This window comes from Yersinia mollaretii ATCC 43969 (assembly GCF_013282725.1).
Taxonomy (GTDB): Bacteria; Pseudomonadota; Gammaproteobacteria; order Enterobacterales; family Enterobacteriaceae; genus Yersinia; species Yersinia mollaretii.
Map to the genome: position 1 here is coordinate 173,015 of NZ_CP054043.1, position 461,373 is coordinate 634,387.

The following is a 461,373-nucleotide window of genomic DNA, read 5'->3' on the forward strand; positions in this document are numbered from 1 at the left end:
GCGCACAAAATTCAGTCCCAGCCCGGTACTTTTGGGGCTATTGGCTCTGGGCAGCGAATAAAAACGGTCGAAAATCTTCTCTTGAGCATAATCTGGAATGCCGCTGCCACTGTCCTCAACGGTAATCAGATATTGGGCCGTTTGCCGCTCACCTAGTAATGTCACCTCGCCCCCCACAGGCGTGAAATCCAGTGCATTATCAATCAGATTGGTCAGCGCCTGACTGAGCAGAAAAGCATCGCCCGTTAATATCGCGCTATCGGCCCCAATGAGCCGGAGGCGAATGCCGCGACTGACCGCCTGAGCCTCTTTGCCACTGAAGGTCTGTTTCAATATGGCGCTAATCTCCAACGGGGAGAGTTGCACATCGACTCGGCTCTCCAGCCGCGCCTGAATCAGCATTTTATCCACCAACTGCTGGATACGCGCACTTTGCTGTTCGATATTAAGGAGGAAGCGCTGAGCCGTGGCCGGTGGCGGAGATTCCCGCAGTAACTCAGCAGCCCCCGTGATGGCTGCCAGCGGGCTTTTCAGTTCATGGGTCAGCGTGTGAACATATTGTTCGATATAGGCTTTACCATCCAACTTCAGCCGCATACTTTCCAAAGCCCGCGCCAGATCATTCAGCTCGCTGCTGCCCATGGCTGGCAGCGCCACTGATTGGCCCTCGGCAACTCGCTCGGCGTAATTGACTAACTTGCCGATGGCCCGATTGATCCACCAGACAAATCCCAAGCCAATCAGCAGTGCAATGCCCAACAAAATCCCACCGGCTAACAAGATCTTACGTTCACTGCGCTTGATCACCGGAGCCATGGAGATATTGGGTTTACCCACACTGAGCACCCCGATAATTTGGTTCTCAACCATGACCGGAGCCGCCACATACATCACCGAACTTTGCTCATCATTGGGGTCAGTGCGACTACTGCGCGCGCCATACTCGCCGCGCAATGTCAGCCAGACATCATTCCAGCGTGAATAGTCTTGCCCCACGGCTTTGCCCGATGAATCAAAGATCACCCGCCCGTCAGCATCGGTCAGGTAGACCCGATATTCGTTGCGATCCTTGCGGATACCCTCGATATTGGCCCCAATGGGCCGCAAATTCAGTGACGCAAAGGCTTGCGCCAGTTGGCCCCCCGCGACCCTATTTTGCAGCATATCCTGCCGGGCAAACTGTGCCAGCAAGGTCGCCGTATCCACCAATGTGCCTTCGGTAGCGCGCCGTACTCCGGGCTTCACTTCCTGCACAAAAATACGAATCACAAAGTAACCGGCAATGGCGACGATCAAAAAGTAGCCCAACAGCAGGCGCACACCGATTTTCATAGGGAACTGATTTTCATAGACAATAACTCATGGGCGAGGACTCATCATCGGCAATTTAGGCTTGATATGTCAGGCTATAGCCCAAGCCACGATGGGTGCGGATAGGCGACTCTTCATCGTAAGTCATGCGCAGTTTTGAGCGCAGGGTTTTGATGTGAGTATCAACCGTGCGATCTTGGCTCTCTTCCGCCTGCGCCCAGACGATATCCATCAGTTGTTGGCGTGAAAATATGCGCTCTGGGGCCAGCAATAACGTTTTCAGCAGCAGGTATTCATAGCGCGTTAGCCATAAAACTTGCTGATGATAGGTCACGCGCGCGCCCGCTTCATCCAAGGTGAAATGGCCAAATTGGTGTAATGCGGCGGGCACCGAGAGCGTTTGTGACTTTTGTAAGCGCCGCAAAACGGTGCGCACTCTGGCACTCACCTCTCGGGGCGAGAAGGGTTTGGCAATATAGTCGTCGGCACCCATTTCCAGCCCGACAATCCGGTCCAGCTCTTCGCTACGCGCCGTCAAAAAGACCACTGGCAGTTCTGGCATCTGCGCCAATAAGCGGCGGCAGAGCTCAAAACCGTTGATATCAGGCAAGCCGACATCCACGATCGCTAGTGCTGGCGGGCCGTTAGCCAGTGCTGCCAGCGCAGGCTCCCCCCGGTCAAACCACCGGAGGGTAAAACCTTCACTTTCTAAGGTATAAATCAGCGTGTCGGCGATGCTCGGCTCATCTTCCACCAGCCAAATCAAAGGCTTCATCGATTCAAACCCTCATCAGCATCAAAGGAGTGGCGCAGCAGCAGGCAGAGTTGCCGCCACTCATCTTCTGACATGCTATCAGCCGCCAGCCATAAACGCTTACGGGTCGAACGGTGACCTGCCTGTTTTAAGCTCAATAACACGCCATAACGGGTAATCCAGGGCTGTTTAACGACACTCCATTCGAGCCTTTTCCATAGCACCACATTGCCGGGTTTCAGCCTGATTTCACCCTGACATGAGGTAATGTTTTTCTGGCTGCGGATACACTCAAACACCACCAGTGTTAGCAATACTAGCCATAGCGCGGTATAGCCCTGGGGCCAGGGCGCGACTAATGTGAGTATCACTAAAACACCATGTGTCAATAAAGAGAAAAGTTGAGTGTGCCAGGATATCCGCAGGTCACATCGCCACTGGGCCACGGGCTTTATTTCGTGCTTGGATCAGTTTCACCATCTGACGCAGCTCACTATCCTGCGGCTCCCCATGATTCATCAGCCAGTTAAATAAGTCTGGGTCATCGCACTCGAGTAAACGAATAAAAACCTGCTTCTCATGATCACTCAAACCATCATATTCATATTCGAAAAACGGCATGATGGAGATATCTAGTTCGCGCATACCACGGCGGCACGCCCAGTGAATACGGGATTTATTATCGATTTCCATGTCCTGATTGACTCCTCAATGAAGGATACTGATAGGCTAAAGGGGCTATAGTGCTGTTTTTTTCAATCATATTCCGCACTCTGCCACAGAATCTGCGGTCATTGTACCTCAGAAAAGGGGAATTCGGAGATTGGATAATAATGACCCATCCGTGGAATATCTGCTTGCAAAGCTACCCGACTATTTTACCATTAAGGTATAAGCTCACAGCATCCCATTGGCTGAACATCGTTCATGCGCAGGATGCTCTTTATTCACAGACACTCTACCCAATGTAATTGGAGTTGCAGGTAAACAATGGCACATAACACTCCGTTCGCTGCACAACCCCCCGTCGCCTCCTCCGCGTTGCCGTTAACGCTGATTTCACTTGAGGATTGGGCACTGGTGACATTAACTGGCGCTGATCGGGTCAAATATCTGCAAGGACAAGTGACCGCAGATATTGATGCCCTGCCCGCTGATCAGCATATTCTTTGCGCCCATTGTGATGCCAAAGGGAAGATGTGGAGCAACCTGCGGCTATTTTACCGTGGTGAAGGGTTGGCATTTATCGAGCGCCGCAGTCTGCTGGATAATCAGTTAAGCGAGCTGAAGAAGTACGCCGTGTTCTCCAAAGTGGTGATTGCTGCGCAGCCCGAGACAGTTTTATTGGGTGTGGCAGGCGCACAGGCGAGAGTCGCACTGGCAGGACTGTTTGCCGAATTGCCCAGTGCCGAGCATCCGGTGGTACAGCAAGGCAATAGCACGCTGCTGCACTTCTCGCTGCCTGCGGAACGTTTTCTGTTGGTAACGGATGCAGAACAAGCACAGCAACTGGTTGATAAACTGGCTGATCACGCACAATTGAATAACAGCAAACAGTGGTTGGCGCTGGATATCGAAGCAGGTTTCCCGATCATTGATGCGGATACCAGTGCGCAATTTATTCCACAAGCCACGAACATTCAGGCGTTGAATGGCATCAGCTTCAGTAAAGGGTGTTACACCGGACAGGAGATGGTCGCCAGAGCAAAATATCGGGGTGCCAACAAGCGCGCGCTCTACTGGCTCGCGGGTCATGCCAGCCGAGTCCCGTCTGTCGGCGAGGATTTAGAGTGGCAGTTGGGTGAGAATTGGCGTCGCACCGGCAGTGTGTTGGCAGCGATTCAACTCAGTGATGGCAAAGTGTGGGTTCAAGCGGTCTTGAATAACGATCTGGCGGCAGACAGTGTGTTGCGGGTGCGTGATGATGCAGAAAGTGTACTTTCTATTCAGCCGTTGCCTTATTCGCTGGCCGAAGATAAGTAATATTTATAGGCATGCATTGAGGTCGGTGATCCGGCCTCAATGCATTATCTCAAAATCAAAGTATTATCTTAAAATCAAAACATTATCTAAAAACATCAGACGTACAGATAGATCGCCATAAAGTGGCAAACACTGCCGCCTAATACAAAACCGTGCCAGATAGCGTGACCGAAGCGGATGCGTTTCGAGGCATAAAAAATCACCCCAAGAGTGTAGAGCAAACCGCCGATAGCCAGTAGCGCTAGCCCGCCAATCTCCAGTTTCACCGCCAACTGATAAATTACAATCAGTGATAACCAGCCCATCGTCAGGTAAGTGACCAGTGACAACACTTCAAAGCGGTGCGCAAAGGCGAGTTTGAATATCACGCCAACCAGTGCCAGCCCCCAGATTACCGCCATTAAGCCTCGCGCCAGCGGGGAGTCTAGCCCCACCAGCAGAAACGGCGTATAGGTTCCGGCGATTAAGATGTAAATGGCACAGTGGTCAAACTTCTGTAGCCAGAGTTTCGCCTTGCGGTGTGGAATCGCATGATACAAGGTGGAGGCCAGAAACAGCAGAATGATGCTGCCGCCATACAGGCTATAGCTGGTGAGCGCTTTGGTATCAGCCCCGCTGTCCACGGCTTGCACCAAAAGTAATACCAATCCAATAATGCCGAGCACCACACCAATGCCATGGCTGATGCTGTTGGCTATCTCTTCCGCCCAAGGGTAAACCGGAGTCGAGGGTGATGCTGGCAAGTTAGAGATTGCTGGTGTAGATGATTCATTCTTCAATACTAATTATCCTGAATATTATTTGTTTTATCGTACTTAATCGTTTTCTCATCCGGTGAGTACGGTAGCAGAGTATCCAGTTGCACAAAAATACCGCACTCAGATTAACTGAGAATGATTCCAGTGTACACGTGTACGCTTAAATATTCTGTCAGCACATGTAAGCCGTCATGTCGGCGGCGCGTAATTTAGGAAAAAACCGGAATACTCCCGTCGGTTTACTTCCCGCCCGCCAGATCCAATACACTGCCAGTGACATAAGAAGCGCCATCTGACAGCAACCAGACAATGGCTTCCGCCACTTCTTGCGGATAGCCCCCACGTTTCATGGGCAGTAAATGTTTTACCCGATCAACTCGCCCCGGTTCGCCGCCACTGGCGTGGATATCGGTGTAAATTAAGCCCGGCCGCACCCCATTGACTCTGATGCCCTCGCCAGCCACTTCCAGCGACAAACCGGTGGTCAATGTATCAATCGCCCCTTTGGAGGCGGCATAATCCAGATACTCTCCCGGTGCGCCAAGGCGAGCCGCCGCAGAAGAGACATTAACAATCGCGCCGCCATTACCGCCATGACGGAAGGCCATGCGTTTAACGGCTTCACGGCTACATAAGAAATAGCCCGTCACATTGGTGGCCAGCACCCGGTTGATGCGCTCGGCGGTTAGCCCTTCGATAGTGGATTGCGTAAACAGAATACCGGCATTATTGACCAGCGCGGTGAGCGGCCCTAGCTGGGCCTCAAGTTGCTCAAACAGCGCGACAACCTGTAGCTCATCGGCGATATCGGCCTGTAGTGCTACGGCTAATCCCCCGGCAGCAGCAATCTCGGCCACCACCTGTCGGGCCGCTTCTGCGTCATTGATATAATTGACCGCCACCCGATAACCCTGCTTTGCCAGCAGCAATGCTGTGGCGCGGCCAATGCCTCGGCTGCCGCCCGTCACTAATGCAACTTTCTTATGCATATCCCTGCTCCCTATTTCACCGTGAATATTTGCCGCAATTTGAGGAGTAAGCGTAGCCATTCATCAAGAAAATACCAACAAAAACAAAAGGGCCGCTTGCGCGACCCTTGGTTTCATTCACAACATGTATTATTCGTAATCAGCAATCGGCACACATGAGCAGAATAGATTGCGGTCGCCATAAACATCATCCAGACGTTTCACCGTCGGCCAATATTTATTCTCCATCACGCCCGCAATGGGGAATACCGCCAGCTCACGGCTGTACGGGTGTTGCCAATCACCGACCAACTCAGCTTGGGTATGAGGCGCATTGACCAGTGGGTTATCGTCCAATGGCCATTCACCCTGGGCTACTTTTTCGATCTCCGCACGAATCGCCAGCATGGCATCAATAAAGCGGTCCAGCTCAACTTTGCTTTCAGATTCAGTAGGTTCCACCATCAAGGTACCCGCTACTGGGAAGGACATGGTGGGCGCATGGAAACCGAAATCAATTAATCGCTTGGCGATATCCATTTCGCTGATACCCGTCGCCTCTTTCAACGGGCGAATATCCAGAATACACTCATGCGCGACGCGACCGTCGTGGCCGGTATACAGCACTGGATAGGCCCCTTTCAGGCGGGTCGCAATGTAGTTGGCATTCAGAATCGCCACCTGACTCGCTTGCTTCAGGCCATCGGCCCCCATCATGCGGATGTACATCCAGCTAATCGGCAAGATAGAGGCGCTGCCGAAGGGAGCCGCAGAGACCGCCCCTTGCTGGGTGGTCATGCCATCAATTTGTACCACGCTATGGCCGGGAACAAAGGGCGCTAAATGGGCTTTGACGCCAATTGGCCCCATACCTGGGCCGCCACCGCCGTGTGGAATGCAGAAGGTTTTGTGCAGGTTAAGGTGTGAAACATCTGCCCCGATATAACCCGGTGTGGTGATCCCCACCTGCGCATTCATGTTCGCACCATCAAGGTAAACCTGACCGCCAAACTGATGAACGATCTGGCAAACCTCACGAATGGTCTCTTCGTAGACGCCGTGGGTGGAGGGGTAAGTCACCATAATGCATGACAGCTCATCACCCGCTTCGCCTGCTTTCTGGCGCAAGTCATGCAAATCAATATTACCTTGCTTATCACAGGCCACCACCACCACCGACATCCCCGCCATTTGTGCGGAGGCGGGGTTGGTGCCGTGGGCAGAGCTTGGAATCAGGCAGATATGGCGGTTCGCCTGATTGCGGCTTTCATGGTAGCGACGGATCGCCAGCAGACCCGCATACTCCCCTTGCGCGCCTGAGTTCGGCTGCATACAGACGGCGTCATAGCCAGTCAGTTGCACCAACCATTGTGACAGTTGACCAATCATCTGCTGATAGCCAGCCGCTTGCTCTGGTGGGCAGAAGGGGTGAAGTTCAGCAAACTCGGGCCAAGTGATGGGGATCATCTCCGCCGCCGCATTCAGCTTCATGGTGCAGGAACCCAGTGGGATCATCGCCTGATTCAGCGCCAAATCTTTGCGCTCTAAACGATGCATGTAGCGCATCATTTCGGTTTCGCTGTGGTAACGGTTAAAGACGGGATGAGTCAGAATCGGGTCTTGGCGCTGCATCGACGCGGGGATCGACTGGCTGTTCTGGCTGACTTTGGCATCCAACTGGTCAATGTCCAAGCCGTGATGATCACCAGCTAACAGGGCGAACAGCACCTGAATGTCTTCGCGGGAGGTGGTTTCATCCAGCGTGATACCCACAGCACCATGAATGTCAGTGCGCAGGTTAATACCAAAACTCAATGCACGGGCCATCACCGCCGCTTTGTCTTTGACCTCTACCGTCAAAGTATCGAACCAGTGTTGGAAGCGCAGAGTCAGGCCCGCTTGTTGCAAGCCCGCCGCCAGAATATCGGTCAGGCGATGAATGCGACCCGCGATACGCTGCAAGCCCTGCGGGCCATGATAAACCGCATACAGGCTGGCGATATTGGCCAGTAAAACCTGAGAAGTACAAATATTGGAGTTAGCTTTTTCGCGGCGGATATGTTGCTCACGCGTTTGCATCGCCATGCGCAGCGCCGTGTTGCCCGCAGCATCGCGCGATACGCCGATAATCCGGCCCGGCATCGAGCGCTTAAATTCGTCACGGCAGGCAAAGAAGGCGGCATGTGGGCCACCATAGCCCATCGGCACACCAAAGCGCTGAGCGGAGCCAAACACCACGTCTGCCCCCTGTTTGCCCGGCGCAGTTAGCTGCACCAGCGCCATGATATCGGCGGCCACACTGGTAATAATTTTGCGTTTTTTCAGTTCAGTCAGCAGCGCACTGTAGTCATGCAGTTCGCCCGTAGTGCCCACTTGTTGCAGCAGTACGCCGAAAATACCTTCCAACTCCAGCACTTTCTCTGCACGATCAATGATCACTTCAAAGCCAAAGGTTTCAGCGCGAGTGAGCACCACATCCAGCGTTTGTGGATGAACGTCATCGGCGACGAAGAAGCGGTTAGCCTCTTTCAGCTTACTGGCGCGTTTCGCCAGCGCCATGGATTCGGCCGCTGCTGTGGCTTCATCCAGCAAAGAGGCGGAGGCCAGATCCAGCCCGGTTAGGTCTTGGGTTAATTGCTGGAAATTCAGCAGCGCTTCAAGGCGGCCCTGAGAAACTTCTGGCTGATAAGGGGTATACGCGGTGTACCAACCCGGATTTTCCAGCATGTTGCGCAGGATAACCGGTGGCGTCAGAACCGGGCTGTAGCCCATGCCGATATAGGATTTATAGCATTGATTCTGGCTGGCAATCCCTTTCAGTTCCGCCAGCGCCTGATGTTCAGTGGCGGCATCGCCGACTGGGGGCGGGCTTGGCAGTTGGATATCTGCCGGAACAATCTGCTGGATCAATGTACTTAACGAGCGGGCACCCACGGCAGCCAACATCTGTTGCTGCTGCTCAGTTGAGGAGCCGATATGGCGCTGAATAAAAGCATCATTATGTTCAAGCTGGCTGAGATTCTGAGTCATTGCTACAAATTCCTGAGTAGGGCATGGGACGGGAAGTGGCATCAGTCTGGTATGAGGACAGGCGTCAAAAAACCGAGATTATTGACAAAGTGCCCGCAGTGGAGAGAACAGGCAGATCGTAAAGACGCCGTCAATCCGTCCCTGGAGGCTCGAGCCGCGCCCTCCCTGGCGCGGACGCTTTACTCTTCTGCCGGTCCTCTCACTGTTCCAGATCGAGTTATCGGGGTTGATCAGAAGCCTGAACCCGATAACTGGAGCTAAATTGAGTTTACTCGTCGATAGTTGCTAAATAGGCATCAGCATCAAGCAGACTATCCAGTTCGCTCTCATCGGATGCTTTAATGCTAAACAACCAGCCATCCGTGTAAGGCGCGCTGTTTACCAGCTCTGGTGAGCTTTCCAGTTCGCTATTAACCGCAACAATCTCACCGCTGATGGGGGCGTAGATATCGGAAGCGGCTTTAACTGACTCCGCAACAGCGCAGTCGCTGCCCGCTGAAACGTCACTGCCGACTTCTGGCAAATCAACAAACACCATGTCGCCCAGTAACTCTTGCGCATGTTCAGTGATGCCGACGCTATAGACACCATCACCATCGGCGCGAACCCACTCATGGGAAGAGGCATATTTTAAATCTGCTGGTACATTGCTCATCGCTGCAACTCCAATTAATTTGGGTATAGAGCCAAAATGTTGGCTCGTATATCGGGATATGATGACAAATAAACTTACTGCGCGACCGGCTTACCGGCCCGCACGAAACCCGGTTTGGTGACGCGCACCGGCATTTCACGATTGCGAATCTGCACAACGGCACTCTCACCGATACCGGCAGGCACACGGGCCAGCGCAATGCTGAAGCCCAGTGTTGGCGAGAAAGAACCGCTGGTGATGACACCCACCTGCGCCTGACCTGAGGCATCAGTAAAATGCACAGGCAGCTCATTACGCAATACGCCTTTTTCGGTCATGATCAAGCCGACCAACTGCTCACTCCCGTTAGCCCTTTGCTGCTCCAGTGCCTCACGGCCGATAAACTGGCGATCTTCCGGCAACCACGCCACTGTCCAGCCCATATTGGCGGCTAACGGCGAAATAGTCTCATCCATCTCTTGGCCGTAGAGGTTCATACCCGCCTCCAGCCGCAGAGTGTCACGCGCCCCAAGGCCAGCAGGTTTCACGCCAGCAGCAAGAAGTTGCTGCCAAAACTCAACCACCTGCTCTTTTGGCAGCGCGATTTCATAGCCCGCTTCACCAGTATAGCCAGTGGTGGCGATAAACAAATCACCCGCCTGAATGCCGAAGAATGGTTTCATTCCGGCGATAGCTTGTTGCTGCTCAGTGGTCAGTAAAGTGGCCACTTTCTGTTGTGCTGTCGGGCCTTGTACCGCCACCAACGCCAGATCGTCGCGCACAGTGACATCAACCTGATAAGGCTCAGCATGTTGGGTGATCCAAGCCAGATCTTTGTCACGGGTGGCGGAGTTAACCACTAAGCGGAAATAGTCTTCGCGGAGGAAGTAGACAATCAAATCATCAATAACACCTCCGGACGCATTCAGCATCCCGGAGTAAAGGGCTTTGCCCGGTTGGGTCAGTTTAGCAACATCATTGGCTAACAGATAGCGGAGGAATTCACGGGTACGCGCGCCGTGCAGATCGACAATGGTCATGTGAGAGACATCAAACATACCGGCGTCTTGGCGCACAATATGGTGCTCGTCGATTTGGGAGCCATAATGCAATGGCATCATCCAGCCATGAAAATCTACCATGCGCGCACCGCACGCCACGTGTTGGTCATACAACGGGGTCTGCTTAGACATCTACTCTCCCTCAAACAGTTTCATGCCATGAGTGTCTGGTACTCTGACTTACCATAAACAGGCATATACCCTAAATAATTCGGGTTGCAGGAAGGCGGCAACTAAGTGAATCCCCAGGAGCTTACATCAGTAAGTGACTGGGGTGAACGAAGGCAGCCAACACACATGCAACTTGAAGTATGACGGATCTACGCAAACGATACCTTTTACCCAACGTTATCACCGAATCTATCCGGTAACCATAAGCTAAAATAAGCGATGAGAGGCGGTGAAGGTATAAAGTGCAGGGGGATTATGCAGAGTTTTCCACTGCAAAACTGCGCACAGAGGCACACAATTAACAATTAAACAGTGAAAGTAGCGATGTTATATAACCAAACAACCAAAACCCTGTCGGATTCAACTTTTTGGGTTTTGGCTGTCAGTGAGAAAAACTAATGCGAAAAACAGGCTGGAATTAGATTATTTCAACTGAGGGGGCGAATTGACGAGTTTGGCGATGACTCATCTAACCATGCAGGCAGATCATTTAATCCCATCGCCTGCCGCACTAACTGCGGTTTAACTCCTGGTAGGTTATCAGCCAGTGTTAACCCAATATCACGCAGCAGCTTTTTCGCCGGATGGCGACCCGCAAACAGGTCACGGAAACCCTGCATACTGGCGAGCATCACTGCGGCGCTGTGCTTACGGCGGCGTTCATAACGGCGCAGGTAGAGATGTTGCCCGATATCTTTGCCCTGACGCTGCAAGCGCCGGAGTTCTGACACCAGCTCGGCGGCATCCATAAAACCCAGATTCACCCCCTGCCCAGCCAATGGATGCACGGTATGGGCGGCATCCCCAACCAACGCCAGCCGATGGGCTGCAAAGCTGCGGGCATAGCGCCCCATCAGCGGGAAGGTCTGGCGCTCGCTCTCCAACTGGCATTGGCCCAAGCGCATATCAAACGCCATGCCCAGCTTTCGATTGAACTCTTCGGCGGGCAGCGCGGCTAATTCGGCGGCACGTTCAGGGGGAAGTGACCAGACTATTGAGCTGAGATGGGGGTCACTGAATGGCAGGAAGGCCAGAATACCATCGCCATGAAACACCTGACGTGCGGTAGCTTGATGAGGCGCTTCAGTGCGGATGGTCGCCACCAACGCATGGTGGGCGTAATCCCAGAAAGTCAGCGGAATATCCGCATGTTGGCGCAACCAAGAGTTCGCGCCGTCGGCCCCGACAACCAATTTGGCACTGAGCATACGATCATCAGTCAGCGTAATAAAAGCTTCGCTTTCTCCCCAAGCCACCTGTTTGAGGCTAGCTGGTGCTAACAGGGTGACCTCTGCGAGTTGACTCGCCCGCTGCCACAGCGCCTGCTGAATGACCCGGTTTTCAATGATGTGCCCAAGATGGCTGAAACCGTACTCATCCCCATGGAAGGTAATTTTGCCGAAACTGTCTTGCTCCCAGACTTCCATGCCGAGGTAAGGACTGGCGCGCAGGGCTAGAATGCCGTCCCACACCCCAATTTTTTGGAGTAAGCGCTCACTGGCTGCATTGATCGCCGAGACGCGCAGCGCCAACTCTCCGATCAAGGGCGTGGGTAGTGGTTCAGGCGCGGGCTGGTGCTCGATAATGGCGATGCGCAGACCACTGCCCTGTAAACCGCAGGCCAGTGCCAGACCGACCATTCCGCCACCGGCGATAACTACGTCATATGATTGCATGCCGAAACATTTCCCCGTGAAAATATGAACTTAACTTACCCTATAGATTTCTCGATGCAGCTAACACACCTACAGCGTGAAAGATGACGGGTAAAAACTTTAGCGATCAACCCACCCCAATGTCCGCCGGGCAAAAGCATCGCGTACCGCAGGCAGGTACTCCATCGACATCAGCGCAAAATTACGCCCCACCACCAGCGGCCCATAGCGGTTGGCAAACAGGCGAATCAGGCCATCGGTGACACCAATGGTGGCCTGTTGATCCTGCCGCCGCCGCTGTTGGTATTGGGCGAGCACCCCATAGTCACCGGGGTCACTGCCCGCCGATGCGATGGTTTCCGCCAGCGACATTACATCGCGCAGCCCCAGATTGAAGCCCTGTCCGGCAATCGGATGCAGCGTTTGGGCCGCGTTACCGACTAAGGCCAGACGATGGCTGACATGGCGCGAGGCGGTGAGCAACTGTAATGGGTAGCTGTGGCGCTGTCCGACATGGCACATTTTCCCCAACCGCCAGCCGAAAGCGCGCTGTAGCTCGGCCAGAAAACGGGCGTCATCCCAGCTATCAACCTGCTGTCTATCTTGTTTAGCGTGGCACCAAACCAGTGAACTGCGCCCTTGTGACATCGGCAGCAACGCCAATGGCCCATGGCGGGTAAAGCGCTCAAAGGCACGGCCCTCGGGCAGCTCGGAGGTAGTGACGTTAGCAATCACCGCAATCTGCTGGTAATCCTGCTGTTGCCACTGAATGTTGCAGGCACGGGCGAGTGTCGAGTGAGAACCATCTGCCGCGACCAGTAATTTGGCGCTCAGTTGTTGACCGTTATCCAATGTCACACAGGCGGATTCCGCAGTGCGAACCACATCTACCACGGTTGCCGGGCAATGTAGCGTCACACCCGGCGCTTTCTGCAACAAGGCGAACAGCCGTTGACCGGCATCGTGCAACTCAATGACATGGCCCAGCGCTGGAACGCGATAGTCGTGCGCCCGTAAATTTACAAAGCCGGAATGCCCGCTATCACTGACGTGGACATGATCAATGGCGGTGGCACAATCAGCCAGTGCCGACCAAATACCAATGCGGTCCAGTTGCTGACAGGTGCCCTGCGCCAGCGCAATCGCTCGGGCATCAAAGCCCGGATGCGCACGATTGTCGGGTTGCTGCGCCTCCACCAGCGCGACTGGCACTCTCCCTTGCGTCAGCGATGAAATCGCCAGCGCCAGTGTCGCCCCAGCCATACCTCCCCCCACAATGATCACGCTCATGTGTTATCTCGCCGCTGCCATTAATGCTTCGATGGCATCGGGATCTTTTACCACACTGGCGGTCAGGTTTTCATTGCCGTCAGCCGTGATCACAATGTCATCCTCAATACGGATACCAATGCCGCGATATTGTACGGGAACATCCGCATCGGGCGCGATGTACAGGCCCGGTTCGATGGTCAGCACCATACCCGGCTCAAGTGTGCGGCCACGATCACTGTTGATATAGTCGCCGACATCATGGACATCCAGCCCCAGCCAGTGGCTCAACCCGTGCATAAAGAAGGGCTTATGAGCCTGCTCCACGATGAGTTGCTCGATATCACCTTTCAGAATGCCCAAATCGACCAAACCGGTCACCATGATGCGCACGACCTGCTCCGTCACTTCACGAATGCTGGTGCCAGGGCGGAACAGTTCGAGTGATTTGTTAATCGACGCCAGCACGATGTCATAAATCGCGCGCTGTGCCGGGGTAAATTTGCCATTCACCGGGAAGGTGCGGGTAATATCGCCCGCGTAGCCCTGATATTCGCAGCCCGCATCGATGAGTACCAGTTCGCCATCCCGCAGTTCACACTCATTTTCGGTGTAGTGCAGGATGCAGCCGTTTTCACCGCCGCCGACGATGGTGTTATAAGCTGGATAGCGCGCCCCGTGGCGGGTAAATTCATGCAGAATCTCCCCTTCCAACTGGTATTCAAACATACCGGGGCGACATTTTTCCATGGCACGAGTGTGGGCCAGCGCACTGATTTCCCCAGCGCGGCGCATCACGGCAATCTCCTCTTCTGACTTGAATAGCCGCATTTCATGCAACCATGGCCGCCAGTCAGTTAAGGTCGCGGGCGCCCGCAGATTTTTACGGAAACCGTTACGTAATCTCTCCAGCGCGGCAAAAACAATTTTATCGGCGTAGGCGTATTGGCCCTGCGCGTGATAGACCACATCAAGGCGATTGAGCAGCAGATAGAGTTGTTCGTCGATCTCATCGAAAGGCAATGCCCGCACGATCCCTAGCTTCTCGGGGGCGGCTTCCTGCCCTAAGCGGCGACCAAACCAGATTTCAGCGGTTAAATCCCGCACCCGGTTAAACAGCACGCTGTGGTTATGCGTCTCATCACTTTTCACCAGAATCAGCACCGCTTGCGGCTCATTGAAGCCAGTCAGGTAGCTGAAATCGCTGTTCTGCCGATACGGATATTCAGAATCCGCGCTGCGTGTGGCTTCAGGTGCCGCAAAAAACATTGCCGCACTCCCCGGAACCATCTTCGCCAATAGCGCCTGACGGCGGTTCTGGTACTCTTGCTGAGTCATTACACCCTCCTGAAATATCCGTTTTAATCGCCTGAACTCAACATATTACACTGTTCTAATCAATGTAATGTCGGCTTGCGCATCTCTGGTGCTGTCGGTTTTTCTTGCGTAAATTCGATATGGCACAAAATAGAGGCCACACGCACATACTCAATAACCTCTTCCAAGGATTGGGCCAGCTCTTCCTGATCTTCATCTTCGTCATAGCCTAACTGAGCGATATTACGCAGATCGTCGATAGCTTCACCCACTTCCCCTTTCACTTGCGCCAATTTCGGTTGCAGCATCCCAAGCCCTAGTAGGAAATGGTTCACCCAACCGGATAATGCATCAGCGCGCTCAAATACCGTAATCTCTTCCCCTTCAGGGATCAGCAACTGAAACATAAAACCTTCATTTTCCAGTGCATCTTGTGTTGCTTGATGTAACTGCTGTAACTGCAAACCTAGGGTTTGCGGGAAGGCAACACCGTCGTTGGTCAGGTCATGCACCATCACGCGCCAACCCTCGTCTTTGCTGCCACCGCAGAGCATGCCGCTGATCAGGCCATGCATTTCAGCGGGGGTTAATGCCACTGCTTGCTGGTTCAATGCCAGAGCAACGGATTGATAAGTGGGTAATGTATTCTCTATAGACATGCGTATTGGTCATCGTTGGCTGGATAAGTTCATGTTATGCTACCATCAAGCTCAGTCCCTATACCAGAAACGCAATGCCATATGCCCTATAGATTTCGAGATGTGGGAAGGTGGCAAACGAGAGCAGCCAACACAACGGCAACTTGAAAGATGGCGGGTATAAAGGGGTTGTATCTTGGTAAACAGGAATATATAGTGACGCCCGCTTTGCAACCACGAGCAATTTGCCTTTGGTTTTCAAGGCTGGCGCGAAAATTAGTCAGGAAGGTGGCATGTCTGCACAACCGGTAGATATTCAAATTTTTGGTCGCTCGTTAAGAGTTAACTGTCCGCCAGAACAACAAGACGCGTTGAATATGGCTGCAGAAGATCTTAACCAACGGTTGCAAGATCTTAAAGTTCGCACTAGAGTCACGAATACTGAGCAGTTAGTTTTTATCGCGGCATTGAACGTCTGTCACGAATTAGCTCAGGAGAGGTTGAAAACCCGTGACTATGCATCCAATATGGAGCAACGTATTCGGATGTTACAACAGACCATTGAACAGGCGCTGCTTGAACAAGGTCGCATCTCTGAACGTCAAGATGCACAGTTTGAATAAATCTCTGTTGAATGATAGATTCAATAGCGAGTAAAGAATTTCTCTGAGGTGTTTGCCAGCGGGCCAGTCCCCTGAGCCGATATTTAATACCAACAGAATGTAGTGCCTCCGTAACTGGTGCGCATGCTCGGTCCGCCGAGAAGCCTTAAGGTTGCGACGCTGCGTTCACCTTGAACCATGGGTTCAAGGGTTACAGCCTGCGGCGGCATCTCGGAGATCCCTTTCTTATCGGGTAACTGATATTTTGAGTTATCACGTTCGTTTTGACAGAAGCTATTTTCCACGCCTTTAAGTCAATCACATGCCTTTGAATCCACAACACGCCCTTGAGCGGCAAAATATTCGCAAAGAGATTCGTGAGCGTCGACGTCTTTTAACGCCTGAGCAACAGCAGCGCGCAGCCAATTTGGCCGCCACTCATCTCGCTACACATAATAAAATTCAGCAGGCCAACACCGTCGCGATATTTCTCTCCTTTGATGGCGAACTGGATACTGCTCCTATCATTGCGTTGTTGTGGCAACAGCAAAAACAGGTTTACCTGCCTGTTCTCCACCCTTTCAGCCCCGGCAATCTATTATTTCTCCGCTATCGTCCCGATAGCCAGCTCATCCGTAATCGCTTGAAAATTCTGGAACCCCAGCTTGATCTCCGTGAAGTTCTCCCCCTCAATCAACTGGATGTGGTGATTACCCCCTTGGTGGCCTTTGATTGCCATGGTCAGCGCTTAGGTATGGGGGGCGGCTTTTATGACCGCACACTGCAACACTGGCAGCAAGGTGGCCCCTATCCCATCGGACTGGCCCATGATTGCCAACGCGTCGAGCATTTACCGAGTGAATATTGGGATGTGCCTCTGCCCGAGATTGTGACCCCCGAGAAAGTGTGGCGCTGGTGAGGTAGGGCTTTCAACATAAAAAAACACCCGAAATCTTATACAAAGCGGGTGTTTAGTCATATCAGTACAACATTTATCTATATTCAAAGTCATTGACGATGCAGCTAGGCAGCAAACGAACGAGTCCCGATGAGCTTACTCAAGTAAGTGATTCGGGTAAGCGAGAGCCGCTAACAACGCTGCATCGTCAAGGACGAAGAATATATTAGTAGAGCAAGCGAGCGCGGATGGTCCCTGGAATCGACTTCATTGCCTGCAATGCTTTATCTGCATTATCTGGATCATCGGTTTCAACGTCGATCACGACGTAACCGATTTCAGCGCTGGTTTGCAAATACTGCGCGGCGATGTTGACGTTCTGCTCAGCAAAAATTTTGTTAATACTGGTCAGAATACCGGGGCGATTCTCATGGATATGCAGCAGACGGCGAGTATTATCACCATGGGCTGGCAGAGAAACTTCCGGGAAGTTAACCGCTGACAGCGTAGAGCCGTTATCGGAGTACTTCGCCAGTTTACCGGCCACTTCATCACCGATATTTTCCTGCGCTTCCTGAGTCGAACCACCGATATGTGGAGTCAATAACACATTATCAAATTCGCACAATGGTGAATTGAACGGGTCTTTATTGGTGGCTGGCTCTTCCGGGAAGACGTCGATTGCCGCCCCTGCCAGATGATTGCTCGCCAAAGCCTCACACAGGGCCGGGATATCAACCACAGTACCGCGTGAGGCGTTAATCAGCATCGCGCCGGGCTTCATCAGGGCCAACTGCTCAGGACCAATCATGTTTTTGGTGGAGTGATTTTCCGGTACGTGCAGACTAATCACATCACTCATATTCAGTAAATCAGACAGGTGGCGAACCTGTTGTGCATTCCCCAACGACAGCTTATTTTCGATATCGTAGAAGAACACTTTCATGCCGACACTTTCAGCCAGAATACCCAGCTGTGTACCGATATGACCATAACCGATGATACCCAGTTTCTTGCCACGGGCTTCATAGGAGCCGACGGCCAGCTTGTTCCACTCGCCACGATGTGCTTTGGCGTTAGCCGATGGAATGCCCCGGAACATCAGCAGTAACTCGCCCAGCACCATTTCGGCCACCGAACGGGTATTGGAGAAAGGCGCATTGAATACCGGCACACCGCGCTTAGTGGCCGCCTTTAAATCAACCTGATTGGTACCGATACAGAAACAACCTACCGCAACCAATTTTTCTGCTGCGGCAAAAACTTCTTCGGACAGATGCGTGCGCGATCGAATTCCGACGAAGTGGGCATCACGAATAGACTCTTTCAGTGATTCGGTGTCTAAGGCACCTTTATGGTATTCAATATTGCTATATCCGGCTGCACGCAGATTATCAACTGTGCTCTGGTGCACCCCTTCCACTAACAGAAACTTAATTCTGTCTTTCTCCAGTGATACTTTTGCCATGTCCCCGACCCTATTTTCAGACTTCAGATGTGGCTGCCGCTATCGAATGAATCCGGTCAGCACCCTGTCAACATAACAAATATTACGCGGGCAGCAATACAAACGATTGCCTGTCTATCAGCATAACCATCAGCACAAATGTTAATTTATGGAATAAAAAACTGGCGGCGAGAGGGTTAATGGCAGGTTAATAAATTGAAATGACGAAATGTGATATATATCACCAAATTTAACGTTTTTAAGAAAAGATATTTAAAGGCGAAAATTATCAGGGTGAAGTCAATAAACCACACCCTGAATAAGGTTTAGCCGATTATTTGACGATCGTCTTCACACCCTCAGCGGTACCAATCAGTGCCACATCAGCACCACGGTTAGCAAATAATCCAACCGTAACCACACCCGCAATCCCATTGATTTTATTCTCTAATGCAATGGCATCCAAAATCGTCAGATTATGCACATCCAAAATCACGTTGCCGTTATCAGTCAGCACATTTTGGCGGTACTCAGGTAATCCACCCAGCTTAACCAACTCGCGGGCCACGTAAGAGCGGGCCATCGGGATCACTTCGACGGGCAGCGGGAACTTACCCAGTACATCAACCTGCTTGGTCGCATCGGCGATGCAGATAAACTGGCGGGCGATGGCCGCAATGATTTTTTCGCGGGTCAAGGCCGCACCGCCGCCTTTGATCATCTGCATATGGCCGTTAATTTCATCCGCGCCATCAACATAGATATCCAGTACATCCACTTCGTTGCAATCAAAGACATGAATACCGTAACTTTTCAGTTTAGCGGTAGAGGCGTCAGAGCTGGAAACCGCCCCTTCGATTTGATCTTTGATGGAGCCGAGGGCATCAATAAAGTGTGCTGCGGTTGAGCCAGTGCCGACGCCGACGATAGTGCCGGGTTTGACATAATCTAATGCTGCCCAGCCCACTGCTTTTTTAAGTTCATCCTGAGTCATGGTGAGTTCACTGCCTATGCTATGAAAAAACTGTACCCATTATAGAACATGCGCAGAATAAAACGTCTCGATAAAGCGGGCTTATGACGCGGTTAATTCTAGCTGGATCACAGTTATACCGGTTTATTTATGGCTGGCACTTTAGTATTCAGCCAAAGCAAAATGACCAAAATGTAGCGACGAAATGTGGCATAGTGCGGTATCGACTTAATATTTGGAGAGATGACTCCGATGAAACGCCCAGACTACCGTACGCTACAAGCGCTGGACGCGGTGATCCGTGAACGCGGTTTTGAACGCGCGGCACAAAAACTCTGCATCACCCAATCGGCGGTATCTCAACGCATTAAGCAGTTGGAGAACTTGTTCGGTCAGCCGCTGTTAGTGCGCACTGTGCCCCCTCGTCCTACAGAGCAAGGGCAGAAGTTGCTCGCGTTGCTGCATCAAGTTGAGTTGCTGGAAGAGGAGTGGCTCGGCAATGATAATGGGGTGGATACGCCGCTACTGCTCTCTTTGGCGGTCAACGCCGACAGTCTGGCGACTTGGCTGTTACCGGCATTGAAACCGGTGCTGGCAGACTCTCCTATCCGGCTTAATTTGCAGGTTGAAGATGAAACCCGGACGCAGGAGCGGTTACGCCGTGGTGAAGTAGTGGGGGCGGTCAGTATCCAGCCACAGCCGCTGCCGAGCTGCTTGGTCGATCAACTTGGCGCACTGGATTATCTGTTTGTGGCCTCCAAACCCTTCGCTGAACGCTACTTCCCTAATGGCGTGACCCGCTCGGCCTTGCTGAAAGCCCCCGCAGTCGCCTTTGACCATTTGGATGATATGCATCAGGCGTTTTTACAGCAGAATTTTGATTTATCCCCCGGCAGTGTGCCTTGCCACATCGTTAACTCGTCGGAAGCTTTTGTGCAGTTGGCAAGGCAAGGCACGACCTGCTGCATGATCCCACATCTGCAAATCGAAAAAGAGCTGGCGTCAGGCGAATTGATTGATTTGACGCCGGGATTGCGGCAGCGGCGGATGCTGTTCTGGCACCGCTTTGCACCCGAAAGTCGGACAATGAGAAAGGTGACTGACGCCCTATTATCTTACGGGCGTCAGGTATTACGGCAGGACTGAGTTATTTGGCGGCGGCAGTGCTCGCCGTTTGCAGCTCAAATACGACATCAACCTGATCATCGAAATGGATGGTCTGCTGTTCGTAAGTCTGGGCAGCATCTGTGGCCGGTGCGGCTTCAGCGCTCTTAAACATGCGGGCTACCGGCATCGGCTGGTAGTTTGCCACATGGTAACGAATGCTGTAGACCGGCCCCAGTTTGACCTTAAACCCTTCCGCTAAAGAACCGGCTTGGCTTATCGCGTTCTCAATGGCTTTTTTGCGCGCCTGTTCACGATAAGTGTCCGGATTTGCTACCCCAAGCTCTACCGCGCGGATCTCATTCAGGCCCGATTTTAGCGCCCCATCCAGCAGCTCGTTCAACTTATCAAGCTGGCGTAGGGTGACCTGAACCTGACGCACAGCACGATAGCCCTTCAAGACGGCTTCACCCGTTTTCTGGTAATCATATTCAGGCTGGGTGCGAATATTGGCGGCATTGATATCTTTCTTATCTATGCCACTTTTACGTAGAAAATCAAAATATTGCGCGACGCGGGTATCAGCCTGTTTTTTAGCATCGGCAGCATCTTTGGCCGATACACTGACCTCGATGGCAATGGTGGCGATATCCGGCGTCGCATCAACACTGGCCGTACCGGAGGTGACAACATGCGGCCCTTCCGGCACTTCGGCGGCCTGAACTTGTAGTGCCATAGGTAATGTCCCTAATCCCATCATTGCGGCCAAAGCCAATGCCTTCAACTTCACGGTGCCTCCTAATATATGCATGACAAATCAATCTACGCCAACCAGATAACCAGTGAATTCAATCAGCCACAAATACATTTGCAGTTAATTACACTTGCTGGAATCTTATTGGCAGCGTGATGAGTTTGCCGTCGATAGTCCCATTAACACATCAACCGTAGCATATCTTACGAAGCATGGGATTCGGATTAATGATAAAAACTCACAGATTTAATCCCTGTTGCGCTAACTGAAAAGCGATAAACCACATCACGCCCCCCACCAGTAAATTTATCACTCGCTGCGAAGTTGGGCGGTTGAGCCAAGGCGATAACCATGCCGCCAGCAGCGCCAGTGCAAAGAACCAGACCACAGACGCGCTGACCGCCCCGAAAGCAAACCAAGGTCGCACATCAGGTAGCAGTTGACCGCCGAGACTCCCCAGCACCACAAAAGTGTCGAGATAAACATGCGGGTTGAGCCACGTCACCGCCAGCAGCGTAACAACAATCGGCCAGCGACCCTGCGCACCAGCACTGGCAGACGCGGAGGCATTATCTCCCCGCCACGCGGAGACTAAAGCTCCCCAGCCATACCACAGCAGGAAAGCCACGCCCCCCCAAGTCACCAGCGCTAGCAGCAATGGCGAGCGACTCAGCAGCGCACTGCCGCCAAAAATGCCCGCACAAATCAGAATAATGTCACTCAAGGCGCACAGTGAGGCACTCATCAAGTGATGTTGCCGCTTGATACCCTGATTCATCACGAAGGCATTTTGTGGCCCAAGGGGCAGAATCATCGCGGCACTGAGGGCAAAACCTTGCAAAAACACAGCTAACATACTGTTACCTCTAAAAATACTCATAACGCACTGAGGGGATAGGAGAACAATTAGCAGCATAATACGGGGAGATAATCATCAGAGGAAATTGATATTTCTTATCAACTATAAGTAAAACTAATAATCGATAAATTGAAGCGAGTTGGCGGGAAGAAGAGAAGATAAACGGGCCAATAACAGCCCGTTTTGACAGGATTTACCTCGGCCCAGCTTTACGCAGACGGGGTAGATTCCGCTTTGGTGACCTGATGCAGATGCACATCCATTTGCGGGTAGGGAATACCAATGTTATGTGCATCCAGTGCACGTTTGAAGTTCTCCATCAGATCCCAATACACTTCCATTGCATCGCCATTAGTGGTCCAGACGCGGACAGTGAAGTTCAGTGAGGAGGCGGCCATCTCATTGAGGCGGACTGTGACTCCCTTGTCATGCATCACGCGCTTATCAGCAGCAATGATGTCACCCAGCACTTTCTTCACCACATCAATATCAGCATCATAGGCCACGCCAATCACCATGTCGGTGCGGCGGTTGGGTTCACGGCTGGTATTGATGATGTTGTTGGCGATGATTTTGCCATTGGGGACGACAATGATTTTGTCATCAACAGTGCGCAGAGTGGTTGAGAAAATCTGCACCTGCACCACCGTACCGGCTACACCACCCAAATCGACATACTCACCCGCTTTAAACGGGCGGAAGGCCACCAGCAACACGCCAGCGGCAAAGTTGGACAGGGAGCCTTGCAACGCCAAACCCACCGCTAAACCGGCGGCACCGATAACAGCGATCACCGAGGCCGTCTGCACCCCAAGGCGGCCTAATACCGCCACAATGGTGAAGGCCAGAATGCTGTAACGCGCCATTGCTGCCAAGAAATCCGCTACCGTGACATCAATGCCCCGTAACTTCATGACCCGACCGAGCATGCCCGAGACGACTTTGGCGATGATCGAGCCGACAGTCAGGATCAATAGCGCCGCGACCAGATTGACCGCATATTGAATCAGTAAATCTTGGTTATCCACCAACCAAGTGCTCGCGTTATTTATTCCATCAACTACGTTTAATTCTTCCATTTGAACCATCCTACAAAAAGCTCCCAGCGGGAGAGATTACGCAAAAAAATACCGCAAAATACTGACTGACAAAGCAGAAAGCTCACCTAGGGTAACTAACAATGAGGAGTGATGCCAATTTTGCCCGCCAATCTCAACCGGATAGACCAGACAATGGATTCATCATATTAATCAAAGCAGCTGTTTTTAAAAACGAAAAAAGGCCCCGAGGGGCCTTTCATTACGAGTGGAGCAGTACTGAATTACAGAACGTCTTTCGCGTTCAGCTCTTCAAATGCTTTTTCCAAACGCGCGATCATTGTTACCTGTGCAGCACGCAGCCATGCACGTGGATCGTAGAATTTCTTGTTCGGCTTGTCAGCACCTTCTGGGTTACCCAGTTGGCCTTGCAGATAGCCTTCGTTCTTTTTGTAGTAGTTCAGAATACCTTCCCACGTCGCCCATTGGGTGTCGGTGTCGATATTCATTTTCACTACGCCGTAGCTTACTGCTTCTTTGATTTCAGCAGCAGTAGAACCTGAGCCGCCATGGAACACGAAGTTCAGGCTGTTGTGCGGCAGATTGTGTTTCTTAGAAACATAATCCTGAGAATCACGCAGAATAGTCGGGGTCAGTTTCACGTTACCTGGTTTGTAAACACCGTGTACGTTACCGAAAGAGGCAGCGATGGTGAAACGTGGGCTGATTGCGTTCAGTTTTTCGTAAGCGTAATCAACGTCTTGTGGCTGAGTGTACAGAGAAGAGGCGTCCATGTGGCTATTGTCCACGCCATCTTCTTCACCACCAGTACAACCCAGTTCGATCTCCAGTGTCATACCCAGTTTCGCCATGCGAGTCAGGTACTTGCTGCAAATTTCGATGTTTTCTTCCAGGGACTCTTCTGACAGGTCAATCATGTGAGAAGAGAACAGCGGTTTGCCAGTCGCTGCGAAATGTTTCTCGCCTGCGTCCAACAAGCCGTCTAACCATGGCAGCAATTTCTTGGCGCAATGGTCAGTGTGCAGGATAACAGGAACACCATAGTGCTCAGCCATTTGATGCACGTGGTGAGCGCCAGAGATAGCCCCCAGAATAGCAGCGCCTTGGCCTTCTGCTTTCACGCCTTTACCTGCGATGAATGCTGCACCACCGTTAGAGAACTGAACGATAACCGGCGCACGCACTTTGGCTGCTGTTTCCAGCACTGCGTTGATAGAGTCGGTGCCGACACAGTTAACTGCTGGCAGAGCAAAGTTGTTCTCTTTGGCTACTGCGAACACTTTCTGAACGTCATCACCTGTGATGACACCTGGTTTTACGAAATCAAAAATTTTAGACATGTACGTTGTCCTGTTTCGTCGACTGAAGATAGCAGCTATCCGATGGGATAGGCCCTAAATGTAAATCGGTTTTCGCTTATCTCGCTGCATTAGCTAAAAGCGAAACGGGCGGCTTTCGCCCCCCGTTATCTAAATTACTGCTTAGCGCGTTCTTCCAGCATCACTACCGCTGGCAGTTTTTTCCCTTCAACGAACTCAAGGAATGCACCGCCGCCAGTAGAGATGTAGGAGATTTGGTCAGCAATGCCGAACAGATCGATTGCTGCCAGTGTGTCACCGCCGCCTGCGATAGAGAATGCTTCGCTTTCTGCGATAGCACGAGCGACGATCTCGGTCCCTTTACGGAAGTTAGGGAATTCAAACACACCAACGGGGCCATTCCACAGAATGGTTTTGGCGTTTTTCAGGATCTCGGCCAGACGTTCCGCAGAGACGTCGCCCAAGTCCAGAATCTGCTCATCATCTTTAATCTGATCAGCAGGTTTCAGTGTTGCAGCGGCTGTTTCAGAGAACTCGGTAGCCACACGAACATCTGTTGGAACTGGGATGTCGCAAGTTTCCAGCAGGCGTTTGGCTTCTGGAATCAGGTCTGCTTCGTACAGTGATTTACCGACATTGTGGCCTTGAGCGGCAACGAAGGTGTTCGCAATACCCCCACCCACAATCAGCTGGTCAGCAATTTTAGACAGCGCACCCAACACAGTCAGTTTGGTTGACACTTTAGAACCACCGACGATAGCCACCATTGGGCGTGCTGGGTTACCCAGTGCTTTACCCAGTGCTTCCAGCTCGGCTGACAACAGCGGGCCGGCACAGGCGATAGGGGCAAATTTACCCACGCCGTGAGTCGATGCCTGAGCACGGTGAGCAGTACCAAATGCATCCATTACATACACATCACACAGTGCGGCATATTTTTTGGATAATGTTTCGTCGTCTTTCTTCTCGCCTTTGTTAAAGCGAACGTTTTCCAGAACAACCAACTCGCCAGCTGCAATTTCAACGCCGTCCAGATAGTCTTTCGCCAGACGTACCGGAGCAGACAATTTGTCTTTCAGGTAGTTAACGACTGGCAGCAAGGAGAACTCTTCGTTGTACTCGCCTTCGGTCGGGCGACCCAGATGAGAGGTAACCATTACTTTAGCGCCTTGCTTCAGTGCTGCTTCAATGGTCGGCAGAGATGCACGGATACGCGCATCAGAAGTCACTTTGCCATCTTTTACCGGAACATTGAGGTCCGCACGGATCAGCACGCGTTTGCCAGCCAGATCCAGATCGGTCATCTTAATTACAGACATGGTGAATCCTCTTGTTGATTCTCTTTAAAGTTGCATAAGCTGCACATCAACGCCGATATAACCGCAGTTAACCACGGAAAAACAAGGCGTTGGCATACCATACTAGAAACCACTTCGGGCCATCGCCAATGTCGTATCCAACATTCTATTGGCGAAACCCCATTCGTTATCGCACCATACCAACGTTTTAATTAGGTGCTGCCCACTGACCCGCGTCTGAGTGCAATCGACAATCGCGCTGTGCGGATCATGGTTAAAATCGGTCGACACCAAGGGTAATTCCGTATAGTCAACTATACCACGAAATGAACCTCTTGCTGCCTTTTGCAAAAGCTGGTTAACCTCAGCCACGCCAACCGGGCTTGTCACGCTAACGCTTAAATCGATAGCCGTCACATTGATGGTTGGCACCCGCACCGAGATAGCTTCAAACCTGTCGCAAAACTTCGGAAAAATGCGGGTAATCCCTGCGGCCAGTTTGGTATCAACCGGGATAATGGACTGGCTTGCCGCTCGGGTACGACGTAAATCCTGATGATAAGCATCAATCACGGGCTGGTCATTCATTGATGAATGAATGGTGGTCACAGTGCCGGATTCAATCCCAAAAGCATCATCCAACAGCTGAATAATAGGAATAATGCAGTTCGTGGTACAAGAGGCGTTGGAAACAATCCGGTGCTCTGCCCGTAAATCTTGATGGTTAACACCATAGACCACGGTCGCATCCAGATCATGACCTCCGGGATGGGCAAACAGCACCTTTTTGGCACCAGAGGCTAAATGAGCCTCGCCATCAGCACGACTGCCATACACGCCGCTACAATCCAGAACCACATCAATTCCTAACTCACCCCAGGGTAACTGCCCGATCTCTGGCTGATGCAGCAGCCGGATAATATCGTCCCCGACGTATAAATTGTCACGTTCCTGACGAACATCCCAAGCAAATCGGCCATGGCTGGAGTCATACTTCAACAGATGGGCCATCCCTTCCGCATTCGCCAACTCATTAATCGCCACCACTGAAATCTCTGCCCGACGACCTGATTCATACAATGCGCGTAAAACGCTACGGCCAATACGGCCAAAGCCATTTATCGCTATGCGGATTGTCATGTTACTCCCTGTTGCTGGTTATTATCATGCAACCCTATAGCCTACTGCACTGCACCCTAAGATGTTAATCGTCTAATCACAATTCAGCCAGAATAGGTCCAGCTTTTTCTTCAGCAAATTGAGCTGAAATAGAAAACGAATCATGACTGAAACGCTTCAGCCAGAATAAACCAAACTAAGCATAAAAGGAATATCTGCCTGATAAAGGGCACAATTCATCCATCAATTGGCGAAAAAAAAGACCGCCGAAGCGGTCTTTTAACAGGTGCATTACCGGGACTCTCATCACCGTTTACACCCGATTATAGCCTTGATAACGTCGCTGCTTATTTCAACAACGCCTGAGCTTGCGCCACCACGTTTTCTACGGTGAAACCAAACTCTTTGAACAGCAAGTCAGCGGGAGCAGATTCACCGAAGGAGTGCATCCCCACCACTGCGCCATTCAGGCCAACATATTTGTACCAGTAATCAGCAATGCCCGCTTCGACTGCAACGCGTGCGCTGACAGCTGATGGCAATACAGATTCACGGTAAGCCGCGTCTTGTTTGTCGAATGCATCAGTTGATGGCATAGAGACAACACGCACTTTACGGCCAGCGGCGGTCAATTGATCCGCAGCAGCAACCGCCAGTTCAACTTCAGAACCCGTCGCGATAAAGATCAATTCAGGTTGGCCAGCGCAATCTTTCAGCACATACGCGCCTTTAGAGATGTTGGCTAACTGCTCAGCAGTACGTGGCTGTTGTGCCAGATTCTGGCGAGAGAAGATCAGTGCGCTTGGGCCATCTTTACGCTCAAGTGCATATTGCCATGCCACCGCAGATTCAACCTGATCACAAGGACGCCAAGTGCTCATGTTCGGTGTGACGCGCAGGCTTGCCATCTGCTCAACGGGCTGATGGGTTGGGCCATCTTCGCCCAGACCAATTGAGTCATGGGTGTAGACGAACACACTACGGATTTTCATCAGTGCCGCCATGCGCACTGCGTTACGGGCATACTCCACAAACATCAGGAAGGTCGCGCCGTAAGGGATGAAGCCACCGTGCAGCGCGATACCGTTCATGATGGCAGACATACCAAATTCACGGACACCGTAGTGAATGTAGTTACCGGCCAGATCGTCGCTCAGCGATTTAGAGCCAGACCAGATAGTCAGGTTACTCGGTGCCAAGTCGGCAGAACCGCCGAGGAATTCAGGTAACACTTTACCGAAAGCTTCCAGTGCATTTTGCGAGGCTTTGCGGCTCGCAATGTTAGCCGGATTGGCTTGCAGTTGTTCGATGAATTTCTTCGATTCAGTCGCCCAGTTAGCTGGCAGCTCACCGCTGACGCGGCGTTTGAATTCCGCAGCCAGTTCTGGATAAGCTTTAGCATAAGCAGCGAACTTCTCGTTCCAAGCGGCTTCTTTCGCTTTACCCGCTTCTTTAGCATCCCACGCAGCATAGATATCTTGCGGGATTTCGAATGGAGGGTATTTCCAGCCCAGTGCAACACGGGTCGCAGCGACTTCGTCGGCACCTAATGGTGCGCCGTGTGAGTCATGAGTACCCGCTTTCTTCGGTGAGCCAAAACCGATAATGGTTTTGCACATCAACAATGCAGGTTTGTCGGTAACTTTGTGAGCTTCTTCAATGGCGGCTTTGATGGCATCCGCGTTATGACCATCAACACCACGAACGACGTGCCAGCCGTAAGCTTCGAAACGGGCCGCTGTGTCATCGGTGAACCAGCCTTCAACATGACCATCGATAGAGATACCGTTGTCATCGTAGAACGCAGTCAGTTTGCCCAGCTTCATGGTGCCAGCCAGAGAACAGACTTCGTGAGAGATGCCTTCCATCATGCAACCGTCGCCCATAAAAGCATAGGTGTGGTGATCGACAACATCATGGCCAGGGCGGTTAAACTGCGCGCCCAGTGTGCGTTCGGCAATCGCAAAACCAACGGCATTAGCAATGCCCTGACCCAGCGGGCCAGTGGTGGTTTCTACGCCTGCGGTATAGCCATATTCTGGGTGACCTGGCGTTTTAGAGTGCAATTGGCGGAAGTTTTTCAACTCTTCCATCGGCAGATCATAGCCAGTGAGATGCAGCAGACTATAGATCAACATAGAGCCGTGACCATTCGACAAGACGAAACGGTCGCGATCTGCCCAGTGTGGATTCGTTGGATTATGATTCAGGTAATCACGCCACAGAACTTCGGCAATATCTGCCATACCCATGGGGGCACCGGGGTGGCCGGAATTCGCTTTTTGCACTGCGTCCATGCTTAGTGCGCGGATCGCGTTGGCAAGCTCTTTACGAGAGGACATGTTTTACTCCAGGTCGGATTAAAAAAAGCGTTCAAGTTTACCATTTTCTCAGACTCAGCATCGAAACGGCAATCACTAAAACCTAATCAGCTATAACTTCCATATTAATGGCTAATGGAATCTGCTGGTTTTCAGAATAAAGCTATAGCTGTAACGCCAAAGGCACGGTAACCTCGCTGCGTTTTTAGCCACACAATGAGCGGGTAAACACTCGAGGGGCTGGAAGTGCTCGTTTTTGCAAACAGACCAGCACAAACCTTACTTTGCAATCACAATTTCGGGCAAGACCTATTGCCGACAGAGTAGAACAACCGCCGTCGATTCAACAGCTATTAATGCAATAGTTGACAAGAATGTGACAACCGCTATAGGCAAAGCGCGATGAATAGATAACCGCAGATAATGCGTTATCGACACCAATAGAACTGCCCTATCCAATGATGAAAATGGCGTAACCACAGGAAAAAGTGTTATGAAAATCCGTACTTCAATGATTGCACTGGGCATGACAGCGCTGCTGAGCGGCTGCCAAAATATGAATGCTGATGGCTTAATGCAGTCTGGCGCGCAAGCTTTTCAAGCTGCAACCCTAAGCGACGCTGATGTCAAAAACCTCAGTGAAAAATCTTGCGTAGAAATGGATCAGAAGGCCCAAATTGCCCCCGCAGATAGCACCTACGGTAAGCGTCTGGCGAAAATATCGGCCGCATTAGGTGATAATATCAATGGTACGCCAGCCAACTATAAGGTTTACGTGACCAAAGATGTGAATGCCTGGGCGATGGCTAACGGCTGTATTCGTGTCTACAGCGGCCTGATGGACATGATGACCGACAATGAAGTGGAAGGTGTTTTGGGCCATGAAATGGGCCATGTGGCATTGGGTCATACTCGCAAAGCAATGCAAGTGGCCTACGGCACCACAGCCCTGCGCACGGCGGCAGCCTCCGCTGGCGGTGTTGCCGGGCAACTGTCGCAATCTCAGTTGGCCGATATTGGCGAAAAGTTAGTGAGCGCCCAGTTCTCGCAAAAGCAGGAAAGTGAAGCCGATGATTACTCATTCGATCTGCTGAAAAAACGGGGTATCGATCCTAACGGTTTAGTGACCAGCTTTGAAAAACTGGCAACCATGGAAGCAGGGCGCACCAGCAGCATGTTTGATGACCATCCCTCCTCGCAAGCTCGCGCCGAACATATCCGCCAGCGCATTGCGACCGAAAAGTAAATCAGGCCAACTTATCAATCCAGAACGCCCGTGATGATACGGGCGTTATTGTGACTAACCGCCCTCGCCCAAATCGACCTCAATTTGATCGCCATTGATTCGCACCGGATAGACCTCTAAATCCCGATCACCGGGTTCCCGCAAACACTGCCCGGAGCGGATATCAAACAGCGCACCATGCAAAGGGCACTCTATGGTCGCACCATCAACAAATCCCTGACTTAATAAGGCATTAGCATGAGGGCAGATATCTTCCATCGCGAAATATTCGCCATCAACCAGATAAATACCAATCCTTTTATCATCTGCCTTGGCGGAGAAAGGAGAGTCTGGCTTGACGTAATTGACCTTACAAACGCTGAACCACCCCATTGAAGCCTCCACGATACTCGCACCGTCACAATTAAAACCATTAATATGAGTGTGGTTGAGATTGGGTGAATTACCAGTGGGGATAAAAACAAAAAGGGCAAACCGAGGCTTGCCCTTAAGTCACGATAAAACAATCAGTTACTTACTCGTCTTCGAGGTAAGTATAGCCGTATAGACCCGCTTCAAACTCTTCCATAAACTGAGCTTGTAGCTCGGTGTCCAGATCCGTCTCTTTCACTTGATCACGGAAATGCGCCAGCAGCTTCTCTGGATTCAGCTGAACGTACTCCAGCATATCGGCAACGGTATCGCCTTCATCAGTTTGCTCAACTTCCACCGTGCCATCAGGGAATACATACACATCCACGGCGGCGGTATCACCGAACAGGTTGTGCATATTGCCCAAAATTTCCTGATAAGCACCGACCATAAAGAAGCCCAACAGCGGTGGGTTTTCTGCATCATATGGCGGCATTGGCATGGTGGTGGCTACCCCATCACCATCAATATAGTGGTCAATGGTGCCATCAGAGTCACAAGTGATGTCCAGCAACACTGCGCGGCGCTCTGGCGGCTTATCTAAACCTTCCAGTGGCAAGACCGGGAACAGCTGATCGATGCCCCATGCATCCGGCATTGATTGGAACAGCGAGAAGTTAACATACAGCTTGTCGGCCATACGCTCTTGCAGCTCATCAATAATGGGCCGGTGTGCGCGGTTGCTTGGATCCAGCTGCTTTTGGATCTCATTGCAAATGCTCAGATACAGCTCTTCAGCCCAAGCGCGTTGTGCCAACTCCAGCATCCCGTGGGCATATTGGGTATGAACATCGTGCAAGTCCATCTGGCTATCATGGAGCCATTCACGCAGCGAGCGGCGGTTTTCTGGCTCCTGCATCTCCAGCCAAGTGTCCCACAAACTCTCTAATGCGCGAGGTGCATCGGCTGCCGGTGGTACTGGCTCGTTGAACTCATTACGCTCTACGCCGATCACATTGGAGACCAGCACCGTGTGATGCGCGGTGACAGCACGGCCAGATTCAGTAATGACAGTAGGATGCGGCAGACCGTGCTCATTACAAGCATCACCGATACCCCAGATAACATTATTGGCATATTCATTTAAGCCATAGTTAACCGAGCAATCGGATTGAGAGCGCGTTCCTTCGTAATCCACCCCCAGACCACCACCCACATCGAAGCACTGGATATTGACGCCCAACTTGTGTAGCTCCACATAAAAACGTGCAGATTCACGCACGCCAGTGGAGATATCACGGATGTTGGAGAGCTGAGAGCCTAAGTGGAAATGCAACAATTGCAGGCTGTCCAGACTGTTGGCTTCGCGCAACATATCAACCAGTTGCAACACCTGAGTCGCTGACAAACCAAATTTGGATTTTTCACCCCCACTGGCCTGCCACTTACCGGAACCTTGTGATGCCAGACGCGCACGGACACCCAAACGTGGTACCACATTTAGGCGCTCGGCTTCTTCCAGTACCATTTTGATTTCTGACATCTTTTCGATGACCAGATAGACCTTATGGCCCAGTTTTTCACCAATTAATGCCAGACGGATATATTCACGGTCTTTATAGCCATTACAAACGATGACCGAGCGGGTCATACCGGCATGAGCCAGAACCGCCATCATTTCAGCTTTAGAACCCGCTTCTAGCCCTAACGGCTCACCAGAACTTACTAAGGATTCGATGACCCGGCGATGCTGGTTGACCTTAATCGGGTAAACCAGGAAGTAATCGCCTTCATAGCCAAAAGATTCACGCGCACGTTTAAACGCGCCGTTAATTGAGCGCAAACGATGCTGCAAAATTTGTGGGAAACAGAATAACGCAGGCAGGCGCTGCCCCTGTTCAAGCTGCATTCCTTTGACCAGTTGTGCCAAATCAACACGCGCTTCACGAACATCGGGATCAGGGCAAACACTAATATGACCCAACTCATTGACGTCAAAATAGTTGCCACCCCAGTAGGCGACGTTATACGTGCTCAGCATCTTGCTGGCATTACGGTCATTCATGGCAACCTCCTGCATGGAGCGTAAAGAAACATGTGCGCCCGCAGCTGACGGACGGCCAATCAAGTTATCATCAGACATAATTCGCCTCTATTGCGATACTGACGATAAAGTCAGCTACTATCGCAGCTACAACCTGCAAGGACAACCCGCGTGAATGCCTCAGCGGCAGAATAATACGCTGGAAAGCGCCATCCACGAGCGGTTTATCACTCAGCTATTCATTACCCAAAGGGTAAAACACGTTTAAATGTAAAATACGTTTGACTGTAAATACGTATTGAGATTTTGTGAATCGGATTAGCCGCAAAGTCGTCAGGCTAGCCGGATTCAGTGCTTCAGGCGGTGGTTAACCTGCCCGCGAATCCTGAGTCGCACCCATATGGGTGTAACATCGGGTTGATGGTGTACAAGAAAGGAAGGTTGCAAGGGGGGATTGAACGTCAGAACGACGCAGCTGTTGATGTGCAGCAACCAGTAGACAACGGATCATTAATCCAACCACCTCCACGCATGCCGCTCACAATGAACGGACAAGACTTTGTTAATAGACAATTTAGGTCACAGTTTGATGACGCCGCTCTTTAAGTGCCTCTTTACAGTTAAGCGCCCATCAATATTGAGGACCACTCACTGAGTGCAAAACACTAAAAATCGAGCAATGAGCTAATGTCATCTTCTGCCATCTTCATCATTGCGTATCAAATAAGCTGCGCGCGCAGTTTATACCTATAACGCGGCTAAAATGCAAAATGAAAATGGTCTGCAACTGTATCAAGCGGTAAATAAACGGAGGGGCAACTGAAATAAGAAATATCTTGATGCAAAAAGCGCTGGCATTAAGGGCAAAATCTGGCCTAAAATAGACGTCTAGATGTGAATACATCCATAAATTTTGATGATTAAAGTACCCGTTACGTCTTCAACGCTAACGGTTTCTAAATTGATAGACTGCTAAAGGCTTTGCCTAAAGAGGCGTGGTTCGGAACAAAATCGCAAAAAGTCAGCACAAACACGGCTTTCTGCTGTTGAGTTCACACGCTATGCAGTGACTTTTCACTTGTATTCAAGGTAAAGAAAATAATGGCTAAACACTTATTTACGTCGGAATCTGTCTCTGAAGGGCACCCGGACAAAATTGCTGATCAGATTTCAGACGCCGTTCTTGACGCAATTCTTGAGCAAGATCCCAAAGCACGTGTTGCCTGCGAGACCTATGTCAAAACGGGTATGGTACTGGTTGGCGGTGAAGTCACCACTAACGCATGGGTCGATATCGAAGAGATCACCCGCCGTACTGTGCGCGAAATCGGCTATGTCAATTCTGAGATGGGTTTTGACGCTAACTCTTGTGCCGTTTTAAGTGCGATCGGCAAGCAATCGCCTGATATTAATCAAGGTGTTGACCGTGCAGATCCGCTGGAGCAAGGCGCGGGTGATCAGGGCCTGATGTTTGGCTATGCGACTAACGAAACTAGCGTATTGATGCCAGCCCCTATTACCTATGCTCACCGTTTGGTTGAGCGTCAGGCGGCGGTACGTAAAAATGGCACCTTGCCATGGCTGCGCCCGGATGCAAAGAGTCAGGTTACTTTCCAATATGACGACGGCAAAATCGTCGGTATTGACGCAGTAGTTCTGTCAACTCAGCATTCAGAAGATATTAGCCTAAAAGATCTGCAAGAAGCGGTGATGGAAGAGATCATCAAGCCGGTTCTGCCTGCCGAGTGGCTCACTGCAAGCACCAAATATCATATCAACCCAACAGGCCGTTTCGTTATCGGTGGCCCAATGGGCGACTGTGGTTTGACCGGGCGTAAAATCATCGTTGATACCTACGGCGGCATGGCGCGTCACGGTGGCGGTGCATTCTCCGGTAAAGATCCCTCTAAAGTTGACCGCTCAGCAGCTTATGCCGCCCGTTATGTCGCGAAAAATATCGTCGCCGCCGGTCTGGCTGACCGTTGTGAGATTCAGGTCTCTTATGCCATTGGTGTGGCAGAGCCGACCTCCATCATGGTGGAGACATTCGGTACGGGGAAAGTCTCGGAGGATCAGTTAATTACTCTGGTACGTGAGTTCTTCGAGCTGCGCCCTTATGGCCTGATCCAAATGCTGGATCTCTTGCACCCGATCTATCAGGCAACCGCTGCCTATGGTCACTTTGGTCGCGAAGAGTTCCCTTGGGAAAAAACCGACAAAGCCGCAATACTGCGTGATGCTGCGGGTCTGAAATAAGTTTTAGCCCACCAGATTTGAACTGCAAAAACCCCGCTTGGCGGGGTTTTTTTATATATGCTATTTTTATCGTTGCCGATACCTTTCGATCAAACTGAAGAGTGCCATGCCAGCCAGCATCGCGGCCACAAATATCACTCCCTTGATCATCCCTGCCCCCAACAACACCAGAGCAGGCCCCGGACAGATCCCCGCTAATCCCCAACCGATGCCGAATAACAGACTACCGCCGATTAAACGCCGATCGATACGGGTGGAGGTTGGCAATTGTAATGGTTGCCCAAACAAACTAACGCTGCGCTTTTTCGCCCAACCAAAACCGAGAGTGGCAACCAGCACTGCCGCCGCCATCACCAACGCTAGCGAAGGGTCCCACTGACCGCCAATATCAAGAAACCCCAATACTTTTGCCGGATTAGCCATGCCCGCAACAATCAGACCTAGCCCAAAAAGCAGCCCTGCCAGCAGTGAGAAAAGTAGATTCATATTCCCTTCCTAAATCAGCTTATTTGCTAAGCGAATAAATGCCTAACAAACCATACGGTAATAAAGCCGGTAAACATAAAGCTCAGTGTCGCCACTAACGAGCGTGGGGAAAAACGCGCAAGCCCACAAACACCGTGTCCACTGGTACACCCCGCACCATAGCGCGTCCCGATGCCCACCAGCAGGCCAGCCAAAATCAGCAGCGGTAAACCTGCATCAATCTCAATCGTGGGTAATTCGGTAAATAGCGAATAAGCCACAGGAGAAACAATCAGGCCGATAATGAAAGCCGCACGCCAGGCCACATCCCCAGTTTTAGGTTGCAGCAAGCCGCCAAGAATGCCGCTGATACCAGCGATTCTCCCATTCCATAACCATAAAATAGTCACGGCGATACCCAATAACGCCCCACCTGCCAATGCGCTGTAAGGGGTGAAGTCAGCCCAATCGATGGTCATGTGCCCTCCTGCGGTTGTGGGCAATAGAGCTGATAAAGCACCTCAAGCAGTGCTAATGTTTTGCTATCGGCGATCGAATAATATATCCGCTTGCCATCACGGCGAGTCGTGACTAACCCATCGCTGCGCAACACGCCCAACTGTTGCGATAACGTCGGTTGTCGAATGCCTAACGCGGCCTCCAACTCACCGACCGCCTTCTCTCCCTGACTCAGTTGACATAAGAGCAGTAATCGATCTTCATTCGCCAATACGCGTAACAGGTCACAAGCCTGAGCTGCCGCCAGCCTCATCAGATCCATGCTGATCGTTTTATCGTCATCCATACGTATTCCTGATGCCATAATTTATTATATATTTTTATATTATATATTTTTATATAATGATCCACTAAAAAATAGCCCAGCCGACCGACTTGCATCTGGTTATCTGCCGTTTTATTCTTCCGCCCTATGAGCGCACTAAGAATCCCCATCGCGTTACAGCAAGCAGTTATGCGCTGTCTACGCGACAAATTGCAGCTGGCAAATCAGCACCTTGGCACCACTTATCCGGAGCCAAAAATCAATTATTATCAACGTGGTACTAGCGCAGGCAGTGCCTATCTGCAAACCTTCGAAATTCGCCTAAATCCGGTATTATTGCTGGAAAATCAACAACCATTTATTGATGAAGTGGTCCCTCATGAACTGGCCCACCTGCTAGTTTATCGTCAGTTTGGACGAGTGCCCCCCCATGGCAAAGAGTGGCGCTGGATGATGGAACAGGTGCTGCAAGTCCCAGCCAGCCGCACCCATCAGTTTGAAGTGGCCACGGTGCGCAGCAAGACCTTCAATTATCAGTGTAAATGCCAGCAACACGCCTTAACCATTCGCCGCCACAATAAAGTGCAGCGCGGTGAGAGCGAATACCGCTGCCGTCAATGTGGTGAAAAACTACAATTTATCGCGATAAAGAGCGGTTAGCATTTTACGTTACTTGTTATAAAACAGCGTGTTAACTTGCTATCCATAACTATTGTCTATAACCTGCCTGCTTTTCATCATCGGGCTGTTTTGAGATATGTTACGCAACTTTCTGTTCCTGCTGGTTTTATCCTCCCCTTTGCTTCCACTGACGGTCTACAGTCAAAGCATCAATAACTTCTCTCAGGCCAAAGCGGCTGCCGCGAAAATCAACCAAGATGCGCCCGGCAGTTTTTACTGTGGCTGCAAGATTGACTGGCAAGGTAAAAAAGGGGTTCCTGACCTGAATAGCTGCGGCTATCAAGCCAGAAAAAATGCCCAACGCGCAGCACGAATTGAGTGGGAACATGTGGTGCCAGCTTGGCAATTTGGCCATCAGCGCCAGTGCTGGCAGCAAGGTGGCCGTAAAAACTGTGCCAAAGATCCGGTCTATCGCCAGATAGAGACAGATTTACATAATCTACAACCGGCGATTGGCGAAGTGAATGGCGACCGTAATAACTTCATGTATTCTCAATGGAATGGCGGCAACGGCCAATATGGTCAGTGTGAGATGAAAGTTGATTTTAAGAATAAGGTCGCGGAGCCGCCCGCTCGTGCTCGTGGAGCGATCGCACGAACCTATTTTTATATGAGTGAGCAGTATCAACTGCGCCTCTCTAGCCAGCAAAGCAAACTGTTTGATGTCTGGAATCGCCAGTATCCGGTGACAGATTGGGAGTGCCTGCGCGACGAGCGAGTCGCGAAAGTCCAAGGGAATCATAACCCTTATGTACAACGGGCTTGCCAGCAGCGAAAGGGCTAATCTAGTATATTGGTCAATCAATCCGAATCCCCTATGCGCCTCATAAATAGGATTGCCGCATGGGCGATATTTTCGATTGGCTGATGCTTCCCTGCCTCTGGTATCCTTAGGCACTTATTTATTTCGCGCAGCTCAATCAGCCGCGCGGTATGTTTTCGTTTCAGGACTTAGGGCAACCCATGCGTATACCCCGCATTTATCATCCGCAACCCTTGCAGGCGAATACTGAACTTGCGCTGAGTGATGAAGCCGCTAATCACGTCGGCCGCGTGCTCAGAATGAGCGAAGGGCAAAACCTGCAATTATTTGATGGCAGCAATCAGGTTTTCACTGCTGAAATCATCCGGGTAGATAAAAAAAGTCTGGTTGTCCGCCTCGCCGAAGGGCAGTTGGAAGACCGCGAATCGCCACTGAATCTGCATCTGGGTCAGGTGATCTCCCGTGGCGAAAAAATGGAGTTTACTGTACAAAAATCCATTGAACTGGGTGTCAATGTGATTACTCCGCTGTTTTCTGAACGCTGCGGCGTAAAGTTGGATGGTGAGCGTCTGGCGAAAAAAATCCAACAGTGGCAGAAAATTGCTATTGCCGCCTGCGAACAGTGCGGCCGCAATACTATTCCTGAAATCCGTGCAGCAATGCAGTTATCCGATTGGTGCGCAGAGCAGGATGACAGCCTGAAGCTGAATCTGCATCCCCGCGCTAGCAACAGCATTAACACCCTACCCCCATCGCTCAACAAAGTACGTTTGCTGATTGGCCCAGAAGGCGGCCTCTCTGTCGATGAAATTGCCATGACCTCGCACCTTGGATTTACTGATATCCTGCTAGGGCCGCGAGTGCTGCGTACCGAAACTACCGCCCTTACCGCAATCACCGCTTTGCAGGTGCGATTTGGCGATCTGGGATAAAATTCGTTTCCATTAGGAGAGAATAATGATCAAGCTCGGCATCGTAATGGACCCCATTACATCCATTAACATCAAGAAAGACTCCAGCTTCGCCATGCTATTAGAAGCACAGCGCCGTGGTTGGGAACTGCATTACATGGAGATGGGTGACCTCTATATGCGTGGCGGCGATGGCCGCGCCCGCACCCGCCTGCTGAGTGTGAAGCAAGATAAGGACGATTGGTTCAGTTTTGGTGCAGAGCAAGACCTGCCCTTGCATGACCTTGATGTCATCCTGATGCGCAAAGATCCCCCGTTTGATACTGAATTCATCTATGCCACCTATATTCTGGAACGGGCGGAAGATAAAGGGACGTTGGTGGTGAATAAGCCGCAGAGCCTGCGCGACTGTAACGAAAAACTGTTTACCGCTTGGTTTGCTGACTTGACACCGGACACGCTGGTTAGCCGCAGTAAAGACCATATCCGTAAATTCCATCAAGAACACGGCGATATCATCCTGAAACCACTGGATGGCATGGGCGGTACCTCAATATTCCGCGTAAAACAAGACGACCCTAATCTGTCAGTGATCATTGAGACACTAACCGAGTTGGGTAGCCGATTCTGTATGGCGCAGAACTTCCTGCCCGCCATTAAAGAGGGCGACAAACGTGTCTTGGTGGTTGATGGTGAACCGGTGCCTTACTGCCTGGCGCGAATCCCGGCACAAGGTGAAACCCGGGGTAATCTGGCCGCCGGTGGCCGTGGTGAAGCTCGCCCACTCAGTGAGAGTGACTGGAAAATTGCCCGCGCAGTTGCCCCAGTATTGAAGCAAAAAGGCTTAATTTTTGTCGGCTTAGATATTATCGGCGATCGCCTGACTGAGATTAATGTCACCAGCCCAACTTGCATCCGTGAAATTGAAGCCGCTTTCCCCGATGTCTCTATTACCGGCATGCTGATGGATGCCATTGAAGTTCGGTTGTCAAAGAAATAAGCCCGATAGCCTCCCCATCAACTTGGAGTCGCAGCCAACAACCCTGCGGCTTCAAGGGCGAAGGGGGTCGTGACTTTATCCTCATTTATCCGCATACTTACACCAGTTCACCCCTTAACTCAGCGAATTCTCTATATAACATAATGAATTTACAGCATCATTTTCTTATCGCTATGCCGTCACTTCAGGACCCGCAATTTATGCGCTCGGTTATCTATATCTGTGAGCATAACGAAGAGGGGGCCATGGGTTTGGTGATTAATCGGCCGATGGAGCAGTTCACGGTAGAAACTGTGCTGCAAAAACTGAAAATTACCCCTTCACCGCGTGATCCTGCAATACGTCTGGATAAACCGGTATTGGCAGGTGGGCCGCTGGCAGAAGATCGCGGGTTTATCCTGCATTCGCCACGGCAAGGTTTTGGCTCCAGTATCCCCATTTCAGCCGACACCATGATAACCACCTCCAAAGATGTGTTGGAGACGTTTGGCACACCTGAGCAGCCTAAAAATCTGCTGGTGGCACTCGGTTATGCGGGCTGGCAGCAGGGACAGCTAGAGCAGGAGTTGCTGGATAACGCGTGGCTGACGATTGAAGCTGATACCGATATTCTGTTCCACACCCCGATTGCTGAGCGCTGGCAAGCAGCAGCCAGCAAGTTGGGTATCAATATTTTTAATATTGCCCCGCAAGCAGGACACGCTTAATGGCTAATCGCACTATTGTCGCCTTTGATTTTGGCACCAAAAGCATCGGCGTGGCTATTGGTCAGGAGGTCACTGGCACAGCCAGAGCGCTGACCTCATTTAAAGCTCAGGATGGCACCCCAGACTGGCAGAAAGTCGAAAAACTGCTGAAAGAGTGGCAGCCTGATTTGGTGGTGGTCGGATTGCCACTGAATATGGATGGCACTGAGCAACCACTGACCGCTCGCGCGCGTCGGTTCGCCAACCGCCTGCATGGCCGCTTTGGTGTATCGATCGCCTTACAGGATGAGCGCCTCAGCACCGTTGAGGCTCGCGCCAATTTGTTTGACAGTGGCGGTTACCGCGCACTGGACAAAGGCAGTGTCGATGCCGCCTCTGCGGTCATTATTCTCGAAAGTTGGTTTGATGAACACGCGAGCTAAATAGACTTTTTTATTTGCCAAAAGCGGTTCCCAAGCTTGTATTTCCACGTTCTGATGGGTCATCCACGCATATCATGGCACCCGCGCTCACGGAATTGTATACTCTCTTTATGCCAATAAGCGGCTCAAAATATTGCACACCCCACGTGGGTGTTTTTTACATTTATTGAGGTTTTCTCATGACAAAAGTGACTGTTGCTGCGACTCAAATGGCCTGCTCTTGGGACCTGCCTAAGAACATTGAAAATGCCGAGAAACTGGTACGTCAGGCGCACGCCAAGGGCGCACAGATCATTCTGATTCAGGAGCTGTTTGCCGCGCCTTATTTCTGCATTGATCAAAGCCCGGAACACTATGCACTGGCCCAAGAGCTGGATAATAGCCCGTTGATCCAGCACTTCTCCAAGCTAGCAGCCGAGCTGCAAGTGGTGTTGCCACTGAGTTTCTTTGAGAAAGCCAATAATGCCTATTACAACTCGCTGGTCATGATTGATGCTGATGGCGCGGTTCTGGATGTGTACCGCAAAACTCATATTCCAAATGGCCCCGCCTATCAGGAGAAACAGTTCTTTATCCCAGGCGATACTGGCTTTAAAGTCTGGCAGACCCGCTATGCCAAAGTCGGCGTCGGTATCTGCTGGGATCAGTGGTTCCCAGAGACCGCCCGTAGCCTAGCACTGCTTGGCGCAGAAGTTATCTTCTACCCAACGGCTATCGGTTCTGAACCGGCTTACCCTGAAATCGACAGTCAGCCACACTGGACCCGTGTCCAGCAAGGCCATGCTGCTGCGAATCTGGTCCCTGTTATTGCCTCTAACCGCATCGGCACCGAGAAGAGCAAGTTTATCGATGGTCTGGAAATGACCTTCTACGGCTCTTCTTTTATTGCCGACCAAACCGGCGCCCTGCTGGCTCAGGCGAACAAAACTGATGAAGCCATTTTGGTGCATGAGTTTGATTTGCAGGAGATCGCTGCACAGCGCGCGTCATGGGGCTTGTTCCGCGATCGTCGCCCAGAAATGTATCAGGCATTGGCCACTTCTGACGGCAAGACCCGGAGATAATTTATGTCTGCACAAGACTCTGTTTTACAAAGTTCAGTATCACAAGCACTATCCGGCAAGCCACAACAGGACGGCTTTTTTATGCCAGCCGAATGGGCGAAGCAAGATGCCGTCTGGATGCTGTGGCCTTATCGTCAGGACAACTGGCGCGGTAAAGGCATCCCTGCCCAGCAGACCTTTGCCAAAGTGGCCGAAGCCATCAGCCGTACCACTCCGGTATTTATGGGTGTACCTGCTGAGTTTATGGCGCAAGCTAAAGCCACCATGCCAGCCAGTGTCACCTTGGTAGAGATGGCCAGCGATGATGCTTGGATGCGTGATACCGGCCCGACTATGGTGATCAACGGTGCCGGTGAGCGCCGCGCAGTTGACTGGCAGTTCAACGCTTGGGGCGGCCTTAACGGCGGCTTGTATAGCGACTGGCAACAAGATGAAAAAGTTGCCACACAGGTGAGTGACTTCCTGAATAATGCGCATTACAGCGCTCCGTTGGTGTTAGAAGGTGGCTCTATTCATACTGATGGCGAAGGCACTTTGCTGACCACCGCTGAATGTTTGTTAAATCCAAACCGTAATCCGCACCTGAATCAGTCACAGATTGAGCAGTTGTTGCGTGAATATCTCGGTGTCACACATTTCATTTGGTTGCAGGACGGCGTTTATAACGATGAGACTGATGGTCACATCGACAATATGTGCTGCTTTGTCCGCCCCGGTGAAGTCGCCCTGCATTGGACCGACGATCAGCAGGATCCACAGTACGCGCGTTCCGTCGCCGCTTTTGATGTGTTATCCAATGCCGTCGATGCCAAAGGCCGCAAGCTGAAGATCTGGAAGTTACCGGCTCCCGGCCCACTGTATAACACCGAAGAAGAGACCTTCGATGTGCTATCCAGTGATGCCGTGCCACGTACCGCTGGCGAACGGCTTGCTGGCTCTTACGTTAATTTCCTGATCAGTAACCAGCAGATTATTTATCCTCTACTGGATAGCCGCACTGACGGGTTGGCACAAGAGCTGTTGCAGCAGATGTTCCCTGACTACACGATTGTCGGTGTTCCTGCCCGCGAGATCCTGCTAGGCGGGGGGAATATTCATTGTATTACCCAGCAGATCCCCGCAGTCTAGTTTCCCTTCGTACTTGGAGCCGCTGCTGTGTTAGCGGCTCTCACTTACCCGAATCACTGACTTATGCAGCTCTGCCCCATCCCGTGACCTGATAGTCAGTTAGCCATCGCCAAACTGCCCTCTTTCTGTCGCTGCGCGATACTCTGTTCAAAGGTTTGCATTCCCCATTGCCCGCCGGACTGTATCACTGTCGGTAGCTGATAGGTTTTACCTTCACGAATCAGATGGCTACCAGCAGGGGTCTGCGTCAGTACTTCAAACACCGCAATACGCCCACCCCCACTCTTATGACACAACTTCTGCGCGATCACTGCTCGCAAGCTGGCCGCCAACTGCGCCTGAATAACTGTTTTCTCTGCTGCGGGGAAAACATCCACCAGCCGATCTATTGCCTGAGTGGCCGTGCGGGTATGCAGTGTCGCCAACACCAGATGCCCAGTTTCAGCTGCGGTTAGCGCCAGCCTAATTGTCTCCTGATCCCGTAACTCCCCCAGCAGAATGATATCGGGATCTTGTCGCAGTGCTGCGCTTAAGGCACCACTGAAAGAGTGGGTATGGCTGCCCAGTTCCCGCTGCTGGATCAAACATAATTGGCTGCAATGAATAAACTCGATCGGATCTTCAAGCGTGATGATATGGCGAGCCTGCTGCTGATTAATGTCACTGACCATCGCACTCAATGTGGTGGATTTACCGCTACCCGTAGCACCAGTCACCAGAATCAATCCATTCTCTTGCCTGATAAGTTGACTAATAATGCTTGGGGCATCCAATTCAGCCAGTGATGGGCAGGTAGCGGATATAAGACGAAAAGCGATGGATTGCCCCTGCCGTTGCTGAAAAACATTAGCCCGTAACCTTTGCCCCATAGCAGTGGTATAGGCGCAATCCACCTGCCCAGTGTGTTGCAATCGCTTTTGCTGAACCTCACTCAATAAGTGCTGACTAAGCCCATTGAGCCAACCAGCATTAACCCGTGGCCAGTGGGTAAAGGTTTTCAGTTCACCCTCGATGCGCAATACCGGGTGATATCCGGTACAAAGGTGCAGATCTGACGCATTATGATTTACACTAGCCGCCACTTTATTTGCGAAATCCTGTTCGTTAAAACCATCACTGGTAGGTTCGGGATTTTCTAAATCGATGCATCTGGTCGCTATACCGACATATGCGGGGTTATCCGGCTCTGAATTTTTATCATCAAGACGGGTGAAATCCATATCAAACTCCTGGGTCCATATGAGCACAATTGAGCAGAATCTACAGGATGTCAGAGCGCGGATCGCCACAGTTTCACGTAGTTGCGCACGTTCTCCAGAAGAAGTTACCTTACTTGCAGTGAGTAAAACTAAACCTGTGACCGCTATCGAAGAAGCTATCGCGGCAGGCCAATATGCCTTTGGTGAAAATTATGTGCAGGAAGGGGTGGATAAAATCCACTATTTGGCCAATAAGCCCCATATTCCCCCTCTTGAATGGCACTTTATTGGTCCACTGCAATCCAATAAAAGTCGGTTAGTGGCAGAGAATTTCGCCTGGTGTCATACCGTTGATCGGCTAAAAATAGCACAGCGTTTGAGTGCACAACGCCCGGCAGATATGCCTGCGCTGAATGTCCTGATTCAGGTCAATATCAGTGATGAGCAAAGCAAATCAGGCATTGCCTTAGCGGAATTGCCTGCATTGGCGGCCAATATTAGCGAACTGCCGAATCTACATTTGCGTGGGCTGATGGCTATTCCAGCCCCCGAAACTGATTATCAGCGACAACTGGCAGTATTTGAGCAAATGAATCAGGCGTTCTTGACTTTAAAAGCCCAGTACCCTCAGATGGATACGCTTTCTATGGGTATGACGGATGATATGCCCGCAGCCATTGCTGCTGGCAGCACATTAGTGCGTATTGGCACGGCTATTTTTGGTGCCCGCGCGTAAACACCGTTGCGGCTTCAAGAACGGCAGACACAGGTTACCCAAAGTCATTGGAGTTGCAGGTAGGCGGCAAGAGAGCGAATCCCGATGACCTGACTCAAGTCAGTGATTCGGGTAAGTGAACATAGCCAACAACCCTGCGGCTTCAAGAACGAAGGGTAAAGGAGAGAATATTCAATGCAGCATCGCCACATTACATTCATTGGCGCGGGCAATATGGCTCGCGCGATTATTGCAGGTTTAGTGGTTGGTGGTTACCCCGCTAAAATGATCAGTGTTTGTGCGCCTTCCGGTAAAAACCGTGACGCGCTGGCCGCTGAGTTTGGTGTTATCAGTAGTGATGATAATATCGCCGAGGCACAAAAGGCCAACGTGATCATTTTAGCGGTTAAGCCTCAATTGATGGCCGATGTATGTCAGCCGTTACAGGAAAATGTCGACTTCACCGGCAAACTGGTACTTTCCATCGCTGCGGGTGTTCAGGTTTCGCGCTTCTATGCATTATTGGGCGATAGACTCAATCTGGTACGTATTATGCCCAATACCCCATCCCTGATAGGGAAAGGAATGAGCGGCTTATATGCACCGGAACAGGTTTCGCAGGATGACCGCGACTTCACTACTGCGCTAATGAGTTCGGTGGGCAAAGTTTGTTGGGTGAATGACGAGAATGGTATCAACAGCGTGATTGCGGCGGCAGGTAGTGCACCCGCCTATTTCTTCCTGTTTATGGAAGCGATGCAGCAAGAAGCCGAGCGGTTAGGTTTTGACAGTGAAACCGCCCGCCTGCTGGTGCAACAAGCCGCCTCTGGTGCCACTGCACTGGTGGAAGCCAACCCGCAATTGCCTATTTCAACACTGCGCCAGCAAGTAACGTCTAAAGGTGGAACCACGGCTGAGGCCATTCGGGTGTTTAATGAGCAACACTTAGCGGAAACTGTTGCCGCCGCCATGCAAGCGGCGATTGTGCGAGCAAAAGAGATGGAAAAGCTGTTCTAACGGCGACAAAATTTACAAAAACCGACACTAGCCCCGACCGTTTCTCGTTAAGATAGGGGTCTGTAACATATGCGAATATCTAATATTAAGGACGAAAGCAACTCATGCTAACGCTGACTTTTCTGGCCAAAACGGTCATTGACCTGTATGTGATGGTACTGCTGTTGCGCATCTGGATGCAGTGGGTTCACAGCGATTTCTACAATCCGTTTTCGCAATTTGTAGTGAAAATTACGCAACCGATAGTGGGTCCACTGCGCCGAATTATCCCATCACTGGGGCCAATCGACAGTGCATCACTACTGGTGGCATTTTTGTTGATGACCATTAAGTTCCCACTGTTATTACTGATTGGCAGCGGTTCGATATCCCTCAGCCCTTACAACCTGCTGTTTGGGGTTATTGCTCTGGTTAAAGCCGCCGGTTATCTGATTTTCTGGATCATGATTATCCGCGCACTGATGAGCTGGGTCAGTCAAGGTCGCAGCCCGATGGACTACCTGCTGCATCAGTTAACCGAACCATTGATGGCACCAATTCGTCGCATCTTACCTGCCATGGGCGGTATCGATTTTTCAGCGATGGTCGTTATTCTTATCCTGTATCTGATCAACTTCTTAGGTATGGATTTGTTAGGCGAGCTTTGGGTTATGCTGTGAGTGCAGCAACATCCTTGCTGGACGGGCTGGTACTCAGGCTATATATTCAGCCGAAAGCCAGCCGTGATCAGATAGTTGGTTTACATGGCGATGAATTGAAAGTCGCCATTACCGCCCCACCCGTTGATGGGCAAGCTAATGCCCACTTAATCAAGTTTATCGCTAAGCAGTTTCGGGTAGCGAAAAGTCAGGTCATTATCGAAAAGGGCGAGTTGGGGCGGCACAAACAGATTAAAATCGTCAATCCGCAACAGATACCGCCAGAAGTCGCGGTGTTGCTTGAGTGATATTTTCCCGCCAGACCATTCAGTCTCAGCCAAGAAGTATCAGCGAAAAATTCAGGATTCATTCATGCAAAAAATAGTATTAGCCACCGGTAACCCCGGAAAAGTGCGCGAGCTGGCAAGCTTGCTCGCTGATTTCGGCTTAGATGTCGTCGCGCAAACCGAACTGGGCGTCGAGTCTGCCGAAGAGACCGGCTTAACCTTTATCGAAAATGCCCTATTAAAAGCGCGCCATGCAGCCCAGATGACAGGGTTGCCCGCTATCGCCGATGACTCAGGTTTGGCGGTTGATGCTTTGGCTGGTGCACCTGGAATTTACTCCGCCCGTTTCGCGGGTACTGACGCCAGTGATCAGGAGAACCTCGATAAACTTCTGGTGACACTGAAAGATGTTCCCGATGGACAGCGCAGCGCTCAATTCCATTGCGTACTGGTTTATATGCGCCATGCTGATGATCCAACACCGTTGGTGTTCCACGGCCAATGGCCTGGCGTGATTGCTCATCAACCTGCGGGTACTGCCGGATTTGGCTATGACCCTATATTCTATGTGCCTGAATTGGGCAAAACCGCAGCAGAATTGACCCGAGAAGAGAAACACGCGGTATCTCATCGTGGCCAAGCCCTGAAATTGATGTTGGATGCGCTGCGCAATGCTTAAATTACCTCCGCTCAGTCTCTACATTCATATTCCCTGGTGTGTGCAGAAGTGCCCTTACTGCGACTTTAACTCCCATGCGCTGAAAGGTGATGTGCCTCATCAGGAATATGTAGAGCACTTATTGGCGGACCTTGATGTCGATGCGCCACTGGTCAGTGGACGTGAGATCAGCACTATTTTCATTGGCGGTGGTACCCCTAGTTTGCTCAGTGCCGAGGCAATGCAACAGTTGCTCGATGGTGTACGCGCTAGATTGCCCGTGGCCGTGGATGCTGAAATTACCATGGAAGCCAATCCCGGCGCTGTTGAAGCCGATCGCTTCAGTGGCTATCAACGCGCCGGTATCAACCGTATCTCTATTGGTGTGCAAAGCTTTAGTGCGCAGAAATTAACACGCCTTGGGCGGATACATGGGCCAGATGAAGCTAAGCGCGCCGCAGAGCTGGCAACCTCATTGCAGTTGCGCAGTTTTAATCTGGATTTGATGCATGGCCTACCTGACCAGACATTAGAGGAAGCGCTGGATGATTTGCGTCAGGCTATTGCGCTGAACCCACCTCATCTCTCTTGGTATCAGTTGACTATCGAGCCGAATACCAGTTTCAGTTCACGGCCACCTGTCCTGCCAGATGACGATGCGCTGTGGGATATCTTCCAGCAAGGGCATCAATTACTCAGTGCCGCTGGGTATCAGCAATATGAAACCTCGGCCTATGCTAAACCGGGTTATCAATGCCAGCACAACCTTAATTACTGGCGCTTTGGCGATTATCTGGGTATTGGTTGTGGGGCGCACGGTAAAATTACCTTTAGCGACGGCCGAATATTACGCACGATAAAGACCAAGCATCCCCGTGGTTTTATGCAGGGTAAATACCTTGATAAGCAATATGAAGTGGAAGCTGCCGATCGACCTTTTGAGTTCTTTATGAACCGCTTTCGCCTGCTGGAAGCTGCGCCACGCGCGGATTTCTATCACTTTACCGGTTTGGCTGAAAGTACCATCCGCCCGCAGTTGGATGAGGCGTTAGCCAAAGAGTATTTAATTGAAACAGAGGAGTACTGGCAAATTACCGAAAAAGGGAAGCTATTCCTTAACTCGCTGCTGGAGCTGTTTTTATAACTACAGTCTGATAAGAAACAAATTGGCCAATAATAAATAAACTGGCGGATAGATAACATGAGGGCATAATCTGCCCTCTGCGTATTTGAGATATCCCCGCAGATATTATACCCCCTCAAGAACATCATAGCCGGTGCTTAATTTACACCCACAGAATCCATAGACGGTGAATGCACCACCGCAGGCTGCGACACCCACTGTGGCGAAATAAATTCTGGATAGATCTCGACTGAATCCATTGCCCCCATAGCCTCAGTTAATGAGCCAATATCCAGACCCGACGCCTCAATCAATTCTGCCGTTAATAGTGGTTCAGGATTGGTGACTGGTTGTGGTTCGGCAATAAAGGCCTGCTCAATAGCCATTCCTCTGTCCAGCCGTAATATCAATTGATCAAAGGTCATATCCTGTTCTGATAACTGAGCAATGTGCTCTGCTGTTAATTTTTTCTGGTGAAAATAGTGTCTCAAATTTAGTGATTTATTTAGCGCCAAAGGGGGCTGCCCTTCACTAAATGGCACACCATACTCTTTTAATACTGTAATGTTATCCAGCATTAAATTAAAATTTTCGCGGCTATTGATATTATATCTTATTGCCCACTGAATGAGGACTTCGCGACTGAAACCATACTCCTGCCAACAAAACTCAATATCGAGTTCGGTAAGATCAATTCTATTTCTTAACACAAAATCTACTGATCTATCATCTAACGGAGAGTGGTTAATTGAGTTAAGTTGATCCAATAAATAGTCAATATCAGCCGATCGACGTAAATGATATTGACTGACTCTGTCGGCAAGATTTCTCGTGCTCAGATTGTCACGATCAAGTCTGGCTAACTGTTCCGCTGTCAGACTAATATGCTCGGCAATTAATGGTTGGCAAACTTGATTAATTCTCTCTCTTATCAGCGGCAAAGGATCAGCCACACGGGAATAGTAACGCCAGGCCACCGTTGCCAATGATACCAAATAATCTATATCAGCCGGATTATTTATCCGGTGGTTAACCGCCCACGTTTTAATCGTATTAAGTTGGCTAAGAGTATTATAGCCGTCAGATGAATCGATATCGGCTAACTGGCGGATACTCAATGTCAGCCCCAGGGATTTAAGCTCTTGGCATAACTGGTAATACTCGTTGGAATAAGGACGTAGGTTGAATAACTCATCAAAAGCAATCTGAGAATCTTCCACCCAAATAAATTCTACTTGTTTCCCTTGTCCAAGATACCAATCTACAAATGTGATACGGTTAAGTGCGTCACCCTGAATATCAAGAATGAGATTATTTCCACGACGCTCGGCTGATAAGGTATGTAAACCAATGGTATGATCCAGATACAGCTGATCTTCCCCACTGCTCTCCTCGATATTTATCACGCCACTGCCAGCACTATAATAATAGGTATCATCACCAGAACCGCCTTTTAGCTTGGTATTTTCGCGACCACGGATATAGATTATGGCATCATTCCCATCCCCGGAATCAATACTGTTTTCAGGGAGAAATGTTGCGGCATGAATTACAATCTCATCATTATCGGCACTGACAGCGGGTACCTGTTGTGCTGCAATAAAAGGGCGGTTTTCACTGTCTATATTTACCCGATAATAAACAAACTCACCGCTAACAGGGTCACGATACTGCGACTGCCCACATTTATCAGTTATTATCAAATGACGATAGGACTCATCTGCCAGATAATTCAATAAACGGATGCGCTGGTGCTTTTCCGATTGTTCGCGATGATGCAACAAAACATCGTCCCCATCAGCTTCAACAATTATGTCACTGAGCAACCAAGAGGCCAGAACTAAAGTATCTGTAGCCAATGAATCGTCATGATTATCTATTCTAATCTCTGTAGGATTGTCCATCTCATCCTGAATAAAGTAGGTGTCATTACCACCGTATCCAGATAACAACCCATGCCCTTTCAATGCTTGAAAAATATTATCATGTTGGTCCCCCAACAGTTCATAATGGGGTAAGAACCCTATCAATAGGGAGTGCTCACGGGGAGATAAAGTGACAAAATCCGGTAAAATGCATTGGCGTAATATTTTATCTTTCTCACCCTCAATTCGGTTTATATGGGTAACGACATGCTGCTGTTGATGAAGACCTAATGACAATTGTACTACCATGCTTTCTGGGCTGTTCTTTCCTAGCAGATGTTTATAGCCTCGATCAGTCAGCGGCAAATAATAAGCCACCATCTCCGGGGAGAATTCACACTCTTCATTAAAAAATGTTGGCCATAATGGCGTCAGGATAAAACCATCTGCAGTCTGAATATTGAAACTCAGCACTTGCTGTTTATAGTTATTCAGCATTTCATAAATATCAATTAGCCTGACCTCTGTTATATAACCGTCACTACTCCTGAGTTTAATTAATATATCTAACTGTTCTAGTTCGATAGAAATTATTTCATTTAAATTATGGTCTAGCAAAATATTACTGGTGGATAATTTTTCACTGTTGTTTTCCTGTTCCTCTTCAATACGTATCTTAACGGGATGATCACGACTATTTTTAAGAATGTGATAATTATCTAGCCCTCGTCCTCCGTTCGCGACTCCGGCCTCCAGCGCCAATACATCATTACCTGCATAAGCATGAATTTCATCTTCAGCCCCCATGCCATTAAGATAATTATCCAAGTCAGTACCCATGATTTTGTCATTAACACTTTCATGGCCGATAACATTTTCAAAATTATAGAGTAATGCAACTCTTTTCTTACTGTCATGAGAGATCTGACTGTAATATCCAGTATTTATATCTATAACACTATGAACATTCTTATCTAACATCTCTCCCAGAGTTACCGTATCATTACCCCTATCACCATTTAGTATATGTATATTAGTGCCAATAGATTTAGTTAAAATAAAAGTATCTGCATTCTCTCCGCCCTTATACTCCTTAACTCCTTCACCTACTGTAAAAATATTTTTCTTTTTACTATAACCTTCAGCTATATCATGCCCCCCACCTAAATCATACAGCGCAGCTACATCATTTTCGTTTACTTCAAGTAATGGATGAGCTTGTATTTCACCTTGTTTAGAGAGGGAAATTAAATTATGGCCCCCATATTCATTCTGAGAAAGAGAGATAATTTTATTTTGTTCTATTTTTGCCAATCGGTTCTGACGATAACGAACTCGGCTCCCCTCTTCTTCTCTAAGCGTAATTTTGTTTATCATTAGAGGTGTATCAAATGTATAATTTTCGGCGATCTTTTTTCCCCATGAACGATAATAAGTTCCATCATCTAAAATCACGATCAAGTCGAGAAAACCATCTTTGTTTAAGTCCGCCAACTGTAATTGTGATCGATGGGGAGTGAGTGAAGAGAGTAGATCATGAAGCCCCCTAGGTAATTTTATCTTACTCTGATTAAACTCATGAGTACTATTACCTGATAGTTGTAGCATTTCACCCTGTTTATTGAACAGCAGAACATCATCAAAACCATCCCGATTAATATCACCCACTAATGAATATGGATAATCCAGACTATTTCCATCATATAAACTTCGTTTTATTGGATTAATAAATTCACGTGAATGGGATGTAAAATCATTAATTTCCTCGGACTGAGGGAATAGTACTGTATCATAGTTATAAATCGTCATCCCATTATGAGAAAAAATAATAACCTCAGAAACTCCATCACCATTAAAATCACCTAATAATGGGAAGGCCATATTAGAAAATTCTTTTTCCAATATAGCCATAGGTAACTTTTCTGATGGCAACACTTGATTTATTTTACTATAACCTCCTTCAGTATTAGCTAGAAAAATATCCATTTCATAATACCAGCTATCAATGTAATCCTCCAAGGAAGAGAATCCTAATGAGTTTCTGGTTGAGGAAAAATAGGTATAGCATTTCCCATGAATAACAATAAAATCATTAATACCATTACGGTCAACATCACCATGAAGAATGAAGTTACCTTTCACAGAATCACCGCTTAACTCACTTAAATTATGATAAAGATTTAACTTCTCAATTTTAACAACACTCGCATTACTCTCATATTTAGTATTATCGGCAATAATAGTGTCATTAACTGAGTTTATATTATCCAACTGATAATACTCATGTTGACCCCGTTCAGCATATTCAGTATAAATTCGGGCATTTTCCAGAGGATCCCCCAAAAAAGCTCTCACTTTTTCAGTGATCTGCACGAACTGAGATCGATCATCTCGCTTAATAAAAGGAATGCTCTGGAGGATAGTTTCTCCTCGACTGTAAAACAGAGTATCAACACCCACACTTTTTTCTAGCAGTTCCTGATAATAATCATGCTGTTGTTGTTGAATATGACTTATGGTTTGGTTATATCTGATTTGGTTATCTACACCGGGTGCTAAGGGAAATTTTAAAAATAGCCTCAAGCCATTTTCAAATCTTTGGCCTCCCGTCATATCCGGTACAATGTCGCGAATTCTCTCAATCTGACTCACCGCAGAGTAAATTTCACCTGCAACCATCATTGTAGCGGCTAATATAATGCCTACCGGCCCAGCCATTATGCCTACTGTACCTCCTACGGCCATAGAAATAGCAACTCCCAGACCAATAGCGGCATTAATCGTTGAGAAAATACCACTAGCCATAAGATCTCTTCTGATATGTGGGTCTGTCTCAGTCGCCAATCGTGAAAAAGCGTAGTACGCCTGATAAATATCAATGCCAGAGGTGATTACTGACAGTATAGGTAGGGTAAAACGAGCAATGCCTGAGGCGGTCTGGCGAATAGCTATTTGACGAAGATCTTTAAGAAAATGGCTATTAAGCAATAAGGTAGGATGATGCTTTAATAACGTTATTCTACTCAGAAAGGCTGGTGTCATTACAGCCCCATTACCAATAATCTTTTGCAGGTAACGGATTCCCCAAGTCCTAAATGCAAATTGCAGCGCATTTATAGCAATATTTGCCCCCACCCCCCCCCCAAACCAGAGCTAACTGCTGCCGCATCTCCCTATTTTGTTCTGTGTTAAGTTCTCCCGAATTTAGTCGTCGTTTATAATCAGCAACCAAGCGGAATGCTGAAATTAATCCATACCCTTGCATGGCGTAACCCATTCGGCCAAAAGAACCATAGAAAGATGAAGGTTTTTTTAATAATGATAATATATGTACTTTAGAATTACTTTTGAAATTATGATTTTTAATTTCAGTTAATTTATGTTCTGTGGTTAATCGTAGATTTCTACTTTCTGTAACATTAAGCCCCTCCGTGATTCCCAATAAAATATCAGAGGGACTCGCATAGAGTCTCATATACCGCTGTAGCCACTGAGCCACAATCATGGCATCAACATCTGATGCAGTAGCCATAAAGAGGTCAAAAGCCACTGGGTTAACCTTTAGCTGAGAAATTATCGGGTTACTCCTTGAAAATTTCTCTGCATCGACTATTGCCTTTCCCTCAAATCTAAGCCCCGCTTTATACAATAATGTAGCTTTAATAGTTAGACCAAACGAATTGATATCTATAGTCTTTATTCGTTGGTACTCCGTATTAAAACCCAACTGCAAAAAATTTTGTAATGATAAGAATTGATGGGTGTTACTGGGGGTATCCATAATGGACAATCTAAGAGCACGCTCTTTAGGCAGCGAGTAATTATCGATCAGATAATCTTTTACCCTATCATGGGATATATTCGTTACAGTACCAATATTTGGGTCATAAAAGATGATTTTATTTATGCCAAAATCATCATTTTTTACTATTATTGCAAAATGATAATTCTCATGTGATAGTTGATAACATCCAACAGGTAATTCACTCAGATTCTCTTGGAAAAAAGGTGGACTATCAGTCTCTTTTAGATCATTTAACAACTGACGAAATCTATGCATATCATCTAATTCAGTCACTGATGCAATCAACTCCTGTTGACGATTATAGATATCACTATCTATAGATAAAGAATCCAAAAATAACTTTTCTTGCTTTTGCGAGTAAAAATGAATATAAGCCTGTGTTAATTTTTTCATCATATTATTACTGTTACTGAAATAAAGAGATTGCACATGGTAATCTATATCAACAGATAAATTGGAAAGATGATCAATGCTTTTAAGTACTTTATCATTTCTATCTTTAATCTTACCCAACGCACTTATTATTGATATATCATTAAAAAAGTCATTTCTCGCAATCTTATGTATCAATTTCAAGTTTTCATTTAAACTTTGAATGCGCATTGGATCATGTAAAGTCAGTAATAACTCATTAGTATTAATACTTTTATTAGTTGATTGTGGGAACCACTCAGCCAATTGTCGCCGTTGTTTATTGCTTAGTTCTGTAATAGCAAGATGCCCAGAAACCAGACTATCTATTATCCCTATAGTATTTTTTAAACGCTTCTGCATATTCTCTTTACGTACAGTCGTTATTTCCCCCCAGTGATTCCAATAAAGCTGCTCTGTTTGATTACCCGATAAGTTATTATCTTCAATATGTGCTTTAAGCTTATGGCCTCCAGAGTCTACCCCAAGAGCAGTGATTGCAGCTGACACATTGGTTTTAATACTAAATTTATGCAACTTGAACATAAAATCATGAGCAAAACTATTATTTCTATCATTACTACTCATTGAGCAGCCCACCAAACTGACCTGACTGGGTTTAATACTGATTTGGTGCTCTATCTTAAGGTTATGTGTGAAGGCGCTGAGATTCTCTGCTAGTTTTTTGGCTAACTGCCCAGCCAAAGTTTGGTGATGACCATCATGTTCATCATTCATCCGGCCATGCCCGACCACTTGCCAACGTAAATTACTCTTGCCACCTATGGCCTTCAGCCTTTTAATCAATTCTTGTTCATTAAGTTGATGCCAGCCACCATAGGGATTCTCATTCATGATAAATGCTCGGTAGTGGTTGTTTGCATCTAGCTGAATAACAATTGAGTTCCTAGGGTGCTTCCCCGCCAATCTTACTACCGCACGGTTAACTATTGGATCATTTTCGCACTGGAAGATAATCTGCATATCATAAAACATTGAACCATCTGTTTTATTAACTTTACTTATTGAAAGTAAATCCCAGTCATTGACCTGATGCATATTAGGTTGCTTTACTAAAAATTCACGTAGCGATGCTATTTTGAAAACGTCAGGATTATTGACCACTACAGATTGCCAATTATTTTCCTTACGTAAATTAGGTTGTTTTTTGGTTATATCAAGGTAATTAACAAACTTTAAATATGCATCTTCATTGTTAATGGTTAAGGCCAATAATCCAACATCAATCATACCATTACCATCAGAAAAATAAGGTATTAAATACTCTGAGTGTAATGTAACAAGTTGTTCAATTGTTTTTGTTTTATTTTTAACATCAGTTATTAATAATTCAATTGCCGCAGTGCCATTAATCAATAACACCCCATTTTTATAATGATAAGTAACCTGATGATCAGATGAATTGAGTAACGGTGTGTTCGGATCTTCAGCAGCCCAAGTCGCGATTCTTCCCGGGTATTGTGGTGAGTTACCCACTTCAGAGGTATAGGCTATTATCGGAATGTCTAATCCATCACGATGTAGCATATTGACAAAGCGCAATGCTGGATGCGTGGAACGAAATCCCAAAGGGCCACGACCCTGATCACCAATATTAGAAATTGACAGTATAACTTTCACTGGTTGTGATAGATGCATTTGCCTGATAGTATTTTTATAGACTTCATAAATAGATAATATATTTGATTCGCCATATTTATTACTATGTATACTGATAATCAACTCGAATCCGATAGGTTGCTGTATACTCTCCATCACACCAAATGCGATACGTGCTTCACTACTTTCCAGATCAAGTTGTAACACCACCGATTGATATGGATTATAAGATGCAAAAACCTCACTACTCTCTAATAGGGAAAGTTCGTCATATAATTGCAATATTAGTTGGGGGTAGTAATTTCTTTTTCCAAATTCAGAGTAGTATGACAATATGTGGCCCTGACTAATAACCTGCCAACTATTTATATAAGCCCCAGGAATAATATCCTTTTGTAAAATAGGGTTAAAATCGACTATTTCCTTTAAAAACTCAAGTCTAACACCCACTTTATAAGCCAAGTGATTCATTAACTCTACATATTTAGGATGACGTAGTTTAGGTATATTCTTACTAAGAATGACTTTTAACTCGACTAACTGTAGCCAAACCCTAGGATGAGTGATTGGTAATGCCTTAACTAGCCTATTATATTTGCTTAATGCATCCTCAATAGAGTATCCCGCTTGCTGTTCAGAAGCATCTTCAATACTTATCGTTCTGATGGTTTGTAAAAGATCTTGGCGAATCGTCACATCATCAGGTGAGAGTTTACGCCAAGAAATGTTATCTCTAAGTCCCGCAACATAAGCGACACCCTGTTCATAAGCGAAAACATACTCTTCACTATCATTAATTACCTTAACCATTAAATTACTTGGTATTTCCGCCAATCCTTCATAACTGTTAACAATAAAATCCATCACTATCTTCATATGGTAGCTATCATTAATTTTAGCACTTATTATTCTGTAGTCACCTTCATTCCCGATTGAATATAATTTGAAACCTCCATCATTAATTTCAATATTTAGTCCATTAGATTCCAGAAAGTAATTAAAAGCATTCAGTTTCGAGCTTTCTATCATTGCCTGATGATTAATCCAAGAATTATTGTTTTTTTCAGCTAGAATAATAGAGTCACAAACAATCGTATTATTAATTATTTGTAAATTATCAGGGATGTTTTTCGAAGTATAATTAGCGAGTATGAAACGTTCTAAGGTGGCTATTTGCCCTAACTGATTATGAATACTCTCTACCGTGATCTGTATCCTTCGGTCTGATAGAGTATTTATCACCAAAGTGGCCGCGATTAAATCTCGCTCACTGATGGTTACCTTCCATTTATCCCTTAATAAGTAAAATGGCAAAAACTTTCGCTTTATCCCTTCTGTATTGATATTGATAACATCACTATTAAACTCAAGTGGAATAGTAGATTCAAATAACTCGCGTATATATATTGGTAGATTCCTTTTCTCCTCAACGAGGCTATCAATAAAAATTCTACTTTCATTAACTTGTTCAACAGTGAAATTATCAAACCAGTGTTCAAACTGGTTATTATCATCAATCTTATTCTTAATATAACCAGCACGCTCAGATCTAGTCAGTGTATCGAAATACCTTATCTCATCTAACTCACCATGAATTTTTTCCAGGAAAAAACGTAATATGGCAGCTCTCGGCGATGCAGTATCTTGATCAATATAATTAATGATCTCCCTTCGGGTCGATACCAAGGCTGAGTAAAAATCAACATATAACCAGTATTTATAGACGCCGTCTAATGCATCTTGCTGCAACCAGGCCGGAAGGCGCTCATAATCAACAATCATGCCAACTTCACTGCCTGTCAATAATGAGCCTATCTCTTCCAGAGGCTTATCTTGGTAAAACTCTATAGGCTCATGGAGAATGCGAATGTCACCAATTAACCTTTTTTTTTGTAAGCTACGTAATATTGGCAGTTTACTATGCCAAAAATAGTTATTAGCTCTTAATCCAACAGGAGAACTTAAATAGACCGTACCACCACGTTCAGCACTAAATGTGGCATAAACAGAGCAAAAATATGAAGCGACTTTATAGTACATAATATTTGTTGCTCTCTTAACCTCCTGATCTAGTCCGCTCACTATATCGGTTTTTAACAACTCCCCTATCGCCATCATAAAATATAGCCCTGGGATATCTTTTAACCCGGACATAACTTGCTTATTATCAATTCCCAACTTTTCTTCTAACAATCCCATATAATGCCAAACATCACCTGAGTAGAACATATATAACCGTTCTTTTCCTGTCTGATGGGGAGGCGACTCCATAGAAAATCCAAGATGATCGATATATATAATTAACTCATTTAGTTTTGTATAATCATCAAGAACAATTCCATCAATGAGTAGGTCTGCTATTTTATTTTTTTCTGGCTCGCTTAAACTATCAGGCCCTGATATACCTTCTTGAACGATGAAGCTAACCATCGGTTCAATATAGTTAACTAGCTTCTCTTTTATTAAACTAATATTGACATATGAATAATAATATTTATTAACTCTCTCTTTATTAGTATCACTTATTCGCCTGTACGTTTCAGTGACCAGAGATAATCGCTGCTCTAATGATAACTTGCTTGAATGAAGCATAGATTCTGTATTTTCATTGACCATACTCACTCCTCAATAGATAAGTAGCATTGTATATAAATTCAATTTAAACGATGAATAATAACTAAAAAAAACGGTTTAAATATATCTCATAATAAAAGAGTGAAATATAAACACCAAATCAACAATAAGAATTAATCAAGATGACATTTACAGAAAGAGTAGCGGGGGTAATTTTTAGCGGGTATTTAAATAGATGTCTATTCAAAATAATTAAAGGAGAATGAGGGGAGTTATCCCCTCAATAATTTTATCCCAAAGATTTCAGCAAATCTTTACGTTGTTGCTCCAGTGAGGTAACTCGGCCACACACCTCATGACCAAATTGCTGGAAGTCCTGTTCTTGGTTATTCCATTCGTTCTGGATAGCCTGCTGTAATCCACCTAAATTGCCCATAATGGCCTGCAACGGATTATTTCCCGCACCACTGGTTGCTTGCTTGACGCCCATCTCGTTCAGGCTATCTTGCAAGACACCCCCCATACTTTGTTGTACTAGTTGACGGCCATCTTTCTCAACTTGATCAATAGCCTGATGGTGGAAGGTTAAGCCATCACTTCGTTTTTCAATAATACGGCTCATCTGCTGCTTTAGTTGATCATTGAGGGTTGTCAGGCGATTACGCACATTGCTGTTACTGCCTAACTCTTTAACAATCACTTTATCTAAAGAGACTCGTGCTTTCTCCAGACGTTGCTGCGCGCCCTGATCTATCCAAGGTAAATCTTTACGCAAGGCCGTTTGATAGCGGAATGCCTGTTGGCGCTGCGCATCGGTCAGCACTAATGTTTTGCCATTACGAATAACATCCCCATCTGGGGAAATCTGCAAATTACCGCTGACCCCAACGATCTGTACCGATTGCGGGCTGATAATCACATCATCCTGTGGCTTTACGCTGCATTGGTATTCAGCTTGTACCTGCCCGGCTGTCAGCATCAATATTGCCAGACCTACCGTTCGTAATGCTTTCATTTTATGTAACATAAGACTCCTGAAAACTATCTAAAAAATGGAGCGGCCAATCCGCTGTGCCAGTAGTTCTAAGGCAGCGGTTCCGGCAAGAGAGTTCCCTGCGCGATCTAATTCAGGTGACCAAACAGCAATACACAATTCATCCGGCACAATGGCAACAATGCCACCACCCACCCCAGATTTTCCCGGCATACCGACACGGAAAGCAAATTCACCGGCCCCATCATACATGCCACTGGTAATCATCAGGGCGTTGATTTGTCGCGTCTGCATAGGTGTAATCAATGGATCATGCCCACCGATATTGTGCCCCTGATTCGCCAGATAGACAAAACAGCGGGCCAGTTCGGTACAACTCAAGCGCATGGCGCAGTAGTGGAAATAGGTCTGCAGTACTGTCAGAACATCATTTTCGAAATTACCAAAAGACTTCATCAGATAAGCAATGGCCGCGTTACGATCTGAATGCTCAAATTCCGAACGTGCGACTCGCGAATCATAGCTGATGCTATCGTCGCTCACCAGTTGGCGCACCACTTCCAACATTCGTTGCTTCGGTGCACTCAGACGGCTTTGCAACATATCGCAAACCACCAGCGCCCCCGGATTAATAAAAGGATTGCGCGGTTTGCCCTTTTCTAACTCTAACTGAACCAGAGAGTTAAATGGCTGGCCGGATGGCTCTTTACCCACCCGTTGCCATATTTCTTGTTCACCATAACGGGATAATGCCAGCGTAAGACTTAATACTTTCGAAATTGATTGGATTGAGAATCGCTCATTGGCATCCCCAGCCTGAAATATCTTTCCATCCACTGTACAGACGGCAATGCCGAGTTTATCAGCCGAGACCTCAGCCAACGCGGGAATATAATCAGCCACCTTCCCCTGACCAATTAGCGGACGAACCTGCTGCAATATATCCGCTAGCAGAGCATTATCTAAAACTGTCGCCTTCTCAAAAACCTTTGCCAACACGATGCTCCCAATAAAACCCCGATAACAGCTTCAGTTAATTACCGCTGATAAAAACAAAGGCGCCTGCTTAGGCGCCCTTATTCATTATCTGCCGTTAAACCGGAAGATCAATCCCACCAGATATCAAACAGCTCACTGGTTTCTACATTTTTCAACTTACGGGCTTCCAGCCATTTAGTGACCAATGCGCGATGCTCATCAGTACAGTGGCCGATCTCTTGCAGGCAAATAAGACCTTCCCACTGCAAATAGCCACTGCCATCAAATGCCAAGCCGTTTGCTTCAATAACTTCATCGATAAAGGCATCGACGGTTTCATCAATGACATCAACACCGGTACCTTCAGGGAAGGTCCACTTTACCGAAAAACCTAATTCCTGAAACTCGGCGATATGCATTTTCTTACGTAAGCGACGACTACGATTGTTAGCCATTATTCTTTCCTCTCAAACATCAGATCCCAAACGCCATGTCCCAGGCGTTGGCCACGTAATTCAAATTTTGTCAGCGGACGCGAGTCCGGACGAGGTACATAATCATTTTGTTCTGAAAGGTTGCGGAATCCGTTCACACCTGACATCACTTCCAGCATATGTTCCGCATAATGTTGCCAGTCGGTGGCCATATGGAACACGCCCCCCACTTTTAATTTGCTTCTCACCAGTTCGACAAAAGGTGTCTGGACAATACGGCGCTTATTATGACGCGCTTTGTGCCATGGGTCAGGGAAAAACAGCTGAACCATATCCAGTGAAGCATCTGGAATCATATTTTCCAGCACTTCAACAGCATCATGACACATGATCCGCAGATTACTCAGGCCCGCTTCGTGAGCGGAGCCAAGGCATGCCCCCACCCCCGGTGAGTGAACTTCTATCCCCAGAAAATTCTGCTGCGGATTGCTGGCCGCCATAGCCACCAGCGAAGTGCCCATACCGAAACCAATTTCCAATACCACTGGTGCTTCGCGACCAAAGAGGGCGTTTAAGTCAATCGGCGTTGCTTGATATTCCACGCCCATCACCGGCCAGTAGCTATCCAGCGCCAGTTGTTGGCCCTTGGTTAGGCGGCCCTGACGGCGGACAAAACTACGAATTCGGCGCATGGCACGGCCGTTTTCATCAAATTCCGGGGATATGACGTCATTTATCATGGTGCTTTCTGTCTATTGGTTACGTATATGAATGCGCATTATGCAAAGATACGCCAGTTTATCAACTATGGACGTCATAAGTACAAAATTAAGCAGTAAATAACGTCTATATGCACAATTACATCAGTGATTCGGGCGAGTGAGTGCAGCTAACACCACTGTAGCTTCAAGTACGAAGGGATTCCCCCAAAGTTATTGGAGCTACAGCAAGGCAGCCAACGAATAAGTCCCGATGAGCTGACTCAAGTCAGTGATTCGGGCGAGTGAGTGCAGCTAACACCACTGTAGCTTCAAGTACGAAGATATTCCCCCAAAGTAATTGGAGTGACAGCAAGGCAGCCAACGAATAAGTCCCGATGAGCTGACTCAAGTCAGTGATTCGGGCGAGTGAGTGCAGCTAACACCACTGTAGCTTCAAGTACGAAGGGGGTTTACAGCGCCGGAACTCTATGCTGCAATCCAGCCCTATTTATCTGCCGAATATCGATACCTGCTTATGATGCAAGCGCAACAATTCGCGCACGCGGTACTTGATTGGTACCAACGCTTTGGCCGTAAGACACTGCCGTGGCAATTGGATAAAACACCTTATCAAGTGTGGTTGTCAGAAGTGATGTTGCAACAAACTCAGGTTGCGACGGTCATTCCCTATTTCCAACGCTTTATGCTGCGCTTCCCTGATATCCGTGCTCTGGCAGCGGCACCACTGGATGAAGTTCTGCATTTATGGACAGGGCTGGGCTACTACGCCCGCGCCAGAAATCTACATAAAGCAGCCCAAACCGTGGTTGAACGCCATCAGGGCGAGTTTCCTACTACTTTTGACGAGATCCTTGCACTGCCGGGTATTGGTCGCTCAACAGCCGGGGCAATATTGTCGCTCGCTTTAGGACAACATTTTCCTATTTTGGATGGCAACGTGAAACGCGTGCTAGCTCGCTGTTATGCTGTTGAGGGATGGCCCGGTAAAAAGGAGGTCGAAAGTCGGCTGTGGCAAATCAGTGAAGAAGTGACACCCGCTAAAGGTGTTGGCCAGTTTAATCAGGCCATGATGGATTTAGGTGCCATAGTTTGTACCCGCTCTAAGCCAAAGTGCGAGCTTTGCCCACTGAATACCGGCTGCATGGCTTATGCTAACCACAGTTGGGCACGATACCCTGGTAAAAAACCGAAACAAACTATACCGGAAAAAACTGCCTATTTTCTTTTGATGCAAAACGACACTCAAGCATGGCTTGAACAGCGCCCCCCCGTGGGTCTATGGGGCGGGTTATTTTGCTTCCCGCAATTTGCTGAACAAGAAGAACTTGAACGCTGGTTGCAGCAACAGGGGATTTCAGCCAACGGCTTGCAGCAACTGACCGCCTTTCGTCATACCTTCAGCCACTTCCATCTGGACATTGTTCCGATGTGGCTGAATGTGGGATCAGTCCGTGGATGCATGGATGATGGTGCAGGTCTCTGGTATAACTTAGCACAGCCACCTTCGGTAGGACTGGCCGCCCCAGTTGAGCGCTTATTGCATATGTTGGCAAAAACAGCGTTAGCAAAACAATAACGGGCAACACTACCGTCTACCCAAACGGCTTTATTTGACGATTGTCATAGAAGAGGATTTAGCATGAGCAGAACGATTTTTTGCACGTTTTTAAAGAAGGATGCTGAGGGGCAGGATTTTCAGCTGTATCCGGGTGAAATAGGCAAACGCATTTATAACGAAATCTCAAAAGAAGCCTGGTCACAATGGATTGCCAAACAAACTATGTTAATCAATGAGAAAAAACTCAGCATGATGAATGTGGCAGACCGTAAATTGCTGGAGCAGGAGATGGTCAACTTCTTGTTCGAGGGGCAGGACGTTCATATTGAAGGTTATACTCCACCGAGTAAATAACCACAGGGGGCCAGCGCTGGCCCCTTGTTATTCCTCATCAAGATATGGCTTGTAAGATGAAGAAAATTTTAGCTTTGCTGGTAATTGCACCATTGTTAGTGTCTTGCTCAGGCAATAAAAATCAGGCAGATAGCGAAGCCTTTGTCAAAGACACGAACGGTTTTGAGATTTTAATGGGCCAATTTGCCCACGATATTGAAAATATTTGGGGATTAAAAGAAGTCTTAATCGCGGGTCCGAAAGATTACGTTAAGTATACGGATCAATATAAAACCCGCAGCCATATCAATTTCGATGCCGGTACGATTACGGTTGAAACAATTGCCACGACCGATCCGGCGGCTCACTTACGTCAGGCGATCATCACGACATTATTAATGGGCGATGATCCAGGTTCGATCGATCTCTATTCTGATGCTAACGATATCCAGATAAGCAAAGAACCTTTCCTTTATGGGCAGGTGCTCGATAATAATGGCGAACCGATTCGCTGGGAGTGGCGGGCGGCCCATTTTGCTGATTATTTACTGCAAACTCGAATGCAAAAACGCACCTCTGGCTTGCATGTTATCTGGTCGGTAACCTTGCAATTAGTGCCTAACCATCTGGATAAGCGTGCTCATAAATATCTGCCACTAGTGCGACAATCAGCTGAGCGATATGGTGTCGAAGAGTCATTGATTCTGGCGATCATGCAGACAGAGTCGAGCTTCAACCCGTATGCCGTCAGCGGCTCTGATGCGCTGGGCCTGATGCAAGTCGTTCAGCATACTGCCGGGCGAGATGTATTTAAGTTAAAAGGCAAAGGTGGTCAGCCAAGCCGTAGCTATCTATTTGATCCAGCCAATAACATTGATGCAGGCACGGCATACTTGTCAATTCTGCAAAATACTTATTTAGGTGGCATTCAAAATACAACCTCACGGCGTTATGCCGTTATTACCTCTTATAATGGCGGTGCAGGTAGCGTATTACGCGTGTTCCACAGTGATAAGAACCAAGCGGTGAATATCATCAACAATATGGCACCGGGTGATGTATTCCAGACGCTAACCACTAAGCACCCATCCGGTGAATCCCGCCGTTATCTGGTGAAAGTTAATAGCGCACAGAAGAGCTACCGCCGCTATTAATTGAGTGGCGCTTAGTCAGTAAAACTTTGATGGCACAGTTCCCTGTGCCATCAGATTACTTATCGGTTGTCGGTTTGCTGCCATTACTGAGTCACGACGTAACCAAAGATACGACGCCACTCTACATCACCTTTTTCGATATAAACGCCCTGCAATTCTGGAGAAAAGCCCGGCAATAAATTAATGCCCTCTTCCAACGCCAAGAAATAACGCTGAACCGCCCCTCCCCATACTTCACCCGGCACCACGCACAATACACCCGGCGGATAAGGCAATGCACCTTCCGCAGCAATACGCCCTTCCGCTTCAGCAATAGGAATCAACTCAATATTATCGCGGATAAACTGGATATTGGCATCTTGCGGGTTCATGATTACCTGCGGAAAACCCGTCTTGCGGAACATCTCTTTTTGCAACTGTTTAACATCAAAACTGACATACAAGTCATGCATTTCTTGGCATAACTGGCGCAAAGAGTAGCCGCGATAGCGCTCTTCATTCTTGCGATATATCGTCGGGAGCACATCACAAAGCAGTGCATCTTGCTCAACGTAGCGTTCAAACTGTGTCAACATATCGACCAGATGTGCCATTTTTGCTGGATTTTCTGCTGGCGTTAGCAAAAACAGGATCGAATTCAGATCGCACTTTTCCGGCACAATGCCGTTTTCACGTAAGAAGGTCGCCAATATCGCGGCTGGAACACCAAATTCTGTATATTGACCCGTGCTGGCATCAATTCCTGGTGTCGTCAGTAATAACTTACAAGGATCAACCAAATACTGATCTTGGTTATACCCTTCAAAACCATGCCAACGTTCATTAGGCACAAAATTAAAGAAACGCGCGTCATTGGCAATGATCTGAGTATCATAATCTTGCCAATTTTTACCGCCGACAGTTGGGGGAATAAAAGGCCGTAACATTGAGCAGCGCTCTAATAGTGATTTGCGGGTTTCGATACCCAGCTTGACGCAATCCATCCACATACGGCGGCCGCTGTCACCAGAATGTATTTTAGCATTAACATCCAGTGCTGCGAATAATGGATAGAACGGGCTGGTCGAAGCATGCAACATAAATGCATTATTAAAACGTTTATGATTGCAGTGTCGTTTTTGCCCTTTGATATGGTTATCTTTTTTATGCACCTGCGAGGTCTGGGAAAAACCAGCCTGCTGTTTGTGCACTGATTGAGTCACAATAATCCCAGGATCGTTTTCGTTTAATTCCAGTAACAATGGAGAGAAATCCTTCATCATCGGAATAAATTGCTCGTAACCGACCCATGCGGAATCAAACAAAATGTAATCACATAAATGACCAATATTATCAATTACCTGACGTGCATTATAGACAGTGCCATCATAAGTACCCAACTGAATGATAGCCAATCTAAATGGCCGTGCCTCTTCCGCTCGGTCAGGCGCGACTTCACGCAACTGCTGGCGTAAATAGCGCTCATCAAAACAGTGGGCATCAATGCCACCAATAAAACCGAATGGATTGCGGGCCGTCTCTAAATAGATGGGGGTCGCCCCAGCTTGGATCAGTGCGCCATGGTGGTTAGATTTATGATTATTGCGATCGAACAAGACTAAATCACCACGGGTTAATAAGGCGTTAGTGACCACCTTATTCGCAGCCGACGTGCCATTCAGTACAAAATAGGTTTTATCTGCATTAAAGACCTTAGCCGCATATTTTTGAGCATCTTTGGCCGCACCTTCATGGATAAGTAAGTCGCCCAATTTAACATCGGCATTGCACATATCCGAACGGAAAATTGTCTCACCATAGAACTCAAAAAACTGGCGACCCGCTGGATGCTTACGGAAAAACTCTCCCCCCTGATGTCCTGGGCAAGCAAACGTTGAGTTATTCATCTCAACATATTTTTTTAGCGTTGAGAAAAAAGGCGGCAACAGATTCTTTTGATATTCACTGGCAGCAGCTTCCACCTGAGCATTGTAAAAACCCTTATTGGCCTCACCCAGCGTGATGACACCTTTAATAAGAGGCAAATAATCTGCAGAAACCGTCTGTTCTGACATCACAGCAATAAAAGTCGGAATAGCAAAACCAAGATCATGCAGCCTTGACAATATACCGGCATTCGCGTCTTCAACCGACATCACCACGGCGGCAACATCCGTAAAATCAGTCTGATTGAGGTACACCACACCGCGCTGAGTTTCTATATAAGAAGCTAGACGGGCGCTTGTTGCTATTTTTAATAGTGTCATATCACTTACTCTCAAACGGTCAGGTATGAGGCTGCCACTTAGGCATATAGGTGACATTGCATAGCGTTGAGTACTAATGCAATGCCGGCAAATTGATGTCTTTACGGACGCACTTTTCCCCGACGGAAATGTAAGCCTGAGTGATAGGTGAGCTGGTTTCAGCACCGACCAGTAAACATCAGTAAAATCAGAGCCTTTGCTCTATTTTTAATAATGCCTAACAGTGGGCAACAGATAGCCTTACCGCATGAGAGGAATAAGGGACTTAGCAGAGGTAAAACAGAAAAGAGTGCGCATAAGGCGCTCAATATGCATTGGGGAGTGTAATACCGTCATGACCGCCTCCTGTTTGAATTCTCAAAATAATATGGACTATAAGCATGAATACTAATGCTAAAATTTGCGCAATAGTTGCATGTTTTATCCATCGGGGCAACCCTTGATAGCCAATAAAAATGCATATTTAGTGAATATCTAAGCTATTGTTATTTAACGAGCCAAATAATAAAAAATCGATAAATCAATCAGATAAAACACTTTGCTATGATACTAAAATCGAGGAGTTTTATACGTTTCTCACTATTTTGAGTGAAAATAGAGCAACTGATCGCCTTTATATCAGAAACTCATTGACGATTTGGCACCAATACGGTTTAATGCGCCCCGTTGCCCGGATAGCTCAGTCGGTAGAGCAGGGGATTGAAAATCCCCGTGTCCTTGGTTCGATTCCGAGTCCGGGCACCACCTTATTATCAATGGACGTCAACTGACGTCCATTTTTGCATTTAAAATCCTGCTGTTACTGCTATCATCCCCCTACTCCATATCAACTGAATTCAACCTGATTCTACCTACATCAAGTTACACCTGTGGGCACAAATGAGGGTACAGTCCAGTTCGATAATTATTATACCCACAAAATCTCTTCCGGAGGCCATCCATGGCACTCACCGATGTGAAAGTCCGGTCAGCAAAAACCGAAGATAAACCTTACAAACTGACTGACAGCGATGGCATGCATTTGCTGGTTCATCCCAATGGGTCAAAATATTGGCGGCTACGTTATCGCTATCTCGGCAAAGAAAATACCCTGGCATTGGGCGTCTACCCAACCCTCTCCCTTTCAGAGGCGCGGGTTAAACGCGACGCAGCGCGCAAATTGATTGCCGAGGGCTCCGACCCCAGTGAGGTCAAGCGGGCGAAAAAAGCTTTACCCGATACCACTCAAACATTCGAAGTTATTGCCCGGCGCTGGCATGCTGCTAATAAGCAATGGTCTGAGCAACATAGCGCAAAGGTGCTCAAAAATCTGGAAATGTATCTGTTTCCTGTGAACGGTACTCGCGATATCGCTTCACTCAGGACACCCGACCTGCTCATCCCTATTCGGGTAGCCGAAAATGCAGGATTTCTTGAAGTGTCTGCCCGTCTACTGCAACGCACCACCGCCATCATGCGTTATGCCGTCCAGTGTGGGATCATTGATTATAATCCGGCTCAGGATATGGTTGGGGCTCTTACCACGGTTAAACGCGTTCACCGGCCTGCCCTCGAACTTAATCGCATCCCAGAGCTGCTTTCGCGTATTGAGGGTTATAAGGGTCAACCTCTTACTCGCCTGGCCGTGATGCTTAATCTGTTCGTTTTTATTCGTTCCAGTGAACTTCGTTATGCACGCTGGAGTGAAATCGATACAGAAAGAGCACTTTGGACCATCCCGGCTGAAAGAGAACCTATCCCCGGCGTTAAATTCTCACACCGAGGTTCAAAGATGCGCACCACGCATCTGGTCCCACTCAGCCAGCAATCGTTAGCTATGCTGGAAGAACTTCGCCTTTCTGGTGGTGAGAGTGGTCTGATATTTCCCGGTGATCATGATCCTCGTAAGCCCATCAGTGAAAACACCATCAACAAGGCATTACGTTTGATGGGGTATTAGACCAAGACGGAAGTATGTGGACATGGTTTCCGAGCGATGGCCTGCAGTGCATTGATTGAGTCTGGTTTGTGGTCACGGGATGCGGTGGAGCGGCAAATGAGCCACCAGGAGCGTAACGGTGTTCGGGCAGCGTACATTCACAAAGCCGAGTTTCTGGATGAGCGCAGACTGATGCTTCAATGGTGGGCTGATTTTCTGGATACAAATCGGGAGAAGGTAGTTAGTCCGTTTGATTTTGCAAAACAGTATGTTCCTAAGTAATAAAACTCCGGCTTGCGTATGCAGATAAAAACAGTATCCGGTGAACCACCTTGCGTGTATGGAGAACGGTGGAAACAAGCTATCTCAGTGTCCTGATTTTGTAATCCACTACAGAATACACAGGATGATGTGATTATTAATCTGGTGATGGGGTCGATATTTCTGGTGCTACCTACGCTCTGGCTGGTGGCGATGACGTAGGCTGGAGTGAGGGTTGGCGTGGCGGTGAATGGTGCTCTGGCGAGGGGGAAGGCTGGGGGGATGATTGGAAAATCATAAAGCTATCATGCCCTTCTCTTAATAAGTTATATTTTCCTGAAAATAGCAGAAAAGGAAAATTTTTATTGCAGCGCTAATTATTTTTATTTTATTCATCATCCCAATATCTAGTTTAATAAAATATAAAAAATGATAAGTAAATCGACCCTTATCATCTTTTCGAAAAATAGTTAATCAATAACGCCAAGCCGCGTTAGAATATTCACGTCCACCTTCGACATCTGAAGCTGCATCGGCTAGTAATTCACGACCTTTACTATCAGAAGCTAAGCCAACATAACTCTCTACAGACCATCTATTGCGAACATACGCTTTTGCAATAGCTAAACGGAAACGATAACCTAAATCCCAACTACGTAGCCAACCAACATCTGGTAATTGAGGAAGAAGCATATTACGAGCTTTTTGTGATAACTCAGACTTCAATATTTTATGATGTATATTTTCATATAACTTTTCAATTATATGAAGTCCTTTATCACCACCTGACTTTATAGCAAGGAGAATAAAAAAACAATCAAGCATATCTGCTTCTGGTTCATCAAGATCGTTAGTAATAGCTATTAAAGAGTTATACCAAGGTTCTAAACCTTCGACAATCACAGCATTCGACAGCCAACCAAGCGCATCTGCAATATTAAAAAGCAAGCTTGAATGAGTTATATGTCTAATTACCTCATCTTTAAGGATATAATCATATTGTGATAAGAACTCTTCCTTCCAAATATTTGGTACTATTTTCTTTGTATTTAGTCTTTGAACAACTTGTGCAACAGCGATACTCGGAAAATTATCAAACACCATACTGGCGATATTTTTATCATCACGCGCAACTAAGTCGTTTATGAAATGTATAAGTCCTTTAGTACTGGAAGGAACCAAAGGAAGCAATTTTATCATATCGATATCATCTAATATATATCTATTCGCGAGTAAAAACTCAGGATTTCGTTCAGTTACAATTTCACGAGCAATTGGATGAGCATAACTAAGCGTCCAAAAATCAGATGATTGAATAGTCTCTATCAAACTTTCAAAAATGAGTTTCCCACTATTAGAATTCGATCGTGATGATAAAATAAAAAGATCTAAAACAGACTCTGATTCTTGTGGCCAAAAATCAATTAAATTATCGACCCCAACCATTGTGATTGCTGGGAATATCATTTCCATTTTATTATTGTTCAACAGAATATTACTGACCAACATCATTTGCTCATGGCCAGCAAATATACCATCAACTAAATCTTGTTTTAAATGTTTCGCATCATTTAAAGTCGGAAATGATTCAGAAATAATATCAGTGATGCGCTGAATGGCTCCCACTTGAGATTTATGACCAAGCGAATGAACTTCAGTCAATGGTCTAAATGATCCTCGTTGCTTACGAACATCTCGCCCATATACCCACAGGAAAGTACGTAATGAAGTTTTACCGTCACTTTGCACATCGGTTAGCGCATCATTTAACCAACCAGAAGAGGTGTTCTCAATTACAGAGTTATTAGATTCCTCTTGTGCAAAGATAGCAATAATATCAAAACGAGCAGAGCCTGTTGATCTTGGCATTCGGGAAACGGCTGTCTGGAATCGAAAATTACGCCTAAGCCTAGGCCATTGCTGTGACCAAACAGCAAATAATGGCTTATCAAGCCGATCTGAAGAAAGGACCTCAATGTTTGTACTTATTCTTCCATACAATGAGTCAATCAATTTCTTCGCAATTGTAATATCTAATAATCTCTGAGAGGGATTTTTTTTAATTAAACCAACCTCCAGAGGTTGTCTGTAATAATCTATATCTAAAGAAGCATCAGGGCGACAAATAACCTCCTGTAATATAGACAAATCCTCTATAGATTCCAACATAGTTGGCTCTAGCAATAAAGCATGAGTCCAAACACACCCTGGTCTTGGCATCTCTGGAGCAGGCCATGTATACATTAAGACATAACGCCCAATCGAAGGCGCGGGTAAACCAGTCCAGTAGCCCTGTGAACTTCCGAAAACAACACCCGGAGCAAGATCACTTAGCTCTGTAAGGTATGCATTTTCTTCACCGAGAGGTAATGACGAGGCTATTAATCTATGACCATCATCATAACCAAATAAACAATGATCTAGTTTCATTTACCCGCCGACATAAGCCATATAAGTGGTTCGGTCAAATCATTTCCTTCACTTTCCAGACCAACTATTTTAATTCTTCGACTTGCTAGCAAATTGGCTACCTCATCAACCGCTGAATCATCATTAAGGTTAACCCCTTGAGCAGAAACTCCATAAATCTGATGCTCAAAGTAATCCTTATTAGCCTTCAGGAATTGAGCTACAAGTGGCATATTCACTTCTAACCAGTCGTAAGGTGTTACTCCAGAGTGATGAACTAAATCCCATGCAGAGATTAATAACGCTATTCGCCGCAATCGTGGCTCAAAAGGTGGCCGGATAATATCACTAAGCAGTTGCACAATTTTAACTTGTGCTGGCAATAACTTAGGTTCCCATTCAGTTATTCTCGTTTCAGCCGGAGAATCATTTAAGCTTTCATCTATCTCGCTATCACTAGGCAATCTTGCATTGAGTTCAGTAACTGAAATAAAATCTTCCCTGACATCTGAACTAATAAAGAATAAAATCCCATCATCCTCGGAAAAACCTTTCATGAAATCTTTTCGGAAAGTTCTATCTTCAACCTGACGATCAAAAGTCTCTCCAGCTAGATCAGGGAAAAATGCAGTTCCTTTCTCATCTGTTTCGCGATTTCGCAAATGGATTGCTACGTTCATATCCCCGATTTGAGACGTTCTCGGTACAGGCTCAAAATTTCGCCATGCTTCAGCTATGCGATTAAGGTAAGTAAGATTTCCATCATAAGCATCTAATTCTAAACGACAAGTGGTCTCATTTGACTCAACTAAATGCCAAAGTGCGGCTAAAAAGGTTGTCTTGCCTGATGCTGGCAATCCCATGATTATGAAATTTGAATTCACTGAACGATTCTCCTTAGCAACAGTTTATCAAATTCATCTGTCAACTCCGGAATACTCAGATTACGAATATCTTCAGGAGGTTTCGCTTTCAACCAAGTTCTCAAAAGAGGAGCTAACCCTTGTGCTGGTTCTGAATGAGGATGTAGCGCACGAGCAGCCGTATGAAATACTTCGATATTAAACTTTCCAGACAACATGGATTCAATAGATTGTTCAAATGTAGCTAAAGCATCTCGAGCTTCAGTTTTATCAACACCATCAAGCAAATCAAATTTCGTAACAACTAACTGAATTTGCGCATGAGCTGCGATATTCCCCGAGTTGGCTACTACACGAACGATATTCCTTACAGAAGCAAAAACCTCTGCTCGTTTTCGAGGTGCAGCTACACGTTCACCATCGACGATAAAAGCAATAGTTGTTGCCTTACAAATCTCTACCATATCTACAGCACGATCAGGGCGATCTCGGATTTTCCGATAAACTTCCCCAGCCCGTTCTGAAATAAGAAGGTCATGACGTAAAAGATCTGTCTCATCTGACAATGCCAAATGAAAGAAACGTAGGCCATCTTGAGCTGATGTCCTATCTGTGTCTGGATAGGACTTTCCTGACTCAGCCCGAGAATGGAAACTTTTTCTTTCAAATCCCATTAAAGTCAGACTGTGACAAAAATATGTATGAATAGACCCTAGTTTCTTAGACGGTTCCGTGCCTCATAAACCAGGCACTTTCATAAACTGCAGGGGCTTGATCTTCACAGGCACTGTGACGACGTTTAGCATTATAAAACATTTCTACATAATCGAAGATATCCACCTTAGCTTCTTCTCTATTTTTATACATCCGTTTCTTGATTCGTTCTCGTTTCAGCAACTGGAAAAACTTTCTGCCACCGCGTTATCATGGCAATTATCGGCCTGCGCCCCCAGATCGCCTCCCCACAACAGCACGGTGCCACTGTCTTCCTGCCAGTATTGCGACGTCAGGCCGGGGGGGAACTGTTCAACATCCGCCGCACTGCCGGTGAGCAGAAGAATACGCAATTTGCGGGGCCAGAAGAAACCATAGCGAGTCCGGAGAGTCTGTTGCAGTTCACGGATCCAGGCACTGCTAACAGCCTGATGTTTTAGCTGTACTTTCTGAACAGCAACATTCTTTTGCTCATTATCTACTTTCCGAAAGAATCTCAGCCTAGAACCTACAGCAATTAATGAACGCCGACTGGCAAGCGCCAGGGAGAGAAAAAGGGAACTGACAGGATGGCTCCGCCAACCAGTAACTTATCTTTCGCGGAGCCCCACCCCAACTCATCCCCCCAAAAATAAAAAAGAAAAAACAAAAAACAAAAAACACACCAGAAAATTTAATAATAAAAGTTTTCATTTTATAGCCCACCCTTATCATCGGCGGCTAAAGTGAGAAAATAGGACACGATTAAAAAATTATGGTATTTATTTATAAGCAAGTAACGCCCTAGTTCAAGAAACTCCTTCACGTACTTAATCTGTAAAACCTCAGTTACCGGCTCACATAAACATAGGTAATCAGCAGTATTAATATAATTAAATGACATCAATGCACTCTCAGACATGAAATCAGACGTTTTTATCACAATGTCATTTTTTCTTTGTCACTTAGACCAGAACATAAAACACCTGACAACTGATTATCGCAGGACACTTCGCCCCAAATAATTGATTTGTCTACACCACCCACCCAATTTCAGGTCGATAGAGAGAGTCAAAGGATAATCCTTTATTTTCAATGCTCTCGCTATTTTTTCCAAATAATAAAATAATTGACTCAGATTAATTATCAATAACTGTCTTGATCAGTTCATTTCCATGCAAATGAGTGGCAATGAGAATAATATATTCACTTTGTCCCTCATCTAACCATGAATCTAACGATTCATATACACTATTACCAAACAGAATATTTGAAAAAGGGAAAATGAGATTAAAGCGCTTACCCCACAATTTTTCCAACTACAATTTCAGATCATCAGAAAAGACAGATATGATAGTCAACATAGCACCTGGCGGTAACAGAGTTATATGTGTATAGATATCTTCTAGCAACTCAGGCATCATTTTATTAAAAAGGGACTTCATCCTTTATTCATACTGTTCTTTCTCATTAATGTTATGTACAAATGAAGAAAAGGCGAGATACCGTGACATATGCGTAAATTTAGGTGTATATCTAACTGGTAAGAAAGAGTTACTCATTGCATCAGTTACGCCCCCACTAATATCAGGAAACTTAACCTTTATATCAATAATTTTAAGATGAACTCTTCCTTTTTGCAGTAACGCTTGATAATAATCGGTGCGTATTGCATTCCAATATTCCCCCTCTAAGTTACTGCCATTCCATAATAATAACCTGAAAGTAAAAATCCCGCCCCAAAGTAACAAAGGTATTAACAGCAGTTCCGACCAGAAAATATAAGAATTTTTAGACAGATATTGTGAAAAGAAACCCAGAAAAATGCATAGATAAACTATGACTATCAATAATAAGATACTGCCCCATAGCCACAGAGATAGTGTTTTAGTAGTTGTTTTTATCTCAGCAGGTATATCGAGAATGTTTACTGGCATGCCCTTATTCCTTGAGTACAAGCGAACCAGAGGAGATAAGCGTAGCGCCACAAGCACAGTGATGCCCCTCTAACGCAACGGGGAGCCCATTATCGCAATGGTTTTCGTCACCTTCAATGATGCTATTTATGCCATGTTTTGGGCAAGAAACTCTATCTGATTTGCGAGTAACAAGCCTGCCATCAATAGAGACTTGAGCTGAGCCAGTTAACACCACACCACCATGAGATGTTTTATTCCAACACAAATGATTTTTCTCATAAAATAACACCTCTTCCAAAAACTAATATACTAATTATTAATAACAACTTCCGGTAATCTTTTCAGCAGGTCAGGTTTAAACTGTTCAGGATCATCAACCATTACCCACTGACCACTAGAGTTTCTTTCTTGTATTTTTTCAGGTTTTTTGTAGGTTCCAGTTTTAGGGTTTACCTCAACAACCTGATCTTTTCCTATAAATTTAAATGCAACTTCAATATTAGAGTCCATATAGTAATCTTTTATCTTTCTAAAGCCCTTAGAATAGTAATCAACATCTCCACCACTAGCTGAATAAGGAAAGCCATTCAATCTAATTAATGTATCGTAAGTTTTACTATAGAATAAAATATCATAATAGCCTTCATGCTGTTGCGAATTTAGCTGTAAACCTTCAAATGTACAAGCTGAATAAAAAAGCAAATAATCCGGCGAGTCTTTTAAAATAGAGTCCAATCTCCCTATGCAAAGCAGAGGATATTCGACTCCGTCTTGTGTTAAATTAGTTAGCAAAAATTGAGATATTCTATTATGTTGTTTAACCCGAATTACCTGCTGATACTGAGAGGTTTTCTCAAGGAGGCCATCATAGATACCACCCGGCACTACCACCTGTTTACCATCAAAGATGCCAAGCCATAGATCCTGTTTTTTATTTACAAGCCAATACTGGTTTTTAGATAACCTCTTTTCTCTTTTATCATCGGGTAATTTATTTTGTTCATCTTTATATTGAGTATTTTCTTGCTCCTGCTCCTGCTCATTATCGAATATACTTTGCATAAGTTCACTTGAATTATTTTCCCAAGTTTCCTTGCTGATTACAGGAAATTTATCATTTGACCAACAAACATGTGTTACTAATATAAAAAAAACCATTAAGTATTTCATTATTAACCCTCAGGGATAATTGAAACCATCAATAAAAGGAACGGGATCTATACGATCAAGCATACCAGCCCTTGAAGGATTACGTATTCTCACCTCAAAATGCAAATGAGGTCCCCTAACAATGGTGGTCATGCTGCTAGCATTCCCAGTACTGCCAGTTTTACCAATGCAGTCACCGCTATTTATCGGACTGTGAAGCGATAGATTAAGGCTAACTTCAGAAAGATGTGCATAGAAGAAATAAACTTCCCTCAAGTTATGACAAAGAGATTTCTTTGATAGCGGCAAGTCATCAACCTGAACAACAATAAATAACTGTTGCCCATCCCCCCTATTAGTAATAAAAGCTACACGCCCATCCGCCACGGCATAAATAGGTGTTCCAGGTTCCGCAGCAATATCGACTCTTTGATGGGGTCTCGGTGCCCCATTAGCACCAATCCTGACAGAACTTCCAAAAATTGCGCTTCTTGCACTACGTAACCCATGGATTCTTATGCGACATATAGCCAGTAGGTTACGCCATTGTATTGTAGCACTAGAATTAGCTCTAACAGGGGTATTAGATGTTGTTACGGTACTACTACTTGTGCTTGTGTTTGCTGGAGTGCCAGTGTTTGCGGACTGGTTACGTGCTTTTTAGATGTTTTAGCCCGCTGATAAATAACCCCGAGTTTTTACTGCTGCTGCCGACGTAACTGACTTTTCCTGTGCCGCTGTGCAACGCCCCAGCCAGATAATATTTTTCGTTTTTCCCTGGAGTGACAATACGTTTTTGTTGACCACGCAGTTGCCAGTCAGCACCTATTTTGGGGTTGAAATGGATATCGACCTCATCCTCGTAAAACACGGGACGTTCGACGCTACACTTACTTAGCGCTTCGGCGATAGCGGCCATTTTCTCTTCTTTATTTGGGTCGCAAATGCGCAGCGTGGGGGCCGCTCTTCGCCAGACAATTCCAGCTGAGGGAAGCCAGCGGCGAACGGTTGAAGCATGTAAACGGTACCCAGTGATCTCGTTGATTTTTATTGCTAACAGTTCAGTACTCCAGCGAGAACGCTGATAACCAAAATCTTCTGGAGAATGCTTAATCAGCTGACGCAACAGCGCGCAAATATGCTCGAACGGCCAGTGTCGTCTGCGCCCTGAAGGCAATGATTTCAGACCTTCCAGACCCTAAAGTGTGTACCAATTAATCCAGCGTCCCAGAGATGAACGCGCGCAGCAAAGCGTCTTGGCAACGTCACTTATCTTGTCTCCGCGATGAAGCATCAGCATCGCGGTGAGTCTGCGGACATGGTTTTTATCACATGTTTTATGGATGGTTTTTTGCATCAGACGCCTTTCGGCGTCGGGTACCGGTGATATGATCGGCATGGCACAGTCCGGTTAGTGATTTGGGATATTCAGCGATTGATCAGATCGCTTAAATCGGACTGAGTTCCCTTCTGGTGATCTACTATTTGGAACAGCTATTTAGCTAATGTGGCTGACATAAAAATATCTGAAACATTGAGGCCGGATATATATTCATCAGCAGAAACACTTGGCTGTTGGGATCCTGAAACTCAGTCTGTGGTAATAGCTAGAAAATGTCTTTCTTCTCTCGATATCTTTGCCGGTGTACTGATACATGAGCTTATTCATGCTAAAACAGGTTTCAGCGATGTAAGCAGGGATTTTGAAAATTCACTAACAGATTCAATCGGGGCGTTATGTGCAATAATACTTGAGAATGAAAAAAATCATTCTCAGCCCCTTATTCATCAGATGCCGAATGAAGCCGTGAAGAAAACTAAGCTAAGGTATAGGCCGTGGTATAAGTTCTGGTGAGGATATAATATCTGAGAGTAAAATCTTACATCTGTACTAACAAATCGTGGTAATCATCCCATGCCCCGAGCAAACTAGCTCGGCACATGGGAATAGCCGGATCTCAAAAAGAAAGACTAATTCAATAAAACTACACCATAGAAAGCAGCCACGGCAGCGCCACCCAGCAGATAGACCGGCAGCATCACCACATCTGCAGCTACCGCTACCGGATAAAGCGCCCTCTTAGCAGAAGAGGCATTTTTGCTATAAAAATTCACCTGCAAAGGATGCTCAAAACGGAATCTATGGTCACTCCCGTTTTTGCAACACCGATTTCGACGATAAGTTGGCTTGCTTGAATCTATCCGGCGTCTGAATGGGATTTTATTCCCGCGCCTCGATGAGTTCCGCGCCTGATGAACCTCAAGAAAATATACGGCTTCAATGAGCCTTTCCGTTTTACAGGTTCCTCAACAGGCCGGTGGGCCGTTAGTATCATCAATATCAGTATTCGCAAAACCAGATGAGTGATTGTTTAAACTAGTGTATTTATGCCGTTATGCTGCGTAAGTTTGCTGTCGCGCCGTCAGTGCCCAGGCTATTCTGGCCAGCTTGTTTGCCAGAGCACAGGTGACGACAAAGTTGCTTTTCCGGCACAACAACTCCCTGACCCAATCGGCCAACTTGCCAGACTGATGTTCCAGTTTTTGTATGAATACCCTTGCACACTGAACCAACAGAGTTCGGATTTTTTTGTTACCTCTTTTGCTAATCCCCAACAATGTCGTTCGACCTCCCGTGCTGTACTGTCGAGGTACCAACCCTGTTGCCGCCGCAAAGTCACGGCTGCTGGCGTATTGCTTCCCGTCGCCAATCTCAGTTGAAATAGTACTCGCTGTCAGCGTTCCGACACAGGGAATGCTCAGCAAACGCTGTCCAACCTCATCCTCGTCCAGCTTTCGCTTCAACTGGGATTCCAGATCTTTAATCTGCTCAACAAGATAGTGATAATGTTGTTGTAGTTTCAGCAATAACTGGCTGAGATAAAGAGGCAAACTATTGTCCTCAAGAATGGTACTCAGCCGACTAATAACGGCAGCACCTCGTGGTACGCTGATACCAAACTCCAGTAGAAAAGCATGCATCTGATTAGTTGTTTTTACCTTATCCTGAACCAGAGATTCACGAACACGATGCAGAGCCCGCATTGCCTGCTGAGATTCCGTTCTGGGCTGTACGAAACGCATGGACGGACGCGATGCAGCTTCACAGATAGCTTCGGCATCAACGAAGTCGTTTTTGTTGCTTTTAACGAATGGGCGGACAAATTGTGGTGATATCAGCTTTGGAAAATGCCCCAACTCTGCCAGCTTACGGGCCATAAAGTGGGAACCGCCACAGGCTTCCATCGCAATGGTTGTTGCCGGGCATGATGCCAGAAACTCGATTAGCTTTGGTCGGGTAAACTTTTTACGGTAAACAGCCTTCCCACGATGATCCTGACAATGGATATGGAAAGAGTTCTTACCCAGATCGATACCAATAAGCGCAATATTTTCCATGATGGTTCTCCGAATGAAAGCCTGTCCTCAGCATAGTACCGGGAAGGAGGGAGTGACCATCTCATTAAATATCGGACGGTGTAGCACCTTTTCTGTGAATAGTGCCAACCAGATTATCCAAGCTAATGTTGCAAACACCTGTTGTTTCAGTATTGCTTGAGCAATTCCAGTCAGTACTTTTTATCAGCGACTTTATTTTCTCTCTCTCTACCACAGTCTGATAAATATACTTCAGCTCAATATTACCTATGAACCTATCTTTTTTATCATTAAGTCTAAAGCTACCATCCCTGACGACCTGAATTCTTTTTTTATCAATCTGTCCGGTAACTAACAGTGTTGAAAACTCATCGACTCCCGATGACAAGACATAATCGAAACGCGTACCAACAAACGCCCAGTTTTTATTATCACCTTGCTGAGCCAAAGACATTCCGATAATGACATCATTATTATAATGAGTATAGCCTGTTTCATGCCCCCTGATATCAGCCGAAAGCTGCTTAGTTACGCAGGCCGAAAGAAAAAATGGTAACATAAATATCACCACCAATTTACACGTTAATTTCAAAATATTAATCACACTGATTCCTTATTATATTCTTATTTTTCCAGACCAAAATTTTTGTCCTATAAGACATATTTTATAGGTTTACTATTCTAGTATTAGAGACGTTCCTGATAAACATTAGAGAAAAGTCTCCAATAATGATTCGGGAAGTATTCATTGAATGTGTAGGATAGATAGGACGTCAGAAATATATTTCACAGTATTTCATAAACCCTCCCTTTCCAGGCCCGATAATAAATACTTACCCATTACAATAAGCTATCTGGCTCTTCATTAGATTGAATCGGTACGAATCTATAACGGATTCGTCAGTTAGATAACGTAGTTATATCCAGGCCAAATCAACAGTACATAAAGGAAATTTTAACTAGGAGTATTCTTGCTTTTACCTCGCATATTGTGCCCTTTTCTTAATCTTTCTTTCGCTTTTTCAATCGCTAACTTTGTACGATTTGGAAATAACATCGTCATCTCCGAGGGGAACAAATGAAGATTCTTCTCCAACAAGTGCCACTCGTCATCACTCCAGCTCTGCACAGGTGTCTCACGCACTTTGAGTTTCGTGTATTTCAGACCCAGTTGGCTTGCCTTGATTTTGATCGACTCAACACTTCTGCGGGGCAGTTTTAGGACCACTTTGGTGCCCATTTTGGGGTAAAACCGCATCAAAATATGGACTTCATTTTCCTGCCAGCTTCGGAGACTTTTGACCCCCATTTTTTTTGCCATGGCAAAAATGGTTTTCCGTGTTCTCCCCGGCAATAACTGACCGACAAAGGTTATCCCCTCGCCATCGGCATAATGTGTCCGGATGACCTCTTTTTCCTCTTCAGTCCAAGAATCCGCCTGCACCTTACAAAGCCCTAACTCCTGGGCTGCCAATCTTATTGCGGTCACCGTACGACCCAAATAGACGGCTATCTCAGCGACAGGTAGCATGCCATAGTGGGTTTCTACAAACATCAATTCGCCCACGGTCCACGCGGTACGGTGGTTTCTGTATTCTTGACTCATCACCGGTTTCCTTTCGTATTGCCCTGTTCAGCCTTTCCAGGCACAAGCGATAAGTTTTCTGGCCCAGTAAACCCTATGGCAATTGTGTAAAATGTCAGTTACGCGTCGCATGCAGTGAGATCGTATCAGGTAGCGTGACAGGCCGGTTATGTCGTCGACCTGCATTATGCCAAGAAACTGCTCAACGTGATTCAACAGATGAAAAAACACCGGTGAGCAGGTAGCGAAAACCTACAGCCTCTATCTATTCACCCCTCTTTTTCATGGCTATTGTTGCCCGCTCTGCACCTCATCCGTTAGGGGTTGCCCCTTGTTTTGCTCAATGACTTCCTTCATAACCACAAACTTCTGGTAGAACCAACCAATCGCCACCAGACATAGCCCCAGACCGAGGAATGAGACCGAACGATATAGCCCTTCGAGACCAGACATATCCCACAGGAATAGTTTGACGATAGTCAGCGCCAGCAACCCCAACGAGGCGCGGCGTACCTTATAGTTAGGCCAGCGTATCGCGCTGTACATCATACCGATGGCGGTTAGCATCCACGCTAAGGAGTAGCAGTATTGCTCACCACTATACACGATACCGCTATCTAACCGGTCGCCATGCCAGAGCTGACGGACTGTCAAGGTAATGAATACCATTCCCAATAGCGCAATCGCACCGATAACGTAAGGCTTTAGCCGGATATCAATCCAGTGATCTGGCCAGTATCTTAGCGCTACCATCATGAACACTATCGGGATCGCATAGGCAACGCTCACCATATTAAGCAGCGGCAGGCCACCAACGTTTTGTGCTGACCAAAGTGGGTTAAAGGCAACCAGACAGACTAACGTCATGATTAGCATCAGAATGGCACTGACTTTAGCCGCCAGACGGTATATATGCTGTAACGAATCGGCAAACTGCTCACGATAGCCATAGGCCAATGCCATCAGTCCGAAGGTCACCCCATGCAACGCAAAATCGGTAAGCGAAGCGAAATCCAGAGATAAATGATAGCTACCATGCAGCAGGTGGCGTAACTCGACGTTAATCCACAAGGCCAACAGATAAATAGCATTGGCCGCTAACCAATTGGCGGTGCGATCGCCGCGACCCGCAGGTAACCAGCGTGAACTCAGCCATAGGCAGAGCACCGGAATACCAAAACCATATAACGTCCAGGGAATGGTGACTGAGCCAATGTGTAACGGCGAGGAATACTCAAGGATATACGGGTTCATTGACAGACGAACCAGCAGCATGACCGCATGCAGTTTCAAAATCCAAGACAGCAATGAAACCTGCCGCCAACGTTGCCAGAGTACCAGAGCTAAAAGCTGCCCCGCGAGCAGCAGGGTTAGCGCAACCTGGCTGAAGGCAATAAATAATGCAAAGGTCAACGTCAGTTGGGCGGAGATCTGATAGAGGGTACGCAAAAACGCTGAACTGCGGCGGGACACATCGCTAAATACGTTCCACGCAATATACAGAGCCAGACAAACTGCCAGCAGTGTGTATTCAACTGTAGCCAGATCAAATTTATCGCGACAGACATAATAGATATTTACCACGATATACATCGGCACAAGCACCGATAGCAACGCCCACCACAGTGTGCGATAAACTGGTCGGGTTACCTGGTAGATACCATATATCCCGCAGAATAGAGCTAAGCTGCTAAACGCGAGCAGACTCGTCCAGACATTTTCTGGATCAAAAAGAGTTCCTGCATTAATAAAGGGAGAAATGGCTAATATCGCAGCCAGTGGGACAAACAAATCTAAAGAGGGTGAGCGTTTAGCAATCAGTAACAGGCTGATACAGGAGAACACCAACGTGCTCCATGACAGTATCGAATGGTTTCCGCTCAACATTAAAGCCAATAGCGAAAGCCCGGCAATCAGACCGGTTAATAAAGGATCCTGCAAAGCTGGCGGCCAGCTTTTCCAGTTCTTATTGCGAAAGCGTATTTTGCTTTTTAGCGACCACCCCAGATGCGGCCAGGCTAGGAAACCGTAAGTGGTTGATAGCAGGAATAATGAACGCGCTAATTGGTGATCGGATGTTGCTATAAATAATGAAACAAAAAGCCATAGATAGTTACCCACCATCGCCCCGATCCACAGCCAATGCCGATAGACACGGCTCATTAGGCCGATAGAAGCCAAACTGACCAAGAATAGGTAGGCCAACAACCCGGTAACATTACCACTGCCTGTCGAGACAAATAACGGGACGGTATAGCCGCCAAGTATCCCCAAAGCGGCCATAAATGGCCCCTGCCACAATGCAAGCACCATCGCAAGCAGAGAAATCAGGCTGAGCAACAGCATGAGAATTGGCATCGGGAACATATCGTAGAAATATTTAGCTGCCAGCATCGAGGCAAACAGGCCGATAATCCCCGCTCCACTCAGCGCTGCGGGGATATAATCGGCATTGGCCAAGGGCAACTGAAAACGTGAGCGCCTAAGCCACTCCCCCCCACCAACCATCAACATACTCAGAATAATGGCGGTACTAATCCGCAAGGTTGGGCCGAACAGACCCTGCTCACTGCCTGCTTTCAACAGGAAAATCACACCCAGTGCCATGATCACACCGCCGATCCAAACCATCCAGCGGGCGGCAAACTCTTGCTCGATACGCTTCCAGAAACTCTCCGGTGATTTTAAGGAAAGCAGCACGTTCTCCAGTTTTGTCCACACATCAGGTACCGGTAGATGAGCACGCGCAGGGCTTACATCCATTTCTTGCAACGCTTGAAGTGCTTCATCCTGTGGCTCAAACACCTCACTGTCAGCAACCCTGGATTCTATTTGTGGGGCTGATTCTGTTTCTTCCGCATAGGCTGGAGTAATCTCTTTAATCTGGCTTTGTTTTTTGGTGAGTAGATAATTCTGATAGGTTGCGTAATCAGGCTTCCAGGCCTTGGATACGGTCACATCATCTGCCAGATTCGTTGATGTGATCTCTTCCTGAACAGGGGCCACAGTAGATTCGGGCAAGTGTGGAGCAAGCTCATTGCGAAGCCTGCCAATATCTTCTCGTATCTGATTTACCGAGTTAGATAGCGTACTTATTTGTATGTAGATGACAAACAATAAAATAAGTAAAAAAATCAAAAGCCAATATTCCATGATGTATCCCACATCTTACGTAATTGTACAGAGGACTCACCTTGACGAGTGACGTCGGTTCTGAATGGCACAGAACTGGTTAGTGAGTAAAGGTATTTACCGGAAAGGGGGAGCTGTCCGTGCTGGCGGTCTATTGGTTATTCAGGTAACGCCAGCAACGCATAGCGGTTCAGCAGTTGACTAAACCGGCTGTCAATCTGTTGGCGCAGTGCCGATGACGGAGTCTGCCCTGACTCGGACTGTACCTGATACTGACGCAACAACTCTTCCAGCGGTAAGGTTTTTGCCAGCGGCTGTTGTATCGCAAACACCACCGTTTTCAGCTCCGAAACCGTCATATAGCGTCCCTTCTTTTCATCCAATCCATTCAGTCGCTCTGCCAGTTGCCGCAAACGCTCTTGTGCCAATGCATAGTGTTTCAACTCCACCAATGGCGCAGCACCGGCTTCTCGTTGTTGTTGCCATAATGCACTCAGTCGGTTGACTTCTTGACTGGCGGGCCACAGTTGCTGCGCTTGTGATAACACCCCATCCCCCCGCATTTGTGCCCATAACGGCGGTAACTGTGTCAGTTGTTCCAACTGCGTGCCACTGCCTTGCAATACCGGGCCAGCCAATCGTACCAACTCAGCATCTGAGGTTTGTTTTCTCAGTTCATCGATTGATTTGGCTGCCAGTGGCGCAGGTAATGGCGCGACGCTGGTCAGCAATGCCTCGCGCAATGGATTAGATGACAGCGACTGCCAGATAAAGAAACTGCCCACCATCAAAACGGCCATCAGCGATAGCCCGGCGACAAACCCCTGCCCCGCTTTCCAACGTGGTGGGGGCGGCAAAGGCGGCGACAACTCCACCTCAACACGCGCCGGGGCCGGTTCGTTGACAAGATAAACCAGTGGTTCGCTGACCGCAGCCGACGAGAATGTCGGTTGTGGCTGTCGTTGTGGTTCAGAGACACCGGCATGCCGTACCGGAATACTTAATCGGTCTGGCGTATCAGCGGCGGCCTCAGCGCTCTCCAGACGTAGTGCTGCGTTATGCAACATCAGGCGCACCCCATCCAATTTACTCAGATGTTTGAGCTCTAGCGTTTGCAACTGCGTGCACAACTGTTCCAACGCACGCTCTGCCCGGTACACCTGAGCCAGGTCACCGTAGCATAACGTCATGGTGCGCCAAACTTGCTGCAACCGGTCACTCAACCAGGCCAATAACGCCACCCGGGCATGTGTTTGCGGCGGCCATAATGCACTCCACTGATGAGACAGCAAGCCCGCCAACAGCTCCAACCCTTCACACAACCCGGCAAGACCGGCAATGTGCGTACGTGCCAAGGTAAAATCTACCGTGGTCTGCAACTCAACCCCGTTCTGGCGAAACAGCGCCAAACAAAGCTGCTCGACCCGCCCCCAGTCAACATCCGGGCGAGCTGGATGATGTAATTTGCCGATTTCGTCACGTAAGGCACTAAATTCAGCAAAATGGCGGGGGTCACCACCGGTTTTAACCGTGCGCTCGGTATTCGATATCATGTGTTTGTCTTCCCTGAATAGGCGTTAAGATGACTCACCCGGATTGAGATAATGTTGTTGTTTAAGATGACGTATCAGCACCCGGCCTTCCGGCATAAATGCCGTGCCGTAGCGCACCAGTCCTAGCCCTTTCAGTTCCGCCTCAATGGCATACTCCAGATGGCCGGGAGCGGATTGTGGCAGTAGCAGCACGTTGATACTTTTCAACCGTGGCTCATATTTTAGCAACGTGGCTGAGAGCGTAGTCAGCAGCGCGTGCGCACTGCCCGGCAATCCCTGTAGGATCTCGCTCATATCCGGCAGACCATAATCGGGCAGATGACTGAGTGTTCCCGCCCGGCAATTGAGAATGCGCTGCATATTGTCGAGCACCGACAGGACGACCTGATTAGCTTCACTGACCTGATGTAGTTCAAGCTCACCCGCTACGTTGCCGAACAGCATTTCATAGAGAGAAGGCTGGGGCATATTACTTATCCTTCAAGGGTAAAAGAATCATCCCATGATTATTCAGTTCAATCTGACGAGCCTTATCGGGGTCGAGGTCATCACGGCTCAACACCACCCGCCAGGTGTTGTTAGCGATATCAGGTGCCAGAAACATACCCGCGACTGCCACATACTGCGCTTTTTCGTCCATCGGCATATCGATGGACACGGCAGCACCCGGACGAATACGGATATCTTTTTCAGCAAGTAGATCGGCTTTTATGGCCTGGCTGTCCTCGGCAAATAATGAGGGATAATCGGTACCGTCAAACGTTTTGCGGTCTTGTAGCTGATAGATGCGCACCACCGTGGCCAGTGGGGCACCGGTCGCGTTGTTGTTTACCGCATCCCGCGCCTGTATATCCAGATGCAGGGTTTTCACCTGCTTATAAAAAATGGATTTTGTCACCGCGACGGTGCCATCACTCACTTTCTGAGTCAGTCCACATCCGCTCAGAGTGGATATCATGACCAGCATCAGTAATGCAAAACGTGTTTTACCAGCGGTAATCGCCATATTCATCGGTGTCCCTTCGGTGAAGATTTTCCTGAACACGCTGATAGCGGCCCAGATTAATTGTGATCATTTCAGTGTCGGTGGGTGTGGTTGACGCGCTGCGCTGTGTCCGCATTACGGCGGTTCTGCCTAACAGAATACCGGTGCTTTTCGGCTGGCAGGAGAGCTGTGCGTCAGGCAGTAGCGCGCGTAACACCGTCAGTTGTAAACGCACATGCAGCCGCGACCCCAGATACACATGCAACAACGCTATCAAATCCGTGTGTAACTGCCCGCCGGGCAACCACTCTCGGGCTTCATCGGGGTTATCCGTTTTCAATTGCAGTAATACCTGACTGTTAACATCCACCGCGTGACTGCCCATTACCGGGCTGTTACTCATGCTGACGGGGTGACGTGCGCTCAGGGCCAGTGGATTGCGCAAGGGGATACGGCAGCGGTCATGGGCTATCACGTGGACATCGGTTTCCGGTGCCAGCAACTGAACCAGCGCAATAATGCCTTCACTGGTGCGCGTGGGCAGGCGCATCATGCCAGTCAGTGCCAGAAAACGAGACACCGGCGTGGCGATATTCTGTGCACATCCCTCAATACCCAGACCACAGAGGCTCAGCAGATACCGAGAGGTTTTATCGGTGCCGCCGGGCGAAAAGCTGGCAGGATAAGAGTACTTCCGCCAGACGCGGTAGTACTGCGTGATCAGTCGGTGATTGAAAATGTCCAGAAAGTCGCTGACCGCCTCATGCCCTTCCCGGCGCTGGGTAATATCGTCGATATACGCAGTAGGCAGTGGCGACTCCACGCCATACAGTCCCATAAAGGTGGTGCGGATGGTCGGTGGGAGGTGTGCATGCGCGGGTATTTCCACCCGTTTAAATTCACTGGCCGGAAACCCCATGCCCGGATGGGGGCGAAAACGCACCGGATCATGCCTGACCTGCCAGTGACTACCCAATGGGGGTGCATCCGGCTGGCTTTGCTCCAGTAACTGACAGAAGCGATAAAACTGGGTATACGGCAGTTTATCCCACAGTTGTTCGATTAGCCGGGCAGACGCTGATTGTGATTCTCTTTCCATCGGATACATTTCCCAGCAGGTTGAACGATAAGAGTGAGCTGATTGAACAAATGGATGTCAGCGTAAAGGGCAAAGAAACGGTTGAGCATCTCGCCAAACAGATGAATGTCGCCTTCGCCGGTAAAGCCGTTGCCATCCAGTGTCACTTCAATGTCGATACCCCGTAACAGAAAGCCCTTTTCAAAACGCTGCGTCTGGTGGTGCTGCACCTGTTGAATGGCATCAAGACGGCGATTATTCAGTTCATCCCCTTGCCAGTTGTACAGCTCCAGCGTCCCGCGTAGCACCTGTGCACTGCTCATCAGGTTGAGGTAACTTGAGCCCAGATGGCTCAGTACCCGCCACTGGAAGTGGTCTTCCGCCGGGGGATAAGAGGGTAACGTAGGCTTGCAGAGATTGCGTACTTTCAGCGGCGTCTGTAACACTGCTTCGCAGCGGTCCAACAACGTGCTCTGTAACGCTTTGCGCGGGAGCTGACCATTGGTACCGGTAATTTTCAGTGACACCGCCTCGCGGGTAAACAATCGGTCCGCTTCCCATTGCTGGCCGCCGAGGATCAACCAGGTATCATGCAGCCCGGTCACCCCTCGTTTTACGCGGGTATGGTAATAGCGTTCCGGCGCATGACGTCGCTGCATTCCGCCACGATGGCGAAAACTGGTAAAAGGAACATAGGTGGCATCGGATGTCCGTTGCGAACCGGTCACAGCGTCCACGGAGTAAATTTCGGTATGCCCATCCTGCAAGCGGCGCGGGCGCAGCATATACTCACTTTCCAGTCCATTGATGGTTAACGGGTCAGCTTCCAGCGAGAACAGGTTAATCACCGGTACACAATGCAGGTTAAGCGCGTCATCCCTGACCGGCAGATCACTTTGCCACTGACAATCAAACACCACTTCGATATCAAACCAGGCAATACCCGCCGGCAGCGTCACGGTTTCCAGCCCGTTCAGATGCACGAACATAAACTTCTCGCGGAAAGTGAAATATTCCAGTAATAGCTGATAACCGCTGAATGCGCTGTCACCTTTGGGCCACAGCAAATCTTGGTCTGCAAAGCCACCGGGCGAAAACCAACCATCCAGTTTTATCCGATCAGCCTGATTGGGTAGACGCAAATAAAGCGCTGCCTGACGCCGGGTCAGGGCCAGATGTAACGCACTGCTGACCGCCGCCTCTCCCGCCAGATAAAAACACAAGCGACGTAAGTCCACCTGCAACCAGTCGGCTTGTGGGCTGCATGCCAGTCGCAGGCGCAGCACCGAACGGCCGTCTGGTTCGGTCGCCATCACCACGGTTGAGACGGCGAGCGGGTTGAGTACCATATCGCGGGTAGTTCGGTACTGGCAGTACGGTATTCTTCGGCCCAATGGGGCGGGAATAGATTTCCATGCCTTCGGGCACGATTTCAGCCATTTTCATCGCCGGAACATCCGGGGTCAGCGCCACCACCGACAGCGAGGGAATGGTGCGTAGATAGTGCGGCCACAACATGCTCACCAGCCCTTCGGTGAACTCCGGCAGGTCGTCATCAATTTTTTCGCGCAATCGCCCCATGGAGAAGGCAAAGCCTTCAAACAGGCGTTCGACGTAAGGGTCAGGCGTACCGGGTTTATCCAGATCTAACATCGCTGCCCGGTCAGGGTGAGTTTGGGCAAACTCTTTCGCCGCATCACGCAAATAGCGCATTTCAGCGTCGTAATAACGCAGGGTAAGGTCTTTCATCGTTTTCTTTTTATCAGGATAGGGTTATCGATTAACCACACAGCACCGCAGCCCGTGCCGGGTCGAGGGCAACTAATCCGGCAAGCAGGTTTTCCATCTCGCTATGCAGCCGTGATTTGTCCGACTCTGTCCGGCTGGCTTTCATGCGCAGCAATTTCAGGCGACGGGCTTTCACTTCAAACAGCAGTTCCGGCTCCCATTGGGTCAGCGTCATTAGGGTCGCGTTCCCCTCCAGCTCACCCAGCAAATGCAATGCCATGTCGTTTTTTCCGTACTGCTCGGCGACCCGGGCCATCAGCAGGCGGATCAGCCACTGATGGCGAGAGGTGCGGGTACCCGGACGGTTCTGCAACCAAGTCAGCGCCGCTTCCACACCTTCGCTGTCGGCTTGCGCCAGCGCTTCCGGCTCCAGTTGCAAAATATCGTCATCACCCGCCGTACTGGCGGAGGCTGCGGATTCACTGCCCCAACTTTCTGCTGCCATGACGTGCTGGTTTATCCAGTGTAAGGTCACCTCATCAGCAAAAGGTGTACCATCACTGAATGCCAGACCGTCGAGCCCGGGCAAGCGGGTCAGCAGACCATTCAAATCCTGCTTAATGATGTCAGCCCAACGCTCATGCTGCCCACCTGTTTTCATCAGTGCCTGATGGGTATACCACTGGAGATCCAGCCACAGGTGATTAACGCCCTGTGCAAATAGGATGTCGGTTTGCTCCAGCAGTTCCAGCCAGCTTTGTTGCAGATAAAGACGTTTCAGCAGTGCGCGGTTCTCCAGCTTCGGCGGAGCCAGACGGGTACATCCGTCAGCTGCCAGCGGCGGCAGTTCATGCAGGGTGTCCAGACGAATGCTTTTCATCAGATGATGCCCCGACAGCCAGCCGTTCGGCTGGTCGCGCAAAAAAACCGCCAGCAGTTTTGCCTGATCGAGCAAATCACGCCCGGAGGTGACTGCTTTCAACGCAGGAGCATCAGGCGCAGAGTGACGAGGGAGACTGCTGTTTTGTGGGATAACGGCATCAGGGCCGCCGGACTGCATTAGCCGGTTTTCTAATGCCGTATACAGGCTAGCGAACTGAGGGCGGATGGACGCATCCCAGCCGCCAACACTTTCCTCGGTTAACACCAACGCGCCCACAATGCGTTCAAAGTCAGTTTTTGTGACTTCCGGGTACAGTGACAGGCTATCCAGCACCCGGCTACCTGCCAACCATTCCAGTGCCAGTTTGCGGCTGTTGCCTCGTTGTGGATGCAGTGCATCACCAAAACGTTGGACCAACCCGGCCAGCAGAGCCAGGCCATCCGCCAGCCCACTTTCGCCATCGATGTGCAGTCGCGCCCAGATATAATAGGTCGCGACGCGCACATCTTTGCACGCACCGGTCAGCAGCTTCTCCGCCAGTGCACAGACCAAACCAGTATCTGCGCCGGACAGTTTGTTGACCTCTTCACGCATCTGCTGGAAATCATCGTCATAACCGGGGTCATCACCCACCGGTGAATCCGGGGCAATGGGGACCAGCCATTTTTCCCAGAGCGAAATCTGCTGCTGGGCCTGCTGCGAAAGCGCCTGCTGTTCGGCATGGCAGGCGCTGAGTAAGGTGTGCAACGTAGCCATCAGTATCCCTCTTCTGTTGCGGTATCCGTTTTCTGAGCGCCACCGGTGGCATCCACACTGAATATTTGCGTCGGTAAGACGAAGTTACGCAGTTTCAGTAACGCCAGCGGGCCTTCTCCAGCTTCAGTCCGTAAGGTGTAGTTCAGCGGCCTGCCATCAGGCGCTTTCCAGGTAAGATTAAAACTGCTGTTGACACCCTGATACGGTGTGACCTGAGCCTTATCCAGTAAACGGATCCACCCCCAAGCCCCGGGGAGATCGGCAAACTGTCGGGTACCGGCCTGCGTACTTATCCAGCTCAGGCTAGCGCCCGGTGCTTCGGTATCATGGGGCCAGGTGAAACGTTTCCACACTGGCAACTGGTTGTAATAGCTGAGTTTCTGGCTGTCGATCACCAGATCAGTCTGCATCACGTCTTTCGCGGTACCGGGGCGCAGTTCAAAGCGTATGCCTGCTTCTCCGTCGGCAAACACCACGTCAGACAAATAACTCAATTGGTCCACGGCTTTCAGGAATGCTGGGTTAAATGTCAGCCCCTGAGCATTAATGCTGTCCGGCACCCAATGGCTGCCCTCTTTGTGCAGCACGCCATTCAACCGAGTTTGCAGAAAACGGGCGATACGGCCACTGTCGCTGTTGAGATAACGAGCCAGCAGCGGGAGTGACACTTCACTGCTGGTATCTTTTAAGGGATAACGCCCGCCGAAGGTACTGTTCCAGTCATCGACGATAGATGCCTGCCACTGGGCATTCAGGCTCTGAGCGGCAGGGGTTAATACCTGCTGCCACGCCTGTTCCATTGGCTGGACAAATACCGTCTGGCCAAATCCACTCCACTCCTGACCGAGGCTGGCGGCAACCAGACTGCCATAATCACGGGTTTCGGTCAGATCGACCGCTTTGCCCTGAAATACCGTCTGCGCCAGAGTCTGGGTCATGGCCTGAGGATCGGCAGCATTCACCACCTGCTGAAGTTTAAGGCGTACTTGGGTAACGCGGGTCAGGAAGGTTTGCAGACTGAGGTTGGTATTGCCCTGTCCGCCGGCCTTGCCGTCCATCAGCGCCAGTACCGGACCAAAAGTGGCATCCAGCGGCCCCTGTACACCCGCTTGCTGATCAATAGCGGGCTGCTCATCGCGGTTTAACAGATTTTTGGCCGATTTGACCAGCGAATCAGACAACGCCTCACCGGTTTGACCGGTTTTCCCCTGTACGCTCAGGGTGTTCATTAGCGCCACTAGGGGGGACTGACGCACGTCTGCCATCAGGGTGAGTTGGTCGATGGAGTCCGATAACGTCTGTGCTTGCTGCCAGTGCAGGCTATTGAGAAAGTCCAACCAACTGGTAGAGAAATCAGCGAAATAGCGCTCTTTCAACCGCGCCTGCAGGGCTTCGGGAGAATCCTGCTGCAATGCGGTATTTTTACTGTCACTCAGTACCCAGTCCATCTCTTCCCGACGCTCACTGGCCACTTTTTCAATCGCCGGTTTTACTGCGTCATCCCAGGCTTTACGGGTGAACATGCCCGGCACAACGGCATCGGTGGTAAAAATCCGTTCAGCATCGGTATCACCGGTCATATCAGACAGGCGCAGATCAGCATACTGATTCGCCACCTGAGCCAGCATCTTCTGATAGAGCGAAGATTCACTGTTACGAGCACCCATCTGACTGATCAACCGGGTACGTACCTGACTGACCAGGTTTTCATCCAGTTTCAGACGCCAGGCCGGGTGCAGGGAAAGATTACGGGCATAAAAATCCAGTAGAGCGGGACCGCTGCCCTGCCAGAGGCTGTCCGGCACACCACTGCGCTGTGGCCAGTCATGAAGCAGCGTGGTGCTAAACCATGGCGCATCCATTTTCTCCGGACGCGCCAGCATCAGATAGAGTTTTAACTGCTCATAAGCGGGTTTTACCAGCGTGTCGCGCAACGGAGAGTCAGGGGGGAGCTGCGCCATGGTGCTGAGTTGTTCTTCAAGGTGACGGGCGGCGGCATCACGCAGCAGAGGGGTGGCGCTGGCCCAATAATGTGGCCAGAGTGCGGCCAGCAAAGAATCGTTCTGGCTCAGACCAAACCGGCTGTACCAGGGTGCGCCCTGTTGCTGGCGATACTGCAATCTGCCTAACGTGTGTTGCAGATCCAGTTGCGCTTGCAGACGGGCCGGCAGCGGTTGCTGCACGTTAGCCGCCCGTTTGGCCTGAGATTCACTGGCATTAATCGTGTCTCGGTTGACCAGGAATGACATCACCATGCCCGCCCCCCACAACACCATGATGCCCGCCAGCGCCATCGCCAGCGTTTTACGCCAGGCAAACCCCAGCTTTTTCGCGGCTAAGCCTGCGGGCAATAATGGCAGTGAATCAATCAGCACATCCCAGCGGTTATCCTTGCCCCAGTGGTGTTTCACGCTGCGCTTTGCATTGATCGACGCCGGGCTGAATATCACCCCCGCCAACGGTGAAGGGCGATAGGGATTCAGCAGCGTAGCAAGGGGGCCCGCGACAGAGTCCGGCTGACGCGCTAACTGATCCGCCAGTTGCAATAAAAATGGGTGCTGGGTGTTGCTGCTAATCTGTTGCGTACCCTGCTCAATCAGCGACGGCACCAACCCGGCAAGCAGTGTACTCAGTTCGCCAGCGTTACACCCTACTGGCAACAAACAGCCGACGGATTGCGTGATGCGGTCAGCCCCGTCATCGGCATGCAGTGACCAGACATACAGCGGCAGCCGCCAGCCGAGCAGCTCAAAACGTGCCGCGAACGCCTGCGCCACGCTGTCCATCATATCAGCGGTGAGGGTTGTTTTAGATTCTTTCTGACCTAGCGCAGTGCGTTGAGCTAAAGCTGAGGTCACCCAGACCACGCCATCCAGCGGACGTCCGCGTAATTTACGCAAGGCACTCAGCCAGGCGCTATCGGCCTGCGCCCCCAGATCGCCGCCCCACAACAGCACGGTGCCACGGTCTTCCTGCCAGTATTGCGACGTCAGGCCGGGGGTGAGCTGTTCAACATCCGCGGCACTGCCGGTGAGTAGCAGGATACGCACTTTGCGGGGCCAGAAGCGGCCGTAGGTATGGTGCAGGGCTTGTTGTAATTCAGCGACCGTGACATGACGGGGCGGTGTTTGGAGCAGGCGTTCTTCACTGCCCGGCAGAATATTTTGCTGCTTCTCTTCTTTTCTGTGCATTAATTGGCGTACTAAACGGAGAAAGGCGGGGCCAAAACGTAGCGCCATACCCAGCAAACAGACCAACAGGAATACCACGACTTTTTTGTTGGTCGTATCGAGCCCTATCATTTCACCATGGTGCCAGATAGCCCAGCCAATGAGACTCAGTGCCGCCAGCAGTAGCACTGTCAGTCCTCCAACACGCCAGATCCTACTTAACACGCTCATCCCCACTCCCTGATGTGATGGTATAGACAAAATTTTCTGCTCCTGTTGTGGATAACCCTAACCATGATTGCTTCCCGATACCGACCAAGTCAGCCCCCAGAGCAAGGGTAAACCACGGGGAAAAAGGCCCCTGGATACCGCAATATGTTTCGATAGTCTGAATATCTTCGGCCTGCCAGACCGTACCCAGCGCGTTGCCGATTTGGATAAGCGTGGCGGATGATGCCGTCCATTTTTGGTGGTCACCAACAATACTGGCGGTCAGGCGCGCCTGCGTCTGAGTGGTCAGAAACAATGTCAGCTCTTCTGCAAGATTGCACACATCCAGCGTCATAGGGCGCAGCAACCGAACGCAATGAGGTATTGCATATTTTTGTGCCACATCGTCACTGGTGAATAGCAATGCTGCCAGACCGTCGGAATAGCGTTCTCCTCCCTGTAATTGCATAACCAGAACCAGCTGGAGGGTGGATTCAGGCTGTTTAAGTCGCTCATCAAGGGTATGGAAGGATAAATGGTCCGTGATATTCAACGATGAAGGAGCAGAAAGTTCAGGGGATCTTTCCTGCCAGTAGTCAGCAAACAGAGCGTATAAATCCTGCCGGACTGCTTCCGATTCATCGGTTAATAGCGTGACCTGGAGAGATAATTCCCGAGGAAGAGCCAGAAGTGTATTTTCGATTCCATTCAGTAACCCGTTGATTGCCGTCAGAGATAGCTGTGTATCTTCTGCCAAATAATCAATACGGCGCACCAGACCCTGTTGTTGCGTCAGCCCCTGGGCATTTTGTTGTAACAAAGCCGCTGAGATATGGTCAGGCAGCAGCAAACAGCTTGCCGACACAGCCAGATAACGCTCCGCCCAGTCTGTCCACTGCTGCTGCGCGTGCCTGGCCTCATGTTGTAAAAACTGAAAGCGTTCCAGCTCACGTCCATAGAGGTAGCCACGTAGGCTGAAAACCAGTATCCAGAACACCAGTGGTGTCAAAGCAAGCAGCCAGATATTGATTGAATTCAATACCCTCAGTGAGCCGGATGCATGTAAAATAAACAGCAACACACTCGCGATAACTGCCAGCACCGCACCGAGCAACCAGCTCGCAGACGAAGGAGGTGTAGGTTGCTCAGTCGTAAAGGGTTTTTGACGTTCCCAGCCCATGATTTATCCTATTGCACAATCCGATGCGCTGGAGATGACCTGACAACCGCACTGACAATGGCAGCCATCCACCACGACTGCTTTACCGTCTGAAGACCATTCAGACGAACCTTCAACGATGGGGTTAGGGCCATGCCCGGTGACCGGGCAACTGACTTTATCGCCAATCAGTGCGACCTTTTTGCCATTAACAACCATGGTCGAGGAGGCAGAAATAACAGAACCACCGTGGGTGGTTTTATCGCCAAGTAATACGAATCCTTTGGACATACATTTCCTCGTAAAACTTATCCCAGTAACCATCATAAAACACCGATTACAATAGGAATAATTTCAGCCTAAAAAACAGTTGGCATTAACCATATATAAAGATGAGTGAATTCATACTTTTCACTTTAAACACCCATCAAATAAATCCATCATTAGATACTTAGTGTATGATTACCTATTAACATCATTAATTTAAAACTAATAAAAAGTTAGATTTAGTCATTAATAAACAATCACAATCACTTTATATAAGTGATAGACATATAAAGTGATAGACATATAAAGCATCATTTAAGTCAATCTCAAAAAAGCAATAAACCCAAAAAAAATTAAAATACAAAAAGAGGATCTAATTAAATTCAAAAAAAAATAAATTAAACATGGAAATCAATCTAACTTTTTAAATAAAACCCATCCTTTTTTAACTTGTACCGGAGCGTTCTTTTGAAATAAGGCATTACATATACCATCACCATTTATAAAAACAATACCTTCGTGACGCTTCCAAATATTACCCCCTGAGTATATTCCCTCATTTTTTTTTGCATTAGCGGCCAAATATGATGAACAATCCATTTTGTACTCTGAGTTTTTCAATTCAATCAAAGGAACAAACTCTCGTTCTTTTAACGGCCTAGAAAATCCTTCGAACTTATCTCCCACAAAATATTTAGTTTTTTGCCCCGCCCCCCCCTCAACATAGAAACTTCGTATTGTACTTACATCGAGCAATAAACCTCCATTAACTTGTTGAGCATCACTCCAGCCAATGGTAGGCCCACCCTCAACCTCTTCATGTTTATAGAAAAATGAAATATCCCCAGACTTTACTTGCATATAAACTTCATCATTAGATTGAGCATTTAGTTCATTTTTCATATAAAAATGGCCATTCAGGCTACTAGGGTTATTAGTTAGGATTGGGTACTTATCATATAAATATTCATCGCCATAAACCCAATAAGCATAATAAATCCCATCGCTTATTTTATTCTGTAAAGAGTAGACATTTAATGATATGAGTGACAGTAATAAAAACAATATTTTATTCATTGTTCTATCTCTAGGTGAAAGGCTGGCTCTCCAGAATTAGCATATGGACTAATATATTTTACCGCTTGACTTTTTTTCATGTAATTAATTATAGCTTTATCAAAATTTCTACCATGTGAATTTAATTTTGTTTTACTAATATCCATTACATTTGTTACCGCGTACATAGACTCACTAACACAGTGCCGTGATACTATTTTATTATCACCTTGAAGTTCCTTTATTTTATTTATCATTGCAGTTAATGCGGCATGCCTATTACCAACCCCTGCATTAACGCCGGCATTAATGACTGCACGTCCATTACGTCCATAGTACTCCAACTGGGAAGCTACACCTTTATTACACATATTAGTATACATTGCTTGAGCTTGTTCTTCTGCAGTTCTTAAAGTACTTGTGACATGAACAATATGAACCCCAGCTTCTTTAGCGATAGATTTTATGATTTTCTTAGATTTTTCACTTACTCTATTCTCATCTAACTGACCTTTGATAAATATTATTTTAGGTTCAAAATCAATTGATGCTATTGTTGACTTAGCTGTGCCTTTATCATCTGTCTGATGTTTTTCAGGCGGCTTTTGTCTTGTTTTAACAGTTTCAGATTTTGTGGTAGTTTTTAGATGCACAACATTTTTATTTTTATCTGTGTTCGTGGAAATGCTTCCTACAGGAAGCACTATATGACTTCTACTATAAGACATTGCGGCCTTAGCATTACCCTGTTCAAAGCCAAGGTATTTCAAGATGGCCTGCTTAATATCAGTAGGAACGTAGCGACTAATATAGTTTCTATTTGTGCTATTTTCTGTATCACTAGGAGAATCTTCAGTAAGTTTAAGTATTTGCCCAATATGAAGCACATTGACATTAGTTAAATTATTTAATTTTGCAATTTTATCAACTGTGGTCCCATTAACTTTCGCAATATTTGATAGGGTATCACCTGATTTAACGGCATATGTACTCTTGCTATTTAAAGGCATTACTTTTTTTTTGCTTTTCTCTTTTTTTTTCTCGGATGAAATAGCGCTATCTGATATTGCCAACTTTTGGTAGTTATCTTTCAAAATAGTGAAAATAATTTCCGCCCCAGCAAGAGCATTAATTTCTGCTGTTTTCCCTTCGGAATCTATTACACCTTTAATGAAGATTAATGGATCATTTTTTCCTGAAACCAGGTTAGGACATGTAGAGTCAACTCTTCTAGATATTGCAGCTATATAGTTTTTCCCTACAACTGGAGTTCCATCATCCGTTGATAATTTGAATGTTGTCTTAACAGTGGTTGACTTGAGTAATGTTTCAACAGTTGGCAAACGTTCCAGGATATAATCAGCCCATTTATCACCGTCTTTCGATATTTTACGTGTCCCAGCTGAATAACCAGCCAAACTATTAATACCGTCATGATGAAGTAAATACAACCATTTCCAATAATCCCGTTGATTGACCGAATAATATTGCAATACTTTAGCTTTATTTATTAAAAATGAATAAATAACTGCATAACACCCTTTTTCTGCATTAAATATTTTTTCATTCTCTATATCTAATGTAAAACCAAGGGCATTTAGAGATTTACTTTTTGCATCACTGACAAATGCTGCGGTGGCCTGTGCTAATCCAGCAGCACTGGTTGTGCCTGCTGCAGCATCAGGATTGAAACCAGACTCAACTTTAGTCGTCAATAGTATATATGCTATCTCTTTGTAATTTAGTAAGTATCGTGCTGAAATAGTGATCAACATATCTATAATTTTATCTTGAACACTTTTATCAGCATCTCCGATGATACGACTATTCCCTCGTAATTCACGAGTTGTATCAACCTCAGGGTAAACTTTTATAAGTGAATAGTTTTTTATCTGTTCAGATTTGTATGCTAGCCCCTTAGCCGCATTTAAATAAGAATATACGTCACTCACTTGACCACCTCTTTATTTATTTGAAAAATTTAGATATGTATAATTCCCACCACGTCTAATTTCCCGCTCCCTTAATTCAGATTCTTTTTCACCTAAAATAAACTCACCATTTAAATTAAAAAATGGCGAACTTGAATTAGATGTTAAAGAGTCATCAACACTCTCTTCATCATTCATACCTGTAGTGTAGCTAATAACTATATACTGACTATCATAGCAACTCATTGTTTGAGGCGTCCAATCTCCAACCTTAACAATTTCATTAAACAAATAACCTTGTTTTTCCAAGGTCTTCCTCTGAGAATTAGGCATGTATGGAATAGGGAATGTACTGATCTTGTTATTTTTTTTTATATTAAGTTGATACTTTTGGCAGATATTAACTGTTGTATCTCTAGGATCTGCTTTACATTCAGCATTCACCTGAACAACTGCTGAACCACATGCCATGTGTGCTTCTCTTTTTATCCAATCATCATCCGCAGAACAACTTGATGATACAAATACCAATAATAACCAAGAACACATACTACTGCGTTTAAAATTACATATCATCTTCATACTCCTCACAATGACCACATAAGCACTCATTACCATGAGCAGTTGCATCAGCTAAGTTTATATAATGAGCCCTTTCTACCACTATTTCACTATCGTACCAAAAATCATCGTCCAACATTTCAATTGTAAATCCGTCCCCAGCCTGAGAAGAATGTATCGGAATAGTTTCTCCGCTAGCATCCGTACTACCAAAGAATTGCTGACCATTAGCACGTGTAAGCAAATAATTTCGGGATACCATAGGAGAACCTGAATCAGATAAAGCAACAAACTTCCCACTGTATGCTGCTGGTAATTCAGGCATAGGAACATTCAGACTTGCCGCGCCCATCTTCTGTACATTGGCCGACTTCAACAAGATATTACCCGGACAACCCAGTTCAATATTCCCACCGCTGAGTTTGATATATGCTCCACCACAAGTCAGCACTAACTCACTGTTCGCCGATATTTCTACTTTCCCTTCACCACTACGGATTTCGATATCTTTCTGCGCCGTCGCTAAGATGGCATCACTCTGCGCCTGTACTTCTATCTTGCCCTTGCCCGTAAACAGTTTCATGCCCTGTCCTTGCGCAAATAGACTCACCGCGTCACTCGCCGCCACAGTGAACGACTTGCCCGCGCTGATATCTGTGTTGTGCCCTGACATCACACCGACACTTTCACCACCCGAGGCTATCCGTACTGCTTTTGGACTCACTATCCCCATACCTTCCGGGGCATGTAGTAACATCCCTGCCGCGCTCAGTTCGTTCAGCGATTTATTCAACTGCTGTTGGCTGGCAATATCTCCTTCATGTGCTTGCGCGGTTTGCACTGCTTGCGACAGGCTTCTCGCCAGCGACAACGCCGCCTCCAGTTGGCTTATCGCCTCACTCATATCCAGCATCTCCCCCCCAGCAGACGGCTGTTTATCCGCACTGATAAACACCCCTTTGCCCCCACGTACCGCTACCCAATCATCGGTACGCAGCTCGGCACCTTCGCCCCGTAGATTGCGCTGAGCATCTACATTGTGCCCGAGGTTCAATTGGGTCTTGCCGCCGTACTCGGTGCTGAGCTTGATGTGCTCTTCGCCGCGTTTGTCTTCCATGCGTAGCTTGTTGAAAGCAGGGGTACGGATCACGTTGCGGGTGTTATTTTTTTCGGTCACATGGTCGGTATGACGAGAGTCATGAAGGGCATGGGCGATGTACGGGCGGTCTGGGTCACCGTCGTGAAACGCGATGGCCACTTCGGTGCCCTGTATCAGCGGGAAGTGAATGCCATACACATCACCACCGTAAGGTTTGGCGAGTCGCACCGGCATACTCTCCTGCCCTTGTGCTTTATCGTCCTGGTCTGCATCAAATTTCACCCGATACAAGCCGGAGGTATCCTGCCAGGCATAGATATCGTTGGCCTTCGCGCTGGTCACCCGCGCCATCATGGTGCCGCTGACTTTTGGACGGGGCAGCAATGCCGGGCGCCAGCACAGAGTTTCACTGTAGGGTACCGCCATCCAGTTCACCACTAATGCATCCTTGCGGCTGGCACTAAAAAAGGTGCCGGTGATGACTACGCCGTTGTCCATAACGGTGGGAAGCGTCGGAACAATGACAGTTTCGGTTATCGTCAGTACCTGCCCTGGGCTGAGGGTAGCATCATTACCCAAGCCAACAATCGTTGTCTGTGCTGATAAAAAACGCTCATGGTCGAGGCGTGCCAGGAAATTGGCGGTTTCAGCAGTGGGGTCGATTTTATCGCCGGTATCCAGATGGCGAGGTTTGTAGTGATACACGTCACCGTAGGTCACCCCTTCACTCTCGCCGCGTGTCATATCGGTTCTGCCAGACTGAAGTATTTTCTGTGCTTCACGGTGGTTATAATCTTTGGTGGTCACGTTAGCCTGCACCACATTGTGCTGTACACTCACGCCCCAAACCGACTCTGCACCACTGTCACTCATGCCTGACGGGCTGTTCAACGGCAGGTCTTTACCAAACTTATAGGCACTCTGCTTATCAGCGAAGTGCACCACTTCAGTCTGGGTGTCCGACTGCAAGCTGAAGAAGTAAAATATCCCCATCTCTGAGAGCAATCGTTCAATGAATTCCAGGTCGCTTTCCTGGTACTGGTTTATTTGTTCACGTTTCGGATAGGTCTGTTTCAGGACAAACTCATATTCCCAGTCCTTAAAGCCATGCTCCTGAAGTATCTGCTCCACCACTTCCGGTACCGATTTGTTGACAAAGAAACGGTGGGTGCGGAATTGATTGCGCAGCAGTGCCAGAAATGGTGATAGCGTTATCTGGTACACGGCCTGGTCTTTTGAGCCACTGACCCGCTCAAAACTCGTCACTACCCCATGCACCACCTTTTGCTCCGAGAGGCTCTGCAACAAACCCGCCCCCATTGTCAAACTGGCTGGTTTACGCAGCAACTGACTGGCATCAATGTCTTTGTCAGTACTGGTGAAATGAACTGTGTAGCAATACAATTCACTCATCGCTTCCGTCCCCACAAAATCCTCCACATCCAGAGGAGAGGAGCAGGAAGGAATATCAAGGCGGTAACGATTCAGGGTGGTTTTGGTGATAGCTGACAGCGTATTTTGAAGCGTATCAATAATACTCATGGGTTTTACTCCGTGGTAACAACCTGTATTCCATGGGTTTGCACACCGCATAGCCAGTTAACAGCCGACAGGTTTATTTGAAGGGGGAGGTTATTTCCGGTTCAGTTATAGAGCCAATGTCCAGCTTTGGCTGATTCAATAAACATCCCAACCGTTAATGGTATTTTGTTTTGATTAAGGGCTTTTCGTGAAAATACGGATTTAACCTTCCAGGGGTAATAGTTACTGAGAGAAAATCCGGCGGGCTGAACATTAAAATGTGAGAAAAATTTTTCTGTCATCTCAGCGACATCATCTGCTTCATGCAAATTCTGTAAGGGGGTGTCATCGTCAATATCAATTTTTTTCATGAACAGGCTGGTCACCAGCGGTAGCTCGCTTTTGACAAATTTTCTGACGCTGTCTTCGATTGTCATGTTCACCAGATTTTATCCTCCGCTCGCGCGATGGTGTTATACCTGCTTACGGTTTTGAAACTGATCGTGGCCACATCAGTCGCCAGTATAATCCATCCTAAAACGGGAACGGTTCTTCCTGCAAATGCCCCCAGATTATTAACCCAAAACACCTTGACGCCGCTTAACGAAAAGGATTTTTTTGTCAATGTTGGTAAGATGCGTTTTTTGAATTTGTAGCTGAGATGCTTGCGGAAAAAAAGTGATGCATGCGACGTACCTTTCGTTGCTGTATTGGGTTTTCCAGGTACGTCGACACTATTATTACCGAGGATCACAAAAGCCACGCCAATGATATCTTTGATGCCCAGTTGATTTTCAGTTTCATCCACCAATATCCAAAACAGCAACTCATAAGCCGTCAGATTATTTAATCCATTAAAAAAATAAGTACCGTTAAGTTCTTCAACCGTATCCATAGGTATAATCCTCCTGGGCAATAAATGAGCAGCATTGGCTACGTCCCCTATCTTTTAGGGGTTACTATTCTCTTGGTTAGACAACGTTGAACCCTTAGTCACCAAACCCCAAAGTGATCCCTTCGGCTTCATCCCAGCCCAACGTCAGCGAAGTGGTGCGCTGTTGCTCGCTCATACGGCTTAACAGTTGCTGGCTCAACACCGGCAAGATTTGCTGGTTCAGTAGGCTATCGATATTGCGCGCGCCAGTGTCCGGCAGCAGGCAGGCGGCAACCAGCGTGTCGTACAGGCTTTCCTCAATGGTGCAGTGCAGGCCGTAATGTTTGTTCAGGCGTTTAGCGACCTGTGCCAGTTTCATCTCGACGATGGTACGCAACGCGGTGGCATCCAGTGGGCGGTAGATCAGGGTCTGGAAGCGGGCCAGCAAGGCGGGCTGGAAGTGGTCGCGCAGGATCGGGCGCAGCAGTTCATGCAGATCGCTATGGGTCGCTTCCGGTTGTTCATCCAGTAACTGCATCAGATGATCACTGCCCAGATTGGCGGTCATCAGGATCACGGTGTTACGAAAATCAATTTCGCGCCCTTCACCGTCGCGCATAAAGCCACGGTCAAATACCTGATAGAACAGGTTAATGACATCAGCGTGCGCTTTCTCAACTTCGTCAAGCAGCACCACGCTGTACGGGCGCTTGCGCACCGCCTCGGTCAGAATGCCGCCCTGACCGTAACCGACATAGCCCGGTGGCGAACCTTTCAACTGAGAAACGGTGTGCGCCTCCTGATATTCAGACATGTTGATGGTGATCAGCGATTTCTCGCCACCGAACAGTGTGTCGGCCAGTGCCAGCGCAGTCTCGGTTTTGCCCACCCCACTGGGGCCAACCAGCAGGAACACCCCCAGCGGGCCATTTTCGGACGTCAGGCCGGTTTTGGCGGCGCGCAGGCGTTGCGCCATCTCAACCAGCGCCGCATCCTGACCGACCACCCGGGTCGCGAGGTGGTTTTCCAGTTGCAATAAATCGGTCTGTTCGTCTTTCAGCAGGCTGCTCAACGGCACGCCTGTCCAGTCGGCGATAACCGTCGCCACCGTGCGCACATCAACATCCAGCGACAGCAGCGGCGCATTACCCTGAATCTGACTTAACTCTTCCTGCAACCTGGCCAGATGTGCCGCGTTGGCGATATCCTGACGCGCGTCGATAATCAGGGCGGTGAGGCGTTGCTCTGCTGCATATTGCTGTTCAAGCGTTTGCTGCCCAACCAGCAGTTCTGCGCGGCGTTGGTCAATCTCAGATAAGCGGGTTGAACCGATACTCGGCAGCAGGAGCAAATCCTGTTCGATGGCCTGTTGCTCCATCGCCAATGCAGCCAGTTCGGCGTTAATTTCCATCAGCGCGACCGGTAGCGTGTCGATGCTCATGCGCACGCGGGCACCGGCAGTATCGAGCAGGTCCACCGCTTTATCCGGCAGTTGGCGACCGGTCAGGAAGCGCCGCGACAGGGTAACCGCAGCGGTAATAGCAGAATCCAGAATATGCACGCCGTGGTGCTGGGCGTAGCGGCCCTTTAAGCCGCGCAGCATCAGGCTGGCTTTGGCGTCGTCCGGCTCGTCAACTTTCACCATCTGGAAGCGGCGTTCTAATGCGGCATCACGCTCAAAATACTGTTTGTACTCCGACCAGGTGGTGGCAGCGATGGTGCGCAACTCGCCACGCGCCAGTGCCGGTTTCAGCAGGTTGGCGGCATCTGCGCCACCGGCCTGATTACCGGCACCGATGATGGTGTGGGCTTCGTCGATAAACAGCAGCACTGGCGTCGGTGATTGTTGCACTGCTTCAATAACATTTTTCAGCCGCTGTTCGAACTCGCCTTTGACCCCAGCCCCGGCTTGCAACAGGCCCAAGTCCAGGGTGCGCAGGCTGACGGTTTTCAGGCTATCCGGCACGTTACCTTCGGCAATGCGCAGCGCCAGCCCTTCAACCAAGGCGGTTTTACCCACACCCGGTTCACCGACCAGAATCGGGTTGTTTTTACGGCGGCGCGACAGGATGTCGACCATCTGGCGGATCTCGGTATCGCGACCAAAAATCGGGTCAATCTGCCCGGTTTTCGCTTTAGCAGTCACATCGAGGGTAAATTTATCCAGCGCCGCTTGCAGGGCGTCATTGAGTTGCGGCTGGCCACTGGTAGAGGTAGTAGTCGCTGCCTCATTGGTCAGATTGACCGGGCTGTCTGCCAGTGCCGCAGCCTGCTGAACTTCAGGGCGCTCGTCGGATTGGCTGTCCAACAACGGTAGCAAGCGGTGTAACTGGGTGGTGCTCAGGCTGAGCAACGGCCAGGCGGCATCGGCGGCCAATAATGATGGCGAATTTATCAGAGCAGATAACAGATGAACCGAGCGCACCGCATCGGCATCTTCCTGCAACGAGGCATCCAGCCAGGCACTTTTGATCAGTTGCTGTAACGCAGCTGACAACTGGGGTTTGCCCTGCACCGTGCGCGGCAAAGTATCCAGATGGGCCAGCAACCCCTGCCACAGGCTGTCCATGTCCCACTCATAACGACGGGCAATCACCGTGATATCGCCTTCACCCTGTTCCAGCAGTTTCAACAACCAATGTTCAACGGTTATCTCGGCATGGGCACGGGTCTGACACAGGGTTGCAGCACCGGCCAGTGCCTGCGCGCAATAGGGATTTAACCGACGTAATAAGTGTGCTGAATGCGTTGTCATAAATTTTCTTCCTTGTATGCGAAACCTGATACGTTAGCCGGTTTCACTGGCGTTATTGTCGCCGTCAGTTTGAACACGGACAGCGCGCAAGGCCCGGAGCGTACACGCAGTACGTGATGGCCCGAGCACTGCCCAGGTGCAAAATGGCAAGTAAAATAGCCAGATGAAGCTGGCGGCGGGCACGCTACCGCCCATAGCCATAAACCAAGGCCCATAAGGTCATCTGATAAAATGTGTGTGCGTTTGGCTGAATACCGATACCCCGATACTGAGCTAAAAACACAAAAAGCAGACGGCGAACCGCCTGCTGCTGCGGGTTACCCTAAATAATTCGTGTTGCAGGCAGGCGGCAAATGAACGAATCCCTGGGAGCATAGATAACTATGTGACCCGAGTGAGCGAACGTAGCCAACGCACCTGCGGCGCGAAGAATGACGGGTAATTACGCGGTAGTACGCTCGTTCCAGGAATCGGAATGAATGATGTTGCCGTCTTTGTAAGTCCAGGTGATTTTTTCGTAACGCAGCTCAATGGCTTCGAGGTGATTGTGTTTCTCTTTGGCCGGATCCTTGATGTCGTGCATCTTCGGTGCCACTTTCACCAGCTTCACGTTCTCAAGCTTGGTATTGAAATACTCCACTTCCTGGCCCGCATCGTTAATGCGATACCATTTGAACTCAGCGGATTTCAGGGTCTGGCCGGTGGTTACCGCTTTGTACAGGTACGGGCTGGAAGAATCGATTTCCTTGGTGAACAGGAAAGGGGTATGGATACGGGTGCCGGTCAGCTTGCCCGTATTGTTGTCTGTCGGGATATACAGGTTATGTTCCTGCGCCACGATCTCAATGCTGCCTTCGCGATCTTTAACATCTACGGAACCTTTAATGTCCGCACCGCCATCATCTTTCAGCCACAGATATACTGGAATTGCCATGGGTTACTTCTCCATTTCTTGGGTTGATACGTCACTTTCATCCTGTGACGCTGTTTTTACGCCTGGCAGGCGACAGGCATCGGCCTGCGGTACCAGACTGATTTCGACACGGCGGTTGAGCGCACGGCCCGCTTCCGTATCGTTAGATTTCAGAGGACGACTCTGGCCATAACCCTGTACGGCAAAGCAGCTTTCCGGAATATCCCCGGTATCGCGCATCCAGTTGCGTACCGATTCCGCCCGCTTAAGCGATAGAGTCTGGTTGGACTTATCATCACCCGTGATATCGGTGTGACCCGCCACCACGATCAGCCAACCCGGTTTGGCTTTAATCCCGACCAGCGCATTGATAAGCACTTTGGTGGAGCCAGGCTTGAGCATTGATTGCCCCACGTCAAACAGTGACAGGCTATCCAGACGGAGGGTTTTGGGCCCCTGAATAATTTGATTAATCACCGGTGGTGGCGGTGGAGGAGACGCCCAGCTATTGATAGCAATGTAAAGCGGAGCCCGCAGTCGCAGCCCCTGATACAATCCCAGAGACAAACGCATGGGTGCACCGCGACGTAACCAGTCATCCAGCAGATATGCATCTGCCCGTAGTTGCTGTTGGGCCAGAGTTTTAGGGGTTGGAGGCGTGCCAGTGAGCCGGTTATACTGCGACAGATGATCACCAACGCTCTGGACCAGGCGCTGGTTATTGATGAAAGAGGCCAGCAGGGCAAACAGTAAAAATACCCCACACAGCACGCCAGCCATCTGCCAAACCTGCATCAGGCGGGAGACGCCGCGGCGGCGAGGCAGATAAGGTAGCAGCACTTCTGGCAACGGCAGGCACTCTTGCTCAGGGGTCGCCACCGGCATCAGCGTAGTGACTCCATTGATGTGTGTCTGCCACAAATTGTTCTGACGCCCCGCGACCGGTGTAAAACAGCAGCCCCATGCGCACAGGGTAAGTGCAGGGACATCTCCTTGCCGCTGTGTCAGGATGCTCAGGACATGTTCATCAAGCCAGGACAGAAGACTTTCCATCCAGAATACAGCGCTCAACCTTCCCTCACCGTTGCAGGACTCTTTAGGCTGGCTCCATTCAACCAGCGGTATGACGCCTGCCCCCGCCTCCTGAACCTGAATGCCTTTTAGCCCCGGAGTGACCGTGTACCAGCGTTCTGCCTGCGCTGATGAGGATACCGGCGGTGAAAGCCAGGTACTCAGCCAGACCGGCGGGATCCCCGCAAGCCATCCTTTGCACTGCACGATGGCCCGTTGCCAAGCACGCAGGGATTGTGAAAAATCATCCCGACTCTGATGTTGCTCCGGCACGATAGCCAGTAACACCGAGATCTGGGCAATCAGCGCCGGACGTTCCGCCGCCAGATGTTGTGCGAGTATCGGCAGTTGTTCTGGCAGTTGCACGACCAGATACCAACCTTGACGCGTTTCACAAAAAGATGCCGATGGGGAAAACAGGGCATCGCTGTCACCACAAACCAGTACCACCGCACCCTGAAAATCTTCAGGCGGCAGCGTTGAATCGGCAATGGATTGGTTAGCCACTTTATTACGGTTGTGCTTGCGCCACTGAAAATAGCCTACCGCACCACAGAGGATGACAACCAGCATGCTCAGTACCACACGGCTGCCTGTGCCCAGCGGCCAGAAACCCAGGATAAGCCACAGTGCCAGGCAGGCCCCCAGCAGCAGCAGGAGTAACTGTGTTAATCCGCGCATCCGCTAGTGCATCCCTGTCAATTGAGACACCATGTGCGTCAGTCGGGTGGACAATGTGAACCACAGAGCAACCAGTATGACGACGCCCGCTCCCCACGAAAACCAATAGGTTTTGCGTCCAGAGCGCAGACGCAATGAGCGCGAGACCACCGGCGTTTCCTGTGAAGAGGCAAACGGTGGCACCAGCAAACTCAGCTTACGCACCACATCTTCTCTGCGCTCGTCACCCTGTTCGCGGTAACGACCGGCAAATCCCAAGGTTAGCGCACGGTAAAAGCAGGTCAGCACCGCCGTATCCGGTGCCGGCTCCTGCAACACCGCGCGGATCCGCTCCCACAGCTCTTCACCCGCATTCAAAGTATTAAAGTAGCGGGCCTGCAGCGGATCTTTCAGCCATTTGGTATAGCCACTGTCCTGTTTCTGACGGTTCAGGACGCTTTCATCCAGTAACGCACACTGGGTGTACAGCATATGGTCGCAGCTGATTTCGCTGAAACCGGCACGCGACAATGTCGCGCGCGCGTTGTCAATCCACTCACAGGCACGGCGATACAAAGCTTCTCCGTCCTCAACTTCCTGACCGTTACGCAACTGGCTGACCATCAGCCAGCAGGGATAAAAGACCGCATCAACCACCGACGTATTAATTTTGCTCATGAGCGTAGCACCGCAAACAGTTCGAGTTTGACATCACCCAGCGAACCCGGGGTGTAGAAAGCACAGTTCCCCGCATCCAGCATCGCCTGCGCTGCTGCCCCCTTGAGGTCAAGGGCAAAGTACTGATTTTCCAGACGCAGCGGGATAGCAGCCGGAACATGAGACAGCGGTTTCATCGCCACACCGTTCAACGCCACGTTGACCACATCTGACACATCCTCAACACTGCCAGCCTTACACAACAGCGGGAACTGGGTTTGCAACAGATGGTTGGGGATCGAAGAACGAACAGAGAGATAGAAATCAGCCCCTTCGCGCAGGCGGGCATCATGCAATGAACCGGTCCAGAATTGGCCCTCGTGAGCCAGTTCAATCGCCACCATACGGGACGGCAGGCTGGCTTCGAGCAGGGCATCAAGCAAGGTGAACAGCGGCGGGAAAACCTGCTCTGGCGCGTCATGCTGATACAGCGGAATGTCTTCGGCTTTATGCTCAAGGGAAAATGTCAGCAGGCTACCGGCGAGGCGGACCAGTTCGCGATAGAACAGTTCGGGATGGCGGGAAGGCGTCTGATACAACTCCATCAGTACCGGCTCGGCACTGTTTAACGCATTCAGCAACCAGAACAACGACACATCGGCCACCGCAAAATCGGCCATCCGTTCGTTACTTTCACGGCGCATGGCCATCAGGCGACGCCGACGCGCCTGTAGACGGTGGACTAAATCCCCCAGTTCAGTCAGCACCACCTGACTGGCCGCCAGCGACAACATCGGGGGGATAAAACTCTCATCCTGCATCCACTGCCCCTGGGCATTGCGCATCAAACGCACCACCGGACAGGTCAGATAAGCACTGTTTTCCTGATGAGCAAAACGCAGCGTGACCCCGTGGCGCATTATCGCCAGTTCAGTGCGCTCATGACCGGCAAGCTCCTGTACCGTGACCCATTCCTGCTGCCAGCGGCGAGGGCGCGCGCTGTCCTGACCATCATCCAGATTGCCACCATTGGCCGACAGCAACGGTAATGCCAGTACCACATCGACCACATCACGGTCTGATACCGCAGACAAATCACAGGCGGGAGGCAGGTTATCCGCCCGTTCAGAATCAATCAGCGTGCCATCAGGGAAGCGAACCACCAGTCGCAGCGCATTCAGGCGGGAAAGCGCCAACGACCCACGGTCAAATGCCGCATCAATGACACCCCATGGGGATGCCAATGTCATATGTGCCACGCTGTCTGCTACATAGGCGTCCCAGCGGGCCTGTTGCTGGAATTGTTGTGGGGCCAAAAAGGCCCCGTCGTTCCATAACGGACGATAAATCTTCATGGGTACTTCCTTGCGTACAATCATGCCCAAAGTCATTGGTGTTGCAGCTAGACGGCAACTGAACCAATCCCCCAGGAGTTGACTAACGTCAATGACTGGGGGAGAGAAAGCAGCCAACACGCTGCAACTTCAAGGACAAAGGACAATCAGGCTTTCGCCTTCGGCATCTGGGAAACCAATGACAGATTCACGTCCATACCTTCAACCTGGAAGTGCGGCACGGCATACAGCTTCACGCGGAAGAAACCGGGGTTGTCTTCGATATCTTCCACCGTGACTTTTGCATCACGCAGCGGATGGGAAGCCTGCAAGTCATCACCCGGATCAGTCATTTCCGTCACCAACCCACGGATCCAGTTATTCAGCTCCAGCTCCAACAGACGGCGGTCTTTGGTGGTGCCGATGTTCTCGCGCTGAATAAGCTTCAGGTAATGGGCAATGCGTGACAGCAAGAAGATGTATGGCAAGCGGGCATTAATACGGCTGTTGGCAGTGGCATCAGCGGTGTCATACAGCGCAGGCTTCTGGGCAGAGTTGGCCGAGAAGAAGCACGAGTAATCACGGTTTTTGTAGTACGACAGCGGAATAAAGCCCAGATTGGCAAACTCAAATTCGCGCGTTTCCGGGATCATCACTTCTGACGGGATTTTGACCTGATTACCGGTACCCAAATCGTACAGGTGAATAGGCAGGTTGGTCACCGCGCCACCGGCCTGCGGGCCACGGATCTGCACACACCAGCCGTTTTTGATGAAGCTTTTCACCATATTGGCGGCAAAGGCAAACGAGGCGTTGGTCCACAGATAACGGTCATGGTCCGGCCCTTTCACCTGCTCTACGTAGTTAAAGCTGCGTACCGGCACCGTGTCCGGGCCGTAAGGTAAGCGCCCCAGCACGCGCGGCATGGTCAGGCCGATATAGCGGGAATCATCTGAGTCGCGGAAGGCTTTCCACTTGATGTATTCGGCACGGTCAAAGTAGTTACCGATATCTTTGATGGCGGCCACTTCTTCCATGTTCTCTTTACCAAAGAACTCTGGACCCACTGAGCCAATAAACGGCATATGGGCTGCCGCGGCGACCTTGGAGATATTGCGCAATAGCGCGATATCTTGCGGGCTACGGTCGAACTCGTAGTTGGAGATAGCGGCGGCAATCGGTTCGCCACCGGGGGTGTCGTATTCCTGAATGTAAGTCTGGGTGTAGAGACCGCTTTGCACGATTTCAGGGGCGTCTTCAAAATCCTGCACCAGATGATCTTTACTGATATCCAGCAGTTCGATACGCACGTTTTGACGGAAATCGGTTTGATCGATAAGGGATTTCACGCCACGCCAGGTCGACTCCACCCGTTGGAAATCAGGGTGATGCATCACCGCATCCAACTGGCGACTGATTTGATCATCCAGCGCCGCAATGTGGCCATCCAGCAGGGTTTTATCCAGCTTTTCCACTTTTTTCGACGACTGCTTCAGCAGGTCTAAAAAGACACTGACGGCGGCAGTGACACGCTCATCAGTAGTGGCATCCGCCATGGTATCGTTGTTCTGGAAAGCATCCAGACCCGTCAATGAGGAGACTGGGCTCAGGTTGATTTTTTCAAATAAAGAGGCATAAACCCCCTGGGCTACGGGACGGTTTTTCTCTAATACGGTCGTCGCAGTACCCTGCGCACTGTTTTCCTGTACAGACATCAGCATGTTCCTTTTCTTCTTTCTACAAGCAGCCAATCCGGCGATTAACAGTCTTTGGGGGCCAATGCCGCCAGTTCAGCACGCAGCTCATCGCTCAATGCTTCGTCTTTGAGGATGTTTTCCAGCTCACGGCGGAAGGTGGCGTTGTCCAGCAAATTGGACTTGAGATCACGCAGCAGATTGCGCATTGCCAGCAAGGCACGCAGTTGTGGGATTTGACGGGCGACACTTTCCGGCTCGAAATCTTTCATGTCGTTGAAGGTCAGAGATACGGCGGTATCGGTATTATCCCCTGCCAAAGTATCAGGCACCGTTAATTTCAGGCTCGGTTGGAACTCGGCCAACACGCTGTTGAAATTATTTTTATTGATATTAAGCTTTTCACGTTCGGACAGCGGACGCTGTTCCTGACCGTTGCTGTAATCGCCCATCACCAGAAGTTTTAAAGGTAGTTCGACTTTCTTCTGGGCACCGCCGGTGTGGAGGTCTAATTTAATATTAATGCGTGCTTTAGGTATCTCATTTTGGAAGCTTGAAGAGGACATCGACTTTCCTTATTAAGGGAAGGAAACTTAAAAAGCCACCACTGAGAAAATGAATAGAAATAATCTACATTATCCGGCACAGCATTCACTGCCCACCGATTAACTCGGTGTGCATTAAAGTAAAAAAACACTTTAGTAGATATCCCTATCCATTCATCGGATGGCATGAAACAGTATCAGGCAGGTATTTTTCACACGCATTAGCATATCAATTAAATACCAGTGCGCGCAGTGTAGAAACGTTAGCCATCTAACACCAATGAGTTAAATGTAACAAAAAGTAACTATTTGCGTTTTAAAAAAAATGCAACATCACACTGATGTATAAGACATTTCTTGCACCAGAAAGATAACCCCCTACAAACAAAGGTATTAATAAACATCATAAAAACTAAACTGAGAGTTTATGGAGCTTATTGTAGGAATATGCCTACAAATATTTTTTCCAGAAATGTGATGTGTATTCGGGGTATTTTAGAACCAGGTAGGATAACAAGAGACTTATCTATTATTGCCGTAAATCAATTAACCTCTAATAACGTAAAAATGACTTATCGATGGGCAACGTCATTGTGTATTACAGTGAATCCACAAAGAGAGATGAGTAGCAAATTGATACGGATGAGCCCCCATTAACGTTGAGAAATACATTCGCCAACATGTAATGAGTACAAACAGAATATCCTGTTTGAGTATAGCCCTGTCTGCGCAGGGCTCACCTTTCCCCGTGTTAGCCCCCGTAAGAATACGGTCATAAAATGAGTCTGTGAAATCGATTATGCAGATCAATCAGTCGATATTGATCAGTTAATCTGATCAACTCAGTATAGTTATCATTCGCCACAGACAAGGTAAGTGATGTGTTTTTATGTGCAAGAGCTTCGTTCTCTTGCAGAAAAAGCCAATATCGGGTTTTTTACTGTCAAGTTTTAGGACTTAGGGGAAGTGATACACAATCCAGCGTGGAGTGATGCCAGTTGGCTGAATTAAAGAGTGCAGTGAGTATTGAAACGTTAATACAAAATGCGACCGATTTAGAACTGGCCGGATTCTAGCGCAGGGCTGCGACACAGTGGCTTGCTGTCATGGACCACTGCCCTGATGATACTGAATGGGAACAGATTGTTCGGCGACGTGAACAGTGTTTACTGAAATCACAGGGAACACCAGAAGAGCGGCGGCGAGCAGTCCGTAATCGTTACCGCAGTCAGGAGCGATATAAAAACCGGTATTAACCCTGATTATCCTGAACACACAATGACCTGATGTGCCGACCCGCACGCCATGCTGGAAGCAGGGCCGTAGGAGGGGTACCCTCCTGACGGAGGTTCTGATGCGATTGCCCGGCAATCAACAAGTACTGATCATCGGCATAAACTGCATTGCGCAGGAAAACATGACCTCGGCTTTACAGTAGTTTGCAGCACTGGCTGACAAGCCGCTGCTGGTGTATCGATCCCTGTTTTTTACCTCCCCATACACATCTTGACATTCGTTGCTTTATGCTCGAAGTAATTATTCCACTCTATCTGATGGCGATTATGAATAACTTGATACAACAATTACAATCCATGCTTGGACAGGTAACGAAAAAGAGTAACGAAGGCGGTTCTAGCCTGAGTAATATGTTAGTGCCCGGCGCCTTAGGCGGCCTTGCTGGCTTACTGGTTGGAAGTAAATCATCACGCAAATTGTTGAGCAAATACGGTACCAGTGCGTTACTTGCCGGTGGCGGCGCAGTACTCAGTACCGTGTTATGGAATAAATATAAAGATAGGATCCGTCAGAATCATCCAGATGGTTCACAGTATGGTCAGCAAACAGCACCTGTAGACCAGCGTGTGCAGCGATTGGTTATGGCACTGGTATTTGCTGCCAAAAGTGATGGGCACATTGATGCCAAAGAGCGACGCATTATTGAACAAAATATGCAGGAAGCGGGTATCGGTGAACAGGGCGAACGTCTGGTGCAACAAGCGATTGATAGACCGTTAGATCCTCAATTACTGGCCCGTGAAATACAAAATGAAGAAGAAGCGCTGGAGCTCTATTTTCTCAGTTGTGCCGTTATTGATGTGGACCATTTTATGGAGCGCAGCTACCTTGCCGCATTAGGTGACGCACTGAAAATCCCACAAGATGTACGAGATGGTATTGAACAAGATATTCAACAACAAAAGCAGGGCATTGCTGATTAATGTGTCATCAGATGGCCTTTTAGTTCTTTACCTGTAGGCCATTAGTTTTCACTCCTCCTTTCAGGCCGTACTGCTGCAAAAAACTTCCAGTGCTCAGTATGTCCATGAGATAGCCAGGCGACAGCACCGGCACATAACAAGTGTGCTCCGTCCCTGTAGCAACAGTATCAGTGTCTCTGTTCGCAGAACATGCAACCCGTCCCATTCAGTCAGGTCAATGCCATTGCCAGGTTATACCAACACAACAGCGTCAATGACCCCCTGAACCTTGGCGTTTGTTGCAGGTATGGCTGATGTGTACTGTTCCGTCGATGATAGTCGGTGACCAACTTAAAACGCAGCCAGGCACAGAACAACTTGCACAAAGCGCTTGCTCTACTGTCACCCAGAACATGTAGCGGGAAGGTATTGATGAATACCGACAATAAGGAACCTCTGACCATTGAAGTCAGAGGCAGGGATATTTATGTCATGTTATCGGAAGTGGGTGTGTAAAAATGATAAAAGTATTAAAAAGTATCGTCGGTTTTGGCTGCTAAGCGCGGGGCTTTTACTCTCATCAGTAACGCTTGCCCATGCAGAAGCACCGAAGCCACTCCGCAAGACCCGTACAAAACCTGTTTTTTATGCGCAGACACTTAACCATAAAAAGGAAGTGGAAATCTGCATTATCACCCCTGTCCGTATCTTACTCTTTTGGTAAGACCAGCACAAAAAGTAAAGAGATGAATATCACCGTTCCGATGGGTAATACCTCTTATGCGTATCAGAGTAATCAGATATTCACAGTCAGAAATGGTGATACCAGTTATCAGGTTTCAGTCGGAACAAACGATGACGGTAAGCCAGTCGCGTCACTTTACGTTTATAAAGGCCCCCCAAAAACCGGAAAAGTGCTGGCAGAGATAAAACTCGCCCCCCATACGGTGGTGAATAGCATCAGCCACGCATTGGCGGATGACGGTATTGCTGAATCAGACAGTCTTTAACTATACAGGCTGAGGTTAATCTGGGAACACACTTCCGGCAGGTTATCTACCATATCTATGGGCAATGATTCTGGTTCCTAGACGAGAGAAAGTACTTGGTGATGTCGATGCAACAAATTACGACCGTCACGCAGGCTACACGCTAACATATCTGGCTGATCGCCTGTAAATCAGATACCTCAACGTCCTTCTATATATCAAGATATTAAGTTGATTGTCCCTCTCACCGTTGCCTCTCTAGAGGCAACGGTTTTTTTATATTTCAAGGAGAGAGAACCGACATTATTAGACTTACCTGTTCTGTGGATCCGAACAAAGACAGGTCATCGTTCACAATGGCGTTAATCCACCATTGTAATATTATTTAAATTATCCACTCCGGACACTTTCTTTAAAATAGTAAGATATTCATTTTTGTTATCATACAACCAGTGCAGTATTTCATTATTACTGAGTAGTTTGATAATATGTGACCTTATAATGACCATTTTTAGATTATTCTCAGCATACTCATCTTGGATGTTTTCGGTTTCAATTTGTATTGCTGCCATTTCCTTTTCTAATCTGGCAAGGGTTTTTCCAATATCTTTATTATCTGACTCCTTGTTACTTTTATTGATTAAATGCTCAGGAGCAATAGCATGAAGCATTGACAAGGCGAATTTTTGGGTGAAGTTATTGATATTTATCATCGTTGTCACCATTTCTATTTGTTTGTAAGGTTTAAGTTTTCGCAATATTCTAAAGATCGATTGTGAAACACTTTTCTCCGCCAAAAGTGCCATAACCTCCTTGGCTATACCATCAGATATCCTCAACTTTGAATTGAGCGTCACTGATGATGTCCCCAGAACAGCACTCAACTTTTCTATTGATACGCCTGAATCGATGGCTTTTTGAAGCATTTTTTGTTCTTGGATGATGGTTAATCGGTTAACTCTTTTGTTATAAGAATAGGTATCTTCAACGGGTGATATTAGGCAGTGAACAAACTCAATATCGAGATCTTTCAATGCTTCAATACGAAGATGTCCATCTAAAATCTTCTTAGAGTCATCATCTGTGATAAAAATAATCACTGGTTCTATTAAACCAACTTCTGATATTGACGTAAGTATTTGCTTATACTTTATACTGGATTTCACATTGATTGGCAGTGACTTAGAATGCACAAGGCTTGCTATCGTGAATGTTTGAAACTGCTGATTAAAACATTGCTTAATCATAATTTTTATCCCTATTAAAATTTTTATCAAGCAGAGCCTCAGGCATATTGGTGATATTGTTATTCCGCAATACTGAACAGAAGTCATCATCTTCTATTAATTGCTTGAATATCTCCTTGACGGCCAGTATGGTCTCATTGACGTAGTTAGATTTAACAAGGATATCTTTATGTTCATTGACATTTTTCTGATATATTTTTGATAATTCTTCTGGACTCAACTTTTTCTGAGGACGACCATTTGTATATGTATTATTAATAGCACCTTTGCTTCCTTCTTTTCGTCTGTCAAGAATACGTTTGATGCGGTTTATTTGATTTCCTTTTATCTGTCCGTTGAGAAGAGCTTCAGTAAGTGACTTTTGGGTTTCATTATCGTCAGCTCTTGATATTTCTACGGCCAGATATAATGGGATATAACCTGATTCAAATGCAATGAGCAGTTTTTTTTCCCCTCTTTCAATGAGATTCATGACACCATGAACCCAACTGGTTGTATAACCTAGCCGATACCCGATTTCTTTGTCTGTCAGACCCTGCATTTTTAATTGTCTTACACAGCCAAGAAGCTCTCCTGCTCTCGGTTTTCTACGAGCTATATTTTCAGCCAGACTCATTAAATGTCCTGTTTCTTCATCGACATTTTTAACTATTGCTGGGATCATGGTTTCTTTATACTCTTGATACGCTTCCAGTCGACCTTGCCCGCAAATCAGTGCATATTCAAAGTGATCATGAACCATCCTTCTCACCGTGATGGGCCGTTTAAGGCCAATCTGGTTAATGTTTTCTTTTATTTCATTATGAGTAAACACATCCCGGTCTCTTGGATTACTAACCATGATTTTGCATATGTCTATCATTTCTACTTTTTCAGTGGTCATCGTTTTATTTTCTCTATAAATGTTGTTCTTCTCACTAAATGGTAAAATGGATTAAGTGTATTAAAATTATACAATTCGAGACCGAATGTATTTTTCTCTTTTAAACTTAAATGGTTATAAACCGCATCAATTGAAGGGAAAATATAATAGTCAATAGGGGACTTATTTAAGCTATCCATACGAATAGCAATACTGATATCTGGAACTGACAAATGATTAAACCTGATTTTCCATCTTAAGCTATTCCCTGATAACCGCTGGCACCGAGCAAGATTGACAGATAAAGTGAATTCATCATTGATATTTAAAATCCCTTCTGTGGGCGAATCACTAACCCACCCATTAGATTTATAAATATTTTCAATAATAGTCTCGATTACAGAAGAATGAACTCCCTTCAGAACTTTATTGGTTTCCAGGTAGGTATAGTCCTGCCTTGGGTTGTATCCGATAAGGCTATATACTCGTAGCAAGCTACCAAATCGGGAACGATAAGTACTACTTGATGGCAACAACTCCTCCTCGTCTATTATAATCCCTGACAAACGCCCTCTTTTAATCAAAAGAATACTCAGTTTCTCCAATAATTCATCATCAGTAAAAATTACCATTCTTGATGCTATAATTTCTTGCGCAAGATTAAATTTATCAATACTGATGATAGGTTCATATGCTCCATTGAACCTTACCCATTCATCTTCGGGGTTATTGACATGCCGTTGTTTCAGTTTAAACGAGGTTTTGTTATAGATACTGTTACCGATATATTTTTCATTCGTGAGTATTTGGTGTATTTTCCCTCGGGTCCATTTATTTCCATTTTCAGCAAAAACGTTAGTTCGGTTTAATTCTGTAGCAATAACAATTTCAGGTTTCCCTTCAAGGTTAAACATATCGAATATTTTATTGACAATGTTAATCTCCTCCAAAGGTCCTGGAGAGAGAATAATACGATCAGTCTGGATACTTTTTCTCTGGCCGAATTCAAGTATTCCTTTTGGTACATGGTGCTCATCAATCAATAAGCGCCGTAACCCATAACCTGCCACTCCTCCTTGATGGTAGCCTCTTTTAATTAAATTAACCTGCCCCAGGAATACTTTTTCAGAAAGGTTTCGACTATAACTTGCTGCCCCATGTCGCGAAAATGACAACCCGAGCATAAACATTTCAGGATGCTCCTCTGAAAATGGCTCTGCACAATAGATAATTTTCACGCCATTTTTACGAAGTAAGTGTGAGTAATGCCCAGCTTCATCCGCATCCTGGAAACGTCCAAATCGACTCACATCGTAAACAAGAATAGCTGAAATGGTTATTTTCTTATTAATAACATCATCGAGTAATGCCTTTAATCCTGGTCTTCCTGAGATGTTCAGCCCACTTTTACCAGCATCATTATAAGTATGAATGATCGTGATATTATTTCTCAGTGAATATTCTCTTATATATTCAGATTGATTATCAAGAGAGTACTTCTGATGCTCCGTAGACATTCTTACATATTCTGCGGCCAAAACTCTTTTAATACTTTCCTGTGGGGATGATGGAACCATTTTTAACCTCAACTTGTTCATGAATTAAAATGGTTGATCGATTTGAATTTTCTTTAAAGCTTTATTTGTTAGAAACAAAATCAACATTGAGAGTTATCAATAAACAGTAAATTAAGACACTACAAATACGATAATTTTCAAACTATACATTCAATTAGATGTCTATATTACTGCTGTTTCAACATTTAAATCCTCATGGAAAATTGAATTATCATTGTAATATCTAATCATTATTAATTAAACTTCAAAAACCAGTGAAATACATTAAGTAATGAGAGTCACAGACTCAACCGAAACAATAAACTCTCTAAGTATTAGTTAAGACAAAAGAATGTATATATTTACTCTATAAATGATTAAATGATTAAATGATTAAATGATTAAATGATTAAATGATTAAATGATTAAATGATTAAATGATTAAATGATTAAATGATTAAATAAAGTTAATTTAACTTTATTTAAAGAGCTATATTACTTTAGTGAAATAACAATGGTGCTATTTAATATACCTCATCAATCTTTGTGTCATAAACCACCGAGATTATTTATCAAAAGATCTCTATGACTCGTTTAGCCTCCCGCTTTGGCCAGGTGAACTCGGTTCGCCGTGACCGCCCCCTGACCCAAGATGAGTTAGCCTACTATGTCCCTAGCGTAGCATCGGCAGAAGTGGGAGTACCCCATTGCCAGCTCCCCGGCCTGAGCCTTGTACTCCATCCACAGCAGTTGCCGCGTCACGCCAGACTTTCTCATCTCGGTGTCGAAGTGAAGCAGATCCGGCATCACCCGCCCTGACAGCAGCGTGCTTTTTGCCGGGAATATCAACTTTTCAAGGGCGTCATGTGATATCGCTTCAGGTAAGGGCCATGGCAGTGACGTTGCATTAAAGCGTGATAGAAGTTAATGAACTGATTTTCAGCGTCAGCCCGATGCAACGGTTGGTCAGCTTCTTGTCGAACTTGAACTGAAGGATCTTAAAACAGGTTTCCATGGGACTCCTGGCTTTTCTCTTTTTGGGCATCGATTCCTCCATTGGCGTAAAAATCAGCAATGGAGACCGTGCAAGAAAGAGTTAATTCCCGGAGTGATCGGAAAGATGCCAAACCGTGATCGATTTAGACGCCATTTTGCAATCGATATCAACCGCTTCCTTCCTATTTATCTGGGCACCAATAAATTAGCCGTGTGTTAGCAGGAATATGGCGAGTTCCCAGATGATGACGATGTGTTTCATCCACTGCGTAGTGCACTGGAGGCCTCATTTCAATCAGAGACCATATCCAGTAACATTTTCGATCAAGTACTCACTACAGATATTCCCCCTCAAATCTTAATATCAAGGTAATATTTATCGATTCGGCCAACAGATAATTGGCCTATAAGTCATTACATTGATTATTTTCCCTGTCCCATTTTGATTATCTCTTGTCCTGATAAAAAACAATCATACGGTGTTACTGCATAGAGCAGCCGAATGCGATAGTTATCACTACTCTGTGCTGACAACTGGCTAGCAGTAAACTCAGCCACGCTTAATTTTTTTCCCTTCTCGGCCGGGTTTGCAATATCTGCTGCTTTTTTCATCGGACTCATATGGTCAGGGGCTGAACCGTTAAAATCGGTAAATATTTGCACAGCCTGCTGTTGTGCTACTGTGCCCTCTGGACAGAGGGCCGCATAAGTATTACCTACACCCATAAAAACCATCGCTATACACCCTGCTATTTTTTTCTTCATTTTTATTTCCTTATCACGATGTGGTGACATTCCCTGTATTCATGTTGTAAAACACAATATGGGGACAGGTTACTGTGTTTCTGAGCAATACCGAAAACTGGTATTTATTACGTGTTTCATAGAAACACACTTTTGATATCGGTTCTGGCCCGTTTTGCATTCCGATATTTTTTGCATACACCTTATTAGAGTAATTATTGGCATAGGCTGATGTAAGGGGCAGGCACAACAAGGCACTAATAAGCAGAGTATTTATTCTCATACGGGTAATCCTGCAAGATTGGAGGCGGCAATAAATCCGACCATCCAGCCAATAAACTGTGGACCTATCGCCCAAAAAATACGGGCACCGATAACCTGTTGCGTGGTACCCAAAACCACATCAGGCCTTAACCATAGCCGCAATAAATTGCCAATGAAAATACCTAACGCGGGTACCAGGACAAAGGCCAGGACCGCTCCTGATGTATGTAAAAATCCCTGAATACGTGGGTCAAAATATGCTGCCAATATCCCTACCAGGCTTGACAGCGTTATACACATTGCAAGTGGCACAGCCTCTTCTCCTTTCATCCTCGAGTTCTAAGCGCCAGGTACAGATATCACCCCAGGCACGAAACATTACCGATGCATTGCAATGCATCTATCGTATTGATTTAAAATAACTATTAATAAATTAAAACAGCTTATTTTTTTTCAAAATAAGGTTTCGAACGAGTGTATCGACAGTGAGGAATGAAAGATAATTGGTAATACAGATCAATTTTCGTTTATTGATCTGTTTAACCGATCGATACACCGCAACAAAGGCATATGCGGCTCTACGGGTCACATAAGAAGGCACTGTCATTCAGTGTTAAGCAAGGTCTGGCCTGTCACGGACAGTCTGTCCAAGTGTTATAGAAAGCAAAGAAGAGATATTCATCAGTCAACCTTGAGACGGCTGGATGGGTTAAAAACCAGTCATTGATCGTGCCCTGGAGTTCTGAGTATCTGTTTGAGGAAAGGTGTAACCAGGTGGGTATCGTTCCGTATTGCGCCAACGAGTAGAAAATCATCAATGCGAGTTGTTCACGTAATTGATGACAGGTTACCGCTCTGGCAATACGCTCAAGGTACCGATGACACGGAGTAAAACGTAAACGATCACATTCATTCATCAACAAGCTGAAATACGGACATGCTCTGTTAAGTAAGGGATAGTCATCAATATTCGTTGATGTACGGCCACGACGGTTATGCCTGTCTGAAGACCGGGATTTGAGAGTCGTCAGGGTTGGCAAGAGAATACGGGGGAAAAGCATCAGGTCAGCCATTGCAACACCATCAGACAACACGGAAACCATGCTTATCTGAAGGTAGCGTCGATGCGCACTCAGCCGTTGACCGGTATGCATGTCCCAGCCTGTACAGGCATTAAATTCAGCCTGACAGGCCTTTTTAAGCGCTTTTGTCGATGTGGTGGTATACACAGTAATATCCTTTTGGACAGGGCTTCCTCTCAACAACGCCATCACCTTGAGCCATACACACAACTGAGGATATTAACGCAGTAGATAAGTCAGGCGAGTATGAGTAAAGGGGAGAAAATGATGAGGGCTGAACAGATAACGAATAGGTAATAACAAAAGAAAAGAGTAGGTCCGTTTATTTAGCTATTCCGGGAGTCCTTTATTTTATTCAAAAGCCAGACTTCCACCTCACTTTTCAACCATCGTGAGCTCCGGCCAAGTTTAATCGGCTTTGGAAATAACCCGTCCTTTATCAGTTTATAAAACCATTTATCGGTAAGGCCTGTGAATTCAGTGATAAAGACCATATCGATCATTTGGTCATTCAGTAATGTAGATGAGTATGTATCCATTATAAAATACCTTATGTAAAGGAACCCATCGGAAGTGACGTGGTTCCGGTCATAAGGTTTGGGGATGTCGTAAAATAAAATACTGCAATGAACATCATTGTAATCTAAAAACGAAAATCAAGGTGTAGAGTACACTGATATTAATAATGGCGCCGCCTTCCTCTCACACTTCTCTCTGGTAGAGAGCTTACCCCATAGACTCTCCCATTTTCCTTTTGGTTCTGTTTCGCCAGATAACTCAAAATATATTTCATACCAGCAATACCTTTGTGATTTCTGTAATCAATTATCTGCTCCCCTCTAATAAAATAATGTTCTTTAGGTTCACATCGATGAGCATACCCCTCCCCCCTAGTTATTACTTCCCAGCGATTGCTGATATCCGCGAACGTTGGCCACACTTTACTTCTGATTTGTCCGTTAAGGTAAAATGCAGCGTGAATATGAAGTCCATGTGTCTGGGTTTGTTCCAGAACCCAGATGTAACCGGATAAACCCTTTATGTTTTTAATCTCAATGAGTAACTGAACCATATCCGCGGTGATGCCATGTATATCTTGACAACTAAATTCATGTGAATCTTTTCGGTAGGCAAAATCCACTCTAAGCATGAGAATCTTAGAATAATTTTTAAAAATCTGATCAAGATGATTGTTAATATTACGCTGCAAGGTCACATCCATGTCGTAATAAGGATTAACTACAGAGCTACGTTTCATTTTTATCCCAGTGTAAGATTGAAATTCATAATAAGAGGATTGAGTGTATTTATTAAAAGGGAGGCATTTAATTGTTGTAATATGGATATGACATGGGAGTTGAGTGAATAAGTCTGCGAGAGTAAATCCCCCTCTGACTATGAGGCAGGTGAGTGGGTACTGTATGTTCTGACGAGGAATGGTTTAATCTGATGACTTCTATATAAAATATCAGTAATAACCTTATTTCTGTTACACATTGTTATCCAGTTCTACTTCATATCATTCATTTTTTGCATAAGTTACATGTATTGTTCCGTAGGTGTGTCGCTTATGCGGGCTGTTACATACACGCTATGTCGGTCATCATTACGTCTAAATGACGAGAATTTTATGCTTAAAACATGACAATATGCACAGAAAAAACCTACAATTTTACGGTAAAATTACGGCGTAATTACTGCCAATATGAATGAAGGATATAATAAATGGGCAATGAAAGTGATCAATTTAAGGGAGTCAACTCATCTGAATTACGAGAGTGTTTTTTCTATATTGCATACCTAATTGAAAATGGAATCATTTCACGTTGTCATATGAAAGAAAATGATAATCCAGAAAATATATGTACTTATATAAATGAAAAAATCAGGAGGCATTATAATCATGATGTTTTTGAAATGAATAACTTCGTTATCGAAATGGTTTGTGAATCTAAAAAGTCCATTCTCCCATTAAGTGAGTTCGATTGGATAAAAAATGACAGCCGTATTTGTTTATGGATGTGGTATAAATGTCTCAGTCCGTATAGAGAAAATAAAGTCCTATATACATACCCGGATGAAAACTCAAGATTTAATAAAATAATTGATTACTTCGATAGATTAAATCTTTCTGAACATGGAAAAAAGAATTACATGGATAGCTATAAAAATGATTGGGGCCATATATTTAAACAGAAAAAACCGCTATCTTTACTAGATGAAAAGAGTGAGGAGGAATGCACTCACATTTGGAATTATCTCAGTAAAGAAAAATATGGCATCAATGAAATATTCATTCCGATTAATCAGGGGGAACGTTATTTAGCCATTATTGGATATTTTGACTGTATTTGTAACACTCCAGATAAAAAAGAGAATCTGGAAAGAAAGATCAATGCATTACTTTCGCAACGTCGTCACCGCCAAAAGAAAGGACAGAATAATGTAAATAAACATTTTTACCTTAAAAAAGAAACCGATTTGCGACTAAAAACCATGTTAAAAGACAGTGGTAAAACACTAGATGTATTCATTAATGACTTACTGGAGCAAGAATATAATATAAAATATAACACTAGAAAAATTGAGAAACATAAAACCTGACAATACACATCTAAATCCCTGTTCAAATAAATCTCACGTCTATATTACCTACATGAACAAACAAAGGCGTATTGTAGAACTACGCCTTTACACATAAAAATGTTTATGAAGGTAAATAATGACAAAGAAAAACGTATTAAATAAACTCTACTTGCCCCTGAGTATTCTGCCATCAGATATCGCACAGACAATTATTCAGCATCTTGAGGGTATTATCAATTATGAGCCCGTCATCGGTATCATGGGTAAAACCGGTGCAGGGAAGTCGAGTCTCTGTAATGCAATATTCTCTCAACCACTCTCGCCCACCAGCAATGTTCATGCCTGCACGCGGAAGGCGAAATCCTTCCGGCTCAGTATCGGCTCCCGGCAGATGACCATTATTGACTTACCTGGGGTCGGTGAGAGCAGTGACAGAGATAAAGAATATCAAGACCTCTATGAGCAGTGGTTACCCAAACTAGATCTGATTATATGGGTAATAAAAGCGGATGACCGTGCGCTTTCTGTCGATCAACATTTTTACCAGAATGTCATATGCGCAGTCCCGGAATATCAAGACAAAGTTGTTTTTGTCTTGAATCAGGTTGATAAAATTGAACCCTGCAGAGAATGGGACAGTATTCAAAATTGCCCGTCCTCAGAACAGAAAAACACTATTGCGCTAAAAATACGCGCGGTTGAAGGCGCTATGGGATATCCACGCCATGCTATTAAGGCAGTATCAGCCGTTTATGGTTATAACCTTCCAGCAATGATAGAAAATATTATCTATGCTTTACCCCGCACCGCCACCAGCTGTTTTACCACACAAATCAGACCTGCATTTAAATCTGAATCGATTGAAAAAAAGGCCCGACAGGATTTTAGTGAAACGATGGAGCACGCCTTTGACCGGGCAGTGGAACAGATAACCTTGCCAAAATTGGTGATAAAAGCGGTTAAGGCAGCAAGGGATGCGATTGTTTCAATGGCATCGTCACTCTGGTCTTTCTTCTTTTGATTTTATATCTCCAAGCATGCTCTTTGGCCCAGCACGACCTACACACACCCCCATTTTAAAGCCTGCATACCTGAATCCACTTCATCACATTTTAGCCACTTCGCTATAGAAGTGGCTTTTTATACCCATATTTATTAAGGAAATTATCATGACACGATTAGCGTCCCGCTTTGGTCGGGTGAACTCGGTTCGCCGCGACCGCCCCCTGACCCACGATGAACTGGCCTACTATGTCCCAAGTGTATTTGGCGAAGACAAGCATGCCTCCCGCAGTTCGCGATATTCCTACATTCCCACGATTACCTTGTTGGATAAATTGCGTGAAGAAGGCTTTGTGCCGTTCTTTGCCTGCCAGACCCGAGTGCGGGACCTGGATAAACGTGAGCACACCAAGCATATGGTGCGGCTACGCCGAACGGGGCAAATCACGCAGAGAGAAGTGCAAGAGATTGTTCTGCTCAACAGTCACGATGGTTCGAGTAGCTACCAGATGTTGCCGGGTATGTTCCGCGAAATTTGCAGCAACGGCCTGGTCTGTGGTCTGAGTTTTGGTGAAATTCGTGTACCGCACAAAGGGGCCACGGTGGTGGAAAAGGTGATTGAAGGGGCCTACGAAGTACTGGGGATATTTGACCAGATAGAAGAAAGTCGTGAAAGCATGCAGGCATTAACGCTGTCAGCAGAGCACCAGTATGCACTGGCCCATGCTGCACTGACCTACCGTTACGGCGAGGAGCACCATCCGGTCACGGAGTCCCAAATCCTGATGCCCCGTCGCTGGGAAGATAAAAAAGATGACCTCTGGACCACATTCCAGCGTGTGCAGGAGAATCTGACCAAAGGCGGCTTACAGGGCAAGAGCACCAGAGGACAACGTGCCCGAACCCGCGCCATCAGTGGTATCGATGGTGATATCAAACTTAACCGCGCACTGTGGGTCATGGCGGAGCAGATGAAACAGTCTCTGTAACAGGGATGACACCTTGGCGATTATGATCGTTTTAACCGATCAATATTGCTGATATTGATCTGTAGAATCGATTATCTTTTATGCAACCCTGCCGATACACTTTGTTTATATCCATCGTCAGGCTGAATACTTCAGCAAAAAATAATGTATTACAGACTTTCTGGTTGAAGGCTAGAATAAATGGAAAATGGTTTTTTGGCTATTTTATTATTTCCTGTCGCTCATCAGAGCCTGATTTTTGGCGATGAACAACCGGAGAGCAATGACGGGGGAATACGGCATATTGGGGAGCGATCAGTCACAATTCTCGCCAGGTGATGTTATTCATAAGATGCACTCCGGGATGCGGGGTCTCAAATCCTATGGGTACCAAACTGTTTTGGCTGGTTGAGCCGTAGTGAATGAGATTAATGACCGGCGCGTTATTGGTATTGAAATAACACGCCTGTTCTTAGGCGCGTTTATATTAAATATGCCGTCTGTATTATGTAGGGATCGATTAATTGAACTCAAGATAAATAATGTATTACGTAACCAAAATAGTGCCGTTGAAGGGCGACGTTTTCAGTAATACGGCCGATAGAGTCCCCTCGAACATGGCTGATATCTAGATATCAACATTAGGCAATAAATGACGCAATAAAAAATCTTACTTTGATACGGTAACGCTATTCAGCCTTGCCGGGCAGAGTGTTGTTGTTACCTCACTGATTAAGGATAAAAAATGAAAGAATGGTTCTATGAAAAGAATGGGCAGCGCCATGGTCCGATAATGGAAACGGATATGGCCGTACTGATCACCCATGGCACGCTGGTTGCGACAACATTAGTCTGGCAGCAAGGGTGGGATGAATGGATCCCCCTAAGTACCACCGTATTATCCGCCTCACTGAGCCAGCGCAGAACGCCCCCCGCGCTGCCGAGCCACAACGTCAGTAATACCGTCATCTGGATATTGGCCTTTGCTCCCCTGATAGGCTTTATGTTGGAGGCTTTCATCGCAGGAGCGACGACGGGGGATGAAGATGCGGCTATGGAGACCTTGTTCAGTGGTCAATTCTGGTATATCACTCTTCTTTTAAATATTGCGCTCAGTTACTGGGATGAACGTAATCTGAAAAAAGGAGGGATCGATACCTCAGGCTACGGGAAGCTCGCCTGGTTTGTTCCCGTCTATCTCTGGAAACGCGCCCAAGCCCTGACACAAAAGCCTGTCTATTTCTGGGTCTGGGTGGTCACCTATATTCTGACACTCCTTACTTTGATAGAAAGTTGAGCCTCTTCGGCCTCAACCATATAACTAACAGCAAGTCTTAGCGGACTAACGCTTATCGTCAGTCTGTACTGTTAATATATCCATCAATACAGGGTGATTAATACATTAATATTAATCACCATCATAAATCCGCCCTTCCTAAATATTTCCCTCCTTACGGATTGTCTTCCCTATAATACATCGCACTCCAATTTATAAATACACCGTAATAAGAAAGCAGATACCTAATACAAGGGGTTCTGCTTTTATACCGTTATTGGAAATTAACCAACATCACCCATTCTCACTACAGAGTCACTCTCCCACTGGAGAGCGTTTTTTGTTTTATGGGTGTTACCGCCCCGGTGAAGTCAGTCGGTGCCGGTTAATGTGCGCAGGCGGTGACTGGCCTGTCTGTTTTTACGCTGATGGTTACGCACAGTCCTGCACCCAACTGCAACTGATTTTCACCGCTCCCCAGCCAGCACACGGCTGATAATTAATCGTACCTAAACGCCCCTAGTAAGTACTTACTCACTTTTATCACCCCACATCAGCAGGTTCCACGGTTTTCCGATGGAGCCTGTTTTGTTATTAACCGATGATGACACAAGGATTTTCTCATGAATACGCAAATCAATACAGGTACAAACACACTCACAGCCACCCGGGTTTCTGATGCGCAACGCATCTATTTTTGGCCAAAGTGTTTTGGCCAGGTTCCCAAATGGGCGTTGATTGAACCACAGGTTTTTCGTTGGCTGGACCGGTTGTGTGACGACTACCGCCGCGACTTTTGGGACTTCTACACCTTGCCCAACGGCGGGGCATTTATGGTGCCGGGCACCAAGCAAGACTACGTATTGTTTAACGCGCTCAATGGTAATGGTGCCACCGTCAGTCGTGAAGCAGCCGGTATCATCGCCTGCCTGATGACCTACAGCCACCATGCCTGCCACACCGAGAGTGAGGCCATTACCGACCACTTTTACCGATTGCGCGAATATGCCTTACAACACCCTGAAAGCCAGGCCATTTTTGACTTGATTGACTGACGAGCAGGAGTTCCCCCATGCCACATCAGCCTATGCGGGCTTCACTCCCCACCTTGCCTTTTGCCCAGCAACAGATTATCAGCCAGGCACTGGCGATACTGGAAACCCAACTCCGACACCGTCCCTACACCTTGACCTCACCCGAGGCAGTGAAAGCCTGGCTGCAACTTCATCTTCGTCCTCAGGGGCAGGAGTGTTTTATGGTGCTCTTTTTGGACAACCGCCACCGCTTGATGGCCAGTGAAACCGTTTCTGTCGGCACCTTTAATGCCACCACAGTGTACCCCCGCGAAGTTGTTATTCGGGCACTGCACCACCGCTGTGCTGCCGTAGTCATCGCCCACAATCATCCGGCCGGAGACCCCACTCCGAGCCAGGCTGACCGCACACTGACTGCCCGGCTGGTTAATGCGCTGAACATGGTCGACATCCGCGTACTGGACCACCTGATTATCGGTGAAAGCGAGCCGGTTTCGTTAGCCGAGTTGGGGTGGCTGCCATGTTAACGACTATCCAACAAACCCACATCCTGACCCTTCGCGGTCTGCAATGCAGTACCGCACATATCACCGAGGACGACAATGCGCTGCTGTACCGAATTTCCCATTGTCAGGTGGCATTCGGCGATGGCGAATGGATCCATTTTACCGGCACAGGCTACCTGATTCGACTTAATGCCTGGAACCACCCGGTATTGCGACTCAGGCAGTTGGACCTCTCCAAAGCCTGCCGCCGTCTGGTCAGCACATTAATGAAACGCCATGGGCTAACCTACCTGCATATTGATGCTCTGGGCGATGTGTTGCCCGGTTTCGCCACATTCGACTGGTGATGCCACCGCTCGTCGCCTGACGTAATCCCGCATTATCCACATTGAGAACATCTCCATGAAACCACGCCCCACAGCGCAGGGTGCATTACCCGTGCCCGTGATTTATCAACAACTGCTCGCTTTCCTGCTGGAGCACTACTACGGCCTGAGCCTCAACGATACGCCCTATCACGATGAACAGGTGATTACGCAACAGATTGAACAAGAGATTTCAGTGGGCGACACTATTAATGCACTGGTTGAGAAATATGCCTTAGTGCGTATTGGTCGTGCCGGGTTCAGTGCATTGGCGCAAGACCCGATGCTGAGTAAGGGCGATATCGCCCGCGCACGCCAGGCGGCCGGTCTGTGGCGTGCGCATTTTCCGCCAACGTTGCTGTACCCAACCGAGTCCCTCAATCCTATTCCATAGAGACCGTTAACATGAATAACCACATGACTACTTCCCCAACATGGGGCCTGAAACGTGATATTACGCCACGTTTGGGAGCCAGGCTGGTACAGGAGGGAACACACCTGCACTTTCTGAGTGACAGAGCCAACATTGTCGGCACCTTTTCCCTTGAAGCCACTCAGTCGCTTGATACGGTATTCCCCGCGCTGATAACCAAACTGGAGTCGCAGTTGCTGTCCGGTCAGCTTGACCCTCGCCGTCAGCAGTGCCTTACGGTCCGGCTCGGGGGATTTGTCTGTGACGCCGATACGCTGGGCAGTCACGGTTATGTCTATATCGCGGTGTATCAAGAACTGTCTTGAACGGCAGGTACTGGCACCTGAAACATTCCTCTTCCTCGACGCCAACAACAATAGTTGGCGTTTTGCTTTTATGGAGTTCCTACGATGTCTACTTCACTCAGCACAGTTATCGATGAGCCACAGGTTCTAACCGGCCACACCGATGTGATTTGCTCCACCAGTATTGAACGTATCATCACCGTGCGTAACACCGCGCTGGTGCAGATTGACGCGCTTATCCACCAGCTTGAGGATATTTCAGCCATCACCAACAGCATTGGCGGTGGAATAGCAAAAGACTGGGCCATGCGACAAGACTTCCGTACTGGCTGTTGGTTCATGGAGAAAGCAGAAACTGCCATGAAAGTGATTACCTGCAATCTCGATCGCGGTATATGGCGAGATCTGATGTTGAAATCGGGGATGCTCAGTTTGATGGACGCTCAGGCGCGTGACCAGTGGTACAGGAACCTTGAGGGGGATAATATTCCTGCCATCAGCGAAGCCAACATACTCAGTACCTTTGAGCAACTCCACCAGCAGAAGGACGAGGTATTTGAACGCGGGGTCATCAATTTATTCAAAGGATTATCCTGGCACTATAAAACCAACAGTCCATGCCAATTTGGCAAAAAAATAATCATTAGCAATTTGGTCAGTTGCAACCAATGGGGCTTTACCCTGAACCACGGTTACCGGCGAGACCAGTTGGCAGACCTGGAGCGCATGTTACACTTGCTGGACGGTAAAGCGATCCCGGATAACCGGGGCGATGTGACAAGCCGGTTGTATGAGCATATTCGTGCCAATCCGCATATAGCGAAAGTTTATGAAGACGATTACTTTTCGATAAAATACTTCATGAAGGGATCAGCGCACTTGGTCTTTAAACGATCAGACTTAGTGAATAATATGAATGATATTGTGGCGAAGCACTATCCAGAGATGCTGGCAACTCGCGTGTAAGTATTGCACCTAACATGCTACTGTCATCAAGTCATATCGCTGTTTGGTTACTACAACTTTTCTCCCATACTAGCCTGTGCAAAAGCCACAAAAGTTAGAGAGGGTACAAATGTGGGCACAAAAATAATCGAATTATATAAAATAGTTATATTACATGAAGATAATATCAAAGGGCGATTCCGAGTCCGGCACCATCTTATTATCAATGGACGTCAATCGACGTCCGTTTTTGCATTTAAAATCCTGCTGTTACTGCTATCAGGTGGCACATTTACCGTTCAGACTGTGCTAGTAGTTACTCGCCATTTGTGTAGTCGATGCAATGCCTCATCAAGTATCTCGTCGGATTGCACCAATGCAATACGTACCCGACCCGCACCACCAGACCCGAAACCGCTACCGGGAGTCAGCAGTACACCTGTCGCCTCAAATAATGTTTCAACAAAGTGTAAATCATCGCCTGCAAAGCCAGGTGGCAGCGGTGCCCAGAGAAAGAAAGTGCCTTGCGAGGGGGGAATGTTCCAGCCCAAAGATGCCGCACCATCAACAAATCGACGCATACGCGCAGCATAAATTATACTATTGCGTGCTGCTATGGTTTCCAGCTCATCGAGCATCTCTGCCGCCACGCACTGTAGCGGCAGAAAAGTACCGAAGTCAGTGTTGAATTTTGCGGCGCGGATCTTTTCTACCAGTTGCGGTGCCCCTGCAGCGAAGCCGATGCGCCAGCCCGCAATACCACATGATTTGCTCAGGCTATGCAGCTCCAGCACACGTGACAATGCCCCCGGTTCCGGTAAAGCGGCACCGCCCAACGTGCCGTTACTCTGTAATTCAAAACTAATCTCGGCGTAGGCCCGGTCAATCACCACCCAAAGATCGTGGCGCTGGGCAAAATCCAGCACTTCTCGCAGCTTACCTGGCGACAGTTCCACACCAGTAGGATTATTTGGCGAGCAGATCACCAGCACTCGCGCGCCTGCTAATTGTTCAGCACGCAGAGATCCCAGTTGGGGTTGTCCCCGTTCATCACAAGTGAATAATTCTACGCGCGCACCTATCAACCGGGCACAGCTTTGGTAGACGGCGTAGGATGGATCAGCCATAAGCACCGTCTCGCCGGGGGTCAGGCAAGCTAACAGGCTGTAAAATATGCCTTCTTTGGAGCCGAGCAGATCAACAACATGGCGCTCTGGATCGAGTAAAACAGGTGCATCAGACGGTAAAAATCGACGCTGATAATAGGCAGCGAAGCGTTGCCGCAAATGACGGTTGATATCGGGACGGAACTCGCCATAACCGTGTAGATCGTCGCGGCTAACAAAGTGTTGCAGGCGCTGACGCCATCGCAGGTCCGGGGCTAAATCGGGATTACCGATGGATAAATCCAGCAGGGCTGAGCCAGCGAAATCAGGCATATCTGGCCGGGGGTGGTGGCGCTCAACCATTGTTTTAAGTCGGATAAAAACATCATTCGGCGTGGGATCGGTCATCGATTTCATAGCTGCAGCTCTCAGTTCAACGAATGGGTTTTTCAAACGTTACGACGGCGAGTTCAGCCGGTTCTTCGCGTAAGCGGGCCTGAAAATGGTGAAATTGTGCGGCGATGAGCGCCACAGTTTCGTCCCACTGGTGATCGGCTCGTTGCTGCATTGGATAAAGCAGGAAGCCGGTGGTGACCGCATCCGGGTTATTGTTAATGCGATAGTCTGGCACGACGCTGAAAAGCGGCAGGTCATAACCGGCGTTGACACGCGTCCAACACTCTTGCATAAAGCTCATGGCGAGGTCTTGGTAGGAAAGCGCCAAAGCGATCAAGTCTGACCCAAAGGGTGCCTCAAAGACCAGCTCCCAACCCAGACTGGATGTGTTCAGTACCCGGAACAGACCGTGGCGTTCGAACGCGTCAGCAAGCGAATTGCGGGCATCGTGTAAACTAGTGAGGTAGTCAGCATAGCCGTTGCGCCCTAATCGGCGAAGATTGACCCAGGCGGACAGAATCCCCTGACTCTGTCTGGAGTTTTCGAAGGTGTAGCGATAGGTGCGGAACTGGCCAAACTGAAAATCCTGGTCACTGTAACGGTAGTTGCCGTCACCCAGCTCATCCATAAAACGGTGGTCGCGGGCGACAAAAAAGCTGCTCGCATAGGGGCACAAACCGTTTTTATGGAAATCTACGCCGAGTGAATCGAAACCGTCGATACCGCGCAGTCGCCGCAGCACTTCGGCGATCCGCTCTCTACTGCGCGGATCAGGAACACGTTGGTGCAATTGCGCGCTATCGGCATTGAGCAGGGTTAGGTATAACCAGCCGATGACACTGTCCAAATGCAGGTAAGGGCGTTCCTGCAATGCGTGTTCGTGAGCGAACGCTTCAACGATGGCGCGTACTTCATGCGTATCTTCACAATTGAAGTTAATGGTGGTTCCGCCGCAACACACAATTGCCGCGACGCGCCGTCCGCGAGCATGTTGCTCATTAAGTATGCGCCGTAGCGCGTCAGCCTGCATACGCCCATCGCTGTTACCGGGTACCCGCAGGCAGTTGTCGGAACCGAGTCCGAGTAGGCTGGCGGCATGTTCGACGCAGTAATGCGATCCCTCACTGCACAGAATGACCAAATCAGATGGCAAACCTGTCCGCAACGATCCGGGAGCGATTCGGCTCAGTGCTGACTTAAGGGCATACATGATAGTGAATTTGCCGCCGCTGCAGGCTATGCCCATCGCTTGCGGCCAGCCAGCCCAGGCTCCGATGCACCGCGCCACTTTTTGTTCAATCAGCAATGCCTCCCCACCGAATGCATCCATCAAGCTGTTGGTGTTGTAGGCGGTGGCCAACCATGCGGCTGCGGTAGCCTCCATACTCGGCTCGGGTACCATATTAAACAGAGAATGTCGTGACTGTGGACGGATTGCCCCCTGGAAATAGGCCGCGACGTCGTCAAACAGCTCAGTATCATCGGCAGGCGCGTCACTCTGGTCACGCTCAAGTTCATTAAGGTAGGAGAAAGTGCGCGCGGGGTACTTTGGACCAAGGCTGGCGAGGGCTGCTGGGGCAAAAGCCAGCTCCGGCAGTTTGAGTTGGTTGGCACGTGCTCGCTTTTGTACGTGGGCATCCAACTCCTGCGTATAATCGATAAGTGCCTGCAGACGCTCTGGTTCGGTGGATAAAATGGGCTGCGGTACAAGATATTGTCGCATTCTAATGGATTTCCGGTTGGTTGAAGGTGCCAGGGAGGGGCCAAATTGGCATTGTGTTACCATCGGACTGACGCGATGTTAATTCGGCCAAATAAAATCCAATGAGATTGTTCGTTACGCCATATTGAAAATAAGGGACATCCGCAGGAAATATTCGCAATTATTCTTGTGATTTTTAATCTTAATTATCTAATTCTTGTTTTCCTTACGCTCGTCGAGTTCATCACGGGTGATCCTTAAATGAAAATTTTTTCAGAAAAAATATCATCCAGAGTTTGGGGGCCTTTTTTCTAATTTATACTGCTCTTGGCGTGAATGAACTTTATAATGTTGCTGAAGTCGGTTAAAGGTCTTAACATCTCAATAAATTCCTGTCATTGAAATAGTACGGTTGTCAGCAGTGATCTGACCTTCAGATCAGTTTTCCATTTACTTATCAACACAATTATACGTATGTGAAGCAGGGACGATAGTTGCACTAAGGTGCAATAATGGATTGTACTTTAAGGAAGTGAATGTAGAAGATTAGGTAGCGGGGTTTGTTGCAAGGAAGAGCTGCGCGACATAAAACTCAATACTATTCAATTACATATATGAACTTCAATTTTTTATCGGATCTTTAGTTCACCTACCACGATGAAGTTGTGTAATGCAACATACAGCATCGTGGTTAATAAACCTCTCCGAATTAAAATGCAATAGTGTTGAACTCGACAAATGCAATAAATAATATATTTAGTAACTTGACATTAAAATATTATTCAAATTCATAGGCCACATACACTAATAAAGCTATTCAATTCGTTGATCATCCTGCATGATTAAATAATGGTTAAAAAATTCGGATGTGGCTTTATCTACAGAATAAAATAAACTCTCATCTTTCCATTTGCGGCTAAGATATTCAATGGCTGCGACACGAAAATCACCTTGTTTTAAATCTTCAAGGTATTTTATGACTGTATTATGGCTTAGACCTTGTAACTCAGCATTGTAGATCCTCAACATAATAGCAATCGACTGAAAGAACGGGTCAATCAATTTTTTTTCTATAACCATAGCATCTTGAAACTTGCCCTCACGGCAGAGAGACTCCGCGTGAAATAGAATATCAAGCGTAGCATCCAAATTATTTAAAGTTGTCTGAATTGAAGTTGGTTCTATACCGCATTCGTAGGGACTTTTAGGATTTTTAATCCGTAAAAGGTCACGAGAAGTATTATAATGTCTGCTATATATATGGAATGTCCCTACATACCAGGATAAGGTTCCCACCTGATAACCTAATGTTGTCGCGACAATTTCGTGAAGTACGCTCCACTCAAAGAAGTTAATACCACTAAACCCCCAAATAGCATCATTTGCTCGAACCGTAACATGCAAATATAATATATTATCTCTCTGTATAAATTGCAGCCAATTATTGCATGGTACATCTTTTGTATCTGAATAATCACTCATGGGATCAAATAAAGACATCACTGCGCGTTTAGTATTAGGATCTTCTTGCAATCGGCTGATGACACAAGAAACCTGATCAGTTTTCCCCATCCAATTTCTTAGACGCGGCCCATAAGCGGCACGCCATGTCTTGTTATCATCAGAAAACTCTATTGATCTCGGTAGGTAATGCTGTAGAAACTCAAGGTCTCCCCTACCGGCAAGTACCCAGATAGTTTCTGCAAGTTGGGCAAATACATTATTTTTACGCTCAGGAATGACAAGAAAACGCTCCCTGGGATTTGCAATTTTCGTCAGTGTTGATAATACTTCTTTTTGTGTCTGGCCTCTTGCAACCATTTCTGTACCAACGCTGTCAATATTCCTAAGAACATCGAGCAATGCATGAGTAATATTCCGATTCATTTTAATTTTTCCAGTCCATTTTTATTTAACGCTTTTTCAATAATATCTGTAAATTCAGTAATATTTTTATAGTGATATATTTCAACCCCAGGGCTTCCTGCAATCATTGCGGATACTAATTTATCGCTATCACGATGCAATACAATCACCGGAATCCGCCACAGAATAGCTGTAGCTATTTCATATCCGACACCTAAGCTTGGTATTGTCACCTCAGCTACAACCACATCGGAATGACGTAACCATTTAAGATCTCGATCATGTATCAGCCGATCAGAAAGAGATGACTGTCCTTTAATTGAAAGTTAATAATCACCAACATGTTCTGTAATCACTTTCCCATACTTTTTAATCTCATTAATTAAGCTGGCATAAATAACAACATCCTCACGACCCGCTCTAATTGAACCAGCAAAATAAATGATGGGCTGTGATGCTACATCATTTAATGTATGGGTAACTGACGATTCTTCTTTGTTCATTTCCTATCCTTATATTTAGTTGTAACAGTTATCTTTAACTCTAATAGTTTGTAAGCTCCCCTACTTTGAAAAAATAAGGACCACAAAAATGACCATATTGAAATTCCATTCAGAAATAAAGTGACACCTACCCCGTAAACCGTAAGTTAGCGCTTAATAATATAATTTAAAGATTCTGTTAATGGCAACTGGCCAGCATAAGTAGATTGAACACACCAATAACTAATATAACTGTACAGATTTACGTGTTCACCTTAGACATACTGATGCATTAAAATAATACGATAAAAATTCTCATTAAAAAAAAGAAATATACTACATTACATTTTTAAATTACTTTTAAAACAAATAAAATCATCAGGGTTTAAAATAAAAAAACCTATGAAATAGAAAAAAATCCATGCAATAAAGAAATGTAACTCATCTATCTTCCCGCCAGAAGCTCCCACAAGGGGAGCTATAAAGAGTTATGTGGCTGAGATGACCTTGACTCGCTGCTTATTTTCTATCCCCATCAAACACCATCTTCCATTGCGGCACTGCACTAGCAAAGGTACCGCGGTGGCTGGTTTGGCCGGTAGAAATCGCCTGCACCTGCGGATTGCCATTACCCATCGCCTGTTGATAGGTCATCGGCAATTTCCCCAGTCCGACGCTGATGGCTTCATCCGCTTCGCCATAATAGTTTTTCACTGAGGTTTTAATCACCCAGCGGTAAGCCTGAGTATCGGCTATCAATCGGCCATAGGCTGACGCCGCAAAAAATTGCGGATCAAAATATTCCGCCCGCACCAGCTTATGTAAATCGGTGGGAATATCGGCTGCATTGAACGGTTTTTTCTCATAGGCATTGCGCGCTACTTCATAATAATCGTCATTGATGACCGAACGCGCCAAACCGGGCACACCGTAATAATGTTCGAAAGAGAATGCGGACAGGATAAATAACGTCGGCACCCAGTCGGCATCATTCTTGCGTGGGAAATTGAGGAACCCGCTTAATGTCATGAAAATATCGGTCGGCGCACTGGCGGTTACTGCGGCCAACACAGGCTCTTTAATCTGTTCCAGCTTTTCCAGAAAAGCCATGGTGACAAAACCACCCTGTGACCAGCCGGCAAGGAATAGTTTTGGCGTGCTAATCTGCATCTGCTTTAGCACTGCCCTACTGGCCTGCAACATATCATAACTGGCCTGCTGATGACTGCCCTTCACCATATAGCCTTCCGGTTCGCTGGACTCCCCCATGCCAAAATAATCTGCGCCAATGACCACATATCCCTGCCCGGCAAACTGGGCAATCATCAATGCAGTTTCAGGGGACTGCTCCGGGAACGAAGGAACTTGCTGCTTTCCGTACACCGTGCCGTGTTGGTATGAAACCATTGGCAGCGTGGTGGCTTTGATATCAGGGATCGCCAGCAGCCCACTCGCAACCGTAGGCTTATTACCACGCTCCGGTATCACCGATGGATAAGTGACACGATAGAGCTGCACCCCATTAGTTGCTGGCGAGTATTTTACTGTTACACCAGAAAATTCGGGGGTTTCCTGCTGGAGAATTTTATTGAGCCGCGCCTGATCCCAATGACCAATCAACTCAAACCTCACCTCTGATGGCACTTCAACCACCTGAGTACTCTCTGCGAGAGCAGGGCTTATAGGGAGAAATAGAAAAGATGAGAATAAGAGAATGGCCACTATTTTACGAAGATATGACATGATTTTTCCTTTTTATTTTGGCTAAGAATGAGCCTCTCCAAAAATAGCAGATCCAGACTGATTTTCCTTATGTCACTGGCCCTAAAAACCAAACCAGAGTATTACCTATAGTCAGGTTAGTCACCGACTAACTCTCCATCAATACTGCAATCAAAGGGGATTGTCTGTAGGATAAAACCATTTGTTATGTAGTTCTGTTATTTAATTTCCGAAAAAGAAATACAAACGCGGATACAAACCAAGATATAACTATGTTTATCAATACATAAAGAAGATATGCCAATATTAAAAAAACGAGCATTAAAAACTAAAGCATAGGTATAAACCATACCTAAGTATAGCTTTAAATTATTTAAAAAAGATTTATCGTTGCCGAAGAGTAAAGATTGAAAATAAGCATTATAATTTAATATACAAAATAGAGATCATTATTAATGCGTTATCAAGATAATAGTGTTAATGAGAAATTCAATTCAAGTTAAAAAATCTTATTTATACTTAAAAGAGCACTAAAAATTTAACTTTTATGTCTTCTGAATAATCAATAACAACTGAAATCTTACAATTAAGGATGAAATTTATGTCTGAATTTATAAGCTCTCTAAACTTACATTCAACCGCAATTAAATCAATGCCAGAAATTTTGTTTGAAGAATCAATATCAACCCAAAAAACTATTGTCTGGGAAAAAAATGCCTCAGGCATGGATAAAGATTTTTATGTTAGTCTTTCGGAATTTTACGGTGTAATGTTTTGCAAGCCGAGAGTGAAGAGAAGTGAACTATTCAATCATAATGCATTAACAAATATTATCCCAGACTTTCTTCTGCCCAAGTTACAAAACATAACACCGATAAATAATGGTAATTTTACTGAAAAAAAACCTGAAAAAAATCTCACAAAAAACAATAATAAAGCTTTGGACTATTATTACCGTAAGGTAAATGAAAATAACAAAAGTAAAATGAGAGAGTATGAACCTGCATATAAAACAGAGGTAATTAAGTTCATTGCCAAAATTAAACCTATTATGCAAAGCAGTACTTTAGATCCAAAAATCTTACCCATAATAAAAGAAGTCACAGATAAACAAGCACTCTATGACAAAATTAAAGATATACAAAAGTATCTGGATCATATCTGCATGTATGTTGGCGAATTAACTTTTGTCATTGAGGAAAAAACACATAACATTAAGTTAATTGATCTTGCTGCTGGTTCGGGTGGAGAATCAGCAAAAAAAAATCAGCCCGCGATTTCATCTGGTCTAATGAACATTCAGGAACATATTCAGTCAAAATACTTAAACAACAAAAACAATGTTGATTCAGAGTACTCACGCCTCCCCAAAAACAATACCATTATTTATGGCTCTAATGACAAATAAATATAATCTAAAAATTCAGGAGAAATAAAACCATTAACAAATAGAACATTATAAAACATCACAACTTATGGTGTGGCAACTATTTTTGAATAGTATTTTCAACCTGCTAATATTAAATAGGCAACCCAAAAACGCATATTTTGATGTAGAAACGGAAATTACCAATATTCACTTGCAATGACCATCGTATAAATAACTACGTAAAATTATTCATTTTTACTTTCAAATTCAATGGAGTTGATTCATGTCTTCAAGAATATTGTATACTGCCCGAATGGCTGCACTCGCTGCCACTTTATCGTTCTGTATCACCCCTTCGTCATTCGCGTATGGCCAACTTTATGTATTTGGCGATAGTCTGAGCGATACCGGTAATAATGGAAAATTCACCTACGATAGCAGTACCCACCTTCTGTATGACGAAGTGTTAGCACAACATATAGGCGCCAACCTGATCCCATCCAATATCGGCGGCTTCAATTATGCTACTAGTGGTGCCGTAGCTACTCCGGCACTGAATGCCACTAACAACACTCAAGATCAAGTGCAAAATTATCTGAACCAAGTCAATGGTAAAGCAGATAGCAACGGCCTGTATATCCACTGGATCGGCGGTAATGATCTCGCTGCAGCTGCAACATTAAACCCAGCCGCGTCACAAACAGTGGCTTATACCAGTGCTGCGGCTGCCGCTATGCAGGTACATTCATTGCTAAACGCGGGTGCTGGCACGGTGATAGTGCCGACGGTCCCCAATATCGGTTCTACGCCAATGTTAATGGAGTTAGTTATCCAGCAAGGATTGACCTCTGTGCAAAATGCCGCAGTGCAAGCGGCCTATGCCACGCTAAATTCCCTTGCCACTCCAGACAATACCAGCCATCAGCAGGCTATTCATCAGGCACTTACCGCTGCTGCTGGGCAAGCAAGCATTATCCCACCAGTCCAGCAAGCGATCGCAGCTCAGCTTATCGACGCCTACGACAAATTAAGCACACAGGCCGAGCAACTTACCAACTTTTTCAATAGCAGCGAAGATCACCTGTTAGCACAAAGTGGTGGCAATATTGTAAGAGTTGATGTGAACAAATTATTTGCCGAAGTTATCGCCAACCCACGCCAATTTGGTTTTACCAATACGGTAGGGATGCCCTGCCCACCGGGTGTATCGTCAGCAGTTTGTAGCGCTACGCAAACCGGTTTTGATCACAGCCAATCGTATCTGTTTGCCGATAATTTTCACCCAAGTCCACAAGCCCATTTGCTGGTTGCCGATTATATGCAGGCAGTACTTGATGGGCCAACACAAGCTGTCGCCCTGACCCAAGCTACGGCAGCAATAGCCCGAGACAGCCGCGCCACGCTTGATAGCCGCTTCCAACAATTACGCATCGGCAAAAATCCGCAGAATACCCTAGGAATCTTTGGCGGTTATGCTGGGCAGCATTACGACTATTCAGCCAATTTGACAGCTGGAAATGGCAATGCCACCACACATAATCTGAGTGTGGGTGTTGACTATCAACTGACTAGTCGCTGGCTTATTGGAGCGCTGATATCGGGTTCGAATGACAATCAACAACCTTCCACCCGCTATGATTACAAAGCACGAGGTCTCTTGTTCTCAGCATTTACCGCCTTGAATATAGTTGACCACGGCTGGATAAATGCTGATTTACACTACGCAACTATGAATTACGATGACATCCAACGCAGTATGCAACTAGGGCCAATGACCCGTACTGAGAACGGTAATACCGATGGTAAACAATGGGGAGCAAGACTGACCGTAGGTTATGACATTCCGATCACTCCCTATCTGACAACCGGGCCGATAACACAATTCTCTCTCGACTACAGTAATGTGTCGGGTTACAGCGAGCAAGGTAGCAGCAGCACTGCAATGCATTTCAACGATCAAACCTACCATTCACAGATTGGTGCACTCGGCTGGCGATTGGATGGACAATTTAGCCAATTCGCCCCTTACGCCGAAGTGCTCTATCAGCACCAATTTGGTGATGATGTCTACCGAGCAGGTGGCGGGTTGAAATCTACTCAAACCCAATTTGTGCGTAACACCGCCAAACAGGATAACAACTGGCTGGATATTACTCTCGGAGCCAGCCTACCATTGACCGACCGATTAACTGCATTTGCCTCCATCTCTCAAACCGGTAATCTGAGCAGTGGCGAACAGCTTCGATATAACATCGGTGTCAGTGCCCTTTTCTAGTACAAAAGCGGTAAATCTGACCAGGCAACTGGTTAGATTTTCTTAAACTAATAATGAGAAATAAAACGATACCAGTAGGCTAAGGTATATTTAGCTGGAAAGGTCGCAACCGCCCCTAATTTTTAGGCATCGCAATACTGTAGGTAATTTCCACTTAACTTATAATCCAAATCCATTAATTGAAAATAAAAACCCCTAAAACCTTAAAGTTCACTTTAATATAAGACATGATAAATATTTCATAATATTTATATTTGTAATTATTTTTATTATTTATTGGATTAATAAGTGGAAAAAATAAGTTAATCGTATCGAATTGATGCCCTAACCTATGCATCAGCACTGTCTTTCCTCTGTAGAACTGCCTTTTTTTTGGGGTAACACCATAAAAAGGTCAACGATTGTGCTTATGAAAAATATACGTTAAATATTAGTTAACCTTTTGTAGCCTCCTCAGTGAAGCTATAAATCGGTGATACCTGTGTACCAGAAAATCCGAATTTAAATAACAAGGAATATACAATGAAAAAATTTGACCGTGATGCCACCCTCGCTAGCTGGTTTTTCTATCAAACCTACGGCGTTGATAAAAAAATAAACACGCAACAAAAATTACATTACCTGCGTCTTCTGCTTGCTTGTGCTAAAGCTGATGGCGAGATCTCTCCTGGGGAAATGGATTATTTTATCGGTGCAGCATTTGCTCGTGGTTGCACTGAAGAAATGGTTATGACATTAATTGAAAATGAAGCCACTATCGATCTCTCTACGGAAGTGGTTGACTTTATTAAACTAAATCCGAATGCAAAAAAATCGGACGTTCTTGCATTGCTGTACAGTGCAATGCAAGTCTGCGCGGCAGATGGTACATATAGCACTGAGGAAGTTAACGCCGTCAGAAAAGTTAGTTCTCTACTCGGTATTTCTAAAGAAGAATTACAGAAAGTTGAAGATTTCTTTGCAAAAGATCTGTCTTTAAAACAAGAAGCACGAACACTGTTCGTCGGTTGATAAGCTGTAAACCACCTAGATGTAGAAAATAAAACTGTGCCAGCCATATATTATAAAGCTGGCACAGACTAATGCGCGAAAATAAAACCTTCCGTTTTGTTTAATGGATTACTAATACAAAAATACACAATGAAAAAAAACCTAAGAATTGCCGTAATTGGCTCAAGCTTTAGTGGTTCACTTTTCACCAGACAACTTGAACGCTATTTAAAAAATCCAGAAGTCATTATTTTTGAGAAAAATGCTCATTCCAGTGCATTTCCACATTGGACTCAACCAGAAAAAGGGGCAGCCATATTCATTAATCCAAATGGTATGTCAACCATCAAACACTACGATAACGCGCTTTATCACCAACTACGGGAAATAGCAACTCCGCGCATTTCGATAGAGATTGATTCTATAAACATTAATCATGAAAATCTTTGTGAAATTAAAGATATTATAGATAACGGATTGGCTGATGACTATGGCGCAACAGTCAGGTGGGATAGCGCCAATAAATTATTACGCAGCCTCTTAGATGAGTCTAGAATTGTCTATGGCATGCAGTTGGCGTCTTACAAATATAACCCTACCACACATAAAATATCACTTTTCTTTCATGAAAATAGCACCTACGCCGATGAAGATTTTGGTGAGTTTGACCTATTAGTTGCTGCAGATGGCTGTTATTCGACGGTAAGAGACACCGAGGGGCAGTTTAATTTAAAAGATTCAGACACTACAACCTATCATAATATTTCTAATTTCCGTTTATTAGTACCGAATACATCTGTACCTATCGTTGAAGATTTAAAACTAATCTACAATATCCCGGACAAAACAGAGTATCCCCATTACCAAGATTTGCCCCCATTTAATTCATTATGCCGTGTTGGTTTATCTCATTGTCAAGCTAATGAAAAAAATCCAGCAGGATCAACTTACCTGTTCGGAAATTTTGCTCTCGGTAATAACACTGAAATATCACCAGTAATGAAAAATTCTGATTTTTTAAAAGCACTCTTCATGCCAGCAGGGGGGTCATCAAATTTGACCAAACAAGGTAAATGGCTCATGAGTGTATTGGAAAATGAATATGCGAAAATACACTGGTCAAGATTTCAATCAACTCCCATTAAATTTACCCCAACAGCACGTGCGAATACGGAAGCTTTGCCTATTCTTTATCTTGGTGACGCCGCCCATGCCTTTCCACCATCCCTAGGACAAGGTGCGACAACCGCGATTGAAGATGCTTACTATTCATCCGAAATATTCATTGATAGCATCATTGAACATCAATATTTCGTAAATACAAGTAGTTATCCATTTATCATTACATTGCTGGAAAAAATAAATGCTCAGAGAAAGTCAAGAATCGAGATGATAAAAAATGCCAGTATTTCTGCGGGTAACCATTTAATTTCAGAGAACATGTATGAAGAACTTCAACATGAGGCTGAATTATGGGCCAAGAGCAGTCAGTGGCGAAATATAATTCGCAGTATATGGAAAGGGTATCCACGCCCAAAGGATGAGTCTTTTTGGCGATAGGGAAAACTTATTACATGCACTATCACTGCAGCAGTTAAAAGTGAAGATGACTACCAAGCCGCACTTGTTGCCTCTAATGACCGAGCAACTTTGGTCATCAGCGATCCATTAATGGCAAGAATCAGTGCCCAAAGTTGCTATTGTAAGCACACCTGTTTTAGTTCCACGTACTTTTAGAGATCTTCCGACATACTGAATATGTTCCCGGAGGATATCGCCATGCATAAAATCCGATTCACTGAGCACCAGATCATCGCCGTTCTGAAGTCTATCGAAGCCGGACGTACTGTCAAAGATGTCTGCTGCGAGGCCGCTGTCCACTCCTCTTTATTCCATATACGCCAACTCCACAATAGCCGTATCAATGCAAACACTAAGCCATGGTATAAATGAAATAATGTGTGTATTTGGAATTTCCCGTATTAATAATACTCCCCACAATCCCGATAAATAGCGTCAATATTGCTCGATCCTCTCTTATTGCAACAGGGTCCGATATCCTGCATATTTTGTGTTCATTTATGCGGTCTATGTTGTCACTCTGCAATTCATCCGCTCTCCCTCTCTGCCCAATGCAGTTTCATTAGGCTTAATAGGATAATATACTGTTTTATATGATAATTTTATCAAAAAATAACAATATGAATTCCTATAAATTCAAGAGGTAAATACTATTTATCTGTTTTTTTTATATTTGCTACCGCAAATATAGTTAACTTAAAAACTATCAAAGGAAAATTATGAATTTGGCGGATATAAAACTCTCGCATCGATTTATGGCGTTGCTTGCCATTATGGTGCTTGGATTTGCAGCTTATGGAGCTTGGTCGTTTAAAGTACTGAATAACCTCAAAGTAAATGGCCCGGTCTATCAAAACATCATTCAAGATAAAAATCTGATTGCAGACATACTTCCTCCCCCTCAATATATTATTGAGTCCTATCTTATCTCGCTTCAACTAGCCTCCGCGTCTGCTGATGAACGTAATGAATTGATTTCTAACCTTAAATACAAGAAAAAAGAGTTCGAAAATCACCGCGAATTTTGGACCCATTCAAACCTTTCTAACGAGTTGAAAGAGCAGCTACTGGCAGCGACGGGCAAGCCAGCCCAAGAATTCTATCAAATCGCTTTTGATCAATTCATTCCTGCTTTAGAGAGTGGTGATAATCTAGCCGCCGCAGTTGCTCTTGAAGCGATGAAAAAACACTATGGTGTGCATCGTCATGCCATCGACAAACTTGTCGAACAGGCCGCTAAGCTCACTGAAACTGACGAAGCAGATGCAAAAACCAAAATTCAAACTGCGATGTGGAGCATGTCGGCTATTCTCATTGCTGCGACAGTACTGGTCGGGTTATTCCTATTGGCAATCTCGCGTAGTTTGATCAAACAATTGGGGGGCGAACCCGGCTATGCCGTTGACATCGCAGGGAAAATTTCTGCTGGTGACTTATCGGTGTCAGTGGACACCAAGCCAAACGATCAGACAAGCCTACTGGTTGCGATGAAAATCATGCGAGATAGCCTCGCCAAGATCGTTAATGAAGTTCGTACCGGTACAGAGACGATGGTCACATCCTCTTGCCAGATAGCCAGTGGCAATCAGGATTTATCCTCTCGCACTGAACAGCAAGCCAGTTCGCTAGAAGAAACTGCATCGTCGATGGAAGAGTTTACCAGTACCGTCAAGCAAAATGCTGATAATGCGCGTCAAGCTAATATTTTGGCGACGGCGGCTTCTGAAGTGGCAATCAAAGGCGGTTCAATGGTTTCGCAGGTCGTCGATACGATGGGTTCTATCCACTCTTCCTCTAAGAAGATCGTCGATATTATTGGTGTTATTGACAGCATTGCATTTCAGACCAATATCTTGGCATTGAACGCAGCGGTAGAAGCGGCTCGTGCAGGAGAGCAAGGTCGCGGGTTTGCGGTGGTCGCATCTGAAGTGCGCAACCTTGCGCAACGCTCGGCCAGTGCCGCTAAAGAGATCAAAACGTTGATTGGCGATTCGGTCGACCAAGTCAATATCGGCACCGGGTTGGTTGATCAAACTGGCATCACCATGAATGAGATAGTTGAAAGTATCAAGCAAGTCTCTGACATCATGGAGGAAATCAACGAGGCAAACCAAGAGCAGACTTCGGGTATTCAGCAAATCAATCAGGCGATCATCCAAATGGATAATGTCACCCAGCAGAATGCAGCGCTGGTTGAAGAGTCGGCTGCGGCGGCACAATCCTTACAAGATCAGGCTGAAAATCTGTCGCAAGTTATTAATATATTTAACCTTAATGCTGCATATACTGCAACTGCCACCCCTACGCCATAAAAGCTCGAGTAATAACACATCTGTAGCATAAGCGAGGTGGTAACAGCCACTTCGCTTTTCCCAATAAAAAGAAGTCGCTTCTAATATTTCGATATAAACTATTTATGTTTATATTTTTAAATTGGGGCCGTGATGTCGAAGGTAACTAAAATATTGTTAGTGGAGGATGACCACCGTTTAGCTACGTTAATCGCTGAATTTTTAGCCAAGCAGCTATTTCAAGTCAAAGTGATTAGTCGTGGCGATACCACCACTGAAGATGTTGCACAAGCCCACGAACAATGGATGAATGATACGCAATGAGGGAATAGGAGTGGTCTCACTTTATGAAAGATCATCAGCCCCATAGTGATCAGGGGGTTTACAAATTCATCTGTCGGCACTGTAATCTGGTTATCTTTAACTGGGATTTTTCCTGAGTTATGAAATACGCCAGAGACTCTCTGGCGTATAAAGTTGGCGAAAAAGTTGTTATTAATTCTAACTGGGCACCTCTACATGTTAACTCAACTTCGCTAACATACTATTATTTTACACGTTAGCTATTTGTGAATTACAACCGAGACTCGTTTTGATAAAAGGTATTATCATTAAGCATGGGTGACACTATCCGGCTATCCCTACCCTGCTGGCTCAACCTTTGGTACACATCATGAAGGTCTCAATCGGTGAAGAGATAATGTAATCATTGTTGTTTACTTTGCTCACCTTCATTTTCATATCGTCACTTTTTAGCCCATTAAAGAGCAGAAGCATGTCTGGGCTGCGTTTACTCATATGGATAGCGTAATAATTGCCATCTTTGCGGTAGGTAAAATCAATAATGCCATCTATGGATTTTACCTGTGTTTTTGGACATGAATGTGTGCCTGAAGCTAGCAAATACCCCTTCCCATTGTTGTGGATGGATAAAAATATATCCACTACACTATTTTTGTTACAGTCGTTGGCAATCAGCTTAGCGTGCATCCGCGCCCGACATTCAAACTCGCTTTGCAGCGGTAGATTCTTCCAGCCAAGGTACGCTAAAAAAACCACCATCATGACCAGTAATAAGGCCAGAGATAACTTAGTGCTCATTTTCATCTTTGTTTTCATGTTTAGATAAATAGTAATTTTCGCAAGGCACGTGAATGTCATATGGGCAGTAACTGAGCATATCCGTCATAATGACATGTCCCGATGAATCCTTTTTTTTATCTGCAAAATAGTAAACATTGGCCGGGCTATCACACTTCAAGTTTCCAGTATTGATAATCATCTTAATGGTGCTAATCGTGTTGCTGCTGTCCAACCGGCGAGTCGTATCATCCATCAGATAAATTCGGCATTGATCGATGTTAAAAAGCAGGGTTCTGAGTGATTGTAATCTGAAGTAATTATAAATACTCGGTGAGAAAAGCAGGGTCAAAACAGCAAAGAATAGAATCAACACTGCTACTCGCCCTTTAAAAAAACCAGAGAGTGACGTTTTATGGTGATCCGATATTGCCGAAGCGAGAGGTGGATCCACCTCATGGCGTTGAGTCAGTTCCACGCTTTTTGGGTCTGTTCTTGTCAGATGATTATCTTCGCCCATCTCTGTAATATCGGCTTCAAATAAAAAGCCGTGTTTGGGGATGGTTACAATCAAATTAGTATAGCCACACTGTGCTAGCGCTTTTCTTAGCATGGAAACATAGTTGTTCAAGTTATTACTTGAGGCCGTCAACCCTCTTTTTTCCCATAGCTCACTTAAAATGGTATCCCGACTCAGTGGAGCACCATTATTTTTTATCAGCAGCAACAGCAACTCACTGGTCACGCGAGTGAGGGTAATCATATCTATGTTGTTATCAGGGCAGAATAAAGTACCGTCTGAAGAGTTATATTTAACATTACCATTAATGATGTACTCCATCGTCTTTCCCCTGAATTAACCCTGTCGCTTTATATTTTTTCTTATCAAAAGAATCCTAAGCACTCATCCTCACTCTGGCTCCACTGCAGAGCTACCCTCTAACAAAATCTCTCCCTTAACTTTACCCACACTATAATTGTGTATTTTAATTGTCCCTTAAGTGTATACCACGAGAGAGCGCCATTCAATTTAACAGAGTTTAAATCTAACAAAAAGCATATGATAAGAATAAAAATCTATCGTCATGGGCAATCTAATTATATACATCCTATTTTTATTCCTTGATGCTAAGATAGACTCCATCAAAAAACACGGGATGAACCACATCAAATAAAATCAGATGGAGAGAACCTCATACTGATAAAAATAATACTCCCTCCCGATAGAGAAACTATTTCGCCTATGGCTCCTTTTTCATACCTGAGGATAATATAAAATGAAATATCATTTAAATACCAAATCACAGTTTGAACAAGCATCCCCTATACTGAAAAAAAACACACTCACACTCTCTATTAAGCACAAAATTAAATAACCCATCACAAGTTAAGTCTGGAATGAGAATATTAATTCCAAACGACCCGAAATTTTACTGATTTTATTTATCCAAAAAAACGGCTGGATTATGACTCGTAAATTAAGAATATCGATTGTTGACCAAAATAATTTTTTTGTCGAAGGGCTAAAAGACGCGATAAAAAAACACTGCCTTGCTAAAGGTATGTCTGTAGCATTTATGTCTCAGCAATTATCACACCAAGCCGCAAACCTGATATTTTGGGCACCCAGTGACCCAACGAATTTGGTGCCTGTGGGGTTGCAGAGCGAAGGCAATAATAAATCACAATTGATCATGGTACTGTCACAGCAGGAAATAAATTCAGTCAAACATCAAACACCATGGGTATTCTATCGCAATCAGAGTCTGGAGACTTTATTAGCCCTCGTTGATCAGGCGCTAATGGCTTCAGTCATTAAGGGCAACAAAAAAGAGCCTGAGAAACAACGTGATATTAGCCACTTAGATATTCTCACTCGTCGACAGAAGCAGATTATTAATTATGTTTCAGAAGGCATCTGCCCAAGTAAGATTGCCGATAACTTACAAATTCATGAAAAAACTGTCAGTAGCCATAAAAGATCGGCAATGAAAAGATTACAGCTTAATAAGACAACCGATTTATACTATTGGATACTCTCCCACTCTATGCCATCGATGTTAGAAAATCGCACACCAACATAAGCAGCTGCATGACCCATTGACAATATCACCGTGACGGAAGCCTCTCTAATGAGTATTTATAAAACGCTAATGCAAGGATTGCTCTTAACCTTTGTGTTACCCGCATCAATACAGGCCAACGTGGTAACCTCCACAGAAACCGAATTACAGGCAAAACGTCAATCTATTCCACAAGAGGGAAAAGAGTATATTACGTTAATACATCCTGTTGCCTCACAGCCCAAAGTGGTTGAATTTTTTTCCTTTTATTGCAGCTCTTGCTACCAATTTGTTGAGAATTATCCGGTCGCCGACGCCATTAATCGTATTTTACCCAAGGGTGAAACCGTCACCAAATATCATGTCAGCATGATGGGGCCACTGGGAAATGAACTGACAGAGGCTTGGGCTATTGCCATGGTCATGGATAAAACCCATGACGTGGAAAAACCGCTGTTCGAGGCCGTGCACAATCAAAAATTAAAAAACGTTGCCGACATCCAGGAAGTCTTTGCTAAAGCCGGTATGGATGCCGCGACCTATCAACAAGCACAACAAAGCTTGCTGGTTAAAGGGGCGATTGCACGACAAAAGGCCGCTATTGCCTCCTTTGGCGTCAAAGGAACCCCCACTTTTTACGTCAACGGAAAGTATCAAATACACAATGCCGGTATCGCGATCACAACTCCTCAAGCCTATGCGAATAACTTTGCCGAGGTAGTGCACGCCTTATTAGAGCAACAATAGGAGACCACAGGCGGCGGGGGTAATAAGCTGGCGTATAACATTTTATTCTTATGGTTCGCTGTTTTTTATCCCGCTCTTATGGCAATATACGTTCCATATATGTTTCATATAGGCATTTTATGGGTATCGTAAAAATCTCCGATCTGATGCATGAAAATCTGCGCATCGCCAGCAATGCCATGAGCCGCTCAATAAACTCGCAAGCAGAACACTGGCTTAAAATGGGTATGCTGGCTGAACTTTATCCCCAATTAACTCATCATGAGCTTGCCCGAGCATTAGTTCAGGCAGAACTCCAAGGGGGAGCTGACATCACCAGAATGATTCAAAATGAAGCTCTTCTGAATAAAAAAGAAGAGGAAGCACAATGACCGCAGTCAAAATCCACTCACCCGCTGAGATTGAAATGGCCCGCGCCGCAGGTCACGCCGCCGCTAAGGTATTAGAAATCATCACCCCCTATGTACTCGCGGGGGTGACGACAGATGAAATTGATCGGTTGTGCCACGACTACATTATTAACGAACTGAAGGTCATTCCGGCAAATATTGGCTATCACGGTTATGCCCATACCGTTTGCACCTCAGTCAATCATGTGGTCTGCCACGGCATTCCATCAGATAAAAAACTCAAAAATGGCGACATTGTTAATATTGACGTGGCCATTATTAAGGATGGTTGGTATGGCGATACCAGCAGAATGTATTTTGTCGGTGAGCCATCCGTCAGAGCTAAGCGTCTGGTCGATATCACCTATCTCTCCATGGTTGAGGGCATTAAGGTGGTGCGTCCGGGGGCGACACTGGGCGATATTGGTGCAGCCATTCAGCATGTCGCTGAAGGCGCAGGCTTTTCTGTGGTGAGGGAGTATTGTGGTCACGGCGTGGGTCAGGAGTATCACACCGCACCACAAGTGCTGCACTATGGGATCGCGGGAACAGGCATGATCCTCAAACCGGGTATGATTTTTACTATTGAGCCGATGATTAATGCCGGAAAAGCCGCGACCAGTGTCTTGGGTGATGGCTGGACCGTGGTCACCAAAGACCGCTCCCTTTCGGCACAATGGGAGCACACCATTGCCGTGACCGAATCAGGATATGACCTGTTGACGCCGTGGCCTGAAGGGACTGGCGAGTACATCGCAATATAGTTCGTGAAAATATAGTACGTCGCAATATAGCGCCACAAATCGAGCAAAAAGGCTTGAGTACGAAATACCACTTGCCAGAGAGTTGGCAAGTGGTATCTAGGTGCGGTAAATCCTTCACTCACTGAGCTATTAGGTACTCAGCGGTAATAGACCGCAATATGCTGGTCTTGCACTTTTTCTATGCTGACTTTGATATCGAAAATCTCCTCCAGAATATCAGGTTTCATTATCTCTTCCGGTGCACCCCGATATATCACCTCACCGTTTTTCATGGCGATCATATGGTCGGAATAAGCTGAAGCGAAATTGATATCATGGATAACCAGTATGATGGTTTTTTGCAGCTCATCAGCAGCACGCCGCAACTGTTTCATCATCGCCACGCAATGTTTCATATCTAAATTATTTAATGGCTCATCCAGCAGGATATATTTCGTATCCTGACAAAGCACCATAGCCACATAGGCCCGTTGCCGTTGCCCACCCGAAAGCTCGTCAAGATAACGATCTTTAAGCGGCATCAGATTGAGGAATGTCATGGCTGCAGCAATATGCTGGCGATCACTCTCGTTGAGCCGCCCTTTCGAATAGGGGTAGCGCCCAAACCCGACTAAATCCGACACGGTCAGGCGGCTGGTGAAATGATTCTCTTGGCGCAAAACGGAAAGGATGGTCGCGAGCTTATCCCCAGAGGTTTTCGCCACATCCAACCCATTAAACCGCACGCTCCCCAGATCTGGCGTCAGCAAACGGCTCATGATCGACAATAAAGTAGACTTACCAGCCCCATTGGGTCCAATGATGGAGGTAATCCCACCCGAAGGAATACTCTCATTGATATTATTGAGAACCGATGTGTCCTGATATTTTTTATTTATGTCATTAATTTCAATCACACGGGAGCCTTTTTTATTAAAAGATAAATAAATAGCGCGCCACCAATAAACTCAATCACCACCGATAGCGTTCCCGACATATTCAGCAGGCGTTCGAGGATCAATTGGCCGCCGACCAGTGTAATGGTTCCCAACAGGAAAACGCCCGGTAGCAAATATTGATGCCGGAATGACCCCACAATCGGATAAGCCAGATTCGCGATCAGCAAGCCCAAAAAGGTCAGCGGCCCGACCAGTGCCGTTGAGATAGCCACTAATAGCGAGACCAGCAGGAGAATCGCGGTTATTTTTTTCTGGTAAGCAACGCCCAGATTAATCGCGGTATTTCTGCCGAGCGCGATAATATCGAGGCAATAGCGCATACGCCAAACGAGAATACCCACGATCACAATTATTCCAGTGGAGAGGGCGATAATTTCCGGGGCAGCGCGGGTAAAAGTAGCAAACACCCTCCCCTGCAAGATGGCAAACTCCCCCGGTGAGAGCAGGCGCTGCATCAGGCTGGATAAACTGCGGAATAAGGTGCCGCACACCAATCCCACCAGCAGCACTTTATGCAGATTGATCCCCACTCCGCTCAGCAACCAGCGGTAAAGAAATACCGAGAACAGCAGCAGCAATGCTGATTCGCAGAGAAACTTACCGGTGACGCCCAACACTCTGAAACCATTGGCATCAATAAAGAATATCAACATTGTCTGAATGAGGATAAATAGCGCCTCAAGCCCCATGACAGACGGCGTTAATATTCGGTTATTGGTCACTGTTTGGAATAAGACGGTGGCGATACCTGCGGCAAAGGCGACCAGCAGCATGGTGGCTAAAATAAGGCCACGATGTACCAGAATATACTGAATATTGCCCTTCAGATTAATCGTCATAAAAATGATGATAGCGACCAGGGCAAGGATGCTCAGTAACACTAACCTTTTTGCCGGAGTGCTTAGCGTGCTGTTATTTGCCTGAAGCCGGCTCTCTTTTGAAGCATACTCACTAGCCTGCATGGCGTTTCGTCCTAACAATTAATAACAGGAAAACCAGTGCGCCAATGGCCCCTAAAATAACGCTGGCAGGTATTTCAAATGGGTAGCTAATTAAGCGACCGATAATATCGCACAGCACCACCAGCCCGCCCCCACACAGCGCCACCCAAGGGATGGTTCGGCGTAGATTGTCCCCCATCGCCATGCTGACAATATTGGGAACAATCAAGCCGAGGAAAGGAAGCACGCCAATCACCACCACTACCACGCCACTGGTGATAGCAATAATGGACATCCCAATCATCATAACGCGTTGATAATTCAAACCAACATTGACCGAGAAGTCCCGCCCCATTCCTGCAACAGTAAAACGGTCGGCGATCAGGCAGGAGATCAGCGTCAGCGCGCCCACAATCCACAGCAGCTCATAGCGGCCCTGCAACACACCCGAGAAATCACCGGACTCCCAGCTGCCTAGCGATTGCAGGAGATCGAACTCCATCGCCAGAAAAGTGGTGACCGCGCTAAATACCGCGCCCAGCATAATGCCAGTCAGCGGCACCATCAGAGCCGATTTCATTCTCATTCTCGCCAGTAGCATCATAAACAGCGCAGTGCCGCCCATCGCAAATAGCGTGGCGACCAACATCTTGACGATCACGGGGGCTGATGGGCTGAAGACCATGACCAACAATAAGCCAAGGCTGGCCGACTGGGTGGTGCCCGCAATGGATGGCTCAACAAAACGGTTTTGCGTCAGCATCTGCATAATCAGGCCAGCCACACTCATCGCACTCCCGGCCAGAACCAAAGCCAATGTACGCGGCACTCGGCTGAGCAGAAAGATGTCGCGCATATCGGGATCTGACCAGACATCCGTGAAGGTGACATGCCCGGCACCAATGAACAGACTGCACATCATCAGGCCCAGTAAGATAACTAGGCCGACGATAAAGCTAAGATTTTTCATCAGTGGTGATTACTGCGCTGCGGCTTGTTTATCCAGTACGGCACTGATTTTATCCATCAGTTGCTTATAGCTCTGCACACCGCCTGCAATATAGAGCGAGGCAGAATCAAGATAAACAATCTGGTTTTTTTGCCATGCTTTGGTTTTATGAATCAGCGGGTTATCGAGCACTTGCTGTGCCGATTGCCCTTCAGTCCGGCCAATCGCGTTGTCGCGATCCAGCACAAACAGCCACTCCGGGTTGGCATTCAAAATGAATTCTGAGGTCACCACATTGCCATGACGGCCTGACTCGGTGAAGGTCGCCGCAGGTTTGAAGCCTAGCTCATCAAAGACAAAGCCAAAACGGGAGCCGGGGGTGTAGGCAGACATTTTTCCGCCACTGACCATCATCACCATAGCAGAACCCGCGTTAGCCGATTTTTGCTTGATCTCATTGATCTGTTGGGTAAATTTACCTAGCAGCGCTTTCGCATCGTCCTCTTTACCAAAGATGGAGGCCAGTTGCTCCGTACGCTGAGTCAGGCTCTGAGTAAAGTGCTGGGTATCGATATCCAGTGAGATGGTTGGCGCGATGGCACTCAGTTTGTCATAAGCATCTTGAGCACGGCCACCGGCAATGATCAGGTCAGGTTTTGCCTGACTCAGTGCTTCATAGTCAGGTTCAAACAGTGTGCCTGCGTTCAGATACTCGGAACCACTGTACTTGGATAAAAATGCGGGAAGATGCACGCTGGTCTGCGGGACACCCGCCACTTTAATGCCCAGAGCATCGGCTGTATCCAACACGGAAGGGTTCAATATGATCACTTTTTGCGGGTTGATCGGAACCTGAGTAGTCCCCTGAGCATGTTCAATACTGATTTTTGCTGATGCTTCTGGAGTGGTTGCAGAGTCATCACAACCGGTCATCGCCACAGTGGCTGCCAGTAATGACGAACATAAAGCCAGACGTAATCGCATTTTCTCTCCTGAAAAGTGGGAATGTAGATATCCTTGAGTGCTAACACAAATGATTTGCATTACTAATCTCGGGAATAATACCTATCTCTTCCAGTGATGAACAGGTTAAAAAAACACTTTAATCTGACGCTTACACCTATCTCGTGCAAATCTCACACAGTTACATGACAGTTTTGTGAACAATCTCTAAAGATTTAATAATTAGATTGATCTATCTACGCGGGTAGATACACTAAAAAGGAAGGTAAAGATTAATGTCTGCTTATGTTTCATTATTCAGCCTCTTTTATAGCCTAAATAATTCGAGTTGCAGGAAGGCGGCAACTGAATGACAAATCGGTCGTAGACCGTTTTGAACAGCATTTATGCTAGCCCGCAGGGTGAGTCTCAAAGAGACTCATTAATCCCAAAGAGCTTACCTGAGTCAGTGACTGGGGTGAACGAAGGCAGCCAACGCACATGCAACTTGAAGTATGACGGGTATAGTCAGCTTATCTCAGTGGCCGAGTGCAGGATGAATAACCCAACAGACATTAATACGTGAACATGATGCTTCAACACCAGGGGAACCTTTTTAATGACTTCACTCAATAGCTCGACGGCAGACAATGCTCCATCAGAGAGCATGGCTGCGGAAGAGCGTCTGGCTACGCCCGAAGGTCGCAAAGATTTTTGGCGCGCAACCTTTTCATGCTGGCTCGGCACCGCCATGGAGTATGCAGACTTCGCACTCTATGGTTTAGCTGCTGGCATAATATTTGGTGACGTCTTCTTCCCTGAAGCAACACCGGCGATTGCCTTGTTATCCAGCTTTGCGACCTACTCTGTCGGCTTCATTGCTCGCCCCATTGGCGCACTGTTGTTCGGCAGATTAGGTGACCGCAAGGGCCGGAAGGTGGTGATGATTACCACCATTACCTTGATGGGGGCCTCCACCACCCTGATTGGTTTAATCCCAAGTTATGCCTCAATTGGTTTATGGGCACCTGCCACGCTAGCCTTTTTGCGCTTTATGCAAGGGCTGGGGGCGGGTGCTGAACTCTCTGGCGGTGCGGTGATGTTGGGGGAGTATGCCCCGGCCAAAAGGCGCGGTTTGGTCTCCTCCATTATTGCCTTAGGCTCGAACAGCGGCACACTGCTGGCAGCACTGGTTTGGTTGTTGGTGTTGCAGATGGACAAACAGAGCCTGCTTGATTGGGGCTGGCGTATTCCGTTCCTCTCCAGCATCTTAATCGCCGGTGCCGCGCTGTTTATTCGCCGTCATATGCGTGAAACCCCTGTCTTTGAGCGCCAAAAATTGGTGCTGGAACAGCAGCGCCAACAAGCGCTGGAGCTGGGTCGTGAGCATGTCGCTGAAGTGGATAACCGCAGCTTCTGGCAGCGCAGCAAATCATTCTGGATCATGGTGGGCTTGCGTATCGGCGAGAACGGCCCCTCCTATCTGGCTCAGGGCTTTATGATTGGCTATGTCGCCAAAATTTTGATGGTGGATAAGTCAGTGCCGACCACGGCCGTGTTTATCGCCTCCTGTCTCGGCTTCCTGATCATTCCACTGGCGGGTTATCTGTCGGATCGTTTTGGTCGCCGCATCACCTATCGTTGGTTCTGCCTGCTGTTGATTATCTACGCCTTCCCGGCATTTATGCTGCTAGACACCCGCGAGCCGATTATCGTGATGGGGACTATCATTGTAGGTATGGGTTTGGCATCACTGGGGATCTTCGGCGTACAAGCAGCATGGGGTGTTGAGTTGTTTGGCGTGACGAATCGCTACACCAAAATGGCCGTGGCCAAAGAGGTCGGCTCAATTCTGTCCGGCGGCACAGCGCCACTGATGGCGGCAGCCATGTTGACCTTCACCGGGCACTGGTGGCCAATCGCCCTCTACTTCGCCTTCATGGCAGGGATTGGCTTCGTCACCACCTTCTTTGCCCCTGAGACACGCGGACGTGACCTTAATTTGCCAGAAGATGCGATTTAATCCCGAAAACGGTATTCGCAATATTCTGTGAAGAAAATGAAGAAAGTGCCTGTTATTCCCAGTAAAGTGCCTATATTGCCACTTTTACTGGGGATTTCCCCGTGGATAACCCCTTCAGGGATGTTTGGCCGCTATTTTCAGATTAAGTAGGTAACTTTGGTCAACCGTATTACACGTTCTGATGTGGCCCGCGAAGCTGGCACCTCGGTGGCAGTCGTGAGCTATGTCATCAACAATGGGCCACGTCCGGTTGCAGAAGCCACCAAACAGCGGGTGCTGGCTGCCATCGAAAAAACCGGCTATCGGCCTAATGGGATCGCCAGAGCATTAGCCTCCGGCACCACGAAAACCTATGGTCTGGTGGTGCCCAACATCTCAAACCCATTTATCTCCTCAATGGCCCATGCCCTACAACGCGAAGCCTTTACCAACGGGCAAGTGTTGTTACTGGGTGACGCTGGTGACTCTCGTCAGCGCGAGCTAGAACTGATTAACAATCTGCTGCATCGTCAGGTGGATGGCCTGCTCTACACCAGTGTTGATCGCCACCCTTATATCGAGCTAATTCAGTCTACGGGTACGCCCTTTGTGATGCTCGACAGAGTTGATCCGGCGCAGCAAGTCTGTGCTATTCGCGTGGATGAGCGGGCGGCAGCATTTCAGGCGACCCAGCATCTGATTGAGCATGGTCATCGTGACATCGCCATTATTTGCGGTCCGCTGGATATGCTCAATACTCAAGATAGGGTGAGTGGTTGGCGCGATGCCCTGCTACAAGCAGGATTAGTCGTGCGCGATGAGTGGATTTTCTCGACTTCTTATACCCGCCCAGGGGGTTATCAGGCGGCACAGCAGATGCTAAAAGGGCCGTTGCCGCAAGCGCTGTTTGCCACCAATGAATTACAAGCCTTTGGCTGCCTACGGGCGATGGCCGAACAGCATCTGACGGCCCCCAAGGATCTGGCGCTGATCTGCTTTAATGGCACCATCGAATCGGAATTTAATGTGCCGTCATTGACCACCGTACGCCAGCCCGTGGATGAGATGGCAAAAACCGCCATCGAGATGCTGAAAAACTGGACCGGCGCGCCCGCGATTCGCGAATTCAATTTTTCGCTGCAACTCGGAGAGTCCTGCGGCTGCACCAGACGTCAAAAAGATTCGTTTCCAACATAAAAAAGATAAAAATAATATGCGTTTAATTATTGATTGTGACCCAGGAAATGGCGTGCCCGGCGCCAATGTCGATGATGGTTTAGCTCTGGCACTTGCCATCGCGGCTCCGGAAATTACCTTAGAATTGATCACCATCGTGGCGGGTAATACCCCAAGCGAGGTGGGGTTCTCTGTTGCCCATGATTTAGTCAACCGTCTGGGCTTGAATATCCCCATTATTCGAGGAGCCTCACAGGCGCTGGTTGAACCGGCAGCTCCTTGGCGCGACAAACTGGATAATGGCGCAGCTAAAAATGGCTTAACGGCACTTTGGCAACAAACAGCGCGCCCGCCGCTGGTGGCATTGAATGCCCCATTGGCGGCCCATGCGATGGGTGAATTGATCTGCAATAATCCCGGCGAGATAACCTTGGTGGCGATCGGCCCGCTGACCAACATCGCCCACGCCATGCAGCTCTATCCGCAATTGGCCTCATCGGTGGCGGAAATTGCTATCATGGGCGGCGTTTTTAATGTCGATGGCTACCTGAAAGACACCAATTTTGGCCTCGATCCTGAAGCGGCCCATGTGGTGCTAACCAGTGGGGCCAATATCACGCTCGCGCCGTTGGATGTCACCACCCAGACCCAACTGCTGCATCAGGATTTGGATAAAATCGCGCAAATTGATTCGCCGCTCAGCCGCTATCTGGTGGAGACGATCCGCCCTTGGATCAGCTACTCCATGCAAACGCGCCAACTGCCGGGGTGTTGGGTGCATGATGCTTTGGTGGTCGCTTGGTTGCTGGATAAAAGCATCGTAACCACCAGCCGTGACTACCTTGATGTGGCGCTCGAAGGGGCGCTGACCCGTGGTATGACTTTGCGCTTCAGCCCCGAGACTTTGCGTTTGGATGTCGGTATCCCTGCGCCACAGGGCAAACCGGTCACCCTGCTGCAAACGGTTGATAATAAAAAGCTCTTGGATACCTTATATCACCGCCTAAGTCACTATCGTTAGTCTGGTTGAACACCGGTTAGCCCGATATCAGCTATCATATCTATCCATCGTGGGGCTTTTCGACTGTCGGGCGGCCCCAACTTAAATAGGATCTGACTTAAATCAGTGTAAGACTACGGCCTTACCCTCACTGAGATTAACTATGCTGACACTGCTTCACCTGCTCTCTTCTGTCGCCCTACTGGTTTGGGGAACACACATCGTCCGCACGGGTATCATGCGGGTTTATGGCGCGGATTTGCGCCGAATTCTCAGTGCCAGTATCCAGAAAAAACCGACCGCGTTTATTGCCGGGATTGGCGTGACCGCACTGGTGCAGAGCAGCAATGCTACCGCGCTGCTGGTGATCTCGTTTGTCTCGCAGGGGCTAATTTCACTGTCGCCCGCACTAGTGATTATGCTGGGTGCCGATGTCGGGACTGCACTGATGGCGCGGGTGCTGACCTTTGATCTCTCTTGGCTATCGCCCTTACTGATTTTGAGCGGGGTGATTATCTTCCTCGGGCAGCGCAAAACCCGCATTGGTCAGATGGGGCGCGTGGGAATTGGCCTTGGGCTGATTATTCTGGCGCTGCAACTGATTGTTACCTCTGCTGGGCCGATCACCCAAGCCACCGCCGTGCAGGCCATCTTCTCCTCCCTGACTGGCGACACCATTTTGGCGCTATTGATTGGCGCACTGTTCGCCATGGTCAGTTACTCCAGTCTGGCCGCCGTGCTGTTAACCGCCACCTTGGCCGCCACGGGCTTGGTGCCACTGAATATCGCCCTGTGCATTGTGATTGGCTCGAATCTGGGGAGCGGTTTACTGGCCCTGATCAGCAGTCGCGGGCAGAACGCCATCTCCCGACAAGTGGTGCTGGGGAGCTTATTATTTAAACTGATCGGCTGTATTTTGGTCCTGCCATGGGTCAATACCTTAGCGCAATGGTTGCTCAGCCGTGACCTCCCTGCCGCCGAAGTGGTCATCTACTTCCACGTATTCTATAACTTGATTCGCTGTTTACTGATGCTGCCATTGGTGGAAGTGATGGCGCGCATCTGTAGCCGGTTAGTCAGCGATGATCCCAATAGCGCCCAGCCCTCGGCCCCGCGCTATCTGGATATTACCGCTATCGACACGCCATCATTGGCCTTGGCTAACGCCGTGCGGGAAACCCTGCGCATGGGCGATGTGCTGGAGCAGATGCTCTTCCGCTTTAAAGAGGTGCTCGAAGGCAACAAGCAGCAAAAACATGAAGTGGGTTTACTGGAAGATGAAGTGGACATGCTGTACAGCGCGATAAAATTGTATTTGGCGCAAATTCAGCAAGATGAGTTGGGTGAGATTGATTCACGCCGCTGGGCGGAGATCATCGACACCACCGTCAATCTCCAACAAGCGGGCGATATTATTGGCCGCATGACCGCCGATGTCGCCGCCAAATCGCTCAATGCCCAGAAGCCCTTCTCGGCCGAAGGTTTTGAGGAGCTAATGACCCTGCATACTCGGCTGGTGGCGAATCTGGATTTGGGCATGTCGGTGTTTTTATCGCGCGATATCAATAACGCCAAGCGCCTGCGTCGTGCCAAACACCGTTTCCGTTTGATCAACCGCCGCTACTCTCACTCCCACGTCGAGCGCCTGCATCAACATAATGTCCAGAGCATTGAAACCAGCAGTCTGCATATGGGGCTGTTAGGGGATATGAAGCGCTTAAACTCGCTGTTCTGCTCGACCGCCTACCATGTGCTGGAAGTGCAGGAAGAGTCTCTGGATTAAGCGAATTCAGCCCATAAAAAACGGCACATACCTAATAATATGTGCCGGAGATTATTGATTACGTGCCAGCGGCGGAGAGAACAGTCAGATCGTAAAGACGCCGTCAATCCGTCCCTGGAGGCTCGAGCCGCGCCATCCCTGGCGCGGACGCTTTACTCTTCTGACTGTCCTCACCGTTTCAGATCGAGTCATTGGGGTTTGCTATCAATCAGCGGCACAGACCTAGAGATAGGTGCCGCTGATGATTCATCACCACTCATTTCAGTTAGAAATTATATTTCACCCCTAACGTGATGCTGCTGTCGCTGTAGCCATTATTGCCCACTTGCTGGCCCACATTACCCCACAGACTCAACTTCGTATTGACCTGACCTTCGACCCCCACCTTCAGTTCAGCCACATTGGCGGCCCCGGCTTGTTTCACCGTCATGCCATCCAGTGTGGTGCCGAAATCTTTGGTGTTATGAATCCAATTGGCTTCAACATACGGCTTAAATGCCGGCACCTTGGCTTTTTCGGCGGTCGGGATTGGGCTGATAAAGGCCTTCACCCCCAGACGCATTTGGATATTGTTATTACCCTCGCCAGTCACTACCGTCCCATTGGTTTCAGTATGAGAATCGGCTTTCACCCCCATCCACACCACTTGGGCTTTAGGCTGAATAAAGTAATTTTGGTTAGCGCTCTGGCCCACTTTGAAGGCATAGCCGCCCTCAACTGACGCGGTGAATCCTTTCGAGTCATACTTCTCGGTTTCTAAGCCTTCGCCACTGACCTGATTATTAAACCAGCTATATTGCAACCAAGAGTCAACATAAGCCCCCGTCTGTTCCTGCCCTTGCTCAAACCATGTGCCATACATGCCAACACTGTAGCCATCTACTGAGCCAGTGGAGCGATATCCCGTCCCTTGTGCCACCGTAGAGCTGCTGCTGTTGCCATAACCGGCCATCACCCCGACGCGCCACAGATCCTGATTATTGCGGCTCCATTGCGCCACATCACCGCCCAACTGCATCACATAACGGTTATCCTGCGTTTTCAGCTCACCGCTGTCATCACGGGAGCGATTATGGCTGCCCTGATTACGTAACCACAAACTGGTGCTTTTCACTTCACCGGTAAAGACATCGGTATAGAGTGTTTCACCGGAGCGATCCGCCAGACTGCTGACAAACAGGGTGTTCGCTGCTGCCAAATTCGCGGTGTAGCTGGCCGGTTCAGGGCGACGCTCATCCGCTTGCGTCCGCAGATACCAGTCGCCATCCGCAGGTGAGCTGACACCGCCTTGATACAGGAAGTACTCATACGCGCCCGCCACCGCACGGCCATTCAGGGTAAACTGCCCCGCAGAGTCACCACCGACATCAATGATTTTGATGCCCTCAGCAGTCCGCGCCCCATTACCGCCAATATTGTTCACCGTGACGAAACTCTGCCCAGCGGTATTGCCGGTAATCAGCAGCCGATCCGTGATGGAGGAGTCGCCCGCCAAAACAGTGTTGAAGACCACAGTGCCATTGTCGCCAGTATAATTACCGTCAATAGTGAAGGTTCCGAACGCGCCGCCCGTTAATGCATTTGGCATAATCAGGTTGCCACGGTTCTCCACATTCCCGGTCACTTGGCCGTACCCGCCGAGTGACCCCGTGCTGGTAATCAGCACATCACTCACCAGATTGACGGCATTCGACGCCAGTGTCGCCACCAGTGAACGGGCCAAAGGTGACTCATTCACCGTCAGGGTGGATATTGCGGGTGAACTGCCCAGTTGCAGTAACCCATTTTCAATCGTCGTCAAGCTGGCACTGACAGTACCACTGTCAATCTTCACCGTGCCGCTGCCGCGTTTAACCAAAGTACCGCTACCGCTGATACTGTTGGTGAAATCCCAGAGTGACGCCGTATCCAAGATCAACTCGCCGCTGTTGGCGACACTGCTGCTCCCCAGATTGGCGGCACTATTGGCGGTCAACACCGTCCCAGCATCCGTGGTGAAGAGGCCCGAATAACCGCTATTGTCCGCCGCCAGTTGGACATTGGCACTGTTGGTGAGCTGAACATTGCCGCTACCCGCCAGCGCGTTCAGCAACGCCCCACTGCTACTGTCCAGATTCAGCAAGCCGTTATTGTTAATCGCCCCCGAACCTAGCCCTTGGACCTGATACAGATGGGCCGTCGCGCCACTGGCAATATCCGTGCTGCCCGTAAACCCACTATTACTTTCAGTGATACTCAGTAGGCCGCTCGTCAGATCCAGCTCACCACTGCCCGTCAATGCGCCATCAACCTGCCCGCCATTGGTGACGGTGAGCTTGCCACTATTGAAGTCCAGTGTGCTGCCGATTTCGGTCAATAACTGGCCCACCGTCTGCTGAGTCCCGTTGAGATCAACACGGGTCGCAGTGCTCATCGCCAACTGGGAGGTTTGCCCCAGTGCCGAATCCGCCTCCAGACGGACATTGCCTGAACGTACCCAGGTCGCGCCAGTATAGCTGTTGGTTGAGTTCGATAATGAGGCGATGCTGCCGTCATTGGCGGAGACAAACGCCAAGTCGCCGCTGCCCGTCACCTGAGCAGAGAGGTCATTCGACTGCAAGCCATTGTTCGCCAAGGTAGCGGTCAATATCAGCGCGTCATTACCGGTAGCCTGTAGCTCCACCGCATTCAGCCCATAATTGACGTATAACCCATCAAAAGCGGTCCCCGTCGTCAGGCCATAATTAAACGAGCCAAGTGCGGCAGGTGAGAGTGCGCCGGGGTTAGAGATAGACTGATAAACAGTCGCGCTCAATGGGTCGCCTAACTCATCGGATAAGGTCAGCTCATGCCCGGTGCCAGTGGCGGCACCCGTCGCCAAGGTCACGATAATCTCCCCTTCATCCAGTTGCATTACCGACAAACCGCCCAGATCTGGCGTGACATTCGCCGGTAAATTCACCCGAACATTGCCGCCCCCGGTGGTATCGATGCTATTCGCCGCGAGAGTCCCCAACGAGCTGATGACGCCGGAGTTATCCACCAGATTATTCAACAGCAGCGTACCGCCATTAAGCGCCAGCCCCCCGATATTCTGTACGCCGTCAGCCACCGACGCGAGACTGCCGCTGGATAATTTCAGCGTCGAATTCGTCAAGGCCGATGTATTCAAGCCACCAATATTGAAGGTGCTATTTTGCAGATTCACGGTGCCGCTAAAGGCACCGCCGACGGAAGAGCCGAAATCAAATGCGGTACTGGCATCATTTTTCGCCACATTCAGGGTGCCGCTGCCCGTCAGCGCATGGTCAAACAGCGCGATATCATCCAGATTCAAAGTGGCATTGGTGATATCTACCGTGACATCACTGCCCACGCCATTGGTGCTGGTCAAAGTCGCGTTGCTGCTGTCGGTGACCTGCAACACGCCACTGCCCGTGACGGTATTGGCAAAGGTGCCGTTAAAGCCGCTCAGCGCCAGAATATCCTGCGCCCCCGCCAGTGCAATCGTGGCCGCCGCCCCCAGATTATTGGTTGAGGCCACGGTCAGCTTGCTGCTATCCGCCAGCGCATACTGGCCGGAGAAGCCGCTGTTATCGCCCGTGAGTGACACATTCGCGCCATTGTTGATATCCACGGTGGAATTCGCCACGCCACTCAGCACATTGGCGATGGTGCCACTGAGTCCATTGAGCACCAGATGTGAAGTGGCAGTATCCAGATTCACGGTTGCTGTCGAAGCCCCGAGATTGCTGGCCTGCGTCACCGTCAGTGCACCCGCCGCACCAATATGGTGAGCGCCGCTAAAGCTGTTGGTGCCCGTCAGGGTCACGGCGGCAGAAGTGTTGATATCCCCGCTGCCGCTCAGCACATTACTGAATGCTGAGTTCGCCCCCGCCAGATTCAAATCACCCAGCACATTAATCGCGCTGCTGCCCAGTGTCCCCGCCCCGCTCAAGGTGGCAGAGGCCCCCGAAGCAATCAGCGTTTGGCCGCTTAAGCCGCTGTTTGCGCCCGTGATTGCCAGATCGCCGCCATTGATATTCAGGTTACCCGCGCCAGTTAACCCGCCAGTTGCGGTGGAGGTGCCGCCTGCATTCAAGGTCAGTGTACCGCCAGCCAGATTCAGGATATTACTGTTGGTCATCGCCCCGGTGCTGGTTAATGCCCCACCACTGCCCAAAGTGACTGTCCCGGCATTGGTCAGTGCGCCCACGGTTTGGCTATGGCCATTGATATTGGCCGTAGCACCGCTGGCGACATCCAATAATGAGGTCGCACCGAAAGCCCCATCAGCCCCGAGAATCAGCTCTCCGGCATTGACGGTGGTCGCGCCTTGGTAACTGTTATTGCCGTTTGCCAAAGTCAGCGCCCCATTAGTGGCATCCACCTGCAAGCCACCCACGCCAGAGACCAGCGCATTCAGCACTTTATTCGAGGTGGTGCTGCTGTCGGTTGCCAGCAACAGAGCATCGGTACTATCAGTTAACAGTTCCAGTGCGCTCAGGCTGTAGTTGACATACAAACCATTGCCGCCGCTGCCGTTGCTGCTGGTCAGGCCGTAGTTATGAGTTGCGTTGGCGACCGCCGTCCCGCCCTGCAAGATGGAGGAGATCACCCCTTGCGAGCCGGAGGTGACGGAGGTGCCGTTGATCATCAGATCCAGATCGTTGGCATTGCCGCTCACACTGCTGGCGTTGATGAGCTCCAGCATAATGTCGCCGCGATCCTGATCGAGAATCGACAGATTCGGTGCTGTCACCGGGTTCTGGTTGGTCCAACTGTCCGTGCCAGTCACACTGATGGTGCCGCTGTTGAGCGCCAGATCATCGACTGTCAGCACACCGCTGGCCTCTGATTGTGGGGCTGCGCCATCAAAGATCAGGGTGCCGCCACTCAGATCCACATTATGCAGGGTGCGGTCATCAGTGCCGACGGTGGTGACGTTATTCGCCGACAACTTCAGGGTGGCACTTGCCAGCGCGGCGCTATTATCCGCACTTAACGCAAAGGTCGAGTTGCTCAGATTTACAATGCCGCTAAAGGCACCGCCGACCGAAGAGCCGAAATCAAATGCGGTGCTGGCATCATTTTTCGCCACATTCAGGGTGCCGCTACCCGTCAGCGCATGGTCAAACAGCGCGATATCAGCCAGATTCAAAGTGGCATTGGTAATATCCACCGTGACATCACTGCCCACGCCATTGGTGCTGGTCAGGGTGACATCACTGCTGTCGGTGACCTGCAACACGCCACTGCCCGTGACGGTATTGGCAAAGGTGCCACTAAAGCCGCTCAGCGCCAGAATATCCTGCGCCCCCGCCAGTGCAATCGTGGCCGCCGCCCCCAGATTATTGGTTGAGGCCACGGTCAGCTTGCTGCTATCCGCCAGCGCATACTGGCCGGAGAAGCCGCTGTTATCGCCCGTGAGTGACACATTCGCGCCATTGTTGATATCCACGGTGGAATTCGCCACGCCACTCAGGGCATTGGCGATAGCACCACTGAGTCCACTCAGCACCAGAGCTGAGCTGGCATCATTCAGATTGACGGTTGCGGTCGAGGCCCCGAGATTGCTGGCTTGCGTGATGGTCAGTGCACCATCAGTACCAATGTTGTGCGCGCCGCTAAAGCTGTTGGTGCCGGTCAGTGTCACGGCGGCAGTAGTGTTGATATCCCCGCTGCCGCTCAGCACATTGCTGAATGCCGAGTTCGCCCCCGCCAGATTCAAATCACCCAGCACATTAATCGCGCTGCTGCCCAGTGTCCCCGCCCCGCTCAAGGTGGCAGAAGCCCCCGAAGCAATCAGCGTTTGGCCGCTTAAGCCGCTGTTTGCGCCCGTGATTTCCAGAGCGCCGCCATTGATATTCAGGCTACCCGACCCAGTTAACCCGCCAGTCGCGGTGGAGGTGCCGCCCGCATTCAGGGTTAGTGTACCGCCAGCCAGATTCAGAATATTGCTGTTAGTCATCGCCCCGGTGCTGGTTAATGACCCGCCACTGCCCAAAGTGACTGTTCCGGCATTGGTCAGTGCGCCCACGGTTTGGCTGTGGCCGTTGAGATTGGTTTGAGTCGTCGCTGCGGTGGTTAATGCCGAGGTCGCCCCTAGCGCATTATTGCTGCCCAGATTCAGAGTGCCGCCATTCACTGAGGTGCTGCCAGTGTAATCGTTGGTGGCATTGCTCAAGGTGAGTTCGCTGTTATCCGCGCCGATAATCAGATTGCCTACCCCTGTCAGTTGCGCCAGCAGGGTGCTATCCGGATTCAGTGCACCATCTGACGTTAGGGTTAAGCTTTGACCTAACAGCAGCTCTAACTGAGTCAGCATGGTGGTCAGATTTAAGCCGCCGCCAACCCCCGAAAGCGCATAGTTATACAGTGCCAGCGCAACGGTATTGCCTCCCTGAACAATGTCCTTACTGGCTCCACTCCCCAGACTATCGCCATTGATATCCAGCAATGTCAGTTGTGCCAACTGCTCGGCTGTTAGGGTATTACTGCTGTCAATAAGCTGGACGGTAACACCACTGTTCTGATCCAGTAAGTTACCGCCCGTGGTGAGGGTGGGATCAACGCGAATCGAGCTGTTGCTAGTCACCCCAAATGTGCCCGTGGTGATTAAGCTACCCGTACCAAATGCCGCCGTGCCGCCATTAAGGATGAAATTACCGACCGTCTGATTACTGCTATCGACGAGCACTGCCGTCCCCGCAGAGGCGATAAGTGAGGCGTTGCTCAGTGCACCGCTGTTCATACTATTCAGCGTGAAGATACTGTTTTTCATATCCACAGTACCGGCGAATGCCGTGCCAGTAGTGCTGGCAAAGTTAAAGGTGTTGGTCGCAGCATCAATGTTCAGTAGGCCGCTGCCCGTCAGGGCATTGGCAAACAGTGCAATCGCATCCAGATTCAAGGTGGCATTAGTGATATCCACCGTGACATCACTGCCCACGCCATTGGTGTTGGTCAGGGTGACATCACTGCTGTCGGTGACCTGCAACACGCCATCACCTGTGACGGTATTGGCAAAGGTGCCGCTAAAGCCGCTCAGCGCCAAAATATCCTGCGCCCCCGCCAGTGCAATCGTGGCCGCCGCCCCCAGATTCGTGGTGGAGGCCACGGTCAGCTTGCTGCTATCTGCCAGCGCATACTGGCCGGAGAAGCTGCTGTTATCGCCCGTGAGTGACACATTCGCGCCATTGTTGATATCGACGGTGGAATTCGCCACGCCACTCAGGGCATTGGCGATAGCACCACTGAGTCCATTGAGCACCAGATGTGAGGTGGCACTATCCAGATTCACGGTTGCTGTCGAAGCCCCGAGGTTACTGGCCTGCGTGATGGTCAGTGCACCATCAGTACCAATGTTGTGCGCGCCGCTAAAGCTGTTGGTGCCAGTCAGTGTCACGGCGGCAGTAGTGTTGATATCCCCACTGCCGCTCAGCACATTGCTGAATGCCGAGTTCGCCCCCGCCAGATTCAAATCACCCAGCACATTAATCGCGCTGCTGCCCAGTGTCCCCGCCCCGCTCAAGGTGGCAGAAGCCCCCGAAGCAATCAGCGTTTGACCACTTAAGCCGCTGTTTGCAGCCGTGACTTCCAGATCGCCGCCATTAATATTCAGGTTACCCGCGCCAGTTAACCCGCCAGTTGCCGTGGAGGTACCGCCATTAGTCAGGGTCAGCGTGCCGCCGCCCAGATTGACAATACCAGCATTGGTCAGTGCGCCCACAGTCTGGCTGTGGCCGTTGAGATGAGTTTCGGTCGCTGCCAAGGTGTTTAACGCCGAAGTCGCCCCCAGCGCATTATCACTGCCCAGATTCAGAGTGCCGCCATTCACTGAGGTGCTGCCAGTATAATCGCTGGTGGCATTGCTCAGGGTCATGGCGCTGTTATCCGCGCCGATAATCAGATTGCCTGCACCCATCAGTTGCGCCAGCAAGGTGTTATCGCTATTCGCCGCGCCAGCGGAGGTGAGGGTTAAACTTTGACCCGAGATCAAGGCTAACTGGGTCAATATTGAGGTCAGGCTCAAACCACTGCCCGCGCCAGAGAGGGCGAAATCATAGATTGCCTGCGCAACCGTATTGCCCCCTTGCACCACATCAACCTCAGTATCAGCACCGAGGCTTTCCCCCATGATTTTCAGTAATGTCAGTTGCGCCAACTGGGCATCTGACAAAGTATTCGTGCTGTCAATGAGCTTGGCTGAACTGCCGTCGTCCTGATCGAGTAAATTGCCCCCGGTGGTGATGGCGGTATCCACCCTGATGTCGCTGGCGCTGGTGACCGCTAATGTGCCAACAGTCAGTAAACTGCCATCTTCAAAGCCGACACCGCCTCCGTTGAGGATCAAATGACCGACGGCTGAGCTGCTATCAACAACCCCCACCCCGCTTCCCGCAGAAGCCACCAGAGAAGCATTGCGTAATACATCGGCATTATTGCCATACAGGGTAAAGAAACTGTTTTTCAAATCCACAGTACCGGCGAATGCCGTTCCGGTATCAACACCAAAATTGAAAACATTATTGGCGGTATCAATATTTAATAATCCCGTTCCCATCAGAGAATTATTAAATGTAGTCATGCCATTCAGATTCAGAGTGCCATCAAGTGCAAGGTTGCTCGTTCCCAACTGATCACTATTACTTGCCGTTAAGGTGCCATTTTGATTGATCTGCCAATCACCGGCAAAAGCACTTGCCTGACTCAAGATGACATTGGCCCCATCCTCAACAGTGGCCAAACCATCCCCCGCCGCGACATGGCCTAATGACGCATTCAGAGTGCCATTGAATGTGCTGCCAAACAGTAAATCACTGGAACTATCAATATTAATCGTCCCACTACCCACATTATCTTTGGAGGAGAGTCCTATCTGGCTACTAGTCAGATTAATATTGGCAAAACCCTGTAGTGAATCCGTCGCCCTCAAAGCGTCATAAGAATTATTGAAATTAAGGGTATTGTTCCCTGAGCCAGCATTGAGAGAACCTAAATAAGTACTGCCCGCCGTCATGCCATTGATAGTAAAATTATCATCGCCCGCACCGGTATTAATGGTTGAAACTTGAGCACCATTCTCAATCGTGACGTTATTACTCCCGTCCCCTAGATTAATCGTGCCATTACTCTCCGAGCCACTCCCCAGCACCAAGGAGTCATTACCAGAACCCGTGGTTAATGTTCCATTTAATATCGAATTATTATTGATGATATTCGCAGCGGCTCCAGCAAAGGTGACCGCACCATTAATGGTGCCGTTGTTGGTCAATGTCTTCGCTGTTGTACCAGTAAAACTGATCGCCGTCGCACCTGTCGCGTTGATCAGGCTGTTGGTACCTATGGTGGTTGTGGTCGGAGTGCCATCAGCCACTTGCAACCCGATGCCCGCACTATTGGTCACATTGATGTCCAAATAGGCATTACTGAGATCGACCCCACCAACAGAAGTGACGCCGATGCCCGCACCTGTCACATTAATAATGTTATTGCCATTGACACTGTTGGCAAACGTCAGACCCGCCAAGCTATTGAGGGCCGTGCCCGCTACCGTGTTGAAAGTGACATGGTTTAACAGCAGATTGACGCCCACATTTTTGGTGAAAGCCGCCCCAGTGCCATTGAGATTCAGAATCACATCAGCCAATGTATGATTGCCACTGGTCCCCGCAAAGGTTAATCCGCTTGCAGCACCCGTGGTGGCGATCGTCCCGCCCACCAAGTCCAACACCGCATTAGACAAAACGTTAATACCGGTTCCGCCAGAGGCATTAATCGTGCCGCCAGTATTATTAACACTGATGGTTTTCGCTGGCGTCGAGGAGACCGAGATACCCGCCGATGTGCTGTTAATAGTGCCCGCATTGGTGATATTTACCGTCCCAGCACCAGAACTGGCGACACTGATCCCGGTCGCTTTTCTGATTGTCCCCTGCGCCTCATTGCGCACGACCACATCGCCTGTTGAGCCACTGACATTAATCCCTGTACCTGCGGTGGTATCTAGCGAGCCATCAGAGATAGTTGCCGCTGAACGGATGTAAATTCCCCCCGTCCCTGTGGTTTTGCTGGCATTAATCCCATCATTGGCCGCTCCAGCGGCAACAACCAGATTTGAACCTGCGGCCAAGTTATATACCACATCGTTATTCGAGGCCGGGCCATTGTAAATATAGGAAGTTGAAGTGGTACTGGAGGCATTGCTGATAACATCGCCCGCCAAATTATTCATGTTAATCACAGCGCCAGCGCCAAATAAGCCGGTAGCCGTATCATATGAACCTATCTGTACGCCATAGTTAGCAAGCCCCAACGGATTCTGTCCATCGATGGTCAGGCTTAATTTGGCACCATCATCAATCATAAAGTTATACGAGGCCACATCCACGCCAACAATACCAAGACCATTCGTCAACCGCGTACCGATAATATTAACATCGGCACCACTGGCAAAATGGAGCACGCTATTCGCTGCTGTATCATTACTCCAGAATACCGCCGGATAATTAGGGTTGTAGATCCCCGTTAAGTTGAAAGTGCCAGTAAAGGAAATATTGCTCGCTAATACCGCTTGTCGATAAGTCCCGAAATTCAAGGTGATAGGTTGGGTAATATTGCCAAATATCACTTTACCAATACTATTGGGTGTGGCCGCAGCGCTATCAAATCCCATCGCAACCAATTTGCCATTGGGCACTGAGTTGATGTTATCCAACGTCACGTCTAATCGAGTCGTGGGGTCTTGTACATACACTAGTCGGGAAACGATGCCGCTGGTGATCGCCAGTGTTGAGCTAATATCATTAAAGTTGGTGAGCAAGAATGTGGCATTCTGCTGACTCCAAGCCGCATTGTTGGTGGTTCCCGCCAACATGTTAAAAGCAAAATTCGCAAACTTTAAGTCATATCCGCCCCCATCAATCACCAGATTCTGCCGAGCATTGGTGGCTTGGTTGACGGTGATCCCCCCGGCATAAACGGTTGAAAGATCGATGTTTGCGGTTAATAGAATCGTGGTTGCGGTACTTCCCGCTCCTGCACCACTTAATGCAGTGGCTAAACCTGCTGCGGTTGATACCGTCACACAGCTCCCCGCCATCGCAGCACAATCAGCAACACTGATCGCAAAAGCGGGTTGAACACCGAATACTCCCATCAAAGCGGCCGCTAAAAGGCTGATTCTGACAGGGAGCAATGAACTGGAGAGATCAGAGGAAGATTGAGAGTGGGAAATCCGGCGGGTTGTTTTTGATTTTAGTTTTCCTTTGGCAAATTCACCGACTGCAACCCATATATTTAACGACACATTCCAAATAACTTTAAAAATTTCATTCATATAGATCCTTAACAAATAATTTTTGTCAAAAAATAGTGGGAAAACCGCATGCTTTTATCCCTACAACAAAAATAAATTTGTCATATAAGGATTTAATAAATAAGCGATTCTCTTAACTCAACAAGGGCGTAATAAGCAAGCGACAAGCCGCTCAGATAATAAAATCATGTTTTATTATCTGATTTTTATGAAATAGGAAGACAAAAGTCACCCGCCGCAAATTTTAATAACACGGAACTATTTATACGGTTAATTAGATATTAGGACAATATCCAGCCAGTGAGGAAATATTTTGTCATAAGTCAATTAATAGACGTTTAACTCTAGATAAAAGAACAAAAACAGAATTAAACTCCAACTTAAGTTAGATCGTAAACTTTAAAACCAAATACGTGTAATTTTATAGTTATAAGTTTTTATTATCGTTTTTATAAAAAAAGAATATTCGCAAAATAAGTAGGAATTTTCGTACCAAACGTTCAATTTCATTCCTACAAAACATTCAGAAAATAACTCAATCAGACAAATTAATTGAAAAATTAAGAGTAGAGATTAGCACAAATAAAAAAGAATGGTTTATATATCCATACGTTGTAAATAATAGAATTAAGCGGGGGGTGATAACTCGAAGAAATAACATCAGTTATATTTATTAAATAATCATCACTGGGTAGAGTGCCCCGGTGGCATACCAAACTTGATGGCACTCGGAGCAGTATTAAATTTTGTGATCATCAATTGTGATGAGATCTACTTTTTCAACTGTAATGTGGTCATACAGGTTTGACTCTCAGTATGGGTGGCAAAAGGTGATACCGCCTTAAGCCCCTGATAGCTCACTTCAATGGTCCCTTCGGTATTACGCGGTAGCCACACACCAATAAAGCCATTTTGATAGCTGGTGAGCTTATCTTGTAGGATCACTTTTCCCGCATTATCGGTAATCTTCACATCAAATGCTGTCTCCGCCATTTCACCACGGCAACCCGATAAACTGTGATTAAAGCAAGGGTGAGTTTGATTCACGAAAGGCGCAAATGAGAGATAAAATTTATCACCCAGCGGGAAAGTGAATTGCTGTTGCCCATCCGATAATTTGAGTTCTGTGCCGGTTATTGATGCCGAATAGGGCAAAGGCCGTGCTTGTTTCGACTGATCAATCGCCTCAACCATCTGCTCAGGGGTTTTCCCCGCTAACCCCTGTTGAGCCAGAAATTCATTTTGTGTGGTAGAGGTAGATTGCGCTAAAGCAAAATGACTGAAGGTGACAGCGGCTAAAGCCACAATGGCGAGTCGGGCTGCGGAAGCGAAGGTCTTATTCATTGTGAGGGTCCTTTCGATAAAAGTCATAACATCAATATAAGTCACAACAATCTAAGCCCTCCCCTTGGGGGAGGGTCAAAGATAGATTTGAATAGAAAGGTAAGTGATTGTATAGAAATGGTTTTTATTGATTTAAATCAAATTTACACTGTGATGTTCCGCACAGTGCTGATTAATTAATATCGGGATGTTGAGCAATCAGATTTTTGCGCTTCTTCTCCAGTTCCGCTATTTGCTGATCAATATCGTCAATATTCTGTTCGATATTGTCATGGTGCTCCTGCAATATCTCTTTCGCTTCTGCCCGATCTGATGCGGCTGGCGTCGCCCCTTTCAGCGGCATATTCGCCGTCTCCTTCATAAATATTCCCGTCACCAGACCAATAACCGCCACCACCATCAGATAATATGCAGGCATATAGAGATTTTGGGTGGTTTCAACCAACCATGCTGCTGCCGTGGGGGTCAGGCCAGCCACCAGCACTGAGACATTAAAAGCGATCGCCAAAGCGCTGTAACGAATATGCGTTGGGAACATGGCCGGTAATGTTGAGGCCATCACGCCGGTAAAGCAGTTAAGTAGAATCGCGATAATCAGCAAACCACAAAATATCAAACCGATAATGCCGCTATTAATCAAAATAAAGCTGGGGATCGCGAGAATAAACAGCCCAATGCTGCCGATAATAATAAAAGGTTTACGACCATATTTATCACTCATTAACCCCATCACCGGCTGGATAAATAGCATCCCAAGCATAATGGCGATAATGATCAAGACGCCATGATCTTCAGAGTAGTGCAGGCTATGGGAGAGATAGCTCGGCATGTAGGTCAATAACATGTAATACGTAACATTGGTTGCCATCACAATGCCGACACAGATGGTCAGATTCTTCCATTGCTTGGTGAGAATCTCGCGGAAAGAGACTTTCGGTGGTTCGGCAATGCTGTTGCGCGAGTCGCTATCAATCTTCTCCACATGCTGTTGGAAGGTCGGCGTCTCTTCAAGTGCGTGGCGCAGATAGATGCCAATCAGCCCTAAGGGTGCGGCGATGAAGAAGGGTATCCGCCATCCCCACTCGAGAAACTGGGCCTCCCCCACAATGCTGGAGATCAGCAACACCACCCCAGCCCCTAAGACGAAACCAGCAATCGAGCCAAAATCGAGCCAACTGCCGAGGAAACCGCGTTTTCTGTCTGGCGAATACTCCGCAACAAAAATCGCCGCTCCAGTATATTCGCCCCCGACAGAGAACCCCTGCGCCAGTTTTGCCAATAACAGCAGTATCGGTGCCCAGATGCCGATCGAAGCATAGGAGGGAATCAAACCAATACAGAAGGTGCTGACCGACATAATAATGATGGTGACGGACAGCACTTTTTGCCGCCCATATTTATCGCCCAAGGCACCAAAAAATAGGCCACCAAGGGGGCGGACCAAGAAAGGCACCGAAAAAGTGGCCAGCGCGGCGATCATCTGGATACCGGGGTCAGCGCCGGGGAAAAAGACCTGACCGAGTGCGAAGGCGACGAAACCATACACCCCAAAGTCAAACCACTCCATGGCGTTACCCAACGCCGCAGCCGTGATCGCTTTCTTCAATTTGGTGTCATCAATGATGGTAATATCATTGATCTGCATAGGTTTAATGCTCTTTTTTCTGAGTCCCATTTTTCTTCCTTATTTACCCTGTAGTGCCACGATGTAAAGCCAACCCCACTCATGAGGGGAAATACCCGTTAGGGTTAAAAACTTTATAGGAGGTTTATAAGAATAGTTGTAAAAGAGGGAGATGTGTAGGATAAATCGCCCCTAAATCATAAGAATGGCTAATTGAACAAAATCCAATTAGCCACGGATAAGGCGGAAATTAGGGGGTTGAGGTAGAGGTTTACCCGTGATTTCAGTAAAATTTATTGTCGATCATCCTGATTGCTGCCACCCCTCAGAGCAGAGGGCTAACACGCCCCTGCAAGGCGGGATTATCACTCTCATCTTTGAGCTGCACACCGGATAGACGCCGCTGAAAAGCCTGCTCTAACAGCCATGCTAACTTAAAGGCCGCCTGCGGATAATCCAATCCCTCGGGGCGGATATTAGAGATACAGTTGCGCTCGGATTCCAGCCGCCGCGTGTTCGGCCCCCACGTCATGTAGATTCCCAGACTGTCCGGTGATGAGAGTCCCGGCCTTTCACCAATCAACATCACCACAGCTTTGGCTTGCAGACATTCACCCGCATCATCCCCCAATGCCACCCGCGATTGATGCGCCAAGACAATCGGCGCCAGCGACAAACCGAGGGTGTGCACATAGGGCAACAGCGCCACAATCAGCGGGACCGCTTGCCGATGCACCGCCTTCGATGACAATCCGTCGCCAATGACCAACAACAGATCTGCCTGCTTTTCAGGCCAGCTCGACAACTGATCATGACTTTGCGACGAGAGTTTTCGCCCCAGATCCGGGCGGCGCAGATAGGTTGAACGATCCGGCGCGGCACTGTTGACGGTAATGGTCCGCAATCCCAATGCCGCCAACGGGCGGGCAAGATCTTCGCTGATAAAAGGCTGATGCACTGCATCACGGGCCTGCGCATGGGCCAGCCCAAATTTGAGCAATTCAGTGGTCGGCAGACTGGCACCCGTGCGCCCCAGCGCAATTCGCGCCGCCGTAAACTGCCGCAGCGCTTCCCACGGGTTGTGATGGATCAGGTCTAGCTCGCGGCGACTCATCAGAATACCTCCATATAGGGGAGCTGTTTCAGTAATGGATGGCTCATCGCCGCATCCCGTAGCTGCCCCTGCCCATCCATAATGTGCATTTTCTCCAGCCACCGACCAAACTCAGGCGCATGTTTCAAGCCGAGCAGTTGGCGGATATAGAGCGCATCATGAAAAGAGGTGCTTTGATAATTAAGCATGATGTCATCAGCACCCGGAATTCCCATCATGAATGTCAGCCCCGCCGTCCCCAGCAGAGTCAGCAAGGTGTCCATATCATCCTGATCCGCCTCCGCGTGATTGGTGTAGCAGACATCACAACCCAGCGGCACGCCCAGCAATTTGCCGCAAAAATGGTCCTCCAATCCGGCGCGAATAATCTGCTTGCCGTCGTAGAGATACTCCGGCCCAATAAACCCCACCACGGTATTGGTGAGCAGCGGCGAAAAGTGGCGAGCAATAGCATAAGCGCGGGCTTCGCAGGTTTGTTGGTCAACACCAAAATGAGCATTGCCGGAGAGGCAACTGCCCTGTCCGGTCTCGAAATACATCACATTGTCGCCTACAGTGCCGCGCTTGAGACTCAATGCGGCCTGCTGTGCTTCTGCCAACAAAGCGAGGTTGATGCCAAATCCGGCATTCGCCGCCTCACTGCCCGCAATGGACTGAAACACCAAATCCACTGGCGCACCGCGCTCAATCAGCTTAATGGTGTTGGTGACATGGGTGAGCACACAGGATTGCGTGGGGATCTCAAAGCGGCTGATCACATCGTCCAGCATATAGTTCAGTTTCTCCAGCAGTGGCAGGCTGTCACTGGCCGGATTGATGCCAATCACCGCATCGCCACTGCCATACAGCAAGCCATCAAGCATACTGGCGGCGATGCCCGGTAAACTGTCCGTCGGGTGGTTGGGCTGTAGCCGCACACTCAAGTGGCCGGGAAGACCAATGGTGTTACGAAATTGGGTGATGACACGGCACTTCTTTGCCACCAGAATCAAATCCTGATTGCGCATGATTTTACTCACCGCCGCCGCCATTTCTGGGGTGATGCCCGCACTGACCTGCGCCAGTGTTGCACTGTCGGTGTGTTCACTGAGCAGCCAGTCACGAAAATCCCCCACGGTGAGATGCGCGATCGGAGCAAAAGCGGGTCTGTCATGGTGATCAATAATCAGCCGCGTCACCTCATCCTGCTCATAGGGAATCAGCATCTGCTGTAAGAAAGTTTTTAGCGGTAGATCGGCCAGTGCCATGCGGGCCGCCATGCGCTCTTCTGCTGTTTCTGCTGCGACACCCGCCAGATAATCCCCCGAACGCGCAGGCGAGGCTTTCGCCATCAACTCCCGCAGGTCGCCAAAGTGATAGTTGCGATGACTCAACGTGGTCTGATACATAACGCGTCCCTTAACTCAGCAGGCAGCCGCAGCCGCCTGAATAATGATGACCTCTACACCACGAGTAAACTCACTCGGCACCACTCAACTGCGGATCGAATGCCGCCGCCGCGCGCGAACGGTGGGTTAAGCGGAAATAAATATAACCAATGAACATCATTCCGGCGAAAATCAGCGCCAACAGGGGGTTGTAATAGATCATTGCGACCAGACACACCACCGCCAAGGCCAGCGCCAGTGCCGGAGCAAATGGGTAGAGCGGCGCAGAGAAAGGGCGCACCAGACGCGGCTCGGTTTGTCTCAGCTTAAAGAGTGACAGCATGGAGATGATGTACATCACGATGGCACCAAATACCGACATGGTGACAATATTTGCCGTCAGTGGCATACCGCCAATCACGATAAATGAGTCAGAGAAAATCGCCGTAATCCCCACTACGCCGCCAGCCAGAATCGCCAGATGCGGGGTGCGGAAACGCCGATTCACTTTTGCCAACGGCTTAGGCAGATACCCGGCGCGAGCCAGAGCAAAGATCTGGCGCGAATAGCCCATAATGATGCCGTGGAAGGAGGCAATCAGACCAAACAGCCCAAGCCACACCAGCATGTGCAACCAGCCACTGTCACTGCCGACAATGATTTTCATGGCTTGCGGCAAGGGGTCATTGATATTGGAGAGTTTCGTCCAGTCGCCGACCCCGCCAGCAAAGACCATCACGCCGAGCGCCAGCACCACTAATGTCAGAATGCCGCCGATAAAAGCGCGCGGGATGGTGCGTTGCGGATCTTTGGCCTCTTCCGCCGCCATTGACGCGCCCTCAATCGCCAGAAAGAACCAGATAGCAAAGGGTATCGCGGCGAAAATCCCCGATAATGCGCCGATATTGAAGGTATCCGACCCCGACCAGCCGCCTCGGACAAAGTTGCTGATCTCAAAGCCCGGTGCCACCACGCCCATAAAGACCAGCAGCTCAAAGATAGCCAGTATCGTGACTAATAACTCAAAGGTGGCGGCAATGCTGACACCCAGAATATTCAGCGACATAAATATCAGGTAAGCACCCACCGCCACCCATTTAGGATCAATGGCGGGGAATTGAACATTGATATAAGCCCCAATCGCCATCGCAATGGCCGGAGGGGCAAAGACGAATTCAATTAAGGTCGCGAGGCCGGCAATAAAACCGCCAGTGGGGCCAAAAGCGCGGTGCGCATAAGCAAAAGGGCCGCCCGCATGAGGAATCGAGGTGGTTAATTCGGTGAAGCTAAAAATAAATGCCGTGTACATCGCCGCCACGCCAAGTGCAGTAAACAGGAAGCCCAATGTCCCCGCCTGTGCCCAGCCGTAGCTCCAACCAAAATACTCGCCGGAGATCACCAACCCAACGGCAATCCCCCATAATTGAAAACTGCCCAAGGTGCGTTTTAATTCCGGTGCTTGTTTCGCCTGTGACATACCTTATCCCCATCAAAGCCATTAAACGGTAATCGTGCGGTCTAGGGATAAAGCAAAGTTTGTACCAAATAGGGGACGCCCGCGAATGGGCAGATATACCCTCACTTTTTATAATGGGAATGGGGCAATAATGGAGGGGCGAGGCACTGATTGTGCGCATTTCTCGCACTTTTTAGCAGCAGATGCACAAAGATGCAGCAGGGTCAGACGGCCCTGATACATAGCGCTTTTCCGGCACTATGTATCAGGTCGTTGGTAGAGTTTTAGTGTTGTGGGCCTTCATCCGACGGCGACTTGCGAGATTTAGTCCACTCCCGTAGCCGCTGAACATGCAGGTAGAGCGCCGGAATAAACAGAATCCCCACCGCCGTCGCCATCAACATGCCGCCAAACACGGTGATACCGATAATCTGGCGGCTCATCGCCCCGGCACCGCTGGCGAAAACCAGTGGCATCACGCCAAGAATAAATGAAATTGCCGTCATCATCACCGCACGGAAGCGCTGTTTGGCCCCATCCCGCGCGGCCTCGGCAATCGTGGCCCCCTCTTCGCGCCGCGCTTTGGAGAACTCGACAATTAAGATGGCATTCTTGGCCGCCAGCCCAATCAGCAGCACCAAGCCGATTTGCGCATAGACATCGTTGGCAAAGCCCATCGCTGATAGCCCTGCCACCGCCCCGCCCACCGCAAATACCACCGATAGAATCACCACTAGCGGAATGCTCCAGCTCTCATACTGGGCAACCAAAAACAGATACGCGAACACCAGCGCCGCCAGATAGATAAACACCACCTGCCCGCCCGTTTGCTGCTCCTGCCATGACATCCCACTCCAGCTATAGCTGTAGCCTTGCGGTAAATTCTGCGCCAATAGCGCCTCCATCGCCGTCATGGCCTGACCCGAACTGGCCCCGTCAGCCGCCGAACCACTCACCGCAACCGAAGGGAACTGGTTGAAATGGCTGATAAAGGGGGCACCGACGGAGGGCGTTAGGGTGACTAGATTCGCCAGACTGACCAACGCCCCGTTGTCACTGCGCACATTCAGGCTATTGATCTGCGCCGTGCGCTGGCGAAAATCCATATCATTTTGTAATTGCACGCGGAACATGCGGTTATTCAGGGTGAAATCACCGGCATTCATCCCGCCGAGTGAGGTTTGCAGCGTCTGGAAGATGCGGCTGACCGGCACCTGTAGCAGTGCGGCGCGGTCACGATCAATGCTCAAATTGGTTTCGGGTACTGAGGCGCTGAAGGTGGTAAATACCCGGCTCAGTTTCGGATCTTGATTGGCGGCAAAAATAATCCCTTGGCTCACCTGAGCCAACTCCTGCGGTGATTGACCCAAGAGCGCCTGAATGCGCAGATCAAAACCAGACGCACTGCCCAGCCCCGCAATCGCCGGGGGGTTGACCGCCATAATCATCGCCGACGGAATCGCCGCTAGATTGGCTTGAATGCTGGCGAGCACCCGATCAATATGTGGCCGCTGCCCCCAAGGTTTGAGCATCACAATGGCAAATCCGGCATTGGGAGCATTGTTGCCGCTGAGCAAACTGAAACCGGTGATTTTGATCACATCCTCGACGGCGTCATTGGCGGTCACTTGCTGGTACATCTGATCCATGACCGTCTGCGTCCGATTCAGGGAAGCCCCATCCGGCAGTTGTAAGCTGACAAAGAAGTAGCCCTGATCCTCCTCCGGCAGGAACGAGGTCGGCAAGCGGGTGTAGCCCCACCAGGTAGCGAATCCCACCAGCAACAGCGCGGCAATACTGAATACTGCGCGACTACTGATACGGCCCGTCAATGAGACATAGCCATCACGGGCGCGATCCAAGCCACGGTTGATGCCGCCAAAGACCCCCGTGGTCGCCAGTGTTCGCCGCTTCAACAGTACCGCACACAGTGCCGGGCTGAGGGTTAACGCATTGATACTGGACAAAATCACCGCCGCCGAGAGGGTCACGGCAAACTGGCGATACAGCTCACCAATGATGCCCGGCAAAATGGCTATCGGCACGAATACCGCCATCAGCACCAGTGTGGTGGCAATAATCGGCCCAGCTATCTGGCCCATCGCCTGTTTGGTAGCTTCCGCAGGGGTCAGATTCGGATCATTCGACAATAAACGCTCGACGTTCTCCACCACCACAATGGCATCATCCACCACGATGGTCAGGGCCAGAATGATGGCGAACAAGCTCAGGGTATTGGCTGAGTAACCAAAGACATAGAGCACGGCAAAGGTGCCGAGCAGAGAAACAGGAATGGTGAGCGCGACAATAAAGGTCGCCCGCAGACTTTGCAAAAACAGATAGACCACCGCCAGCACCACAATCAGGGTCAGGGTCAGTGACAGCGCGATCTCATGCAGGGTCGCGGTAACGGGCAGAGTGGAGTCATAGTTGATTTCATAGGTCAGGTCAGGCGGGAATGAGGCCGACAGCCGCGCCATCTCATCCCGCACTCCATTCGCCACATTGAGGGCATTGGCACCGGGTACCGGATAGACCACTAAAAAGGCGGATTCCGTCTGATTTTGTGCCGCGCTAACCTGATAGTTCTGCGCCCCCAACGCCACCCTCGCAACATCACCCAAACGAATCATACCGCCCTGAGGATTGCTGCGAATAATCACATTGGCGAACTGCTGCGGGTCAGTCAGCCGCCCCTGCCCGCTGATAGTCAGAGTCTGCTGTTGATCGGGCATCGACGGGGATGAACCAATCTGCCCCGCCGCCGCCTGCACATTCTGTTGTTGTAGTGCTGCGACAATATCTTGCACGCTGACATTCAGCGATTCCATGCGTTGCGGGTTCAACCAGACGCGCATACTGTAATCGCGCGCGCCAAACACCTGTACATCACCGACACCATTAATACGCGCAATCGCATCACGCAACTGAATGCTGGTGTAGTTGCTGACAAACAGGGCGTCATGGGTCTGTTTCGGCGAAAAGACACTGACTCCCAGCAGCAGGTTAGAGGCCCGCTTGCGCACCGAAATGCCGTTTTCATTCACTTCCGCCGGCAGTTGGGCGCTCACCTGAGAGATGCGGTTTTGCACCTCAACCGCCGCCATATCGGGGTCGGTGCCACTGGCAAAGGTGATACTGAGCTGATAGCTGCCATTATTGGCGCTGGTCGACTCCATATAGAGCATATTGCTGACGCCATTGACCTGAGCCTCAAGTGGCGAGGCGACGGCTTGCGCCACATCACGGGCGCTAGCCCCCGGATAGACGGCACTGACTGAGACCACTGGCGGCGTGATGTCGGGGTATTGCTCCACCGGAATCACATGCAGTGACACCCAACCGACAATGGTGATCACCAGTGCGATAACAATGGCAAACTTAGGGCGACGGATAAAGAAATGCAGCATCTGGCCTTCCCCTTAATTCGCGGTCAGCGGCGTAGCCACTGTGGCATTAACCGTCATACCGGGGCGCACATGTTGCAGCCCCGCCACAATCACCCGCTCGCCCACTTTCAGACCCGTCTTCACGGCATATTGTTGTTCAAACTGCTCGCCGAGGGTCACGGGCCGCACCTCAACCTGATCCTTCTCCGTCACCACCAACACAAAATGGCCCTGCTTATTCTGCTGTAATGCAGCAATGGGGATCGCCATCACCGATTTGGCGGTTTCTGCCGCCAGCGACACATTCACCACCCCACCGGGCAGCAGCAGATGCCGTGGATTGGCAAAGCGGGTGCGGATGGTCACGGTGCCGGTCTGCTTATCGATTTGGTTATCGACGGATTCAAACACGCCACTCTCTGGGTACTGCTTACCATTCGCCAGTTGAATGCGGGGAGTGAAATGACCAAACGCCAGTGCGGTGTTGTCAGCGGGCGTTCCTGCCGCAGAGAGCTGATAGGTCGCGGTGATGTAGTCTCGTTCATTGACGGCGATCGCCACGCGAATCGGGTCAAGCTGGACAATACTGACCAAGGTGCCGCTGGCGGGGTTAATCAGGCTGCCGACATTAAAGCGACTGTGACCAATTTGGCCGCTGATCGGGGCGGTGATTTGGGTGAAACTGAGCTGTAACTGCTGAATCTGTAAGTTGGCCTGCGCCTGTGCCACGGCGGCGCGGCTGATATCCCGCTGCGCCTGCGCTTCATCGACCTCCGCCTGACTGACCGAGCGATTATTCCCTAACCGCTGCAAACGGGTAAGATTCACTTGTGCATGATTGGCGCTGGCGGTCGCGCTATCAAGCTGCGCCTGCGCCTGCGTGACGGACGCCTGATGCAGCGCGGGATCAATCTCATACAGCAGATCCCCCTGCTTAACCATCTGCCCCTCGGTAAAGAGTCGGCGGGCAATAAAACCTTCGGTGCGCGTCGTCACATCCACCGCTTGAATGGCTTCCACGCGTCCCAGATATTGCAGCGCTGTGTCTGGCGTGGCCGAAGTCACCAGTGCCACAGTCACCGCAGGCAGCGGCGCGTCGGCGGCCGTCGCGCCAAAGCTCAAAAATAGCGCCATGATCGCGGGGGTCACCGCGCGTTGCCGAGTAAGCCGGATTTGCTGCACGTCAGCCATTATCCTGTGACAAATCAATTTCAGTGTGGGCATGGTGGTCTATTCCTTACTCTCGGCAGGATAACGGGGTTCGGTGCGGCTGCAATAATGCGTCGTGGGATTAATCATATTCTGATGTGACTTTAGCGTCTTACGACAAAAATTCCTATCACGGCCTGATGAATATTCCGCCATTTCGCGCCGCCCGCGAAATAAATACATCACACATCCAAATTATCGGAGGCGTAGGGCTATAGGCTTTTTCTGAATTGTGCTCTTTTTGCTGAAAAAAACAGCATACGGACATCAAATTATTCTAAGCTCAAATTATAAGTGCACGGAATTATGCTAGCTTGTATTGCCTCAGAGTCATCGCTTCCTGCTGATTAAACAAATATTTATATCAACTAAAGATCAGCCCGAACTTCGTCAGTGCTAAGGGAATTCACCATGACCGACTCCAAGAAGCCGGAAACACGGGCAAAAGGGGATAATGTTTTCTTCGCGAAACAGACTTTACAGGCCATGGCCTTGTTAGTCGGGGCGACCATTATTATTGCTGCCATCGGCATTATTTACATCGCCTCGCAATTAAATGAGCAAGCGCAATCCCAAAGCCGATTTCTGGTCGAGAAAGCCTGGCAAATGCGTCAGGACGCGATAAAAGTTCGCATAAAAGATAATGCATTTTGGGGTGATGCTTATGAGCATCTGCATGTCAAAGTGGACCCTGATTGGGCTTATGTCAGCCAAAATCTGGGGCCATCTCTCTATAACGATTTTCGTTATGAGGGCGTCTTTGTGGTGGATGGGCAGGGAAAGACCCGCTACTCCGTCATCAAAGGGCGTCTGGCAAATACCGCCCTACCGGATTGGCTTGATGCCGATATTACACCGCTCATTGATGCCGCCCGTCAGCGGGCTGAAGAGCAATTTATTGCCACAGAAACCATTGAAGTGGCAGGGCAACCCGCTCTGGTGGCCGTCGCCGCATTAACCACAGGCAATGATCCGCGTATTAAATCCATCCCCGGCGCGCCTTCCGTTTTGGTTTTTATCGACCTGCTGACACAAGCCGAGCTGAATGCGTTAGGTGAAGATTACGGCATCCATCAACTGCGCATTCCACGCAGCAAAGAGGATGCCGCCGCCAGCCCGTCAGTGCGGTTATCCTCCAATGATAACAGCATGTTAGCGTTGCATTGGAATCAAAATATGCCGGGGGCGCAGTTGCTCAATATCTTGCTCCCGCTGCTGGCGCTGGTGGCGCTGATCCTTGGGCTGTCCGGCTGGTTGGTTCTCCGACGCGCCATGTCCGAGGCGCAGATTGCCGATGAAAACAGAACCGCCTTGATCGCCAGTGAAGAGCGTTTTCGTCATGTCGCCGAAGCCGCCACCGACTGGTTATGGGAGACCGATGCCAATCTGCGCATCACCTATTTGTCGCAGCGATTCTTAACCATTACCGGATTAAGTGTGGAGCATTGGCTGGGGCGTAATCTGGATTCGCTGCTTAATTGCGACATTATGCCGCTGCGCGCTTGGCTGCAACACACCCATCTCACCGAGTCGCGTAATGAGCTGCAATGCACCTATTTTTCTGCGCAAGGTGAGAAGCGCATCTGCCGGATCTATGCCAAACCCATCATCAAGAATGATGAAACGATAGGATTCCGTGGCACCGCCTCAGATATCACCCGAGAAATAGAAGCGCAGGAACGTATTCAGCATCTCTCGCTGCATGACGCGCTGACGGGGTTGCCTAACCGCCTGCGAATGAAGGAGTTTCTGGAGAGTAAGCTGCGAAATCTGGCTGCGGCACCGCATCCGCTGGTGATTCTCAATGTTGACTTAGATAAATTTAAGCCAGTTAATGACACCTTCGGCCATGTGGCGGGCGATATGGTGTTGCATCAAGTCTCTGAGCGGCTCAGAAGCTGCTTGCGCGATCAAGATTTGGTCGCTCGCCAAGGGGGCGATGAGTTCATTCTGATTATTACCGGCCTTTCATCAATCAAAGAGATCGAGCAGCTCTGCGCCCGCGTGATAGCCCGCATCGAAAGCCCCTACGTCATCAATGGTCAGGATATTTATATTGGGGCCAGCATCGGCATTGCGCTAGCACCACAGGACTCCATGCAAGCCGAGGAGCTATTGCGGTTTGCCGATATTGCCATGTACGAAGCCAAAAACAGTGGCCGCAACCGCTGGAGTTTCTACTCCAGTGAGATGAATGATCGCCTGATGCAGCGCAGCGAACTGGAGCGTTTTTTACGTCAGGCCGTCAAACACAACGAATTCAGCCTCTATTACCAACCGCGTTACCGCATCGAAGGCACCCAACTGACTGGAGCCGAAGCTTTGGTGCGCTGGAATCACCCGGTGCTAGGGCTGCTGATGCCGGATCAATTTATCGCGCTGGCGGAAGAGACCGGGCTTATCACCTCCATCAGCGACTGGACCATGTTGCAGGCGTGTCAGGATGCCTCCACATGGCACTCATCACTGATTGTTTCGGTCAATATTTCTGCCATTGAATTCAGAAGCCAGCGCCTGATCGAGCGGGTGCGACAAGTGCTGCTGCTGACCGGACTCCCCAGCCATCGGCTGGAGCTGGAGATCACCGAGCGCATTATGATTGAAGATGCCGACGGGGCATTTAAGACCATGACCGCCCTTAAAGCCCTTGGCGTGCGCCTATCAATGGATGATTTTGGCACCGGTTACTCATCACTTAATTATCTGCGCCGCTTCCCGTTTGATGGGCTGAAAATTGATAAAAGCTTTATTGATGAGCTGGCGGAATCCCACGAGGGGCAGTCGATTGTCGAGGGCATCATTAATCTGGGCCATGCGCTCTCGATGACGGTGACGGCAGAAGGGGTCGAAACCGAGACACAATTGGGCTACTTGCAGACGCTGATGTGCGATGAAGTACAGGGTTATTTATTGGGCAAGCCAATGAAACTTTATGATTTATCCGTGCTTATTCGTAATGCGCACTACGACTAGCCGCCGTTCAGCCTCGGAGCCAATGGCCTGTCGAGGCTGAAAGGTCGCGCTATTGTTAAGGAGTGGGTTGGCTTTTGGCTTTGAAATTAATAATGTCGTAAACCAAGGTATCCACCGTGCTCTTCACCTCTTCCGCTGTTATCGGCGCGCCACTGTTGCTGACTTCTTTGCCGTAGGCTTTACGCACCACCACAATCACCGGCTTCCCGGTATTGGAGTCGATCACCTGCACTTCGAGATAGAGGGCCGTATTTTGCGCGCGATTCCCACTGGCAGCCATAGTGCCAGCAATCACCGCACCTATCGGGATCATCTCATACACTTCCAGATCTTTATCTTCGGCAGAGACGGCAGTAATGGCCGCGCGCACAATCAAGGTATTGCGTCTCTTCGGTGAATTCACTAAAGGTAATTGATGGCTGACCGCCTCTTTCAATCTCTTATTCGCGTAAGCCAATATTTGATCCAAGGTTTTTTGGCTCACCCTCGACGTTGGCGTCGGGGCAGGGAAATAGATCATCGGCGTATAATAAGCGCCAGTATATTTAGCCGCATTAAAATCAGGTGAAATCCAGCGCAAGACTTTCTGACCACTGGCGGATTCCGTTTCTTGTAACTTGCTGTAATCGCCAAGAAAACCGGAGAATTGTGCGCTGGTTGTCACTTTTGAGGCGCAGCCTGCCATGAATATCCCAACGACGAGCAGCGCCGCTATCTTATAACTCTTCTGAATGGCCATTGTATTTTCCTATCCATTTATTAGGTGACTAATTTCTGTGTCATTAAGAAACCGGGAGGTAGAAAAAGACCGGAAAAGCAAATAATGAGAATGCTCACCATTTAAAGAGTAAACCATGACAAAACATTTGCTGAATATAAAATGAGCAAGGAAGGATTTACGGCGTCTTTATGATCCGCCTGTTATCTCCGCCACGGGCAGCGGCAATCAGGGCTTGCCCCAAGGCCAATCCGCCATCACCGGCGGGTAGGCGCTGCGGCAACAAGAGCTGGAAGTCGCTCAACTGCGCGCAAAGCAACTCTCGCAACAGTCGGTTGTGCAGCACGCCACCAGAAAAAGCAATAGTATCAATGCCAAAGTGCTGAGCCGCTTGACGTGCCAACGCGGCAAAGCCCTGCGCCAGTGCAAAGTGGAAAGCATAGGCCCGATCAGCGGGCGAGGCATCGTAGGCCAGCCATTGCTGCCAAAAAGTGGCTAAATCCAGTTGGTTATCCTCACCCAATGGCAGGGTCACGGGCGGGATGGATTGAGCACTTTGCCCTGCCAGCGCCTCCAGCAAGCAAGCCGCCTCCCCCTCCCAGCTTATCGACGACGGAACAATATTGAGCGCGGCGGCCACCGCATCAAATAACCGCCCCGTCGAAGAGGCCAGCGGCGCATTGATCCCGCGTTCGATGGCCCGAGCCAACACCGCCCCTTGTGGCTGTGCAATCGCCGCCGCTTCGGGTAACCGCTGCCAGTGCGGTACAAAACGCTGCCACTGTGCCAACAGGTTACGCCATGGCTGACGGGAGGCCAGATCCCCCCCCGGCATCGCCACGGCGGGTAAGCCGCCCACGTATTCACAGTCGGAATAATCCACCCGCAAACACTCGCCCCCCCACAACTGCCCCTCTGCGCCATAACCCAAACCGTCCAGTGCCAGCCCAATCACCGCCCCGCCCTCTCGCGGCCAGCCATGCTCTGCCAGACAAGCCACCAGATGCGCATGGTGATGCAGCACGGCCACACAGGGAATCTCCTGCTGTGCGGCCCACTCTTTACCCCACTGATGGCTGACATAAGCGGGATGGGCATCCACCACCACCGCCTGCGGCGTAAAATGGTAGATCTGGCAAAACAGCGCCAAGAGCTGCTGTTGCTGTTGCGCGATATCACTGTCCGCCAAATCCCCCAAGTGCTGACTCAAGACGGCGGCGTGATTGCGCAGCAGACAAAAAGTGTTTTTCATGTCGGCACCCAGCGCCAAAATGGCGGGCTGCTGACTAAATCCCGGCGGCAATTCGAAGGTGTCCGGCACGTAACCGCGCGCGCGGCGCAGCATTTCCGCCCCCTGCTCCGTGAAACGCACCAGTGAATCATCGGCCCGCTGCACAATTTGTCGGTTGTGTAGCAGCCAGTGATCGGCGATATCACTCAGGGCGCTCAGCGCCTGCTCATTGCTAAGCGCCGGGGGCTTACCGCTGCCATTGCCGGAGGTCATCACCAGCGGGCGCGCCACCTGTTGCAGCAATAGATGTTGCAGTGGATTGGCGGGGAGCATCACGCCGATTTCCGATAATTGCGGCGCGACCGCCGCACAGAGTGGGCTGTCGGGCTGTTTCGCCACCAAGACAATCGGAGCCGCCGAGCTACGCAGTAAGCGGAGCAGTGCGCCCTCATCGCCACTTTTCACACAGCGCATCAACCAATCCACATTCGGCAGCATCACCGCCAGCGGCTTAGAGGGCCGCTGCTTGCGATCTCTTAATCGGGCGACCGCGGCGGCATGGGTGGCATCCACCGCCAGATGAAAACCGCCCAATCCTTTGATCGCCACGATTTCACCCGCCAGCAGGGCTTGCGCGGCCTGTTCTACTGCGCTGAAGCCGTGCGCCACGGCCTGTCCATCTGCCCCACTCAGCCACAATTGCGGGCCACACACCGCACAGGCATTGGGTTGAGCATGAAAACGGCGGTCGGCGGGATGGTCATATTCAGCCTGACAGGCCGCACACAGCGGGAATTCGCCCATCGCCGTATCGGGGCGGTCGTAGGGCATCCGGTGGATAATGGTGAAGCGCGGGCCGCAGTGGGTGCAGTTGATAAAGGGATAGCGGTAGCGGCGGTCGGAGGGATTGTTCATTTCGTGCAGACAGGCATCACAGGTCGCCGCATCCGGCACGATTTGGGTGTCCATCTGCCCCGCGCCGCTGTGGTGAATCACAAAATCCAGTGGCGGTGGCGCCCAGTGGTAGGGGGCGGTGGTGATGCTGTCGATCTGCGCCAGTGGCGGGCACTCTTGCGGCAATGCGCGCAGAAAGTCCGCCACCGCCGCAGATTGCCACAGGTGAACCGTGACGCCCGCACTGTCGTTACTGACATCACCTCGTAGCCCAAAACGGTGGGCAAGCTGCCAGATATAGGGCCGAAATCCCACTCCCTGCACCTTACCTTTTACCCGCAGGCAGAGGCCGTTTTCATCCACAAAAGCTCCTTAACATTGTTGCTAGCACTCTGCTTTGTCGCTCGGAGATTGCGGGGCGACTGCACCGATGGGCACTCCGACGGCTCACGCCGTTACGACCCATCCGGCACATTTCCCCGATTATCAACTTGTTAATCGTCTGCAGCTTCAAGGACGCAGGGGATCAGCAGATGCGGGGTAAGGGTTCATCAAGCGGCAGATCCAAACGCCGCGAGACCCCAAAAGCACCACATAATCGCACTTGCTGGCGTTCGGTCACTTGCCCGATCACCGCGGCATCTTGCCCCAGCGGATGGCGATGCAGTGCGGCCAATACCGCCTCTTGCGCCTCGGGGGCGACCACCAGCACCAACTTGCCTTCATTGGCAAAGTTGAGCGCGTCTAGCCCCAGCAGTTCGCAAATCCCGCGCACCGCCGGTTTGAGCGGCAGACTCGCTTCGTTGATCTCCATGCCGCAACCACTGGCCGCCGCAAATTCATGCAGAATCGCGGTGACCCCGCCACGTGTCGCATCACGTAGCGCCTTCACTCCCGCAATAGCCCGTAGCGGTGCAATCAGCGGGGCCAGTAACGCACAGTCACTGATCAGTTCCGCCTCCAGCCCCAAGCCCTCGCGCAGATTGAGGATGGTCGCGCCATGATCGCCCAAGGTGCCGCTGACCACAATCCGATCACCGGCACGGATCATCGCGGTTCCCCACTGAATGTCGGCGGGGATCACGCCAATACCGGTGGTGTTGATAAAGATCTTATCTGCCGCCCCGCGCTGGACCACTTTGGTATCGCCGGTGACGATCTGAATGCCCGCCTGCTGTGCGGTGGTGGCCATTGACTGCACAATGCGCTCTAAGTCCGCCATTGGCAGCCCCTCCTCCAGAATAAAGCCACAGGAGAGGTAGCGCGGGGTCGCGCCACTGACTGCCACATCATTGGCAGTACCGCACACCGCCAGTTTGCCGATGTCGCCACCGGGGAAGAAGATGGGATCAATCACATAGCTGTCAGTCGAAACGGCCAGCCGATCTCCCTGTGTGACCAGATCTGCCAGTGCGATGCGCGCCTGATCTTCCCGCTCATTCAGCGCCGGATTAGAGAATGCCGCCAGAAACAACGACTCGATCAAGCTCTGCATCGCCCGCCCACCACTGCCGTGGGCCAAGGTGATCTCTTTTTTATTCATTTAGTTGTGGCCTGATTTATTGATTTTGATAACCAATATTTATAGTTCGGAGTCTGGCGGGGCGACTGCACCGATGGGCGCTCCGGCGACTTACGTCGCTACGACCCATTCGGCACATTTCCCCGCCAATCAGCCTTGTCATTACTCTGATATAAAAACTATCGGTACAAATAATAGGCTGAACAGGCTCCCTCGGAAGAAACCATCAGCGCCCCAAATGCATTTTCTGGCGTGCATTCGCCACCAAACAGCGGGCATTGATCGGGCTTGCAGCGCCCGGTCAGCACATCGCCGCAACGGGATCGTGGATCATCGGCCACTCGCTGCTGTTGCGGGTTGAAGCGCAACTCGGCATCAAACGCCTGATAAGCCGGGCTGAGCTGGACACCGGAGTCGGCTATTTCACCCAAGCCGCGCCATTCGCTGCTGGCTTTGGCGGTAAACACCTCGGCCAGCGCCTGTTGCGCCAGTAAGTTGCCACTGTCTGGGACAATGCGCCGATACTGGTTTTCGACCACGCAGCGCCCGCTGACCATTTGCTCCAGCAGCATTACCAGCCCTTGCAGGATATCCAGCGGTTCGAAGCCAGTGACCACCAGCGGTTTATTGAATTGATCGCAAATAAAATCGTAGGGCGAAGTGCCGATCACCATGCTGACATGGCCGGGGGCCAGAAAACCGTCGATGCGCACATCCGGCTGTTGTAGCAGACTACGCAGTGTCGGAATAATGGTGATGTGCTGGCAGAACAGGCTGAAGTTGGTTAGCCCCAGCCGCTTAGCCTGTTGCAGGGTTAAAGCACTGGCGGGCATAGTGGTTTCGAAGCCGAGGCCGAAAAACACCACCTCGCGCGTGGGGTTGCGCTGTGCCAGTGTCAGGGCATCCAGTGGCGAGTAGACCACGCGAATATCCGCGCCGCGCCGTTTGGCATCCAGCATCGAGCCATTGCGCCCCGGTACCCGCATGGCGTCGCCGTAGGTGCAGAAAATCACCTCGGGATGGGCGGCAATTTCGAGACAACTGTCGATACGCCCCATCGGCAACACACAGACCGGGCAACCCGGCCCGTGGACAAACTCCAGCCCGTCCGGCAGCAGTTGATCGAGGCCAAACTTAAAGATGGCGTGGGTATGACCGCCGCACACCTCCATGATCTGCAACGGCAAACGCGATTGATCCGGCAATTGCGGCAGTAAGTGTTCGATCCGGCTCAGTAAGGCGCTCACTAAGGCGGGATCGCGGAACTCATCAACGTAGCGCATCACCCGCCCCGCTTGTCATCTCGTCCAGATCCAGCCCGACCGCCTGCATATGGGCCAGCGCGGCCAGTGTTTGCTGGGCCTCCTCTTCATCGAGCAAGCTCATGGCGAAGCCGACATGCACCAACACCCACTGGCCCAGCAGGGCCGCAGGGGAGTCGTCGCACACCAGCGCGATATTGATTTCACGTTTTACGCCGCTCACTTCCACCCAAGCTAGCTGGTGGATATCTTCACCCACGGCGACAATTTTACCGGGGACGCCTAAGCACATCGCTGTGTCTCCAACCACTCCAGCCACAAATCCATCCCCTCGCCGCTACTGGCGGACAGGGCAATTACCTGAATCTCTGGGTTCACCTGACGGGCATAGGCGATGCACTGATCAATATCGAAATCCAGATAGGGCAGCAGATCGATTTTATTGATAATCATCAGGGTCGATGCGGCAAACATATGGGGGTATTTCAGCGGCTTATCTTCGCCCTCGGTCACCGAGAGTACCGCTACTTTATGACGCTCGCCCAGATCAAAGCTGGCGGGGCAGACCAAATTGCCGACGTTTTCAATAAAGAGCAGGCTGTCGTTGTTCAGGCCCAAGCGGTGCGCAGCATCATGCACCATCTGTGCATCCAGATGGCAGCCTTTGCCCGTGTTGACCTGAATCGCTGGCACCCCAGTGGCCCGAATGCGCTCGGCATCATGGGTGGTTTGCTGATCGCCCTCAATCACCGCGCACGGCACCTGCCCAGCCAGCCGTTGCAAGGTGGTGGTCAACAGGGTGGTTTTACCGGAGCCGGGGCTGGAAACCAGATTCAGCGCCAGAATATGTTGCTCGACAAAATGCGCGCGGTTATGGCTGGCTAGCTGATTGTTTTTGCTCAACACATCTTGCTCGATTTGCAGCAAACGGCGCTGGCCCATTCCCGGCGCATGGCTACCAGCCTCGCCCTGCCCGTAGTGCAGCCCTTGCTGGTCAGCATGTAGCTGCGGGGTAAAAGCTTCAGTGGCGGGCGCATCCGTGTCATCGGGTTCGGTGATCGTCAGCGGCTCAGACGCGAGGTTTTGATCAAGAGATTTACCATGATAGTGATGATGAACATCCCCCTGATGGTAGTAATAGTGGTGATGAACAATCACTGGCTGCGTACCTTTGGCGACATAGTTGTGTTTATGTTTATGCTGAATCTTTGCCGCGTGGGTTTCGCTGTCGTGAGGATGATGATGGTGACCCTCATCGTGGTGGTCGTGATGATCGCCATGATGGTCGTGGTGATGCTCGTCATCATGATGATGATCGTGGTGGTGACTGTCGTCGCCCTCAATTTTTCGCTCACCGCTGGCGCAACCACAAGTCGTACACATAGGAACTCACTCCTTCAGAATTATTCCACTTCTATCTGTTTTACCTGCAAATGGCTGCCACTCTCCACTTGCAGAGCATGGCTGCCGCAATGCGGGCACCCGGCATCGTGCCGTTCAATCTCTACGCTGGCGCTGCACGTCCAGCACCACGCCTGCGCGGGCAAGTAGCTGAGATGCAATTGGCAATCGGCGGCCAGTGTCTGGCGGCTGGCGGCATCAAAACTGAATCGCAAGGCGCTCTCTTCGATGCAAGAGAGTGCGCCTATCTCCAGCCATACCGCCGTGATCCGTTTGGCACCGTGGCGCTGCGCCTGCTGTTCAATCAGCTCTAACGTGCTGAGGCATAAGCTGATTTCATGCATGTTGATTCTTTATTTGGCTAACTTTGTTAAACAACGCCCGTCGCCGTGGATTGGCGGGGCCGTCAACATCCACCACCGGCAGTGAGAGCGCCATACGTGCACTCTGTTCCGCCAGTTGTAGCGCCCGTTCGGCACTGAGGGCGGTATTCAGCGGCGACATCAGCGAGCGGCTCAAGTATTGGCCGCAGCCCGCCACTTCACTGACGGTAAAACCGACGGTGCCACAAGGCAGTTCTAGCATCAGGCGCTCACCTACCGCACGGCGCGGCCAGCTTTGCTGTGGCCCCGGTAACACCACTAAACTCAGCATCCACGGGGTCAATAACACGCCAATCCACTGCTGCTCAAATAGCTGGAATCCACAGGCCCGCATTGGGATGGGGTCACGGTAAAACGGCAAGCCGCGCATCTCATCATCGGCTATTTGGCCGAAGACTTGCTCCAACAGTGCCGCGGGATTTTGTTCATGGCCGATAACGAGATCAGACATGGCGCACCTCCCGTGGGTTGAGGGTGATGCCGCTGGCCCGCAGCGCCGCCAAAATTTGCTCCAGCGCTGGCTCCATCGCTTGCGTCACGGTGGGAGTCAGGCCGATCCCCGGCGCTAATGACTCTGGCACCACACCCACCAGTGTCAGTTGGCGCGGGAACTCATCCGTCAGTTGCAGCGCCATCAACACATCACAGAGGCCCAATTGATGGGGCGACACTTTGCGGCTAAACATGGCGGGGATCTCTTTATCGCGCAGCACCGCGACACTGCCCGGTGACTGGCCGGTTAACACCGCATCCGCCACAATCAGATGGTCGCGATTTGCCATCGCCTCCATCAGTTCCAGCCCCGCCGTGCCGCCATCCAGAACTTCGACGCCCGCAGGGATGTCAAAGCGCTGCTCCAGTGCTTCCACCAGACGCACCCCCACCGCTTCATCACTCAGTAATAAATTGCCTATACCTAATACCAAAATCCCCATCACAGCACCTTGACTTTGGTCACTTCGTTGCCCGTTGTATCAACAATATGTACGGCACAAGACATGCACGGGTCGAATGAGTGAATAGTTCGCACCACCTCCAGTGGTTTGGCAGGATCCGCAATCGGCGTACCTACCAGCGCTTGCTCGTATGGCCCCGGTTCATCGTTATAGTTACGTGGCCCGGCATTCCAAGTCGATGGCACCACCGCCTGATAATTGGCGATTTTGCCCTCTTTGATCACCACCCAGTGCGACAACATGCCGCGCGGGGCCTCTTCAAATCCCACGCCGCGTATTTCGCCCGTCAAGGGGATATCCGGCTTGATAAAGGTCTCCACATCGCCAGTGCCGATATTGGTGACCAGCGCCGTCCATTGCTGTGCCAGCGTTTCATGCAGCACGCAACAGTGCACCGCGCGGCCAATAATGCGGCCCAGTGTCGAAGGCAACTGCTCGGCCGTGATCCCCTGCCCGCTGAGTTTTTGATAAGCCGCGCCGATATCGCTGAAGTGCTGTTGAGTCGGCTCATGGCCTGCCGCGATGCCACACATCAGCCACGCCAGCGGCCCCACTTCCACGGTTTTGCCGTAAAATGTCGGCGCTTTTACCCACGAATATTTGCCATCCTCCTGCCAGCCAGTGTAGTTAGGGTTGGTTTTCCCCTCCCACGGCGCGAGCGGTTCGTCGTCCTGATACCAAGCGTGTTTGCCACTTTCGGCAATGCCTTGAATCAAATAGGGATCATTGTGATTGGCGATCGGACGGAACTTGCCATTATCCAGATAGCCGCCCGGCAGCAGGAAGGTTTCGCCTTTGCGGTCAGTGGGCAGCTCCGGCACGCTCAGGTAGTAATCAGCCCCCTTGCCCAGATGGAGCCAGCCCGGATAGTGAGCGGCGATCACCGCCGTATCGACTTTGTAGACTTGCTCAATAAAGCTGCCCAGCCGATCGATAAAGGATTTCACCAGCATCAGGCGCTCCAGATTGAGCACACTCGGCATATCCAGATTGATGGGGTTAGCCACCCCGCCTACCGCAAGATTCTGAATGTGCGGGGTTTTACCGCCCAACACCGCCACGATACGGTTAGCATCGCGCTGACACTCCAGTGCTTGCAGGTAGTGCGCCACGGCAATCAAATTCACCTCTGGCGGCAAGGCCATCGCCGGATGGCCCCAGTAGCCGTTGGCAAAAATACCCAACTGCCCGCTGGCAACCAGATCCTTGATTTTCTGCTGCACGCGGGTGAACTCTTCGGCGCTGTTCAACGGCCAACTAGACAACCCGCTCAACAGGGCGGCGGCCTTTTGTGGCGAGGCTTGCAGCGCGGAGGTGATATCCACCCAATCCAGCGCCGACAACTGATAGAAATGCACAATGTGGTCGTGGATGCTGTGTGCCGCCAGAATCAAGTTGCGGATATGCTGCGCGTTGACGGGCACTTCCATCCCCAGCGCGTTCTCCACAGCGCGCACTGAGGCGATGGCATGAATGGTGGTACAGACGCCACAAATGCGCTGCACAATCATCCACGCATCGCGCGGATCGTTACCTTGTAAAATCTCTTCCATGCCACGCCACATGGTGCCGGAGGACCACGCTTTGATAACTTTGCCATCCTCAATTTCGCAGTCGATCCGCAGGTGCCCCTCAATTCGGGTGACGGGATCAATGGTGATGCGTTGGCTCATGCTTTACCTCTGTCTGATTATTCTTATGTAACTGTCCGTGAGCGGGAAGCACCGGCAACAGCCGAATCAATAAAATGTAGGCGCAGACCTCAATAGCGACGAAGCCGATTGAGATCAGGATTTCACTGGTGGTGGGGAAGTAGTTGTAGCCCCCGCCAGGGTTGAAGGCCAGTAGCGAGTAGTTGAGCCGCCAGAGTGCCGCGCCGCCAATCATGCAGAGCGCGCCGATAAAGAGTAAGCGACTGTCCTCTCTGGCCCGCCGAATGCGGAACATCAGCAGCGGCAGTGTCATCAGTACGATTTCGGCCCAGAAGGCGATGGCGTAGCGATCAAAATGCCACAGATAGTCGGTCTTATGGCGCACGATAACTTCACCGAGGCGCAGCAGCACAAACAGCAGCAGGAACAGATCAATAATGGTGGTTAAGCGGGTGAAGAGCGGCGCTTCATTGGCCCCTCGCCCTCGCAATCCCGCCTGCACTAAAGAGCCTTCGAAAATGACAATCGAGAAGCCCAGAATGGCAGCGGTCAGCAGGGAGAAGAGCGGCAGCATTTCATAGCTTTGCCACAGCGGATGGATCTTGGCCCCCGCCGCAATCATCAGTGACCCCATGGAGGATTGATGCATCGTGGGCAGCAACGCACCGAGAGCGATGACAAAGAACATCACTTTGTTCAGCCGCTTGAGTGACACTTTCCAGCCGAGGCGTTCGAACAGGGCGGGTGCAAACTCCAGCGCCATTACACCGATGTAAATCGTCATACAGACGGCGGTTTCGAACAGCACCGAGTTGACATTGAAATAGCCGGGGATGAAGAAGTACGGCAGATTCCAGTAGCGGCCCACATCAATGGTGATCGACAAGCCGCCGAGCGCGTAGCCAAACAGGCTGGCGAGCAGTGCTGGGCGCACCAGCGGGTGATATTCACCACGGTTAAACACGTAAACCGCCCACGCCAGCGCCCAGCCGCCACAGGCTAAGCCAGTGCCGACCAGCAGGTCGAAGGCGATCCAGATGCCCCACGGGAAACCGCCATTTAAATCACTGACAGACCCCAGCCCGAGCACCAAACGCTTGACTATCAGCAGCGCGCAGAGCACCACAAAGGGCGCTAACAGCATGACTGGCCAACTGACCAACCGCCCACCCAGTGGGCTGGATTTATGCATCGTCATCGCGATCTTCCTTTTTGTTTTGCGTCTCTGGCGGATCTTGATGATCGTCATCCTTGCGCTCATCGCGGGTATTGCGATGCACCAGTGCCGTCACACCCGCCAGTACTGCCAGTGGCAGGATCATGCCTTTGTAGAGCGTGTGCTGGACATGCTCAGAGCGCGCGCCGGTCGCCAAGTCAGCCAGTGGCGGCAAATCGAGTTTCTCGGCCGGAATCCCCGCCAGCACCAAGACCTGCGTGCCGCCGCCCTCTTTCTCACCATAAACATGCTGCTCATAGTGGGCGACGGGGTGCTCGTAAGTGTCGTTGGCGCTGAGTGTCTGACGTGGGAAGCGGTAGTTTTCGCCCGGTTTCAGAGTCAGCCGCCGTTGTGCCTCAGAGAGCAACTCCTCACGGGTGCCGAAAATCACCGCGCCCGTTGGGCAGACTTCAACACAGCCGGGTAGCCCGCCTTTATCCAGCCGCTCCACCCCTTTCTGATTGCACAACTCGCATTTGTGGATCTTGCCAAAGGGGTTGTCGTAATCATATTTCGGCACATTGAACGGGCAACCGACCATGCAATAGCGGCAGCCGGTGCAGACATTGGGGTCATAGTGGACGATGCCGGTTTTGGCATCTTTGCGCAGCGCGCTCACCGGACAAACAGAAACGCAGTTGGGGTCCACGCAGTGCATACACTGCTTTTTGATATAGGCGTAGCCGTCTTCTAGCTGATCTTTATGAATCCCCGCACCGCTGGTCCACACCTGAATAATATTGTTGGTGTAGGGGCTGAGTTTGTCGTTGTTTGACCAGAGCGCTTCGCCGCCCGCATAGGTTTCGCCATGTTCGGCAAATTCGCTATGGTTGATCTGCTGGCATTTGCTCACACAGGCCTGACAACCGACACATAATGTGGAGTCATATAACATGCTCAACGCGCCGGGGATCGGCGGACGGTTTTGCACCTCGGCTTGCGTGCTGGGCGAGAGTCCCGCCAACAGCACACCACCGGAGGCTAATTTGAAAAAGTGACGTCGGTTCACGGCTACTCCTCCGGCGATGAGTGATCGTCATCTTTGCGGCGCTGTTTCTGTTGCCGCCCCAACTCACGCACCGTCATCAGGCTGACCCCGGCCACCAATCCCACCACACCGCCGAGCAGCGCCGTCGCGGTGGTGGAAACTTCGCCCCCTTCAGGGTTATTGATCAGCGGTTTTTCAGCACGCGGCGTGGGGTTTTCCACATTCGCCAATTGGGCGATGCCTTTGGTAAAGCCAATTCCCTCTTCGTTGCAGCCGTAGCAAGGATGACCAATACCGACCGGCCAGATACCGCCACCGACATCACAGAACTCCAGTGTCGGGCAGTTGCCGTAAGTCTCTGGCCCCTTGCAGCCTAAGTGGTAAAGGCAATACCCCTGCCGATGGCCCTCATCACCAAATTGGCGAGCAAAGCGGCCGGCATCAAAGTGCGGACGGCGCTCGCAATTTTCATGAATCAAGCGGCCATAAGCAAAAGTGGGGCGGTTCTTGGCGTCCAGTGCGGGCGGCCGCTGGAAAGTGATGATATGGGCGACGGTCGCCAAGAAGTTATGCGGGTTGGGCGGGCAACCGGGAATATTAATCACCGTCTTGCCGGGCAGAGCCGCTTGCAAGCTCACCGCGCCCGTAGGATTGCCGCCCGTCGCAGGCACGCCACCCCAAGCAGAGCAGGAGCCAATGGCAATAATGGCGGCGGCATGTTCCGCGGCTTCGCGGATATGCTCAACAATCGGTTTTCCCGCCACCATGCAGTAAATCCCGCCATCTTTCAGCGGGATAGAGCCATCGACTACCAGCACATATTTCCCTTTGTACTGCTCGATGGCCCGGTGCTTATTCTCCTCCGCTTGCTCACCAAATGCCGCAGACAGCACTTCGTGATACTCCATTGAGATAACGCTGAGCAGCAGATTCTCAATGGTGGGATGAGTAGAACGTAGCAGCGATTCAGTACAACCAGTGCACTCTTGCGCACCAATCCAGATGACCGGTGGCCGCTGCGGTGAACTGACCGTGTTAGCGATTTCAGCGGCAGCCTTGCTGCTAAGGCCCATGGTGGCAGCCAGTGCTGCACAAAGCTTCATAAAATCACGACGGTTGACGCCATGCTGGGAAAGCATGTTTTTTCCCCTGTTATTCTTATTCTATGGTTTATATACCCGATACGGGTGACGGGCATACCCCTATTAAAAACATGGTTTTATATCCAATAGATTTCGAAGTACAGGAGGGCGGAAAACACACCTGCACTTTGATAGATGAAGGATATTGTGTTAATAGTTTGTAACCTTACAAATTAAATTAAGTTGATCTTTATCAATGGAAATTGATTGAACGAGTGTTCAGGAAATATATGTGAACTAAAACCGTTTCAGCAAAATATTTCATTTGCCAGAAAATAGAAAATCTGTCACGCGATATAGCGAATGTTGCAGATGAAATTCAATATCATTAGCCAAAAATAAATTAATTAATGTAATGACTTTAATTCCACGTTACTTACTTTAGTTATTTAACTGGAAATTAAAATTTCACAAAATGAGAAAAGTGAAACACTCTATCTCGCTACATCCTGCCGGAATGGGTGCGTTGAGACCTTCACTCTGGCGAGCATCGGGCCATATAACAATAAAGCGGAGAAAATCTGAAAATATAAGTCAGTATGATTCGCCATTAGTCTAACCTTCTCTTCTAATGCGAATTGTTAAATCGAACGTCCAATCGGATTCTTATCATTTTCATTCGGATTGATCATTCAAAGTCACATCTTTATCATTCTAATGATAAATCTTAATGTCAAAAAATGGATTATGCCAAGGCAATACCATGCCCCCCATTTTCAATAAACCCCAATAAACGGAAAAACGCAGCTTTTTTCCTGATTTGGGCGATCCTCCGCAATCCTGCTCTTATTCCCGCCCTTTGAGGCTATTTTCAGAGTTTCTGGAATATGACCTGCACCACCACATTGTTACCCTCGTTATGTACTTTAATACACAGCGCCGTTGACATCCGTCAACACTCAATTTAGACTTCCCTAGGTAATCAGGAGGGCGATGAAGGATCATCCCAATAAGCATATTCAAGCAGCCATTGACTATGCACTCTCTAAGGGCTGGAAATTTCGTTCAAGTAATGGGCATGCTTTTGGTCGTCTCTACTGTGGAATATCTGAACATAACCAACATCAGATGAGTATTTGGTCTACACCTAAAAACGCCGAAAATCATGGAAAACAGATATACCGCAAGGTCAATACGTGTAGCCCTACTGACGAAGAATCACTATCACAAGGCGGGTAACCGCCTTTTTGGGAGGCGCACCGGATGCAGTTCTATCACTTTTCACTGATGCTGGCAGGAGTCACCGCTGATACCGCAGATTTAGAAGACTCTCTGTTTAGCCACGGTTGTGATGATGCGTTAATTTGTTTTTATGGCAAATCTGTTTATTTAGAATTTGATCGCCAAAGTGAATCCATTACCCAAGCTGTTTTTAGCGCGATTAATGATATTGAATCCGCCAATTTGGGTGCCACAGTTATCGCGGTAGATGCCCATTATGTTGGGCTGAGTGATATTGCGAGTCTCAGCCATATGTCACGTCAGGCGGTGACCATGCTAAAAGATGGCACACGCGGCCCGGGTGATTTCCCCTCGCCCATCCAGCGCCTGAGTGGTTCATCACCGCTTTGGAACTGGGCCAGTGTGGCCGAGTGGCTAAGCAGCCATGGGAAGCTAGAGGCTCAAATAGCGCAAAATGCCCAAATTCTGGCGGATATTAATCTCGCACTTCAATTACGGGCCACCAAAGGTAGCCGTCATGTTAACCACTACCTTTCACTGCTAGAGCATCCCACTCAACTCGCGGGTTTCTGCCAACCAACCCCTGCCGCGAAGGCACACAGCCATTAATCAAACTCACTCATATCGTAGTTAATTGTATATTTTGTATATTAATCAATTTATCGGCAAATAAGTCGTGCTATGATTCCCTAACCGGTCACTATTCAACCGGTTAGGCAACATACGCGCGAGTTCCGATGAGCTGACTCTAGTCAGTGATTCGGGTGACAAATCTGCCGGGAGCTGATTTGTACGCTGCTTGCAGCGGCCTCGCAGAGGCGAGCCCCAGGGACGGGTCGAGTAACGAGCGCAGCTAACACCGCTGCAACTTCAAGTAGGAAGGGTCCGCTATGATAAAACCATTCATTGTTGCTGCTATAACCGTCGCCACACTCAGTGGCTGCGCCAATAATAATACACTTTCGGGCGATACTTTCAGCAGCTCTCAGGCGGGCCAAGCCCAATCGGTGACTTACGGTACCTTAGTTTCTGTCCGCCCAGTCACTATTCAGGGTGGTGATGGGAACAACATTGCAGGTGCGGTAGGCGGGGCTGTTGTGGGTGGTTTTCTCGGTAATACCATTGGTGGCGGCACCGGGCGTCGTCTCGGCACAGCCGCAGGTGCGGTGGCGGGCGGCGTGGTCGGCCAACAAGTCCAGAGCATGATGAATCGCAGTAGTGGGGTTGAACTGGAAGTTCGCCGTGATAATGGCACCACCTTCTTGGTTGTTCAGGCGCAAGGGGTGACACAGTTCCATGCAGGCCAGCGGGTGACCATTGCCACCAATGGCAATACTGTCACGATAACGCCGCGATAATTATTGCCGTTACAGATGACGGGACTCGATAAAAGTTAATGGGATTAACGCCATTTCCTGAGTTCGAATATCGCCAATAAAACACCGTCCAGCCCTGAAGGTTCGAGGATAGGCTGGACGGTGAAATATACCCATATCGCTATTCAGCTTTTTTCCGCTGACTTCACTATTCTCACCGTGGTTTCCACTATAGAGGAGATTGCAGTCGTGTTACTGTTTATTGAAATTGCCATCCGAAATTAACGGCACAGTAAACCAATAAGATTAACTTAATTTATTACGTGATAATCACGATTAATTATTCATTTCTAGCCATGCATATCACCCTCGCTGGCGAGGGCAGTAATAATACCCATAAAGATTTCAAGCCTAAACTAATATGTTAAAATATAATCTAACTATCAGAATACAAATGAGTTTATTAATTTATTGATTATACGGCTCATTTTAGTTAATAATAGTAAAAATCAAATCATCCGAGCATTATGCTTCAGTATGTTAATTTACTAGGAAATATTCTCGGTTATTAGCGTTTTCACTGAAAAGTTCACTAAAACCAATCAAACGGTCTAATGTAGTTTCAGGTAATTATGAGTTATTCGCGATCAATTTTAATAGATTTCTCAAAAATACAATATGAAAAACCGCACTTATATAGTGAACAATTGGTCTATCGACCTCGACTCCGGTTTTATTACTCACCGAGAGACGCAAGAACTAAAGCGCCTAGGTGAGTACCAATTAAAACTGATCACCGTTTTGCTAGAGCATGTCGGTGAGATTTTATCTCGTGATGAATTAACCACGTTGGTGTGGAAACGCCGAATTATTGGTAACAACAGCCTACCGAATGCTATTCACACCTTGCGCGTGGCGCTAGGGGATGAAAATAAGCAGCAGCGTATGATCCAAACTATCCCCAAAATGGGCTATTTATTAGATCCGACGTTTTGCGAAATCATTGAAGAAATCACCTCAGAAGAGGTTGCCGAACCCACTCAACGGCTTGCCGACTCGACACCAGTGACCAGCGCCATCCTCCCGTCCTAGATGGAGTTAATAGCCCCCGAGCCAGAGATAGAATTGATTGCCCCCATGGGTGAGCAAGTATCAGCAAGCAGTGAAAGTGCGCCTACAACAGAAGTACTCCCCGTATTACCCCAAACCTTACCGGTAGTTATACCCAATACCACGGTTCCTACTAAAAAGCGGCAAATATTCGGATGGAAAAATGGGCTTATTGTCTTGCTGTTCATCGCGGTGATTATTGTCAGTTTTAGGCAATTCTCACACAAAGAGCAAGAGGGGCCGCAGTATAGCGCTATCCAACAGGATCAATCGGTATACAGCAATATCAAATTGTTCCAGCTCGTCGATGATAATTTATCACAGCAATATGATGATGATTTGAATAAACGAATACAAGATACGCTGTATGAGATTAATAAAGTGCTGAAACCCAGTAATACCCGTATTGCTGTTTATTACAACGTCTCAATACGACGGCTAGATTTTACGTTTATGGTAGAGAGCCAATGTGCGAAAAGTCAGCTAAATATGACGATTTACCACTGGCGACAGAATAGTCAGTTACTGAATAATTTGATTTACACTGAGATGGAGAGAAAGATAAATGAAGTGGCTATCTGTAAAAAATAGCTTGCTGCTGGCCGTGTCGGCGCTTTGTCTCTCGCTGACGACCTCAGCGGTGTCACAGGCAGAGGAACCCCAAAAACTGCCTCAGATTCGGCTACAAATTGGCTTTTATGATTTACTGTCGCAGCAGAAAGAGGTCTACGACGCCCGTATTACCGCCATCCCAAGTGGATATATCAGCACAATTACTAACCCCAACGATAATCGATTTATTTTCAAAGGTAAATTCACCGAGGCAGTGGCAAAGAATAAGCAACTTACCTTTGACTATAGCCCTATATTTTTCTATAACCCGACGTCTGGCAAAATGATTGATGGTGCTCTGGATTATCTTACCCATAATAAGATCTTTATGACGCCAATGGTGGTAGATGGTCAGCCCCTGATCGTAGGGCAAACGGGGATTATGCTGGGCGACAAATAGGGGGGAACGATGAGTTCCCGCTGGCTTTATAGTCAAGGGACGAAATCAGTTATCCATAAACGTTTGCTGCCATTCCATGATGGTTTTTGGCCGATTATCTTTATCGTCAACGACATTAGTAAAATAGTGAATCTGTAGGTCGCCATTTTTTTCTGGTGCAACAAAAGCGGCCCATATCTCCCCAGTCGGGTTATACATGATGATTGATGCACGTTTATTGGCCGCACCACGTACCCAAGTCGTTAATACTTTTGCCCCTCGCTTATCCAGATCAGGGGTATAGATATAGACATTCGCTGAAGCGACAAATTGAGCGTAATTATCGCCGACTAAATCGCGGAAGTTTTTATCATCCTGGGTGTTAGTAAAAATACCAATAGTGAGCAGCGTTGGCTCTTCGCGGGGATCTTTATCCGCCCGAACATATTGCCCATCAATAAAGACATCTTTGGGCATCGAAATACGACATCCCCAACTGCCATTACTGTGTACCTGAATAGAACCATCTTTAATTGGAATCAGTAATAATCGGCAATTTGCTGTTTTATCAATGAGATCGACAACGGCCAGCCCTTCAATTTTGCGCGCTTCAGCTTTGAAAGTACCGCTGTTCTCACCCGACCAAGCACGGCTATCAATAATGAAGCCCCACTGGGTAACACCGCTAATTTTGATCACACCACCACGCTCATTCCCTTTGGTGATGTTCCACCACTGCCCCTGCCAATTAAATTTATTATCGATATCAGTCATAGATGCGATGCCCTGAAAATAGGCACGCTGAATGCACGTATCACTGGTACAACTGTTCAGTGCGCTCTCCCATACTCGCCGTTGCTGATAAACGGTTTCAGTATCATTTTTGACCAACATCGCCTGATAGATGTCACTGAATGTCTGATCAAGCCAGTGTAAATCTTCATTACTGCATACCGTGTATTCAACCGGGGTCACTGCCCGCTGACAGTTAATGGCGAAAGAAGAGGATGATAGAAGCATCATCAAAAGAAAAAATACACCGCGAAAATAAGTCATATTCATTATTTAACCTGATGTAAAATATATGGTTTTCATTTCTATAGGCCAATTGTAATCAAACATATTATATCGTTTCTATCAAAAAATATCTTTAGCTGAAAATAAAAAACCACCCGCCCAAGATAATCACTTAGCCCAAACGAGTGGTTTATCGACTTATTATTCTATTATGGGAAAAGTTTCACTCACTTAGCCATAATCCTTATTTTAATTATGGTTATGCTGTTTGCATATTATCCGAAAGTTTAAATGCCGAAACAGCATCAGTCAGTTGGCGAGCCTGCTCTTCCAACGAAGCTGCCGCTGCGGCGGACTCTTGCACCAAAGAGGCATTTTGCTGCGTGACACCATCCATCTCGGCAACAGCCTGCCCAATTTGGCTAATACCCCGGCTTTGCTCATCAGAGGCGGAGGCTATTTCACCCATAATATCAGTCACATTGGTCACGGCCTGAACAATACTGTTCATCGTTTCCCCTGCCTCAGAGACTTGCTTCGAGCCAATATTCACTCGGGAGACCGATTCACTAATTAGCCCCTCAATCTCCTTGGCCGCCTGCGCACTGCGTTGCGCCAAATTACGGACTTCGCTGGCGACGACGGCAAACCCGCGCCCCTGCTCACCCGCACGAGCGGCTTCAACGGCGGCGTTCAATGCCAGAATATTCGTCTGGAAGGCGATGCTGTTAATCACGCCGATGATGTCAGCAATACGACGCGAACTGTCAGTGATACTGCTCATGGTCGCGACCACATCATTGACAATACGCCCACCATTTTGTGCCGTAACAGAGGCATTATCTGCTAGCTTACTGGCCTGATGTGCATTCTCCGCATTCTGTTTTACCGTCGCATTTAGCTGCTCCATACTGGCAGCGGTCTCTTCCAACGCCGCCGCTTGCTGCTCGGTGCGCGAAGAGAGATCCGCATTGCCTGCGGCTATCTCACCCGCACCGGTATAAATGGCATCGGTGCTGCTGCGGATAGTTGACACCGTGCTCACCAAGCTCGTTTGCATTTCACGCAAATAAGGGATCAATTGCCCAACGCAGTTGCGGCCAAATTCAGCCATTGGCCGACCTAACTGCCCTTCAGCCATCCGCTTAAAGTGCTGCTTGATCGCGTCCAGCGGGCGCACCAGATAGTGAACAATGTAGCGATCGGTCAGCAACAAAATAATAAGACCAGCCATTAATGCCGCCATCAGCGCCCGCTCGCACCACGTGACCAACAGCTCGACCCGAAGGCTGGCGGCCTCTGTTGCCTCATCGACCGTCGAGTTGTATTTCTCTACTGCCGCGCCAAACTCACGGCTTAATGGCGGATAACTTTTATTAAACAAAGTGTTATATTCATCAAAACGGCTATCAGTAACCGCCTTGAACATCGGTTCAATCCCATCACTCAATAGAGTTGACCAACTTTGGATGGTTTTATCCGTCAGTAACGGGTCCATCGGCTCATGCGTTTGCAGCTTAAATTTCGCCAACGCCTCTTGGGTATTTTTGAGCGCCACCCCGGCGGAAGCCAATTCACGATCAGCATCAGCAGTGGCTCCACTTTGACGATAGGCCGCCGCGCGACTTAAACGTGTCACGACACGGAAATATTGGTCATTCCCCCGATTAATAATATTAATGTTTTTCTGTTGGTTAGAACTTAGCTGTAATGAATGCGTCAATTGGTTAAGTGAAAATAGTGTAAAGGTGGAAACGCCTCCCCAGAGCAACAAAAATATAACAAGAATAGATAATAACGCCATCCTGATGGTGATATGTTTTAGAAAATTCACGGGAATACCCCTGTGCTTTATTTTTTTAGTTTATTTCCTTGAGATTTCAAGGTGTTTATCGCTGATAATTCCCGCAGAGGAAAAGGCGTATTATCAGAATTAACCGCCAAAATAGCATAAAATCAGTGCAAAAGATCAAGGCAGCCGATCAATAATAAGCAACTGATTGATTTTACCTATTAAAATGTAAATAACGATCGCTAAATTTGATCAGGAATTGGTTAGTAACTCTCCCTGTTTTCCATAAAATATGTATTTATTTTGAATATAAATACAGCATCAACTCGCTTATTAACTCTTCAGATTATAAGCTAAACAATTAATTTACTTACTGAGTCGTCATGACCTCCTCCGGCTCTGGCAGCATTAAATACTTCACTAAATGAGATTGGACGGAATAAATAAAAAACTAACAAAAATTCATTTAACACTATCAGGTCCGATATGCAGCAGAATTTATCTATTTATTGGCGCTCTATTTTTTATCGATTTTTGAGAAAAGAGATAAGGCAGGGGAAATGGTAGTTTTATTCATTGTTCTGCGGCTAAATGCATAGCGCAGCATTAGGCTATATCGGCGGAAAAACCACCAGCGAACTTATTTGATCACTGGTGGTTAATATCCCTTAATTTGCTGCGGGGATAACCTCAATAGATTGCCTGAATTGGCTTAAGTCGTGCTGATACTCAAAAAGGTCAGCCAATCCATTCTGGTGCGTGATAACCACCAGAGTGCAGTGTGGTAGATACTGTTTGAGCAGCAGCAGTAACTCTCTGGCGGTTGCAGTATCTAAATTACTGGTGGCTTCATCGAGATAGAGTGTATCTGGTTGATTAATCAGTGCACGAGCAAAAGCTAAACGCTGGCGCTCGCCACCGGAGAATATACGCTCCCAATTAAGCCGCATATCAAGCCGATCCTGCCAGCCCGACAATCCCACTTTATGCAATATTTCGCGCAGATATTCAGGTTCTACGGTCCCTGCCTGCGGGTAGCATAGCAGCTCAGCCAATGTCCCCTGCCCCAGATAACTCTGCTGCGGCAAGAGCAGATTTCGCCCTTGCGGTATCTTCCAACTGCCTGAATAGTAAGGCCATAAGCCACTTAATGTGCGCAGTAAAGTCGATTTACCTAGGCCACTCTCCCCCGAGATCCGATTCCAACTGCCGTGAGGACAGTGCAGTTTAATCTCGTTAAGCAACGCCATGCCTTGTGGGGTTGAGAGCGACAGATCCTGAGTGACGAGTTCGTGTCCCGCCGTGGCGGATGGTTGTTCGCGCTGTTCATCCAAAATCGCCTGCTTAAACTGACTCAAGCGCTCCAGTGTTGCCGACCAAGTGACCAGCAGGTGGTATGCCCGCACAAACCAGCTTAACGCGCTGTAAACCTGACTAAACGCGCTGCGGATTTGCATCAACCCCCCCAGCGTCACGGTTTTGTTTAAGAAAGCGGGCAAGGCCGCGAAAATTGGGACAATCATACTGATGCGCCCATAACCCACGGTGAAGAAACCCAAATTTCGCTCGCTGTTCATCATGGCGCGCCAGTTAGTCACGATAGCCGAAAAATTGCGCTTTAAGTGGCGTTTTTCCTGATTTTCGCCGCCATAGAGCGCAATTTGCTCGGCGTTATCGTGTTTACGCAGCAATGAGGCGCGGAAATCGGCCTCTGCTTTCTGTTTCTGATAGTTTAAGCCATGCAGTTTTTTACCAATCCAGTGGGTAATCAAGCTACCCAACAAAGTGTAAATCACCGCCACCCACACCAAGTAGCCGTAAAGGGTGATGTTTTTCCCCCATAGGGTAAATTGCTGCACCCCGGAGAGATTCCACAGGATGATGACGAATGAGGACAATTGAGCAAAATTGATAATAAATGAGGTCAACAGCTCAAGGGTTTTGGTGACAAAGAGGTCAATGTCTTCGGCAATACGTTGGTCTGGGTTGTCCATCTTGCCATTGAGCGATAGACGGTAAAAGGCTCTTTTGGCAAACCAGCTATCGATCAGTTGTTCAGTTAGCTCCCCTCGCCACTGGATCGTCAGCAGCTTGATCAGCCAATCTTGATAGACATAAATACCAATATAAATAGCAATATAGAGACTGTACTCTTTGACCAAACCATAGAGTTTCGCGCTATCGAATGCCCCCAGCGCATCATAGAAAGATTTGCTCCACTCATTAATCCGAATATTCAGATAAACTACACCAAAGCCGATAGCCAATATGGTCGCCAAGAGTAGCCACGCCCGCCAGTTCCGGCGTTTCCCCCAGAATGGGCGACTTAAATCGAGCAGCATCGCAAACAGCTTTTTCACGGCTGTTTCTCCACCGAAACCGTCGAATTAGCGGGTGACCGCCCCTTTCTTTCCTGCGGCTGAATAATGGATATCACACTGTTTTGCGGGTTATATAACTGACCCGCCGCCGTGCGCACGCCCGCTAAAGTGATCGTTTCCGCTAACGACTTCACCTCACTCAGATAGTGAGGATCGCCATAATTCTCATCGCTGAGGATCAACAGCCGCAATTGGGTCGCTGGATCACTGAGGCGAGCAGCTTGGCTGCGTTTGAAGTTGGCAACCCCCGCATTGACATCTTGCTCGGTAATCAAGCTCGGTAATTGGGCAAACACCTGCTCGGCCTGCTGTAATAGCGCATCAGTTCGTGTCGGTTCACTGCCAAAACTCATCGTGGTTTCGATTCGATTCGTTTTATCGGCTAATGTGCTGTCAATTCTCATGCGGTAAATACCCAGTGAGTCATCCCGCAAGGCCGTTTTGAGGTATTTACGCGCCAAATCTTGGGCGATAGCCACCTGAACGGCCTGTTGTGGTGTCCATTTCAGTGGGGTGAAACTCCAGACATTGAGATCCGAGCGCGGCTCCAGATTCCATTGATTGCGGGCTTCACGACGGCCCGGTAGCGGGGAGTGCACAGGGGCGGCGACCAGTGCTTTTCGGGGGATCCCGGCCAGATAGCGCTCGGTTTTTGCCTGTAATTGCGTGGCATCCAGATCCGCCAGCAGGTAATAGGTGACGGGGGCGGCGGCGCTGTGCTGCCACTGTGACAACAGATCTTCTCGGCTAACCGCAGATAACTGTGCGCGGGTTGGGCGGGTAAAGACGGCTTTGCCAAACCGCAATTGGGTGATCAATGACTCTTTATTATCGCCAACAGAATCAGCGCTTCTGGCGGTCATGCGTAATAGCGAATTGAGGCTCTCTTTCATCACTTCTGGGGCAATTTGGGGCTGCTGATGCAGGCTGTTATATAAGCCCAGCAAATCATCCAGCTTTGCTGCATCAACCTGACCGCTTATCTGCAACTCATTTGCTTCTTGGTTGAAGCTCAGTGAGACGCCTTGCTGTTTGCGCCATGCGGCAAATTGCTCTCCGCTCCAGCCCTGAGGCCCACTCTGCTGCACCAGTTGCGAGGCTAACTGCGCCTGCCACGGATTAAGATCCGGTGACATAAACCCAGCGCCACTGACGGCAGTAAACCAGACTTTTTTATCCGCTTGCGGTGAGCGCAACCAGACCACGCGGTCACCATTGCTGAGAGACCAAACACGCACCTGTTGCTGCGGGTAATCCTGTTGACGCACCACCCTACCAGAGGTGTTGACCAGCGGTAAAACCGGGGCCGCAACTGTTTTTGGCTTGGGCTGTGGTGGAGTGATAGCGATGCTTTGGTTATGTTGCTTAGCACGCAAAATCGCCCCCGCCGTGGGCAGCGCAAAGGGGGCATTACCCGGCACAGTGAATTGCACCAAACGGTCGGGGGTGGATAACCAGAGCTGAATGCGGGCATTCACCTTATCGGCATCAATATGGCTCAGCGCCATTGTCGCCCATTGGTTAATCTGCTTCTGGCGGATCATCGGCTTGTCTTGCACCAGCGTATCGCTGACTTTTTGTACCCATGCCGCAAAATCGCGGCTCTCTTCGCGCTCATTGCTGCTCGCCACCGTCTCCAGCAACTCTTTCTTTATCTCATTGATATCATCAGCGGAAATCGGATAGCGCTGTAAGCGCTGGATTTCAGTCTGAATCTGCGTCAACCCACGACGATGGCCGTCGGGTGTGACTTGCGCAAAAATACCCAGCGCTGAGGTGGTTCGGCCAATATTGGATTTTCGGATCACCATAGAACTGACCGCAGGCGGGAGCTGCTCTTGCTGACGACGAAGTTGGCGGGTGAGCGCCGTGAGCGCAATCTGATCCACTAAACGCGCATAAATGCCGTTATAACCCGGCACTCGGCTGGCGGATTCATCAAAGCGATAGACCCAAGAGACCTGACTGCCGCCACTTTCGCTGTCTTGCAGGCGAACCACCCGCAGTTGGGGCGAGAGTGTGGGTTCGTAATAGTGACGCTCAGGAAGCGGGGCGCTCACCAAGGGCGCAAAATAGTGGGTAATCTGTTGCGTCACTTGATTCGAGTCTATATCGCCAGTAATAATCAAATGCATATTACCCGGCACATACCAGCGCTGATAAAAGGCTTTTAATTCTGTCGCAGGCAGCGTTCGGATATTTTTCTCATCACCAATCACGGGGCGTTCAGGATAACGGGAAGCAAAACGAATCGCTTGAATCCGTTGCTGATTCATTCGCTCAGCCACCCCAAGTTTACTGCGCCACTCTTCGTAAACAATTTGCCGTTCACGATCTAATTCCGGCTGCGTTATATTGCTGTCACCCGCCATCTGGCTTAATACCGCCAGCGCCTCCGGTAATTGCTTGCTGCCTTTGGGTGGGCTAAATAAATAGGAGGTGCGCTCGTAATTGGTCATCGCATTATAGTGCTGTGCCCGCACCCAGCCCTGTTGATGCAAATACTCAGCCACCCCTTGCGGATAATTTTTGCTGCTGTGGAACACCATATGTTCCACCATATGAGCGACACCGCTCTGTTGGCTCTCTTCATCCAGCGACCCCGCGCCAACCACCAACCGGATATCCACCCGCCCCTTTTGCCCCGCCAGCGGAACCAGCGAATAGCGCAGACCATTCGCCAGTTTGCCTTCGGTTATCTCAGGGGCCGGGCTGTTAATTTCCTGCGCATTGGCAACAGAAATCCCAGTCAGCAGCAATAAAATAGCCGCTGACCCATAGCGCAATATGCGTGTCATCATTATCCTTACTCTTTATTTAAAAATGGCTTACCAGCTATAGGCTACATCCAGCCAATATTGACGGCCCATCTGATAATTCGATTCCGTTTTATTGACGTGATTCAGTACGTTGAATATATCCAAACCCACCTTGATATTTTGTTTACCTAATGGCTGGGTATAAGAGACGCGCCAATCGAGATTAATATTCGGGCTAAATTGCTCTTCTTCGTAAACATCCATGGTGCCGCTATAGCCCTGACAGCGCACATCCACATTGCACGAAACAGTCTCTTTGCTGGTGATAGAGCGATAGCCAGCGATATAACTCAGCCGTTGAGTCCAGTCCAAACGCCATGCCGGAATTTCTGTATTTAATTCAGCAAAGGCCGACCATGGGCGATTAAAGTTATCCGCCGGTTTCTCTATTTGGCGGATAACACTACCCCGATAAATAATCAGTTGGTCAGGATCAGCTTCATCGTCATAAGTGCCATTTGAGCTATAGCTACGTTGAATATTGGCACCTAAATTCCAAGATAAAACCAGTGAGTGCCAGTCGATGGGGGCAACAGGGGCCACAGTGAGACTGTAAGTGTCTGCTTTGCTCTCCCCGCCATTGGTCATGACATAGGTCTTGGTGCCCTCCATTTTTTCGGCGGCAAATTGATCTTTGCCCTGACGATGAACCCATTTGGCGGTCCAAATTGTCTCGCCAATACGCTGCTGCAAACCGAGGTTCAGCTCATCACTGTACGGCGTGTTCAACTGGCTGTAGCGATAGTCGGTGGTAGATTGAGCTTTGCTGTAAACCCACGGCCCCGGAGTGGTGAGCGGGGTTTTCCCCTTAGCGCACGTTCCTGTGGAGGAGAGATGTCCAGCGCGGCACTCGGTATACACCGCCTGACGGGATTCACGTAATTTATAGGCCAGAATATTGCCCGCATAGTAGCGGTTAGCCCCCGCAAACAGCTCGGTGTGGTGATCATTCCAAACATCATAAGTCAGGTTAAATCGTGGCGAGACATTGAGATTTTTCATGTAATCGTCATAGTCCACACGCACGCCGGGCATCATGGTCAGGCGGGAGAACTTCGCCGTATCCTGCACATATGCCCCGTAAGTGCTGGCGTTGACGTCCGTTCTCCCGGCGGCATAGACAGAACGGGTGTAAAAATATTGGTCGCCATCCACACAGCCGATATCGCCGTTACAGACCACATTAGGCGCGGCAATCTGCCCGGTAAAGCCGTAGCTAGTGGTTGGTCGGTTGTAGGTTGCCGTGGAGAATTCAGCAGTATAACCCACATCAATTTTGTGGCTCACCGCGCCAGTGTAGAAGCTATTGAACGCCATTTCTTGCTGTAAAATATGGCTTTTCTGCTCTGTTTCTACCCTGCCATAGCCACCAAAACCAGACAAGCTGGCTGAGCTGCGCCAATCAAAGTGCGGGCTAGCCATCCAAGCAAAATAGTTCTGCTCCTGATTAGTGATGCTATTTTCATTTTGCCGATAGGCCAGCTTGGTATTCAGTGAACCCCATTTATTCTGATTCGCCCAATCAAAATTAAGGCTATAGCCGCCCCCCTCATTGGTATATTGACCATTCATGGTATTGGCGCGTACGAAGGTTGAACTGTGCGGCGAATACATGAGGGTCAGGTTAAATTTGTTATTGTCGTCGCTGTCCCAAGACCCCCGCAGCAGATAGGTTTCGCTCAACCGTGACTGGTCTTCCCACTTCTGCATATAGCTGTGCCAATAGGGGATGGCCGACTCTTTGCGATTATAGGAAAAGGTAAAACCAGCACGGTCATTCAGCGGTTGATTGACCGTAATGCTGTAAAAATCTTTGGTGAATTTGGGCTGTGCATCCAGTGTGGCGGCTTTATTAAAGCTGACCTGTTTCTTATCTTCGATATGGTATTTCGCCCAACTGGAGCGGGTGGTGCGATAGGAGATATTGCCGCTGGCTTCGGTAAATGACGGGCGCTTTAGTGTGGCATCCACCACCCCGCCAGTGAATTGCCCATATTTGGCGGAGATATTGCTGTCATAGACCGAGACCGACTCCAACAAGCTGGTATCAACCCAAAAGGCTTCTGGATGACCCGCCGGAAAGTCTGCCCCGGCATTACCGTTCGGCGCTTTCTCGATATCAGCCACATTGTCGCCGGGATTTAAGCGGTCATTATTGGATAAGCCATCAACAATAAAGTTGTTGTTATAGAACTTTTCCCCGTGGAAAGAGACCACCTCGGGGGCCAATTCTCCCGGTGTCGTGCTGTTGCGCGACGTTTCAGAAAACTGCACATTGGGATTGGTGCGTAATAGCTCGGTGATGTTGCCGTTGCCTGTCGGCTGTTTGGCAATATCGGTTTCCGTCATCTGCTGGCTGCCGATTTGCAACTGCCCCGCCGCCCGCCCGCGCACGGTCATAACATCCCCCGTGCTTTGTGTTTTTCCGGTCACCGTGGAGGGTGCTTTGCGGTCAGAATCAGTGGTTTCACCCGCAGAAGTGGCCAGCGGTCGCAGAATATAGCTGCGGCCATCGACGGATAACTCGGCATACAGCCCGCTGCCTTTTAGCAGTAATTCCAGCGCCTGAGGGGTGCTGTAATCGCCACTGATGGCCGTCACCTGTTTGCCCGCTAATAAGCGGCTCTCGACGCCAAAAGTGATGCCGGTTTGTTTGGAAAACTGCGTCAGCGCACTCTCTAATGGCTGAGCAGAGATAGTGATCATTTTGGTGCTGCTGTCGCTCCCTGAAGCGGCGATAGCCAGCGCTGAAGTACCGCCGGACAGAATGACTGTCAGCAATGTATTCAGCAAAATTTTCCTGCGCATACTTTTACCCTGAAATAATATTTTTATGTTTTCAGGATCAAAGACGCACCAGAGATAAAAACGGGCAGTTGATAATGAAATTAATTATCATTTTCGTTAAAATAATTGTTAGTCGATTGAATAATAATGATTTATTTTTTGGATAGCCACACCAAGCCGGGTAGCGGTGTAGCCACTTTCAGCGGCAAGGATTGCCTAAGCAGGCTGAGCGCCTGATCACTGTCGGTGGCGGGGAGGACGCCGGTAAAGCGCAATTCGCTTAATGCACTCCGGCTACGCGGATCGAAATACATCAGGCCGGGGCGATAACGGCTCAGTTGCTCAATCACCTGTTCGAGCGGCGCATCCTCAAAAATCAACTGGTCTTGTACCCAACTGTCTGCATTGCGGTTATGGGATACCGGGCCGATAAACTGGTGCTGATTGAGGCTCACTTGCTGCCCCGCCGCCAAAGTCACCTTGGCCTGTAGATTGCCATTCGCCCTGACCTCGACAGTGGATTCAACCACACTGACCTTCGTCTCTTCCGGCTGCTGTTCTACCGTATAACGGGTGCCCAGCGCCCGCGCCTGTGCATCACGGCTACTGACCACAAAGGGCCGCTTCGCAGGATCTTTTGCCACAATGGCGTACACCTCACCCCGTTGCAGCACGATCAGGCGCTGCCCCGATGAGTAATGAATGTTCACGGCGGAGTTGCTGTTCAGGATGATTTCACTGCCATCATCCAAGGCAATATGTTTGATTTCGCCTATAACGGTGCGTTGATCTGCCAACCAATAGTGGTAAGGGAGCTGGCTCAGCAGCAACCCGCTGACCATCAACGCCAACCAAACCGAAACCCGTAAAGCAGGCCGACGGCGCAGCGGTTCATGGCGAGTGCTGTGCCATAATCCGCTCATTTGCTGATATATTTTTTCGTGCTGCTCATTCTGCTGGCACCACTCATACCAAGCATCCAGCAGCTTGCTGTGCTCTGGCGTCCCTGGCGTCGCCTCAGAGAAGTCCAACAGCCATTGCGCCGCATCTTGCTGAATTTGAGCCACTCCGCCATCAGGGCTATGCGTGGTTTTATTCATGATTTTCCTGACAAAAAATGCGGCTATGGCAGTGAATCAGTGCCTTGGCGAGATACTGTTTGACGCTGCTTTCGCTGACCCCCAGCACCTCGGCAATTTCGCTGTAACTATAGCCTTCAACTCTCGCCATCAAGAAGGCTCGGCAGACGTGATCTTCCAGTTCACTGGCCAGAATCTGTACCGCCTGCGCCACCAGTTGACTGACAGCCGCCCGCTCTTCTGCCGATTGTTCATGTGTCTCTTCCGCCATCTGGGCCAACGCCACTAAGGCATCCTGTTCCAGCTTGCGCTTACGGAATTGATCGATCATCACATGATTCGCCGTCACCATCAGATAGGCTCTCGGCTGGCGGATCACACTGGGATCGGCCATGGTCAGCAACTTGATAAAGGTGTCATGGGTCAGATCGGCGGCACTATGGTGACAACCCACTTTTTTACGCAGCCATCCACGTAACCAGCCCTGATGAGCCAGATAGAAGGTACTCCAGAATGTGGTCATTTGAGTCATGGAGGTCAGCGTATAAAAATCGGTGAGAGGGAACTTTAGCAAACAAAGCTTAACGATAATCATTATCGTCTAAATGATTTGGCAGGTGCAATAGTTTTCATAATAAGTGAATAAAACCAATAATCATCGCAAATACACGCAAAATAGTTCGCATGATAACTAAAAACCAGTTTATTCGGCTGTCTTGAGGGGGATTAGCCGAGTCATATCGCTCAATCACAGAGTGGTTATAGGGACATAAAAAGCCATTTTAGTGCTTAAAACCGCAATATCCTGCTTAAAGTACAATTATTCGCCAGATCAACCAGACAGCCAATATCGGCGCTTTATTATCGTCTCACGACAAATAATAATCGAAATAATAATCAGTACCATTCATTTTATGGCGTGATAAATTACCGCTCAGCATCGTTAAATAGAGAGAGAAAATGCCGTTATGTCCCGATACGCGCCCCCCATTTCACCCAAAACAGCTCGTTTTGTTCTTCTCCTGCTGAGTTTCTTGGCTCTCACTCTTGGGTTATCCGGCTGCAAACCTGCGCAAGAAGCCGAGACATCTGCGGCGGCTGAAGACACGCCAGCGTGGTCCCGCACTGTGGAGACGGCAAAAGGCCCAGTCACATTGACCCAGCAGCCAAAGCGTATTGTCTCCACCAGCATCACCATTACCGGCACCTTACTGGCGATCAATGCCCCGGTCATTGCCACCGGAGCCACCGCCCCTAACACCACCGTCGCGGATAAGCAGGGATTCTTTACCCAGTGGTCAGAGGTCGCACAGGCCAAAAAATTGGTGCCGCTGTATCAAACCGAGCCGAATGCCGAAGCGGTTGCCGGAATGAATCCAGACTTAATTATCATTTCCGCTACCGGTGGTGATTCCGCGCTGAAGCTGTATGAGCAGTTATCCACTATCGCGCCGACATTGGTGATTAATTACGATGATAAGAGCTGGCAGGCGTTAGCCGTCATTCTAGGGCAAGCCACCGGTCATGAGTCCGATGCAACACAAGTCATTGATAAATTTGCCAATCGGCTTAATGAGGTGAAGCAAACTATCACCCTACCGCCCCAACCCACCTCCGCTTTTGTCTATCAAGCGGCGGGCAACACCGCCAATTTATGGACTGAAAACTCCGCGCAGGGGAAATTATTGCAGCAATTGGGCTTCACGCTGGCGACTATTCCTGATGCCGTGAAAGGCAATACCAGCATGGGGCATCGTAAGGATATCATTCAGTTAGGCGGTGAGAAGCTGGCCGAGGGGCTAAACGGTGAAACGATTTTACTGTTCTCCGGTGATCAACCGGCCGTTGAGGCATTGAAAAGTAATCAGTTTTTAGCGCACACCCCGGCAGTTGAGCACAATCGTGTTTATGCGGTGGGTTATGATACTTTCCGGTTGGATTATTATAGTGCGAGTAATTTGCTGGCGCGGATTGAGGGGATGTTTACGGCCAAACCGTAGTAATTTTTTTCTGATTTTGGAATAGGGATCGGATCTGGTTTTGGTTTGTCTTCGGGCTGGTGTTCGGTTCGGTTGACATAAGATCGGCGCTCACTTGGCTTCCGAGATAGATCGGATCTGGTTTCGGTTGATAGCCGTTCAGTGCTCACTTGACCTCCCCAGCCTCAACCGAGTCGGGCCGCAGGGCGGCGGCCCAACACCCGCGCCTTGCGCGAAATATTGCCCTGCGGGTAAACCTCCCACGTCTTTCGGGCTGACGAGCCAGCGCGATTCGCATCCATGCTCAAGCGCGCTTTTCGCGGGCGTCCTGCCCGCTCACTCTACCCTCCATCCTCGTCGGCAATATTCCTGATTGCGCTCAACATCAAAAGCCAAAAACCGTGGTTTTGACTTTGGTGTTAAAAGCACATTTGAGCTGCCGAGAGAAGAATGAAGGCAAGGAAAACGGGCAGGACGCCCGTTTTAGGCGTCATGAGCAGGGATGCGAATAAAGCCGTCCGTCAGCCGGAGCGATGATTGAGGGAACCCACGAAGTGGGCAAGCGATACGTGCGCTAGCGCAGGGGTTCCAAGGGGGTTACGCGCTTGTAACCCCATTGGCGGTTGGGGCATCGAAGGCCAAGTGAGCGCCGATCTCATGTCAACCGAACCCATCACCGAACCGATCGTCTGAACCGACCGCCTAAACTGAATATCAACCGAATCACTAATCTGCACCTACCGAATGGTAATAAATCCCCTCTCCTCTCCCATAAAAACTCGTGCTAACATAACCCCAGCAAATAATAATGATAATCAAATCGATAACAATAATCATTTGTTAAAAAAATAATCATTTGTTAAATAAGAGTAACAATGCCAGCGGCTTATTCCTCAGATCCATCATCATCAACGCTGAAATCAGCGTCCACTCTAGGTGCGCAAACAGAGCGCCGACGCGCTCTATTGCTGTTCTTCAGCATCCTTATATTGATGCTGGTGATGGCGGCTAGCCTGATGTTCGGGGCCAAAGCGATTCCCTTCTCCGTGGTGTGGCATAGCCTACTCGGTGAGGTCCACAACGCCGATAGCATTTTGATATTGGAATCACGCCTGCCGCGAACCTTGATTGGAGTCCTCGCGGGGGCCGCATTGGGGTTGTCTGGCGCGGTGATCCAAGCCCTGACCCGCAACCCGCTGGCTGATCCCGGTATTCTCGGGGTGAATGCGGGGGCCAGTTTTGCCGTGGTCATCGGTATCGTTGTGTTTGGCGCACACGCCATTTACGGCTACATGATCTCTGCGTTTATCGGCACCTTGATCACCACACTGGTGGTCTATTGGGTCGGCGCGATGGGCGGCGGGCGAGTGAATCCTCTGCGCCTGACTCTCTCTGGCGTCGCGATTGGCGCGGTATTAACCGGCATCACCTCCGGTATCTCGCTGACTCATCCGCAGGTTTACGACAGTGTCCGCTTCTGGCAAGCCGGTTCGCTGGATATCCGCAACATGTCGGTGGTGACCGCCGTCGCCCCGGTCATTTTACTGGGTTGCCTTATTGCCCTGTTACTGGCGCGGTCGCTGAATGCCATGCATATGGGGGAAGATCTGGCAGCAGCCATTGGCGCGCGCATTGCCCGAACCCAATTTTGGGCGGTGATCACCATCACGTTATTGTGTGGTGCCGCGACTGCCGCCGTCGGCCCTATCGCCTTTATTGGCCTGATGGTTCCCCATATTGCTCGCTGGATCGTCGGGCCAAATCAAGCTTGGATTCTGCCATTCACGCTGGTAATCACACCGATTCTGTTATTGGTATCCGACATTATTGGGCGCTTTTTGGTGCCGGGCGAATTACGGGTTTCCATCGTGACCGCATTTATTGGCGCACCGATCCTGATCTGGCTGGTGCGAAGTAACAAAAGGATGACCACACTATGAAGTCTGCCACATCCGCGTGGCTATTGGGTCGTTCCGATGGCCCGATAAACTTACGTGTCCGGTCACGCAGTTTGCTGGTGGGCGGCCTGTTATTGCTGGCCTGTTTACTGGGCGCGCTGCTGGCGTTAATGGCGGGCACACTGTCGCTCTCCCCCGCACAAGTGGTCAGTGCTCTGTTCGGCAAAGCCCACGGCACCGTGGATATTATCGTCAATCAATGGCGCTTACCCCGTGCCGTCATGGCGCTGATTTTCGGGGCGGCGCTAGGAATCAGTGGCGCGATATTTCAATCATTGGTACGCAACCCATTGGGTAGCCCTGACGTTATCGGCTTCAATGTGGGTGCTTACACTGGCGCACTGGTCGCCATCACTTTGTTTAATGGCAACTATTTTGAGATTGCCAGTAGCGCACTCGTGGGGGGCTTACTCTCCGCCATGGCGGTCTACTTGCTGGCCTATCGGCAGGGGATTCAGGGCTTTCGGCTGATTATTGTCGGCATTGCCATGAGTGCCATGTTGACCGCCTTCAATACTTGGCTGACGATCACCGCGTCGCTGGAGTCCGCCATGACGGCGGCGGCTTGGGGGGCGGGTTCGCTCAATGGTCTGACGTGGGCAAAAGGTCTACCTTCAGTGCTGTTTATCGCCATTGCTATATTGGCCGCGATGCTACTGAGCCGCCGTATGCCGCTGCTGGAGATGGGCGATGATGCCGCTGGCGCGTTAGGGGTTCCGGTGGAGAGAACGCGCTTGAGCCTGATGGCGATTGGCGTGATTCTGATGGCTGCCGTCACCGCCGCTGCGGGGCCGATCTCCTTTATTGCCTTAGCCGCACCACAAATTGCACGGCGTCTGGCGGGAACATCGTCAGTGACGTTAACCGCCTCAGCATTGATGGGGGCGCTACTCCTCATTGCGGCAGATCTCTGCGCCCAACACCTGTTTTTACCTAATCAACTGCCGGTCGGGGTTATCACAATCAGTATCGGCGGGCTGTATCTTATTTGGCTTTTAATCCGGGAGTCCGGACGATCATGAGTATTGTTAACCCAGCGAGCACCACACCCCGTTTGCAGGCTGATGCCCTGACTCTGGGTTATGACGGCAAGATAATTAGCCAAAATTTGAGTGTCGCCATTCCCGACGGCGAGTTCACGGTGATCGTCGGCCCCAATGCCTGTGGCAAATCGACACTGCTCCGCGCCTTGAGCCGTTTGCTGAAACCGCTGGCGGGTCAGGTGATTTTGGATGGCAAGAATATCGCCAGCATTGATACCCGGCAGGTTGCCCGCCATTTGGGTTTATTGCCGCAAAGCTCGCAAGCGCCGGACGGCATTACCGTGTTGGATCTGGTGGCGCGGGGTCGCTATCCCCACCAGAAGCTATTACAGCAGTGGACACAGGCCGATAAGCTGGCCGTCAGTCACGCGATGCAAGCAACGGGCGTCACTGAACTGGCTGATAGATCAGTTGATGCCCTATCTGGCGGGCAGCGCCAGCGGGTATGGATCGCCATGGTACTGGCACAGCAAACCCCGCTACTGCTGCTGGATGAGCCAACTACCTATTTGGATATCGCCCATCAGATTGATTTGCTTGAGTTATTCAGCCACCTTAATCAGCAACACCACCACACGTTGGTAGCAGTTTTGCATGATCTCAACCACGCCTGCCGCTACGCGACTCATATTATCGCCATGCGCGACGGGCAGATTGTGGCCCAAGGTAAACCGCGTGAGGTGATCACCGCTGAGTTGGTGGAGCAGGTGTTTGGTATGCCGTGTTTGATTATTGATGATCCGGTTTCGGGGACGCCGTTGGTGATTCCGAGGGGGAGGTATAAGGGTTAAGGCTCAATTTGGTTTTGATTTAGGTTTCAGTTTCAGTTTCAGTTTCAGTTTCAGTTTCAGTAAATCAGATCGGATCAGGTTTCGGTTGATATTCGCTCGGTGCTTACTTGACCTCCCCAGCCTCAACCGAGTCGGGCCGCAGGGCGGCGGCCCAACACCCGCGCCTTGCGCGGAATATTGCCCTGCGGGTAAACCTCCCACGTCTTTCGGGCTGACGAGCCAGCGCGATTATTGCCTCTTCGAGGCTACCCTTCGGGCCAACGCAAGCGTTGTTCAAAACTGCTTCGCAGTGTTGTCGCATCCATGCTCAAGCGCGCTTTTCGCGGGCGTCCATGCCCGCTCACTCTACCCTCCATCCTCGTCGGCAATATCTCTGATTGCGCTTAAGGTCAAAAGAGAAAGGCAAAATCAAAACTGGGGTTTTGACCTTGGTGTTAAAAGCACATTTGAGCTACCGAGTGAAGAATGAAGGTAGGACGTGAGGCATGGATGCCGAGCGAGCCGTGCTTGAGCAGGAGCGAATCACGGCGTTCCGTCAGCGTAATGATGAGCGAGGGTACCCACGAAGTGGGCAAGCGATACGTGCGCTAGCGCGGGGATTCCAAAGGGGTCACGCGCTTGTGACCTCTTTGGCGGTTGGAGCATCGGAGGCCAAGTGAGCACCGATCTCATGTCAACCGAACCAATCACCGAGTCGATTATCAACCGAAACCAGATCCGATCTATTGCGGAGGCCAAGTGAACGGCGATCTCATGTCAACCGAACCGAGCGCCTGAACAGAATATCAACCAAACCCTGATCCTAGTAATCCCCCTAATCCCTCAATTAACCCCCCTCGCCAGCAAAGCGAATCATGCCCCCCGCTATAAACCCGATACTGCAATCGATGCCCCGCGCGGCGTAGGGCTTCACTCATCACTTCATTGACCTGATAAATCACAGCCTCGTAGCGGCCTGCTTCCATAAATATATTCAATGGGTGATTAGCCCCCAGCCCCTGCAACACTTGATCGGTCAACCAGCCCTGATGCTCTGCCGTTTCCGCTGCCAACATCCTAAGATTGTCGACATCTGGCCACCAGAACGAACCCGATTGACTCAGCACACAACCAAAACGCTGCGGCCAGTGTAATCCGGCATATAACGACGCCAATCCGCCGAAGCTTTGCCCCGCCACGACAGTGCGGGAGGCCAGTTCAGTAAAGGGTTGCAGCTCGGCCACTTGCGGTAGGAGTTCCGTTTGCAGCGCCTGCCAGAAATTCGGATTGCAGGGCAGTTCCTGCGAACGATGCGCTTGGTCAATGATATCTATCAACACATACACCGTGGCAGGTAGGCGGCCAGCGGCAGTTTCATTATCCAGCACGCCAAATAGTGGCTGCCGCTGCGCCCAATACTGGCCATCCAGCAAGATAGCCAATGGCCGATCAGCCAGATTTTTAGCGCCATTATTGCTTTTGGCCCCGCGCGTAGAGTAAATCCACACATGGCGACTGTTGCCCAATAATGGGCTGTGCCATGTGATCAGTTGCAGCCGTTGCGGGTCCGGCGGAAGTGATTGGCCCGCATCAATCGGTTGCCAAGCCGTCTGTGGCAAAGCATCGGCTAAATGCACCGCCGAAAGCGGCTTACCCCGATAGCTGGCATGGGCGGCAGTCAAATTTAGCGGGTCGTTTTCCGCCAGCTCCATCAGTGAGAGCCACCCATTGCGCTGCGCCAGACGCCGCTCCTGCGGGCTGCCTTGCGGTAAATTCAAACTTTTCTCGGCGGGGGCGGGAATAAAACTGTAGCTGCCGCGAAAGTCAGATGCCACCTCCGCTTGCCAATACCAGACATCCGTCTGCCCCAACCGCTGGAGGGTTTCAGGGTTCACACTGTGGTGATCAGTCACCCCGTTGACGTCGATATAGACCCGGCTAAAAACCGCGTCACTCGCCTTGCCCTGCCGATCGCGCCAGAGAAATGTCAGTTTAACTTTGCCCTCGCCCGCCGGTTCTGTCAGCGGCGTGCCCCACTGTGCAATCTGCTGCCACCAGACATCACTGCCTGCCATGGGGGAGTTCAACAACTGCTGACTGTCTGGATGGTGTTTCGCCACGCTCACAAGCGGTCCTTTTTTAGTCGGCTCAAACTAGGTAGGGATATGATACAAATCATATTGAGAATCATTATTGATTACAACACCCATAGATCAGTGTAATTTCTCTCGCTCGCCGACCCTTGATTAAAGAAAAGTAAATTTTTACCACGATTTACGCCATTTCGGCCCTGGATTTGAAAAAAAATAGAATATATTCAGCACACTAACTTTTTCGCAACCTTTCTGCCCAATCTGCATAACCGGACAAAACCATTCTAAAAACAGGGGGATAGTCCTATACTCGCTGACAGCATGATTTCATACCGCCACTCATTCAGGTAAAAAATGCCAGCATTCAGGGGAACAGCACAGCTTATGCATCGGATGCGCGCTAGCAAGAAGCGCATGTGCGGTCTGCTGCTGCTTGCCTGCTGGTTGATCCTCAATGCGCAATTGGCCGTTGCCAGCCATCAATGTGATATCACCCCTGCCGCCTCGCCCGTTTTTACTCAGCACCAAGGGCATTTGCAGAACCAGATGCAAGATATGCCATCGATGGCGGAAATGCCTCATGGTCAGGCGCAAAACGCCCTGTGCGAAAAGCACTGCATCCCTGACTCGGTGCAGTCTGACAGCGGCATGTTAGTATTGGCAGCCCTGCCGACTAATACAGAACTGGTGCTGGCAGATGTGCAGCAAAACCCGCGCATCCATCGCCTTGACTGGCAGACGCCCCCCATTGTTGGCCCCCCCACCGAGATCGTTTTCTGCCGATTTAGAGAGTAGATCCAGACAGAGTTAACCGCATTTTTCAGGCCGCCTTCGTGCGGTGTATTGCGCTTATTTTATGTTCTGGAGTGATTCCTATGAGTTCCTTATCTACTGCTACCTCCGCGATGGCGGGCCTTCTGTTCTGCGCTGGGATTATTTTCTCTGCACCTCTGTTCGCCGCGACTGAATCCATGACCGACAGTATGCCGATGTCCCACCATCATGGGGCAATGATGGCAGATGCTCCCGCCACTGATGCCGATAATTACCACTCTCGCGGGCAGGTGAAAGTCTGGAGCGCCAGCAGTGTCGCCATCGCCCACCCTGCCATTCCGGCGCTGAACTGGCCACCCATGACCATGACTTTCGATCTGCCAGAAAATCTGGTCGCAACGCCATTGCCCGTCGGCGCGCTTGTCACATTCAGCTTTCGCCAAACCCCTCAGGGCTATCAGTTGACCGCCATTTCAGCGCAACAGCCGTAAGGCGGGAGTTACCATGAACTCATCACTTCATCACCCATCGCAGGGGCGGCCCACGGCTGCATGGCGTTTAAGATTTGCCCACGTGTTGATGGCGGCGGCGCTCAGCTTGCCCGCTGTCGGTTACGCGGCAGATATCACGCTGGAACAGGCGCTCACCTCCGCAGAGCGCTATTCGGCTGAACTCTCGGCCAATCAGCATCAGGTCAATGCGTTGGAGAATATGGCCAGTTCCGCCACCCAACTCCCTGATCCCAAACTAAAGTTCGGCATTGAAAACCTGCCGGTTGGCGGCAGCAATGCGCGGCGCTTTACCCGCGAGGGCATGACCATGCAGCGCGTCGGCATCATGCAGGACTATATCAGCAGTGATAAGCGGCAAAGAAAGGCCGATACCCTAAGTGCCGAAGCGCGTAAAACCGCAGCGGGCAGCGAAACCATCCGCACTCGGCTGCAAAAAGAGGCCGCGCAGGCGTGGCTGGATCTGGCCTTAACTGAGCAGGCCGTCAGCGCTGCCAAAGTGCTGGTACAGGAGAGCGAAAAACAGGTCGCGCTACAACGAGCGGGGGTGGCCAGCGGTGGCGCACTCCCCAGCTCAGTGCTGGATGCCCGCCTGACACTCTCGGCCATGCAGGACAGATTGACGACTGCACAGCGGGATGTCGCCTTGGCGCAAACCCAACTGACCCAGTTGACTGGCATTGAGGTCAATCACATCAGCGGCTCCTTGCCCCACTTCACCCGCCTACCTGCCGAGATCACCCTCTTGCGCGAGGCCATCAATCAGCACCCGGAAATCTTGCTCGCCAGCCGTGAGGCGGATGTCGCCAAAGCCCGCTCTGCCCAGTCCGCCATTGCTGCCACCCCCGATATTGGCATTGAAGTTTATTACGCCAAACGGGCGGACGAGTATGAGGATATGGCGGGCGTGATGGTGACGGTCGATCTGCCGCTGTTCCGCTCACAGCGTCAAGACAAAGACTACGCCGCTGACGTCTCGCGATCGATGGAGGCCAACGACCAACTGACCTTACTGACCCGCGATCATCGGGCGCAGCTTGACACGCTATTGGCGCAATATCAGGCTACCCAGCAGCTATGGCAACGGCAGACAGAGGAAGTATTACCGTTGCAAAAACAACGGGTTAATTTGATGATGGCACAATATCAGGCCAATAAAAGTGACTTGAGCAGTGTACTGGAAGCGCGGCGCGCCCTCCTCGATAGCCAGCTCAACGCCAGCAATGCCGCCAGAGAGTTAGCCCGCACTTGGGCCGCCATCCGTTATCTGACCCCGCAGGAGAGCGCGCAATGAAAAAACAACTGAGTTTCACCTTAGTCGCCGTCGCGGTGGTCAGTGGGCTGACTGGCTATCTATTAGGGAAACCCACGTCCCAACCCCCTGCTGCTGTCGCAACCCACGCCGATGCCGCAGCAGACAATAGCCGCACCGTGCTCTATTGGTACGATCCGATGTCGCCCGGTCAGCGCTTTGATAAACCGGGTAAATCGCCCTTTATGGATATGGAGTTGGTACCGCGCTATGCCGGAGAGAGTGCTGATGATGGCGGCGTGACCATTAGCGCCCGCCAACAGCAAAATCTGGGGGTTCGCACCGCACCCGCTGAGATGCGCTCACTCAACTATCACCTCAATGGCTATGGCACAGTGGCGACTGATGAACGCAGCGTGCAGGTGATCGCCGCGCGAGCTAACGGCATTATTGAGCAGTTGTATGTGCGCGCCAATCAGCAGCCCGTCACGAAAAACCAGCCATTGGCTCAATTATGGGTGCCGGATTGGAGTGCCGCGCAGCAAGAGTATTTGGCGATCCGCACCTTGGGCGATAGCGCGTTAACCGCCGCCGCCCGCCAGCGGCTACAACTGCAATTTATGCCCGAAGAGGTGATTCGCAGTGTCGAAAAAAGGGGTCAGCCGCAAACACGGGTGACCTTGCGCGCTCCGTCTGATGGCTATGTCAATAAGCTGGATATTCGTGCCGGTTCGCAAGTCACCGCGACACAATCCCTGTTTGAACTCGCCAGCCTCGATCCAGTGTGGATTGTGGTCGATTATCCGCAATCGCAAGCCAGTTTGGTCACGCTCGGCAGCACCATTGCCGCCACCACCGCCAGTTGGCCGGGTGAGACGTTCCACGGCACAGTCAGCGAATTACTGCCCAATATGGATCTCGCTACCCGCACCCTCAAAGCGCGGGTGGTGCTAGAGAATCCGCAACAGAAACTCAAACCGGGTATGTACCTGAGTGTGCAATCAGCATCAGCCGATACACTCCCCCCAGTGCTGGCGATCCCGCAGGAAGCCCTGCTGATGAGCGGCAACCGCAACACCGTTTTACTGGCGCAAGGAGAGGGTCACTTTAAGCCGATAGCGGTCAGCGCAGGGCAAACTCAAGACGGTTGGGTCGAGATAAAATCCGGGCTGGAGGTGGGTCAGTTAGTGGTCACCTCGGGGCAATTCCTGATTGATTCGGAAGCCAGTCTGCAAAGCGCCCTGCCGCAAATGGAGGACGCGCCAGCCCCCCTCACGCCGCCAATGGCGAGTGGCGCAGAGGGTGCAGAGGGTGCAGCAGAAAGTGCGGCGGGCAATCCGGTGGATGTCTACTCGGTGCAAGGGGAGGTCAAAGCGATCAACGGGCAGACCATTACCCTGTCTCACGGCCCGATAGCGGCCCTAAAATGGGGGACGATGACCATGGATTTCCTGCTGCCCGCAGGTAAGTTATCCCCGACAATCGCGGTCGGGAGTCAGGTTAATTTCACCTTTATCCTCAATGATCAAGGGGCGCAGATCCGCCAGATCCAGCCGGTAAAACCCAATAGCAGTGCTGATATTCATGGGGGCCACTTATGATTGCCGCCGTTATCCGCTGGTCACTGCGTAACCGGCTGCTAGTGCTACTCGGCGCAGTGATGATGGCCGCGTGGGGGATCTGGTCACTGCAACAGACCCCGCTCGATGCGCTGCCGGATCTCTCTGATACGCAAGTGATTATTCGCGTCAGTTACCCCGGTAAAGCGCCGCAGGTGGTGGAGGATCAGGTCACCTACCCACTCACCACCACCATGCTTTCGGTGCCCGGAGCCAAAACCGTGCGCGGCTTCTCGATGTTTGGCGATGCCTACGTCTATGTGCTGTTTGACGATGGCACTGATCCTTACTGGGCGCGCTCACGGGTACTGGAGTATCTCAGCCAAGTACAATCCACCCTGCCCGCTGAAGCCAAAGCCTCGTTGGGTCCGGATGCCACGGGCGTCGGCTGGATCTATGAATACGCCCTAATCGACAGAAGCGGTAAACACAGTTTGGCGGATCTGCGCGCCTTGCAGGATTGGACACTGAAATTTGAGCTGAAAACCGTGCCGAACGTCTCGGAAGTCGCCAGTGTCGGCGGCATGGTGCGCCAGTACCAAGTGGTGCTCGACCCCGAACGGATGCGCGCGCTGAATCTCTCCCATCAACAGATTGCCAGCGCCATTGCCGACAGCAATCAGGAGGGGGGCGGCTCGGTGCTGGAGATGGGGGCCGCCGAGTATATGGTGCGCGCCAGCGGCTACCTGAAAACACCGGATGATTTTAGGAATATCGTGATTACCGCCCGTGATGGCATCCCTATTTTGCTCTCCGATGTCGCTACTGTGCGCATGGGGCCAGAGATGCGCCGTGGAGTAGCGGAGCTGAACGGCGAGGGGGAAGTGGCCGGAGGCATCATCGTGATGCGTTACGGCAAAAATGCGCTGGAAACCATCAATGGCGTGAAAGAGAAGCTGCAACAGATTCAGCACAGCCTACCCGCGGGCGTGGAGATCGTGCCAGTGTATGACCGCTCGCAACTGATCACCCAAGCTATCGACAGCCTCTCATTTAAGCTGCTGGAGGAGTTTCTCGTCGTCGCGGTCATCTGCTCACTATTCCTGTTCCACTTCCGCTCGGCACTGGTGGCGATCATCACCCTGCCGCTGGGGATTCTGGGCGCATTTATCGTGATGCACTATCAGGGGGTTAATGCCAATATCATGTCACTTGGCGGTATCGCCATTGCTATCGGGGCCATGGTGGATGCGGCGATCGTGATGATCGAGAACATGCACAAAGTGCTGGAGCAGTGGCGGCGGGATCACCCCGGACAAACTCCCGTCAGTCAGGACTATTGGCGCATTTCAGAGCAGGCGGCCATTGAAGTCGGCCCGGCTCTCTTTTGCAGCCTATTAATCATCACCTTATCCTTTATTCCTGTCTTCACCTTACAGGCGCAGGAGGGGCGGATGTTCTCGCCGCTGGCCTTCACCAAAACCTACGCCATGGCGGTTTCGGCGGGGTTAGCCATCACACTGGTGCCGGTATTAATGGGCTATTTTATTCGCGGAAAGATTCCCGATGAGAATGCTAACCCGATTAACCGCACCCTGATCGCCCTCTATCATCCGGTACTCACCGCTGTATTAGCGCGCCCCAAAACCACCTTGGCAATTGCGGGTATGTTGCTGCTGGCAACCCTCTATCCGCTCAGTCGCTTAGGCAGCGAATTTATGCCTGCGCTGGATGAAGGCGACTTGCTCTATATGCCCTCCACCCTGCCGGGGATCTCGGTGCGGGAAGCCAGCCACTTGCTGCAACAAACCGACCGCCTGATCAAAACCGTGCCGGAAGTCGCCACGGTTTTTGGTAAAGCCGGGCGGGCCGAGACCGCAACGGATCCCGCACCACTGACCATGATCGAAACCACCATCCGCTTTAAGCCCAAAGATCAGTGGCGGCCCGGGATGACCATGGAGAAATTAATTGAGGAGCTGGACGCCACCGTCAATGTCCCCGGCATTGCCAATCTGTGGGTTCCGCCGATTCGTAATCGGCTGGATATGTTGTCGACGGGCATCAAAAGCCCGGTTGGCATCAAAGTTAACGGCAAAAATGTGCAACAAATCGAGCAGGTCGCCCAGCAAATTGAGCAAGTGGTGCGCAAGGTGCCAGGGGTAACCTCGGCGCTATCTGAACGGCTGGCTGGGGGGCGCTATGTGGATATTGATATTGACCGGAAGCGGGCAGCCCGCTATGGGGTGTCAGTCAAAGAGCTGCAATCTCTGGTGGCAACAGTAATCGGTGGGCAAAACATCGGTGAAACCATCGAGGGTCGAGAGCGCTACCCGATCAATCTGCGCTATCCACGGGAAATTCGCGATTCACTGCAAAAGCTGCGGGATTTACCGGTGCTGACCGCCAATGGTGGGCAAGTGGCGCTCTCCGAACTGGCCGATATTAAGGTAACGGAAGGCCCGCCGATGCTGAAAAGTGAAAATGCGCGCCTATCCGACTGGGTGTATATCGATCTGCGCGGGCGAGATTTAAAATCAGCCGTCACCGAGATGCAACAGGCGGTGGCACAGCAGGTGAAGCTGCCGGAGGGCGTGTCACTCGGCTGGTCTGGGCAATTTGAGTATCTGGAACGGGCCACCGCAAAACTAAAAATTGTGTTGCCTGTCACCCTGATGATCATTTTTGTGTTGCTCTACGTGACTTTCAGCAGTGTCCGCGATGCCGCACTGATCATGGCAACACTCCCCTTTGCACTGATTGGCGGTGTCTGGCTGCTGTATGGGCTGGAATATAACTTTTCTGTCGCTGCTGCCGTGGGCTTTATTGCATTGGCGGGAGTGGCGGCGGAGTTTGGTGTCATCATGGTGCTCTATCTTAATCAGGCGGTGAAAAAGCATCAGCAACCCGGTATTGCCATGACCGCCAGCCAGATGAGCGCCGCAATTCACGAAGGTGCCGTGCTACGGGTTCGGCCCAAAGCCATGACCGTCGCCACTATCATGGCGGGCCTTCTGCCTATTATGTGGGGCGGCGGTACAGGTTCAGAAGTGATGCAGCGCATTGCGGCACCGATGATTGGCGGGATGGTCAGTGCACCGCTGCTTTCGATGCTGGTGATTCCGGCGGTATATATGTTGCTGCATAAAAAAGAGAGCAAGTTTCCATTAAAACGGCAGTAAAAATCACTCTGGCCCTAAGTCTTGCCTCAAAGGACTTAGGGCTTTCTCTTTGCTACCTGATTATCTCTCAGATAATCTGAATCCACAGAAATGTAAGTTAATTCACTTAATATCGATAACGCCCCCCATTTCACGCCTCAATAGGGTCTGATTCAGACCTTTACCACTCATTCACTCCTCATCTCTATTTGTATCTTATAAAAGACAAATATTATATTTTAAGTTAAAAAAACAATATAAAGTCAAAAATATAGAAAACAGCTCGCCAACCGCTATTTAGTTAAAATTAAAAAAACATAAAATATAATATATGATAAAAAAATAAGAAAATTAAGTAATGAATAATAAACAATAACCCAATCATATTCACCACAGACTTGTTAATAATAATTTATTCATGCAAGAATATACCAAGAAATATTGATATAAAAAAACAAAATGACATTTTAATACTCTCACCCCTACTATTGCATATCCCAAAAACAGAGAAGAACATAAAAAGTTTCAAAGAGAAGTCGCCACATAGCAAAGTAGAGCTTACCCATGAAAGGTAAATGCTTAAAACAATCCAATAATAAATAGAGACTTTATATAGGATAGGTAGCCATCAATATGGAGAATAAAGAGACTGTGTTTAAATTAGAAAGAACAGTGCTGTTCTCACCCGCACAACGTTGCTTAAATGGCCCAGAGGGTACAGTTGTCATATTAACTGAGAATAACATCAGGTTTTTACAGCTGTTACTCAGCGGTGTGACGGCAAAAGAGCAGATTATTAATCAGGTGTGGAGAGAGCAACGAGGGGCGGTCAGCGAAAGTAGCTACTACGGGCAGCTCTATATGCTACGCAAAGCCTTCGTTCAGGTCGGGCTGAAAGAGTCGCTGATTCATACCATTCCACGCAAAGGTGTGCGCTACACCGGTTCAGTAGAACAGATAGTGATTTGTAATAAGAAAGAGCAGCAGCAAAATAGTCACAATATTCAGTCAATAACCGCAGATAACACATTGACTGATGACACACTGGTTGAGAATAGACAAATAAGCACACCCTCGCTGCCGATAAAAAATGCGATCACTCTAGTATCTCAGCCGCCAGTAAAACAGAGTTTTTTACAAAGTCACCGCTGGAAGAAATTAATTTCTCTGTTAGCTTTTTTCTCTTTCTGTTGGCTCTCATTTCTCTCAGTCTTAATCATTATCATCTTATTCAATGGCAACAACTCACCTCATTAATATTATGAGTAAGATGAGTGTAATTTAAAAAGGGTAAATGATGGTAATAAAAAGGAATTCGTCAAAAAAAAACCGTTTAATAGCTACCACTACGAACGAGGCGAAATTAATAGTATCGATTCGGGCAGTAGCAACTTATCTACCTAGCACAGTTAAAACAACGGGCATTCCCCATAAAAAACTTAAAGGAAATAGACATGATGAACTTAATTACTAAAGGTTATGTAGCAGCTCAACTTAACACCCAGGCATTTTTGAAAGACAATCGTGGTTCCATTATCGAGTACGTGATGATTATTGCCTTAGCGGGTGTCCTTATTGCAGCGGCTAAACCAACACTTGTAACGCTTGTAAACGATTTGACCACACAGGCAAAAGGTTCAGTTACTGGCATCCTGTAATAAATTTATCAATGTACTATGGCAACTTAAGGTTGCCATAGTATTACAAAATGTGAGTATAGCTTATTGGATATATTTGAAATTTCAGTGGTTATATTATTAGTAATACAACTATTGCTAATTTGCTATAGCGATATTCGTCACCGCATTGTCAGTAATAAACTTATTATCACTGTCGCTATCACTACATTGGCCTTAGGTTTTGCTAAAAACAATACGGTTAGTATAGTCATCCCGTTGTTCGCGCTACTAGCGGGCTACATTATATTCCATTTCAATCTTATTGGAGGCGGTGATGTCAAATTAATAACCGTTTTACTGCTTACTTTGACCCCAGGGCAATCACTGGATTTCATTCTCTATACTGCCATTATGGGCGGCGTAGTCATGATAATAGGTATGCTGATTAATCGATCAGATATTCAACAGCGAGGAGTTCCTTATGCCGTTGCCATTTCAATCGGCTTCTTATTAGCTCTGTTTACCTAAACAGTCAGTAGGTTAACCACATAATGGTGTAAAGGTTATCAATCATGAACCGTAAATTTCTTCTATTATTATCACTCTTCATTGTGGCAATAGGTATAACAGGGATACTCAGCAATAACGGAGATGATGAAAACAACCCCATCGGTAATTTAGTCGAATTCAACAAAGAGAAAGAAGTGAGTATTGTGCTCGCACAATCAACCCGTACTCTCTCATCAGGCTCGATATTAGCTAAGGGTGATTACGCGCTAAAGACAATTATAGTACCAGAATCAAGTGAATGGGTAAAAAGTGATGTATCGAAAATAGAAAATATTAACCACCATTTACTGAGATCAAATGTTCTTGCAGAATCTTATATTACTCATGAAATGTTAGTCTCTCCCGAGAGTAATGAATTTAGTCGGCTAATTCTAAAAAAAGGTGAGGTAATTTACAAATTAGAGATAAAACAGTTGGAAGAGTACCTACTGGATACATTAAGCGCAGGTGACTTACTTTCATTTCAGTTAAGAACGCTTGAAACAGATCAGAGAAAAGGCACGGAAAATGGCATCTCTATTAATACTAACGAGATGAATGACAGGAAAAAACAGAGCTACTCATTAACCGAAATCATCCCCGATATGCGGATAATAAGAGTAAATAAGTATTCTACTAGCGAATTATCAGAAATAAATAACAATAATCAAAAGACTAAAGATAGGTTAGCTGGTTATATAGATGTCGTCATTAGCACTGATGAACTTGATCTCATTCATATAGCAGAAAAAGCTGGTGATATCTTTCTGATACCGAGTATTAAACCTCGTGATCAAAAATATAAATCAAAAAATTTACATGACATTTTACCCAAACTTCACACTATAAGAGAGTTAAGAGGATGAAAGAAACCAGACCAAGGTCTCTACGCTGGAATATATTACTCTTTCTATTTATCATCGCGATTGGCCAAATAGCCGTTAACAAGGCAAAGGCTAAATCAACTTACTTATCTTCTGGTGAGTCATATACCATTGAAACACAAGAGGAGATAGATACCGTTTTTGTTTCCTCAGCCGCTATCGCTGACTATGAACTCGTCGGGAAAAATAGCATCATTGTTTATGCAAAAAAAGAAGGAACAGCAGAATTTATACTATTCGGCCGCAATCATCAGCCGATCATTAAGAGAACCGTCTTGGTCAATGACATTATCAATGCCACCAATAAAAGAATAATCGCGGAGTATCCTGATAGTCACATTGAGATTGATAAAATAGGTGATAGCTATATTTTAACTGGAGAGGTGGAGTCAGAAGAGGAAAAAGACACCATAGCCACTCTTGTCGGTGAAGCAATTGGCAGTAAAAAAGAGGAATCTGGCAAGGGGCAATATTTTAATACGCCTTATTACTCAAATATCATTAATAAGATAAAACTGCCGCAATCTAATCAAGTGAATGTCAAATTGACCATCGCTGAAGTCACTAAGGATTTCAGTGAAAATGTCGGAGTTGATTGGAGCACCGCAGGGGATGCCGTCGGCTCTTTTCAGTTCATTAGATTCAATGCTAAAGGGATCAGTACGTTGGTTCATGCCATTAATGATGATTCGATTGCCCGTATTTTAGCCGAACCTAATCTCTCCGTATTATCAGGCGAAAGTGCCTCATTTTTAGTCGGAGGTGAAATACCCATTATCAGTACGACAGAAAATAGCAGAACAGTTTCTTATAAAGAATTTGGCATCAAATTGAATATCGGTGCCAAAGTCAATGAGAAAAAACGTATCCGCATTCATATCAATGAAGAGGTGAGTAGCATAGGTAAAACATTTAACATTGAGGGAGGGGACTCTATTCCTTCATTAAGAACGCGTAAGGCGGAAACCACCTTAGAACTGGGAGACGGGGAAAGTTTTATCTTGGGTGGACTCATCAGTCACACCGAAAGAGAATCACTCAAGAAAATCCCACTGATTGGCGATATTCCAATATTAGGGGCATTGTTCCGTAATGCACAAACTGAACAAAATCAAACTGAATTGGTGGTGATCGCCACCGTAAATCTGGTTAAATCCGTTTCAAAAAAAGAAGTAGAACTGCCCGATTTTATGCATACCTCCACACTGGAGCGTTTCTTTAACTTAACGCCTATTATGGAAGTAAAACGTAAAAAAATAGCTAAGGAATTTCTGCGTAACGGCGGGTTTATCAAATGAAATTACTCATCATAACGAGTTTGATCTTATCTTCTCATCTTGCTCTGGCGGCATCAACAATCAAGCCAACTCAGAATGACCGAGCATCTACATTAATAAAAAACAATGATCTTATACTCAGTGCCATCAGCAAAGACAGCACTAACAGAGACAAAACTCAGTATAACCATTGCAAATACAATCTTAACGACTATCGTCACTTAAAAAACAGTGAAATGGGATGTGCTGTTAGCAACAATAGAAAAAATTCAAGTTACCATGGTGACATATGCAATTAATCCTCAATAAAGAATTGATCAGTAGGAAAGAGAGTAAAGTTAAGAATACTATTACCATTATTTCTACACGTAAGTGGTTAATCGAGGAGATTTCTGAAAAAATACGACTTACTGACTTTGACAATATAAAAAAAATTGAGCAAGACATATTTAATGCTGTCACTATTAATTTATCGGGTCAAACTGTCGGTGTTATTATTGACATAGGAAATAATTGCGATGTAGAAGATACAGTTAATTTAATTAAAAATAACACTCCTCGTGACTGTTGGTGTGTATTAGTCGGCGATATCGATTCAATCAGCATTGCACAGCAGTTTACAGATCACGGGTTATTATACTTAAATATGCAGTCTCAATCTGCTGAACTCACACAGCATTTACTGAAAGGCATTCAGGTAGAATCAGGAAGGAGAGCATTTTTTATCAGTGTGCTGGGGTGTAAAGGGGGAATAGGTACCACGCTAATGAGCTATCATTTAGCCCATGAAATGACTCAAATTAAAAAATCTCCCACTTTGCTATTACAAGGTAATCAAGGATCGCAAGATCTGGACCTTATTACAGAAAAGAAGATGAGTACTGAGCTGACTGAGTATAAGAAGAACTTTGATCTTATGCTGTGTAAAGATAAAAAATTAAGCGATGCTGACATTCAGAAAAACAAAAAACATAATTTTATTATATTTGATCAATCAATTCATAATGCCACAAAAGAAAATTTAGCAGATTACATTGAACACTCTAACTGTATTGTTCTTATGCTTGACAATAGTATGGTATCAGTTCGTGTTGCTAAAGAATTTATTGATTTTTATACTCGTTTTAAGCGAGATAACAAACAGTCGGTTAAGTTAATAATTTGCGTAAATGAAAGTAGACCAATAACAAAAGATATGTTAGACATCTCGGACATACAATCATTATTAGGAAAAACTATAGATATAAAAACACCTTATATATATAAGAAAAACAACTCACTCAATGATCAAAAATATTTTGGCCGAAGGAAAAAAACAATAACTGAGTTAGCCAGTCAGACATTAGGTATCCGCATGGATTCATCAACATATAGTGGGACTTTAATAAAGAAAATCATCACATCCCTGAAAAAATAAAAGGTAACCCATGAATGTATCATTAACTACGCAAGAGTTAATCCGCGAAAAAATGCTGGCAAATATTGATATAGATAAGGTGGAATATCTTGTTGATGATTACAGTAAGCTTATTGAGCTACTTTCAAAAACTTTCTATGCTTTATTTAGTGATAACAAGTATAAATTAACGACCCAAGAGCAGGAAAAATCAATTGAGATGATATCTGATGAAATTACTGGATTTGGGCCGCTCAGAGAGCTAATGGAGGATGAATCCATCAGTGATATTATGGTCAACGGCCCTGAAAAGATATTTATTGAGCGCTATGGGTTAATAACCTTAACCAATCGCCGTTTTATTAATAATACGCAGTTGACAGATATTACCAAACGCTTAATGCAACGAGTGAACCGCCGTATTGATGAAGGTAGACCTCTGGCCGATGCTCGCTTAATTGATGGTAGCCGGATCAATGCAGCAATCAGCCCTATAACCTTAGATGGAACATCACTTTCCATTCGGAAGTTTAGTAAAAATAAACGAAAATTAGAAGATTTAGTCGACATGGGTGCAATGAGCAGTGACATGGCTAATTTTTTAATTATTTCAGCCAGTTGTCGGGTCAATATTATTATCTCTGGTGGCACTGGCTCAGGTAAAACAACATTACTCAATGCGCTATCAAAGTATATCTCTGAAAATGAGAGAGTGATTACCTTAGAAGATGCGGCTGAGCTGAATCTTGAACAACCGCATGTTGTCCGAATGGAAACACGGCTCGCGGGTGTGGAAAATACCGGGCAGATCACCATGCGAGACTTAGTGATTAACTCACTACGTATGCGCCCCGATAGGATTATTATTGGTGAGTGTCGTGGTGAAGAAACATTTGAAATGCTCCAAGCAATGAATACCGGTCATAATGGTTCGATGTCCACACTACATGCGAATACTCCTCGAGATGCCATTGCCCGACTGGAGAGTATGATCATGATGGGGCCAGTTAATATGCCCATTTTTACTATTCGTCGTAATATTGCATCTGCTATCAATCTTATTGTTCAAGTCTCACGGATGAATGATGGCTCACGAAAAATACGTAATATTAGTGAAATCATGGGGATGGAGGGAGAAAATATTGTCTTACAGGATATTTTTTCATTTAAGCCCATTAAAGAGCGGGATCAACAGGGAAAAATTCAAGGGGAATTTATCAATCATGGGCTATTGAGTCGCTCCTCTGTAAGGGTAAATTCCGAAATATACAATTTATCAAATGAATTAAGTAGCATTTTCTCCATGGTGGAAAAATGATCTATTACATAATATTATCATCCGGATTTTTGTTACTGATGTTAGGCAGTCTAGAATGGATTAAAATAAAGAAGTCTATTGGTTATACTAAGAAAAGGCAGTTAAGAAGCGACAGTATTTTTATTGTTTTACCTAAAAAAATATTTTCAGAATGGATTCGATATTTATCCTCCATCATTAAGGATAAAAACAAGATCCACATGGTTATTCCGGTGTTATATTCTATTGGTGCTTATTCAGCAAATATCTATTGGCTTCATTTTAATAGCATTATTATTTTAATTTTTATATTAACAAGCATTATCTTCTTTCAGTTAAAAATATCACGAAAAACACATCACACTCTCTTTAAGCGGGATCTGCCAGAAGTTATTTTAATGATAAATATGGCAGCAAGCAGTGGTGCAAGTATAAATCAAGTATTAGAACGTTGCGGGAATGAGATCAGTGGCCCATTAGGCGATGAGCTTGACCTTATTTGCCGAAGATTGAATTTGGGCGAATCACCGGAAGCTGTTTTTAATGATGCTTATCAGCGTTTTCTTTACCCTGAGTTCTATTTTCTTATCACCATCATTTTGCTTAATCTCCAACAAGGAGGACAATTAAGAGAGCTGATTAGTCGATTATCTCAGGTGATAAATAAAAACAAAACATCTGAGCAAAAAAAAGCCGTTATGACAGCTCAGACTCGAATGTCAGTCAATATTATATCCTTAATGCCACTGGTATTTTCTACTTTGCTTTACTTTCTTGATCCAGCCACTATGGAATCTATGTGGAATCATCCTATGGGTAAAATGGTGTTTTATTATATTATCCTCAGTGAAGTAATTGGAATAACCATAATAAGAACTATGCTTGGGAAGGCGCTATGAAAATATCTCTATTCATCGCATTAGTGATTTTTGTTTTTGCGCTTTTACTAAAGGTAAAATCAAGATCGAATAAAGTAGAAGTATTTCACAAAATCAATAATAAAGAAAAAAAACAAGGTCGTAAAAAAGAAGAGATAACTCAAGAGAAAGATCTTGTTAATTTTATGGAGTTGCCTTTTCTACTTTCTAATATTTTTTATTTTAAGTTATTGACCATCTCTATAGCCCTTGTAACAACTGCTGCATTGGTATTAACAGATATGATGACTGTCAATCTAAAAAACATAGCGACTGTGGGATTGATTGTTCTGATAGCAATATCATACCTCCCAAAAATGATTATAAAAAAAATTATCACAAAAAGAACTGAATCCATCCTGAAATCACTGCCATTTTTTATCGATATTACTGCAGCCTGTGTTCAATCAGGAATGACAATAGACAATTCGTTGAGTTATTCAGCAAAAAAATTCAAATTAATCAATGCCGATATCAGTTTTATCATGCTTAAAATGACCAAGCGAGGTGAAATAAATGGATTAGAGAGTGCAATTAAGGAATTACATCAGTGCACCACGGCAAAAGAAATAAGAATGTTTTGTAGTGCATTACAATACAGCATCAGTTTTGGCTCTACCGTTTACGACCAACTGACTAAACTGTCTCAAGATATAAGAGAAATGCAGTTATTAGTCACAGAAGAAAGAATCAGTAAATTATCGGCAAAGCTGACAATACCACTATTTCTCTTTATTCTAATACCTTTTATCGTATTAGTTATATCACCTAGCATTTTGGAGATAATTACCTATGTACAAAATAATTAAAACTGCTATCACTATTACGATCTTTACTGCTCTATTAAGTGGTTGTACGTCTAACAAAAGTATGAGCAGAGATGAATTATCTCATCGTGAGAATATTTTACTTAAAGCAAATAATTACGGTGGGCTAATTACGTTATACCGCAATGAATTAAAATTAAGAGAGGATGACTCAACCAGATTAAAGTTAGCCAATGCCTACTATCTTGCTGGCGATAGTAAATCATCATTATATTATTTGCATCCCATAGTGAATAAAGAAAACGAATCTTTCTATCTATTGCAAGCTAAGAATCTTATCAATAACGATGATACTATTGCTGCCCAACTTGCCGTGAGTAAACTACTCATTATTTCGCCCAATAATGCTGAAGCACATAACTTGAACGGTATCATATTGGCCAATAGTGGGGAGACAGATAAAGCTGGAGCCGCTTTTGACAAATCACGCGCCTTGTTTATTGCTGACGAAACGGCCATGAACAATCTCGCGGTTGTCGCTATGCTTGATGACTGCTATACCGATGCGGTGAGAATACTGTTACCCGCCTATCTGGCAGGGAAAAGGAATCATTTAATGGTGCATAACTTGATATTTTCACTGATCCAGCTAGGCGACATCCAGTATGCCAAAAAGATAATCGTTGCTGAAAAGTTAGCGGAAAATCCTGATGAATTGGTATTAGCGTTGAGTCAGGTAAGCCAACTCAGCCAAGAAAAACTGAGTCATAAAGGAGCCTAATGCACGTGATGAGATTCCGATTTTTCCGCTCAAATACAGGTTCTGTGACAGTTGAATTTTCTATCGTCATCGTCTTGTTTATTTTTACGTTACTGTTCTGTTCAGAAATAGCTCGTTTGTTTTATATCTCTGCCAGTCTGGATCTAGCGGTTTCAGAGGCAGCAAAGTCAGCCAAAAATAAAGAGCAGAGTGACAGTAAAGACTATCAGACACTATTCCGTGAAAAATTAATTATACATCAAGGTGTTTTGGGAGCTTTTATCACAGCAAACAATGCTGTTACCGCGAATGTAAAATTCAGTAATACCATATCAGATATTATTAATAACAATATGAAGTCGACAAATAGAAATGAAACATTGGCTAGTTATACAGTACGTTACACTTATAAGCCTATTTTTTTTCCCATCCCCTCTCTCTGGGCTAATAATTTATTATCTCGCGAGGTGATTTTTGTACAAGAAAATTAATCATAATAATTTTATTCTCAACCGCTGTGGGGCCGTCATTGTTGAGTTTGTTTTTGTGGTTTTCATTATCACTCTGCTGATAAAGGTGTTGATTACCGTCGCAACACACCAATCAACTGTCGGTAAATTAGATCGTATCTCATACTCTATCACCGGAATCGTCAGGGAACGAGGAAGATTATACGGGGGTAATGAAAAACTATCTCAAGCACAATATAATGAATTAACAGCACTGACTAAAAAGATGCTATCAGATTCCGGATTGTCCAACAGAAACGTTACGATGAAAATAGAGAGTTTAAGTTTTGCAAACGCTACGGGGTTAAAAGAACCCGATACCCATAATAGTCCAGAATATTATTCAGGCAGCTGTAAACCAACCCGATCACTCAAAGATATGGCACAATTATCACCCTACAGTAACTCAGGCCAATGGGTTCCTCTGTATCAGGTGACATTATGCTTATTGCCTACAGCATCTTGGTACAACACACTCTTTAACCAAGGGGGAAACTCGATTCCTATAAAATCATCAGCAGTGACTATTGAGCGCTAACAGCTAATCTAGATGGATATTATGTATAGGATATTTATGCTAAAAAATAGATCTATTCTCCGTAAATACGGCTTACTCTCTCTCTTTATTAAAAATGACAAAGGGGCGATTTTGTTGCCTTTTGTTATATTCTTACCTATTTTTATTGGTCTGCTATTTCTGTCATTTGAGATTTCACAATTTTTACAAAAAAAGGCCAAACTCTCTGATGCTATTGAGCAAGCGACACTCGCTTTGACTGTTGAGAATAATGATATTCCTGATGCGAATCAGAGCCAGAAGAACCGTGATTTGGTCACTCATTATGCGACTGCCTATTTGCCGTCAGAGAAGTTTTCAACGCCCATAATCGATATTAGCAATAATAAGGGTCATCTGCTCTACAAAGCAGAGACAACCATGAGTTACCCGGCCCAGTTCTTAGCCAACAGCCCGCTCGCGAATACTAAAATAAGCATAGCCGATAGTGGGGCCGCCAGAAAAGATGTGGCAGTAGGCCCGTCGGAACTCACTGATGTAGTGTTTGTGGTGGATTACTCATCCTCAATGATAAATCCTTTTCATGGAACTTATGGCAGTAGATCAAAGATAGATGAATTAAGAGATATATTTTACAAGTTGAACGGAAATATATTAAAAAATGACAATATCAACACTATCGGATTTATCCCGTTCTCGTGGGGAATTAAAAAGATTGTAGGCACTGGACAGCAATCTAAAACATACTGCCACTTTCCCTACGCACCTATAAAACATAAATCCACTGGTGATTATCTTAGGCAATACACTGCATCCAATTTAAAACAATTTCTAGCACCTGAAAATTTTAATTATGTTGATAACATTGAATATGGAGAACTCAGCAATAGAAACAATAGGGTAAACTATCTTAAAATAAAAGATGAAATAAGTCACAGCAAGTCAAATTTAGCTAATGAATTTATGATTAAGACTCACTACATTAATAAATATTATATAATAAGCAACATCCTGACAAGTAATATTGATTATGATAAAACAATTAATTTAATGTCTAAGAAATATAAATCCATCGATATTCCTATTGATGACGTTCTTGATGGTAATATTTGTTTGAGTTCTTCAACCACTTATTCTCTGGAGTTTAATAAAGTTAGTGATGAAAGTATCACTGAATCTCTTGCAACAGAACCAGTCGGCCTGACACTAGTCAGTTCTGGAATATTAGCCGCCAATAATTTGTTCAAAGAAGCCAATGATAAAAACAAAAAACTAATGATCGTTCTTTCTGACGGCGAAGATTCAGATAATACCACTACTTTTGATAAGGACGGAAATTTAATAGCAGTTGATGATTATATTAAGAATGATGAAGATAGAAAACCCTTTCGGATTACTAAGAATCTTATTGACAAAGGAATGTGCGAAGCCATTGCGGCTAATAAAATTAGAATGGTCTTTATTGCTATTGGATATACACCTGTGAACGATGCTTACTCACCGACTTATATTGATTGGGAGAAGTGCGTCGGCAAAGATAACTTCTATCTGGCAAAAGATGCCCATGAACTGGAGGCCGATCTTCAACAAGCATTAGGAGGGGAGAATATCCGTGATGTGGGCCGTAATACGCCTAAACATTGATCTCAGGCGCGGTCGCATTCACCACCGCGCCTGTTGCAGGCTATTTAGCGCCACCAGCTTCCATACCGACTAATCCCACCTTGAGATAACCTGATTTACGCAGCGCATCCATCACGCTCATCAAGGTTTCATAATCCACCACTTTATCCGCTTGGAAGAAGATGGTGGTCTCTTTGTTGGATTGGGTCACTTTATCCAGTGCCATCGCCAGAGAATCGCGATCAACCTGTTTGTCACCGACATATAACTGGTTATCCGCTTTCACCGTCAGGAAAACCGGCTTCTCTGGCCGTGGTTGCGGCACCGCTGAAGATGCCGGGAGATCCACTTTGATATCAACCGTGGCTAATGGTGCTGCCACCATAAAGATAATCAGCAATACCAACATGACATCAATGAAAGGCGTCACGTTAATTTCGTGCAATTCGCCACTTTCATCGAGGTTATCATTCATCCGCATCGCCATAAATCACCCCGCACGCAATTGGTGAGGTTGCTTAGCGGACTTTGCTTCCGTGCGGCTGCTCAGGTCAAGGTCACGGCTTAACAGCAGTAACACCTGCGCCGCAACATCACCCACTTGCGCACGATAAGAGCCAATCAAGCGAGCAAAAATATTGTAGATAACCACCGCAGGGATTGCCGCAACCAGACCTAATGCAGTTGCCAGCAGGGCTTCAGCGATACCCGGTGCAACAACCGCCAGATTGGTAGTCTGCGAATGGGCAATGCCGATAAAGCTGTTCATGATGCCCCAAACCGTACCAAACAACCCGACAAAGGGGGAGATAGCGCCGATAGTGGCCAGGAAACCATTGCCTTTGCCCATTTGGCGGCCAATCGCGGCGACCCGACGCTCTAAACGGAACGCCGTACGCTCTTTAATGCCATTGTTGTCATTCGATTCTGCCGACAGCAAACGCTCGTTCTGCGCTTCACGCAGCAATAGGCTGCTGATGCTATCTGGGGCAAAGACCTCTGCACGCTCGGATGCGGTATCCAGATCGGTGACGGCACCAATGACTTCATGCTCTTGTAGTAAGCGGCGACGGGCGCGGAATAGTTCGGTGCCCTTGGAGAACAGAATGGTCCAAGTGACGATTGACGCCAACACCAAACCGATCATGACACCTTTAACCACCACGTCAGCATGTTGATACATTCCCCAGACAGATAAGTCCATCGCCAGCCCTTGTGGGGCGGGGGCCGTTATCGGCTGAACCATGGGAGCTGGGCTTGCTTCAGCGTTTGCTGCGGTAGCAGCCACGGAGGTAATTTCTGGTGCAGGTAGTGGTGTCGAGGTTGCCGTTGTTGGTGTCGTCACGGATGAAGCCACTGCACTGCTGTTGCCGGGTGCTGCTTGTACATGGCCCGTTAAACCCACCACCAGCAATAGTGCCATCACGCCTGTCATCACTCGGCCTTGCACGAATGATCTATCTTTAATCTCTTTGCCAGCTGTTTTCACGCTGTGCCTCCACCCAATATGCATATCAATTTAAGGACGAAATCAGGGGCCGATCATACCAAACAAATGGGGGATTGATAGTAATTATCATTAGTGTTTACGCCGATTTTTTGAGAAAAAATGAGAAATCTCCGGATATCAGTCACTACGCGGCTTAATGGGCAGGATTGAGCGGCTAGCTGTACAGCGGGAGTGACATTAATTGTAAAGTTGAGAAACCGATTGATTGAGTGCCATCATCTCTGCTCAGGATGAAATCTCCTCTCGCCGATGATTCCTTAATAAATCTCCCATTTCGCAACTTTCGCAGCATTTTCCTATGATTAACCCATAGAAAACAGCGGGTCACCCTCTTGAGTTTTTTTCATGCTAAAAGCTGCGCTCAGGCCACAACCATCATGTTAACGTAAGAAATAATTTCCCCTATATATGCTGGCCAATGAATCGAGGGCATAGCTGATAAGAAGGTAACAACGAAATCATGTCTGCAAATAAACCCACCACCGAAAAACTGGAAACACTGCTGGTCAGCGCGGGCAGAAGCAAGAAATTCACCCAAGGCTCGGTCAATACCGTGATTCAGCGAGCATCGTCTCTGGTTTTCGACTCCGTTAAAGCGAAAAAACAGGCCACCATTAATCGGGGAAATGGCGCACTATTCTATGGCCGCCGAGGCACCCTCACCCATTTCTCCTTACAAGAAGCGATGACTGAACTGGAAGGAGGCGCGGGCTGCGTGCTCTATCCTTGCGGAGCTGCCGCGATCAGCAATGCGATTTTATCATTTGTTTCAGCGGGCGATCATGTGCTCATGACCGGTTCAGCCTATGAACCGGCTCAAAGTTTCTGCGATAAAATTTTATCGCGCATGAACGTCACCACCACCTATTTTGATCCGACGATTGGCGCTGGGATAACCGCCCTGATTACACCAGAAACCAAAGTCGTTTTCCTTGAGTCCCCCGGCTCCATCACCATGGAAATACAGGATATTCCGGCGATGGTAAAAGCGATCCGCGCCGTCGCACCTGAGATGATCATCATGATGGACAATACTTGGTCGGCCGGTGTGCTGTTTAAAGCATTGGATTTCGATATTGATATCTCGATCCAATCAGGGACGAAATATATTATTGGTCACTCTGATGCCATGTTGGGGATCGCAGTGGCGAATGCCCGATGTTGGGAGCAACTACGAGAAGACTCTTATTTGATGGGGCAGATGGTCGATGCGGATACCGCCTACCTTGCCAGCCGAGGGTTGCGCACCCTGAGCGTTCGCTTAAAACAGCATGAGAAAAACAGTATTGAGATTGCTCACTGGCTGGCTCAGCGCCCAGAAGTGGCGGCGGTCTATCACCCTGCACTGCCGAGCTGCAAAGGTCACGAGTTCTATCTGCGTGACTTCACGGGCTGTAACGGTTTGTTCTCCTTTGAACTCAAAGAGGAGTTAACACAGTCGCAGTTAGAAGCTTATCTCGACCACTTCACCCACTTCAGTATGGCCTTCTCATGGGGCGGTTTTGAGTCCTTGATTCTGGGCTATCAACCCAAGGATATCCGCGCCATTCGCCGATATGAGGCCGAAGGAATTAAAGGTACGTTATTCCGTCTGCATATTGGTCTGGAGAGTGTTCAAGATTTGCAAGATGACTTGACGGCAGGGTTTGAGCGCATTAAAACAGTGCAATAACGGGTTCTGATCTTCATGCGCGGTCGCAATCTCCGCGCATTAATCCTCTCTTACAAAAATAGTATCAATGGCGCGTATATATCCCCTCAAAAATTCAGTTATTGAGGATAAGATCAATGTGGTTCAGCGCCAATGCAGATACACTAGGTCGGTCCCCACCAATATGAGTTCTGACAAAGATGAGTCCTTGCAGACCATATCCTCACACGATAGGCAAACAGGAATAGAAATGGATGTATTACGCGAAATCCTTCATGCCTTATGGCAGCAGGATTTTAGTAAACTTGCCGACCCGAATGTGATTTGGGTTATTTACGGCATTCTCTTTACCACCCTATTTTTAGAAAACGGTCTGCTGCCGGCTTCTTTCCTCCCCGGTGATAGCTTGTTGCTATTGGCGGGGGCATTAATTGCCAAAGGCGTCATGGGATTCTTACCCACCATGATCATTCTGACCATTGCGGCCAGTCTCGGCTGTTGGCTGAGTTATCTGCAAGGGCTGTGGTTAGGCGATACCAAAGTGGTCAAAAGGTGGCTATTACAGTTACCGGTGCATTATCGTCAGCGCGCCCACACCCTATTTGTGCGCCATGGTCTGGCGGCCCTGATTATTGGCCGTTTCCTCGCTTTTGTCCGCACCCTGTTACCCACACTTGCCGGGATTTCGGGCCTGAATAGTGCGCGTTTTCAGTTCTTTAACTGGCTCAGTGGGTTGCTTTGGGTTGGCAGTGTTGTCGGGTTGGGCTTTGCCCTCAGCCAAATCCCCTTGGTTAAGCATTATGAAAATCAAGTCATGACCGCCCTGATGATTTTACCTATCGTTTTGCTGCTGGTCGGTTTGGTCGGCACACTGGTTCTGGTGTGGTGCAAACGTAAAAGCGTCACTGAATAGCCAGACAGTTAACCTCAGTTAGTGCGCAGTTTGGCGACCTCTTCGCTAGGGGTATGGCCGAAATAGCGTTTAAATTCCCGGCTAAACTGTGAAGCACTTTCATATCCCACTTTGTTTGCGGCGGTGCTGGCCTTTAGGCCGTCGTGTAACATCATCATCCGCGCGCGATGCAACCGATAAGTTTTTAGGTATTGCAGCGGAGACGTATTGGTCACCGCTTTAAAGTTGTGATGAAACGCCGAAACACTCATGTTCACATCGGCCGCCAACTGCTCGACATTCAGGTTATCGGCAAACTGATGCTCAATCCGCCGGAGTGTTTTGGTGATCTGATTGAAGTGCCCGTGGCGGTTGACCAACGCCTGCAAAGCACCGCCACACTGACCGCACAGCACATAGTAGAGAATTTCACGCACAATTTGTGGGCCAAGCACTCTGGCATCACGGGGTGTGGACATCACATCCAGCAACCGCTCGGTGGCGCACAACATCTCATCTGTTAGCACTGACGAGTTAACGCCCGAAGCATTGCCGAACGGTTTATCCAGTTCATCATCACCGATATCTATCAGTAAATCCTGTAGCATCTGGCTATCTATATGAATGGAGATCCCTGCCAGCGGTATCTCTGGGCTGGCGAAGGTTTCACATTCAAACGGCAGTGGCACCGTCAAAATCAGGTAGTTTTTGGGATCGTACCGAAACACCTTACTGCCCAAATAGCCGACTTTATGCCCCTGAAATATAATCACCACACTGGGGGTGTACATTACCGGAGTGCGCGGCTGATGAACGGTGGAGTACAGAATTTTCACCCGTGGTACGGCAGAAGGGGTTAAACCATTGCCCTGAGCCAGATGGGCAATCTTCTCAGCCATCAGCGCTTGAATATCGTTAACCTCTACCATTGTGCTCTCACCTGCTTCTGTTATCTGGGGCAATCTATCATCGAAAACGATCTGACATAAATTGTGCTCTATTTGTCACATTTTCTACAGTGCTTTGGAGAAATAGGCAAGAGCAAGGCAGGAATGTGCATTGAGCTATGGCGCTAAGTTGCCGACAATGGCTGACAATAAAATCGACAACACTGGAAGACAAATCATGCAAAACTTCACCCTTCATACCCCGACTAAAGTGCTGTTCGGTACTGGCCAAATAGCGCAATTGAACAAAGAAATTCCTGCTGATGCCCGTATTCTTATTACCTACGGTGGTGGCAGCATTAAGCAAAATGGCGTGCTGGATCAAGTCCATGACGCACTGAAAGGCTTTGATTTCCTAGAGTTTGGCGGCATTGAACCTAACCCAACCTATGAAACCCTGATGAAAGCTGTGGAGCTGATCCGGGCAGAAAAAATCAACTTCCTGCTAGCTGTGGGCGGTGGTTCAGTATTGGATGGCACCAAGTTCATAGCTGCTGCCGTCAACTATCCACAAGATCCATGGCACATTCTGGAAACCACAGGCAGCGATATCAAGGAAGCACTGCCGATGGGTTCAGTACTGACCTTACCGGCCACCGGCTCTGAAACCAACAGTGGTGCAGTGATCAGCCGTCGCAGCACCGGTGATAAACAGCACTTCTTCTCACCCCATGTTCAACCCCTGTTTGCCGTGTTGGACCCGGTGGTTACTTACAGCCTGCCGCCACGTCAGGTCGCTAATGGGGTTGTCGATGCATTTGTGCATACCATCGAACAATATCTGACCTACCCGGTTGATGCGAAAGTACAAGATCGCTTCGCGGAAGGGCTGCTATTAACCCTGATTGAAGATGGCCCGAAAGCCCTGACCGATCCAGAAAATTATGACGTGCGCGCCAATATCATGTGGAGCGCCACCATGGCACTCAATGGCCTGATTGGCGCAGGTGTGCCGCAAGACTGGGCGACACATATGCTGGGCCACGAACTGACAGCGCGTCATGGTCTTGACCATGCACAAACACTGGCGGTGGTGTTGCCTGCTCTGCTGGTTGCCAAGAAAGAACAGAAACGTGCCAAGCTGCTGCAATATGCTGAGCGTGTCTGGGGGCTGCGAGAGGGGAGTGAAGAACAGCGCATTGATGCCGCCATTGAAGCGACTCGCCATTTCTTTGAAAGCATGGGTGTGGCGACGCGTCTGTCCGCCTACAAACTGGATGGCAGCTCTATTCCCGATTTAATCAAAAAATTGGAAGAGCACGGTATGACCCAACTTGGCGAGCATGGTGATATCACACTGGCGGACAGTAAACGTATCTACGAAGCTGCGGTCTAATAAAAAGGTGTAATAGAATCGGCGATAGCAGATTCTCTCTCATGACTGAAGGCATTACCCTGATGCAATGTCTTCAGTCATCCGCTTAATCATTATTTTCACCTATCTTATTGGCGATATATTTATTTATTACTAGGCTTTGGACTGTTACCACATTACCCCCCTATCTCAGTGGCAGGTCAGCGCCGACGATAGACCGACTCAAATTTGATGGCTTCCCGCACGTGATAAATACCAATCAAGCTAATTAATATGATAATCACGACTAAACTTACACTATCGGTCACCGGGCTGAAACAGCTCAGTTTGTAAGCTAAGGAGATACACATGGCGACGCAACCCATTATCAAACTGCACGATGGAAACCTCATGCCGCAGCTTGGCCTCGGAGTTTGGCAGGCAACGATTGAAGAGACACAGCTTGCGGTCAGTAAGGCATTAGAGGTGGGCTATCGGTCAATCGATACCGCCGCTATTTACAAAAATGAAGTGGGTGTCGGCAAGGCACTAAAAGCGGCAGGCGTCCCCCGCGATGAGCTATTTATTACCACCAAATTGTGGAATGACGACCAGCGCTACCCAAAACAGGGGCTGAAAGAGAGCTTGGAGAAACTTCAGCTCGATTACGTGGATCTCTATCTGATCCATTGGCCCGATCCAGCGCAAGATCGATACGTCAGTGCTTGGCGTGAGCTGATCACATTAAAAGAGCAGGGTTTGGTCCGCAGTATTGGTGTCTGTAACTTCAACATCCCTCATCTGCAACGATTGATTGATGAAACCGGTGTTGCCCCAACCCTCAATCAGATTGAGCTGCACCCGCTGCTACAGCAGCGCCAGCTACATGCCTGGAATGCCACTCACCATATTGCGACCGAATCTTGGAGCCCCTTGGCACAAGGTGGCGAAGGTGTTTTCGATCAAGCGGTGATCCGCCAGCTCGCGCAAAAATACAACAAAACACCGGCACAGATCGTGATCCGTTGGCACCTTGATTGCGGGCTGATTGTTATCCCAAAATCGGTCACCCCTACGCGCATCAGAGAGAATTTTGAGGTGTTTGATTTTAAGCTGCATAAAGATGAACTGACGGCGATTTCGAAGCTGGATTGCGGTAAACGATTGGGGCCAGACCCAGATATTTTCGGATCTGACCACTGATTTCAGCCCTATATTTTCAGCTAATGGGGCTTGCCTTTACCTTTGCTCATGCCCGAAGACTTATTCACCGGCGCTCTGTTTGCGCCGGTTTTGCTGCCTGATGACTTAGAGGCTGTCGGATTAGTGGTTGATTGCGGTTTCTTACCCGCAGGTGCAGCAGCGGCTCGACTCCCCGGCTGGCGCTGGCGGGTAATTGAGGTGTGCTTAGTCAGCGCAGGCGTATGATGGCGCAGTGCGCGACGGGCTTCGCGCTGCTCTTCGATCGTCGGTGCTGGCACCAAACATTCACGACGGCTACCAATCAGATGCTGTAGCCCCATATCGCCTAATGCATCGCGAATCATCGGCCAGTTAGCCGGATCATGATAGCGCAGTAATGCTTTATGCAACCGACGCTGGCGATCGCCTTTCGGCACCACCACATCCTCACTTTTGTAATCGACTTTCGACAGCGGATTCTTACCGGTGTAGTACATGGTGGTGGAGTTCGCCAGCGGAGAGGGGTAGAAGTTCTGCACCTGATCCAAACGGAAGCGATTTTTCTTCAGCCACAGCGCCAAATTGACCATGTCTTTATCTTCCGTCCCCGGATGGGCGGAGATGAAATAGGGGATCAGATACTGCTCTTTACCCGCCTGCTTAGAGTAGGTATCAAATAGCTCTTTAAAGCGCTGATAGCTGCCCATGCCCGGTTTCATCATTTTGGAAAGTGGCCCTTCCTCAGTGTGTTCCGGTGCTATTTTCAAATAGCCGCCGACATGGTGGCTGGCTAATTCTTTGATATAACGCGGATCTTCAACTGCCAGATCGTAACGCACCCCAGAGGCTATCAGGATCTTTTTAATCCCCTTCAAATCACGCGCCCGGCGGTACAAAGAGATAGTTGGCTCATGGTTAGTGTCCATGTGCGGGCAGATCTCAGGATAAACGCAAGAGGCACGGCGGCAAGTTTGCTCAGCACGTGGTGATTGGCAGCGCAGCATATACATATTTGCTGTCGGGCCACCCAGATCGGAAATAATGCCGGTAAAGCCAGGCACTTTGTCACGAATCTCTTCGATTTCACGAATAATGGAGTCTTCCGAGCGGCTCTGAATGATGCGCCCTTCATGCTCAGTGATAGAGCAGAATGAACAGCCGCCGTAGCAACCGCGCATGATATTGATCGAGAAACGGATCATGTCATAGGCTGGGATCGGTGATTTGCCATAAGCGGGGTGCGGCACGCGCTGATAAGGTAGCGCAAAGACACTGTCCATCTCTTCCGTGCTGAGCGGAATCGCTGGCGGGTTAATCCAGATGTAGCGGTCACCATGTTTTTGCATCAAAGCCCGCGCACAACCGGGGTTAGTTTCATGATGCAAAATCCGTGACGTGTGTGCATATAGCACTTTGTCTGCCTTCACTTTTTCGTAAGAAGGCAGCAGGACATAGGTTTTTTCCCATGGCTTGGGTTTCGCGGCACGCACCGTGATCGGTTTAGCTTCGGGTTCAGGGATATCATTGGTCGCACACGGCAGATCGTCGCCATAGGGATTGGGGATGGCCTCAATGCGCCCAGGGCTATCCAGACGAGTAGAATCCACCCCACTCCAGCCCGGCAACGCCGTTTTGCGCATCACCACCGTGTTACGCACATCCTGAATATCAGCAATTTTCTCCCCCGCCGCCAGCCGATGAGCCACTTCAACCAGTGGCCGCTCGCCATTGCCGTACACCAACATATCCGCTTTCGCATCCACGATAACTGAACGGCGCACGGTGTCTGACCAATAATCATAGTGGGCAATACGCCGCAGACTGGCCTCGATGCCACCGAGTAGTACCGGCACGTGGCTATAGGCTTCTTTGCAGCGCTGGCTATACACCAATGTGGCGCGATCTGGCCGCTTACCGCTTTGGTTATCAGGGGTATAAGCATCATCGTGACGCAATTTTCGGTCAGCGGTATAGCGGTTGATCATCGAGTCCATATTCCCGGCAGTCACACCAAAAAACAGATTCGGCTCACCGAGGCGCATAAAATCGTTTTTGTTGGTCCAATCCGGCTGCGCAATAATCCCCACCCGGAAACCTTGGGCCTCTAACATGCGGCCAATGATCGCCATCCCAAAACTGGGATGGTCAACATAGGCATCACCGGTGATGACAATGATATCGCAGCTGTCCCAGCCCAATATGTCCATCTCCTCCCGTGACATCGGCAAGAATGGCGCAGTGCCGTAGCATTCAGCCCAATATGGCTGATAAGAAAACAGGTCACGCTCTGGTTGGATCAGGCTGGTACTCATGGCAACACTCTTTGAATTGGGGAAAGTTGAGGTGGTTCGGGTTAAGAAATCATCACCGGGCGGCGATTATACGCATTTATCCATGGGAAGAGGAAGGATATTGGTGAATCAGAGCCAGTTTCGGTTGATATTGGGTTCAGGTGTTCGGTTCGGTTGACATGAGATTGGGTGGTTGGTTTGGTGATTGGTTTGGTCAATCTGATCAGCCAATCACCTAACCCGAACCCTACTTAACCCACTATTGGCGCTGCCACCGTCACCAACTGCCCCGCCGACCCGCGATCCGCCATTTCTAGCGTCTGGCTATGGAACAAGAACGGGAAGTGCTCCGAGGAAACCTGATTGAAATAAACCAGCAGCTCGACATCACCATCAACCCACACGGTATCCTTCCAACCGCGATCTTCAGCCATCGCCGCAGCGCCGTTGACCTTCTTCACCAAGAAGGAAACGCCTTGGATATGAAATGCTTGCGGCATATCTGCATGTAGCGTCCAGCGCTCCCAAGTACCTTGTTGCGCCTGAGCATCAACTCGGCCCATATCCCAGATAACCCCATTAATACCGGGCAAGTCATCCCCTAAACGGAACTCGCGGGAACGAATCACATTACCATCCAGAATCTGATCCGCGAGCAGACGCATTGGCAGATTATCGGTCACTAATGGCAGTAACCCAGTAGGCTTTAAGGTCAAAACCAAGGTGGAGATCAAAATACTGGATGGCTCAAATAAGCCACGAAGACGATCCATAATCCCGGCAGAATCCCCTGCTGTAATGGAGACTTCACTGCCTTGCGACATATCAATCACCACCTCACGCCGTTCACCGGGCGCGAGCGAAAGTTGCTGTACCGCCACCGGAGCAGGCAGGAACCCTTGGTCACTGGCGACAACATGTAGCGGGCGGCCATCACTGAGTTGCAAGGTGTAACGGCGGGAGTTAGAGGCATTGAGCAAGCGTAACCGCACCCAACCACGGGAGACCTCAACAAACGGACTTTGCACCCCGTTCACCAGCAGCGTATCACCGACAAATCCCCCTTTGGCAGGCGGGTCATATTCCGGTACACCAAAGTTATCCAGCCGCTTGTCTTGAATAATAATCGGGAAATCATCAACGCCGTAATGGCTCGGCAACGGCATCGCTTTACTGATTTCATCTTCCACCAGCCACATGCCAGCCAGCCCGTTATACACATGCGGTGCCATGCGGTTAGGGGTATTGGCATGATACCAGCAGGTCGCTGCCGGTTGTCGCACCGGCAATACCGGAGACCAATCAGCACCAGGCGTAATCATGCGTGCGGCACCGCCCATCAATGTACCGGGAACTTGCAACCCGCTGATCGTCATGGATACCGGCTCAGTCAAACGGTTGCTGTAGATGAGTTTGACGTCATCACCGCTGAATACTCTGACGGTCGGCCCCAGATACATGCCATTAATCCCCCAAACTGCGGCTTTCTGACCGCCGCTGAATGCCCAATGCGCCCGCTGTAAGGTCAAAAACAGGGGTTGACCGCGACGGGACTCCAGTAAGGGTGGAACAGGTAGCGAGGGTTGTTGGGTACTATTAGCCTGTGCCCTCAATGGCAACGAGCCAGCACCTAGCGCTAAGCCCGTGGCCTGAATGAACTGGCGACGACTGAGTGACATATCTTCTCCGTGAAAACCACAATCAAATCTACTGCAAAATTTTGCCTAACTGCGAATAACGCTGAAGGACGGCAAAACGCTCACGACCCGAGTCGCTTAAATAAAAATCCAAAACTTAACTTCACCACCATTTGCCACCGCCACAATTCGCTTTAATCTAAACTGAGGTCAATCACCCAAGCCAACGCCCCATCACTTGCCCGCAGCAGAAAATCGGTTATTTTTCAGTTGCGGTCTGTTGTGCCTCTTGGGCAATTTCGGCGTCGAGTTGCTCAATCTTAGCCAACATCAAATTGCGGCAGTGCTCAGATAACTCACGCACCCGCTCTTTGCCATAACCCGTGGTATCAACGGGTGGCATGATTTCTACGATGACTTTGCCATTTGACCAACGATTTAAGTTGATATTATTGGTACTGGAGACACAGATCGGCACAATTGGTACGCCCGCAGCGATAGCGGCATGAAAAGCACCGGTTTTAAAGGGCAGTAAACCACGGCCACGGCTGCGGGTGCCTTCAGGGAACATCCAGATGGAGACATTCCTTTTTTTTACCTGTTCGACAACCTGAGCGATAGTGCCATGCGCCTTGGCGCGGTTATCGCGATCGATCAATAGATTACCGGTCAGCCAGTATAGCGGGCCAAATAATGGCACCCACAGTAGACTCTTTTTACCCACCGTAACCGTACCGGACTGAACCACATTCGACATGGTGACCATATCGTAATTATTTTGATGGTTGGCGATATAAATGCAGGTGCCGTAGTCGGCTGCTTCTTTAGGAATGCGTTGCTCAACCGTAATACCAAACAGCACTGACATTCGGCCAAACAGATGGGCGAACGTCGCGAGATTACGTGGGTTTCGCGGCCTGAATAGGCAATAAATCGAACCAAACACACACACTAGAACACAATATAAAACGGCCAGTACCGTGCGCAAAATTAATAGCATAACACCCTCTTAAACACTAACTCTTAGACACCTAATCGACGCTAGTATAACGGCTTCGTTACAAAAAACCGCGCTGATTCCTTGCCATAATGATGTTACGCGACAGCGCGCGCAAAATGCGCGCGCCATTCGTTACATTTACCGGCTGATGCCTACCTGAAATGCCAACGATGCTGAATATTATACTTCGCTATCGGTTGGCATTGCTCGTGCTGGAGCATCAATTTCAACGCGATCAATGCGTTGCAACCCACGAGGCAGTGGTGAGCCTTTCCGGCCACGTTCGGCACGGAATTTCTGCAAATCTTCTGGTCGCAAAGTTAGCTTACGTTTACCAAAGTGAAGCGTCACTGAGGTTTGAGGCGGTAAGACAAACAGCCATGCCAGACGATCTTCGCCCGCTGCGGCTTGCGCGCCAGGAATTGAGACTATCTTGTTACCCTTACCTTTTGATAACTCAGGTAAATCGGCAACTGGGAACATCAACATACGCCCAGCAGCAGTGATGGATAATAGCATGTCATCCGGCCCATGAATCTCTAATGGCGGCAGGGCCTTGGCATTCTCCGGCAAGGTAATCATCGTTTTACCGGCGCGGTTCTTGGCAACCAAGTCATTGAACGTACAGACGAAACCATAGCCTGCATCCGATGCCATCAATAATTTCTGGTCATCCGGGGCCATCAATACCTGTTCGATGGTCGCGCCCGGTGGTGGTGTCAGTTTGCCCGTCAGAGGCTCCCCTTGCCCACGCGCGGATGGCAGCGTCAGTGGATCTAACGCATAACTGCGGCCAGTCGAGTCAATAAACACCACTGGCTGGTTACTCATGCCGCGTGCTGCGGCACGGAAGCTATCCCCCGCTTTATAGCTCAATCCGCCCGGATCAATATCATGGCCTTTAGCACTGCGCACCCAGCCCATTTCAGACAGCACAATGGTGACCGGCTCAGAAGGCACGATATCATGATCGCTCATAGCCTTAGCTTCAGCGCGCTCAGTCAACGGTGAACGGCGGTCATCGCCATAAGCCGCTGCATCAGCCTGAATCTCTTTCTTGATCATGGTGTTAAGTTTGCGTTCTGAGGCTAACAATGCCTGTAACTGATCGCGCTCTTTGGCTAACTCATCTTGCTCACCACGAATCTTCACCTCTTCCAGCTTGGCTAAATGGCGAAGTTTCAGTTCGAGAATCGCTTCAGCCTGTGTTTCAGAGATGGCAAAGTGCTGCATCAGCAGCGGTTTTGGCTCATCTTCGGTGCGGATGATATGAATAACTTCATCGATATTCAGGAAGGCAATCAATAAGCCTTCCAAAATATGCAGCCGCTTCAGTACCTTTTCTAAACGGTAATTCAAGCGGTTACGTACCGTTTGGCGGCGGAATACTAGCCACTCCGTCAGGATCTCCAGCAACCCTTTCACGGTCGGGCGATGATCCAGACCGATCATATTCATGTTGATGCGATAGCTTCTTTCCAGATCGGTGGTGGCAAACAGGTGGTTCATCACTTGATCCAGATCGACGCGGTTGGTACGCGGAACAATCACCAATCGAGTAGGGTTTTCATGGTCAGATTCATCGCGTAAATCTTCAACCATGGGCAACTTCTTGGCGCGCATCTGGCTGGCAATCTGCTCCAGCACTTTGGCACCGGAAACTTGATGCGGTAACGCCGTAATGACCGCGCTGCCATCCTCTTTCTTCCATAATGCCCGCATACGCACAGAACCACGGCCATTTTCGTAAATTTTACGAATCTCATTACGCGGCGTAATGATCTCAGCTTCCGTCGGGAAATCAGGCCCTTGCACGAACTCCAGCAACTCTTCGAGCGAGGTCGTCGGTTTATCGATCAGGGCAATCACGGCTTGGGCAATTTCGCGCACGTTATGTGGCGGAATATCCGTTGCCATCCCCACAGCGATACCGGTGGTGCCGTTGAGCAGAATATTCGGCAAGCGTGCAGGCAGCATTTTCGGCTCCTGCATGGTGCCATCGAAGTTTGGCACCCAGTCAACCGTCCCTTGGCCCAGCTCACCCAGCAGCACTTCGGCGTATTTGGACAGACGGGATTCGGTATAACGCATTGCCGCAAAGGACTTAGGATCATCCGGTGCCCCCCAGTTCCCTTGCCCATCCACCAGCGGATAGCGGTAAGAGAATGGCTGCGCCATCAGCACCATCGCTTCATAGCAAGCACTGTCGCCATGAGGATGATATTTACCCAATACATCACCCACAGTACGGGCAGATTTCTTGAATTTAGCGCTATTACTCAGCCCCAGTTCGGACATCGCGTAGACGATGCGCCGTTGTACTGGTTTCAAACCATCGCCGATAAATGGCAACGCCCGATCCATGATGACGTACATGGAATAGTTCAGATAGGCGTTTTCAGTAAAGGTGTGCAGCGGTAAGCGCTCTGCACCGTCATGAGTCAAATCACTCATTACTCAATTATCCTCAGACTCTGGAATGGCGATCACTGGGCGTCAGCGGATCGGCACCGCAAGTTTATTGTCGATTTCTGCCCGCGATAGTACCTCATCTGCGGGGTGACTGTCACAACCCACAGAGAATCTCGACCTTTCCCCTTGAGTCAGGCAAATTTCGGCTTTCGCACCAACAAAAGAGAGACTCATCACCCTTAATCCCCCCTTTGTTGCTTATTGAGCAAGAGTGTTGTGCATTATTGCGCATTTTTCTCTGGTGTCGTAACCGTTAGCATACTCACTATTCCGGGTTGGCTACTCTCTGCGTGATTAGAGAAATGATATTGGCCCCCGCCTCACAAGGATTACATCAATGAGTAACGTATTAATTATTAACGCAATGAAAGAATTTGCGCACTCCAAAGGCGCGCTTAATCTCACTCTCACTAATGTTGCTGTCGAATTTCTACAAGAAAGTGGTCATCAGGTTAAAGTCACCACTGTTGATCAAGGCTATGATATTGAAAGTGAAATTGAGAATTATCTGTGGGCCGACACCGTGATTTACCAAATGCCCGCTTGGTGGATGGGTGAGCCGTGGATTTTGAAAAAATACATCGATGAGGTCTTTACCTTTGGTCATGGCCGCTTGTACCAAAGTGATGGACGTACCCGCTCCGACACCACCAAAGGCTATGGCTCTGGCGGCTTAATTCAGGGTAAAAATTACATGCTTTCAGTGACCTGGAATGCACCGATTGAAGCCTTTACGGACCCTGCGCAGTTCTTCGAAGGCGTCGGCGTTGATGGCGTGTATTTGCATTTCCATAAAGCAAATCAATTCCTTGGCATGGAGCCATTGCCAACATTTATGTGTAATGACGTGATGAAACAGCCTGATATCGAAGGGGATATTAGCCGCTACCGTCAACATTTAGCCGTGCATTTTAATGGTCAGACCGCTTAATTTGACACCGTAACGCAATTTGGGGCAGCAATGATTACTGTTTTTGCAGAAATAAAAGTTAAACCGGGACGCCGTGAGGCGGTATTGCAGGCGATCGAGAAGCTTTTGCCTGCGGTGTTAGCTGAAGAGGGGTGTGGTGGCTATCGGCCGATGATTGATGTGCCAACTCAGCTCGACTGGCAGAAAAAATCGCCAGACTCCATTTTCATGCTGGAAAAGTGGCAGAGCGTCCACCATTTGGAATTGCATTTGCAGATGGAGCATATGCAGCAGCATCGTGAAATAATCAAAGATGATGTGTTAGATGTGAATATTCATATTTTGGATAACGCATAACGTATCAATCCCCAAAGTCATTGGCGCTGCCGCTAACACCACGGCGGCGTCAAGGACGAAGCCAATTGCCGCCTCGCAGCTTAATCTGTTCACTCGCATAATCAAGAAAACAGGTTATCCGCGCAGCAAGCTGCGTATTGCGGTAATACACGGCATTGATGGGTTGCCAGGTTTCCAGAGTCTGGTTGGCCATCACCTCAACTAAGCGCCCCGCCAGTTGATCCTCGCGGGTCATAAAATCAGATAATTCAACGATCCCTTCGCCCTGTAGGGCCAGTAAACGCAGAGTTTCGCCACTGGATGCCGCGAGATTGGGGATGATTGACGCCCGCCCAGCAGGCAAATGGGGGAGCGACCACTGATTCAGCGATTCCGGCTGAGTGAAGCCCAACAAACTATGGTTTGCCAGTTCATCAATGCTCTGTGGGGTGCCGTGGCGCTGGAGATAATCGGGGCTGGCGAGAATACGCACCCGACTGGCACCCAATAAACGGGCATGGATCGTCGAGTCGCGCAGTGCGCCGATACGGATCGCAATATCGGTGCGCTGTTCAAGTAAATCGATATTAAGATCGTCGGTATTTAGCTCGAGAATGATTTGTGGGTAGAGCGCCCGAAAACCGGTGATCATCGGTACAATGACGTGCTGCATAAAAGGTGCTGCCGCATTCACCCGCAACCGCCCTGCCGGTTTTAGCCGCCGCAGGGCAATCTGCTCTTCGGCATCATCCACCGCGCCGAGAATCTGCCGCGCATGACTGAGGAACAACTCGCCCTCTTCCGTCAGCTCCAGCCGCCGAGTGGTGCGACGCAGCAGGGTAGTCGCCAGTTTTTTCTCCAGCCGACTCAAGGCCCGACTGATACCGGATGTGGTTTGGTTACGCTGCTCTGCGGCTGCCGTAATCGAGCCGCAGTCAATCACCGAGGTAAACGCCTGCAACTCTTCTAACGTCACTTTCATCGATTATACCTCGATTTCAGCGGTATCCCCTTTCTCTTGCAGCCAATTGCGGCGATCTTCTGAGCGCTTCTTCGCCAGCAACATATCCATCATCGCCATCGTCTTATCAATATCATCATCACCGATGGTCAATTGCACCAAGCGACGGGTATTCGGATCGAGGGTGGTTTCGCGTAACTGCAACGGGTTCATCTCACCCAGCCCTTTGAAGCGCTGGACGTTAGGTTTGCCGCGTTTACGTTTTAGTTGTTCCAGTACACCGGCTTTCTCTTCTTCATCCAGTGCGTAGAACACTTCTTTGCCCAAATCGATACGATACAACGGCGGCATCGCCACATAGACGTGACCATTGCGCACCAATGCCCGGAAGTGGCGCACGAACAAGGCGCAGAGTAAGGTCGCAATGTGCAAGCCATCGGAGTCGGCATCCGCGAGGATACAAATTTTACCGTAACGGAGTTGGCTCAAATCTTCGCTGTCGGGATCAATACCAATCGCCACAGAGATATCGTGTACTTCCTGCGAGGCCAACACTTCATCTGACGACACTTCCCACGTATTCAGGATCTTACCTTTTAGCGGCATGATCGCCTGATACTCACGATCACGAGCTTGTTTGGCTGAGCCGCCTGCGGAATCCCCTTCCACCAAAAACAGCTCGGTCATGCTCAAGTCTTGCGAGGTACAGTCTGCCAGCTTGCCGGGTAAGGCCGGGCCGCTGGTCAGCTTCTTGCGCACCACTTTCTTCGCCGCACGCATACGGCGCTGAGCACTGGAGATCGCCAGTTCAGCCAGCTGTTCTGCCGCCTGCACGTTTTGGTTCAGCCACAAGCTGAAAGCATCTTTGACGACACCGGAGACAAAAGCGGCACACTGACGTGAGGAGAGTCGCTCTTTCGTCTGGCCCGCAAATTGTGGGTCCTGCATTTTAACTGACAAGACGTAAGCACAGCGTTCCCAGATGTCGTCTGCCGAGAGTTTGACGCCACGGGGCAGAATGTTGCGGTATTCGCAAAAATCACGCATGGCATCCAGCAAGCCCTGACGCAACCCATTGACGTGAGTACCGCCTTGCATTGTGGGTATCAGGTTGACGTAGCTTTCAGTCAGCAGTTCGCCGCCTTCTGGTAGCCACAACAGTGCCCAATCAATCGCTTCAGTATCGCCAGCAAAAGAGCCAACGAACGCCTTTTCTGGCAGGGTAATCAAGCCATCGACCGCTTCCATCAGATAGTCAGTCAAACCATCGGCATAGCACCAACGCTGCTCAGTGTTATTCACTAGATCTTTAAAAACGATCTCGACACCGGGGCACAACACGGCTTTTGCTTTCAGCAAATGGGATAAGCGGGAGACCGAGAAACGTGGGCTGTCGAAGAAGGAAACATCTGGCCAGAAATGTACGCTAGTGCCGGTATTGCGTTTACCGCAGGTGCCGATAACCTGCAAATCCTGTACTTTGTCGCCATTTTCGAAGGCGATGCTGTAGATTTGCCCATCACGGCGTACCGTCACTTCAACCCGCTTGGATAGGGCATTCACCACGGAAATGCCCACGCCATGCAAGCCACCGGAGAACTGATAGTTCTTATTGGAGAATTTACCGCCTGCATGTAAACGACACAAAATCAGTTCAACAGCAGGGACACCCTCTTCAGGATGGATATCGACGGGCATACCTCGGCCATCATCGATAACTTCCAATGATTGGTCGGCGTGCAGAATAACATCAATGCGACGGGCATGACCCGCCAGCGCTTCATCGACGCTGTTATCAATCACCTCTTGACCAAGGTGGTTTGGTCGCGTGGTATCCGTGTACATTCCCGGACGACGACGCACTGGTTCTAAACCGCTGAGTACTTCAATGGCATCAGCGTTATAGCTGGATTCAGTCATGGCTTGATTAATATTCGGCTAATGGATGAAAGGCTTTAGGCAGTCGCTAGCCCTAAAAACGTGACAATCGGGGAGAAAAAGTGATCAAAACCAATAAAGGCATGATTCCCACCGGATTCTACTGTTTGCCGACAAGGGGTGTAATAGGCCACCGCTTGACGGTAATCGAGGATTTCGTCCCCAGTTTGTTGCAATAACCAGAGTAAATCCGGCGATCCCAACTTTTCAATTTGCATGGCCTTCAGGTCATAAATATGCCGAGACTCTAACACATATTGTTGCCCGGTGTAGGGGTTCTCATTTTCGCCCAAGTAATCACTGAGCAGCTCAAATGGCCGCACAGCAGGGTTCACCACCACGGCAGGAATGCTAAAACGTTGGGAGAGCCAAGTCGCAAAATAGCCGCCAAGAGAAGAGCCAACAATCCCCATTGGCTGCCCTGCTTTATCCATCACAATGCTCTCTAACATCTCTGCGGCTTCCGCAGGATAAGGCGGCAGTTGTGGAGTCAGCATCTCAATATGAGGATGGTATTGTTGCAACCAGCTTTTAAAGGTCGTTGCTTTCGCCGAACTGGGGGAGCTATTAAAACCATGAATATAGAGAAGTGTGCTCATTAATAACCGTCCGCGTCCATGTCCGGGCAGAACTCATCACTGGCTAATCGACGCACTTCAGTTTCAAGTCTTCCGTCGGGCAGTAAATCGAGGTAGCGCCATCCCGGGGCCACAGTATCAAGGGTGAAATTAGTACAGTGCGGTTTGAACTGCACACAGGTCGAAGGGCTGGCGAGCAGGCGCTTACCGTACCAATCGAGATCTAAATCCTGATGGATATGGCCGCACAACAAGGTGGTCACACGCGGATAGTGGGTCAAAACCGCCGCTAACATATGCGCGTTACGCAAGCTGTGCTGATCAAGCCAAGTACAGCCCGAGGGCATAGGATGATGGTGCAATAAAATCAAAGTGTAGCGTTCTGGATGTGCCACCAGACAGCGCTCCATCCACTCCAACTGATAGTCGCTCAGCTCACCATAAGGAACGCCGAAGACCTGACTATCCAGTAATAGGATTTGCCAATTATCCCCCACCAGAACTTGCTTTGAAGGGGCAATATCCGCATCAGCCAGTGCATCGACCATCGCCGGTTGGAAATCATGATTACCGGGCAGCCATAAGCAAGGCGCAGGCAAACGGGCGATGCCCTTCGCAAAATTTTGATAGGCAGCAACAGAATGGTCTTGAGCCAAATCGCCAGTTGCAACAATCAGATCAAATGGGTGCTGTTCAGCAATAATCGCATCCAGCACAGCGCGATAACTGTGGGAAGTATTGACACCCAGCAAGGTCTCATGTTCACCCGCGAAGAGGTGGGTATCTGTTATTTGTAAAATTCTGACTCTGGCCCCACTCGCCATAGGCAGTTTAAACAGGCTTTCCAAATGGTGTCCTTGTTTTTGCACCCTTCCCAACTCGATTTTCACCCTCGGCAGGCAAGGCTATAAGTCTGTCTAATAAACCGGAACTGCCACCGCTCCATGCGCCAAACAGTAGCGCAACCAGTCGGCAAGAAACTGGTTAATTTGATGCTTTTCGTCCCGCTGATGCAACTTTTTATTCGGATAATCATAACTTGCTTTGAAGCGGGAGATCTGCTGACTGGCACACACTTCCGCGACCTGCGCATCATGATAAAGCCTGACCACCATCGACGGCAGACCCCATTGACTAATGGCTGGCTCAGTTTGCACAATCTCTACCACCGAAGTGTAGCGGGTTGATTCAATAATTGTCAGCCGATAACTCGCACCATTAACCTGATAAGCAACATTTTCGCCCACTTCATCGACCCGTGGTATTAAACGACGCAATTGTGCGAAGTTAGTTTCGCATAGCCTCATCATTTCAGGGAAATCAGGTGTATAGCGTTTTATCATTATTCTGCTCGCTTTTCTTTACGACTGCCATTCTGCTCTCAGCGATAAGTGGTGCAACGCCAGCCATTGTAGTGCAATGATTGAAGCTGCGTTATCAATAGCACCTTCTTCAACCCAACGACAAGCCTGTTCACGGCTGACAACATGCACCCGGATATCTTCATTTTCGTCGGCCAAACCATGAATACCGCTCGCCGTCGTGGCATCAACTTCGCCCACCATAATAGATAAGCGCTCGCTAGTACCGCCAGGGCTGGCTAAATAACTGAGAACCGGCTTGCAGCGACCAATGTGAATTCCCGCCTCCTCCTCGGCTTCGCGACGCGCCACTTCCTCGACGGTTTCGCCCTCTTCAATCATTCCGGCGACCATCTCTAATAACCAAGGTGATGGGCTGGTGTCAATGGCCGCAATCCGCAATTGCTCCACCAGCACCACTTCATCACGCACCGGATCATAAGGTAATAACACGGCGGCATGGCCGCGCTCGAAAATCTCACGTTTAACTTCACCGCTCATTTCGCCATTAAACAGACGGTGGCGAAAACGATATAAATTCAGTGAAAAAAAACCACTGTACAGGGTTTCACGTGCAATAATTTCCACGTCGCTCTTGTCAAAGGTCACCGGTGAAGGTTGTTCTGATGACATAGACTATTCTCCTTACTAAAGTTAGCGGTTTAAAAAGACAGTTTGATAAAGATTATTTGACAAAGATGGCCTGATACAGATTAGTTGTCTGAACACACATTTAGCTTTGTGATAGATTTAAGTAAATTAAGGCGAGATGGCACAATCAGCCACCTTATCCCATTGGCAGACTCTGATAGAATTGGCAAGAATTCGTCTATCGACGGCTACCATAGTAATATTGCCGCACAACTGCTGCACAACAAGGACTGCAAATGAAGAAACTGCTCCCCCTTCTTATCGGGCTGAGTCTGGCTGGTTTCAGTACCATGAGCCAGGCAGAGAACTTGCTGCAAGTTTATAAGCAAGCCAGGGATAGTAACCCGGATTTACGCAAATCGGCTGCTGACCGTGATGCTGCATACGAAAAAATTAATCAAGTTCGCAGCCCGCTGTTACCACAGCTTGGTTTGGGTGCCGGTTACAGCCACACCAATGGTTTCCGCGATGCATCTGACAATCCAGATAGCAACGCCACCTCAGGCTCTCTGCAACTGACTCAAACCATTTTTGATATGTCAAAATGGCGTGCTTTGACCTTGCAGGAAAAAGCTGCGGGTATTCAGGATGTTACGTTCCAAACTAACGAACAAGCACTGATTCTGAACACTGCAACCGCCTATTTCAATGTGCTCAGAGCGATCGATAGCTTGTCTTATACCGAAGCGCAGAAGCAATCGGTCTATCGCCAGTTAGACCAAACAACCCAGCGTTTCAATGTGGGTTTAGTGGCGATCACTGATGTCCAAAACGCCCGAGCCAGCTATGATACCGTATTAGCGGATGAAGTGACGGCGCGTAATAATCTGGATAATGCGCTGGAAAATCTGCGTCAGATTACCGGGGTTTATTACCCAGAGTTGGCCTCACTGAATGTTGATCGCTTGAAGACAAAGCGCCCAGAGGCAGTTGCTAACCTGTTGAAAGACGCTGAGAAACGTAACCTTTCTTTGCTTTCTGCCCGTTTGAATCAAGATTTGGCCCGTGAGCAAATTAAATCGGCGGAAACCGGCTATATGCCAACCATCGATTTGACGGCATCATCGTCTGTGACCAATACCCGTTACAGCGGCGGCACGCCAAGTACTCAGCAAGTGAATAATGATGCAGGCCAGAACCAAATCGGCGTGCAACTGAGCTTGCCACTATATAGCGGTGGAGCCACCAATTCTGCGGTGAAACAAGCGCAGTACAACTTCGTGGGTGCCAGTGAGCAGTTAGAGAGCGCTCACCGTAGTGTGGTGCAAACAGTTCGCTCCTCATTTAACAATATCTCAGCCTCTATCAGCAGCATCAAGGCTTATGAGCAAGTGGTGATTTCTAACCAAAGCTCATTGGATGCCATGGAAGCGGGCTATCAGGTCGGTACACGTACCATTCTGGACGTGTTGACTGCAACCACTAACTTGTATCAGTCCAAACAACAGCTTGCTGATGCGCGTTATAACTACCTGATTAACCAGTTAAACATCCAGTCAGCACTGGGTACACTGAACATGAATGACTTGATGGAGTTGAATGGGGTTCTGGACAAGCCAGTTCCAACCTCAGCGACGGCCTTGGCACCCGATAATGCTAACCAGAATGCCTATGCTGATGGAACTAACACTCAAGCAGCACCACGTGTTACGCCAGTAAGCCAGCCTTCTACCACAGCAGCACCAGCACGTAACGGCAATCCATTCCGTAACTAATTTTTATTCGTTCGGATTCTCCGGGCGCGGCATCAGGCTGCGCCCGGCTTATTTTCCGCCCTCCCCCCTTTAGTGACCCAGCATTTTTCGTCAATGAAAAAAGCAAAGCCACTCGCACCATTTCGTATAGCTTTGTAAAGTCTTCCGCTGACCGCCCCTCGCGCTTTAATTTTATACACGTTTCCCCTATCCTAAGAGCACTTACTGGGAAAGGGCATGAACGCCCGGAAATGAGACAAATAATGATGAAACGGACTCAAAACATCAATCAAGAGACCTTCCGTAAATCCTGGCGCAGTTATCGCCTTGCGCCCGTAGCTTTAGCTGTCAGTGCTGTATTTATGCTGGCTGGCTGCGAAAAAACTGACGAAACCGTCTCTTTGTACCAAAACGCAGATGACTGCTCTCAGGCCAATCCGTCCAAGAGCGCTGAATGTACCACCGCTTACAACACTGCCTTGCAGGAAGCGGCTAAAACGGCACCTAAGTATGCGACCCGAGAAGACTGTATAGCCGAATTTGGCGAGTCTCAGTGTACTCAGGCCCCTGCACAAGCGGGCATGGTACCAACATCGTCATCATCGACTGAACAAACTGCCGAAGCCGCACCGCAACAGAGCGGCGGTATGTGGATGCCATTAATGGCAGGTTATATGATGGGCCGAATGATGGGCGGCGGCGCGAGCCAGCCACTCTTCACCTCTAAAGCAGCCAATAGCCCTGCTAACGGCAAATTTGTTGATGCCACCGGTAAAAACTTTGGTTCCGCCACCACTGGCCGCACCATGACAGTACCGCGCACGGCAATGGCACCGAAACCCGCCGTGACCAATACCATCACCCGTGGCGGTTTTGGCGAATCAGTGGCGAAGCAATCCACTATGCAACGTAGCGCCGCAACATCATCCAAAACCAGCACGCGCAGCATGGGTGGCTAAGGTCTGATTAATGAAACGTTTAGCGATTAGCGAACGCCCAGATTGGCGCGAAAAAGCCACCGAATTCGGCTTCCGTTTCCACACCATGTATGGTGAACCGTACTGGTGTGAAGATGCGTATTACGAATTCACATTGGCGCAAATTGAAGAGCTGGAAGAGACCACCGCCGAGTTACATCAAATGTGCCTGCAAGTGGTTGAGAAAGTGGTCAATAGCGATCAACTGATGGCGAAATTCCGCATCCCAAAACATTGCTGGGATTTTGTTCGTAGCTCTTGGCGAACCAATCAGCCTTCACTCTATTCTCGTCTTGATCTGGCCTATGATGGCGTCAATCCAGCAAAACTGCTGGAAAACAATGCGGATACCCCAACCTCACTGTATGAAGCCGCCTTTTTCCAATGGTTATGGTTGGAAGATCAGATCAACGCAGGCAATTTGAGCCAGGACGCAGACCAATACAACAGCATGCAAGAGAAGTTGATCGAGCGCTTTGTCGATTTGCATGATAACCATGGCTTTAGCTTGCTGCATCTGGCCTGCTGTCAGGACAGTGAAGAAGATCGTGGCACCGTGCAATATCTGCAAGATTGCGCGCTGGAAGCAGGTCTGCCGACTGAATTCATGTTTATGGAAGAGATCGGTTTAGGCGAAAAAGGGCAATTTACTGACCTCGATAACCAAGTAATCAGTAATTTGTTCAAGCTCTACCCGTGGGAGTTTATGTTCCGCGAAATGTTCTCGACCAAACTGGAAGATGCTGGCGTGCGCTGGCTGGAACCCGCTTGGAAGAGCATTATCTCCAATAAAGCCTTACTCCCTTTGCTGTGGGAGATGTTCCCGAATCACCCGAATCTGTTGCCCGCTTACTTTGCTGAAGATGATCATCCGCCGATGGATCATTATGTCACCAAGCCGCTATTCTCGCGGGAAGGTGCCAATATTCAGATAGTGGAGAATGGTAAAGAAGTGGCACGGGTTGATGGGCCATATGGCGAGGAGGGTATGATTGTTCAGCAATTCCATCCGCTGCCTAAGTTCGGGGATAGCTACACGCTGATTGGTAGTTGGCTGGTGAATGATCAACCCTGCGGCATTGGTTTGCGTGAAGATCGCGAACTGATCACCCAAGATCTATCGCGTTTTTACCCACATATTATTTTGGGCTAAGTGTACGCATTGATAATGGGAAGGTGACATGCCTTCCCTTATTTATTTTCTGATATTTACTTTCTAATACTGATGCTCTGGGTTAACTAACTACTACCGACAGCATACTCAACGACCCCATCTCAATCCCATCAGTGGGAATCGAAATCGGCGCTTTGCCGTCCCAGCCCCCCAACACATATAACAGTGGCAAATAGTGCTCAGGTGATGGGTTAGACAACGCCGCTCCTTCATGCTGCATAAAGTTAACCAATGGGTGATTATTACCCTGATAGCTCAAGTTAGCCCGCACGAACTGATTGAAAGATTCAGCCCATGGATACGGACTACTATCCCCCTGCCACCTCACCATACGTAAGTTGTGCACCACGTTACCGCTGGCAACAATCATCACGCCCTGCTCACGCAGCACCGCCAATTTGCGGCCTAATTCATAGTGATATTCTGCCGGTTGGGTGCCATCAATACTCAGTTGTACCACCGGGATATCAGCCTCAGGATACATTTTAATCAGGACCCCCCAGCTACCGTGGTCCAGACCCCATTCACTGGTATCTGCCCGCACGGCAATAGGTGCCAGCAATTGTTGAATTTGTGCGGCCAGTTCTGGGGACCCCGGAGCTGGATACTCGGTATCAAACAGCGCCTGCGGGAAGCCGCCAAAATCATGGATAGTGCGAGGTTTCTCCATTGCCGTTACCGCAGTCCCACGGGTATACCAGTGAGCGGAAATCGCCAGAATCGCTTTAGGACGCGGTAACGTCTCACCCAACGTACGCCATGCTTGAGTGTGACTGTTTTCTTCCAGCACATTCATCGGGCTACCGTGGCCGAGAAACAGTGCAGGCATACGAGGCGTGTTCATAGAAAATCCTTACTGTTAAGAAATGAGTGGCGCTTAACATCATCTGCGCTTAAACCATAAGCGACACATTACGCGCTTTTTTTTCATTACACAGCCAGATAACAGTGATGAAGATATTCAATAAATTTGAATGGGAAACGTGGAGGAGAAATACGATTGAAATTCTATGGCAGGAAGAAATAACTGGGCCGCAGTCTATTCAATAGAATGATAGCAACCCAGTGTGCAACTCTATTATCGCCCGGCAATATCAGCGGATATTGCTCTCAGAGATTAGCTGGCTTTCTTTTCTTGAGACTGGCGATATTCAGCCAAGTCATCAATCGTCACGACCGGCATATCGTGTAATTTAGCGAACTCAATCACTTCTGGCGCATGGGCCATGCTGCCATCATCATTGGTCAGCTCACACAGCACACCCGCAGGTTTGTAGCCGGCCAGTGTTGCCAAATCGATTGAGGCTTCGGTGTGACCACGGCGTGATAAGACGCCCCCCGGCTGACCACGCAGCGGGAAGACATGGCCTGGGCGATTAAGATCGCTAGGTTTCGCGTTATCGGCAATGGCCGCACGGATAGTCGTCAAACGGTCAGCAGCAGAAACCCCTGTGGTCACGCCTTTAGCCGCTTCAATAGTCACGGTAAATGCAGTTTGGAACTGGCTGGAGTTGTGAGTCACCATCATTGGTAAATCGAGCTGCTGGCGGCGTTCATCTGTGATACACAGGCACACAATGCCACTGCCGTGGCGAATAGTCAGTGCCATTTGCTCTACCGTCATTGCTTCAGCAGCAAAAACCATATCGCCTTCGTTTTCACGACTTTCGTCATCCAACACCATCACACCACGGCCATTACGCAGAGCGTCGATAGCACGTTCTACGCGCTCAACAGGCGTGCCAAAATCTGATAGAAGGGTCTGATTCATGGTAAAAAAACCTCATTAAAATTATGGATTACCAGAATCAGGGCGGTCTTGAGGAGTAACTGGCCACTCTTTATCTATACATTTGACATGAATAGAAATGGCCGAAATAACGCAGAAGAGCTATACCCGATAGTATTCAAGTTGCCCCTGTGTTGGCAACATCTTGAAAGCCATAACGTGTATAAACTCAGCAGATACCGTTAATCTCTCCCATCCGGACTATAACCGTCGGCCCCGGAATTACACCGGATCTGCTGACCTCTACCCTGTTTTCTTTGGAGAAGAAACAAGGTGAGCGCTCGCGGGCTTTTGCACGACGACGTTGATACGCCGCAACACAATTTACCGCCGGTGGGGACTTACACCCCGCCCTGAGAATAAGTTATGACTATAGCGCTATTGATTCTTCTCGGCAATTACCAAAATGTAGATATGCGGAGGTTTATACAAACTCCATCTGGCATTACACTAGAGGGAGTCACCACACATCTCATTAGGGAAATATCATGATTGACCCGAAAAAAATTGAACAAATCGCCCGCCAGGTGCATGAGTCTATGCCGAAAGGAATTCGCGAATTCGGGGACGACGTCGAAAAGAAAATTCGGCTAGTGCTGCAATCGCAGTTAACCCGACTGGATTTGGTTAATCGTGAAGAGTTCGACGTACAGACTCAAGTGCTGCTGCGTACCAGAGAGAAACTGGCGTTGCTGGAGCAACGCATGGGTGAACTGGAAGCGAAATTCAACAGTACACCAGCCGCGATTGAAGATAAGAAAGGCGATAACCAAACGGGCGAGTAATGATGGATAAAATCATTACAGGCGAAACGTTATCGTTGATCATCAGGGTGCTCATGTAGCACCCTGAATTTATGATGATATTGCCGCTTTCGGCGCGCGGGACATAAATATCCATAGCAGAACAAACATCAGTAGCGCGTATAAACTTTTCCAACCAATCATCACCAGCAAGACACAACATAGAATCGCGCCAATCACCGACATCATCCGCGAACGCCCGCTCAACAAGCGAATTCCCGCCAACATACACAGTAAATAGATCAGCACAAAAATACCGTTGGCGTACACAATCAGTAAATCCAATGGTAGCGACAGCCAGTAAATCAGCAACGCAAATACCAGACAACTGCCCACCACCGCAGTCAGCGCATAAACAGGGGTTTGCCCCGCCGAGAGCTGTGCCAGCTTACTTTGCGGCCGCATTTGAGCTTGCGACCACACCATACGCGCAAAGCTCTGAGTGTAGATATTGACGCTGGCAAAGCAGGCCAAATAGCCAATAATGCAAGCAACCCACAGCGCATGTTTGCCGAACAGTTGCACCACGATACCGGGCAGCGAGGCCGCAGCCGCCTGCTGCTCACCATAGGCATGAAAGTGCAGCACCGCAACTGTGCATCCCCAGTAAACCGCACCGGCGACCAATAGCCCAACCATGAGAGCACGGGGAAAATCTCGTTCGGGATGGCGAAACTCTGTCGCCAGATGCGCAAAAGCTTCCAACCCAACAAAGCACCAGAACATCACGGCAAGCGCACTGAACATATTCGGAGGGGAAATATCTTGGGGCGAGGGCCAAGGTATCTGTGATGGACTAATATCGCCCTGCCACCAAATTGCGACCACCAGCGCGATAACCAGTAGCGCAATCAAGGTTTGCACATTGGCGCTGGAGCCAGCACTGCGCGTCCCCAGTAGCCAAATGACCAGCAAGGTCGCCAGTTGCACCATTAACAATTCACTATCATGCCACCCAAAAGTCGCCTGCCAGAAACCAGCGGCAATTTGCAAGGCGGCGGGAAGACCGACGGGAATGACGGACAAAAATAGCCAGCCAGTGACTTTGCCCAACTTCGGCCCAAAAGCCATGTTCACGAAGTGAGCAGCACCACCGGCACTGGGGAAGTGGCGGCCCAAAGCAGCAAAAGCGATAGCGATCGGAAAAACGAGCACAATCAGAATCGGCCAGGCCCATAAGCTGTCATCACCTGCCACCACGGCAGCTAATGCTGGCACGGCAAAGACACCGGTACCCAGCAGAGAAGTGGACAACAACCCGACTCCCTGTGCGAGACTTAACTCCTGTTTTAGTCCACTCATTCTGTTTAATACCCAAAGTCATTGATGTTGCGGGTAGGCGGCAAGTAAACGCGTCCCGATGAGCTTACTCAAGTAAGTGATTCGGGTAAATGAGCGCAGCTAACTCCCCCGCAAACTCAAGGACGAAGGGTATTTAGCCACGGCCATTCTTGATTGACTGAATAATATTGGTGGTAGAAACGCCATCCTCAAAATTCAGCACTTTAACTTCCCCCCCGGCAGCCCAAACTTCAGCACTGCCCGCAATCTCATCCGGCTTATAATCCCCGCCCTTCACCAGTAGATCCGGCAAAATATCAGCAATTAAGCGCTGCGGCGTGTCCTCTTCAAACGGCACCACCCAGTCCACGGCTTCCAGCGCACCTAATACGATCATGCGCTGATCCAGTGGGTTAACTGGGCGTTTTTCGCCTTTCAATCGTTTGGTCGAGGCATCACTGTTCACCGCCACAATCAGGCGATCACCCAGTTTGCGGGCATTAGCCAGATAGGAAACATGACCCGCATGGAGAATGTCAAAAATGCCGTTGGTCATCACCACTTTTTCGCCGCGCTGGCGAGCCTGCGCAACGGCTTTTTTCAGTTGTTGCTCATCCATCACGCCAAAGCCGGTTTCAGCACGGCCACGGATGGCATTTTCCAGTTCAATCGGGGAAACCGTTGAGGTGCCCAACTTGCCGACTACCACGCCAGCAGCGGCATTCGCGAGGAAGCATGACTCTTCGAGGGTGTTTCCCGCCGCCAGTGCAGCCGCCAACACACCAATCACGGTATCACCGGCACCGGTCACATCGAACACTTCCTGCGCCTGCGTTGGCAAATGTAATGGCGGTTTACCCGGTTGCAGCAAGGTCATCCCCTGCTCGGATCGCGTCACTAACAGAGCGGAAAGTTCAAAATCGGCCACCAGCTTCATACCACGGCTAACCAACTCTTCTTCGGTTTTACAATGGCCGACTACCGCTTCAAATTCGGATAAATTCGGTGTCAACAGAGTTGCACCGCGATAACGTTCGAAATCGCTGCCTTTAGGATCGATCAGCACCGGAACTTTCGCTTTACGGGCCAATTGGATCATCTGCTGTACACTGCTCAATGCACCTTTGGCGTAGTCGGACAGCACCAGCGCGCCAATCTGTGGCAGCGCCTGTTGAATGCGCTCAAAGATTGGTTGCGGATCAACGCCATCAAAACCCTCTTCGAAGTCCAGCCGGATCAGTTGCTGGTTACGGGAGAGCACCCGCAATTTGGTGATGGTTGGGTGAGTGGGCACCGAGACAAAATCGCAGCGCACCTGAACTTCATTCAGCTTGCTGGTCAGCGCGCGCGCGGCATCGTCGATACCGGTCAACCCCACTAAACGGGAGATTGCGCCAAGGGAGGCGATATTCATCGCGACGTTGGCAGCACCACCGGGGCGCTCTTCGATGGTGTCCACTTTGACGACGGGAACCGGTGCTTCTGGTGAAATCCGGCTGGTTGGCCCATACCAGTAGCGGTCTAACATGACATCACCAACGACTAGTACTCCAGCGCGGCGAAAATCAGGCAGCGTGACTTTCATACGTTTGCCCCCCAATGTGAGCTGTTATTATCCCCGAAAACACGCATCCTTCGCTCCAATCTCATATTGTGTTCATTATATAGCGCCGGATAATATCACAGGCGCCTTGCATACCATTAATAACTGGAATCTATGCATCCGCTGGCACTGATACCAGCCATTTATACCAACTGGCGGCCACCTGCGCCCTCTCAGCCATAAAGCTGTCGGCAGCGACTTTGCTGGATTGCTCCTGCAAGGCCAGATGGTGGATCTCATCGCGCATGGTGACGTAAGCACGGGTCAACGCGGCGGCCTCATCCGGCGGCATAATATCGTTATTGGCCATCAGCTCAAAAATACGCACATTATCTGACCAGCGAGTCAGACGCGGTTCACTGGCGGCATAGCGCAGCACCAGATATTGCGCGATAAACTCAATATCAGTGATCCCGCCCTCGTCCGCTTTGATATCAAAGATATCGCGCTGTTTGCTGCCCAAGTGATTGCGCATCTTCTCGCGCATTTCGCGTACTTCCTGCTGCAATTGTGGGCCGTCGCGATGGCGGCACAACACTTGCTGACGAATAGCATCAAACTGCTGATGGATGGCCGGATCGCCATAAACAATACGGGCACGGACCAGCGCCTGATGCTCCCACGTCCACGCCTCATTTTTCTGATAATCCGCGAAAGCCTCGACCGTACTGACCAACATGCCCGCTTCACCGGAGGGCCGCAGCCGGACATCGACCTCATACAAAATGCCTGAGGAGGTGCGGGTGCTAAATAGATGCATCACTCGCTGGGCCAAGCGCAGATAGAACTGGCGGCCATCAATGCTGCGATCGCCGTCGGTCATCACGTCCAGAGGGCAGTCGAGCAGGAACACCAAATCCAGATCCGAGCTGTAACCCAGCTCCCATCCGCCTAGTTTGCCATAGCCAATCACGGCGAAACCACGGCCTTCGCGCTGCTGTAAATGGCTCGGCTGACCATAACGAACCACCATCTGATTCCAGGCCTGCTGGATCACCGCATCAATGATGGCCTCTGCCAGATAGGTTAAGTGATCACTCACTTTCATCACCGGTAGTGCCTCAGTGATATCACCAGCAGCAATGCGTAATTGCTGCGCCTGCTTAAACTGACGCAATGCCTCCAACTGCTGCTCTTCGTCATCTTCCGGCACCCGCAGCAAATATTGGCGTAACTCATCGCGGTAAGCACCGGGTTCCAGCGGCTGATAGAAGGATTGCGGGTCGAGCAACTCATCCAAGAGCAGTGGGTAGCGGGCGAGCTGGCTGGCGACCATCGGCGAAGCTGAACAGAGGCGGATCACATGCTTGAGCGCCGCATGGTACTCCACCAGCAACTCCAGATAGGTGGTGCGGGTCACGATGCTCAGCAGCAGTTGAATCAGGCGGCTAAGCGCAATATTAGCATCTGGGCGCGGGCAAACTTCAGCGAACAGACGCGGCATCAATTGATCCAGCACCTCACGGCCACGGGGGCCAATAGTGCGCTTGTCCATGTCATGACGGAAATCATTAATGGTGATCAGCAACTGGCGACGTGCGGCTTCGTCTAAATGCGGCGTTAGTGGGGCTAAATCACACTCCTCCAGCGCATCCTGCCATAAACTTTTGTACAGCCCATGACAAGGATCTTCGCCAATATCGGGGGTATCGTCGCCAATTAGCTCATCAAACACGGCACGAACGGCTTGCATATGCTGCTCCAGCGCCACACTCATGTCCGCCCAATTCGCGTACCCCATCCCCCAAGCCAATCGGGCCTGATTGAGTGGATCTCCGGGTAAGGTCTGGGTTTGCTCATCAGCGATGGCTTGCAGCAGATTCTCTAAACGGCGCAAAAACAGATAGCTGCCACTGAGATCCGCCACTTGCGGCGCGGGCAATAAACCCAACTCTGACACCGCCTGCAAGGTGGGCAGCAAAGCTCGCTCTTGCAGTCGCGGTTCGCGGCCACCCCGAATCAGCTGAAACACCTGCGTGATGAACTCAATTTCACGAATCCCGCCCGCGCCCAGCTTGATATTATCTTTCAAGCCGCGTCGGCGCACTTCTCGGGCGATCATCCCCTTCATGTTACGCAGCGATTGAATTACGCTGAAATCAATATAGCGGCGGAAGACGAAAGGCCGCAGAGTCTGGCGCAGCTCCTTGCTGTAGGGGTCTTCAGCACCGCCCATCAGACGCGCCTTCACCATCGCATAACGTTCCCAATCACGGCCCTGCTCTTGGTAGTAATCTTCCAGTGCCGCAAAGCTCAGAACCAGCGGGCCACTGTCGCCAAACGGGCGCAGGCGCATATCCACCCGATAGACAAAGCCATCGATAGTTTGCTGATCGAGTGCTTTGATCAGCCGCTGGCCCAAGCGGGTAAAGAACTGGGCATTGTCCAACTGCCGCCGACCGCCTTGGGTCTGACCATTCTCTGGGTAAGCAAAAATAAGATCGATATCAGAGGAGAAATTCAGCTCACCGCCGCCCAGTTTGCCCATCCCCAGAATCAGCAGCGGCTGCGGAACACCGTCACCATTGCATGGTGTTCCGAACTCACGGCAACAGGCCTGATAGAGCCAGTCGCGGGCCGCAATAATCAGGGTTTCAGCCAGGCAACTGAGTTGCTGCAAGCTATCAATGGTCGCGCTGGTTTGCTGGGCCTGTGACCAGGCAATGCGCACCATAATCCGCCGACGAAACAGCCGCAAAGCCGCTAGCAGCGCGGCCTCGTCTTGCACTTCGGCCAGCGCCTGACTCAGCCATTGCGGATAACATTGCCACTCCTGCGGTTGTGGGGGATGCTGATGCAACTCCGCCAACCATTCAGGGTGAATCAGTAGCATATCACTGACAAAATCACTCAACGCCAATACGGCGATATCTTCATCACCTAAGCTCAGCGGCGTCGGCAACTCATGAAAGCGCTGCTGTACATTCTGCGCCTGAATCTGTAATTCCGGAGGGAGTGGCAACATATCGATTCCTTGCATACCCTTCGCCTTAGCGTCGTCAGATTATTGACTGTAACGCCAATGGCTTAGGGTATATGTTCGATTAACGGGCACCATTTAGCCAGAAGGCGGGCTGAGATAGCGCTTCCTTACGGGCGGTATCGCGCCAGTGGCCCTGACGTTCCATAATCGCCAGTTGCAATCCAAACCAGCCATCAATATAAGGGTGCCATTCACTCTGCGGATAGAAGCCAGAGAGCAGCTGGAGGGTCATAATCTGCCGATTCAGACGGGGGAGTTGAGCCAAATAGCCGTCGTCATCCATATTGTGCCCAAAAGCTTCTTTCAGATCGGCGGCACAGCGGCTTAGCATCACGTCGCAAAAGCGCTTAAATGAACCATCAAACTTCGCTAGTGCTTTGGCATCCATAAATGGCCGCCAGCCTGCGGTCACTAACCACGATGTAAGCGCTAACTTACATTTCAGGTAGTCGGCGCTATAGCAGAGCTGTTCCGCCTTTGCATTTTTCGGTTCTAACTGGGGTTCCAGCGCGATCAATAGCACCCGCAGTTCAGTACTGGCTTTACGCGGCACTAATCCGCCAAAAATCGCCAAGGTCTGGCGAACCATCGCCACAGCCTCAATGATCATCGCCTTGGCCGCTGCCTCACCACGCAACCACAACTCTTCATGGTATTGCCAGTGATCCAACGCCATCTCCAGCCCAGCCACCATCCCTTGCTCGACAGTCGATTTCGGCGCAGGCTGCAAGACCAACAGTGGCCGCAATTCACGAGGAGGATTGCCTTGCGCTAAGTGATAGCCACGCGCCGCTTTACTCAGATTGCCCTGACGTAAACCGCCGATTTGCGCCAATTCAGCGGCCAGTGCCAGTAAGTCAGCCTGATTGCCTTGTTTTAGTTCCAGCTCGATTTCGCTCAATGGCTCCGACAACTCGCCAGCGCTAATCGAACCTTGATCAAGAGCAAGCTCTATCTCGCTCTCACCGTAAGTGATTACCCACTTTTCACGAGTGAAATCCGTGCGAAACAGGGGGTGCAACTCAGCTTGTAGCGTCTCAACCGCCCAGCCTTCTGGCCAGATATCGGCGGGGAAACGCGCCAGATCGAGTTTGTCGTTATCAATATCGACATTGTATTCAGGTCGTTGATGTAAGCCGCCAACCACTTTGCCGCCGGTCTTCACCGTCATTTCATAGCGGCCATCATAACCCCGAATGCGTAGGCCAATATCATGCTGGCGCAGGCGATTATCTGCGGTTTCAAAGTAGATGTTGGTCAATGTTTGCGGCGCTGAATGCTGGCTTTTCCAGGTCGTGAGCCGCTCCGGCAACGCGGCGATGGCCGCAGGCGTAGCAATAAATTTTAATTCTATTTCAACGGTCATAATTTCATTCACACCGGTATGTTGCGAGATTACGGGCATTATGCCTTTTTCACGGTGATTTGCCTGTTTTGCACAAACTTCTCTGCTTTAAAACAAAAAACGCGCGCGCGGCAACCCCAAGTCAAAGCCTATTTTAACCTGTTTTCGCCGATCTGCCCTAAGGCTTCATAAGAGATATTTTCACTGCGGTAAAAATAGCCACTAAAGTGTCCCAAGCCGCGCTGGCTATGAGAGTAAGATAGTTCTCATTCCGGTTTATGCGTTGCGTCGGCAAACTGAACACACTACTATCGTTCCATAAATTCACTCATAAATGACTCTCTAATGCAGAAAATACGCCTAATTTGCCTCACGGTGCTCAGTCTCACTCTCTCTTGGGGCGCACACGCCGAAGAAAAACGTTACATCTCTGATGAGCTGGATACCTACGTTCATAGCGGCCCCGGTAATCAATACCGCATTGTTGGCACGCTAAAAGGTGGGGATGAAGTCACCCTGATAAGCGTTGATGAAGGCACAAATTATGGCCAAATTCGCGACAGCAAGGGTAAAACCATCTGGATACCGCTGAATCAGTTGAGTGAAACCCCCAGCCTACGCATTCGGGTGCCAGACCTTGAACAGCAGGTCAAAACACTGACTGATAAACTGGCTAATATTGATAATAGCTGGAATCAGCGCACCGCAGAAATGCAGCAGAAAGTGGCTGCCAGCGATAGTGTTATCTCCGAACTGCAAAAAGAGAATGAATCGCTGAAAAACCAGTTAGTGGTCGCTCAGAAGAAGGTCAGCGCAGTGAATCTGCAATTGGATGATAAGCAGCGCACCATTATCCTACAGTGGTTTATGTACGGCGGCGGTGTTGCAGGGATTGGCCTACTGTTGGGTTTGGTGCTGCCACATTTGATCCCCAGCCGTAAAAAGAACAATCGCTGGATGAACTAATAGTCATCAGTTGAGTGAGAGCAGCTAACAACGCTGCAACGTCAAGAACGAAGGATAAAAATGAAGGTCTATCTGGTCGGCGGTGCCGTACGCGACAACTTACTAAACCTACCTGTGACCGAGCAGGATTGGGTGGTCGTAGGCGCGACCCCAGAACAGCTGCTGGCACAGGGCTACCAACAGGTCGGCAAAGATTTTCCGGTTTTTCTTCATCCGGTTAGCCATGAAGAGTATGCGCTAGCCCGCACCGAACGTAAATCAGGTCAGGGGTATACAGGCTTTACCTGCTACGCCGCCCCTGATGTCACGCTGGAAGAAGATTTACTGCGTCGTGATCTCACCATTAATGCTATCGCCCGCAGTGATGACGGTGAGTTAATCGATCCCTACCACGGCAGACAAGATTTAAAAAACAAAGTGTTACGCCACGTCTCCGAGGCATTTGGCGAAGATCCCCTGCGTGTTCTGCGTGTTGCCCGTTTCGCCGCCCGTTTTGCTCACTTGGGCTTCAGTGTCGCTCCCGAAACTCAATCTTTGATGGCAGCAATGGCACGTAGTGGCGAGCTATCCGCTCTAACGCCAGAACGGGTCTGGAAAGAGACCGAGAAAGCCCTGAAAACACAAAGCCCACAGGTCTATTTTCAGGTACTGCGCGATTGTGATGCATTGGCGGTGCTGTTCCCAGAAATTGACCGCCTTTTTGGTGTTCCCGCACCGGAAAAATGGCACCCGGAAATTGATACCGGCATTCATACCCTAATGACGCTAACTATCGCCGCTCGACTCAGCCCAGAGGTTGATATTCGCTTCGCGGCTCTTTGCCATGATTTGGGCAAAGGGCTGACGCCAAAACAGTTTTGGCCTCATCATCACGGCCACGGCCCCGCTGGCGTCAAGTTGGTTGAGCAGTTGTGTCAGCGTTTACGTGTGCCTAATCCGGTGCGTGATTTGGCGAAACTGGTGGCGGAATACCATGATCTCATCCATACGGTGAATAAGCTCCGACCTGAGACTTTACTCAAATTATTTGATGCGATTGATGTCTGGCGCAAGCCAGAGCGCCTTGAGCAGATGATTATGACCAGCGAGGCCGATGCCCGTGGTCGTACTGGATTTGAAGAAAATCCTTATCCACAAGGCGATTATCTGCGAACCGCATTCCAGATTGCTAATGGCGTCTCGGTGCAAGAGGTGGTCGCCAGCGGGTTACAAGGTCTGGCGATTCGTGACGAGCTAAAACGCCGTCGTCAACAGGCACTGGCGCAATGGAAGCAAGCTCAAGAAGCCGCGTCAGAATAAACTCCTGCCCCTAATCAAACAAAAAGCCCTGATTAATCAGGGCTTTTTTATGCTTCAATTTCACTGCGCAATTACATAAATACCCAATACACCGCTGCGGCTACCACGAAACGATAGATGGCAAAAGGCACAAAAGAGATACGTTTAATCAGTGACAAGAAGGTTTTGATGGCAATCAGTGCGACGATAAATGCCGTGGTGAATCCGACGGCAAACATCGGTAAATCACCCAGTGTCAGGAAGTGCAGACTCTTATACAAATCCAGCCCACTGGCCCCCATCATCATCGGCACCGCCAAAATAAAGGAGAATTCAGAGGCGGCATAGCGATTAACGCCGACCAGCATCCCGCCAGAAATGGTGGCACCCGAGCGGGAGAACCCCGGCCATAATGCAAGGCACTGGAAGCAACCGATGGCAAAAGCCTGGCGATAGGTAATGTCATCCAGCCCGACGGCTTTCGGATTTTTAGGTTTGAACCATTCTGCGGCCAGTAGCAGTAAGCCACCCGCCACCAAGGCATACATCACACTGTGCGGGTTAAATAGTGATTTGATGGCGTTGTGAAAGACCAATCCCAATCCCACAGCGGGCAGCATCGCCAGTAAAATATGGCCTAATGTCAGATGGCCGCTGGTTTTCCCCTCATGGGGTGTCGCGCCAAAATGGATACCAATCAGGCCAAACAACCGCCGCCAGAACACCACGACCACGGCCAGAATCGACCCTAGCTGAATAATGACTTCAAAGGTCTTGGCTTTGTCACCGGTAAAGCCCAGTAACTCGCCGACAATAATCATATGCCCAGTAGATGAAACCGGCAGAAACTCGGTTAATCCTTCGACTACACCCAAAACAAAAGCCACAAACAGCGAATACATATCCGTCATCAACGATACCCAATGCCATATGATAGAAACCAAAAAAACGGCAATATTGAAAACCATAGGGTCAACAAAACAATATGGTTTTCAAGATAGTGCCGTTCAAATTCGATAGTTATAAAATTATCACGCCATGCAATCAGACCATATTATCGACGCAGGGTTGCACTTTTATGTCATCCCAGCAAAAAATAGTCCATCAAACTTTCGCTCAGTCAGGGCGTTGACCGCGTTCGATCACCACGCTGACATTTCTGGCTTGGGCCACTGCGCCCGGTTTGCTGACCTTAATCCGCACCCAAGGTGAATTAAAACGCTGTAACAGCAGCTCGGCAATCTCTTCTGCCACTCGTTCAACCAAGGCAAAACGCTGTGATTCCACATGTTTTATGACGCTATCACTGATGTCCGCATAACTTAGGCAATCATTCACATCATCACTGGCGGCAGCTTTGCGATTATCCCAGCCCATTTCGATATCGAACACCAGCTTTTGCTGAATGGTCTGCTCCCAGTCATAAACACCGATGGTGGTTATGACACTGAGTTCTTCAATAAATACGATGTCCATCACGTCATTCTCTGTTTTTATGCTCGCCGGATACCACTTCCAGCCGAATATGCGTATTATCCACTGATGTGGGGATTAAAACGATCATTATTCAACAGGGCGGTGTTATGAGTGCTATCGCGCTTGGCATGATTATCTTCGCGTATTTGTGTGGCTCTATTTCCAGTGCGATCTTGGTATGCCGGGTTGCCAAGCTGCCAGATCCGCGTGTGCATGGTTCCGGTAATCCCGGAGCGACCAACGTTCTGCGCATTGGGGGCCGCACTGCCGCCGCAACTGTTCTGATTTTTGATGTGCTCAAAGGCATGTTGCCGGTTTGGATAGCGTACCTGCTGCATGTTTCGCCACTCTATCTTGGCCTGACCGCCATTGCCGCCTGTCTCGGCCACATTTATCCGGTATTTTTCCACTTTAAAGGTGGCAAAGGTGTCGCCACTGCATTCGGTGCCATTGCACCCATTGGCTGGGATCTCACTGGCCTGATGACTGGAACTTGGCTGCTGACGGTATTACTGAGCGGTTATTCATCTTTAGGGGCCATTATCAGCGCCCTGATCGCCCCCTTCTACGTCTGGTGGTTTAAGCCGCAATTTACCTTCCCAGTCGCCATGCTCTCCTGCCTGATCCTGATGCGCCACCACGATAACATTCAACGTTTATGGCGTGGAAAAGAGAGCAAAATCTGGGACAAACTCAGAAAGAAAAAACAGAAAACCACCGCCGAAGAAGCCGCAGAGTTGGAAGAGAAAGAGGATTAGTTTTCCTCAAAAACGAGAATGACTGAGCGGGAGCGAGGCAAGGCGCAAGGAATTGAGAGAGCGGAGCATACATCAGTATGTAAGCATCACGAGATGACGCGGCAACACAGCCGCAGCCCCACTCAGACTTTCTGATCAGACTTTCGGCAACTCAGCCAACGGCCAACGCGGCCTCACCGAAACACTCAACTCACTGTTTACGCCACTTTTCAGCCGGATCAAACCAGCGTAGGCGATCATCGCACCATTATCGGTACAAAACTCAGGTCTGGCATAAAATACCTCGCCGCCCCGCTTTTGCATCATTTCAGCCAATTTTAAACGTAAAGTGCGGTTAGCACTGACACCACCAGCAATCACCAAGCGCTTGAAGCCGGTCTGATCCAGCGCGCGTTTGGATTTAATCGCCAACGTATCGACCACGGCATCTTCAAATGCGCGGGCAATATCAGCACGAGTTTGATCATCAGTGCCGTTGGTGCGAATCGTGTTTGCGGCAAACGTTTTCAGACCAGAAAAACTGAAATCCAGCCCAGGCCGGTCAGTCATTGGGCGCGGGAAAGTAAATCGCCCCGCAGTGCCCTGTTGTGCCATACGCGACAGCATTGGCCCGCCGGGATAATCCAGCCCTAATAATTTAGCTGTTTTATCAAAAGCTTCACCCGCCGCATCGTCAACAGATTCGCCCAGCAACAGATATTCACCGATACCAGTTACGCTAATCAATTGGGTGTGACCACCGGAAACCAGCAACGCGACAAAAGGAAATTCGGGGGCATTATCTTCCAGCATAGGTGCCAATAGATGGCCCTCCATATGATGGACCGGCACCGCAGGTACACCCCATGCAAATGCCAATGCGCGGCCAACTGTGGCCCCAACCAACAGTGCGCCAACCAAACCCGGACCCGCGGTATAGGCCACGCCATCGATATCCTTGGCGCTCAAATTAGCTTCTTTCAATGCCGCCTGAATCAGCGGCACAGTTTTGCGCACATGATCACGGGAAGCCAGCTCAGGGACGACGCCGCCATAATCAGCATGCAATTTAACCTGACTGTACAGTTGGTTAGCTAACAGACCGGTTTCATCGTCATACACTGCAATTCCGGTTTCATCGCAGGATGTTTCTATACCCAAAACTCGCATTACATTTCCCATCATTCACGTGCGGCCGACAGTTTAGCATAACAGTGACGTCCGTCATGATTTCTGATGCCAAATTGCGGGGAAAATGTGCCATTTGGGGCCGTCAGAGGTACGAATGTTGTTGATAGTCGTCACATTTGAAAAGAGTGTTGATAAATTCGATCAATACCCCTGTTTAGTATATAATCATTGGCCGTCGTACTCTTAGGCACCAACTTTCTTGTAAAGAATGGGTCGACATCACAGGGGCGTGCCTGTTTCAATTTGCTGTGGTGCTTTACAAAGCAGCATCCATTGAAGTAAAATTCCGCACCATTTTGAGAAGGCTGGCGATTGGCCAGCAGCAAACCGATTTCTATTGAGGTGAGAGGCACATGCCGGTAATTAAAGTACGTGAAAACGAGCCGTTCGACGTAGCTCTTCGTCGTTTCAAACGCTCTTGCGAGAAAGCAGGTGTTTTAGCTGAAGTTCGTCGTCGTGAGTTCTATGAAAAACCGACTACCGAACGTAAACGCGCTAAAGCTTCTGCTGTGAAACGTCACGCGAAGAAATTAGCTCGCGAAAACGCACGCCGCACTCGTCTGTATTAATTCTTCGGGGGTAACCCCACCGCGTAGTTTTTTATGTTCTAAGAACGCGCAGATCGAGTAGTTGCATACGAAGGCCGTGCTTTCCGAAAGGAATGCGCGGCTTGTTCTCGTTTATGGACTGACGACTAGGGGCTTATGGCTGGACGAATTCCACGCGTATTTATCAATGACTTGCTCGCTCGCACCGACATCGTCGATCTTATCGATGCTCGGGTAAAGCTGAAGAAGCAAGGCAAAAATTACCATGCGTGCTGTCCGTTCCATCATGAGAAAACACCCTCATTCACCGTTAACGGCGAAAAACAGTTTTATCACTGTTTCGGCTGTGGTGCACATGGTAATGCTGTTGATTTCTTGATGAATTATGATCGACTCGAATTTGTCGAAAGTATCGAGGAATTAGCCACCATGCACGGGCTGGAAGTGCCTTACGAGGCAGGAACCGGCACTACCCAGATCGAACGCCACCAACGACAAAGTCTATATCAACTGATGGAAAGCCTGAGCGCATTCTATCAACAGTCACTCAAAGGCCAGAATGCCAACCCGGCACGCGAATATCTTAAACGTCGCGGTTTGAGTGAAGAAATCATCCAACATTTTGCTATCGGTTTTGCTCCCCCCGGTTGGGACAATGCCTTAAAACGTTTTGGCCGCGATGGCGAGAGCCGTACCGCGCTGAACGATGCCGGAATGCTGGTGACAAACGATACAGGGCGGACTTACGATCGTTTTCGTGAGCGCGTCATGTTCCCTATCCGTGATAAACGCGGCCGGGTTATCGCTTTTGGTGGGCGAATTCTGGGCGACGGAGTGCCGAAATACCTCAACTCCCCAGAAACAGAAATTTTTCATAAGGGCCGCCAGTTATACGGCTTGTATGAAGCGCAAGTGAATCCCCCCAATCCAACACGTTTACTCGTGGTGGAAGGCTATATGGACGTGGTGGCATTAGCGCAATTTGGCATCGATTATGCTGTTGCCTCGCTGGGAACAGCGACGACGGCGGAACATATTCAATTATTATTCCGTGCGACCGATAACGTAATTTGTTGTTATGACGGCGATCGGGCGGGTAGAGATGCTGCTTGGCGAGCATTAGAAACGGCACTGCCCTATCTAAATGACGGACGTCAGCTACGCTTTATGTTTTTGCCCGATGGCGAAGACCCAGACACACTGGTACGTAAGGAAGGGAAAGACGCATTTGAACAGCGGATGGAGGAGGCGCAGCCACTCTCAACCTTCTTGTTCGAAACGTTGATGCCACAAGTTGATTTGAGCAGCCCCGATGGGCGCGCCAAGTTAAGCACACTGGCACTCCCTTTAATCAGCCAAGTGCCTGGTGAAACCTTACGCCTTTATCTGCGTCAACAATTAGGCAATAAGTTAGGTCTGCTTGATGACAGCCAGCTTGATAAGCTGATGCCAAAACAGGCTGAAAATACGAATACCTACCAGCCGCCACAGCTAAAACGCACAACCATGCGTATACTTATAGGGCTACTGGTACAAAATCCGCAACTGGCTACACTTATCCCCTCACTACAGGGAGTTGAACAAGCTAAGTTAGCCGGTTTACCGTTATTTATTGAGTTGGTTGAGACTTGTCTGGCCCAGCCGGGACTGACAACCGGGCAGTTATTGGAACTGTACCGTGATAATAAATTCAGCCAACAGCTTGAAACTCTCGCAACATGGAACCACATGATTGTTGAGGATATGGTCGAACCGACTTTTGTCGATACGCTAGCAAGCCTGTATGACTCCATTTTGGAGCAACGTCAGGAAACACTGATAGCACGTGACCGAACACATGGATTAAACGCCGAAGAACGTAAAGAGCTTTGGTCTTTGAATCTGGCTTTAGCCAGAAAAAAATGAATCACCCAACGGCTTAATTGCCGATAAATGTGGGGGCGACTCCCCACAATATGCCGCCATAGCGGGCAGCGGCGACAAAAAAAGGCCCCAAATGCTATTGTTGGCGGTTTCGCCGACCGACACCAACCCAAATACTCTGAAGTGTGGATACCGTCTTATGGAGCAAAACCCGCAGTCACAGCTGAAGCTACTTGTCACCCGTGGTAAGGAGCAAGGCTATCTGACCTATGCTGAGGTCAATGACCATCTGCCGGAAGATATCGTCGATTCCGATCAGATCGAAGACATCATCCAGATGATTAATGACATGGGCATACAGGTACTTGAAGAAGCCCCTGATGCCGATGATTTAATGCTGGCCGAGAACACCACTGATACCGACGATGACGCAGCGGAAGCTGCTGCACAGGTGTTGTCCAGTGTTGAATCTGAAATCGGGCGTACAACCGACCCGGTGCGTATGTACATGCGCGAAATGGGTACCGTTGAGCTATTGACGCGTGAAGGCGAGATTGATATCGCCAAGCGTATCGAAGAGGGTATCAATCAGGTTCAGTGCTCTGTAGCTGAATACCCTGAAGCTATTACTTATCTGTTGGAACAATATGATCGCGTCGAAGCGGGTGAAGCTCGTTTATCCGACCTGATCAACGGCTTTGTCGATCCCAATGCCGAAGAAGATATTGCGCCGACGGCAACTCACGTAGGCTCTGAATTATCCACTGAAGAGATGGATGACGACGACAAAGAAGAAGAAGACGAAGAAGAAGAGGAAGACGACAACAGCATCGACCCAGAGCTGGCGCGTCAGAAATTCAGCGAATTGCGTGAGCAGTATGAAAATACACGCATGGCCATCAAGAAAAATGGCCGTAGCCACGCTACTGCTGCTGCCGAGATTCTGAATCTTTCTGAAGTGTTCAAACAGTTCCGTCTGGTTCCGAAGCAGTTCGACTATCTGGTCAATAACATGCGCGCCATGATGGATCGCGTTCGTACTCAAGAACGTATCATCATGAAGCTGTGTGTTGAACAGTGCAAAATGCCGAAGAAAAACTTCGTTACCCTGTTTGCCAGCAATGAAACCAGTGATACTTGGTTTGCAGCAGCAGTGGCTATGGGTAAACCATGGTCGGAAAAACTGAAAGATGTCTCGGACGATGTTCAACGTAGCTTGCAGAAATTACGCCAGATCGAAGAAGAAACGGGTCTGACGATTGAGCAAGTGAAAGACATCAACCGCCGTATGTCTATCGGTGAAGCGAAAGCGCGTCGTGCTAAGAAAGAGATGGTTGAGGCTAACCTGCGTCTGGTTATCTCTATTGCGAAAAAATACACCAACCGTGGTCTGCAATTCCTGGATTTGATTCAGGAAGGTAACATCGGTTTGATGAAAGCAGTAGACAAGTTCGAATACCGTCGTGGTTATAAGTTCTCAACTTATGCAACTTGGTGGATTCGTCAGGCAATCACTCGCTCTATCGCGGATCAGGCACGTACCATCCGTATTCCGGTACATATGATTGAGACGATTAACAAACTCAATCGTATCTCGCGTCAGATGCTGCAAGAGATGGGCCGCGAGCCAACGCCAGAAGAGTTGGCTGAACGCATGCTGATGCCGGAAGACAAGATCCGCAAAGTGCTGAAGATTGCTAAAGAGCCAATCTCAATGGAAACGCCAATCGGTGATGATGAAGATTCACATCTGGGCGATTTCATCGAAGATACCACTCTGGAGCTACCGCTGGACTCTGCAACCTCTGAGAGCCTGCGTTCTGCCACTCACGACGTGTTGGCTGGCCTGACCGCACGTGAAGCGAAAGTTCTGCGTATGCGTTTCGGTATCGATATGAACACTGACCACACTTTGGAAGAAGTGGGTAAGCAGTTCGACGTTACCCGTGAACGTATTCGTCAGATCGAAGCGAAGGCATTGCGTAAATTGCGCCACCCAAGCCGTTCTGAAGTACTGCGCAGCTTCCTCGACGATTAATCGTCGGTTGCGTTAACCAGCAGACAAAACCCCCGGCATACCGGGGGTTTTCTTTTTGGCTTAAACTCTGATTCCGATACCAATATTGGCTTACTATTTTCCACTATATACTTAAAAACACTTAAATTTGCGCAGAAAACACCCATCTGATTTATCAGCTCTAGACCGCAGGATAAAAACTACCGTATAATCAGCGTCCAAGTTTGGCCCCTTAGCTCAGTTGGTTAGAGCACGCGACTCATAATCGCTTGGTCACTGGTTCAAGTCCAGTAGGGGCCACCAAATTTTAGCTGTTAAATCAGTACATTAAGCCACTTTTAACGAAGTGGCTTTTTTGTATCTGGCATTTAAGTGACGATGAAATGGCGATGCACCCAGCACAAATAAAAAACGCCCAATGAGGTACATCAGGCGTTTTGAGGGTTGATAAGTGTCAACATATAGCGGGATAAGTCACTCGATATGGCTAATAGCAAAATCACAGTGAAGATTTTGCTATTAAGAAATTAAGCGGCCTACGAGCCTTTGGGGCGTTTCCTCCGCAAGATAAACAGTTATGGCTGTTTATCTAATAAGAAACGAATCACAGATGCATACTCTTTGGCATATCCTTCAATACTTTTATCCGCTATGCCGGAATTTTCGATCTTGTACTTTCCTGAGACATAAAATGAAGGCGTTCCTCGAATATCCATCTCTTTTACAGTCTCATTCTGTTTAGCGACTAAAGCTTTTACCGACGGGCTTTGACGTATATTGTCATAGACGGATTCATTGACTCCAGCCTCAGCAAACAATTTCTTAATATCATCAATTCCATTAATGGCGTTTTCTCTTTGAAGCCTTTCAAACAATCTTGTCTCTATTTTATCTTCAATGCCGAGAACCATAGCGACGGACCATGCCTCTGTTAACTCGTTGCCCAATTTACCCATCAGGCTGACATGGTATTTGACGAGTTTTGTTCCTACAGGCAGCCCTTCACTCACGCTCTTGCTAACGTTATAGGTACTTGTAAACATATAACAGGGGCCGCAATAAAATGAAAAAAACTCGACAACTGCGGGGGCTGATGCCACAGGTTTCTCAAGAGAGGTATAACTGACACCTTCTTTATAATCAGCCGCATAGGAGGCAGGGAGTGAGAGCATAAGTAGCAATGCTATAAAACCTAGATGAATTCTCTTTGACATAATCTTTTCCGAAATTATATTAAGCTAGTCTCTGCCAGTATGTATTGAGGGAATATTAAATAAATCTAAAATCTCAAAATAGGATATTATGATATTTATTCTCATTAATATTACCAAACACAACTGGCAGCCTTTTAGATATTATTTGTAACAATTATAAATATGTTTTGAACCAGTCTGCCTGGATATTAACTGCATGGTCAAAATGCTCACCGCTGTACATATCATAATGCTGAGCGCCCTCGACCACATGAAGATGCTTTTTATCTGATTTGACTGCACCATATAACTCCAGCCCTTGTTCGGGTGGATTGACGGTATCATTCCCTGCCACAACAATCAGGCTCGGACAAGTGACACGCATGGCGTTCTCTTTGGGCTTATATTGCAGGGTCTCTTTTACCGTCAGGAAAGGAATCTTAATATTCATTGTCGGGTGACGATTTTTATTCTCTTCGAAGAATGCTTTTGACTCCTCATCAGCCAGCACACGGGTTATTCCAACAAACATCTCCTTCCCTGTAATGCTCTTTTTTTCTGCCATTTTGTTTAATGTGGCAATGAACCCTGTCTTCTCGTCCTCGGACATTTTTCCCGTCACGATCTTCTCGCCATCAGCAAAAGCCAACTGACTCACGATACATTTGATATCACTATTTTCTGCCGCAGCCCCAAAGACATGGCAGCCGCCAAAGGATGTTCCCCACAAACCGATACGGTTTTCATCAATACCCGATTTATCTTTAATCCATTCAACAACGGAAAGGATATCTTCGATTTGCATTGCAGGGACAAGACGACCACGCTCTCCTGTACTTGCTCCAAAACCTCTGTAATCGAATGTAACGGTGCAGAACCCTGAGTGCGTGAAAAATTCAGCGAATGGCGGGAGTAAAATTTCCTGTATACCGCAAAAACCGTGGCACAAAATAATGACCGGGAGATTTCCTGCAGATAGGGGTTTTCTTAGTGTAAGAGCGATACCATTAGGTAACTGATATGTTGTTGTTTCCATATAGTAAATCATTCCTTATTTCAGATAAATAAAAGAGCCTATGCGGATATGTAACAGCAACTTGATGAGGGTCAGAAAATAGGTATCCGCATAGAGATCCACTGTTAATCACTCAGAATTGCGATCTTATAGGTAGGGCTATCTTTCATTACCAGAAGCCATGCCAAATAAATGTTGGCTCTGGCTTATCACTTCCACAATCTAATATGTTTCAGAACTCGGGCTATTCGCTATCAGTGTCATTTCCAGCCGACAAAACCCATTTTTCATAATAAAAGAAGAGAGGCAGAAATAGCAATCACCAACGATCAGATAAAAACATATTGATACATATTTTTCAGATACAGATAGAGTGATAACGCTTACCTTCAACAAACGAAAAATTCTAAAAATCCCCCCTTCTGTTTAATAAGGGTTTATTTCACGCAGGGAAACTCAATAGATAGAATGCGATATTTTGGCAAAACTATTTTTAAATAACAGTCAGGCAAGAAGAGTCATTATTCTCGTGACATGATCGAAAATCTCTTCCATCATGTTTTCAAAAAATGGCGATAATGTGTACATCATCATCGATAAGGCAGCCATCCCAGTACCGAGTGTCAAAGGAAAACCCACCACAAAGATCGAGAGCTGGGGCGTGAGACGGTTGAGAAGCCCCAACGTCAAATTAAGGCATAGCAGTAAAGTAATAATAGGCAAACCCAACATCAGCCCAAATCTGAAAATTAATCCTGCCGCGTGGGGTAAATAGATAAAGCCTTCTGAATTGAATTCATCACTGTTTATAGGCAAGGCGATAAAACTGTCTGCTAGGATGCTGAGCATCCATAAGTGGCCGTTAAGGGTCAAAAAGAGTAGTGTCACCAGAAGATTAAGTATTCTGGCAACCACTGGCATATTCCCCCCAGCAGCAGGATCATAAAAGGTTGCAAAGGAGAGCCCCATTTGCAATCCAATAATCTCCCCGGCATTGCGTACAGCCACAAATATAAGCTGGATAGTTAACCCCATTGCCGCACCAATAATGAATTGCTTGGCCCCTACCCATAATCCGGTAATAGAAAAAATCTCAATATGATTATTGGGAAGATGCTGGCCAACCAACAAAGCGATAATAGCGGCCAAACCGACTTTGGTTTTTCTGCCAATACCTTTTTCATTAAAAATAGGGGCAGTACTGAAGAGTGCTAATATTCTCAGCATTGGCCAGAAGAATTGGTTAATAATGGGATACAGGCTAGCGATTGATAGGGTGAGCATAGCTATCCAATGACATACGGTAAATTGCTATAAAGCGTGCGCGTATAGTCAAGGAAAACACTCAGCATCCATGGCCCCAAGGCGACACCTACGGCAATAATCGTCAGTATTTTAGGTATAAACGATAGTGTCATTTCATTTATTTGGGTTGATGCCTGCAAAATACTGACAATAAGGCCAGTAAACAAAGCGGCAAATAATAGTGGTGCCGCCATCATCAGCCCGACTTTAATTGCCTGAAGCCCCATCGCCATTACACTTTCGGGTGTCATCTCTTATCCTATTTAGCTAAAGAAGCTTTGTGCTAACGAGCCCATTAACAGTTGCCAGCCGTCAACCAGAACAAACAGCATTAATTTAAAGGGCAATGATATTGTGGCCGGTGGAACCATCATCATACCCAGCGCCATTAATACACTGGCGACCACTAGATCAATAATCAGAAAAGGAATAAACACGGTGAATCCAATCTGGAATCCGGTTTTCAGTTCACTGGTCACAAAAGCGGGAAGCAGAATTCGCAACGGCACATCATCCTGACTTTGAAAATTCTCCTCTTTCGCCATTCGCGTATAGAGAGCCAAGTCAGTTTCCCGTGTCTGCTCTAGCATGAAAGTCCGCAGCGGCTGCACACCTCTTTCCAGTGCTGTCTCCATGGAGATTTTGTCTTCAGAGAGCGGTTGCCAAGCCTCTTTATATATCTGATTAAAAACAGGTGACATGACATAGAAGGTCAAAAACAGGGCCAATCCAAGTAACACTTGATTCGGTGGTGTAGAGGGTGTCCCAAGTGCATTACGTAATAAGCCCAACACAATGATAATGCGGGTAAAACCCGTCATCATCAGCAGTATGGCGGGTAAAAACGTTAAAGACGTTAGGAGGACCAGCGTTTGCACCGGCAACGACCAATTCTCACCATCTGCGGAACGTGCCATCATCACATCACTGTTCGCCGCCCAGACACTATGGACGGGCAGCAAAAATCCAATCATCAGCAGAGTGAGTAGACCCAAGCACATCCAGACACTCGTACCTTGTCGTGGGACTGTATTCATGTTCCAGACCCCGCTTTGCCTTTTTTTAACATGCCTATCAAGGTCGATTGAAAATCACCGGATGGTGGCGAATCAGCAGTAATATGCTGATCTTCTGACTTTTCAAATGTCGCCAGACAACTGATTTGGGTCGCCGTGATACCGAGTAATAATCTTTTATCACCCATATCCATCACAATAACGCGCTCACGCTGCCCCAGTGAATGGCTGCAAACCACAGAGAGAATCTGATTTCCCTTTGGGAAACGCTGGGCAAGCCCGGTGCGGCGAGCAACCCATGCAATGGCGGCAATAATCAGTAATATCAACGCCAGTGAGCTACCAATATTGACTAATAATGAGCCGGGTGTTGTGGCATCAATCATCGAAGATGATGCCTGGATTTGTGTTTGGTTACCCATCATCGACTCAAGCGGTACATTCTTTCTGAAGGCGTAATAATATCTGTAATACGGATACCGAATTTATCAGAAACGACGACAACTTCACCTTGGGCGATTAAGTAGCCATTGATGAGAATATCCAAAGGTTCACCGGCCAGTCCTTCCAGAGAAACAACAGATCCCTGACTCAGGCGCAGCAACTCTTTAATTGTCATTTTAGTGCGGCCTAATTCAACCGTCATCTTGACGGGAATATCCAGAATCAAATCGAGATCTTCAGAAAAATTAGGGACCAGATTCTCTTTGGCTGGCATATTATCTGCTGTTTGTTGCTCGCTCATCGCTTCACCCCAAAGATTATCAATAGATTGCTTATCAGCACCAGACGTAGGTGTGGTGTCACTCATGGGGGAATTACTCCTTTTTTAAAGATAATAGTGCGGGATTCATCATTTTCTCGACTTTGAGAGCATATTGCTTATTAACACAACCGTACTTACCAGAAAATACGGGAACCCCATCAACACAAGCTTCAATACTCTCTTGTTTATCAATAGGAATTACATCACCTTCTTTCATCTTCATCACTTGTGAAAGGCGAGTCGGTATATCAGCAAAACTTGCCACTAACTCAAGTTCAGTTTCTCTGACCTGTGAGGCGAGTGTGTTGCGCCACTGTTTTTCTTCTTGGCGCGAATTTTCCATTGGCGGGCTGGTTAATAGCTCACGTAAGGGTTCAATAATGCTGAAGGGAATACAAATATCAAACTCACCTCGGTGTGGGCCTATTTCTACATAAAATGGCGTAGTCACCACAATATCATTCGGTGATGAGGTGATATTAGTGAACTTGACCTGTATTTCTGCACGCACATATTCAGTATGCAGTTTAAAGATCGAGCTCCATGCGAAATCATAAGCTTCAAGTGCCATCGTTAACATGCGTTTAATCACGCGCTGTTCCGTTGGCGTAAACTCTCGCCCATCTGCTTTAGTGGGGAATCGCCCATCGCCACCAAACAAATTATCTACCGCCATGAAAACCAGATTAGGCGAGAAGACAAAAAGTGCCGTGCCGCGCAGTGGGTTCATATGGACCAAATTAAGATTGGTGGGGACCGGAAGATTACGCGCAAACTCATGATACGGCTGTATTTTAATATTTCCGGCGGTGATATCCGGACTACGGCGCAAAAGATTAAACAACCCCATTCGGAACTGACGGGCAAAACGTTCGTTAATAATCTCAAGAGAATGTAAGCGCTCACGGACAACACGGCGTTGAGTATTAGGATCGTAAGGTTTAATACCTACATCTAATGCCGGGTTATTTGCTAGATCTTCACTTTCAGTATTACTACCGCCATTGAGAAGGCTGTCTATTTCGGCCTGAGACAATATGCTATCAGACATTAGGAATTACCGTAATATGAATGCATTAAATAATACATCTGTAATCATCACACTCTGATTCGGTGCAAGTGGTTTACTGACAACGCTTTTAATTTTTTCAATTAATTGGTTTTTCCCATCATCCACCGATAAATCTTCAGCAGTTTGATGCGCTAAAATCATCAGTAATCGACTGCGAATTTCCGGCAAAAACTTCTCTACCAATAATTTTGAATCTTCATCTTTAACGCGTAAAGTCAATCCAATATACAACACGCGATCAGATTCAGTAGACGTCGGTTTAAGGCTAACGGTAAAGGTATCCATGGGGATATATAATGGCGTCTCTGGGATCTTTACCGAAGCTGTTTTCTTACCTTCGTCTGGTGCATTGGCTTTCATGTTTTTTATTTCATAAAAAGTATAACCAGCCAAGGCACATGCTGCGATTGAAATTAACATCAGTAATAAAACTAACCAGGGGAATTTTTTCCCACCCCCATTAGCTTTCTGATTCTTTTTTATCATTTTGTGAAAAACCCTATTATAAATACCCTGATTTCCGGCAATAGCAAACATGCGGATGAGCTGTACATTCTATTACAGCTAGGCTCTAGGGCAATTCACTGAAGAAATTGAATTATTGTCGCCAATTCATTTGATGATTAAATTTCTTAAACAAATGTATTTATTCCATTGGAATAACTCACATTTTTAGTTTTAATTTCGTCAATATCATCATGTATTAGCGTCTGGTCATCAGCTTCATCCTTAAAATGAGGCTGCTTTGATGATTGCTCTGATTGAGAAAATGCGCCCCAAGACGATGATGAATCCGCCCCGACACTACTTTGCCCCAAATTAATACCCGATTCCGCCAGCGAGGTGCGCAAATGCGGCATCGCCGCCTCAAGTGCAGCACGCACCTGATGATTTTCCGCCACAAAATGCAGTTGCGCCTGATCGCTGTTCAACCGTAGGTTAATTTGTAATGCGCCTAACTCTTCAGGATGTAGACGTAATTCCGCATTATGGATGCCATTTCGCGAAAAATAGGAGAGTTGCTGGCTGAGCGCTTGTTGCCATGCCGGACTCCCCAGAGGCTGATTCAATACCGCCGGAGAGGGGGTCGCTGCGGGCAGTTGAGAAACTGACGTATCATGGACCGCAGAGAAGTTCGGGCGGAAGGCCGCGTCCGGCGTCAGCGATAAACGACTCTCTGGCGTTAATGGGAGCGGGGTATTGACCTCCAACTTTATCGGCGCTGCGGTATTTCCCTGCTGATTCGTTTCCACACTTTTAATCTGGGAAAGAAATGCATCATGCTGATCTGCTGTTGTTTTGTCCGTCACTGGCTGACCTTCCAGTGCCCCACGGAAATTTAGAGGCGCGTTTTTCGGCATCCCCGGATTCAGCCATGGCGCGGAGCGACTCTGCTGCTCCTTGCCCTGTGGCTCGGCAAGGTCAGCCTGTGTGATGGCGGCACCCTCAGCACTCTGCTCACCCGTGGTTTCAATCAGCGGCGAGGCCACTGGTGCTGGCGTCACCGCCAATGCGGGCATCGCCACACTGCCTTGCACGGCGTTAGCCACTAGCTGCTGTAAGTGCTGAAGCTGCGGATCAATAGAGGGTACAGGTTCAGTTGGCGGCTCTTGTGGCGGCAATACCGGAATAATATCGGTGAGTGTAATGTCGATCACGTCCCTGTTTTCAGTCTCATCCTCCGCTTTCCCCGGCTCGGGGGATGCCTGTTCAGGCTGAGGAGTATTGCCCTTTGAGGGCAGTTTCAACTCAGGCGAAGCGAGTTTTTTATCCAGTGTCGCAGAGAAATTCTCTGCATCTGCGGCGGGTTGCGGGTTATTTTTCGCGATGACGCCATTGATAGCAGGCATGGCCTTGACGATCATAAGGTTTTTCTTCCCATACAGGCACGCTGTGCAAATTCATCCATCATCTTCTGTTCCTGACGATTCTCTTTTAACATTTTCACGGCATCTGCCCTGCTTTTGAGGGTCTCGAACGCATTGAGACGCCGCTTATCTTGTTTCCATGCCAGCAATGTTTGGTCCACTGAATGCTGGCATTGAGCCACTTGCCCTGCTTGTTGTTTGACGACACTGCCCAGTGAATCAATAAAAGATTGGCGGTTTAGCAGGTCAGCAATAGGCATACCTTTCTCCACAACACTGCTGCGTAATTGCTGCTGATATTCCAATTCGAAACTTTCAAGTTGATCAAGTTGCAGCACGGCTTGGGTGTGTGCTTGCTGCATTTTCCCTAGCTGAACAGTGGTATCACTTAATGTTTTTTCTGCCAGATCGCGCAGGACATCCATTGGGCTAGTGATCGCCATAATTAATTACTCACCTTAGGTTCTAGGGGCATCAGAAAATATCTCAGCCAGTCTGTCACTGGCCTCTTCATAACCGCTGCTCTCGTGAATCGCCTGCTGTAAATAGGTCTCCATCTCAGGGTATAAACGGATGGCTTTATCCAACAGCGGATCACTGCCAGCAGCATAGGCTCCGACACTCACGAGGTCACGATTGCGCTGATAAGACGAAAGCAACTGTTTGAAGTTTTGGACTTTTCTGTAGTGTGCTTGATCAATCAATTCGGTCATTGCACGGCTAATCGAAGCTTCGATATCGATAGCAGGATAGTGGCCAGATTCAGCAAGGCGTCGCGACAACACGATATGCCCATCAAGGATGGCACGCGCGGAGTCGGCAATCGGGTCCTGTTGGTCATCACCTTCCGTCAGCACGGTATAAAATGCGGTGATAGATCCCCCCTCTTTCACGCCGTTCCCCGCCCGCTCTACCAATGCGGGCAATTTCGCAAATACCGACGGTGGATAACCTTTGGTTGCAGGGGGTTCGCCGATAGCCAAGGCAATTTCACGTTGCGCCATGGCATACCGCGTCAGGGAGTCCATGATGAGCAGCACATCCATGCCCCGCTCACGGAAGTCTTCTGCGATGCGGGTCGCATATACCGCCCCCTGCATACGCAATATCGGTGAAACATCCGCAGGTGCGGCAATGACGACCGAGCGGCTAAGCCCCTCTTCACCAAGGATATTCTCGATAAAATCTTTCACTTCTCGGCCACGCTCGCCAATCAGCCCGACCACAATGACATCGGCTTTGGTGTAACGCGCCATCATGCCAAGCAGCACACTTTTACCGACACCTGAACCGGCAAACAGGCCCATGCGCTGCCCTCGCCCAACGGTTAACAGGCCGTTAATTGCTCGGACGCCGACATCCAGTACATCCTTAATAGGGTCACGTAATAGAGGGTTAACGGGTTGGGTAAACAAGGGGGCTTGCTTAGCACAACCTGGAGGCGGTAATCCATCAAGTGGCCGCGCACTGGCATCTAGCACACGCCCTAAAAGTTCCGGCCCTAATGGTAACTGTTTGCCGTGGGCGATATCCGCCCCACTCCCTTGGGCATAGACACGCGCACCGGGCAAAATACCGTCGACATTTTCAAGCGGCATCAGATACAGAATTTCGCCATTAAAACCCACCACTTCGCTCTCTACCTTCTGCATACCTTGGCCGGTATTTCGTTCGACAATACAGAGCGTGCCGATAGGCAATTTCAGCCCCACCGCCTCCATCACCAACCCGGTCACCCGAGTTAATTTGCCGTATTGTTGAAACGGCGGCAGCGAGGCGATGTTTTTCTCTTTTCGGTCAATGACATCCAGCCAGTTTTTAAGGCGCATCGTCATGCGGGATAATCCTCACGAGCCAGTTCGCATAATGCTTGCCAGCGAGCGGTCATCGTGGCGTCGAATTCGCCCTCCGCAGAGGTGATCCGGCACCCACCCAACAGGATTTGGGCATCTTCGCGCAGTTCCCAGCCCAAGGATTCCAGCGAGTGACCGACATTTTGCTCCACGATCTCCCTATCTGCCGGATTGACCCACAACTGTGCCTTACCCTTGAATAGAGTCTCTTGCTGCAACAACTGTTGGATTTTTTCCAGCAGCACGGCGTTATCACAAACAATGTTCTTGCCCAGAATGGCACGGGCGGCGGTCAGGGATAGTTGCACTAACCGAGAAGGAATCACGCTATCCAGATTGTCTAGCGCCACTTTAAACTCTTCAAGTAGCTGGGAAAAACGCTGCCCCGTCTCATGTTGTTGTGCACGGGCTTCAGATAGTCCCTGCTCGAGACCCTCTTTTTTCCCCTGACTCAACCCAGCGTCATAGCCCTGCTTTTTACCCTCTTCGACACCACGACTCTCCCCTTGGGCGAATCCTTTTTTTTCCGCTTGTTGGCGGAGGCGAGAGAGTTCAGCCTGTAATAGCTCATCGGGCTGATAATCACCCGGCAAATGGATAATCTCATCTTCTGGCTGAGTCTCTTCATCCAATAAACTCTGAGGCTGCCAGCTCTGCCAGTTAAGCTTCTGTTCACGATCAGACATAAGCATCCTCACTTCCACCAATGATCACTTCGCCGGACTCTGCCAAGCGTTTGACGATCAACAAGATACTCTTCTGTTCAGCTTCAACCTGAGACATACGGACCGGGCCGCGAGAGCCAAGATCTTCCATCATGATATCCGCCTGACGTCTGGACATATTGCGGAAGAACTTATCGCGCAGTGGTGCATCAGCCCCTTTAAGCGCGATGATAAGCGACTCGTTTTCAATCTCTTGAAGAATGCGCTGGATGCTGCGGTCTTCGATTTCAACCAGATTTTCGAACAGGAACATTTCATCAATAATTTTCTGTGCCAGTTCCTGATCAAACTCGCGCACAGCCTCGATTGCGGCCTCTTCTTGCTGAGTTTTCATCAAGTTGAGAATCTCTGCCGCTGGGCGGACCCCCCCCATTTTGCTGCGCTTCAGGTTCTGCCCATGAAGCAGATTGGTGAGCACTTCGGTCAATTCTTGCAACGCCGCCGGTTGGACGCCGCCAAAGGTCGCGATACGCAGCATAATGTCGTTACGCGCTCGATCGTCAAATTTGCTCAATACATCAGCAGCTTGACCACGTTTGAGGTGAACCAGGATCGTGGCGATAATTTGCGGATGCTCATCACGGATCAGATCATACGCCGCCTGTGGCTCCATAAAGTTCAATGTCTCGATACCATTGGTGCCCTGCTGAGAATCCAGCAGATCCTCGAGCAAGCTTGAAGCCCGCTCTTCGCCCAGCGCTTTGACCAGAACACTGCGCAGGTAATCATTGGTATTGACGCTAAGCGCAGCATATTCACTGGAGTCGCGCTGGAACTCTTTCAGGACAGTGCTCAGTTGATCATGGGTATAACCGCCCATATTGACCATCGCACCACTAATCTGTTTGACTTCATGGCTATTGAGGTGCTTGAACACTTCGGCCGCCAGTACATCACCGAGTGTCAACATGACAATCGCACTTTTCTCAGAAGCATTCATTATGAATCCAGATCCTTATTCATCCACTGGCGGAGCACCAGAGCAATAACGCGAGGCTCCTGCTCGGCTAATTCCCGCAAACTCTGCGTATTAAGTTCAACTTCAACGCGCTGCTCGGCTTTATTTTTTGCTCCGCTTTCGGCTTTACGTTTATTGGCATCCAGTTCTGCCTGACGAGCCTCTTTCTCTAACTCCAGACGCGCCAATATCAACTCTTGGTTTCTCATCCACGCGGGCTGAATCGCCTTGCGCCAGAAGAACCACGCCACGATGGCGACGAGCAGATAGCGACCTGCGGCCATCAATAGATTGATAAACCCAGCCTGCTTCCAGAATGGCGGGGCAACTTCCTCTTCAACATCGCTGAAAAGTGAATTCACAATATTGACTGTATCGCCGCGTTCTACGGAAAAGCCCACCGCCTCTTTCACCAGAGAGTTAATCTGATCCATCTGCGCTTTACTCAACGCAGCAGGAACACCCTCTTTCGCTGGCAAGTAATTGACCACTACGGCGACGGAGAGACGTTCAATCGAGCCGGCGCTGCGCTTGATATGCGTCAAGGTGCGATCAAGCTCGTAGTTGGTGGTGTTATCTCTGCGGTTGTTGAAAGGAACGGGGGTCGCAACCGTGGTTGCCGCGCCTTTGGCTCCCGGCGTTGTCGGTGTCGTCGGCGTGGCCTCTTTAGCACCAACAGGTTGAGTTATCGGTGCTGTCGCCGGAGTCGGTGGCTGATTACTCAGGGCACCCGGCACGCCGCCGACCCCATTTTTGCTTCCCTGCTCAGAATCACTGGACTGACGACTGCGAATCGACATTTTGTCCGAGGCCGTATTAGGCTGGAACTGCTCAGCGGTTTGTTCATGAGTCGTGAAATCAAGCTGCGCCGTCACCTGTGCTTTGACGTTATTACGCCCAACAATGGGGGCAAGAATCGATTGAATACGCTGCTGGAAATCCGCTTCTACCTCACTGGTGAATTTAAGCTGCGAGGTCTGAACTTCCTGACCACCCCGTTGAGTTAATAAATGCCCACCTTGATCGACAATTGTCACATTGTCGGCATTTAAGCCGGGAACCGCGCTGGCAATGAGATAACTGATCGCACTTACCTGACCACTCTCTAACGATCGGCCATTACTCAGATTGACGGTGACAGAGGCAGAAGAGGGCTTCTGTTCGCGGACAAACATGGAGGGCTTAGGTATCGCCAGATGAACGCGAGCGCCATTCACGGGGCCAAGGGTTTCAATGGTGCGAGACAGCTCGCCTTCTAAAGCACGCTGGAAATTAACCTGCTCACTAAATTGGCTAATACCAAACTTTTCCTGGTCCAGTAATTCAAAGCCCACTGAGCCGCCTTTCGGTAATCCAAGCTGGGCCAATTTGAGGCGAGCTTCATAGACCTTATCGACCGGAACCATAATGGCACCGCCGCGATCCTCAAAACGGTAGGGCACATTCATTTGCGCTAATTGCGCAACGATAGCCCCACCATCCTGATCGGAAATGTTGCTATATAAGACCCGATAGTCCGGTGCTTTCGCCCAGAGTAATAGCGCGATAAGCAGTGTTACCGCCGCTGAAACGCAGATAAGGAGAACAATTTTAGGACTAGCACGAATACGTTCTAATGCTGCCATCAAATTAACTGTATTGTTGTTTTTGATACCGTTTGTCGTGGCATTCATGCCGTAGTCCTGTAAAAAATAAATGACGCAATGTAGATGTATTATTGCGAATCAACACTCCAGTGACGGGGGGTAAGAAACGAAGCAGTAAATACACAGACAGAATTCCAGCTGCGTATTATCTTCTAATTATGTTTTTTTTAAGTGCCAATAAGCTGAAACTTCTGTCAGCTTATTGGATTATTTTATTTATAGGGACATATGTTACGCTGTCGTTACTAAATACGATTAGGAATAACGGGAAAGATTCTATTACGCCGTTTAAAAGGAAATAGTGATGTCTATTCAATCGATGAGTGGAGTTCTGGATCAAATTAACTTCCAGGCTCAGCAAGTATCATCCACTCAAAAATCACCATTAATTTCAATCAGCCAAGATGTCGAAAAGCCAATACACTTTTCCGACATGTTATTTAACAGTGTTAATAGTATTAATGCAATGCAAACTCAGGCTAAAAGCCAGTCGCAAGACTATATGACCGGCACGCCTGGCATTGGCCTGAATGACGTGATGGTCTCTATGCAGAAATCATCTCTGGCATTAAACCTTGGCGTTCAAGTCCGCAATAAGCTCGTTAGCGCATATCAGGAAGTCATGAATATGTCTGTGTAACTATTTCACACATTCACACACTCTTTATTAAGTTATATGACCCACTGATAATTTTAGTCGCTATTCAGCCAGTGTGACTGGCGGCAACAAGGCGAATTTTATCAATGTTACATATCGCATGGATGCTTTCTATTAGTGACATTAGCGAAGTTAAAAATTGAGTAATAAAAATTTTCGTATTCAGGAAGAACTGTCTGATCAGGTTTTACAGAAAATCAGTACGTTAATATATCACCATGCGGGGATAGTATTAACCAGCCAGAAACGCGATATGGTCTATAACCGTCTTTCGCGGCGACTACGTGAGTTAAAACTCGCCAGTTTCACTGATTATGTGAAGCTGCTTGAGTCAGATCAGCAGGGTGATGAAAAGCAATCCTTTATTAATGCCTTGACGACCAACCTAACATCATTTTTCCGGGAATCGTATCACTTCCCTATTTTGGCTGAGCACGCTCGTGCCAGAACAGCAAATTATAGCGTGTGGTGTACAGCGGCATCGACTGGGGAAGAACCCTGCTCTATCGCGATGACGCTAGATGAGGCATTGGGTCGCACTATTTCTGGTCCGCGAGTGTGGGCCACTGATATCGATACCGAGGTATTAACCAAAGCAAATAATGCCGTCTACCGATTATCCGATATTGAAAGTCTGACCCCGGAGCAAAAAAAACACTATTTTCTGCGGGGAACCGGAGCACAAGAAAATCTGGTGAAAGTAAGAAAAGAGTTGCTCTCAGGTATTCAGTATCAACAACTTAATTTACTCGATGCAAATTGGGATGTTCCTGCGCCTTTTGACGCTATTTTTTGTCGAAACGTGATGATCTATTTTGATCAGAAGACACAGGAAAGGTTGATGCTTCGCTTTTCCAAGATGCTGAAACCGGGAGGGATTTTATTTGCTGGCCATTCTGAACATTTTAACAATATGAATGGACCTTTCCGCCTGCGTGGCCAGTCAGTCTATTACCTTGCTCAAGAGAAATCATGAAAAAGATAAGAGTCCTTTGTGTTGACGATTCGGCACTGATACGCAGCATTATGACCGATATTGTGAATCATCAGCCTGATATGGAGATGGTGGCGGCCGCCCCCGATCCCATTATTGCCCGAGATTTGATCAAGCAATATGACCCTGACGTTTTGACGCTGGATGTGGAAATGCCGCGTATGGATGGTCTGGATTTTCTAGAGCGTTTAATGCGTCTTCGTCCTATGCCCGTCATTATGGTCTCTTCGCTCACAGGCAAAGGATCGGAGATAACACTCAGTGCTCTGGAGCTGGGGGCGATCGATTTTGTCACCAAGCCGCAGATGGGCCTCAAGGATGGGATGATGCAATATGCTGAAATTATTGCAGAAAAAATCCGCATGGCGTCAAAGGTGCAGGTGAAGCGCGGTGGCCGATTGAATCCAGCGCTAAAAACCCTCTCCATCCCCTTGGTCGGCAGTGAAAAAATCATTGCCATTGGTTCATCCACTGGGGGCACTGAGGCGTTAAGGCAAGTCTTAATTCCCATGCCGCTGACCTGCCCCGGCATCGTGATTGCCCAACATATGCCGCCCGGATTTACCCGTTCTTTCGCCGAGCGTTTGAACAATCTCTGCCAAATCTCAGTGAAAGAGGCCGAAGATGGCGACCGAGTGCTGCCGGGACATGCTTATATCGCACCGGGAGATAACCATATGGAACTGGTGCGTAGTGGCGCGAATTATCATCTCAAACTGAACCAGTCCCCTCCGGTCAATCGCCATCGCCCTGCCGTCGATGTCCTGTTCAAATCCGTGGCTAAATCTGCGGGGAAAAATGCGGTGGGCGTTATTTTAACCGGCATGGGCAGCGATGGCGCTATTGGCTTATTAGAGATGCGCAAATCAGGTGCTCATACATTGGCGCAAAGCGAAAAAAGCTGCGTGGTATTTGGTATGCCGCGTGAAGCGATTGCTTTAGGTGCCGCCTGCGAAGTGGTCGATCTTGGCGATGCCAGCCAACGCATACTGAACAGTGTTGTGGGCCAGGCTCGCCGAATTTAATTTATTCCCCTTACCACCATGAGCATCCTTCATTGGGTGCATTTTACTTTTATAGGATCAAAATATGGCAGATAAAAATATGCGCTTCTTGGTTATCGATGATTTCGCCACCATGCGCCGAATTGTCCGTAATCTTCTTCAGGATCTCGGTTTTAAGAATGTTGATGAAGCCGAAGATGGTCAAGATGCGTTAGCTAAATTACGTGCATCAGAATTTGATTTCGTTATCAGCGACTGGAATATGCCTAATTTAGATGGTCTGCAATTGCTCACCGAAATACGTAAAGATGAGAAGCTGAATAAGATCCCGGTGCTGATGGTGACAGCCGAAGCGAAAAAGGAAAATATCATTGCTGCCGCGCAGGCCGGTGCCAATGGCTATGTTGTGAAACCCTTCACCGCCGCCACGTTAGAAGAGAAGCTCAACAAAATATTCGAAAAGTTGGGTTGGTAAATTATGAATCTAACCCCAAACAAGCAAGCTGAAGCTAACGTCAAAGATATTTTCTCCCGCATAGGCCACCTCACTCGTCTATTACGAGACAGCATGGCGAGCTTCGGTTTAGATCGCGCCATTATGGATGTGGCTGAAGCCATTCCTGATGCCCGTGATCGGTTGAGCTATGTGGTTGGGAAAACATCACAAGCGGCGGATCGTGCATTGACTTGCGTAGAGGTTGCCCGCCCGCTTCAGGATGAGCTGAGTGAGAAAGCCACCGCGCTAACTGAGCGCTGGGATGCCTGGTTTGCCGACCCCATTGAGCTGCCGATGGCGCGAGAACTGGTGACGGATACACGTGATTTTTTGCATAACACACCAAAAATTGCCAGCCAGACCAATGCGCAGTTGATGGAGATCATGATGGCTCAGGATTTTCAGGATCTCACCGGGCAGGTCATTCAAAACATGATGAATCTTATCCAAAGTGTCGAGAATGAGCTGATTCACGTCTTAGTCGACAACATGCCGGATGCCACGTCACCGCCAGATGAAATCAAAGACAACTTAAAGAATGGGCCTCAGATCAATCAGTCCGGCTCTGGCGTGGTTGCCACTCAGGATCAGGTTGATGATTTGCTCGAAACATTAGGTTTTTAATGCCTCTTATTATGTCAGCCCGCCCGCGCGGCAATTTGTTTAGCAGAGCCCATGTCCGAAGAAAGTGATGTAGAAAAAACAGAAGAACCCACCCCCCATAAGCTGTCGAAAGCCCGTGAGGATGGGCAAATTCCGCGATCAAAAGAGTTGACCTCATTACTGATGCTGCTGGTGGGATGGTTTCTTATTTTACTCGGCGGCAATCATGTTGCAGGGAAATTAGCCCTGCTGCTGCATAACGGGCTGACGTTTGATCGGCTACTGGTACTTGATACCGATATTATGCTGATCCGGGTTTATGAGTTGTTCAAGATGGCGATTATCTCCGTGCTGCCCGTCTTGCTCGGCTTATTTATTACCGGTATTTCATCGCCAATGCTGTTAGGTGGCCTGAATTTAAGTGGCAAGTCGTTGAAAGTGGATCTCAAGCGTTTAAATCCTCTGTCGGGATTCAAACGGATGTTTTCAACTCAAGTCGTGTCTGAATTATTAAAGAGTGTGCTGAAAGTCACCTTAGTGGGTTCAGCATGTTCCCTTTTTATCTGGATGAATAAGGCGCATATGATCCAGCTCATTTATGAGCCGGTAAAGATCGCCTTAAAAGACATGGCCGCCCTTATTTCTGGCTGCCTATTGATCGTTATTCTCGCACTGATTCCCCTGGTCGGTTATGACGTTCTCTACCAGATCATGAGCAATCTTAAAAAGTTACGGATGAGTCGCCAGGAAATACGTGACGAATTTAAGCAACAAGAGGGTGACCCGCACGTCAAAGGGCGGATTAAACAACTGCAACGCTCGGCCGCACGCCAGCGGATGATGAGTGATATTCCTCAAGCAGATGTGATCGTCAATAACCCAACACATTATTCCATCGCCCTTTGTTACAAAGAAGGCGGAATGGTCGCCCCCACAATGCTGGCCAAAGGCGCGGGAGATATCGCTTTGCGCATCAGAGAAGAGGGCCTTAAGCACGGTATTCCGATGCTTGAAGCCCCCCCATTGGCACGCGCCCTGTATCGCCATTGCGAAATTGGCGAACAGATCCCGACCGAGTTATATGGCGCGGTAGCCGAAGTTTTGGCATGGGTCTATAGCGTAAAACGCTGGCGAAAAGGCAGTGGAATACTTCCGAAAAAACCTGAGAATCTTCCGGTGCCTGTGGCACTGGACTTTGCACAAGAGAGTCAAGAGTGATGGCCAATTTAGCCACCAAATTACGTCTACCCGACTTTAAACAGACCCAGTGGCAAATACTGGCCGGCCCGGTATTAATCATGACCATTCTGGCAATGATGATATTACCGCTGCCGCCATTTATTCTGGATCTGTTGTTCACCTTTAATATCGTGCTCTCCCTGATGATATTGCTGGTCGCCATGTTTACGCAGAGCACCTTGGAATTCTCCGCATTCCCCACCGTGTTACTGTTTTCCACCCTATTACGGCTGGCGTTAAACATTGCCTCAACCCGAATCATTCTGATGAATGGTCATACCGGGGAAGGTGCAGCGGGTCAGGTGATTGATGCCTTTGGGCACTTCCTGGTCGGCGGTAACTTTGCCATTGGTATTATCGTGTTTACCATTTTGATTATTATCAACTTTATGGTCATCACCAAAGGGGCCGGGCGTATTGCTGAAGTGGGCGCTCGCTTTGTTCTGGATGGGATGCCGGGTAAACAGATGGCAATCGATGCCGATCTGAATGCCGGGATTATTGGCGAAGAGGAAGCCAAGCGCCGTCGTAGCGACGTCACCCAAGAAGCTGATTTCTATGGCTCGATGGATGGTGCCAGTAAGTTTGTTCGCGGTGACGCCATCGCGGGCCTGCTGATTATGGCGATTAACGTCATTGGCGGTCTGTTCATTGGTATTCTGCAACATGATATGTCGTTTGCGGAAGCGGGAGAGACCTACACGCTGCTGACCATTGGTGATGGTCTGGTCGCCCAAATCCCCGGACTGATCATCTCGACGGCAGCCGGGGTAATCGTGACCCGTGTGGCGACCGATCAGGATGTCGGCGAACAGATGGTCAGCCAACTGTTTAACAACCCGCAAGTCATGGTACTGGCGGCGGGGGTGACCGGCCTGTTTGGCATCATTCCCGGCATGCCGAACTTGGTGTTCCTCATCTTTACCGTCGGGCTGCTGGCTCTGGCATGGTGGATGCGCGGTCAGCAATTATCCGACGCGTCGGGCGCAAAACGTGGCGCAATGAGTAAAGATGATAAAAGTGCGGCGAAAGCCGAGGCGCAAGCGGCACAGGCAGCCGAAGCCTCTTGGTCCGATGTCCAGCACGAAGATGCTCTGGGGCTGGAAGTGGGTTACCGCTTAATACCGATGGTCGATAGCGAGCAAAAGGGTCAACTGCTGACACGAATTCGCGGCATTCGTAAAAAATTCGCTCAGGAGATGGGGTTCCTTCCCCCTCCCGTCCATATTCGTGACAACTTGGATCTGGCCCCGACCGATTATCGTATCCTACTGAAAGGGGTAGAAATTGGCCGTGGGTCCATCCAACCCGAACGGTGGATGGCGATTGACCCCGGTTGTGCCGAAGGCGAACTGGCGGGCGAGCCTTGCCAAGATCCCGCCTTTGGTTTGCCTGCGGTCTGGATTGATGAAGTCATGCGCGAACAGGCTCAGACACTGGGCTATACCGTGGTCGATCCCAGTTCGGTGATCGCGACTCACTTGAATCATCTGATCTCAACCCATACTGATGAGCTATTTGGCCGTCAGGAGACACAGCAATTACTGGATCGTTTGACGAAAGATATGCCGAAATTGGTTGAAGACCTGATTCCCGGCACGATTTCGCTGACCACCTTCCATAAAGTGCTGCAAAACTTACTGGCGGAACGCATTTCAATCCGCGATATCAGAACCATCATCGATACCCTTGCTGAATATTCAGCCGTGCAAACCGACCCGGATGAGCTGACGGCACAAGTGCGTATCAGATTGGGCCGCGCTATCACCCAGCAATGGTTCCCCGGCAATGATGAAATTCAAGTGATCGGATTGGATCTTAATCTGGAAAGGCTGCTGATTCAGGCCACCCAGAGTGGCAGCGCGATTGAACCCGGCATTGCCGAGAACATTATGCAGCAAACCGAGAAGGCGATTTTGCAACAAGAAGCCAGCGGCGCACCGCTGGTGCTGCTGGTCAATCAACCGTTACGTTTCATGTTGTCACGTTTCCTACGCCGTGTGTTCCCGCAACTCGCGGTGATCTCCAATCAGGAAATTAGTAACAATCGCACTGTGCGCATGTCCTACGTGATTGGCGGTAAGGAATGAAACCGTCAGCCCTAATGCTGCTCTCGCTGACCCTCTTGCCACTGATGGCATCTGCCGTCAGTGGCTCATGGAGTAGTAGCGGGGTCGGAGGTGTCGTCAGTGTCGGCGGGCAAACATTGGCAAGTCGCCCCTTGATGCCCGTGATCCCGCCGGGAGCAACCTTGCTGCGCATAACATGGCGAATTAAGCTGCTCTCCGCACCCCCACCGGGCTTGCGCATCAAGTTGTGCAGTCAGGATAAGTGCATTCTATTGGACTCACTCTCCGGGCAGAAAAATGTCGAGGGGGCACTCACCGCAAACGGCCCCTTTTACTTTATCTATTCCGTCGAGAGTCAGGGCCAGCTGTTACCGCCCCTCAATGTGGTCAGCAACCAATTGACGATAAGCTATCGCTAACCCGCCGTCGCTTTAGCAAGACCGGCAAAAGGGAGGGTTAATTAGGGGGAATAGCGGCGGAGATCAGAGAAGAGTGAAGGCTATTTCATCATCAAAATAGCCTCTCCTGGCATTAATGGAAGGCTGAGGTATATTGCGAGGAATAAGCCTTACTGCATTTCTTGCCATGCTGCAAAGAGGACATATCTTTCCTTAACACATCAAGGCGACTTTTGAGTGTCTTGGTTATTTCATCTTCATTCTCAAGCAAACTGGTTAACATCACGCTCAAGTTTTTTTTCTCATCTTGCATCATTTCAGCAGGTTGATTTTCGATAATATCGTGCAGAGTGATAATATAGACCTCTGCCAATTCGATAAATTCGTCCCATTTGCCTTCCTTGGCCATCTCTAATAAGCTCAAATTTAATTTATAAACATCTTCGTAATCTTCTGACTGTACATTACCCATTATTTGCCTGCTTTTCCTTAGGTTCGATTTCCTTCCACGTCGTGGCAAGATTTGTCAATATTTCACAAACACTTGCCAGGTCTGAAGGTGAGTTGCGTAAATTGGCTTGAAGGAGGGTACGAGACATATAGTCATATAAACTCTCCAGATCTTGAGCGATATCTTTCCCTTTATCGTGATCCAGTGAGGTGCGTAACCCATTATCAATAATATTGATCGCTTTAGAGATCATCTCGCCGCGCTTGGGAATATTCCCGTTTTCAAAATAGATCTTCGCCCGTAAAACCGCGTTGAGTGCACTATCAAACAGCATTGAAATTAACTGATGAGGAGATGCACCCGCCAGTTGACTCTCCAGATCAATTCGGGCGTAGGCTTTACTTCCCGGATTTGAATACATATCTGCTCCGTAATAAAAAGGCTGAAGACTCGCACCTCCAGCCGGTTAATAAATGCGAAAACTTACAGCGTCGCCAAAATAGACGACAGCTGATTACTCATGCTATTCAGTTTTGACATGGTGGTGTCGAGGTTTTGGAACTGTACCCGATAACGTTCAACCTGATTATCAATCAGCTTTTGCGTCTTCTCAATCTGGGTATCCATCAGTTTGATCTGCGCATCCAAGCCCTCGGTGGAGTCCTTAATGATGCCATTCATTTTGGTATCCGGATCGCCAAGATACTCGGTAATGGTTGCACTCAGCGACGTTGCCAGCCCTTCTTTTTCACCACGGCCGATAAACATATCCGCGATACCATCAGGATTGTCGGCAATTGCCTCATCCAGCTTGCTCTCGTTCAGCGTCATCTGCCCGGTCGCCGGATCAATTTTGACCCCGATATCGGCAAGGGAGCCATAATCCGCCGATGGATCACCATAAACGCCATTCACTGCGGAGCGGAAATCCCCCACCATGCCGCGCAAGGTGGAGTCCCCCATTAGCGCGCCATTTTGGGCATTCTGCGTGGCAACATCAGAGTCTGACAGCCCGGCCGTCTTATTGGGGACATACTTGCTGGCCTCGGAAGTCAGCTTGAGCAGGGCGTTGTACTTATCTACAAAGTCTTTAACACTGGATTTGATGGCGGAGGTATCTCGGGTCAGCGTCATCTGCTCAGGGATCTTCTCTCCCGTGGTTGTATCACTTTCCGATACCTGTTTCAGCACCAGTGTGACGCCGGGGATGATATCGGAGATGTTATTCGACGAACGGGTATACTTGCTGCCATCAACAATAAGTGTGGCATCCAGGGCTTTGGTCACCTGCTGCATACCCTTATCCGGATCACCCTCTTTATTCCCCGCATCATCCTCTTTATAGTTCAGCTTCCCACCGAGAGTGTCGTCGCCCTCAACACTGACGCTCATTTCGCCATCACTGCCGGTATTTTTCGAGGTGAAGACCAGTTGATAGCCATCATCGGTGCGCTGTACTGACGCCGAAACATTGCTGTCCTGCTTATTCACCGCTTTAGCAATTTGGTTCAGTGAGGTTTCATCATCTTTCAGCTCAACCTCAGTGGTTTTGCCATCACCGGTGGTGATAGTAATGGTGCGCGTACCGCCATTACTCTCGCCTAGCATCTCATCTGCACTGTCCACCCCATCGGTCTTAATTTTATGGGCGGTGGCAAGCTGTGAAATGGTAACCGAATGGGTATCGGCATTGGCTTCACTGGTGGCGGTGGCGGTGAAGGCTTTGTTAGAGCTCACGGTTAAGGTATTAAATGCGTCAGAAGTCAGTTTCTTCACACTGCCCTGTAGGGCAGACAGTGAACTGGATATGCCCCCCCATGCTGAAACTTTTAACTTGTAGCTGTTTTGCATAATCGTATAGGGCTTCAGACGGGTCTGTTCCCCAGCTTTGATCTGCTCAAGCATGGTGGCCGTATCTATTCCCGAACCGATACCTAATGATGATAAGGAAGCCATTCAATTCTCCTGTATATATACCCGTCATACTTCAAGCCGCATGTGCGTTGGCTGCCTTCGTTCACCCCAGTCACTGACTCATGTAAGCTCTTGGGGGACTCGCTCAGTTGCCGCCTTCCTGCAACTCGAATTATTTAGGGTATAAAATTTGCTTAAATTTATTAGTACTTCACTATTAAACATCGGTTCTAATATTATTAAGTTTAATTTTTTGTCACTGGCTCATCAACTGAATACCCACAAAAAAACAATCCCTATCTCTTTTCAGCCCATAGGTGAACTTATATATGACGTTATTTACCCTGCAATTTACCCTAACCGTCAAATTGGCGACATTTGTGATTCTATTTCAATCAACGGAAAGCGTGGTGAGTTAATTTATTAATCAGAGCAATACAGTAAATAGAAATTCATCTTAAAAAATTCGAAAAAAATCACAAAAAGGTATTTAGGGATTTTTTCTCGTGCCGATGTATTTAATATGCGAACGAAACACGCATTACATATTGCAAAGACATTGCAGTATTATTCATTAATATATTAGGAAGAGATCTCATGGCACAAGTCATCAACACCAACTCACTGAGTCTGGTTGCACAAAATAACTTGAATAAATCTCAGTCTTCACTGGGTACAGCAATTCAGCGTTTATCTTCTGGTGTTCGCATCAACAGCGCTAAAGATGACGCCGCAGGTCAGGCCATCAGTAACCGCTTCACCGCTAACATCACCGGTCTGACTCAGGCATCACGCAATGCCAACGACGGTATCTCTATTGCGCAGACCACTGAAGGCGCACTGAACGAAGTTAACGACAACTTACAGAATATCCGTCGTCTGACTGCGCAGGCACAGAACGGCACCAACTCTGAGTCTGACCGCAAGTCAATTCAGGATGAGATCAATGCGCGTATGGCTGAAATCAACCGTATCTCAGAACAAACTGAGTTCAACGGCGTGAAAGTGCTGAGCAAAGACCAGACCCTGAGCATTCAGGTTGGCGCTAACGATGGTCAGACCATTGATATCGCATTAAGCCAGATGAATGCTGAGACACTGGGCATGGATGGCTTTGATATCACAGCGGCCACTGCTGGCGCTAAAGCTATCACGGCGGGTACAGAGGTTACTGATGGCACCTCAACCGTCACTTTAGATGCAGCTGCAATTAAGGATATGAAAGAAGCGGCATTTGGGGTTGATGGTACCGGTGAGATTTCTCTTGTCACAGATGAGACAGGGGCTACCTTCTATGCTGCCGTCGGTAAAGAGAAAGATGGCACAGAGGTTTCCACCTCACTAACAGCAACATTTGTAGCAGAAGTACCTGGACCACCGGTTGTGCCTGCTTCTGTAACATTTGCTAAGGATGCAGATTTAACGACTGACCAATTGGATGCGATGAAAGGCCCACTGAAAACTATCGATGAAGCTATGGCTAAAGTTGACGAACTGCGCTCCGGGCTGGGTGCCGCCCAGAACCGTTTTGACTCTGTTATCAGCAACCTGAACAGCACCGTGAATAACCTGACCGAATCTCGTTCACGTATTCTGGATGCCGACTTTGCTTCTGAAGTCTCTAACATGAGCCGTGCAAACATCCTGCAATCCGCGGGTATCACTGTGTTGGCTCAGGCTAACCAGGTTCCACAGAACGTATTGTCTCTGTTGCGTTAATATTTCTTAGTACCCTTTTAGCCCGCAGCCTATTCCGGGCCTTATCCCCCCGCTCTTTGATGAGCGGGGGGATTTTTTTCAGCTCAATATCCCGCTGGCCTTAATACCCTACTATGCCGCTTCCGGTATTCCCCCTCGTCATGATTAAATTCCTCTATCATCATTAATAAACTCGCCATACACATCATGAAAACAATAATATTAAGATGCTAATATATAAACAAAGAGAAGCCTGTTAATATTGTTGGCGTAATAGCCGTACTCAACTGCACACCACAACCGTAATATGCCATAGCCAAGTGAATCAACCTGCTAAATATGAATGTCATAAAGGGATCGTTTTATTCCATAACGAAACGACATGCTGACATAAAAGAGGAGAGATAATGAAGAGCATGAATAATGAAGGTAAGGTATTGCTTGATGATGTCATGGATGACATAAGAAAAGAGATTAAAAGTATTGTTAATCACTATACCGGAGCATCGCCCAGCATTGAATTAACCGTAAATCAGGATTGCGCCGCATTTCACTTTCTGCTTGATGATAATATTGAAGTCAAGGTCACACTCTCCCCCACCCTCAATCTCATCCCCCCGACCACGAATTAAGCCAACAGATATCCTTACCCTCATTGATAACATATCAATGACAGCGCTAATCTCCAGCAGTGAATAGATAAGAAATAATAGATAAGAAACAAAAAAGCGGCAGAGAGTTCTGCCGCTAATATCACGATAATAACAAATCAGATTTATGCGTGATGACGGTCTACTTCAATTTGAAATACTGACACCATCTCTTCCATTATGGTGGTCTGCTCATTCATTAATACGGTAATTGCGGCCGACTCTTCCACCAAAGTTGAATTCCGCTGTGTCACGATATCCATCTCATTAATCGCGACAGCCACTTGCCGGATACCCATGCTCTGCTCTTCAGAAGCTTGCGTAATATCCTGCATAATGTCGCTGACTTTATTCACCATCGCCACGATCTCAGACATGGTATTTTTAGCACTGTCTACGCGTTTACTTCCCGCCTGAGTATCATGTACTGAATGCTCGATTAACCCCCGAATCTCTTTTGCCGCATCGGCACTTCTTTGTGCCAAATTACGCACTTCAGTAGCGACGACCGCAAAACCACGCCCCTGCTCACCAGCGCGCGCCGCTTCAACGGCGGCATTAAGTGCCAGAATATTAGTCTGGCTGGCAATACCGTCAATCACTTTAATAATATTGGAGATCTGGTTGGCATGACTGCCGATGGTATCCATCGAGCGCACCACATCCACCATAATAAGAGAGCCACTGTCCGCCAACTCTTTGGTGTCCGTTGCCAATTTATTGGCTTCGTGGGCATGGGCGGTATTATTCTCAACGGTGGTTTTAATCTGTTCCATACTGGCTGCGGTTTGTTGCAGCGCACTGGCCTGCTCTTCAGTGCGTGAAGAGAGATCGTCATTGCCTTCGGCGATCTCCATGGCGTTATGTTTGATATTACTGGCGGCCTCTTTGACACCGGCAATGATTTCAACCAGCCCACTACGCATCTCTTCAATATTGGCAAAGAGTTTACCGACTTCATTGGTGCCATATTGCGGCACTCTCTTTGAAAGCAATCCCATGCTGATTTCAGAGAAGATCTGCGAAGCTTCTGCCAACCGATTCAGTATAAACCGGGTGATATATTTCAGCAGTGAAAAATAGAGCAAAATAAAGAGCGCGATAATAATAGAGATAGTCACTACCAGAGCACTGTGTAAATAATCATTTTTGACATCAAATGATTCCATTGAGTCCGCTGAAAACTTCAAATACTCTGCAACTAATACCTCAAGTTGCGGAACAAGCTCATCAGTATCATTAATGGCTTCGCCTCCCTGCTGTCTGGCATCAAGATTATTCATGTAGCTGTCGAGAATCTTGATAAACATCGCCCCCGTTCGCTCAGATAACTCTTGGATCTGTTCTGTCGATTTCGGTTCCTTCACCCATTTAGTAATAGTCTCTCGTATCACTTTATTTTTAATATTTATACTACTAACCAGTTCTGGATCAGTCGGTTGATTTTCCAGCGCGGCTATTTTAATCAATAGAATGTTACCCCGGACGACCATCAGCTTATACATCGCCTGATCCACGAGTTCCACTCGGCCATGTAGGTGAATCGTATCTTCAAAATTCTGTTGGGAGGTGCTCGATGTTTTTAAGCTCAAGCCCGCAAGGACAATAAAAAGAGCGACGATGATATAAAGATGAAACTTCACCATTTTGTTAATACTGATGGCAGATAACAAAATAACTATCCTTCTAAAATTTATGATATTGTTTCAATAAGCAATAGGATACCTTAGCTTACCTATTCGTCAGGAAGCTAAACCATCAAAAATAAGACCTTGGTTTCATAGCGTCATAATATGATTTATTCGTAACTGACCTCAGCCACGTGATCGACGATCTCCATCTCTTCACTGTTCAGCAGTTTTTCGATATCGACCAGAATAAGCATACGGTCATTAAGCGTACCCAAGCCCAATAAATATTTAGTCGAGAGTGTCGCAGAGAAATCGGGGGCCGGTTTAACTTGTTCCGCATTTAATGCCAGAACATCTGAAACCCCATCCACCACAATGCCGACAATGCGATTAGCCAGATTTAATACAATAATCACGGTATTTTCATTGATATCCGCAGAGGGCAGTTGGAACTTCACCCTGAGATCAATAATAGGTACAATGACACCGCGAAGATTCATCACCCCGGTAATAAAATCAGGCGTATTCGCAATTCGGGTCACACGATCGTAACCGCGAATTTCCTGAACTTTCAGGATTTCAATACCGTACTCTTCTTTGCCTAAGGTAAATATCAGATATTCCTGACCGGTATTTTGATCGCCAAATTGATTTTCTGTTCCAGATAAATGCATTGAATTACCTCATTCAATCGATATACGTTAATTTTGTTGTTCAGCGACTGTCTTATTTTTTACTCAGCGTGGACAAAGCGGCAACATCCAAAATCAGTGCCACACTGCCGTCACCCAGAATTGTCGCTGCTGATATTCCTGGAACTTTACGGTAATTAAGTTCAAGATTTTTGACCACGACTTGGTGCTGGCCGATTAATTGATCGACGAGTAAGGCATAGCGGCAGCCCGCACTTTGTAAGATGACGGCAATCCCATCATTTGCCAGTGCCGAATCACTCTTAATATCGAAAATCCGATGCAGCTCAATCAGTGGGAGATACTCCCCTCGCACCTGTAACATCAACTCATCGCCTGCCATCCGATACAGGGCATTTTCAGAGGGTTTTAGCGACTCCATCACGGTTCCAAGGGGCAGCACATAAATCTCATCACCGACGCGCACTGACATGCCATCCAATATCGCCAGCGTCAGCGGCAAAATGATCCGAATGGTGGTGCCTTTATCTTGCACTGAGTGAATTTCAACATGCCCGCCCATGGCCAGAATGTTTCTGCGCACCACGTCCATCCCGACACCGCGCCCAGAGACATCCGTGACTTTTTCCGCCGTTGAGAAACCCGCGGCAAAAATCAGCATCCAGATATCTTCATCACTCCAGCTATCACTGATCGCCATTCCCTGTGACTTGGCCCGTGCGAGTATCTTCTCGCGATTAAGCCCCGCGCCGTCATCGATCACTTCAATAACAATACTGCCACCATGATGCTCTGCGGAAAGCGTCAAATTCCCTTTACCCGTTTTTCCCTTCGCCTGCCGCACTTCAGCCGACTCAAGACCATGATCCAGACTGTTACGGACTAAGTGAGTCAGGGGATCAATAATTCGTTCAATCAAGCTCTTATCCAGCTCTGCCGATCCCCCTATTAAGGTTAGCTCCACCTCTTTATCCAGCTTGCCGCCTAAGTCATGCACCAGTCGCGGGAAGCGGCTGAAGACATACTCCATTGGCATCATCCGGATCGACATCACTGACTCCTGCAAGTCACGCGCATTACGTTCCATCTGCCCGATGCTGCTAATTAGAGTGTCATGTTGAGCCGGGTCCAGAGAGCTGGAGAGCTGTGATAGCATCGCCTGAGTAATAATCAGCTCACCCACCTGATTGATGATCTGATCCACCTTCTCCACCGCGACCCGTAGGCTACTTGACTCTGTGGCTGGGGCTTTAGCGGTGGCTTTCGGCTTTGAGGTTGGTGAGGTTGCGGGGACTTCGGGTGGTGTTTCATTGGAGCACGGTTGAACCGCGGGTGCTGTCTGCGTAGCCTGTTCAGCAGACGTGATATCCCGTGCCGGTTCGCTCGCGGTCGATTCACTTGCAGCTGATTCACTTGCAGTAATGGTGATCTGCTCAGGTTCAAGGATAAAACAGAGTACCGCGAGAATATCGTCAGCCGATGCCGTGGTCTGCAACTCTATCTGCAACACATCCGCTTGTTGTTGCTGACTGAGCACCTCACCCAGGTTGGCTAACTCCTCGAGCAAGACCCCTTTATCGGCTTCAGGAATGGCCGTGAGTGAGACGATCAGCGGATTGCTAGCCGTTGCTGATGGCACGGCAATCTGTTGCTTCGGTTCTGATGCTGCTATCGCGCTACCGTTTTTATCTTCGAGTGCGATTTGGCGTAATGCCTCGCAAATATAGTGGAAACTCTCTTGGTCAGGCTCCCGCGAGGATTTATACGCATCAAGCTGATCTTGCATAATATCTTTGCTCTCCAGAAACAGGTTAACAATGTCGCTGTTTAACCGCAGTTCACCACGCCGGGCATCATCCAGTAGGTTTTCCAGTATGTGCGTCGTCTCCTGCAATACCGTAAAACCGAAAGTCCCCGCTCCCCCTTTTATCGAGTGAGCGGCACGAAATATGGCGTTAAGCATCTCTTTATCAGGTGAGATGTAATCCAGCTCCAGAAGATGCATTTCCATATCAGCCAGTAACTCATCAGCTTCATCAAAAAAGGTTTGGTAAAAATCACTTATGTCCATCTTGCTCAACCTTTACCTGAGTAGAAATAGTCGGAACTGCCGAAATAGTCGGAACTGTAGAAATAACCGGAACTAAAGAGGTCACCGGAACTGCAGGAATAACCGGAACAGTGGCTGCCGGTGCTGCTTTTATTGGCACAGTCTCATCGGCCGCCATTTTTTTCAGTTCAGCTTCAATTCTTGCACTGCTTTGATTATCAGAAACACTCTGCAAGACCACGTCCTCTTCCAGAATCGACTTCTCTTTGTTTTTGCTCAGTACCAAAATACTGATCCGGCGGTTGATAGGCGCATCTGACTTCACATTTGCCAGATTCATCATGTCGGCAGAACCAATCACCCGCAGAAATTTATTGTCCGCCAATCCGCCAGAGACCAAGGTACGCCGTGAAGCATTCGCCCTATCTGACGACAGCTCCCAGTTGCTGTACCCTGCTTCGCCATTGACGTAAGGCAGGGAATCGGTATGACCCGTCAGGTTGATTTTGTTGGGCAGGTCATTGAGCACCGGAACCAGTGCCTGAAGAATAATCCGCATATACGGCTCCAGCTCCCGGCTCCCCACTTTGAACATGGGGCGTTCCTGACTGTCGATAATCTGGATAAGCAGTCCATCATCGGTCAAAGAGAGGCGGAGATTTGACTGAAAATCACTCAAGCGCGGATCTTTTTTGATCAGGTTTTCGAGTTTCTCGTGCGCACGCCGTAAATTCTGCGCATTTTTCTGTTTATCCATTTTCGCCAGTGTTTGCTTGAGCACTTCCCCATCTTGCTTCATAAGGTCATCCCCTCCACCAGGAATAGGGCTATCGCTGACACTGGATTTGTCTCCGTGCGACATCGCCAGCTTCAGGGGCATTTTAAAGTAATCAGCAATTTGCTCGCGCTGCAAAGGGGTGGAGGAGGAGAGCAGCCACATAACCAAAAAGAAGGCCATCATGGCGGTCATAAAATCCGCGTAGGCAATTTTCCAAGAGCCGCCGTGGTGAGCATGTTTAGCGCGTTTTCGTTTACGAACAATGATTACAGGTTTGGCACTAGTACTCATGATGGGCTGTCCGGCGCATTGCTGCTATTTGCCGAGGATTTCACCTCACGCACATGTTCTTCCAGCTCAATAAAGGTAGGACGCTCGGTAGAGAATAGAATCTTGCGACCAAATTCAACGGCGATCTGTGGCGCATAACCATTCATGCTGGAGAGTAAAGTGACCCGGATACATTGCAGTATTTTAATTTGCTCACTGCTTTTTTGGCGCAGCAAGGAAGCGAGCGGTAAAACAAAACCATAGGCCAGTAAAATACCCAAGAATGTCCCCACCATGGCATGAGCAATCAGTTCACCCAATTCGGCTGCCGGACGGTCTGCGGCCGCCAGCGCATTCACCACCCCCATTACGGCGGCAACAATACCGAAAGCGGGTAAGCCATCGCCAATCTCATTCAGACTCTGTGCAGGGACTTCATGCTCATGCTCACAGGTTTCAATCTCTTCATCCATCAATGCTTCTATTTCAAAAGCATTCATACTTCCGCTCACCATCAGGCGTAAATAGTCGATGACAAAATTCATCAATGCGGAATCGGCAAGTAGACGTGGGTAAGCTGAAAAAATAGCGCTGTTCTTCGGATCTTCAATATCCTGCTCCAGCGCCATAAGACCATTCTGTCGGCCTTTATTCAGCAGCAAATACATCATGGCCATGAGGTCCATATAGAGCACTTTGGTATAGTGCGAACCTCTAAATAAATGCGGTAACGCTTTCAGTGTGGCATTTATCGATTTGCCGTTATTACCGACAATAAAAGCCCCTATACCCGCCCCACCAATAATCAAAAGTTCCGTGGGTTGATAAAGCGCACCCAGCACTCCCCCCGAGAGACTAAACCCACCAAAAACAGTCAAAATGACAATCAGATAACCAATAATGACTAACACATGCACTCCTTAATAATTAAATGCATTGATCTCACCGCATTGTTTAATTTCTATAAATTTTACGCACAGGGTGGCCGTACCAGACTAATCTGATACTTATACTTATGATTAGTAATGCCTTATCGGCTAAATCATTTAGATGCTGGCAATATTCTCCAGCGGCAAGTCAGGAGTCTTACATTTTTTAATTGCACGAGAGGGTGGGCTACATAAACTACAGGTAAATGGATTCTTAGAATATTCACTCGTAACAACAAAACCGCCACCACAAATACAACACTCTGTATGTTCTATAATTCCACAATTGATGAATCTTAATAATGTCCATGCCCGCGTTAACCCCAAGACTTGTTTTTCACCGGGTGGGGTTGGACATTGTTCCAGATAGAGGCGATACGCTTTAACCGTTGCTTCAATCGGTCGACAGTTTTCAGTCTTTTGCAGATAAAGATGGATATTATAAAACATAGATGCGTGAATATTTTGTTCCCACGCCATAAACCAATCTTCAGAAAATGGCAGCATTCCCTTTGGGGGCGGGCATCCTCTGAGTTCTTTGTAAAGGCGCAATAACCTTCTGCGGCTTAGGCTCGTTTCGCACTCTAACATCTGCATACGAGCACCAAAAGAGATCAGCTCCATGGCTATTTGTACTTCTTTAATTTCCTGCAATATACTTTTCTCGGTCATGATCACAAATTCCTTTAGGTTGGTGTCAGACTTTGCTCAGAAAGCGAGTTCAGCAGGTTAGTTGATAAAATAATGCCAGTATGAATTTGCTGCAAAGCCTCAATGCGGGAGTCTTTAGTCAAATTATCAATTACAATTTCGTTATCAACGCGAAGACGGCAAATAAGTTGGTTAGTCGATGCCAGCTTTATCAACTGAGGGAGGGAGAGTTCCTTCAATGTATCGATGGTTGCTTCAGTTAACCCAAGGCGGAAGGCTGCTGCAAACTTATCTTCCCTAATTAATTGTTGAGCCAATAGTAGATAGGACAAGTTGATGTCATGAATTCTTTGTAACTGTTCGTCAATATTTCTTACAATCATTTTGTTACCCTAATTCATCTCACGGAGAACATGAGTGAATAAATTTTAATTAATGTGTTGACATTCGATAATGACAATTAGAACTACAGTGTTGAAGCTGCAAATATATGTGCTTTCGCCTTAGGAATATTTTTACTGCCAAATAGTTCATAACATCATGAAAAATATCTAATTGTATGAATTTCATTCATTCATTCTAATTCGGATATTTCTTTACTTAAACCTCATCAGACTCAATGCAATAAAAGTATTAATAAACGGAGACGCCCAATCATACCTAATATTTCAAAGTAGTTGGCGGTGTGAGGAACTATTTCCCCGTATAGTAACTGCTTTAATCGACAAGCTCAACTTTTAATCCACACACTATTAAGAATTAATACTTTTCTTAGTTTGTATAACTGGTAACGCCAATAAGAATTACTGGTAACGACAAAGTTACAAAATATATATTTACATAAAAAATTCATTATCTACGACAAAGTTATTTACGCAGCGCATCTAATCTGGCACGTAACCGCTTAATTGCCTGACTGTGTAACTGACTGACTCTTGTCTCCGTTATTTCCAACAAGATGCCAACCTCTTTCATGTTTAGATCTTGTTGATAATAGAGATTCAATAACAACTGGTCCCTTTCTGGCAGCGCTTTTATTTCTTGACTGATATGCTTTGTTAAATTTTCCTTCATTAATTCATGTAGCGGGTTCAACATTTCATGCTGAATATCGGGCTGTTCAATACTGTCTGATAACTCTTCTTGTAACTCATCTAAAGAGTAAAGTTGACTGCTATTGGTGTCCGCCAACATTTGTTGATATTCGCGTAAAGTGACCCCCATCGCCGCCGCAACATCAGCTTCTGTCGCGACCGTACCACTCTCTTGCTCAACTCGTTGAATCACCGCCGCCACTTCACGGGCATTACTGCGAACTCTGCGCGGAACCCAGTCTCGCTCACGCAGCTCATCTATCATTGCCCAGCGGACTTTCTGGGTAATATAGATGCTGATTGCAATCCCTTTTTTAGGATCAAAATGCTCAATCGCTGTTAGTAGCCCTATTGCACCCGCTTGGATGAGATCATCCAGTTCTACACTGGCTGGCAATCTCGCTTGTAAACGTAGTGCCTCATGTCGAACCAAAAAACCATATTTCGGCCATAACTCATCCTTCTTTACTACTCCGTTATGGGTATAAATACCATTCACAATTACATTATCCAGCCGACAAAAAACATACGATATTATTAAGGATTAATGCGAGATCAAATAGCCTGATAAAGCCAAACAATATTGCGTAATCCGGCACTTCAATTTGCCCTTAATGGAAATATAACAGTAAAAATAATCACCCATAGTATTAGTTAGCTTTTTTAATGAAAATTTAGCTATTGTTTAAAATGTTTCCCACTCGGCTTCTGCGGTATTTTTAATTATTTCCGGTTCTTTTTTAACAGATGTAGAGCTAAAGCGGGCAGATTTCTTATCGCGTTTCCGTTCTGCGCCGTTATCTTCAATCGGCTTATTGATCACAAATTCGGAGATAATGTTATCCAAGGCTTCTGACTCTGTTTCCAAATTGCTGGCAGCCAATGCCGCTTCTTCCACCATGACCGCATTTTGTTGGGTGACCTGATCCATTTCATTCACGGCTTGGGCGATTTGGTTAATACCTGCGCTTTGTTCATCCGAAGCCGAGGTAATTTCACCCATGATATCGGTCACCTGAGTGACAGAATTAACGATATCCTTCATTACTGTTCCTGCCACATCAACCTGTTGAGAGCCGGTACTCATGTTCGCGACACAGACAGTAATAAGCTGATTAATCTCTTTTGCTGCATCGGCGCTGCGCTTAGCCAAGTTACGGACTTCTCCGGCTACAACCGCGAATCCACGCCCCTGCTCACCTGCTCTCGCCGCTTCTACTGCTGCGTTTAACGCCAGAATATTGGTCTGGTTAGCAATACTGTCGATGACACCATTGATATCAGCAATCTGACGCGAACTCTGGGTGATCTGCTGCATAATGCCTTCGAGGTTGGTCATCACATCCCCCCCACTGCGAGCATTGAGGCTGGCGTTCTCTGCCAGTTGACGTGCAGTATGGGCGTTATCCGCATTCTGACGAACCGTAGTTTTTAGCTCTTCCATGCTGGCAGCCGTTTGCTGCAATGCTGACGCCTGCTCTTCCGTTCGGGCGGACAGATCATTGTTACCCAAGGAGATCTCTTGTGCATTGCCGTAAATATGGCTCACACCATCACGGATACCGGAGATGATTTTTGTCAGCGACAGCCGCATTTTTTCCAGCTCGATCAACATCAGACCCAGCTCATTTTGATCCCCAGCGTGTATCTCTTCACTTAGATCACCACTGGCGATCTTTTTGATCGACAGAGAGGTTTGTGCCATCCGCGTGACCAGAGTGCGCTTTAGCCAGAGACGAGCAAAAAACATCATCACGATGGAACAGCACACCACAATGATCGCCGCAGTGATCATCGATTGATAATCCGCTTCTGCTTGCTGGCTGTATCCGCTATCAAGTTCGCTGGCGACTTGACCGTAATTTTGTATCTGTTCCCTCAAGGCCGCGCGCTCTTGCATTTCGCTGTCGATGTTATCGGGCAAGCTGGCTGGATTGGCAATGAAGTTAACTTTTCCCAAAGATAAGCTGAGTACCCGTTCAAAATGGGTATTCAGTTCAACTGCAACTTGCTTCTCCTTAGGGGAGTTAAATGGCGTTGACATGAAAATCTTCATGTCACTCTTGGCCTGCGCGAGAATATTTTTGGCGTTATCAATCGACTCAGGCTTAACCGGGCGGTTCAGACTGGCTTGCAGCATCAGGGCATTAACATGCGCCAACCCGCTATTCAGGTTAAAAATGGCATCGCCCATCACGCTAGTATTTCTAGCTTCATTGAGCGCGCGATTAAAGTTTTCTTTATTCGAAATAGCATGTAACACACTGAATGTTGTTATCACTGCCAGAAACAGCATAAAAGTGGCAATGACAATCGATAAACCTGTCGATATTTTCATTTTTTTAAACATGACAATCCTTGACCTCAACAGATAACTGTTGCAGAGATATACAGAAATAAAATGTCACAATGTTATTATAAAAATAACATTTAAATATGAGTCAAAATATTTAGAGCAATAATTGCACTCATAGAGAATATTGATTTTTTAATATTACATATTAAAGATTGATAATTTTTGCATACTTTGGAAAACCATCATTGAGGAGTTTAGGGCAAATTCCGTCATTTTAGATTGAGAGGCTAGGGTAATCATGGTGCTGGGATCAGAACCCACTGTTTGTTGCAGTCGTGATTGCATATTGATTTGCTCTACTGCTGAACGCTCAGCCAGAGAATCAATCTGTTGTAGGTTGGTCCCGACCTGAGCCTGCACTTTCCCCAGATTATCAATCCCCTTTTTGATCGAGATATTGGCGCTATCGAGCGTTTTTTGCAGTGCCTCGCGGTCAGCATCATCGACGATAGGCTCATTGAGTGCCGCGATGGCACTGTCCAATGCCGCGAAAATATCGTCATTGCTGCCACTCATAAAGACATCGCTACCGATGTGGCCCACTTGCATCTCGGTGCTGTCAGCCACGTGTTGGGTCATGGCAGTATCCCCGCCCACATAGGTGCCATCTTTCTCGAAAGGGGCAGATCCGGTTTTATATCCGCCAAAAATATAACGGCCATTGCTGTTGGTGGTATTACCCAAATCCAGCAGGTTGTCACGAATACCCTGCAATTCAGTCGCCAGCGCTTGTCTGTCTGCATCTGAAAGGGCACCGTTGCCACCCGCAACAATCTTTTTACTCAGATTCTCGGTTAAAAGATGGCCGATAGAGGTCAGGGTATTATCTTCTTGTTCCAGCGCGTCTTGCGCATATAAGCGGGCGGTATCAAATTGCTGCATATTTGCCAGTGCATTTTGATAGATAACCGCCTGTGAAGCCCCGGCGGGATCATCCGAAGGTGTGAGTAAGGTTCTCTGGGCCGATAACTGCATATAGATGTCATTTCCAGCGTTCATCGCATTCGACATGCTATTAATATTGCTTTGAAACATATACTGGGTACTAAGACGCATGGTGATTTCCTTAATCTTTTATCAAACTGTTTATCGCACCGTCAGTGAGCATTATTTAATGCTTAACAGTGAATCAAAGATAGTTGTCGCGGTTTGGAGTACCTGCGCATTAGCCTGATAATATTGGGTATAAAGTTGTAGATTCATAAACTCTTCACTCATATCCACCCCAGAGACAGCTTGCTGCTGATACGCAATGGCGTCATGAGCTTTAGCCGTTGTTGCCGCATTGGCCTTCAGGGTAGTCATTGATGAACCCACAGAGCTGACCAAACTGGCATAGCCTTCAGTCAAAGTCCCAGTGCCGATCAAAGTGGCATTTTTGATATCCATCATGTCTTTGATGTTTTCGTTATTGCTTTGATCATTAGGGTCATTTGAACTTGAAGCCGCTATTTTATCCGCGTCAGTGATAGCCACACTCAACTGCCCTGCTGCGCCTGCTGCTGGGTTTAAAACAAAGCTGTCATTGGGCTTAGGCGTGCCGTTTGGCTTAATCGAAATACCGTCGAACTCAAGTTCCCCTGCCGCACCAATAGTCGGTGTAATCTTTCTGCCATCACTGGTTTGTACTTCCCAGTCATTTTGGCCGGGACCTTTATAAGTAACGGTGTAATCGTCAGCATTGACCTGACTAATATCGGTATAGCTGATATCCAGTGTGGTATCGCTCGTATTATTTCGGTTGGCTATCGCGGTAGGATTGGCGATGTTAAATATATCCCCACCCGCCTCTCCTGCTTTATCAAAACCAGCAGCATTGACTTCATTAAACTTATTGGCCATCTGCAAGGCGAGTTGGTTTAACTGATTGCGGGCATCGACTAAATCTTCATTACGGAATTTAAATAGCCCGCCCAATTTCCCGCCGGACATTTTCTCCTCGTCCAGTAACATTTTATTACCGGAAGCATCGATATAAGAGACCACGGTCTTGGACGGGTTTTCAGCGGAGACAGAGGCTTCAAGCTGATAGGAGCGATCGCCGGAGACTAATGGCATCCCATTCGCCATCGTGACATCGACCCGCCCCGTGGTGACATTTTCATTCACCCGGATACCGACCTGTTTACTGAGCGTGCTTAACAGCGAGTCGCGATGGTCGAGCAAATTAGCCGGCACCTCACCAGTCTGACCATGAATTTTGGCAATCTCTTCATTCACTTTTGCCAGCTGTTCTGCGCAAGCATTGATGTCTGCCACACTTTGGGTAATTTGTGTGTTGGTGCTTTTTTCCAATCCATTCAACGTGTTGCTGTTGCTGTTAAACTGTTGAGAGATCGCGTTGAATTGGCCTAGTGCACCCTGACGTGCTGCCGCACTGGCCGGGTCGCTGCTCATTTTTTCCAGCGCACCAAAAATATTGTCCAATGTGACAGAGACATTATTCGTCTCATCACCGAGCATGTTATCAATCTGACTCAGTTGCTGATAACGGCCGTCTAGCCCAAAAAATTCAGTCGCTGCGCCACGGAGTTGATTATTAATAAAACCATCGTAAGCGCGCTGTACACCATTGACCTGAACACCGTAGCCAAAGAAGCCGACATTGGTGGTTTTCCCCCCCGCCTGACCCAACATAATATTTTGTCGGCTGTATCCCGGCGTGACAGCATTATTGATATTGTTGCCTACGACATTCAGTGCCGATTGTGCCGAACTAAGCCCACTTTGAGCCAAATTAATAAGATTCATAAATCACCGACATTGTATTTTTGCTGAAATCCACTGGCGTTTTTAACTAGGAAAATTTCGTAGGAAAATTCGCACCCTATATAACCTATCGGCTGTTAAAAAATTAACTAAACCGTGAACCGCTAAAATAGTGAAGAAATTTCTGTTTTATAGGCATCCAAGCCCTGATTAATATTTCCCTTCACCTGTTGAATGATATTGATTAACTTTTTGGCATAACTTGGATCCGTCGCATAACCTCCAGACTGCAATGCATGTGCTCCGCGTTCTGGTGAGTTAGATTTCAGAACATTCTGATAGCGAGGGTTATTCGACAGCATCGAAGTATAATCTGACAGTGCTTCAGAATAGGATGGATATACCCTGAAGGCGGCTTTCACCTTTTGTTTCACACCATCGATATATTCGGTAGTGGTTATTTCCGTAGTATCGCCTTTCCAGTCTGGCGTCGCTTTTATGCCAAATAAGTTATGGCTGGGTTTGCCATCTTTTGTGGCGATCTCTTTATTTCCCCAACCCGACTCGAGCGCGGCTTGGGCGATTATCAACTGATGAGGAATACCACTTTTTTGTGCTGCGGCGATCGCAGGTCGCAGCATTCGAGAGATAAAGTCGCTGCTCTTCTCTATTGCGCCAGTGAAACGTGACGCCCCTCCAGCCTCACTCGCCTGAGTCGTCGGTTGAGGCGCGATTTGTGGTTGTTTCAACAGCGCACTGTTCAGGTTATAGGGCGCTGGCGCAGCACCCACCGTATTTTGCGCGGTGGAAACCTCGCCGCCCATCTGCCTTACCATCAGGTCTGCAAATCCCATTTTGCTCTGTTCGGCAATATCCTGAGAGATCTGCTGGTCATACATTGAGGTAAACATGTCCGACTGCTGACTGTGCATCAGACCATCTTTAAACGAAGCGTCACGCATACTTTTGAGCATCATTTGAATAAACATGCCCTCCATCTGCTTCGCCGCCTCTTTGACGCCCTCTTGTGAGTTGCTTTTTACCTCACGCTTCAGCGCATCAAGGCTACGGAGATCGAAGACCGCTCCCGTTGAAAATGATGACTGGCTCATCAGTTCGTCTCCAGTTTAGCTCGCAGGCAACCGGCGCTTTTCATCGATTGCAGGATCGACATCAAATCATTAGGTGTCGCCCCTAAACTGTTCAGCGCCCGCACCACGCTGTTAAGATCTGCGCTGGTTTTCACCTGCTGTAAGTGACCATTCTGCTCACGAACAGAGATCTGCGTATTGGGTGTCACCACGGTTTGCCCGCCGCCCAGTGGGGTATCAGGTTGGCTAACCTCATTGGTTTGCGAGATCTCCACGGTCAAATCGCCCTGAGAAACAGCACAGGCTTCCAGCACCACATGGCGGTTCATCACCACAGAGCCAGTACGGGAGTTAATGATCACTTTGGCATCCATCACCCCCACTTTAATCGGGATGTTTTGCACATTTGCCAAAAATCGAACTTTCCCCGCACTGTCCGCCGGAGCGAAGAGCTTGATGGTGCGCGAGTCTTCCGCCATCGCGGTTGATCCGCCTAAGCGACGGTTGATCTCATCACTCACTTGCTGGGCGAGGGAGAAATCATCCTCGTTGAGTTGTAGTCTCAGGATATTCTCGGAGGCAAAACTGACTGGCACTTCACGTTCGACTGTCGCGCCGCCCGAGATCCGTGCGCCGTTGAGTTGATTGACCTGCACTCGGCTCCCGCCCGCTTGCGCACCAGAGCCAGAGACCAGCAAGTTGCCCTGAGCAAGGGCATAAATTTGGTTATCGACGCCTTTTAATGGCGTCATCAGCAGTGTGCCACCGCGTAAACTTTTTGCATTACCCAGCGAGGAGACCACTACATCAATTTTCTCACCCGGTCGTGCAAAGGGCGGCAACTCGGTCGTCACCATCACGGCGGCCACATTCTTGAGCTGCATGTTGGTGCCCGCTGGCACGGTGATCCCTAATTGGGACAACATGTTACTGAGACTTTGCGTGGTGAACGGCGTCTGCATGGTCTGGTCACCGGAGCCATCTAGCCCAACCACCAGCCCATATCCCATCAGAGAATTACTACGAATCCCCTGAATCGTCGTCAAATCACGAATTCGTTCTGCCTGAGCCTGTTGTGGCAAGAATAAAATCAAGCCAGTACAAAACAGACTCAAACATAAGGTAAAAAATGGAGTTTTCATTAGCTGTTCATTAATAAGGAGAGAGGTTAAGGAACAGACGCTGCAACCAGCCCATCTGTTGTGCTTCGTTGATGTACCCATTGCCGACGTATTCAATTCGAGCGTCGGAAACTTGGGTGGAGATCACCGAGTTGCTGCTGCTGATCGTTCGCGGGTTTACTACGCCGGAGAAACGAATAAATTCAGTGCCTTGGTTGATGGCAATCTGTTTCTCGCCAACGACTTTGAGGTTGCCGTTTTGCAACAGTTGTTGAACCGTCACGGTGATCGTCCCACTAAAGGTGTTTTTCGCCGCTGCTCCCCCTTTGCCGGTAAAATCACTGGAGCCACTGATGGCGGCATTCGCTTTATCGCCGCCAAAGAGTCCTGACATAGCGCCGGGAACCGCATCGAAAGAGAGCCCAGTTGAACCGCCGCGATTCGCATTGGCTGAAGAGCTTTTACTGGCGCTGACATTCTCTTGCAGCACAATCGTGAGCGTATCGCCCACATTGCGTGGTCGGCGGTCTTCAAACATCGGCTGGTAGCCATAGCTCATCGCCTGTCCGGTTTGAAAAACCGACCCATTCGCCACCGCCACTTCCTGCGATGCTGGGCTAGCTGTCGTAACACCATCGACTAATGGCTTGTGAGGGATATAAGCGCATCCTGTCAGAAACAACGTCAGCACAGCTGAGGCTGAGAACAGCCCTGTCGCGCGTTTAGGGCCAGAGAATCTGTGGGAAGTATCCATTTCGGATATGACGGAACAAGACTGGTTTTTCATTTCATCCACTGCGATCAAAAACAACCATAAATCGGCCCCCGCTGTTAAAGCAGAGGCCGGACTTATGGGTGCTATCAAAGTTGTGTCAGGCGTTGCAACATCTGATCCGATGTCGATACGGCCTTACTGTTAATCTCATAGGCGCGCTGGGTCTGGATCATATTGACCAGCTCCTCGGCCACATTGACGTTAGAGGTTTCGATATACCCTTGCTTAAGGGTTCCCCCGCCGTTCAGACCCGGTGTAGTCTCATTCGGTGCACCAGAAGATTGCGTCTCCCGATAGAGATTTTCACCAATGCTTTCAAGACCAGAATCATTGATAAAGGTGCTGACCGTAAGCTGCCCAACCTGCTGTGGCGCGGTTTGGCCCGGCACCGTTACGCTGACAATGCCGTCGTTACCCACCGTCAAGGTATCCGCATCCTGCGGGATAGTGATGGCAGGTTGAACCGGATAACCGCTGGAGGTCACCAACTGACCATTTTGGTCAAACTGGAAAGAGCCGTCACGGGAGTAAGCCGTTGTGCCATCAGCCATTTGCACTTGGAAGAAACCATGGCCTTGAATCGCCAAATCTTTGCTGTTATTGGTTTGCGTCAAGTTACCTTGGCTGTGAATGCGCTCGGTGGCGACCGGACGAACCCCTGTCCCTAGCTGCAATCCCGTGGGGATCGTGGTCTGCTCCGAAGATTGTGCTCCGGGCTGACGCAGTGTCTGATAAAGCAGATCTTCAAACACCGCACGCTGGCGTTTGAAGCCATTGGTGCTCACGTTTGCCAAGTTATTGGATATCACATCCATATTGGTTTGCTGGGCTTCAAGACCTGTCTTGGCAATCCATAAAGAACGGATCATGCTGAAATTCCTCTTTGCCGGGGGTTACCCCATGGCCAGTAACTGGTTAGCTTTCTTATCGTTATCATCCACCGCGCTGATGACCTTCATGTTCATGTCGAAACCGCGTGCGGTGGCGATCATGTCAACCATCGACTTAACCGGGCTGACATTGCTGCTTTCGAGTGCACCGGGAACCAGTTGTAAATTCTGGTCTGCGGGCAATGCGGCCAATCCGGCATTGGGCGAGGTTTCAGCGATATGAAACAGGCCATCATCCCCGTGGCTCAGATCCTGAAGTTTGGCATTGACCATCTTCAGTCTCCCCACTTGCGCCAGCGCGGAAGGCTCTTCCCCTGCGCCACGCGCGGTAATGGTGCCGTCTGGTGCAATGGTCAACTCTGACTGCGGAGGAACATTGATCGGGCCGCCATCACCGATAACCGGCAGCCCCCTGACCTTCAGCAAACCTTCACTGTCGATCTCAATATTGCCCGCGCGGGTGTAACCCTCTCCGCCGTCAGGAAGTTCAACGGCAAGCCAGCCATCCTGCGGTAACGCCACATCCAAATTGCGCCCCGTCTGGTTGATAGCCCCCATGGAGTCGTCGTGATAAGGGGTGGATTCCGTTACCAATGTCCGCGTTTGAACTGAAGGTCCCTCCACCGGGACAGCGCGAAAAGCGGAGAGCTGTGCACGAAACCCCGTCGTGGAGGCATTCGCCAAGTTGTTTGACACCACCCCTTGGCGGTTGAGGGCAGCATTCGCCGCACCCATTGCGGTATAAATTGCGCGATCCATAGAGTCAGCCGTTAACCGAGGTTAGCCAGAATCTGAAGGAGTTCAGACTGGGTCTTGATGGTCTGTGAGTTGGACTGGTAGTTGCGCTGATAAACGATCATGTTGACCATCTCTTTACTCAGATCAACGTTGGAGGCTTCAAGCCGATTACCAAACAGATTGCCCAAATTCCCTGTCCCTGCAATACCATCGACGGGTTGCCCTGATGCCGGTGTTTCTGACCAACAGTTGTCGCCCTGAGAAGATAAACCGCCCGGATTGGTGAAATTGGACAGCACAACCTGACCCAGTAATTGCTGCTGACCGTTACTGTAGCTCGCAATAATCTGGCCGTTATCACCGACCGTGTAGCCATTCATCTGGCCGGGGGCGTAACCGGTGGTGGTCGGACTCGCCATGGCCGTATCCGATGCCTGCTGGGTCATGCCATCCATATCCAGCTCGAAATCCAGTGGTTCGCCGCCGTTATAAGCCGCGCTCTGTACACTCAATTTCGCAGGCTTGGTGGTCAATTGCCCCGAGGTATCAAATTTTAACTCAAGCTCCTGATAAACAGGGTCGCCGTTATTATCTAGCTTCGGCGAGGTGGTATCGCTGGAGTAGGCTTTCCATTCGTTATCACTGGTTTTAACGTAATACACATTGATGGTGTGTCGATTACCCAAACTGTCGTAACCGTCTACCTGACTCACCGAGCTGTAACTTTTATTGTCTGCCGGATCAAATTTGATCGCCGGATCTACCACCTCAGTGCCAGAATCCAAATTACCGCTGAGGCTGCCGCCGTCAGAAGCACGAGCCGGCATCTGGCCTGATGGGATCTGAATAGGGCCAACCGCCGCGCCGGGCTGGATCGCAGGCGGAGTGCCCGAGGCCTGATAACCGGTCAAGAACATGCCTTGGTTGTTGATAATAAAGCCGTTTTCATCCTGCTTGAACTGCCCGTTGCGGCTATAAAACACACGGCCGGCTTCGTTGGTTAAGCGGAAAAAACCATTCCCTTGAATACCCATATCTAGGCTGCTCGCCCCTGAGCCCAGAACACCATCGCTGAAGTTCTGATTCACTGAAGAGACCTGCACACCCATGCCGACCTGCGAGCCTGCAAATACGTCAGCAAAGGCGATGGACCCTGATTTAAATCCTACTGTTTGGGAGTTCGCGATATTGTTACCGACCACATCAAGTGCTTGTGAGGCCGCATTGAGTCCACTAAGGCCCTGTGAAAAACCCATAATTAATTTTCCTGAATACTAAAAAGAGAATGTTGAAATCTGATCACTCAATGAAATAAATATCACCCAAGCTTGCGGTGCCATTTAATCCCAACTGCAACACGGCACCGGTTGGTGAGAATGAAACACCATCGACCTTGGCTTTTTTCAGAGAGGTGATTTTCGGCGTATTGCCGTCATCATTTGCGGCTGAGAATGAAACCTTATATGCCGCGCCTTTACCGGGAAGCTCACTCGGTTGGAAATTACTCAGATCATCAAGCGTTAATTTATTCACACCCGCTTTGACATTTTTCAATTCAGCGGTATAAGCGTTACCCAGCTCATCCGTTAATGTCACCGTCACTTTGTCCGCGTCGGAATCTAGGGCGAAGCCAAATTCTTGATTACCTTGCTCAGCGCCCTCGCCTTCCCCGACGTTCTCACTTTCTTTGGTGCCATTGACGACAGAGGAGTCACCTTCAATCCAGACCTGACGCCCCACCCAATCTGCGGCATTCATCTGCTGCATACTGGTAACCAGTGAGCCAACAGCCATAACAGTAGAATTGAGCTGCTGAACACCGGATGCGGTACTAAATTGCGCCAGTTGAGAGGTTAACTGGTTGTTATCCATCGGGTTGGTTGGGTCTTGGTTCTGCATCTGAGCGACGAGGAGTGTCATAAAGCTATTGGTTAAATCCTCAGGATTGCTCCCATTACTCGCCCCATCCTTGGGCGCTGCGTTATTACTATTCATTACTGGTGAAACAGCCATTTCCCCGTCCCTTATTGACCCAGAGTCAATGTTTTTAACATCATTGATTTGGCCGTGTTCATCACTTCAACATTGGCCTGATAACTGCGCGAAGCCGAAATGGTATTCACCATTTCACTCACGACATTGACATTCGGCATACGCACATAGCCCTTGTCGTCCGCCAGTGGATTCGCAGGTTCATAGACCATGCGGTCTGGCTCAGTACTCTCCACGACATCCCCCACCCGGACGCCGCCAATTTCCTGCCCTGGCGCACTATCGACCTGAAAAATAACCTGACGGGCGCGGTAGGGCTGACCATCTGGCCCGGCAATACTGTCGGCGTTAGCCATATTGCTGGCGCTGACGTTAAGCCGTTTTGATTGGGCTGCCATAGCAGACCCCGAAATATCAAAGATGCTGAATGTTGACATGGCAATAATTAACCCTGATTGATGACACTCATCATGCCTTTAATTTGTGAGCCGAGAATCGTTAAGCTGGACTGGTATTTCATGCTGTTATCAGCAAAGCTGACTCGCTCACGATCCATATCAACGGTATTACCGTCGGCACTAGGTTGATCTGGAATACGGTAAAGTAATTGATTGCTATTAATAGCAGGTGCCACACCGGCAATATGCGTCCCTGACGTTAATGCTAACGTCAGCGGTGCATTGTCAGGTGCACTCCGATCCACCGCATTTTTTAATTGCTGAGAAAAATCCATATCTCTGGCTAAATAGCCTGGTGTATCTACATTGGCAATATTCGAGGCCAATATATCCTGACGTTGAGTCAATAAGCTTAGAGCTTCTTGCTGGAAACGTAATGCATTATCGAGTTTATCAAGCATTGAAAAACTGACCTCTACCCTATGAAGATTAACGCCGTACATTCTATGGTCGAACGATTCAATTTTATACTTCGAAGATAAGACAAAAGTAACCTTATTTAAGTGGATGAATTATCTTGGCATGATAAAACCTAACTACCCTTTGAATTGGCGTCACAATTGTCATTATTTATCGCGTTAATAAACTTAATTTATGGCCTATAATTCGCTCATCGAAAAATGATAACAAAAAATCGACAACAATATAGCTATCTCAATATTTAATAAAATTAAGGTCAGAAAATTCTATGTTTTCCTCATGTCGTCTTTTTATTACATCGCTAATATTGGTTTTCAGTTTTAGCCTGTTTGATGCCTCTGCGACACCACCCACGCCTAATGAAACGCCCTCCACACCAGAAAATCCGTTGATCGCGCAAATAACCGCACTGGTGAATTCTCAAGGCGGAATAGCCACTGACGCCGCAGTCACTCGCACGATAAAAATTCTGACGCCCCCCGAACAGTTGGCCTTACTCTGCTCAGCCCCTGAGCTTTCATTCGCAGGCAATAATAGCCGCCTCACCGGCAACAAAAGTGTCATCGCGCAGTGTGGCAGCCAACGTAAATTCATCCAGATATCCGTTCAGGCGCAAGGGACATGGTGGGCTGCCCGTAAAACGATCAAGCCAGGAAGTGAGATTCAAGCGGAGAATATCGTGTCTCGCACTGGCTCACTGGATCGGCTGCCCGCCGGTCTGGTGTTCAATAAAGAGAGCATTGTGGGTCAGACGGCGGCCCGCACGATCACGCGGGGTCAGCCCATCGTTCAAACTCAGTTACGCCGACGCTGGGCCATTGTTTCCGGGCAGGAAGTAGAGATAACCGTGACTGGGCCGGGGTTTCGCATACGAGCCAAAGGCAAAGCGCTGGACAATGCAGCGGTAGGCAAACCCGTAAGAATTGCCATGCGCTCAGGGCAAATCATGCCCGGAGTGGCCTCTTCCGAGGGCAAAGTGGACATTAATCTTAAAGAATAATTTTAGTTTTTTTAATAACCACCGATATTATATTTATACCGAGAGGTCGCAATATTAACGAACTGCCGAGGATAATAATGAGTATAGATCGCACACAACAACCCCTAGCAGTTACGGCTGTTAATGCTCAGCAAGATTTAAAAGTGCGCTCAAAAGTGGAAGAGCTAAGCTCGCAACACATTGAGAGCAATGAAGTGTCGGGTACGCAGGTGAAATTAAGTCAATTGACCCAGCAGATCCAATTCGACGACTCCCGTGATATTGATTATGGTCGTATCGCTAAAATTCAGGCAGCTATGGACGCGGGTGAACTTAACCTCGATAGCGATCACATAGCCCATGCCCTGGTACAAGATATCTTTCAACTCTCATAAGTTGTAATAAATAAATGAAAATGGAAAACTTACGCTCCATTCTGCTTAAATTGGAGGGTTCTCTCGAGGAATTCGAAGCCATTCTTATCGAAGAGATAAACCAATTAAGACGGACACAAATAAATCCAGTCTCACTGCAAATTGTGTCTGATAGCAAAAGCCAATTATTGTCTACCATCAGTCATTATGATGAATTACGTAAGCAGCAGGAAATAACGCTACAACAGACGGCCCCTTATCCAGAAAATACACGATTTGCATCTTACTGGAGCAATATTATCCAGAAAGTTAAAGTGGCTAATGAGTTGAACGAGAAAATTCATCTATTACTCGACATGCACATACAAAAAAGTGCCAACCTAAAAAACGCAGTCGATAAAGTGGGTTCCAACGCATCAATGTACAGCCAAGAGGGTCAGGCGAACTTACCCTCTTCTGGAAAAGTTTATAATATCAGCGTGTGATGCTCGCCCAGTGCCGCTTTTCCCTGTTGCCACCCCACCAAATGACTTGGGTGGCTCAACAGGCAGGCTGAGGATGTAAAGGAAACATTCCATGTCTGAATCGCATTGATATCATTAATTTTATTTATACATCAAATGATAGGCTTATACTAATCGCAGTCATCAATACATCATTCAGATCATACAGGAGTTAAAGTCATGCTTAATATTGATCGGAAATACCTCATGAATCTTGATGAAAGCGCATTAAAAAAGCAGCGATGGATAATGCAGATCATTGCCATTTTATTGCTACTGGGCGGAATATTCTGCCTGATTAACCCATTAGCCTCCGGCGTGGTGCTGAGCAAGATCATCGGTATTCTGTTGTTACTCAGTGGTATCGCCTTGATTGTCGGGATGATTGCCAACCGCTCTCATAACCTCTGGCCGATGGTGACCGGTATTTTGCTCGGTGTGGCATACATTGTTATGGGTTATGTGTTCGTCACAAACCCAGCAATCGGTATGATAAGTCTGGCGGTGGTTCTCGCCGTGCTCTTTGCCTTTGGTGGGGTCATGCGGCTGATCACTGGCTTTAAAACTTGGGGAATGCCGGGCGCATGGTTGCAAATTTTACTGGGGGTGCTGGATCTGGTGATCACCTATCTCTTGGTGAGCGCGGGGCCATTGATGTCGATCACTATGGTGACCACCTTGGTCGGCATTGAAATGCTGTTCAGTTCATTTAGCTGCTTTATGGTGGCTAGCCTCTATAAACGTAATGCATAGTTATTAGTCGTTATTAATCGTTATTCGTCGTTATTAATAGTTATTCATAGTTCCCTTCTTCTAAGCGGTATCCTGAGTCTGGGATACCGTCTTTCGACGTCATATTCATGACCGCTATCACAATCAGCACATCGTAATTTCCCAAGCTGCACGGCACCGTCTAAATTTGAGTAAAAAATCTCATCCGACCACTTGCGCTATCAGGTAAGGGCGGCGAGAAATAACAATAACGGTTTGGCGATATTGAGCTGATTGATAGCGCCAGAAGTACACCCGATGGAGACTGCAATGTTAGCTTACCCTCACCTGCTCGCCCCCCTGAACCTTGGCTTTACCACCCTGAAAAATCGCGTATTAATGGGATCAATGCATACCGGACTGGAAGAGTTACCCGATGGGCCAGAACGTCTGGCGGCATTTTATGCTGAGCGGGCAGCGGGCGGCGTTGGCCTGATTGTGACGGGCGGCATCGCGCCCAATAAGCAAGGGGTGGTCTATCAGGGCGCATCCGTGCTGAATGACCCCGCACAGGTGGCGCATCACCAAATAGTAACCAACGCCGTGCATCAGGCGGGCGGAAAAATCGCGCTACAGATTCTCCACGCAGGCCGTTACAGCTATCAGAAACAGCCTGTCGCCCCTTCTCCGCTGCAAGCGCCCATTAACCCCTTTGCGCCACATGCATTAAGCCATGATGAGGTACTGCAAACCATCGCTGACTTTGCCCACTGCGCCCAACTGGCCAAACAGGCGGGTTACGATGGTGTTGAGGTGATGGGGTCTGAGGGCTATCTCATCAATCAGTTCCTCGCCGCCAGAACCAATCATCGCGATGATGAGTGGGGTGGCGATTTCACCCGTCGGATGCGTTTTGCCGTCGACATTGTGCGGGCGGTTCGCCTCGCCACCGGGCCAAATTTTATCCTCATTTACCGCCTGTCGATGCTCGATTTGGTGGAGGAAGGCTCCAGTTGGAACGAGATCGAACAGTTGGCACTGGCGGTTGAAGAGGCCGGAGCTACCCTGATTAACACGGGCATTGGTTGGCATGAAGCACGAATTCCTACTATCGCCACCATGGTTCCTCGGGCCGGATTTAGCTGGGTGACCCGCAAACTGATGGGGAAAGTGCGCATTCCACTGATCACCACTAACCGCATTAATGACCCCGCCGTTGCTGAGCAAGTACTGGTCGAGGGCTGTGCAGATATGGTTTCGATGGCGCGTCCGTTCTTAGCCGATGCCGCTTTTGTCCAGAAGGCCGCGCAAGATAAGGCCGATGAAATTAACACCTGTATCGGTTGCAATCAGGCGTGTCTGGATCAGATTTTCGACGGCAAACTGACGTCATGTTTGGTCAACCCACGCGCCTGCCGTGAAACCGAAATGCCCGTATTGCCAACAGAAGCACCAAAACGGTTAGCGGTGGTGGGTTCGGGTCCGGCCGGATTAGCCTTTGCTGTGACCGCCGCCAGCCGAGGTCATCAGGTCACACTGTTTGATGCCGCTGCCGATATCGGCGGCCAGTTCAATATCGCCAAGCAGATCCCCGGCAAAGAGGAGTTCTACGAAACCCTGCGCTATTTCCGCCGCCAATTGGTGCTCCATGGCGTCGTTCAGCAATTGAATACCCCAGTACAGCCACAACAACTGGCCGATTTTGATGAAGTGATCCTCGCCTGTGGCATTCAACCGCGCTTACCCGCCATCGAGGGGATAGATCATCCCAAAGTGCTGACCTACCTGGATGTATTGCGCGATAAAAAACCCGTGGGTGAACGAGTCGCCATTATCGGGGCTGGCGGAATTGGTTTTGATACGGCGGAGTACCTCAGTCAATCCGGCGATTCCAGCAGTTTGGATAGCGCCGCCTTCAGCCGTGAATGGGGGATCGATCAAGATCTGGCCCATCGCGGCGGCTTATCACCCGCCGGGGCCAAAGTCGAGCCATCGCCTCGGCAGATTTTCCTGTTACAGCGGAAAACCAGCAAAGTGGGCGAAGGCTTGGGCAAAACGACCGGCTGGGTCCACCGCACCAGTCTGGCGATGCGCGGCGTGAAGATGCTCAACAGTGTCAGCTATCAACGCATTGATGATGAAGGTTTGCATATCACTCGCGCCGAGCAAAGTAGCTGCCTGCCCGTCGATACTATTATTATCTGTGCTGGTCAGGAGTCACGCCGTGAATTGCACCAGCCCTTGCTGGATATGGGCAAAACAGTGCATTTGATTGGGGGTGCTGACATCGCCGCCGAGCTGGATGCCCGCCGAGCGATTGATCAAGGAACACGTCTGGCGTTAGCAATCTAAGCGGGCTATTGGCAATCTATGCTAACTATTGGAATCTATGCCAGCGAATAGCAACAGGGTGGAGCAAATGCCCACCCTGTAACAATGCAAAAATATCACCGACAGTGGCCATTAATATCGCAGTTTGGTTATGCGGCTATTAGTGCAGAAGAGATCTTTTAACCAGTAGTCAGCGCTAACATAACGGCCGCCTCCCCAAAATAGGAGGACCAACAACATAACAAAATAGGTGGCGGAGAACTCCATCCCGTTATTCAACACAACCGGATCACCCAATGCAGTAATATAGTTATAGCGGCCGGGGAAATTCGCCGCCAACCACGTGAGGAAGTTATCCATCCGCTGGGTTGATTCCATTCCTTTGCTCGCAATCGCCAACCAACCGTGTGACCAGTGGACCATAGCACTGGCCACACTCATCACCACAATCATGGGAATGGCGATCAGGCGGGTAAATAAGCCCAAGGCAATACAGATTAACCCCGCCACTTCAGTCACTGTGGCTAACAGAGCCAGCAGAAAAGGGAATGGCATATCTAGCCCTCCCGCAGAAACCGGGTCACCAAACCATGTCACCAGACCACTAAAACCTGTCACTTTGCTGTGGGCACCCTCCCAAATAACGGGTAAGAGATACAGGCGAATAGCCAGTAATGCGACAAAATCTGCTTTTTGGCATTGAGTGACTAGATAGTTATATCCTTTATAAATCTGACTAAACATAGCAATTCCTTAATGTTCTTCTGTCCAAATTAAACCGTTTTTACGATTCCACAGAATCCACGCGTGCAATCTCTCTGGGCTGAGGGTTAATTGCTGCCCTAGCTCAGCCAAACGACATGTTTCACCTTTATCAATCGGCTCAATGATGGCGATATCCCAGAGACCCAATGCTTGGCGTAAAACTTCATGTTGTGCATTGCGATAAATGGCATACAGATAATCTCCAGATTGCGTCCACGTCGGCCCCTGTTGGGTCACTGGCCAGGGCAGACGTATATTCTGTAGTGTGGGATTTATTCTCAGTATTGTTGTTGGCTGTAGCGGAGTGTCACTCGGCTGGGGGACTTGGCTGTCTGCTATCTCACAGTCATACAGCAGCCATTCATACTCCATGATTTTTTGCAGTTCATCGGTCAGCCACGGTTTTTGCTGCAAAAAATAGATCAGCTCATTCGCTATCTGATGAAACTCGGGTTCTTGCGCATCATGTAAGCTGATGAATTGCTCAACCAGCGTGCTTCTCTGATCTTCTGTTAGCTTGCCATCAAGCAGTGGAAATGCTGTCTGTAGCACCCCACGAATGTGATTACGCAAAAAACCGCGATAGCATTCAACTGATCGACTGTATTTAACAGATCGATCGTATTTAACAGATCGACCGTATTCAGCGGAGATAGCACCGTTTTTCTCTGCTGTCTCTCGTAGCTGACGGGTAAATTGCCGCGTGGCTATTAGTAGTTCAGTCGGGGGAACGGAATTACGCATGAGGCTCACCTAGAGGAGTGAGGGCATTTTTGATTTGCCCCAGTTCATCACAGAGTGTTTCTAGTGGTGGCAGATGGTGATCTCGTTCCAGCAAGACAGGTTTGCTGCCATGGCAGGCTTGAGTGAATTGAGCCAACGCCAACACGGCTTGATCCACGGGTTTGCCATGAGTGTCCAGCAACATATCCGCTGTTTTCAAATGTCCGGCGATATGACAGTAACTGATCCTATCGCTGGGTAACGCACGGATATAGGCATGTGCATCAAACTGGTGGTTACAGCTATTGACGTAAACATTATTGATATCCAATAACATTTTGCACTGACTTTTCTCCAGCAACTGCTGCCAGAACTCCAGCTCTGACATCTCCCCCTCATAGCCGTGGTAAGCCGAGATATTTTCCAACACCAGTGGGCGCTGTAAAATATCTTGTACCTCATCAATGCGGGCAACCAGATAATCGAGGGTTTTCGCAAAACGAGGGATAGGCAATAAGTCGTATAAATATCCTTGCTCATCCCGAGAGAAACAGAGATGGTCGCTATAAAGAGCAATATCGTAGCGGTCCAGAAAGCGGCGAATTCGGTGAATATAGTCGCGGTTCAGTGGCAGGCAATCGCCAATAGAGAGGCTAAGGCTATGCGCTACCAACGGATATTTCTCTGCAATATCACCCAAGTGCTGCTCTTTTATGCCACCAATGCCCATCCAGTTATCAGGAGCTAACTCAAGGAAATCGATATCCTTGCGTCGCGGTGTGCTAGCCAATTCAGCCACATGCTCACTGCGTAATCCGATACCAAATGCTTCGCTGTTTATTGACCGCATACACCGCTCGTAAATTTGTCCAGCACCTCTTTTTCCGGTGCCTGTTGCTGTAAGCCGTAACCATCCAAACCACACTTGCCGTCGCGTGCACGCACCAGTAAATTTTGCGGATCATGGGTGATTTTAGCCTGCGAATAGATCTTCTCTGTTCCGCACTTACCACTGGCACATTTCCCACCGCTTTGCGGTTTAATCGATACGGCTTCAGGCGCATTAGGTTCCGCATGAGCCAGTTGTGTCGCGCCAACTCCCATTAATGAACCCACGGCAATGGATAGAATAATTTTCCTTTTCATTATTGTGCCACCTTCTTATCTTTGACTAAGTTAATAGGAAAACAGGAGAGATCTCGGCCGGAATAGACGTCGCCTTTGTAGTATTTTTTTATAATATCGATACTTTCATCCTTCATTTTTAATCCTTTACCCATGAAGTGATTCAGAACCAATATGCCGGGATTCACTTCAGCAGCAATTTTCCCGACAACACTCGGTGAAGCATGTAAATATTTGGAGGTTGCATCGGCATTTTCATCAATAGCTGTCGGCATAACCAAAATATCGGCACCTTTAGCAAAATCGATGAACTCTTTACGTGAACCATTCTGATCAGCAGAAACTACAATAACGCCCTTTGCGGATTCAACACGGAAAGCAAGACAGGGAACATCGCCATGTGGAATACCCAATGCCGTGACTTTTAGTTCATCGTCTTGATAAACCGTCACCGCCTTAGGCGCTCGGTAATCTATATCCTTAACATTAACGGCTAATTGCAAGCCGTCCGTCGCATCATAAAGACCGGAGAGATAAGCATAAGCACCCTTTTCATGGTTAAATAAACGGTCAAAAAATTGGGTTGCGGATGGGAATACCCCCCCACTCATTGGCCCGACAAGATCAATACGCGAGGGCTGGCTAAAAAAGTAAGCCCCTTTTAATAGTGCAGGCAGGTCGGTTGTGTGATCGGTATGGAAGTGGCTTAAGGCGATCAATTTGAGGTCTTCCATACGGGCACCTGACTGACCAAAGCGCAGAAATACACCACTGCCAGTATCAATTAATATTGCCGCTTTTCCTTTCCACCAAATAATCTCTCCAGAAGAAGAACGCTGGTCGTCAGAAATAGGTCCACCAGAGCCTAATAACTGTAGTGTGAAATCCTTATTATCACATTGCAGATTTTCGGCATAAAGGCTAGATGATAAAAACAGTGCAGACATAAGCACAGCAACTTTTTTAAATTCTACTTTCACAGGCAGCTCCTAATATTATCGATGAAAATGAATTAATAAGGTGTCAGTTTATTTAGTTATATTTAACACTCATTAACACAGGCAGGTACACTTCTATTGAGATGTGGTTTTATATTCTCTAGCTTTTAGCTATAAAAATAGCGACAACACAAGAAAAAACAGAAAGAAGGCCAAGCTTACCGCTGGGATAATATAAGCCTGTTCAGGTTTTTCCATTATTCACCTCCGAGTGAATTTAATTATTTAATGGCTCTTGGGCTGGTTTAATTATGGGTAATAATAAGTAGTTATGAATAAATCGGGCAGCAACATAGCCAATAACCAGTGTGGCGATCACCAATTCCACGGTTGCCATAATAGAGAGTTGGTTAGCATATTCCGTTGCCTGCGGGTAATGACTGACTAAGTTTGCCGTTTTGTAGAGTGCTGTTGCACCGATTGCCATCGGGAAAGTAAAGGCGGCATAACCTGGGCTAAACGGTAACCGCATTAAGCGGAAGAAAGCGCAGTAAATAATCAGTGTCATGAGTAGAGCAATACCCAGCAATATGGCACATATCAGCAGCGAAGGCTCTTTTACCACGGTCAGATAACCGGCTAATGATAAACTGGCGGGAGCAGCCATAATGGCGATAGTGGGTTTGGCCGCATCAGGGACTTCAGTGCGAAACATCAAACGATAAATCATCATAGGCAGCATCAGTAGGTAACTCACCATACCAATGGCTAATAAGACGAGGGCAAATTCAGTATAAGCATCACCGGGACAGGTAACATCAGCGACAATAATCCCGACCGGAGGGATAAACCAGCTGGGGACCATATGGTGCATCTGTAGATCTTTCACCCGATGGTAAATAAAGCAGGCCAGCGCGATAAGATGGATTACCACCGCCACTAACCACACGACCTCTCCTGCGGTAGACCATGTATTGCCTAATGCTTTCGACACCACCATTGCCGCCATCGCAAATGTGGGAACAATACTGCCAACGACAGGGTGTTTTAGGTCTTGAACAAGGGTATCAGGGTGGAGAATAAAACGTATCACCATCACAGTGAGCAGTGCCACCGCAATCAAAGCCCCGGTGTTTTGCCCTACGCCATGTAGCGGTAGCGCATTCTCTAAGCACCAACCTAAGCTAGCAATTCCTAACGCCAACCCCGCAACCGGTGTTGGCAATCCCCGAACTTTTTGCTGTAAATATCGCAACACGTTTTCACCTCGATTTATCTTTTTTACAACATCACTATAGGCTTGAGCTATTATTCAGAAAATGTAGTTTTTTTTAACGTGGAGTTTAGTAAAACTAAACAATGAACATCACCCTCAAACAGTTATCCGTCTTAGTGGCTATTGTGCGTCATGGCAGTATGACTCAGGCCGCTGATGCCCTCTTTATGACCAAAGGGGCGGTATCACAAACGCTGGCAGAACTGGAATCTCAACTGGGGGTTCAGTTATTCGACAGGCAACATGCGCGGCTTTTTATTAATCATGAGGGTCGGAAGCTCTTACCGGTTGCAGATGAGCTACTGGCACGTATGCAAGGCATTGAGCAGCTATTTGGCGATAATCAGGCTGATACCCAGCTCCGATTAGGCTGTACCAAAACGATTGGTAGTTATCTGTTGCCCGACATGCTGGGAGAGTTTGAACGTCATCATGGTTGGTTACCGCAGCTAGTGATTGCCAATACGCAAAAAATCAGCAGCATGATCAACCGCTTTGAGATTGATGTTGCCTTGTTAGAAGGGCCAGCAACCGAGCCAAATCTGATTTGTGAGCCGTGGATAGAGGATGAAATGGTGGTCGTCGCAGGGAAAAACCATCCATTAGCTCAAAAGGGGCCGATCTCTTATATCCAACTGAGCCAAGAGCGCTGGGTGTTACGTGAACAGGGTTCCAGCAGCCGGGCCTTTTTTGAAAACCAACTCGCCCTGCACCTTAATAACCCTCAGGTGGTACTTTCACTCAACGCTTTTGACGCGATTCTCTCCTGTGTACGCCACAATCTGGGCATCACGTTTATCTCCAGCCGTATGCTTGAACAGCCTTTTTATGCCGATCATTTTGTTCAATTACCTACGGAACAGCGTTTTTTCCGCAAATTCACCCTCTGTTATCAGCAAAATAAGTTTTTCTCTCCCACCCTGACCAAATGGATGCAATTTAGTCAGACGTGGGCCACAGCTAAATATTGATATTGCCCCTCGCTTATGACGGCCCCGCAAGGGGTTGTTCGGGTGATTTACTTTAGGTTGATAAATACAAGAAGAGCTAACACCTATTTATAAATAATGAATAATAATATTTATAAGAATAAAAAATTGAACCGTCGAACTTAAATGTAATAAAGTCCATTTTTAAACAACCTATCACGACCAAACAAATTATAGCGCATAGCCATTCACTTACACTCAATAATAATAACCGAAATCTATAATGCACAGGTTATTCATTCTCAATCTAAATACATGGACAGTAATATATATCATGAAAAATAGAATAAACTCGAAAATAACAACTCAGATAAATATAAAAAACAGTCAAAAAAACCGTCTATTAAGTCAGAATAAGAGTCCTATTGCTCTGTTTGTTGCCTCGGCCATTTTTATATTAGGTAGTTCGCCTGCAATGGCGACACGTTATTTTCAAAAGACTATTGATAAAGATACAACTCTCGAATCAGGCGATGCAGCGTCACAAGTCACTATAGTCGACGGTGTACGTTTAGACGTTAAAAACAATGCCAGAGTATCAGACTCTACAGTCGAGAAAGGGGGAAAGCTTTATCTTAATTCTGATTCCTCTTACCTCGGTATTCTTACTAGTAGTACCCGGAATATCAAGGTTAAGGGTGGCGAATTTCATCTAATAGCTGGTGAAGCCAATATTACCGATATCCTTTTGGGAGGCAGGTTTGCCGTAGGAGAGACATCAACAGCCACTGCAACAATCCTCCATTCAACGTTGGATTCAGAACCCAGCAACATAATGTTTGTCGCCAATAACGGGACTGCTAGTGATACCCAGGTTCTCACAGGGGGAGTTCTAATGGTTAATGGCTTCCCGATAGCAATAGATGAGAAAGGTGTAACACTTGAAAACACTCAAATAGCGGGGGGATTGGAATTACTTAGTGATGTCACATTAGAAGGTAAAACTGAATTATCACCGACCGCAACATTAAAAACCAAAGGTCATTTTATTCAGAATAATGGAGAGCTTATCTTCAAAATTGATAATGATACCAATATTGACACAATAATTTATGGTACAGGTTCATTAACCAAAGAGGGGAAAGCAATATTAACCTTATCCGGTAAGCGTGGCTCCGATAGTGCAGATTACTTCTACTCCGGTGGTACAAATATCAATGGGGGTACTCTAAAACTATCCAATGCTATTTTTATAGGTAGCTATATTAATGGTAAGAAAGATACTGATCTTATGTTAGAGAAAAGCATTCTAACTTCCACTTTACAGGGAAGTAATATCTCTATTGGTGAAGATAGTTTTTGGAATATGACGGGTAATTCTAACATCGGTAACTTGACTATATTAGAAACAGGATCACTGATTTTAAGCACGACTGCAATCGGCAATAAATTAGTCATTGATGGAAATTATGAAGGTCAGAGCGGCACTTTAGTATTCCGTAGTCAGTTGGCAGGTGATGACTCTATAACAGACTATATACTGATTAAAGGCAACACGACGGGTCTTACTAAAGTCAAAATCATTAATGAGAATGGTAAAGGAGCACAAACTAAGATCGGTATCCCCCTTATCGGGGTCGAAGGAATATCTGCTGGGGAATTTGAACAAATTGGCCGTTATAAGGTGGGTGCTTATGAATACAAATTAGGCCGAGGTGAAGGCGATCTCGACAAAAACTGGTATATGCGCAGTCAACACAAGGATTTCGTCGCGGGTAATACCAAGCCAACTGATGCTAAACCGACTGTAACCCAAAGTGAAACTCAAGATAACGCTGATCCCGTTGAAGCCGTTATCCCACCATCAGCGCCTATAACACCACCAGTGCCATCGGTACCAACAGCTCCGAAAGCACCAGTAGTTCCGACAGCACCAGTAGTACCAGTAGTACCAGCAGTACCAGCAGTACCAGCAGTACCAGCAGTACCAGCAGTACCAGCAGTACCAGCAGTACCAGCAGTACCAGCAGTACCAGCAGTACCAGCAGTACCAGCAGTACCAGCAGTACCAGCAGTACCAGCAGTACCAGCAGTACCAGCAGTACCAGCAGTACCAGCAGTACCAGCAGTACCAGCAGTACCAGCAGTACCAGCAGTACCAGCAGTACCAGCAGTACCAGCAGTACCAGCAGTACCAGCAGTACCAGCAGTACCAGCAGTACCAGCAGTACCAGCAGTACCAGCAGCACCAGCAGCACCAGCAGCACCAGCAGCACCAGCAGCACCAGCAGCACCAGCAGCACCAGCAGCACCAGCAGCACCAGCAACACCTGCAATATTACCCAGCCAGCCACAAGTTTATGCCCCTGAAAATGGCAGCTATATTGCCAATATTGTCATGGCAAGGAGCTTGTTTAATACCCGCTTAGACGATCGCTCTGGCAGCTATCAATATAAAGATGCGGCGAGTGGACAATGGCGCACCTCCAGCATGTGGATGCACACCCAAGGCGGGAGAAATAATTTTGGTCATGCTGTCGATCAATTAAATATCAAAGGGAAATACTACTCAGTCCAACTCGGAATGGATGTGATTCAAGAGGGGAACGGACGTATTGGCGTGTTGGCTGGGCTGGGCTGGGTAAAGCCACAAACCACAGCCAGTCTAAAGTTACAGGCTATTACTCCAACGGCTCGGTTAATGGTTATAACCTTGGCGTATATGCAACTTGGTTACCTGAGCAAAAAGATAATACCGGTTTCTATATTGATACCTTGGCGCAATATAGCTGGTTTAACAATACTGTTAATGGTCAGGAACAAGCAGAGGATAAATATAAATCATCCGGTTTCACTACCTCAATCGAAAGTGGTTATACCTTTAAAATGGCAACCACAGATCAATTGAGTTATTTCATTCAGCCGAATGCACAAATTACCTTGCAGGGAATTCAGGCACAAACACATAAAACAGCCTATGACGAGCTGATCAGTGATGGCAATAAAGGTCATATGGTCACGCGTCTAGGTGCCAAAACTTACCTGCAAACCATCAATAGTCAAGATAGCCAGTTCACGCCTTTTATTTCCGTTAACTGGCTTCGCCAAAATCAAAATACCGGGACGATTATTTCAGGGCAACGCATTGAGAGCAGAAGTAAAAATAGTACTGAATTCAAGATTGGCTTAGAGAGTCAAATTGAGCAGCAACTGCATATCTGGGCGACGATAGATTATCAGGTGGGTCGCTATAACGATAAAAACACCAATGCATTGGCGGGTATAAAATACCACTTCTAACATCCGTAAACGTCATCCGAATCACTGAATTACATCAGTGATTCGGGTAAGTGAACGCCGCTAACACCCCTGCGGCTTCAAGCACTCGCAGGGAATACCCAAAGTCATTGGAGTCGCAGGTAGGCAGCAAGAGAACGAAGCCCGATGAGCTTACATAAGTAAGTGATTCGGGTGAGAGAACGCCGCTAACAACCCTGCAGCTTCAAACACTCGCAGGGAATACCCAAAGTCATTGGAGTCGCAGGTAGGCAGCAAGAGAACGCATCCCGATGAGCTTACACAAGTAAGTGATTCGGGTAAGTGAACGCCGCTAACAACCCTGCGGCTTCAAACACTCGCAGGGAATACCCAAAGTCATTGGAGTCGCAGGTAGGCAGCAAGAGAACGCATCCCGATGAGCTTACACAAGTAAGTGATTCGGGTAAGTGAACGCCGCTAACAACCCTGCGGCTTCAAACACTCGCAGGGAATACCCAAAGTCATTGGAGTCGCAGGTAGGCAGCAAGAGAACGCATCCCGATGAGCTTACACAAGTAAGTGATTCGGGTAAGTGAACGCCGCTAACAACCCTGCGGCTTCAAGGACGCAGGGTATGCAGGGTATCTAGAAATCGCTATACGACATATCCAAACTCCCTGAACCCCCGCCCTCTGAGCGAGATGAGGCCGTCTTCACCGCTTTCAGCACCATAAATTTCTGATTAGAATCCAGAGTTTCACAGTTACCAAACAAGCGCTTAAGTTTGTGGAAGTAGTCCAGATGGCGGTTACCGACGATCATCAGCTCGCCCCCCACCTTCAAGCAACGTTTAGCATCACAAAACATCTGCCACGCAACATGGTCACTCACCGCATGTTGTTGATGGAAAGGTGGATTGCAGAGCACCAACTGCAGGCTCTCACGCTCAACACCTGCCAGACCATGACTCACCATAAATTCACAGCGCGACAAGTCTTGCGGGCGGTTATAAGTGATATTCAGCTCACTGGACGCTACTGCCATATAGGACTCATCAACAAATAGCATCTCTGCCAGTGGATTTTGCTCCAGCGCGATGAGACCCACTACCCCATTACCACAGCCAAGATCAGCAATTTTGCCTGTCACATCATACGGCAGGATCTCCATAAAGAAGCGCGCGCCAATATCCAGATTATTGCGGGAGAAAACGTTCGCGTGGTTATGGATAACATACTCGGTATTCGCCAGCGGCCAGTCCGTGGTCTCGGGCGCGTCGGTCAGTGGCAGATCGGCCACTTCACAGTGAATCAATCGCGCTTTCTTCCATGCCAACGTCGTTTTGGTTGGCCCTAAGATGGTTTCAAACAGTTGCAGGGTCGAGTTATGCACGTCGCGAGATTTTGCACCCGCAATAATCACCGTATCCGGCGCAACCACGTGGCGCAAAGCACGCAATTGCTGCTCCAGCAGCGCCAGCGCTTTAGGGATCTTAATCACCACCAGCTTAGGGGCTTCTGGCAAAGCATCAATGCTGCTCAGTAGTGTAACGGCTTCTTCATCCAGATGGTTTAAACGCAAATTATGCGCCGTCGCCAATTGGCTCATATAAGAGTCACTGACACTGAATGGCCGATGGGCGTGTAAAGCACAGGCCAGCGTACCAAACTGATCGTTAAACACCAGCACCGGGCGGCCATCAATTTGGTTTAAGTCAATGTTTTGTAGCAGATATTCATCTGCTGCTTCCCACGCCTGTAGGGTATTGGAATTTTCTTGTGGCGGAAAACGCTCAAGCTCAAGGCTTTGCGTTCCCAGTAAGAGTTGGCTCATCACCGCTCCTGAATAATAAATTTGGGCTGTTTATCCCCTAAAACGGGCGCTCAGTAAAATGTTTTTTTACTTAAATGCCATTTTTTCGAAACCAAGACCAGCAAAACAAAAAAAATGTTGAGATGACGACGAGGTGAGTGGCCGAAAACTAGCTTAATAGACCGCGTATTTGGCCCACGCCCCATCCTTATTAAATATTATTTTCATGCCAAGTCATTATCAATATATTCAATTCCTATTAGCTCAACATAGAATACCGCCGGAAATGTAAGCCTACATTGTTAATTAACTTTTCATCGTCATTAATTCATTGAAGAAATTAAATAATAAATCATTCTAGATTTAGTTATTTAACCTTTGTGCTTTAAAACACCTTTTACTTTAAATAGTTAGAGGCCAGAATTTTATCTCATATTACGTCTTATCTTTATCGTCGGGACTATTACAGTCAGCATAAAAATGCTTAAGTATCAATTACCAGGAAGGTAAACCAATAATGTCATTATTAAATTTCATTCAGCCGATTCACTCTACTCGCCCCACCAACTCATCAACTCATATCCCATATCGTTTAACACCTTGCGCTAAAACCCTCGGTGCCCTGTTGTTCATACTGAGCAGTACCGCTACATGGGCGAGTGTTGATAATGCAAAAAAAGAGAGCGACAGGGGGTCGTGGGAGCAGGAGCAGGAGTGGAAGCGAGATCTGGCGAAATTCGCGCAGTTGCCGGAAATAGTGGAGCTCGCGCAGCAGCAGCAACAGCAGCTGCCGGGGATAGTGAAGCTCATGCAGCAGCTGGAACTCGCGCAGCTGCTGGAGCTCGCGCAGCGGCTGCTGCCGGAGATGGTGGAGCTCGCGCATATGAAGCTGACTCGAGCTCAGGAGCAGGCCCAGTTGAAGTTTGTGCTGGCGCAAAAGGAGAAGAACCAAACGGGGGAAGAAGAGGCCCAGGCAATGGCCCAGGAACTCACACTGCTGCAGGTGGAACTGGAGCAAACACCGGCGCTGGCACCAATGGTGATACTGGAACTCTCGAAACAGGAGGAACAGGGGGAGGCACAGGAGATGGTAAAGCTGGCGGAAAAACGAGCACAGGCAGCGCAGACAAAGAAACCGACCCCGTCAAAGGCTACTGCATCGAAAACACCGCCCAAGGCAACCGCAACCAAACCCAAAGCAGCACCTAAACTCGTCCCCAAACCCGTCCCCGCCATTAAAGATAACCCGCAGATCGGAAGCTATATCGCCAACCAAATAAACGCCCAAAAGATGTTTATTACCGATGACTTACAACATCACCAACGAGAAACCCACTATATTGATCCCATCACAGGCGAGAAGAAATCGACCCACATGTGGCTCAATACCTCTAGCGCAAAAAATCGTTTTAATTCAGGCGACAAACAACTGCATACCAAGAGTTCTCGCTACGCGATTCAACTTGGGGGGCCGATAAGCAAATGGAGCCGTGGCGGGAACGATCAGGGGCTTCTGGGTATCACTGCGGGTTTTGGGCGGGCCACAAGCGACAGCCATGCAATTGAATCTAATCGATATGCTCGCGGAACAGTAGAAGGCTATAACCTCGGCTTATACCACCTCTGGTACGCCAACAACGACACTCAACTCGGGCTGTACATTGACTTGCTGGCGCAATACAGCTTTTTCAAAAATCAAGTGAGAACACAAGGCGTTGGCGCGTTCACGAATTACAAATCTTACCTCTTCACCACGGCACTGGAAACGGGTTACAAAGTTCAGTTGTTCGAAAAAGAGCAGGCCAGACTCTTTGTACAGCCTAATGCGAAAGTATCTTGGCAGCGTGCTAGTGGGCTGCAACATCATAAAGCGACTGACGCACAGGTCACGATAGAAGAGAGCAATTTTGTCGCGACTAAATTAGGTATACGAACCGCACTGGAATTTGACGTTGATACTTTGTCTGCCAAAGCCCTGCAAGTCAGCCCCTCCTTTGAAGCCAATTGGATGCATGACAATGGGAATAAAGGCGCATGGCTAAGCCACACCTATGTTGCGCCACAAGGGAACCGCAATATTGCTGAACTGAAACTGGGTATTGAGGGCAAAATCAACAGTAACCTCCAGTTGTGGACTCATGTCGGTCAACAATTTGGGCACGACAAATACTCAGAGACGCGAGCGACGATTGGGGGGAATTACCACTTTTAAGTCACTGCCCCTTTAAATTAAAACAATCCATGCTGGCAAAACACAATGTGTGATGCTGGCATGGGTCGTTTTTTGTCTAAACGACAGGAAACCGTTATTATCGAGCTATCACCACTCTCAATAGATTCATCAAATTAGCCAGAGTAAATACATATGCAGGAACTAACCTATCTGCAAGGTTATCCCGAACACTTACAATCTCAGGTACGTCAACTTATCACTGACCAGCGGCTTGGGAGCATATTGCGCCAGCGATACCCACAACCTCATGGTTACAATACCGATAAAATGCTGTACCAATTCACGACCGACTTAAAAAATCAGTATCTGCGCAATGCTCAACCACTGAGTAAAGTTGCCTACGACAATAAAATTCAGGTGATGAAACATGCGCTGGGTCTGCACACCGCGATTTCCAGAGTGCAGGGTGGCAAATTGAAGGCCAAAGCAGAGATCCGGGTCGCGACCGTATTTAAAAATGCCCCAGAAGCTTTTCTCAAAATGATCGTGGTCCACGAACTGGCACATTTAAAAGAGAAAGATCACAACAAAGCATTCTACAGTTTGTGCTGCCATATGGAGTCGCAATATCATCAGTTAGAGTTTGATACTCGCCTCTATCTGACCCATTTGGATCTTTTTGGCGCGATTTACTAGCCTTTAGTGTATTACTTTGGCTATAGACCTAGAGTTATAAACCCAACCGTAGTTCTGCGGTCATGATAATCTGGCGGCTAAACGTGTTTTTCTTCTGTAGGAATGGAGTTCACTATGATTCGCTTAGCCGTTATTGGCACCAATTGGATCACCGCGCGCTTTGTTGATGCTGCCCACGAAAGTGGAAAGATAAAACTGGTCGCGGTTTACTCTCGTAAACAGGATCAGGCTCAAAAATTTGGTGCTGATTATAACGTCACTGAATGCTTTGATGATCTGGAAGCGCTAGCGGCGAGTGATCAAATTGATGCAGTCTATATCGCCAGCCCGAACTCCTTGCATTACCCTCAGGCTAAACTGTTCCTCAGTCATAAAAAGCACGTTATCTGTGAAAAATCATTGGCATCAAATCTGGCCGAAGTCGAATCACTGGTAGCCTGCGCCCGCGAGCATGAAGTGGTGCTGTTTGAAGCCTTTAAAACGGCCTATTTGCCTAATTTTATTCAGCTAAAACAGTCGCTGCCACGCGTGGGTAAACTGCGTAAAGCTTTTATTAATTTCTGCCAATACTCCTCCCGTTACCAACGTTATCTGAATGGCGAAAACCCGAATACCTTTAATCCGGCGTTTTCTAACGGCTCGATCATGGATATTGGCTACTACTGTCTGGCCAGTGCGCTGGCACTGTGGGGTGAACCCAAATCAGTGCTCGCCAGTGCCAGCTTACTGCCCAGCGGGGTGGATGCCCACGGCACCATTTGTCTGAATTACGGTGATTTTGATGTGGCTATTATCCACTCGAAAGTTAGCCAATCAGATATCCCCAGTGAAATTCAGGGCGAAGATGGTTCGCTGGTGATCGAAAGTATCTCTGAATGCCAATCCATTGCCTTTACGCCACGCGGCAGCCATTCACAAGACCTGACGCAACCGCAGCATATTAATACTATGCTGTATGAAGCTGAGGTTTTTGCCAATCTGGTTGAAAGTAGGCAGGTGGAACACGCGGGGTTGCAGTTGTCATTACTGACATCGCGTATTCAGACGGAGATTCGCCGTCAGACTGGCGTTATTTTCCCAGCAGATACCCAGCCACCTGCTATCTAGCTGAAGTCATTGGCCTACCCTCCGTCATTGGCGTTGCAGCCAACACCGCTGCAACTTCAAGTGCAAAGGTAAACGTTAATATTTTGTTTCAGTTGTTGACCAGCAGGCCATTTTCCATTATTTTTGCGCGGCAAAGGGGAGTAACTTCATTGCCGGTCTGCCGTCATTACGGTGCGAAAGCACCCGGTTACCGGGCAACCTCATTAATGCACCAACACCTATTTAGGGCGTTGCATTAGTAGAGTTGTAAGTGAGACCTTGCCGGAAGGCGAGGTTTGCTTGCAGCTCAGACATAGCGGCTGGCGTCTTCCGACGTTGGCCGTTTTGTTTTTGTGAGGTTTATGAATGATGAATACCGTGGGTACTCCCTTATTGTGGGGTAGTTTTGCTGTTGTGGTGACGATCATGCTCGCCATCGACTTGCTGTTACAGGGGCGTCGTGGCTCCCAAACTATGACACTGCGCCAGGCGGCTTGCTGGTCACTGGTCTGGGTGAGTTTGTCTCTGCTGTTCAACGCCGGTTTCTGGTGGTATCTGGCCGAAACCGTCGGCCGTGAAGTCGCCGACAAACAAGCGCTAGCCTTTCTGACCGGCTATCTGATTGAAAAAGCACTCGCTGTCGATAACGTCTTCGTCTGGCTGATGCTATTTAGCTATTTTGCTGTCCCTGCCAATTTGCAGCGCCGAGTGCTGATTTACGGTGTACTGGGTGCGATTGTGCTGCGTACTATCATGATCTTCGCCGGAAGCTGGCTGGTGTCGCAATTCAGTTGGATCCTGTATTTGTTCGGGGCCTTCCTGCTGTTTACCGGTATCAAGATGGCATTGGCGAAAGAGGACGACACACCTATCGGTGAAAAGCCGCTGGTTCGCTGGATTCGTAATCATCTGCGTATGACTGACGAACTGCATGGCGACCGCTTTACTGTGCGTAAAAACGGCCTGCTCTACGCCACACCACTGGTGCTGGTATTGATTCTGGTTGAGTTAAGTGATGTGATTTTTGCCGTCGACAGCATCCCAGCTATCTTCGCCGTCACGACCGATCCCTTTATTGTATTGACCTCTAACCTGTTTGCTATTTTAGGCTTACGCGCCATGTACTTTTTGCTAGCAAGCGTGGCCGAGCGCTTCTCCATGTTGAAGTACGGCTTATCGGTCATTCTGGTGTTTATCGGTACCAAAATGATGCTTATCGATCTGTTCCATATCCCTATCGGCATTTCATTAGGTGTGGTGGCCGGTATTTTGGCGCTGACATTGTTGATTAACGTTTGGGTGAATCATCGCACAGATCGTCGTTCAGCAGCAGATAAGGCTACTGATAAGTCGTCATCTTAGCGATACAATATATTATGCGGGGTGGATATTACCCCGCATTTATCTCGCATTTCTCCCCCCCGACCCAAATGTTATTGCGATCACATAAATGTAAACAAAATGTTATGCAAATTAGATCTGCATTGGATTTTGCTGATTGTTTCTTTCCTACCCAATAGATTCCCTTATACTGTCAAAGCAAACACACCCAGTTACAAATAATACTAAGTTACAGGTGTGGAAAACATCGCTCGACCACGTTCCGGCCGGGTGCACGACGATGGTTATATTGACTAAAAATAAGACAAGTACAACTTGTGAAGAGGCATCACTGGAAAACTATGGAAAAGACACCTTCTGGATTTATCGGATTTATTATTCGCGGTAGTTTAGTTAAACAGATACTCATCGGCTTGGTTGCCGGTATCATTTTAGCGTTAGTCTCCACCCCTGCAGCAATGGCCGTCGGCCTGTTCGGTACGTTATTCGTTGGCGCATTAAAAGCCGTCGCACCTGTTCTGGTCTTAATGCTGGTGATGGCCTCGATCTCCAATCATAAACAAGGGCAGAAAACCAGTATCCGCCCTATTCTGTTTTTGTATCTGTTAGGCACCTTTTCCGCGGCACTGATTGCGGTTGCCGTCAGCTTTATGTTCCCATCCACATTGGTCTTGGCCACCCAAAATGCGGATATCACCCCGCCCGGCGGAATTGTTGAAGTATTGAAGGGCTTACTGAACAGTGTGGTCGCGAACCCTATCCATGCACTGCTGAATGCCAACTATATCGGTATCTTGGCTTGGGCTGTGGGCTTGGGCGTTGCCTTACGTCACGCAGCAGATACCACCAAGGCATTGATTAATGATATGTCTGATGCCGTCACCAAAGTGGTACGGGTGGTTATCCGCTTCGCACCGCTGGGTATTTTTGGGCTGGTTTCTTCAACCATGGCAGAAACGGGTTTTGGCGTGTTGTTGGGTTATGCACAGCTGCTTGTGGTGTTGATTGGTTGCATGTTACTGGTGGCATTAGTGGTCAACCCATTGATTGTTTACTGGAAAATCCGCCGCAATCCCTATCCATTGGTGTTCGCCTGCCTGCGTGAAAGTGGTGTTACCGCCTTCTTTACCCGCAGTTCAGCCGCCAACATTCCCGTGAATATGGAAATGTGCAAGAAGATGAACCTGAATGAAGATACTTACTCTGTCTCCATCCCGTTGGGTGCCACCATCAACATGGCGGGCGCGGCGATTACCATCACCGTGCTGACACTGGCGGCGGTTCATACCTTGGGTATTGCCGTGGATCTGCCAACCGCCCTGCTGTTAAGTGTGGTTGCGGCGATCTGCGCCTGTGGCGCATCCGGTGTGGCCGGTGGCTCGCTGCTGCTGATCCCGCTGGCATGCGGCATGTTTGGGATTCCGAATGAAGTGGCGATGCAGGTGGTTGCTGTTGGTTTCATCATCGGCGTATTGCAGGATTCAGCCGAAACCGCGCTGAACTCCTCAACCGACGTGCTGTTTACTGCGGCGGCGTGTCAGGCTGACGATGCAAGATTGGCGAATCCCGATCCGCTGGCGAGCCGTAAAATCGTCTGATCGCGATAATGGCTATCGGGGACTATAGGCCCTCGTCAGACTACTGACAAACCCCGATGACTCGATCGGGAACGGTGAGGACAGTCGGAAGAGTAAAGCGTCCGCGCCAGGGATGGCGCGGCTCGAGCCTCCATGGATGGATTGACGGCGTCTTTACGATCCGCCTGTTCTCTCCGCCGCTGGCACTTTGTCAATAACCTGTCGGGACCAATAGGCCCCCATTTTTATTGGGCGGCCTCTTCTTTGGTCGCTTTTTTCTCAACTTTAAAAGGGTCGATCCCTTTGAGTTGCAGCCGACGGAAACGGATAATATTAAAGCCGTTGAGCAGCAAGAAACTGCCCTCAATCAATGACCCGCCAATAGACCCCAACCACACATTATGGATCACCCAACAGACAGTGGAGATCCACATCACGCAGCGGGTGGTCAACCCATGGGTGCGGAACATCGCCCAAGTGCTGATGACGGTGCCAAAAATCGGTAAAATCTCTATCGCACTCTGCATACGCCAGAGGCCAAACGCCAGCGTCAGGATGATAAACACCATCATCGCCACGATACTATGGGTTTTAGCAGCCACCAGATTACGTAACGCATTAAGCATGGCGCTGCTGCCGGCAGCACTGGCCCCCATCAGGAAGAAATGGCAGCCAATAATGGCACTGTATGCTGAGAGTTGAAGTCTGAAGCGCCGCTCATCGCGGTTGAAAAATAGGGTGATACCGACAAAAAAGGCCAGTACGCCAACGGCTTGAGCAAACCAATAGAGGGTCATGGTGGGAGAGTCCTGGTGTGCGGTTACCCGCACTGCGTCTTACATAATGAATTTTCTGTCCCCTTCACGCGGGGAGCACGGTGTTCTATTCATATAAAATAAAACACCGTTTCATATTAATCAAAAGACACAGTAATTACAAGGTTACGCCACTTTTAAAGATCGCCAGTTCGCGGAAATCGTTCACTTCATTGCGGGCGGGTTTGCCGTTCGCAATATCGACGATCAGATCAACAAACTCAGTCAGTAAGCTGTCCATTGAGGTGCCATGAATCAGTTTGCCCGCATCGAAATCGATCCAGTGTGGCTTTTTGGCAGCCAACTCACTGTTGGTTGCCAGTTTGACTGTGGGGACAAAACCGCCGTAAGGCGTGCCACGACCCGTGCTAAACAGCACCATATGGCAGCCTGCCCCCGCTAATGCACTGGTTGCCACCGCGTCATTGCCCGGTGCGCTGAGCAAATTCAGGCCGGGGCGTTGTAAGCGCTCACCATACTTCAGCACATCAACCACTTTGCTCTGCCCCGCTTTTTGGGTGCAGCCCAGTGATTTCTCTTCCAGTGTGGTAATACCACCCGCTTTATTGCCCGGCGATGGGTTCTCATAAATCGGTTGGTTGTGCGCAATAAAGTACTGTTTGAAGTCATTGACCATGTTGACGGTCTTTTCAAACGTGGCTTCATCACGGCAGCGGCTCATCAGAATGCGTTCCGCGCCGAACATTTCCGGCACTTCAGTCAGCACCGATGTGCCGCCATTCGCAATCACATAGTCGGAGAAGCGCCCCAGTAATGGGTTGGCGGTAATACCGGATAACCCATCAGAGCCGCCGCACTCCAGACCAAACTTCAACTCGCTCAGCTTGCCCGGAACCCGTTTGTCATCGCGCATGGCTTGATATAGAGCACGCAGATGCTCAAGACCCGCTTCGACTTCATCATCCTGCTGTTGGCACACCATAAAGTGCACGCGCTCGTCGTCAACTTCGCCCAGCGTGGTCTGGAAAACGTCTACCTGATTGTTTTCACAGCCCAAACCAATCACCAACACCGCACCGGCATTCGGATGGCGCACCATGTTTTGCAGCATGGTGCGGGTGTTTTCGTGATCCTGACCCAGCTGTGAACAGCCAAAGGGGTGGCTGAACAGATAAACGCCATCAATACCTTCAGCATCTTGCGTCTCTTTGAGGAAACGCTGCTGAATCTGGCGCGCGATCCCATTCACACAGCCCACTGTTGGGATGATCCACAGTTCATTGCGGATCCCCACATTGCCATTGGCACGGCGATAGATCTGCACCTCGCGATCCGCCATTTGCGGCGGCAACTCACTGAATTCTGGCAGATATTGATACTCATCCAGATCGCTGAGATTGGTTTTCGCATTTTGCGAATGAATATGTTCGCCCGGTTGAATCAGGGTTAATGCATGACCGATAGGCAGACCATACTTAACAATCATTTGCCCCGGTTCGATGGCGGTTAAGGCAAATTTATGCCCACGCACCACCGATTGAGCTAACTTAACGCGAAACTCACCGCTCTCAATCACTTCATCAGCGGCCAAGTCTTGCAGTGCGACGGCGACATTATCCAACGGGTGAATTTTTATAATACTTTGCATAGTTAAACCTTTAGCTGTATGCCGCTACCGCAGCTCTCATACCGCTGCCAATGATGGATTGCAGTTGTTCTGTCACCTGATCGGCCAATTGCGGTACGGCCGTCAAATCCTGCCCCCAATGGGTCGCATCAGACAGCACGCTGTTAACCAATTCAGCCAGTGTAATGTCGTTGTGATTGACGCCACTCCACAGGGTAGAAAAGCGCTCCAACCAGTGAGCATCATCCTGCAATGGGTAAGTTTGCCCCTCACGTTCGCCACGATAAAAGGCGATCAGGGCAGCCAGAGCAAAGGTCAGGCGTGGCGGTAATTTGCCTTGCTGCTGCTGATACGTCAGCAACTGCGGCAAGATACGGGTGCGGAATTTTGTCATTCCATTCAAAGCGATAGAGAGAAGTTGGTGCTGAATGAACGGGTTGCGGAAACGGCTCAAGACCGCCTGAGAGAATGACAACAACTCCTCTTCCGGCAAGTCCAGTACTGGCACAATCTCTTCGGTAATGGTTTTTTCTACAAAACGGCTGATCTGGGCGTCGTCCATCGTCTGACCGACAGTGTCTAGCCCAGATAGGTAAGCCACCGGAACCAGCGCAGTGTGTGCGCCATTCAAGATAGCCACTTTGCGCTCTTTGTAGGGTTTGATGTCATCAACAATGCGCACGTTCAGATCTAATTGATCCAGACGAAGCTCTTGCGCCAACGCTTTTGGCCCTTGGATAACAAATAGATAGAAGTATTCTGCGGTGTCGAGGAAGCTATCCTGATAACCCAGTTCAGTTTGCAGCGCCGCCACTTCATCACGTGGATAGCCGGTGACGATGCGGTCAACTAAGGTGGAGCAGAAGGTGTTGTTTTCAGTCAGCCACTGAGTAAATTCAACAGGCAGTTGCCAGTGGCTGGCGTAGCGCAGTACCAATTCACGCAGAGCTTCACCATTGTAATCAATCAGTTCGCAAGGCAGCAGTACCCAACCTTTATCTGCGGCACCGGCAAAATGTTCAAACCGTTCGAACAGCAGACGGGTCAATTTGGCCGGGAAAGAGCTAGGTGGCGCGTCACTGAATTGATCGGCTTCGTTCCAAGCAATCCCGGCTTCTGTGGTGTTAGAGAACATAAAGCGGATATTGGCATCGCGGGCCAGCGCCAGATATTCATCGAATTGACGGTAGATATTGATTTCGCGGTTAACCGAGCGGATCAGGCGGGATTCACGCACCGCTTCGCCCTGCTCATTCAAACCCCGGATCACCGCCGTATACAGGCCATCCTGTGTGCTGAGTGAGGGCGGAAAATCAGTATCGATAGGGCGGATCACCACGATCCCAGCATTAAGATCGGTATGCTCATTCAGTAAATCAATCTGCCAATCGACAAAAGCACGCAGGAAGTTACCTTCGCCGAACTGAATAATTTTGTCTGGGTGGCTACGGCCGGGAAAGTCACGACGGTTCAGGGTTTGCATCAGGGTTCACCTCATAACGCATGCAGCTTTGGACCGTGCATCACTGACAGTCCGTGCTTTTCAGCCAAGCGTTAAATAAACAATAAGTTAAAGTTATGCGGGGCTGACATGCAGCCCCGTGATGGGTTGCCCGCTATTCAGCGCGGGCGCTTATAGCTCAATGGCAAAATATTGTTTCGCGTTATCGAAACAGATGTTTTTCACCATGGAACCCAGCAGCTCAATATCCGCAGGTGCTTCGCCGTCTTCAACCCAGCGGCCAATCATCTGGCACAAAATGCGGCGGAAGTATTCATGGCGGGTATATGACAAGAAGCTACGGCTATCTGTCAGCATGCCAACAAAACGGCTTAGCAAGCCCAACTGTGCCAGTTGGGTCATTTGGCGCTGCATCCCATCTTTCTGGTCGTTGAACCACCAGCCGGAACCAAACTGCATTTTCCCTGCCGCGCCTTCGCCTTGGAAGTTGCCGACCATGGTGCCGATCACTTCGTTATCACGTGGATTCAGACAGTAAAGGATGGTTTTTGGCAGTGCATTACGCAGACCCTGTGCATCCAACAGGCGGGATAGCGGCTGCGCCAGCGGTTGGTCATTGATGGAGTCAAAACCGATATCCGGCCCCACCAGATTAAACATGCGGCTGTTATTGTTACGCAGCGCACCAATGTGATACTGCTGCACCCATTCGCGGCGATGATATTCGCCAGACAGGAATACCAGTACGGCGGTTTTAAACTGTGCAATTTCTTCAGTGCTCGGCTGATTGCCCGCCAGACGACGCGCTAAAATCGCATCCAATGTGGCTTCGTCTGCTTCACCGTAAACCACCACGTCCAACGCATGGTCAGAAACTTTACAGCCGTGGGCGGCAAAGTGGTCCATACGTTTGTTCAGTGCAGTACAGAGATCGGCAAAGCGGCTGATGGAAGTATCGGCGGCCGCTTCCAGACGCTGCATGTAGTCGTTAAAACTCGGTGCTTCAATGTTGAAGGCTTTGTCCGGACGCCAGCTTGGCAGCACTTTAATGTTAAAGCTGCCATCAGCGGCGATGGCTTTGTGGTGGCGCAGGTCGTCAATAGGGTCATCAGTGGTGCCGACCATTTTGACATTCATCTGCTGCATGATGCCACGGGCAGAGAAGCTCTCCTGAGCCAGTAATTCATTACCACGCTGCCAGATCTCTTCTGACGTTTTCGGTGACAATAATTTACCTGTAATACCAAATGGACGACGCAATTCCAGATGTGTCCAGTGATAGAGCGGGTTACCGATGGTATGAGGAACCGTTGCCGCCCAAGCTTCGAACTTCTCGCGGTCACTGGCATCACCGGTACACAGACGTTCTGCAACACCATTGGTCCGCATCGCACGCCACTTATAGTGGTCACCTTTCAACCAGATGTCATACAGATTCTTAAAGCGGTAGTTTTCTGCAATCTGCTCTGGGGGTAAATGGCAGTGATAATCATAAATCGGCTGATCTTTTGCATAGTCATGATACAGACGACGGGCGAATTCGGTGTCGAGCAAAAAGTCTTCGGTCAAAAACTGCGACATATTAGGTTCCTCACTTGAGTACATCTTCGAGCACTGCTTCCTGTTATCGCGAAGTTATCACACCAATTCCATCTATCGTCCAGCATTTTTTTATCGATAGTGATCGCAAAAAGCTAACAAAAAGAACAAATACTCAACATTTATAGTCTATTTAGTCCCTTGCGGCACTAAGTCTGTCGGGTTCTATTATTCCCTAATTGAAAAGTGGTTTTTGTGATATCACTCAACTTTTAAATCTGTATGACAAGTTATTGTTGCGTCGTCCTCAGTCATCTCATCCGCAATGTTCAATCAAAGGCGCTGATTTGACCTAAATGGGAATAGACAAGCAAGAATGAGAGCAGTTACAGCACAGCGGCTCTCAATAGGAAGGGATACCCAAAGTAGTTGAAGCGACCAATCACATTCGAGCCTCAACTCAATAAAGAAAGCATGACCCAAAGTAATGGGGTTGCAGGTCGGCTGCAAACACCACTGCAACACCAATTAAGTAAGGTCAGGTACCTCCGCATGCACAGCAATGTCGGGTTGGACCAAATTGCGCCATGAAATGCGGCTACAGCTGCAATTCATAGCAGTAATCTTAGACTGGGAGAACGTTATAAATGGTGCGTAAAATTAAAGGCTTACGCTGGTACATGATCGCTTTGGTCACCGTCGGCACAATATTGGGTTACCTAACACGTAACGCGATTGCTGTTGCCGCACCGACGTTGCAAGAGCAGTTACATATCACAACACAGCAATACTCTTACATCATCGCCGCTTATTCTGCTGCTTACACCTTAATGCAACCGGTCGCCGGTTATGTTCTGGATGTGATGGGCACCAAAGTGGGCTATGCCATGTTTGCCATTATGTGGGCCATCTTCTGTATGAGCACCGCGTTGGCCAGCAGCTGGGGGGGGTTAGCGATCGCCCGTGGTGCGGTAGGTATGGCAGAGGCTGCTATGATCCCTGCGGGCCTGAAGGCCAGTAGTGAATGGTTCCCGGCAAAAGAGCGTTCTATTGCTGTAGGCTACTTCAACGTCGGCTCCTCAATCGGCGGCATGATTGCTCCCCCATTAGTGGTGTGGGCTATCGTGATGCATAGCTGGCAGATGGCCTTTATCATCACCGGTGTGCTCAGCCTGATTTGGGCGATTGCCTGGTTGATTCTCTACAAACACCCGAAAGATCAGAAGAAACTGACTGATGAAGAGCGCGAATACATCCTCAGTGGTCAGGAAGCACAGCACTCCACCGCTAACGCTAAAAAGATGTCTGCATTGCAGATTATCCGTAACCGTCAGTTCTGGGGGATTGCGATCCCACGTTTCTTGGCAGAACCGGCTTGGGGGACATTCAACGCGTGGATCCCACTGTTCATGTTCAAAGCCTATGGCTTTAACCTGAAAGAGATCGCCATGTTTGCTTGGATGCCAATGCTGTTTGCCGATTTGGGCTGCATTTTGGGTGGCTACCTGCCACCACTGTTCCAGAAGCATTTCAAAGTTAACCTGATTGTGTCCCGTAAGTTAGTGGTCACAATGGGTGGCCTGTTGATGATTGCACCGGGGACTATCGGTCTGTTCACTAGCCCTTATGCTGCGATCGCACTGCTGTGTGTGGGGGGCTTTGCTCACCAATCACTGTCTGGCGCACTGATTACACTCTCGTCTGACGTCTTTGGTCGAAACGAAGTGGCAACCGCTAACGGCTTGACCGGTATGGCCGCTTGGACAGCCAGTACCATGTTTGCTCTAGTAGTGGGCGCGTTGGCTGACACCATGGGCTTCAGCCCACTGTTTGCCGCCTTGGCCGTGTTTGACGTGTTAGCGGTAGTGGTTATCTGGACCGTGCTGCAAAACCGTCCGGCAGCCGAACCCGCTATCGACCCCGTTCAGCAATCTCCGGCCGGACAGAACTGATCTGATTCGCGATAGTTAAGTTCTCGCCTCAATAAAATGCCCGGTTATTATTTGCCGGGCTTTTTATTACCCATCAGCCCCAATAGCCCGCGCATTTTCCATCACAACTGTGATAGCAATGACTAGAACCCCGTAGGGATAAGTGGTATAACAAGTCCAATTATCTCTCCCTTGAGATACCATTCCTTCCAGACAAAATGAGCCGCAAAATTGCGGCCTCAGTTGATCCAAGAGCCTTAATCATGGAATTCACAGAAACCAGACGGTTGTACCAGCAGTTAGCCGCAGAGTTAAAGCAGCGAATCGAAGCGGGTGTTTATCCGGTAGGTGATAAATTGCCCGCAGAACGCTACATTTCCGAAGAGATGAATGTCAGCCGAACCGTGGTCCGTGAAGCGATTATCATGCTGGAAGTGGAAGGTTACGTCGAAGTGCGCAAAGGCTCCGGCATCCATGTGATGTCGAATAAGCAAAAACACTTGGTGATGCCCAATCAGGGGATTGAGTTCGCCACTGCTGGCCCTTTTGAGCTGTTACAGGCGCGCCAACTGATCGAAAGTAATATTGCTGAATTCGCCGCCACGCAGGTGACACGGCAAGATATCGTGCAATTGATCGAGATCCAGAAACATGCGCGGCAGGAAGATCGTTTCCGTGACTCGCAGTGGGATCTCAAATTCCATGTGCAGGTGGCGTTGGCGACCCAAAATACCGCCATGGCAACAATTGTCGAAAAAATGTGGAGCCAGCGGGTGCATAATCCCTACTGGATAAAGCTGCATGAACATATCGACGATAAATCGATTGAGAGCTGGTGCGAAGATCACGACAGGATACTTGAAGCTTTGATGCGCAAAGATCCCTACGCCAGCAAACTCGCCATGTGGCAACATCTGGAAAATACCAAACAGATGCTGTTCCGCGCGACGACCGATGATTTCGAATTTAATGTGGACCGCTATTTATTCACAGAAAATCCCGTGGTTCACCTCGATATCCCCAAAGAAATGGGTGTGGCAGGCATTGGCGTGGTCAATGGTGAACGGCGCTAACACCCAAAGCGAAGCAAATAAAATCGAGAGAAGAGAAACTCTCACTCTTGTTTCTCTTCTCGGCATAAATAGGCCGCTTTAGGGTCAGTAAATGTCGAGTTCTGTCAGCAAACGTCATCGTTACGCTTATTTTTAAACCATTGATTAATAAACGCCCAGTTAGCATCTATATTTCCCTGTTTCATATCCCGCTATTTTGCTAAAGTGGCAGCACTTTTTTATTCGGGTGCTTTGGGAGCGAAACGCAAATATATGCGCTGGTTGTTTGCTCTATTTATTGCAGTGTCTGGCTGGGCCGGTTCGGTCTCCGGTGGCATGCCCTCGCACACGAATTCCAGCCCATCAGGCATGGCGTTATCCGCGCTGAGTGCTGCTTATTCTGACGACTCTCTTGTTAGCGTGACGCCCTTATGCGTCAGTGCATTGCCATCCTCCCTGAGCCTGCAAAATAGTGTCATACACCCGCAATTGCGTCTGGTGGGTGTGCCCGCCAAGAAAACGGCTATAAAAAATCGACTGGGGGCCGCCAAATTTACCGGCTCGACCAATCCTTCACTGGCCAATAACAGTTGGGCTGGCACAAAACTCGCCATGATAGGCGGCAGCCGTGCAGATGAAATCTATAAACAACCACGGCAATCACTGCCGCTGGTGAATTATTCCAACTGGATATTCCATGTATCGACACAGCGAAATCGTGTGGGTGGCTGGAAAGAGAGTAATATTCAATATAGCGGGATGCTTACCTACCACCATGATGATGTGATGGCTTTTTCGTTGTCATAGCCTCAGAGTTGTCGCAACGAGAAGTACATTCACCTCTAGGCAGTACATTGACCTCTTGATATCAGCGAATGAGTTTGTTTTGAATACCTTTATCAAACCATCGCTTAAACACGAAAATTATCGGATATCTTCGCAACTCGTGTTTATAAACTAACGGATATACCCAAAGTAATTGCAGTTGCAGGTAAGCAGCAAACAAACACCCCCGCAGCTTTAAGTACGAAGGATATATAACAATGACGTTTTAGGAATACCAGATGGATATCATTAAAGAACTCTTACATGCTTTATGGGCACAGGACTATGAGACGCTGGCTAACCCGTCTCTGGTGTGGGCCATCTATATCCTGCTGTTTGTGATACTTTTTCTGGAAAATGGTTTGCTTCCGGCAGCATTTTTACCGGGCGATAGTCTGCTGATTCTGGTCGGCGTACTGATTTCAAAAGGTGCCATGAGCTTCCCAGTTACTCTGGTGGTATTGACTACGGCGGCCAGCCTTGGCTGTTGGGTCAGCTATATTCAGGGTCGATGGCTGGGGAATACCAAAGTGGTACAGGGCTGGCTCTCTCATCTCCCGGCCCATTATCATCAGCGCGCCCATAATTTGTTCCACCGCCACGGGTTATCCGCCCTGCTGGTGGGCCGTTTTCTGGCCTTCGTGCGCACCTTGTTGCCCACAATTGCCGGTCTTTCTGGCCTGAGTAATGCCCGTTTTCAATTCTTCAACTGGATGAGTGGCTTGCTGTGGGTATTGATTCTGACCACTATGGGCTTTGCTTTCGGTAAAACACCCGTATTCCTTAAATACGAAGATGAAGTGATGTTTTTCCTGATGTTGCTGCCACTGGCACTGTTGGTGATTGGCTTGTTTGGTTCTTTATATGTGCTTTGGCGCAAGAAGAATGCCGCCCCAATTGACGATAGCAATGACAAAGGTAAGTCAGAGTGATCAAGCTCAGGGGCCGTTTTGGCCGCCCAGTTTGGCATTATCTTATTCTGCCCGTGACCGCCTTGTTGCTGGCGGCACTGCTGTTTACGCCCATTATTATGCGCACCGAGAGTGCGTTAAAAATCCGGCCGAATCAGCAGGGGTTGTCGTTGCCCGATGGGTTTTATCTGTACCAGCATCTCGACCAGAGGGGCATCCGCATCAAAAGTATTATCCCAGAGAAGGACAGTCTGGTGGTGAATCTGGAATCCCCTGAGCAGCAGAAAGAAGCCATTGAGGTGTTACAGGATATCTTGCCAAGTGGCTATGTCATCGTCTCGAGTGAATCAAAAAAACGTCATCGATTATTGCCCGCATTCAGAAATAACATACAAAATGTAGGGTAATTCATACGGCGGGGGTAATATCTCCGCCGTTCCCTCCACTTTATTCCCCCTTTATTCTGCTGATATCTGATTAATCTATAAAAAAACCTGTAGTAAACTTGGGTATCACATCATTCAGCGCTATGCTTAGTCATTCACGGCAACCTGTTTCGACTTTGAATCTTGCTGTAAAAGGAAGCAATACTATGTTGTTACGTACGACGTTATTACGTCATTCTCTCCTGTTGGTTTTACCTATCATCGTGTTTTCGAGTACCGCTCAGGCAGCGGTTGACAATGAATGCGATATAAAAGCCAAAGAAATCCAACAACAGATAGATTATGCCAAACAGCATGGCAATACTCGCCGCGCAACAGGGCTTGAAACCGCATTAAAAGAAGTTAAAAATAATTGCACTGCGGAAAGTCTGAAGGCTGATCGGCAGAAAAAAATTCAGCAAAAGCAGCACAAAGTCACTGAGCGTCAGCAAGAGTTAAAAGAGGCTCAGCAGAAAGGTGATGCTAGCAAAATTGCCAAGCAGCAGAAGAAGTTAACAGAAGCACAAGCTGAGTTAAAACAAGCTAAGGAACAGAAATAGCAACTTCGTTTTTCAAGATGAAAACAGCGAACTATCCGGGGTTATTTTAGGATTATTAACCTGTTAACCTCCGGAGAAATTCGTTACGTTTGGTATTCCCCTCAGTTATGTTAAGGAGCTATTACATGCCACAAGATAAAACCTCTGAACATTTACGCGCTGAACTTAAGTCACTGGCAGATACATTAGAAGAAGTGCTGCAATCTTCGACCGATAAGCCGAAAGCTGAGTTAGACAAACTGCGGGCCAAAGCAGAAAGCGCGTTGAAAGATACTCGCGAGCGTCTGAGCGAAACGGGCGATAGAATTGCTGCCCAAACCAAAGAAATTGCTGATAAAGCGGACACTTATGTCCACGATAATCCTTGGACTGGCGTAGGTATCGGTGCCGCAGTTGGCGTGGTGTTAGGCGTTCTGTTGTCTCGCCGCTAATGATGGCAGAACAACCTCAAACTCAGGGCCCCGGTAAAGGGGTCCTCAATACTGTTCATCGGATTGCCACCATTGTGGTTGGCATGGTTGAAACCCGTGTACGACTGGCAGCCATTGAGCTGGAAGAAGAGAAGGCAACACTGATTCAGTTGCTGATGATGGCGGGGATCACCCTGCTGTTTACTGCTTTCGGATTGATGAGTTTGTTGGTATTGGTCATATGGGCTATTGACCCTGCCTATCGTTTAATGGCGCTGGGAACCACCACAACAGTGCTGTTAGTTCTGGCGATCATCGGTGTTATCTGGACACTCACCAAGGCGCGCCGCTCCACCCTGCTCGGTTCTACCCGTAAGCAACTGGAAACGGATCGCGAATTATTGGAGAAAGAGCGTTGAGCCGCCGTCAATTAGCAGAGGAAAAGGCCGCATTGTTACGTGAGATCCAGCAGCAACGCTTGGATCTCGCCAACTGCGCTGCGCATTGGATTGAAGTCACCGCCCCTTACGATCGTGGTTGGGCGCAGATCGTTGGTATGCGAAAATATTTGATGGTTGGCTCCAGTTTATTGGCCCTGTACGGTGTTCGTCACCCCAGCAAGTTAATCCGTTGGTCGCGCAGAGCCGTCAGTGCATGGGGCACCATCCAATTGTTTCGCCGAACTTTTTTATTACGCTGAATCGTCACCCCGCACCCGCGTGGGGCGTTTTCAGCGTCTCTCACCGACCGCTTCAATTTTTTTGATAAAAACCAACAGATTTTCTTGCTAACAACTTCTCAACTTCTCCACTAACATTCTCTCATCAACTCAGGGAACTTGCGGGATAACACCAGCAGGTGACCACACACAAAACATCATTTGTTAACCATTAACGCCCGCAGACGCTAGGCATTAATACAAACCACTTTTTGGAGAAGTCGTCGATGAACAAATTACAAGATACTGGCCTGTTGGTAGCACGCATTCTGATGCCAATTCTGTTTATTGTGGCCGGTTACGGCAAAATGGGGGATGCCTATGCGGGAACCCAACAATACATGCAAGCGATGGGCGTCCCCGGCTTCTTCCTGCCACTGACGATTTTGTTGGAGTTTGGTGGCGGTCTGGCAATCCTGTTTGGTTTCCTGACCCGTACCACTGCGCTGTTCATTGCTGGTTTCACCATTCTGACCGCTTTGATCTTCCACACGAACTTTGCGGAAGGCGTTAACCAACTGATGTTTATGAAAAATTTGACTATCGCGGGCGGTTTCATCGTTCTGGCGGTCGCAGGCCCAGGTGGTTTCAGTATCGACCGCCTGCTGGGCAAAAAGTGGTAAGCAGCACAGTGATCATGAGCAGACTCTTTTAATTAACCACGCCCTGTCATTCGATAGGGCGTAGTTTTAGTCGCCGTTTAACCCCGCCCTAAAAGCTTAGGGATCTCCCGCAAACACCACGACTTAGCCTCCCCCATACTATCGCGCCGCCACGCCATAATAATATCCGCCTCACGGCTATATTCTGGCCCGACAACCCGCAAACGGCCGGCTTCGATATCTTTTTCGACCATTTCATATGGCATGGTCGCCACCCCCAAACCCGCCAATAACGCCCGCCGTTTGTCCTCGATGGTACTGACAGTCAGCCGTTGCTGTTTATCCAGCAATTGCACCGTCAACACTGGCCGTTCACGGGCAGTATCGGCAACAGCAACGCCACGGTATTTCACCCGCGTCAGCTCTGAAAGCGGCTCAGGTTCCAGATGAATGGGGTGATCTGGGCTGGCAACATAGACGCTAGTCACTTTGTACAATTTGCGGCTGTTAATCTCCGAAGAGGCGCGAAAATGCATATCAGGGGCGATCACGATATCGGCTCGCCCCTGCTCTAAACGCTCCCATGCGCCAGCCAATACTTCAGTAAAAATAGAGACTTGGGTATTGGCTTTGAGCGCCAGTTTATCCACCAGCGGGAACAGTTTCCACGCGGGAGAGAGCGCCTCGCTGACGATAGTAATGTGGGTTTCCCAACCGCGAGCCAATGCCTCGGCATCGGTGGTCAGCTTATCTGCGGCTTCCAGCAGCACCCGTCCGCGATCCAGCAGCATACGCCCAACATTGGTAAACTTAGTGCGATGCCCAGAGCGGTCAAACAGCACCACATCCAGCTCTTCCTCAAGCTTTTGCATGGTGTAGCTCAGCGCAGAAGGAACCCGCCCCAACTCATCGGCCGCCGCTGCAAAACTACCACGACGATCAATGGCATCCATCACTCTCAATGCTTCTAACGTTAGAGCCCGATCTTTGGCCATCATTTTCTCAATCAGGAAATTTGAACATAGCGACCAGATTAACTGGCTAACAATCCGGCGTCCAGACGCTTACCATGTCTTTATCGATTAATACCTTCAATATATACCCAAAATTTATTGGTGTGTTACCGCCAAGCAGCCAACACACCTGCAACTTGAAAGATGACCTCAGCTATATACCCTATAGATTTCAAGGTGCAGGAAGGCGGCAAAACGAAAGAATCCCGATGAGCTGACTCAAGTCAGTGATTCGGGTTATTGAGTGCAGCCAACACACCTGCAACTTGAAAGATGACGGGTATAGGAGCGATCATTGTCATGATTACATGCAGAACAGCAAAACAGTGCGGGCAAGCTGACTTTGGTTGGCTTCAGGCCCGCTATACTTTCTCATTCGGCCACTACTTTGATCCAAAATTATTAGGCTATGCTTCGCTGCGCGTCCTGAATCAGGAAGTGCTGGCCCCCGGAGCGGCATTCCAGCCACGCACCTACCCACGGGTGGATATCCTGAACCTCATTTTACAAGGTGAGGCGGAGTATCGGGATAGTCTGGGCAACCATATTCGCGGCAAGAGTGGCGACGTGCTGCTGTTCTCCACCCAGCCCGGCGTGAGTTATAGCGAGCACAATCTGAGCGCGGATCAGCCCTTAACCCGCATTCAGTTGTGGCTAAACGCCTGCCCAGAGCAGGAGAGTCATGCCGCTCAGCACCTGTCATTATGCACTCAGCCACTGCGGCTGCTGGCGTCTCCCGACGGCGAACAAGACAGTCTGAAGCTGCGCCAGCAAGTGTGGATTCATCACCTGGACTTAGCCGCAGGTGAGCAATATACGATTAATTTGCACGGCCCCAGAGCCTATCTGCAATCCATTCATGGAACAGTGGCCGTGGAAGGCCCACAAGTCAGCGAAGCTCAGCGCCTCACCTGCGGCGATGGCGCTTTTGTACAAGAAGAGCAGCATTTAGTGATTAAAGCAGAAACGCCACTGCGGGCGCTGCTGATTGATTTGCCCGAGTGAGGTGGCTGGCACCTGAATAAGCTTAAATGCCACCCTAAAGTGGCACTTAAGTGGCTTTAACGCGTTAGGCTTTCAGTGACGCCATATCAATGACGAAGCGGTATTTCACATCACTTTTCAGCATGCGCTCGTAGGCGTCATTGATATCCTGAATGTTGACCATCTCGATATCTGAGGCAATACCGTGTTTGGCGCAGAAATCCAGCATCTCCTGTGTTTCCTTAATGCCGCCAATACAGGAACCCGCCACCGAACGCCGCGCCAGAATCAATGGCATGGTGTTCAACATCGGGCTGAGATCCCCCAAGAAACCAACCAGCACCAGTGTGCCATCCACACTCAGTGTTGGCATGTAAGGGTTGAGATCATGCACGTAAGGCACAGTATCAATAATCAGATCGAACTGCCCTTTCACGGCCGCCATCTGCGCATCTTCCGTCGATAATACAATGTGATGGGCGCCCAGACGGCGGGCATCCGCCTCTTTGCTTGCTGAACGGGTAAAGAGTGTCACTTCAGCCCCCAGCGCATTCGCCAACTTCAATGCCATATGGCCTAAGCCCCCCAAACCGACCACCGCCACTTTACTGCCCTTCCCCACTTTCCAATGGCGCAGCGGTGACCACGTGGTGATACCCGCGCACAGCAGGGGCGCGGCAGCCTTCAGATCCAAACCGTCGGGCATTTTCAGCACAAAATCTTGTGAAGCGACAATGGCTTGAGAATAACCGCCGAAGGTTGGCGTATGGTCATGGCGGTCAACACCATTGTATGTTTGCACATTGCCAACTTCGCAATACTGCTCCAAGCCCTGCTGACAGGGCTGACACACTCGACAAGAGTCCACCATGCAGCCAATACCCGCAAAATCGCCCACTTTGAATTTGGTGACCTCTTTGCCGACCGCCGTCACTCGCCCCACCACTTCATGACCGGGCACCAGCGGATAGGTACTGAACCCCCAATCGTTGCGCGCCTGATGCAGGTCAGAATGGCAAACGCCGCAATAAAGCACCTCCATCACGACATCATCAGGGCGAGGATCGCGGCGAGTAAATTCTAATGGTGCCAAAGGAACCTGTGCTGACTTGGCAGCATAACCGAGTACTTTCATTGTCATTGGGTATCTCCGGTATTATGAGTAAAGTTATTTTAAGTGCGATAAGCCACCGGACTTAATATGGACACCCTAACTGTAGACGCTGCCAGAAATTTCATCGTGATTCCTTCGCCAAGGTTGGGTACCGAGTTGATTCATTTGATGAATATCAATTACTGGAAATATTGTAATTTTCTTTTTCATCGTTATAATTTAGCCGGCTAAATAAATTAATGTGAGCGATATGGACTATAAAGCAAGAGAGCTGCCAACCCGCGAGACGCTGGCCCGCGTGCAGAATCAGGAAAATCTCGACACCGATGTTTCAGGTGTCGATTTAGTTTTGAATCTGATCACTACCGCCGATTTAATTCGCTCGAGCATTTACGCCCAACTTGCTGACAAATATGATATTTCTGAAGGGAAATTCATTCTGCTGATGTCACTTTATGGCGAAGGCGAAACCGCTGCCAGCGAGTTGGCATTGCGCATTGGTGTCGCGCCAGCAACCGTCTCCGTCATGGTCAAACGTATGCTCTCCGTCCCAGAACCCTTGATCACCATGACCCGAACCCATGCCGATGGGCGCTCTCGCTTAATTGCATTAAGCCCTGCGGGCTACCGCGTCATTAAAGAGGCGCTACCGGGTCACATCAACGCTATTCGCTCCTTTGCCGAAGTACTCGATGACCAAGAGCGCGAATCCCTGATTTCAATGCTGCGAAAACTGCTGCGAAAGAACACCTAAGACACGGGTTTATCACGATAAATCCTCTTTTTAACTATAAACTTAGTCGGCTAAATAAATTGAACCAAGAACAAAAAAACGCCTTAAAACCCATCAAGAAGATAGCGGTGACGTTCTTGGTGCTGCTGCTTGTCGGATCGAGCCTCATCTATTTTGGCTCAAGAAATGACGCGGTCTCCGTGGCCCAAAGTCTGAAGTCTGGCGTACTGACCGCCGATAATATCAATGTCGCATTTGAAAATGTGGGCGGGAAACTCATCACCCGCCATGTGCAAGAGTCTCAAAGGGTCCAAAAAGGTGACATCCTCATGGCGCTGGATGAGGTGGATACTAATATCTCCATCGAGCGCCTAAAAGCGGTTATCCGTTCTCAGGAGGCGTCGATTCGTCTGGAAGAGTCTGCGACCCGAATTGCGAGCGATGAAACCAAATTAACCGAACTCTCTTCTTGGCGAAAAATTGAGGAAATTCAGGCCACCCTCAGTGCAGCCCGCGCCAGTGAAGAGCTTGCCCGCACTGACTTCAACCGGGCGGCTAAGTTGAGTCACACTGGCAGTGTTTCGCAATCGATGCTGGATAATGCCAGAAGCACCTTAACTCAGACGCATTCGGCTGTCGTGCAAGCAGAGCGCCAGCTTGCATCGGCCATGATTGGCACCACCCCCGAGCAGATGAAGCGCCTCGCGGAAAAAGCGAGTGCTCAGGGCATGACACTGCAAGCCATCGCCAACTCGCGCGAGTCGATAAAAAACCGCGAAAATGTGCTGGATCAGTTGCGTGCGCAGTTAGCCCAATCTCAAGCCGAGCTTAAACAACTTGAGGTCAACCACAGCCGCCTGACACTAACTGCCCCCGCCGACGGTAAGATCTTAAAACTCTTGTATGAGCCGGGCGAAATCGTACCGACGGGCGCGCCAGCGGTTCTTTTAGAGACTGACCACCGCTACGTTGATATTTACGTCAATGAAAATATGGTTAGCGCTTACCAACCGGGCACCGCCGTGACCGCCCAAGTGCCAGCACTTGATACTCAGGTTAAAGGGGTGGTGCGCTTTGCCAATGCTGCCCCCTCTTTTTCTGATTTGCGTATGACCCGAGAGCGTGGTCAGGCGGATTTGACCTCCTACCAAGTCCGAATCTATACAGAAGTAAAACCGCAATTGATCACCGGAATGACACTCGAGGTGGATGATGCACAACATCGTTAAGTCCATGTTCGATGAGATTGCAGCCATGATGTCAGGGCATGTGATGCCCTACCACAAGGTCGCCATTGTCGTGGCGGCAGTCATCGCCTTATTGTTTTCGCTGATCTTTTCTCACTCGACAGTCTTTGAAGGCAGGATTGCGGTGATTGACCTCGATGCCTCCCACTATTCAACCGAGTTAATTCAGAAGATCAATACGTCACCCTATATTGAGATCACTCAGGTTTTAAACTCCCCGGTTAATCCCGAAATATTGACCTCACACGACCGCAATATTGGCGTGCTCTATATCCCAAAAGGGCTTGAAAAGAGTCTGAAAACAGGTGATAGCACAGTGCGTTTGGGCTACTTTGCTGACTACAGCAACTCAGCGCAAAATGCCGAAGTGCTGCAAAATCTTCATGAATATATCCCCGAGCTGGGAGCTGAGATTGGTGCCGCGCGTATATCTTCGTTAGGACTTGGCGAGGCGCAGCTAGAAGCGGCGTTAAGTCCAATGTTGCTGAAAAGTCGCAATCTTTTTAACCCGACCAGCTCCGCGACTAACTCGACCAGCATCGCTTTTGTCTACTTTTTCTCCTCACTCTTTTATGGTCTGGCGACACTGATGGTCATCGGAAGGTTGAAAGTCACCGGGGCTTGGGGCAATGCCATTTTTAACCGAGGCCCGCTGGCACTGATGTGCCGCATGGTTCCCTATGCCCTCTTTTACACCACCGGCATTACCCTCGTGAGCGCCTTATTAGTTGTTTTTGGTCAACTACGATTTGAGGGCAACTATTTTGCCTATGTGCCGACGATCTTCATGACCGGGCTAGCTTTTGGCTGGCTGGCGTTGATTTTGTCTTGGAAGACTCAAAATCCGGGGGAAGGTGCTAGTCTCATGACTTTCCTAGTGCCGCCGGGCTTTATTATGGGCGGAGCCACCATGGCGGTGGGTTTTATGCCCCTATGGGCCTACTACATGAGCTACGCCTTCCCACTGGTTTGGCAATATCGATTTTATCGCGATTTCGCCATGCGAGGGCAGACTCTTGCCGAGATGCTCCCAACCTATGGTGCTTACTTGATCTTTTTGACGGTCATCGCTTTTGTGCTGGTGCTACTCTACTACCGCACGAAAAAACAGGTTGAAGCCGTTAACTGACCGTGTTCAGGTTGAGCAAATACACAGATATTTTAATGATGTCATCTCTAGGTTCTGTCCATGCGCCACCAACGACGGCTTAATGTGACAGAGCCTATGATGCTTCATTCATACCATTAGAAAGTATTTACTGTCACTGATGCTCCTCATTTAATGACAATTCCATAATAAACAATCCGTAAGAAATATGAAAATATAATGGTATTGATTCTATTTTTACTAGGAAATAATAGTTTTTTATACGTAACTATTTACTTATCATTGAGGATAAATAAAAAAACACGTAGCCTATTTCGTTTTATTCCATGGCGTGTTTTTTGAATTTATTAAAACCCATCGACAATACCAAGATTGGATGCCTATATTTATACGAAGGTGTTAATTATTAATATCCTTCCCCCTATGTATCCCCCTACTGTCATTAACCATGTTAATAACTTAAATTAGCCGAAACATCATTTTATTAGCCTTGTAAATAGCAAAATTATAATCCTTGGCACTGCTTCAGTGTGACGTATTTTGATAATAGCAGGCCGACTTACTCAGCTAAGGAACTACCCGATGAAAGAAATTTCACAATCCTCTCCTGTATGCAGTTATAACGAATGGGATCCATTAGAAGAGGTTATCGTAGGGAGCATTGAGGGGGTTTCTATCCCAGCGCTAACTCACGAGATGAAAGCTTTTATTAGAAAGGAATATTGGGATTTTTATCAAAAAAATGCGGGGAAACCCTACCCTTCAGAGATGGTGCAAAAAGCAGCTACTGCTCTGGATAACCTTCAACACGTTTTAGAAAATGAAGGTATAACGGTCCGCCGTCCAGGTCCAATAGACTTTGGCTCAATGGTTGCAAAAACACCGTATTTCGCCGCATCTGGATTTTGTAATGCAGATGTTCGCGATGTTCTTCTTGTCGTAGGTGATCAAATTATTGAAGCGCCGATGTCGCAGCGTTGCCGCTATTTTGAATATCTTCGCTATCGTCCATTAATTATGGAATATTGGAAGAAAGGTGCGAAATGGACTGCTGCCCCTAAATCGGGGATGCCTGACGCACTTTACGATTGGGATTACCCTGAAGATGATATGTCTTGGTTTCGCGGTGAATCCGGGGTTCCTGCTACTGTTGGCCCGCTAGTTGGTCGTTTTATTACAACCGAAGCAGAACCTTGTTTTGATGCCGCAGACTTCACGCGTTTTGGCCGGGATATACTCGCACAACGTAGCCAAGTGACGAATGAACTCGGGATCCAATGGGTGGAACGTCACCTAGCGCCTGAATATCGTATTCATCGGGTAAAATTTCACGATCCCGGTCCGGTGCACATGGATGCCACTTGGGTACCGATTGGTGAGGGGAAAGTTCTTTCCTGTCCCGACCGTCCCTGCCTATCCCCAGATATCCTTGATATGTTCAAACGAGGCGGTTGGGAAATTTTTTATCCACCTAGAGGAGTAGCTAAAGCAGAATTTCATATGTCGAGTAGTTGGCTTTCTATGAATATTTTGATGCTTGACTCCCAGAGAGTGATTGTTGAGGCATCTGAACAGCCAACTATCGATTTTTTCCGGAGTATTGGTATTCAGCCTATCCCAGTAGATTTTAAAGATCACTATGTTTTTGGTGGTGGTATCCATTGTGCGACCAGTGATATACGCCGAAAAGGCCCATTGAAATCATATTTTTAGCCTTTAATTGTGCCGATGAGCACCAATCGTTAGGTCACAACTGTATGAAGATATTAATAATCAAGGATTAAGTCTAGCGATGAGTAATTCCTCCAACACACAAAGCCAATCAGTTAGTGGTGTCTATTCACTGTCATCGGCCGGTTATTTAGAAATAGATAAAGTTGGCCCAAAAGCAAAATCACTTGGGATACTTAGATTAAATGGAATTAAGGTTACGAATGGATTTGTTATTACTGCAGATGAATATTTATCATTTATAAAGTCAACTCATTTGGATGAGATGGCAATATTGGCCACAATGCAAGGAAAGGTCAGTGTAGCAAGCTTGCTTGAGATTAAAAATACAATAATGGAGGGTGATATACACGATGACTTATTGGATGAAATCGTAGAGCATGCTCGCTCTTTGGATGGGAAAAATGGATTTATCGTCAGATCCAGTGCCGTATCTGAAGATGGTGAAAGAGAATCTTCGGCAGGTTTGTACGACAGTTATGTATGTGCAACTTTAGAAGATTTACCCATGAAAATAAAATCATGTTGGGCTTCAATATTTAATGAAAATGCAGTTTATTATTTAAACAATAGAATGCCTAATACCATTCAACGTATGTCCGTCATTGTTCAGGAACTCATAATACCTGATGTTTCTGGTGTTATTTTTTCTGCCGATCCTGTATCTGGTAATAAAGATAAAATTATTATCGAAGTGGTTAAAGGTTCTTGCGAGAATCTGGTTTCAGGCAGTGACACACCAGATAGATATGTTATTGATAAAAGAGAACATAACATTTTAGAAAGATATTTAACGCAACCTGGTATCGCGCAGATTAGTGTTAATATTTTGAAAAACCTTGCTAATTTAGCATCCCAAATTGAAAAAATAATGGTTATTGATAGCTTGGATTTAGAATGGGGAGTACACGAAGGTGTGATCTATATTTTCCAGTCCAGACCAATAACGACCTTAGCAATGAAAAGTTCGATGATGGCAGTCACGAATGAAAAGATATATCACCCATGGTGGTCAGATTGTGAACCTTGCTGGAGAACTGATGCGCGAAACTGGGCAATAAATAATAGGAATGACATTGCCTGGAATGGCATATGTAACTTTTTTTTGTATGTCGAAAAGGGAATGACCCACGCTTATCTTTCAGATGCAGACGTGAAAAAACAAATCATGGAAGGAAAATTCTTTTTTGATGAGGGTAATATTCTTATTCAAGAGTCAATACTTGAAAACTTGTTAGCCTCATTTTCTAACTTTAAAGAACAAACTGCGAAATTAAAGTTTGAACAAATGAGTCGTATTGAACTATCTGATTTTTTCTATACAGCTATGGATTTGTACGGTGTACTAACGAGTCATTATCGTTCCACTGGGAATGAGTTTACTGCCTTGTTTGGAGAGGATATCAATTACTATCTTAATAGTCAGGAGATTGAACAACTGGATAAATGGCTTTCTCATGAGGCACTGGTTGACGAATCTCGTGATTTTCGAGCGCTATGTAATGAAGAATCCATGGTCAATGCAAAGAGTATAAGGAATCATCTTGAGAATTATCCATGGCTGGTGATAAATCATTATACTTATAATGATGCCTGTGATTCTTTATTAGACCGGATTGAAAAAAACACTCACCTTACTCAGTTAACGCATCCCATAGCAGTTCATACTCCGCCAGACTGTATTGATAAGTTGCCAGCTAATCATTTCAAAACATATAGGTTAATTAAAAAATTTAGAAATGAGATAAAGCAGTGTTGGGCAAGCTTTGATTATATTTTGATTCCATTCTTTATGAAAGTAAGTGAGTTAACAGAAGAAGATATCAAGGATATTAATCAGTACTATCTTATGAGTGAAATAACAAGTCTAATTAATGATAAGAAGAAGTTGTCGTTGCAAGAAAAAAATAGCAGACATGAAAAAATGATCTTTATTTTTTCAGATGGTGCCAGTCGCATAGAATGCGGTGACTTAGCATCCGATGAATACAATAAATTATATACCAATAAATCAACAGAATTGAACGGAAGTGTCGCTTGTCGAGGTGAGAAAAATACAATACAGGGTGAGGCTGTCGTTTTACGTTGTAATGATGCCCTGAGTCTTAAAGAAGCACGACAGGCGGTGATGACACCAGGGAAAATAATTATAACGTCTATGACACAATTTAACGCCTTGGACGTTATTGTCAAATCAGTTGGTATTGTAACCGATGAGGGGGGAGTATTAAGTCATGCGGCTATTATTGCAAGAGAATATGGCATTCCTTGCATTGTCGGCACAGGGTCATCAACTCAAAGAATAAAAACTGGAGATCAAGTAATTATGAATCTTGATAGTGGTGACGTGAGTATTGTGGATTGATTTTCATCATTGAAAACAATGAATCTAAGTCTATTTTTCCGCGAGAATTACCATATAAGTATTTAAGTCAACAGATAATGTGATGTTGATTATGGATAATTAAACGAAAATGATACTGTTGCCATTGATTATTTTTAATAAAAATTTTATTTAGGGAGACGTTAATGAGTCGCGATTTTTTTATATCTCTATGCTCAGCAATATTCGTTTTAGCACTGACAACGACTGAGCTTCAAGCAGTCAATGTGATCGTCGCGTATCAGACTGAAGCTGAACCCGCAAAGGTTGCCCAGGCGGAAAACAGCTTTAGCAAAATGTCGGGGGCTACAGTGGATTGGCGTAAGTTCGATAGTGGCTCGGCTGTGCTACGTGCACTTGCCTCCGGCGATGTACAAATTGGTAATCTTGGCTCCAGTCCATTAGCTGTTGGTGCCAGTCAAAAACTGCCCATTGAAGTGTTTCTTATTGCCTCGCAGTTAGGTGCATCCGAAGCGTTGGTGGTGAGAAAATCAATCAATACTCCCCAAGATCTCATCGGTAAACGAATTGCTGTGCCGTTCATTTCTACCCCGCATTACAGTTTATTGTCTGCCCTCCAACATTGGGGGATTGAGCAACAAGATGTTCAGATCCTGAACATGCAACCCGCTGCGATTTCAGCAGCATGGCAGCGAGGAGATATTGATGGAGCTTATGTCTGGGCCCCAGTGGTCAATGAACTCGCCAAGACCGGAAAAATCTTGACTGACTCAGAACAAGTTGGACTTTGGGGCGCGCCAACGCTGGATGTCTGGGTTGTACGTAAGGATTTTGCAGAGAGTCATCCCGACGTGGTAACCGCTTTTGTTAGGAGTACATTAGCAGCACAGAAAGCCTATTTAGCGGCCCCTGAAGCATGGCTGGAGGATAAACTCAATATCAGCATACTGGCGCGACTGAGTGGAGCAAGCGAAGCCCAAGTGCCAGGGTTGGTCAAAGGGAGTCGCTACCTCCCATTGGCAGAGCAGATTATACAGTTAGGTAAACCGGTCGAAAAAAACATCCAAGATACAGCTAAGTTCCTGCAAAAAGAGGGAAAGATATCTCAGGTTGAGAGCGATTATAGCGCCTTTGTCACCAACCGCTTTGTGCTACAGGCTCAGGTTACGCCGAAGTAATTAAGGACGCAGCATGCTGAATGTTAACCATATTAGTGCGAAGTACAATGGGCTGAAAGTTCTGGATGACGTGTCGTTGCAAATTAGTCATGGAGAACTGCTCGTCGTACTAGGGCCGTCTGGCTGTGGGAAAACGACACTACTGAACTTGATTGCTGGTTTTATTACCCCTTCTGCGGGGGATATTACTCTCGATGGCGTCCGGATCAAATCACCAGGAGCTGAACGGTGCGTCGTTTTCCAGTCTGAAGGTTTGCTACCCTGGCGTAATGTTTTAAATAATGTGGGATTTGGGCTGCAACTTGCAGGGATAAATAAAACACAACGCGACACGATTTCACGGAAAATATTAAAACAGGTGGGTTTGGCAGATTTCGAAAACTATTTTATATGGCAACTTTCCGGAGGTATGCGTCAGCGTGTCGGTATTGCTCGCGCCTTGGCTGCAAATCCGCGAATGTTATTACTGGATGAACCGTTCGGCGCACTTGATGCATTCACCCGCGAACAGATGCAAGAGTTACTATTAAAAATTTGGCGCGATACAGGTAAACAGATATTACTCATTACCCATGATATTGAAGAAGCTATTTTTCTGGCCAGCAAACTTCTATTACTTTCCCCAGGGCCGGGGCAAGTAGTGGAAAGTTTGTCGCTTGATTTTGGCCGCCGTTACGCGAGTGGCGAAGCCTGCCGCACCATAAAGTCTGATCCAGAATTTATTAGCAAACGTGAATATGTTCTCAGCAAATTTTTTGAGCAACGTGAAGGGTTATTATGAAACGGAATTGTAGTCTGAAAAATAGAGCCGCTGGGAAAGGGGAGCGAACAAAATACGGGTGTATTTCGCTTAATCTATTGATCAGCAGTGCTACGTTGTTGGCGGTTTTGATTATTTGGTGGGCAGCAACAGTGCAAGAGCTAATAAATCCTCTGTTTCTGCCTTCACCGCAGCAAGTGCTAAATCAGCTGATGGTTATTGCCAGTCCGCAAGGCTTTATGAATGCAACGTTATGGCAACATTTGTCCGCCAGCTTAGGGCGTATTTTGGTCGCATTATTTGCCGCTGTGAGCATAGGAATTCCTGTAGGGATTGCTATGGGTATCAACAGCCGTTTGCGGGCCGTACTGGATCCGTTGATTGAAATCTATCGTCCTATTCCCCCGCTGGCATATTTGCCATTGATGGTGATTTGGTTTGGTATTGGAGAAACTTCAAAAATTCTATTGATTTACTTGGCTATTTTTGCACCGGTTACACTTGCAACAGTGGTAGGTGTCCGCAGTATTGAGCAAGTAAAAGTCCGTGCTGCTCAAGCTCTAGGGGCAACGCGGTGGCAAGTGTTGCGCTTTGTGGTGCTCCCCAATGCGCTACCCGCAATTCTCACGGGGATTCGTATTGGCTTGGGAGTCGGCTGGTCGACACTGGTTGCAGCAGAGCTGATCGCCGCGACCAGAGGTTTGGGTTTCATGGTCCAATCGGCTAGTGAGTTCCTTGCTACAGATGTAGTCATTGCAGGTATCATCGTGATTGCTTTGGTCGCCGCAGGATTAGAGCTAGGGCTGCGCGCATTGCAACGAAAAATAACGCCATGGTATGAGCAAGTAGGATAATGATTTTTTTAGTGGGCTAGAACCCGACAAATAAAGACTAAGTATTAAATCCGTGCATGTACACGGATTTAATATCAAATTTATATTACTTATTAGCGGCTTCGATTAGTTTTTTATAGCTATCGATAAGTTCGGAACCATGTATTGGTGAGTCATGACCACCGACAACTGTCTTTATATCGAGATTTAAATTTTTAAGTTTCTGTAAGGTCTTAGGGTACTCCTTTATATTAGCAGAGGCCAAATTACCTAATTTCTCTTTAATTATGCAATTTCCATATAAGGTTTTTTCCTTCGGAAAATAAACAAATATTCCGTCAGGAGTATGAGATTCACCTGTGTAGATAGCTTTTATCTCGCCATTTTGTAGTTCAAAGTTATTATCAAAAGTCTTTGTCGGCAAAACAAGGGGAATATCAGGGAAGCCATCGTACCCTTTACGGGTAGTCTCAAGAATATCTTGCCAATGTTTTTCCATTAAATTATACGTCATTTTGGTAGAAATCAATTCAGCACCAATACTTTTCCAATATAAATTACCACCGGCCCTGTCCGTATGATAATTGGTATTGATAACTTCAGCGATGGGTTTTTTACTTATTTTTTTGATTTGCGCATCTAATTCTTTAGCTGTATCCGGTGTCCAGGTGGCACCAATAACGGTAATATAGTCTTTACCAATGTAAACCATGGAGTTTTCTCTGTAATAATAGTCGTCCTCGACAACATAAAGATTATCACTTAATTTTACCAATGCTATTTTAGATGCATAAGCACCTTGAGTTACAGTGAATAAAACAAAAAATTGTAATATTGTTTTTAACATGAAAATTTATCCTGGTGAGCTTAATTTTAAGGTTTTTATTATATCTGCATCATGCTCTCATCATTTCATCAAAAATCACTTTGTTTATATTTCGTTTAAAATTTAAATTTTTATTGTAGGGCCATTAACTATTTAATGTAGGGCGTTTCTTTATTTTAGGTGGAATATGGTTATTCTTGATGCTTAGGCTTGATATCGACCTAGGATAGATCAATATTTTTGCCTAAGTATCGCCAGTTTAACTCTGTGCTATTTAGATAAATTTGTATGACATATAATCAGAGATCAAAAACTCGCATGGCATTTTTCCAATAAATTTTATCCCTATCCTCATTTGAGATTGGAGTTGAATCCATAAATACCACGGCTTCCATTGCCGACTCATGTGGATAGTCTGCAGCAAATAAAATTGAATCCGCGCCAAGTTCAGTCAGGCAGAGCTGCAAAGCAGCATCAGAATACATGCCACTGGTGGTAATAACAAAATGTAATCGAAAGTATTCGCTAGGTAATTTTCTCATTTTACGAACAGCACCAATGCTGACCTGAAGTTTATAGCGATTATCAATGCGCTGTAGCCAGAACGGTAAACCTTCACCTAAATGCCCTAATATAATTTTAAGCTTGGGTAATTTATCAAATATCCCACTCATTATTAGGCGCAATGCATGTAACCCGGTTTCTGCGGCGAAACCCCATCCAGCAAAATAAAGTCCATAGTCAAGATACGGGGCTATCATACTGGGAGAAGGCTCTCTCGGATGAAGATAAATCGGTAATCCCAGTGATTCACAACTTTCTAATATTGGTAAGTACTTTTCTGCATCTAGATATTCCCCCATTGTGTGAGAATTAATTATGACACCTTTCAAACCTAAACGTTTACAACGTGCTAATTCTATTACTGCCGCGTTAGGGTCCTGAGGGGCAATGGCCGCTAACCCAGCAAACCGGGTTGGAAAAGCCTTAATTGCATCGCTTAATATATCATTCGCATGGTGTGCCAGCATTGTGCCCAGAGTGGGTTCAAAAATTTGGACTCCTGGTGAGCATAGAGAGAGTATTTGCATATCAATTCCAGCAGAATTCATATCAGCAATTCTTTCCGTACCCATATTCAATAATCTATCTTGTACTTCTTTCGTGCTTGGCGTCGCTTTTAGGTAGGTTTTCCCCATCATACGAAAGCCTGGCTCAACATTATCTCTGCTTAAGTAATTGTCCCATTCAGTGACAATATCTGAAGTAATAAATGCTTCCTCTACCGCTATTATTTTGTTTTTCATGTAATTAGCTTAATTTTATAGATATGGATAAATATTGGGTTTAGACCCAATATCCTGCACTAATCTCTGTACTAAAACCGGGGCCAAATGCCAGCATAAATCCTTGTTGGCCAGGTAATGGTCGTCCATTTTCAAAAAACCTATTCAGTACATCAAATACAGCAGCACTTGAAAGGTTGCCGTTTTCTGATAAAGACTCTCTGCTATTTATTATGCTTTTCTCTTCAAGGGAAAAACCGTTAGCCAGTTCATCTAAAATTCGTTTCCCACCAGTATGAAAGACGTGAAAATCCATTTCATTTGCTTCTTTCTGATATGTTGATTTTAAAAATTGTGTTACCTCAGGGAGGACTAGCTTAATTGACGACATCACTTTTTTATTCAGCCTGAAGTAAAACCCAGCGTCTTTTATGTCATAATAAATATAATCTTCCGTGTTCCTCAACATAAATGAATGTGTTGCTGTAATAGCGAATCCTTTCCCTCCTTTCCCTCGAACAACACTGGCAGTTGCCGCATCCCCAAAAAGAGACGCGGAAATTAGAGAGGATAGCAAGGCATCTTCTGCATGAAATAATAAAGAGCACAGCTCGACATTAACAATGAGTACATTATTTCCAGAGTGTGCATTGCAGTGATCTACCGCAAGATTGACCGCAGCAGTTCCAGCTGAACAGCCTAGTTGAGAAATGGGTACCTGCCGTGTTTTGGCAGAAAGACCGAGATCGTTAATCAACATAGTCGTTAATGATGGCATCAAAAAGCCTGTGCATGATGTGGCAATAACCATATCGATCTCATTTATTTCCAGCTCAGCGTTTTTAATGGCTTGTACAGCTGCTTTTTTCGCAAGTTGGCGTGCAAATTTAAGATATAAAGAGTTTCTTTGTTCTAAACCCAAATCAGAAATAATCTCCTTAAGTGGCCGTATAAAATTTCTTTTTAAGACTTGATTATTACTTATCATCTTAATGGCTTTTGGCAACGCGTTGGCATTAGGAAAGTGAACTTTAATAAATTCAATTATTTCAGCTTGAGTGACACTGTATTCTGGCAGAATGATGGCTGGTTTACATATTGTAGGAACGGAAATATTGTTCAACGAATAACCTTACTTATTGATTAATTAAATTGAGTTCATAGCATTTAATTGAACAGACTGTGATTATAATACCTTTATTTTCAATCGGTTTTTATGGGAGTAGTGTGGCGCTAATTAACACTAAATACTTAGTGAAAATTTAAGTTCTAATTATTTTAAAACACTGCCCACAGTATCATAGGCAGCATAATAGATGAAATATTACTCTTCTACATTACTAATATTACATTCACTCTAATGGGCCAAATACCAGATTACCTGGAGCATCCGGGTCATTACTCATATAAAACTCAGCGATAGCATGTTTCATTTCTGTCAAAGAAAAACTACCGTCTCCGTTAATATCCATTTTTTCAAACAGAGACTTAACCGTTGCATCATCGAATGTGCCAAAATTTTTCAAAAGCTGAGAGTATTCAAAATAAGAATAATCACCGCTACCATCAGCATCAAGGGATTTTAATATTGCCTCAAAGAAATTCTGTAGATGTAAGGGGAAACTTTCGAATAAAACAGGTTTTCCAGATATTTGCCCATCAAATACAGTAAGCCACTCTTTTAGAGTGATTTTATTATCTCCATTAGTGTCAGCATAATCTTTGAAAGCCTGCCAATGCTGCATATTGAGTGCCTCTAGCTCTAGAGCTTGTGGCGAATCAGGATCCCAACCTGCTATTTCATAACGCCGTTCGGAACGACGGGTGAAATCTGACTTCTCTAAAAAACCGCTATTATCAAAATCATAACATGCAAATATTTTAGTTAGTTTCTTTATCTGAAATTGTGTCAACATTAAAATGACTCCTTAATTAAAACTAATTTATAACCATTACTGGCTAAGAAACTTCTTTTAATTGCTCCATTAGAGCAAAATTTGGCTCTCTAAAACGAAATAGCATTGTTTATTTAAGAGAGTGAAGAGTTTAATACTGCCCATTGGGTTCCATTCCAATAAGGTGTTGACCCACCATTGACGAGACTGCATCCCAATTCAGACCGATATGTTGAATAATGGCATTTGAATCTCGCCATATTTGTTGCATTGGTTGATTTAGTGATAGGCCCGTTCCACCTGAATGAGTAAAAAGTATATTAATGGCATTATTTAGCATCCGTGCAGAAAATGCGTGATCTCGTCTATTTCGAATACGAACATCGGAGGTAATAATATCTCCACGGGCTACTTTCTCTTCGCAATAAGATATATCACGCAGTAGTAAAAGTTTAGCAGCATCAATTAAGGCTGATGCTTCGGCCAGATGTGATTGAACTGGAAAGAATTGGCTCAATTTATTTCCACTACCAGCTACTGCTCCACGAGTAATACGGGAATCACATTGCTCGATAAGCGTCTCTATTGCTCCCTGGGCAGCACCCAGCAATGGTGAAACAAGACCTAAAGGAACTACAGATAAAAACGGAATTCTGTAGATACTATGATGATTACTGACACTTCCCGGAGGTGAACCGGAAGATGCCTCTTTAAATGTAAGGCATCGATGGAATGGAACAAATATAGGTTTGCCAATGGCTATCGTTTTTGAACCTGTTCCTTTTTGGGCACGAGCACAAATCCACTTGATTCCTGAGTATTTTTACCATTTGTATTAAAATGTACGCCAAGCAAAGCCCATTGAGCATTATCAACATTTGAGGCAAATTTCCAGTTACCTTGGATGACGTAACCTCCATCTACACTGGTTGCAACCATTGTCGGGGCATAAGAACCACATACAATAGCTTCAGGATTAGCCCCCCAAACATCTTGCTGAGCTTGAATTGGGAAAATACCGACCAGCCATTGATGTACGGAACACAGCGAACAACACCATGCGGAAGATATACACCCTCGACTCAATTCAGCTATTACCTCAATGAATATAGAAAGACTTGATTCAAGCCCACCGTAACGTGCTGGCTGTAAAAGTTTAAAAAAACCGGCATGATGAAATAATTGCATTGTTTCTTCTGAAACTTGTCTTGACTCTTCAACCTTCTGAGCATTGAAACGTAGGGATGGCACAAGTTCACGGGCTTTTTTAATCATATCTTTTCTGGTAGATATAATATCTTCTGTTTGCATCGTGATATTCCTATATATTCTGGCCGTGACTTAATCCATCATTGATTTTGTCATATTAGTGTTTATAGGATAAATAATTATCTCAATATAGTCTGTAAGTTATGGTTTTAATGTGTGTAGGATAATTCCGCCCTCCCTTTAAAATTTAAATGTAAAAATATTTTATTTCCACCTTCTCATTGAGACATATTATTTCTGTTTTTTAGGATGGGGGGCAGTCACTGCCAGAATATAAAATCAAGTAAGGCTTCTAACTACCCTGCGATATTAGTTAGAGAGCCTAGACATGCAAGTAAGGAGTAATATAGTAATATTTAAACTAACTTTCGGAGAAAACAATAAGCTGATCTTCTTTGTGGAAGATGATCTCTTTATCTTTTACCGGGTTTATCACAACTCCGTAATTCCGCGTTTTGTCATGCTTATATTTCATGATTCTATAACCGATAGCAATATGACCTTGATTCGCCGCCGCTGCGATTGCTGTGTAAAAATTTACCTGTTGATTGCAGTGCAAATACCTAGTGACATCTTTAAGATATATTTCAGCACCATCCGAATCGAATATATCGTCATAAATAGACTTTAAGTTAATATTTTCAGCATATTGAGTAAGAATCAAACTGACTATCTTTGAACTAATAATGAAGTCATCAGGATAAGCCGACTGTGCCAATTCTCGGTTGTTTGGCTCCTGCATCTCACTAATTATTGCGAAGTGTTTATTGGTTTTCTTTGCAATACCGCGTAAATACATCAATGTCATTAATGTTTTTGAATCTGCATTTTTTGTATCTACATCATCAGATGTTAATACCAGTACACACGAGTACTTCTCAACATTAACTTCCCTAATACTATTATAGGTCATAATATCTTTAGATATAAAGTTTATGTGCTGATTAACCACATCCAAATTATTTATAACTTCAATTATTTTATTTTCATCTCCAATATTTATGGGCTGACAAATGACAGTGGTGTGTGAGCCGGGGCCAATATAAGCATCCATTTCGCGAATAAGAATTTCTGCGCGAGAGTTCCAACCTAATATCAAGGTATTTGCTCTTGGGGGAGCCATTGTAGTTCTTGGATGTCCCAATATAGCCTTATGTTTGATTAAGTTATCAATTTTATGACTTTTAGTGGTAATTTCGCCAATAAGAGTATCATCTTCAGCAATCAGTATTACAGATTCACCGGACTCAAAAATATGGTTCATATCAGGCAATAATTTATTGACGCCATTTTTCGTCCTAATACCGATGACGATAGAGTCCGGATATTGCAATAAAACATCGCTGAATTTTCTCCCTGTGAGATGGACAGAATTACTAAAGTAGATTTCATCACCTTTAAATGAAAGCAGCTCACCGTATATTGTTGCCAGCCCAGGTTGATTGCAACTTTGAGCACTGATTCTTGCCATTAAGGGATCGCTGACGACTAAGGTTGCCCGATCATTCGAAGCTATAACCGCTGCTTGGTAGTAATCTTCACTTTTAACAGCGGCAGTTATCGTGCAAGTGGCAGAAGGCGGATTAACGGCATTAGTAATAGCCAATAATGTTTTAATCACGTTAATGTCATGTTGATTATTGTCTGAGCCAAGCACGATGATAGCCCGGGCGGTATCAAGGCTAAGAATGTCAATGTCTTCTCGTGTAGAGGTATTACCGCTACGACACACAATTTTTGTACCAAAATAATTTTTAAACCCGAAGAGTAACTTTAATTTTTCACGGATGGTTTCTTCCATCAGAAGCTTGTCTTCTTCCCCCATAATAACAATTTTTACACCACCATTATGTTGGTTAGCAATGATAAGTTCCCCAATTATATAATGGACCTGCATAGACCAACCTAATATTACGACATGATTTTTTGCGTAAATCATTGAGCGCCCACGGCGTAAATCGTGAATCTTTTGGAAAAGGGTGTAATTTAGTACACTACCCAACATCGCAGCCATAAGTAGCCCGCCGACACCAATGATAACTCCGCCGATAACAGAGTAAATTGTTCCGCCTCTCAGGCTTATACGCAAAGCCTCTTGCATATTAGTGCTTAAAATATTTATAAAACCCTGTTTCTCAATATTGGGGTCAGCATTAAGTAGAAACAGCGCAGAAATAGCAGAAATAGTAAATGTTAAAATCAAAATGGCGGTTAAAAAGGCAAAAATCCCTTTAGCCATAAAGTTATCGAAATGATAAGTTAATGCTCGTTTAAAACGGTACATAGAGTTTCCATTATCTCAAAAATAAATGTAGTCATCTGGATGGCGTCAACCCGAAGGCCGTCGAAAACTTCCTCATGAGGAAAGAAAATGTCTACTGTGGTGGGGACACCCCAAATAATTGTTTTTCAATTAACCGGGAAAACGGCTAAATCTCTTTCACCGCCTAATGGATGATATGCATAGGATAAATTAGGCGCTGTTCTTAGCTTACTCGCAAAATTATTATTTTCAGCTATTGTCTGATTAAACGAAGAGTATATGGGCTCACCAAACAAACGCCGAATTTCATCATAAATTTTTATATACGTGAAGTAATATGGTGACATCTTTTCATAATTAAATATAAAACTTACACTTTTCAACTGATTTATTTCTGCAATTCTTTTAACAGTTTCAATATCAACTTTAACATCACCTTCAATATCACCTCTACTATTCTTTAAAGAGTCAGCATAAACATTATAGACAATATCTTTTAATTTAACTCGACCTGTTTTCGGGACGTCATTAACAACTAATAAATTAGGCTTGCAAATAATAAGTATCTCGTTGTAATCATTAGGTTTCATCATTAAGATAAAGCACTTAAAGTATTCTAATGTATTGAATGGTTTACCTAATGAATTATCTAACACTCCTTTTCCACTGTTAATACAATCAACTAAAGAATAAGGATTGATTAATTGTCCAGTCGGTAATCCCATAAGTTTACCTGCATGATTAGGAAACCAAACATCAGATAAATGTGTCCCGAGAATATTTTGATAAGGTACATCAAGAACAAGATGTGTTGGAAGAGCTCCACGCCCTCTTCCTTTAGAATAAGAAAGTAAAGAGCAAGACATAACATCCCATGTAGATATAACATCTTCAAATTTCGCACCTTGGAAAGGGGATATATTTATTGCCCCCCCGACGCCAGTGGTGGATGACATAGCATGGATAATCTGAAATTTCCCATTCAAAAGTCCTTGTTGCCAAGAATATAATTGGCGTCTCTTTTTAATCATATTAACCATATTAATAAAATTCAATTTATTTATAGAACGATAGAAGAAAGCACTATTAATGGAAAATGTTGAATATTTACCAACCTGAGACTATTTTTAGTTCGCCATCTATCAGTTCAACTATCTGCCCGTCGTTGATTAACGTTGTGGCACCAGAGACCTGCACCAGACAGGGAATGTTAATCTCACGGCAAATAACTGCCGCATGAGAAAGCAAACCACCTTCATTAGTAATCACTGCCGAACTACGTTTAATAAGATCATACATATTTGGTTGTGTCACATCAGAGACTAATATATCTCCATCCTTGAATTTATCATTCACTTTTTGATAGTTTTTAATATCATCACTATGGACAATAACTGCTTTCCCCTTCGCGCTTCCTTTGCTCGCAATGATGCCCGATAAGTCAGAAACATTTTGTGTAACTTTTTCAAGTCGGTAGGTTATTTTTTTTGCGGAAATCCCCTGACAAATAGTGAGAAGACCATTACTGCTGAGCCAAATCATATTATCGGTACGTTGCATTTTAACGTAGGAGTCTAATTTATCTCCATACATAATTAACCGCTTAATATCATTAACTCGATAGGTTTTAAGGATATCATCAACTGTTTCATTGTATCTCTTGGCCAGAGAATGAAATAATGGATTTAGAAAATAGCCAATGCCTATCCAACCATTTTTCATTCTTTCTCTATTTATTGAAATTCTATTAATCAGATTTACTTTACTTTTAAACTCTGGATATTTAGACAAAATCCGCGTTTTATGGCACACGACTTCATTCGCATTATTCACCGTAGAAGCATCACTACTGATACTTTTCTGTTGGTAATAAATCGCTTCAAAAGCCAACATTTGTTGCTCAGCAGAATAATAGCTAAAAGCGATAAAAGGATATTTTTTGATATGAGCTAAAACACTATCAGGGGAAAATGGTTCAGATAATAGCTGTTGCCAGTCATTTTTCTCCTGAACAATAAGATTGTCCTCATCTGGCTTAAGTAATGATAGCAATTCGTCATGAGAAATTTCATCTAATAATGGGCTATAGACAAAATGTAAGACTTGAGGCTCAGTTGCCGAATAGAGTGCAATATGATTAGCATAGAAACTCAGAGCCTGTTCAAAATGATTCAGTAATACTTTTGGTTTCATATTATCAAAATCACAATCAACCAAATAATCAAAATACTCACGCTGTTGACTATAACAATGGTCAGCATAACCCATCATTTTTTCAATTTTGTTGATTGACAGTTCATCTGAGTGACTACTACGCGTAAAATATTGATATGTATTATTGTTTTTTTTAAGATATTTATCTGCACTGGTAAAAAAACAGGGATAGTCAGAAACATTCTTTTTTGATGATTTTATGTTAAAACTATGCTCCATCATCCATAAAGGCCCTTGAGTTGACTCATTATAGTGAAAGTTACCCTTGGGAGGTTTTACTAATTTCCCACTCGCCATCAAACTTAATTTATTACTTTTAGTTTTACTACTATTACTAATAGCAACTTCTTCAACTTTTTTTTCAAAAACCACTGGCTGACATTTTAAAATATAAAGCTTATCGTAACTCCAACACCACTCTATATTAACCGGACCGCCAAATACGCGCTCTAATTCAAGTACAGTCCTACGCAACTCTTTTAATATTGTTGTGATCAACTCATTGTTAGCTATAGCACTTATACTTAATTTATTTTTAATTTTTTGTATTTGTTCGCTAAAAGCCTCATCACACCGATTCAGGTTGAGAGAAATAGGCACTAACTGATTTCCCGCGACGTTATGCGACATACCAGAAATCATTTCTATCAATAATTTTCCATTATCTCCCTGCGTTCCCCAACTATGACAAATACCGGAAAATGCCCCATGCAGCATGGGTTGAACGATTACATTGACCGAGTATCCTGCCGGACCTGAGGCCATAACTGATTGGACTACCGTTAATAATTGATCTCTTGAAGTGTTCAACACCGTTAGACATTTGCCTGACAAAGAATGTGTTTTCTCATCCTCGGCGACCGAACTGGCTCGAACAGCAACAGCATCAACCTGAAATAAGTCAAATGCGGCCAGTATGCGTTTCTGTACCAATACAGAGGTGATATCTACACCATAATCAATAACAAAACTGGCGGGAATATAATAACGATACTGTTGATATAAAATTGCCAAACTTCTGGCTTTTTCACCAACATGTGGGTATAAATCCGTGGTAATTTCATTAAGAAATAAAATCATACATTGCCTTTAATTAAAATAGCCCATTTTTATATTTAATAAACCATACTTCCCAGGCTAAAAGTTAGTTAGCAACATTTATTAAATATAAAACAAACACGTTAATTAATAGAAGAATGCATTACTATATCATTGATGAAAAAAATAGAATGTAGTCCAATCTCTATTGTACTGTAGGAAAAATACATAAATGGAAAAGACAAATATGTAATAGATAGATACTGCGTTAAATTGGCGAATAACGTAGTAGGGAGAGATAATTACCCCATATCAATTTTTGTACCGATATGGGGTTGAGCATAAACACGTCAACATAAAGTAAGGCTAACGTATTATAAAATATCTATTTTTTATTCGTAAGCCAACGTCAACGTCGCTATAGCGGTAAATTTACCAACTTCAACGCTAGGATTGGTCTGGTAATATTGCGGTATTAAGGTCAGAGTTACATCATTTGGGTCTATTGAACTTTTTATTGGAAAGTTCCCATCAGCACCGATCCAACTCGCATCCGGTCCAAAAGTAATAGGGGCTGCCGATGAAAAACCTGTTGATGTTGAATATAAAAATTGGATACCCACCCCTAAATCTACCGGACTTTGAACGGTTAACACATTACTGATATTACCCCGATTCGATCCATCACTCATAACACCATAGACCGCAGTATCTGCGTCACAAGATAAATTTATCGTAACAATATCTGTTGTAGGCACCACTGTCCCAACACCGATAAAGCGATTCAAAGAAGCCGGAGCCATAATTGTCGATGCCACGGAATCGGCCCGACATCCTTTATTCCCTACCGTCATATTAATATCATTAAGAGTAACTGTCGTGGGATTATAACCAAAACCATTGGTAAAACTTAGTGTACCTGCTCTTTGCGGCGAAATTGTATATTTCTGTGGAGAAGGAGTTACTCCCGTTGTTACTAGTTTAGCCCAATAAGTTACATTAACAAAACTGTCATAAGCACCATCAATAGCAGTGTTATGATATAATATGTTGGCGGTAGTATCTTGAATAGCTACAGAAAAGCGAAACTTATCTGTTTTGTCATTGCTTATCCGCAATACTATTCCTATTCCAGGAATACCTGTTTCATAAATTGTATATGTATTACTACCTTCATAATAAAAACTCCCAGTAGAAGGCAGTTGGCTCTCGTAACTAATAGTGTTCCACAGAGAGTTTTGACCACCAACATGATCCTGAGGAGTCGCCTGCCAATCACTGAGAGCCTCTCCTATACTAGGTACAGCGCCGGAAGCAAAATTGCTTATATAATCTGTTGGTACAACAGAAAAACTGGAGTTATTAACTTCCGCATACGACTTTATAAATAACACTGGAGCCGCAGACAAGAAAAGGCCAATGAATATACTACGAAATAAATTCATTACTGATACTCCAAATAGAAAGTCGCCGTTGCATTAGCAATCCCCGCCTTTAATGGCGCACCGGTGGATTGATATTGAGCATAAAAATTCAATATCGTGTTATCTGGAGATGAAGGATCCAAATTATAAGCCGTGCTTGCCGGAACCGAGGTATTCAGAGGAATCGCAGTTATGCGATCCTCTGCTAGAAACCCCACTGCCATGCCTGTCGCCGAGCCAGCAGCCGTTGGGTTATCTAATTGTAATAAATCCGTATTGACTGGATCCGCATTTCCAGTGAAAGAAACCTTTACGCCTTTTGCCGCTGCTCGGCAATTAGTCAATTCAATGGTAAACGCTGTTGTCCCAGTGACTTGCCCCGGGTAGGTAAAGGTCTTTAAAGCGACATCGCCGATAGGCACAGAAATATTCTCCACCACCACATCACAGCTGTTATCCGCAATGCTGCCGCTGATATCGATCATCACATCATAGGCTAATGATACAGGGCTAAATAACAGGCCGGCAGAGAGATAAAAAGCATTTTTTTTCATTACACACACTCCGCCGTTGCGTAACTGATTTCATTATGTTCGCTGTTTTCTGGTAGTTGATATTGCGCACTACACTGCCCTTGAGGCCCATCGGCCCAACGCACCTGCAATTGTCCGCTTAATGGTAAACCAGACAGATAAACCACGCCGTCGTCAGAAACAATGCTTGGGTTATCAACACCCGGTTGAGTGACTAAAGCACCAAAAGGCACCGCTTTGCCCTGATAAGTCAGACTCATCAAGCTACGCACACCAATTCGTGCATTAAAATCAGCTTTCACTAGTGCCCCACGGGTCGGAACGACATTCAGTGCTGCATTATCCAGCTCAATATTATTCGCCAGAGTATTCGTATCTAAGGCCACCCGATTGTTACGGTAAGCAGAAGCAGAAGGCAGTACAGCATATCCCCAGAGGTCAGTTTTCACACCAGTACCATTGGCAACAGAAACCCCTTTGGCACCTTGGGCTTTTATCAGGACATTGGCATCACTGAGTGGCTGGCTAAGCGTGACACCTTCAGAATGAACAACTACACCGCCACGCAATCCGTAGTTAATCCGCGTATCGCCGCCACTGTAGTTATATCCGGCATTGGCTGTACCGTAAGTCCCTCGGTAGTTCATCGAAGCATTGCTACTGGTATCTCCCCCCCGGTTTGCATAGCTTTGCTGCAAGCTATAGCTCAGGTTGTTCTTATCCAGCAACGAGCCACTGACACCGGCACTTTGTTGCATTTTGCCATGGTTATCCATGGTGTTTCTGTAGTTGGCATACATGTTATTGGTATTGCGACGCGGGGTACCACCAGAGGAGAGCCACCGATTAAGCGGGAAGGACACACCCAGCGAGAAAGCCTGATCAGCATTGCTCAACCACGGGTTTTTATTGTAGTTGTAAGCTAGGGAGTAATTAATATTATTGATATTGGTGTTATAACCCACCTGAAAAAGCTCATTAGTTTTGTTGGTATTCCAGTAACTCTTTTGGTTAGCACTTAGAAATGCCGTGCCGTTCGTACCTGCCGCTTCCACTCGCTGGTTGACGGTGAGTTGTAGATTGCCACGCGGGGTATAGTAAAGATTGTAATACCCGGCTAAGCTCGGTTTAACCGATACCACACCATCTTGCATAGCAACATCATGGTTACCGACCATCATTCTGTTGGTGGTATCCGCTAGCGTATAAAAACCCTGAGTAGAATAGCGATAACCAGCTAACTGAAGGTTAGTTCCTAGTGAGCTAAGGGATTTCCCATACAGTAAACGTACTGATTGCCCGCTATGTTTGCTGTCGTCAACCAAGGTGCTATTAGCTGTAGTGGCATCGAGGGAAACAGCCCCCCAATCTCCCATATTTTTACCCACCCCCAGCAAGAAGGCAGTGTAATTATTTGACCACTGGGTGCCGGTATAAACCGTGGTATTATGCGGTAATCCCCATAGCAAACTCCCTTGAGCAAAAGGTGGCGTTTCCTGATCACGATTGCTACGTATTTTACCGCCAGTCAGGCTGTATTTCATTCGCCCTTCTCGCTGCAATTTAGGCACTGTTGCATAAGGCACGGTATAACTGTTAATACTGCCATCCGCTTCCGTCACGCTGACTTGCAAATTACCACTGGAGCCGGTTGGGAATAAATCATCAATAACAAAAGCACCTGAGGGGACAAACGTTTCATAAATGACATAGCCATTTTGCCGAATGGTAACCTGAGCGTTACTGCGTGCAATCCCACGTACTATTGGCGCAAAACCACGCTGGCTATCCGCCAACATGCTGTCGTCTGAATTTAATTGGCCCCCCTGATAACCAACACTATCAAACACATCGCTGCTGCTATTAGCCTGACCTATCGTCAGATTACTTTTCAGTGACACAATATTGCGTTGGGCATAGCTGTTAATATTCTGCCAATTACCCTTAGCATTTTTACCACTTTTATTCCAAGTAGAGAAATTGCGTAAGCGCCAAGCATCCAGATTAATGCCACTGTCCAGATTCAGGAAATAGTTATCCTGATTGAAATCACCTCTGGAGTTAGAGCCTACAAAATTATAATTAATCAATGCGGCGGTTATACCATTATCCCAACTTTCAATCGGCACTTCACCACGAGCACTCTTATTTAGCATCGCCTGAGGAATACTAATATCCAGCCGTAGTTTTTCTAGATTCAAATTGCTGATGGCATCTGGGATATAGTTCTCCAGTTGTACGCAGCGCCCAGCATCTAGATTGGCTAATGCCGGAACTGCAGCCAGATTAATATTTAATTGGCTAATTTTCTCAACAGGAATGCAGGCCGAGAGTGATGCGCTATTTGTTGTTTTGGTGGTAGCGGCATTGCGTGGTTGAAAATCAATATCATCAGTACCAATTGACTTATCATTAACAAAAATATCTACCCGATAAATACCTGGTAGTGATGTATCACCCCGCTCGAAGTGAGATAGATCCGCCACTTTACTGGGGTCATCAGCCAAAAATGCCGGATCGAAATAGACACCTGCATTAGCCTCAGTCGTATGCAATGCGGTGACTAATAACAAAGCTATTGGCGTTGGACGAAAACACTTTCGTGTTTTTTTCAAAAGATCACCAAACAATAAATAAATTGGTGCCGGAGTATAATTCAACATATTCCCTTCCATTATTTCACGGAATAATTATTAATCCCTCACCTAAAACGCAAACGGATCAGCAAAGAATTTTTTATTTATAGCCACCACGTTAATAGTATTAAGTATTATTTACGACCAACAGTTAATCCGCCAAAGTCATTAATAGTAGAATAGGCAATATTTCCTACAGCACCGGCAGGAATTGGCATTTTCATTTCACTCCCCGGCTCAACCATAACATTAGGCAATAATTTACCGCCGACAGAAACTTTACTTAAGGTGATGAAATAAGGTGTTGGGTTGTTCACTACCAGCTCTTTTCCCCTTTGCTCAACCAACAGTTTTTGTTGAGCATCATCAACATTCATTGTCAAATTTGAAGGGCGATAAAATAGTTTAATACGACTGGCAACAGCAATTTGCAAACTGTTTTCATTGACGTTGTCGGCTTTTTTATCTTTGGATGGTATAGCTTTAACCACGATCCTATAGGCACTCTCTTTATCAGTGGGTAGAGCCTTACCAGTATAGGTAATACGTAATGAATTCTCACTCATGGGTTTAATCATAAACAGCGGTGGTGTGATAACAAAATCATTTACTTTTTTACCCTGATTATCTTCAACCCAAGATTGGATAAGGAAAAAACCCTTTTCATCACTGTTTCTAACAGATAAAGAAACCTGTTTATTTTCAGAAGGATAAATTACACGTGTTGCCCCCAATCCTACCCCCCCCGCATAAGCTACTAACGGCAAAAATAGTGAAGAAAGCAAAGACAGGATGGCACATTTTTTTAATAATTGAGTAACCAAAAAAGACTCCTTAAAATAAATACGTAAACTTGGTGGTTACCGTCGCTATAGAGGCTGTCTATTGATAGGTAACCATAAAGTTTGCGGCGGCATTGCTTGAGCCACTCGTCACCACAGGCAGGGTTGAACGGTATTTAGCAAAGAAATGTAATGTATTAGTACCACGGCTTAATAAACTAAAATCTTTCGGCGGGGCATTGATGGGCAACAGATTATTATCAGCATCAAATAAGGCAATACCGACGCCATTCGCCATATTTCGTTCAGTAATTGTCGCTAAAATAGTAGGATCACGTTCATCGGCGACACCGATAAAACTAATACCCACCGATTGACTGGTCGTTACCGAGCAATTATTTAACTGAATACTAAAAGGAGCAGCACTCACACTGCTACCTGAAGCTGTAAATTGAGCATTGTTGACTTGATCTAAGCGAATTTCTTGTTTTCGGCTATCAATATCAACCAGACAAGCGGCATCAATAACATCGCCAATAAAGTTGAGTTCGCCTCCAGGCAAAGTCACTACGGTATTATTATGACCAGAAGCAAATGCGCCCGGCAGGGATAAAACGACAAAAACCCCTGCCAGAATATAATGTTTATACATTCCAGTTACCTTCTTTATATATCTGATTTAAATCATTACAAGTAATAAGATATCTTGTTAAGGATACTTATTACCTGTCATTGATCTCTTCGTTAGGTATAGGTCACACTAAACGTCATAGTCGCATTCGTATTGCCGTCGGTTACCGTGGCTGCAGTACTAATAAATTGAGCAAAATAAGTCAGAACATTAGTTACACCAATCAAAGTGAAATTACTGTTCGCACTCCCATCGAATTTCACAGCATCGCCATTTGGATCAGTGATGTGAATACCTATTCCCGTTGCAGCAGTACTCGTCGCCCCCATACCGGCAGCAAGTATCTCCTGATTGGCATTAGCGACTGACCCGGTAAACAGCACCCCCACTTGTGAAGCAACATTGGTGTCACATTGGTCCAATATGATGGTGAATGCGGTTTTAGCTGAAGACAGTTTATTTGCTCCACCATCAAGCTCAGCAAGGCGCACCTGTCCCATATCGATAGTTTGGTTAGAGGATTTGGCACTTACCGCACAAGCGGCATTAACGGCGTTCCCTGTAAAATTAATAGTGCCGCCATATATTGGTGTGGCTGCATTTATTTGAGTAGTAGTAGCCAGGAACGCCATAGCGAAGGAATTAAGCAGTATTTTCTTCATGTTCATCTCCATAGATATTTTTCGCGCATGTGCAGATACATACCTGCACTCACGTTTACATAACTCTCTTAAAAGCAGAGTTATCATGCATACATACGCCTGTGACTTACGGGCGTAAATTGCAAAAAATTTCCTGGAGAAAATATGAAACTATTAGTAATTATGAGAATGGCCTTGATCTAATCAGGCTTTATTTTTTCTTTTACAACACTTTTTATAAGCTAGCATTATGAAAAACATTCGTATGTAGTCATATCGAATTTTGGATGTAGGAAATACCTGTAACGGGTAAAGAATCAGAACAAAAATCATGCTCAAATTAGCGTAAACCATCTAACTCATCCAGAGGTGATGTCGGCCAAAGAAAACCCTGCAAGCCCAACACCGACCAATCTTGAACCTGCTGTTGTATCTCTCTAGTTTCAACTCCTTCGATTATCAAACCAAAACTGTGCTCCTGCATTAATGCCAACAACGCAGGCATTAATATACGGCCACTTTCTGCCGCCATGAATAGGCTGAAAATTTCATGATCAAGTTTGACGACCTCAAACAGGCCGGAAAAGAGCGTAGAAAAATTTGCCGCCCCACTACCAAAATCATCCAGCCATAACGGTGAACACAGCGACAAAGCCACCAATAAAGGATCATCATTTACCTTCATGCGCCCCAGCAGGAAACATTCATTTATTTCTAGCCGAACCCAGGGTGCCAAAGACTGTAACAACCGATAGATTGGTGGATTAGATAAAATATCCTGCGCCTGCATTCGATCAATATTCAGACTGGCAACAATATGGTGCTCTGCCAACCATGGCAGGCAACATTGCAACAGGGAAAATTGGTATGCCGTAACCCGGCGTTTAGGTGCAGCATGCGCATGACGGAAAAAATAATCGGGTTCCAATAATTGCTGAGGATTGTCTTGTCGGTGAAAGCGGGATAATAGCTCTACAGCCAATAACCTGCCTTCCAGATTATAGATCGGTTGAAACACGCAATGAACGATGTACATAACCTGATTAAATCTCACGGTCAGCGGAGCTGGGCTAGCATACCGTATTGTCATTGTTACAATGCCTTATTCCATTGGAAAAATTATTTTCGCCATTACCATCATTTTTGTTATTTCTAACAACATTAGTATTACTGCCCCCTCAATTTATCAGGACGACACTCAGACTGTCTGTAGGTAAAGGTAAGGCTGGCGGTAGGATAAATCTTTTGGAGGCTATTGTTATTGAATAGAAAACAACCAACACCAAGATAACAACACCAAAACAAACCCAACTACAGTAAGCCCCTAATGCAACCTAGCCCATCTTTACCTGGCAGAGAAAATCACACTCAAGACTAATTTTTCCATGTGATAAATGGAAATTTCCTACACCACAAAGTAATTAGGCCGACATAGGTAATTAATTATTCTTGTTACCATCATCACATAACATCAATGCCACACAATAACGCCGGATCGTTGTACTAGGTGATGCAGGGAAACACCCTCCCCTTAAAAGCTGGCAAGAATGCATATCAGCACGCTGAGTTAGTGATTTTTTAATTCAGAACACGCAGTTTCCATGAAAGATAGAATAAGGTTTACATAGTGAAGAAACATCTTTTAAGCATAATGCTACTCAGCAGTATTACCTCCTCATTCGCTCAAGCAGAGGAGTCTCAGGAGTTTAGTGTTAAAGGAAAAATCAAACCTGTCGCCTGTGACATATCAGTAACTACGCCTAAAATAGAGTTACCCGTAATTACAGCCAATGCCTTTAAAGAAGCTGAAAGTAAAATCGCTGAAGACATTCAATATAAATTTGATGTTGATTGCGAAGCAGATAATGCCATCAGTATCACATTTTCAGACGGCCAACCCGGAACGGCTTTTGGCAGTGATCCAGATCGGTTTGGTTTGGGCAAAGTGACCGGGAAAGATAATAAAGAGATACCCGTTGGCAGTTGGAAAGTGAAATTAACTGATTTAACTGCAGAAACAACAAAGGATGGCATCATTACCAATGAAATGCTTTCACGTATTTATCGTAATGCTATTGATAAAAGAGATTGGGCTAGTATACGTAAAGATGCCTACCTTTATGTAGATCATGAAATCTCCATAAATCAAGGCACCGTGTTAAATACAAATCAACACATTAAAACCATTAAAAAACTTAGTGGTACATTAACCGGTGAAATTTTTGGCGCTCCGCGAGCTAATTTACCCTTATCAGAACAAATGCCTATTTCAGGCAAGATAACTATGAGTATAAATTACTTATAATTAATTTATGATCACGATTTGTATATTACCTTTTTTAGAGTGCCATTTATGAAAACCAATTTATTAACTATCGCGCTATGTTCTATTATCTTTACTCCATATGCGTTTGGAGCACAACAGGCCAGTATTGATGTCAGCGGTACCGTCTTGCCAGCCACCTGTCATGTTACTATGACGACAAACTCTCATACTTTAGAGGCCACTGCACACGGTGCATTAACTAATATAGAAGTAGATATCACTGCCAAGCAAACTCTGGACTACCCTTTTGAAATTAAGTGTGATGATAAGGCGCTGGTCGGTTTTACCCTGCAGGATAATCAAGAAGGAACCGCATTTGCGGCCGCAACCAGGCACGACGGCCGCTTCGGTTTGGGCAAGATTGATAAAAAAAGCCCAGAGGGTAAAGATTATAAGGTTGGTGCGTGGCGAATGAAAATATCCGATATAATATTGGATGGTCAACCTGAAAATGACAACTTACTTCAATGGCGCCCTAGTGAAAAGGAAAATCAAGGCTTTGAAGCCATGCACACAATATATTTTAACCCCAACCATGATTATGCGTTTATTCGTGCAGGGTCAGGCCAGCAGCATGGTATTGTTGCATTTAAAGAAATGAAAGGCACCATCAAGACGAATGTTTTACTTGCGCCAAAATCGCTGGAACATGTTACTGATGAAATTGATATTTCTGGCAGCGCAACCATGACCATCAAATATTTTTAATTTCATTCATCACCCACTAATTCAGTTTTAATGTCATCATCGTAATGATGGCATTAATGCCTATTAATTTATTACAGAGCTAAAATTTCAATGCCTATTTATACCAAAACTACGACTGCTATTTTCTTTACGTTAAGTTCATTATTGATTAGTAACCCCGCACTGGCTACCGGTGTCGTTCCTGAAACCACCGTATTATTGGTAAAAGAATCCGAAGGGTCTGCGACAATGAATGTGACCAATTCAGATGCGGTACCTACTATTCTCACCACCAGCATTGAGAGTATCCCAGAAGATAAAGAGCCATTACTGGTGGCGACCAACCCGTTATCCTTTGTTGATGCAGGGGCTAAACAGGTGGTTCGTTTCGTATTAACCAATAAAAAACCGTTAACCGTACAGCGGTTAGTACGTGTGAATTTTGTTGGTGTACCCGGCCGTAATAAAAATGAAGCCAAGAAAAACAGTGTCGGCATGAATGTTGGGCAAAATATTCCCGCTATTATTCACCCGGCGGGTTTGAAAGAAGAAAAATCTCCATGGGAAAAACTTAGCTGGTCAATCAATGGCAATACACTGACCGTATCCAATGATTCACCTTATATTGTCCGCATGTCGCAAAAAATTGATCTATTCCCTCAAGGCGGTTTGGCATCATTACCAAAAACCTATGTTTTGCCAGGAGAGAAATTCACCATGAATGTGAGTAACAAAGCAAACTCAAATAATTCAACCTATCAAAGTTTGAGAATTTATCCTGCGACTGTGTATGGCTTTATGGTCAATCATTATGACGTGAAGCTGTAGAAAACGGAATTTCATATATTCACAAATACCAAGGAGGGTAATTTATATTATAAAAATCATAATTTAATTTAAAGATAGAACATAGGCCACAGTTAAATACCATGTTTTTCAATTCACTCCGTCACTCTGCAATAAACTCCCTGACGCTAGCTATAATTTTATTTAGCGGTACATCGCAAGCAAGCAGCGATGGTTGGGAATTTGATGCCAATGCACTTAAGCAAATGGGATATAACCCGGCGGTAGCTGAATTCTTTCAACATGGTTCACGCTTTCAACCCGGCACTCATGATGTTCTGGCGAGTGTTAATGGCAATAAAGCCGTTAAAATCGCAATGTTATTTGGCGCTGAGGGTGAAAGCTGCTTCACAGCAGAAATACTGGATAAACTGGCGATTAAAACCAATAAAGAGGATTTAACTGGTAACTGTCCGGCATTAAAAAAAATCTATCCCTCTGCGATTGTTACTGCCGATCCAACAGCCTATAAAATAGACATTATTGTCCCGCCTGAAGCCTTAATTCATCAGGTAGATCAAAGTGCTGCCAATGCGCCAATGGGCGGCTGGGCCGGTGTTGTCAATTACTCGGTGAATAGCATGCGCAGCAATAATGCATCCGGTAGCAGCAACCAAAATACCTCAGCTAATACAGAAATCGGCTTTAATATGGCGAACTGGATTGTTCGCAGTCACCAGAGTTATTCACATAACAAAAATCAGCAACAATTTTCGATGTTATCAGCCTATGCGCAACGCAGCTTTGCCTCGCAGGCTGCAGTGCTACAACTTGGCGATATTAGTCTGCGTGATTCCGTATTTTCCGGCCCGGGATTTTTGGGCGCGCAATGGTTCCCTGAAACGGCATTATATCAATCAACGGGCGCTTCGGTTTCCGGTATTGCGCAAACTCAGGCCAAGGTTGAAGTTCGCCAATCTGGTGTATTGATTTATTCCATGTTGGTGCCGCCCGGCCCTTTTACTCTGGACAATATTCCGGTCATTGATACTCGTAATGATTTGCAGGTCACGGTGGATGAAACACAGGGCCAACAACAATATGTGGTGCCGATTAATGCCAGCATTGCCGATATAGCCCCCCCCATTGGCAAAGGGTTCGCCTATGCGGTGGGTCAAACTAAAGGGAAAAATTCAACATCGCTGGTCAGTGCAACCGGCAACTGGGTGCCATTCAATAACGTGGGGATCAGTGCCGGAGTATTAGCAGCCTCAGATTATTACGCTTTCGGTTGGGCAGCGAATTCGTCGTTGATTCCGGGTGGGTCACTTAGCTTCAACCAAAATCTGGCGCAAACATCTGGCAGTGCACCATCACAGCAAGGTATTGAAAATCGGGTATCTATGGGATTCCCTATCAGTAGTAACCTGAGTTCCAGCCTTTCCGTTACCCAACGCAACGCCGGCTACCGTAACTTTGGCGATGAGGGCAGCAACAGTAATATCATGACAACTCATCAAGGTACCAAACTGCAATACACCGCAGGCCTTGGCTGGTCGGCACCAATCATCGGCGGCGGCGCATTTTCTTATTCACGTGCAGAGAGCTTTGCGGGGAATAGCAGCCATGGGGTTTCGGCAAGTTGGGCGCGCAGTTTTGATTTCGCTACTCTGAACCTGAATGTGCAGAAAAACCTACAAAATGTATCGAGCAGCGAGAGTGGTACACCCCGCGCCAACAAAGCCCAGATCTACGCTTCGGTGAGTATTCCCTTAGGTAAGAGCGCCAGTGTGCGTGGTTATAGCAATCGCCGCCAAGATGGCACGCGACAACAAGGTGTCAGCTACGGCCAACAGGTTAATGAACAACTAAGTTACAGTCTAGCTTGGGCTAAAGAGAGTAATAGTGCCAATAACAGTTATGCAGCCAGCATCAATGGCGTGCCGTATTACACCCGAGCCAGTGCCAGTTATTCGCAAAGTTCAGGCAATAACAGCATGTCAGGATCGCTGAATGGCGGCATTGTAGTACACAACAAAGGCGTCACGTTTTCGCCTTACTCAGTACAAAACACCCTTGGCATTGTCTCTGTTGGCACGTTATCCGGCATTCCCATCAGTACGCCGAGCGGTACTGTATGGACTGATGCCTGGGGGCAAGCCGTAGTGCCACAACTGGCGGCTTATGGCAGCAGCAATATTCAGATTAATGCACAAAATTTGCCGAAGAATATTGATGTCAAAAATGGCGTTGAAGTTAAATCTGCCTCTGGTACGGTGCAACACATTTCTTTGGAAGCATCGCTGGTGCAGCGCTTCTTGCTAGATGCAGTAGACACCCAAGGTTTGCCATTAGCCGCAGGCGGCGAAGTGACCAATGGTGATGGCGATTTACTGGCTTTTGTGACCGCCGGTGGACAGATCTTTATCTCCGGCGGCACACTAAAATTGCCGCTGATGGTCAGCGATGCCGATGACAACCGCTGCCAGCTTGACTTCACCCCACCGGAAACGGTGGATACCCATAGCTATTTTACCACCGCCGCAGCCCAGTGCCGCCCGGTCAGTGCCTGATACCGAAAATATGATATCTACAAAATCGATACTACCGCGACTCAATGGAATGATAATTCTGCTGTTCACCACCTGGAGCGGCTCTTCACTGGCCGGTTGTGATATTCAGCTCACACAATCAGAGCTCAATTTTGCCAACTTTACACCACAAAAAACGGATCGCATCCAAAATGGCTATCGTAAAATTAATGAATCACAGCAACTGACACTGACCGTTAATTGCGATCCGTCGGAAGCTGCACAACAAATAGCCCTCAACTTTACCGGTATATCTGCAGGTGATCAGCTATACAGCCTCACCAGTTCGGAAGGAACTGTCGGGGTCTATCAATTAACTTTGCATAGTGTCACGCTCGATGGGAAAAGTGTGGCGCTGCAAGCGACGGATGAAACCGGCAGCCACCATGCCGCAGCATTTTCCAATAATAAAAAATTGCAGCCCGTGGTCAATGGCGTCGCAATCAAAGGCCATCAGTTAACCGGACAAGTCACGGCGCAGATCTGGGCGGATGATAAGCGAACGCTGCCCCGTAGCAGTGAAACCTGGTCAGGCAACGGAAACTTTAGCTGGCATTAAGCCCTAGATAGCAATGAACTCAGCACCCTAAAGAGATATTTCATGTTCAGAGTCATATTTACTAATGCCCTATTGATGGCCTCAGCATTTTCAATTGCCCTACCAGGGATGGCAGCAGATAGCGCGCCGTTAACGCTCAAAGTCAATTATCAGCCTGCGGCTTGCAGCGTTAATTTGTCGAGTCAGCACACCGACTTTGGGGATATTTCACCCCAAAGCCTGACCAACAATGCGACAGGGACTCCGCTGAACACGCCGAACCCCGTGGAGATCAACGTCACTTGCAGTGGCGAAGTTGCGCTGGCCGTGATGTTCATCGACCATCGAAAAAGCAGCACCGTAGAAGGGCTAGATTACAATGGGCCACAAGGCAAACTGGGTAATTTGAGCAAACAGCACGTTTTTGGTTTGGGTTATGACAGCCAAGGTTCAACTATTGGTGGATGGGTTCCTTATCTAAGCCAGGTTAGGATCAACGGCGAGCCAACTCCATTTGCATTGGTGAGTCAGGACGGTCTGCCAGATGCAATAAGCAGCCAGTCCAGTGGAAAAATAATGCCCGACCATGGGTTCACTCCGGTCAATCATTTGGCACATGCACAAAAATTTACGCAGCTACATGCCAATATGCACACAGTGACCACACTTAGCCCATTGTCCAAACTCTCTTTGCGCGACGAAGTAAAGATTGATGGCAATATCACAGTACAAATAACCTACTTATAAAACCGACTTATCCAACCTGCCGGAACAGCGATGTGATACTCAGTTTAAAGTGAATTTGTTAGCAAAGATTTATTTTTCCTGAGGATTGAATTCAAATTTTAACCAAGCGTAATAGCCACTTGGATGTACTTTAAGGATCTCGCACAAACGACGTACCGGGTAACGATCTAACATCCGATAAATGAACTCATACCTTACCCGGATGTTTGGGCAAAGTATGCGGCGGCCTTTTTTAGAATATCTCGCTCATCAGTCACGCGTTTAAGTTCCTGACGTAGCCATTTTATTTCAGATTCCATAGCATCATCATGGTTACGTTGATAAGGGGATTTTTGATGACGCTTCAACCACACGTATAGGCTATTGGCGGAGACACCCAACTGAGCAGCAACACCCGATACCGGATGACCCTGCTCGGTAATGCGTTTAACGGCTTCGTATTTAAATTCGTCACTAAATTCTTTAATTGGCATACATCCTCCTTATTTCATACTAATTATAAGAAGCTATACCCTGTATTTATCTGCTACAGATCAATATTTCACGAAAATGTAACTACCAAAGGAAAAGTAAATTACATAATAGAAACAAATAACCAACTCGATTATAGGCACTTATTTTATAAAGATAATATCGATGTCAATGGAATTTTCCTACACAACTACCACTAAAAACCCACACAAAACAAGGAGTTCAGCTACATAAAAAGTACAGTATCTGATGTAATATTCGCTGTGCTGAGTTATGGAACACCAAGATACGTAGCAGCACCTTCTAAAATGGCGTGATTAACAATTAACCTGATAATCTACGACCTATTAGAGGTTAATGTATTAAATAACATACTATAATTATAAAAACTTTATCGACGCTTACTCTCAGATTTACCTTGGCAATTCAGCCAATAAATCGTAAATCTGTGTAAGACCCGCTTCGTATCTATTTTACGTCTTATCCTGAGGTTTAAATGTATAAAGTACTCGTCGTAGACGATCATCCCTTCATTCGCGAAACCGTTAAAATGGTTCTGGAGCAGGATAATTTTCGCGTGATAGCGGAAGCTGATTGTGGCTTGACTGCCATGAAACTTGCCCGTCAGCACCATCCAGACCTTATCGTGTTAGACATAGCAATTCCCAAAATGGATGGTTTAGAAGTTATCAGCCGCCTCCACGACATCGGGCTATCACAGCGCATTCTGGTATTAACCTCTCAGTTATCTGATTACTATGCCGTTCGTTGCATGCGTCTGGGCGCTACCGGCTTTGTTTCCAAGACTGAAGGTCTGAATGAGTTAAGTAAAGCAGCCAACGCCATTATGTCCGGTTATACCTACTTCCCTAACCTGAGTATCAATGCCATAACTAGAAGTGATGTTGGCATACAAGAAAGTGATGCAATCAAGCTGCTGTCCAATCGGGAAATTTCAATTTTGCAATATCTTGCGATGGGGATGACCAATAAGGAAATCAGCGATCTCATGTTATTAAGCAATAAAACCATCAGCACATTTAAAACCCGGCTAATTGAAAAACTTAATGTGAAATCCGTGGTTCATCTGGCTGAACTGGCCAAACGTAATAATCTGATTTAACAGGGATTGCAATGATTCTACGCAAAGCTATTCTGTTGCTTTCGTTGCTTTTACTGACGGCAATATGTCATCACGCGACAGCCAGCTCGGAGCCCTTGCATTTGCAAGGGCGTTCGCATGTTGACGGCTATAAGCTTGATCTCACAGAAAATGATTGGCGCTTTCTACGGGAGCACAAAGTTCTGCGATTGGGTACCGCATTATCAGATTACCCACCGTTGGATATTCCATTAGATAATCATATTTATGAAGGCATTTCCGCTGATTATGCTGCGCTATTGGCGGATCTATTGCATGTCAAGATAGAGGTGCTGCAATTCCCCACACGGGCGCAAGCCGTGCAGGCGCTTAAAGAGGGGAAAATCGATCTGCTCAGCAGCTCCAGTACATTTGAAGCAAGTAAACATTCTCTCATCCTTTCATCGGCTTATGTTGAAAGTGAACCGGTATTGGTCACCCGGGTAGATGATAACCAGCACCCAGAACCAGAACCTAAAGCGGATTTGGCCGGGCAAGTGGTTGCCATGTTCTACGATGACCCGCTAATAGATATTGTTCGCAAAGTCTACCCAGAAGCAGACGTTCAATTGTTTCCCACTCCGCAAAGTGCGCTGGGTGCCGTTGCCTTCGGGCAAGCCGACGCCTATATGGGGGATATGATAGGTGCTGATTATATGGCTGATAATATCTACCTAAATAGTGTCAATTTGATCTATGTCACTCAGTTGGGGGAATATAATTTTGCCTTTGCTCTGGCACCGGAAAATACCCATCTACAAAACCTGATTAATATCGCGCTGAAAACGATCCCTCCTCATGAAAAAGACAATATTCTGCGTAATTGGGCAGCGGACGTCAGCATCATCGATAAGGAAAGATTAAATCTCAGCTCGGCAGAGCAACGCTGGATAAGCAAACATCCTCAGGTTAAGGTCACTGTATCGCCCAATCTGGCCCCACTGACCTTTTTCGACAGTGAAGGCAGCTTCCGGGGGATTACCGCCAATCTACTCACCGAAATCAGTGCCCGTACCGGGCTTAAATTTGATATTTCACAAGCGGAAAACTCGCTTGGCATGGTCGAGCAGATCAAAAAGGGTGATGCCGATATGAGCGGCGCAATACTCTCAAGCACCGCACAAAATAGCGAGTTAAGTTCGACGCGTCCCTATATCAACAGCCCCATAGTGCTCATCAGTTCAATCAATAATAAAGAGATAACAACACTGGCAGACATGGACGGTAAACGTCTGGCGATTGCTCGTAGCTATCCATGGATTGAATATATTCAGACTAATTATCCGAAAATCATTATCGTGAAAGTCGATAGCTTGAAAGCCGGCATGGATTCGGTGGTGAATGGCCAAAACGACGCAACCCTGAATCTGCTGCTGACCGGCAGTTATCTTATTTCTAACCAATACCGCAATAATTTGCAGGTTGTGGCCACCGTCGGCACTGGAATGGAGCAAATTGCTTTTGCCATGAGCCGCAGTGCAGTTGAACTGCAATCGATAATGAATAAAGCATTGCTTAGTATTACGCCGGAGGAAATGCACCGGCTAAATACACGTTGGCATACCAAAGTATTTGTTGATGACAGCTATTGGTTCAAGAATAGGACTTTTATTACCAATAGCTTTGCCATCACCGTTTTGCTGCTGGTATTTACCTTGGTCTGGGTGAGCTACTTATATCGCCGCCACCGTATCCAATTGCGGTCTAACACCTTATTGCAAGAGCAGGTCAGTTTCTGGCGTCATCTGATCGACACACTCCCTTATCCTATTTATCTGTTCAATAGTCAGGGGCAACTGCTCGCTACAAATCGGGCTTATCAGGCGCTGAGCACCTCTCTTGGCCAAGACGAACAAAATGAGTTCATTGGTGGTACAAATTTCGATGACAAATGCCGGCAGGTCATCGCTACCGGGCAAGGTGCCATGGCAGACCGCACCTTGACATTAGCAACCGATGAGCAAGCCACCTTCTGTCATTGGATGATGCCATTTTATGATGCGCAGGAGCAGATAATTGGTGTTATGGGTGGCTTGATTGATGTCAGCCAACGACAACAGCAATACCATGAATTAGCACTGGCCAAGTCGCTGGCTGATGAGGCTAACCGGGCTAAAACGACCTTCCTAGCGACCATGAGCCATGAGATCCGCACACCAATTAACGCCATTATCGGAATGTTAGAATTGGCGCTGAAAAAAGCGGAGCAAGGCTTGCTGGATCGCCTGGCGATCGAAGTGGCTTCAGGGGCGGCCAATAATTTACTCGGGCTGCTTGGCGATATTCTTGATATTGCGCGCATCGAATCCGGCCGTCTCTCTTTGCAACCCGAACGGGCTAATCTGCGCGTTCTGGTCGAATCGGTCGTGAGTTTATTTGAGCAACCCGCACGGCAAAAAGGCCTTCGCTTTGTGCTGGATATCGATTTTAACTTCAATACCAATAATGATGTACTGATTGACCCGGTACGCTTTAAGCAGGTGATGTCTAATCTCTTGAGCAACGCCATTAAGTTTACGACCGAAGGTGAAGTGCGCGTCAGCCTTAAATCGCTACCGCAAAAAAACGATCAGCGGCTGACAATTTGGTTGCAGGTTGAAGATTCCGGTATTGGCATCTCCGAACAAGATCAAGCGGAGCTATTTACTCCGTTCCATCAAGCACTTAATCACGGCCAATCGGCCCGTAACAGCACGGGACTTGGATTGAGTATCTGCAAAGTACTGTGTGAAATGATGGGAGGCAAACTGGAATTGCACAGCCAATTAGGCAAAGGGACTCAAGTTGAAGCCACTTTTGAGATGCAAATTCTGCAACCATTGAATTTACCGGAAGTTTTTGAAACTGTCGCGGCAGAGCCAAAAACGCTCAGTATTTTGATTGTGGATGATTATTTACCCAATCGCATGTTGATGTTGCAGCAATTAAACTATTTGGGCCATGAAGTTATGGATGCTGAAAATGGCGCAGTGGGATTGAAACTGTGGCGCAGTGAACATTTTGACGTGGTCATCACCGATTGCAACATGCCGGTAATGGATGGCTACCAGTTAGCCAAAGGAATTCGTCAGGCTGAGAGTGAGCAAGGGCTAAAACCTTGTTTGATATTTGGTTTTACCGCCAATGTACAGCCGGAAGAACGCGCAAATTGTCTGGCCGCAGGTATGGATGACTGCCTGTTCAAACCGATCAGTCTGAAGGAGCTTAATACCCGCTTAACCGGCATCGAGCCTGAGGAAACTGTAACCCCAACCACGTCTGAACATGACGATATTGATATCAGCGAGTTATTGCAATCAGCCAAAGGTAATAATGCTGCGGTACAAAAATTGTTGGGGTATTTGGCGAGCAGTACAACCAGCGATCTGGTGCTGATTGCTGCGCTTCTGGAGAACAAAGACCGACAAGGACTGGCGCAGCTTGCCCACAAAATCAAAGGCGGCGGGCGCATGATCCATGCGCAGTTCCTGATAATTGCCTGCGAACAACTGGAAACGGCGTGTACCCAGCCTGATATAGACCCGATATTAGCCGCAGGTCAGCGGTTACAACAAGCCATGAAGAAATTGACGGAGATACTCGCTTCCCACCATTAAACTTATTTCATTCAGGCCCTGCTTTAAGGGCCTGAATCTATTTAGATCAACTGACAGGTTTATATATTGAATTCGTTAGTCGGCGGGGAGTCATTCAGCAATTGTGGCTAAGATTAATAAATTTATTATCAAAAATAATAAACTGTTCATTCTCTTTTTTTATGCGCACATCACTAAATACCTCTCCCGGTCGGAGATAAACCGAAGTTCCCTGCTCATCACTGGCACCGCAGCCGGGTTTAATCAGGTATTTAAAGAAGGTGTTGCCACTATTGGTAATCGTGCCCTGTTCCCAATCCAACCGGTAATCAAAGTGAATCTCGCGCGGCCTGACCACCAAAATGGTATCGAGAATAATGATCGGCTCCAGATCAACATCTTGCCTTTTTTTTTCCAAATCAACAGTAGGGACTTCACGAAATGATACGCGATAGTAGCGCTCTCGCTGATCTTTCGGCCCATGATAGAAAAACTTGTAATATTCAGACTGCCCCGCGGGTATTATCCGTTGTTTCGGTGAGAACAATATTTCCCCCCCTGCTGGGCGGCTGGTCACTTCATTACCGCCAGGCCGATCCAGTGCTGATATACTGACCTGATAAATGCGCGTTGTCGGGTTATTGTTATAAACTCGCTTAGCAATAAAGTCCTGATCCTGATTCATCGTAAAAGTCAGCGGCCCCACAGAAATAGCCTGAGCAAAAACAGGGCATAGCAGCGCCAGAAATATCCACGATTGCAACTTGATACTCATTCGAATGTTACCTATTTAATAGCGGTCATTCCAAGTGGCTTGCACGTGAATTTCCCCGGAAGCACTGACGGCACCGAGCCAGCTTTGCCCATCAAAGGTTTTCTGCGAAATAGGATCATCCATGGGGATAATAAAACTGACGTTGGCACTATTCTGAATGCCTATTACAGCTGGATCCTCCAGAGTACGCATACGGCTCCAGCTAATATCCGTAATATCAAACCATTGATGATTACAACCTGCAGCAAAAGTGCGGGTTGTGCCACGATCACTACTTATGCTTAGCTGTGCAGGGAAAGGAACCTGAATACGACTATCAGCAGAAGAAAATCGACAATAGTCAATTCCATTAACTTTTTGGTGTGGGCCGCTCACCATGATTTTCACGCTATCGGCCTGTGTCATACCACTGGTAGTCACATTATATTCAAAGATCAATGGCGGGTTACCCACACCCACAGTACCCTGTCGGTGTGGACTGGCACTGCCATCTGTTGAACTGATCCCCAGTTCAAAATCTCGCGGTTTAATCATTAACTCATTCGAGGTGGGAATATCATATTGGCTGAGACGACCTGAAGTGGGATTCGCGAGACGAAAACTGACTAAATTTTTAGCCCGTAAATTTCCTTGCTTCAACATTTGTTTAAAAAATCGGCTGGAGAAAAAAACATAAATTCCTTTACTGTCTTTCATTGCACTAAAAGTAAAATTTTCTCCACTACCAGAAGCATTCTTCCAGTTATTTCCATCCAGACTAAATTTTACATCATTGGTACCAGTAGCTGAGACTAATAACGGATTATTAATTACTGGGTATATATAAAGTGATGAATAGTTAATATCGCTTGTGGCTTGCAAATCGTAACTCAGCATTTTGCACACAATACCCGGTTGGCCGCCTATCGAATGGTTTTTACAATCAGCACTCCCCTCCCCGACTACTGGAATACCATCAGTATTGATTAAAATCTGAGAAACGAAATCAATATCGAGTAAACGTAAATGTGCTATTTTTTTATGGGATACATTGCGCTTATTCCAACTGGCCTGAGCCCTATCTTTGCAGCGTTCTCCACTATTAGCATCATAAAACTCTGATGTAGAACACAGGTTAATTTCCATTCGTAATACATCACCGATCGGTAATTGAGCCAAATAGTAATAAAAACTATCTGACATTATTCCTTGAGCCCCCTTACTGCCTCCAGAAGAGAGCCTTACACCATAAAATCCTTTGTCATCTATTAACTGAGGCACAGTGCTACAAGCCGTACCGTTACCACAACGAAAACCGTCAAGTGGGCGCTGAATCTGACTATTTTCCAACCACATATCCAAAGCGAAATTGGCAGGGAAATCGGCCATATTACCGTTATCAATATAACCCAAATCCAGCCTATTATTACCACGCGCATTTGATGATTTCACCCCAGCCATATGAGATGATACCGTGCCTACGGGAGTAACAAAGTAATTATTATCTACGCTACTTTCAATCAAGATATATTGCGTCTGTTCTGCAGGCGGTAATTGTGTCACTGTCGCAGCAAAGGCCGATGGGCAATTAGACAGTAAAGCAAATAGGATAAGGGGAGTGGTTTTATTAACTAACATGACGTGGTACCTCGATAGCTTGTTTTACGCCATGGGTTTTCAATCCCTTGCATACGATATCACCAACCCATGCAGCACCTTGAGCTGAAGCAATATCCAGTTCAGCTGAGCAACTACGATTATTATCATCTTTATATTTTATTGTCGGGAATTGTGTATCCACATCCATCACAAATTCTCCATTCTTGTCGGTTGTAGTATGGCTGATATTATTGGTGATAATGCTGCTACTTAATATGCTACCATCTTCAGCTTTAATCACACCGGAGACCGTGATCATCTGTTTTATTTGTGGCTCAATAACAGCCACATTACCCGGATAGAGAATCAACTTATTTTTGCTTTTGCTGACAATATCAAAATTCACCGCAGAATCTTTATGGTTAATAATCTGCACGTCGTACTGTGCATAAGGTGGCAATGCAATATAATTTTTCGCTCCTGAAAGATCTATATTACGGTTATTTACTTTTGCTGTCAGTAACCCATCTTTCCCGAGATCAGTTTTGATAATCACACCCGCATTGCCATCTGCACGGCCACTAGAGGCAATATTTTTACCTTGCCAGCCAATACTGCCCCTCCCATTGATAGTGGTATTAACTCCTCCATCGCTCCGACTATTGGCAGCAGCATTGCCGGAAATAAATTTGCTTTCATAATTACTTGCCACCCCACCATTGAGCGCACGCCCACCATCATTGTTATCATTAACTATCTGAGATACATTGCCACTAACGTTGCGAACAATACCGAAATCAACATTTTGGCGAGCGGCGAGATTAAGGGTAGCACCACCATTTTGGTGGGAAAGTCCGGCACTAAACCAATGCCCCATTGGCATAGTAAAGTCTAATGCGATAAATTTATCGGAATTGCTTCCTTCACCTGAAGCACTATTATTTTGTTGTAAACCAAGTCGTAGCCCTAGGTTACCGTAACGATTAGCCATTAGATTGTGGCTATAATTGAAATTGAAAAATCGGCTATTATTATATCTGTCATTATTATAGCTGACTGACAGACTATCCATATTAGATATTAATGGCTTGAAATTAATGTTCACTCCAACACTGTAATTATCTCTGGGTGTTTGCCGTAGCGTATTACCAATATAACTTTTCTGTTGACTCAACCACACTGAGTTTAATACGTCGGATAAGTTAGTATTGATCGTGTTAGCCACCCCCCAAGAGTTGTCCGCTGACAGCATATTCTGGTGATTGATATTAATTGATTCACTGATTGGCCAAGCCAGGTTGGTTTCTACGACAGGATTTTTATCAAATGAATAGCCAGAAACCCCTAAACTCACCGTATTAAAATTACCGGTCGCCGATGCGCCCAATACCGCGGTTTGCTGTGCGCTAAAATGGTGGGTTTCGTCACGCCGCCAGTCATCCAGATGAAGCACTCCCCCCCACAGTTGCCACAGTGATGCGCCACCATTAGCCATTCCCGGGGTCAGAAGTTTATTGACAGACTGGGTTCTTCTTTCGATCACTTCTCCATTAACCACTACTTCCATATCAACGTTATAAATACCATTAGGCAAAGCCGAGGTGTTAATCTCGTGATTGCCCATATCAAAGCTTTGTACTGTCAGTAAACGCCCACTCCGGAGCAACCGCACTTCTCCAGCGGAAGGTAAAAAAGCAATAATGGGGGTAAGTGACTGGGTATTATCGAATAAGGTCGAATTGGCGCGGCTACCGTAAGAAAAACCGTAAATCTGGCTATAATTGAGGCCAGTAACCGGTGCTAGGGATTGCAGATTCCAACTATCAAGCATACCTGCTGCAAAACGACGTCCGTTAACATCCTTTACATACATCGCTTTGTATAACTTAGCTTGCCGGTTGTCGTCATCCATCAGTCCATAGACTGCACCATTGATATCCAAGTGGTGCTCACGGTAACCAGTAATGCTGTTGAGGGACAAATAGCTAAGGCTATTGCTACCTAAGCCATTGGTTATGCTGCCACTGTAACCTAATGTGCTGCTTATAGTCTCAACGGTAGAACGACCAATATCCTTACTTCGCTGTGTTGTAACCACACCCAGAGCACTTTGTTTCACTGTAAGTTGTAGCACTAATTGTTTTAATTGTAGGGTTAACTGGACGTCCTCTGAAAGAATGATAGTTTTATGATCAGTAAAAACCTGATCGCTAATTTTCTCCAGCAATGCCAAGGTTTCAACTGATAATTTGGCTCCCTTTTCAGGTTGCTCAAAATATATCTGCTTGACCTTTAATTTATCATTATCCAATTGAAGCAATGCGGTACCAATAGGTTGATCGGCACTTTGCCCTATATTCTTTTCAAAATGTAATAACAGAGGTACATTCATCCCCTCGCTTAAGGCATGTGCAAAGGCTTGTGGAATAACCACACCATCAATACTTACCATACCTTGCTTAGCCGAAGATGCAGCATTAAATGTCACGAAAAAAAGAGAAGCGACAACGATGGCAGTATATTTCTGGTAAAATTTAAATGTCACATACCCACCATAAGTTATAGCCAATAATGGTCACCAACACTACTTTGTGGCTACTTAGCTGCTGTCATTACTTGGTTGTGCCAAATAGTCACATAACTTTTATCATTGTTGACATCCACAAATTTGAAACTTTGGCTATTGCCTGGTAGCACAAAATAGGTTTCTTTACAGGGTTCAGTTTTACTTTTATCCAGACAAGTCCCGTATGCATCAACTTGATATGATGCATTTCCATTATTAGTTATTTTTCCGTTAGCAAATTGATGAGAAAATTTCTCTTTACGTGGTGACACAATAAGAAGGGTACCTAGAGTAATAGATGTAGTTAACGTGGCACTTTTATCAGCAGAATAGGAGTTATCATTTTTTAATGAGTCTTCAGTCCAAATCAATCGATAATAACGTTCAATATCATCTTGTGGGCCGTTATATATAAAAGAAACTATTTTTTCCGTCCCGGCTGGTAACACTAAATTGGCTGGAGTAAAAAGTATTTCATTTTTACTTTCCATATCAATGGGTAACCCAGAAGGTAATGGACTGGAGATTCGTTCAACAGCGACATGAACAAATCTACCTTCATCACTTTTATTTTTAATTTCTTTAGTGACTTTATTTATATTAGTGGGAATAAATACATTGATTTCACCAACATCAAGAGCATAAGCCCCACAAGAATGAATAAGAGTCAAACCAGATAATACTGTTGATAACCTCATTACAACCACCTGAAATATAATGATGAAATGAAAATAACTTTACTGACAGGCTAATTTAAATTATCGCCCAATTGCGCCTTAACATTTAAAATCAGAGATTAAAATTTGATAATTAAATATTAATTCTATAAAAGTCCAGCATTCGGGTGATTAGCATTTTCTAACCAACCGAATACTGAACAATAGGAAACCGGAAAAATTACCGATTTAATTTACGTTATTTTATGCTGGAACAGTCCAGGTAGCGGTGAACTGAACACCAATATTACCGCTCCACGTTGTATTTGGTAAAGCATTAGGGTTTGCAATTACATTCGTGCCATCAGCTGAAAAACTTGCAACGCTGAATACAAACTTATCGCCCGCAGCGGTAACACCATTATTCAGCGCAGTAGAAGCCAGACCAGCAAATGCACCCGATGTTGTACCATTGCTAAAGATCGTAGTTTGCGAAGCTGTTGTCAGAGGGGTAGAATTATACGCAACCCCAATTTCCAGGTAAGAGCTATTCAAAGTGCTTGCCAGACGAGTCTGCCCAGTGATTGTATTTGCAGTCAGAGTAAATGCTGTAGCTGAAGCATCACCGCCCAATACAACTTCAAAAGGTGCATCAGCGGTGCTGAAGGTTGACGTTGGTGTCGTACCCACATTCTCTGTTGTAAAAGTAATCACTGGAAGGCTACCAGTAGGGTTTACTGCCAATGATGCAGAGCTTACTTTATTAGCGGTAACGTGCCAGCTTGAGGTATCTGTTTGAGTTAATGTAGCAGCATGTGCCACGTTAGTTGCTGCGAAGATCGACATAACAACCATTGCTGCAACTGCATTTTTTTTCATTGATAATTTTTTCATTTGTTAATTATTCCTATGTAGGTACACGAGGTAAAATAAAATTTTAAAGCTACAGAGAATTTTACTCAATCATCAGAATTTTTATTCTGAATGAAAGCAATAATATACAAAGAGCAACTGGATTAAAGCATAGGGTGAAATTAATATATGTAGTTAAACTCACCGTTATTCGTGGGAATTTTCATTATGTAAATTTATTGTTAAGTAGATCATAAAACCAATTAACAAATAACACCACTGCGCATTCTAATTAAGACCTTAAAATACTGATGGATTGCTAGACACTATTTACCTTCATAATATTATTAATCACAAAGTGCAGAGTGGGTAATAACCTACAGCACCAACACCCGCTAAAAGCCATTTAAAACAATAAGATAATTTAATATCAGTCTATTCAATAAAAATTGAATAAATATTATCACAAAAAAACAGGCCGTTATATTCACACTTAAAATCCACAAATAACGTAGGAATATTCACTATAATAACGAGAAAATAGTGTATTTGATTTTTGCTATTGTTGTTTCCTGCGGATTTTAATAGTCTGTGTTGGCGGTGAGTAGCCGACAAACATTGTAGTAATTTGAAATTTTATTTTAAAACCAGGAGTAGCAAAATGCGTACATTAGATATCCAAGAAGTAGAAATGGTTTCCGGTGGTGTTAACTTTGAATCACTGTTTGGCAACCTTGGCTTGGGAGTTGGCGTGATTACTTCAGGCCTGTTAGAAGCTTTCAATCTGCCGACATTGAACCTGACTAATACTTTGACCAACGTGGGTATCACCTTGGGTCAGGGTTTGAATTTGGGTATCAACGGCACCCTAGCCAAATCTTAATAAAATATTAAAAGTACGGCACAACCTGTTATGGGTTGTGCTGTTTTTTATTTATAGATACTGAGAAAATAACGTGTTATTTAGAAAAGAGGTTCTGGCCGCAAAAAACGCCCGCGATATTGGGCCGGTAGTAGTGATCAGCCCGATTCCTTTGCAATTAGTTGCCATAACAGCATTTATCGTATTCATTACCATCATTTCGTTCGCCTATTTCGCCAGCTATACCAAGAAATCCACGTTGCCCGGTTTTATTTTTCCTAAAGATGGCATTGTCAAAGTCTATGCCCCACAACCTTCTCGCGTCATTAAGCTGTTAACCACCGAAGGGGCACAAGTTAACAAAGGCGACCTGCTGTATATTCTTAACCGGGAAAGTAGCTCCCAGTTAGGCCAAACAGATATTTTGGTGCGTACTGAGTTGGAAAATCAACACAGCCGGATGACGGATAACCATATTAATCTGACAAACCAATTGTTGACGGTAGAAAATAACCTTAAAAATCAGATTGAAGAATCAGATAAAACCAAATTTATTGTCAATAAAAAAATCATTATACAAAAAAAGAAAATTGCATTATTGACGGAAAAACAAGCTCGCTTTAAAGAAATGCATAAATCGGGTTATGTCTCAAATCAGGAGCTGGATGATATCCAATTGATGGTGCTTTCTGAGCAGACGAATCTGGACACGCTCTATTTAGAACAAAAAGTGCTGGATAAACAGCGACTGGATGCCATTTCCTATAAAAATGAACAAACCGCATCCTATAAAGACCGGATTAACCAACTGGAAAATACTATTTCGGATGTCAAAAATCAGTTGGTTAGAAATGAATCTAACGAAAATAGCTATATTTACGCCCCGATATCCGGTACCGCAACCAGTATCTTATCCCAACCAGGCCAGTATGCTGATGCCAGCAAACCGCTGTTAGTGGTCATCCCAGAACATGAGCCCTTAGTGGCATTTTTATATGCCACCAGCAAAAGCGTGGGGTTTATCAAACAAAATGACAGTGTGCGCATCAGGTATAAATCATTCCCTTACGAGAAGTTTGGCCAATATACCGGCACCGTGACCCATATTTCGAAAACCGCGATGTCACTCAGTGATGCTGTCGATTTCAACATCCCGGCCAGTAGTGCTTCAGAAGGTTTATATAAAGTCACCGTCTCTCTGGACCAACAATATGTTAATACCTATGGCAATAAAACCCCGCTGGTATCCGGTATGGAAATTGACGCCGATGTGTATCTGGAAACCAGAAAACTATATGAATGGGTGCTAGACCCTCTTTACAGTATTACAGGTAAAATTTAATGAACCCCTCTTCACTGTTGAATTTTAAGTTTTCTCACAAGTTGCCGGTAATACTGCAAAATGAACATTCTGAATGTGCACTGGCCTGCCTGGCAATGGTGGCCAATTATCATCGTCATGTGATCGATCTTAATAGTTTGCGCCAGCGCTATCCAGCATCTCTCAAAGGAATGACATTAGCCAGTCTGCTCAATATTGCAAAAAAGCTGAATTTCTCTTCCCGTCCGGTTCGTCTGGAACTGGAAGAGTTAGGTGAATTGAAAACACCCTGTATTCTACATTGGGAAATGAATCATTTTGTCGTGCTTAAGTCGGTTAAAAACAACACCATAACCATCCATGATCCCGCCGTGGGTGAACGAGTATTAAGCTTTAAGGACGTGAATAATAAATTTACCGGCGTCGCCGTTGAATTATGGCCAGATAATAATTTCACCGTCAAAGATGAAAGTCGGAAAGTGACCTTTGGTTTATTGCTGGGTAAGTTGAACGGCTTCTTTTCGTTTTCCAGCAAAATAATCGTGGTGGCAATGTGCATTGAAGTGCTGGTGTTGTTATCACCGTTCTATTTGCAATGGACTATAGACAATGTCATTGTTTCTGGGGATAGGAATTTATTACTGACGCTGGCGCTCGGCTTTGCCATGCTGGCAATATTGCAATCAGCGCTCACCGCTGCCCGCTCCTATGCGTTGATCTACATGAACACCTCAATCAGTATCCAATGGCTAAATAATATTTTTGCCCATTTGATTAATTTGCCGGTGCAATATTTTGAAAGCCGCCATGTTGGTGATGTGGTTTCCCGCTTTGATTCGGTCAACGAGATACAAAGAACACTCACGTCCTCTTTGATGACGGCAGTGATTGATGGCGTGATGACGCTGGTTATCATTGTTGTCATGTATGTGTACAGTCCGCTGTTGGCACTGGTTTCCGTCGCCACCATGCTTATTTATTGCTTAACCCGAATTTTATTATTCCGCACCTTAAAACACGCGACAGAAGAGCAGATTGTCTTTCAGGCCAAACAGAAAAGCCACCTGCTGGAAAGTATCCGAGGTGCCAAAACCATCAAGCTATTTCAGCACCAGGAAATACGGCGCAGGAACTGGTTGACTTTATTGGTTGAACAAATCAATGCCGGTTTAAAAGTACAAAAGATCCAACTCTCATATCAAACCGCTAATGGCCTTTTTTTCAGCGTCGAAAATATCATTATTATTTATCTTGGTGCATCGGCAGTATTGGGTGGTGTATTTTCGGTCGGTGCATTAATGGCTTTTATGTCATATAAAGCCACCTTTGGTTCACGTATTACCAAACTGATTGACTGCTATTTTGAATTGAAAATCATGAGAGTCCAAATGGATCGCTTGTCAGACATTGTTTTGGCTCAACCGGAAGAGAAAATAGATGAACTACAGCAGGAAAACCAGCAACCGCTGACCTCTATTTCATTAAGAAATGTGGATTACCGTTACGCCGAGGGCGAGCCATGGGTATTGCAACAGCTTAACCTGGATATTACCGCTGGAGAATCCATTGCCATCGTCGGAGCATCCGGCTGCGGTAAAACCACATTGTTTAATATTTTATTAGGTATTTTACCTATCAATTCCGGTGAAATTACCATCAATAATCAACCTGCCAACAATCAGGCATTAATTCAAATGCGTAAACGTAGTGGTGTCGTTACCCAGAATGACCATCTATTTACCGGCTCGATTTTGGATAATATCTCATTCTTTGCGACAGAGTGTGACCGCCTTCATGCAATGAATTGCGCCAATGTCGCGGCAGTGCATCAGGATATTATAAAAATGCCGATGCAATACGAAACTCTGGTCGGCGATATGGGTTCCGCGCTATCTGGCGGGCAACAACAAAGGATCTTGCTGGCAAGAGCGTTATACCGCCGCCCGGAAATCCTGTTTATGGATGAAGCCACTAGCAGTTTGGATGTCCATATTGAACGGCAGGTCAGCGCAGCAGTTAAGAGTTTGAATATTACCAAAATATTTATCGCACATCGCCCGGAAACCATCTATAGCGCCAGCAGGGTCATTGTGATTAAAGAAGGAAAGATATTTATGGATTTACGTACCGATAGCCTGAGTCCAGAGCAATATCAAAGTCTATTAAGAGATTATTTTGTCGGAAATACCGCCGTAGTCTAAACCACGGTTAGGGCTGGCAATAGTTATTCGTGATTCGAGGTCACTACCATAATAAAAAAACCCACCGCGAAGGTGGGTTTAGAGTGGATCCAATGACTTTTATTTGACGGTATAATCAACGGCCAGATTAAAGCCCTGAACACCGTCAGCCGAATTGGTAATAACCTTACCTTCAGCATTTTTAGGTACGGTAAAGTTGCCATCAGAGATATTGGTTTTGAAGCCAGTATCCGCTGGTGCAGCAATACCATCGGTCGCGCTGCTACCCAGCAAGCGCCATTCATAGCTCACTCTATTGGTCATATCTTCGGCACTTGGGTTAGCCACGCCATTACTGTTGTCATTCCACAATTTAAACACATACGTTTCGCCAACATTCAGCTTGGTATCCCCACCAATTAAGTTAGTGGTAAACGCGGTATCCGAGCTGGCATAGATAGCAGGAACCATACCGCCCGCCAATGTCACTGGCCCTGGAGGAACGACAGTGCCGCCATCAATATTGTCGGTTACATCGTTAATCGTGATAGTTTGCCCGGTAATAGGGTCACCCGTGAGAGAAAGCTCCTGAATAACCATTTTAAAAGTGACGGTATCATAAGCGGCCCCAGGAATAACCATGGTACTAGAGCCTTCAGAGGTCGCAGTAGCGGCCACATTGGTCACCGACGTCACCTCCGTTTCAACGCCGGCTTTGACGTAATACCATCTCACCGTGGTGGTGGAATTATCTTCATCACCATCGTTATCGGTATATCGATAAGTCGCAGTGATTTTATCACCAGTAGACAGATTGTTGGCAGTATGATTACTGCTCAGTTGTACTGTATGTGGCTTGCTAGTTTGAGGTGAACTTAATACGGGGGCTGACCCCTGAATTGACCCCGTCGGTTGCGTCATTAATGCGTGGGCACCGTTAAGGGTACAGCCTGCCAGCAGCAGGGCCAATGCGATTTTCTTCAAGGCAAATCTCTGTTTCATCATTCATAGCTTCCATTGTAGGTAATAAGTCCGTGTTTCTTTAATTTAAGAACCCAAGGTAAGTTTTATTAAAATTCTTATATAATTTCAGATGGTTAATGAAATCCAACTTTCAATTTAAACCCCTGATCTCCTGCAGTTTGCCCTGAACTTGAGGCGTGGTTCACTGCAACGGTGTAATGATCGGTCGTTGCCCCGGCGATTTCATGATCAACCAGTGTTATGCCGCTTGACCCGCCGGTAGCTGAGCTATTGGTGCCATCGAGGTACCATTGGATACTCTGCAAGCTCGAAGTCACCTCTTCATCACCCTCACTCCATTTGCCGTTGCCTTGCCTGTCTGACCAAGCAATAAAACGGTAGGTTTCTCCCACTTTGAGCGGAGTGCCAGTTGCCGCGTAGTCTGTCGCGCCAGTACCTGCGGTTGGGTTATCCTTTGCCAGGAAAATACCGCCGGTAAGGTTTTCTATGCTGGAAATAGTTGAATTAAAAACGAAAGTCTGGCTATTACTCACCCCATAAACCCCCATATCGCTACTAATAGTAAAGTTACCCGCTAGCGTACTAACCAATTCAAGAATGTGATAATTCACCCCATCACGTACTTCAGTGCGATCATCCTTAATGCGCAAACAGGGCTCAACCTTCCCGGCAGCATTGAGCGGACACTGGTTGGCATTCACCAGTTCAATGGGGGTGCGGGCGAGACTCTTCACCAGCCACAGGGGTTTGGTGTCATGATCATTAATCGCCAACCCATTGTGATCCTCCAGATAACTGACCAGACGGATAACATCAGAGTCATGTCCGCTGGCAGTCACAGCATTGCTCCCCTCAACCTGCAAACGCCCCTGCCGACGTTGTCCAACTTGGATTTCAATCGTATTGGTGGTAACTCGATGGTTTTTCTGGTCTTCCAGACTGAGGGCTAATTGATAGCGGTTGCTGGCACCAGCAACCGAACTCCAAGCGGGCAAGGTGATTTGCCAGCCCTGTGGATTATGGCTTCCGGCGGTCGCCAATAGTTGTAGGGGCAACAGATCACCTAGCCAGATCAAGTCTATAATCGGATATTTGGATTTAACCAATGGCCGCAAAATATAGCTCTCTCCTTCCATCAAGCTATCGGGAACGGCGGCAAGATCGGCAAATAAAACCTGTTTTTCTTTATATTCCAGAACGATGTCATTATTGCGATCGACCAGATCGTATCTACTGCCTTTTAGGCTACGCAGTTGGTTCACATTGTCCGGGTCGAGTTGAGCGCTGAGTGGGCTACCAAATTGATAGCGAAATGCCACATCAATTTGGGTATCTTTTTTACCTTGCTGCCCATATTTATGTTTCGCGCCCAGAGTAACCAGAGGTACCGGGGTGTAATCAATGCCGAGTGTCAGCGCTCGTGGATCTTTTTGCCGATGACTTTTGCCAAATAACGCGACTTCATCGCCAAAATAGTGTTCATAAACAGCAGACACGCCTAATTGTGGATAAGCAGGTAAATATCCCTGACTGCGCAGATCGTAGCCCTTGGCCGGGCGCTCTAAATAGTCATCAAAATCTGGGGAGTCTTTCCAATGGGATAATGGATGATAATAATTGGCGGAAAATTTCAGATAATCAGCACGGGCTTCAGCTCCAATACCGGCGCGATTATGGCCGCGACTAAAATCATGATCGATAAAAACGTTGTAACCCAATAATCCGTTCAGAGAGGGTAATTCAATTCGATGCCCCAGCCCGAAATTACCAATTTTACGATTATCCTGATGGTGAATATTTATTTGCGAAAATAGCAGATATTGTTCACTGTCATACCACGGCGTAAATAATGAGGCCGTGCTACGATTCAGATTACCTTTATTATCCATCGACAGATTGACTTGCGCCTGACCAAAACGGCCTAATAAATCCTGCGCCTGTTGTTGCAGCGGAGAAATAATTTTTTCTTTGGCCCACTGAGTCGTTTTTGATTGTGCTTTATCTCGATTTAACGTATTCCAATCCTGTCCCCCTAGATTTTTCCCCCAGTCGGCAAATTGTTGATCTGATATAGGTTTTGCCCCAGATGTTTCGGCCATTATTGCCATGTCTGGTAGCTTGGGCATATCATGACCCGGTTTATTTATGAGTGTACCGCCGATTTCATTTTCCATCGCCAATACGTGTATTGATGTCAATCCAATAAACGAGAAGCTGAACCCGATAATTAAGGTTGTGATTGTCGAAGATTTAATTCGAGTCAAAATACCACCTTGTATCATGACCCGGCCCCGTTAATTGTCTGACTAAACATCACGTCAGTAAACGCAGCCTTGTAACTTGCATCGAGATCACTTCCTATACTTGCCTGTACTGATACTTGCCCAGCTTTATCACTTTTTAACTGTATATCGGCCTGACCCAAAGTATTAGTGGTAATTATTTGTTTAGTTGAATCAAAAACAGCCGAGCCTGACAAAATAGTGAATGTTACTTCACGTTTCGACAACGGATTATTGTTAATATCAGTCACTGTTGCTCTGATGCTATTAATGCTCTTATTATCAGCAACGGCACCATTGACCAGTGCTTTGATAGTTATTTTCGCCAGTTTTTTATTGCCATCCGCTTTAAATTCCAGTTCTGTGGAATCCGTGGAACCGGAATATGGCACCCTGCCCTTGAGGGTAATCTCACCGGCTCGGGTACTGGTCAATTTCACAATAAGCTCCCCATTAGCATCGGTTTGCGGCGGCGCGACAAGCGTCACACCATTGCTTACTTCAAATTCGACCGGCTCATTGGCTAGAACATTTGCCTGACTGTCCGTTACCTTGACCTCAACCGTATTTTCAGCTTTGCCATTGGCAATGACATAGTTATGGGTGGTGTTAAACAGAATGGTTGCCGTACTTCGATCGGCGATAAAGGAAGCCCAAAGCTGGCGCTCTTGTTCGTTGAAACGCGCCGTAACACGCGTCTGGCCGGCTTTTAAATTGCTAAAACTGGCGGTAATAGAACCGTATTCATCCGTCATTAATGGTGAAGTGATCTGCCCGCCGCTAACATTGAATATTACCGATTGTCCCGCTATGGGTTCACCATTGTTAGGGTTGATCACTTTCGCCAGCAACTGATTAGTCTGTTTACCATCAGCAGGCATGCCATCCCGAATCATCAGTAATTCCTGCAGTTCCATGGCAGTCACTTTGACCCGATACTGATTTTGCAATCTCACGGTATTACTCTTTGGCAGGCCCGATGCTGATGACACATTGATGTCTGCACTGGCCACCAGCAATAACTCTTTTTCGCTAAAGGTTGTCGCCAAAGGCTGTGCTAATTGTTGTTCAGTCAACGGCATGCCACTGTCATCCAGCCATTGCAGGTGTGGATTTTTCAATACCAGCGCCGACATTTCATCGCCATCATCATCGTGATAGTTCAACCCATCCGTTTCTGGTGAGAGAGTGAACATATCAGGCGCTAATTGCTGGTTCAGTTTCTGCTCATTCAGTAAACGGGTTTGACCATCAGGTAATAGCACCGAAATCTCACCCGAAACACTGGGCGCATGACCATAAATTTTATCTGTCGTGCCAGTTATCTCCGCATGCACGACAGACATACCGAACAACAATAAACAAGCGACCAGCAGTGTGCTGATATAATACGGCCATAATGCTGTATAATATTTCTTAGCCATTCGCATAACAGCGCCAGATCCTCTGAATAAAAATGACAGTCCCCATTAGAGTATGGATATTTACTAATGAATACTGTCAGATAATTATTTATTGGATGTAGTAAAATTCGTTATCTTTGATATAAAAGCTCCATAATTCACAGAATAAATGCCAACATCTACAAGAAGATATTTAAAGCATCAAATCAAAAAACATTGAAACATGACATAAATATAGAATTAAACACCGGTGACTTTATCCGTTCGAGAATTAAACCATGATCTTTCACTTAGAAGGGGGTTCCTTTTAAGGGATTTACCAGAAAATTTTTCTGGCGATAAATGATCATGATTATCCAGTGTTATTTTTGCTAGTCTCAGTGTCTCGAACTCCCTGTAACGAATAGTGTGCTTACTGGAGCCAATGGCATGGCGCATCTTTTTTTTCCACTGCTCAATTTCACCATAAAAAATATTTTTATCATTGGGCTTAGTAATATTTAAAGCATTAAGGATATTCTTTACATGCTTACTTTTATCTACCATCTGCTTTATTGTTGGGTCGACAACTAATTGATAGCCATCAATATCAAATACGGCAACATAATGATCCATTGGCACATCATCATTGCCTTTTTTTTCCCAATAGAGTAACAATAGAAATGTCAGCTTGACATTCTCTTTTTTAAACAACTGATATATATAGGTACATGCTGAATAACATTGGTCTTTTGGGTTTTTTGAGGCTGCCACAATATTATTGTTATTATTAATCTTCCTTCTTATTGTCTCTATATCATTATAGACACGTGTATACTGATTCGTTTTTTTTCTCACAGTTTATATCCTCTGGTGAAGGCATGATTTTATTTATAATATGATTGTATTTTCAGGTGATGCTAAAAAAATCAATTTTTCAGTTTCTGTTCCGTTGCCTGTACCGAGCAGGCAGGATCTAAGACATCAGGACTAATGCAGAATTGCAGTGCCACATATTTGGCAATTAATGCGCTCAGGCTTTGTTCGGTCTGCTTTATCAACGCTGGGCTGATAGCCTCTCCCGCAACAATGTGTTGTTCCAACTTACCCAACATGGCTTCCGCCGGTAAGCCGCCATTGTGCAAATCTTGGCGTAATTGATAAACCGTCGTTTTCAACTCAGAAATCGTCATAAACTGATTGCGGTTTTTCTCTGACATCAGTAATCGTTGCTCAAGGCGATCAATGTCACTATTCAGTTTTAGCCAGCGATCCAGCGGCAATGCCCCCCCCGCTTTTTCCTGCATCCTGCGCTGCCAAAGTTCCGATGCCGAATTATCAGGGTAGATGCGATTTAATTGCCGAGCCATTTGCTCTCCCTGTATCCAGGGAAATTGGGGTGGCAATTCGGACAACCAGTTAAGCTGTTGTTTTATATCGTTAACAATAGATGACTGCTCTTTTTGCCACTGTGACGAAGTGGCGGCAGGCCAGGCTGTCGCGGTAAATGAGTGATATTGACGTAACGCATTGATTGGTGCCGTCAGTTGGTTCGTCAGGGACTGCGAATGGTAATAGTAGTAGCCCCCAGCGGTTGCAAGGGTCAGAAAAATTCCGATTAATATGCCCACCAGTGCCGATGGTATGTATTGCCACCACCATCCCGCCGGTGTTTTCAACCCCACACTCGGTAGCAACACCTCTGTCGTGTCAGGTGCCGTGCGCACCGAAGCTGTGAGGTTCTCACTTTGGGTTCGTGGCGTTTCCGGCAAACGCGGGGCCATCACCGAACCATGGTTCATACTGCGGCCCCGAACCTGTAAGAAATAGCGCAGATTGTTTAACGGATCCTGCGTCCGAGCCTGTAGAAGATGGGCCTGTTGGCACAACAATGCCATCGCTCCCTCCACTCGCTGTATCAACGGGATATACTCAATGCCTTCGGGCAGAATGTAGATTAGGCTGCCCACATGCGTATTAAACCATTCCAGTATCCCCTGCCGTTGATGTACCGCGTTGATTGGCGGCCAGCAACGAGCACCTGTTGGGCCTAACGCCTCGGCCAATAAGTCGATGGCTTGTGCCAGCCCCTGCCAGCCATGCTGTTTGGTATTTATCAGGCAAAACCACACGCCACTTTGCAAATCATAACCATATTGCTGAAATAGCTGATGGCAGCGATTCTCCAATGCTGGCCAATCCAGATTGACGTTATGGCTGCTATTAAGTTTGTTCAACTCGCTACTCAATAACAAAAAGTTTTTGCTGTATCGAGGGTCATGACAGTTCATTTTTAATGCTGCCAGATTAATAGTATTTTTCATTTCACACTCTCCAGCATTGATCTCAGATTGGGCAAAATCGTTCGGGCTAATAACATGCAGCCACCTTCGCAGGTAACTGTGAGATTTTGCCTTTCAACGGGGTCGGAAGCTGCTGTTCAGACTGTTTTGCCTGCAACTGGCGGCGTTGTTGATCCAGTTCATTTTGCTGATGAATTAATGCATTCCATTGTTGCCAATTGTGTTGGATCGCGCTTTGGTCGCCGATTTTATAGCGCACCATGATGCTTTTTATCCCTAAGTCGGCAAGCGTTGATAAATCTGTCGGGAAGTCATTCGGTTGGAAAATGTGTTCACCTTGAGAAAAATCATCAAGGAAATCAGGCCAGGCACCTTCTCCTGAGTAGTTATAGCGGATGTCGAAACCAGGAAACTTTATCACCAGAGTAACCTGACGGCACTGCGCCGGTTGCCAGCTAAATTCATCGCTATCACTGAAATTCATGCTGTCCAGTGTTTTACTGTTCCCGTTGCATGTTAACGTTACGCTACTGCCGATCGGCATTAAACGCGCACCGCCTGGAATGGTGGCTGGCTGACTGGATAAATGAATATTCAGGGGCTGGCTACCAAGCGCCTCACGTTGCTGGTTAACTATCTTCTGTTGGGCATCCAGTTGATCTAATTGATCCTGCACAAGTGTGGTTTTACGTTCCGGCATCACCAGCACATCATCTGGTCGCAGTTCATGATTAACCAGTCGTAAAAACGCCGGAGTCAGAGCCACTGATTGCCCCTGAAACTCACCGGCTCTGGCTCCTTTGCCATCAATTAACAGTAGGCTTTGCGCATCATTTTTCACGAAATCAGCTAGATATTGGCTAGTTAGCACCTGTTGTTGGTTGTAGCTTTGCTGGCTATTTTTATCCATCGGCCACAGCACTTGAGACTGCCAGCGATCCTGAAGCCAACAACTGGAATAGGCTAATGCGTGCCTGACCAAGAGACGCCCGTCAGTTTGATACAAAGCCCAAACTGCATTGATGGCAAAGTCGTCACCCGGTGAGCTCATACTTTTTTGCAATAATGCAAAATTGCTATCAATCTGCAGTAAAGGATTATTCCCGCCTTTATCTTCCTGAGTAAATAAACCGCGGGTCAAAATATTACTGCTATCTGGCGCTGCCATAGCATCAGCCACAGCGGCGCTCAGGCTATCTCGCCATGTCAACCAATTGGCAATCTGAGTATCTGTCGCCTTCTGGCTCCGTACCTGTTTGTCCACCCCCAGCAACGCATCAAGTTTGTCCTGCAAATTCTGGTTTAGCTGGCTGACTTGTTGAATGAGCGTCGCGGCATTCGCTAATTCGCCCAGTTCGATCAAACGACGTAGTTCTTGCAACCAGGGCTGAGCATGTTGAGTATCAATATTAGTCAGTTCATCATGTACTCGTTGTGCCAAACGCATTGCCGGGCTGTTGCCCTGATCAGTAGCCAACAATAATTTTTGCCAGCTATCACTGGTCAGATCTGAAAAATCCTCTTTTCCACCCGCGAGCACCAGAGCCAGCCAAACGCTCTGCCGTTGGCTTATCCAATACGAATAGAAACTTGCCAATGAAGATTTTATTTTTTCTTTATCAATAACTTGCGTAATCATAGCGATATCCGCATTGATTACACTATTCCCCGCGAGTGTCCATATCCCCTCAATTCTTGCCTTGCTCTTACCGCTATTTACCCCAAAATCCTCCATGGTGACTGCGGTCAGACGTTCATCAGGTGCCAGCAACCAATGCCACTGAGTACTATTAATCAATTGCACCAATAATGCCTGCTGCGCCGCTATTTGACTGGCACCAGACGGCTGCTGGATCAGCGCCCGTTGTAACGCAATCTCCTGCTCGTAGGGCAATGGCGATTTAGCACCGTTCATGTTTAATAACGGCAATCCGGGCGGATAAGCGAATAAAGCGACTAGCGGTTGCCCCTCCAACATCGCTTGTTTCTGTTTGATACTTTGCGCGAGATGACGGATTAGCTGACGTTGCTCTATCGGATCAGATTGATAAAAATGCTCGCGGAAGCCTGACAATATTGCGTCTATATCGATGGGCTGTCGTGGAATATGCTCAAGTAATTGGGCATTGAGTTGTTTATGTCGGACGTTCAGCAATGGAATAAACGGAAGGTAAACCCATTTTTTTTCATAATGTTGTTCATTACGTTGCAAAGCACTAACCCATTGCGCTGGGGTGATTTCAGCAGAGGGTACACCAACCAGTGTCGCGCTTTTCCAACCGCTAATCCCCAGCAACAGTACGCAGGTTGCATAAAAACAGGTCCTGCCCCAATGCTGATAATAACGGCGCCACACACCAACGGCTTCAATCTGGCGATTATGGCTCATGGCTGGCAAGTGCTGAGTGATTAAGTCATGCAGAAACAACGATTGACGCTTAATACTGTTTTTGCTTATCGGCTCACTGGCAGTAAACCACACCGCTCCCAAGCTACCTTGCTCAAAATAAGCATCCGGCTCGCACAATGCGGCCAAATAGCCCTGCAATGCAGGCTGTAATGCGGCAATCTGTTCCGGGAAATCCAACAGTGGCAGTAATGCTGCCGTCGGGGCATTTCTCGCTAACATACTCATTCGAGCTAGCCCCAGCCCCTCATTCAGCAGAGCAAACATCGGGTCCAGCAACGCGGGATCGCTGCCATCAATCACCGGAGGTATGGGCCAGTAATGACCTAAGGCCTGCTGCCGCTGCTGTGGGGAAAGTGCTTGTGCCCATTGGCTAAAACCCGGTATTTCATCACAACAGGTGATCATCACATACAATGGCAATCGTTGTTTCACCTCATTGATCAGCGGTTCGATTTGCGTACGGATCCTGCGGGCATCCAGATGTAGGGCCACACTGTCTTGCTGCAACAGGTCGCGGACAGAAACACAGATGATGATCCCAGAAGGGGGTGGCAAGCGTTTACACCAACGGGTTAATCTCAGCCACCCACGGCCAAAAATCGGCGATTTATCAAGAAAATGACTTGAAATATCGAGAACAGCCAGAGAACGATAAAACCACCAGCGTAAGGTTCTGGTCGGTACTACCAGTGTATTTTCCGGTTCATGGGAAAACATGGGCAGCCCAGCACCTGCCAGCAGCGTACTCTTTCCGCATCGCTTGCCTGTAATGATATACCACGGTAATGGTTTTTTCCGTCGGTGGATACGCCGAATAACCACTGCACCGGCCTTCCAATGTTGGAATAATACATATTCCATTCTGGATAAACGAAAACGGCCAAACAGTCGTGTTATTGCACCATTATGGTAGCTTTGGAATAAATATAATCCGAACAGCCTTAATGCGATAATAACAATAGCAATGATCAACAACAGTAGAAATGCAATTGGAGCTGGCCAGTTTTGCCATGTGGTTATTATCAAACAAATAACCAATAGCAGGCACAGTAAAATTGACCAAAGGGCAAAAACGAGTAATTTTTTCAACATAAAATAAATCAGGTCAGAAAGACCATCCCTGCGATAAACATAACGGCATAAAGAGCAACGACACCTAAGGCCGCAGCCCATTTATTCTCAAAAAACCGTCGTAGATAAGAAGATTCAACGATTTTATTGCCTGAATCTATCGGTGTTAACAATGCCTGATTTGGCCAAACCTGCCATTCAACTGGTAGATTCTGCCTTTCTTGCGTCACGCGTTCTGCTAATAATATATTATCGGGCTGGGTATATTTACCATTGAACCCCATTAACAGGCAGAATAAATAAACCAAACGCAACGGATAATTATCTTTATCAATGCTGTCTAATCGACTAAAAAAAACTTCACCGCCGATAGCTGTTTGGAATAATTGACCTTGCAGTAATGCACTACGCCATTGCTTAACCCAAGGTAACGATGAACAAAGGACTCGCTCATCAAACCACACCACAACAGCGAATAAGGCATTATCACAATCATCAATATCATTGTACTGTTCAGCCGCCAAGGCAGCCTGCTCAAATAAACTCATGCTTTGCTGACGAAAACTTTCATAATCACTGTATTGCTGAGGGTAAAGATAAAACTCGGTCGCAAACCGCCAAATAGGTAAATAGCATTCAACCAGCCTCATCATGAAGCCACCATAAATATGATTTGTACCTGAAGATCCTCAGGAGCATCGGCCCAATAAAATGCCACACTTTTATGCTGCTCTATTTTCTGCCACAGTTCACCGTCACGTTTGACACTGAAATAATACGAATCACTGCGATTAGGCACACCACGGGGAACCTGAGCACAGAGATTTGTACCAACGCCGGGTAATGCGTGTTGAATTAATGATTCTATATTTTGGCGTGAGGCCAGCTTAATATTATGGCTGTTTTCCGCTAGCAACTTGCTCTCAACGAACTCTCGCGAACGTAGCAACAATAATATCGAGTCAGACTGACGGCTTTGGTTGACATCAAATTCGGTAGAAAATATACCGCTCTGATCATTTTCTAGAGTAATATAAATATTGTCCTCTAGTACTAGGCTATTAAGTAGTGCTACCAATGTTTGGCGTAAACTTTCAAAACACGGGATCAACTGCTGGTGGTCGTAATCAAGTACCGTGTTGCCACCATGACGCCATTCTCCTAAAAATGAACATTCATCATTAAATGAAGATAGGTCGCCGACCAATTGGCGTAGTACGCAATACATTTGCCAAGGGTGGATCTGACGCGCCTGACAATAACTATGTAACAGTGGCAGCGTACGATTTAGCGAACGCATGACCAATAACTGCATCATTTGATCACTGCGTTCATTATCGCTGACCAGTCGTTCCGGGCGTTTATATTCTTCCAGCTTGCTGGCTCTATTACTTAACTCGAAATAGATCGCGTCAACTACGCGCCCAAGCATTGGCGTGCTGTAGAGTGTCAGCGCAGGAGGGGAGTAACGGTTGTCCAGCACCACACCGTCATTTTCAAAGCGTAAACGCGCCAGAGGAATGCATTCGCAATCAACAGCATCATCACGCTCAATATCCCATAAAACACGCACGTTGTAGCAAATATGAGGAACAGCGGCCTCCGGGCCATTGTCATAGATATCCTTCATAATCACTTCATCACCGGCGGTAATCCAACGCGTGGTGACACGATCGTTATCGCGGGCTAATACAGAGACATTATTATGACCGGGATCGAGTCTACGCAGCGCTAACCACAGAGTGAAGGGTTGGTCGCGCTGTTTCCACGCATCGCGAAAGTTGCGTTTTTCAATCTGGCAATTTCCGGGAAAAACCAGATAATTTCCGCCAGGCATAACGAAACGCATTGTCTCAATATTGACGATAAAATCCGTCAGCGCCTCTTGGTTCAACTCCCACGTCAACACACCATAATTGTAGGGCTGCGCCATACTGAGCTGTTGAGTCTGCAACCATTCATGGTGTAGATCCAGAGATTGTAAATGTTGCGGCTGTAAATAAAGCCCGGAATACCAATGGATCTGCTGCTGCTCTAAGTACATATTATTGCACTTCCTTTAAGGTTGGCTGATCGTGTTTCTGGGCAACGATACTTTCACTGCCGAGCGTGACATAAGCATTAAGTGGTACCAGTTGTGCCACCCATATTTTATTCGGCCAACCTTGGGCTGTAAGCGTCATTGGAATGGTAAAGCGGGCAATGTGCCGACTGTCGGGAAACGGGAAATAACCCGCAACCAGAGCGAGATAGCGAGTATTCTCTGCCCGATCAATATGCAAGGTGTTTTGCTGTCCAGGCATCACGACATACCGATCTAACTGTAAAATGTCAGCTTCACTGCCGGTACCCGCAAACATTGATTTTAGTTGCACCGGGTTTTTGAGTAATTTATCCAACGCGGCAGCGTTACCGGCTTGAATAACCAGAATGGAACTGCTATTTGCCAAACCATTCCACGTGTTTAAACCCGGTTGTGCGGTCAACTGGATTGTAATGGCACTTTTTGCAAATGGTTGCGCCACTGTATCAATGGCTTGTTGGCGCTGTTTGGGATCCTGATGACTGCACCCCGTTAACATGAACACCAACATGGCGAATGGCCAAAAAGCTTTCATGGTAACCCCGGCCCCTTTAAGATTTTATTGATCTCTTGTAAGCTGCTGTCGTCACGTAGCATCTCCTCCAACCACTCCGTTAAGGTCATTCCTGCCCAGCGAGCCGCACGTTCCATCAAAAAAGGCACCGGGCTGGAAGGCTCACTTTGACGAAAAAAATGCGCGATCGTTAGCATTTGGCTGATAGCTAAATCCCGCGACATTTCCTGCTTTTTTGCATCACTCAACAAATGTTCAGCAGAAAGTTCAGGCTTTTCAGTCCCTTGATTCAGTACGTTTAATGACATAATTTCTTCATAGTTAGGCATGATGCGGTCACCGATACGTTTTAGAAACTCGTCGAGCTCATCGATCGTCTGATAGGTTGTATTAAAAGGCTGGCTGTCGGTGTGCGTCTGCAAGTCCACATAACATTGCGTCAATTTGATCAATTCAATCAGGCAATGCCCCAGCACATCCATCACATCAGAAAGCTGCATTGATGGAACGGTTAGCGCCCAGCGATTAAAGCTTTCCATTGAATAATCGCCGCTCTGTAACAGCACATTGCGCTGCTCGCTATCCATCGCGACCTGATGTTCAAAAGCCAGCACTTTTTGCCAATATTCAGCACTACTCTCTGTTTGCCCTAACAAAGGTAATTGAGTCAGAATCTGGCTCAGTTGCCGGTCAAGCCAATCCATTTTCCCCTGCCGGATCCGTTCTCCGTCATCATCGAGCGCGGGCCAACCAGAGTGCCAGTAGCGTTGAATAAACTGATTGAGAAAACGTAATCCTGTCAGTAATCCGTCAGTACCGTATTGACGGGTCAGTGCTTCGGTTAGCCAACAGGCGACCTGAAAATCCTTACTTTGCCTGCTCAACAAGGCTTCACTAAGCCTAATCACTTTTAACCAGTCGGCTTTACGCGGCGTACTGGCCCACTCATCTTGTGGCAAATAATCGGGATCGCTTTCCCTCGATTGGCGTATCTCGTCATACGCCATTTCGTATTCCATATTATTGCCTGCCGGGCTATGGGTACTGATAGGTGCCAGCAGTGCGTCAAGATCCAGTTTTATTTCCAACATATTTTCCTATGCAATCAATACGGTAGGACAACCAAGGACGATGGTGCCACCATGAGCACAGTTATCCCCCATTCTGGCCGCAGGCTTGCCACCAATCAGTACCTTTGAGCTACCACCCACCACTGAATCCGGAGGCCCAACGCAAACCGCCATCGATCCCAAGGTCGCCGCAGGCATACCACCAATAAGTACTGTGACGCTTCCTGGGGTCGAGATCGGCCCGCCGACATGCGGTATCGGTGGCACGCCGGGTGTTACCATCGGGCACACATGCATATCCCCCAATCGGGCAGCAGGTAAACTCATCTCCCCCCCTCGGCACTCAGTAATTTATCCATTAAGGTTCTGGCACCCACCAACGGCAATTGCTCGCCAGCCAACGCCAAAGAGCTTGATTTAAGCGAACACAGCAACATTACCGGCGACAAATCGGCTTCGGGATACACGGCATCCAGCCCTGCGGGAGCCATACTGCCCTCAGACCAAAACAGGGATAAAGCCATGGCCCCTAGAGCGGATGCAAACCCCAGTGAGTTGCCGTGTTGAAAGATGCGCCAGCGTAATTCGTCATCAGGTTCAGCCAACCATAAGGCAATATCTGCGTGGCAGCCCTGCCAGACGACATCGTTTGGCGCATAAGACAAGCAGGCGTGAGCAATTTGTAGTGCTCGACGATAAGAGTGCTGTTCCATCCATAGAATGAACATTGCCTCCCATTGCCCATGGGCCAGCAGCACCTGTGCATTTTCATGCCAAGGCCGCAGCGGTTGCATAAGAGCACGATTTTCGGCGCTGATAAGTTGTGATAATTTGTTCATACCGATCCTTAGCCAATCATGACCAAGCCGCCTTTCACCTGAGTCATTCCATCGCCCTGAACAGTGACCATGGCTCCCTTTAGTTCTGCCGTGGCCGAACTTTCAATTTTGATTGTGGTAGCTGTTAAAGTAATTCCGACAGGGGTGATGGAAATCTTGCTGTTGCCGACTTTCAATTCAATCCCTTGACTGGACTCCAACAGGCAGGTTTTATCCGCACTGATCTCACTGCCGCCGCCAGAAATCGTCAATTGATGATCACCACCCTCAAGTTGGCTAGTCAGGCTACCTTTGATAGTAAGCCGATAATCTCCTTGCTCTAATGCGGTCGAGTAATCGCCCTGTTTCAGGGTCAGTGCATCATTCCCTTTGGTTATCTCGGTGGTGCGATCTGTGCCAATAGTGAGGTTTGCTGCATGCTGGATCTCACTGGTCATATCGTTTTTGACCGTCAATAGCAGGTCTTTTTGCGAAATGATCGTCAATTTCTCCGCATCTTTACTATCGTCAAAACTCAAACGATGCCCTTGCTCGACAGTACCGTCCTGACTGGTTCGCGTTACAAATCCACTCATCTGTTTTTCATCTGGTAGCGTAAATGGCGGCTTATTCTCGCCGTTGAATACAGCACCGGTCACCAGTGGATAATCAACATTTCCCTGCACAAAACTGACAATAACCTCACTGCCAACACGGGGCAGGAACAGAGATCCAAAACGGCCACCAGCCCAAGGCTGCGCTACCCTAACCCAGCATGAGCTACTACCATCCTTCTGGTTTTCCTGATCCCAGTGAAACTGAATTTTGATGCGGCCATGCTCATCAGTATGAATTTCTTCTGAGTCAGGTCCGACCACTTTAGCCGTGATAATCCCTGAGAGTGTGGGTATTGGCGTACTGACGTCAGCTCGATACTTTTTGTCACCATCAAGAGCAATAATTGAGCAACTACAATCCGCCAGATCACCGTTTACATTACTGCTCACATGCAGTGATAACGATTTAATACGGAAATCGCCACGGCATGAAGGGTGATTGGTGAGGCCAAATACCTCGCCGCAGCTCAGCCAATAACTCCTTATTTCACCGCTAAATAATTGAGTATCGGCCTCCAACTGCTCTATTTTCACTTGAGCCGTTGTCGTTAGGTGATCCCGTTTTTCATCCCCGACAAAATCAATGTAACTGACCGTATCTACCGCCTGATTCTGGTTATTACTGTTCGACTCCCCTGCAATGCTGTTTGCTTGCTGAGTATTAAAACCCAGTAATTTAACGCTGGACGCGGCTAACGTGCTGTACATTTTCCAGTGATGAACGCCAAACTTGTCTTGATTAGATGATTGTGAGTCAAAAGGCAATTCACGGGGGTTTGCTACCGGGTGGTTGGCCGGATGGTCAGCTAAAACGAGGGTGTGCTTCTGTTCGCTGTGCAGGAAAAAATAGTAAATGCCTTCCTGCTCCAGCAGCCGACTGATGAAGTTGAAATCTGATTCGCGATATTGAATACAGTACTCACGTGCTGGGTATTGTGCGCGTAAACGTAAATCAATATCGGTGATGTTGTGCTCGCGCAATAATTGGCACACCAGATCGGGAACATTTATGTTTTGAAATACGCGTAAATTGCAGCCCAAACGCAGCAATGCCATGCGCGGCTCAATAAGGCCGATATAGTGACTAATATTCTGGCTATCATTGACTTCCTGCATGGCGGTAAGTACGCCGTGAACATAGCGTCCCCGCTCGGTATCACCTATACGGCAAACCAGCTCTTTTCCCAGATAGCCATTAAGCTGGGTAGACGTAAGCGAGGAACTGAAATGAGCGCTGTACTGATAAGGCTGCGAAATAGACTCCTCGCCCGTCAGTTTAAGCAACAACATGTCATTTGCTGCATTACCTAACCAGCGAATAAAACGTTTATTTTGTCCAGCTGACATAGCGTTACCTTACCTATCCAATACGGGTAAACGAACTTTGTGGTACACAGCGGGATAACGCTGCGCCAGACAAATATCCAACCCAAGAATGCCCAGCCCCAAAACAGCCGTCGTGCTTTGTTCATTATCAATCAGCAGATCAATCTCAAAATCCAACCCGATCCCCACATAATTTTCAATTTGGTGCCAAAGCGGGTGATAATGTCGGCCTTCAGGAAGAAATAGATTCGCGTCATCGCGTTTAATCGGCCCCAGTGTCAGAGTGAAGTTGCTCTGAATATCGCGGCACACTGAACCAAGCATCGGGGCGCTCCCCAGATCTTGTTGCTGATGACCCAATCGACAACACAGCTCGCTAGCGACCCACTTCCAACTTCCAGTAAAAGGCGTGATCTGGGCTGGCACCGCAAAATGCTGCTGTAGCCAGATCTCAAGATTGACCAGTGAACGCACCGGATGAACTAGCAAACCGGCAAACTTTTCTTGTTGAAATTCGGCTGACTGCTGTAGCACGCCAGCCAATGCGCGGATCGCCTGGCTTAACGGCGGGCTATCGATATACTCACTGGCCGCATAGTAATGATATTTCTGCCACGATAAGAAACGGAGACTCTGCAAACGGTGGTTGAAGATATCCAGAAATGCCTTGCCTGCCGTATCGCCGTAGCGGTAGTAGCGGTCGATTAGCCATTCGGTATAGGCTGTAGGCAACGCACCGATAGCCCCCGTCATGCCGTAGGCAAAAACTTCAATCTGCCATTGTTGATCTTGAGTAAGGCTAACGTCGCCAATTTCTCCATGACCAGCATCCAGTGACAAAGGAGAAATAAACCTCAGGTGGTCGGTCAGAATTTCCGCAGGTGGCAATTTTTTTTGTCGAGAGAGTTTTTGTAACATCACCCTCACTTGCTGAAAAAAGCTGTGGCGGCTATACAGCGGTTTTACATCCATGCCAACCGCCCTGCTCGTATTGGCCACTGGCGCAAAGATTCTTCCTGTGAACCAATAGAGGTGACCACACGGGAAAAGCTGTTCACCGGAGCATAGAGCGCCAAAAAGTGATCCAGAAAACGGCACAACAAGAAATAACCCGGCTCATCACCCGCAGCATCAGTAAACGTAATTCTGACTTGCACACCCCGAGCCATGGATCGGGGATCATTAGCCACCAAACGAGCAGTGACTGGCGTGACCTCAATACGATCGATCAAGTTAATCAATCGTTCATTGGTCGGGCTGTTATTAAAGTTGTACAGAGCCAGCGTTTCCTTTAATACCCGACAGCCTCTGGCTCCATTGAGCAACATATGATTCAAAGACAGTTGAGAAATTAAGCGCCAGCGTGCCGCCTGCTTAATGGGTGGTCGCAGCGGGGCACTTGGACGGGTCAATGCCTGTATTTTTACACCCGATAGCGGCAGTTCTGATTCAAAATCACCCGCAGGGTCGCCATTAAGCAAGTATGTGGCTAAATCACCATTGGTACAGGTCAGTGAGATACTGACCATGTCACTTTCCGGTTCCAGCGGCTGTTCGCTACGATCGCAAAAAGCAATAAACCAGCTGTGGGCTCCATCCTGCTCATCGACCCATTTGCGCTGTATCGCTTGCCAAAAAATCCCCGCCTCCCCATCGCTGCGTGAATGATCGAGTCCAAACAGCGGATAAATTGGCCGTGAGACGATATCGTTTCCCTGCTTTCGTAAGGCATAGACGTTATCTATTGACCACACTTCCATCGACGATTTATAGCGAACATCAGGTTTAACAGCATATTCAGCCATCTCATGATGTGGAGTGATAGGCTCTGCCCGCTGTTCAAACAAATTGATTGCCGGGGTGCAGTTAAGGCGGAAGACATCTGTGTCGATAATACTGGCGATATTATTCAGCAGACGCGCAGTTTGGCAGTGATTAAATACCAATCTATAGGTTAATTCACTGTTGCTGCTCGCAACGAAATTTGGCGGTAAAGGCAGATCGATAAAATGGAATTTTTGTGGAAAGAAAAAATAATCTTGCAGCAAAGTATGAGCAGGCGAAATCAAAGAATCCCGGTCCAGTAGCCCTTCGCCAAAAGCAAATCCGACCGCTTGAATATCTTCAGGTGTTAACTGATACCAAGTTCCATTCGCAGCGAAAGAAAGCGATTTCAATTCACTGCACAGCAAACTGTATAACACGTTGACAATAGATATCGAACCATTGATATACAGACGGATCCGATCAGCCTCTACGACTGCGCCCGGCCAAACTGTAAAACCCAATTCAAGCTGCCAACTCATATCATCTTCATTGAGAGTAAGCTGCGTTTTTTGTAAAGTCATGGGCAAGAGCATGACGGGATATAGGGTACGAAAGCGACAAACCTGACTATTAACGGGTTTCGAAAATAGCTCGGTACCACTTTTGATTAAGTTCTTAGCCGTCATTGCGCTGGATTTAATATCAGGCAGCATCTGAATAATGCAAACCGAGGGGAATTGACGTAATAAATGTGGTGCCAATACCGTTAATAGCGCATCCGTGACCTCTGGCATATCCTCATCAAGACGTTGTTGAATTTGCGCAGTCAGTAAAGCAAAAGACTCAATAATGCGTTCTACATGAGGATCTTCGGATAATCCGTCAGACATACCCAAGCGGCGAGCAATTTTGGGAAATTGGCGAGAAAATGCCGCACCATATTTTTTTAGGTGTGTCAGTTCTTTTTGATAGTATGAGAGAAATTTATTTTCATACATGATTATCACTACTCACTCAAATAAAATCGGCTTATCGCATCGTCCCAAATTAATTTATAGTGCACAGGCTTATTCTGATAATGCGCATCAATTAAAAAAATCATTCCCACGACACCTTCATTGGCAACGGTAAAAGAGACATTCTTTAAGCGAGGTTCAAAACGGCGAATTGCCGTCTCAAGACGACCTTGTAAAATAAACTTACGCTCACCTTTAGGCATATCGCTAGAAAAATTCTCATCAATGCCATAATTAAGAACTGTGCAATTGAGAACAGGTATATTCTCTACATCGGAAAAACGGGGTCGAGACAATAGCAGCATCATGACTTCAGCTTCAAAGTTGCTCTCAGTAACCTCAACATTCTCACCCTGTTGTTTTGGGTTATCATCAGACAAACGCTGTAGCAATGAAGTCATACTACTACCATCCATTACAATAAGATTACGGCATTTATTTCATAAATTATTCAATCAGTAATAACCAGACAATTACGATTTTACTGTTGAATACAAAACAAATCAGCTAATAAGACTATGTGCATGTTATATTCTAAAGCTATTTTTCTATGTAGGTTAAAATTAAATTTAATGTAGGAATAATTACCAATTTCATGAGAAATAAATCCATCCAAACAAAATAAGTAATACAAATCAAAAAAAACCAATAATGCCAAAAATACTTGCTCCTCTTGTTGATAGCTGTTAATAATTATAAAGCTGATAGTTAATCTCCTAGCATCGGCACGAAAAAATTTATACATCATGTAAGAAAAACCGCTCAGTTCAAGAGTATAAATTTATACAAAAATCAATACAAAACACCTGATATATAAAACTTAATCTGGTAGCAATTGTTGAAATGAAGCACATCGTGTTTATAGCGATAGCAATGCTTTAACTTCAACAATCAGTCTGTTTTATTTTGAATATGATCAAAATGAGAAATAGCAATGAGCAACACGCAACGTAAATTAGATAAAGCAAGGCCTCCAAGAGTACAAATCACCTATGACGTTGAAATAGGAGGAGCACAAAACAAAAAAGAGTTGCCACTGGTTATTGGCGTGATTGGTGATTTTGCTCAGGATGAAAAACCGTTACGTGCCAGACAATTTACTCATGTAGATAAAGATAATTTCAACGATGTGATGACCGGTATGCACCCTTCGGTTGAGTTATTAGTAGAAAGTGCATTGCCGGGAAAAGAGGGACAAATGTCTGTCTCCCTATCTTTCAATTCTATGGACGATTTTTCGCCGGAAAGTATTGCGCTTCAAGTTGAACCTTTACGTGCCCTCCTTGAATTGCGGGAACAACTCAGTGATTTGCGTAGCCGTACAGCCAGTAATGAACGGCTAAAAGAGCGGCTACTTGAGTTATTGGAAAGCCGACAAGCAGAAGACGCGGTACTTATAGATTCAAAGGAGAACCCCCAATGAACGACATAAAGACGATGAGCACTTCTGCAACGACAACTTTACCTATAGATTTTCTTGACCAGATTATTGATGACAGTCAGGCAATTCGCCGAGAATCAGATCGCAGTAAGATCAAAAGCCAACTAGATAGTCTGCTGGTAGAAGCGGCATCAGGTGCATTGGTCGTCTCCAGCGATTTAGTGGGTAGCATTGAAAAGCGCATTGCCGCAATTGATACCATATTATCCGCTCAAATCAGTAAAATCTTACAAGATCCTGTTTTCCAGCGTATGGAAGCATCCTGGAATGGATTGCATAAATTGGTGCAAAGTAGTGTTACTGAAAATACCAAAATTAGGGTTTTCAATTGTACCAAACGTGATTTGATCAAAGACTTTAAAGCGGCATCTGATTTTGATCAGTCGATCTTATTTAAATCTATCTATGAAAGTGAATATGGCACCTTTGGCGGTGAACCCTACTCTGCTTTTGTCGGTGATTTTGAATTTGATGCTTTGCCCGAGGATGTGCAATTACTAGAACAGATTTCTCATGTTGCAGCCGCTGCTCATGCACCTTTCCTGAGTGCCGCTAACGCGGGAATGTTTGCCTTGGGCCGATTCTCGGAACTGCATCGCCCACGAGATTTGGCAAAGCTTTTTGATACCTCAGATTATGCCCGCTGGAAATCTTTCCGTCTGACTGAAGATGCTCGTTATGTCGGGTTAACGCTTCCGCGCGTTATTGGTCGTCTGCCATATGGCGCTAAGACGACACCAGTTGAACGTTTCAATTTTGAAGAATTGATCGATGAAAATAATGGAGAAGCCAGCTATTTATGGGTCAATGCCGCATATGAACTCGCGGGCCGTTTGATTGAAGCTTTCGAAGAGTATGGTTGGTGCGCAGCTATTCGCGGGGTTGAAGGAGGTGGATTGGTAAAATCGCTGCCTACCTATAATTATGTTTCGCAAACCGGCGAGAAAGTCATGCAGTGCCCCACTGAGATTGCAATTTCTGATCGCCGTGAAAAAGAGCTGGCAGAGCTAGGATTTATTCCATTGGTTCACTGCAAGGGCACGGATTACGCTGCATTTTTTGCCGTGCAGTCGTTGAGTAAAGCTCGTAAATATGATTCAGAATTAGCAAATGCCAACGCCAGATTATCAGGTCAGTTGCAATACATTATTACCACTTCTCGTTTTGCTCATTATCTGAAAGTCATTGTGCGCGATAAAGTTGGCAGTTTTATGTCTAGAACCGACTGCCAGAATTTTCTGCAAAACTGGATCAACCAATATGTTGTAGGCTCGGATAATGTCGGCCAACAAATCAAGGCCAGTCATCCATTGCGAGAAGCTCGAATAGAGGTAATAGATATACCTGGCCATCCAGGACATTATCGTGCAATTGCCTACCTCAAACCTCATTTTCAATTAGAAGGTTTAAGTATGTCGTTGCGTTTAGTGGCGGAATTACCCGCATCTACAAATTCTTAATATTATAACTTAAGGGAAGAAAATTAATGGCCCAAGCTAACACACTGTTTATGAAAATCACCGATATTAAAGGTACTGTCACGGACGCTGGATACAAAGAATGGATTGCAATTAATCATTTGGATCAAGGTATCTACAGCTCTGTCGGAATTAGTAATAGTGAATCTTTACTAAAAAGCGGTAACGCCGGATTTGATGACGTATCTTTCACTAAAGAAATGGACTCTACCTCAGGTGCTTTGTTAATTAATGTCGCTGAGGGTACTGCCATTAAAGAAATTATTGTGGCTTTGACCGCAAAAAAAGCAGGGAAAGATTATGAAATGGTTCGTTGGATCTATGAAAACTGCATAATTAATCGCCTACATGTTTCAGCGGTTAATGCAGGTGATGTGCCGATCGAACATCTTAGCTTCGCTTTTAGCAGTGTTAAAGTAGAAACTAATACTATGCAGTCTGCCGGTGGCACCCAAAAACATGGTCCTAATGGTTGGGATTTAGTCAAGAATTGTAAACTGTAATCCACTTACGCCCTCAAGCAATACAATCACTGACTGTATTGCTTGCATTTCTTAGTGCGCACAAAGCAACACCCCATCCCAAACAAATCATTTTTAATAAAAAAATTTATAATCACCTACGTGTAACAACACCAGTCAGTCTTATTTAGACATTATTAAAGTTAATTTCATATTGGAAAAAAAATGTTAGAGCTATTTGATGTAAACTATAAATTGTTGTCTGAAAATAAATCAAAAGAGCTATTTTCACTCAGAAATGACACCTTCAAAGACAGGTTAAATTGGGACGTGAATTGCACAGACGGAATGGAGTTTGATCAATATGACACAGATAATACCAATTATTTGTTTGGTGTAGCCCATGGTAAAATAATTTGCAGCGTTCGTTTTATAGAAACAAAATATCCTAATATGATTACAGGAACCTTCGCTTCATATTTTGATAAGATTGATATTCCTGATGGGGAATATATTGAATCCAGCCGTTTTTTTGTAGATAAGAAAAGAGCAAAAGAGATATTAAACAACAAATACCCAATCACTAATATACTGTTTTTTTCGATGATTAATTATGCAATAAAAAATGCATATGTAGGAATATATACTATTGTGAGTCACCCAATGCTGACCATTCTAAAACGCTCTAATTGGCAACTAGCTATTATCGAAAGAGGATTATCAGAAAAAAATGAACGCATCTATTTAGTTTATTTACCCACAGACCATGAAAATCATAATCTATTGGCAAATAAAATAAACGATAATGATACTTTTCTTATGAACACCACAACTCAATGGCCACTATCCGTTTCACTCATTGAAAAACAGGTTTAATTAGTTGTAATTCAACACCTAGCTTAATGGCATGTTTGGCATTAAGGACTCCCAGTTTTTTAACTACATTCCCAATGTGGAATTTTACTGTGCCCGTTTTTATCCCCAGAATCAGTGAAATTTCCTGATAAGTTTTACCATTACTGGCCCAATAAAGAATTTCATTTTCTCGTTGAGAGAATATTTCTTTATTATTTGCTATTTTATGATCACTTTCTCGAACCACCTCTCTGTATAGGGAGGTGCGTTTTTCATGAGCAAGAATAAGTAACATTTGTAGCTCAGCCTTATTTTTCTCAATGGTATCCTCAATTTTATTACAGCTAAACTCATCCTTCATAATAGATAACATCACTAAATTATTATAATGATCATGTAATACAAAAGTAAAACCGTTAACAATATTATATTTTTTAGAAAAGTTAAATATTTGCGAAAACCTCAGACCATAACTGATCACCAGACTTTCGTCCCAGGAAAAAGGGGATTCTCTATTTAATGCCGTTATCACTACTGGGTCAATCTGTTGATAGTTATTTCCTTTGTAAATATCAACCCATTCTTCAGGATAATTTGATATTATCTCCATCTCTGAAGGATTTTTCTTATTCAAGATAAAATATGAATACTTAAAATCACCATAGATACTGATCTTTCTATTCAAAAAATTCTTTATTGAATTATTTATAATATCATTATCATAAGATGGAACAGGCATCAAATTGGCTCCTAATGAAGGTTTGGCATACGTAATTAAAATAAAAGTTTAGTCGTTAACTAGACCTAAGTGTAACTATTAACCAAACTAGAAAATAAATATAATTCTCTACGTAGTCAGAACATAAGAAAAAAAACCTGATCCACGATTAGATCAGGTTGCCATTTGGCGAACACCAGGGAAATTTAACCATTACCAGATGGTTGAGTAAAACAAGTCAACCTCTCTCTTGTGTTATCTGTAAGGGTACACAAGAGAGAGCGACTCTAATAAACATTGATAAAAATAAATCCTTAAAACATAGGATACTTCACTGCATTTCTTTTCACGCACAGTAATTTATAAATATTACATGCGTTCCTAATTGTCAGGATGATATCAATTCTAACTGCATGTTGTCCGTAGGAAATGGTTATATTCCTCAGAGAAAAATCATTATCTCAAGATTACCCTCCCATTGCCCTATCATTAACATGAAAAATTATTAACCTTACTATGGATAACCAAGACGGTGGTCATTGTTCGGTTCCGCTGCCTACCACTCGCCACACTGTTATTGATTGGCATCGGCTGGCGCTACCGAAATCCCCCTAAGGCAGTGTTTCTCGTTAATATCTCCCTGCCAGTATCAATGAAGGAACATGAGTAAATAAATATTTTCCACTTAAAAAATGGAAAATTCCTACAGTAAATACACACTCAACCTACAGACCCCAATCAGTATAAAACTTAATCTGCTCGCAGCTTTTTATTAAGTAATGTCCTCGTATGCAAAGAATATCAGGGTCATTGATATCCACCGTTCTTTGTGTCTTTTCCAAAGGCTTAATGTCCTCTTCGTTTTTAAGGTAGTAAACAATGAAATTGATTAATGGTTTGAAAAAAAACAACGTAAAAAAATCTCAGCAAGGTTTAACCTTAATTGAGGCCTCCATGGTACTGGCACTGTCGGCCGTAGTTATCGCCGGTGCCGTGATGTATTACAACAGTGCAGCCGAGAGTAATAAAATCCAGCGCGCCCAAGGCTTGCTGGGCTCGGTGCAATCAGCAGTCCAGTCAGTTTATTCTACACGTCCTAGTTATGCAGGCCTAAGTAGCAAAGAGCTGACAATGACGGCGGCAATCCCGCGCTCGTTTATCGATGGCCAAGGAACGGGTGCCACAATAATCAATCCGTGGGGTGGACAAGTACTGGTTGGACCAGGTTCGGTGCCGACCAATTACACCATCACTTTTCAGGCGTTATCGCTTTCTGCCTGTACAGCCATGGCCAGTGTCGATCTTGGTAATTCGCTTATTGGCTTGAAAGTCGGCAGCGCCCCTCTGACATTAGGTTCTTTCACAGGTCTCCAAGTAGCAACAGCTTGTGAAGCCGGTGGTTCAGCTAATCGTTCGGTTGATATTGAGTGGACATTTAAATAACCAATAAGAATGCATTATTTCCGTATTTTTCATGACCCAATTACGGATAGACTTTTATCCAATGGACGCAATATGCAATATAAAAAGAATACCTTGCTGGCAATACCATTATGCCTCGGCCTGATTGGCGCAGTACATGCTCAACCAGTCAATACCAGCGCCCAGCCAGATTCAAATAAACGTTTTTTACAGCCAGAGAAAAAAACATCGTCAATGCTCGGTAATAAAGATAGCTCATCAGGGCCTCAATTAATTCAACCTAAACCGGTATTCCAGCAAAGCCAACCTGCGCCAAAGGCCAGCGGTAGCGCCTATACCTATACCGCGCCGGAAAAAATCTGGCAGATCACCCGCGGCACCGATTTGCGGGCACAGCTGGATAGCTGGAGCACCGCAGCAGGCTGGTCATTAGTGTGGGATTCTGAATACAGTTATTTAATTCAGGCCAATGCCAGTTTTAAAGGGGATTATATTTCTGCGGTTAAACAATTATTCACCGCATTGGGTGATATCAATCCGAATTTATATCCTGAGCTTTACCAAGGTAATTACGTTCTAAAAGTGAGTAATCAGGCCCGGTAATTATCGCTGACACCAGACTATTTATAAAATATTTATAATAAGTAACGAGAATTAATAAAATGTTGAATACAAAAATAACTGTTTTGCTCTCGTGCATGACGCTTGCAGGCTGTAGCAGTACCACTTATGACAATGCGACAAACCAGAATAAAGATACCCTACAGCGCACCGAAAAGCTGACCAAAATGGCCGAAAAACCGATGCCCAAAGCTGACACCAGCGTCGTCCCAGTACGTTCGGGGGTTTACCTGGGTGCCACGGCAATGAAACGCCAAAGCGGACAGGTGCTTCCTGCCTCCGTGGAGCGTGATGGTATTCGTTTAGCGACCCCTGATGCACAGAGCTTGATGGCGATTGGTGATTTGATTTTTGAAACCACCGGTATTCCAGTGTCATTCTCCAGTGACATTTATCAGGTTAAAAGTGTTCCCGTAGCAGCCGCTGCCCCGGCCGCAGCTCCGTCGACCGAAGCCGGTGCCATTGCTGCCGCGCTGGACGCAGCCTTGCCTAAAGCCATCAATGCGCCACAAAACGCGGAAGTACCCACCGTATTCGCTGGTAAAGTCCCCAATATTAGCCGGGAAAAAATGCGGGTTAACTACAACGGCTCATTGTCTGGCTTCCTGAACACCACTGCGGCCTACTACGATATTGGCTGGAGCTACCACGATGGCCGCATCCAGTTCTCTCGTAATATCACCCGCACCTTTAAACTGGCCTCGATGCCAACCGTACTGGACTCTAGCGCCAGCATGACCGGTGGCTTAACGGGCAAAGAGAGTGACAAAGGCAGTTCAATGAATGCCGGCTCCACACAAACCTCATCCATTAAAGTCAAATTGGATTTTTGGAAAGAGCTTGAAGCCAATCTGAAAAACTCCATTGGTGATAACGGTACCTATACCGTTTCCCCAACGAATACCTCGATCACCGTCACTGCACCGGCGTCAGTGGTTGATCGGGTTGGCCGCCAGATTCAAGAAGCTAACAAGCAATTATTACGCCAAGTCGCCATTAAAGTTGATGTTTATAGCTTTAATGTTGACCGTAATTCTAATTGGCAGTTTGACTTAACCGCCAAATTTAAAACCGGGGTTGCCCAGTATGGCGTCGGCTCAACCGCCATGCTTTCCGATGGTAGTAATCTTGTCGGCTCACTGACCTCCAGTATCACCGGTGGCCGTTTTGACGGCAGTAAAGCAGTGCTGAATATGTTAGAGCAAAACGGGGATGTCAGCGTCGTCACCACCGCCAATGTCACCACCATGTCAGGTCAACCAGTACCGGTTCAGGTGTCTAATTCCCGTGGTTATGTTTCCGCAGTCAAAGTGGAAATGAACGATAACAAAACTACCACCACCGCAGAGTCCAGTATGGTCACCGCAGGTTTCTCAATGAATATCCTGCCAAACGTAATGGATGACGGCAAAGTGTTGATGCAATACAACATGAATATCTCAACATTAGTCGGCAAGGATAACGGTTTTGAAACCGTTATCATTGATAACAACGGGACAAAAATGCAATTGCCCAATGTCGACCAACGCTCATTTATCCAATCTGGCATGGTTAACAACGGATCCACTTTAGTTATGGCCGGCTTTGAACAAGTGCTCAATAACTCCGGTGACAGCGGTCAGGGCTCAGCCAACTTTAAGTTATTAGGCGGTAATCGTAAAGGCCAGCAGAGCCGTGAAATTCTGGTTATTTGCATTACACCTGTCGTACTGGATCACACTGCTGAATTAGCCTCATTAAACTAGAGGTCATTATGGATCTGCAATCGAATACATTCGTATCACAGCAGGGTATGGCACTGCTACATGGTGTCGTACCGCTAGGCCGTCGCAAATATGCCGTCAGCTTGCTGTGGAATATGGCAGAAGGTAACGGAAAGTTACTTCAGGAAGCCAAGATTGCCGCAGAGCGAATGGGGAGCACCCTGTTAGCACTGCGTCCAGGGCATGGGGTCTGGAATGATCAATTTGCCATCGGTGACAGTCAATTAGGACACACCCCTAAACTGCCTTCTCTTGCGGCAGCTCTGGCAGAACAGCTTAACGGCTCATTGCTGGGCGTCTGGCTGCTAGACGATAACGTGTGGTGGCTGGTTGGGGTACGTTCGGATGGCTCCATTGTTTATGATCGAGCGGTGGCCGATGTCGACGAAATCCGCGCTGAGTTTGATAACGCGCGGCTAAGCGACAAGTGGGAAGAGATTATCTGCCCGGCTGACTTCTACGTTGAAAATAGCTTGGTAGGTAGTCCGCTCGGTGAATTGATCGGTACCAGCAAAGTTCGCCTGCGCCCGTTGAAGAAGAGCCTGACACCGATGATAGCCACTGCGGTGGTCATTTCGTTACTCGCGGGGGCAAGTTTATATGGTTATCAACAATATCAAGCGCACCTAGCAGAATTGGAGCGGTTAAAGGCACGTTCTGCTGGCATCCCCCATGCGGATGACGAAATTGTCGTCCCTCCCATGCCTTGGGCAGGGAAACCCCAAGCCAGTGCCACACTGAAAGCCTGTGTCAAAGGGTTGCTGGCCTATGCCAATGAAGCCAACAAAATACCCGGTTGGTCTCAGGGAGTTGGCCGCTGTGATGGCACGTCGGTCACCTTTAGCCTAATTCGTTCTGGGGGCACCAACAGTTGGCTGCAAACCATGGCGGCGCGTTTACCCAGTAAACCCGCGGTTGCTGAGGGCGACAAAGAATCATCCTTGGTTTGGTCTTTGAGTGATCTCCCGCGTTATGCACCCGACAGTCCTGGTGTGTCGGTGAAGAAAGCCCAGCGCTACCTGCAAACCGAGTTCGACGAGCTGTTTACGCCGATTCAGTTTACCTCCGGCCAGAAAGAGCTTTATTGGACCAGTATTCGTTATGCGCTGAAAGACACCCCTAACCCCAGTGTCTACCTGCCGTTGTTTGGCAAAATTCCTGCCTCATTGATTCAGGAAGTCACTTTCGATCCGCATACCAACTATTGGTCATTGAGCGGTGAAATTTATGAGCGCCTGCAACCCACAGCCCAAGAATTAGAAAATTTAAAGAACTCACGAGGATATTAAAGTGAAAGCAACATTGCCTAAATTCCCACATTTTCGCGCCCCTATCCCTGCTCTGATTGTCGCGATGGCATTAATCAGTTCACCTGCGGTTAACGCGCTGAGCACCGACGCCAATTCACCGCCACCGGCCGCCACATCCAGCGCGCCCAATCAACCGCTGAATGCGCCGTTGAATGCGGATGATGACGTTCCCGATCAAGCAGATATCTCCTCTTACATTAATGAATTGGAAGGGATGAAGCGCAACCAGCGTGAAGCGCTGGAGATGAAGCAAGAGCTGGAAACCATGAAGTTGCGGGCCGAATTGATGGCCTTGCGCGGCGGTGCCCAGCGCGAAGGTGCCAGCCCTTACATCATGGCGCTAATGGGCGTCAGCAAAAATCGTCAGGCACGTATTATGGTTCCCGGTTACGGTGAAATGACCGTCCGCAAAGGGAATGTTTTGCCGGGTAACTGGCACATCATCAATGTCACCAATCAAACTGTGATTGCGCGTCAGGGTGATAACGAACAAGTGCAATTGCCGTTCTTTGCACATTAATAGATGAGTTGAAATACCATGAAGACCCAACCCCCTAATACACATGACACTTCCACTGCAAACCTGCAAACTTGGTTTAATAACGTGGACACCATTGTGTCAGTGCCGGGCGGTAAGCTTGAACTATCCGACAGTCAGCGCCGTGTGGCGCTGCTGTTTGCTGATGGCACCTTGCTAATAGACCTTGAGAATCAGACTAACCCCCAGATTTTGTTAGTGCGTGAATTAGCGCGCCGTAAAGGTATTGCGATCACCACGATAAAACCTGTAGCGATCGAAATTATCCGTCAGCTTTATGGTGAAGCAGAGAAACAGTTCGGCGAGCCGACCCACAAGTTGGATCAGATCACCCCCATGCAGCGTGACTGGCTTGCCCTGTTGAAGGAAGCCGCTGATCTGGCGGTCAGTGATATCCACATTTATGTCCATTCATTTGAAGCAGACATTAAATTTCGTGCCCATGGCGAAATGCGCAATATTCGACAGGTTGAAGCTGCATACGCTCACGAATTGGTCGCTTCTGCTTACAACATGGCTGATGCATCGGATTCAACCTATCGGCTGTATGACTATCAAGCCGCACGTATTTCGACCACCAGTACCCCACTCCCCAAAGGGTTGCAGGCTGTCCGTTTACAGTTAAACCCCATGGGCAATGGTGGGCGCTACATGATCGCCCGCTTGCTGTATGCGGAAAATAGCTGGGACAGAGAGAATCAAATGTCTCTCGATTCAATGGGTTTACACCCTCAGCAATTACGATGCTTAGCCAATATGCGTCTGGTCCCGGAGGGGATCAATATTATCTCCGGCCCCACCGGCTCTGGGAAGTCGACCACCCTAAAATTGGTGTTGGAACTGTTGTACCGCGAGCGTCGGCAGATGATTAACATTTTGACTATCGAAGATCCGCCTGAATATGAGATCTATGGCGCGGCCCAACTTCCAGTCACCAACGTAGACAGCGAAGAAGAGCGCGGCATGGCCTATCGCAAAGCCATCACAGCAGCGTTGCGTTCTGACCCGGATGTCATCATGCCCGGCGAAGCACGCGATCGTGAGGTCATCAATCTTGTATTTACTGCGGCGATGACTGGCCATCAGGTATGGACGTCTCTGCATGCCAATAGCGCGATGTCGATCTTCGACCGCCTGCGAGATCAAGGTGTCGATCGCTATAAACTCACCGATCCCACGTTGCTCTGTGGTTTGACCGCCCAGCGTCTGATCAAAAAACTGTGTCCCGCGTGCAGCCAACCCATTGATAAAGTTGAGTTAGAAGTATTAACCCACAGCCTATCCGGCTTTGCCGATGCCAGCGAAGGCTATGTCGAACACATCAGGCAAGCCAATCTGGCGGGCTGCCCGCAATGTTCCGGCGGGTATTCAGGCCGCACCATTCTGGCTGAAGCTATTTGTCCGGATCAGGAGTTTCTCACCTTGATGGATTCCGGCGATCGTGCAAAAGCTCTGCTCCATTGGCAAGAACATCTGGGCGGGATCACCATGATGGAACACGGTTGGCTACACATGATCAGCGGCGATGTTGCGCCTCGTGATGTGGTCGATCTCCTTGGCCCCTTCCGTGGCCTAACGCCCTTAAGACGCACTGCGTTAATTAATCTGAAGTGATAAATATGTTTGATTTTTTACGCCGTAAGGCCGCGCCACGCAAAGCAACATTGAAAAACGATAGTAAGCTCACCGGGCTTGCACTGCGTTTTGCCAAATGGAATATGGACGCGAAAACTCGGATGGGAATTTATGAAAAGCTGGGCAAGTTTATTGCCAACGGCGTCCCAATCACCCAAGCACTAGCGGAAATTCATTTGCATCTTTCCGTTGATGGTACCAAACCCGATAACCCGAAGGCTCAAGCGGTTGAACAGTGGCGTAGAACCGTGCTGAACGGGCAACCTTTTGCCCGCGCTTTACAGGGGTGGGCACCTAAAAATGAAATTTCACTGTTGGAAGCCGGTGAAATTTCCGGCCGATTTGACCAAGCGGTACAAGATGTCCTTTTTGTTTATACCGCAGGTAAACGTATCCGTTCAGCGCTGGCAGGCTTGGTTTATCCCCTGTTCCTAATGTGTACTACCGGCCTATATATGTACATTTTTGGTACTCAAGTAGTACCGGCATTTGATGCCATCTTGCCGAAAGAGCGCTGGCAAGGCACCGGCCATACCATGGCACTGATGGCTGAATTTGTGCAGACCGGTTTGCTGCCCTTAGTCATCTTCCTGATCATCATGGTGATTGTCATTCTCAGCACCATGGCAATTTGGACCGGCAAAATCAGACGCGTATTTGATCGTTTTCCGCCTTGGAGTATTTATCGATTAGTCATTGGCTCCAATTTTCTTATTTCCTTTAGCGCGTTATTGAATGCCGGTATTTCGGTACCCGATGCTTTGCAAATATTGGCCCGTAACGCATCCCCTTGGTATCGGGAAAGATTATTGGCGACTCGCCTGCAAATGCTGAATGGCGCGCGCAATATTGGTGATGCCCTGCATCGTACCGGTTTGAACTTCCCCAGTTGGGAAATGATCATCGATATTCGCTCTTATTCCGCGTTGGCTGGTTTCGATGACATGCTCAATAAGCTCTCGCGCGAGTGGTTGGATGACGCGGTGGTCGGTATTAATCGGCAACTGGATGTATTTCGAAATATCGCCATCGTCATTATGGGGCTGATATTTATGTGGCTTGCTGCCGGGATGTTTGAATTGCAGCAACAATTAAGTGATGCCGCAACTCGCTAAGCACGAAATTAACCCTATTTAAAATTGAGTAAAATTATTATGTCTTTTTTCAAATCATCCAGACCCAAAGTTCAGTTTGGCTCGCAGCCGGAAAACTCGTTGCCGCCACAGCCGCAGGCCGATAGCCCATTGCCAAGCGCTGCACCCCAGAGCCAGTATCAACCTGCCGTGCCGCCAGTCGCAGCTCCCGCGGCACAGAGTGTCGTGGAGGATGTCGATCACTCCCATGTGGTCAATGGCAAAATACGCGACTTAAGTTTTTCCGACCTGATGCTTTGGCCGGATGGCCGGGGTTTTTTACGCCATGTGGTCGGTTATAAAGGGCCAATCATCGCCGTTCCAGCCGGTTTTCACGGTGATATTGTGGCTATTCTCAATGCGATCAACAGTGAAGCGCGCGATAAAGAATTCTTTTTCCGTCACGATGGTGTGCCTTATCGGGTTGCCCGTATCGATACCATTGATGGTTCAGGATATTTCATGCGTCGCCCCAAATACCCTGTTCCGCCATTGAACTCATTGGGTCTGCCCCCGGCGATGGCTGAAACCTTGTTGAAATTGGGTAAAACCTCCGGTCTGGTGCTAATTGCTGGCGCCACAGGTTCCGGTAAAAGCACCACGATGTATTCGTTATTGAATCAGTTGGTGACCATCAATGGCGATATTGCTGTTGCCGTCGAAGATCCACCGGAAATTCCGGTGCAAGGCATTTACGGCGATAAAGGTCAGGGGCTTTGGTACCAGATAGATGCCCATACCGCCGGCGGATTTGAAACCGCCATGATCGCCGCCATGCGCTATAACCCGCGCTATATCATGTTGGGCGAAATCCGGGCACCTAAAGTCGCTAATGAAGCTATCCGTGCCGCAGTCAACGGCCATTTGGTTCTGGCAACCATTCACGGCAGCTCTATTCCCGGGGCCATTATGGCACTGCAACAGATTGCAGCGGCCAGCTCCGGTTCGCAAGAGTTGGCGCGCTCCATACTCGCCGACGGTTTGGCCGCCGTGATCCAGCAAGAGTTAGTGCCAGATCCCGAAAAACCAGGACAGCGTAAACTCGTCGCCGAAATGCTGTGCTTTGGTAATGAACACGGCCTGCGTGCCAAGATCCGGGGCGGTAAGCTCGAACACCTCAGCTCCGACATTGAGGCGCAGCAGATGCGCATCCAGCGTGGCCAGTTGCCGGTCGATATTTGAGTAATTAGCTATGTGGATCATTGTGTTACCCATGTTCATATTATTGGCAATCACACCGATGCTGTTACTCAGCGAGGATTTACTCACTGAGAGCCAACAGCAATCGGCGGCCCAAATTGCCCGTATGGTAC

The 461,373-nt window shown here is 47.6% G+C and carries 387 protein-coding genes, 2 tRNA genes, 1 other RNA gene, 15 pseudogenes and 1 riboswitch (2 of these 406 only partly in view); of the genes and pseudogenes, 171 read left to right on the forward strand and 234 right to left on the reverse strand.

Features of this window, described 5'->3' with window-relative positions:
- The 4 genes in view from creC to sdhE are tightly spaced (at most 55 nt apart) and all read right to left on the reverse strand, a layout consistent with a single transcriptional unit that may run on beyond the window.
- Positions 1-1,332 carry the 5' portion of a two-component system sensor histidine kinase CreC gene (gene creC, locus HRD69_RS00775; protein WP_004874422.1) on the reverse strand. Its footprint begins 96 nt before the window's first position, so the window shows 1,332 of its 1,428 coding nt (coding positions 1-1,332); it begins with the start codon at positions 1,330-1,332; its stop codon lies off the left edge, out of view.
- Between the two features lie 55 nt (positions 1,333-1,387).
- Positions 1,388-2,086, reverse strand: a complete 699-nt coding sequence (gene creB, locus HRD69_RS00780; protein ID WP_032813754.1) for a two-component system response regulator CreB — start codon at positions 2,084-2,086, stop codon at positions 1,388-1,390.
- Entirely contained in the window at positions 2,083-2,511 is a 429-nt protein-coding gene (locus HRD69_RS00785; RefSeq protein ID WP_032813753.1) for a protein YgfX, read from the reverse strand. The genes creB and HRD69_RS00785 overlap by 4 nt, the downstream gene beginning before the upstream one ends.
- Complete coding sequence (sdhE, locus tag HRD69_RS00790; RefSeq protein WP_004874419.1) at positions 2,492-2,758, reverse strand: FAD assembly factor SdhE; 267 nt, start codon at positions 2,756-2,758, stop codon at positions 2,492-2,494. Before sdhE ends, HRD69_RS00785 begins: the two co-directional genes overlap by 20 nt.
- A gap of 297 nt (positions 2,759-3,055) precedes the next feature.
- On the opposite strand from sdhE, the gene ygfZ reads away from it, so the two are divergent.
- Complete coding sequence (ygfZ, locus tag HRD69_RS00795) at positions 3,056-4,048, forward strand: tRNA-modifying protein YgfZ (protein ID WP_004874418.1); 993 nt, start codon at positions 3,056-3,058, stop codon at positions 4,046-4,048.
- Between the two features lie 95 nt (positions 4,049-4,143).
- Here the strand turns inward: ygfZ and trhA are convergent, their stop codons facing one another.
- The 9 genes from trhA to HRD69_RS00840 all read right to left on the reverse strand — a co-directional run bounded on the left by trhA (position 4,144) and on the right by HRD69_RS00840 (position 15,570).
- Positions 4,144-4,827: a PAQR family membrane homeostasis protein TrhA gene (gene trhA, locus HRD69_RS00800; RefSeq protein WP_004874417.1), complete on the reverse strand. Its 684-nt coding sequence runs from the start codon at positions 4,825-4,827 to the stop codon at positions 4,144-4,146.
- A gap of 218 nt (positions 4,828-5,045) precedes the next feature.
- Positions 5,046-5,795 carry an SDR family oxidoreductase gene (locus HRD69_RS00805; protein WP_004874416.1) on the reverse strand — a complete coding sequence of 250 codons (750 nt, stop codon included), beginning with the start codon at positions 5,793-5,795 and terminating at the stop codon, positions 5,046-5,048.
- A 129-nt stretch (positions 5,796-5,924) separates the two neighbouring features.
- On the reverse strand, positions 5,925-8,804 hold the full coding sequence (gene gcvP, locus HRD69_RS00810; protein WP_004874415.1) for an aminomethyl-transferring glycine dehydrogenase: 2,880 nt from the start codon (positions 8,802-8,804) through the stop codon (positions 5,925-5,927).
- 268 nt (positions 8,805-9,072) lie between these two features.
- On the reverse strand, positions 9,073-9,459 hold the full coding sequence (gcvH, locus tag HRD69_RS00815; protein WP_004876739.1) for a glycine cleavage system protein GcvH: 387 nt from the start codon (positions 9,457-9,459) through the stop codon (positions 9,073-9,075).
- Between the two features lie 74 nt (positions 9,460-9,533).
- Positions 9,534-10,631, reverse strand: coding sequence for a glycine cleavage system aminomethyltransferase GcvT (gene gcvT / locus HRD69_RS00820; RefSeq protein ID WP_004876736.1), 1,098 nt, complete (start codon positions 10,629-10,631; stop codon positions 9,534-9,536).
- Between the two features lie 467 nt (positions 10,632-11,098).
- On the reverse strand, positions 11,099-12,346 hold the full coding sequence (gene ubiI, locus HRD69_RS00825; RefSeq protein WP_004876735.1) for an FAD-dependent 2-octaprenylphenol hydroxylase: 1,248 nt from the start codon (positions 12,344-12,346) through the stop codon (positions 11,099-11,101).
- 99 nt (positions 12,347-12,445) lie between these two features.
- Entirely contained in the window at positions 12,446-13,615 is a 1,170-nt protein-coding gene (gene ubiH, locus HRD69_RS00830; protein ID WP_004876732.1) for a 2-octaprenyl-6-methoxyphenyl hydroxylase, read from the reverse strand.
- A 3-nt stretch (positions 13,616-13,618) separates the two neighbouring features.
- Positions 13,619-14,932, reverse strand: coding sequence for a Xaa-Pro aminopeptidase (gene pepP, locus HRD69_RS00835; protein WP_004876729.1), 1,314 nt, complete (start codon positions 14,930-14,932; stop codon positions 13,619-13,621).
- A 59-nt stretch (positions 14,933-14,991) separates the two neighbouring features.
- A complete protein-coding gene (locus HRD69_RS00840; protein ID WP_004876727.1) occupies positions 14,992-15,570 on the reverse strand; it encodes a YecA/YgfB family protein in 579 nt (192 codons plus the stop codon).
- Between the two features lie 272 nt (positions 15,571-15,842).
- On the opposite strand from HRD69_RS00840, the gene zapA reads away from it, so the two are divergent.
- From zapA to HRD69_RS00855, 3 genes are all read left to right on the forward strand, one after another.
- On the forward strand, positions 15,843-16,172 hold the full coding sequence (zapA, locus tag HRD69_RS00845) for a cell division protein ZapA (RefSeq protein WP_004706812.1): 330 nt from the start codon (positions 15,843-15,845) through the stop codon (positions 16,170-16,172).
- 37 nt (positions 16,173-16,209) lie between these two features.
- Positions 16,210-16,393, forward strand: a non-coding RNA gene (gene ssrS / locus HRD69_RS00850) — 6S RNA.
- An 80-nt stretch (positions 16,394-16,473) separates the two neighbouring features.
- The gene (locus tag HRD69_RS00855) at positions 16,474-17,070 is read left to right on the forward strand and encodes a 5-formyltetrahydrofolate cyclo-ligase (RefSeq protein WP_004876723.1); all 597 of its coding nucleotides are present in this window, start codon (positions 16,474-16,476) and stop codon (positions 17,068-17,070) included.
- 205 nt (positions 17,071-17,275) lie between these two features.
- Here the strand turns inward: HRD69_RS00855 and serA are convergent, their stop codons facing one another.
- Positions 17,276-18,517, reverse strand: a complete 1,242-nt coding sequence (gene serA / locus HRD69_RS00860; protein WP_004876721.1) for a phosphoglycerate dehydrogenase — start codon at positions 18,515-18,517, stop codon at positions 17,276-17,278.
- Positions 18,518-18,830: 313 nt separating this feature from the next.
- Complete coding sequence (rpiA, locus tag HRD69_RS00865) at positions 18,831-19,490, reverse strand: ribose-5-phosphate isomerase RpiA (protein ID WP_004876719.1); 660 nt, start codon at positions 19,488-19,490, stop codon at positions 18,831-18,833.
- A 231-nt stretch (positions 19,491-19,721) separates the two neighbouring features.
- On the opposite strand from rpiA, the gene HRD69_RS00870 reads away from it, so the two are divergent.
- The gene (locus HRD69_RS00870; protein WP_005277835.1) at positions 19,722-20,615 is read left to right on the forward strand and encodes a LysR family transcriptional regulator ArgP; all 894 of its coding nucleotides are present in this window, start codon (positions 19,722-19,724) and stop codon (positions 20,613-20,615) included.
- A 1-nt stretch (position 20,616) separates the two neighbouring features.
- Here the strand turns inward: HRD69_RS00870 and HRD69_RS00875 are convergent, their stop codons facing one another.
- The 7 genes from HRD69_RS00875 to tkt all read right to left on the reverse strand — a co-directional run bounded on the left by HRD69_RS00875 (position 20,617) and on the right by tkt (position 29,322).
- Positions 20,617-21,363, reverse strand: a complete 747-nt coding sequence (locus HRD69_RS00875) for an oxidative stress defense protein (RefSeq protein WP_004876713.1) — start codon at positions 21,361-21,363, stop codon at positions 20,617-20,619.
- Between the two features lie 202 nt (positions 21,364-21,565).
- Positions 21,566-22,183, reverse strand: coding sequence for an arginine exporter ArgO (argO, locus tag HRD69_RS00880; RefSeq protein WP_004876711.1), 618 nt, complete (start codon positions 22,181-22,183; stop codon positions 21,566-21,568).
- Positions 22,184-22,395: 212 nt separating this feature from the next.
- Positions 22,396-23,265, reverse strand: coding sequence for a small-conductance mechanosensitive channel MscS (mscS, locus tag HRD69_RS00885; RefSeq protein WP_004876709.1), 870 nt, complete (start codon positions 23,263-23,265; stop codon positions 22,396-22,398).
- 242 nt (positions 23,266-23,507) lie between these two features.
- A complete protein-coding gene (fbaA, locus tag HRD69_RS00890; RefSeq protein WP_004876708.1) occupies positions 23,508-24,584 on the reverse strand; it encodes a class II fructose-bisphosphate aldolase in 1,077 nt (358 codons plus the stop codon).
- A 134-nt stretch (positions 24,585-24,718) separates the two neighbouring features.
- Positions 24,719-25,882, reverse strand: coding sequence for a phosphoglycerate kinase (gene pgk / locus HRD69_RS00895; RefSeq protein WP_032815224.1), 1,164 nt, complete (start codon positions 25,880-25,882; stop codon positions 24,719-24,721).
- Positions 25,883-25,984: 102 nt separating this feature from the next.
- On the reverse strand, positions 25,985-27,001 hold the full coding sequence (gene epd, locus HRD69_RS00900; RefSeq protein ID WP_004876704.1) for an erythrose-4-phosphate dehydrogenase: 1,017 nt from the start codon (positions 26,999-27,001) through the stop codon (positions 25,985-25,987).
- 326 nt (positions 27,002-27,327) lie between these two features.
- A complete protein-coding gene (gene tkt / locus HRD69_RS00905) occupies positions 27,328-29,322 on the reverse strand; it encodes a transketolase (RefSeq protein ID WP_032815223.1) in 1,995 nt (664 codons plus the stop codon).
- Positions 29,323-29,794: 472 nt separating this feature from the next.
- On the opposite strand from tkt, the gene loiP reads away from it, so the two are divergent.
- Positions 29,795-30,547 carry a metalloprotease LoiP gene (gene loiP, locus HRD69_RS00910; protein WP_004876700.1) on the forward strand — a complete coding sequence of 251 codons (753 nt, stop codon included), beginning with the start codon at positions 29,795-29,797 and terminating at the stop codon, positions 30,545-30,547.
- Between the two features lie 54 nt (positions 30,548-30,601).
- On the opposite strand, the gene HRD69_RS00915 is transcribed toward loiP, so the two are convergent.
- The 3 genes from HRD69_RS00915 to HRD69_RS20800 form a co-directional block, all read right to left on the reverse strand.
- Entirely contained in the window at positions 30,602-30,919 is a 318-nt protein-coding gene (locus HRD69_RS00915; protein ID WP_004876698.1) for a non-heme iron oxygenase ferredoxin subunit, read from the reverse strand.
- Between the two features lie 142 nt (positions 30,920-31,061).
- The gene (gene speA / locus HRD69_RS00920; protein WP_004876696.1) at positions 31,062-33,041 is read right to left on the reverse strand and encodes a biosynthetic arginine decarboxylase; all 1,980 of its coding nucleotides are present in this window, start codon (positions 33,039-33,041) and stop codon (positions 31,062-31,064) included.
- A gap of 268 nt (positions 33,042-33,309) precedes the next feature.
- Positions 33,310-33,453 (reverse strand): hypothetical protein, encoded by a 144-nt coding sequence (locus HRD69_RS20800; RefSeq protein ID WP_155409025.1) that lies wholly within the window; start codon positions 33,451-33,453, stop codon positions 33,310-33,312.
- A gap of 590 nt (positions 33,454-34,043) precedes the next feature.
- On the opposite strand from HRD69_RS20800, the gene metK reads away from it, so the two are divergent.
- A complete protein-coding gene (gene metK / locus HRD69_RS00925) occupies positions 34,044-35,198 on the forward strand; it encodes a methionine adenosyltransferase (protein ID WP_004876694.1) in 1,155 nt (384 codons plus the stop codon).
- Between the two features lie 66 nt (positions 35,199-35,264).
- Here the strand turns inward: metK and HRD69_RS00930 are convergent, their stop codons facing one another.
- Genes HRD69_RS00930 through HRD69_RS00940 form a run of 3 tightly spaced genes read right to left on the reverse strand, consistent with a single transcriptional unit; the run spans position 35,265 to position 36,468 of the window.
- Positions 35,265-35,684, reverse strand: a complete 420-nt coding sequence (locus tag HRD69_RS00930) for a YeeE/YedE family protein (protein WP_004876692.1) — start codon at positions 35,682-35,684, stop codon at positions 35,265-35,267.
- A 26-nt stretch (positions 35,685-35,710) separates the two neighbouring features.
- Positions 35,711-36,142 (reverse strand): YeeE/YedE family protein, encoded by a 432-nt coding sequence (locus HRD69_RS00935; protein WP_032815219.1) that lies wholly within the window; start codon positions 36,140-36,142, stop codon positions 35,711-35,713.
- Complete coding sequence (locus HRD69_RS00940) at positions 36,139-36,468, reverse strand: ArsR/SmtB family transcription factor (RefSeq protein WP_004876689.1); 330 nt, start codon at positions 36,466-36,468, stop codon at positions 36,139-36,141. The genes HRD69_RS00935 and HRD69_RS00940 overlap by 4 nt, the downstream gene beginning before the upstream one ends.
- A 126-nt stretch (positions 36,469-36,594) precedes the next feature.
- On the opposite strand from HRD69_RS00940, the gene HRD69_RS00945 reads away from it, so the two are divergent.
- The 8 genes from HRD69_RS00945 to aguA all read left to right on the forward strand — a co-directional run bounded on the left by HRD69_RS00945 (position 36,595) and on the right by aguA (position 43,123).
- Positions 36,595-37,107, forward strand: coding sequence for a SprT family zinc-dependent metalloprotease (locus HRD69_RS00945; protein WP_004876687.1), 513 nt, complete (start codon positions 36,595-36,597; stop codon positions 37,105-37,107).
- A gap of 97 nt (positions 37,108-37,204) precedes the next feature.
- The gene (endA, locus tag HRD69_RS00950) at positions 37,205-37,912 is read left to right on the forward strand and encodes a deoxyribonuclease I (RefSeq protein ID WP_004876686.1); all 708 of its coding nucleotides are present in this window, start codon (positions 37,205-37,207) and stop codon (positions 37,910-37,912) included.
- Between the two features lie 179 nt (positions 37,913-38,091).
- Positions 38,092-38,823 (forward strand): 16S rRNA (uracil(1498)-N(3))-methyltransferase, encoded by a 732-nt coding sequence (rsmE, locus tag HRD69_RS00955; protein WP_004876684.1) that lies wholly within the window; start codon positions 38,092-38,094, stop codon positions 38,821-38,823.
- Positions 38,824-38,848: 25 nt separating this feature from the next.
- Positions 38,849-39,802: a glutathione synthase gene (gene gshB / locus HRD69_RS00960; RefSeq protein WP_004876681.1), complete on the forward strand. Its 954-nt coding sequence runs from the start codon at positions 38,849-38,851 to the stop codon at positions 39,800-39,802.
- A 143-nt stretch (positions 39,803-39,945) separates the two neighbouring features.
- Positions 39,946-40,509, forward strand: a complete 564-nt coding sequence (locus HRD69_RS00965; RefSeq protein WP_004876679.1) for a YqgE/AlgH family protein — start codon at positions 39,946-39,948, stop codon at positions 40,507-40,509.
- Positions 40,509-40,931, forward strand: a complete 423-nt coding sequence (gene ruvX / locus HRD69_RS00970; RefSeq protein ID WP_032815217.1) for a Holliday junction resolvase RuvX — start codon at positions 40,509-40,511, stop codon at positions 40,929-40,931. The genes HRD69_RS00965 and ruvX overlap by 1 nt, the downstream gene beginning before the upstream one ends.
- A 179-nt stretch (positions 40,932-41,110) precedes the next feature.
- Positions 41,111-41,995, forward strand: a complete 885-nt coding sequence (gene aguB / locus HRD69_RS00975) for an N-carbamoylputrescine amidase (protein ID WP_004876676.1) — start codon at positions 41,111-41,113, stop codon at positions 41,993-41,995.
- Between the two features lie 3 nt (positions 41,996-41,998).
- The gene (aguA, locus tag HRD69_RS00980) at positions 41,999-43,123 is read left to right on the forward strand and encodes an agmatine deiminase (RefSeq protein WP_004876675.1); all 1,125 of its coding nucleotides are present in this window, start codon (positions 41,999-42,001) and stop codon (positions 43,121-43,123) included.
- A 95-nt stretch (positions 43,124-43,218) separates the two neighbouring features.
- On the opposite strand, the gene HRD69_RS00985 is transcribed toward aguA, so the two are convergent.
- Positions 43,219-44,343, reverse strand: a complete 1,125-nt coding sequence (locus tag HRD69_RS00985) for a type IV pilus twitching motility protein PilT (protein WP_004876673.1) — start codon at positions 44,341-44,343, stop codon at positions 43,219-43,221.
- A gap of 19 nt (positions 44,344-44,362) precedes the next feature.
- Here HRD69_RS00985 and HRD69_RS00990 point away from each other — a divergent pair, with 19 nt between their 5' ends.
- The 6 genes from HRD69_RS00990 to hemW all read left to right on the forward strand — a co-directional run bounded on the left by HRD69_RS00990 (position 44,363) and on the right by hemW (position 48,781).
- A complete protein-coding gene (locus tag HRD69_RS00990; protein WP_032815216.1) occupies positions 44,363-45,058 on the forward strand; it encodes a YggS family pyridoxal phosphate-dependent enzyme in 696 nt (231 codons plus the stop codon).
- A gap of 174 nt (positions 45,059-45,232) precedes the next feature.
- Entirely contained in the window at positions 45,233-46,054 is an 822-nt protein-coding gene (gene proC, locus HRD69_RS00995) for a pyrroline-5-carboxylate reductase (protein ID WP_004876904.1), read from the forward strand.
- Positions 46,055-46,158: 104 nt separating this feature from the next.
- Entirely contained in the window at positions 46,159-46,713 is a 555-nt protein-coding gene (locus HRD69_RS01000; protein WP_004876903.1) for a YggT family protein, read from the forward strand.
- Positions 46,710-47,000, forward strand: a complete 291-nt coding sequence (gene yggU, locus HRD69_RS01005) for a DUF167 family protein YggU (RefSeq protein ID WP_032815286.1) — start codon at positions 46,710-46,712, stop codon at positions 46,998-47,000. Before HRD69_RS01000 ends, yggU begins: the two co-directional genes overlap by 4 nt.
- A gap of 64 nt (positions 47,001-47,064) precedes the next feature.
- Positions 47,065-47,658 carry an XTP/dITP diphosphatase gene (locus tag HRD69_RS01010; protein ID WP_004876901.1) on the forward strand — a complete coding sequence of 198 codons (594 nt, stop codon included), beginning with the start codon at positions 47,065-47,067 and terminating at the stop codon, positions 47,656-47,658.
- Positions 47,651-48,781, forward strand: a complete 1,131-nt coding sequence (gene hemW, locus HRD69_RS01015) for a radical SAM family heme chaperone HemW (RefSeq protein ID WP_032815285.1) — start codon at positions 47,651-47,653, stop codon at positions 48,779-48,781. Before HRD69_RS01010 ends, hemW begins: the two co-directional genes overlap by 8 nt.
- A gap of 137 nt (positions 48,782-48,918) precedes the next feature.
- Here the strand turns inward: hemW and HRD69_RS01020 are convergent, their stop codons facing one another.
- The 6 genes from HRD69_RS01020 to trmB all read right to left on the reverse strand — a co-directional run bounded on the left by HRD69_RS01020 (position 48,919) and on the right by trmB (position 62,181).
- Positions 48,919-53,760, reverse strand: coding sequence for an FG-GAP repeat domain-containing protein (locus HRD69_RS01020; protein WP_152412114.1), 4,842 nt, complete (start codon positions 53,758-53,760; stop codon positions 48,919-48,921).
- The gene (locus HRD69_RS01025; protein WP_004876898.1) at positions 53,717-59,077 is read right to left on the reverse strand and encodes a C80 family cysteine peptidase; all 5,361 of its coding nucleotides are present in this window, start codon (positions 59,075-59,077) and stop codon (positions 53,717-53,719) included. Before HRD69_RS01025 ends, HRD69_RS01020 begins: the two co-directional genes overlap by 44 nt.
- Before the next feature lie 247 nt (positions 59,078-59,324).
- Positions 59,325-60,062 carry a YggN family protein gene (locus HRD69_RS01030; protein WP_004876897.1) on the reverse strand — a complete coding sequence of 246 codons (738 nt, stop codon included), beginning with the start codon at positions 60,060-60,062 and terminating at the stop codon, positions 59,325-59,327.
- An 18-nt stretch (positions 60,063-60,080) separates the two neighbouring features.
- A complete protein-coding gene (glsB, locus tag HRD69_RS01035; RefSeq protein ID WP_004876896.1) occupies positions 60,081-61,028 on the reverse strand; it encodes a glutaminase B in 948 nt (315 codons plus the stop codon).
- Positions 61,029-61,135: 107 nt separating this feature from the next.
- Entirely contained in the window at positions 61,136-61,462 is a 327-nt protein-coding gene (locus tag HRD69_RS01040; protein ID WP_032815284.1) for a YggL family protein, read from the reverse strand.
- Positions 61,462-62,181 carry a tRNA (guanosine(46)-N7)-methyltransferase TrmB gene (trmB, locus tag HRD69_RS01045; protein WP_004876894.1) on the reverse strand — a complete coding sequence of 240 codons (720 nt, stop codon included), beginning with the start codon at positions 62,179-62,181 and terminating at the stop codon, positions 61,462-61,464. Before trmB ends, HRD69_RS01040 begins: the two co-directional genes overlap by 1 nt.
- A gap of 496 nt (positions 62,182-62,677) precedes the next feature.
- On the opposite strand from trmB, the gene mutY reads away from it, so the two are divergent.
- The 3 genes from mutY to mltC all read left to right on the forward strand — a co-directional run bounded on the left by mutY (position 62,678) and on the right by mltC (position 65,208).
- On the forward strand, positions 62,678-63,739 hold the full coding sequence (gene mutY / locus HRD69_RS01050; RefSeq protein ID WP_004876893.1) for an A/G-specific adenine glycosylase: 1,062 nt from the start codon (positions 62,678-62,680) through the stop codon (positions 63,737-63,739).
- Between the two features lie 63 nt (positions 63,740-63,802).
- Entirely contained in the window at positions 63,803-64,075 is a 273-nt protein-coding gene (locus tag HRD69_RS01055) for an oxidative damage protection protein (RefSeq protein WP_004876892.1), read from the forward strand.
- Positions 64,076-64,131: 56 nt separating this feature from the next.
- Positions 64,132-65,208, forward strand: coding sequence for a membrane-bound lytic murein transglycosylase MltC (gene mltC / locus HRD69_RS01060; protein ID WP_004876891.1), 1,077 nt, complete (start codon positions 64,132-64,134; stop codon positions 65,206-65,208).
- A gap of 83 nt (positions 65,209-65,291) precedes the next feature.
- On the opposite strand, the gene speF is transcribed toward mltC, so the two are convergent.
- Positions 65,292-67,454 (reverse strand): ornithine decarboxylase SpeF, encoded by a 2,163-nt coding sequence (speF, locus tag HRD69_RS01065; protein ID WP_004876890.1) that lies wholly within the window; start codon positions 67,452-67,454, stop codon positions 65,292-65,294.
- Between the two features lie 668 nt (positions 67,455-68,122).
- Here speF and HRD69_RS01070 point away from each other — a divergent pair.
- The 3 genes and pseudogenes from HRD69_RS01070 to HRD69_RS20750 all read left to right on the forward strand — a co-directional run.
- A tRNA-Phe gene (locus HRD69_RS01070) sits at positions 68,123-68,198 on the forward strand.
- A 196-nt stretch (positions 68,199-68,394) separates the two neighbouring features.
- A pseudogene (locus tag HRD69_RS01075) lies at positions 68,395-69,654 on the forward strand (tyrosine-type recombinase/integrase).
- 108 nt (positions 69,655-69,762) lie between these two features.
- A pseudogene (locus HRD69_RS20750) lies at positions 69,763-69,933 on the forward strand (conjugal transfer protein TraG N-terminal domain-containing protein); the annotation flags it as partial.
- A 174-nt stretch (positions 69,934-70,107) separates the two neighbouring features.
- Here the strand turns inward: HRD69_RS20750 and HRD69_RS01080 are convergent.
- From HRD69_RS01080 to HRD69_RS01120, 9 genes and pseudogenes are all read right to left on the reverse strand, one after another.
- Complete coding sequence (locus HRD69_RS01080) at positions 70,108-72,063, reverse strand: GAP1-N1 domain-containing protein (RefSeq protein ID WP_152412113.1); 1,956 nt, start codon at positions 72,061-72,063, stop codon at positions 70,108-70,110.
- Positions 72,060-72,926 (reverse strand): TRAFAC clade GTPase domain-containing protein, encoded by an 867-nt coding sequence (locus HRD69_RS01085; protein ID WP_032815282.1) that lies wholly within the window; start codon positions 72,924-72,926, stop codon positions 72,060-72,062. Before HRD69_RS01085 ends, HRD69_RS01080 begins: the two co-directional genes overlap by 4 nt.
- Positions 72,923-73,579 carry a TRAFAC clade GTPase domain-containing protein gene (locus HRD69_RS01090; RefSeq protein ID WP_004876885.1) on the reverse strand — a complete coding sequence of 219 codons (657 nt, stop codon included), beginning with the start codon at positions 73,577-73,579 and terminating at the stop codon, positions 72,923-72,925. The genes HRD69_RS01085 and HRD69_RS01090 overlap by 4 nt, the downstream gene beginning before the upstream one ends.
- Positions 73,580-73,625: 46 nt before the next feature.
- A pseudogene (locus HRD69_RS01095) lies at positions 73,626-73,840 on the reverse strand (IS3 family transposase); the annotation flags it as partial.
- 1,206 nt (positions 73,841-75,046) lie between these two features.
- Positions 75,047-75,535 carry a hypothetical protein gene (locus HRD69_RS01100; RefSeq protein WP_050413220.1) on the reverse strand — a complete coding sequence of 163 codons (489 nt, stop codon included), beginning with the start codon at positions 75,533-75,535 and terminating at the stop codon, positions 75,047-75,049.
- Positions 75,536-75,539: 4 nt separating this feature from the next.
- Positions 75,540-75,806 (reverse strand): PAAR domain-containing protein, encoded by a 267-nt coding sequence (locus HRD69_RS01105; RefSeq protein ID WP_425330490.1) that lies wholly within the window; start codon positions 75,804-75,806, stop codon positions 75,540-75,542.
- A 20-nt stretch (positions 75,807-75,826) separates the two neighbouring features.
- Complete coding sequence (locus HRD69_RS01110) at positions 75,827-76,687, reverse strand: hypothetical protein (protein ID WP_172984584.1); 861 nt, start codon at positions 76,685-76,687, stop codon at positions 75,827-75,829.
- Between the two features lie 9 nt (positions 76,688-76,696).
- On the reverse strand, positions 76,697-77,053 hold the full coding sequence (locus HRD69_RS20530) for a M23 family metallopeptidase (RefSeq protein WP_244263001.1): 357 nt from the start codon (positions 77,051-77,053) through the stop codon (positions 76,697-76,699).
- 265 nt (positions 77,054-77,318) lie between these two features.
- Positions 77,319-78,065 (reverse strand): annotated as a pseudogene (locus HRD69_RS01120) (IS630 family transposase); the annotation flags it as partial.
- A 108-nt stretch (positions 78,066-78,173) separates the two neighbouring features.
- Here HRD69_RS01120 and HRD69_RS01125 point away from each other — a divergent pair.
- On the forward strand, positions 78,174-78,521 hold the full coding sequence (locus tag HRD69_RS01125; protein WP_120011459.1) for a hypothetical protein: 348 nt from the start codon (positions 78,174-78,176) through the stop codon (positions 78,519-78,521).
- 116 nt (positions 78,522-78,637) lie between these two features.
- On the opposite strand, the pseudogene HRD69_RS01130 reads toward HRD69_RS01125, so the two are convergent.
- From HRD69_RS01130 to tssB (HRD69_RS01260), 27 genes and pseudogenes are all read right to left on the reverse strand, one after another.
- A pseudogene (locus HRD69_RS01130) lies at positions 78,638-78,805 on the reverse strand (YidX family protein); the annotation flags it as partial.
- A gap of 255 nt (positions 78,806-79,060) precedes the next feature.
- Positions 79,061-80,065: an IS110-like element IS5075 family transposase gene (locus HRD69_RS01135; RefSeq protein WP_172984585.1), complete on the reverse strand. Its 1,005-nt coding sequence runs from the start codon at positions 80,063-80,065 to the stop codon at positions 79,061-79,063.
- A gap of 67 nt (positions 80,066-80,132) precedes the next feature.
- Positions 80,133-80,603: pseudogene (locus HRD69_RS01140) on the reverse strand (YidX family protein); the annotation flags it as partial.
- Between the two features lie 396 nt (positions 80,604-80,999).
- Positions 81,000-81,650, reverse strand: a complete 651-nt coding sequence (locus HRD69_RS01145; RefSeq protein ID WP_032815334.1) for a hypothetical protein — start codon at positions 81,648-81,650, stop codon at positions 81,000-81,002.
- Positions 81,651-81,917: 267 nt separating this feature from the next.
- Entirely contained in the window at positions 81,918-84,782 is a 2,865-nt protein-coding gene (locus HRD69_RS01150; RefSeq protein ID WP_172984586.1) for a DUF2339 domain-containing protein, read from the reverse strand.
- 137 nt (positions 84,783-84,919) lie between these two features.
- Positions 84,920-86,314, reverse strand: a complete 1,395-nt coding sequence (locus tag HRD69_RS01155) for a VasL domain-containing protein (RefSeq protein WP_004877048.1) — start codon at positions 86,312-86,314, stop codon at positions 84,920-84,922.
- A 24-nt stretch (positions 86,315-86,338) separates the two neighbouring features.
- Complete coding sequence (gene tssE, locus HRD69_RS01160; RefSeq protein WP_032815332.1) at positions 86,339-86,782, reverse strand: type VI secretion system baseplate subunit TssE; 444 nt, start codon at positions 86,780-86,782, stop codon at positions 86,339-86,341.
- Between the two features lies 1 nt (position 86,783).
- Entirely contained in the window at positions 86,784-87,320 is a 537-nt protein-coding gene (gene tssJ, locus HRD69_RS01165; RefSeq protein ID WP_276325337.1) for a type VI secretion system lipoprotein TssJ, read from the reverse strand.
- Positions 87,301-88,398 carry a type VI secretion system baseplate subunit TssG gene (gene tssG / locus HRD69_RS01170; RefSeq protein WP_172984587.1) on the reverse strand — a complete coding sequence of 366 codons (1,098 nt, stop codon included), beginning with the start codon at positions 88,396-88,398 and terminating at the stop codon, positions 87,301-87,303. The genes tssJ and tssG (HRD69_RS01170) overlap by 20 nt, the downstream gene beginning before the upstream one ends.
- Positions 88,362-90,126: pseudogene (gene tssF, locus HRD69_RS01175) on the reverse strand (type VI secretion system baseplate subunit TssF). The gene tssG (HRD69_RS01170) and the pseudogene tssF (HRD69_RS01175) overlap by 37 nt, the downstream one beginning before the upstream one ends.
- 31 nt (positions 90,127-90,157) lie before the next feature.
- Positions 90,158-91,744, reverse strand: coding sequence for a type VI secretion system protein TssA (tssA, locus tag HRD69_RS01180; RefSeq protein ID WP_032815328.1), 1,587 nt, complete (start codon positions 91,742-91,744; stop codon positions 90,158-90,160).
- Complete coding sequence (locus HRD69_RS01185; RefSeq protein WP_050413228.1) at positions 91,744-95,145, reverse strand: ImcF-related family protein; 3,402 nt, start codon at positions 95,143-95,145, stop codon at positions 91,744-91,746. The genes tssA (HRD69_RS01180) and HRD69_RS01185 overlap by 1 nt, the downstream gene beginning before the upstream one ends.
- Positions 95,129-96,304 carry a hypothetical protein gene (locus tag HRD69_RS01190; protein ID WP_004877037.1) on the reverse strand — a complete coding sequence of 392 codons (1,176 nt, stop codon included), beginning with the start codon at positions 96,302-96,304 and terminating at the stop codon, positions 95,129-95,131. The genes HRD69_RS01185 and HRD69_RS01190 overlap by 17 nt, the downstream gene beginning before the upstream one ends.
- Before the next feature lie 3 nt (positions 96,305-96,307).
- On the reverse strand, positions 96,308-96,574 hold the full coding sequence (locus HRD69_RS01195) for a PAAR domain-containing protein (RefSeq protein ID WP_004877035.1): 267 nt from the start codon (positions 96,572-96,574) through the stop codon (positions 96,308-96,310).
- 387 nt (positions 96,575-96,961) lie between these two features.
- Positions 96,962-97,627: a hypothetical protein gene (locus tag HRD69_RS01200; RefSeq protein ID WP_032815326.1), complete on the reverse strand. Its 666-nt coding sequence runs from the start codon at positions 97,625-97,627 to the stop codon at positions 96,962-96,964.
- Positions 97,624-99,558 (reverse strand): LysM peptidoglycan-binding domain-containing protein, encoded by a 1,935-nt coding sequence (locus tag HRD69_RS01205; RefSeq protein ID WP_004877032.1) that lies wholly within the window; start codon positions 99,556-99,558, stop codon positions 97,624-97,626. The genes HRD69_RS01200 and HRD69_RS01205 overlap by 4 nt, the downstream gene beginning before the upstream one ends.
- Before the next feature lie 12 nt (positions 99,559-99,570).
- Positions 99,571-100,113 (reverse strand): hypothetical protein, encoded by a 543-nt coding sequence (locus HRD69_RS01210; RefSeq protein WP_152412116.1) that lies wholly within the window; start codon positions 100,111-100,113, stop codon positions 99,571-99,573.
- Positions 100,103-102,739 (reverse strand): type VI secretion system Vgr family protein, encoded by a 2,637-nt coding sequence (locus HRD69_RS01215; RefSeq protein WP_004877028.1) that lies wholly within the window; start codon positions 102,737-102,739, stop codon positions 100,103-100,105. Before HRD69_RS01215 ends, HRD69_RS01210 begins: the two co-directional genes overlap by 11 nt.
- Positions 102,740-102,840: 101 nt before the next feature.
- Complete coding sequence (locus HRD69_RS01220) at positions 102,841-103,155, reverse strand: DUF1493 family protein (protein ID WP_004877026.1); 315 nt, start codon at positions 103,153-103,155, stop codon at positions 102,841-102,843.
- A gap of 2 nt (positions 103,156-103,157) precedes the next feature.
- A complete protein-coding gene (locus HRD69_RS01225; RefSeq protein WP_004877025.1) occupies positions 103,158-103,613 on the reverse strand; it encodes an STM2901 family protein in 456 nt (151 codons plus the stop codon).
- Between the two features lie 94 nt (positions 103,614-103,707).
- Entirely contained in the window at positions 103,708-106,347 is a 2,640-nt protein-coding gene (gene tssH, locus HRD69_RS01230; RefSeq protein WP_172984588.1) for a type VI secretion system ATPase TssH, read from the reverse strand.
- A gap of 442 nt (positions 106,348-106,789) precedes the next feature.
- Positions 106,790-107,281, reverse strand: a complete 492-nt coding sequence (gene hcp, locus HRD69_RS01235) for a type VI secretion system effector Hcp (RefSeq protein ID WP_004711812.1) — start codon at positions 107,279-107,281, stop codon at positions 106,790-106,792.
- 3 nt (positions 107,282-107,284) lie between these two features.
- On the reverse strand, positions 107,285-109,012 hold the full coding sequence (locus tag HRD69_RS01240; RefSeq protein ID WP_004877020.1) for an OmpA family protein: 1,728 nt from the start codon (positions 109,010-109,012) through the stop codon (positions 107,285-107,287).
- 3 nt (positions 109,013-109,015) lie between these two features.
- A complete protein-coding gene (gene tssL, locus HRD69_RS01245; protein WP_004877018.1) occupies positions 109,016-109,669 on the reverse strand; it encodes a type VI secretion system protein TssL, short form in 654 nt (217 codons plus the stop codon).
- Positions 109,666-111,003 carry a type VI secretion system baseplate subunit TssK gene (gene tssK / locus HRD69_RS01250; protein WP_050115944.1) on the reverse strand — a complete coding sequence of 446 codons (1,338 nt, stop codon included), beginning with the start codon at positions 111,001-111,003 and terminating at the stop codon, positions 109,666-109,668. The genes tssL and tssK (HRD69_RS01250) overlap by 4 nt, the downstream gene beginning before the upstream one ends.
- Positions 111,004-111,149: 146 nt before the next feature.
- Positions 111,150-112,703: a type VI secretion system contractile sheath large subunit gene (tssC, locus tag HRD69_RS01255; protein WP_004876065.1), complete on the reverse strand. Its 1,554-nt coding sequence runs from the start codon at positions 112,701-112,703 to the stop codon at positions 111,150-111,152.
- Positions 112,704-112,741: 38 nt separating this feature from the next.
- Positions 112,742-113,242, reverse strand: coding sequence for a type VI secretion system contractile sheath small subunit (gene tssB, locus HRD69_RS01260; RefSeq protein WP_004876064.1), 501 nt, complete (start codon positions 113,240-113,242; stop codon positions 112,742-112,744).
- Positions 113,243-114,327: 1,085 nt separating this feature from the next.
- Here tssB (HRD69_RS01260) and HRD69_RS01265 point away from each other — a divergent pair.
- From HRD69_RS01265 to HRD69_RS01275, 4 genes and pseudogenes are all read left to right on the forward strand, one after another.
- Positions 114,328-114,477 carry a hypothetical protein gene (locus HRD69_RS01265; RefSeq protein WP_004876063.1) on the forward strand — a complete coding sequence of 50 codons (150 nt, stop codon included), beginning with the start codon at positions 114,328-114,330 and terminating at the stop codon, positions 114,475-114,477.
- A gap of 306 nt (positions 114,478-114,783) precedes the next feature.
- Positions 114,784-115,440 carry a tellurite resistance TerB family protein gene (locus HRD69_RS01270; protein WP_032815021.1) on the forward strand — a complete coding sequence of 219 codons (657 nt, stop codon included), beginning with the start codon at positions 114,784-114,786 and terminating at the stop codon, positions 115,438-115,440.
- A 263-nt stretch (positions 115,441-115,703) separates the two neighbouring features.
- A pseudogene (locus tag HRD69_RS20760) lies at positions 115,704-115,935 on the forward strand (hypothetical protein); the annotation flags it as partial.
- A gap of 230 nt (positions 115,936-116,165) precedes the next feature.
- Entirely contained in the window at positions 116,166-116,429 is a 264-nt protein-coding gene (locus tag HRD69_RS01275) for a hypothetical protein (RefSeq protein ID WP_004876061.1), read from the forward strand.
- A gap of 341 nt (positions 116,430-116,770) precedes the next feature.
- Here the strand turns inward: HRD69_RS01275 and HRD69_RS01280 are convergent, their stop codons facing one another.
- The 3 genes from HRD69_RS01280 to HRD69_RS01290 are packed head-to-tail and all read right to left on the reverse strand — an operon-like array spanning position 116,771 to position 120,094.
- Positions 116,771-117,655, reverse strand: a complete 885-nt coding sequence (locus HRD69_RS01280) for a ParB/RepB/Spo0J family partition protein (RefSeq protein ID WP_032815013.1) — start codon at positions 117,653-117,655, stop codon at positions 116,771-116,773.
- A complete protein-coding gene (locus HRD69_RS01285) occupies positions 117,648-118,538 on the reverse strand; it encodes a ParB/RepB/Spo0J family partition protein (protein ID WP_032815012.1) in 891 nt (296 codons plus the stop codon). Before HRD69_RS01285 ends, HRD69_RS01280 begins: the two co-directional genes overlap by 8 nt.
- Positions 118,535-120,094: a recombinase family protein gene (locus HRD69_RS01290; RefSeq protein WP_032815020.1), complete on the reverse strand. Its 1,560-nt coding sequence runs from the start codon at positions 120,092-120,094 to the stop codon at positions 118,535-118,537. Before HRD69_RS01290 ends, HRD69_RS01285 begins: the two co-directional genes overlap by 4 nt.
- Before the next feature lie 564 nt (positions 120,095-120,658).
- Here HRD69_RS01290 and HRD69_RS01295 point away from each other — a divergent pair.
- Positions 120,659-120,766: pseudogene (locus HRD69_RS01295) on the forward strand (DUF932 domain-containing protein); the annotation flags it as partial.
- Here HRD69_RS01295 and HRD69_RS01300 read toward each other — a convergent pair.
- The 6 genes and pseudogenes from HRD69_RS01300 to HRD69_RS01325 all read right to left on the reverse strand — a co-directional run.
- Positions 120,746-121,088 (reverse strand): annotated as a pseudogene (locus HRD69_RS01300) (IS21 family transposase); the annotation flags it as partial. The pseudogenes HRD69_RS01295 and HRD69_RS01300 sit on opposite strands and share 21 nt — an antisense overlap.
- A 404-nt stretch (positions 121,089-121,492) precedes the next feature.
- The gene (locus HRD69_RS01305) at positions 121,493-121,834 is read right to left on the reverse strand and encodes a hypothetical protein (protein ID WP_032815011.1); all 342 of its coding nucleotides are present in this window, start codon (positions 121,832-121,834) and stop codon (positions 121,493-121,495) included.
- 258 nt (positions 121,835-122,092) lie between these two features.
- The gene (locus HRD69_RS01310) at positions 122,093-122,407 is read right to left on the reverse strand and encodes a hypothetical protein (protein WP_050078958.1); all 315 of its coding nucleotides are present in this window, start codon (positions 122,405-122,407) and stop codon (positions 122,093-122,095) included.
- A 302-nt stretch (positions 122,408-122,709) separates the two neighbouring features.
- Positions 122,710-123,306 carry a hypothetical protein gene (locus HRD69_RS01315; RefSeq protein ID WP_152412104.1) on the reverse strand — a complete coding sequence of 199 codons (597 nt, stop codon included), beginning with the start codon at positions 123,304-123,306 and terminating at the stop codon, positions 122,710-122,712.
- Positions 123,307-123,485: 179 nt separating this feature from the next.
- Entirely contained in the window at positions 123,486-123,698 is a 213-nt protein-coding gene (locus tag HRD69_RS01320) for a helix-turn-helix transcriptional regulator (RefSeq protein WP_032815009.1), read from the reverse strand.
- 140 nt (positions 123,699-123,838) lie between these two features.
- Entirely contained in the window at positions 123,839-124,417 is a 579-nt protein-coding gene (locus HRD69_RS01325; RefSeq protein ID WP_004876054.1) for a YagK/YfjJ domain-containing protein, read from the reverse strand.
- A 467-nt stretch (positions 124,418-124,884) separates the two neighbouring features.
- On the opposite strand from HRD69_RS01325, the gene HRD69_RS01330 reads away from it, so the two are divergent.
- The 10 genes from HRD69_RS01330 to HRD69_RS01375 all read left to right on the forward strand — a co-directional run bounded on the left by HRD69_RS01330 (position 124,885) and on the right by HRD69_RS01375 (position 132,579).
- On the forward strand, positions 124,885-125,763 hold the full coding sequence (locus HRD69_RS01330) for a hypothetical protein (RefSeq protein WP_004876053.1): 879 nt from the start codon (positions 124,885-124,887) through the stop codon (positions 125,761-125,763).
- Positions 125,764-125,881: 118 nt separating this feature from the next.
- Positions 125,882-126,766 (forward strand): GTPase family protein, encoded by an 885-nt coding sequence (locus HRD69_RS01335; protein WP_004876052.1) that lies wholly within the window; start codon positions 125,882-125,884, stop codon positions 126,764-126,766.
- Positions 126,767-126,914: 148 nt separating this feature from the next.
- Positions 126,915-127,736, forward strand: coding sequence for a DUF932 domain-containing protein (locus HRD69_RS01340; RefSeq protein WP_004876051.1), 822 nt, complete (start codon positions 126,915-126,917; stop codon positions 127,734-127,736).
- A 724-nt stretch (positions 127,737-128,460) separates the two neighbouring features.
- The gene (locus HRD69_RS01345; protein WP_004876048.1) at positions 128,461-129,012 is read left to right on the forward strand and encodes a DUF4339 domain-containing protein; all 552 of its coding nucleotides are present in this window, start codon (positions 128,461-128,463) and stop codon (positions 129,010-129,012) included.
- 602 nt (positions 129,013-129,614) lie between these two features.
- Positions 129,615-130,046, forward strand: coding sequence for an antirestriction protein (locus HRD69_RS01350; RefSeq protein ID WP_032815008.1), 432 nt, complete (start codon positions 129,615-129,617; stop codon positions 130,044-130,046).
- A gap of 32 nt (positions 130,047-130,078) precedes the next feature.
- Positions 130,079-130,552, forward strand: coding sequence for a RadC family protein (gene radC / locus HRD69_RS01355; RefSeq protein WP_004876046.1), 474 nt, complete (start codon positions 130,079-130,081; stop codon positions 130,550-130,552).
- Positions 130,546-130,878, forward strand: a complete 333-nt coding sequence (locus HRD69_RS01360) for a DUF5983 family protein (protein ID WP_050413212.1) — start codon at positions 130,546-130,548, stop codon at positions 130,876-130,878. The genes radC and HRD69_RS01360 overlap by 7 nt, the downstream gene beginning before the upstream one ends.
- Positions 130,879-130,933: 55 nt before the next feature.
- Entirely contained in the window at positions 130,934-131,290 is a 357-nt protein-coding gene (locus HRD69_RS01365; protein ID WP_004876044.1) for a TA system toxin CbtA family protein, read from the forward strand.
- A gap of 11 nt (positions 131,291-131,301) precedes the next feature.
- Positions 131,302-131,634 carry a type IV toxin-antitoxin system YeeU family antitoxin gene (locus HRD69_RS01370; RefSeq protein WP_004876043.1) on the forward strand — a complete coding sequence of 111 codons (333 nt, stop codon included), beginning with the start codon at positions 131,302-131,304 and terminating at the stop codon, positions 131,632-131,634.
- An 84-nt stretch (positions 131,635-131,718) separates the two neighbouring features.
- Entirely contained in the window at positions 131,719-132,579 is an 861-nt protein-coding gene (locus tag HRD69_RS01375) for a DUF4942 domain-containing protein (protein ID WP_004876042.1), read from the forward strand.
- Positions 132,580-132,857: 278 nt separating this feature from the next.
- Here HRD69_RS01375 and HRD69_RS01380 read toward each other — a convergent pair whose 3' ends face one another.
- The 6 genes from HRD69_RS01380 to HRD69_RS01405 all read right to left on the reverse strand — a co-directional run bounded on the left by HRD69_RS01380 (position 132,858) and on the right by HRD69_RS01405 (position 139,853).
- On the reverse strand, positions 132,858-134,081 hold the full coding sequence (locus tag HRD69_RS01380; RefSeq protein WP_004876041.1) for a pyridoxal phosphate-dependent aminotransferase: 1,224 nt from the start codon (positions 134,079-134,081) through the stop codon (positions 132,858-132,860).
- Positions 134,082-134,097: 16 nt separating this feature from the next.
- On the reverse strand, positions 134,098-135,783 hold the full coding sequence (locus HRD69_RS01385) for a pyridoxal phosphate-dependent decarboxylase family protein (RefSeq protein ID WP_004876040.1): 1,686 nt from the start codon (positions 135,781-135,783) through the stop codon (positions 134,098-134,100).
- A 792-nt stretch (positions 135,784-136,575) separates the two neighbouring features.
- On the reverse strand, positions 136,576-137,649 hold the full coding sequence (locus HRD69_RS01390; protein ID WP_050413211.1) for a thymidylate synthase: 1,074 nt from the start codon (positions 137,647-137,649) through the stop codon (positions 136,576-136,578).
- A complete protein-coding gene (locus HRD69_RS01395) occupies positions 137,646-137,861 on the reverse strand; it encodes a hypothetical protein (RefSeq protein ID WP_172984589.1) in 216 nt (71 codons plus the stop codon). The genes HRD69_RS01390 and HRD69_RS01395 overlap by 4 nt, the downstream gene beginning before the upstream one ends.
- Positions 137,862-137,954: 93 nt before the next feature.
- Complete coding sequence (locus HRD69_RS01400) at positions 137,955-138,131, reverse strand: hypothetical protein (protein WP_004876037.1); 177 nt, start codon at positions 138,129-138,131, stop codon at positions 137,955-137,957.
- Positions 138,132-138,629: 498 nt separating this feature from the next.
- Positions 138,630-139,853, reverse strand: a complete 1,224-nt coding sequence (locus HRD69_RS01405) for an alpha/beta hydrolase family protein (protein ID WP_032815007.1) — start codon at positions 139,851-139,853, stop codon at positions 138,630-138,632.
- A 580-nt stretch (positions 139,854-140,433) separates the two neighbouring features.
- On the opposite strand from HRD69_RS01405, the gene HRD69_RS01410 reads away from it, so the two are divergent.
- From HRD69_RS01410 to HRD69_RS01440, 7 genes and pseudogenes are all read left to right on the forward strand, one after another.
- Entirely contained in the window at positions 140,434-141,240 is an 807-nt protein-coding gene (locus tag HRD69_RS01410) for a hypothetical protein (RefSeq protein ID WP_032815006.1), read from the forward strand.
- A 274-nt stretch (positions 141,241-141,514) separates the two neighbouring features.
- Positions 141,515-143,476 (forward strand): autotransporter domain-containing esterase, encoded by a 1,962-nt coding sequence (locus HRD69_RS01415; RefSeq protein ID WP_004876032.1) that lies wholly within the window; start codon positions 141,515-141,517, stop codon positions 143,474-143,476.
- 522 nt (positions 143,477-143,998) lie between these two features.
- The gene (locus HRD69_RS01420; protein ID WP_004876030.1) at positions 143,999-144,487 is read left to right on the forward strand and encodes a TerB family tellurite resistance protein; all 489 of its coding nucleotides are present in this window, start codon (positions 143,999-144,001) and stop codon (positions 144,485-144,487) included.
- Positions 144,488-144,616: 129 nt separating this feature from the next.
- Positions 144,617-146,026 (forward strand): FAD-dependent monooxygenase, encoded by a 1,410-nt coding sequence (locus tag HRD69_RS01425; protein WP_004876029.1) that lies wholly within the window; start codon positions 144,617-144,619, stop codon positions 146,024-146,026.
- Between the two features lie 219 nt (positions 146,027-146,245).
- Positions 146,246-146,362 (forward strand): annotated as a pseudogene (locus HRD69_RS01430) (transposase); the annotation flags it as partial.
- 404 nt (positions 146,363-146,766) lie between these two features.
- A complete protein-coding gene (locus tag HRD69_RS20720) occupies positions 146,767-148,359 on the forward strand; it encodes a methyl-accepting chemotaxis protein (protein ID WP_004876027.1) in 1,593 nt (530 codons plus the stop codon).
- A 132-nt stretch (positions 148,360-148,491) separates the two neighbouring features.
- Entirely contained in the window at positions 148,492-148,662 is a 171-nt protein-coding gene (locus HRD69_RS01440; protein ID WP_153802292.1) for a response regulator, read from the forward strand.
- A gap of 330 nt (positions 148,663-148,992) precedes the next feature.
- Here HRD69_RS01440 and HRD69_RS01445 read toward each other — a convergent pair whose 3' ends face one another.
- A complete protein-coding gene (locus HRD69_RS01445; protein ID WP_152412102.1) occupies positions 148,993-149,439 on the reverse strand; it encodes a hypothetical protein in 447 nt (148 codons plus the stop codon).
- A complete protein-coding gene (locus HRD69_RS01450; RefSeq protein WP_004876024.1) occupies positions 149,429-150,259 on the reverse strand; it encodes a winged helix-turn-helix domain-containing protein in 831 nt (276 codons plus the stop codon). Before HRD69_RS01450 ends, HRD69_RS01445 begins: the two co-directional genes overlap by 11 nt.
- Positions 150,260-150,884: 625 nt before the next feature.
- Here HRD69_RS01450 and HRD69_RS01455 point away from each other — a divergent pair.
- The 4 genes from HRD69_RS01455 (at position 150,885) to map (ending at position 153,381) form a co-directional block, all read left to right on the forward strand.
- The gene (locus tag HRD69_RS01455; RefSeq protein WP_004876023.1) at positions 150,885-151,502 is read left to right on the forward strand and encodes a response regulator transcription factor; all 618 of its coding nucleotides are present in this window, start codon (positions 150,885-150,887) and stop codon (positions 151,500-151,502) included.
- Positions 151,503-151,550: 48 nt separating this feature from the next.
- A complete protein-coding gene (locus HRD69_RS01460) occupies positions 151,551-152,228 on the forward strand; it encodes a DsbA family protein (protein WP_004876022.1) in 678 nt (225 codons plus the stop codon).
- A 119-nt stretch (positions 152,229-152,347) separates the two neighbouring features.
- Entirely contained in the window at positions 152,348-152,599 is a 252-nt protein-coding gene (locus HRD69_RS01465; RefSeq protein WP_004876021.1) for a ParD-like family protein, read from the forward strand.
- A complete protein-coding gene (map, locus tag HRD69_RS01470; protein ID WP_032815001.1) occupies positions 152,596-153,381 on the forward strand; it encodes a type I methionyl aminopeptidase in 786 nt (261 codons plus the stop codon). The genes HRD69_RS01465 and map overlap by 4 nt, the downstream gene beginning before the upstream one ends.
- Positions 153,382-153,518: 137 nt before the next feature.
- On the opposite strand, the gene HRD69_RS01475 is transcribed toward map, so the two are convergent.
- The 4 genes from HRD69_RS01475 to HRD69_RS01490 are packed head-to-tail and all read right to left on the reverse strand — an operon-like array spanning position 153,519 to position 157,193.
- Entirely contained in the window at positions 153,519-154,277 is a 759-nt protein-coding gene (locus tag HRD69_RS01475; RefSeq protein WP_032814999.1) for an iron ABC transporter ATP-binding protein, read from the reverse strand.
- Positions 154,274-155,281 (reverse strand): iron chelate uptake ABC transporter family permease subunit, encoded by a 1,008-nt coding sequence (locus HRD69_RS01480; RefSeq protein WP_032814998.1) that lies wholly within the window; start codon positions 155,279-155,281, stop codon positions 154,274-154,276. The genes HRD69_RS01475 and HRD69_RS01480 overlap by 4 nt, the downstream gene beginning before the upstream one ends.
- Complete coding sequence (locus HRD69_RS01485; RefSeq protein ID WP_004876017.1) at positions 155,271-156,230, reverse strand: ABC transporter permease; 960 nt, start codon at positions 156,228-156,230, stop codon at positions 155,271-155,273. Before HRD69_RS01485 ends, HRD69_RS01480 begins: the two co-directional genes overlap by 11 nt.
- Positions 156,231-156,239: 9 nt before the next feature.
- A complete protein-coding gene (locus HRD69_RS01490; protein WP_004876016.1) occupies positions 156,240-157,193 on the reverse strand; it encodes a siderophore ABC transporter substrate-binding protein in 954 nt (317 codons plus the stop codon).
- Between the two features lie 577 nt (positions 157,194-157,770).
- Between HRD69_RS01490 and HRD69_RS01495 the strand changes: the two genes are divergently transcribed.
- The 4 genes from HRD69_RS01495 to HRD69_RS01510 all read left to right on the forward strand — a co-directional run bounded on the left by HRD69_RS01495 (position 157,771) and on the right by HRD69_RS01510 (position 163,112).
- A complete protein-coding gene (locus HRD69_RS01495) occupies positions 157,771-159,174 on the forward strand; it encodes an MFS transporter (RefSeq protein WP_004876015.1) in 1,404 nt (467 codons plus the stop codon).
- Positions 159,175-159,381: 207 nt separating this feature from the next.
- Positions 159,382-160,350 carry a LacI family DNA-binding transcriptional regulator gene (locus HRD69_RS01500; protein WP_032815015.1) on the forward strand — a complete coding sequence of 323 codons (969 nt, stop codon included), beginning with the start codon at positions 159,382-159,384 and terminating at the stop codon, positions 160,348-160,350.
- A gap of 16 nt (positions 160,351-160,366) precedes the next feature.
- Positions 160,367-161,350: a nucleoside hydrolase gene (locus tag HRD69_RS01505; protein WP_004876012.1), complete on the forward strand. Its 984-nt coding sequence runs from the start codon at positions 160,367-160,369 to the stop codon at positions 161,348-161,350.
- A 142-nt stretch (positions 161,351-161,492) separates the two neighbouring features.
- Entirely contained in the window at positions 161,493-163,112 is a 1,620-nt protein-coding gene (locus HRD69_RS01510; RefSeq protein ID WP_004876011.1) for a Na/Pi cotransporter family protein, read from the forward strand.
- Between the two features lie 265 nt (positions 163,113-163,377).
- On the opposite strand, the gene HRD69_RS01515 is transcribed toward HRD69_RS01510, so the two are convergent.
- The 8 genes from HRD69_RS01515 to HRD69_RS01550 all read right to left on the reverse strand — a co-directional run bounded on the left by HRD69_RS01515 (position 163,378) and on the right by HRD69_RS01550 (position 185,839).
- Positions 163,378-174,432, reverse strand: coding sequence for an autotransporter outer membrane beta-barrel domain-containing protein (locus tag HRD69_RS01515; RefSeq protein WP_172984590.1), 11,055 nt, complete (start codon positions 174,430-174,432; stop codon positions 163,378-163,380).
- A 750-nt stretch (positions 174,433-175,182) separates the two neighbouring features.
- Complete coding sequence (gene cueP, locus HRD69_RS01520; protein WP_004877483.1) at positions 175,183-175,755, reverse strand: copper-binding periplasmic metallochaperone CueP; 573 nt, start codon at positions 175,753-175,755, stop codon at positions 175,183-175,185.
- Positions 175,756-175,927: 172 nt separating this feature from the next.
- Complete coding sequence (gene proP / locus HRD69_RS01525; protein WP_032815458.1) at positions 175,928-177,430, reverse strand: glycine betaine/L-proline transporter ProP; 1,503 nt, start codon at positions 177,428-177,430, stop codon at positions 175,928-175,930.
- A gap of 274 nt (positions 177,431-177,704) precedes the next feature.
- Complete coding sequence (gene eutC / locus HRD69_RS01530) at positions 177,705-178,493, reverse strand: ethanolamine ammonia-lyase subunit EutC (RefSeq protein WP_032815456.1); 789 nt, start codon at positions 178,491-178,493, stop codon at positions 177,705-177,707.
- Positions 178,493-179,881 (reverse strand): ethanolamine ammonia-lyase subunit EutB, encoded by a 1,389-nt coding sequence (locus HRD69_RS01535; RefSeq protein WP_004877478.1) that lies wholly within the window; start codon positions 179,879-179,881, stop codon positions 178,493-178,495. Before HRD69_RS01535 ends, eutC begins: the two co-directional genes overlap by 1 nt.
- Positions 179,882-179,951: 70 nt before the next feature.
- Positions 179,952-181,337 carry an ethanolamine permease gene (eat, locus tag HRD69_RS01540; protein WP_004877476.1) on the reverse strand — a complete coding sequence of 462 codons (1,386 nt, stop codon included), beginning with the start codon at positions 181,335-181,337 and terminating at the stop codon, positions 179,952-179,954.
- A gap of 263 nt (positions 181,338-181,600) precedes the next feature.
- Entirely contained in the window at positions 181,601-184,726 is a 3,126-nt protein-coding gene (locus HRD69_RS01545; protein ID WP_004877473.1) for an efflux RND transporter permease subunit, read from the reverse strand.
- Between the two features lie 12 nt (positions 184,727-184,738).
- On the reverse strand, positions 184,739-185,839 hold the full coding sequence (locus HRD69_RS01550; protein WP_479688398.1) for an efflux RND transporter periplasmic adaptor subunit: 1,101 nt from the start codon (positions 185,837-185,839) through the stop codon (positions 184,739-184,741).
- A 486-nt stretch (positions 185,840-186,325) separates the two neighbouring features.
- Between HRD69_RS01550 and HRD69_RS01555 the strand changes: the two genes are divergently transcribed.
- A complete protein-coding gene (locus HRD69_RS01555; RefSeq protein WP_004877468.1) occupies positions 186,326-188,887 on the forward strand; it encodes a bifunctional diguanylate cyclase/phosphodiesterase in 2,562 nt (853 codons plus the stop codon).
- Positions 188,888-188,942: 55 nt separating this feature from the next.
- Here HRD69_RS01555 and HRD69_RS01560 read toward each other — a convergent pair whose 3' ends face one another.
- From HRD69_RS01560 to hybO, 13 genes are all read right to left on the reverse strand, one after another.
- Positions 188,943-189,626, reverse strand: coding sequence for a DUF3313 domain-containing protein (locus HRD69_RS01560; protein ID WP_004877466.1), 684 nt, complete (start codon positions 189,624-189,626; stop codon positions 188,943-188,945).
- A 157-nt stretch (positions 189,627-189,783) separates the two neighbouring features.
- Positions 189,784-192,093 (reverse strand): carbamoyltransferase HypF, encoded by a 2,310-nt coding sequence (gene hypF / locus HRD69_RS01565; protein WP_172984591.1) that lies wholly within the window; start codon positions 192,091-192,093, stop codon positions 189,784-189,786.
- Between the two features lie 163 nt (positions 192,094-192,256).
- Positions 192,257-193,273: a hydrogenase expression/formation protein HypE gene (hypE, locus tag HRD69_RS01570; protein ID WP_004877380.1), complete on the reverse strand. Its 1,017-nt coding sequence runs from the start codon at positions 193,271-193,273 to the stop codon at positions 192,257-192,259.
- Between the two features lie 158 nt (positions 193,274-193,431).
- On the reverse strand, positions 193,432-194,535 hold the full coding sequence (gene hypD / locus HRD69_RS01575) for a hydrogenase formation protein HypD (protein ID WP_032815423.1): 1,104 nt from the start codon (positions 194,533-194,535) through the stop codon (positions 193,432-193,434).
- A complete protein-coding gene (gene hybG / locus HRD69_RS01580; protein ID WP_032815422.1) occupies positions 194,522-194,806 on the reverse strand; it encodes a hydrogenase maturation factor HybG in 285 nt (94 codons plus the stop codon). The genes hypD and hybG overlap by 14 nt, the downstream gene beginning before the upstream one ends.
- Entirely contained in the window at positions 194,797-195,897 is a 1,101-nt protein-coding gene (hypB, locus tag HRD69_RS01585) for a hydrogenase nickel incorporation protein HypB (protein WP_004877374.1), read from the reverse strand. The genes hybG and hypB overlap by 10 nt, the downstream gene beginning before the upstream one ends.
- Before the next feature lie 20 nt (positions 195,898-195,917).
- On the reverse strand, positions 195,918-196,259 hold the full coding sequence (gene hypA / locus HRD69_RS01590) for a hydrogenase maturation nickel metallochaperone HypA (protein ID WP_032815420.1): 342 nt from the start codon (positions 196,257-196,259) through the stop codon (positions 195,918-195,920).
- Positions 196,252-196,749 (reverse strand): hydrogenase-2 assembly chaperone, encoded by a 498-nt coding sequence (gene hybE / locus HRD69_RS01595; RefSeq protein WP_032815418.1) that lies wholly within the window; start codon positions 196,747-196,749, stop codon positions 196,252-196,254. The genes hypA and hybE overlap by 8 nt, the downstream gene beginning before the upstream one ends.
- Positions 196,742-197,233 carry a HyaD/HybD family hydrogenase maturation endopeptidase gene (locus HRD69_RS01600; protein WP_032815416.1) on the reverse strand — a complete coding sequence of 164 codons (492 nt, stop codon included), beginning with the start codon at positions 197,231-197,233 and terminating at the stop codon, positions 196,742-196,744. The genes hybE and HRD69_RS01600 overlap by 8 nt, the downstream gene beginning before the upstream one ends.
- The gene (hybC, locus tag HRD69_RS01605; protein WP_032815415.1) at positions 197,233-198,927 is read right to left on the reverse strand and encodes a hydrogenase 2 large subunit; all 1,695 of its coding nucleotides are present in this window, start codon (positions 198,925-198,927) and stop codon (positions 197,233-197,235) included. The genes HRD69_RS01600 and hybC overlap by 1 nt, the downstream gene beginning before the upstream one ends.
- Positions 198,905-200,104: a Ni/Fe-hydrogenase cytochrome b subunit gene (gene hybB / locus HRD69_RS01610; protein ID WP_032815414.1), complete on the reverse strand. Its 1,200-nt coding sequence runs from the start codon at positions 200,102-200,104 to the stop codon at positions 198,905-198,907. The genes hybC and hybB overlap by 23 nt, the downstream gene beginning before the upstream one ends.
- A complete protein-coding gene (hybA, locus tag HRD69_RS01615) occupies positions 200,091-201,131 on the reverse strand; it encodes a hydrogenase 2 operon protein HybA (RefSeq protein WP_004877362.1) in 1,041 nt (346 codons plus the stop codon). The genes hybB and hybA overlap by 14 nt, the downstream gene beginning before the upstream one ends.
- Before the next feature lie 2 nt (positions 201,132-201,133).
- Positions 201,134-202,249, reverse strand: coding sequence for a hydrogenase 2 small subunit (hybO, locus tag HRD69_RS01620; protein ID WP_004877360.1), 1,116 nt, complete (start codon positions 202,247-202,249; stop codon positions 201,134-201,136).
- A gap of 936 nt (positions 202,250-203,185) precedes the next feature.
- On the opposite strand from hybO, the gene HRD69_RS01625 reads away from it, so the two are divergent.
- From HRD69_RS01625 to HRD69_RS01645, 6 genes are all read left to right on the forward strand, one after another.
- Complete coding sequence (locus tag HRD69_RS01625; RefSeq protein WP_004877359.1) at positions 203,186-203,431, forward strand: hypothetical protein; 246 nt, start codon at positions 203,186-203,188, stop codon at positions 203,429-203,431.
- Between the two features lie 24 nt (positions 203,432-203,455).
- Positions 203,456-204,043: a hypothetical protein gene (locus HRD69_RS01630; RefSeq protein WP_004877356.1), complete on the forward strand. Its 588-nt coding sequence runs from the start codon at positions 203,456-203,458 to the stop codon at positions 204,041-204,043.
- Positions 204,044-204,324: 281 nt separating this feature from the next.
- On the forward strand, positions 204,325-204,792 hold the full coding sequence (locus HRD69_RS01635; RefSeq protein WP_004877354.1) for an outer membrane lipoprotein: 468 nt from the start codon (positions 204,325-204,327) through the stop codon (positions 204,790-204,792).
- Between the two features lie 636 nt (positions 204,793-205,428).
- Complete coding sequence (locus tag HRD69_RS20805; RefSeq protein ID WP_004877350.1) at positions 205,429-205,842, forward strand: winged helix-turn-helix domain-containing protein; 414 nt, start codon at positions 205,429-205,431, stop codon at positions 205,840-205,842.
- A 45-nt stretch (positions 205,843-205,887) separates the two neighbouring features.
- Positions 205,888-206,451, forward strand: coding sequence for a hypothetical protein (locus HRD69_RS20810; RefSeq protein ID WP_244263006.1), 564 nt, complete (start codon positions 205,888-205,890; stop codon positions 206,449-206,451).
- Complete coding sequence (locus tag HRD69_RS01645) at positions 206,426-206,872, forward strand: hypothetical protein (RefSeq protein ID WP_032815413.1); 447 nt, start codon at positions 206,426-206,428, stop codon at positions 206,870-206,872. Before HRD69_RS20810 ends, HRD69_RS01645 begins: the two co-directional genes overlap by 26 nt.
- Before the next feature lie 45 nt (positions 206,873-206,917).
- On the opposite strand, the gene HRD69_RS01650 is transcribed toward HRD69_RS01645, so the two are convergent.
- From HRD69_RS01650 to HRD69_RS01680, 7 genes are all read right to left on the reverse strand, one after another.
- The gene (locus HRD69_RS01650) at positions 206,918-207,907 is read right to left on the reverse strand and encodes a lysozyme inhibitor LprI family protein (protein WP_425273810.1); all 990 of its coding nucleotides are present in this window, start codon (positions 207,905-207,907) and stop codon (positions 206,918-206,920) included.
- A gap of 220 nt (positions 207,908-208,127) precedes the next feature.
- Positions 208,128-209,702, reverse strand: a complete 1,575-nt coding sequence (locus tag HRD69_RS01655) for a methyl-accepting chemotaxis protein (protein ID WP_004877342.1) — start codon at positions 209,700-209,702, stop codon at positions 208,128-208,130.
- Positions 209,703-210,328: 626 nt separating this feature from the next.
- Entirely contained in the window at positions 210,329-212,020 is a 1,692-nt protein-coding gene (locus HRD69_RS01660) for an ABC transporter ATP-binding protein/permease (RefSeq protein ID WP_050413229.1), read from the reverse strand.
- Positions 212,017-214,842, reverse strand: a complete 2,826-nt coding sequence (locus tag HRD69_RS01665; protein WP_244953506.1) for a M16 family metallopeptidase — start codon at positions 214,840-214,842, stop codon at positions 212,017-212,019. Before HRD69_RS01665 ends, HRD69_RS01660 begins: the two co-directional genes overlap by 4 nt.
- 27 nt (positions 214,843-214,869) lie before the next feature.
- Positions 214,870-217,668 (reverse strand): secretin and TonB N-terminal domain-containing protein, encoded by a 2,799-nt coding sequence (locus HRD69_RS01670; protein WP_004878133.1) that lies wholly within the window; start codon positions 217,666-217,668, stop codon positions 214,870-214,872.
- A 131-nt stretch (positions 217,669-217,799) separates the two neighbouring features.
- The gene (locus HRD69_RS01675) at positions 217,800-218,747 is read right to left on the reverse strand and encodes a FecR family protein (RefSeq protein ID WP_244263012.1); all 948 of its coding nucleotides are present in this window, start codon (positions 218,745-218,747) and stop codon (positions 217,800-217,802) included.
- Positions 218,740-219,258 carry a sigma-70 family RNA polymerase sigma factor gene (locus tag HRD69_RS01680; RefSeq protein WP_004878130.1) on the reverse strand — a complete coding sequence of 173 codons (519 nt, stop codon included), beginning with the start codon at positions 219,256-219,258 and terminating at the stop codon, positions 218,740-218,742. The genes HRD69_RS01675 and HRD69_RS01680 overlap by 8 nt, the downstream gene beginning before the upstream one ends.
- A 436-nt stretch (positions 219,259-219,694) precedes the next feature.
- Here HRD69_RS01680 and fepB point away from each other — a divergent pair, with 436 nt between their 5' ends.
- The 4 genes from fepB (at position 219,695) to HRD69_RS01700 (ending at position 224,497) form a co-directional block, all read left to right on the forward strand.
- Positions 219,695-220,726, forward strand: coding sequence for a Fe2+-enterobactin ABC transporter substrate-binding protein (gene fepB / locus HRD69_RS01685; RefSeq protein ID WP_004878127.1), 1,032 nt, complete (start codon positions 219,695-219,697; stop codon positions 220,724-220,726).
- An 854-nt stretch (positions 220,727-221,580) separates the two neighbouring features.
- Complete coding sequence (fepD, locus tag HRD69_RS01690; RefSeq protein ID WP_032815662.1) at positions 221,581-222,645, forward strand: Fe(3+)-siderophore ABC transporter permease; 1,065 nt, start codon at positions 221,581-221,583, stop codon at positions 222,643-222,645.
- Positions 222,642-223,685, forward strand: a complete 1,044-nt coding sequence (gene fepG / locus HRD69_RS01695; RefSeq protein ID WP_032815659.1) for an iron-enterobactin ABC transporter permease — start codon at positions 222,642-222,644, stop codon at positions 223,683-223,685. Before fepD ends, fepG begins: the two co-directional genes overlap by 4 nt.
- On the forward strand, positions 223,682-224,497 hold the full coding sequence (locus HRD69_RS01700; protein WP_032815657.1) for an ABC transporter ATP-binding protein: 816 nt from the start codon (positions 223,682-223,684) through the stop codon (positions 224,495-224,497). The genes fepG and HRD69_RS01700 overlap by 4 nt, the downstream gene beginning before the upstream one ends.
- Before the next feature lie 785 nt (positions 224,498-225,282).
- On the opposite strand, the gene fes is transcribed toward HRD69_RS01700, so the two are convergent.
- Positions 225,283-226,551, reverse strand: a complete 1,269-nt coding sequence (gene fes / locus HRD69_RS01705; protein ID WP_050413194.1) for an enterochelin esterase — start codon at positions 226,549-226,551, stop codon at positions 225,283-225,285.
- Positions 226,552-226,953: 402 nt separating this feature from the next.
- On the opposite strand from fes, the gene HRD69_RS01710 reads away from it, so the two are divergent.
- The 18 genes from HRD69_RS01710 (at position 226,954) to HRD69_RS01795 (ending at position 245,960) form a co-directional block, all read left to right on the forward strand.
- Complete coding sequence (locus HRD69_RS01710; protein WP_050413192.1) at positions 226,954-227,364, forward strand: hypothetical protein; 411 nt, start codon at positions 226,954-226,956, stop codon at positions 227,362-227,364.
- A gap of 80 nt (positions 227,365-227,444) precedes the next feature.
- A complete protein-coding gene (locus tag HRD69_RS01715) occupies positions 227,445-227,834 on the forward strand; it encodes a copper-binding protein (RefSeq protein ID WP_032814093.1) in 390 nt (129 codons plus the stop codon).
- A gap of 13 nt (positions 227,835-227,847) precedes the next feature.
- Positions 227,848-229,146 carry a TolC family protein gene (locus tag HRD69_RS01720; RefSeq protein ID WP_032814092.1) on the forward strand — a complete coding sequence of 433 codons (1,299 nt, stop codon included), beginning with the start codon at positions 227,848-227,850 and terminating at the stop codon, positions 229,144-229,146.
- Complete coding sequence (locus HRD69_RS01725; protein ID WP_032814091.1) at positions 229,143-230,705, forward strand: efflux RND transporter periplasmic adaptor subunit; 1,563 nt, start codon at positions 229,143-229,145, stop codon at positions 230,703-230,705. The genes HRD69_RS01720 and HRD69_RS01725 overlap by 4 nt, the downstream gene beginning before the upstream one ends.
- On the forward strand, positions 230,702-233,845 hold the full coding sequence (locus tag HRD69_RS01730; RefSeq protein WP_032814089.1) for an efflux RND transporter permease subunit: 3,144 nt from the start codon (positions 230,702-230,704) through the stop codon (positions 233,843-233,845). Before HRD69_RS01725 ends, HRD69_RS01730 begins: the two co-directional genes overlap by 4 nt.
- A 612-nt stretch (positions 233,846-234,457) precedes the next feature.
- Positions 234,458-235,081: a winged helix-turn-helix domain-containing protein gene (locus HRD69_RS01735; protein ID WP_004874880.1), complete on the forward strand. Its 624-nt coding sequence runs from the start codon at positions 234,458-234,460 to the stop codon at positions 235,079-235,081.
- A 197-nt stretch (positions 235,082-235,278) separates the two neighbouring features.
- Positions 235,279-235,482, forward strand: a complete 204-nt coding sequence (locus HRD69_RS01740) for a hypothetical protein (RefSeq protein ID WP_032814086.1) — start codon at positions 235,279-235,281, stop codon at positions 235,480-235,482.
- 66 nt (positions 235,483-235,548) lie between these two features.
- Positions 235,549-235,971, forward strand: coding sequence for an A24 family peptidase (locus tag HRD69_RS01745; protein ID WP_032814085.1), 423 nt, complete (start codon positions 235,549-235,551; stop codon positions 235,969-235,971).
- A 44-nt stretch (positions 235,972-236,015) separates the two neighbouring features.
- On the forward strand, positions 236,016-236,858 hold the full coding sequence (locus tag HRD69_RS01750; RefSeq protein WP_004874878.1) for a hypothetical protein: 843 nt from the start codon (positions 236,016-236,018) through the stop codon (positions 236,856-236,858).
- Positions 236,855-238,174, forward strand: coding sequence for a type II and III secretion system protein family protein (locus HRD69_RS01755; protein ID WP_032814083.1), 1,320 nt, complete (start codon positions 236,855-236,857; stop codon positions 238,172-238,174). The genes HRD69_RS01750 and HRD69_RS01755 overlap by 4 nt, the downstream gene beginning before the upstream one ends.
- 268 nt (positions 238,175-238,442) lie before the next feature.
- Positions 238,443-239,570 (forward strand): CpaE/TadZ family protein, encoded by a 1,128-nt coding sequence (locus HRD69_RS01760; RefSeq protein WP_004874876.1) that lies wholly within the window; start codon positions 238,443-238,445, stop codon positions 239,568-239,570.
- A gap of 10 nt (positions 239,571-239,580) precedes the next feature.
- A complete protein-coding gene (locus HRD69_RS01765) occupies positions 239,581-240,867 on the forward strand; it encodes a TadA family conjugal transfer-associated ATPase (RefSeq protein ID WP_004874875.1) in 1,287 nt (428 codons plus the stop codon).
- Entirely contained in the window at positions 240,864-241,745 is an 882-nt protein-coding gene (locus tag HRD69_RS01770) for a type II secretion system F family protein (protein WP_032814080.1), read from the forward strand. Before HRD69_RS01765 ends, HRD69_RS01770 begins: the two co-directional genes overlap by 4 nt.
- Positions 241,742-242,572: a type II secretion system F family protein gene (locus tag HRD69_RS01775; RefSeq protein ID WP_032814078.1), complete on the forward strand. Its 831-nt coding sequence runs from the start codon at positions 241,742-241,744 to the stop codon at positions 242,570-242,572. The genes HRD69_RS01770 and HRD69_RS01775 overlap by 4 nt, the downstream gene beginning before the upstream one ends.
- Positions 242,556-243,311 (forward strand): tetratricopeptide repeat protein, encoded by a 756-nt coding sequence (locus HRD69_RS01780; protein ID WP_032814077.1) that lies wholly within the window; start codon positions 242,556-242,558, stop codon positions 243,309-243,311. The genes HRD69_RS01775 and HRD69_RS01780 overlap by 17 nt, the downstream gene beginning before the upstream one ends.
- Positions 243,311-243,781: a TadE/TadG family type IV pilus assembly protein gene (locus HRD69_RS01785; RefSeq protein WP_032814076.1), complete on the forward strand. Its 471-nt coding sequence runs from the start codon at positions 243,311-243,313 to the stop codon at positions 243,779-243,781. Before HRD69_RS01780 ends, HRD69_RS01785 begins: the two co-directional genes overlap by 1 nt.
- Entirely contained in the window at positions 243,765-244,337 is a 573-nt protein-coding gene (gene tadF, locus HRD69_RS01790; protein WP_032814075.1) for a tight adherence pilus pseudopilin TadF, read from the forward strand. Before HRD69_RS01785 ends, tadF begins: the two co-directional genes overlap by 17 nt.
- Before the next feature lie 36 nt (positions 244,338-244,373).
- Complete coding sequence (locus HRD69_RS01795; RefSeq protein ID WP_032814121.1) at positions 244,374-245,960, forward strand: pilus assembly protein; 1,587 nt, start codon at positions 244,374-244,376, stop codon at positions 245,958-245,960.
- Positions 245,961-246,000: 40 nt separating this feature from the next.
- Here HRD69_RS01795 and exbD read toward each other — a convergent pair whose 3' ends face one another.
- On the reverse strand, positions 246,001-246,426 hold the full coding sequence (exbD, locus tag HRD69_RS01800; protein WP_004874868.1) for a TonB system transport protein ExbD: 426 nt from the start codon (positions 246,424-246,426) through the stop codon (positions 246,001-246,003).
- A 3-nt stretch (positions 246,427-246,429) separates the two neighbouring features.
- A complete protein-coding gene (gene exbB / locus HRD69_RS01805) occupies positions 246,430-247,428 on the reverse strand; it encodes a tol-pal system-associated acyl-CoA thioesterase (RefSeq protein ID WP_004874867.1) in 999 nt (332 codons plus the stop codon).
- 481 nt (positions 247,429-247,909) lie between these two features.
- On the opposite strand from exbB, the gene metC reads away from it, so the two are divergent.
- A complete protein-coding gene (gene metC, locus HRD69_RS01810; protein ID WP_004874866.1) occupies positions 247,910-249,121 on the forward strand; it encodes a cystathionine beta-lyase in 1,212 nt (403 codons plus the stop codon).
- Between the two features lie 229 nt (positions 249,122-249,350).
- Entirely contained in the window at positions 249,351-250,013 is a 663-nt protein-coding gene (locus tag HRD69_RS01815) for a DedA family protein (RefSeq protein WP_004874865.1), read from the forward strand.
- 14 nt (positions 250,014-250,027) lie between these two features.
- Here the strand turns inward: HRD69_RS01815 and HRD69_RS01820 are convergent, their stop codons facing one another.
- Entirely contained in the window at positions 250,028-250,921 is an 894-nt protein-coding gene (locus tag HRD69_RS01820; protein WP_004874864.1) for an AraC family transcriptional regulator, read from the reverse strand.
- Positions 250,922-251,117: 196 nt separating this feature from the next.
- Between HRD69_RS01820 and yqhD the strand changes: the two genes are divergently transcribed.
- Both yqhD and dkgA read left to right on the forward strand, forming a co-directional pair.
- Positions 251,118-252,275: an alcohol dehydrogenase gene (gene yqhD, locus HRD69_RS01825; RefSeq protein ID WP_032814074.1), complete on the forward strand. Its 1,158-nt coding sequence runs from the start codon at positions 251,118-251,120 to the stop codon at positions 252,273-252,275.
- Positions 252,276-252,602: 327 nt separating this feature from the next.
- Positions 252,603-253,436: a 2,5-didehydrogluconate reductase DkgA gene (dkgA, locus tag HRD69_RS01830; protein WP_004874862.1), complete on the forward strand. Its 834-nt coding sequence runs from the start codon at positions 252,603-252,605 to the stop codon at positions 253,434-253,436.
- A gap of 20 nt (positions 253,437-253,456) precedes the next feature.
- Here dkgA and HRD69_RS01835 read toward each other — a convergent pair whose 3' ends face one another.
- From HRD69_RS01835 to parC, 4 genes are all read right to left on the reverse strand, one after another.
- Positions 253,457-255,727 (reverse strand): YgiQ family radical SAM protein, encoded by a 2,271-nt coding sequence (locus HRD69_RS01835; RefSeq protein ID WP_004874859.1) that lies wholly within the window; start codon positions 255,725-255,727, stop codon positions 253,457-253,459.
- Positions 255,728-255,957: 230 nt separating this feature from the next.
- Positions 255,958-257,385 carry a cell division protein FtsP gene (gene ftsP, locus HRD69_RS01840; RefSeq protein ID WP_004874858.1) on the reverse strand — a complete coding sequence of 476 codons (1,428 nt, stop codon included), beginning with the start codon at positions 257,383-257,385 and terminating at the stop codon, positions 255,958-255,960.
- A 217-nt stretch (positions 257,386-257,602) separates the two neighbouring features.
- Positions 257,603-258,343: a 1-acylglycerol-3-phosphate O-acyltransferase gene (locus HRD69_RS01845; protein ID WP_032814073.1), complete on the reverse strand. Its 741-nt coding sequence runs from the start codon at positions 258,341-258,343 to the stop codon at positions 257,603-257,605.
- A 180-nt stretch (positions 258,344-258,523) separates the two neighbouring features.
- Positions 258,524-260,797, reverse strand: coding sequence for a DNA topoisomerase IV subunit A (gene parC, locus HRD69_RS01850; protein WP_004874856.1), 2,274 nt, complete (start codon positions 260,795-260,797; stop codon positions 258,524-258,526).
- A gap of 355 nt (positions 260,798-261,152) precedes the next feature.
- On the opposite strand from parC, the gene HRD69_RS01855 reads away from it, so the two are divergent.
- Both HRD69_RS01855 and HRD69_RS01860 read left to right on the forward strand, forming a co-directional pair.
- A complete protein-coding gene (locus HRD69_RS01855; RefSeq protein WP_004874854.1) occupies positions 261,153-261,746 on the forward strand; it encodes an NAD(P)H-dependent oxidoreductase in 594 nt (197 codons plus the stop codon).
- A gap of 30 nt (positions 261,747-261,776) precedes the next feature.
- Positions 261,777-262,082, forward strand: coding sequence for a putative quinol monooxygenase (locus tag HRD69_RS01860; RefSeq protein ID WP_004874853.1), 306 nt, complete (start codon positions 261,777-261,779; stop codon positions 262,080-262,082).
- 49 nt (positions 262,083-262,131) lie between these two features.
- On the opposite strand, the gene HRD69_RS01865 is transcribed toward HRD69_RS01860, so the two are convergent.
- The 6 genes from HRD69_RS01865 to nudF all read right to left on the reverse strand — a co-directional run bounded on the left by HRD69_RS01865 (position 262,132) and on the right by nudF (position 267,532).
- Positions 262,132-263,043, reverse strand: a complete 912-nt coding sequence (locus HRD69_RS01865; RefSeq protein WP_004874852.1) for a LysR substrate-binding domain-containing protein — start codon at positions 263,041-263,043, stop codon at positions 262,132-262,134.
- A gap of 3 nt (positions 263,044-263,046) precedes the next feature.
- The gene (gene parE / locus HRD69_RS01870) at positions 263,047-264,942 is read right to left on the reverse strand and encodes a DNA topoisomerase IV subunit B (RefSeq protein WP_004874851.1); all 1,896 of its coding nucleotides are present in this window, start codon (positions 264,940-264,942) and stop codon (positions 263,047-263,049) included.
- A gap of 35 nt (positions 264,943-264,977) precedes the next feature.
- A complete protein-coding gene (gene yqiA, locus HRD69_RS01875; RefSeq protein WP_032814072.1) occupies positions 264,978-265,559 on the reverse strand; it encodes an esterase YqiA in 582 nt (193 codons plus the stop codon).
- Positions 265,559-266,386 (reverse strand): 3',5'-cyclic-AMP phosphodiesterase, encoded by an 828-nt coding sequence (cpdA, locus tag HRD69_RS01880; RefSeq protein ID WP_032814071.1) that lies wholly within the window; start codon positions 266,384-266,386, stop codon positions 265,559-265,561. Before cpdA ends, yqiA begins: the two co-directional genes overlap by 1 nt.
- A gap of 69 nt (positions 266,387-266,455) precedes the next feature.
- Positions 266,456-266,881: a DUF1249 family protein gene (locus HRD69_RS01885; protein ID WP_004874849.1), complete on the reverse strand. Its 426-nt coding sequence runs from the start codon at positions 266,879-266,881 to the stop codon at positions 266,456-266,458.
- A gap of 18 nt (positions 266,882-266,899) precedes the next feature.
- Positions 266,900-267,532, reverse strand: a complete 633-nt coding sequence (gene nudF / locus HRD69_RS01890; protein WP_004874848.1) for an ADP-ribose diphosphatase — start codon at positions 267,530-267,532, stop codon at positions 266,900-266,902.
- A 254-nt stretch (positions 267,533-267,786) separates the two neighbouring features.
- Between nudF and tolC the strand changes: the two genes are divergently transcribed.
- The 3 genes from tolC to HRD69_RS01905 all read left to right on the forward strand — a co-directional run bounded on the left by tolC (position 267,787) and on the right by HRD69_RS01905 (position 271,374).
- Entirely contained in the window at positions 267,787-269,265 is a 1,479-nt protein-coding gene (gene tolC, locus HRD69_RS01895) for an outer membrane channel protein TolC (protein ID WP_004874847.1), read from the forward strand.
- A gap of 245 nt (positions 269,266-269,510) precedes the next feature.
- Positions 269,511-270,203, forward strand: coding sequence for a DUF1190 family protein (locus HRD69_RS01900; RefSeq protein ID WP_032814118.1), 693 nt, complete (start codon positions 269,511-269,513; stop codon positions 270,201-270,203).
- Positions 270,204-270,213: 10 nt separating this feature from the next.
- A complete protein-coding gene (locus HRD69_RS01905; protein ID WP_004874844.1) occupies positions 270,214-271,374 on the forward strand; it encodes a glutathionylspermidine synthase family protein in 1,161 nt (386 codons plus the stop codon).
- 82 nt (positions 271,375-271,456) lie between these two features.
- On the opposite strand, the gene ygiD is transcribed toward HRD69_RS01905, so the two are convergent.
- Together ygiD and ribB are read right to left on the reverse strand one after the other, a co-directional pair.
- Positions 271,457-272,239: a 4,5-DOPA-extradiol-dioxygenase gene (gene ygiD / locus HRD69_RS01910; RefSeq protein WP_032814069.1), complete on the reverse strand. Its 783-nt coding sequence runs from the start codon at positions 272,237-272,239 to the stop codon at positions 271,457-271,459.
- 273 nt (positions 272,240-272,512) lie between these two features.
- Positions 272,513-273,166 carry a 3,4-dihydroxy-2-butanone-4-phosphate synthase gene (ribB, locus tag HRD69_RS01915; RefSeq protein WP_004874842.1) on the reverse strand — a complete coding sequence of 218 codons (654 nt, stop codon included), beginning with the start codon at positions 273,164-273,166 and terminating at the stop codon, positions 272,513-272,515.
- Between the two features lie 198 nt (positions 273,167-273,364).
- Positions 273,365-273,549, reverse strand: a riboswitch (FMN riboswitch).
- A gap of 123 nt (positions 273,550-273,672) precedes the next feature.
- Here ribB and ubiK point away from each other — a divergent pair.
- Positions 273,673-273,969, forward strand: coding sequence for a ubiquinone biosynthesis accessory factor UbiK (gene ubiK, locus HRD69_RS01920; RefSeq protein WP_004874840.1), 297 nt, complete (start codon positions 273,673-273,675; stop codon positions 273,967-273,969).
- A gap of 69 nt (positions 273,970-274,038) precedes the next feature.
- On the opposite strand, the gene yjeH is transcribed toward ubiK, so the two are convergent.
- The 4 genes from yjeH to HRD69_RS01940 form a co-directional block, all read right to left on the reverse strand.
- Positions 274,039-275,289, reverse strand: a complete 1,251-nt coding sequence (yjeH, locus tag HRD69_RS01925) for an L-methionine/branched-chain amino acid transporter (protein ID WP_032814067.1) — start codon at positions 275,287-275,289, stop codon at positions 274,039-274,041.
- A gap of 133 nt (positions 275,290-275,422) precedes the next feature.
- Positions 275,423-276,853 carry a bifunctional D-glycero-beta-D-manno-heptose-7-phosphate kinase/D-glycero-beta-D-manno-heptose 1-phosphate adenylyltransferase HldE gene (gene hldE / locus HRD69_RS01930; RefSeq protein WP_032814065.1) on the reverse strand — a complete coding sequence of 477 codons (1,431 nt, stop codon included), beginning with the start codon at positions 276,851-276,853 and terminating at the stop codon, positions 275,423-275,425.
- Between the two features lie 130 nt (positions 276,854-276,983).
- A complete protein-coding gene (glnE, locus tag HRD69_RS01935) occupies positions 276,984-279,836 on the reverse strand; it encodes a bifunctional [glutamate--ammonia ligase]-adenylyl-L-tyrosine phosphorylase/[glutamate--ammonia-ligase] adenylyltransferase (protein WP_032814115.1) in 2,853 nt (950 codons plus the stop codon).
- Positions 279,837-279,915: 79 nt separating this feature from the next.
- Entirely contained in the window at positions 279,916-281,220 is a 1,305-nt protein-coding gene (locus HRD69_RS01940) for a CYTH domain-containing protein (protein WP_032814114.1), read from the reverse strand.
- A 324-nt stretch (positions 281,221-281,544) separates the two neighbouring features.
- On the opposite strand from HRD69_RS01940, the gene HRD69_RS01945 reads away from it, so the two are divergent.
- Positions 281,545-282,165 (forward strand): TIGR04211 family SH3 domain-containing protein, encoded by a 621-nt coding sequence (locus tag HRD69_RS01945; protein WP_032814064.1) that lies wholly within the window; start codon positions 281,545-281,547, stop codon positions 282,163-282,165.
- 60 nt (positions 282,166-282,225) lie between these two features.
- Positions 282,226-283,464, forward strand: a complete 1,239-nt coding sequence (locus HRD69_RS01950) for a multifunctional CCA addition/repair protein (RefSeq protein WP_004874833.1) — start codon at positions 282,226-282,228, stop codon at positions 283,462-283,464.
- Between the two features lie 71 nt (positions 283,465-283,535).
- Here the strand turns inward: HRD69_RS01950 and bacA are convergent, their stop codons facing one another.
- Positions 283,536-284,354, reverse strand: coding sequence for an undecaprenyl-diphosphate phosphatase (gene bacA, locus HRD69_RS01955; RefSeq protein WP_032814063.1), 819 nt, complete (start codon positions 284,352-284,354; stop codon positions 283,536-283,538).
- 205 nt (positions 284,355-284,559) lie between these two features.
- Positions 284,560-284,919 carry a bifunctional dihydroneopterin aldolase/7,8-dihydroneopterin epimerase gene (folB, locus tag HRD69_RS01960; protein WP_004874831.1) on the reverse strand — a complete coding sequence of 120 codons (360 nt, stop codon included), beginning with the start codon at positions 284,917-284,919 and terminating at the stop codon, positions 284,560-284,562.
- A 107-nt stretch (positions 284,920-285,026) separates the two neighbouring features.
- Here folB and plsY point away from each other — a divergent pair, with 107 nt between their 5' ends.
- Positions 285,027-285,677, forward strand: coding sequence for a glycerol-3-phosphate 1-O-acyltransferase PlsY (plsY, locus tag HRD69_RS01965; RefSeq protein WP_032814113.1), 651 nt, complete (start codon positions 285,027-285,029; stop codon positions 285,675-285,677).
- A 135-nt stretch (positions 285,678-285,812) separates the two neighbouring features.
- On the opposite strand, the gene tsaD is transcribed toward plsY, so the two are convergent.
- Complete coding sequence (gene tsaD, locus HRD69_RS01970) at positions 285,813-286,826, reverse strand: tRNA (adenosine(37)-N6)-threonylcarbamoyltransferase complex transferase subunit TsaD (RefSeq protein ID WP_004874829.1); 1,014 nt, start codon at positions 286,824-286,826, stop codon at positions 285,813-285,815.
- A gap of 374 nt (positions 286,827-287,200) precedes the next feature.
- Here tsaD and rpsU point away from each other — a divergent pair, with 374 nt between their 5' ends.
- From rpsU to HRD69_RS01990, 4 genes are all read left to right on the forward strand, one after another.
- Positions 287,201-287,416 (forward strand): 30S ribosomal protein S21, encoded by a 216-nt coding sequence (gene rpsU / locus HRD69_RS01975; protein ID WP_001144069.1) that lies wholly within the window; start codon positions 287,201-287,203, stop codon positions 287,414-287,416.
- A gap of 135 nt (positions 287,417-287,551) precedes the next feature.
- The gene (gene dnaG, locus HRD69_RS01980; RefSeq protein ID WP_004874828.1) at positions 287,552-289,300 is read left to right on the forward strand and encodes a DNA primase; all 1,749 of its coding nucleotides are present in this window, start codon (positions 287,552-287,554) and stop codon (positions 289,298-289,300) included.
- Positions 289,301-289,457: 157 nt separating this feature from the next.
- Positions 289,458-291,296 carry an RNA polymerase sigma factor RpoD gene (rpoD, locus tag HRD69_RS01985; protein WP_032814062.1) on the forward strand — a complete coding sequence of 613 codons (1,839 nt, stop codon included), beginning with the start codon at positions 289,458-289,460 and terminating at the stop codon, positions 291,294-291,296.
- A 205-nt stretch (positions 291,297-291,501) separates the two neighbouring features.
- Positions 291,502-291,578: transfer RNA gene (locus tag HRD69_RS01990), tRNA-Ile, on the forward strand.
- 272 nt (positions 291,579-291,850) lie between these two features.
- Here HRD69_RS01990 and HRD69_RS01995 read toward each other — a convergent pair.
- The 15 genes from HRD69_RS01995 to fliF form a co-directional block, all read right to left on the reverse strand.
- Positions 291,851-292,489: a DsbA family protein gene (locus HRD69_RS01995; protein WP_032814061.1), complete on the reverse strand. Its 639-nt coding sequence runs from the start codon at positions 292,487-292,489 to the stop codon at positions 291,851-291,853.
- Positions 292,490-292,643: 154 nt separating this feature from the next.
- A complete protein-coding gene (gene uilS, locus HRD69_RS02000; protein WP_032814060.1) occupies positions 292,644-293,504 on the reverse strand; it encodes a UilS family quorum-quenching N-acyl-homoserine lactonase in 861 nt (286 codons plus the stop codon).
- A gap of 483 nt (positions 293,505-293,987) precedes the next feature.
- Positions 293,988-294,767 carry a flagellar biosynthetic protein FliR gene (fliR, locus tag HRD69_RS02005; protein WP_004874824.1) on the reverse strand — a complete coding sequence of 260 codons (780 nt, stop codon included), beginning with the start codon at positions 294,765-294,767 and terminating at the stop codon, positions 293,988-293,990.
- A 2-nt stretch (positions 294,768-294,769) separates the two neighbouring features.
- Entirely contained in the window at positions 294,770-295,039 is a 270-nt protein-coding gene (fliQ, locus tag HRD69_RS02010) for a flagellar biosynthesis protein FliQ (protein ID WP_032814059.1), read from the reverse strand.
- Positions 295,040-295,051: 12 nt separating this feature from the next.
- Positions 295,052-295,789 (reverse strand): flagellar type III secretion system pore protein FliP, encoded by a 738-nt coding sequence (gene fliP / locus HRD69_RS02015; RefSeq protein WP_004874822.1) that lies wholly within the window; start codon positions 295,787-295,789, stop codon positions 295,052-295,054.
- A gap of 32 nt (positions 295,790-295,821) precedes the next feature.
- Positions 295,822-296,190: a flagellar biosynthetic protein FliO gene (gene fliO, locus HRD69_RS02020; RefSeq protein WP_004874821.1), complete on the reverse strand. Its 369-nt coding sequence runs from the start codon at positions 296,188-296,190 to the stop codon at positions 295,822-295,824.
- A gap of 35 nt (positions 296,191-296,225) precedes the next feature.
- Complete coding sequence (fliN, locus tag HRD69_RS02025) at positions 296,226-296,615, reverse strand: flagellar motor switch protein FliN (protein ID WP_004874820.1); 390 nt, start codon at positions 296,613-296,615, stop codon at positions 296,226-296,228.
- 7 nt (positions 296,616-296,622) lie between these two features.
- A complete protein-coding gene (gene fliM / locus HRD69_RS02030) occupies positions 296,623-297,621 on the reverse strand; it encodes a flagellar motor switch protein FliM (RefSeq protein ID WP_004874819.1) in 999 nt (332 codons plus the stop codon).
- 6 nt (positions 297,622-297,627) lie between these two features.
- Entirely contained in the window at positions 297,628-298,179 is a 552-nt protein-coding gene (gene fliL / locus HRD69_RS02035) for a flagellar basal body-associated protein FliL (protein ID WP_004874818.1), read from the reverse strand.
- Between the two features lie 95 nt (positions 298,180-298,274).
- The gene (locus tag HRD69_RS02040; protein ID WP_050413190.1) at positions 298,275-299,507 is read right to left on the reverse strand and encodes a flagellar hook-length control protein FliK; all 1,233 of its coding nucleotides are present in this window, start codon (positions 299,505-299,507) and stop codon (positions 298,275-298,277) included.
- Positions 299,504-299,953 carry a flagellar export protein FliJ gene (gene fliJ / locus HRD69_RS02045; protein ID WP_004874816.1) on the reverse strand — a complete coding sequence of 150 codons (450 nt, stop codon included), beginning with the start codon at positions 299,951-299,953 and terminating at the stop codon, positions 299,504-299,506. Before fliJ ends, HRD69_RS02040 begins: the two co-directional genes overlap by 4 nt.
- Positions 299,954-299,968: 15 nt before the next feature.
- Positions 299,969-301,345, reverse strand: a complete 1,377-nt coding sequence (gene fliI / locus HRD69_RS02050; protein WP_032814058.1) for a flagellar protein export ATPase FliI — start codon at positions 301,343-301,345, stop codon at positions 299,969-299,971.
- The gene (locus HRD69_RS02055) at positions 301,342-302,049 is read right to left on the reverse strand and encodes a flagellar assembly protein FliH (RefSeq protein WP_080545010.1); all 708 of its coding nucleotides are present in this window, start codon (positions 302,047-302,049) and stop codon (positions 301,342-301,344) included. Before HRD69_RS02055 ends, fliI begins: the two co-directional genes overlap by 4 nt.
- A complete protein-coding gene (fliG, locus tag HRD69_RS02060; RefSeq protein WP_032814056.1) occupies positions 302,042-303,028 on the reverse strand; it encodes a flagellar motor switch protein FliG in 987 nt (328 codons plus the stop codon). The genes HRD69_RS02055 and fliG overlap by 8 nt, the downstream gene beginning before the upstream one ends.
- Positions 303,028-304,719, reverse strand: coding sequence for a flagellar basal-body MS-ring/collar protein FliF (gene fliF / locus HRD69_RS02065; RefSeq protein ID WP_004874813.1), 1,692 nt, complete (start codon positions 304,717-304,719; stop codon positions 303,028-303,030). Before fliF ends, fliG begins: the two co-directional genes overlap by 1 nt.
- A 277-nt stretch (positions 304,720-304,996) precedes the next feature.
- On the opposite strand from fliF, the gene fliE reads away from it, so the two are divergent.
- The 8 genes from fliE (at position 304,997) to HRD69_RS02105 (ending at position 312,174) form a co-directional block, all read left to right on the forward strand.
- Positions 304,997-305,332 (forward strand): flagellar hook-basal body complex protein FliE, encoded by a 336-nt coding sequence (fliE, locus tag HRD69_RS02070; protein ID WP_032814055.1) that lies wholly within the window; start codon positions 304,997-304,999, stop codon positions 305,330-305,332.
- Between the two features lie 157 nt (positions 305,333-305,489).
- Positions 305,490-306,326: a chemotaxis protein-glutamate O-methyltransferase gene (locus tag HRD69_RS02075; RefSeq protein WP_004874811.1), complete on the forward strand. Its 837-nt coding sequence runs from the start codon at positions 305,490-305,492 to the stop codon at positions 306,324-306,326.
- Positions 306,323-307,369 (forward strand): protein-glutamate methylesterase/protein-glutamine glutaminase, encoded by a 1,047-nt coding sequence (locus HRD69_RS02080; protein ID WP_032814054.1) that lies wholly within the window; start codon positions 306,323-306,325, stop codon positions 307,367-307,369. Before HRD69_RS02075 ends, HRD69_RS02080 begins: the two co-directional genes overlap by 4 nt.
- Positions 307,370-307,433: 64 nt before the next feature.
- Entirely contained in the window at positions 307,434-307,823 is a 390-nt protein-coding gene (gene cheY / locus HRD69_RS02085) for a chemotaxis response regulator CheY (RefSeq protein ID WP_004874809.1), read from the forward strand.
- A gap of 3 nt (positions 307,824-307,826) precedes the next feature.
- The gene (cheZ, locus tag HRD69_RS02090) at positions 307,827-308,468 is read left to right on the forward strand and encodes a protein phosphatase CheZ (RefSeq protein WP_004874808.1); all 642 of its coding nucleotides are present in this window, start codon (positions 307,827-307,829) and stop codon (positions 308,466-308,468) included.
- A 51-nt stretch (positions 308,469-308,519) separates the two neighbouring features.
- Positions 308,520-309,665 carry a flagellar biosynthesis protein FlhB gene (flhB, locus tag HRD69_RS02095; RefSeq protein WP_032814053.1) on the forward strand — a complete coding sequence of 382 codons (1,146 nt, stop codon included), beginning with the start codon at positions 308,520-308,522 and terminating at the stop codon, positions 309,663-309,665.
- Positions 309,665-311,776 carry a flagellar biosynthesis protein FlhA gene (gene flhA / locus HRD69_RS02100; RefSeq protein WP_004874807.1) on the forward strand — a complete coding sequence of 704 codons (2,112 nt, stop codon included), beginning with the start codon at positions 309,665-309,667 and terminating at the stop codon, positions 311,774-311,776. Before flhB ends, flhA begins: the two co-directional genes overlap by 1 nt.
- Entirely contained in the window at positions 311,773-312,174 is a 402-nt protein-coding gene (locus HRD69_RS02105) for a flagellar protein FlhE (protein ID WP_032814052.1), read from the forward strand. The genes flhA and HRD69_RS02105 overlap by 4 nt, the downstream gene beginning before the upstream one ends.
- A gap of 112 nt (positions 312,175-312,286) precedes the next feature.
- Here the strand turns inward: HRD69_RS02105 and HRD69_RS02110 are convergent, their stop codons facing one another.
- The 3 genes from HRD69_RS02110 to fliD form a co-directional block, all read right to left on the reverse strand.
- Positions 312,287-312,625 (reverse strand): flagellar protein FliT, encoded by a 339-nt coding sequence (locus HRD69_RS02110; RefSeq protein ID WP_230675068.1) that lies wholly within the window; start codon positions 312,623-312,625, stop codon positions 312,287-312,289.
- Positions 312,618-313,025, reverse strand: coding sequence for a flagellar export chaperone FliS (gene fliS, locus HRD69_RS02115; RefSeq protein WP_004874804.1), 408 nt, complete (start codon positions 313,023-313,025; stop codon positions 312,618-312,620). The genes HRD69_RS02110 and fliS overlap by 8 nt, the downstream gene beginning before the upstream one ends.
- Before the next feature lie 62 nt (positions 313,026-313,087).
- Positions 313,088-314,560, reverse strand: a complete 1,473-nt coding sequence (gene fliD / locus HRD69_RS02120) for a flagellar filament capping protein FliD (RefSeq protein WP_004874803.1) — start codon at positions 314,558-314,560, stop codon at positions 313,088-313,090.
- 555 nt (positions 314,561-315,115) lie between these two features.
- On the opposite strand from fliD, the gene HRD69_RS02125 reads away from it, so the two are divergent.
- Together HRD69_RS02125 and HRD69_RS02130 are read left to right on the forward strand one after the other, a co-directional pair.
- On the forward strand, positions 315,116-316,237 hold the full coding sequence (locus HRD69_RS02125) for a FliC/FljB family flagellin (RefSeq protein WP_004874802.1): 1,122 nt from the start codon (positions 315,116-315,118) through the stop codon (positions 316,235-316,237).
- 386 nt (positions 316,238-316,623) lie between these two features.
- The gene (locus HRD69_RS02130) at positions 316,624-316,848 is read left to right on the forward strand and encodes a hypothetical protein (protein ID WP_099466041.1); all 225 of its coding nucleotides are present in this window, start codon (positions 316,624-316,626) and stop codon (positions 316,846-316,848) included.
- 143 nt (positions 316,849-316,991) lie between these two features.
- On the opposite strand, the gene HRD69_RS02135 is transcribed toward HRD69_RS02130, so the two are convergent.
- The 20 genes from HRD69_RS02135 to flgB all read right to left on the reverse strand — a co-directional run bounded on the left by HRD69_RS02135 (position 316,992) and on the right by flgB (position 337,453).
- Positions 316,992-318,539, reverse strand: coding sequence for a methyl-accepting chemotaxis protein (locus HRD69_RS02135; protein WP_004874800.1), 1,548 nt, complete (start codon positions 318,537-318,539; stop codon positions 316,992-316,994).
- 125 nt (positions 318,540-318,664) lie between these two features.
- Positions 318,665-319,171 carry a chemotaxis protein CheW gene (cheW, locus tag HRD69_RS02140; RefSeq protein WP_004874799.1) on the reverse strand — a complete coding sequence of 169 codons (507 nt, stop codon included), beginning with the start codon at positions 319,169-319,171 and terminating at the stop codon, positions 318,665-318,667.
- Positions 319,172-319,223: 52 nt separating this feature from the next.
- Positions 319,224-321,221, reverse strand: a complete 1,998-nt coding sequence (gene cheA, locus HRD69_RS02145; RefSeq protein ID WP_032814051.1) for a chemotaxis protein CheA — start codon at positions 321,219-321,221, stop codon at positions 319,224-319,226.
- Positions 321,208-322,269, reverse strand: a complete 1,062-nt coding sequence (gene motB, locus HRD69_RS02150; protein ID WP_049648682.1) for a flagellar motor protein MotB — start codon at positions 322,267-322,269, stop codon at positions 321,208-321,210. The genes cheA and motB overlap by 14 nt, the downstream gene beginning before the upstream one ends.
- Entirely contained in the window at positions 322,266-323,159 is an 894-nt protein-coding gene (gene motA / locus HRD69_RS02155) for a flagellar motor stator protein MotA (protein WP_004874796.1), read from the reverse strand. Before motA ends, motB begins: the two co-directional genes overlap by 4 nt.
- A gap of 135 nt (positions 323,160-323,294) precedes the next feature.
- The gene (flhC, locus tag HRD69_RS02160) at positions 323,295-323,849 is read right to left on the reverse strand and encodes a flagellar transcriptional regulator FlhC (protein ID WP_032814050.1); all 555 of its coding nucleotides are present in this window, start codon (positions 323,847-323,849) and stop codon (positions 323,295-323,297) included.
- A 14-nt stretch (positions 323,850-323,863) separates the two neighbouring features.
- Positions 323,864-324,211, reverse strand: coding sequence for a flagellar transcriptional regulator FlhD (gene flhD / locus HRD69_RS02165; protein ID WP_004874794.1), 348 nt, complete (start codon positions 324,209-324,211; stop codon positions 323,864-323,866).
- A gap of 484 nt (positions 324,212-324,695) precedes the next feature.
- Positions 324,696-325,421 (reverse strand): RNA polymerase sigma factor FliA, encoded by a 726-nt coding sequence (locus HRD69_RS02170; protein WP_004874793.1) that lies wholly within the window; start codon positions 325,419-325,421, stop codon positions 324,696-324,698.
- 186 nt (positions 325,422-325,607) lie between these two features.
- Positions 325,608-327,272 carry a methyl-accepting chemotaxis protein gene (locus HRD69_RS02175; protein ID WP_004874792.1) on the reverse strand — a complete coding sequence of 555 codons (1,665 nt, stop codon included), beginning with the start codon at positions 327,270-327,272 and terminating at the stop codon, positions 325,608-325,610.
- Between the two features lie 144 nt (positions 327,273-327,416).
- On the reverse strand, positions 327,417-328,334 hold the full coding sequence (flgL, locus tag HRD69_RS02180) for a flagellar hook-associated protein FlgL (protein ID WP_032814049.1): 918 nt from the start codon (positions 328,332-328,334) through the stop codon (positions 327,417-327,419).
- A gap of 51 nt (positions 328,335-328,385) precedes the next feature.
- The gene (gene flgK, locus HRD69_RS02185; RefSeq protein WP_004874790.1) at positions 328,386-330,029 is read right to left on the reverse strand and encodes a flagellar hook-associated protein FlgK; all 1,644 of its coding nucleotides are present in this window, start codon (positions 330,027-330,029) and stop codon (positions 328,386-328,388) included.
- A 122-nt stretch (positions 330,030-330,151) separates the two neighbouring features.
- Positions 330,152-331,099, reverse strand: coding sequence for a flagellar assembly peptidoglycan hydrolase FlgJ (gene flgJ / locus HRD69_RS02190; protein ID WP_032814048.1), 948 nt, complete (start codon positions 331,097-331,099; stop codon positions 330,152-330,154).
- Entirely contained in the window at positions 331,099-332,220 is a 1,122-nt protein-coding gene (locus HRD69_RS02195) for a flagellar basal body P-ring protein FlgI (RefSeq protein ID WP_004874789.1), read from the reverse strand. The genes flgJ and HRD69_RS02195 overlap by 1 nt, the downstream gene beginning before the upstream one ends.
- A 10-nt stretch (positions 332,221-332,230) precedes the next feature.
- Positions 332,231-332,986 carry a flagellar basal body L-ring protein FlgH gene (locus tag HRD69_RS02200; RefSeq protein ID WP_371410631.1) on the reverse strand — a complete coding sequence of 252 codons (756 nt, stop codon included), beginning with the start codon at positions 332,984-332,986 and terminating at the stop codon, positions 332,231-332,233.
- A gap of 74 nt (positions 332,987-333,060) precedes the next feature.
- Positions 333,061-333,843: a flagellar basal-body rod protein FlgG gene (gene flgG / locus HRD69_RS02205; protein ID WP_004874787.1), complete on the reverse strand. Its 783-nt coding sequence runs from the start codon at positions 333,841-333,843 to the stop codon at positions 333,061-333,063.
- A 24-nt stretch (positions 333,844-333,867) separates the two neighbouring features.
- Positions 333,868-334,623 (reverse strand): flagellar basal body rod protein FlgF, encoded by a 756-nt coding sequence (locus tag HRD69_RS02210; protein WP_004874786.1) that lies wholly within the window; start codon positions 334,621-334,623, stop codon positions 333,868-333,870.
- An 11-nt stretch (positions 334,624-334,634) separates the two neighbouring features.
- The gene (flgE, locus tag HRD69_RS02215; RefSeq protein WP_004874785.1) at positions 334,635-335,858 is read right to left on the reverse strand and encodes a flagellar hook protein FlgE; all 1,224 of its coding nucleotides are present in this window, start codon (positions 335,856-335,858) and stop codon (positions 334,635-334,637) included.
- A gap of 43 nt (positions 335,859-335,901) precedes the next feature.
- A complete protein-coding gene (locus HRD69_RS02220; protein WP_004874784.1) occupies positions 335,902-336,615 on the reverse strand; it encodes a flagellar hook assembly protein FlgD in 714 nt (237 codons plus the stop codon).
- 11 nt (positions 336,616-336,626) lie between these two features.
- Complete coding sequence (gene flgC, locus HRD69_RS02225; protein WP_032814047.1) at positions 336,627-337,031, reverse strand: flagellar basal body rod protein FlgC; 405 nt, start codon at positions 337,029-337,031, stop codon at positions 336,627-336,629.
- Positions 337,032-337,039: 8 nt separating this feature from the next.
- Positions 337,040-337,453: a flagellar basal body rod protein FlgB gene (gene flgB, locus HRD69_RS02230; RefSeq protein ID WP_004874782.1), complete on the reverse strand. Its 414-nt coding sequence runs from the start codon at positions 337,451-337,453 to the stop codon at positions 337,040-337,042.
- A 287-nt stretch (positions 337,454-337,740) separates the two neighbouring features.
- Between flgB and flgA the strand changes: the two genes are divergently transcribed.
- The 5 genes from flgA (at position 337,741) to HRD69_RS02255 (ending at position 342,391) form a co-directional block, all read left to right on the forward strand.
- The gene (flgA, locus tag HRD69_RS02235; RefSeq protein ID WP_032814046.1) at positions 337,741-338,472 is read left to right on the forward strand and encodes a flagellar basal body P-ring formation chaperone FlgA; all 732 of its coding nucleotides are present in this window, start codon (positions 337,741-337,743) and stop codon (positions 338,470-338,472) included.
- Positions 338,473-338,549: 77 nt separating this feature from the next.
- Positions 338,550-338,846, forward strand: coding sequence for a flagellar biosynthesis anti-sigma factor FlgM (flgM, locus tag HRD69_RS02240; RefSeq protein WP_032814045.1), 297 nt, complete (start codon positions 338,550-338,552; stop codon positions 338,844-338,846).
- Between the two features lie 20 nt (positions 338,847-338,866).
- A complete protein-coding gene (locus HRD69_RS02245; RefSeq protein WP_032814100.1) occupies positions 338,867-339,310 on the forward strand; it encodes a flagella synthesis protein FlgN in 444 nt (147 codons plus the stop codon).
- Positions 339,311-339,508: 198 nt separating this feature from the next.
- Positions 339,509-340,081, forward strand: coding sequence for an HdeD family acid-resistance protein (locus tag HRD69_RS02250; RefSeq protein ID WP_032814044.1), 573 nt, complete (start codon positions 339,509-339,511; stop codon positions 340,079-340,081).
- Between the two features lie 288 nt (positions 340,082-340,369).
- On the forward strand, positions 340,370-342,391 hold the full coding sequence (locus HRD69_RS02255; RefSeq protein ID WP_004874776.1) for an NADPH-dependent 2,4-dienoyl-CoA reductase: 2,022 nt from the start codon (positions 340,370-340,372) through the stop codon (positions 342,389-342,391).
- A 111-nt stretch (positions 342,392-342,502) separates the two neighbouring features.
- Here HRD69_RS02255 and HRD69_RS02260 read toward each other — a convergent pair whose 3' ends face one another.
- The 6 genes from HRD69_RS02260 to HRD69_RS02285 all read right to left on the reverse strand — a co-directional run bounded on the left by HRD69_RS02260 (position 342,503) and on the right by HRD69_RS02285 (position 347,179).
- On the reverse strand, positions 342,503-343,114 hold the full coding sequence (locus HRD69_RS02260) for an HvfX family Cu-binding RiPP maturation protein (RefSeq protein ID WP_004874775.1): 612 nt from the start codon (positions 343,112-343,114) through the stop codon (positions 342,503-342,505).
- 9 nt (positions 343,115-343,123) lie between these two features.
- Entirely contained in the window at positions 343,124-343,879 is a 756-nt protein-coding gene (locus HRD69_RS02265) for an HvfC/BufC family peptide modification chaperone (RefSeq protein WP_032814042.1), read from the reverse strand.
- Positions 343,872-344,708, reverse strand: a complete 837-nt coding sequence (locus HRD69_RS02270) for an MbnB/TglH/ChrH family RiPP precursor modification enzyme (protein WP_032814040.1) — start codon at positions 344,706-344,708, stop codon at positions 343,872-343,874. The genes HRD69_RS02265 and HRD69_RS02270 overlap by 8 nt, the downstream gene beginning before the upstream one ends.
- Complete coding sequence (locus HRD69_RS02275) at positions 344,696-345,004, reverse strand: hypothetical protein (RefSeq protein ID WP_032814038.1); 309 nt, start codon at positions 345,002-345,004, stop codon at positions 344,696-344,698. The genes HRD69_RS02270 and HRD69_RS02275 overlap by 13 nt, the downstream gene beginning before the upstream one ends.
- Positions 345,004-345,963, reverse strand: coding sequence for an MBL fold metallo-hydrolase (locus HRD69_RS02280; protein ID WP_244262991.1), 960 nt, complete (start codon positions 345,961-345,963; stop codon positions 345,004-345,006). Before HRD69_RS02280 ends, HRD69_RS02275 begins: the two co-directional genes overlap by 1 nt.
- A 235-nt stretch (positions 345,964-346,198) precedes the next feature.
- Positions 346,199-347,179, reverse strand: a complete 981-nt coding sequence (locus HRD69_RS02285) for a TDT family transporter (RefSeq protein WP_004874771.1) — start codon at positions 347,177-347,179, stop codon at positions 346,199-346,201.
- A gap of 101 nt (positions 347,180-347,280) precedes the next feature.
- On the opposite strand from HRD69_RS02285, the gene HRD69_RS02290 reads away from it, so the two are divergent.
- The 3 genes and pseudogenes from HRD69_RS02290 to HRD69_RS20820 form a co-directional block, all read left to right on the forward strand.
- Positions 347,281-348,168 (forward strand): LysR substrate-binding domain-containing protein, encoded by an 888-nt coding sequence (locus tag HRD69_RS02290; protein ID WP_004874770.1) that lies wholly within the window; start codon positions 347,281-347,283, stop codon positions 348,166-348,168.
- 1,324 nt (positions 348,169-349,492) lie between these two features.
- Positions 349,493-349,903: pseudogene (locus HRD69_RS20815) on the forward strand (autotransporter outer membrane beta-barrel domain-containing protein); the annotation flags it as partial.
- 579 nt (positions 349,904-350,482) lie between these two features.
- A pseudogene (locus tag HRD69_RS20820) lies at positions 350,483-351,426 on the forward strand (autotransporter outer membrane beta-barrel domain-containing protein); the annotation flags it as partial.
- A 603-nt stretch (positions 351,427-352,029) separates the two neighbouring features.
- Here the strand turns inward: HRD69_RS20820 and rlmG are convergent.
- A complete protein-coding gene (rlmG, locus tag HRD69_RS02300; protein ID WP_032815609.1) occupies positions 352,030-353,217 on the reverse strand; it encodes a 23S rRNA (guanine(1835)-N(2))-methyltransferase RlmG in 1,188 nt (395 codons plus the stop codon).
- A 496-nt stretch (positions 353,218-353,713) separates the two neighbouring features.
- Between rlmG and HRD69_RS02305 the strand changes: the two genes are divergently transcribed.
- The 6 genes and pseudogenes from HRD69_RS02305 to HRD69_RS20480 form a co-directional block, all read left to right on the forward strand.
- Positions 353,714-355,408: an autotransporter family protein gene (locus HRD69_RS02305; RefSeq protein WP_004878082.1), complete on the forward strand. Its 1,695-nt coding sequence runs from the start codon at positions 353,714-353,716 to the stop codon at positions 355,406-355,408.
- A gap of 153 nt (positions 355,409-355,561) precedes the next feature.
- A complete protein-coding gene (locus HRD69_RS02310; protein WP_004878080.1) occupies positions 355,562-356,065 on the forward strand; it encodes a M48 metallopeptidase family protein in 504 nt (167 codons plus the stop codon).
- 114 nt (positions 356,066-356,179) lie between these two features.
- Positions 356,180-357,172, forward strand: coding sequence for a Gfo/Idh/MocA family protein (locus tag HRD69_RS02315; RefSeq protein ID WP_004878078.1), 993 nt, complete (start codon positions 356,180-356,182; stop codon positions 357,170-357,172).
- Positions 357,173-357,517: 345 nt separating this feature from the next.
- Positions 357,518-358,513, forward strand: coding sequence for a TerC family protein (locus HRD69_RS02320; RefSeq protein ID WP_004878075.1), 996 nt, complete (start codon positions 357,518-357,520; stop codon positions 358,511-358,513).
- A 320-nt stretch (positions 358,514-358,833) separates the two neighbouring features.
- Complete coding sequence (gene sstT, locus HRD69_RS02325; protein ID WP_004878073.1) at positions 358,834-360,090, forward strand: serine/threonine transporter SstT; 1,257 nt, start codon at positions 358,834-358,836, stop codon at positions 360,088-360,090.
- A 132-nt stretch (positions 360,091-360,222) separates the two neighbouring features.
- Positions 360,223-360,294, forward strand: a pseudogene (locus HRD69_RS20480) (gluconate 5-dehydrogenase); the annotation flags it as partial.
- Positions 360,295-360,314: 20 nt separating this feature from the next.
- Here the strand turns inward: HRD69_RS20480 and HRD69_RS02330 are convergent.
- The 4 genes from HRD69_RS02330 to uxaC all read right to left on the reverse strand — a co-directional run bounded on the left by HRD69_RS02330 (position 360,315) and on the right by uxaC (position 365,515).
- Complete coding sequence (locus tag HRD69_RS02330) at positions 360,315-360,866, reverse strand: YgjV family protein (protein ID WP_004877912.1); 552 nt, start codon at positions 360,864-360,866, stop codon at positions 360,315-360,317.
- Between the two features lie 136 nt (positions 360,867-361,002).
- Positions 361,003-362,493: a UxaA family hydrolase gene (locus tag HRD69_RS02335; RefSeq protein ID WP_004877910.1), complete on the reverse strand. Its 1,491-nt coding sequence runs from the start codon at positions 362,491-362,493 to the stop codon at positions 361,003-361,005.
- A 10-nt stretch (positions 362,494-362,503) separates the two neighbouring features.
- Positions 362,504-363,955 (reverse strand): tagaturonate reductase, encoded by a 1,452-nt coding sequence (locus tag HRD69_RS02340; protein ID WP_172984592.1) that lies wholly within the window; start codon positions 363,953-363,955, stop codon positions 362,504-362,506.
- A gap of 150 nt (positions 363,956-364,105) precedes the next feature.
- Complete coding sequence (gene uxaC / locus HRD69_RS02345) at positions 364,106-365,515, reverse strand: glucuronate isomerase (protein WP_004877904.1); 1,410 nt, start codon at positions 365,513-365,515, stop codon at positions 364,106-364,108.
- A 605-nt stretch (positions 365,516-366,120) separates the two neighbouring features.
- Between uxaC and HRD69_RS02350 the strand changes: the two genes are divergently transcribed.
- The 10 genes from HRD69_RS02350 (at position 366,121) to HRD69_RS02395 (ending at position 372,928) form a co-directional block, all read left to right on the forward strand.
- Positions 366,121-367,425: an MFS transporter gene (locus tag HRD69_RS02350; protein ID WP_004877898.1), complete on the forward strand. Its 1,305-nt coding sequence runs from the start codon at positions 366,121-366,123 to the stop codon at positions 367,423-367,425.
- A gap of 242 nt (positions 367,426-367,667) precedes the next feature.
- The gene (exuR, locus tag HRD69_RS02355) at positions 367,668-368,477 is read left to right on the forward strand and encodes a transcriptional regulator ExuR (RefSeq protein ID WP_050413233.1); all 810 of its coding nucleotides are present in this window, start codon (positions 367,668-367,670) and stop codon (positions 368,475-368,477) included.
- Positions 368,478-368,729: 252 nt separating this feature from the next.
- The gene (locus tag HRD69_RS02360) at positions 368,730-369,263 is read left to right on the forward strand and encodes a hypothetical protein (RefSeq protein WP_032815564.1); all 534 of its coding nucleotides are present in this window, start codon (positions 368,730-368,732) and stop codon (positions 369,261-369,263) included.
- A 257-nt stretch (positions 369,264-369,520) separates the two neighbouring features.
- Positions 369,521-370,213, forward strand: coding sequence for a DedA family protein (locus HRD69_RS02365; RefSeq protein ID WP_004877892.1), 693 nt, complete (start codon positions 369,521-369,523; stop codon positions 370,211-370,213).
- The gene (mzrA, locus tag HRD69_RS02370; RefSeq protein WP_032815563.1) at positions 370,210-370,599 is read left to right on the forward strand and encodes an EnvZ/OmpR regulon moderator MzrA; all 390 of its coding nucleotides are present in this window, start codon (positions 370,210-370,212) and stop codon (positions 370,597-370,599) included. The genes HRD69_RS02365 and mzrA overlap by 4 nt, the downstream gene beginning before the upstream one ends.
- Positions 370,600-370,784: 185 nt before the next feature.
- Positions 370,785-371,177, forward strand: coding sequence for a DUF1090 domain-containing protein (locus HRD69_RS02375; protein WP_032815562.1), 393 nt, complete (start codon positions 370,785-370,787; stop codon positions 371,175-371,177).
- 125 nt (positions 371,178-371,302) lie between these two features.
- Positions 371,303-371,608 (forward strand): ElaB/YgaM/YqjD family protein, encoded by a 306-nt coding sequence (locus tag HRD69_RS02380; protein ID WP_004714885.1) that lies wholly within the window; start codon positions 371,303-371,305, stop codon positions 371,606-371,608.
- Between the two features lie 2 nt (positions 371,609-371,610).
- Positions 371,611-372,006 carry a phage holin family protein gene (locus tag HRD69_RS02385; RefSeq protein ID WP_032815567.1) on the forward strand — a complete coding sequence of 132 codons (396 nt, stop codon included), beginning with the start codon at positions 371,611-371,613 and terminating at the stop codon, positions 372,004-372,006.
- On the forward strand, positions 372,003-372,287 hold the full coding sequence (locus HRD69_RS02390) for a YqjK-like family protein (RefSeq protein ID WP_032815561.1): 285 nt from the start codon (positions 372,003-372,005) through the stop codon (positions 372,285-372,287). Before HRD69_RS02385 ends, HRD69_RS02390 begins: the two co-directional genes overlap by 4 nt.
- A gap of 245 nt (positions 372,288-372,532) precedes the next feature.
- A complete protein-coding gene (locus tag HRD69_RS02395) occupies positions 372,533-372,928 on the forward strand; it encodes a DoxX family protein (protein ID WP_004877884.1) in 396 nt (131 codons plus the stop codon).
- A gap of 77 nt (positions 372,929-373,005) precedes the next feature.
- On the opposite strand, the gene HRD69_RS02400 is transcribed toward HRD69_RS02395, so the two are convergent.
- Positions 373,006-373,902, reverse strand: a complete 897-nt coding sequence (locus tag HRD69_RS02400) for a LysR family transcriptional regulator (protein ID WP_004877882.1) — start codon at positions 373,900-373,902, stop codon at positions 373,006-373,008.
- Positions 373,903-374,220: 318 nt separating this feature from the next.
- Between HRD69_RS02400 and HRD69_RS02405 the strand changes: the two genes are divergently transcribed.
- Positions 374,221-374,925, forward strand: a complete 705-nt coding sequence (locus tag HRD69_RS02405; RefSeq protein ID WP_004874176.1) for a pirin family protein — start codon at positions 374,221-374,223, stop codon at positions 374,923-374,925.
- 64 nt (positions 374,926-374,989) lie between these two features.
- On the opposite strand, the gene HRD69_RS02410 is transcribed toward HRD69_RS02405, so the two are convergent.
- On the reverse strand, positions 374,990-376,045 hold the full coding sequence (locus HRD69_RS02410) for an NAD(P)-dependent alcohol dehydrogenase (RefSeq protein ID WP_032813444.1): 1,056 nt from the start codon (positions 376,043-376,045) through the stop codon (positions 374,990-374,992).
- 223 nt (positions 376,046-376,268) lie between these two features.
- On the opposite strand from HRD69_RS02410, the gene HRD69_RS02415 reads away from it, so the two are divergent.
- From HRD69_RS02415 to tauC, 8 genes are all read left to right on the forward strand, one after another.
- Positions 376,269-376,772, forward strand: coding sequence for a MarR family winged helix-turn-helix transcriptional regulator (locus tag HRD69_RS02415; protein WP_032813442.1), 504 nt, complete (start codon positions 376,269-376,271; stop codon positions 376,770-376,772).
- A gap of 119 nt (positions 376,773-376,891) precedes the next feature.
- A complete protein-coding gene (locus HRD69_RS02420; RefSeq protein WP_425273784.1) occupies positions 376,892-377,980 on the forward strand; it encodes an HlyD family secretion protein in 1,089 nt (362 codons plus the stop codon).
- Positions 377,964-379,127, forward strand: a complete 1,164-nt coding sequence (locus tag HRD69_RS02425; RefSeq protein ID WP_032813475.1) for an ABC transporter permease — start codon at positions 377,964-377,966, stop codon at positions 379,125-379,127. The genes HRD69_RS02420 and HRD69_RS02425 overlap by 17 nt, the downstream gene beginning before the upstream one ends.
- Positions 379,128-379,688: 561 nt before the next feature.
- Positions 379,689-380,819 (forward strand): hypothetical protein, encoded by a 1,131-nt coding sequence (locus HRD69_RS02430; RefSeq protein WP_004874171.1) that lies wholly within the window; start codon positions 379,689-379,691, stop codon positions 380,817-380,819.
- A 79-nt stretch (positions 380,820-380,898) separates the two neighbouring features.
- Positions 380,899-383,202, forward strand: a complete 2,304-nt coding sequence (locus tag HRD69_RS02435) for a PEP/pyruvate-binding domain-containing protein (protein WP_004874170.1) — start codon at positions 380,899-380,901, stop codon at positions 383,200-383,202.
- A gap of 164 nt (positions 383,203-383,366) precedes the next feature.
- Positions 383,367-384,359 carry a taurine ABC transporter substrate-binding protein gene (tauA, locus tag HRD69_RS02440; RefSeq protein ID WP_032813440.1) on the forward strand — a complete coding sequence of 331 codons (993 nt, stop codon included), beginning with the start codon at positions 383,367-383,369 and terminating at the stop codon, positions 384,357-384,359.
- 13 nt (positions 384,360-384,372) lie between these two features.
- Positions 384,373-385,140, forward strand: coding sequence for a taurine ABC transporter ATP-binding subunit (tauB, locus tag HRD69_RS02445; protein WP_004874168.1), 768 nt, complete (start codon positions 384,373-384,375; stop codon positions 385,138-385,140).
- On the forward strand, positions 385,137-385,973 hold the full coding sequence (tauC, locus tag HRD69_RS02450; RefSeq protein WP_032813439.1) for a taurine ABC transporter permease TauC: 837 nt from the start codon (positions 385,137-385,139) through the stop codon (positions 385,971-385,973). Before tauB ends, tauC begins: the two co-directional genes overlap by 4 nt.
- Positions 385,974-386,058: 85 nt before the next feature.
- On the opposite strand, the gene HRD69_RS02455 is transcribed toward tauC, so the two are convergent.
- From HRD69_RS02455 to HRD69_RS02525, 16 genes are all read right to left on the reverse strand, one after another.
- On the reverse strand, positions 386,059-386,799 hold the full coding sequence (locus HRD69_RS02455) for a subclass B2 metallo-beta-lactamase YEM-1 (protein WP_004874166.1): 741 nt from the start codon (positions 386,797-386,799) through the stop codon (positions 386,059-386,061).
- Positions 386,800-387,077: 278 nt separating this feature from the next.
- Positions 387,078-388,085 (reverse strand): amidohydrolase family protein, encoded by a 1,008-nt coding sequence (locus HRD69_RS02460; RefSeq protein ID WP_004874165.1) that lies wholly within the window; start codon positions 388,083-388,085, stop codon positions 387,078-387,080.
- Between the two features lie 40 nt (positions 388,086-388,125).
- Complete coding sequence (locus HRD69_RS02465) at positions 388,126-389,187, reverse strand: type III polyketide synthase (RefSeq protein WP_004874164.1); 1,062 nt, start codon at positions 389,185-389,187, stop codon at positions 388,126-388,128.
- Positions 389,188-389,416: 229 nt separating this feature from the next.
- Positions 389,417-389,980, reverse strand: a complete 564-nt coding sequence (locus HRD69_RS02470) for an EF-hand domain-containing protein (protein WP_004874163.1) — start codon at positions 389,978-389,980, stop codon at positions 389,417-389,419.
- 130 nt (positions 389,981-390,110) lie between these two features.
- Entirely contained in the window at positions 390,111-390,569 is a 459-nt protein-coding gene (locus tag HRD69_RS20485) for an acyl-CoA dehydrogenase family protein (protein WP_204365651.1), read from the reverse strand.
- Between the two features lie 149 nt (positions 390,570-390,718).
- Positions 390,719-391,270, reverse strand: coding sequence for an acyl-CoA dehydrogenase family protein (locus HRD69_RS20490; RefSeq protein ID WP_004874161.1), 552 nt, complete (start codon positions 391,268-391,270; stop codon positions 390,719-390,721).
- 319 nt (positions 391,271-391,589) lie between these two features.
- The gene (locus HRD69_RS02480) at positions 391,590-393,512 is read right to left on the reverse strand and encodes a CASTOR/POLLUX-related putative ion channel (RefSeq protein WP_004874160.1); all 1,923 of its coding nucleotides are present in this window, start codon (positions 393,510-393,512) and stop codon (positions 391,590-391,592) included.
- A gap of 125 nt (positions 393,513-393,637) precedes the next feature.
- Positions 393,638-394,531, reverse strand: coding sequence for a hypothetical protein (locus HRD69_RS02485; RefSeq protein ID WP_004874159.1), 894 nt, complete (start codon positions 394,529-394,531; stop codon positions 393,638-393,640).
- A 67-nt stretch (positions 394,532-394,598) separates the two neighbouring features.
- Entirely contained in the window at positions 394,599-396,785 is a 2,187-nt protein-coding gene (locus HRD69_RS02490; RefSeq protein ID WP_004874158.1) for a PEP-utilizing enzyme, read from the reverse strand.
- 350 nt (positions 396,786-397,135) lie between these two features.
- On the reverse strand, positions 397,136-398,188 hold the full coding sequence (locus HRD69_RS02495; protein WP_004874157.1) for a fimbrial protein: 1,053 nt from the start codon (positions 398,186-398,188) through the stop codon (positions 397,136-397,138).
- A complete protein-coding gene (locus tag HRD69_RS02500; protein WP_032813437.1) occupies positions 398,188-398,721 on the reverse strand; it encodes a fimbrial protein in 534 nt (177 codons plus the stop codon). Before HRD69_RS02500 ends, HRD69_RS02495 begins: the two co-directional genes overlap by 1 nt.
- The gene (locus HRD69_RS02505; RefSeq protein ID WP_244262984.1) at positions 398,721-401,315 is read right to left on the reverse strand and encodes a fimbrial biogenesis usher protein; all 2,595 of its coding nucleotides are present in this window, start codon (positions 401,313-401,315) and stop codon (positions 398,721-398,723) included. Before HRD69_RS02505 ends, HRD69_RS02500 begins: the two co-directional genes overlap by 1 nt.
- 155 nt (positions 401,316-401,470) lie before the next feature.
- Positions 401,471-402,160: a fimbria/pilus periplasmic chaperone gene (locus HRD69_RS02510; RefSeq protein WP_004874155.1), complete on the reverse strand. Its 690-nt coding sequence runs from the start codon at positions 402,158-402,160 to the stop codon at positions 401,471-401,473.
- A 58-nt stretch (positions 402,161-402,218) separates the two neighbouring features.
- The gene (locus tag HRD69_RS02515; protein WP_004874154.1) at positions 402,219-402,770 is read right to left on the reverse strand and encodes a fimbrial protein; all 552 of its coding nucleotides are present in this window, start codon (positions 402,768-402,770) and stop codon (positions 402,219-402,221) included.
- Between the two features lie 92 nt (positions 402,771-402,862).
- The gene (locus HRD69_RS02520; protein ID WP_050413179.1) at positions 402,863-403,411 is read right to left on the reverse strand and encodes a fimbrial protein; all 549 of its coding nucleotides are present in this window, start codon (positions 403,409-403,411) and stop codon (positions 402,863-402,865) included.
- Positions 403,412-403,730: 319 nt separating this feature from the next.
- Positions 403,731-404,480, reverse strand: coding sequence for an EAL domain-containing protein (locus tag HRD69_RS02525; RefSeq protein WP_032813435.1), 750 nt, complete (start codon positions 404,478-404,480; stop codon positions 403,731-403,733).
- A gap of 537 nt (positions 404,481-405,017) precedes the next feature.
- Between HRD69_RS02525 and HRD69_RS02530 the strand changes: the two genes are divergently transcribed.
- From HRD69_RS02530 to HRD69_RS02555, 6 genes are all read left to right on the forward strand, one after another.
- A complete protein-coding gene (locus HRD69_RS02530) occupies positions 405,018-405,695 on the forward strand; it encodes a fimbrial protein (RefSeq protein ID WP_145574180.1) in 678 nt (225 codons plus the stop codon).
- Positions 405,696-405,743: 48 nt separating this feature from the next.
- Positions 405,744-406,424 (forward strand): hypothetical protein, encoded by a 681-nt coding sequence (locus HRD69_RS02535; protein ID WP_004874150.1) that lies wholly within the window; start codon positions 405,744-405,746, stop codon positions 406,422-406,424.
- A gap of 90 nt (positions 406,425-406,514) precedes the next feature.
- A complete protein-coding gene (locus HRD69_RS02540; protein ID WP_004874149.1) occupies positions 406,515-407,231 on the forward strand; it encodes a fimbria/pilus chaperone family protein in 717 nt (238 codons plus the stop codon).
- Positions 407,232-407,455: 224 nt separating this feature from the next.
- A complete protein-coding gene (locus HRD69_RS02545) occupies positions 407,456-409,762 on the forward strand; it encodes a fimbria/pilus outer membrane usher protein (protein ID WP_004874148.1) in 2,307 nt (768 codons plus the stop codon).
- Positions 409,763-409,811: 49 nt separating this feature from the next.
- Entirely contained in the window at positions 409,812-410,339 is a 528-nt protein-coding gene (locus HRD69_RS02550; RefSeq protein ID WP_004874147.1) for a fimbrial protein, read from the forward strand.
- A gap of 42 nt (positions 410,340-410,381) precedes the next feature.
- Complete coding sequence (locus HRD69_RS02555) at positions 410,382-411,065, forward strand: DUF1120 domain-containing protein (RefSeq protein WP_004874146.1); 684 nt, start codon at positions 410,382-410,384, stop codon at positions 411,063-411,065.
- Between the two features lie 96 nt (positions 411,066-411,161).
- Here the strand turns inward: HRD69_RS02555 and HRD69_RS02560 are convergent.
- Positions 411,162-411,538, reverse strand: a pseudogene (locus HRD69_RS02560) (transposase); the annotation flags it as partial.
- A 494-nt stretch (positions 411,539-412,032) separates the two neighbouring features.
- On the opposite strand from HRD69_RS02560, the gene HRD69_RS02565 reads away from it, so the two are divergent.
- Entirely contained in the window at positions 412,033-412,659 is a 627-nt protein-coding gene (locus HRD69_RS02565) for a response regulator transcription factor (protein WP_032813432.1), read from the forward strand.
- An 11-nt stretch (positions 412,660-412,670) separates the two neighbouring features.
- Entirely contained in the window at positions 412,671-416,273 is a 3,603-nt protein-coding gene (locus tag HRD69_RS02570) for an ATP-binding protein (protein ID WP_032813430.1), read from the forward strand.
- Between the two features lie 94 nt (positions 416,274-416,367).
- On the opposite strand, the gene HRD69_RS02575 is transcribed toward HRD69_RS02570, so the two are convergent.
- From HRD69_RS02575 to HRD69_RS02595, 5 genes are all read right to left on the reverse strand, one after another.
- Positions 416,368-417,027, reverse strand: coding sequence for a fimbrial biogenesis chaperone (locus tag HRD69_RS02575; RefSeq protein WP_004874142.1), 660 nt, complete (start codon positions 417,025-417,027; stop codon positions 416,368-416,370).
- Between the two features lie 15 nt (positions 417,028-417,042).
- The gene (locus HRD69_RS02580) at positions 417,043-418,644 is read right to left on the reverse strand and encodes a hypothetical protein (protein WP_032813427.1); all 1,602 of its coding nucleotides are present in this window, start codon (positions 418,642-418,644) and stop codon (positions 417,043-417,045) included.
- Positions 418,634-421,150, reverse strand: coding sequence for a TcfC E-set like domain-containing protein (locus HRD69_RS02585; RefSeq protein ID WP_244262983.1), 2,517 nt, complete (start codon positions 421,148-421,150; stop codon positions 418,634-418,636). Before HRD69_RS02585 ends, HRD69_RS02580 begins: the two co-directional genes overlap by 11 nt.
- A gap of 50 nt (positions 421,151-421,200) precedes the next feature.
- Positions 421,201-421,869 carry an EcpB family pilus assembly chaperone gene (locus HRD69_RS02590; RefSeq protein ID WP_004874139.1) on the reverse strand — a complete coding sequence of 223 codons (669 nt, stop codon included), beginning with the start codon at positions 421,867-421,869 and terminating at the stop codon, positions 421,201-421,203.
- A gap of 222 nt (positions 421,870-422,091) precedes the next feature.
- Positions 422,092-422,721, reverse strand: coding sequence for a common pilus major fimbrillin subunit EcpA (locus tag HRD69_RS02595; protein WP_004874138.1), 630 nt, complete (start codon positions 422,719-422,721; stop codon positions 422,092-422,094).
- 619 nt (positions 422,722-423,340) lie between these two features.
- Here HRD69_RS02595 and HRD69_RS02600 point away from each other — a divergent pair.
- The 3 genes from HRD69_RS02600 (at position 423,341) to HRD69_RS02610 (ending at position 427,063) form a co-directional block, all read left to right on the forward strand.
- Positions 423,341-423,562, forward strand: a complete 222-nt coding sequence (locus tag HRD69_RS02600; RefSeq protein WP_004874137.1) for a hypothetical protein — start codon at positions 423,341-423,343, stop codon at positions 423,560-423,562.
- A 73-nt stretch (positions 423,563-423,635) separates the two neighbouring features.
- A complete protein-coding gene (locus tag HRD69_RS02605) occupies positions 423,636-424,883 on the forward strand; it encodes an HlyD family secretion protein (RefSeq protein WP_032813426.1) in 1,248 nt (415 codons plus the stop codon).
- Entirely contained in the window at positions 424,883-427,063 is a 2,181-nt protein-coding gene (locus HRD69_RS02610) for a peptidase domain-containing ABC transporter (protein WP_004874136.1), read from the forward strand. Before HRD69_RS02605 ends, HRD69_RS02610 begins: the two co-directional genes overlap by 1 nt.
- Positions 427,064-427,162: 99 nt before the next feature.
- Here HRD69_RS02610 and HRD69_RS02615 read toward each other — a convergent pair whose 3' ends face one another.
- From HRD69_RS02615 to HRD69_RS02690, 16 genes are all read right to left on the reverse strand, one after another.
- Positions 427,163-428,047 (reverse strand): SinI family autotransporter-associated protein, encoded by an 885-nt coding sequence (locus tag HRD69_RS02615; protein WP_004874135.1) that lies wholly within the window; start codon positions 428,045-428,047, stop codon positions 427,163-427,165.
- Between the two features lie 92 nt (positions 428,048-428,139).
- Positions 428,140-430,152: an inverse autotransporter beta domain-containing protein gene (locus HRD69_RS02620; protein WP_161597829.1), complete on the reverse strand. Its 2,013-nt coding sequence runs from the start codon at positions 430,150-430,152 to the stop codon at positions 428,140-428,142.
- Between the two features lie 152 nt (positions 430,153-430,304).
- Positions 430,305-431,732 (reverse strand): Ig-like domain-containing protein, encoded by a 1,428-nt coding sequence (locus tag HRD69_RS02625; RefSeq protein WP_004874133.1) that lies wholly within the window; start codon positions 431,730-431,732, stop codon positions 430,305-430,307.
- Positions 431,733-431,951: 219 nt separating this feature from the next.
- Positions 431,952-432,548, reverse strand: coding sequence for a hypothetical protein (locus HRD69_RS02630; RefSeq protein ID WP_032813421.1), 597 nt, complete (start codon positions 432,546-432,548; stop codon positions 431,952-431,954).
- Positions 432,549-432,619: 71 nt separating this feature from the next.
- Entirely contained in the window at positions 432,620-434,014 is a 1,395-nt protein-coding gene (locus HRD69_RS02635) for a VasL domain-containing protein (protein WP_004874131.1), read from the reverse strand.
- A gap of 46 nt (positions 434,015-434,060) precedes the next feature.
- The gene (locus HRD69_RS02640; RefSeq protein ID WP_161597828.1) at positions 434,061-437,264 is read right to left on the reverse strand and encodes a type VI secretion system protein; all 3,204 of its coding nucleotides are present in this window, start codon (positions 437,262-437,264) and stop codon (positions 434,061-434,063) included.
- A 239-nt stretch (positions 437,265-437,503) separates the two neighbouring features.
- Positions 437,504-438,127 carry a DotU family type IV/VI secretion system protein gene (locus HRD69_RS02645; RefSeq protein ID WP_032813416.1) on the reverse strand — a complete coding sequence of 208 codons (624 nt, stop codon included), beginning with the start codon at positions 438,125-438,127 and terminating at the stop codon, positions 437,504-437,506.
- Positions 438,124-439,518, reverse strand: a complete 1,395-nt coding sequence (gene tssK / locus HRD69_RS02650) for a type VI secretion system baseplate subunit TssK (protein ID WP_004874129.1) — start codon at positions 439,516-439,518, stop codon at positions 438,124-438,126. Before tssK (HRD69_RS02650) ends, HRD69_RS02645 begins: the two co-directional genes overlap by 4 nt.
- Position 439,519: 1 nt before the next feature.
- Positions 439,520-440,092, reverse strand: coding sequence for a type VI secretion lipoprotein TssJ (locus HRD69_RS02655; RefSeq protein ID WP_230817767.1), 573 nt, complete (start codon positions 440,090-440,092; stop codon positions 439,520-439,522).
- A complete protein-coding gene (gene tssA / locus HRD69_RS02660; RefSeq protein ID WP_004874127.1) occupies positions 440,089-441,162 on the reverse strand; it encodes a type VI secretion system protein TssA in 1,074 nt (357 codons plus the stop codon). The genes HRD69_RS02655 and tssA (HRD69_RS02660) overlap by 4 nt, the downstream gene beginning before the upstream one ends.
- Before the next feature lie 6 nt (positions 441,163-441,168).
- On the reverse strand, positions 441,169-441,468 hold the full coding sequence (locus HRD69_RS02665; protein WP_032813415.1) for a PAAR domain-containing protein: 300 nt from the start codon (positions 441,466-441,468) through the stop codon (positions 441,169-441,171).
- Positions 441,465-441,980: a DUF6931 family protein gene (locus tag HRD69_RS02670; RefSeq protein ID WP_004874125.1), complete on the reverse strand. Its 516-nt coding sequence runs from the start codon at positions 441,978-441,980 to the stop codon at positions 441,465-441,467. Before HRD69_RS02670 ends, HRD69_RS02665 begins: the two co-directional genes overlap by 4 nt.
- 8 nt (positions 441,981-441,988) lie before the next feature.
- Complete coding sequence (locus tag HRD69_RS02675; RefSeq protein WP_004874124.1) at positions 441,989-443,923, reverse strand: type VI secretion system Vgr family protein; 1,935 nt, start codon at positions 443,921-443,923, stop codon at positions 441,989-441,991.
- Positions 443,924-443,932: 9 nt separating this feature from the next.
- Positions 443,933-444,874, reverse strand: coding sequence for a type VI secretion system baseplate subunit TssG (tssG, locus tag HRD69_RS02680; protein WP_032813413.1), 942 nt, complete (start codon positions 444,872-444,874; stop codon positions 443,933-443,935).
- Entirely contained in the window at positions 444,865-446,667 is a 1,803-nt protein-coding gene (tssF, locus tag HRD69_RS02685; RefSeq protein WP_004874122.1) for a type VI secretion system baseplate subunit TssF, read from the reverse strand. The genes tssG (HRD69_RS02680) and tssF (HRD69_RS02685) overlap by 10 nt, the downstream gene beginning before the upstream one ends.
- An 8-nt stretch (positions 446,668-446,675) precedes the next feature.
- On the reverse strand, positions 446,676-447,086 hold the full coding sequence (locus HRD69_RS02690) for a GPW/gp25 family protein (RefSeq protein WP_004874121.1): 411 nt from the start codon (positions 447,084-447,086) through the stop codon (positions 446,676-446,678).
- A 533-nt stretch (positions 447,087-447,619) separates the two neighbouring features.
- On the opposite strand from HRD69_RS02690, the gene tssB (HRD69_RS02695) reads away from it, so the two are divergent.
- From tssB (HRD69_RS02695) to HRD69_RS02710, 4 genes are all read left to right on the forward strand, one after another.
- Complete coding sequence (gene tssB / locus HRD69_RS02695; RefSeq protein WP_004874120.1) at positions 447,620-448,108, forward strand: type VI secretion system contractile sheath small subunit; 489 nt, start codon at positions 447,620-447,622, stop codon at positions 448,106-448,108.
- Positions 448,105-449,586: a type VI secretion system contractile sheath large subunit gene (gene tssC, locus HRD69_RS02700; RefSeq protein ID WP_032813410.1), complete on the forward strand. Its 1,482-nt coding sequence runs from the start codon at positions 448,105-448,107 to the stop codon at positions 449,584-449,586. Before tssB (HRD69_RS02695) ends, tssC (HRD69_RS02700) begins: the two co-directional genes overlap by 4 nt.
- Positions 449,587-449,612: 26 nt before the next feature.
- Entirely contained in the window at positions 449,613-450,107 is a 495-nt protein-coding gene (locus HRD69_RS02705) for an Hcp family type VI secretion system effector (RefSeq protein WP_004874118.1), read from the forward strand.
- A gap of 183 nt (positions 450,108-450,290) precedes the next feature.
- A complete protein-coding gene (locus HRD69_RS02710) occupies positions 450,291-450,941 on the forward strand; it encodes an acyl-homoserine-lactone synthase (RefSeq protein ID WP_032813408.1) in 651 nt (216 codons plus the stop codon).
- Here HRD69_RS02710 and HRD69_RS02715 read toward each other — a convergent pair.
- The gene (locus tag HRD69_RS02715; RefSeq protein WP_050538124.1) at positions 450,922-451,659 is read right to left on the reverse strand and encodes a helix-turn-helix transcriptional regulator; all 738 of its coding nucleotides are present in this window, start codon (positions 451,657-451,659) and stop codon (positions 450,922-450,924) included. The genes HRD69_RS02710 and HRD69_RS02715 overlap by 20 nt on opposite strands.
- 858 nt (positions 451,660-452,517) lie before the next feature.
- On the opposite strand from HRD69_RS02715, the gene HRD69_RS02720 reads away from it, so the two are divergent.
- The 9 genes from HRD69_RS02720 to HRD69_RS02760 form a co-directional block, all read left to right on the forward strand.
- A complete protein-coding gene (locus HRD69_RS02720) occupies positions 452,518-453,081 on the forward strand; it encodes a type 4 pilus major pilin (RefSeq protein WP_004874116.1) in 564 nt (187 codons plus the stop codon).
- Between the two features lie 72 nt (positions 453,082-453,153).
- Positions 453,154-453,663: a toxin co-regulated pilus biosynthesis Q family protein gene (locus HRD69_RS02725; protein ID WP_004874115.1), complete on the forward strand. Its 510-nt coding sequence runs from the start codon at positions 453,154-453,156 to the stop codon at positions 453,661-453,663.
- Between the two features lie 59 nt (positions 453,664-453,722).
- Positions 453,723-455,426: a hypothetical protein gene (locus tag HRD69_RS02730; RefSeq protein WP_080544989.1), complete on the forward strand. Its 1,704-nt coding sequence runs from the start codon at positions 453,723-453,725 to the stop codon at positions 455,424-455,426.
- Positions 455,427-455,434: 8 nt separating this feature from the next.
- Positions 455,435-456,733: a type 4b pilus protein PilO2 gene (pilO2, locus tag HRD69_RS02735; protein WP_004874113.1), complete on the forward strand. Its 1,299-nt coding sequence runs from the start codon at positions 455,435-455,437 to the stop codon at positions 456,731-456,733.
- Position 456,734: 1 nt separating this feature from the next.
- Positions 456,735-457,274 carry a hypothetical protein gene (locus HRD69_RS02740; RefSeq protein ID WP_004874112.1) on the forward strand — a complete coding sequence of 180 codons (540 nt, stop codon included), beginning with the start codon at positions 456,735-456,737 and terminating at the stop codon, positions 457,272-457,274.
- An 18-nt stretch (positions 457,275-457,292) separates the two neighbouring features.
- Complete coding sequence (locus HRD69_RS02745; RefSeq protein ID WP_032813406.1) at positions 457,293-458,906, forward strand: GspE/PulE family protein; 1,614 nt, start codon at positions 457,293-457,295, stop codon at positions 458,904-458,906.
- A gap of 5 nt (positions 458,907-458,911) precedes the next feature.
- The gene (locus tag HRD69_RS02750; RefSeq protein WP_004874110.1) at positions 458,912-460,042 is read left to right on the forward strand and encodes a type II secretion system F family protein; all 1,131 of its coding nucleotides are present in this window, start codon (positions 458,912-458,914) and stop codon (positions 460,040-460,042) included.
- A gap of 39 nt (positions 460,043-460,081) precedes the next feature.
- Entirely contained in the window at positions 460,082-461,242 is a 1,161-nt protein-coding gene (locus tag HRD69_RS02755) for an ATPase, T2SS/T4P/T4SS family (protein ID WP_004874109.1), read from the forward strand.
- 31 nt (positions 461,243-461,273) lie between these two features.
- On the forward strand, positions 461,274-461,373 hold the start of the coding sequence (locus tag HRD69_RS02760) for a hypothetical protein (protein WP_152412078.1). Its footprint extends 416 nt past the window's final position; only the first 100 of its 516 coding nucleotides appear in the window; its start codon is at positions 461,274-461,276; its stop codon lies beyond the right edge, outside the window.

Excerpts from the sequence above, each read along its gene's own strand:
- creB (WP_032813754.1), bottom strand. The coding sequence starts at position 2,086 with ATGAAGCCTTTGATTTGGCTGGTGGAAGATGAGCCGAGCATCGCCGAC.
- sdhE (WP_004874419.1), bottom strand. The coding sequence starts at position 2,758 with ATGGAAATCGATAATAAATCCCGTATTCACTGGGCGTGCCGCCGTGGT.
- ygfZ (WP_004874418.1), top strand. The coding sequence starts at position 3,056 with ATGGCACATAACACTCCGTTCGCTGCACAACCCCCCGTCGCCTCCTCC.
- HRD69_RS00805 (WP_004874416.1), bottom strand. The coding sequence starts at position 5,795 with ATGCATAAGAAAGTTGCATTAGTGACGGGCGGCAGCCGAGGCATTGGC.
- gcvP (WP_004874415.1), bottom strand. The coding sequence starts at position 8,804 with ATGACTCAGAATCTCAGCCAGCTTGAACATAATGATGCTTTTATTCAG.
- gcvH (WP_004876739.1), bottom strand. The coding sequence starts at position 9,459 with ATGAGCAATGTACCAGCAGATTTAAAATATGCCTCTTCCCATGAGTGG.
- gcvT (WP_004876736.1), bottom strand. The coding sequence starts at position 10,631 with ATGTCTAAGCAGACCCCGTTGTATGACCAACACGTGGCGTGCGGTGCG.
- ubiI (WP_004876735.1), bottom strand. The coding sequence starts at position 12,346 with ATGCAATCATATGACGTAGTTATCGCCGGTGGCGGAATGGTCGGTCTG.
- ubiH (WP_004876732.1), bottom strand. The coding sequence starts at position 13,615 with ATGAGCGTGATCATTGTGGGGGGAGGTATGGCTGGGGCGACACTGGCG.
- pepP (WP_004876729.1), bottom strand. The coding sequence starts at position 14,932 with ATGACTCAGCAAGAGTACCAGAACCGCCGTCAGGCGCTATTGGCGAAG.
- HRD69_RS00840 (WP_004876727.1), bottom strand. The coding sequence starts at position 15,570 with ATGTCTATAGAGAATACATTACCCACTTATCAATCCGTTGCTCTGGCA.
- zapA (WP_004706812.1), top strand. The coding sequence starts at position 15,843 with ATGTCTGCACAACCGGTAGATATTCAAATTTTTGGTCGCTCGTTAAGA.
- HRD69_RS00855 (WP_004876723.1), top strand. The coding sequence starts at position 16,474 with ATGCCTTTGAATCCACAACACGCCCTTGAGCGGCAAAATATTCGCAAA.
- serA (WP_004876721.1), bottom strand. The coding sequence starts at position 18,517 with ATGGCAAAAGTATCACTGGAGAAAGACAGAATTAAGTTTCTGTTAGTG.
- rpiA (WP_004876719.1), bottom strand. The coding sequence starts at position 19,490 with ATGACTCAGGATGAACTTAAAAAAGCAGTGGGCTGGGCAGCATTAGAT.
- HRD69_RS00870 (WP_005277835.1), top strand. The coding sequence starts at position 19,722 with ATGAAACGCCCAGACTACCGTACGCTACAAGCGCTGGACGCGGTGATC.
- argO (WP_004876711.1), bottom strand. The coding sequence starts at position 22,183 with ATGTTAGCTGTGTTTTTGCAAGGTTTTGCCCTCAGTGCCGCGATGATT.
- mscS (WP_004876709.1), bottom strand. The coding sequence starts at position 23,265 with ATGGAAGAATTAAACGTAGTTGATGGAATAAATAACGCGAGCACTTGG.
- fbaA (WP_004876708.1), bottom strand. The coding sequence starts at position 24,584 with ATGTCTAAAATTTTTGATTTCGTAAAACCAGGTGTCATCACAGGTGAT.
- pgk (WP_032815224.1), bottom strand. The coding sequence starts at position 25,882 with ATGTCTGTAATTAAGATGACCGATCTGGATCTGGCTGGCAAACGCGTG.
- epd (WP_004876704.1), bottom strand. The coding sequence starts at position 27,001 with ATGACAATCCGCATAGCGATAAATGGCTTTGGCCGTATTGGCCGTAGC.
- tkt (WP_032815223.1), bottom strand. The coding sequence starts at position 29,322 with ATGTCCTCTCGTAAAGAGCTTGCCAACGCGATCCGCGCACTAAGCATG.
- loiP (WP_004876700.1), top strand. The coding sequence starts at position 29,795 with ATGAAAATCCGTACTTCAATGATTGCACTGGGCATGACAGCGCTGCTG.
- HRD69_RS00915 (WP_004876698.1), bottom strand. The coding sequence starts at position 30,919 with ATGGGGTGGTTCAGCGTTTGTAAGGTCAATTACGTCAAGCCAGACTCT.
- speA (WP_004876696.1), bottom strand. The coding sequence starts at position 33,041 with ATGTCTGATGATAACTTGATTGGCCGTCCGTCAGCTGCGGGCGCACAT.
- HRD69_RS20800 (WP_155409025.1), bottom strand. The coding sequence starts at position 33,453 with ATGATCCGTTGTCTACTGGTTGCTGCACATCAACAGCTGCGTCGTTCT.
- metK (WP_004876694.1), top strand. The coding sequence starts at position 34,044 with ATGGCTAAACACTTATTTACGTCGGAATCTGTCTCTGAAGGGCACCCG.
- HRD69_RS00930 (WP_004876692.1), bottom strand. The coding sequence starts at position 35,684 with ATGAATCTACTTTTCTCACTGCTGGCAGGGCTGCTTTTTGGGCTAGGT.
- HRD69_RS00935 (WP_032815219.1), bottom strand. The coding sequence starts at position 36,142 with ATGACCATCGATTGGGCTGACTTCACCCCTTACAGCGCATTGGCAGGT.
- HRD69_RS00940 (WP_004876689.1), bottom strand. The coding sequence starts at position 36,468 with ATGGATGACGATAAAACGATCAGCATGGATCTGATGAGGCTGGCGGCA.
- HRD69_RS00945 (WP_004876687.1), top strand. The coding sequence starts at position 36,595 with ATGAGCGCACTAAGAATCCCCATCGCGTTACAGCAAGCAGTTATGCGC.
- endA (WP_004876686.1), top strand. The coding sequence starts at position 37,205 with ATGTTACGCAACTTTCTGTTCCTGCTGGTTTTATCCTCCCCTTTGCTT.
- rsmE (WP_004876684.1), top strand. The coding sequence starts at position 38,092 with ATGCGTATACCCCGCATTTATCATCCGCAACCCTTGCAGGCGAATACT.
- gshB (WP_004876681.1), top strand. The coding sequence starts at position 38,849 with ATGATCAAGCTCGGCATCGTAATGGACCCCATTACATCCATTAACATC.
- HRD69_RS00965 (WP_004876679.1), top strand. The coding sequence starts at position 39,946 with ATGAATTTACAGCATCATTTTCTTATCGCTATGCCGTCACTTCAGGAC.
- ruvX (WP_032815217.1), top strand. The coding sequence starts at position 40,509 with ATGGCTAATCGCACTATTGTCGCCTTTGATTTTGGCACCAAAAGCATC.
- aguB (WP_004876676.1), top strand. The coding sequence starts at position 41,111 with ATGACAAAAGTGACTGTTGCTGCGACTCAAATGGCCTGCTCTTGGGAC.
- aguA (WP_004876675.1), top strand. The coding sequence starts at position 41,999 with ATGTCTGCACAAGACTCTGTTTTACAAAGTTCAGTATCACAAGCACTA.
- HRD69_RS00985 (WP_004876673.1), bottom strand. The coding sequence starts at position 44,343 with ATGGATTTCACCCGTCTTGATGATAAAAATTCAGAGCCGGATAACCCC.
- HRD69_RS00990 (WP_032815216.1), top strand. The coding sequence starts at position 44,363 with ATGAGCACAATTGAGCAGAATCTACAGGATGTCAGAGCGCGGATCGCC.
- proC (WP_004876904.1), top strand. The coding sequence starts at position 45,233 with ATGCAGCATCGCCACATTACATTCATTGGCGCGGGCAATATGGCTCGC.
- HRD69_RS01000 (WP_004876903.1), top strand. The coding sequence starts at position 46,159 with ATGCTAACGCTGACTTTTCTGGCCAAAACGGTCATTGACCTGTATGTG.
- HRD69_RS01010 (WP_004876901.1), top strand. The coding sequence starts at position 47,065 with ATGCAAAAAATAGTATTAGCCACCGGTAACCCCGGAAAAGTGCGCGAG.
- hemW (WP_032815285.1), top strand. The coding sequence starts at position 47,651 with ATGCTTAAATTACCTCCGCTCAGTCTCTACATTCATATTCCCTGGTGT.
- HRD69_RS01025 (WP_004876898.1), bottom strand. The coding sequence starts at position 59,077 with ATGGTCAATGAAAATACAGAATCTATGCTTCATTCAAGCAAGTTATCA.
- HRD69_RS01030 (WP_004876897.1), bottom strand. The coding sequence starts at position 60,062 with ATGTTACATAAAATGAAAGCATTACGAACGGTAGGTCTGGCAATATTG.
- HRD69_RS01040 (WP_032815284.1), bottom strand. The coding sequence starts at position 61,462 with ATGGCTAACAATCGTAGTCGTCGCTTACGTAAGAAAATGCATATCGCC.
- trmB (WP_004876894.1), bottom strand. The coding sequence starts at position 62,181 with ATGATAAATGACGTCATATCCCCGGAATTTGATGAAAACGGCCGTGCC.
- mutY (WP_004876893.1), top strand. The coding sequence starts at position 62,678 with ATGATGCAAGCGCAACAATTCGCGCACGCGGTACTTGATTGGTACCAA.
- HRD69_RS01055 (WP_004876892.1), top strand. The coding sequence starts at position 63,803 with ATGAGCAGAACGATTTTTTGCACGTTTTTAAAGAAGGATGCTGAGGGG.
- mltC (WP_004876891.1), top strand. The coding sequence starts at position 64,132 with ATGAAGAAAATTTTAGCTTTGCTGGTAATTGCACCATTGTTAGTGTCT.
- speF (WP_004876890.1), bottom strand. The coding sequence starts at position 67,454 with ATGACACTATTAAAAATAGCAACAAGCGCCCGTCTAGCTTCTTATATA.
- HRD69_RS01080 (WP_152412113.1), bottom strand. The coding sequence starts at position 72,063 with ATGAAACTAGATCATTGTTTATTTGGTTATGATGATGGTCATAGATTA.
- HRD69_RS01090 (WP_004876885.1), bottom strand. The coding sequence starts at position 73,579 with ATGGGATTTGAAAGAAAAAGTTTCCATTCTCGGGCTGAGTCAGGAAAG.
- HRD69_RS01100 (WP_050413220.1), bottom strand. The coding sequence starts at position 75,535 with ATGCCAGTAAACATTCTCGATATACCTGCTGAGATAAAAACAACTACT.
- HRD69_RS01110 (WP_172984584.1), bottom strand. The coding sequence starts at position 76,687 with ATGAAATACTTAATGGTTTTTTTTATATTAGTAACACATGTTTGTTGG.
- HRD69_RS01135 (WP_172984585.1), bottom strand. The coding sequence starts at position 80,065 with ATGGAAAATATTGCGCTTATTGGTATCGATCTGGGTAAGAACTCTTTC.
- HRD69_RS01145 (WP_032815334.1), bottom strand. The coding sequence starts at position 81,650 with ATGAGTCAAGAATACAGAAACCACCGTACCGCGTGGACCGTGGGCGAA.
- HRD69_RS01150 (WP_172984586.1), bottom strand. The coding sequence starts at position 84,782 with ATGGAATATTGGCTTTTGATTTTTTTACTTATTTTATTGTTTGTCATC.
- HRD69_RS01155 (WP_004877048.1), bottom strand. The coding sequence starts at position 86,314 with ATGATATCGAATACCGAGCGCACGGTTAAAACCGGTGGTGACCCCCGC.
- tssE (WP_032815332.1), bottom strand. The coding sequence starts at position 86,782 with ATGCCCCAGCCTTCTCTCTATGAAATGCTGTTCGGCAACGTAGCGGGT.
- tssJ (WP_276325337.1), bottom strand. The coding sequence starts at position 87,320 with ATGGCGATTACCGCTGGTAAAACACGTTTTGCATTACTGATGCTGGTC.
- tssG (WP_172984587.1), bottom strand. The coding sequence starts at position 88,398 with ATGGAAAGAGAATCACAATCAGCGTCTGCCCGGCTAATCGAACAACTG.
- tssA (WP_032815328.1), bottom strand. The coding sequence starts at position 91,744 with ATGGCTACGTTGCACACCTTACTCAGCGCCTGCCATGCCGAACAGCAG.
- HRD69_RS01185 (WP_050413228.1), bottom strand. The coding sequence starts at position 95,145 with ATGAGCGTGTTAAGTAGGATCTGGCGTGTTGGAGGACTGACAGTGCTA.
- HRD69_RS01190 (WP_004877037.1), bottom strand. The coding sequence starts at position 96,304 with ATGGGCTGGGAACGTCAAAAACCCTTTACGACTGAGCAACCTACACCT.
- HRD69_RS01195 (WP_004877035.1), bottom strand. The coding sequence starts at position 96,574 with ATGTCCAAAGGATTCGTATTACTTGGCGATAAAACCACCCACGGTGGT.
- HRD69_RS01200 (WP_032815326.1), bottom strand. The coding sequence starts at position 97,627 with ATGAATAAAATATTGTTTTTATTACTGTCACTCATATCATTAAATGTC.
- HRD69_RS01210 (WP_152412116.1), bottom strand. The coding sequence starts at position 100,113 with ATGATATGTAATTTTAAACGCAGTAGTATGTGTTCTTGGTTATTATTG.
- HRD69_RS01215 (WP_004877028.1), bottom strand. The coding sequence starts at position 102,739 with ATGAGTATTATTGATACGCTTCAAAATACGCTGTCAGCTATCACCAAA.
- HRD69_RS01220 (WP_004877026.1), bottom strand. The coding sequence starts at position 103,155 with ATGACAATCGAAGACAGCGTCAGAAAATTTGTCAAAAGCGAGCTACCG.
- HRD69_RS01225 (WP_004877025.1), bottom strand. The coding sequence starts at position 103,613 with ATGGATACGGTTGAAGAACTTAACGGTACTTATTTTTTTAATGGATTA.
- tssH (WP_172984588.1), bottom strand. The coding sequence starts at position 106,347 with ATGACAACGCATTCAGCACACTTATTACGTCGGTTAAATCCCTATTGC.
- hcp (WP_004711812.1), bottom strand. The coding sequence starts at position 107,281 with ATGGCAATTCCAGTATATCTGTGGCTGAAAGATGATGGCGGTGCGGAC.
- HRD69_RS01240 (WP_004877020.1), bottom strand. The coding sequence starts at position 109,012 with ATGCGCGGATTAACACAGTTACTCCTGCTGCTGCTGGGGGCCTGCCTG.
- tssL (WP_004877018.1), bottom strand. The coding sequence starts at position 109,669 with ATGAGCAAAATTAATACGTCGGTGGTTGATGCGGTCTTTTATCCCTGC.
- tssK (WP_050115944.1), bottom strand. The coding sequence starts at position 111,003 with ATGAAGATTTATCGTCCGTTATGGAACGACGGGGCCTTTTTGGCCCCA.
- tssC (WP_004876065.1), bottom strand. The coding sequence starts at position 112,703 with ATGCTGATGTCTGTACAGGAAAACAGTGCGCAGGGTACTGCGACGACC.
- tssB (WP_004876064.1), bottom strand. The coding sequence starts at position 113,242 with ATGTCCTCTTCAAGCTTCCAAAATGAGATACCTAAAGCACGCATTAAT.
- HRD69_RS01265 (WP_004876063.1), top strand. The coding sequence starts at position 114,328 with ATGGACCACTGCCCTGATGATACTGAATGGGAACAGATTGTTCGGCGA.
- HRD69_RS01270 (WP_032815021.1), top strand. The coding sequence starts at position 114,784 with ATGAATAACTTGATACAACAATTACAATCCATGCTTGGACAGGTAACG.
- HRD69_RS01275 (WP_004876061.1), top strand. The coding sequence starts at position 116,166 with ATGAATATCACCGTTCCGATGGGTAATACCTCTTATGCGTATCAGAGT.
- HRD69_RS01280 (WP_032815013.1), bottom strand. The coding sequence starts at position 117,655 with ATGATTAAGCAATGTTTTAATCAGCAGTTTCAAACATTCACGATAGCA.
- HRD69_RS01285 (WP_032815012.1), bottom strand. The coding sequence starts at position 118,538 with ATGACCACTGAAAAAGTAGAAATGATAGACATATGCAAAATCATGGTT.
- HRD69_RS01290 (WP_032815020.1), bottom strand. The coding sequence starts at position 120,094 with ATGGTTCCATCATCCCCACAGGAAAGTATTAAAAGAGTTTTGGCCGCA.
- HRD69_RS01305 (WP_032815011.1), bottom strand. The coding sequence starts at position 121,834 with ATGAAGAAAAAAATAGCAGGGTGTATAGCGATGGTTTTTATGGGTGTA.
- HRD69_RS01310 (WP_050078958.1), bottom strand. The coding sequence starts at position 122,407 with ATGAAAGGAGAAGAGGCTGTGCCACTTGCAATGTGTATAACGCTGTCA.
- HRD69_RS01320 (WP_032815009.1), bottom strand. The coding sequence starts at position 123,698 with ATGGATACATACTCATCTACATTACTGAATGACCAAATGATCGATATG.
- HRD69_RS01325 (WP_004876054.1), bottom strand. The coding sequence starts at position 124,417 with ATGAAACGTAGCTCTGTAGTTAATCCTTATTACGACATGGATGTGACC.
- HRD69_RS01330 (WP_004876053.1), top strand. The coding sequence starts at position 124,885 with ATGGGCAATGAAAGTGATCAATTTAAGGGAGTCAACTCATCTGAATTA.
- HRD69_RS01335 (WP_004876052.1), top strand. The coding sequence starts at position 125,882 with ATGACAAAGAAAAACGTATTAAATAAACTCTACTTGCCCCTGAGTATT.
- HRD69_RS01340 (WP_004876051.1), top strand. The coding sequence starts at position 126,915 with ATGACACGATTAGCGTCCCGCTTTGGTCGGGTGAACTCGGTTCGCCGC.
- HRD69_RS01345 (WP_004876048.1), top strand. The coding sequence starts at position 128,461 with ATGAAAGAATGGTTCTATGAAAAGAATGGGCAGCGCCATGGTCCGATA.
- HRD69_RS01350 (WP_032815008.1), top strand. The coding sequence starts at position 129,615 with ATGAATACGCAAATCAATACAGGTACAAACACACTCACAGCCACCCGG.
- radC (WP_004876046.1), top strand. The coding sequence starts at position 130,079 with ATGCGGGCTTCACTCCCCACCTTGCCTTTTGCCCAGCAACAGATTATC.
- HRD69_RS01360 (WP_050413212.1), top strand. The coding sequence starts at position 130,546 with ATGTTAACGACTATCCAACAAACCCACATCCTGACCCTTCGCGGTCTG.
- HRD69_RS01365 (WP_004876044.1), top strand. The coding sequence starts at position 130,934 with ATGAAACCACGCCCCACAGCGCAGGGTGCATTACCCGTGCCCGTGATT.
- HRD69_RS01370 (WP_004876043.1), top strand. The coding sequence starts at position 131,302 with ATGAATAACCACATGACTACTTCCCCAACATGGGGCCTGAAACGTGAT.
- HRD69_RS01375 (WP_004876042.1), top strand. The coding sequence starts at position 131,719 with ATGTCTACTTCACTCAGCACAGTTATCGATGAGCCACAGGTTCTAACC.
- HRD69_RS01380 (WP_004876041.1), bottom strand. The coding sequence starts at position 134,081 with ATGAAATCGATGACCGATCCCACGCCGAATGATGTTTTTATCCGACTT.
- HRD69_RS01385 (WP_004876040.1), bottom strand. The coding sequence starts at position 135,783 with ATGCGACAATATCTTGTACCGCAGCCCATTTTATCCACCGAACCAGAG.
- HRD69_RS01390 (WP_050413211.1), bottom strand. The coding sequence starts at position 137,649 with ATGAATCGGAATATTACTCATGCATTGCTCGATGTTCTTAGGAATATT.
- HRD69_RS01400 (WP_004876037.1), bottom strand. The coding sequence starts at position 138,131 with ATGAACAAAGAAGAATCGTCAGTTACCCATACATTAAATGATGTAGCA.
- HRD69_RS01405 (WP_032815007.1), bottom strand. The coding sequence starts at position 139,853 with ATGTCATATCTTCGTAAAATAGTGGCCATTCTCTTATTCTCATCTTTT.
- HRD69_RS01410 (WP_032815006.1), top strand. The coding sequence starts at position 140,434 with ATGTCTGAATTTATAAGCTCTCTAAACTTACATTCAACCGCAATTAAA.
- HRD69_RS01415 (WP_004876032.1), top strand. The coding sequence starts at position 141,515 with ATGGCTGCACTCGCTGCCACTTTATCGTTCTGTATCACCCCTTCGTCA.
- HRD69_RS01420 (WP_004876030.1), top strand. The coding sequence starts at position 143,999 with ATGAAAAAATTTGACCGTGATGCCACCCTCGCTAGCTGGTTTTTCTAT.
- HRD69_RS01425 (WP_004876029.1), top strand. The coding sequence starts at position 144,617 with ATGAAAAAAAACCTAAGAATTGCCGTAATTGGCTCAAGCTTTAGTGGT.
- HRD69_RS20720 (WP_004876027.1), top strand. The coding sequence starts at position 146,767 with ATGAATTTGGCGGATATAAAACTCTCGCATCGATTTATGGCGTTGCTT.
- HRD69_RS01440 (WP_153802292.1), top strand. The coding sequence starts at position 148,492 with ATGTCGAAGGTAACTAAAATATTGTTAGTGGAGGATGACCACCGTTTA.
- HRD69_RS01445 (WP_152412102.1), bottom strand. The coding sequence starts at position 149,439 with ATGAGCACTAAGTTATCTCTGGCCTTATTACTGGTCATGATGGTGGTT.
- HRD69_RS01450 (WP_004876024.1), bottom strand. The coding sequence starts at position 150,259 with ATGGAGTACATCATTAATGGTAATGTTAAATATAACTCTTCAGACGGT.
- HRD69_RS01455 (WP_004876023.1), top strand. The coding sequence starts at position 150,885 with ATGACTCGTAAATTAAGAATATCGATTGTTGACCAAAATAATTTTTTT.
- HRD69_RS01460 (WP_004876022.1), top strand. The coding sequence starts at position 151,551 with ATGAGTATTTATAAAACGCTAATGCAAGGATTGCTCTTAACCTTTGTG.
- HRD69_RS01465 (WP_004876021.1), top strand. The coding sequence starts at position 152,348 with ATGGGTATCGTAAAAATCTCCGATCTGATGCATGAAAATCTGCGCATC.
- map (WP_032815001.1), top strand. The coding sequence starts at position 152,596 with ATGACCGCAGTCAAAATCCACTCACCCGCTGAGATTGAAATGGCCCGC.
- HRD69_RS01480 (WP_032814998.1), bottom strand. The coding sequence starts at position 155,281 with ATGCAGGCTAGTGAGTATGCTTCAAAAGAGAGCCGGCTTCAGGCAAAT.
- HRD69_RS01485 (WP_004876017.1), bottom strand. The coding sequence starts at position 156,230 with ATGAAAAATCTTAGCTTTATCGTCGGCCTAGTTATCTTACTGGGCCTG.
- HRD69_RS01490 (WP_004876016.1), bottom strand. The coding sequence starts at position 157,193 with ATGCGATTACGTCTGGCTTTATGTTCGTCATTACTGGCAGCCACTGTG.
- HRD69_RS01495 (WP_004876015.1), top strand. The coding sequence starts at position 157,771 with ATGACTTCACTCAATAGCTCGACGGCAGACAATGCTCCATCAGAGAGC.
- HRD69_RS01505 (WP_004876012.1), top strand. The coding sequence starts at position 160,367 with ATGCGTTTAATTATTGATTGTGACCCAGGAAATGGCGTGCCCGGCGCC.
- HRD69_RS01510 (WP_004876011.1), top strand. The coding sequence starts at position 161,493 with ATGCTGACACTGCTTCACCTGCTCTCTTCTGTCGCCCTACTGGTTTGG.
- HRD69_RS01515 (WP_172984590.1), bottom strand. The coding sequence starts at position 174,432 with ATGAATGAAATTTTTAAAGTTATTTGGAATGTGTCGTTAAATATATGG.
- cueP (WP_004877483.1), bottom strand. The coding sequence starts at position 175,755 with ATGAATAAGACCTTCGCTTCCGCAGCCCGACTCGCCATTGTGGCTTTA.
- proP (WP_032815458.1), bottom strand. The coding sequence starts at position 177,430 with ATGGGACTCAGAAAAAAGAGCATTAAACCTATGCAGATCAATGATATT.
- eutC (WP_032815456.1), bottom strand. The coding sequence starts at position 178,493 with ATGAGTCGCCGCGAGCTAGACCTGATCCATCACAACCCGTGGGAAGCG.
- HRD69_RS01535 (WP_004877478.1), bottom strand. The coding sequence starts at position 179,881 with ATGTATCAGACCACGTTGAGTCATCGCAACTATCACTTTGGCGACCTG.
- eat (WP_004877476.1), bottom strand. The coding sequence starts at position 181,337 with ATGTCACAGGCGAAACAAGCACCGGAATTAAAACGCACCTTGGGCAGT.
- HRD69_RS01545 (WP_004877473.1), bottom strand. The coding sequence starts at position 184,726 with ATGCTGCATTTCTTTATCCGTCGCCCTAAGTTTGCCATTGTTATCGCA.
- HRD69_RS01550 (WP_479688398.1), bottom strand. The coding sequence starts at position 185,839 with ATGGCGCTATTTTTGAGCTTTGGCGCGACGGCCGCCGACGCGCCGCTG.
- HRD69_RS01555 (WP_004877468.1), top strand. The coding sequence starts at position 186,326 with ATGACCGACTCCAAGAAGCCGGAAACACGGGCAAAAGGGGATAATGTT.
- HRD69_RS01560 (WP_004877466.1), bottom strand. The coding sequence starts at position 189,626 with ATGGCCATTCAGAAGAGTTATAAGATAGCGGCGCTGCTCGTCGTTGGG.
- hypE (WP_004877380.1), bottom strand. The coding sequence starts at position 193,273 with ATGAATAAAAAAGAGATCACCTTGGCCCACGGCAGTGGTGGGCGGGCG.
- hypD (WP_032815423.1), bottom strand. The coding sequence starts at position 194,535 with ATGCGCTACGTTGATGAGTTCCGCGATCCCGCCTTAGTGAGCGCCTTA.
- hybG (WP_032815422.1), bottom strand. The coding sequence starts at position 194,806 with ATGTGCTTAGGCGTCCCCGGTAAAATTGTCGCCGTGGGTGAAGATATC.
- hypB (WP_004877374.1), bottom strand. The coding sequence starts at position 195,897 with ATGTGTACGACTTGTGGTTGCGCCAGCGGTGAGCGAAAAATTGAGGGC.
- hypA (WP_032815420.1), bottom strand. The coding sequence starts at position 196,259 with ATGCATGAAATCAGCTTATGCCTCAGCACGTTAGAGCTGATTGAACAG.
- hybE (WP_032815418.1), bottom strand. The coding sequence starts at position 196,749 with ATGTCTGATCTCGTTATCGGCCATGAACAAAATCCCGCGGCACTGTTG.
- HRD69_RS01600 (WP_032815416.1), bottom strand. The coding sequence starts at position 197,233 with ATGGGGATTTTGGTATTAGGTATAGGCAATTTATTACTGAGTGATGAA.
- hybC (WP_032815415.1), bottom strand. The coding sequence starts at position 198,927 with ATGAGCCAACGCATCACCATTGATCCCGTCACCCGAATTGAGGGGCAC.
- hybB (WP_032815414.1), bottom strand. The coding sequence starts at position 200,104 with ATGACGATGCATAAATCCAGCCCACTGGGTGGGCGGTTGGTCAGTTGG.
- hybO (WP_004877360.1), bottom strand. The coding sequence starts at position 202,249 with ATGCTTTCCCAGCATGGCGTCAACCGTCGTGATTTTATGAAGCTTTGT.
- HRD69_RS01625 (WP_004877359.1), top strand. The coding sequence starts at position 203,186 with ATGAAGGATCATCCCAATAAGCATATTCAAGCAGCCATTGACTATGCA.
- HRD69_RS01630 (WP_004877356.1), top strand. The coding sequence starts at position 203,456 with ATGCAGTTCTATCACTTTTCACTGATGCTGGCAGGAGTCACCGCTGAT.
- HRD69_RS01635 (WP_004877354.1), top strand. The coding sequence starts at position 204,325 with ATGATAAAACCATTCATTGTTGCTGCTATAACCGTCGCCACACTCAGT.
- HRD69_RS20805 (WP_004877350.1), top strand. The coding sequence starts at position 205,429 with ATGAAAAACCGCACTTATATAGTGAACAATTGGTCTATCGACCTCGAC.
- HRD69_RS20810 (WP_244263006.1), top strand. The coding sequence starts at position 205,888 with ATGGGTGAGCAAGTATCAGCAAGCAGTGAAAGTGCGCCTACAACAGAA.
- HRD69_RS01645 (WP_032815413.1), top strand. The coding sequence starts at position 206,426 with ATGAAGTGGCTATCTGTAAAAAATAGCTTGCTGCTGGCCGTGTCGGCG.
- HRD69_RS01650 (WP_425273810.1), bottom strand. The coding sequence starts at position 207,907 with ATGACTTATTTTCGCGGTGTATTTTTTCTTTTGATGATGCTTCTATCA.
- HRD69_RS01665 (WP_244953506.1), bottom strand. The coding sequence starts at position 214,842 with ATGATGACACGCATATTGCGCTATGGGTCAGCGGCTATTTTATTGCTG.
- HRD69_RS01670 (WP_004878133.1), bottom strand. The coding sequence starts at position 217,668 with ATGCGCAGGAAAATTTTGCTGAATACATTGCTGACAGTCATTCTGTCC.
- HRD69_RS01675 (WP_244263012.1), bottom strand. The coding sequence starts at position 218,747 with ATGAATAAAACCACGCATAGCCCTGATGGCGGAGTGGCTCAAATTCAG.
- HRD69_RS01680 (WP_004878130.1), bottom strand. The coding sequence starts at position 219,258 with ATGACTCAAATGACCACATTCTGGAGTACCTTCTATCTGGCTCATCAG.
- fepB (WP_004878127.1), top strand. The coding sequence starts at position 219,695 with ATGTCCCGATACGCGCCCCCCATTTCACCCAAAACAGCTCGTTTTGTT.
- fepD (WP_032815662.1), top strand. The coding sequence starts at position 221,581 with ATGCCAGCGGCTTATTCCTCAGATCCATCATCATCAACGCTGAAATCA.
- fepG (WP_032815659.1), top strand. The coding sequence starts at position 222,642 with ATGAAGTCTGCCACATCCGCGTGGCTATTGGGTCGTTCCGATGGCCCG.
- HRD69_RS01700 (WP_032815657.1), top strand. The coding sequence starts at position 223,682 with ATGAGTATTGTTAACCCAGCGAGCACCACACCCCGTTTGCAGGCTGAT.
- fes (WP_050413194.1), bottom strand. The coding sequence starts at position 226,551 with ATGGCAGGCAGTGATGTCTGGTGGCAGCAGATTGCACAGTGGGGCACG.
- HRD69_RS01710 (WP_050413192.1), top strand. The coding sequence starts at position 226,954 with ATGCATCGGATGCGCGCTAGCAAGAAGCGCATGTGCGGTCTGCTGCTG.
- HRD69_RS01715 (WP_032814093.1), top strand. The coding sequence starts at position 227,445 with ATGAGTTCCTTATCTACTGCTACCTCCGCGATGGCGGGCCTTCTGTTC.
- HRD69_RS01720 (WP_032814092.1), top strand. The coding sequence starts at position 227,848 with ATGAACTCATCACTTCATCACCCATCGCAGGGGCGGCCCACGGCTGCA.
- HRD69_RS01725 (WP_032814091.1), top strand. The coding sequence starts at position 229,143 with ATGAAAAAACAACTGAGTTTCACCTTAGTCGCCGTCGCGGTGGTCAGT.
- HRD69_RS01730 (WP_032814089.1), top strand. The coding sequence starts at position 230,702 with ATGATTGCCGCCGTTATCCGCTGGTCACTGCGTAACCGGCTGCTAGTG.
- HRD69_RS01735 (WP_004874880.1), top strand. The coding sequence starts at position 234,458 with ATGGAGAATAAAGAGACTGTGTTTAAATTAGAAAGAACAGTGCTGTTC.
- HRD69_RS01740 (WP_032814086.1), top strand. The coding sequence starts at position 235,279 with ATGATGAACTTAATTACTAAAGGTTATGTAGCAGCTCAACTTAACACC.
- HRD69_RS01750 (WP_004874878.1), top strand. The coding sequence starts at position 236,016 with ATGAACCGTAAATTTCTTCTATTATTATCACTCTTCATTGTGGCAATA.
- HRD69_RS01755 (WP_032814083.1), top strand. The coding sequence starts at position 236,855 with ATGAAAGAAACCAGACCAAGGTCTCTACGCTGGAATATATTACTCTTT.
- HRD69_RS01760 (WP_004874876.1), top strand. The coding sequence starts at position 238,443 with ATGCAATTAATCCTCAATAAAGAATTGATCAGTAGGAAAGAGAGTAAA.
- HRD69_RS01765 (WP_004874875.1), top strand. The coding sequence starts at position 239,581 with ATGAATGTATCATTAACTACGCAAGAGTTAATCCGCGAAAAAATGCTG.
- HRD69_RS01770 (WP_032814080.1), top strand. The coding sequence starts at position 240,864 with ATGATCTATTACATAATATTATCATCCGGATTTTTGTTACTGATGTTA.
- HRD69_RS01775 (WP_032814078.1), top strand. The coding sequence starts at position 241,742 with ATGAAAATATCTCTATTCATCGCATTAGTGATTTTTGTTTTTGCGCTT.
- HRD69_RS01780 (WP_032814077.1), top strand. The coding sequence starts at position 242,556 with ATGTACAAAATAATTAAAACTGCTATCACTATTACGATCTTTACTGCT.
- HRD69_RS01785 (WP_032814076.1), top strand. The coding sequence starts at position 243,311 with ATGCACGTGATGAGATTCCGATTTTTCCGCTCAAATACAGGTTCTGTG.
- HRD69_RS01795 (WP_032814121.1), top strand. The coding sequence starts at position 244,374 with ATGCTAAAAAATAGATCTATTCTCCGTAAATACGGCTTACTCTCTCTC.
- exbD (WP_004874868.1), bottom strand. The coding sequence starts at position 246,426 with ATGGCGATGCGGATGAATGATAACCTCGATGAAAGTGGCGAATTGCAC.
- metC (WP_004874866.1), top strand. The coding sequence starts at position 247,910 with ATGTCTGCAAATAAACCCACCACCGAAAAACTGGAAACACTGCTGGTC.
- HRD69_RS01815 (WP_004874865.1), top strand. The coding sequence starts at position 249,351 with ATGGATGTATTACGCGAAATCCTTCATGCCTTATGGCAGCAGGATTTT.
- HRD69_RS01820 (WP_004874864.1), bottom strand. The coding sequence starts at position 250,921 with ATGGTAGAGGTTAACGATATTCAAGCGCTGATGGCTGAGAAGATTGCC.
- yqhD (WP_032814074.1), top strand. The coding sequence starts at position 251,118 with ATGCAAAACTTCACCCTTCATACCCCGACTAAAGTGCTGTTCGGTACT.
- dkgA (WP_004874862.1), top strand. The coding sequence starts at position 252,603 with ATGGCGACGCAACCCATTATCAAACTGCACGATGGAAACCTCATGCCG.
- HRD69_RS01835 (WP_004874859.1), bottom strand. The coding sequence starts at position 255,727 with ATGAGTACCAGCCTGATCCAACCAGAGCGTGACCTGTTTTCTTATCAG.
- ftsP (WP_004874858.1), bottom strand. The coding sequence starts at position 257,385 with ATGTCACTCAGTCGTCGCCAGTTCATTCAGGCCACGGGCTTAGCGCTA.
- HRD69_RS01845 (WP_032814073.1), bottom strand. The coding sequence starts at position 258,343 with ATGCTATTAATTTTGCGCACGGTACTGGCCGTTTTATATTGTGTTCTA.
- parC (WP_004874856.1), bottom strand. The coding sequence starts at position 260,797 with ATGAGTGATTTGACTCATGACGGTGCAGAGCGCTTACCGCTGCACACC.
- HRD69_RS01855 (WP_004874854.1), top strand. The coding sequence starts at position 261,153 with ATGAGTAACGTATTAATTATTAACGCAATGAAAGAATTTGCGCACTCC.
- HRD69_RS01860 (WP_004874853.1), top strand. The coding sequence starts at position 261,777 with ATGATTACTGTTTTTGCAGAAATAAAAGTTAAACCGGGACGCCGTGAG.
- HRD69_RS01865 (WP_004874852.1), bottom strand. The coding sequence starts at position 263,043 with ATGAAAGTGACGTTAGAAGAGTTGCAGGCGTTTACCTCGGTGATTGAC.
- parE (WP_004874851.1), bottom strand. The coding sequence starts at position 264,942 with ATGACTGAATCCAGCTATAACGCTGATGCCATTGAAGTACTCAGCGGT.
- yqiA (WP_032814072.1), bottom strand. The coding sequence starts at position 265,559 with ATGAGCACACTTCTCTATATTCATGGTTTTAATAGCTCCCCCAGTTCG.
- HRD69_RS01885 (WP_004874849.1), bottom strand. The coding sequence starts at position 266,881 with ATGATAAAACGCTATACACCTGATTTCCCTGAAATGATGAGGCTATGC.
- nudF (WP_004874848.1), bottom strand. The coding sequence starts at position 267,532 with ATGTCATCAGAACAACCTTCACCGGTGACCTTTGACAAGAGCGACGTG.
- tolC (WP_004874847.1), top strand. The coding sequence starts at position 267,787 with ATGAAGAAACTGCTCCCCCTTCTTATCGGGCTGAGTCTGGCTGGTTTC.
- HRD69_RS01900 (WP_032814118.1), top strand. The coding sequence starts at position 269,511 with ATGAAACGGACTCAAAACATCAATCAAGAGACCTTCCGTAAATCCTGG.
- HRD69_RS01905 (WP_004874844.1), top strand. The coding sequence starts at position 270,214 with ATGAAACGTTTAGCGATTAGCGAACGCCCAGATTGGCGCGAAAAAGCC.
- ygiD (WP_032814069.1), bottom strand. The coding sequence starts at position 272,239 with ATGAACACGCCTCGTATGCCTGCACTGTTTCTCGGCCACGGTAGCCCG.
- ribB (WP_004874842.1), bottom strand. The coding sequence starts at position 273,166 with ATGAATCAGACCCTTCTATCAGATTTTGGCACGCCTGTTGAGCGCGTA.
- ubiK (WP_004874840.1), top strand. The coding sequence starts at position 273,673 with ATGATTGACCCGAAAAAAATTGAACAAATCGCCCGCCAGGTGCATGAG.
- yjeH (WP_032814067.1), bottom strand. The coding sequence starts at position 275,289 with ATGAGTGGACTAAAACAGGAGTTAAGTCTCGCACAGGGAGTCGGGTTG.
- hldE (WP_032814065.1), bottom strand. The coding sequence starts at position 276,853 with ATGAAAGTCACGCTGCCTGATTTTCGCCGCGCTGGAGTACTAGTCGTT.
- glnE (WP_032814115.1), bottom strand. The coding sequence starts at position 279,836 with ATGTTGCCACTCCCTCCGGAATTACAGATTCAGGCGCAGAATGTACAG.
- HRD69_RS01940 (WP_032814114.1), bottom strand. The coding sequence starts at position 281,220 with ATGACCGTTGAAATAGAATTAAAATTTATTGCTACGCCTGCGGCCATC.
- HRD69_RS01945 (WP_032814064.1), top strand. The coding sequence starts at position 281,545 with ATGCAGAAAATACGCCTAATTTGCCTCACGGTGCTCAGTCTCACTCTC.
- HRD69_RS01950 (WP_004874833.1), top strand. The coding sequence starts at position 282,226 with ATGAAGGTCTATCTGGTCGGCGGTGCCGTACGCGACAACTTACTAAAC.
- bacA (WP_032814063.1), bottom strand. The coding sequence starts at position 284,354 with ATGACGGATATGTATTCGCTGTTTGTGGCTTTTGTTTTGGGTGTAGTC.
- folB (WP_004874831.1), bottom strand. The coding sequence starts at position 284,919 with ATGGACATCGTATTTATTGAAGAACTCAGTGTCATAACCACCATCGGT.
- plsY (WP_032814113.1), top strand. The coding sequence starts at position 285,027 with ATGAGTGCTATCGCGCTTGGCATGATTATCTTCGCGTATTTGTGTGGC.
- tsaD (WP_004874829.1), bottom strand. The coding sequence starts at position 286,826 with ATGCGAGTTTTGGGTATAGAAACATCCTGCGATGAAACCGGAATTGCA.
- rpsU (WP_001144069.1), top strand. The coding sequence starts at position 287,201 with ATGCCGGTAATTAAAGTACGTGAAAACGAGCCGTTCGACGTAGCTCTT.
- dnaG (WP_004874828.1), top strand. The coding sequence starts at position 287,552 with ATGGCTGGACGAATTCCACGCGTATTTATCAATGACTTGCTCGCTCGC.
- rpoD (WP_032814062.1), top strand. The coding sequence starts at position 289,458 with ATGGAGCAAAACCCGCAGTCACAGCTGAAGCTACTTGTCACCCGTGGT.
- HRD69_RS01995 (WP_032814061.1), bottom strand. The coding sequence starts at position 292,489 with ATGTCAAAGAGAATTCATCTAGGTTTTATAGCATTGCTACTTATGCTC.
- uilS (WP_032814060.1), bottom strand. The coding sequence starts at position 293,504 with ATGGAAACAACAACATATCAGTTACCTAATGGTATCGCTCTTACACTA.
- fliR (WP_004874824.1), bottom strand. The coding sequence starts at position 294,767 with ATGCTCACCCTATCAATCGCTAGCCTGTATCCCATTATTAACCAATTC.
- fliQ (WP_032814059.1), bottom strand. The coding sequence starts at position 295,039 with ATGACACCCGAAAGTGTAATGGCGATGGGGCTTCAGGCAATTAAAGTC.
- fliP (WP_004874822.1), bottom strand. The coding sequence starts at position 295,789 with ATGTGCTTGGGTCTACTCACTCTGCTGATGATTGGATTTTTGCTGCCC.
- fliO (WP_004874821.1), bottom strand. The coding sequence starts at position 296,190 with ATGATTGATGCCACAACACCCGGCTCATTATTAGTCAATATTGGTAGC.
- fliN (WP_004874820.1), bottom strand. The coding sequence starts at position 296,615 with ATGAGTGACACCACACCTACGTCTGGTGCTGATAAGCAATCTATTGAT.
- fliM (WP_004874819.1), bottom strand. The coding sequence starts at position 297,621 with ATGTCTGATAGCATATTGTCTCAGGCCGAAATAGACAGCCTTCTCAAT.
- fliL (WP_004874818.1), bottom strand. The coding sequence starts at position 298,179 with ATGTTTGCTATTGCCGGAAATCAGGGTATTTATAATAGGGTTTTTCAC.
- HRD69_RS02040 (WP_050413190.1), bottom strand. The coding sequence starts at position 299,507 with ATGATCGTCAAGGCCATGCCTGCTATCAATGGCGTCATCGCGAAAAAT.
- fliJ (WP_004874816.1), bottom strand. The coding sequence starts at position 299,953 with ATGGCGATCACTAGCCCAATGGATGTCCTGCGCGATCTGGCAGAAAAA.
- fliI (WP_032814058.1), bottom strand. The coding sequence starts at position 301,345 with ATGACGATGCGCCTTAAAAACTGGCTGGATGTCATTGACCGAAAAGAG.
- HRD69_RS02055 (WP_080545010.1), bottom strand. The coding sequence starts at position 302,049 with ATGTCTGATCGTGAACAGAAGCTTAACTGGCAGAGCTGGCAGCCTCAG.
- fliG (WP_032814056.1), bottom strand. The coding sequence starts at position 303,028 with ATGAATGCTTCTGAGAAAAGTGCGATTGTCATGTTGACACTCGGTGAT.
- fliF (WP_004874813.1), bottom strand. The coding sequence starts at position 304,719 with ATGAATGCCACGACAAACGGTATCAAAAACAACAATACAGTTAATTTG.
- fliE (WP_032814055.1), top strand. The coding sequence starts at position 304,997 with ATGTCTATTCAATCGATGAGTGGAGTTCTGGATCAAATTAACTTCCAG.
- HRD69_RS02080 (WP_032814054.1), top strand. The coding sequence starts at position 306,323 with ATGAAAAAGATAAGAGTCCTTTGTGTTGACGATTCGGCACTGATACGC.
- cheY (WP_004874809.1), top strand. The coding sequence starts at position 307,434 with ATGGCAGATAAAAATATGCGCTTCTTGGTTATCGATGATTTCGCCACC.
- cheZ (WP_004874808.1), top strand. The coding sequence starts at position 307,827 with ATGAATCTAACCCCAAACAAGCAAGCTGAAGCTAACGTCAAAGATATT.
- flhB (WP_032814053.1), top strand. The coding sequence starts at position 308,520 with ATGTCCGAAGAAAGTGATGTAGAAAAAACAGAAGAACCCACCCCCCAT.
- flhA (WP_004874807.1), top strand. The coding sequence starts at position 309,665 with ATGGCCAATTTAGCCACCAAATTACGTCTACCCGACTTTAAACAGACC.
- HRD69_RS02105 (WP_032814052.1), top strand. The coding sequence starts at position 311,773 with ATGAAACCGTCAGCCCTAATGCTGCTCTCGCTGACCCTCTTGCCACTG.
- HRD69_RS02110 (WP_230675068.1), bottom strand. The coding sequence starts at position 312,625 with ATGGGTAATGTACAGTCAGAAGATTACGAAGATGTTTATAAATTAAAT.
- fliS (WP_004874804.1), bottom strand. The coding sequence starts at position 313,025 with ATGTATTCAAATCCGGGAAGTAAAGCCTACGCCCGAATTGATCTGGAG.
- fliD (WP_004874803.1), bottom strand. The coding sequence starts at position 314,560 with ATGGCTTCCTTATCATCATTAGGTATCGGTTCGGGAATAGATACGGCC.
- HRD69_RS02125 (WP_004874802.1), top strand. The coding sequence starts at position 315,116 with ATGGCACAAGTCATCAACACCAACTCACTGAGTCTGGTTGCACAAAAT.
- HRD69_RS02130 (WP_099466041.1), top strand. The coding sequence starts at position 316,624 with ATGAAGAGCATGAATAATGAAGGTAAGGTATTGCTTGATGATGTCATG.
- cheW (WP_004874799.1), bottom strand. The coding sequence starts at position 319,171 with ATGCATTTATCTGGAACAGAAAATCAATTTGGCGATCAAAATACCGGT.
- cheA (WP_032814051.1), bottom strand. The coding sequence starts at position 321,221 with ATGGACATAAGTGATTTTTACCAAACCTTTTTTGATGAAGCTGATGAG.
- motB (WP_049648682.1), bottom strand. The coding sequence starts at position 322,269 with ATGAGTACTAGTGCCAAACCTGTAATCATTGTTCGTAAACGAAAACGC.
- flhC (WP_032814050.1), bottom strand. The coding sequence starts at position 323,849 with ATGACCGAGAAAAGTATATTGCAGGAAATTAAAGAAGTACAAATAGCC.
- flhD (WP_004874794.1), bottom strand. The coding sequence starts at position 324,211 with ATGATTGTAAGAAATATTGACGAACAGTTACAAAGAATTCATGACATC.
- HRD69_RS02175 (WP_004874792.1), bottom strand. The coding sequence starts at position 327,272 with ATGTTTAAAAAAATGAAAATATCGACAGGTTTATCGATTGTCATTGCC.
- flgL (WP_032814049.1), bottom strand. The coding sequence starts at position 328,334 with ATGCGTCTTAGTACCCAGTATATGTTTCAAAGCAATATTAATAGCATG.
- flgK (WP_004874790.1), bottom strand. The coding sequence starts at position 330,029 with ATGAATCTTATTAATTTGGCTCAAAGTGGGCTTAGTTCGGCACAATCG.
- flgJ (WP_032814048.1), bottom strand. The coding sequence starts at position 331,099 with ATGAGCCAGTCATCATTTTCAACGGGAGCGGTCTTCGATCTCCGTAGC.
- HRD69_RS02195 (WP_004874789.1), bottom strand. The coding sequence starts at position 332,220 with ATGAAAACTCCATTTTTTACCTTATGTTTGAGTCTGTTTTGTACTGGC.
- HRD69_RS02200 (WP_371410631.1), bottom strand. The coding sequence starts at position 332,986 with ATGAAAAACCAGTCTTGTTCCGTCATATCCGAAATGGATACTTCCCAC.
- flgG (WP_004874787.1), bottom strand. The coding sequence starts at position 333,843 with ATGATCCGTTCTTTATGGATTGCCAAGACAGGTCTTGAAGCCCAGCAA.
- HRD69_RS02210 (WP_004874786.1), bottom strand. The coding sequence starts at position 334,623 with ATGGATCGCGCAATTTATACCGCAATGGGTGCGGCGAATGCTGCCCTC.
- flgE (WP_004874785.1), bottom strand. The coding sequence starts at position 335,858 with ATGGGTTTTTCACAGGGCCTTAGTGGACTCAATGCGGCCTCACAAGCA.
- HRD69_RS02220 (WP_004874784.1), bottom strand. The coding sequence starts at position 336,615 with ATGGCTGTTTCACCAGTAATGAATAGTAATAACGCAGCGCCCAAGGAT.
- flgC (WP_032814047.1), bottom strand. The coding sequence starts at position 337,031 with ATGTCAACATTCAGCATCTTTGATATTTCGGGGTCTGCTATGGCAGCC.
- flgB (WP_004874782.1), bottom strand. The coding sequence starts at position 337,453 with ATGCTTGATAAACTCGATAATGCATTACGTTTCCAGCAAGAAGCTCTA.
- flgA (WP_032814046.1), top strand. The coding sequence starts at position 337,741 with ATGTTTTCCTCATGTCGTCTTTTTATTACATCGCTAATATTGGTTTTC.
- flgM (WP_032814045.1), top strand. The coding sequence starts at position 338,550 with ATGAGTATAGATCGCACACAACAACCCCTAGCAGTTACGGCTGTTAAT.
- HRD69_RS02245 (WP_032814100.1), top strand. The coding sequence starts at position 338,867 with ATGGAAAACTTACGCTCCATTCTGCTTAAATTGGAGGGTTCTCTCGAG.
- HRD69_RS02250 (WP_032814044.1), top strand. The coding sequence starts at position 339,509 with ATGCTTAATATTGATCGGAAATACCTCATGAATCTTGATGAAAGCGCA.
- HRD69_RS02255 (WP_004874776.1), top strand. The coding sequence starts at position 340,370 with ATGTTAGCTTACCCTCACCTGCTCGCCCCCCTGAACCTTGGCTTTACC.
- HRD69_RS02260 (WP_004874775.1), bottom strand. The coding sequence starts at position 343,114 with ATGTTTAGTCAGATTTATAAAGGATATAACTATCTAGTCACTCAATGC.
- HRD69_RS02265 (WP_032814042.1), bottom strand. The coding sequence starts at position 343,879 with ATGCGTAATTCCGTTCCCCCGACTGAACTACTAATAGCCACGCGGCAA.
- HRD69_RS02270 (WP_032814040.1), bottom strand. The coding sequence starts at position 344,708 with ATGCGGTCAATAAACAGCGAAGCATTTGGTATCGGATTACGCAGTGAG.
- HRD69_RS02275 (WP_032814038.1), bottom strand. The coding sequence starts at position 345,004 with ATGAAAAGGAAAATTATTCTATCCATTGCCGTGGGTTCATTAATGGGA.
- HRD69_RS02290 (WP_004874770.1), top strand. The coding sequence starts at position 347,281 with ATGAACATCACCCTCAAACAGTTATCCGTCTTAGTGGCTATTGTGCGT.
- rlmG (WP_032815609.1), bottom strand. The coding sequence starts at position 353,217 with ATGAGCCAACTCTTACTGGGAACGCAAAGCCTTGAGCTTGAGCGTTTT.
- HRD69_RS02305 (WP_004878082.1), top strand. The coding sequence starts at position 353,714 with ATGTCATTATTAAATTTCATTCAGCCGATTCACTCTACTCGCCCCACC.
- HRD69_RS02310 (WP_004878080.1), top strand. The coding sequence starts at position 355,562 with ATGCAGGAACTAACCTATCTGCAAGGTTATCCCGAACACTTACAATCT.
- HRD69_RS02315 (WP_004878078.1), top strand. The coding sequence starts at position 356,180 with ATGATTCGCTTAGCCGTTATTGGCACCAATTGGATCACCGCGCGCTTT.
- HRD69_RS02320 (WP_004878075.1), top strand. The coding sequence starts at position 357,518 with ATGATGAATACCGTGGGTACTCCCTTATTGTGGGGTAGTTTTGCTGTT.
- sstT (WP_004878073.1), top strand. The coding sequence starts at position 358,834 with ATGGAAAAGACACCTTCTGGATTTATCGGATTTATTATTCGCGGTAGT.
- HRD69_RS02330 (WP_004877912.1), bottom strand. The coding sequence starts at position 360,866 with ATGACCCTCTATTGGTTTGCTCAAGCCGTTGGCGTACTGGCCTTTTTT.
- HRD69_RS02335 (WP_004877910.1), bottom strand. The coding sequence starts at position 362,493 with ATGCAAAGTATTATAAAAATTCACCCGTTGGATAATGTCGCCGTCGCA.
- HRD69_RS02340 (WP_172984592.1), bottom strand. The coding sequence starts at position 363,955 with ATGCAAACCCTGAACCGTCGTGACTTTCCCGGCCGTAGCCACCCAGAC.
- uxaC (WP_004877904.1), bottom strand. The coding sequence starts at position 365,515 with ATGTCGCAGTTTTTGACCGAAGACTTTTTGCTCGACACCGAATTCGCC.
- HRD69_RS02350 (WP_004877898.1), top strand. The coding sequence starts at position 366,121 with ATGGTGCGTAAAATTAAAGGCTTACGCTGGTACATGATCGCTTTGGTC.
- exuR (WP_050413233.1), top strand. The coding sequence starts at position 367,668 with ATGGAATTCACAGAAACCAGACGGTTGTACCAGCAGTTAGCCGCAGAG.
- HRD69_RS02360 (WP_032815564.1), top strand. The coding sequence starts at position 368,730 with ATGCGCTGGTTGTTTGCTCTATTTATTGCAGTGTCTGGCTGGGCCGGT.
- HRD69_RS02365 (WP_004877892.1), top strand. The coding sequence starts at position 369,521 with ATGGATATCATTAAAGAACTCTTACATGCTTTATGGGCACAGGACTAT.
- HRD69_RS02375 (WP_032815562.1), top strand. The coding sequence starts at position 370,785 with ATGTTGTTACGTACGACGTTATTACGTCATTCTCTCCTGTTGGTTTTA.
- HRD69_RS02380 (WP_004714885.1), top strand. The coding sequence starts at position 371,303 with ATGCCACAAGATAAAACCTCTGAACATTTACGCGCTGAACTTAAGTCA.
- HRD69_RS02385 (WP_032815567.1), top strand. The coding sequence starts at position 371,611 with ATGGCAGAACAACCTCAAACTCAGGGCCCCGGTAAAGGGGTCCTCAAT.
- HRD69_RS02395 (WP_004877884.1), top strand. The coding sequence starts at position 372,533 with ATGAACAAATTACAAGATACTGGCCTGTTGGTAGCACGCATTCTGATG.
- HRD69_RS02400 (WP_004877882.1), bottom strand. The coding sequence starts at position 373,902 with ATGGCCAAAGATCGGGCTCTAACGTTAGAAGCATTGAGAGTGATGGAT.
- HRD69_RS02405 (WP_004874176.1), top strand. The coding sequence starts at position 374,221 with ATGATTACATGCAGAACAGCAAAACAGTGCGGGCAAGCTGACTTTGGT.
- HRD69_RS02410 (WP_032813444.1), bottom strand. The coding sequence starts at position 376,045 with ATGACAATGAAAGTACTCGGTTATGCTGCCAAGTCAGCACAGGTTCCT.
- HRD69_RS02415 (WP_032813442.1), top strand. The coding sequence starts at position 376,269 with ATGGACTATAAAGCAAGAGAGCTGCCAACCCGCGAGACGCTGGCCCGC.
- HRD69_RS02425 (WP_032813475.1), top strand. The coding sequence starts at position 377,964 with ATGCACAACATCGTTAAGTCCATGTTCGATGAGATTGCAGCCATGATG.
- HRD69_RS02430 (WP_004874171.1), top strand. The coding sequence starts at position 379,689 with ATGAAAGAAATTTCACAATCCTCTCCTGTATGCAGTTATAACGAATGG.
- HRD69_RS02435 (WP_004874170.1), top strand. The coding sequence starts at position 380,899 with ATGAGTAATTCCTCCAACACACAAAGCCAATCAGTTAGTGGTGTCTAT.
- tauA (WP_032813440.1), top strand. The coding sequence starts at position 383,367 with ATGAGTCGCGATTTTTTTATATCTCTATGCTCAGCAATATTCGTTTTA.
- tauB (WP_004874168.1), top strand. The coding sequence starts at position 384,373 with ATGCTGAATGTTAACCATATTAGTGCGAAGTACAATGGGCTGAAAGTT.
- tauC (WP_032813439.1), top strand. The coding sequence starts at position 385,137 with ATGAAACGGAATTGTAGTCTGAAAAATAGAGCCGCTGGGAAAGGGGAG.
- HRD69_RS02455 (WP_004874166.1), bottom strand. The coding sequence starts at position 386,799 with ATGTTAAAAACAATATTACAATTTTTTGTTTTATTCACTGTAACTCAA.
- HRD69_RS02460 (WP_004874165.1), bottom strand. The coding sequence starts at position 388,085 with ATGAAAAACAAAATAATAGCGGTAGAGGAAGCATTTATTACTTCAGAT.
- HRD69_RS02470 (WP_004874163.1), bottom strand. The coding sequence starts at position 389,980 with ATGTTGACACAATTTCAGATAAAGAAACTAACTAAAATATTTGCATGT.
- HRD69_RS20490 (WP_004874161.1), bottom strand. The coding sequence starts at position 391,270 with ATGCAAACAGAAGATATTATATCTACCAGAAAAGATATGATTAAAAAA.
- HRD69_RS02480 (WP_004874160.1), bottom strand. The coding sequence starts at position 393,512 with ATGTACCGTTTTAAACGAGCATTAACTTATCATTTCGATAACTTTATG.
- HRD69_RS02485 (WP_004874159.1), bottom strand. The coding sequence starts at position 394,531 with ATGGTTAATATGATTAAAAAGAGACGCCAATTATATTCTTGGCAACAA.
- HRD69_RS02490 (WP_004874158.1), bottom strand. The coding sequence starts at position 396,785 with ATGATTTTATTTCTTAATGAAATTACCACGGATTTATACCCACATGTT.
- HRD69_RS02495 (WP_004874157.1), bottom strand. The coding sequence starts at position 398,188 with ATGAATTTATTTCGTAGTATATTCATTGGCCTTTTCTTGTCTGCGGCT.
- HRD69_RS02500 (WP_032813437.1), bottom strand. The coding sequence starts at position 398,721 with ATGAAAAAAAATGCTTTTTATCTCTCTGCCGGCCTGTTATTTAGCCCT.
- HRD69_RS02515 (WP_004874154.1), bottom strand. The coding sequence starts at position 402,770 with ATGTATAAACATTATATTCTGGCAGGGGTTTTTGTCGTTTTATCCCTG.
- HRD69_RS02520 (WP_050413179.1), bottom strand. The coding sequence starts at position 403,411 with ATGAAGAAAATACTGCTTAATTCCTTCGCTATGGCGTTCCTGGCTACT.
- HRD69_RS02525 (WP_032813435.1), bottom strand. The coding sequence starts at position 404,480 with ATGACAATACGGTATGCTAGCCCAGCTCCGCTGACCGTGAGATTTAAT.
- HRD69_RS02535 (WP_004874150.1), top strand. The coding sequence starts at position 405,744 with ATGAAAACCAATTTATTAACTATCGCGCTATGTTCTATTATCTTTACT.
- HRD69_RS02540 (WP_004874149.1), top strand. The coding sequence starts at position 406,515 with ATGCCTATTTATACCAAAACTACGACTGCTATTTTCTTTACGTTAAGT.
- HRD69_RS02545 (WP_004874148.1), top strand. The coding sequence starts at position 407,456 with ATGGGATATAACCCGGCGGTAGCTGAATTCTTTCAACATGGTTCACGC.
- HRD69_RS02550 (WP_004874147.1), top strand. The coding sequence starts at position 409,812 with ATGATAATTCTGCTGTTCACCACCTGGAGCGGCTCTTCACTGGCCGGT.
- HRD69_RS02555 (WP_004874146.1), top strand. The coding sequence starts at position 410,382 with ATGTTCAGAGTCATATTTACTAATGCCCTATTGATGGCCTCAGCATTT.
- HRD69_RS02565 (WP_032813432.1), top strand. The coding sequence starts at position 412,033 with ATGTATAAAGTACTCGTCGTAGACGATCATCCCTTCATTCGCGAAACC.
- HRD69_RS02570 (WP_032813430.1), top strand. The coding sequence starts at position 412,671 with ATGATTCTACGCAAAGCTATTCTGTTGCTTTCGTTGCTTTTACTGACG.
- HRD69_RS02575 (WP_004874142.1), bottom strand. The coding sequence starts at position 417,027 with ATGAGTATCAAGTTGCAATCGTGGATATTTCTGGCGCTGCTATGCCCT.
- HRD69_RS02580 (WP_032813427.1), bottom strand. The coding sequence starts at position 418,644 with ATGTTAGTTAATAAAACCACTCCCCTTATCCTATTTGCTTTACTGTCT.
- HRD69_RS02590 (WP_004874139.1), bottom strand. The coding sequence starts at position 421,869 with ATGAGGTTATCAACAGTATTATCTGGTTTGACTCTTATTCATTCTTGT.
- HRD69_RS02595 (WP_004874138.1), bottom strand. The coding sequence starts at position 422,721 with ATGAAAAAATTATCAATGAAAAAAAATGCAGTTGCAGCAATGGTTGTT.
- HRD69_RS02600 (WP_004874137.1), top strand. The coding sequence starts at position 423,341 with ATGCGTACATTAGATATCCAAGAAGTAGAAATGGTTTCCGGTGGTGTT.
- HRD69_RS02610 (WP_004874136.1), top strand. The coding sequence starts at position 424,883 with ATGAACCCCTCTTCACTGTTGAATTTTAAGTTTTCTCACAAGTTGCCG.
- HRD69_RS02615 (WP_004874135.1), bottom strand. The coding sequence starts at position 428,047 with ATGATGAAACAGAGATTTGCCTTGAAGAAAATCGCATTGGCCCTGCTG.
- HRD69_RS02620 (WP_161597829.1), bottom strand. The coding sequence starts at position 430,152 with ATGCCCAAGCTACCAGACATGGCAATAATGGCCGAAACATCTGGGGCA.
- HRD69_RS02625 (WP_004874133.1), bottom strand. The coding sequence starts at position 431,732 with ATGGCTAAGAAATATTATACAGCATTATGGCCGTATTATATCAGCACA.
- HRD69_RS02635 (WP_004874131.1), bottom strand. The coding sequence starts at position 434,014 with ATGAAAAATACTATTAATCTGGCAGCATTAAAAATGAACTGTCATGAC.
- HRD69_RS02640 (WP_161597828.1), bottom strand. The coding sequence starts at position 437,264 with ATGGAATATGTATTATTCCAACATTGGAAGGCCGGTGCAGTGGTTATT.
- HRD69_RS02645 (WP_032813416.1), bottom strand. The coding sequence starts at position 438,127 with ATGATGAGGCTGGTTGAATGCTATTTACCTATTTGGCGGTTTGCGACC.
- tssK (WP_004874129.1), bottom strand. The coding sequence starts at position 439,518 with ATGTACTTAGAGCAGCAGCAGATCCATTGGTATTCCGGGCTTTATTTA.
- HRD69_RS02655 (WP_230817767.1), bottom strand. The coding sequence starts at position 440,092 with ATGAAAGCTTTTTGGCCATTCGCCATGTTGGTGTTCATGTTAACGGGG.
- tssA (WP_004874127.1), bottom strand. The coding sequence starts at position 441,162 with ATGTTGGAAATAAAACTGGATCTTGACGCACTGCTGGCACCTATCAGT.
- HRD69_RS02665 (WP_032813415.1), bottom strand. The coding sequence starts at position 441,468 with ATGAGTTTACCTGCTGCCCGATTGGGGGATATGCATGTGTGCCCGATG.
- HRD69_RS02670 (WP_004874125.1), bottom strand. The coding sequence starts at position 441,980 with ATGAACAAATTATCACAACTTATCAGCGCCGAAAATCGTGCTCTTATG.
- HRD69_RS02675 (WP_004874124.1), bottom strand. The coding sequence starts at position 443,923 with ATGTCAGCTGGACAAAATAAACGTTTTATTCGCTGGTTAGGTAATGCA.
- tssG (WP_032813413.1), bottom strand. The coding sequence starts at position 444,874 with ATGGATGTAAAACCGCTGTATAGCCGCCACAGCTTTTTTCAGCAAGTG.
- tssF (WP_004874122.1), bottom strand. The coding sequence starts at position 446,667 with ATGTATGAAAATAAATTTCTCTCATACTATCAAAAAGAACTGACACAC.
- HRD69_RS02690 (WP_004874121.1), bottom strand. The coding sequence starts at position 447,086 with ATGACTTCATTGCTACAGCGTTTGTCTGATGATAACCCAAAACAACAG.
- tssB (WP_004874120.1), top strand. The coding sequence starts at position 447,620 with ATGAGCAACACGCAACGTAAATTAGATAAAGCAAGGCCTCCAAGAGTA.
- tssC (WP_032813410.1), top strand. The coding sequence starts at position 448,105 with ATGAACGACATAAAGACGATGAGCACTTCTGCAACGACAACTTTACCT.
- HRD69_RS02705 (WP_004874118.1), top strand. The coding sequence starts at position 449,613 with ATGGCCCAAGCTAACACACTGTTTATGAAAATCACCGATATTAAAGGT.
- HRD69_RS02710 (WP_032813408.1), top strand. The coding sequence starts at position 450,291 with ATGTTAGAGCTATTTGATGTAAACTATAAATTGTTGTCTGAAAATAAA.
- HRD69_RS02715 (WP_050538124.1), bottom strand. The coding sequence starts at position 451,659 with ATGCCTGTTCCATCTTATGATAATGATATTATAAATAATTCAATAAAG.
- HRD69_RS02720 (WP_004874116.1), top strand. The coding sequence starts at position 452,518 with ATGAAATTGATTAATGGTTTGAAAAAAAACAACGTAAAAAAATCTCAG.
- HRD69_RS02725 (WP_004874115.1), top strand. The coding sequence starts at position 453,154 with ATGCAATATAAAAAGAATACCTTGCTGGCAATACCATTATGCCTCGGC.
- HRD69_RS02730 (WP_080544989.1), top strand. The coding sequence starts at position 453,723 with ATGTTGAATACAAAAATAACTGTTTTGCTCTCGTGCATGACGCTTGCA.
- pilO2 (WP_004874113.1), top strand. The coding sequence starts at position 455,435 with ATGGATCTGCAATCGAATACATTCGTATCACAGCAGGGTATGGCACTG.
- HRD69_RS02745 (WP_032813406.1), top strand. The coding sequence starts at position 457,293 with ATGAAGACCCAACCCCCTAATACACATGACACTTCCACTGCAAACCTG.
- HRD69_RS02750 (WP_004874110.1), top strand. The coding sequence starts at position 458,912 with ATGTTTGATTTTTTACGCCGTAAGGCCGCGCCACGCAAAGCAACATTG.
- HRD69_RS02755 (WP_004874109.1), top strand. The coding sequence starts at position 460,082 with ATGTCTTTTTTCAAATCATCCAGACCCAAAGTTCAGTTTGGCTCGCAG.